The organism is Deinococcus aquaedulcis, assembly GCF_019693445.1.
Lineage (GTDB): Bacteria > Deinococcota > Deinococci > Deinococcales > Deinococcaceae > Deinococcus > Deinococcus aquaedulcis.
The window spans coordinates 1-450,040 of the sequence record NZ_JAHRBL010000001.1; the positions used below are offsets into that span (position 1 = coordinate 1).

Annotated in this window: 402 protein-coding genes, 14 tRNA genes, 1 pseudogene and 1 riboswitch (1 of these 418 cut by a window edge); of the genes and pseudogenes, 203 read left to right on the forward strand and 214 right to left on the reverse strand. The window is 68.7% G+C overall.

Going from position 1 to position 450,040, the window contains the following annotated elements; translation table 11 throughout:
* From KMW22_RS00005 to KMW22_RS00025, 5 genes are all read right to left on the reverse strand, one after another.
* On the reverse strand, window positions 1-451 hold a 451-nt coding region (locus KMW22_RS00005; RefSeq protein ID WP_221087978.1), incomplete at its 3' end, for a GTP-binding protein.
* Window positions 452-610: 159 nt separating this feature from the next.
* Window positions 611-685: transfer RNA gene (locus KMW22_RS00010), tRNA-Thr, on the reverse strand.
* An 8-nt stretch (window positions 686-693) separates the two neighbouring features.
* Window positions 694-766, reverse strand: a tRNA-Gly gene (locus KMW22_RS00015).
* Window positions 767-773: 7 nt separating this feature from the next.
* Window positions 774-859 (reverse strand) — tRNA-Tyr (locus KMW22_RS00020).
* Between the two features lie 63 nt (window positions 860-922).
* Window positions 923-998 (reverse strand) — tRNA-Thr (locus tag KMW22_RS00025).
* Window positions 999-1,298: 300 nt separating this feature from the next.
* On the opposite strand from KMW22_RS00025, the gene KMW22_RS00030 reads away from it, so the two are divergent.
* Together KMW22_RS00030 and KMW22_RS00035 are read left to right on the forward strand one after the other, a co-directional pair.
* Window positions 1,299-3,206, forward strand: a complete 1,908-nt coding sequence (locus KMW22_RS00030; RefSeq protein WP_221087979.1) for an ABC transporter ATP-binding protein — start codon at window positions 1,299-1,301, stop codon at window positions 3,204-3,206.
* Window positions 3,203-5,071 (forward strand): ABC transporter ATP-binding protein, encoded by a 1,869-nt coding sequence (locus KMW22_RS00035; protein ID WP_221087980.1) that lies wholly within the window; start codon window positions 3,203-3,205, stop codon window positions 5,069-5,071. Before KMW22_RS00030 ends, KMW22_RS00035 begins: the two co-directional genes overlap by 4 nt.
* Before the next feature lie 72 nt (window positions 5,072-5,143).
* Here KMW22_RS00035 and tsaB read toward each other — a convergent pair whose 3' ends face one another.
* On the reverse strand, window positions 5,144-5,701 hold the full coding sequence (tsaB, locus tag KMW22_RS00040; RefSeq protein WP_221087981.1) for a tRNA (adenosine(37)-N6)-threonylcarbamoyltransferase complex dimerization subunit type 1 TsaB: 558 nt from the start codon (window positions 5,699-5,701) through the stop codon (window positions 5,144-5,146).
* A 91-nt stretch (window positions 5,702-5,792) separates the two neighbouring features.
* On the opposite strand from tsaB, the gene KMW22_RS00045 reads away from it, so the two are divergent.
* Window positions 5,793-6,926 (forward strand): citrate/2-methylcitrate synthase, encoded by a 1,134-nt coding sequence (locus KMW22_RS00045; RefSeq protein ID WP_221087982.1) that lies wholly within the window; start codon window positions 5,793-5,795, stop codon window positions 6,924-6,926.
* Between the two features lie 132 nt (window positions 6,927-7,058).
* Here the strand turns inward: KMW22_RS00045 and KMW22_RS00050 are convergent, their stop codons facing one another.
* The 5 genes from KMW22_RS00050 to KMW22_RS00070 all read right to left on the reverse strand — a co-directional run bounded on the left by KMW22_RS00050 (window position 7,059) and on the right by KMW22_RS00070 (window position 10,573).
* Window positions 7,059-7,400, reverse strand: a complete 342-nt coding sequence (locus KMW22_RS00050) for a YraN family protein (protein ID WP_221087983.1) — start codon at window positions 7,398-7,400, stop codon at window positions 7,059-7,061.
* A gap of 142 nt (window positions 7,401-7,542) precedes the next feature.
* Window positions 7,543-8,208, reverse strand: coding sequence for an HAD family hydrolase (locus tag KMW22_RS00055; RefSeq protein WP_328774536.1), 666 nt, complete (start codon window positions 8,206-8,208; stop codon window positions 7,543-7,545).
* The gene (locus KMW22_RS00060) at window positions 8,205-8,609 is read right to left on the reverse strand and encodes a putative dsRNA-binding protein (RefSeq protein ID WP_221087984.1); all 405 of its coding nucleotides are present in this window, start codon (window positions 8,607-8,609) and stop codon (window positions 8,205-8,207) included. Before KMW22_RS00060 ends, KMW22_RS00055 begins: the two co-directional genes overlap by 4 nt.
* Window positions 8,610-8,809: 200 nt before the next feature.
* Window positions 8,810-9,523 carry a hypothetical protein gene (locus KMW22_RS00065; protein ID WP_221087985.1) on the reverse strand — a complete coding sequence of 238 codons (714 nt, stop codon included), beginning with the start codon at window positions 9,521-9,523 and terminating at the stop codon, window positions 8,810-8,812.
* A gap of 78 nt (window positions 9,524-9,601) precedes the next feature.
* Window positions 9,602-10,573, reverse strand: coding sequence for an ABC transporter substrate-binding protein (locus tag KMW22_RS00070; protein ID WP_221087986.1), 972 nt, complete (start codon window positions 10,571-10,573; stop codon window positions 9,602-9,604).
* A 230-nt stretch (window positions 10,574-10,803) separates the two neighbouring features.
* On the opposite strand from KMW22_RS00070, the gene KMW22_RS00075 reads away from it, so the two are divergent.
* Entirely contained in the window at window positions 10,804-11,244 is a 441-nt protein-coding gene (locus KMW22_RS00075; RefSeq protein ID WP_221087987.1) for a hypothetical protein, read from the forward strand.
* A 66-nt stretch (window positions 11,245-11,310) separates the two neighbouring features.
* Window positions 11,311-12,606, forward strand: coding sequence for an IS701 family transposase (locus KMW22_RS00080; protein WP_221087988.1), 1,296 nt, complete (start codon window positions 11,311-11,313; stop codon window positions 12,604-12,606).
* A gap of 206 nt (window positions 12,607-12,812) precedes the next feature.
* On the opposite strand, the gene KMW22_RS00085 is transcribed toward KMW22_RS00080, so the two are convergent.
* The 6 genes from KMW22_RS00085 to KMW22_RS00110 form a co-directional block, all read right to left on the reverse strand.
* Window positions 12,813-14,138 (reverse strand): cytochrome P450, encoded by a 1,326-nt coding sequence (locus KMW22_RS00085; protein ID WP_221087989.1) that lies wholly within the window; start codon window positions 14,136-14,138, stop codon window positions 12,813-12,815.
* Between the two features lie 581 nt (window positions 14,139-14,719).
* Window positions 14,720-15,358 (reverse strand): futalosine hydrolase, encoded by a 639-nt coding sequence (gene mqnB, locus KMW22_RS00090; protein ID WP_221087990.1) that lies wholly within the window; start codon window positions 15,356-15,358, stop codon window positions 14,720-14,722.
* Window positions 15,359-15,388: 30 nt separating this feature from the next.
* Complete coding sequence (locus KMW22_RS00095) at window positions 15,389-15,601, reverse strand: hypothetical protein (RefSeq protein ID WP_221087991.1); 213 nt, start codon at window positions 15,599-15,601, stop codon at window positions 15,389-15,391.
* Window positions 15,602-15,666: 65 nt separating this feature from the next.
* Entirely contained in the window at window positions 15,667-16,719 is a 1,053-nt protein-coding gene (locus KMW22_RS00100) for a chemotaxis protein CheB (RefSeq protein ID WP_221087992.1), read from the reverse strand.
* Window positions 16,709-17,686: a sensor histidine kinase gene (locus tag KMW22_RS00105; RefSeq protein WP_221087993.1), complete on the reverse strand. Its 978-nt coding sequence runs from the start codon at window positions 17,684-17,686 to the stop codon at window positions 16,709-16,711. The genes KMW22_RS00100 and KMW22_RS00105 overlap by 11 nt, the downstream gene beginning before the upstream one ends.
* Window positions 17,687-17,713: 27 nt before the next feature.
* Window positions 17,714-18,028, reverse strand: coding sequence for a PAS domain-containing protein (locus tag KMW22_RS00110; RefSeq protein ID WP_221087994.1), 315 nt, complete (start codon window positions 18,026-18,028; stop codon window positions 17,714-17,716).
* Between the two features lie 227 nt (window positions 18,029-18,255).
* Between KMW22_RS00110 and KMW22_RS00115 the strand changes: the two genes are divergently transcribed.
* Complete coding sequence (locus KMW22_RS00115; RefSeq protein WP_221087995.1) at window positions 18,256-21,222, forward strand: CheR family methyltransferase; 2,967 nt, start codon at window positions 18,256-18,258, stop codon at window positions 21,220-21,222.
* Window positions 21,223-21,231: 9 nt separating this feature from the next.
* Here KMW22_RS00115 and KMW22_RS00120 read toward each other — a convergent pair whose 3' ends face one another.
* A complete protein-coding gene (locus KMW22_RS00120) occupies window positions 21,232-22,242 on the reverse strand; it encodes a chemotaxis protein CheB (protein ID WP_221087996.1) in 1,011 nt (336 codons plus the stop codon).
* Window positions 22,243-22,448: 206 nt separating this feature from the next.
* Between KMW22_RS00120 and KMW22_RS00125 the strand changes: the two genes are divergently transcribed.
* From KMW22_RS00125 to glmU, 6 genes are all read left to right on the forward strand, one after another.
* Window positions 22,449-22,763, forward strand: a complete 315-nt coding sequence (locus tag KMW22_RS00125) for a KGG domain-containing protein (protein WP_221087997.1) — start codon at window positions 22,449-22,451, stop codon at window positions 22,761-22,763.
* A 573-nt stretch (window positions 22,764-23,336) separates the two neighbouring features.
* On the forward strand, window positions 23,337-24,065 hold the full coding sequence (locus KMW22_RS00130) for an SDR family oxidoreductase (protein WP_221087998.1): 729 nt from the start codon (window positions 23,337-23,339) through the stop codon (window positions 24,063-24,065).
* A 318-nt stretch (window positions 24,066-24,383) separates the two neighbouring features.
* On the forward strand, window positions 24,384-24,623 hold the full coding sequence (locus KMW22_RS00135) for a twin-arginine translocase TatA/TatE family subunit (RefSeq protein ID WP_221087999.1): 240 nt from the start codon (window positions 24,384-24,386) through the stop codon (window positions 24,621-24,623).
* A gap of 21 nt (window positions 24,624-24,644) precedes the next feature.
* Window positions 24,645-25,427, forward strand: a complete 783-nt coding sequence (gene tatC / locus KMW22_RS00140; protein WP_221088000.1) for a twin-arginine translocase subunit TatC — start codon at window positions 24,645-24,647, stop codon at window positions 25,425-25,427.
* Window positions 25,428-25,514: 87 nt separating this feature from the next.
* A complete protein-coding gene (locus KMW22_RS00145; RefSeq protein WP_221088001.1) occupies window positions 25,515-26,444 on the forward strand; it encodes a prolipoprotein diacylglyceryl transferase in 930 nt (309 codons plus the stop codon).
* A gap of 77 nt (window positions 26,445-26,521) precedes the next feature.
* A complete protein-coding gene (glmU, locus tag KMW22_RS00150) occupies window positions 26,522-27,976 on the forward strand; it encodes a bifunctional UDP-N-acetylglucosamine diphosphorylase/glucosamine-1-phosphate N-acetyltransferase GlmU (protein ID WP_221088002.1) in 1,455 nt (484 codons plus the stop codon).
* Window positions 27,977-28,032: 56 nt separating this feature from the next.
* Here glmU and KMW22_RS00155 read toward each other — a convergent pair whose 3' ends face one another.
* Complete coding sequence (locus KMW22_RS00155) at window positions 28,033-29,397, reverse strand: MFS transporter (RefSeq protein WP_221088003.1); 1,365 nt, start codon at window positions 29,395-29,397, stop codon at window positions 28,033-28,035.
* Between the two features lie 85 nt (window positions 29,398-29,482).
* Here KMW22_RS00155 and KMW22_RS00160 point away from each other — a divergent pair, with 85 nt between their 5' ends.
* Window positions 29,483-29,881 (forward strand): GNAT family N-acetyltransferase, encoded by a 399-nt coding sequence (locus tag KMW22_RS00160; RefSeq protein ID WP_221088004.1) that lies wholly within the window; start codon window positions 29,483-29,485, stop codon window positions 29,879-29,881.
* Here KMW22_RS00160 and yqeK read toward each other — a convergent pair.
* Both yqeK and rnhA read right to left on the reverse strand, forming a co-directional pair.
* Complete coding sequence (gene yqeK, locus KMW22_RS00165; protein ID WP_221088005.1) at window positions 29,857-30,447, reverse strand: bis(5'-nucleosyl)-tetraphosphatase (symmetrical) YqeK; 591 nt, start codon at window positions 30,445-30,447, stop codon at window positions 29,857-29,859. The two genes, KMW22_RS00160 and yqeK, sit on opposite strands and share 25 nt — an antisense overlap.
* Before the next feature lie 59 nt (window positions 30,448-30,506).
* Window positions 30,507-31,055 (reverse strand): ribonuclease HI, encoded by a 549-nt coding sequence (rnhA, locus tag KMW22_RS00170; RefSeq protein ID WP_221088006.1) that lies wholly within the window; start codon window positions 31,053-31,055, stop codon window positions 30,507-30,509.
* Between the two features lie 41 nt (window positions 31,056-31,096).
* On the opposite strand from rnhA, the gene KMW22_RS00175 reads away from it, so the two are divergent.
* From KMW22_RS00175 to KMW22_RS00185, 3 genes are all read left to right on the forward strand, one after another.
* Entirely contained in the window at window positions 31,097-31,555 is a 459-nt protein-coding gene (locus KMW22_RS00175; protein ID WP_221088007.1) for a DUF4870 domain-containing protein, read from the forward strand.
* Between the two features lie 235 nt (window positions 31,556-31,790).
* Entirely contained in the window at window positions 31,791-32,546 is a 756-nt protein-coding gene (locus KMW22_RS00180; RefSeq protein WP_221088008.1) for a PIG-L deacetylase family protein, read from the forward strand.
* Between the two features lie 77 nt (window positions 32,547-32,623).
* Entirely contained in the window at window positions 32,624-33,175 is a 552-nt protein-coding gene (locus KMW22_RS00185; protein ID WP_221088009.1) for an SRPBCC family protein, read from the forward strand.
* A gap of 51 nt (window positions 33,176-33,226) precedes the next feature.
* On the opposite strand, the gene KMW22_RS00190 is transcribed toward KMW22_RS00185, so the two are convergent.
* Both KMW22_RS00190 and topA read right to left on the reverse strand, forming a co-directional pair.
* Window positions 33,227-33,538: a hypothetical protein gene (locus KMW22_RS00190; RefSeq protein WP_221088010.1), complete on the reverse strand. Its 312-nt coding sequence runs from the start codon at window positions 33,536-33,538 to the stop codon at window positions 33,227-33,229.
* A 148-nt stretch (window positions 33,539-33,686) separates the two neighbouring features.
* Window positions 33,687-36,590 (reverse strand): type I DNA topoisomerase, encoded by a 2,904-nt coding sequence (gene topA, locus KMW22_RS00195; RefSeq protein WP_221088011.1) that lies wholly within the window; start codon window positions 36,588-36,590, stop codon window positions 33,687-33,689.
* Between the two features lie 163 nt (window positions 36,591-36,753).
* Here topA and KMW22_RS00200 point away from each other — a divergent pair, with 163 nt between their 5' ends.
* Window positions 36,754-37,320 (forward strand): YdcF family protein, encoded by a 567-nt coding sequence (locus KMW22_RS00200; RefSeq protein ID WP_221088012.1) that lies wholly within the window; start codon window positions 36,754-36,756, stop codon window positions 37,318-37,320.
* 122 nt (window positions 37,321-37,442) lie between these two features.
* On the opposite strand, the gene murJ is transcribed toward KMW22_RS00200, so the two are convergent.
* The 4 genes from murJ to KMW22_RS00220 form a co-directional block, all read right to left on the reverse strand.
* Window positions 37,443-39,056, reverse strand: coding sequence for a murein biosynthesis integral membrane protein MurJ (gene murJ / locus KMW22_RS00205; protein WP_221088013.1), 1,614 nt, complete (start codon window positions 39,054-39,056; stop codon window positions 37,443-37,445).
* A gap of 90 nt (window positions 39,057-39,146) precedes the next feature.
* Complete coding sequence (locus KMW22_RS00210) at window positions 39,147-39,608, reverse strand: hypothetical protein (RefSeq protein WP_221088014.1); 462 nt, start codon at window positions 39,606-39,608, stop codon at window positions 39,147-39,149.
* Window positions 39,608-40,039, reverse strand: a complete 432-nt coding sequence (locus KMW22_RS00215) for a uracil-DNA glycosylase (RefSeq protein ID WP_221088015.1) — start codon at window positions 40,037-40,039, stop codon at window positions 39,608-39,610. Before KMW22_RS00215 ends, KMW22_RS00210 begins: the two co-directional genes overlap by 1 nt.
* Before the next feature lie 131 nt (window positions 40,040-40,170).
* Window positions 40,171-40,308: a hypothetical protein gene (locus KMW22_RS00220; RefSeq protein WP_221088016.1), complete on the reverse strand. Its 138-nt coding sequence runs from the start codon at window positions 40,306-40,308 to the stop codon at window positions 40,171-40,173.
* Between the two features lie 173 nt (window positions 40,309-40,481).
* Here KMW22_RS00220 and tdh point away from each other — a divergent pair, with 173 nt between their 5' ends.
* Together tdh and trpS (KMW22_RS00230) are read left to right on the forward strand one after the other, a co-directional pair.
* Window positions 40,482-41,507 (forward strand): L-threonine 3-dehydrogenase, encoded by a 1,026-nt coding sequence (gene tdh / locus KMW22_RS00225; RefSeq protein ID WP_221088501.1) that lies wholly within the window; start codon window positions 40,482-40,484, stop codon window positions 41,505-41,507.
* A 574-nt stretch (window positions 41,508-42,081) separates the two neighbouring features.
* Window positions 42,082-43,095: a tryptophan--tRNA ligase gene (gene trpS / locus KMW22_RS00230; protein ID WP_221088017.1), complete on the forward strand. Its 1,014-nt coding sequence runs from the start codon at window positions 42,082-42,084 to the stop codon at window positions 43,093-43,095.
* A 341-nt stretch (window positions 43,096-43,436) separates the two neighbouring features.
* On the opposite strand, the gene scpB is transcribed toward trpS (KMW22_RS00230), so the two are convergent.
* Both scpB and KMW22_RS00240 read right to left on the reverse strand, forming a co-directional pair.
* Complete coding sequence (gene scpB, locus KMW22_RS00235) at window positions 43,437-43,973, reverse strand: SMC-Scp complex subunit ScpB (RefSeq protein ID WP_221088018.1); 537 nt, start codon at window positions 43,971-43,973, stop codon at window positions 43,437-43,439.
* On the reverse strand, window positions 43,970-44,584 hold the full coding sequence (locus tag KMW22_RS00240; RefSeq protein ID WP_221088019.1) for an L-threonylcarbamoyladenylate synthase: 615 nt from the start codon (window positions 44,582-44,584) through the stop codon (window positions 43,970-43,972). The genes scpB and KMW22_RS00240 overlap by 4 nt, the downstream gene beginning before the upstream one ends.
* 66 nt (window positions 44,585-44,650) lie before the next feature.
* On the opposite strand from KMW22_RS00240, the gene KMW22_RS00245 reads away from it, so the two are divergent.
* A complete protein-coding gene (locus tag KMW22_RS00245) occupies window positions 44,651-45,871 on the forward strand; it encodes a type II secretion system F family protein (protein WP_221088020.1) in 1,221 nt (406 codons plus the stop codon).
* 122 nt (window positions 45,872-45,993) lie between these two features.
* Here KMW22_RS00245 and KMW22_RS00250 read toward each other — a convergent pair whose 3' ends face one another.
* Window positions 45,994-46,218 carry a transcriptional regulator gene (locus tag KMW22_RS00250; protein ID WP_221088021.1) on the reverse strand — a complete coding sequence of 75 codons (225 nt, stop codon included), beginning with the start codon at window positions 46,216-46,218 and terminating at the stop codon, window positions 45,994-45,996.
* 272 nt (window positions 46,219-46,490) lie between these two features.
* Between KMW22_RS00250 and murA the strand changes: the two genes are divergently transcribed.
* On the forward strand, window positions 46,491-47,768 hold the full coding sequence (murA, locus tag KMW22_RS00255) for a UDP-N-acetylglucosamine 1-carboxyvinyltransferase (RefSeq protein ID WP_221088022.1): 1,278 nt from the start codon (window positions 46,491-46,493) through the stop codon (window positions 47,766-47,768).
* A gap of 458 nt (window positions 47,769-48,226) precedes the next feature.
* Here the strand turns inward: murA and KMW22_RS00260 are convergent, their stop codons facing one another.
* The 5 genes from KMW22_RS00260 to KMW22_RS00280 all read right to left on the reverse strand — a co-directional run bounded on the left by KMW22_RS00260 (window position 48,227) and on the right by KMW22_RS00280 (window position 53,328).
* Window positions 48,227-49,753 (reverse strand): GGDEF domain-containing protein, encoded by a 1,527-nt coding sequence (locus tag KMW22_RS00260; protein ID WP_221088023.1) that lies wholly within the window; start codon window positions 49,751-49,753, stop codon window positions 48,227-48,229.
* 107 nt (window positions 49,754-49,860) lie between these two features.
* A complete protein-coding gene (locus KMW22_RS00265; RefSeq protein WP_221088024.1) occupies window positions 49,861-50,319 on the reverse strand; it encodes a YbjN domain-containing protein in 459 nt (152 codons plus the stop codon).
* Between the two features lie 53 nt (window positions 50,320-50,372).
* Window positions 50,373-51,362: an MBL fold metallo-hydrolase gene (locus tag KMW22_RS00270; RefSeq protein ID WP_221088025.1), complete on the reverse strand. Its 990-nt coding sequence runs from the start codon at window positions 51,360-51,362 to the stop codon at window positions 50,373-50,375.
* A 130-nt stretch (window positions 51,363-51,492) separates the two neighbouring features.
* Window positions 51,493-52,419 (reverse strand): PEGA domain-containing protein, encoded by a 927-nt coding sequence (locus tag KMW22_RS00275; RefSeq protein ID WP_221088026.1) that lies wholly within the window; start codon window positions 52,417-52,419, stop codon window positions 51,493-51,495.
* A gap of 393 nt (window positions 52,420-52,812) precedes the next feature.
* Window positions 52,813-53,328 (reverse strand): hypothetical protein, encoded by a 516-nt coding sequence (locus KMW22_RS00280; protein ID WP_224606738.1) that lies wholly within the window; start codon window positions 53,326-53,328, stop codon window positions 52,813-52,815.
* Window positions 53,329-53,443: 115 nt separating this feature from the next.
* On the opposite strand from KMW22_RS00280, the gene KMW22_RS00285 reads away from it, so the two are divergent.
* Window positions 53,444-55,129 (forward strand): outer membrane protein assembly factor BamB family protein, encoded by a 1,686-nt coding sequence (locus KMW22_RS00285; protein WP_328774537.1) that lies wholly within the window; start codon window positions 53,444-53,446, stop codon window positions 55,127-55,129.
* Between the two features lie 52 nt (window positions 55,130-55,181).
* Here the strand turns inward: KMW22_RS00285 and KMW22_RS00290 are convergent.
* Window positions 55,182-55,257: transfer RNA gene (locus KMW22_RS00290), tRNA-Ala, on the reverse strand.
* A 95-nt stretch (window positions 55,258-55,352) separates the two neighbouring features.
* Between KMW22_RS00290 and guaB the strand changes: the two genes are divergently transcribed.
* Together guaB and trhA are read left to right on the forward strand one after the other, a co-directional pair.
* Window positions 55,353-56,873, forward strand: coding sequence for an IMP dehydrogenase (guaB, locus tag KMW22_RS00295; RefSeq protein ID WP_221088029.1), 1,521 nt, complete (start codon window positions 55,353-55,355; stop codon window positions 56,871-56,873).
* A gap of 379 nt (window positions 56,874-57,252) precedes the next feature.
* On the forward strand, window positions 57,253-57,897 hold the full coding sequence (trhA, locus tag KMW22_RS00300) for a PAQR family membrane homeostasis protein TrhA (protein WP_221088030.1): 645 nt from the start codon (window positions 57,253-57,255) through the stop codon (window positions 57,895-57,897).
* A gap of 53 nt (window positions 57,898-57,950) precedes the next feature.
* On the opposite strand, the gene KMW22_RS00305 is transcribed toward trhA, so the two are convergent.
* Genes KMW22_RS00305 through KMW22_RS00315 form a run of 3 tightly spaced genes read right to left on the reverse strand, consistent with a single transcriptional unit; the run spans window position 57,951 to window position 60,955 of the window.
* Window positions 57,951-58,562, reverse strand: coding sequence for a site-2 protease family protein (locus KMW22_RS00305; protein ID WP_221088031.1), 612 nt, complete (start codon window positions 58,560-58,562; stop codon window positions 57,951-57,953).
* 18 nt (window positions 58,563-58,580) lie between these two features.
* Window positions 58,581-59,690, reverse strand: coding sequence for a tRNA nucleotidyltransferase/poly(A) polymerase family protein (locus tag KMW22_RS00310; protein ID WP_328774538.1), 1,110 nt, complete (start codon window positions 59,688-59,690; stop codon window positions 58,581-58,583).
* Window positions 59,687-60,955 (reverse strand): S1C family serine protease, encoded by a 1,269-nt coding sequence (locus tag KMW22_RS00315; protein WP_221088032.1) that lies wholly within the window; start codon window positions 60,953-60,955, stop codon window positions 59,687-59,689. The genes KMW22_RS00310 and KMW22_RS00315 overlap by 4 nt, the downstream gene beginning before the upstream one ends.
* A 76-nt stretch (window positions 60,956-61,031) precedes the next feature.
* On the opposite strand from KMW22_RS00315, the gene KMW22_RS00320 reads away from it, so the two are divergent.
* Window positions 61,032-62,051 carry a nucleotidyltransferase domain-containing protein gene (locus KMW22_RS00320; protein WP_221088033.1) on the forward strand — a complete coding sequence of 340 codons (1,020 nt, stop codon included), beginning with the start codon at window positions 61,032-61,034 and terminating at the stop codon, window positions 62,049-62,051.
* 53 nt (window positions 62,052-62,104) lie between these two features.
* On the opposite strand, the gene KMW22_RS00325 is transcribed toward KMW22_RS00320, so the two are convergent.
* Both KMW22_RS00325 and KMW22_RS00330 read right to left on the reverse strand, forming a co-directional pair.
* Complete coding sequence (locus tag KMW22_RS00325; RefSeq protein ID WP_235692397.1) at window positions 62,105-65,560, reverse strand: ExeM/NucH family extracellular endonuclease; 3,456 nt, start codon at window positions 65,558-65,560, stop codon at window positions 62,105-62,107.
* The gene (locus KMW22_RS00330; protein WP_221088034.1) at window positions 65,547-65,717 is read right to left on the reverse strand and encodes a hypothetical protein; all 171 of its coding nucleotides are present in this window, start codon (window positions 65,715-65,717) and stop codon (window positions 65,547-65,549) included. The genes KMW22_RS00325 and KMW22_RS00330 overlap by 14 nt, the downstream gene beginning before the upstream one ends.
* Window positions 65,718-65,989: 272 nt before the next feature.
* Here KMW22_RS00330 and KMW22_RS00335 point away from each other — a divergent pair, with 272 nt between their 5' ends.
* Window positions 65,990-66,841, forward strand: a complete 852-nt coding sequence (locus KMW22_RS00335; protein WP_221088035.1) for a hypothetical protein — start codon at window positions 65,990-65,992, stop codon at window positions 66,839-66,841.
* A 223-nt stretch (window positions 66,842-67,064) separates the two neighbouring features.
* Here KMW22_RS00335 and KMW22_RS00340 read toward each other — a convergent pair whose 3' ends face one another.
* Window positions 67,065-67,973, reverse strand: a complete 909-nt coding sequence (locus KMW22_RS00340) for an Hsp33 family molecular chaperone HslO (protein ID WP_221088036.1) — start codon at window positions 67,971-67,973, stop codon at window positions 67,065-67,067.
* A 284-nt stretch (window positions 67,974-68,257) separates the two neighbouring features.
* Here KMW22_RS00340 and KMW22_RS00345 point away from each other — a divergent pair, with 284 nt between their 5' ends.
* The 3 genes from KMW22_RS00345 to KMW22_RS00355 all read left to right on the forward strand — a co-directional run bounded on the left by KMW22_RS00345 (window position 68,258) and on the right by KMW22_RS00355 (window position 73,924).
* Entirely contained in the window at window positions 68,258-70,057 is a 1,800-nt protein-coding gene (locus KMW22_RS00345) for an ABC transporter substrate-binding protein (RefSeq protein ID WP_221088037.1), read from the forward strand.
* Window positions 70,058-70,133: 76 nt separating this feature from the next.
* Window positions 70,134-70,814, forward strand: a complete 681-nt coding sequence (locus KMW22_RS00350; RefSeq protein ID WP_221088038.1) for a response regulator — start codon at window positions 70,134-70,136, stop codon at window positions 70,812-70,814.
* A gap of 218 nt (window positions 70,815-71,032) precedes the next feature.
* A complete protein-coding gene (locus KMW22_RS00355) occupies window positions 71,033-73,924 on the forward strand; it encodes a GAF domain-containing sensor histidine kinase (RefSeq protein WP_235692435.1) in 2,892 nt (963 codons plus the stop codon).
* A 69-nt stretch (window positions 73,925-73,993) separates the two neighbouring features.
* On the opposite strand, the gene KMW22_RS00360 is transcribed toward KMW22_RS00355, so the two are convergent.
* Entirely contained in the window at window positions 73,994-74,668 is a 675-nt protein-coding gene (locus KMW22_RS00360; protein ID WP_221088040.1) for a hypothetical protein, read from the reverse strand.
* Window positions 74,669-74,802: 134 nt separating this feature from the next.
* The gene (locus tag KMW22_RS00365) at window positions 74,803-75,825 is read right to left on the reverse strand and encodes a YkoP family protein (protein ID WP_235692399.1); all 1,023 of its coding nucleotides are present in this window, start codon (window positions 75,823-75,825) and stop codon (window positions 74,803-74,805) included.
* A gap of 287 nt (window positions 75,826-76,112) precedes the next feature.
* On the opposite strand from KMW22_RS00365, the gene KMW22_RS00370 reads away from it, so the two are divergent.
* On the forward strand, window positions 76,113-77,294 hold the full coding sequence (locus KMW22_RS00370; protein WP_221088041.1) for a glycosyltransferase: 1,182 nt from the start codon (window positions 76,113-76,115) through the stop codon (window positions 77,292-77,294).
* Here the strand turns inward: KMW22_RS00370 and KMW22_RS00375 are convergent.
* Window positions 77,254-77,928, reverse strand: coding sequence for a glycosyltransferase (locus KMW22_RS00375; protein WP_221088042.1), 675 nt, complete (start codon window positions 77,926-77,928; stop codon window positions 77,254-77,256). The two genes, KMW22_RS00370 and KMW22_RS00375, sit on opposite strands and share 41 nt — an antisense overlap.
* Before the next feature lie 38 nt (window positions 77,929-77,966).
* On the opposite strand from KMW22_RS00375, the gene KMW22_RS00380 reads away from it, so the two are divergent.
* Window positions 77,967-79,187 (forward strand): MFS transporter, encoded by a 1,221-nt coding sequence (locus KMW22_RS00380; RefSeq protein WP_221088043.1) that lies wholly within the window; start codon window positions 77,967-77,969, stop codon window positions 79,185-79,187.
* A complete protein-coding gene (locus KMW22_RS00385; RefSeq protein ID WP_328774540.1) occupies window positions 79,180-79,878 on the forward strand; it encodes a polysaccharide deacetylase family protein in 699 nt (232 codons plus the stop codon). The genes KMW22_RS00380 and KMW22_RS00385 overlap by 8 nt, the downstream gene beginning before the upstream one ends.
* 69 nt (window positions 79,879-79,947) lie before the next feature.
* Here KMW22_RS00385 and recR read toward each other — a convergent pair whose 3' ends face one another.
* Together recR and KMW22_RS00395 are read right to left on the reverse strand one after the other, a co-directional pair.
* Window positions 79,948-80,550 (reverse strand): recombination mediator RecR, encoded by a 603-nt coding sequence (gene recR, locus KMW22_RS00390; protein WP_221088045.1) that lies wholly within the window; start codon window positions 80,548-80,550, stop codon window positions 79,948-79,950.
* Window positions 80,551-80,668: 118 nt separating this feature from the next.
* Window positions 80,669-80,959 (reverse strand): YbaB/EbfC family nucleoid-associated protein, encoded by a 291-nt coding sequence (locus KMW22_RS00395; RefSeq protein ID WP_221088046.1) that lies wholly within the window; start codon window positions 80,957-80,959, stop codon window positions 80,669-80,671.
* A 125-nt stretch (window positions 80,960-81,084) separates the two neighbouring features.
* On the opposite strand from KMW22_RS00395, the gene KMW22_RS00400 reads away from it, so the two are divergent.
* Together KMW22_RS00400 and KMW22_RS00405 are read left to right on the forward strand one after the other, a co-directional pair.
* Complete coding sequence (locus KMW22_RS00400) at window positions 81,085-82,260, forward strand: exonuclease SbcCD subunit D (RefSeq protein ID WP_221088047.1); 1,176 nt, start codon at window positions 81,085-81,087, stop codon at window positions 82,258-82,260.
* 118 nt (window positions 82,261-82,378) lie between these two features.
* A complete protein-coding gene (locus KMW22_RS00405) occupies window positions 82,379-85,117 on the forward strand; it encodes an AAA family ATPase (protein WP_221088048.1) in 2,739 nt (912 codons plus the stop codon).
* Window positions 85,118-85,215: 98 nt separating this feature from the next.
* On the opposite strand, the gene KMW22_RS00410 is transcribed toward KMW22_RS00405, so the two are convergent.
* The 4 genes from KMW22_RS00410 to KMW22_RS00425 form a co-directional block, all read right to left on the reverse strand.
* The gene (locus KMW22_RS00410) at window positions 85,216-86,241 is read right to left on the reverse strand and encodes a PIN/TRAM domain-containing protein (RefSeq protein ID WP_221088049.1); all 1,026 of its coding nucleotides are present in this window, start codon (window positions 86,239-86,241) and stop codon (window positions 85,216-85,218) included.
* Window positions 86,242-86,373: 132 nt separating this feature from the next.
* The gene (locus tag KMW22_RS00415) at window positions 86,374-86,688 is read right to left on the reverse strand and encodes a hypothetical protein (RefSeq protein WP_221088050.1); all 315 of its coding nucleotides are present in this window, start codon (window positions 86,686-86,688) and stop codon (window positions 86,374-86,376) included.
* A gap of 112 nt (window positions 86,689-86,800) precedes the next feature.
* Window positions 86,801-86,875: transfer RNA gene (locus tag KMW22_RS00420), tRNA-Val, on the reverse strand.
* Window positions 86,876-86,901: 26 nt separating this feature from the next.
* Window positions 86,902-86,975: transfer RNA gene (locus KMW22_RS00425), tRNA-Cys, on the reverse strand.
* A 188-nt stretch (window positions 86,976-87,163) separates the two neighbouring features.
* Here KMW22_RS00425 and KMW22_RS00430 point away from each other — a divergent pair.
* The 4 genes from KMW22_RS00430 to KMW22_RS00445 are packed head-to-tail and all read left to right on the forward strand — an operon-like array spanning window position 87,164 to window position 90,714.
* Window positions 87,164-88,036: a glycerophosphodiester phosphodiesterase gene (locus KMW22_RS00430; protein WP_221088051.1), complete on the forward strand. Its 873-nt coding sequence runs from the start codon at window positions 87,164-87,166 to the stop codon at window positions 88,034-88,036.
* Window positions 88,037-88,057: 21 nt separating this feature from the next.
* Window positions 88,058-89,083 carry a DsbA family protein gene (locus KMW22_RS00435; RefSeq protein ID WP_328774541.1) on the forward strand — a complete coding sequence of 342 codons (1,026 nt, stop codon included), beginning with the start codon at window positions 88,058-88,060 and terminating at the stop codon, window positions 89,081-89,083.
* A 57-nt stretch (window positions 89,084-89,140) separates the two neighbouring features.
* Complete coding sequence (locus KMW22_RS00440; RefSeq protein WP_221088052.1) at window positions 89,141-89,482, forward strand: PadR family transcriptional regulator; 342 nt, start codon at window positions 89,141-89,143, stop codon at window positions 89,480-89,482.
* Entirely contained in the window at window positions 89,479-90,714 is a 1,236-nt protein-coding gene (locus KMW22_RS00445) for a permease prefix domain 1-containing protein (protein ID WP_221088053.1), read from the forward strand. Before KMW22_RS00440 ends, KMW22_RS00445 begins: the two co-directional genes overlap by 4 nt.
* A gap of 70 nt (window positions 90,715-90,784) precedes the next feature.
* Here KMW22_RS00445 and thrS read toward each other — a convergent pair whose 3' ends face one another.
* The gene (gene thrS, locus KMW22_RS00450) at window positions 90,785-92,734 is read right to left on the reverse strand and encodes a threonine--tRNA ligase (protein WP_221088054.1); all 1,950 of its coding nucleotides are present in this window, start codon (window positions 92,732-92,734) and stop codon (window positions 90,785-90,787) included.
* Between the two features lie 247 nt (window positions 92,735-92,981).
* Here thrS and KMW22_RS00455 point away from each other — a divergent pair, with 247 nt between their 5' ends.
* Window positions 92,982-93,812, forward strand: coding sequence for a PH domain-containing protein (locus KMW22_RS00455; RefSeq protein WP_221088055.1), 831 nt, complete (start codon window positions 92,982-92,984; stop codon window positions 93,810-93,812).
* 1 nt (window position 93,813) lies between these two features.
* Here KMW22_RS00455 and KMW22_RS00460 read toward each other — a convergent pair whose 3' ends face one another.
* Both KMW22_RS00460 and KMW22_RS00465 read right to left on the reverse strand, forming a co-directional pair.
* A complete protein-coding gene (locus KMW22_RS00460) occupies window positions 93,814-94,377 on the reverse strand; it encodes a GNAT family N-acetyltransferase (RefSeq protein ID WP_221088056.1) in 564 nt (187 codons plus the stop codon).
* Between the two features lie 100 nt (window positions 94,378-94,477).
* Window positions 94,478-94,981, reverse strand: coding sequence for a GNAT family N-acetyltransferase (locus KMW22_RS00465; protein WP_235692401.1), 504 nt, complete (start codon window positions 94,979-94,981; stop codon window positions 94,478-94,480).
* A gap of 88 nt (window positions 94,982-95,069) precedes the next feature.
* Between KMW22_RS00465 and KMW22_RS00470 the strand changes: the two genes are divergently transcribed.
* Window positions 95,070-96,083 (forward strand): phosphotransferase enzyme family protein, encoded by a 1,014-nt coding sequence (locus KMW22_RS00470; protein WP_221088057.1) that lies wholly within the window; start codon window positions 95,070-95,072, stop codon window positions 96,081-96,083.
* A gap of 79 nt (window positions 96,084-96,162) precedes the next feature.
* Here KMW22_RS00470 and KMW22_RS00475 read toward each other — a convergent pair whose 3' ends face one another.
* Window positions 96,163-96,600 (reverse strand): DUF805 domain-containing protein, encoded by a 438-nt coding sequence (locus tag KMW22_RS00475; RefSeq protein WP_221088058.1) that lies wholly within the window; start codon window positions 96,598-96,600, stop codon window positions 96,163-96,165.
* Between the two features lie 52 nt (window positions 96,601-96,652).
* Between KMW22_RS00475 and KMW22_RS00480 the strand changes: the two genes are divergently transcribed.
* Window positions 96,653-97,696: a metallophosphoesterase gene (locus KMW22_RS00480; RefSeq protein WP_235692402.1), complete on the forward strand. Its 1,044-nt coding sequence runs from the start codon at window positions 96,653-96,655 to the stop codon at window positions 97,694-97,696.
* Window positions 97,697-97,756: 60 nt separating this feature from the next.
* Here the strand turns inward: KMW22_RS00480 and KMW22_RS00485 are convergent, their stop codons facing one another.
* The 3 genes from KMW22_RS00485 to infC form a co-directional block, all read right to left on the reverse strand.
* Window positions 97,757-98,176, reverse strand: a complete 420-nt coding sequence (locus tag KMW22_RS00485; protein WP_221088059.1) for a DUF805 domain-containing protein — start codon at window positions 98,174-98,176, stop codon at window positions 97,757-97,759.
* A 209-nt stretch (window positions 98,177-98,385) separates the two neighbouring features.
* Window positions 98,386-98,631: a glutaredoxin domain-containing protein gene (locus KMW22_RS00490; RefSeq protein ID WP_221088060.1), complete on the reverse strand. Its 246-nt coding sequence runs from the start codon at window positions 98,629-98,631 to the stop codon at window positions 98,386-98,388.
* A gap of 130 nt (window positions 98,632-98,761) precedes the next feature.
* Window positions 98,762-99,370: a translation initiation factor IF-3 gene (gene infC, locus KMW22_RS00495; RefSeq protein WP_221088508.1), complete on the reverse strand. Its 609-nt coding sequence runs from the start codon at window positions 99,368-99,370 to the stop codon at window positions 98,762-98,764.
* 124 nt (window positions 99,371-99,494) lie between these two features.
* Here infC and KMW22_RS00500 point away from each other — a divergent pair, with 124 nt between their 5' ends.
* A complete protein-coding gene (locus tag KMW22_RS00500; protein WP_328774542.1) occupies window positions 99,495-101,537 on the forward strand; it encodes an amylo-alpha-1,6-glucosidase in 2,043 nt (680 codons plus the stop codon).
* A 171-nt stretch (window positions 101,538-101,708) separates the two neighbouring features.
* Window positions 101,709-102,386 (forward strand): NUDIX hydrolase, encoded by a 678-nt coding sequence (locus KMW22_RS00505; RefSeq protein ID WP_221088062.1) that lies wholly within the window; start codon window positions 101,709-101,711, stop codon window positions 102,384-102,386.
* Window positions 102,387-102,461: 75 nt separating this feature from the next.
* On the opposite strand, the gene KMW22_RS00510 is transcribed toward KMW22_RS00505, so the two are convergent.
* Together KMW22_RS00510 and KMW22_RS00515 are read right to left on the reverse strand one after the other, a co-directional pair.
* A complete protein-coding gene (locus tag KMW22_RS00510) occupies window positions 102,462-103,631 on the reverse strand; it encodes a zinc-dependent alcohol dehydrogenase (RefSeq protein WP_221088063.1) in 1,170 nt (389 codons plus the stop codon).
* A gap of 72 nt (window positions 103,632-103,703) precedes the next feature.
* Window positions 103,704-104,354: an SRPBCC family protein gene (locus KMW22_RS00515; protein ID WP_221088064.1), complete on the reverse strand. Its 651-nt coding sequence runs from the start codon at window positions 104,352-104,354 to the stop codon at window positions 103,704-103,706.
* Window positions 104,355-104,818: 464 nt separating this feature from the next.
* Here KMW22_RS00515 and KMW22_RS00520 point away from each other — a divergent pair, with 464 nt between their 5' ends.
* The gene (locus tag KMW22_RS00520; RefSeq protein WP_221088065.1) at window positions 104,819-105,790 is read left to right on the forward strand and encodes a manganese catalase family protein; all 972 of its coding nucleotides are present in this window, start codon (window positions 104,819-104,821) and stop codon (window positions 105,788-105,790) included.
* Window positions 105,791-106,153: 363 nt separating this feature from the next.
* Here the strand turns inward: KMW22_RS00520 and KMW22_RS00525 are convergent, their stop codons facing one another.
* Together KMW22_RS00525 and KMW22_RS00530 are read right to left on the reverse strand one after the other, a co-directional pair.
* Window positions 106,154-107,152, reverse strand: a complete 999-nt coding sequence (locus KMW22_RS00525; protein ID WP_221088066.1) for an SIS domain-containing protein — start codon at window positions 107,150-107,152, stop codon at window positions 106,154-106,156.
* Window positions 107,153-107,339: 187 nt separating this feature from the next.
* Window positions 107,340-107,416 (reverse strand) — tRNA-Arg (locus KMW22_RS00530).
* 40 nt (window positions 107,417-107,456) lie between these two features.
* Between KMW22_RS00530 and KMW22_RS00535 the strand changes: the two genes are divergently transcribed.
* Window positions 107,457-109,361 carry a peptidyl-prolyl cis-trans isomerase gene (locus KMW22_RS00535; protein WP_221088067.1) on the forward strand — a complete coding sequence of 635 codons (1,905 nt, stop codon included), beginning with the start codon at window positions 107,457-107,459 and terminating at the stop codon, window positions 109,359-109,361.
* 69 nt (window positions 109,362-109,430) lie between these two features.
* Here KMW22_RS00535 and KMW22_RS00540 read toward each other — a convergent pair whose 3' ends face one another.
* On the reverse strand, window positions 109,431-110,456 hold the full coding sequence (locus KMW22_RS00540) for a DUF4142 domain-containing protein (RefSeq protein WP_221088068.1): 1,026 nt from the start codon (window positions 110,454-110,456) through the stop codon (window positions 109,431-109,433).
* 233 nt (window positions 110,457-110,689) lie between these two features.
* Between KMW22_RS00540 and trpS (KMW22_RS00545) the strand changes: the two genes are divergently transcribed.
* Together trpS (KMW22_RS00545) and KMW22_RS00550 are read left to right on the forward strand one after the other, a co-directional pair.
* Window positions 110,690-111,688 (forward strand): tryptophan--tRNA ligase, encoded by a 999-nt coding sequence (gene trpS, locus KMW22_RS00545; protein WP_221088069.1) that lies wholly within the window; start codon window positions 110,690-110,692, stop codon window positions 111,686-111,688.
* 12 nt (window positions 111,689-111,700) lie between these two features.
* Entirely contained in the window at window positions 111,701-112,528 is an 828-nt protein-coding gene (locus tag KMW22_RS00550) for a segregation/condensation protein A (RefSeq protein ID WP_407928411.1), read from the forward strand.
* 349 nt (window positions 112,529-112,877) lie between these two features.
* On the opposite strand, the gene argC is transcribed toward KMW22_RS00550, so the two are convergent.
* The 9 genes from argC to KMW22_RS00595 form a co-directional block, all read right to left on the reverse strand.
* Window positions 112,878-113,798 carry an N-acetyl-gamma-glutamyl-phosphate reductase gene (gene argC / locus KMW22_RS00555; RefSeq protein WP_221088070.1) on the reverse strand — a complete coding sequence of 307 codons (921 nt, stop codon included), beginning with the start codon at window positions 113,796-113,798 and terminating at the stop codon, window positions 112,878-112,880.
* On the reverse strand, window positions 113,795-114,208 hold the full coding sequence (locus KMW22_RS19700) for an HNH endonuclease signature motif containing protein (RefSeq protein ID WP_221088071.1): 414 nt from the start codon (window positions 114,206-114,208) through the stop codon (window positions 113,795-113,797). Before KMW22_RS19700 ends, argC begins: the two co-directional genes overlap by 4 nt.
* Window positions 114,198-114,704: an NUDIX hydrolase gene (locus tag KMW22_RS00565; protein WP_221088072.1), complete on the reverse strand. Its 507-nt coding sequence runs from the start codon at window positions 114,702-114,704 to the stop codon at window positions 114,198-114,200. Before KMW22_RS00565 ends, KMW22_RS19700 begins: the two co-directional genes overlap by 11 nt.
* Complete coding sequence (locus KMW22_RS00570) at window positions 114,701-115,219, reverse strand: GNAT family N-acetyltransferase (RefSeq protein WP_221088073.1); 519 nt, start codon at window positions 115,217-115,219, stop codon at window positions 114,701-114,703. The genes KMW22_RS00565 and KMW22_RS00570 overlap by 4 nt, the downstream gene beginning before the upstream one ends.
* The gene (locus tag KMW22_RS00575) at window positions 115,216-115,698 is read right to left on the reverse strand and encodes a DUF6882 domain-containing protein (RefSeq protein WP_235692406.1); all 483 of its coding nucleotides are present in this window, start codon (window positions 115,696-115,698) and stop codon (window positions 115,216-115,218) included. Before KMW22_RS00575 ends, KMW22_RS00570 begins: the two co-directional genes overlap by 4 nt.
* Before the next feature lie 20 nt (window positions 115,699-115,718).
* The gene (gene argF, locus KMW22_RS00580) at window positions 115,719-116,642 is read right to left on the reverse strand and encodes an ornithine carbamoyltransferase (protein WP_221088511.1); all 924 of its coding nucleotides are present in this window, start codon (window positions 116,640-116,642) and stop codon (window positions 115,719-115,721) included.
* Between the two features lie 269 nt (window positions 116,643-116,911).
* Window positions 116,912-118,915, reverse strand: a complete 2,004-nt coding sequence (locus tag KMW22_RS00585) for a M14 family zinc carboxypeptidase (protein ID WP_221088074.1) — start codon at window positions 118,913-118,915, stop codon at window positions 116,912-116,914.
* A 373-nt stretch (window positions 118,916-119,288) separates the two neighbouring features.
* Window positions 119,289-120,113, reverse strand: coding sequence for a hypothetical protein (locus KMW22_RS00590; protein ID WP_221088075.1), 825 nt, complete (start codon window positions 120,111-120,113; stop codon window positions 119,289-119,291).
* Between the two features lie 163 nt (window positions 120,114-120,276).
* Window positions 120,277-121,077: an ABC transporter permease subunit gene (locus KMW22_RS00595; RefSeq protein WP_221088076.1), complete on the reverse strand. Its 801-nt coding sequence runs from the start codon at window positions 121,075-121,077 to the stop codon at window positions 120,277-120,279.
* A 160-nt stretch (window positions 121,078-121,237) separates the two neighbouring features.
* On the opposite strand from KMW22_RS00595, the gene KMW22_RS00600 reads away from it, so the two are divergent.
* Together KMW22_RS00600 and KMW22_RS00605 are read left to right on the forward strand one after the other, a co-directional pair.
* A complete protein-coding gene (locus KMW22_RS00600) occupies window positions 121,238-122,023 on the forward strand; it encodes a histidinol-phosphatase HisJ family protein (RefSeq protein ID WP_221088077.1) in 786 nt (261 codons plus the stop codon).
* Window positions 122,016-123,728, forward strand: a complete 1,713-nt coding sequence (locus KMW22_RS00605; protein ID WP_221088078.1) for a DNA polymerase/3'-5' exonuclease PolX — start codon at window positions 122,016-122,018, stop codon at window positions 123,726-123,728. Before KMW22_RS00600 ends, KMW22_RS00605 begins: the two co-directional genes overlap by 8 nt.
* Before the next feature lie 45 nt (window positions 123,729-123,773).
* On the opposite strand, the gene KMW22_RS00610 is transcribed toward KMW22_RS00605, so the two are convergent.
* The 3 genes from KMW22_RS00610 to KMW22_RS00620 form a co-directional block, all read right to left on the reverse strand.
* Window positions 123,774-124,142 carry a hypothetical protein gene (locus tag KMW22_RS00610; protein WP_221088079.1) on the reverse strand — a complete coding sequence of 123 codons (369 nt, stop codon included), beginning with the start codon at window positions 124,140-124,142 and terminating at the stop codon, window positions 123,774-123,776.
* 478 nt (window positions 124,143-124,620) lie between these two features.
* Window positions 124,621-125,601 (reverse strand): FadR/GntR family transcriptional regulator, encoded by a 981-nt coding sequence (locus KMW22_RS00615; RefSeq protein WP_221088080.1) that lies wholly within the window; start codon window positions 125,599-125,601, stop codon window positions 124,621-124,623.
* A complete protein-coding gene (locus KMW22_RS00620) occupies window positions 125,598-126,557 on the reverse strand; it encodes a HAMP domain-containing protein (RefSeq protein ID WP_221088081.1) in 960 nt (319 codons plus the stop codon). Before KMW22_RS00620 ends, KMW22_RS00615 begins: the two co-directional genes overlap by 4 nt.
* Before the next feature lie 249 nt (window positions 126,558-126,806).
* Here KMW22_RS00620 and KMW22_RS00625 point away from each other — a divergent pair, with 249 nt between their 5' ends.
* The 5 genes from KMW22_RS00625 to KMW22_RS00645 all read left to right on the forward strand — a co-directional run bounded on the left by KMW22_RS00625 (window position 126,807) and on the right by KMW22_RS00645 (window position 131,456).
* On the forward strand, window positions 126,807-127,976 hold the full coding sequence (locus KMW22_RS00625; RefSeq protein WP_221088082.1) for an ABC transporter substrate-binding protein: 1,170 nt from the start codon (window positions 126,807-126,809) through the stop codon (window positions 127,974-127,976).
* A gap of 96 nt (window positions 127,977-128,072) precedes the next feature.
* Window positions 128,073-129,047, forward strand: a complete 975-nt coding sequence (locus tag KMW22_RS00630) for a branched-chain amino acid ABC transporter permease (protein WP_221088083.1) — start codon at window positions 128,073-128,075, stop codon at window positions 129,045-129,047.
* 1 nt (window position 129,048) lies between these two features.
* A complete protein-coding gene (locus KMW22_RS00635) occupies window positions 129,049-129,990 on the forward strand; it encodes a branched-chain amino acid ABC transporter permease (RefSeq protein ID WP_221088084.1) in 942 nt (313 codons plus the stop codon).
* Window positions 129,987-130,751: an ABC transporter ATP-binding protein gene (locus KMW22_RS00640; RefSeq protein WP_407928412.1), complete on the forward strand. Its 765-nt coding sequence runs from the start codon at window positions 129,987-129,989 to the stop codon at window positions 130,749-130,751. Before KMW22_RS00635 ends, KMW22_RS00640 begins: the two co-directional genes overlap by 4 nt.
* Window positions 130,752-131,456: an ABC transporter ATP-binding protein gene (locus KMW22_RS00645; protein WP_221088085.1), complete on the forward strand. Its 705-nt coding sequence runs from the start codon at window positions 130,752-130,754 to the stop codon at window positions 131,454-131,456.
* 692 nt (window positions 131,457-132,148) lie between these two features.
* Here KMW22_RS00645 and KMW22_RS00650 read toward each other — a convergent pair.
* Window positions 132,149-132,733, reverse strand: a complete 585-nt coding sequence (locus KMW22_RS00650) for a CAP domain-containing protein (protein WP_221088086.1) — start codon at window positions 132,731-132,733, stop codon at window positions 132,149-132,151.
* 299 nt (window positions 132,734-133,032) lie between these two features.
* A complete protein-coding gene (locus KMW22_RS00655) occupies window positions 133,033-134,205 on the reverse strand; it encodes a tetratricopeptide repeat protein (RefSeq protein ID WP_328774543.1) in 1,173 nt (390 codons plus the stop codon).
* Window positions 134,206-134,407: 202 nt separating this feature from the next.
* Here KMW22_RS00655 and coaE point away from each other — a divergent pair, with 202 nt between their 5' ends.
* Both coaE and KMW22_RS00665 read left to right on the forward strand, forming a co-directional pair.
* Window positions 134,408-135,034 carry a dephospho-CoA kinase gene (coaE, locus tag KMW22_RS00660; protein ID WP_221088513.1) on the forward strand — a complete coding sequence of 209 codons (627 nt, stop codon included), beginning with the start codon at window positions 134,408-134,410 and terminating at the stop codon, window positions 135,032-135,034.
* A 79-nt stretch (window positions 135,035-135,113) separates the two neighbouring features.
* Entirely contained in the window at window positions 135,114-135,461 is a 348-nt protein-coding gene (locus KMW22_RS00665) for a hypothetical protein (protein WP_221088088.1), read from the forward strand.
* Between the two features lie 28 nt (window positions 135,462-135,489).
* On the opposite strand, the gene KMW22_RS00670 is transcribed toward KMW22_RS00665, so the two are convergent.
* The 6 genes from KMW22_RS00670 to recD2 form a co-directional block, all read right to left on the reverse strand.
* Window positions 135,490-137,130 (reverse strand): CTP synthase, encoded by a 1,641-nt coding sequence (locus KMW22_RS00670; protein ID WP_221088089.1) that lies wholly within the window; start codon window positions 137,128-137,130, stop codon window positions 135,490-135,492.
* A gap of 96 nt (window positions 137,131-137,226) precedes the next feature.
* Window positions 137,227-138,033: a PilW family protein gene (locus KMW22_RS00675; protein WP_221088090.1), complete on the reverse strand. Its 807-nt coding sequence runs from the start codon at window positions 138,031-138,033 to the stop codon at window positions 137,227-137,229.
* Window positions 138,030-138,449: a hypothetical protein gene (locus KMW22_RS00680; RefSeq protein ID WP_221088091.1), complete on the reverse strand. Its 420-nt coding sequence runs from the start codon at window positions 138,447-138,449 to the stop codon at window positions 138,030-138,032. The genes KMW22_RS00675 and KMW22_RS00680 overlap by 4 nt, the downstream gene beginning before the upstream one ends.
* On the reverse strand, window positions 138,436-138,876 hold the full coding sequence (locus tag KMW22_RS00685; protein ID WP_221088092.1) for a type II secretion system protein: 441 nt from the start codon (window positions 138,874-138,876) through the stop codon (window positions 138,436-138,438). The genes KMW22_RS00680 and KMW22_RS00685 overlap by 14 nt, the downstream gene beginning before the upstream one ends.
* Window positions 138,873-140,855, reverse strand: a complete 1,983-nt coding sequence (locus tag KMW22_RS00690; protein ID WP_221088093.1) for a DUF4900 domain-containing protein — start codon at window positions 140,853-140,855, stop codon at window positions 138,873-138,875. The genes KMW22_RS00685 and KMW22_RS00690 overlap by 4 nt, the downstream gene beginning before the upstream one ends.
* A gap of 313 nt (window positions 140,856-141,168) precedes the next feature.
* Entirely contained in the window at window positions 141,169-143,304 is a 2,136-nt protein-coding gene (gene recD2 / locus KMW22_RS00695) for an SF1B family DNA helicase RecD2 (RefSeq protein ID WP_221088094.1), read from the reverse strand.
* Window positions 143,305-143,366: 62 nt separating this feature from the next.
* Between recD2 and KMW22_RS00700 the strand changes: the two genes are divergently transcribed.
* Window positions 143,367-144,014, forward strand: a complete 648-nt coding sequence (locus tag KMW22_RS00700) for an ArsR/SmtB family transcription factor (protein WP_221088095.1) — start codon at window positions 143,367-143,369, stop codon at window positions 144,012-144,014.
* A gap of 11 nt (window positions 144,015-144,025) precedes the next feature.
* Here the strand turns inward: KMW22_RS00700 and KMW22_RS00705 are convergent, their stop codons facing one another.
* Window positions 144,026-145,285 (reverse strand): MFS transporter, encoded by a 1,260-nt coding sequence (locus KMW22_RS00705; protein WP_221088096.1) that lies wholly within the window; start codon window positions 145,283-145,285, stop codon window positions 144,026-144,028.
* Window positions 145,286-145,419: 134 nt separating this feature from the next.
* Window positions 145,420-146,382, reverse strand: coding sequence for a homoserine dehydrogenase (locus KMW22_RS00710; protein ID WP_221088097.1), 963 nt, complete (start codon window positions 146,380-146,382; stop codon window positions 145,420-145,422).
* A gap of 252 nt (window positions 146,383-146,634) precedes the next feature.
* Here KMW22_RS00710 and KMW22_RS00715 point away from each other — a divergent pair.
* From KMW22_RS00715 to KMW22_RS00730, 4 genes and pseudogenes are all read left to right on the forward strand, one after another.
* Window positions 146,635-147,420 (forward strand): annotated as a pseudogene (locus KMW22_RS00715) (transposase).
* 182 nt (window positions 147,421-147,602) lie between these two features.
* Window positions 147,603-148,850 carry an outer membrane protein assembly factor BamB family protein gene (locus tag KMW22_RS00720; protein ID WP_221088098.1) on the forward strand — a complete coding sequence of 416 codons (1,248 nt, stop codon included), beginning with the start codon at window positions 147,603-147,605 and terminating at the stop codon, window positions 148,848-148,850.
* 420 nt (window positions 148,851-149,270) lie between these two features.
* Window positions 149,271-150,368 (forward strand): peptide chain release factor 1, encoded by a 1,098-nt coding sequence (prfA, locus tag KMW22_RS00725; protein WP_221088099.1) that lies wholly within the window; start codon window positions 149,271-149,273, stop codon window positions 150,366-150,368.
* Window positions 150,355-150,849, forward strand: a complete 495-nt coding sequence (locus KMW22_RS00730; RefSeq protein WP_221088100.1) for an NUDIX hydrolase — start codon at window positions 150,355-150,357, stop codon at window positions 150,847-150,849. Before prfA ends, KMW22_RS00730 begins: the two co-directional genes overlap by 14 nt.
* 99 nt (window positions 150,850-150,948) lie before the next feature.
* On the opposite strand, the gene greA is transcribed toward KMW22_RS00730, so the two are convergent.
* The gene (greA, locus tag KMW22_RS00735) at window positions 150,949-151,419 is read right to left on the reverse strand and encodes a transcription elongation factor GreA (protein WP_221088101.1); all 471 of its coding nucleotides are present in this window, start codon (window positions 151,417-151,419) and stop codon (window positions 150,949-150,951) included.
* A gap of 199 nt (window positions 151,420-151,618) precedes the next feature.
* Here greA and KMW22_RS00740 point away from each other — a divergent pair, with 199 nt between their 5' ends.
* Complete coding sequence (locus KMW22_RS00740; RefSeq protein WP_221088102.1) at window positions 151,619-151,957, forward strand: hypothetical protein; 339 nt, start codon at window positions 151,619-151,621, stop codon at window positions 151,955-151,957.
* A 73-nt stretch (window positions 151,958-152,030) separates the two neighbouring features.
* Here the strand turns inward: KMW22_RS00740 and KMW22_RS00745 are convergent, their stop codons facing one another.
* The 3 genes from KMW22_RS00745 to KMW22_RS00755 all read right to left on the reverse strand — a co-directional run bounded on the left by KMW22_RS00745 (window position 152,031) and on the right by KMW22_RS00755 (window position 155,045).
* Window positions 152,031-153,092 (reverse strand): phosphohydrolase, encoded by a 1,062-nt coding sequence (locus KMW22_RS00745; protein ID WP_221088103.1) that lies wholly within the window; start codon window positions 153,090-153,092, stop codon window positions 152,031-152,033.
* Window positions 153,085-153,882, reverse strand: coding sequence for an enoyl-CoA hydratase/isomerase family protein (locus KMW22_RS00750; RefSeq protein WP_221088104.1), 798 nt, complete (start codon window positions 153,880-153,882; stop codon window positions 153,085-153,087). The genes KMW22_RS00745 and KMW22_RS00750 overlap by 8 nt, the downstream gene beginning before the upstream one ends.
* A 434-nt stretch (window positions 153,883-154,316) precedes the next feature.
* A complete protein-coding gene (locus tag KMW22_RS00755) occupies window positions 154,317-155,045 on the reverse strand; it encodes a phosphorylase family protein (protein ID WP_221088105.1) in 729 nt (242 codons plus the stop codon).
* A gap of 395 nt (window positions 155,046-155,440) precedes the next feature.
* Between KMW22_RS00755 and KMW22_RS00760 the strand changes: the two genes are divergently transcribed.
* The 3 genes from KMW22_RS00760 (at window position 155,441) to KMW22_RS00770 (ending at window position 159,171) form a co-directional block, all read left to right on the forward strand.
* Entirely contained in the window at window positions 155,441-156,637 is a 1,197-nt protein-coding gene (locus tag KMW22_RS00760) for an S-layer homology domain-containing protein (RefSeq protein WP_221088106.1), read from the forward strand.
* A 72-nt stretch (window positions 156,638-156,709) separates the two neighbouring features.
* Window positions 156,710-157,045 (forward strand): hypothetical protein, encoded by a 336-nt coding sequence (locus KMW22_RS00765; protein ID WP_221088107.1) that lies wholly within the window; start codon window positions 156,710-156,712, stop codon window positions 157,043-157,045.
* A gap of 77 nt (window positions 157,046-157,122) precedes the next feature.
* Window positions 157,123-159,171: a single-stranded-DNA-specific exonuclease RecJ gene (locus KMW22_RS00770; RefSeq protein WP_221088514.1), complete on the forward strand. Its 2,049-nt coding sequence runs from the start codon at window positions 157,123-157,125 to the stop codon at window positions 159,169-159,171.
* 293 nt (window positions 159,172-159,464) lie between these two features.
* Here KMW22_RS00770 and KMW22_RS00775 read toward each other — a convergent pair whose 3' ends face one another.
* Genes KMW22_RS00775 through KMW22_RS00795 form a run of 5 tightly spaced genes read right to left on the reverse strand, consistent with a single transcriptional unit; the run spans window position 159,465 to window position 163,540 of the window.
* Window positions 159,465-160,496, reverse strand: coding sequence for an NAD(P)/FAD-dependent oxidoreductase (locus KMW22_RS00775; protein ID WP_221088108.1), 1,032 nt, complete (start codon window positions 160,494-160,496; stop codon window positions 159,465-159,467).
* A gap of 2 nt (window positions 160,497-160,498) precedes the next feature.
* On the reverse strand, window positions 160,499-160,927 hold the full coding sequence (locus tag KMW22_RS00780) for a CoA-binding protein (protein WP_221088109.1): 429 nt from the start codon (window positions 160,925-160,927) through the stop codon (window positions 160,499-160,501).
* Window positions 160,924-162,267: a glutamate-1-semialdehyde 2,1-aminomutase gene (hemL, locus tag KMW22_RS00785; protein ID WP_221088110.1), complete on the reverse strand. Its 1,344-nt coding sequence runs from the start codon at window positions 162,265-162,267 to the stop codon at window positions 160,924-160,926. The genes KMW22_RS00780 and hemL overlap by 4 nt, the downstream gene beginning before the upstream one ends.
* On the reverse strand, window positions 162,264-162,821 hold the full coding sequence (locus KMW22_RS00790; RefSeq protein WP_221088111.1) for a hypothetical protein: 558 nt from the start codon (window positions 162,819-162,821) through the stop codon (window positions 162,264-162,266). The genes hemL and KMW22_RS00790 overlap by 4 nt, the downstream gene beginning before the upstream one ends.
* 56 nt (window positions 162,822-162,877) lie before the next feature.
* Window positions 162,878-163,540, reverse strand: a complete 663-nt coding sequence (locus tag KMW22_RS00795; RefSeq protein ID WP_235692408.1) for a hypothetical protein — start codon at window positions 163,538-163,540, stop codon at window positions 162,878-162,880.
* Window positions 163,541-163,662: 122 nt separating this feature from the next.
* Here KMW22_RS00795 and KMW22_RS00800 point away from each other — a divergent pair, with 122 nt between their 5' ends.
* Window positions 163,663-165,039 (forward strand): alpha/beta hydrolase family protein, encoded by a 1,377-nt coding sequence (locus tag KMW22_RS00800; protein ID WP_221088112.1) that lies wholly within the window; start codon window positions 163,663-163,665, stop codon window positions 165,037-165,039.
* 59 nt (window positions 165,040-165,098) lie between these two features.
* Here KMW22_RS00800 and KMW22_RS00805 read toward each other — a convergent pair whose 3' ends face one another.
* The 5 genes from KMW22_RS00805 to KMW22_RS00825 all read right to left on the reverse strand — a co-directional run bounded on the left by KMW22_RS00805 (window position 165,099) and on the right by KMW22_RS00825 (window position 170,293).
* A complete protein-coding gene (locus tag KMW22_RS00805; RefSeq protein ID WP_221088113.1) occupies window positions 165,099-165,728 on the reverse strand; it encodes a thiamine diphosphokinase in 630 nt (209 codons plus the stop codon).
* Complete coding sequence (locus KMW22_RS00810; protein WP_221088114.1) at window positions 165,725-166,705, reverse strand: ABC transporter ATP-binding protein; 981 nt, start codon at window positions 166,703-166,705, stop codon at window positions 165,725-165,727. The genes KMW22_RS00805 and KMW22_RS00810 overlap by 4 nt, the downstream gene beginning before the upstream one ends.
* A gap of 13 nt (window positions 166,706-166,718) precedes the next feature.
* Window positions 166,719-168,260, reverse strand: a complete 1,542-nt coding sequence (locus KMW22_RS00815) for an ABC transporter permease (protein WP_221088115.1) — start codon at window positions 168,258-168,260, stop codon at window positions 166,719-166,721.
* A gap of 361 nt (window positions 168,261-168,621) precedes the next feature.
* Complete coding sequence (locus KMW22_RS00820) at window positions 168,622-169,650, reverse strand: thiamine ABC transporter substrate-binding protein (RefSeq protein ID WP_221088116.1); 1,029 nt, start codon at window positions 169,648-169,650, stop codon at window positions 168,622-168,624.
* 178 nt (window positions 169,651-169,828) lie between these two features.
* The gene (locus KMW22_RS00825; protein WP_221088117.1) at window positions 169,829-170,293 is read right to left on the reverse strand and encodes a hypothetical protein; all 465 of its coding nucleotides are present in this window, start codon (window positions 170,291-170,293) and stop codon (window positions 169,829-169,831) included.
* 49 nt (window positions 170,294-170,342) lie between these two features.
* On the opposite strand from KMW22_RS00825, the gene KMW22_RS00830 reads away from it, so the two are divergent.
* Complete coding sequence (locus KMW22_RS00830) at window positions 170,343-170,792, forward strand: NUDIX domain-containing protein (protein WP_221088118.1); 450 nt, start codon at window positions 170,343-170,345, stop codon at window positions 170,790-170,792.
* A 31-nt stretch (window positions 170,793-170,823) separates the two neighbouring features.
* Here KMW22_RS00830 and KMW22_RS00835 read toward each other — a convergent pair whose 3' ends face one another.
* Both KMW22_RS00835 and KMW22_RS00840 read right to left on the reverse strand, forming a co-directional pair.
* Entirely contained in the window at window positions 170,824-172,998 is a 2,175-nt protein-coding gene (locus KMW22_RS00835) for a DNA internalization-related competence protein ComEC/Rec2 (protein ID WP_221088119.1), read from the reverse strand.
* Window positions 172,999-173,051: 53 nt separating this feature from the next.
* Entirely contained in the window at window positions 173,052-173,432 is a 381-nt protein-coding gene (locus tag KMW22_RS00840) for a ComEA family DNA-binding protein (RefSeq protein WP_221088120.1), read from the reverse strand.
* Window positions 173,433-173,609: 177 nt separating this feature from the next.
* Here KMW22_RS00840 and rpmH point away from each other — a divergent pair, with 177 nt between their 5' ends.
* From rpmH to yidC, 4 genes are all read left to right on the forward strand, one after another.
* Window positions 173,610-173,753 (forward strand): 50S ribosomal protein L34, encoded by a 144-nt coding sequence (rpmH, locus tag KMW22_RS00845; protein WP_019585335.1) that lies wholly within the window; start codon window positions 173,610-173,612, stop codon window positions 173,751-173,753.
* Between the two features lie 76 nt (window positions 173,754-173,829).
* Window positions 173,830-174,279, forward strand: coding sequence for a ribonuclease P protein component (rnpA, locus tag KMW22_RS00850; protein ID WP_221088121.1), 450 nt, complete (start codon window positions 173,830-173,832; stop codon window positions 174,277-174,279).
* Window positions 174,276-174,530, forward strand: a complete 255-nt coding sequence (gene yidD / locus KMW22_RS00855; RefSeq protein WP_318010901.1) for a membrane protein insertion efficiency factor YidD — start codon at window positions 174,276-174,278, stop codon at window positions 174,528-174,530. Before rnpA ends, yidD begins: the two co-directional genes overlap by 4 nt.
* The gene (gene yidC, locus KMW22_RS00860) at window positions 174,527-176,200 is read left to right on the forward strand and encodes a membrane protein insertase YidC (protein ID WP_221088122.1); all 1,674 of its coding nucleotides are present in this window, start codon (window positions 174,527-174,529) and stop codon (window positions 176,198-176,200) included. Before yidD ends, yidC begins: the two co-directional genes overlap by 4 nt.
* A 222-nt stretch (window positions 176,201-176,422) precedes the next feature.
* Here the strand turns inward: yidC and KMW22_RS00865 are convergent, their stop codons facing one another.
* The 5 genes from KMW22_RS00865 to KMW22_RS00885 form a co-directional block, all read right to left on the reverse strand.
* Window positions 176,423-177,628: a tetratricopeptide repeat protein gene (locus KMW22_RS00865; protein ID WP_235692410.1), complete on the reverse strand. Its 1,206-nt coding sequence runs from the start codon at window positions 177,626-177,628 to the stop codon at window positions 176,423-176,425.
* Window positions 177,629-177,849: 221 nt separating this feature from the next.
* Window positions 177,850-178,851, reverse strand: coding sequence for an alpha-ketoacid dehydrogenase subunit beta (locus tag KMW22_RS00870; RefSeq protein WP_328774544.1), 1,002 nt, complete (start codon window positions 178,849-178,851; stop codon window positions 177,850-177,852).
* Entirely contained in the window at window positions 178,848-179,987 is a 1,140-nt protein-coding gene (pdhA, locus tag KMW22_RS00875; protein WP_221088124.1) for a pyruvate dehydrogenase (acetyl-transferring) E1 component subunit alpha, read from the reverse strand. The genes KMW22_RS00870 and pdhA overlap by 4 nt, the downstream gene beginning before the upstream one ends.
* 432 nt (window positions 179,988-180,419) lie before the next feature.
* Window positions 180,420-182,210 carry an alpha-amylase family glycosyl hydrolase gene (locus KMW22_RS00880; RefSeq protein ID WP_235692412.1) on the reverse strand — a complete coding sequence of 597 codons (1,791 nt, stop codon included), beginning with the start codon at window positions 182,208-182,210 and terminating at the stop codon, window positions 180,420-180,422.
* A 340-nt stretch (window positions 182,211-182,550) separates the two neighbouring features.
* Window positions 182,551-183,453: a DUF4384 domain-containing protein gene (locus KMW22_RS00885; RefSeq protein ID WP_221088126.1), complete on the reverse strand. Its 903-nt coding sequence runs from the start codon at window positions 183,451-183,453 to the stop codon at window positions 182,551-182,553.
* Between the two features lie 164 nt (window positions 183,454-183,617).
* Here KMW22_RS00885 and KMW22_RS00890 point away from each other — a divergent pair, with 164 nt between their 5' ends.
* The 3 genes from KMW22_RS00890 (at window position 183,618) to KMW22_RS00900 (ending at window position 186,520) form a co-directional block, all read left to right on the forward strand.
* On the forward strand, window positions 183,618-184,187 hold the full coding sequence (locus KMW22_RS00890; RefSeq protein WP_328774545.1) for a hypothetical protein: 570 nt from the start codon (window positions 183,618-183,620) through the stop codon (window positions 184,185-184,187).
* Window positions 184,184-185,452, forward strand: a complete 1,269-nt coding sequence (locus KMW22_RS00895; RefSeq protein WP_221088127.1) for a sensor histidine kinase — start codon at window positions 184,184-184,186, stop codon at window positions 185,450-185,452. Before KMW22_RS00890 ends, KMW22_RS00895 begins: the two co-directional genes overlap by 4 nt.
* 96 nt (window positions 185,453-185,548) lie before the next feature.
* Entirely contained in the window at window positions 185,549-186,520 is a 972-nt protein-coding gene (locus KMW22_RS00900; RefSeq protein WP_235692413.1) for a CAP domain-containing protein, read from the forward strand.
* Window positions 186,521-186,778: 258 nt separating this feature from the next.
* On the opposite strand, the gene KMW22_RS00905 is transcribed toward KMW22_RS00900, so the two are convergent.
* Complete coding sequence (locus KMW22_RS00905; RefSeq protein ID WP_328774546.1) at window positions 186,779-187,366, reverse strand: RNA polymerase sigma factor; 588 nt, start codon at window positions 187,364-187,366, stop codon at window positions 186,779-186,781.
* Window positions 187,367-187,472: 106 nt separating this feature from the next.
* Here KMW22_RS00905 and KMW22_RS00910 point away from each other — a divergent pair, with 106 nt between their 5' ends.
* The gene (locus KMW22_RS00910) at window positions 187,473-187,841 is read left to right on the forward strand and encodes an FUN14 domain-containing protein (RefSeq protein WP_224606442.1); all 369 of its coding nucleotides are present in this window, start codon (window positions 187,473-187,475) and stop codon (window positions 187,839-187,841) included.
* Between the two features lie 63 nt (window positions 187,842-187,904).
* Here the strand turns inward: KMW22_RS00910 and KMW22_RS00915 are convergent, their stop codons facing one another.
* Entirely contained in the window at window positions 187,905-188,906 is a 1,002-nt protein-coding gene (locus KMW22_RS00915; RefSeq protein WP_221088128.1) for a LacI family DNA-binding transcriptional regulator, read from the reverse strand.
* Window positions 188,907-189,059: 153 nt separating this feature from the next.
* Here KMW22_RS00915 and KMW22_RS00920 point away from each other — a divergent pair, with 153 nt between their 5' ends.
* The 5 genes from KMW22_RS00920 to KMW22_RS00940 all read left to right on the forward strand — a co-directional run bounded on the left by KMW22_RS00920 (window position 189,060) and on the right by KMW22_RS00940 (window position 193,142).
* Entirely contained in the window at window positions 189,060-189,512 is a 453-nt protein-coding gene (locus KMW22_RS00920) for a copper chaperone PCu(A)C (RefSeq protein ID WP_221088129.1), read from the forward strand.
* On the forward strand, window positions 189,512-190,180 hold the full coding sequence (locus KMW22_RS00925; protein WP_221088130.1) for an SCO family protein: 669 nt from the start codon (window positions 189,512-189,514) through the stop codon (window positions 190,178-190,180). Before KMW22_RS00920 ends, KMW22_RS00925 begins: the two co-directional genes overlap by 1 nt.
* Window positions 190,177-190,974 (forward strand): cytochrome c oxidase assembly protein, encoded by a 798-nt coding sequence (locus KMW22_RS00930; protein WP_221088131.1) that lies wholly within the window; start codon window positions 190,177-190,179, stop codon window positions 190,972-190,974. The genes KMW22_RS00925 and KMW22_RS00930 overlap by 4 nt, the downstream gene beginning before the upstream one ends.
* A gap of 292 nt (window positions 190,975-191,266) precedes the next feature.
* Window positions 191,267-192,532 carry an NAD(P)/FAD-dependent oxidoreductase gene (locus KMW22_RS00935; protein ID WP_221088132.1) on the forward strand — a complete coding sequence of 422 codons (1,266 nt, stop codon included), beginning with the start codon at window positions 191,267-191,269 and terminating at the stop codon, window positions 192,530-192,532.
* Between the two features lies 1 nt (window position 192,533).
* Window positions 192,534-193,142 (forward strand): VOC family protein, encoded by a 609-nt coding sequence (locus KMW22_RS00940; RefSeq protein WP_221088133.1) that lies wholly within the window; start codon window positions 192,534-192,536, stop codon window positions 193,140-193,142.
* Window positions 193,143-193,154: 12 nt separating this feature from the next.
* On the opposite strand, the gene KMW22_RS00945 is transcribed toward KMW22_RS00940, so the two are convergent.
* From KMW22_RS00945 to plsY, 5 genes are all read right to left on the reverse strand, one after another.
* The gene (locus KMW22_RS00945; protein ID WP_221088134.1) at window positions 193,155-193,772 is read right to left on the reverse strand and encodes a rhomboid family intramembrane serine protease; all 618 of its coding nucleotides are present in this window, start codon (window positions 193,770-193,772) and stop codon (window positions 193,155-193,157) included.
* Window positions 193,773-194,390: 618 nt separating this feature from the next.
* Complete coding sequence (locus KMW22_RS00950; RefSeq protein ID WP_221088135.1) at window positions 194,391-196,178, reverse strand: proline--tRNA ligase; 1,788 nt, start codon at window positions 196,176-196,178, stop codon at window positions 194,391-194,393.
* A 440-nt stretch (window positions 196,179-196,618) separates the two neighbouring features.
* Window positions 196,619-197,638 carry an aspartate-semialdehyde dehydrogenase gene (locus KMW22_RS00955; RefSeq protein ID WP_221088136.1) on the reverse strand — a complete coding sequence of 340 codons (1,020 nt, stop codon included), beginning with the start codon at window positions 197,636-197,638 and terminating at the stop codon, window positions 196,619-196,621.
* Window positions 197,639-197,805: 167 nt separating this feature from the next.
* Window positions 197,806-198,105 carry a hypothetical protein gene (locus KMW22_RS00960; protein ID WP_221088137.1) on the reverse strand — a complete coding sequence of 100 codons (300 nt, stop codon included), beginning with the start codon at window positions 198,103-198,105 and terminating at the stop codon, window positions 197,806-197,808.
* A 233-nt stretch (window positions 198,106-198,338) separates the two neighbouring features.
* Window positions 198,339-198,944: a glycerol-3-phosphate 1-O-acyltransferase PlsY gene (plsY, locus tag KMW22_RS00965; RefSeq protein WP_221088138.1), complete on the reverse strand. Its 606-nt coding sequence runs from the start codon at window positions 198,942-198,944 to the stop codon at window positions 198,339-198,341.
* Between the two features lie 123 nt (window positions 198,945-199,067).
* Between plsY and KMW22_RS00970 the strand changes: the two genes are divergently transcribed.
* From KMW22_RS00970 to KMW22_RS00980, 3 genes are all read left to right on the forward strand, one after another.
* Window positions 199,068-199,157: transfer RNA gene (locus tag KMW22_RS00970), tRNA-Ser, on the forward strand.
* A gap of 89 nt (window positions 199,158-199,246) precedes the next feature.
* Complete coding sequence (locus KMW22_RS00975; protein WP_221088139.1) at window positions 199,247-201,607, forward strand: putative bifunctional diguanylate cyclase/phosphodiesterase; 2,361 nt, start codon at window positions 199,247-199,249, stop codon at window positions 201,605-201,607.
* A 713-nt stretch (window positions 201,608-202,320) separates the two neighbouring features.
* On the forward strand, window positions 202,321-203,592 hold the full coding sequence (locus KMW22_RS00980; protein WP_221088140.1) for a hypothetical protein: 1,272 nt from the start codon (window positions 202,321-202,323) through the stop codon (window positions 203,590-203,592).
* A 122-nt stretch (window positions 203,593-203,714) separates the two neighbouring features.
* Here KMW22_RS00980 and KMW22_RS00985 read toward each other — a convergent pair whose 3' ends face one another.
* Window positions 203,715-204,908, reverse strand: a complete 1,194-nt coding sequence (locus KMW22_RS00985) for an MFS transporter (RefSeq protein WP_221088141.1) — start codon at window positions 204,906-204,908, stop codon at window positions 203,715-203,717.
* An 82-nt stretch (window positions 204,909-204,990) separates the two neighbouring features.
* Complete coding sequence (locus KMW22_RS00990) at window positions 204,991-205,413, reverse strand: cobalamin B12-binding domain-containing protein (RefSeq protein WP_221088142.1); 423 nt, start codon at window positions 205,411-205,413, stop codon at window positions 204,991-204,993.
* Window positions 205,414-205,582: 169 nt separating this feature from the next.
* Here KMW22_RS00990 and KMW22_RS00995 point away from each other — a divergent pair, with 169 nt between their 5' ends.
* Window positions 205,583-206,713 (forward strand): META domain-containing protein, encoded by a 1,131-nt coding sequence (locus KMW22_RS00995; protein WP_221088143.1) that lies wholly within the window; start codon window positions 205,583-205,585, stop codon window positions 206,711-206,713.
* A gap of 73 nt (window positions 206,714-206,786) precedes the next feature.
* Here the strand turns inward: KMW22_RS00995 and gltX are convergent, their stop codons facing one another.
* Complete coding sequence (gene gltX / locus KMW22_RS01000) at window positions 206,787-208,208, reverse strand: glutamate--tRNA ligase (protein WP_221088144.1); 1,422 nt, start codon at window positions 208,206-208,208, stop codon at window positions 206,787-206,789.
* 56 nt (window positions 208,209-208,264) lie between these two features.
* Between gltX and KMW22_RS01005 the strand changes: the two genes are divergently transcribed.
* The 3 genes from KMW22_RS01005 (at window position 208,265) to KMW22_RS01015 (ending at window position 210,802) form a co-directional block, all read left to right on the forward strand.
* Window positions 208,265-208,891 (forward strand): hypothetical protein, encoded by a 627-nt coding sequence (locus tag KMW22_RS01005; protein WP_221088145.1) that lies wholly within the window; start codon window positions 208,265-208,267, stop codon window positions 208,889-208,891.
* Window positions 208,892-209,043: 152 nt separating this feature from the next.
* Entirely contained in the window at window positions 209,044-209,577 is a 534-nt protein-coding gene (locus KMW22_RS01010; protein WP_221088146.1) for a flavin reductase family protein, read from the forward strand.
* Window positions 209,567-210,802, forward strand: a complete 1,236-nt coding sequence (locus KMW22_RS01015; protein WP_221088147.1) for a hypothetical protein — start codon at window positions 209,567-209,569, stop codon at window positions 210,800-210,802. The genes KMW22_RS01010 and KMW22_RS01015 overlap by 11 nt, the downstream gene beginning before the upstream one ends.
* 127 nt (window positions 210,803-210,929) lie before the next feature.
* On the opposite strand, the gene KMW22_RS01020 is transcribed toward KMW22_RS01015, so the two are convergent.
* On the reverse strand, window positions 210,930-211,976 hold the full coding sequence (locus KMW22_RS01020; protein ID WP_235692414.1) for an MBL fold metallo-hydrolase: 1,047 nt from the start codon (window positions 211,974-211,976) through the stop codon (window positions 210,930-210,932).
* A gap of 161 nt (window positions 211,977-212,137) precedes the next feature.
* Between KMW22_RS01020 and KMW22_RS01025 the strand changes: the two genes are divergently transcribed.
* Entirely contained in the window at window positions 212,138-212,764 is a 627-nt protein-coding gene (locus tag KMW22_RS01025; protein WP_221088148.1) for a hypothetical protein, read from the forward strand.
* Here KMW22_RS01025 and mutL read toward each other — a convergent pair.
* Window positions 212,751-214,460: a DNA mismatch repair endonuclease MutL gene (mutL, locus tag KMW22_RS01030; RefSeq protein WP_221088149.1), complete on the reverse strand. Its 1,710-nt coding sequence runs from the start codon at window positions 214,458-214,460 to the stop codon at window positions 212,751-212,753. The two genes, KMW22_RS01025 and mutL, sit on opposite strands and share 14 nt — an antisense overlap.
* 128 nt (window positions 214,461-214,588) lie before the next feature.
* Here mutL and KMW22_RS01035 point away from each other — a divergent pair, with 128 nt between their 5' ends.
* From KMW22_RS01035 to KMW22_RS01050, 4 genes are all read left to right on the forward strand, one after another.
* Window positions 214,589-215,374 (forward strand): ABC transporter ATP-binding protein, encoded by a 786-nt coding sequence (locus KMW22_RS01035; RefSeq protein ID WP_221088150.1) that lies wholly within the window; start codon window positions 214,589-214,591, stop codon window positions 215,372-215,374.
* Complete coding sequence (locus tag KMW22_RS01040) at window positions 215,371-217,044, forward strand: putative ABC transporter permease subunit (RefSeq protein ID WP_221088151.1); 1,674 nt, start codon at window positions 215,371-215,373, stop codon at window positions 217,042-217,044. Before KMW22_RS01035 ends, KMW22_RS01040 begins: the two co-directional genes overlap by 4 nt.
* Before the next feature lie 418 nt (window positions 217,045-217,462).
* Window positions 217,463-217,609, forward strand: coding sequence for a hypothetical protein (locus KMW22_RS01045; RefSeq protein WP_221088152.1), 147 nt, complete (start codon window positions 217,463-217,465; stop codon window positions 217,607-217,609).
* A gap of 29 nt (window positions 217,610-217,638) precedes the next feature.
* Complete coding sequence (locus KMW22_RS01050) at window positions 217,639-219,342, forward strand: hypothetical protein (protein ID WP_221088153.1); 1,704 nt, start codon at window positions 217,639-217,641, stop codon at window positions 219,340-219,342.
* Window positions 219,343-219,492: 150 nt separating this feature from the next.
* On the opposite strand, the gene KMW22_RS01055 is transcribed toward KMW22_RS01050, so the two are convergent.
* Entirely contained in the window at window positions 219,493-219,783 is a 291-nt protein-coding gene (locus KMW22_RS01055; RefSeq protein ID WP_221088154.1) for a hypothetical protein, read from the reverse strand.
* A 105-nt stretch (window positions 219,784-219,888) separates the two neighbouring features.
* Between KMW22_RS01055 and KMW22_RS01060 the strand changes: the two genes are divergently transcribed.
* Window positions 219,889-221,682, forward strand: a complete 1,794-nt coding sequence (locus tag KMW22_RS01060) for a hypothetical protein (protein ID WP_221088155.1) — start codon at window positions 219,889-219,891, stop codon at window positions 221,680-221,682.
* A 245-nt stretch (window positions 221,683-221,927) separates the two neighbouring features.
* Here KMW22_RS01060 and KMW22_RS01065 read toward each other — a convergent pair whose 3' ends face one another.
* Genes KMW22_RS01065 through KMW22_RS01075 form a run of 3 tightly spaced genes read right to left on the reverse strand, consistent with a single transcriptional unit; the run spans window position 221,928 to window position 224,199 of the window.
* Window positions 221,928-222,224, reverse strand: a complete 297-nt coding sequence (locus KMW22_RS01065) for a YciI-like protein (RefSeq protein ID WP_221088156.1) — start codon at window positions 222,222-222,224, stop codon at window positions 221,928-221,930.
* A gap of 12 nt (window positions 222,225-222,236) precedes the next feature.
* Window positions 222,237-222,977 (reverse strand): class I SAM-dependent methyltransferase, encoded by a 741-nt coding sequence (locus tag KMW22_RS01070; RefSeq protein WP_221088157.1) that lies wholly within the window; start codon window positions 222,975-222,977, stop codon window positions 222,237-222,239.
* A gap of 4 nt (window positions 222,978-222,981) precedes the next feature.
* Window positions 222,982-224,199, reverse strand: a complete 1,218-nt coding sequence (locus KMW22_RS01075; protein WP_221088158.1) for a saccharopine dehydrogenase family protein — start codon at window positions 224,197-224,199, stop codon at window positions 222,982-222,984.
* 214 nt (window positions 224,200-224,413) lie between these two features.
* Here KMW22_RS01075 and KMW22_RS01080 point away from each other — a divergent pair, with 214 nt between their 5' ends.
* The 19 genes from KMW22_RS01080 to KMW22_RS01170 all read left to right on the forward strand — a co-directional run bounded on the left by KMW22_RS01080 (window position 224,414) and on the right by KMW22_RS01170 (window position 247,451).
* The gene (locus KMW22_RS01080) at window positions 224,414-224,836 is read left to right on the forward strand and encodes a hypothetical protein (protein ID WP_221088159.1); all 423 of its coding nucleotides are present in this window, start codon (window positions 224,414-224,416) and stop codon (window positions 224,834-224,836) included.
* Between the two features lie 117 nt (window positions 224,837-224,953).
* Window positions 224,954-225,286: a hypothetical protein gene (locus KMW22_RS01085; protein WP_221088160.1), complete on the forward strand. Its 333-nt coding sequence runs from the start codon at window positions 224,954-224,956 to the stop codon at window positions 225,284-225,286.
* Between the two features lie 562 nt (window positions 225,287-225,848).
* Complete coding sequence (locus tag KMW22_RS01090; protein WP_221088161.1) at window positions 225,849-226,814, forward strand: NAD-dependent epimerase/dehydratase family protein; 966 nt, start codon at window positions 225,849-225,851, stop codon at window positions 226,812-226,814.
* Window positions 226,811-227,626, forward strand: coding sequence for an MBL fold metallo-hydrolase (locus KMW22_RS01095; protein ID WP_221088162.1), 816 nt, complete (start codon window positions 226,811-226,813; stop codon window positions 227,624-227,626). Before KMW22_RS01090 ends, KMW22_RS01095 begins: the two co-directional genes overlap by 4 nt.
* Window positions 227,623-228,945, forward strand: a complete 1,323-nt coding sequence (locus KMW22_RS01100) for a F390 synthetase-related protein (protein ID WP_221088163.1) — start codon at window positions 227,623-227,625, stop codon at window positions 228,943-228,945. Before KMW22_RS01095 ends, KMW22_RS01100 begins: the two co-directional genes overlap by 4 nt.
* Window positions 228,942-229,934, forward strand: coding sequence for a 3-oxoacyl-ACP synthase III family protein (locus KMW22_RS01105; protein WP_221088164.1), 993 nt, complete (start codon window positions 228,942-228,944; stop codon window positions 229,932-229,934). The genes KMW22_RS01100 and KMW22_RS01105 overlap by 4 nt, the downstream gene beginning before the upstream one ends.
* A 502-nt stretch (window positions 229,935-230,436) precedes the next feature.
* The gene (gene aroA / locus KMW22_RS01110) at window positions 230,437-231,756 is read left to right on the forward strand and encodes a 3-phosphoshikimate 1-carboxyvinyltransferase (protein ID WP_221088165.1); all 1,320 of its coding nucleotides are present in this window, start codon (window positions 230,437-230,439) and stop codon (window positions 231,754-231,756) included.
* A gap of 153 nt (window positions 231,757-231,909) precedes the next feature.
* Window positions 231,910-233,397: a GGDEF domain-containing protein gene (locus KMW22_RS01115; protein ID WP_221088166.1), complete on the forward strand. Its 1,488-nt coding sequence runs from the start codon at window positions 231,910-231,912 to the stop codon at window positions 233,395-233,397.
* Between the two features lie 153 nt (window positions 233,398-233,550).
* Window positions 233,551-234,318, forward strand: coding sequence for a sulfite exporter TauE/SafE family protein (locus tag KMW22_RS01120; RefSeq protein WP_221088167.1), 768 nt, complete (start codon window positions 233,551-233,553; stop codon window positions 234,316-234,318).
* On the forward strand, window positions 234,315-234,587 hold the full coding sequence (locus KMW22_RS01125; protein ID WP_221088168.1) for a hypothetical protein: 273 nt from the start codon (window positions 234,315-234,317) through the stop codon (window positions 234,585-234,587). Before KMW22_RS01120 ends, KMW22_RS01125 begins: the two co-directional genes overlap by 4 nt.
* Before the next feature lie 209 nt (window positions 234,588-234,796).
* The gene (locus tag KMW22_RS01130; protein WP_221088169.1) at window positions 234,797-236,746 is read left to right on the forward strand and encodes a radical SAM protein; all 1,950 of its coding nucleotides are present in this window, start codon (window positions 234,797-234,799) and stop codon (window positions 236,744-236,746) included.
* Window positions 236,747-236,788: 42 nt separating this feature from the next.
* Window positions 236,789-237,691 carry a phosphotransferase family protein gene (locus KMW22_RS01135; RefSeq protein WP_221088170.1) on the forward strand — a complete coding sequence of 301 codons (903 nt, stop codon included), beginning with the start codon at window positions 236,789-236,791 and terminating at the stop codon, window positions 237,689-237,691.
* A gap of 127 nt (window positions 237,692-237,818) precedes the next feature.
* Complete coding sequence (locus KMW22_RS01140; RefSeq protein ID WP_221088171.1) at window positions 237,819-240,164, forward strand: 3-hydroxyacyl-CoA dehydrogenase/enoyl-CoA hydratase family protein; 2,346 nt, start codon at window positions 237,819-237,821, stop codon at window positions 240,162-240,164.
* A gap of 25 nt (window positions 240,165-240,189) precedes the next feature.
* Window positions 240,190-241,368, forward strand: a complete 1,179-nt coding sequence (locus KMW22_RS01145; RefSeq protein ID WP_221088172.1) for an alpha/beta hydrolase family protein — start codon at window positions 240,190-240,192, stop codon at window positions 241,366-241,368.
* Between the two features lie 11 nt (window positions 241,369-241,379).
* On the forward strand, window positions 241,380-241,802 hold the full coding sequence (locus tag KMW22_RS01150) for a hypothetical protein (RefSeq protein ID WP_221088173.1): 423 nt from the start codon (window positions 241,380-241,382) through the stop codon (window positions 241,800-241,802).
* Between the two features lie 26 nt (window positions 241,803-241,828).
* Entirely contained in the window at window positions 241,829-243,034 is a 1,206-nt protein-coding gene (locus KMW22_RS01155) for a thiolase family protein (RefSeq protein WP_221088174.1), read from the forward strand.
* Window positions 243,035-243,151: 117 nt separating this feature from the next.
* Window positions 243,152-244,654 carry a sigma factor-like helix-turn-helix DNA-binding protein gene (locus KMW22_RS01160; protein ID WP_221088175.1) on the forward strand — a complete coding sequence of 501 codons (1,503 nt, stop codon included), beginning with the start codon at window positions 243,152-243,154 and terminating at the stop codon, window positions 244,652-244,654.
* 191 nt (window positions 244,655-244,845) lie between these two features.
* Complete coding sequence (locus tag KMW22_RS01165) at window positions 244,846-246,066, forward strand: cation:proton antiporter (RefSeq protein ID WP_221088176.1); 1,221 nt, start codon at window positions 244,846-244,848, stop codon at window positions 246,064-246,066.
* A 179-nt stretch (window positions 246,067-246,245) separates the two neighbouring features.
* Window positions 246,246-247,451: a 23S rRNA (cytosine(2499)-C(5))-methyltransferase gene (locus tag KMW22_RS01170; RefSeq protein ID WP_221088177.1), complete on the forward strand. Its 1,206-nt coding sequence runs from the start codon at window positions 246,246-246,248 to the stop codon at window positions 247,449-247,451.
* Between the two features lie 310 nt (window positions 247,452-247,761).
* Here KMW22_RS01170 and KMW22_RS01175 read toward each other — a convergent pair whose 3' ends face one another.
* The 5 genes from KMW22_RS01175 to KMW22_RS01195 form a co-directional block, all read right to left on the reverse strand.
* Complete coding sequence (locus KMW22_RS01175) at window positions 247,762-250,230, reverse strand: EAL domain-containing protein (RefSeq protein ID WP_235692415.1); 2,469 nt, start codon at window positions 250,228-250,230, stop codon at window positions 247,762-247,764.
* A gap of 105 nt (window positions 250,231-250,335) precedes the next feature.
* Entirely contained in the window at window positions 250,336-250,722 is a 387-nt protein-coding gene (locus KMW22_RS01180) for an SH3 domain-containing protein (protein ID WP_221088178.1), read from the reverse strand.
* A 93-nt stretch (window positions 250,723-250,815) separates the two neighbouring features.
* A complete protein-coding gene (locus KMW22_RS01185) occupies window positions 250,816-252,447 on the reverse strand; it encodes an HD domain-containing phosphohydrolase (protein WP_221088179.1) in 1,632 nt (543 codons plus the stop codon).
* 526 nt (window positions 252,448-252,973) lie between these two features.
* Entirely contained in the window at window positions 252,974-254,491 is a 1,518-nt protein-coding gene (guaA, locus tag KMW22_RS01190) for a glutamine-hydrolyzing GMP synthase (protein ID WP_221088180.1), read from the reverse strand.
* A 407-nt stretch (window positions 254,492-254,898) separates the two neighbouring features.
* A complete protein-coding gene (locus KMW22_RS01195; protein ID WP_221088181.1) occupies window positions 254,899-256,500 on the reverse strand; it encodes a hypothetical protein in 1,602 nt (533 codons plus the stop codon).
* A gap of 108 nt (window positions 256,501-256,608) precedes the next feature.
* Between KMW22_RS01195 and KMW22_RS01200 the strand changes: the two genes are divergently transcribed.
* From KMW22_RS01200 to KMW22_RS01210, 3 genes are read left to right on the forward strand one after another with little or no spacing between them, the layout of a single operon-like run.
* On the forward strand, window positions 256,609-257,667 hold the full coding sequence (locus tag KMW22_RS01200) for an Mrp/NBP35 family ATP-binding protein (protein WP_221088182.1): 1,059 nt from the start codon (window positions 256,609-256,611) through the stop codon (window positions 257,665-257,667).
* The gene (locus tag KMW22_RS01205) at window positions 257,664-258,308 is read left to right on the forward strand and encodes a helix-turn-helix transcriptional regulator (RefSeq protein ID WP_221088183.1); all 645 of its coding nucleotides are present in this window, start codon (window positions 257,664-257,666) and stop codon (window positions 258,306-258,308) included. Before KMW22_RS01200 ends, KMW22_RS01205 begins: the two co-directional genes overlap by 4 nt.
* Window positions 258,309-258,316: 8 nt before the next feature.
* Window positions 258,317-258,934: a 2'-5' RNA ligase family protein gene (locus tag KMW22_RS01210; RefSeq protein WP_328774547.1), complete on the forward strand. Its 618-nt coding sequence runs from the start codon at window positions 258,317-258,319 to the stop codon at window positions 258,932-258,934.
* Between the two features lie 67 nt (window positions 258,935-259,001).
* On the opposite strand, the gene KMW22_RS01215 is transcribed toward KMW22_RS01210, so the two are convergent.
* The 7 genes from KMW22_RS01215 to KMW22_RS01245 all read right to left on the reverse strand — a co-directional run bounded on the left by KMW22_RS01215 (window position 259,002) and on the right by KMW22_RS01245 (window position 266,945).
* Entirely contained in the window at window positions 259,002-260,096 is a 1,095-nt protein-coding gene (locus KMW22_RS01215; RefSeq protein WP_221088184.1) for a bifunctional 3-deoxy-7-phosphoheptulonate synthase/chorismate mutase, read from the reverse strand.
* Between the two features lie 105 nt (window positions 260,097-260,201).
* Entirely contained in the window at window positions 260,202-260,603 is a 402-nt protein-coding gene (locus KMW22_RS01220; RefSeq protein ID WP_221088185.1) for a globin domain-containing protein, read from the reverse strand.
* 435 nt (window positions 260,604-261,038) lie between these two features.
* Window positions 261,039-261,812 (reverse strand): ABC transporter permease, encoded by a 774-nt coding sequence (locus KMW22_RS01225; protein WP_221088186.1) that lies wholly within the window; start codon window positions 261,810-261,812, stop codon window positions 261,039-261,041.
* Window positions 261,813-261,852: 40 nt separating this feature from the next.
* A complete protein-coding gene (locus tag KMW22_RS01230; protein ID WP_221088187.1) occupies window positions 261,853-262,791 on the reverse strand; it encodes an ABC transporter ATP-binding protein in 939 nt (312 codons plus the stop codon).
* 230 nt (window positions 262,792-263,021) lie between these two features.
* Window positions 263,022-264,455 (reverse strand): superoxide dismutase family protein, encoded by a 1,434-nt coding sequence (locus KMW22_RS01235; protein WP_221088188.1) that lies wholly within the window; start codon window positions 264,453-264,455, stop codon window positions 263,022-263,024.
* The gene (locus KMW22_RS01240; protein ID WP_221088189.1) at window positions 264,455-265,693 is read right to left on the reverse strand and encodes a PQQ-dependent sugar dehydrogenase; all 1,239 of its coding nucleotides are present in this window, start codon (window positions 265,691-265,693) and stop codon (window positions 264,455-264,457) included. The genes KMW22_RS01235 and KMW22_RS01240 overlap by 1 nt, the downstream gene beginning before the upstream one ends.
* Window positions 265,694-266,096: 403 nt before the next feature.
* Window positions 266,097-266,945, reverse strand: coding sequence for a 1,4-dihydroxy-6-naphthoate synthase (locus KMW22_RS01245; RefSeq protein ID WP_221088190.1), 849 nt, complete (start codon window positions 266,943-266,945; stop codon window positions 266,097-266,099).
* A 136-nt stretch (window positions 266,946-267,081) separates the two neighbouring features.
* Here KMW22_RS01245 and KMW22_RS01250 point away from each other — a divergent pair, with 136 nt between their 5' ends.
* The 3 genes from KMW22_RS01250 to KMW22_RS01260 all read left to right on the forward strand — a co-directional run bounded on the left by KMW22_RS01250 (window position 267,082) and on the right by KMW22_RS01260 (window position 269,234).
* A complete protein-coding gene (locus tag KMW22_RS01250; RefSeq protein WP_221088191.1) occupies window positions 267,082-267,612 on the forward strand; it encodes a DUF6174 domain-containing protein in 531 nt (176 codons plus the stop codon).
* A 75-nt stretch (window positions 267,613-267,687) separates the two neighbouring features.
* Window positions 267,688-268,656, forward strand: a complete 969-nt coding sequence (gene trxB, locus KMW22_RS01255; protein ID WP_221088192.1) for a thioredoxin-disulfide reductase — start codon at window positions 267,688-267,690, stop codon at window positions 268,654-268,656.
* Between the two features lie 62 nt (window positions 268,657-268,718).
* Window positions 268,719-269,234 (forward strand): HD domain-containing protein, encoded by a 516-nt coding sequence (locus tag KMW22_RS01260; RefSeq protein ID WP_221088193.1) that lies wholly within the window; start codon window positions 268,719-268,721, stop codon window positions 269,232-269,234.
* Window positions 269,235-269,357: 123 nt separating this feature from the next.
* On the opposite strand, the gene KMW22_RS01265 is transcribed toward KMW22_RS01260, so the two are convergent.
* Entirely contained in the window at window positions 269,358-269,837 is a 480-nt protein-coding gene (locus KMW22_RS01265; RefSeq protein WP_221088194.1) for an FKBP-type peptidyl-prolyl cis-trans isomerase, read from the reverse strand.
* 107 nt (window positions 269,838-269,944) lie between these two features.
* The gene (locus KMW22_RS01270; protein WP_221088195.1) at window positions 269,945-271,048 is read right to left on the reverse strand and encodes a CAP domain-containing protein; all 1,104 of its coding nucleotides are present in this window, start codon (window positions 271,046-271,048) and stop codon (window positions 269,945-269,947) included.
* Between the two features lie 58 nt (window positions 271,049-271,106).
* Here KMW22_RS01270 and KMW22_RS01275 point away from each other — a divergent pair, with 58 nt between their 5' ends.
* Window positions 271,107-272,297: a molybdopterin molybdotransferase MoeA gene (locus KMW22_RS01275; protein ID WP_221088196.1), complete on the forward strand. Its 1,191-nt coding sequence runs from the start codon at window positions 271,107-271,109 to the stop codon at window positions 272,295-272,297.
* Between the two features lie 73 nt (window positions 272,298-272,370).
* On the opposite strand, the gene KMW22_RS01280 is transcribed toward KMW22_RS01275, so the two are convergent.
* Together KMW22_RS01280 and KMW22_RS01285 are read right to left on the reverse strand one after the other, a co-directional pair.
* Complete coding sequence (locus KMW22_RS01280; RefSeq protein WP_221088197.1) at window positions 272,371-273,834, reverse strand: glycoside hydrolase family 13 protein; 1,464 nt, start codon at window positions 273,832-273,834, stop codon at window positions 272,371-272,373.
* A 77-nt stretch (window positions 273,835-273,911) separates the two neighbouring features.
* A complete protein-coding gene (locus KMW22_RS01285) occupies window positions 273,912-275,225 on the reverse strand; it encodes an HD domain-containing protein (RefSeq protein ID WP_221088198.1) in 1,314 nt (437 codons plus the stop codon).
* Window positions 275,226-275,348: 123 nt separating this feature from the next.
* On the opposite strand from KMW22_RS01285, the gene KMW22_RS01290 reads away from it, so the two are divergent.
* From KMW22_RS01290 to trpD, 8 genes are all read left to right on the forward strand, one after another.
* Window positions 275,349-275,423 (forward strand) — tRNA-Ala (locus tag KMW22_RS01290).
* A 227-nt stretch (window positions 275,424-275,650) separates the two neighbouring features.
* Entirely contained in the window at window positions 275,651-275,932 is a 282-nt protein-coding gene (locus KMW22_RS01295) for a YiaA/YiaB family inner membrane protein (protein ID WP_221088199.1), read from the forward strand.
* 70 nt (window positions 275,933-276,002) lie between these two features.
* A complete protein-coding gene (locus KMW22_RS01300) occupies window positions 276,003-277,133 on the forward strand; it encodes a PQQ-dependent sugar dehydrogenase (protein ID WP_221088200.1) in 1,131 nt (376 codons plus the stop codon).
* Window positions 277,134-277,275: 142 nt separating this feature from the next.
* Window positions 277,276-280,635, forward strand: coding sequence for a DEAD/DEAH box helicase (locus KMW22_RS01305; RefSeq protein ID WP_221088201.1), 3,360 nt, complete (start codon window positions 277,276-277,278; stop codon window positions 280,633-280,635).
* A gap of 270 nt (window positions 280,636-280,905) precedes the next feature.
* Window positions 280,906-282,348, forward strand: coding sequence for an anthranilate synthase component I (trpE, locus tag KMW22_RS01310; RefSeq protein WP_221088202.1), 1,443 nt, complete (start codon window positions 280,906-280,908; stop codon window positions 282,346-282,348).
* A gap of 50 nt (window positions 282,349-282,398) precedes the next feature.
* A complete protein-coding gene (locus KMW22_RS01315) occupies window positions 282,399-282,749 on the forward strand; it encodes a four helix bundle protein (RefSeq protein WP_328774548.1) in 351 nt (116 codons plus the stop codon).
* On the forward strand, window positions 282,746-283,402 hold the full coding sequence (locus KMW22_RS01320; protein WP_221088204.1) for an anthranilate synthase component II: 657 nt from the start codon (window positions 282,746-282,748) through the stop codon (window positions 283,400-283,402). The genes KMW22_RS01315 and KMW22_RS01320 overlap by 4 nt, the downstream gene beginning before the upstream one ends.
* Window positions 283,403-283,407: 5 nt before the next feature.
* A complete protein-coding gene (gene trpD / locus KMW22_RS01325) occupies window positions 283,408-284,424 on the forward strand; it encodes an anthranilate phosphoribosyltransferase (RefSeq protein WP_235692465.1) in 1,017 nt (338 codons plus the stop codon).
* Between the two features lie 39 nt (window positions 284,425-284,463).
* Here the strand turns inward: trpD and KMW22_RS01330 are convergent, their stop codons facing one another.
* Together KMW22_RS01330 and KMW22_RS01335 are read right to left on the reverse strand one after the other, a co-directional pair.
* Window positions 284,464-285,345, reverse strand: coding sequence for a glycosyltransferase family 2 protein (locus KMW22_RS01330; protein ID WP_221088205.1), 882 nt, complete (start codon window positions 285,343-285,345; stop codon window positions 284,464-284,466).
* A 27-nt stretch (window positions 285,346-285,372) separates the two neighbouring features.
* The gene (locus KMW22_RS01335) at window positions 285,373-285,834 is read right to left on the reverse strand and encodes an Lrp/AsnC family transcriptional regulator (protein WP_221088206.1); all 462 of its coding nucleotides are present in this window, start codon (window positions 285,832-285,834) and stop codon (window positions 285,373-285,375) included.
* Between the two features lie 166 nt (window positions 285,835-286,000).
* Between KMW22_RS01335 and kamA the strand changes: the two genes are divergently transcribed.
* From kamA to KMW22_RS01350, 3 genes are read left to right on the forward strand one after another with little or no spacing between them, the layout of a single operon-like run.
* Complete coding sequence (kamA, locus tag KMW22_RS01340; RefSeq protein ID WP_221088207.1) at window positions 286,001-287,440, forward strand: lysine 2,3-aminomutase; 1,440 nt, start codon at window positions 286,001-286,003, stop codon at window positions 287,438-287,440.
* Between the two features lie 56 nt (window positions 287,441-287,496).
* Entirely contained in the window at window positions 287,497-287,892 is a 396-nt protein-coding gene (locus KMW22_RS01345) for a four helix bundle protein (protein WP_221088208.1), read from the forward strand.
* Window positions 287,893-287,937: 45 nt separating this feature from the next.
* A complete protein-coding gene (locus KMW22_RS01350) occupies window positions 287,938-289,299 on the forward strand; it encodes an acetyl ornithine aminotransferase family protein (protein WP_221088209.1) in 1,362 nt (453 codons plus the stop codon).
* Window positions 289,300-289,381: 82 nt separating this feature from the next.
* Here the strand turns inward: KMW22_RS01350 and KMW22_RS01355 are convergent, their stop codons facing one another.
* Both KMW22_RS01355 and KMW22_RS01360 read right to left on the reverse strand, forming a co-directional pair.
* On the reverse strand, window positions 289,382-290,152 hold the full coding sequence (locus KMW22_RS01355) for a hypothetical protein (RefSeq protein ID WP_221088210.1): 771 nt from the start codon (window positions 290,150-290,152) through the stop codon (window positions 289,382-289,384).
* Between the two features lie 62 nt (window positions 290,153-290,214).
* Entirely contained in the window at window positions 290,215-290,679 is a 465-nt protein-coding gene (locus tag KMW22_RS01360; protein ID WP_221088211.1) for a peroxiredoxin, read from the reverse strand.
* 269 nt (window positions 290,680-290,948) lie between these two features.
* On the opposite strand from KMW22_RS01360, the gene tilS reads away from it, so the two are divergent.
* Window positions 290,949-292,556 (forward strand): tRNA lysidine(34) synthetase TilS, encoded by a 1,608-nt coding sequence (tilS, locus tag KMW22_RS01365; RefSeq protein ID WP_221088212.1) that lies wholly within the window; start codon window positions 290,949-290,951, stop codon window positions 292,554-292,556.
* Window positions 292,557-292,744: 188 nt separating this feature from the next.
* On the opposite strand, the gene KMW22_RS01370 is transcribed toward tilS, so the two are convergent.
* From KMW22_RS01370 to KMW22_RS01385, 4 genes are all read right to left on the reverse strand, one after another.
* Window positions 292,745-293,893 (reverse strand): outer membrane protein assembly factor BamB family protein, encoded by a 1,149-nt coding sequence (locus KMW22_RS01370; protein ID WP_221088213.1) that lies wholly within the window; start codon window positions 293,891-293,893, stop codon window positions 292,745-292,747.
* Window positions 293,894-293,930: 37 nt separating this feature from the next.
* Window positions 293,931-294,752: a metal ABC transporter substrate-binding protein gene (locus KMW22_RS01375; RefSeq protein ID WP_221088214.1), complete on the reverse strand. Its 822-nt coding sequence runs from the start codon at window positions 294,750-294,752 to the stop codon at window positions 293,931-293,933.
* An 816-nt stretch (window positions 294,753-295,568) separates the two neighbouring features.
* Window positions 295,569-296,828 (reverse strand): DUF4384 domain-containing protein, encoded by a 1,260-nt coding sequence (locus tag KMW22_RS01380; RefSeq protein WP_221088215.1) that lies wholly within the window; start codon window positions 296,826-296,828, stop codon window positions 295,569-295,571.
* Window positions 296,829-296,989: 161 nt separating this feature from the next.
* Complete coding sequence (locus KMW22_RS01385) at window positions 296,990-297,763, reverse strand: DUF554 domain-containing protein (RefSeq protein ID WP_221088216.1); 774 nt, start codon at window positions 297,761-297,763, stop codon at window positions 296,990-296,992.
* A 639-nt stretch (window positions 297,764-298,402) separates the two neighbouring features.
* Between KMW22_RS01385 and KMW22_RS01390 the strand changes: the two genes are divergently transcribed.
* Both KMW22_RS01390 and KMW22_RS01395 read left to right on the forward strand, forming a co-directional pair.
* Window positions 298,403-298,579 (forward strand): helix-turn-helix domain-containing protein, encoded by a 177-nt coding sequence (locus KMW22_RS01390; protein WP_107137846.1) that lies wholly within the window; start codon window positions 298,403-298,405, stop codon window positions 298,577-298,579.
* A gap of 109 nt (window positions 298,580-298,688) precedes the next feature.
* Window positions 298,689-299,411, forward strand: a complete 723-nt coding sequence (locus KMW22_RS01395; RefSeq protein WP_235692418.1) for a hypothetical protein — start codon at window positions 298,689-298,691, stop codon at window positions 299,409-299,411.
* Here the strand turns inward: KMW22_RS01395 and KMW22_RS01400 are convergent.
* Genes KMW22_RS01400 through KMW22_RS01415 form a run of 4 tightly spaced genes read right to left on the reverse strand, consistent with a single transcriptional unit; the run spans window position 299,366 to window position 303,163 of the window.
* A complete protein-coding gene (locus KMW22_RS01400; RefSeq protein ID WP_221088217.1) occupies window positions 299,366-300,361 on the reverse strand; it encodes a phosphotransferase enzyme family protein in 996 nt (331 codons plus the stop codon). The two genes, KMW22_RS01395 and KMW22_RS01400, sit on opposite strands and share 46 nt — an antisense overlap.
* Window positions 300,358-301,623 (reverse strand): cytochrome P450, encoded by a 1,266-nt coding sequence (locus KMW22_RS01405; RefSeq protein ID WP_235692419.1) that lies wholly within the window; start codon window positions 301,621-301,623, stop codon window positions 300,358-300,360. The genes KMW22_RS01400 and KMW22_RS01405 overlap by 4 nt, the downstream gene beginning before the upstream one ends.
* Window positions 301,620-302,522 (reverse strand): DivIVA domain-containing protein, encoded by a 903-nt coding sequence (locus tag KMW22_RS01410; protein ID WP_221088218.1) that lies wholly within the window; start codon window positions 302,520-302,522, stop codon window positions 301,620-301,622. Before KMW22_RS01410 ends, KMW22_RS01405 begins: the two co-directional genes overlap by 4 nt.
* The gene (locus KMW22_RS01415) at window positions 302,519-303,163 is read right to left on the reverse strand and encodes a YggS family pyridoxal phosphate enzyme (protein WP_221088219.1); all 645 of its coding nucleotides are present in this window, start codon (window positions 303,161-303,163) and stop codon (window positions 302,519-302,521) included. The genes KMW22_RS01410 and KMW22_RS01415 overlap by 4 nt, the downstream gene beginning before the upstream one ends.
* A 260-nt stretch (window positions 303,164-303,423) precedes the next feature.
* Here KMW22_RS01415 and KMW22_RS01420 point away from each other — a divergent pair, with 260 nt between their 5' ends.
* The 4 genes from KMW22_RS01420 to KMW22_RS01435 all read left to right on the forward strand — a co-directional run bounded on the left by KMW22_RS01420 (window position 303,424) and on the right by KMW22_RS01435 (window position 310,118).
* Entirely contained in the window at window positions 303,424-306,015 is a 2,592-nt protein-coding gene (locus tag KMW22_RS01420) for a BamA/OMP85 family outer membrane protein (protein WP_221088220.1), read from the forward strand.
* Between the two features lie 134 nt (window positions 306,016-306,149).
* The gene (locus KMW22_RS01425) at window positions 306,150-307,736 is read left to right on the forward strand and encodes an Rqc2 family fibronectin-binding protein (protein WP_221088221.1); all 1,587 of its coding nucleotides are present in this window, start codon (window positions 306,150-306,152) and stop codon (window positions 307,734-307,736) included.
* A 69-nt stretch (window positions 307,737-307,805) separates the two neighbouring features.
* Window positions 307,806-308,168, forward strand: coding sequence for an aspartate 1-decarboxylase (panD, locus tag KMW22_RS01430; protein WP_221088222.1), 363 nt, complete (start codon window positions 307,806-307,808; stop codon window positions 308,166-308,168).
* 561 nt (window positions 308,169-308,729) lie between these two features.
* A complete protein-coding gene (locus KMW22_RS01435; protein WP_221088223.1) occupies window positions 308,730-310,118 on the forward strand; it encodes an alpha/beta hydrolase in 1,389 nt (462 codons plus the stop codon).
* Between the two features lie 85 nt (window positions 310,119-310,203).
* Here the strand turns inward: KMW22_RS01435 and KMW22_RS01440 are convergent, their stop codons facing one another.
* Window positions 310,204-310,824, reverse strand: coding sequence for an NAD(P)H-dependent oxidoreductase (locus KMW22_RS01440; RefSeq protein ID WP_221088224.1), 621 nt, complete (start codon window positions 310,822-310,824; stop codon window positions 310,204-310,206).
* A gap of 86 nt (window positions 310,825-310,910) precedes the next feature.
* Here KMW22_RS01440 and KMW22_RS01445 point away from each other — a divergent pair, with 86 nt between their 5' ends.
* Window positions 310,911-311,519, forward strand: a complete 609-nt coding sequence (locus KMW22_RS01445; protein ID WP_221088225.1) for a TetR/AcrR family transcriptional regulator — start codon at window positions 310,911-310,913, stop codon at window positions 311,517-311,519.
* Window positions 311,520-311,536: 17 nt separating this feature from the next.
* On the opposite strand, the gene KMW22_RS01450 is transcribed toward KMW22_RS01445, so the two are convergent.
* From KMW22_RS01450 to KMW22_RS01460, 3 genes are all read right to left on the reverse strand, one after another.
* A complete protein-coding gene (locus KMW22_RS01450) occupies window positions 311,537-311,869 on the reverse strand; it encodes a hypothetical protein (RefSeq protein WP_221088226.1) in 333 nt (110 codons plus the stop codon).
* Window positions 311,870-312,002: 133 nt separating this feature from the next.
* Window positions 312,003-312,401, reverse strand: coding sequence for a hypothetical protein (locus tag KMW22_RS01455; RefSeq protein WP_328774549.1), 399 nt, complete (start codon window positions 312,399-312,401; stop codon window positions 312,003-312,005).
* The gene (locus KMW22_RS01460) at window positions 312,398-313,912 is read right to left on the reverse strand and encodes a glycine--tRNA ligase (RefSeq protein ID WP_221088227.1); all 1,515 of its coding nucleotides are present in this window, start codon (window positions 313,910-313,912) and stop codon (window positions 312,398-312,400) included. The genes KMW22_RS01455 and KMW22_RS01460 overlap by 4 nt, the downstream gene beginning before the upstream one ends.
* 368 nt (window positions 313,913-314,280) lie before the next feature.
* Between KMW22_RS01460 and KMW22_RS01465 the strand changes: the two genes are divergently transcribed.
* The 4 genes from KMW22_RS01465 (at window position 314,281) to dusA (ending at window position 319,033) form a co-directional block, all read left to right on the forward strand.
* On the forward strand, window positions 314,281-315,051 hold the full coding sequence (locus KMW22_RS01465) for a hypothetical protein (RefSeq protein WP_221088228.1): 771 nt from the start codon (window positions 314,281-314,283) through the stop codon (window positions 315,049-315,051).
* Between the two features lie 39 nt (window positions 315,052-315,090).
* The gene (locus KMW22_RS01470) at window positions 315,091-317,256 is read left to right on the forward strand and encodes a HelD family protein (protein WP_328774550.1); all 2,166 of its coding nucleotides are present in this window, start codon (window positions 315,091-315,093) and stop codon (window positions 317,254-317,256) included.
* 472 nt (window positions 317,257-317,728) lie between these two features.
* A complete protein-coding gene (locus tag KMW22_RS01475) occupies window positions 317,729-317,941 on the forward strand; it encodes a hypothetical protein (protein ID WP_221088229.1) in 213 nt (70 codons plus the stop codon).
* A gap of 66 nt (window positions 317,942-318,007) precedes the next feature.
* The gene (gene dusA / locus KMW22_RS01480) at window positions 318,008-319,033 is read left to right on the forward strand and encodes a tRNA dihydrouridine(20/20a) synthase DusA (protein ID WP_221088230.1); all 1,026 of its coding nucleotides are present in this window, start codon (window positions 318,008-318,010) and stop codon (window positions 319,031-319,033) included.
* Window positions 319,034-319,186: 153 nt separating this feature from the next.
* Here the strand turns inward: dusA and KMW22_RS01485 are convergent, their stop codons facing one another.
* Window positions 319,187-320,242, reverse strand: coding sequence for a M42 family metallopeptidase (locus KMW22_RS01485; protein ID WP_328774551.1), 1,056 nt, complete (start codon window positions 320,240-320,242; stop codon window positions 319,187-319,189).
* Between the two features lie 55 nt (window positions 320,243-320,297).
* Here KMW22_RS01485 and apaG point away from each other — a divergent pair, with 55 nt between their 5' ends.
* The 3 genes from apaG (at window position 320,298) to KMW22_RS01500 (ending at window position 321,778) form a co-directional block, all read left to right on the forward strand.
* Entirely contained in the window at window positions 320,298-320,690 is a 393-nt protein-coding gene (gene apaG, locus KMW22_RS01490; protein WP_221088232.1) for a Co2+/Mg2+ efflux protein ApaG, read from the forward strand.
* 65 nt (window positions 320,691-320,755) lie between these two features.
* The gene (locus KMW22_RS01495; RefSeq protein ID WP_221088233.1) at window positions 320,756-321,193 is read left to right on the forward strand and encodes a response regulator; all 438 of its coding nucleotides are present in this window, start codon (window positions 320,756-320,758) and stop codon (window positions 321,191-321,193) included.
* Window positions 321,194-321,346: 153 nt separating this feature from the next.
* The gene (locus KMW22_RS01500) at window positions 321,347-321,778 is read left to right on the forward strand and encodes a response regulator (RefSeq protein ID WP_221088234.1); all 432 of its coding nucleotides are present in this window, start codon (window positions 321,347-321,349) and stop codon (window positions 321,776-321,778) included.
* An 81-nt stretch (window positions 321,779-321,859) separates the two neighbouring features.
* Here KMW22_RS01500 and KMW22_RS01505 read toward each other — a convergent pair whose 3' ends face one another.
* From KMW22_RS01505 to KMW22_RS01525, 5 genes are all read right to left on the reverse strand, one after another.
* Window positions 321,860-322,756, reverse strand: coding sequence for a cyanophycinase (locus KMW22_RS01505; protein WP_221088235.1), 897 nt, complete (start codon window positions 322,754-322,756; stop codon window positions 321,860-321,862).
* Window positions 322,749-323,651: an isoaspartyl peptidase/L-asparaginase family protein gene (locus tag KMW22_RS01510; RefSeq protein WP_221088236.1), complete on the reverse strand. Its 903-nt coding sequence runs from the start codon at window positions 323,649-323,651 to the stop codon at window positions 322,749-322,751. The genes KMW22_RS01505 and KMW22_RS01510 overlap by 8 nt, the downstream gene beginning before the upstream one ends.
* A complete protein-coding gene (gene cphA, locus KMW22_RS01515; RefSeq protein WP_407928413.1) occupies window positions 323,644-326,460 on the reverse strand; it encodes a cyanophycin synthetase in 2,817 nt (938 codons plus the stop codon). Before cphA ends, KMW22_RS01510 begins: the two co-directional genes overlap by 8 nt.
* Window positions 326,461-326,727: 267 nt before the next feature.
* A tRNA-Val gene (locus KMW22_RS01520) sits at window positions 326,728-326,802 on the reverse strand.
* A 9-nt stretch (window positions 326,803-326,811) separates the two neighbouring features.
* Window positions 326,812-326,887: transfer RNA gene (locus KMW22_RS01525), tRNA-Ile, on the reverse strand.
* 117 nt (window positions 326,888-327,004) lie between these two features.
* Between KMW22_RS01525 and KMW22_RS01530 the strand changes: the two genes are divergently transcribed.
* The 7 genes from KMW22_RS01530 to KMW22_RS01560 all read left to right on the forward strand — a co-directional run bounded on the left by KMW22_RS01530 (window position 327,005) and on the right by KMW22_RS01560 (window position 332,982).
* Window positions 327,005-328,387 carry a glycogen synthase gene (locus KMW22_RS01530; protein ID WP_221088237.1) on the forward strand — a complete coding sequence of 461 codons (1,383 nt, stop codon included), beginning with the start codon at window positions 327,005-327,007 and terminating at the stop codon, window positions 328,385-328,387.
* The gene (locus KMW22_RS01535; RefSeq protein ID WP_328774552.1) at window positions 328,384-329,316 is read left to right on the forward strand and encodes a hypothetical protein; all 933 of its coding nucleotides are present in this window, start codon (window positions 328,384-328,386) and stop codon (window positions 329,314-329,316) included. Before KMW22_RS01530 ends, KMW22_RS01535 begins: the two co-directional genes overlap by 4 nt.
* A complete protein-coding gene (locus KMW22_RS01540) occupies window positions 329,313-330,083 on the forward strand; it encodes an RNA methyltransferase (protein WP_328774553.1) in 771 nt (256 codons plus the stop codon). Before KMW22_RS01535 ends, KMW22_RS01540 begins: the two co-directional genes overlap by 4 nt.
* The gene (locus KMW22_RS01545) at window positions 330,080-331,843 is read left to right on the forward strand and encodes a GAF domain-containing sensor histidine kinase (protein ID WP_221088238.1); all 1,764 of its coding nucleotides are present in this window, start codon (window positions 330,080-330,082) and stop codon (window positions 331,841-331,843) included. Before KMW22_RS01540 ends, KMW22_RS01545 begins: the two co-directional genes overlap by 4 nt.
* A 208-nt stretch (window positions 331,844-332,051) precedes the next feature.
* Window positions 332,052-332,738 (forward strand): TrmB family transcriptional regulator, encoded by a 687-nt coding sequence (locus KMW22_RS01550; RefSeq protein WP_221088239.1) that lies wholly within the window; start codon window positions 332,052-332,054, stop codon window positions 332,736-332,738.
* A 57-nt stretch (window positions 332,739-332,795) separates the two neighbouring features.
* Window positions 332,796-332,871, forward strand: a tRNA-Ala gene (locus KMW22_RS01555).
* 34 nt (window positions 332,872-332,905) lie between these two features.
* Window positions 332,906-332,982, forward strand: a tRNA-Met gene (locus tag KMW22_RS01560).
* An 80-nt stretch (window positions 332,983-333,062) separates the two neighbouring features.
* Here KMW22_RS01560 and KMW22_RS01565 read toward each other — a convergent pair.
* Complete coding sequence (locus KMW22_RS01565; protein WP_221088240.1) at window positions 333,063-334,166, reverse strand: tyrosine-type recombinase/integrase; 1,104 nt, start codon at window positions 334,164-334,166, stop codon at window positions 333,063-333,065.
* A gap of 300 nt (window positions 334,167-334,466) precedes the next feature.
* On the opposite strand from KMW22_RS01565, the gene KMW22_RS01570 reads away from it, so the two are divergent.
* From KMW22_RS01570 to KMW22_RS01580, 3 genes are all read left to right on the forward strand, one after another.
* Window positions 334,467-334,688: a hypothetical protein gene (locus tag KMW22_RS01570; RefSeq protein WP_221088241.1), complete on the forward strand. Its 222-nt coding sequence runs from the start codon at window positions 334,467-334,469 to the stop codon at window positions 334,686-334,688.
* A 622-nt stretch (window positions 334,689-335,310) separates the two neighbouring features.
* The gene (locus KMW22_RS01575; RefSeq protein WP_221088242.1) at window positions 335,311-338,319 is read left to right on the forward strand and encodes a DEAD/DEAH box helicase; all 3,009 of its coding nucleotides are present in this window, start codon (window positions 335,311-335,313) and stop codon (window positions 338,317-338,319) included.
* 550 nt (window positions 338,320-338,869) lie between these two features.
* Window positions 338,870-340,228 (forward strand): hypothetical protein, encoded by a 1,359-nt coding sequence (locus KMW22_RS01580; RefSeq protein ID WP_221088243.1) that lies wholly within the window; start codon window positions 338,870-338,872, stop codon window positions 340,226-340,228.
* Window positions 340,229-340,814: 586 nt separating this feature from the next.
* Here the strand turns inward: KMW22_RS01580 and KMW22_RS01585 are convergent.
* From KMW22_RS01585 to KMW22_RS01595, 3 genes are all read right to left on the reverse strand, one after another.
* Window positions 340,815-341,450: a hypothetical protein gene (locus KMW22_RS01585; RefSeq protein ID WP_221088244.1), complete on the reverse strand. Its 636-nt coding sequence runs from the start codon at window positions 341,448-341,450 to the stop codon at window positions 340,815-340,817.
* A gap of 202 nt (window positions 341,451-341,652) precedes the next feature.
* On the reverse strand, window positions 341,653-343,032 hold the full coding sequence (locus KMW22_RS01590) for a PDDEXK family nuclease (RefSeq protein WP_221088245.1): 1,380 nt from the start codon (window positions 343,030-343,032) through the stop codon (window positions 341,653-341,655).
* Entirely contained in the window at window positions 343,029-343,277 is a 249-nt protein-coding gene (locus tag KMW22_RS01595; protein ID WP_328774554.1) for a helix-turn-helix domain-containing protein, read from the reverse strand. The genes KMW22_RS01590 and KMW22_RS01595 overlap by 4 nt, the downstream gene beginning before the upstream one ends.
* An 85-nt stretch (window positions 343,278-343,362) precedes the next feature.
* On the opposite strand from KMW22_RS01595, the gene KMW22_RS01600 reads away from it, so the two are divergent.
* The 3 genes from KMW22_RS01600 (at window position 343,363) to KMW22_RS01610 (ending at window position 345,806) form a co-directional block, all read left to right on the forward strand.
* Window positions 343,363-344,301, forward strand: a complete 939-nt coding sequence (locus KMW22_RS01600; protein ID WP_221088247.1) for a DNA-methyltransferase — start codon at window positions 343,363-343,365, stop codon at window positions 344,299-344,301.
* A gap of 97 nt (window positions 344,302-344,398) precedes the next feature.
* Entirely contained in the window at window positions 344,399-345,460 is a 1,062-nt protein-coding gene (locus KMW22_RS01605; RefSeq protein ID WP_221088248.1) for a PIN domain-containing protein, read from the forward strand.
* A gap of 79 nt (window positions 345,461-345,539) precedes the next feature.
* On the forward strand, window positions 345,540-345,806 hold the full coding sequence (locus KMW22_RS01610; RefSeq protein ID WP_407928416.1) for a transposase: 267 nt from the start codon (window positions 345,540-345,542) through the stop codon (window positions 345,804-345,806).
* Here the strand turns inward: KMW22_RS01610 and KMW22_RS01615 are convergent.
* The gene (locus KMW22_RS01615; RefSeq protein ID WP_221088250.1) at window positions 345,793-346,233 is read right to left on the reverse strand and encodes a hypothetical protein; all 441 of its coding nucleotides are present in this window, start codon (window positions 346,231-346,233) and stop codon (window positions 345,793-345,795) included. The two genes, KMW22_RS01610 and KMW22_RS01615, sit on opposite strands and share 14 nt — an antisense overlap.
* Before the next feature lie 574 nt (window positions 346,234-346,807).
* On the opposite strand from KMW22_RS01615, the gene KMW22_RS01620 reads away from it, so the two are divergent.
* On the forward strand, window positions 346,808-347,596 hold the full coding sequence (locus tag KMW22_RS01620; protein ID WP_407928414.1) for a Nif3-like dinuclear metal center hexameric protein: 789 nt from the start codon (window positions 346,808-346,810) through the stop codon (window positions 347,594-347,596).
* 90 nt (window positions 347,597-347,686) lie between these two features.
* On the forward strand, window positions 347,687-348,343 hold the full coding sequence (gene tmk / locus KMW22_RS01625) for a dTMP kinase (protein WP_407928415.1): 657 nt from the start codon (window positions 347,687-347,689) through the stop codon (window positions 348,341-348,343).
* A 104-nt stretch (window positions 348,344-348,447) separates the two neighbouring features.
* Here the strand turns inward: tmk and KMW22_RS01630 are convergent, their stop codons facing one another.
* From KMW22_RS01630 to gnd, 6 genes are all read right to left on the reverse strand, one after another.
* On the reverse strand, window positions 348,448-349,269 hold the full coding sequence (locus tag KMW22_RS01630) for a glutaminyl-peptide cyclotransferase (protein ID WP_407928417.1): 822 nt from the start codon (window positions 349,267-349,269) through the stop codon (window positions 348,448-348,450).
* 58 nt (window positions 349,270-349,327) lie between these two features.
* A complete protein-coding gene (gene queG / locus KMW22_RS01635) occupies window positions 349,328-350,476 on the reverse strand; it encodes a tRNA epoxyqueuosine(34) reductase QueG (RefSeq protein WP_221088254.1) in 1,149 nt (382 codons plus the stop codon).
* A gap of 200 nt (window positions 350,477-350,676) precedes the next feature.
* Entirely contained in the window at window positions 350,677-352,146 is a 1,470-nt protein-coding gene (locus tag KMW22_RS01640; RefSeq protein ID WP_221088255.1) for an arabinan endo-1,5-alpha-L-arabinosidase, read from the reverse strand.
* 169 nt (window positions 352,147-352,315) lie between these two features.
* Window positions 352,316-353,266: a glucose-6-phosphate dehydrogenase assembly protein OpcA gene (locus KMW22_RS01645; protein ID WP_328774555.1), complete on the reverse strand. Its 951-nt coding sequence runs from the start codon at window positions 353,264-353,266 to the stop codon at window positions 352,316-352,318.
* Between the two features lie 16 nt (window positions 353,267-353,282).
* Complete coding sequence (gene zwf / locus KMW22_RS01650) at window positions 353,283-354,944, reverse strand: glucose-6-phosphate dehydrogenase (RefSeq protein ID WP_221088256.1); 1,662 nt, start codon at window positions 354,942-354,944, stop codon at window positions 353,283-353,285.
* Window positions 354,941-356,011, reverse strand: coding sequence for a phosphogluconate dehydrogenase (NAD(+)-dependent, decarboxylating) (gene gnd / locus KMW22_RS01655; protein WP_221088257.1), 1,071 nt, complete (start codon window positions 356,009-356,011; stop codon window positions 354,941-354,943). Before gnd ends, zwf begins: the two co-directional genes overlap by 4 nt.
* 175 nt (window positions 356,012-356,186) lie before the next feature.
* Between gnd and mqnC the strand changes: the two genes are divergently transcribed.
* Window positions 356,187-357,359 (forward strand): cyclic dehypoxanthinyl futalosine synthase, encoded by a 1,173-nt coding sequence (gene mqnC, locus KMW22_RS01660; protein ID WP_221088258.1) that lies wholly within the window; start codon window positions 356,187-356,189, stop codon window positions 357,357-357,359.
* Between the two features lie 290 nt (window positions 357,360-357,649).
* Here mqnC and KMW22_RS01665 read toward each other — a convergent pair whose 3' ends face one another.
* From KMW22_RS01665 to KMW22_RS01680, 4 genes are all read right to left on the reverse strand, one after another.
* A complete protein-coding gene (locus KMW22_RS01665) occupies window positions 357,650-357,916 on the reverse strand; it encodes a hypothetical protein (RefSeq protein WP_221088259.1) in 267 nt (88 codons plus the stop codon).
* A gap of 363 nt (window positions 357,917-358,279) precedes the next feature.
* Window positions 358,280-358,855: a YcjF family protein gene (locus KMW22_RS01670; RefSeq protein WP_221088260.1), complete on the reverse strand. Its 576-nt coding sequence runs from the start codon at window positions 358,853-358,855 to the stop codon at window positions 358,280-358,282.
* Window positions 358,856-359,249: 394 nt separating this feature from the next.
* Window positions 359,250-360,719, reverse strand: a complete 1,470-nt coding sequence (gene cysS, locus KMW22_RS01675; protein WP_221088261.1) for a cysteine--tRNA ligase — start codon at window positions 360,717-360,719, stop codon at window positions 359,250-359,252.
* 128 nt (window positions 360,720-360,847) lie between these two features.
* Window positions 360,848-361,804: a LysR family transcriptional regulator gene (locus tag KMW22_RS01680; protein WP_221088262.1), complete on the reverse strand. Its 957-nt coding sequence runs from the start codon at window positions 361,802-361,804 to the stop codon at window positions 360,848-360,850.
* Between the two features lie 128 nt (window positions 361,805-361,932).
* Here KMW22_RS01680 and KMW22_RS01685 point away from each other — a divergent pair, with 128 nt between their 5' ends.
* The 4 genes from KMW22_RS01685 to KMW22_RS01700 all read left to right on the forward strand — a co-directional run bounded on the left by KMW22_RS01685 (window position 361,933) and on the right by KMW22_RS01700 (window position 365,605).
* The gene (locus KMW22_RS01685) at window positions 361,933-362,226 is read left to right on the forward strand and encodes a hypothetical protein (protein ID WP_221088263.1); all 294 of its coding nucleotides are present in this window, start codon (window positions 361,933-361,935) and stop codon (window positions 362,224-362,226) included.
* A 258-nt stretch (window positions 362,227-362,484) separates the two neighbouring features.
* Entirely contained in the window at window positions 362,485-363,078 is a 594-nt protein-coding gene (locus KMW22_RS01690) for a phosphate signaling complex PhoU family protein (protein ID WP_221088533.1), read from the forward strand.
* A 68-nt stretch (window positions 363,079-363,146) separates the two neighbouring features.
* Window positions 363,147-363,620, forward strand: coding sequence for a hypothetical protein (locus tag KMW22_RS01695; protein ID WP_221088264.1), 474 nt, complete (start codon window positions 363,147-363,149; stop codon window positions 363,618-363,620).
* Between the two features lie 224 nt (window positions 363,621-363,844).
* Complete coding sequence (locus KMW22_RS01700) at window positions 363,845-365,605, forward strand: M3 family oligoendopeptidase (protein WP_221088534.1); 1,761 nt, start codon at window positions 363,845-363,847, stop codon at window positions 365,603-365,605.
* Between the two features lie 56 nt (window positions 365,606-365,661).
* On the opposite strand, the gene KMW22_RS01705 is transcribed toward KMW22_RS01700, so the two are convergent.
* From KMW22_RS01705 to KMW22_RS01715, 3 genes are all read right to left on the reverse strand, one after another.
* Window positions 365,662-367,272 carry a S49 family peptidase gene (locus tag KMW22_RS01705; RefSeq protein ID WP_221088265.1) on the reverse strand — a complete coding sequence of 537 codons (1,611 nt, stop codon included), beginning with the start codon at window positions 367,270-367,272 and terminating at the stop codon, window positions 365,662-365,664.
* 8 nt (window positions 367,273-367,280) lie between these two features.
* Entirely contained in the window at window positions 367,281-368,129 is an 849-nt protein-coding gene (locus KMW22_RS01710; protein ID WP_221088266.1) for a group III truncated hemoglobin, read from the reverse strand.
* A gap of 225 nt (window positions 368,130-368,354) precedes the next feature.
* Window positions 368,355-369,083 (reverse strand): c-type cytochrome, encoded by a 729-nt coding sequence (locus KMW22_RS01715; RefSeq protein ID WP_221088267.1) that lies wholly within the window; start codon window positions 369,081-369,083, stop codon window positions 368,355-368,357.
* A gap of 143 nt (window positions 369,084-369,226) precedes the next feature.
* On the opposite strand from KMW22_RS01715, the gene KMW22_RS01720 reads away from it, so the two are divergent.
* Window positions 369,227-369,973: a helical backbone metal receptor gene (locus KMW22_RS01720; protein ID WP_221088268.1), complete on the forward strand. Its 747-nt coding sequence runs from the start codon at window positions 369,227-369,229 to the stop codon at window positions 369,971-369,973.
* A 340-nt stretch (window positions 369,974-370,313) separates the two neighbouring features.
* On the opposite strand, the gene KMW22_RS01725 is transcribed toward KMW22_RS01720, so the two are convergent.
* The 4 genes from KMW22_RS01725 to KMW22_RS01740 are packed head-to-tail and all read right to left on the reverse strand — an operon-like array spanning window position 370,314 to window position 372,706.
* Complete coding sequence (locus tag KMW22_RS01725) at window positions 370,314-370,901, reverse strand: TetR/AcrR family transcriptional regulator (protein ID WP_221088269.1); 588 nt, start codon at window positions 370,899-370,901, stop codon at window positions 370,314-370,316.
* 57 nt (window positions 370,902-370,958) lie between these two features.
* Window positions 370,959-371,627 (reverse strand): LrgB family protein, encoded by a 669-nt coding sequence (locus KMW22_RS01730; protein WP_221088270.1) that lies wholly within the window; start codon window positions 371,625-371,627, stop codon window positions 370,959-370,961.
* A 4-nt stretch (window positions 371,628-371,631) separates the two neighbouring features.
* Window positions 371,632-372,003, reverse strand: coding sequence for a CidA/LrgA family protein (locus KMW22_RS01735; RefSeq protein WP_221088271.1), 372 nt, complete (start codon window positions 372,001-372,003; stop codon window positions 371,632-371,634).
* Window position 372,004: 1 nt separating this feature from the next.
* Window positions 372,005-372,706, reverse strand: coding sequence for a 5'-methylthioadenosine/adenosylhomocysteine nucleosidase (locus KMW22_RS01740; protein ID WP_221088272.1), 702 nt, complete (start codon window positions 372,704-372,706; stop codon window positions 372,005-372,007).
* A gap of 77 nt (window positions 372,707-372,783) precedes the next feature.
* On the opposite strand from KMW22_RS01740, the gene KMW22_RS01745 reads away from it, so the two are divergent.
* The 3 genes from KMW22_RS01745 (at window position 372,784) to KMW22_RS01755 (ending at window position 375,202) form a co-directional block, all read left to right on the forward strand.
* Entirely contained in the window at window positions 372,784-373,983 is a 1,200-nt protein-coding gene (locus tag KMW22_RS01745; RefSeq protein ID WP_221088273.1) for a MalY/PatB family protein, read from the forward strand.
* 203 nt (window positions 373,984-374,186) lie between these two features.
* Complete coding sequence (locus tag KMW22_RS01750) at window positions 374,187-374,519, forward strand: hypothetical protein (RefSeq protein ID WP_221088274.1); 333 nt, start codon at window positions 374,187-374,189, stop codon at window positions 374,517-374,519.
* A gap of 215 nt (window positions 374,520-374,734) precedes the next feature.
* Window positions 374,735-375,202 carry a hypothetical protein gene (locus KMW22_RS01755; RefSeq protein WP_221088275.1) on the forward strand — a complete coding sequence of 156 codons (468 nt, stop codon included), beginning with the start codon at window positions 374,735-374,737 and terminating at the stop codon, window positions 375,200-375,202.
* 84 nt (window positions 375,203-375,286) lie between these two features.
* On the opposite strand, the gene hisG is transcribed toward KMW22_RS01755, so the two are convergent.
* On the reverse strand, window positions 375,287-375,937 hold the full coding sequence (gene hisG / locus KMW22_RS01760; RefSeq protein WP_221088276.1) for an ATP phosphoribosyltransferase: 651 nt from the start codon (window positions 375,935-375,937) through the stop codon (window positions 375,287-375,289).
* Window positions 375,934-377,106 (reverse strand): ATP phosphoribosyltransferase regulatory subunit, encoded by a 1,173-nt coding sequence (gene hisZ / locus KMW22_RS01765; RefSeq protein WP_221088277.1) that lies wholly within the window; start codon window positions 377,104-377,106, stop codon window positions 375,934-375,936. The genes hisG and hisZ overlap by 4 nt, the downstream gene beginning before the upstream one ends.
* Before the next feature lie 222 nt (window positions 377,107-377,328).
* Between hisZ and KMW22_RS01770 the strand changes: the two genes are divergently transcribed.
* From KMW22_RS01770 to KMW22_RS01795, 6 genes are all read left to right on the forward strand, one after another.
* On the forward strand, window positions 377,329-377,898 hold the full coding sequence (locus tag KMW22_RS01770; RefSeq protein WP_221088278.1) for a hypothetical protein: 570 nt from the start codon (window positions 377,329-377,331) through the stop codon (window positions 377,896-377,898).
* Between the two features lie 401 nt (window positions 377,899-378,299).
* On the forward strand, window positions 378,300-379,022 hold the full coding sequence (locus KMW22_RS01775; RefSeq protein ID WP_221088279.1) for an endonuclease III domain-containing protein: 723 nt from the start codon (window positions 378,300-378,302) through the stop codon (window positions 379,020-379,022).
* A complete protein-coding gene (locus KMW22_RS01780; RefSeq protein WP_221088280.1) occupies window positions 379,019-380,089 on the forward strand; it encodes a 3'(2'),5'-bisphosphate nucleotidase CysQ in 1,071 nt (356 codons plus the stop codon). The genes KMW22_RS01775 and KMW22_RS01780 overlap by 4 nt, the downstream gene beginning before the upstream one ends.
* Complete coding sequence (locus tag KMW22_RS01785; protein WP_221088281.1) at window positions 380,086-380,664, forward strand: GNAT family N-acetyltransferase; 579 nt, start codon at window positions 380,086-380,088, stop codon at window positions 380,662-380,664. The genes KMW22_RS01780 and KMW22_RS01785 overlap by 4 nt, the downstream gene beginning before the upstream one ends.
* 5 nt (window positions 380,665-380,669) lie before the next feature.
* Window positions 380,670-381,593 (forward strand): D-2-hydroxyacid dehydrogenase, encoded by a 924-nt coding sequence (locus tag KMW22_RS01790; protein WP_221088282.1) that lies wholly within the window; start codon window positions 380,670-380,672, stop codon window positions 381,591-381,593.
* Window positions 381,594-381,610: 17 nt separating this feature from the next.
* Window positions 381,611-381,961 carry a hypothetical protein gene (locus KMW22_RS01795; RefSeq protein ID WP_221088283.1) on the forward strand — a complete coding sequence of 117 codons (351 nt, stop codon included), beginning with the start codon at window positions 381,611-381,613 and terminating at the stop codon, window positions 381,959-381,961.
* A 225-nt stretch (window positions 381,962-382,186) separates the two neighbouring features.
* On the opposite strand, the gene mnmA is transcribed toward KMW22_RS01795, so the two are convergent.
* A complete protein-coding gene (mnmA, locus tag KMW22_RS01800; RefSeq protein WP_221088284.1) occupies window positions 382,187-383,365 on the reverse strand; it encodes a tRNA 2-thiouridine(34) synthase MnmA in 1,179 nt (392 codons plus the stop codon).
* 75 nt (window positions 383,366-383,440) lie between these two features.
* Between mnmA and KMW22_RS01805 the strand changes: the two genes are divergently transcribed.
* Window positions 383,441-383,851, forward strand: a complete 411-nt coding sequence (locus tag KMW22_RS01805; protein WP_221088285.1) for a hypothetical protein — start codon at window positions 383,441-383,443, stop codon at window positions 383,849-383,851.
* Window positions 383,852-383,883: 32 nt separating this feature from the next.
* On the opposite strand, the gene KMW22_RS01810 is transcribed toward KMW22_RS01805, so the two are convergent.
* The 6 genes from KMW22_RS01810 to KMW22_RS01835 all read right to left on the reverse strand — a co-directional run bounded on the left by KMW22_RS01810 (window position 383,884) and on the right by KMW22_RS01835 (window position 389,872).
* Complete coding sequence (locus KMW22_RS01810) at window positions 383,884-384,621, reverse strand: carboxypeptidase regulatory-like domain-containing protein (RefSeq protein ID WP_221088286.1); 738 nt, start codon at window positions 384,619-384,621, stop codon at window positions 383,884-383,886.
* Window positions 384,558-386,381 carry a hypothetical protein gene (locus KMW22_RS01815; protein WP_221088287.1) on the reverse strand — a complete coding sequence of 608 codons (1,824 nt, stop codon included), beginning with the start codon at window positions 386,379-386,381 and terminating at the stop codon, window positions 384,558-384,560. The genes KMW22_RS01810 and KMW22_RS01815 overlap by 64 nt, the downstream gene beginning before the upstream one ends.
* Window positions 386,382-387,164, reverse strand: a complete 783-nt coding sequence (locus tag KMW22_RS01820) for a hypothetical protein (RefSeq protein WP_221088288.1) — start codon at window positions 387,162-387,164, stop codon at window positions 386,382-386,384.
* Between the two features lie 70 nt (window positions 387,165-387,234).
* Window positions 387,235-387,762, reverse strand: a complete 528-nt coding sequence (locus KMW22_RS01825; RefSeq protein WP_221088289.1) for a hypothetical protein — start codon at window positions 387,760-387,762, stop codon at window positions 387,235-387,237.
* A gap of 56 nt (window positions 387,763-387,818) precedes the next feature.
* Window positions 387,819-387,903, reverse strand: a riboswitch (cyclic di-GMP riboswitch).
* Window positions 387,904-388,350: 447 nt separating this feature from the next.
* Window positions 388,351-389,199, reverse strand: a complete 849-nt coding sequence (locus KMW22_RS01830; RefSeq protein WP_221088290.1) for a sterol desaturase family protein — start codon at window positions 389,197-389,199, stop codon at window positions 388,351-388,353.
* Complete coding sequence (locus tag KMW22_RS01835) at window positions 389,192-389,872, reverse strand: GntR family transcriptional regulator (RefSeq protein ID WP_221088291.1); 681 nt, start codon at window positions 389,870-389,872, stop codon at window positions 389,192-389,194. The genes KMW22_RS01830 and KMW22_RS01835 overlap by 8 nt, the downstream gene beginning before the upstream one ends.
* 92 nt (window positions 389,873-389,964) lie before the next feature.
* Between KMW22_RS01835 and lysA the strand changes: the two genes are divergently transcribed.
* The 3 genes from lysA to KMW22_RS01850 all read left to right on the forward strand — a co-directional run bounded on the left by lysA (window position 389,965) and on the right by KMW22_RS01850 (window position 392,637).
* Window positions 389,965-391,122 (forward strand): diaminopimelate decarboxylase, encoded by a 1,158-nt coding sequence (gene lysA / locus KMW22_RS01840; RefSeq protein WP_221088292.1) that lies wholly within the window; start codon window positions 389,965-389,967, stop codon window positions 391,120-391,122.
* Window positions 391,123-391,205: 83 nt separating this feature from the next.
* Window positions 391,206-391,628, forward strand: coding sequence for a hypothetical protein (locus KMW22_RS01845; RefSeq protein WP_221088293.1), 423 nt, complete (start codon window positions 391,206-391,208; stop codon window positions 391,626-391,628).
* A 49-nt stretch (window positions 391,629-391,677) separates the two neighbouring features.
* Window positions 391,678-392,637: a nuclease-related domain-containing protein gene (locus KMW22_RS01850; RefSeq protein WP_221088294.1), complete on the forward strand. Its 960-nt coding sequence runs from the start codon at window positions 391,678-391,680 to the stop codon at window positions 392,635-392,637.
* A gap of 72 nt (window positions 392,638-392,709) precedes the next feature.
* Here KMW22_RS01850 and KMW22_RS01855 read toward each other — a convergent pair whose 3' ends face one another.
* The gene (locus tag KMW22_RS01855) at window positions 392,710-393,354 is read right to left on the reverse strand and encodes a phospholipase A2 (RefSeq protein ID WP_221088295.1); all 645 of its coding nucleotides are present in this window, start codon (window positions 393,352-393,354) and stop codon (window positions 392,710-392,712) included.
* Window positions 393,355-393,515: 161 nt separating this feature from the next.
* Between KMW22_RS01855 and KMW22_RS01860 the strand changes: the two genes are divergently transcribed.
* The 3 genes from KMW22_RS01860 to KMW22_RS01870 all read left to right on the forward strand — a co-directional run bounded on the left by KMW22_RS01860 (window position 393,516) and on the right by KMW22_RS01870 (window position 395,462).
* On the forward strand, window positions 393,516-394,109 hold the full coding sequence (locus KMW22_RS01860; RefSeq protein ID WP_221088296.1) for a TetR/AcrR family transcriptional regulator: 594 nt from the start codon (window positions 393,516-393,518) through the stop codon (window positions 394,107-394,109).
* 190 nt (window positions 394,110-394,299) lie between these two features.
* Window positions 394,300-395,073: a TerC family protein gene (locus KMW22_RS01865; protein ID WP_221088297.1), complete on the forward strand. Its 774-nt coding sequence runs from the start codon at window positions 394,300-394,302 to the stop codon at window positions 395,071-395,073.
* Window positions 395,074-395,204: 131 nt separating this feature from the next.
* Window positions 395,205-395,462 carry an NAD(P)H-dependent oxidoreductase subunit E gene (locus KMW22_RS01870; protein ID WP_221088298.1) on the forward strand — a complete coding sequence of 86 codons (258 nt, stop codon included), beginning with the start codon at window positions 395,205-395,207 and terminating at the stop codon, window positions 395,460-395,462.
* Window positions 395,463-395,553: 91 nt separating this feature from the next.
* Here KMW22_RS01870 and KMW22_RS01875 read toward each other — a convergent pair whose 3' ends face one another.
* From KMW22_RS01875 to KMW22_RS01885, 3 genes are all read right to left on the reverse strand, one after another.
* The gene (locus KMW22_RS01875; protein ID WP_328774556.1) at window positions 395,554-396,813 is read right to left on the reverse strand and encodes a S41 family peptidase; all 1,260 of its coding nucleotides are present in this window, start codon (window positions 396,811-396,813) and stop codon (window positions 395,554-395,556) included.
* Between the two features lie 473 nt (window positions 396,814-397,286).
* Window positions 397,287-397,829 (reverse strand): hypothetical protein, encoded by a 543-nt coding sequence (locus tag KMW22_RS01880; protein WP_221088299.1) that lies wholly within the window; start codon window positions 397,827-397,829, stop codon window positions 397,287-397,289.
* Window positions 397,826-398,539, reverse strand: coding sequence for an SDR family oxidoreductase (locus KMW22_RS01885; protein WP_221088300.1), 714 nt, complete (start codon window positions 398,537-398,539; stop codon window positions 397,826-397,828). The genes KMW22_RS01880 and KMW22_RS01885 overlap by 4 nt, the downstream gene beginning before the upstream one ends.
* 49 nt (window positions 398,540-398,588) lie before the next feature.
* Between KMW22_RS01885 and KMW22_RS01890 the strand changes: the two genes are divergently transcribed.
* Both KMW22_RS01890 and KMW22_RS01895 read left to right on the forward strand, forming a co-directional pair.
* The gene (locus KMW22_RS01890; RefSeq protein ID WP_328774557.1) at window positions 398,589-399,767 is read left to right on the forward strand and encodes a class I SAM-dependent rRNA methyltransferase; all 1,179 of its coding nucleotides are present in this window, start codon (window positions 398,589-398,591) and stop codon (window positions 399,765-399,767) included.
* A gap of 573 nt (window positions 399,768-400,340) precedes the next feature.
* Window positions 400,341-400,835 (forward strand): hypothetical protein, encoded by a 495-nt coding sequence (locus KMW22_RS01895; RefSeq protein ID WP_221088302.1) that lies wholly within the window; start codon window positions 400,341-400,343, stop codon window positions 400,833-400,835.
* Between the two features lie 15 nt (window positions 400,836-400,850).
* Here KMW22_RS01895 and KMW22_RS01900 read toward each other — a convergent pair whose 3' ends face one another.
* Together KMW22_RS01900 and KMW22_RS01905 are read right to left on the reverse strand one after the other, a co-directional pair.
* Window positions 400,851-402,236, reverse strand: coding sequence for a sensor histidine kinase (locus KMW22_RS01900; RefSeq protein WP_221088303.1), 1,386 nt, complete (start codon window positions 402,234-402,236; stop codon window positions 400,851-400,853).
* The gene (locus KMW22_RS01905) at window positions 402,233-403,891 is read right to left on the reverse strand and encodes an FAD-dependent oxidoreductase (protein WP_221088304.1); all 1,659 of its coding nucleotides are present in this window, start codon (window positions 403,889-403,891) and stop codon (window positions 402,233-402,235) included. Before KMW22_RS01905 ends, KMW22_RS01900 begins: the two co-directional genes overlap by 4 nt.
* Before the next feature lie 456 nt (window positions 403,892-404,347).
* Here KMW22_RS01905 and KMW22_RS01910 point away from each other — a divergent pair, with 456 nt between their 5' ends.
* A complete protein-coding gene (locus KMW22_RS01910; RefSeq protein WP_221088305.1) occupies window positions 404,348-404,608 on the forward strand; it encodes a hypothetical protein in 261 nt (86 codons plus the stop codon).
* A 77-nt stretch (window positions 404,609-404,685) separates the two neighbouring features.
* On the opposite strand, the gene KMW22_RS01915 is transcribed toward KMW22_RS01910, so the two are convergent.
* The 3 genes from KMW22_RS01915 to KMW22_RS01925 all read right to left on the reverse strand — a co-directional run bounded on the left by KMW22_RS01915 (window position 404,686) and on the right by KMW22_RS01925 (window position 405,861).
* The gene (locus tag KMW22_RS01915) at window positions 404,686-404,886 is read right to left on the reverse strand and encodes a hypothetical protein (RefSeq protein WP_221088306.1); all 201 of its coding nucleotides are present in this window, start codon (window positions 404,884-404,886) and stop codon (window positions 404,686-404,688) included.
* Between the two features lie 256 nt (window positions 404,887-405,142).
* On the reverse strand, window positions 405,143-405,364 hold the full coding sequence (locus tag KMW22_RS01920; protein WP_221088307.1) for a hypothetical protein: 222 nt from the start codon (window positions 405,362-405,364) through the stop codon (window positions 405,143-405,145).
* A 245-nt stretch (window positions 405,365-405,609) separates the two neighbouring features.
* Window positions 405,610-405,861, reverse strand: a complete 252-nt coding sequence (locus KMW22_RS01925; protein WP_221088308.1) for a hypothetical protein — start codon at window positions 405,859-405,861, stop codon at window positions 405,610-405,612.
* Between the two features lie 683 nt (window positions 405,862-406,544).
* On the opposite strand from KMW22_RS01925, the gene KMW22_RS01930 reads away from it, so the two are divergent.
* From KMW22_RS01930 to KMW22_RS01960, 7 genes are all read left to right on the forward strand, one after another.
* Window positions 406,545-407,702, forward strand: coding sequence for a branched-chain amino acid ABC transporter substrate-binding protein (locus KMW22_RS01930; protein ID WP_221088309.1), 1,158 nt, complete (start codon window positions 406,545-406,547; stop codon window positions 407,700-407,702).
* A 477-nt stretch (window positions 407,703-408,179) separates the two neighbouring features.
* Window positions 408,180-408,911, forward strand: a complete 732-nt coding sequence (locus tag KMW22_RS01935) for a M23 family metallopeptidase (RefSeq protein WP_221088310.1) — start codon at window positions 408,180-408,182, stop codon at window positions 408,909-408,911.
* Window positions 408,912-408,919: 8 nt separating this feature from the next.
* On the forward strand, window positions 408,920-409,885 hold the full coding sequence (locus KMW22_RS01940) for a TolB-like translocation protein (RefSeq protein ID WP_221088311.1): 966 nt from the start codon (window positions 408,920-408,922) through the stop codon (window positions 409,883-409,885).
* Between the two features lie 544 nt (window positions 409,886-410,429).
* Window positions 410,430-413,516 (forward strand): excinuclease ABC subunit UvrA, encoded by a 3,087-nt coding sequence (gene uvrA, locus KMW22_RS01945; protein ID WP_221088312.1) that lies wholly within the window; start codon window positions 410,430-410,432, stop codon window positions 413,514-413,516.
* Window positions 413,513-414,241, forward strand: a complete 729-nt coding sequence (locus tag KMW22_RS01950; RefSeq protein WP_221088313.1) for a hypothetical protein — start codon at window positions 413,513-413,515, stop codon at window positions 414,239-414,241. Before uvrA ends, KMW22_RS01950 begins: the two co-directional genes overlap by 4 nt.
* Window positions 414,242-414,335: 94 nt before the next feature.
* Window positions 414,336-415,046: a DsbA family protein gene (locus KMW22_RS01955; RefSeq protein WP_221088314.1), complete on the forward strand. Its 711-nt coding sequence runs from the start codon at window positions 414,336-414,338 to the stop codon at window positions 415,044-415,046.
* Window positions 415,047-415,053: 7 nt separating this feature from the next.
* On the forward strand, window positions 415,054-415,488 hold the full coding sequence (locus tag KMW22_RS01960; RefSeq protein ID WP_221088315.1) for a disulfide bond formation protein B: 435 nt from the start codon (window positions 415,054-415,056) through the stop codon (window positions 415,486-415,488).
* Window positions 415,489-415,607: 119 nt separating this feature from the next.
* Here the strand turns inward: KMW22_RS01960 and KMW22_RS01965 are convergent, their stop codons facing one another.
* From KMW22_RS01965 to KMW22_RS01975, 3 genes are all read right to left on the reverse strand, one after another.
* Window positions 415,608-416,363, reverse strand: coding sequence for an SDR family NAD(P)-dependent oxidoreductase (locus tag KMW22_RS01965; RefSeq protein WP_221088316.1), 756 nt, complete (start codon window positions 416,361-416,363; stop codon window positions 415,608-415,610).
* A gap of 159 nt (window positions 416,364-416,522) precedes the next feature.
* Window positions 416,523-417,473: an electron transfer flavoprotein subunit alpha/FixB family protein gene (locus KMW22_RS01970; protein ID WP_221088317.1), complete on the reverse strand. Its 951-nt coding sequence runs from the start codon at window positions 417,471-417,473 to the stop codon at window positions 416,523-416,525.
* Window positions 417,474-417,556: 83 nt separating this feature from the next.
* The gene (locus KMW22_RS01975) at window positions 417,557-418,318 is read right to left on the reverse strand and encodes an electron transfer flavoprotein subunit beta/FixA family protein (RefSeq protein WP_221088318.1); all 762 of its coding nucleotides are present in this window, start codon (window positions 418,316-418,318) and stop codon (window positions 417,557-417,559) included.
* A gap of 493 nt (window positions 418,319-418,811) precedes the next feature.
* Between KMW22_RS01975 and KMW22_RS01980 the strand changes: the two genes are divergently transcribed.
* Window positions 418,812-419,474: an alpha/beta hydrolase family protein gene (locus KMW22_RS01980; RefSeq protein WP_221088319.1), complete on the forward strand. Its 663-nt coding sequence runs from the start codon at window positions 418,812-418,814 to the stop codon at window positions 419,472-419,474.
* Here KMW22_RS01980 and KMW22_RS01985 read toward each other — a convergent pair.
* A complete protein-coding gene (locus tag KMW22_RS01985) occupies window positions 419,471-419,869 on the reverse strand; it encodes a carboxymuconolactone decarboxylase family protein (protein ID WP_221088320.1) in 399 nt (132 codons plus the stop codon). The two genes, KMW22_RS01980 and KMW22_RS01985, sit on opposite strands and share 4 nt — an antisense overlap.
* 287 nt (window positions 419,870-420,156) lie before the next feature.
* On the opposite strand from KMW22_RS01985, the gene KMW22_RS01990 reads away from it, so the two are divergent.
* The gene (locus KMW22_RS01990) at window positions 420,157-422,397 is read left to right on the forward strand and encodes an ATP-dependent Clp protease ATP-binding subunit (RefSeq protein ID WP_221088321.1); all 2,241 of its coding nucleotides are present in this window, start codon (window positions 420,157-420,159) and stop codon (window positions 422,395-422,397) included.
* A gap of 78 nt (window positions 422,398-422,475) precedes the next feature.
* Here KMW22_RS01990 and KMW22_RS01995 read toward each other — a convergent pair whose 3' ends face one another.
* Window positions 422,476-423,027, reverse strand: coding sequence for a hypothetical protein (locus KMW22_RS01995; RefSeq protein WP_221088322.1), 552 nt, complete (start codon window positions 423,025-423,027; stop codon window positions 422,476-422,478).
* A gap of 127 nt (window positions 423,028-423,154) precedes the next feature.
* Here KMW22_RS01995 and KMW22_RS02000 point away from each other — a divergent pair, with 127 nt between their 5' ends.
* Window positions 423,155-423,457: a DUF2087 domain-containing protein gene (locus KMW22_RS02000; RefSeq protein WP_221088323.1), complete on the forward strand. Its 303-nt coding sequence runs from the start codon at window positions 423,155-423,157 to the stop codon at window positions 423,455-423,457.
* Entirely contained in the window at window positions 423,450-424,796 is a 1,347-nt protein-coding gene (gene radA / locus KMW22_RS02005) for a DNA repair protein RadA (RefSeq protein ID WP_221088324.1), read from the forward strand. Before KMW22_RS02000 ends, radA begins: the two co-directional genes overlap by 8 nt.
* A 501-nt stretch (window positions 424,797-425,297) precedes the next feature.
* Here the strand turns inward: radA and KMW22_RS02010 are convergent.
* Complete coding sequence (locus KMW22_RS02010) at window positions 425,298-435,158, reverse strand: translocation/assembly module TamB domain-containing protein (RefSeq protein WP_221088325.1); 9,861 nt, start codon at window positions 435,156-435,158, stop codon at window positions 425,298-425,300.
* A 298-nt stretch (window positions 435,159-435,456) separates the two neighbouring features.
* Here KMW22_RS02010 and KMW22_RS02015 point away from each other — a divergent pair, with 298 nt between their 5' ends.
* Window positions 435,457-435,720, forward strand: coding sequence for an acylphosphatase (locus KMW22_RS02015; protein ID WP_221088326.1), 264 nt, complete (start codon window positions 435,457-435,459; stop codon window positions 435,718-435,720).
* 35 nt (window positions 435,721-435,755) lie between these two features.
* On the opposite strand, the gene KMW22_RS02020 is transcribed toward KMW22_RS02015, so the two are convergent.
* The 3 genes from KMW22_RS02020 to KMW22_RS02030 all read right to left on the reverse strand — a co-directional run bounded on the left by KMW22_RS02020 (window position 435,756) and on the right by KMW22_RS02030 (window position 437,419).
* A complete protein-coding gene (locus tag KMW22_RS02020; RefSeq protein WP_235692420.1) occupies window positions 435,756-436,322 on the reverse strand; it encodes a hypothetical protein in 567 nt (188 codons plus the stop codon).
* Window positions 436,319-436,873 (reverse strand): AAA family ATPase, encoded by a 555-nt coding sequence (locus KMW22_RS02025; RefSeq protein ID WP_221088327.1) that lies wholly within the window; start codon window positions 436,871-436,873, stop codon window positions 436,319-436,321. Before KMW22_RS02025 ends, KMW22_RS02020 begins: the two co-directional genes overlap by 4 nt.
* A 108-nt stretch (window positions 436,874-436,981) precedes the next feature.
* Window positions 436,982-437,419 (reverse strand): OsmC family protein, encoded by a 438-nt coding sequence (locus KMW22_RS02030; RefSeq protein WP_221088328.1) that lies wholly within the window; start codon window positions 437,417-437,419, stop codon window positions 436,982-436,984.
* Window positions 437,420-437,560: 141 nt separating this feature from the next.
* On the opposite strand from KMW22_RS02030, the gene KMW22_RS02035 reads away from it, so the two are divergent.
* The 3 genes from KMW22_RS02035 to KMW22_RS02045 all read left to right on the forward strand — a co-directional run bounded on the left by KMW22_RS02035 (window position 437,561) and on the right by KMW22_RS02045 (window position 441,975).
* Window positions 437,561-439,663: a S9 family peptidase gene (locus KMW22_RS02035; RefSeq protein WP_221088329.1), complete on the forward strand. Its 2,103-nt coding sequence runs from the start codon at window positions 437,561-437,563 to the stop codon at window positions 439,661-439,663.
* A gap of 391 nt (window positions 439,664-440,054) precedes the next feature.
* Window positions 440,055-440,897 carry an alpha/beta hydrolase gene (locus tag KMW22_RS02040; RefSeq protein ID WP_221088330.1) on the forward strand — a complete coding sequence of 281 codons (843 nt, stop codon included), beginning with the start codon at window positions 440,055-440,057 and terminating at the stop codon, window positions 440,895-440,897.
* Between the two features lie 280 nt (window positions 440,898-441,177).
* Entirely contained in the window at window positions 441,178-441,975 is a 798-nt protein-coding gene (locus tag KMW22_RS02045) for a M12 family metallopeptidase (RefSeq protein WP_221088331.1), read from the forward strand.
* A gap of 195 nt (window positions 441,976-442,170) precedes the next feature.
* On the opposite strand, the gene crtI is transcribed toward KMW22_RS02045, so the two are convergent.
* The 3 genes from crtI to KMW22_RS02060 all read right to left on the reverse strand — a co-directional run bounded on the left by crtI (window position 442,171) and on the right by KMW22_RS02060 (window position 445,587).
* Window positions 442,171-443,859 (reverse strand): phytoene desaturase family protein, encoded by a 1,689-nt coding sequence (gene crtI, locus KMW22_RS02050; RefSeq protein WP_221088332.1) that lies wholly within the window; start codon window positions 443,857-443,859, stop codon window positions 442,171-442,173.
* A 64-nt stretch (window positions 443,860-443,923) separates the two neighbouring features.
* The gene (locus KMW22_RS02055; RefSeq protein ID WP_328774572.1) at window positions 443,924-444,757 is read right to left on the reverse strand and encodes a phytoene/squalene synthase family protein; all 834 of its coding nucleotides are present in this window, start codon (window positions 444,755-444,757) and stop codon (window positions 443,924-443,926) included.
* 128 nt (window positions 444,758-444,885) lie between these two features.
* Window positions 444,886-445,587: a class I SAM-dependent methyltransferase gene (locus KMW22_RS02060; RefSeq protein WP_221088334.1), complete on the reverse strand. Its 702-nt coding sequence runs from the start codon at window positions 445,585-445,587 to the stop codon at window positions 444,886-444,888.
* A 53-nt stretch (window positions 445,588-445,640) separates the two neighbouring features.
* On the opposite strand from KMW22_RS02060, the gene KMW22_RS02065 reads away from it, so the two are divergent.
* From KMW22_RS02065 to KMW22_RS02075, 3 genes are all read left to right on the forward strand, one after another.
* On the forward strand, window positions 445,641-446,486 hold the full coding sequence (locus KMW22_RS02065; RefSeq protein WP_221088335.1) for a phage holin family protein: 846 nt from the start codon (window positions 445,641-445,643) through the stop codon (window positions 446,484-446,486).
* Window positions 446,486-447,130 (forward strand): hypothetical protein, encoded by a 645-nt coding sequence (locus KMW22_RS02070; RefSeq protein ID WP_221088336.1) that lies wholly within the window; start codon window positions 446,486-446,488, stop codon window positions 447,128-447,130. Before KMW22_RS02065 ends, KMW22_RS02070 begins: the two co-directional genes overlap by 1 nt.
* Before the next feature lie 122 nt (window positions 447,131-447,252).
* Window positions 447,253-447,651: a Fur family transcriptional regulator gene (locus KMW22_RS02075; RefSeq protein ID WP_221088337.1), complete on the forward strand. Its 399-nt coding sequence runs from the start codon at window positions 447,253-447,255 to the stop codon at window positions 447,649-447,651.
* Window positions 447,652-448,179: 528 nt separating this feature from the next.
* Here the strand turns inward: KMW22_RS02075 and KMW22_RS02080 are convergent.
* Window positions 448,180-448,767 (reverse strand): hypothetical protein, encoded by a 588-nt coding sequence (locus KMW22_RS02080; RefSeq protein ID WP_221088338.1) that lies wholly within the window; start codon window positions 448,765-448,767, stop codon window positions 448,180-448,182.
* 439 nt (window positions 448,768-449,206) lie between these two features.
* Window positions 449,207-450,040, reverse strand: partial view of a zinc metalloprotease gene (locus KMW22_RS02085; protein WP_221088339.1) — the final stretch only. Its footprint extends 1,233 nt past the window's final position; only the last 834 of its 2,067 coding nucleotides appear in the window; the start codon falls outside the window, past its right edge; the stop codon is at window positions 449,207-449,209.

The following is a 450,040-nucleotide window of genomic DNA, read 5'->3' on the forward strand; positions in this document are numbered from 1 at the left end:
CGAGCTCGAGCAGTTCTTCGTCGTCGACCATGTCGACCTTGTTCATGAACACGACGATGTAGGGCACGCCCACCTGACGGGCCAGCAGGATGTGCTCGCGGGTCTGGGGCATGGGGCCGTCGGCGCTGGAGACCACCAGGATCGCGCCGTCCATCTGGGCGGCACCGGTGATCATGTTCTTGACGTAGTCGGCGTGGCCGGGGCAGTCCACGTGGCTGTAGTGGCGCGTGGGGGTGTTGTACTCCACGTGCGCGGTGTTGATGGTGATGCCACGGGCCTTTTCTTCGGGGGCCTTGTCGATCTGGTCGTACGCCAGCTTCTCGACGGTGGGGTCCATCGCGGCGGCCGTGAAGGTGATCGCGGCCGTCAGGGTGGTCTTCCCGTGGTCCACGTGCCCAATCGTCCCGACGTTCACGTGCGGCTTCGTCCGTTCAAACGTTCCTTTTGCCATGTCTGTGTCCTCCTGGTCTGGAACTGCCCGCAAGGGAAGCAGGCAAGCCTTGACAGTGTACAGGGCCGCCGCGCAAACGCAAAGTGCCGCGCAGGCGGGCCACTGGGTGAGAAAGAGAAGCAGCGCGGCCCACACATGGGGACGCGCTACTCCGGCTGTTGGAGCTTCTGGTCGGGATTGAACCGACGACCTCTCCCTTACCAAGGGAGTGCTCTACCACTGAGCTACAGAAGCTTAGAAAAAGCGGGAAACGAGACTCGAACTCGCGACATTCAGCTTGGGAAGCTGACGCTCTACCAACTGAGCTATTCCCGCGTGATCGTGGTGGGCAGGGGCGGATTCGAACCGCCGTACACTTACGTGAACAGATTTACAGTCTGTCGCCTTTAACCACTCGGCCACCTACCCGTATTCTACTGTCTCGCCCCTTCGGGCCACGAGCCACCTTCTGTGTGGTGAGAAGAGGTCGTGTGGAGCCACCCAGGAGAATCGAACTCCCAACCTTCCGATTACAAGTCGGGTGCTCTACCAGTTGAGCTAGGGTGGCACCGTTCCTGAAAGAAGCTGGGGAAGGCCGGCCTCCGAGTGCGGAAGTGTGTCGCTGAGGCGCGATCACTTCCGGCTGGGAATAGTAGCACCGCCCCCGGGGGGTGTCAATCGCGCTCCGCTGAGGCCACGGGCGGGGCCCACCCTTGAGCCTTCCCTGAGCGTTGGGGCCGTATGCGCCATGTGGCGCATTTCGCTGACGGGCTGCAGGCGTATTCTGACGCGCGCACGGGAGAAACCTCCCTTGAAACCGCCCTCGTTTCTGGCCCCCGCCCTCTTGCCCGCCCCCGGGAGGCACCCCTTGGATAGTTTTCGCTCGCTGTGGCCGTACCTGCGCCTGCACACGCGCCAGTACGCCATCGGCCTGATCGCCGTGGTGATCGCCACATCGGTCAACCTGCTGCCGTTTTACCTGATTCGCCTCACCATTGACGGCCTGACCGGGCAGGTGGACACCAACCCGGCCACGCCCGGAATCACGCTGGGCACCGCCGCGCTGTACGCACTGGGCATCGTGGTTGCGGCGGTCACGGCCGGCTTTTTCATGCTGGTGATGCGCCGGCAGATTGTGATTGCCTCGCGCCAGAGCGAGTACGAGATCCGGCGCGACCTGTTTGCCCACCTGCAGACGCTGGACAAGCCGTATTACGACCGCGCCCGTACCGGCGACCTGATGAACCGCCTGACCGGCGACCTGAGCGCCGTGCGCGAAATGCTGGGCTTTGGCGCGTGGCAGATCGTGAGCATCGTGTCTGGCTTTGCCACGGCCTTTGCGGTGATGTTCAGCCTGAGCTGGCAGCTGACCCTGATCGTGGTGGCGATTGTGCCCGTGATCGTGGGCGTGCTGACCTATCTGGCGCGGCAGATCAACAAGCGCCACCGCCTGGCCCAGGAGCAGAACTCGCTGATCTCGGCCCGCGCGCAGGAGAACTTCAGCGGGGCGCGCGTGGTCAAGGGCTACGCCATTGAGGACCGCGAGATCGAGGATTACCGCGCCATGAACCTCGAACTGCTGAGGCGCAACATCGCCCTGACCAAGGTGGACGGGCCGCTGCGCTCCTTCATGAGCCTGCTGCTGGGGCTGGCCTTTGGCCTGATTCTGCTGGTGGGCGGGCGCCTGATTCTTGAGCCCGGCAGCACCTTTACAGTGGGGATGTTCGTGCAGTTCGTGGGCACCCTGGAGCGCCTGACGTGGCCCATGCTGATGATCGGCTGGATCACCGGCATCATTCAGCGCGGGCTGGCCTCGTGGGTGCGCCTCAAAGAGATCTTCGACGCCCAGCCGCTGGTGCGCGACGAGACCGGACGCACGGAGGCGCGTCTGCGCCAGCTGCGTGGGGACATTGACTTCCAGAACGTGACGCTGCGTTACGGCCAGACCAGCGTGCTGGAGGGCGTGAACCTGCAGATCCCGGCTGGCACCTTTCTGGGGATTACCGGCCCCACGGGCAGCGGCAAAACCGTGCTGGGCCAGTTGCTGACCCGCGCCATGGACCCCACGAGCGGCAGCATTCGCATTGACGGGCACGACCTGCGCGCCATTCCGCTGTCCACGCTGCGCGACGCGATCAGCGTGGTGCCGCAGGAACCTTTTCTGTTCAGCGACACCATTGCCAACAACATTGGCTTTGGCATTGAGGCGCGCGATCTGCCCGAGGTGCCCACCGGCGTGAGTGTGGTGGGGGCGCCGCCGCCCGCCGATATTCCGCAGACGCCGGACCCCGCCAAGGTGCGCGAGGCCGCGCGGCTGGCCGGCCTGCTGGACGATGTCGAGGATTTCCCGGCCGGCTTTGACACCATGCTGGGGGAACGCGGCGTGACCCTTTCGGGCGGGCAGCGCCAGCGCACCGCGATTGCCCGCGCGATTGTGCGCGAGCCGCGCATCCTGATTCTGGACGACTCCTTAAGCGCCGTGGACACCGAAACCGAGCGCCGCATTCTGGATGGCCTGCGCGAAGTCAGTCAGGGCCGCACGGTGATTCTGATGGCCCACCGCGTCTCCACCCTGCGCCACGCCGACCAGATCGTGGTGCTGGATGGCGGGCGGGTGGCCGAGCAGGGCAGCCATGAGGAACTGATTGCCCAGAACGGTCACTACGCGCAGCTGGAACGCCTGCAGCGCCTGGCCAGTGACCTGGATGCCGAAGACGACGCGGTGGCGGACCCCGAAACTGCCGCCAACCTGCTGGAACAGAAGGTGACCCCATGACCCGCCCCGACGCTGCCGACGCCGTTCAGAAGGGCTTTGACGCCCAGCTGACCCGCCGCATCCTGCGCTACGTGCGCCCCTACCTGGGGCTGGTGATCGGGGGGGTGGTGCTGGCGCTGCTGATCTCGCTGGCCTCACCGCTGTTTGCCCTGATTCAGCGTCACGCCATTGACGCCTACCTGTCGCCGCTGGCGCAGGGCCGGGCCGGCAGCCGCCAGGCGCTGCTGGACGGCCTGACCTGGACCGCGATGGCGTACATGGGGCTGAAGGTGGTGGAATTCGCCCTGCAGTACGGCTTTACCCTGGCGATTGGCTACCTGGGCCAGAACGTGCTGCGCGACATCCGCGCCGACGTGTTCAGCAAGCTGCAGCGCCTGCACCTGGCCTACTTTGACCAGAATCCGGTGGGCCGCCTGATCACCCGTGTGACGAGCGATGTGGACGCCATTAACCAGTTCATTACAGGTGGGCTGGTGAGCTTGATCCAGTCGAGCTTCATCATCGTGGTGTACGTGGTGATCATGCTGAGCGTGAACTGGCGCCTGGCGCTGATTTCCTTTTCGGTGCTGCCGGTGCTGTTCCTGACCACCAACTATTTCCGTACCAAACTGCGCGACGCCTTCCGCGAAACCCGCACCCAGCAGGCGATTGTGAACAGCAAGCTGAACGAGAACATCACCGGGATGCTGACGGTGCAACTGTTCGGGCGCCAGAAGCGCAGCGCCCTGGACTTCAACCTGAGCAACCGCGCCCTGCTGAGCGCCAACGAGAATTCGGTGAAGTGGTTTTCGCTGTTCATGCCGGTGGTGGCGGTGCTGGGGCAGGTAGCGGTGGCCCTCATTCTGTATTTCGCCGCCCGCCAGATTCTGGGCGCCGATGCCAGCGGGGCCGTGGCCGGGGCGATTACCGTGGGCACGCTGTTCGCCTTCGTGCAGCTGTCGCAGCAGCTGTTTCAGCCCATTCAGGATTTGGCCGACGTGTTCAACAACCTGCAGGCAGCGATGGCCAGCAGCGAGCGCATTTTTGGCGTGCTGGACACCGAAGAGGCCATTCAGGACAAGCCCGACGCGAAGACTCTGCCCCACTTTGAAGGTCGGGTGGACTTTGAGCGTGTGTGGTTCGCCTACGACCAGAGCGTGACCGCCGAGACGCCCGACAGCGATGACCGCTGGATTCTGCGCGGCATTGACCTGAGCATTGCCCCCGGCGAGAGCGTGGCCCTGGTGGGCGCCACCGGAGCGGGCAAAACCAGCGTGACGGCCCTGGTCAGCCGCTTTTATGACGTGCAGCGCGGCGCCGTGAAGGTGGACGGCGTGGACGTGCGCGACCTGGCCCAGCACGACCTGCGCAAGCATGTGGGCGTGGTGCTGCAGGACGTGTTTCTGTTCGCCGGCACTATTGAAAGCAACCTGACGCTGAACAACCCCGGGATTCCCCATGAGCGCGTGGTGGAGGCCTGCCGCTACGTGGGCGTGCATGACTACATCCTGGGCCTGGAACACGGCTACCAGACCGAGGTGCGCGAGCGCGGCGCCACGCTGAGCACCGGGCAGAAGCAGCTGCTGGCCTTTGCCCGCGCCCTGATCCAGAACCCGGACATTCTGCTGGTGCTGGACGAGGCCACCGCCAACGTGGATACCGAAACCGAACTGCGCATTCAGGCTGCGCTGGAAAAGGTGATGCGGGGGCGCACCAGCATCATCATTGCCCACCGCCTGAGCACCATCGAGCACTGCGACCGCATTGTGGTGATGCGCAAGGGCCGCATTGTGGAGCAGGGCAGCCACCGCCAGCTGCTGGACAAGGGCGGGTACTACGCCCGGCTGCACCGCCTGCAGTACGCGCAGGGGGACGCGGCGGACTGAGGGCGGTTGTGGGACGTGGGCTGTAGGTTGTGGGAAAACCCCTACAACCTACAGCCCACGTCCTACATCCCCTTACAAATACGCCAGCGCCCACTCCCGCTGTCCGTGGGCCACGCCAGCGCGCAGCAGGGCCAGGCCGTCCGGGGCCACATCATGGTGGTGTGGGGTGTCGCCCAGGATGGCCTGAAAGTCGGGCAGGGGGAGGCGGGCGGGGTCATGGAGGCGGGTATGCACCATGCCGCTCTGCACCTCGTACACGGCGCCGTACACGTTGCCCTTGCGGGCGTCCAGCGACACGCCCTGCTTGCCCTCGCCGCGCACCAGGGCTTCTAAGGTGCTGACGCCCAGCACCGGCGCGCCCCACACCCGGCCCAGGCCCAGGGCGTAGCTGGCGCCCACCCGCACGCCGGTATAGGAACCGGGGCCGGTGCCAATCACGATCAGGTCGGCGCGGAAGGGCAGGCCCACATCATCAAACAGGGTGCGGGCGGCCTGGGGCAGCAGTTCAGCGTGGGCGCGGCCCACCTCGCGCGACACGCTCAGCTCACCGCCGGGCCACACCAGGGCCAGGGTCAGCCAGGGGGTGGCCGTGTCCAGGGCCAGGGTGACAGAGGAGGGGGAAGCCGTCATCGCCCGGCATTGTAACGGGGGCTCTGTCACCCCTGCGGGAACGTGAGGCGGGGGCGGCGGGAAAGCGGCGCGGTGCTATGCTCGCAGCATCATGACGAATATCGCCAAAGGGCTTGAGGGCGTCCTCTTTACGGAAAGCAAACTCACGTTCATCAACGGCACCGAAGGGATTCTGACCCACCTGGGCATTCCCATTCAGGAGTGGGCCGAGAACAGCACCTTTGAAGAACTGTCGTTGGCGCTGCTGAACGGCCACCTGCCCACGGCGGCCGAGCTGGCGGCCTTTGACGCCGAGCTGAAGGCCAACCGCGCCATTCCCGAAGCCCTGATCAGCGTGATCCAGGCGATGCCCAAAGGGATTCACCCCATGCAGGCGCTGCGCACGGCGGTGTCGTACCTGGGCCTGCTGGACCCCCAGGCCGAAGACACCAGCCCCGAGGGCCGCCGCGCCATCGCCACGCGCATGATCGCGCAGTTCGCCACCATCATCGCCGCGATCAACCGCGCGCAGGACGGCCAGGACATCGTGGCGCCGCGCATGGACCTGACCCACGCGGGCAACTACCTGTACATGCTGAGCGGCAAGGAGCCCACCGCCGAGCAGGCCCGGCTGTTCGACATTGCCCTGGTGCTGCACGTGGACCACGGCATGAACGCCAGCACCTTCACGGCGATTGCCACGGCCTCCACGCTGTCGGACATGTACTCGTGCATCACCAGCGCCATTGGCGCGCTCAAGGGGCCGCTGCACGGCGGCGCCAACGAAGCCGTGATGGACATGCTGGACGAGGTGGGCACCCCCGAGCAGGCCGAGGCGTACATCACGAAAAAGCTGGACAACAAAGAGAAGATCATGGGCGTGGGGCACCGCGTGTACAAGTACTTTGACCCCCGCTCGCGCGTGCTGCGCGACTACGCCGAGCACGTGGCGAACAAGGAAGGCAAGAGCAACTACTACCAGATTCTGGAAACCATTGAAAAGGTCGTCGTGGACCGCATTGGCTCCAAGGGCATCTACCCCAACGTGGACTTTTACAGCGGCACGGTGTACAGCGACCTGGGGATTAAAAAGGAGTTCTTCACGCCCATCTTCGCCCTGGCCCGGATCAGCGGCTGGTGCGCCAGCGTGATTGAATACACCCGCGACAACCGCCTGCTGCGCCCCGACGCCGTGTACACCGGCGAGCGGGACGCGAAGTACGTGAAACTGCAGGACAGGGGCTGAGAGCTGAACGCTGAGGGTTGATAGAGGAGGGCGGCCAGGGAGAACCGGGCCGCCTTTCTGCTTGTTGCTGGGGCAGAGGGGAGCTGGGGCGTGCCCCTGAGCTTCTACCATTTCCCTTCAACCCTCACCGCCTCACTCCACTGGCCAGACCCGCAACACCCCGCTCTGCGCCGGCCCGTCAATGGTGAGGACCTCCAGGCGGCAGGGCAGATCGTCGCGCCCACACTCGCGCAGCAGGTAACTCAGGGCGGCGCGGTGCATCAGGGCCAGCTTGCGGGGGGTGACACTTTCGGCGGCGCTGCCGTGGTCGGCGGCGGCGCGGTGGCGAACCTCGGTGAAGACCAGGGTGCCGCCCGGCTCGCGGGTGACCAGATCAATCTCGCCGCCCCTGATGCGGTAGTTCTGGGCCAGCACCGTGCGGCCCAGGGCCTGCAGGTGGGCCGCCGCCCGGGCCTCGGCCTCGGCGCCTTTCATGGGCTCATGGCGGTACCCACAAGACTTGAAGGCTTCACCTTCAAGTCTTGTGGGGCGAGCGGAGCGAGTGACCGCGACAGACAGCGGTTGGAGTGGAGTTGAGGGGGTCTCTTCCTCCCCTCAACGCAACGGAAGACCGCTGTCAGGCCAGCCACGCGGCCCAGCCGGCGAAGTCGGGGACGGTCAGGGCGGCGCCCGCCGCGCGCAGGGCTTCGGCAGGCGCGGTGGTGGTGAGCGCCACCACGCGGCAACCAGCCCCGGCCGCGCTGCGCACGCCATTCACGGCGTCTTCGTGGGCCAGGCACTGCGCGGGGTCCAGGCCAAGGCGCGCGGCGCCCAGCAGGAACGGCTCTGGGTGGGGCTTGCCGCGCGTGACGTCCTCGCCCAGCACCCGCACGGTGAAGCGCTCGCCAAAGCCCAACGCCTCCATGCCAAAGGCCACGTTCACCGCGTCGGCGCTGGTGACCAGGCAGAAGGGGATGTTGCGGGCCTCCAGGGCGTCCAGGTAGGCGCCCAGCCCCTGCACCTCGCGCAGTGCGCCGGCGGCCAGGGCGCGGTAACGGCCTTCCTTGGTGTCGTGCACGCGGCGGCTCAGGGCCTCGTCCGGCACTGCGCCGGTCAGGCGCTCAATGATTTCGGGGTTGCGGCCACCGTCCACCTTGGTGTCCAGGTCGTGCTCGGTCAGGTGCAGGCCCAGCACCTCAGCCGCCACCTCCTGCCACGCCTGCCGGTGAAAGTGGTTGTTCAGGGTCAGCACCCCGTCCATGTCGAACAGCACGCCCGCCGGGCGCCAGGGCCAGCCGCTCACGCCTCGTCGTCTCCTTCGGGGCCGTGGCCCAGGTCGCGCAGCAGGTCGCGGTACAGCTGCGCGGCGCGCACCCGCACCTCGTCCAGCGACGTGTCGTCGGGGGCAAAGTCGGCCGCCACCTCCAGCGCCTCGGCCAGCACGGCGCTGTAGATGGGCCAGCGGCCTTCTGTTGCCGGTGTGCCTCCGTCCAGGGCCTGCAGGGCGGCCTCGGCGGCCGTACGCTCGGCGTCTTTCTTGCTGCGGCCCTCGCCGCCTGGGCCCAGCACCTCGCCGCCCACGCGCACGGTCACGCGGAAGGTGGGCTCGTGGGGCGGGCCCTGCGTGGTGACCTCGAAACTGGGGGTGCCCAGCCCCAGGGCGATGGCGCGGGCGATCAGGTCCCCTTTGGCATTGACGTTCATGCGCTCCAGCCTAGCGGTCTGCGCCCGGCAGGAGCGGGAGAGCCAGATGAGGAGGGGAGAGAGAAGGGTGGAGAGTGGTTAGGGGATGTGGTGCAGGACGGGCCGAGGGCTCTGGCAGCCCTCAATTCCTCGCGCCTGTGCCCCTCAAAACGAAGAGGACCAGGAACGTGCGCCCTGGTCCTCCGACTCGTTCCCCAGCCTTAAAAATCCAGACGGCCGCGTGGCCCGCCCAGGTGGTGCAGCTTCTCCGGGGTCCACAGTTCGTAGGGGTACATGGGGTACTGCCGCTTGAAGCGGCCCACGCGGTCCCAGACCTCGCGCGACTCGAAGGGCACCACCAGAATCAGGCGAATCACGCTGTCTTCGGCGTCGTACACGTAGAAGTCAAAGTGAAAGGTCTGCTCGTTGCCCTTGTCGGTAAACAGCGGAAAGGAAAAGGGCCGGTAGCGCCACGCCTTGCGCTTGGCACTCAGAATCTGTGCCGCCACGCGCTTGAGGTTGCTGTCTGGAAAGGTCAGCTTTTCGCCGTCGCGGTCCACGAACACGGTGTCCGGGGCCGGGGCGTCCAGCTGCACCCGCTTGAGTTCCGGCAGCGGTTTTTTACTGGCCGGCCGGGCGCCGCCGCGCGCCAGGCCCCCACGTCCCAGTCCCCCGCGTGCCGGGCCACGGCCACCCTGCCCGCTGCCCCCGCCGCTGCGGCTGGGCGTGCGCGCGCCGCCCTCGCTGCCGGGGCGGGCGGGGCCGCCCTGACCTTGTGGCCGGTCTGTCACCTTGCGGGGAGCGCGGTCCTCGCTGCCCCCGGCGCTGCTGCGGTCACGCACCGGGCGGCTGGCGTCGCGCGTGACGCCGCCCCGGCCCTGCGCGGTGTTCTTCTTCGGGCCGCGTCCCCGTGATCCTTTTCTAGGCCCTGTCATCCCGGTAGTGTACCGGGCGCCGGACCACAGGAAGCGGGACGCGGCCGCCTTTCTCCGCGTCCCGCTCCCCATTGCCCTTTACTTCGCCAGACCCCGGATCACGCTGAGGTTCACGAACTTGCTCAGGTCCGGCACGTCGCGCGCAAAGCCGGCTTCCTTGTTCAGCACGGCGTACTCGCTCAGGGTCTTCAGGTTGATGTCCCAGGTCACCCGGGTGCGCGCCAGGGCCTTGAACAGTTCGGCGGCGTTGGGGCGCTTGCCGGTAAAAGCGTAGATCTGATCGGCAATGGCCTTCTGGGCGCCCGCGTTGCTGCTGTTGATGAACTTGATGGCGTTCAGGTGCCCCTGCAGCAGGTCCGAAACGACGGCCGGGTTGGCAGCGGCGTACCGGGTGTTCACGACCAGCACGGTGGTGGTGTAGTTCCCGCCCTCCCAGATGGCTTTTTCGTTGGCCACCAGCCGGGCGCCCTGCGTTTCCAGGATGGCGCCCCAGGGTTCCTGCACCAGGGCGGCGTCCACCTGCTTGCTGGCAAAGGCGGCGGGCATGTTGGCCGGGTCAATGGGCACCACCGTCACCGTACCGCCTTCATCGGTGGCCTTGAGGCCGTTTTCGTGCAGCAGGTGGCGCAGGCTGATGTCCTGCGTGGAGCCGCGCGTGGGCACCGCCACCTTCTTGCCGCTCAGGCCCTTCACGTTGCGCACGCCGCTGTCCTTGCGGGCCACCAGCACCGCGCCCGCATTGGCCGCGCCCGCGTACACCTGAATGGGCACGCCGCGCATAAAGGCGTTCATGGCCGGCCCCGGGCCCACATAGGCGGCGTCAATAGCGCCGGCTGCAAAGGCCTCGTTGATCTGGGAGCCGTTGGCGAATTCCTTGACCACCAGCTTGACGTTGCCCAGTTCCTTCTGAAAAAGGCCGCGCTGAATACCCACCAGCCCGGCGGCGTGGGTCACGTTGGGAAACACCCCCAGGCGCAGTTCGCGCGCCTGCTGGGCGCTGGCGCTGGCCAGCAGCGAAAGGGTGAGGAGGGAGAGAACAGCTCGCTTCATAAAACAAAGCATAGCAGAGAAGTTGAGTCATTTTGTCAATTGAAGAACAGAAGGAAACAGGGGCGCCCTGGGGGTGCGGGGGTCGGCCGCTGGCGGTCACGCCTGGGTCACGGCTCTGTCACGGGGGGCCACCTACGCTGCGTGCCAGACGAGAACAGGGGCAAGGGGCCACGGTGGCCCTGCCTGTTCCCGCCCTGCTCTGGATGGAGCGCCCTGGGAGGGGAGAGACCATGAACCGCACTGCCTTCACCCGCACACTGCTGGCCCTGCCACTGATCCTGCTGCTGGGCACGCCCGCCCACGCCGACACGGTGCCTTCTGGGCTGTACGGCATCTATGCCAGTTCCCTGCAGGCGGGCATGACCAACGGCAACTACCGGGAACTGTTCGCGCCCAAGGTGTACGACCTGAACAATGGTCAGACGGCCCGCGTGACCATGAACCTGCTGGGGGGCGAGTACAAGGTCAAGGCCATCTGCGACGACGACTGCCTCGACATTGACCTGGAGGTGCGCGATGAACGCGGCAACCGCGTGGCCTGGGACTACGCCGCCGACGATGAACCCATCGTGACCTTCCGGGTGGGGCCGGGGCGATACACCGTGAACCTCAGCATGGAGGACTGCGACTGGACCCCGTGCACCGCCGTGCTGCTTTCCCTGTACCGCTAACTGTACTTTGGGGATATTCAGAGAAGTGACGAGAGGGCCAGCATCCGTGATGCTGGCCTTCCTGCTATGCCTCGTCCCCTTCCTCGATGGACTCGACATTTTCCCACCTGGTTCGCACCTTTCCTGACGCACTTTCGTCACCGTGCCCAGCGAACCTGGGCTCCGCTGTACGTCCGTGGACTGTGCAGCACTGCCCATCGGAAAAGCATGCAACCTCTGGCTGCCGTGGTCGCACCCGGGAAAGAAGACCACATCCAACAATTCATCACCGATAGCCCGTGGCTGACAGCTCCCCTGGAAACGCTGCTCGCTCAACGGGCCCAGCACATGCTCGGCGGGAAAGAAGCCGTCTTGATTATCGACGATACCTGTCTGACGAAATTCGGCACCAAATCCGTAGGCGTCGCCCGCCAGTACTCGGGGCAGGCTGGGAAGATTACCACCTGCCAATGTCTGGTCTCCTTGACCTTGGCCCAGCACGAGTTGCCCGTTCCCCTCGCGTTACGGCTTTTCCTGCCGCAGGAGTGGACCCGCGATCCTGCTCGTCTCAGCGCAGCTGGTGTTCCACTGGAACACCAGCTGCCGCAGACCAAGTGGGAGCTGGCTCTCAAGGAACTGGACCGGGTGCGCGAACACGTCACCTTCGGCATGGTGTTGGCAGATGCCGGGTACGGGGTGAATGCCCAGTTCCGGCAGGCACTGACCGAGCGCGGGCTGCTGTGGTCCGTGGGTGTGACCCGGACACAGACGGTCTATCCCCAGGACGTCCGTTTGATCCCGACCCCCAAGATCTTCCGAGGGAGAAGGCCGAAACACCCGACCCCCTCTGAGGACCGGCAATCGGTGGAGGAGGTCTTGAACGGTGCTGCATGGCAGCACCTAGTCTGGCGACACGGGACCAAGGGCCCGCTTGCAGGACGCTTTGCAGCGGTTTACGTCCGCCTGGCCGATGGGGAGAACGCCCAGGGCCAACACCTTCCCGGACAAGCTGCCTGGATCATCGGGGAACAGCGGCGGGGGGAGGAACGCAAATACTACGTCTGCAACCTGCCCGCCAACACACCGCTGGCTCGTCTGGTGGCGGTCACCAAGCGCCGTTGGGCCTGCGAGTTGACCCACCGGGAGCTGAAGGAGGAAGTCGGCCTGGATCACTTCGAGGGCCGTTCTTGGCAGGGCCTGCATCACCACGCCGTGCTCTGCATGGTGGCGCTGACCTTCCTTCAATGGCTACGACTCACTCAGCCCGACGATCTGATGGGCGACACCGTTCCCGCCATCCGCGCCGAGGTGGCAGGAGACTCGCCTCTGCCACCTCCCTGCCGTCAATGCCGCGCCTGCACAGCTTTATTCAGCGGTCCTTGAATATCCCCAAAGTACAGCTAAGAACCTCGAAGTTGATCTTGAGATCAACCGAGCGAAGCGAGGAGCGAAAAAAGGACGTTGCACCGGAAGTGGAGACTTTTCGGCGCTCTCCTGAAAAGTCGCAACGTGAGGGGCGATGTCCTGAGCCCACCCCAACACCGGGGCCGCCGACCTTCCCTGGGTCGGCGGCCCCTCCAGTCGTTTGCCTAGGCTTCGCGGCGCAGGCTCAGGCGGGGGTCGGGGGAGAGGTTGGCCGAGTGGAACGGCTTCATGCGGAAGCCCTGCGGAAACAGGCTGAAGCGGCCGTGCGTGACCGTGACCGCCAGCACCGAGGCCAGCAGCGCCTCGGCCATGCCCGCGCCCAGACAGGTGTGGGCGCCCGCGCCGTAGGGCTGAAAGGCACCCTTCTGCTTGTGCTCGTTGCGCGGGGCCAGGAAACGGTCCAGGTCAAAGGTGTCGGGGTCCTTGAACAGGGCCGGGTCGCGCTGCGAGGTGAAAAGCGCCATCAGGAGTCGCTCGCCCTGGCGCACGGGGAAGCCCTGCACCGTGAAGTCGCGCGTGGCGTAGCGGGGCAGGGTGTTCGCCACCGGGTACAGGCGCAGCACCTCCAGCACGGCGGCGTGCAGCACCTTCAGGTCGCGCAGCCGCTCGGCGGGCAGGCCCGCTTCGACCACCGGGCGCGCCTCGGCCTGCACCCGCGCCAGCACCTCGGGGCGGCGGTACAGCTCGTACAGGGTCAGCGACAGCACGTTCACCACCGTGTCCAGCCCGGCCACGTAGGGAATCAGCATCATGAACAGCAGTTCCTCGTCGTCCATCAGGTCCGGGCGGGTCTCGCGCAGGCGGCGCAGGTCGCTGACATAGCTTGAAGCGTGCTCGCCGGGGTCCTGGGCCAGCACCTCGTGGGCAAAGGCGCGCGCACTGGCCTTGGCGCGCAGGTACGCGGCCTTGCGCAGCGCCGCCGGACGGGCCGAACCCACCAGATGCACCGCCAGCTGGGTGTGCCAGTAGGTCATAAACGCGGCCAGATGCGGCCCTGGCAGGCGCCCCAGCGTCAGGGTGCCAATGCAGTCGGCCACCAGCCGCTGCGCAAAGGGCACCACCTTCAGCACCTCGCCGGGGGCGGTGCGGTCCAGCGCCTCCCGCGTCAGGGCGGCCACCTGGGGCAGGCCTTCCAGCACCCGGCTTTTGGCAAAGCCGGCGCGGGCGGCGGCCCGGTAGGCCAGATGGTCCGGGCCCTCCAGCATCGTCAGCACCTGCCGGCCACCGAACTCCTTGATAATCCCTTCCCACACGCGCCACGCGGTGACCTCGCCGCTGTTCTCGGCCATCACCTGTGCGGCCGTGGGCCCGGCCAGCACCACCAGCGACTGGTTCAGCACCTTCACCCGGAAACAGGGCCCCAACCGCGCGGCCTGGGCGGCCAGAAAGCCCTCGCTGTCGCGGATCATGGGGAGCAGGCTGCCCACCAGGGGCAACCCCGGGGCCAGCGGCATGGCAGAGGTGGGGGCGGGCGAAGCGGCAGTGGTCATGGCGGGGCCTCCTGGGACCAGGGCAAAAGGGAAGACGAAACGCGGCAGAGGCAGGGGAGAGAGTGCCTTATCACGGTACACCCTGAGCGGCATCCAGAGCGATTCTTAAGCTATAGGTGGTGAGAGCGGGCCAACGCCGCCGGGTCCTGGAGGTTGCGAGGACCCTCTTCAATCGTGCGGGCCGCTTCAACACTTCGGCTGGGGGAACTTGAGGGACCCGACGTTTTCTCCCCTTGGCAGGGCACTCGCAGAGCGGCGTCGCAAAGGGTGGGACCTGAACAGCGACTCAGCAGAGTCGGGTAAACGGGCCTGACCTTCTGGACCACGTTTGCGCACCTGCCGCCTCTCTAGAGCGGTTGACGAAAGAGCCCCCTCACCCCTCTCTGCGGCGCAGCTCTTGGAGTCCCACGAGGGCAGAGGGTCAAGAACCAACATCATCTTGATGTCAACTGCTCTGGGCTTGGAACCTGCCTGCACGAGGGGCTGGCACGAATTTCTATCCATTACCGGAATCTCCTGTTCCGTCCCAGAGGTTCTTTTTAAGCCCATTTCCGGCTGTTCGCCGCTTCTCCTGCTACCCCCTACCCGGCCAGCACGGCCAGCGCGGCCTGGGTGCCCCGCCGGGTGGCGGCCAGGGCGGGCCCCAGCTGCCACGCTGCGCGGTCCCGGGGGCCCACCGGGTTGCTGATGCCGCGCACCTCTAAGGCGGGCACGCCGGCCAGCAGCGCCGCGTGTGCCACCCCCGCGCCCTCCATGCCCTCGCACAGCGCGCCGGGAAAGCGGGCCGCCAGGGCCTGCGCGCCCTGGGCCGAGCCGGTCACGCTGCACAGGGTCAGCGCCGGCCCAAAGCGGGCGCCCGCCGCCTGCGCCACCTGCGCCGCCCTGGCCCACACCGCAAACTGGGTGCCCTGCTGCACCCCGGGCCGCACCGAGAGGCCCAGGGTGTCCAGTGGTAGGAACGCCGGGCCGTCCCAGGCGCCCAGATCGGCCTGCACGATCACGCTGGACACTGCCAGATCGCCCGGGGCCAGCCCGGAGCCGGGGTAGGCCCCGCCAATGCCCGCACTGATCACCAGCTCGGCTGGGGCCTGCGCCAGGGCCTGCGCCGTCGCCAGCGCCGCCGCCACCGGCCCCACGCCGCTGACCACCACGCGGGCGCCCGGCAGGTCCTGCAGGCGTTCGGCTTCGGGGAGCGTGGCCACCACGATCAGGGCGTTCATGGAGCGCAGGCTAGCGCGGCGCGCGCCGCGCTACGCCTGCAGCCGGGCCGGCCCCACGCGCAGGGTCAGGGCCCAGCGGTACACCACTTGCAGCTCGGCTTCGGAGGTCAGGGCTTCCAGGTAGCCACTTTCCAGGGCGTGGGCCAGGGCGTCTTGCTGCTCCTGGCGCAGGCGAGCGCTGGCGCGGGCCACCTCGGCGCGCACCTGGGCCCGGAACAGCAGGGGGGCCTCGTGGTCGGTCATGGGTGCAGTGTGCGCCCCCGCCCTGACGCCTTTCTTGCTGGGCGCTTTGTGGGGGCCGTGGCGGCCTAGGCGCCCGAAGAGTCTGGCCCGCCGGGCGGCGGGTGGAGCGCGGTGGCGGGCGGGCGCTGCAGCAAGTCGCGCAGCACCTGGGCCCGCTGCAGCACCTCGGCAGCCTCGGCCTGCAGGTTGGCAGCCTCCCGGGGCTGGCCGGCGCGGTCGTACTGGTCGGCCAGCCGCCCCAGCAGCAATGCCTGTTCGTTCAGGGCGCGCATGGCCGAGCCCAGGCTCTGGTCCACCACCCGCTGCACATCGGCCTGCAGGGTGCTGGCGCTGTAGGCGTGCCCGGTGTGGCAGCGGTACCGGGTCAGCGTTCCTTCGGTGATCTGGGCCATGACGCCGTGGCACTCCGGGCAGGTGACGGGGGACAGCGGCTGGGCCCGCAGCAGGTCCAGTGGCGCGTCGGCGTCGCCGCTGGCAGTGCGGACTTCCTGCTGCAGCCGCGTGCGCAGCCGCTCATCTGGGGCTGGCGGGGCGGCAGGCGCCGACAGCCGCCGCGTCCAGGCCACCAGGGCGGGGCCCAGATCGTGCGAGGACAGCACGTCGTGCACTTCCACCTGCCGGATGGCGCTCAGGGGCATGTCGGGGTATTCAGCGTCGGCCGGGTGCTGCGCCAGGGCCAGCCCGCCGCTGTGGCGAATGGCCCACAGCCCCGAGGTGCCGTCGTCCAGCATCCCCGAGAGCACCACCCCCGCTGCCCGCGCACCCTGTACAAAGGCCGCCGAACGAAACAGCACGTCAATGCTGGGCCGGGCGTGGTTCTCGCGTGGTCCGCGCGACAGCACGGCGCGCCCTCCCTCCACCAGCAGGTGGTGATCGGGCGGGGCCACCAGAATGCGGCCCGGGCGCAGGGGCGCGCCGTGTTCAGCGTGCGCGGCAGGCAATCGGCCCGCCCGCTGCAGCAGCGTGGGCAGCACGCTGGGCTGGTCCGGCGGGACATGCACGACCACCAGCACCGCTGCCGGGAAATCCGGCGGCAGGGTCTGCACAAGGTTCAGCAGGGCGCCCAGCGCCCCGGCCGAGCCTCCTATGACCACCAGTGGGGTTGACTCAGCGGCCATCCGGGGCCCCGGTGGGGGGCACCTTGGGCACGCTGAACCAGAAAGTCGCGCCCTGGTCTACCTTGCCCTCGGCCCACACGCGCCCGCCGTGCCGGTTCACGATGCGCCGCACCAGCGCCAGCCCCACACCCATGCCCTCGTAGTCGCTGTCGCGGTGCAGGCGCTGAAACACCCCGAACAGGCGGTCTTTCTGACGCATGTTGAAGCCCACGCCGTTGTCGCGCACGTACAGCAGCCACTCGCGGTCGGCTTCCTGGGCGCCCACCTGAATGCGCGCCGGGCAGCGCGTGCGGCTGAACTTCAGGGCGTTGCCCACAAGGTGGCTGAACACCAGTTGCAGCGCCAGGCTGTCGCCCGGCACGCGCGGCAGGCCGTCGGCGCTCAGGACCACCTCGCGGCCCCGCAGGTCGGCGGCCAGATCCTTGCGCACCTCGTGCAGCACCCGGTTCAGGTCCACGGCCTGAAAGCGCATGCGGCTGCGGCCAATGCGGAAAATGGTCAGCAGGGCGCGCAGCTGGTGTTCCATATGCTCGGCGGCCTGCTCAACCTGCTCGGCGCAGCGCACCTGTTCGGGGCTGGGGCCGGGCGGCCCGGCGCTCAGCTGCGAGGTAAAGGTGCGGATGTGCCGCAGCGGCGTGGTGAGGTCGTGCGCGGCGGCGTACAGGAAGGTTTCCAGCTCATCGCTGAGTTCGCGGATGTGCCGGGTGCGCTCTTCCACCTGCGCTTCCAGCGAGGCGTTCAGGCGCATCACCTCTTCCTGGGCCTCGCGCTGCAGGGTGATGTCGGTCAGCGTCAGGCGGCAGTGGCTGGGCACGCCGGGGGCGCCGGGCACCGCTTCGCCTTCCATCTGCACCGCCAGCCGCCGCTCGTCGGCACCGCGCAGCCACAGGTCCAGACTGCGGCGGCCCGGCTCGGTGGTCAGGCGGCGCAGGAACAGGGCGAAGGTGCGGCTTTCGGTGCTGTCCATGTGCGCCGAGAGCCGCCGCCGCAGCAGCTAGGCCCGGTCCACGCCCAGCATCCGGCACAGCGTGAGGTTGGCGCGCAGCACCACGCCGGTGTCGTCCAGGGTGGCGTAGCCCACAGGCGCGAAATCGAACAGCTGCTCGTACTCCTGCCGGGCCAGTTCCAGTTCCAGATTCTTGCGATTCAGTTCCTCGTTTTGCAGGCGCAGTTCAATCTGGTGAACCAAGAGTTCGTGCTCCTGGGCGCCGGGCGCCGGGCGGGGGACAGGCACAGGAGGGCTGTCCTGGGTATGCAGGGCCTGCTCGGCCTGCTGGCGCAAGAGGGCAGCGCGGTCATCTGAGGTCATGAGACCACCTGGGGCACGCGGCGTAGGAGCGCCGCGACGTTGTCAGGAAAATCCATAGTGGGCACCTCCGGGCAGCAAACGCGAACGAACGAAAGAAGGCCAGTCAACTTTGTATGAAACCTTACCGTGCCTATGCCTCTTCAACATGGCCCCCTTTCTTGATTTGTGTTAGCAGACCTTTCATTATTTTTTTACTTTCAGGGCAGGCGCTATGGTAAGCCACCGCTATGCCTGATCCCCAGTACGCGCCCGCCGGGCCCTCTTTATCTGCCGCACCGGGGCTCAGCGCCATCGTGGGTATCGGCGGCTCGGCCGGCGCACTGGACGGCTACGAGCGGTTTTTTCTCAGCCTGCCCGCCGACAGCGGCATGGCGTTTGTGGTGGTGCCCCACCTAGACCCCGACCACCGGGGCCTGATGCCCGACATTCTTGCGCGCTGCACCGGCATGCCCGTGCTGCAAATCGAAGACGGCATGGCCGCGCAGCCCAACACGGTGTACGTCATTGCGCCCGGGCACAGCCTGAGCATCATGAACGGGGTGCTGCTGCTCGAAGACCTGGAGGCGGCGCAGGGACGGGTGATTGACACCTTTTTCGAGGCGCTGGCCGCCGATCAGGGCGAGAGCGCGGTGGCGGTGGTGCTGTCTGGCATGGGCACCGACGGCACCCAGGGCCTTCAGGCCATCAAGGAGCACTTTGGGCTGGTGCTGGTGCAGGACCCCCAGAGCGCCGAGTACCCCTCCATGCCCGCCAGCGCGGCCGGCACCCAGCTGGCCGACGACGTTCTGCCCGCCGAGGAACTGGCCCCCAGCCTGTACATGCGCGTGACCCGGCGCCAGACGCTGCGGGTGGAAGACCTCGTGCAAGACGGTCAGGCTGGGGTGCCGCTGCAGAAGATTCTGCGGCTGGTGCGGGTGAAAACCGGGCACGATTTCAGCAACTACAAGCGCAGCACCCTGATCCGGCGTATTGACCGCCGCATGCGCAACCACCGCCTGGACAACGTGGCGCAGTACATGCGTTTTCTGCAGGACGTTCCCCAGGAAATCGACGCGCTGTTTCAGGACTTCACCATCAACGTGACCAGCTTTTTCCGCGACGCCGAGGCCTTTGCCGATCTCAAGGAAAACCTGCGCACCTCCGTGCTGACCCAGAAACAGGACATGGACACGGTGCGGGTGTGGGTGGTGGGCTGCGCCACCGGCGAGGAGGCGTATTCGGTGGCCATCGTGCTGCACGAGCTGATGGACGAGCTGAAAACCGAGCGCGTCTTCAAGGTGCAGGTGTTTGCCAGCGACATTGACCCCCAGGCCATCGAAAAAGCCCGTTACGGCCTGTACCCGCCCGAGATCGCCTACGTGGTGTCGCCCGAGCGGCTGGCGTTCGCCTTCGAGGAAAAGGACGGCGGGTATCAGGTGCGCTCGGCCATCCGGGAATCGGTGATTTTCGCGCTGCACAACACCTTCGGGGACCCGCCGTTTACCCGGCTGGACCTGCTGTGCTGCCGCAACATGCTGATTTACCTGAAAGTGGAGCTGCAGCGCCAGATCATGAACATCTTTCACTACGCGCTGCGCCCGGGCGGGCTGCTGTTTCTGGGCGCCAGCGAGACGGCAGGCTCGGACCGCGACCTGTTCCGGCCGCTGAACCTGCGCTGGAAAATCTACGTGCGCGGCGAGGGCGCCGCCCTGCCCCTGCTGCTGGGCCAGGGTGTCAGTCCCAGCACGCCGCCCGTGCCGCATACGGTGCCGGAAAGCAAGGTGGTGCCGGGCGGCCGGGCCGGCAGCGTGCCGCACCTGGCCCAGAGCCTGCTGCTGGCCCACCACGCCCCGCCCGCCGTGGTGATCAACGAGGGGGGTGACATCCAGTACGTGCACGGCAGCACCGCGCGCTACCTGGAACTGCCCGCCGGCACGGTCATGACCAACGTGTTCGACATGGCGCGCGAGGGCCTGCGCTACGAATTGCCGGCCCTGGTGCGTCAGGCGCTGGCTGAGCACCGCGAGGTGGTGCGGCGCGTGTCGACCGAGGTGGACGGCGCCCCCTGCGAGATCGACGTAACGGTGCGCCTGCTGCCCGCCCGCGCGCAGCGCCTGCTGCTCATTGAGTTTCAGGAGCGGGCCACGGGGCGCCTGGATCCCCCGCCCGCCGAGCACGCCGACCAGATTCTGACCCTGCAGCGCGAACTCCAGTACAACAAAGAAACCCTGCAGTCCACGGTCGAAGAGATGGCCGTGTCTATGGAGGAACTCAAGAGCACCAACGAGGAACTGCAGACCACGAACGAGGAACTGCAGAGCACCAACGAAGAATTGACCACCTCCAAGGAAGAGTTGCAATCCCTCAACGAGGAACTGACCACCATCAACGCCGAGCACCAGCGGGTGATCTTCGAGTCCATGCAGGCCAACGACGACCTGAAGAACATTCTGGACAGCGCCGGCATTGCCACCGTGTTTCTGGACAACGCCCTGCGCGTCAAGCGCTTTACCCCGCGCATTTCCCGCGTGATCAACCTGATGCCCGTGGACCTGGGGCGGCCCCTGTCGGATCTGAACGTGAACCTGTTCTACGAGCACCTGACGGCCGATATCGTGCGGGTGCTGGACACCCTGGAAGTCTTTGAAACCCAGGTGCGCACCCGCGACGAGCACTGGTACCTGATGCGCATCAGCCCCTACCGTACCTCGGACAACTTTATTGACGGCGTGGTGGTGGCCTTTACCAACATTGACCGCATCAAGGCGCTGGAACAGCAGGCGCGCGATACCTCGGCGTATGCCGGGCGGGTGCTGGACAGCATTCACGACCCGGTGCTGGTGCTGGACGCCCGGCTGCGGGTGGTGACGGCCAACCGCGCGCTGTACACGCTGCTGCGCAGCAGCCCGGCGCAGGTGCGCGGCGAGCGGCTGCACCACCTGGGCAACTTCATGCTAGATGAGCCCGAACTGTTGCAGCGCCTGCACGAGGTGCTGGCCGGCGGCGAGGCCGTGGTGGGCCAGGTGCTGACCCTGCACGCGCCCCACCTGGGCCCGCGCCAGTTCAAGATCGAGGTGGACCCGGTGCCCGGCGAGGACGAAACCAGCGTGATGGTCGTGCTGAAACTTGAAGACGTCACCGAGCTGATGCGCCGCGCCGCCGCCGAGGGCCCCGACTGGACCGGCGACGCGGGGCCGCCCCCCGAGCAGGACTAGTCAGCGGCCCTAGGGCACGTCCTCGTCCAGCGGCGCGTGGCTGAGGGCGAGGTCGCGCAGGACGTTGGCGCGGGCCTGCACCGCCTGGGCCTGGCTCAGCAGGGCCTGGGCCTGCGGGCCGGGCAGACGTTGGCCCAGACGTTCCAGCAGCAGAATGCCTTCGTCCATGGCGCGTCGGGTCTGGTACAGCTGGTCTTCAATGGCCCGCGAGAGTTCAGACAGCAGCACCGGCGCGGTGTAGGCGTGGCCGGTGTGGCAGCGAAAGCGCAGGGCGCCGCCCTCTTCAATCTGCACCATGGCGCCGTGGCATTCGGGGCAGGTAAAGGCCGAGTACGGCCCCAGGGCCGACACGTCGTGCGGCGAGGCCGGGCCCTGGCGGGCCAGGCGCACTTCCAGTTCCAGGCGGGCGCGTTCGTCGTCGGTCAGGGGGTCAGGCATGGGCACCTCTGGGGGGTGGGTCAGCACCAGATGGCTCAGCAGCGGGCCCAGGGCGGCGGCGCGGGCCACATGGTCCACCGCCACCTGCTCCAGCGCGGCGCGGGGCATGGCGTCAAAGGCGGCGTCCCCGGGGGCTTGCACCACGGCCACGCCCCCCTGCCGCTTGATGTTCCACAGCCCCGAGGCGCCGTCGTCCATAGAGCCCGAGAGCACCACGCCGATCACCCCGGAGCCGCGCGTGTGGGCCGCCGAACGGAACAGGGCGTCCACCGCCGGGCGAAAGCGGCTTTCCTTGGGCCCGCGCGTGACCGCCAGCCGCTCGCCGTCCAGCAGCAGGTGGTGGTCAGGCGGCGCCACGTACAGGTGCCCGGGGCGCGCCCGCTCGCCGTCGGTGGCTTGGTGGGCGGGCAGGGGCCCGGCGCGGCCCAGAATCTCGGGCAGGGCGCTGGGGCTATGGGGCGAGAGGTGCAGCACCACGCACACCGCCGCTGGCAGGTCGGGGTGCAGTCCGGCCACCAGCTGACTCAGGGCCTCGACCCCACCTGCAGAAGCGCCAATAACCACAACGGGCGCGCGTGCCATAGGGCCCTATTGTGCCCCACGCGGCTGCCGGCGGGGGCGCGCCCTTAAGGAACCTTAAGCCAAACCGGGGAAGAGGCGAAGCTCGGGCTGGCGGCCACATTACCCGGCTGTCACGGAGCGCCGGGGCGCACACGCCACAGTAGACGGGTCACGCGCAGCGCGCAGACAGGTTCAGTGGGGCCACAGACCCCAGAGGAGGCACCAGCATGACCAATGGCAACGGAAACGGCAATGGCGGCAACGGGGGCAACGAGGGCAAGCGCAACGGCGGCGGACGCGGCTTTGCCGGTATGGACCCCGAGCGTCAGCGCGCCATCGCGGCGGAAGGTGGCCGCGCGGCCCACGCCAGTGGCAACGCCCACGAGTTCACCAGCGAGGAAGCCCGCGAAGCCGGGCGCAAGGGCGGTCAAGCCTCGCGCGGCGGGCAGGGCGGGAGTGGCGGCGAAGAGGGGAGCGGCCAGCGCGGCGGCACCAGCGAGCAGCACGCCGAAGCTGGGCGCCAGAGCCACAAGAACGACTGATCCCCGGCTGTTGGGGTAAAGACAGCGGGGAGGCTGGCGGCCGTGAACACGGACAGGGCCGCCAGCGCCCCAAGGGCCACAGGGCCCTGCACCGAAGGGGGGCGTCCACCTTCGCAAAAACGGACGTGCGAGCGGGCCGGGCAGCAGGTGTCCAGTTACCGGTTCGAGGCCGGTGGTCCGTAGCCGACAGGCACCCCATCCGGGGAAGTCCTGTCCTTTTTTTGTCTTGAACAGCGGGAACGAAGAGCGGCCCCGGGTGGATATCTGGGGCAGGTTTTGGTCATGAGGACAGCTGGGCAGAGAGCGCCCTGGGTCCTGCCTGTGAAGACGCACAGAGGCTGAGCCTGGGAAAGCGGCGCCGCAGAGAGGGGCGAGCAGGCTGATGCTTCCTAATCGCGTTTTCATCGCAGCCGCGTCACCTCGCCGGACACTGTGCAAACGTTCGTCCGTGCAAACGCTCTGCCAAAGACATCGGCCTTAAGGAGCGCGGTCGGCTCCAGGAGGGAGCTGGCCGCTGCTGTGTAGCGCAGACCCCGCATCTGCCACAGCCTGCTTATGCCGTAGCCTGCGCTTATGGCTCTGTTTCGGCTGGACGGCAAACGCGCCCTGGTGACGGGCGGCAGCAAGGGCATTGGCTTGGCAGCGGCGCAGGCCCTGCACGAACTGGGGGCCCAGGTGACCCTGGCGGCGCGCGGCGAAGAGGCCCTGCGCGCCGCCGCCGAACCCCTGGGTGCGCGCTGGGTGGTGGCCGATGTGGGCACCGAGGCCGGCGTGCAGGCGGCGCTGGCCGCCGCGCCAGAGGTGGATATTCTGGTCAGCAACGCGGGCGGCCCACCCCCCACCCGGCCCAGCGCAGTCACCGAGGCGGCCTGGACGCAGGGCTTTGAAACCACCTTTCTCAGCACGGCGCGGCTGGCGGCGGGCGTGCTGCCCGGCATGCGCGAGCGGCGCTGGGGGCGCATTATTGCGGTCACCAGTCTGACGGTGGGGCGCCCGGCGCTGAACCTGCCGGTCAGCAACGCCATGCGCGCGGCGGTCACCAATCACCTGAAAACCCTGGCGCTGGAAGTGGCGGAAGACGGCGTGACCTGCAACACCGTGGCCCCCGGCTACACCGCCACCGAGCGCCTGCAGGCCCTGCACCGCGACCCCGCCGAGGCAGCGGCCCTGGCCGCGCGCATTCCGGCCCGGCGCTTTGGCGAGGCCGGCGAGGTGGCGGCGGCCGTGGCCTTTCTGGCCACCCACGAGGCCGGGTACATCACGGGGCAGGAACTGCTGGTGGATGGCGGCTGGGGGATCTGATCCAGCGGCCGGAACAGGCCGGCGTATTTTCCACGGAATGGCGTTGCAGAGCGGCGCGGCAGAGAGGAAAAAACGACGGATGTCCGGTGACCGAACCTGAACGGGGCCAGAACCGGGCTCCATTCGGTGCCGTTCTGAAGATGGACGGCAGTCCGTACACAGAACCGGCCTTGGCAGGGCTTCTCTCGTCCCACCTTCACCGTCTCTTGACCCGGGCAGATTAAGGTTGGATAGGTGAGCTGGGGTCAATCTGCCCGGCCGCGAATCGCATACCTTCAGGACAAAGGGGCTGAGTTTGTGCCCCCAAGGAGACCCGCCATGTCAATTGGACCGCTGGAAATCATTCTGCTGATCGTGATCATCGCGCTGGTGTTTGGCGCCCGCAAACTGCCGGAACTGGGCAAGGGCCTGGGCCAGGGCATCAAGGAGTTCAAGCGCGAAACCCGCCACGGCGAGGACCGCGCCGCCGTCACCGACGTGCCCTCGCGCCAGCTGGACCCTGCCACGGGCGCCCCGCTGCACACCCCCGCCGAGTCTGTGACCGAACGGCGCGGCTGAGCCGTCAGGGGGCCTGCTTCCATGTCCCACGGCACCGATCCCCAGGGCGGGCTGGCCAGCGCCCCGCTGTTTGACCACCTGGACGAACTCAGAAAGCGCATTGTCATCAGCCTCGTGTTCCTGGCGCTGGGGCTGGTGGTGGCGTTTCAGTTCCGGGTGCAGCTCATAGAACTGCTCCGGGAGCCGCTGACCTATTCCAAGCAGTACGCGGCGGGCAACGTTAAGCTGGTGACCCTGCAACTCACCGAACAGCTCATGCTCAGCCTGAATATTTCGTTCTGGGCCGGGTTGGCGCTGGCCCTGCCGTTCATCCTGGGGCAGGTGTGGGCCTTTATTGCGCCTGGTCTGTATGCCCACGAACGTCGCTGGGCGCTGCCGTTCATCCTGGGCGCGGGCCTGTCGTTCCTGGGCGGCGTGCTGTTCGCGTACAAACTGGTGCTGCCCACCATGGTGCCGTTTCTGGCCGACTTTATGGCCGGGGCGGTCGAGGGCAACTTCAGCCTGGGCAATTACATCGGCATCATCACGACCTTTCTGATCGCCTTTGGGCTGTCGTTCGAAATGCCCATCCTGGCGGTCATCCTGACCCGGATTGGCATTGTGAATCACGTCATGCTGCGCAAGGGCTGGCGCATTGCGCTCGTGGCGATCATGGTGGCCGCCGCCATTATTACCCCCACCCCGGACCCCACGAACATGCTGCTGGTGGCCGTTCCCTTGTACGTGCTTTACGAGCTGGGCGTGATTCTGTCGCGGGCCTTCCGCCTGCCGCCGCCCGAAGAAAGCCCGGCGCTGGGCCTGTAAAGCGCCTCTGCTTGGCCCAGCTGGCCTGTCTTCCACTGGAAGGCAGGCCGCTTTCTGTGGCCATAAGCCCTACACTACAAAGCACCTATGGATCCGGTGTTCTTGCAGATTGGCAATTTCACGATTGCCTGGTACGGCGTGCTGATCACGCTGGGAATTGTGGCGGGCGTGTGGGTGGGCACGAAAATGGCGCGCGAACGCGGCCTGAACGTGGACCTGTTCAACGACATGATTCTGTGGATGATCGTCTGGGGGCTGGTGGGCGCCCGGCTGGTGTTCGTGCTGACCTCCTGGCAGCAGTTCGAGAACACGCCCTTCCCCCGGGTGCTGCTGGACATCGTCAACCTGCGCCAGGGCGGAATTTCCATTCACGGCGGGCTTATCGGCGGCATTCTGGTCATGCTGTATTACGCCCGCCGCAAGGGCATGGACTTCTACCGCTACGCCGATCTGTGCGTGCCCGGCGTGGCTTTTGGCATCATTGGCGGACGCATCGGCAACATCATGAACGGCACCGACACGGTGGGCCGCGTGACCGGCTGGCCCATCGGCTTCCGCTGGCCGGACAGCGCGCGGGCTTTCCACGACGGCATGTGTGTGCGCAACCCCAACCCGGACATGGACCTCTCGCAGTACTGCCAGCGCATTGGCGATCAGCTGGTCATGACCGCGCCCGTGCACTTTGCGCAGCTGTACGGCGTGATCATCGGCATCATCCTGTCGGTGGCGGCCTACTTCTGGCTGCGCTCGCGCATTCCGGGCTGGGCGTTCTGGCAGTTCTGGCTGTGGTACAGCATTCTGCGCGCGGGCTGGGAAGAAACCTTCCGCCTGAACCCCCTGTCGCCCCGGGCCTACCTGAACCAGGGCCTGGACGCCCCCGGCATCGGCTTTTTCACCGATACGCACCTGATCAGCATTCCCCTGATTCTGGTCAGTATCTGGATGCTGCTGCGCCTGCGCAAGAAGGGCGCCCCCGCCCCGGTGCCCGCGCCCAGCCCGGAAGCCCGAAGCGCCTGAACCCTTCACCCACCCCGTGGCCCCCCTGAGGGGCCTTTTTTTGTTCCCCACACCCAGACTGGTACAGTGGCGCCGATATGAGCGAGACAAGTCGTCCGTTGGACGTGGTGATTCTGGCGGCGGGGCAGGGCACCCGCATGAAGTCCACGCTGCCCAAGGTGCTGCACCCGGTGGCAGGGCGCCCCATGGTGGCCTGGGCCGTGAAGGCCGCCCACGAGCTGGGGGCGCGGCAGGTGGTCGTCGTGACCGGTCACGGCGCCGAGCAGGTGGAGGCCGCCCTGGCAGGGCAGCCGGTGGTGTTTGCCCGGCAGGCCCAGCAGCTGGGCACCGGCCACGCCTTCCTGACCGGTCTGGAGGCCCTGCATAGCCACGGCGACGCCGACGTGCTGGTGCTGTACGGCGACACGCCGCTGCTGCGTGCCCAGACCCTGCGCGACCTGCTGGCCGACCACCGCGCGCGGGGCAGCGCCTTTACCGTGCTGACCGGTGAACTGCCCGATGCCACCGGCTACGGCCGCATTCTGCGCGACGAGCAGGGCGCCGTATCGCGCATTGTGGAGCAAAAGGATGCCACGCCCGAGGAACGCGCCGTACGCGAATTCAACTCCGGCGTGTACCTGATGGACGGCCGCGCCCGCGACCTCGCCGCGCGCATCACCAACACCAACGCCAGCGGCGAGTATTACCTGACCGACCTGCTGGGCCTGTACCGCGAGCAGGGCGCCGCCGTGCAGGCATTCAAACTCCCGGACCCCGACGAGGTGATGGGCGCCAATGACCGCCTGGGCCTGGCCGATGCCCAGCGCATTCTGCGCGCGCGCCTGACCGAAGCGCACATGCGCGCGGGCGTGACCATTCCCATGCCGGAAACCGTGTACATCGAGGACACGGTGCAGATTGCCCAGGACGTGACCCTCGAACCCGGCGTGGTACTGCGCGGTCACACCCGGATTGCCAGTGGCGTCACGGTTGGGGCTTATAGCGTGCTCACCGACGCGGTGCTGCACGAGAGCGTGATGGTCAAGCCCCACAGCGTGCTGGAAGGCGCCGAGGTGGGCGCGGGCAGCGATGTGGGGCCCTTTGCCCGCCTGCGCCCCGGCACCGTGCTGGCCGAGGGCGTGCACATCGGCAACTTTGTGGAGACCAAGAATGCCCAGCTGGCCGCCGGGGTCAAGGCTGGGCATCTGGCATACCTGGGCGACGTGACCATTGGCCAGGAAACCAACGTGGGCGCCGGGACCATCGTGGCGAACTTTGACGGCGTGAACAAGCACCGCACGCAGGTGGGCGCCGGCGTGTTCATTGGCAGCAATTCCACCCTGATCGCCCCGCGCGTGGTAGGCGACGCGGCTTTTGTGGCCGCCGGCAGCGCCCTGCACGAGGACGTGCCCGAAGGCGCCCTGGCCGTGGCGCGCGGCAAACAGCGCACCCTGGAAGGGTGGTCGCGCCGCTACTGGGGCGGCATGCGCGAGAAGGTGGCCCAGAAGCTCCCGTGGCTGTCCGGGTGGCTGGACCGGGGAAGTGGGCAGTAGGGAGTGGGAAGCAGGAAAAGAGAGGCGGCCCTTCATCAGGGCCGCTTTTCTCTGGTTCAGGACGCGCTTGGCTGAGGGTCCACATGGGCCGACAGACTGGGGTCTTCCACCCGCCGCAGCACCGGGTTCAGCAGTTGCAGGGCCGCCACGGCTGCGAGCACCAATCCCGCCACCACGGCCACGCTGCCGGGGGCGTAGCGGGCGGCCAGCGCACCCGCCAGGGCCGTGCTGGCCGGGGCCGTGAACTGGGCAATCAGGCGGCGCACGGAAAACACCCGGCCTTGCATCTCGGGCGGTACCTGCGACTGCCAGATGCTCTGGGAGTGGGCGTTCATGGCTGGCAGCGTGAGGCCCACCACCAGGAGCGCCGCCGCCGCGCCCAGCACGGTGGCACTGGCCCCAAACGCCGCGAACGCCAGCCCCGACACCACCATCGGCACCAGCACGCCCAGCACCCGCTGCCGCTTCAGGCCGCCCCAGGTGCTGATCAGAATGCCGCCCAGCACGCCGCCCACGCTCTGGGTGATCGCCAGTGTGGCCAGGGCGCCCTGCAGCGTGCCGCCCCGGGCCGCCCAGTCGGCGCTCAGGCCGAATTTGGCGATCAGGGGTTCCAGGACCCCTAGGTTGCTGGTGCACAGGTTGGCCACCGCAAAGGTCAGCAGCAGCGCCAGCAGGGGCCGCCGCTGCCCAATGAACACCCAGCCAAAGCGCATGTCCTGCGCCAGCGTGGGCCGCTCGGCGCGCGGGCGTGGCGCGGGCGAAGGAATAGACAGGCGCCACACCACAGCCGCCGCCACCAGAAAGGTCAGGCCGTCCACCGCATACGCAAAGGGCACGCCGTCTTTTAAGCCGCTCAGCCACGCCGGGCCGCTGCCGGCGTCACGCAGCAGGGCCGGCACGCCAATCAGCAGGGCGGCGGCAGCGGGACCCACCAGCCCGGCAAGGCTCCACACCGTCTGCATCAGGCCGTTGGCGCGGGGCAGGCGGTCCCGGGGCACGAGGCTGGTGTAACTGGCATCGAACGCCGAGCCGTGAAAGGTAGACACCAGCCCCAGCAAGGCCGCCAGGGTCACCAGCGCCCACAGCGGCGCCGCCGGGGAGAGCAGCAGGCCCAGCGTGGCGAAGGTCAGGGCGGCGCCCGCAAAGTCACAGGCCAGCATGATGCGCCGCCGGTCGTGCCGGTCTGTCCAGGCGCCGGCCAGCGGCGCGCTCAGGGTCGCCGCCAGGGTCCAGGCCAGCGCAGTCAGCGACAGGGCGGCGGCCAGCTGCGGCTTTTGCTCGGCCAGCGGAAAGCGCGTCTGGGTCAGGTAGATATTGAAGGCGAACCCCGCCACCGCCGAGCCAATCACGCTCAGCGCCTGCGAGCCCCACAGCCACAGAAAGGTGCGCCAGCCGTTCGGTGGGGCAAGCAGTTGGGTCATACCGCCCAGCGTAGGCCCGGCGGGGCCTGCAGCACGATACGCCGAATGGCGAGGGCCAGCGCGGGCCGCTTTACAGTGGCGCCCCATGCTGAGTGAGCCCGGCCTGACCCCTGCCACCGAAGCCCTGCTGATGCAGGCCATGTTTCCTGACCCGGACCGCATTGCGGCGGAACTGGACCGCTACCGGCAAGGTCCCCGTCTGGTCCTGGCCTGGGCCTTTGCCGGGCAGGTCGTCAGTGCCGTGGGCCTGGAGGTCAACGGAGATGCCGCCACGGTTCTGCACCTGGGCACCCACCCGGACCATGCCCGCCAGGGACACGCGCGCACGTTGCTGCGCGAGGTGGCCCGCCACCTGAACCTCCGCACCCTGACGGCCGAAACGGATGACGAGGCCGCCGGGTTCTACCGCCGCTGTGGCTTTGCCGTGCAGGCCATGCCGTCGCCCTGGCCCCGGGCGCGTTACCGCTGCGAGTGGGTGGCCTGAAGGCCGAACGCTGCCCAGGCTGCTTTCAGGTCCGGGTGCGGCAGCAGCAGGCGGCTCTCGGGCGAGGCCAGCCACGCCAGCATCCACTGGACGCCCGCGTGCAGGCCGCCCCCCAGGGCCGCGCGCAGCTCAGCGGCATAGGGCGGCACCCCGCCCTGGTCCCATTCCAGCTTGTCGGCCAGAAACACCACGAGGTCCAGCGGGGTGGGCCGTGCATGCAGGGTGGTATGAACCCGGATGGCCTGCAAGATGTCAGGGTCGTGCACGCCATACCGGTCCCGGGCGATGACCACGCTCAGGGCGGCGTGCAGTAACAGGGGGACCTGCCGCTCTTCGGCCAACACGGGCAGGTCCAGCGATTCGCACAGCGCCACCATGTCTCCACGGGGGACAACCCCGCCGAGGTCGTGCAGCAGCGCCGCCGTGCGGGCGGCCAGTGGGTCCACGCCGAAGTGCCGGGCCAGACGCGCTGCCTCGTCGGCCACACGGGGCACATGTTCACGGATGATCTCGCGCCCGCAGGCGGCAAGCAGCGCGTCCACATCGGCGGCCAGATCGGCCAACATCCGTCCGTTGTAGGGCGCCGCCTCGCGCAGAGGAGCAGGCCAGAAGGGCCCCCAGACCTTCACCCCCGCGCCCGCAATTTCTTGCGCTCTTGCACAGCCAGCTGGTCCACCCGCTCGTTTTCGCCGTGGCCCGCGTGCCCCTTGACCCACACGAAGGTCAGGGCGTGGGTCTGGGCCTGGGCAATCAGTTCTTCCCACAGGTCCTGGTTTTTCACCGGGTCGCCGCCTGCCGTTTTCCAGCCGTTGCGCTGCCACTTCAGAATCCAGCCGTCGGTAAAGGCCTTGCGCAGGTACTGGCTGTCGGTCACCACACGCACCTGGCAGGGCCGTTTCAGGACCTTCAGGCCTTCCAGCAGGCCGCGCAGCTCCATGCGGTTGTTGGTGGTGCCTTCTTCATGGCCGCTGAGCACCAGTTCCTTGCCCTTGTAGTTCAGGATGGTGGCCCAGCCGCCGTGGCCAGCCTGGGTGTCGCAGGCGCCGTCGCTGTACAGGTCCACGTTCTCGCCCTGAATGGGTGCAGGCGGCTGAATGCCTGCCTTGATAGGCAGGCGGTCACGCGCGGCGGCCTGCGCCTTTTGCGCAGCATTCTGGGGACGGCCCTTGGTCATTGCCTGGGAACTGTAGGCAGAGGCGGGCCGTAGTGTCAACCATGACCCGCCTGCCCGCCCTCCTGACCGAGCCCGAACGCACGCCCGCGATCATCACGCACCTCTCGCCGCTGGCGGGGCTGCTGCTGCCCACCCTGGGCAACGTGCTGGGGCCACTGGTGGCGTGGCTGGCCTTCCGGGACCGCAGCCGCGCGCTGGACGACCAGGGCAAAGAGGCCCTGAACTTTCAGCTGAGTTTCTGGCTGTACGGGCTGGTGGTCAGCGTGCTGGCCTTTGCACTGTTTAGCCTGGGCCTGATCGGCGGCGCGGTGGGGGCAGCGGCGGGCACCGACCTGGGCGGGCTGGCGGTGCTGGGGTCGCTGAGCGGGTTTTTCCTGTTCTTCCTGCCGGTGCTGGTGGTGCTGGGGCTGGTGCCTTTCATCTTCATGATCGTGGCGGTGGTGCGCGTCAGTGCCGGCCAGCCTTACCACTACCCCCTGACCATTCGCTTCCTCAGATAAAACGGACCGCCGTCCTTTTCGGAAACATCCAGGTCTTTCCTGGATGTTCCCTTTTTGGGGCGCTGTTCGAGCTTCGTGCCCGGAAATCTGTACCCCTCCCGCCGCACTGCGAGTCGTTCCGACCAGGAAAACGCCGTAACGCCGGACAGAACTTTTCGGCGGTCGGCCAAGGCCGCCGCGCACGACCGCAACCCTGCCTACACCCCACAGCCCATAACCCACTACCCTGTCTCTTATGCGAATCATGGCGGTGTTTGCCCACCCGGACGACGAGATCGGTTGCATTGGCACCCTGGCCCGGCACGCGGCGCGCGGCGACGATGTGATGCTGGTCTGGACCACCCTGGGCGAGCTGGCCAGCCAGTTTGGCGACGCCCCACACGAGGAGGTGACGCGCGTGCGCCGCGAGCACGGTGCCTGGGTCGCCGGGCGCATTGGCGCGGCGCACCATTTCTTCGACATGGGCGATAGCCGCATGACTGGCAGCCGCGCCGAGGCCCTGCAACTGGCCCGCCTGTACGCCCGCTTTCGCCCCAACGCCATCCTCACCTGGAGTGACGACCACCCCCATCCCGACCACCGCATGACCGCCAAGATCGCCTTTGACGCCATCACCCTGGCGCGCATCCCCAAGATCATCAACGAGGCGGGGGGCGGGGCGGCCATGCCCCCAGCGCCGGACCTCAGCGGCGACGCGGCGCCCGAAAGTGGCGAAGACCTGCGCCGCCTGGACGCGTGGCGCGAGCCGGTGCGCTTTTACCAGTACTACGCTCCGGCCAGCCCCTACCCCGAAGTCTTTGTAAACGTCACTGACACCGTGGACGTGGGCGCCGACGTGATGGCCTACTACCAGGCGTTTTACGGCTGGCAGTGGACCGCCGATCAGTACCGCGCCGCCCGCGCCGACCTGGGCCGTCTGGCCGGGGTGGGCGCCGCCGAGCGCTTTAACCTGCGGGCCTCGCACCTGCGCGCGCGCGAGTACCTGGATTGAGAACAGGCGGGGCTGAAGCCGGGAGCCAGCGGCGGGACGGACGGGCCACCCCCGCCGCGCTACAGTGGCAGCTATCTATGGCCGAGCCCATCAGCATCAAGCAGACCATCGTCGTCCGGTCGCGTCCGGACGTGCTGTACCGCCTCGCCCTGGAACCCAAGCGGCGCCTGAAGTGGGACCCCAATCTGGTGCAGGCCGACTACGAAGGCGAGGGGGGCCGCCTCAGCAACAACGCCCTGGTGCGCTTTAAGTTCTCGCGCCGCCTGCTGGGGCTGCGCTTTACCGCCAAGTACGGCCAGCTGCAGGCCCCGCAGCGCGGCGGCTGGGAAAGCGTGCGCCATGTAGGGCCTTTGGAGAAACTCACCCAGAGCTGGGTGTTCCGGCCCATGCCCGGCGGCACCGAAGTCACCCTGACGGTGAACGCCCGCGTGCGCTACAAGTTTGTAAAAGCCCCGGTGGAGCGCATTTTGCACAACATGGTGGCCACCACCCTGCTGGAACTGCAGCGCAGCGTGGACGCCCAGGGCGCGCAGCTTCTGGAAGACATGGGCCGCGAACTGCAGGAGCGCCAGAAAGCCGAGAAAAAAGCCGCCAAGGAAGCCGCGAAGGCCGCCAAGCGCAAGAAATAGAGAGGGAGATTGAGGGGAGCCCGCCTGCATTGGCAGATGGGCCCCCTCGCTTTAGTCCTGCTCGGTGCTGAACAGCAGCACGGTACCGTCCTTGGTGGCAAAGGCGGTCCAGGGGGTCTGCGCCTGCACCCGGTAGCCCTCGGCGGGGCGCAGGCGCACGAAGTTGCTCAGCGGCAGGTCCACCACCGCCTCGCCGCTGAGGCACAGCAGGTAGCCCGTCTCTGTCGGCCCAGTCAGGGTGCCCGACAGGTGCACCACCCGCAGCCCGCTCCCCGGCAGCCTCACCCAGTGCCCCGGACTGCCCTGCGCCAGCCGCGCCAGATGCAGAGCCTGGGGGGCTTCGGGGGCTAAGGAGCGGGGCATGGGAAGCCGCCTGCGGCGGGGGTCAAAGGGTCTAAGGGTCTAAGGGTCAAAGAGGGGAGAGGACAGGTCGAGAGGGCCAGTGGGCGAAACGTCGAGTAGAACGTAAGGCCGCTCGACGCCTCAACTGCTCGACCCCTCGACGCCTCAATCATCCGCCGCGCGCCGCCTGATTAAGCTTCTTGCTGGCCTGCAGCGCCATGCCCTTGGCCTTCTTGACGTCCAGGCCTAGTTCGGGGGCCACCTCTTCCACCTTGCGGCCCTGCTCGCGGGTGGCGGTTACCAGCTGGCGTTCCTGGGGGCTCAGGACGCCCAGATGCGGTTTCAGGTCGGCCCAGGTGAAGGTGGCCTTGGCGGGGGCGGCGGGTTTGGCCGCCTTGCTGGTCGGTTTCTTGGCCGCTGTGGTACGTGCCGCGCCTGTTTTGGCGGCGGGCTTTTTGGCCGCCGTGGCCTTTTTCGGTGCCGCCGCCGCTTTGCGCGGGGCCTTGCCCGGCTTTTTCTTGGGCTCCTTGCCGCGCTCTTCCAGAATTTCCAGGGCGCGTTCGGCGCTCAGGGTGCCCTCGTCCTCGCCCTTGCGCAGGGTGGCGTTGCGCTCGCCGTCAGTCAGGTAGGGGCCAAAGCGGCCAGACTTGAGCACAATTGGCGCGCGGCCCTCGTATTCAAAGGAGCGCAGGGGCGGCGCGGCAGCCGCCCGGCCCCGGCCAAAGCGCGGCTGCATGAACAGGGCCTCGGCCTGGGGCAGCGTCACCGTGAACAGTTCCTCGTGGCCCGTCAGCGAGCGGCTGTCCCCGCCGCGCTTGAGGTACGGGCCGAACTTGCCGTTCATGGCCCAGACCTCCTCGCCCTCGCTGACGCCCACCAAGCGGGGCAGGCTCAGCAGCTTCAGGGCACGTTCCAGCGAGATGGTGCGCAGGTCGTCACTGGGGAACAGGCTGGCGGTGCGCACGGGTGGGGTGGTGTCGCCCAGCGTCACATACGGGCCGTAGCGCCCCGCGCGGGCCACCACCGGGTGCCCGGTGGCCTCGTCCACGCCCAGCACGCGGTCACCACTGGGGCGCGACAGCAGTTCCTCGGCCTTTTCAGGGGTCAGTTCGTCGGGCGCCAGCTCTTCAGGCAGGTTGGCCTTCTGCTCGCCGCGCTCCATGTAGGGGCCGTAGCGGCCCACGCGCACCTCAATGCCGCTGCCGTCCAGCTTGGGCACGCGGATGGTGGCAATGCCCCGGGCGTCTATCTCGCCCATCTTGGAGTCAATCAGGGGCCGCAGGGCCATGCCCTCGCCGCGCTCGCCCAGGTAAAAGCGCTTCAGGTACGGCACCCGCTGGGCGCGCCCGCCCGCAATGTCGTCCAGGTCCTCTTCCATCTTGGCGGTGAAGTCGTAGTCCACCAGCTTGCCAAAGTGGTGTTCCAGCAGCGCCGAGGTGGCAAAAGCGGTCCAGGTGGGAATAAGCGCCTGCCCCTTTTTCACGGCGTAGCCCCGGTCCTGAATGGTGCCCAGAATGCTGGCGTAGGTGCTGGGCCGCCCAATCCCGGCGCCTTCCAGCGCCTGCACCAGGCTGGCTTCGGTGTAGCGGGCGGGGGGCTGGGTCTCATGGCCTTCGGGCTTCACGCTCTGGGCCTGCACCCGCTCGCCTTCTTTCAGGGGGGGCAGGGGCGTGTCGCGGTCTTCCAGGGCGGCGCCGGGATCGTCGCTGCCTTCCACGTAGGCGCGCAGGAAGCCGGGGAAATCAATGGTGCGCCCCGAGGCACTCAGGCCCACAGCGTCCGGCCCCGCCTGCCCTTTCAGGCGCACGCGCAGGCTGCGGCCCCGGGCGTCGGCCATCTGGCAGGCCACAGTGCGCTTCCAGATCAGGTCGTACAGGCGCCATTCATCGCCGCCCAGTTCGCTGCGCAGGCTGTCGGGCGTGCGGAAGCGGCTGCCGGCCGGGCGAATAGCCTCGTGCGCTTCCTGGGCGTTCTTGGCCTTCTTGGCGTACACGCGCGGCTGCGGCGAGAGGTAGTCCTGGCCGTACATCTGCGCCACCTGGGTGCGGGCGGCCGTCACCGCCTCGGTGCTGAGGTTGGTGGAGTCCGTGCGCATATAGGTGATGTACCCGCCCTCGTAGAGCTTCTGCGCCGCGCGCATGGTGCGGGTGGCCGCAAAGCCCAGCTTGCGGCTCCCCTCCTGCTGCAGCGTGGAGGTGATAAAAGGCGCGTAGGGCCGCTGGGTAAAGGGTTTTTCCTCCGCGCTGGTGACGGTCAGGGGCTGCCCGGTCAGGGCCTCGGCCAGCGCGCGCGCCTCGGCCTCTGTCAGCAGGCGCACGTCTGCGCCCTCTTTCAGCTTGCCGGTCAGGGGGTCAAAGTCCTTGCCCAGTGCCAGTTTCTGCCCGGCCACGTCTGTCAGGCGGGCGGGGAAGGTCTGCCCCCCTGCCGTGCGCCCGGTCACCAGCAGATCCCACCAGGTGGCGCTCACAAAGCGCATGCGCTCGCGTTCGCGTTCCACCAGCATGCGGGTGGCCACGCTTTGCACCCGCCCGGCGCTCAGCTTGGGGGCCACCTTCTTCCACAGCACCGGGCTGACCTCGTAGCCGTAGAGACGGTCCAGCGCGCGCCGGGCCTCCTGGGCTTCTACGAGGTTGGTGTCAATCTGCCGGGGCGCGGCGATGGCGGCCTGAATGGCTTCCTTGGTGATCTCGTGAAACACCATGCGCCGCACCGGCACCTTGGGCCTCAGTTCCTGGTACAGGTGCCACGCGATGCTCTCGCCCTCGCGGTCATCGTCGGTCGCCAGAATGATTTCGCTGGCGTCCTGGGCCATCTTGCGCAGCTTGGCCACATGGGCCTTTTTCTCCGGCGAGACCACGTACAGCGGCTGAAAGTCGTTCTCGATGTCCAGACCCAGCCGGGCCCACGCCTTGCCCTTGTACTTCTCGGGAATGTCCGAGGCGCTTTTCGGCAGGTCGCGGATGTGCCCAATGCTGGATTCCACCGTGTACCCCTTTCCGAGGTACTTCTCGATGGTGCGGGCCTTGGCGGGCGACTCGACGATCACAAGCGTGTTGGAGGCTGGTCTGGGCATAAAAGAGGGGCTCCTCTGGCACGGAGAAGTCAGGCAGGAGCGTAGCACGCCCCCGCCCCGGCTTCCGGGAGAAGGAAATCAATCTGCCTTGGCCTTCGTTGGCAGTCCCTGCCTTCAGAACCGTCTCAGGCTTCAGATTTTCTTCATGCTAGGCTGCCCCCTGATGCGCTCGCGGGGTGCCACCGTCTTCTTTCTTCCCCTGGCTGTGGTGGGGGCCCTGCTGGGCGCGTTTCTGGTCGCGCCGCGTCTGTCGGCCCCGGCCCCGGCCCAGCCCCACTCCACGCTGGTGGTGCTGGGTGCCGCCCAGTACGCCGGGCACCCCAGCCCCGCCTTTCAGCGCCGCCTGGACCACGCCCTGAAGCTGTACCGCGCCGGCGGCGTGCGCACCGTGGTGGTCACAGGCGGGCGCCGCCCCGGTGATCCCTACACCGAAGGCGGCGTGGGCACCGCGTATCTGGCCGGGCGGGGCCTGCCCCCCCGCGCCCTGGTGGCCGAGGAGCGCAGCCGCACCACTATTGAAAACCTGCGTAATGCCCGCGTGAGTTTGCCCCCCGGCACCCCCGTGACCCTGGTGACCGATGCAGCCCACGCCCCCCGCGCCCTGGCCCTGGCGCGCGCCCTGGGCCTGGACGCCAACGTGAGCCCCAGCCCCCTGAGCCCCCAGGTGAGCCGCCTGTACCTGCTGCGCGAGCGCCTGGCGCTGCTGGGGTATGCGCTGCTGGGGGTGTGAAGAGGGGAATTGGGCAGTGGGTTGTAGGAAGTGGGAAAAGATGAGGGGCTGAAGCAGCTCCGGGTGTGTAAGGAAAAAGGTGAGTGGAAAAAGCTGTTCCACTCACCACTGCCCACCTCCCCTTACCGCCTTAGTCGCCGCGTCACTGCTCCGACCTCAGGCAGTTTCAGGGCCAGGGCGCCGGCCAGATAGAGGGCCAAGCCCGCGCCGCCGGCCACCGCCAGCCCCAGGACCCCCTGCACGAAAAAGCCGGGGGCGGGGAGCACCTTGGCCAAGAGCCAGGCTGCCGCGCCCGCCAGCGCGGCCAGGGGCAACACGCGCGCCAGGTGGCTGGCCACTTCGCGCCCCGGAAAGCCCACATCGCGGCGGTACAGGTACAGCAGGGCGCCCGTCATCAGCACGCCGCTGATCGTGGTGCTCAGGCCAAAGCCACTTAAGCCCAGCGGGGGCACCAGCAGGCGGTACAGCGCCACCTCCAGCACAAAGCCCAGGGCGCTCACCGTGACCGCCTCGCGGGTGCGTTCGCGGGCGTAGAAGGTGCGCAGCAGCACCGTCACCAGCGCCCAGGGCACTAGCGCCAGCGCCCAGCCGGTCAGGATGCCGCTGCCGGCAACGAACTTGTCCAGCGCCTCGGGCCCGGCAGGCACCTTGAGGTTCATCAGGCTGACCGCGTAGGGTGCCAGGACCACCAGCAGCGCGCTCATGGGCGCGGCCAGAAAGGTGGTGGTGCGGATCGTCTGGGCGGTGAGCTGCCGGAACAGGGCCCAGTCGCGGTCGGCCGCCGCCTGCGAAAAGCGCGGAAACACCGCCAGCACGGGGGAAACCACAAAGAGGCCGTTGACCATTGTGAACAGCGCCTCGGCGTTGGCGTAGCCCGTGGCCGTTCCCTTGGGAAACTGCTGCACGTTGGTGAGCAGGCTGGTCACGTAGACGTTCAGAATCTGCCGCGCGCCGGCCGTGAGGGTAAACGGCGCCATCTGCCGCAGCACCCGCCCCAGCGCCGGGTGCCCGCCCAACCGGGGAATGGGCAGCAGCCCAAAGCGGTGCAGGGCCGGCAGCTGCACCACCAGCTGCGCCACCCCGCCCAGCAGCCAGCCCACGCCCAGCCACGTGGCGGTGTCGGGCAGCAGGGCCAGCGCCGCGATGCTGGCGAGGTTAAAGGCGATGGGCGCAAAACTGCTCTCCCGGAAGTGCTCGTCGGCGTTCAGCAGGCCCATCGCCACGCTGGACAGGCTGATCAGCATGAGAAAGGGCATCACCAGCCGCGTCATGTAGAGCGCCACCTCGCGGTCCACGTTCGAGGTGCCCGAGAGCAGCAGGTCCACCACCAGGGGCGCGGCCAGAATGCCCAGCGCCATCAGCAGCAGGTTCACCGCGATCATCACGCCGCTGAAGGTTTGCGCCAGTGCCCGCCGCCCCTGGGTGTCCAGCGATTTGTAGACCGGAATAAACGAATTGACCAGCGCCCCTTCGGCCAATAGTTCGCGCAGCAGGTTGGGCACCTTGACCGCCACGGTAAAGGCGTCAGTCAGGCGTTCGTCGAAAAGGTTGATGATCTGCTGGCGCAGAATGCCCGAGAGCCGCGAGCCCAGCGTGCCCAGCATCACGATGATGGTGTTGGCCCGCAGCGAGCGCCGGGGCGGCGCGGGTGGGGGAGCGGCGGGTGGCCCGGCGTCTTCGAACGACAGGTTGATTTCGGGTGGGGCAGGCGGCGGGCCTGAGGGCGGAAGACTCACCTGGCCACTGTACTGCCGCCGCGCCGCACTGGGCCGAAAAGCACGCGGGGCTGTGGGATGCCTGCCCACAGCCCCGCCGCCTCCGGTTTCTCAGTCCAGCGCTTCGTCCAGTGCCCGCGCGTGGCCGTCTGGGCCGATGAACAGACGCCCAGCCCCGAACGTCACGCCCAGGGTTAACGGTTGCAGGTACGCCTGCAGGTGCCCTGGGAGCCCGCTCACGGTCAGGGGCGTGCGCGGGGCCGCCACCAGCCGGTACATGCCGGGCTGTCCGGGCAGGCGGTCATACACAAAGGCGCCGCGCCGCTGCGGGGCAGTCAGATGCTCGTCGAAGCCGCCGGCCGGGGCGTTGGCCTCCTCGTGCTCGGGGCGGGTGTCAATCCAGACGTGAATGGCCTCCAGCAGTTCCTCGGACTGCAGCGCCGCTTGCGGCACCGTGTCGTCGCCCGCCGCCAGCAACTGCGCGATGTGCCCCTGCTCGTCGGCCGCAAACCAGTCGAACTCCACCCCCGCAATTTCCTCGCGGGTAATGACCGTGTGGGCGGCCGGCTCCATTACGCCCGCCCGGGGTTGAGCAGGTTCTGCACCGGGTTGGGCTGGGCCGGAAAGGCCACCCGCACATGCACGGTGGTGCCGGGCACGGTGGCCGGGTCCACGTTGATCCAGTGGCTGGCCAGCACCGGGGGCGTGGGCTCGGGGTCAATGGCGCGCACCAGCACGCGGCCAGCGGCCGGGACGATGGCGCACCAGCCGTCCTGCGCGGCGCCGAAGGCCCGGATGGGCAGCACGCTCTGCAGGGTCAGGTCGTCGGGGGTGGCCCAGTATTCAATAAGCAGGCTGGCGTGGGTGCGGCCCAGGTCCTCGGGGACCACGTCCAGCTGCACCTCCACGGCATCGGGCTTGCCGGGAACCAGATTCATCCAGCCGGGCACCACGAGGCGACCGCTGCGGGTGCTTTTAAACTGCTGCGCTGCGCTTTGGGTCATGGGGCTCAGAGTAGCGCGCGCTGGCCCCGCCGGTTTCCGGTGAAGGGTAAAGGGGCACCGTGGCCGCGCCGCAGCAGCACAAGTCAGGAGCACCCGGCGACCCGGATGCTCCCCACCAGCCCTGCCCTTCCTTATTCCCGCTGCGCTGTGTGAATCAGGGCGCGCACGCCCAGAAAGCCCACCACGAAGAACAGCAGCGGCACGAGGTTGATGTTCAGTTCGGCGTCCTTTTCGGGTTCCAGCGCGTTCTGGCGGCGGTAGCGGATCATGGGCCCCAGCGTACGGCACCTCTGCTGGGCCCCGCCCCGCGCTGGCCTTTACCCAGGCTTGGGATTTTCGCTGTCCAGCCCCTGTGGCCCCCGGCAGCGGGCAGGCATTGCGCTGCCGGCCGCGCGGGGGTAGAACAGCGCCCGTGACCCCCACTGCCCACCTTCCGCCCACCATGCGCGCCCTGAGCAAGGCCCGCCCCGAAGAAGGCATCTGGATGACCGAGGCCGAGGTGCCGGCCCCCGGCCCCAACGACCTGCTGATCCGGGTGAAAAAGGGCAGCATCTGCGGCACCGACGTGCACATTTACAAGTGGGACGAGTGGGCCCAGAAGACCATTCCGGTGCCCATGGTGGTCGGCCACGAGTACGTGGGCGTGGTGGCGGGCATGGGCAGCGAGGTGCGCGGGTTCCAGATTGGCGACCGCGTGAGCGGCGAGGGCCACGTGACCTGCGGGCACTGCCGCAACTGCCGCGCTGGGCGCCGCCACCTGTGCCGCAACACCCTGGGCGTGGGTGTCAACCGCCCCGGCTCCTTTGCCGAGTATCTGGTGCTGCCGGCCTTTAACGCCTTCAAACTCCCCGACGATATTCCTGACGACATCGCCGCCATCTTCGACCCCTTTGGCAACGCGGTGCATACCGCCCTGAGCTTTGACCTGGTGGGCGAGGACGTGCTGATCACGGGGGCGGGGCCCATCGGCGTGATGGCGGCGGCCGTGGCCAAGCATGTGGGCGCGCGCCACGTGGTAATCACGGATCTGAACGACTACCGCCTGGACCTCGCCCGCCGCATGGGCGTGACCCGCGCCGTGAATGTGGGCCGCGAATCCCTGCAAGGCGTGATGACTGAGCTGGGCATGACCGAGGGCTTTGACGTGGGCCTGGAAATGAGCGGCTCTGGCCCCGCCTTTGCCCAGATGGTGCAGGCCATGAACAACGGCGGCAAGATTGCCCTGCTGGGCATTCCCAGTGGCCGCGTGGACATTGACTGGAACGCCGTGATCTTCAAGATGCTGACCATCAAGGGCATCTACGGCCGCGAGATGTTCGAGACGTGGTACAAGATGGCCGCCCTGATTCAGTCCGGCCTGGACCTGAGCCCTGTCATTACCCACCACTACGGCATTGCCGACTACCAGAAGGGCTTTGACGCCATGCTGAGTGGGCAAAGTGGCAAAGTGATTCTGAGCTGGGAGTAAGGAGAAGGGTGTAGGGCGTGGGTTGTGGGGTGTAGGAAGAGAGGGGCGTGGGGAGTAGGCAGTGGGAAGTGGGAAAGGCGGTGGCAGAGATGCCGCACGCCTTTTTCTTTGGTCTTTTGAAAAGTAGAACCTTCCGGGCCGCATCAAGCCTTCTTGCACCTCTACCGCCCAGGTCCAGACGAAGCCGTCGTGCCCGAAGGGCGCGGGCGTAAGGCGATGGGCGGAGGCGGGCCACGGCGTACGACGCGGGGCGAAGAAAGGCCGCCCCGAACCGTCAGTCAACGTTTGCCAGCGCAGCGCCGCTCCCCCTGCCCCTCTGGGGTAGGGGGCTGGGGGGTGGGGCCAGCCGTTACTAGCCGTTCAATCACCCCCCCTGCGCCATCTGGCCCATTGCCAACCTCCTTCACCCCCCGCCACACTGCCCCCATGCCCACCCCCACCCCCCGCCCCTGCTGGCCCGGTCCCCCGGGCCCGCCCCCGCCTGTGCGCTGAACCCCCGTTCACCGCTCAGCCCGCGCCCGGTTCCGTCCAGGCGCGGCTTTTTTTGTCCTCATTCATCCCCGGAGGTTTCCCCATGACCACGCCCATCCTCACCCGCCCCCGCATCCTCACCGGCGACCGCCCCACCGGCCGCCTGCACCTGGGCCACCTCGCCGGCTCGCTCCAGGGGCGCGTGGCCCTCCAGGACACCCACGATCTGTTCGTCCTAGTGGCCGATGTCCAGGCCCTGACCGACCACTTTGACCGCCCCCACACCGTCCATGACCATGTGCCCGAAGTCATGCTGGACTACCTCGCCGCTGGCCTGGACCCAACAAAAGTAACCTTCGTCCTGCAATCGGCGGTGCCCGAACTGGCCGAACTCACCCTGTACCTGCTGAACCTCGTGACCGTCTCCAAGCTGCGCCAGAACCCCACGGTGAAAACCGAGATTGCCCAGAAGGGTTACGGGGAGGCGGTGCCGGCCGGTTTTTTCATCTACCCAGCGGCGCAGGTGGCCGATATCGTGGCCTTTGGTGCGCAGGTGGTGCCCGTGGGTGAGGACCAGCAGCCCATGCTGGAACTGGCGCGCGAGGTGGTGCGGCGCTTTAACAGCCTGTATGGCCCCACGCTGACCGAACCCCAGGCCCAGCTCTCAGCCGTGCCCCGCTTGCCCGGCCTGGACGGCGGCGCCAAGATGGGCAAATCGCTGGGCAACGCCATCTATCTCTCGGACACCCCGGAGGAGGTACGGCGCAAGGTGATGGGCATGTACACCGACCCCGGCCACCTGCGCGCCAGCGATCCGGGCCGGGTGGAAGGCAACCCGGTTTTCACCTACCTGGACGCCTTTGACCCAGACCCGGCGCGGGTGGCCGCCCTGAAGGCCCACTACCGCGCCGGGGGTCTGGGCGACGTGACCCTCAAACGGCACTTGATTGAGGTGCTGGAAGCGCTCCTGGCGCCTATGCGGGCACGCCGGACTACCTTTGCAGCGGAACCCTCGGCCGTGAGGCGCTTGCTCCAGCAGGGCACCGCCAGAGGTCGGGCTGAAGCGGCCTGCACTCTGAAGCGAGTGCGTTCCGTCCTGCGCTTACATGAGTGTTGAGGCGCGCGGATGGTGCAGGTGGCGTCTCAGCGCGGCGGATAGTGCTTTGCTTAGTGCCCCGGTATAGCCCGAATCAGTGCCGATAGATTGCGCTTTAAAAGTTTAGACCGTACTCAGCGTCACCCGGACTGCCCAAATTGTCCGAACCATTGGTCGGAGCTACTGCCTCCCTCGTGCGATGCTCCCCCAGACTCGCGCGGTGGGAGCTGTCCCGGGACTCTGCAAGGGAGAGAGGCAAGAATGCCCTCCTGTTTGCCTCTCTGCACGCGATGTCTTGAAGCTGTCCACGCCACCGCGTACTTGGCCCTCCTCAGCGCACCCCTAGCTGAATTTTCCCCGCCTCAACTCCTCAGCAGGTGGGCGAACCCAGTGTCGTCCAGCGGCGGCAGATCGGCCAGCGAGGTCAGCCCAAAGTCCAGCAGGAAGCGTTCAGTGGTGCCATACAGCAGGGGCTGACCTACCGAATCCGCCCGGCCCACCACCTTTACCAGTTCGCGTTCCTGCAGGGTCACGACGGTACTCGCACTGCCTCCCCGCATCGCCTCAATCTCGGCGCGCGTGACGGGCTGGCGGTAGGCGATGACAGCCAGCACCTCCAGCGCCGCGCTGCTCAGGGGCGGCAGCGGCGGCGGGGCCAGCAGCGGCGTCAGGTGACTGGCCAGGGCCGGGGGTACCACAAAGCGGTAGCCTCCTGCCACGGCCTCGACTTGAAAGCCCAGTTCCGCCTTCTTAAGGCGAGCGCTGAAGGCTTCGACCTCGCGCCGCGCCGCCTCTTCAGGAAGGCCCAGGACGCTGGCCAGGTCCCCGGCGCTGACCGGTCGCCCGGCGGCCAGCAGGGCCGCGCCAATCAGGGCGCTCAGGGGCGGCGAGTCACTCACAGAGGCGCGCGTTCCAGCCGCGCCAGCACCTGCTGCGCTGGCAGGGCCCCCTCGCGCAGCACCCGCCCTTCTGGCAGCAGCAGCACCGTGCTGGGGACCCCCAGGCAGGGCACGTCGCCATCTGGCAGCACCATGTCGCCCAGATTCATCGCCAGAGCAGCCGCAAAGGTCAGGGCCGGGGCCTCCCCACTGGGGTTGCAACTGGTGGTTGCCAGCACCCCGCCCACGGCGTTCAGCAGCGCCAGCGCCACCGGATGGTCTGGCACGCGAATCCCCACCCGGCCCTCGGGGGCCAGCAGGGGTGGGCACGCCGCGCTCGCGGGCAGCACGGCCGTCAGCGGCCCCGGCCAGAAAGGGGTCAGCGCTTGGGCGAGGTCATCAAAGCCAGCGTCGGCGGCGACCAGGGACCGCGCCGCCTCGGCAGAGGCACACGATACCTGCACCGGCTTGTCGGCCACGCGGCCTTTCAGGTCATAGAGGCGGCGGATGCCGTCCGGGCGCTGCGGGTGGGCGGCTAGGCCCCAGACGGTTTCGCTGGGGTAAGCCACCACCCCTCCGGCGTCCAGCACCTGCGCGGCACGCTGTAAATCGTGGGTGGAAACTATGGTCATGGAAAGTCCAAAGTGTGAAGTGATGTAAGGCGGGCGCAAGACGCGCGCCCTATACTGCTTGATAGTATGCCCGTCTTTGAATACCGCGTGCGTGACCGCTCCGGCAAGGTGCTGAAGTCCCAGATGGAAGCCGAGACGGCCACCCAGGTTCGTGACGCCCTGCGCGCCAAGAACCTGATGATCGTCGAGATCAAGCCGCCCAAGAGCGGCCTGAACGCCGACATCAAGATTCCCTTTCTGGACAACCGGCCGCCCAGCCTGAAGCAGGTGGCCATCTTCAGCAAGCAGCTCGCCACGCTGATCAACGCCGGGGTACCGCTGGTGCAGTCGCTGGCGATTCTGCAAAAGCAGATTGAGCACAAGGGCTTTCAGGGTGTAGTGAAGGAAATGCGCACCGAGGTGGAATCGGGCACGCCGCTCAGCGAGACCCTGGTCAAGCATCCCAAGATCTTTAATCGCCTTTTTGTGAACCTGGTTCGCGCTGGGGAGACCAGCGGCACGTTGGATACAGTGTTAGAGCGAATCGCCAGTTTTCAGGAAAAAGAATTGGCCCTGCGGGGCAAGATCAAGAGCGCCTTGACTTACCCAGTAGTGGTGCTGGTCTTCGCTATCCTTATTACCTATTTCTTGCTGACCACGATTGTGCCGCAGTTTGCAGGCATTCTAGCCCAGCTGAATGCGCCGTTACCAATGATTACCCGTGTGCTAATGGCAGTGTCGGATTTTCTCAGAAGCTCTGGTCTCATCATCTTTGCCATAGTGGCTGGCCTTGTCTTCGCATATCGTGCATACTACAAGACCCCCAAGGGTCGCTTTGTCATCGATGAGATCAAATTGAAGATTCCTATCTTCGGAAACCTTCTTCAAAAAAGTGCCATCAGCTCCTTTGCCCGCACCTTCGGCCTGCTGATCAGCAGCGGGGTGAATATCATCGAAAGCCTGGAAATCACCAAAGGCACCGCGAACAACGCCATTGTGGAAGAGAGCATTGAGAACGCCAAGAATGTGGTGATGGTAGGCGAGCAGATGAGTTCCAGTCTCGCCACCAGCAAGGTCTTCCCGCCAATGGTGGTCAGCATGATCAGCATTGGCGAAGAGACGGGCTCGCTGGACGACATGCTGAACAAGGTGGGCGACTTCTATGACCGCGAAGTAGACGAAGCTGTGGACAGCATGACGGCTGCCATCGAGCCACTGATGATCGTCTTCCTGGGCGGTATCGTCGGGGTGATTGTGGCGGGGATGTTCCTTCCTATGTTCAGCATCATTGGCCAGCTCAGCCAGTAAACGGCAAGAAGGACTTCAGGGCTCCCTAGCGGAGCTCTTTTTCATGGTTAAGTCGAGAGTCACAGGTGAATGGAGCAGGGCCGCTCAGCAGGGTTACTGAGCGGCCCTGCTCCACAGCGGCCTTACTCCTCTTCGTCCAGCTCCTCGGCGTCCAAGATGGCGCGGTAATCTTCCAGATGTTCGCCCTCACCCAGTTCCCGGGCAATTTTCTCGATGGCCAAGCGCACCACCTCACTTTTGCTGATCAGCCGCTCGGGGCTGGACAGTTCATAGGCAGTGCGGGTCAGCAAGGCGTCCTGCTCATCGCTGATGACCACTTGCAGCCGTTTGCGTTCCTTCTTGGGCATGCCTCTCCTGAACACGGTACCGCGCCGGAAACCAGCGAACATGAAGACTGGGGCGGGGCCGTGCGCGCAGCCTAGCACGCACCCTGAGGCGCCTCAACATGAGACGCCACATCAGCCTGGGCTGATGATTCACCTCATCCGCCCTGAAGGCTGACACGGTATGGTCGGTGTGGACACATCTTGAGCGTGATGTGTAACATGCACCTGTACCGCGCTCACGATCTCCCCGGCGCACCCCTGCGGCGCGACCCCCCATCAAGGATGACTCACCCATGCAATTGACCCCACTGCACCTTCAGGGAGGCCGCGAGCTGCGCGGCGAAATCGCCGTCCAGGGCAGCAAGAATGCTGCGCTGCCCATCATTGTTGCCAGCCTGCTGAGTGCCGAGAAGATCACCCTGCGTGGCGTGCCGCGCCTGAGCGACGTGCACACCATTCTTGAGTTGCTGGCGCACCTGGGCACCCAGCACGTGTGGGTGGGGCCCAACGACCTGGAACTGCAGACCCCGCGCATCGTGAACACTGATGCACCCTACGCGCTGGTCAGCAAGATGCGCGCCAGCTTTATCGTGCTGGGGGCTATCCTAGCCCGCGCCGGGGAAGCCACAGTGTCCATGCCGGGCGGCTGTGCCTGGGGCCCGCGTCCGGTGGATCAGCACGTCAAGGCCCTGCGCGCGCTGGGCGCCGAGATCACCGAGGACGGTGGCAACTTCACGGCGGTGCGCCAGGGGAGCCTGAGCGGCCACTTCATCTTCGAACTGCTGACCGTGGGCGGCACACACAATGCGATTCTGGCCAGCGTGCTGGGCGACGGTGTGGTGACCCTGGAGAACGCCAGCATTGACACCGACGTGGTGGAACTGGTCGAGTTCCTGAACCGCATGGGCGCGGATATTCAGGGCGCAGGCACCAACACCCTGACCATCCGGGGCGTGGCGGCCCTGCGCGGCGGCGAATACACCGTGATTCCCGACCGCATTGAGGCCGGCACCTTCATGATGCTGGCCGCCGCCACCCGCAGCTGCCTGACCCTGACCAACGTGCGCCCCGAGCACCTGCGCGCGGTCACGGGCAAGCTGCAAGAAATGGGCGTGTCGGTGATGGAGGGTGGCCAGACCGTGGTGGTGGACGCCCGCGAGCGGACGCTGAAGCCCGTGAACATCACCACCCAGAGCTACCCCGGCTTCCCCACCGACCTGCAGCCGCAGATGAGTGCTCTGCTAGCCACGGTACCCGGCACCAGTGTGGTGCAGGACCCTGTGTACCCTGATCGCCTGACCCATGTGGCCGAACTGCACCGCATGGGCGCCAACATCACGGTCAGTGGCTACACGCAGGTCATCCAGGGTGGACAGCTTCACGCGGCGCCCGTGAAGGCAGCGGACCTGCGCGCGGGTGCAGCCCTGTTTATTGCCGCCCTGACCTGCGAAGGACAGACAGTGATTGATGGCGTGCAGTACCTCAACCGTGGTTACGAGCGCCTCGTGGAGCGGCTGCAGGGCGTGGGTGCCCAGGTGGCCCAGCCAGATCTGGCCCTGGCCATGGACTGAGCTGGGGTTGGAGGGAGGAGGGCAGGCCGGAGTCAACGCTCTGGTCTGCCTTTCTTCTATCGGGGCAACAGGATGAAATGCAGGCATCCGAAGGTCATGGCGGCCTTGCAGGTCGGCCAGGGGAGGGGCCCTCCTGAGCCTTGGCTCGGGCGTGGTCAGCCGCTCTGCTGGTGATCCCAGTGTCGGGTGCAGAGGCTGGCGCCGAGTTCGGTTTGAGCTGCACTGGGGTCGTGAACTTTCGCGCCGTCAACGACATGAAGGAGGCCCGCACTGTGCCGCTGCTGCGGGGGGCAAGCGCCGCCAGAACTTGCAGGTCACCGGGGGGTCTTCGCGCCGTTCTGGCGTCCAGGGCAGGGTGCAGCCCTGCACAGCGCAAGGGCTCGCCTTCCAACTTGACTGTCCGCCTCGGCGGCCAAAGAGTCTGGGCTGACCGTTCCGACCACCGGCCAATATTTTGGTTACTCCACCACGACGCAGTTGCGGCCCTGCGCTTTTCCCCGGTAGAGGAGCAGGTCGGCGCGCCGCATGGCGGCGGTCAGGTCGCCGTCGGGGCACAGGGTCACGCCGGCGGTGAAGGTGACCGGGGGCAGGTGCTCCGTGGGCAGCGCCGCGCGCAGGGTGCCCAGCTCCTGGCAGGCCAGGGGGACTGTGTGGGCAGGAAACAGCAGCACGAATTCCTCGCCCCCGGTGCGCGCGGCGAAGGTGCTGGGCAGGGCCGCGCGCAGGCACCCGGCAATGTGGCGCAGCACCTCGTCGCCCACCGCGTGGCCGAAGGAGTCGTTCACGCGTTTGAAGTGGTCCAGGTCAGCCACCGCCACCGCGCCGGGCTGCCGGCGGATCAACTCGGCGCCGGCGGTCAGCAGGTGGCGGCGGTTGAACAGGCCCGTCAGTTCGTCCATCTGCAGCAGCCGCGTGAGTTCTTCGGCGCGCGCTTCCTCGGCTTCGGCCTGCAGGCGCAGCAGGGCCGTGCGGTGCGTGACCTCCAGGGCCTGCACGCGCCGCTCGTGCTCTTCGGCGCGCAGCTGCTTGAAGGCCGCCGTGTGGGCGCGCAGATGGTGCAGGGCCTGCTGTAACTCGCCCAGGTGTTCGTGCAGTTCGGCCAGCAAGCCGTGCCCCTGCATGGCCAGCACCTCGAACCCCTGCGCCTGGGCTTCCTGGGTGAAGGCGGCCACCAGCAAGCAGGCCTCGTGCGGGCGCTGCTGGGCCAGCAGCAGCCGGGCCAGGGGTTCGACGGCCTCCCACAGCGGGCGGTCAGCGTTGAGCTGCTGTTCCCGGAGGGCGGCGCGCAGCAGCACCTCGGCGCGCCCCGGGTCGTGGGGCACTTCCAGGGCGCCCTGCTGCGCCAGGGCAAAAGTGCGCACGGTGCCCAGCCCGTGCCGCGCAGCCAGGGTGAGGGCGCCCTGCAGTTCGGCGCGGGCGGCCTCGACCTGCCCGGCCAGCAGCAGGGCCGTGGCCAGATTCAGCTGGGCGTAGGCCTCGCCTTCCACCAGCTGCATGGCGCGGAACAGCCGCAGCGCCTGTTGCAGCGACGGCGCGCCGCGCAGGTTGCCGCGTTCGTTGTGCAGCACGCCCAGATCGTGCAGGGCGCAGGCTTCCATTTCCCGGTCCTGCACCTGACGGCTCAGGGCCAGCTGGGCGTGGGCCATCGCCATCGCCTGGGCCAGTTCTCCCAGTTCCCCCACCACCCCCACCGTGACATTCAGGGCGCGGCAATGCCACAGCGTCGGGGGCAGGTCTGCGCTCACCCAGTGCAGCGCCGCCTGCGCCTCGCCAAGTTGTCCGCCGCGCCACGCCACATAGGCCCAGACCACCGACGCGGCCCGGGTCACCTGCGGGTCCAGGGTGCCGCGCTGCTCGCTCCACGCCCGCGCCGCCTGCGCCACCTGCGCGGCGGCCCCGCGCTGGCGCTCGCGGCGCTGCCACACCATGTCCAGCTGCGCCAACCAGTGGGCAGCGTCCGTGGACGACAGGTCAGAGAGGGTCATGCCCCCTGATGATAGGTTCACGGCCCGCGCCGCACGAGCCCCCAGAGGGACGGGGTGCAGGGGGGGATGGGGGAGAGTGGGCCCCCGGCTGGCCGGCGCGGCCCCGCTTACGCGCTGATGCCCTTGTTGCCGTGCAGGGTGCGCTCCACCGCCTGCGTGACCTCTTCCTCGAAGCGGCGCAGGTGTTCGCGCAGGCGGTCCAGCTCGGCCACGCCCAGGTCGGGCAGCCACAGAACGCTGCGGCCCAGCACGGCGAAGGTCAGGGGCTCGCCGTCGTCGCTGCCCTCGCCCTCGTCCACCGGGTCCAGGTTCAGCGCGCCGTAGTCCAGGCCCTGGTTCATGAGGTTCATGCCCATCAGGATGTCACTCAGGCTGTCTTCCTCGACATACAGGTCCAGGTCCAGGTGCAGGCGCACGATCACGCCGCCCTGCGGGTCGGGCTCGACGAACAGGGCCACCCGCGCGTCGCCGTCCTGGATCAGCGCGCCGTCCTCGACCGCTTCGACGGTCAGACCACCCTCTTGCAGCGCGGTCATGATCCGCCGCAATTCCGTTGAAGCTGTCATGCGCCGGAGTATAGAGCGCGTGCCCGTCTTCTTCTGGTGAGCGGGGCCGCTGTTCAGGCGTGGTACACCCAGGCGCCCGCGTCCTCCTGCCACGTGCGGTACAGCGCCCCCAGCAGGCGCAGGTGTTCCAGGTGGGCCAGCGTTTCGGCCAGGGCAAAGCGCCGCCCGCTGATGTTCAGGTCGCGCGGAAACATGGCCAGCGACAGGGCGTAGGCGGTGCCCGGTGCCTGGGCGGCCTGGGCCTGCAGGAAGTCCAGCCGCTCGTGGTGGTGCGCGCGCAGCTCGCGGGCGCGGGCCTGCACGCCGGTCATCACCGGGCCGTGGTGGCCCACCACCGCGCGGGCCGGATTCAGGGCTTCAAGCTTGCCCAGCGTCTGCAGGTAGTCGCCCAGCGGATCGGGGCGAGTGTAGGCGTACAGGCCAATATTCGGGCTGATGCGCGGCAGGATGGCGTCCCCGGCGATCAGGGTGCCCTGCGCCTCGTTCCACAGGCCCAGGTGGCCGTCGGCGTGACCGGGCAGCCACAGCACCTCCCAGGGCTCGCCGGACAGCGTGACCTCCTGGCCCTCGCGCAGGGGGGAAACGCGGGTGGCGGGGTGCACCCGCTGGCGGCTGCGGCGGCTCTCGGCCTCCAGGCTCAGCAGCGATTCGGGCGGCAGGCCGTGGTCGCGCAGGTGCTTGACGTGCCCAGGCAGCCACTCTTCCCACAGGTGCCAGTAGCGCTCGCCGCGCCCAATTTCCACGTCCAGCAGGTGCACGGACGCGCCGCTGCGTTCTTCGACCAGCCCGGCCAGGCCGTAGTGGTCCGGGTGGTGGTGGGTGATGATCACCCGGTCCACGTCCGGCCAGTGCAGCCCCAGCGCCGCCAGCCCGCTTTCCAGGGCCGCGTGGGCTTCCGGGGTGTCCAGCGCGGTGTCAATCATGGTGACCGGGCCCCCGGCAGGCACATCCAGCAGGACGGTCACGGCCCCCATAGGGTAGGGAATGGGCACCTGAAGGGCGTACAGGTCGCCCAGCAGGTGCGTGGGGGCAGGCGCGGTCATGCCGGGCAGGGTAGCACCTCCCTGCCCCGGCACTGGGTGTGGAGCGGACCACAGAAAAGACCGACCCAGGCAGAGAGGGTCGGCCTTGAGGGGCGACTGGTGGGCCCCAGAGTGAACTGAAGTACCGCCGTTACCGCACGTCGCAGCGGAAAGCGCCGCCCGTCAGCGTGCACTCAATCCGGCTGAGCTGGTCGGTGTTCACGCGCACCAGCAGCGTCTGGGGGGCCAGGGCCCGGTCGCGCGGCACGACGTTCAGGCTGACCACCCCGGAGCGCACCGGAACTTCCAGCGGCTGCCCCGGCAGCACCAGCCCCAGCAGGCGGCGCTCTGCCAGCACGTCGGCGGCCACCGGGCTTTCCACGCGCAGGGTGCCGGTCAGCAGGCGCAAGTTGAGGGTCACGTCTGTGGCGCGGTCACCAACGATGTTCACCCGCTGCGAGGCGGGGCGGTAGCCTTCCCGGGTGGCGGTCACTTCCACCTGCCCTGCAGGCAGATCGCCCAGCGTGACCGGGGCGATCCCGGCCGGGCGGCCATTGACGCGCACCTGGGCGCCGGGCACGTTCGTCTCGACGCGCAGGCTCCCCAGGCGCTCGGCGCGGTAGACCGTGGTGGCGACCGTGTAGGCCGTGCGGGGCGCCCCCTGCGTGGCCCGCTGCACCGCCGCGCTGATGTCATTCACGCTGCGCGCGCCGGCCGCGCTGCCCAGGTCCAGCGGCACAAGGCTGGCCACCGTGAAGACCTGGGTAAAGCCCTCGGTGGCCGGCAGGGGCAGCCGGGCGGTTTCGCCGGGCACGGTGCGGACCGTCTGGCCCACCTGGGCGCCCCCGCCCGGCGGCAGCACGATGGCGGTGACCAGGGCGCCGGGCTCGGTGCGCACGTTCAGGGCGCCGGGACCCGGGAAGCGGTACAGGCTACTTTCGCCGGTCAGCGGCTGGGCCGGGGCGGCGGCCGGGGCCACCGAGAGGCGCAGGGCAGCTTCGGGATTGGCGCGCAGCGGCGCAGGCACGCAGGCCGCCAGCAGGGCCGACAGGAGGAGAGGGAAGGCAACCCGTTTCATGGCCCCAGGGTAGGGCACCCCTGCCCCAGCGAAGGTGCCGCGCAGCTGATTGGGTCTTGAGGCAAAAGGCGGCGGGTGGCCCGCTTGAGCGAAGGGTGAATTTCGTCCGCTAAGGCGGAACTCAGGTGAGCCGAAGGTGAAGGACAAGCAGACTCGGAGAGCTCCGCAGGAGCGCGAGCACGGGCACAGACGGGACGACGGCGATGGAACAGCAGCCCTTCGCGCGTCCCACTCCTGCTGTGGAAGCAGAGGAGTCCCAGATGAGAGGAGAGGCCGCCACCGCAGACCTGGGAAGAACCCTTCGACCAGGAGCTTTGATAGCGTCGCCGGGCTTGGCGACGCGGAACGAAAAACCCGCGCCGAGGCGCGGGCTTTTGGAAGCAAGATCTCTGCTTACTGCAGGCGCTGCATGATGGCCTGCAGGCTGGCGCTGGGGGCCCAGCTCATGCCCTTGTCCACGTACATGCGGGCCATGGTGGTGTCGCCGCGCTGCAGCGCGAGGTAGGCCAGCTTGGCGGCGCTGAGGGACGCCCACTGCTTTTCCTGATCGGTCAGGGTGCCCAGGCGGTTCCAGGCGTTGTAGGCGTTGATCCACCACTGGGTCTTGGTGTACAGCTGCGCCAGGTAGGCGTTGTAGTCGCGGTTGCCGGCTTCCTGGGAGGCGGCGTAGTAGGCGTGGTCCACGGCCGCCTTCCACAGGGTGCGGTCGTAGAAGGGCACGGGGTAGGCCACGTCGGCCTGCACCGCGAACTCCTGGGCCTTGGCAAAGTTGTCACCCGCACTCATGGTGGCCGGGCCGGTCATTTCCATGGTGTCGGTGGTGGCCGGCGCCGTATCGGTCGTCGTGGTGTCCTGGGCGGCGGCCAGGCCCGCCAGGGCGAACGCGGTCAGCATGAGAATCTTCTTCATAACAGTTCGCATCTTAGGCCGTACCCTGGGCAGCGTCCATATGCCGTCCCACGCCATTGCCTGTCCGTAAAGGCTCTGTAAAGGAGTGCACGTTTAGATGAGGAACAGCCACGTTTTGCCCTTTCTTTCTCTGATCACACTGGTGGTTGGCAGCGGGGCCGCTGCCCAGAGCACCCCCACCTTTACGGCACCCAAGATTGACGTGTTCAAGGAATTACGCGTGATTTCCGGAGTTGCGGTCAGTCCGAATGGCGACCTGACCTTCCTGGGGTCCGACGCCCGCATTCACCGCACCGACGCCACCGGCAGCGTGAAGTGGTCCTTTGTGGTGGGCGATATTGGCCGCGCCTACCCGGTGGTCACGCCGCAGGGCACCACCATTGCCGCTTCCTACGACGACACGGTGTACGCCCTGGACGCGGCCGGCAAGCTGCTGTGGAAGGTCAAGCTGGACGGCGATATCTACGCCACGCCCGCGCTGCGACCCGATGGCAGCGTGGTGGTGGCCACGGCGGGCGGCACGGTGCACGCCCTGAGCGGCGCGGGCCAGACCCTGTGGACCTACAAGGTGGGTGCGCCCGTGTTCAGCTCGCCGGCCATTGCCGCCGACGGCACCATCTACTTTGGCGCGCAGAACAACCGCATGCACGCCCTGACCCCAGCCGGGCAGCTGAAATGGACCTATGCGGCTGGCTCTCTGGTGTTCAGCTCGCCCGCCATTGGCGCGGACGGCAGCATCTACTTCGGGTCCAGTGACCGCCGCATCTATGCCCTGACCCCGGCCGGCGAGCTGAAATGGCGCGCGCAGACCGGCCTGTTCGTGAATGCCAGCCCCATCGTGACCAGCGGCGGCGTGGTGGTCGTGGGCAGCTACGACGGCAGTGTGTACGCCATTAACCCGGGCGGCGAACCTGAATGGACCTACAAGGCGGGGGCCGGCATTGCGGCCTCGGCGGTGGAACTCAGCGACGGGACCGTGATTGTGCCGGACCTGAGCGGTACTGTGCACGCCATTGGCAAGGCCGGGCAGGCGCTGTGGCAGATCAAGACCGGCAAGAAGATCGACACCGGCCTGAGCGTGAGTGACCAGGGCAACCTGTACTTCACCACCGAGGGCGGCGGCCTGAGCATCATTCAGAAGCAGCGCCCGCTGGCGGTGGCCCCCTGGCCCACGTTCCACGCCACGCCCGCCGCCTGGGGGCGCGTGTCCAGCGCCGCCGAGCTGCAGGCCCAGACCCAGGCCCGGCGCGCCGCCGCCACGGCCGTGCTGGCCGCCCTGAAACCCGGCACGCCCACGGCACCGGCCCAGCCCGCGCAGCCGCCTGCCCCGGTGCGGCCCAGCCCGGGCCAGCCTGCACCCCAGCCCGGCACCGCCCCGGCGCCGCAACCCACGACCCCGGCCCCCCGGCCCACCACCTCTGCCCCGGTGCCGGTCCTGACCCCCGCACAGCAGGCCCAGGCCGCCGCCCGCAAGGCCCGCACCGAAGCCGGTCAGGTGCTGCTGCCCCTGAGCGAAACGGCCGCCGCGCTGCGCCTGCCCGTGCTGAACGTGACCGCCCGCACCGCCACCCTGCGGGTGGGCGCGGAGCGCGTGCCGGTTACCGTGCGGTTTGTTGGCCGTGAAGCCTACGTGCCCCTGGCCGCCCTGAGCGACCTGCCCGGCGCTGAGGCCACCCTGGAACGCGCGCCCGCCGCCGTGGTCCTGAGCGTGGCGGGGCAGCAGGCCCGCTTTCCGCTGAACCTGCCCCAGCTGCTGCCACTGGGTCGCCAGACGGAGTACGGGACCGCGCCCAGCCGCTAAACGACCCACAAAAAAGCCCCCGCACCGGTACACGGGCGGGGGTTTTGTCGCGTGGTGGAGTCGAGGGGGATCGAACCCCTGACCTCGTCATTGCGAACGACGCGCTCTCCCAGCTGAGCTACGACCCCACAAAGGCGAAAGGGACTGTAGCACGGCCTCCCGGGCACGCGCAAGCTGGACACCGGGGGCGCACCCGGCCGCCCCAGGGCGTACACTCGCAGCTATGAGTGCGCCTGCCACGCCTGATCCCACCGCGCCCGGCACCCCAGAGCCCCGGTCCACCACGGACCGCTACGCCTACAAATTCGGCCAGGAAGGCATCACCTTTGACGACGTGCTGCTGCAGCCCCGGCATTCGCAGGTGCTGCCCCACGAGGTCAACATTGAAGCGCAGCTGACCCGCCGGGTGCGCCTGAATATTCCTTTCGTGTCGGCGGCCATGGACACCGTGACCGAAACGAACATGGCCGTGGCTCTGGCGCGCGAGGGCGGTATTGGTGTGCTGCACAAAAACATGCCCATTGACGCGCAGGCCGAGATGGTGCGCAAGGTCAAACGGTCTGAGAGCGGCATGATCGTGGACCCTATCACCCTGCCCGCCCACGCCACCGTGGGCGAGGCCGACCGCCTGATGGGCGAGTACCGCATCAGCGGCGTGCCTATCACCGCGCCGGATGGCCGCCTGCTGGGCATCATCACCAACCGCGATATGCGCTTTGTGGACAACCTCGCCACGCCCGTCAGCGAGGTCATGACCAGCGAGGGGCTGGTCACCGTGCCGGTGGGCACCACGCTGGAAGAGGCGCAGGAGATCTTCAAGCGCCACCGCATTGAAAAGCTGTTGGTGGTGGAAGGCGAGCAGTTGCGCGGCCTGATCACGATTAAGGACCTCACCAAGCGGGTGAAGTATCCCCGCGCCGCCAAGGATGCGCTGGGCCGTCTGCGGGTCGCCGCCGCTATTGGCGTGGGCGCCGACCTGCTGGACCGCGCCGGCGCGCTGGTGCAGGCCGGAGTGGACGTGCTGGTGCTGGACAGCGCCCACGGCCACAGCCAGGGGATTCTGAATGCCCTGGGCCGGGTGAAAGAGGCCTTTGATGTGGACGTGATCGCCGGGAACGTGGCCACGCGGGCCGGGGCGCGCGATCTGATTCTGGCCGGTGCGGACGCGGTAAAGGTGGGCATAGGTCCCGGTAGCATCTGCACCACCCGCGTGGTCACTGGCGTGGGCGTGCCGCAAATTACGGCCATTTTCGAGGCCTCGGCGGCGGCGCTGGAGGCGGGCATTCCGGTGATTGCCGACGGCGGAATCAAGCAGACAGGCGACGTGCCCAAGGCGATCGCGGCGGGTGCCAGCGTGGTCATGATGGGCAGCATGCTGGCCGGCACCGACGAATCGCCGGGCGAGACGATTCTGCGCGACGGGCGCCGCTACAAGAGCTACCGGGGCATGGGCTCGCTGGGCGCCATGGACCAGGGCAGCGCCGACCGCTACTTCCAGAGTGGCAGTCGCAAATTCGTGCCCGAAGGCATTGAGGGCATCGTGGCCTACAAGGGCACGGCGGGCGAGGTGCTGTACCAGTTTGTGGGCGGCCTGCGCAGCAGCATGGGGTACTGCGGGGCGCCTGACCTGCAGACGCTGCGGGAGACGGCGCAGTTTGTCAGGATTACGGGGGCGAGTTTGGTGGAGAGCCATCCGCATGGGGTGACGATTACGAAGGAGGCGCCGAACTACGGGGGGCGGTAAGGGGCGCAGGGGGGCTGTCGAGCAGTTCAGCAGGCGCTATTTAGGTTGATCCGCTGCTGGCCCCACCCCCCAGCCCCCTACCCCAAAGGGGCAGGGGGAGTTTTTCCGCTGCGCTCGGCAAACGTTGACTGACGATTCGGGGCGGCTTTCCTTCGCCCCGCGTTGTACGCCGTGGCCTTTCTCCGTCCATCGCCCCACGCCCGCGCGCTGCGCGCACGACGGCTTCGTCTGGACTTGGGCGGTGAAGTGGCTCTGGCAACTTGGTGCGGCCCAGAAGGTTCTACTTTCAAAAACAGCAGATTGCTTGGAATTCGCCTGCTCAATTGGACCGCGTCCCTCCTGACAGAGTGTCATCATGTTGGGGGCGTAGGGTGGGGGGGTGAAGCGCCTGTGGACAGCTCCCCGTGAACCCGTGAGTGCCCTGACCCACTGGGCGGGAGCGCTGGCGGCGCTGGCGGTGTTGGTTCCGCTGCTGGGGTGGGCGCAGGGACGGGGGTTGGCACTGTGGCCGTTTGTGGTGTTTGGTGTGAGCATGGTGGCGCTGTATGCGGCGAGTGCCAGCTACCATTCGTTCCGACCGGGCGAGCGCGGGCTGGTGTGGCTGCGCAAGCTGGACCATGCGGGCATCTTTCTGCTGATCGCCGGTAGTTACACCCCGGTGGCGTACTACGGCCTAGACGGTGTGTGGCGTGACGGCGTGCTGGGGCTGATCTGGGGCATTGCCCTCAGCGGCATTGTGCTGAAACTGGTCACCATGCGCCTGCCGCGCTGGGTGAGCACCGGGCTGTACCTGGGCATGGGGTGGCTGGCGGTGATCTTTCTGCCGCAACTGGCCCGCTCGCTGGATGGAGGCGCGCTGTTCTGGCTGGCGGCGGGTGGGGTGCTGTATTCCATCGGAGCGGTGATTTACGGCACCAAGCGCTGGAACCCCCGCCCCGGCGTGTTCGGCTTCCACGAGATCTGGCATCTGTTCGTGCTGGCCGGCACTGCTGCCCATGTGGTGATGATGTTCCACCTGGGATAAGGCAGCGTAAAGGGGCGAGAGCCACGCGCTCTCGCCCCTTTACGCTGCCCGGTTTACAGTCCCATAAAGCCCACGACCCAGTTCTGCACCACGTTGATCACACCGCTGATCTGGCTGCCGAACAGGAAAATAAAAACCATCACGATCACGAAGCTGAACGGCTGGGCCTCAAACTGCGCGAGGCTGCGTCCCAGCGAGGGCACCAGCGCGCCCAGGATGCGGCTGCCGTCCAGCAGCGGAATGGGAATGAGGTTGAAGACCGCCAGCACCACGTTGATGCTGAGCACGGTCATGAGCACGCTGCCCATCAGGGGGCTGAAGGGCAGGAACTTCAGCAGCAGCGCGCAGAGGAGCGCAATCAGCAGGTTGCTGATGGGCCCCGCCGCAGAGACCCACAGGGTGCCCCAGCGGCCCAGGTTGTTGGGGTTAATCGGGACCGGGCGTGCAAACCCAAAGCCCACCAGCAGCATCAGCAACGTGCCGAAGGGGTCCAGGTGCTTGATCGGATTCAGCGTCACGCGCCCGTAGCGGCGCGGGGTGGGGTCGCCCAGCTTGTCCGCGCTCCAGGCGTGGGCGAACTCGTGAAAGGCCAGCGACAGGACCAGGGCCCCCGCCACGATGACAAAGGCCAGCGGATTGCTGCTCAGGAGTGAGATAAGGCCCATACCCCGGCATTCTAGGGGTTAGTTTCGCTGTGCTTTCGTCGCCAGGAATGCTTTCAGGGCGGCGCGTTCCTCGTCGGTGCTGCGCAGTTGCCCGGCGCGGCGCAGGGCGGCCAGATGCGCCAGGGCCTCGCCCACCGCGCGGCCTGGGGGCACGCCCAGCGCCAGCACGTCCTTACCAGTCAGTGCCTCGTGGGCTTCCGGGCGCAGCAGCGCGCGCAGGGTGCGTTCGGGGGTGCCGGGCGGAAAAAAGGTTTCGGACAGGGCGCGGGCCAGTAGCGCGCCGGGGCGCTCGCCCAGGCCCAGGCGGCGGGCCAGTGCGGCCGGATCGGGGGCAGCGTCCAGCAGGGCGGCGGCGTACACCGCCTCTGGAATGGACTGTCCCTCGGCCCGCCACTGATCCAGGGCCAGCAGCAGGGCGGGGTCGGGCAGCAGGGCCCCCGCGCCCCAGGCGCCCAATTGCGCCGCCGCCCGCCCGGGTCGGGGCTCTTGCAGCAGCAGCTTCAGTTCGGCCCACAGGCGGGGGGTCTGTGGCGCCAGGGCCAGTGCGGCCGGAACCTGGGCCAGCAGCTCTGGGTGCGCGCGCAGCCCCAGGCGGGCCCCCAGACGCGCGCCACGCACAAGGCGGCTGGGGTCGTCCTGAAACGAGCGGTCATGCAGGGGGCGCAGCACCCCGGCCTCCAGATCGTTCAGGCCGCCCGTCACGTCCCGCAGGGTCACCTGACCCCTGGGGGAAAAGTGCAGGGCCAGGGCGTTCACGCTGAAATCGCGCCGCCGCAGGTCATCGTCCAGGGTGCCGGGTGCAGGCACCGGGTTGCCGCCGGGCACCGGGTAGTGTTCGCGCCGGGCCTGTACCAGATCGGCGGCGCGGCCGTCCGGGAGGGCCAGGGTCGCGTTGCCGTAAGCCGGGTGAAAGACAAAGGGCCGCCCCGAAGCGCGCGCCAGGGCCTCGACGTTGCGGCCCGGCACCACCACGTCCAGGTCCAGAGGCGTGTGGCCCAGCAGGGCGTCGCGCACCGCCCCGCCCACCAGCGCAATGCCTTCTGGGGCAGCGCGGGCGGCCAGGGCCGAGAGCCACAGAAAATCCTCGGGCTGCAGCCTCGCCCAGACGCGCTCGGCGGCGTCCTTCACCGCCCCTGCACCCGGAAGGCCGAGGCGTCCAGGGTGAGTTGCACGGTACGGGTCTGGCCGGCCCGCACCACGGTCAGGGTGACGGGGTCGCCCTCCTTCTTGTCAATGAGGACCGACTGCAGGTCCTCGAAGGCGTCTACCGGCTGGCGGTCGGCGGCGGTAATGACGTCGCCGCCCAGCACGATCACGCCGCCCCGGAAGGCCTCTTCGCGGGTGCCGGCGCGCAGGGCCGCGCGCGCGGCGGGGCTGCCCGGCCGCACGGCGCCCACCACCAGCCCCCGGTCGGGCAGGTCCAGTTCGCGCTTGCCGCGCGTGGACAGCACGCTCAGGCCCACGGGCAGCACCCGGCCCTGCGACTGCACCAGCAGCCCTGGGGTCACGCCGAGGTCTGGTGCCCCCACCACCTGCCCCTGGGCGGCCTGCAGGCGCGGCAGGAGGCTGCGCGCGGTGTTGATGGGAATGGCGAAGCCCACGCCGGCACTCTGGCCCACACCAGTGGCCTGCCCGCTGGGCGAGTAAATCTGGGTGTTGATGCCAATGACGCGCCCGCTGCTGTCCAGCAGGGGCCCGCCGCTGTTGCCCGGATTGATGGCCGCGTCGGTCTGAATGGCCTTCTGGGTGATGCCCCCCTCGCCCCCCGTGGCCGAGAAGCCAATGGGAATCTGCCGCGCGGTGCTGCTCACAATGCCCTCGGTGACACTGAAGTCCAGCCCAAAGGGCGCGCCCATCGCAATGGCTTTCTGGCCCACCTTCAGGGTGTCACTGTTCCCCAGCGGAATCGGCCGGATGAGGGTTTTGGCCAGCCCCGGCGCACGGATCAGCGCGAGGTCGTACTGCGGCGCCAGCCCGATCACCTCGGCGGGCACGCTCTCCTCCTGGTTCATCACCCGCACGGTGATGCGGTCGGCGGCGCCCTGGCCGTCTTCGCCAGCCACCACGTGGTAGTTGGTCAGGATGTCGCCCGTCTTGTTCACGAAAAAGCCGCTGCCCAGCCCCTGGCGCACCTGGTCCGGCGCGGCGCCGAACATCATGGCAAACGGGTCCTGGGCCACCACGTCCTCGGTGCTGATAAAGACCAGCCCCGGCTCAAAACGCCCCACCACGTCAATGGTGTTCTGTTCATTCTGCAGCCGCGCGCCGCTTTCGTTCAGTGGCGCTTGGGCGGCGGGCTGCGCGCTCCCGGTGGGCACCTGATCGCGCAGCAGTGTGGCGCCCAGCCCCAGGCCCACCAGCACCAGCATGATTCCCAGTCCTCTGCCTTTCATGGGGGCATTATCCGCCAGCCGGGGGATGCGGCCTGAAGCGGCGGTGTGGTCTGCTTCATGGATGCTTCCCTCCTTCATGCCTGGATTCCCGGCCGCTGAACACGCCCTGAAAGCGGCGCTGGGTGATTTCCTGGCGCGGGGCCGCCCGGACGGCGTGTTCGCCCTGGCGCCCGGCGGCCCGGGCAGCGTGCCCGCCCTGGCCGATCTCGACCCACCCGAACTGCACCTGGACCTGCTGCCCGAAGCGCCCACGCTGGCGCAGGTGCAGGGGCTGCGTGCCCTGGGGTATGTGCCCGCGCAGGCCCCCGGCGAGTGGACCCATCCGGGCGGCTGGCGACTGGTGCTGTGTGACCACGGCTCGGGCTGGCGGGCGGCGCAGGCCGCCCTGCGCGACCTGCTGCTGGCCGACGCGGGGGCGGTCCAGACCTACCGCGACGTTTTTCTCTGCCAGGGTCGCCAGGCCGCTGACGAAGCGCTGGCCCCGGCGGCCCTGGCCCACCACGCCCGGACGGTGGGGTTCACGCCTGCCCAGCAGGTGGCTGAGCTCTTCCGGCCCTTGGACGGGCCCTGGCTGTTCGCCGCTGGCACCGCGCTGGACCTGCACCTGGGCCGGGTGACCCGTCCCCATGACGACCTGGACGTGGCCGTGGACCGCGCCGCGCAGGCGCAGCTGCCCGCGCTGCTGGCCGGCTGGCGGCTGGACGTGCCGGTGGCCGGGGCGTACCAGCCGTACACCGGCCCCCTGGAGGCGCCGCTGCACCAGCTGCATGCCCGCCACCCGGCGCTGCGCGGCGTGCAGATGCTGGACGTGCTACTGAGTGACCTGAGCGGTGACCTGTGGCGCTACCGCCGCGCCCCCCATCTCACACTGCCCCTGTCCCGCGCCCGGCGCCTGAGCCCCGAGGGGCTGCCGTATCTGGCCCCCGAAGCGGTGCTTCTGTTCAAGGCGGGCGCCGCTGACCGCGATTCCCGGGGCAAGGATGAGGCCAACTTTCGGCGGGTGGCGCCCACGCTGGCTGAGGAGGGGAGAGCGTGGCTGCGCTGGGCGCTGGGGGAAACCCAGCCGGGGCACCGCTGGCTGGGCGAGTTGGGATAAAAAAACCGCCCCCGGGGAAGGGGGCGACAAAATCTTAAGAAGAGGGTTTGGGTTTAGGGACAGGTCACCGTCGGGCTGGCGCTGTTGCGCGGCGCCGTGGCCTGGACCGTCAGGTCATTGGCATTGTTGTTCGTGTCCTGACAACCGTTCTGGAGTCGGAACAGTGCCTGAGCCCCTGAGGGGGCCGTGGCGTACACGCCTTCTGAAGTGTTCGTTGCCGTGCCCCAGGCCACCGCGTCGGCAATGCTTGAGGAGGTTGAGGAAACAGCCGCCGTTCCCTGAACCAACGCAATCTTGCCAGCCGTGCCGCTCATGCTGAGGTTTGAGGTCGTGAGGTCGGCTCCGTTGAGATCGGCGCCAAGGCTCCCGTTGCTCCCCGTTTTGATCAGGTAGTACTGGCCTGGATTGAGCGTGCCGCTCAAGGTAAAGGTGTTACTTGTGGTGGTGTTGGCGGCGGAAAAGTACTGCAGGCTGTAGCCGCTGAGGGCGACAGCTTGGCTGCCAGCATTGAAGATCTCCACGTAGTCGTTCTTATAGGCCGGGGTGCCGCTGTTGGCCCCGCCGCCGGGATAGACCTGGCTGATACGCAGTCGCGCGTTGGGGTTGGCAGGCGCGGTCACCGTCACTGTGAACGTCGCTGTAGCGTCCGTAACGCCACTGCCGGCGCCGCGCACGGTCACGGTGTAGGTGCCTGCGGTGGCGTTCGCCGCATTTACGCTCAGAGTGCCGCTGGTGCCGGCGCCGGGCTGGCTGGTGACAGTGACTGTAGGGGCAGTGCCGCTGCCCGTCACGCTGTCAATGCTCAGGACGACGTTACCGCTGTAGTTGCTACGGCCCACGCCCACGGTGGTGGTGTTGCTGGTGCCAACCGTGAGATTCATCCCGCCGGTCGGGTTCACACTGATGCTCGAGCCCTGAGGGGTTGCAGGCAGGGGGGTCTGAGCCGTCATGCTCACACCCACCAGGATGGGGTCGTGGTCACTGCTGCGGAAAGGGTCAGCACTGAAATAAGAGGTGACCTGCCCCGGCGACTTGAAGTTGGTGTTGTAGTCCAACACCGTGGGTTCGTCGGCGTTGATGTGCCACTTGGTCCGGCCAGTCACCTGGGTTGCCATGCTGGGCGAGGCAGTGGCCTGGTCCAAGCTGCCCCACTGGCTGTCAAACTGATAGGAGTAGGTGCTGGCACTGAACAGATTGCTGTAACCGCCATTCGCCAGGATGGTCAGGGGCTGTTCCTGCGCGTAAGCGTTGTAATCGCCCATCAGGATACGGTCGTCTTCCTGCACGCCAGTGGGGTTGGTGGCCAGCCAGTTGACAATCGCTGTGGCGGCGTCGCGCCGCGCGATGTACCCCGCGCCCTGCCCGTCTCCCGGGTCGCTATCGTTGGTGGTGCTGCAGGCACTGCCCTTGCTCTTCAGGTGCATCATGACAGCCGTGAAGCGCCCACCGTTGGCCTTGCTCTGGAAGGTCTGGGCCCAGGTGGGGCGATTGCAGGTGTCCACATAGGTAGGGTCCACCGTGTTGTCCAGAATGGCCAGGTTGCCCACCGGGTCCACGGCAGCCGGTTTGTAGATCATCGCGACGCTGATCACATCGGTGCCGATCTTGCGCGCTGGGTTGATGTAGGCGTAGGTTCCAGCGCCCGCTTCAGCGTTCAGCGCATTCACGAGCGCAGCCATGGAGCTGTTGGCCCCCTTATCAAAGTCATTCTGCATTTCCAGAATGCCCAGCACATCGGGGTTCAGGCCCGTGATGGCCTTCACAATCTTGTTCTGCTGCCGCAGGAACTCATCGCAGTTCTCGGCGCCACGGGAGCTGGAGCCCGCGCCGTTGGGGGTGCAGCCGGTGTTGCTGTTGACCAGTGTGGTGAAGTAGTTCAGCACGTTCATGCTGCCCACGCGCAGATCGCCACCCACCGGGTCTGGGGCCGCTGTACGCGGGTTGGTGCCGGTGAACGTCGCGCTCTGCGACATGATGCGGTACAGGAAGTTGCTGCCGCTACGGTTGCCAAAGCCGTCGTGGTCGTAGTGCAGCACGCCGGTGGCTGTGCCGGTGTCACCACCGCGCAGGGTGTTGCTGGCGCTGAGGGGCTGGCCGTTACGGCCGAAGAGCGGATCGGGGTTCTGGGCCAGCGTGAGATCGTCCACGCGAAGCATCTGGTCGGGCAGAGTGGCGGTAAAGGCGCTATACGCGTTGACGTCTGGCGCATTGACCTGGGTAAAGTTGGCAATGCGCGTCTGGGCGAGGTCCACACTGTTGAAGCGGCCCAGCGTGAAGTTACTGGTGACCACGCCTGAGGTGCTCACACGCATGCCTTCGAAGCGCTCACGCTGAGCCACAGGCAGGTTGGGCGCAATGCTGATGGCCTCGGGCTGCGGCACGCCATTACCCAGAACGGTCACTGTAGGGCTGGTGAGCTGCGTGGTGGTGAAGGGCGCATTGACCACAGTGACGATTGGGTTGTTGTTGGCGTCGCGGTCGTTGTAGCTGTAGCTGCGCCGGAACTCGCTCACGGTGCCGCTCACGCGCACACGGTCACCAGCCACCAGGCCGGTGGGACAAGTGGTGCCGCAGAACACGAACACCCCTTCGCTGGTGGTGGGAATGCCGTCGGTGTCAATCGCTTCTTCCTGCACGAAGAAGCCCTGCAGGCCGGTGGCCACTTGGGTGACTACGCCTTCAATGAGCTGCGTGCCACTCAGGGGGCTGGCCGCATCCCCGCTGGCCGTGTTGCCCTGCACCTCATGAATGCCGCGTAGGCCCGCCACGGTGCCGGGGTTGTCCGCCACCGAGAACACGAGGCTGAAGCTGAACGGATCGTTGTCACCGATGTCGGTGCCCTGCAGCGGCACGCGCGCGCCAAAGGTCACGATCTGCGAGGCGCCGGGGGCCAGGGCCGCCGCGCTCTGCCAGCCCCGGTGGCCCACGTTGGGGGCGGTGCTGCCAGCCGGCACGCTGATGGTCACGCCGCCGCTGTCAATGTTCGTCAGAAAGGGCGTGGCCGCAGGGTCCGCCACAATCGGGCCGCCGCTGTTGGTGTGCCCCTGCTCCACGGCCATGCCACCAGCACTCACCGGCGCGCCGGTGCGGGTCTTGACATTGCGAAAGGGCGTCTGGCCGTCGGTGGCGTAGCTGCCGTCGGTGTCCACGGGAATGAACGTGGGCAGCGTGATGGTGCCCCCCGTGTTGTTGGTCACCTGGAAGCTGGCGGTCATGTGCACCACGCGGTTCACGTTGTCCACCAGATTGCTCATGCTGACGCGGGCAAAGCTCAGCTGGTCGAAGGGCACCTCGGCGGCCTGGGCGCTCAGGCCCACCCGGTTCACGCTGGCGTCGCCCTGGGTGCTCAGGCCGTTGACGCGCAGTTCGTACAGGCCGAAGGTCTTGGCGGGGTTGGGTTTGGCCGGCGTGGTCGCCACGGGCGCGGCCGGTGGCGTCACGGTGGTGGGGGCGCTGCAGGCACTCAGGGCCAGCAGCCCGACCAGCATCAGGGCATTAACGGACTTCATCTTCACCTCCGGGGAACGGCATACCGGGCATGCCGTTGAAGCCCACCGAACCCACCAGGGTCACAGCCTGCCAGGGACCCAGCGGCGTGAGACGGGGCGCGGTGTAGGACGGCGCGGCGAGGGGCCGCTGCTGCTGCTCAGGGGCGTCGTACTGCACGAAAACTCCTTGACCTGCTTGCGTAGGATCTGTCGAGTGAGATTGTCTTGAAAATGAGACGAGCGCGAATATATGGCAAAGATGTCAGCAGATGTTGAGACGCCCCCCTTTGGGCTTAGGGGGGGGCGGGGGGGCGTAGTGTGCCAGAGAGCTCACAACATGCAGGAGAAAACGATGACCAAGTACGGCGCCATTGAATGGGCTGCAGAGAGGCTGAACGGGGAGCCGTGTCCGTGAGCCGGCCAACCACCCTCTGGAATAGCCTGAACGCCTTGACAGAACTCCATGGGTTGCCGCCTCAGGTGCAGGCGGCGCTGCAGACGGACTGGCAAACCCCGGCCAGCTGGGCGGCCCCCCAGCGCCGCTTCGTGCTGACAGCGGGACCGGGCGACTGGCCTGCCGGCGCAGCTGCCCAGGCCATTCCCCTGATGGACCGCGAGGCTGCTGTGGTGACCCAAGGCAACACCTTCTGGCTGGATGGGCATCTGCGTGGCCAGGTCGCTGCCGCTGAGGTGCAGCTGCAGGCGGCGCCGGGTGCAGCGCGAGACACCTGGGCCCTGGCCCTGACCGAGGCGCACCGCAGCGGCGGCTGGCTGCCCCTGCACGCCGCGCTGGTGGCCGGGCCTGCGGGGGCCGCCGCCGTGCTGGGCGTCAGCGGCGCAGGCAAAAGCACGGCGGCGCTGCGCCTGCGCGCAGAGGGCTGGGCGGTCCTGGCCGAGGACCGCGCCTGGGTGGGTCCGCAGGGGCAGGCCGCCGGCCTGGACCGCACCCTGCGCGCTTACCGGGACAGTGTGGAGCGCTTCGCCCCAGCCCTGTTGCCCGAATTTGACGCCGCGCCGCGCGATCCCCGGGGCAAGGCCCTCCTGGCGCTCGACGCCGCGCCGCCGGCCCCCCTGCGCGCGGTGCTGGTGCTGGGTGCCCCCGGGCCCGCCGAGGTGCCGCTGCCCGAGCGGGTGCGGCTGCTGTGGGAATCCAGCGGCGTGCCCCTGACCGCCCTGGGGCGCACCCAGGCGGCGCAGGCGGTGGCCCGGTTGGCCCAGGGGGTGACCTGGCGCCGGGTCACCCGCGATGAGGTGCCGGCGGTGGTGGCCGAGGTGGTAGGTACCCCTGAGCTGGAACGGTGAACAGCAGGCCCCGCCCCTGTCTCCAGAGGTCAACATGGGCCAGACATCTGTCAAAGCAAGCGCGCAACAGTACGAGCACGCCTTGTGCCCCTCAACTCTACAGCGCTGGTCTACAGGGTCCGCCGCCCTTCACGCCGCGCTGGCCCGTTTTCAGGGCGGGGCCATCCTGGGCGCAGCCTTGGGATGGCCCCGCGATCAGCGCTTGAGTCCACCTCAGCTGGCCTCACGCCAGCGCGTGGGCCCCGCCCTGGTCCAGCGCCTCAATCTCGGCCGGGGTGATCTGGTAGCGCTCGCTGCACCAGTGGCACACAATTTCCTGGCCGCCCGCTTCAATCATCTCTTGGCGTTCGGCGGCGCTGAAGAACTTCAGGCTGTCCTGGGCCCGATGCCGGGAGCAGCGGCATTCAAAACGCGCAGGCTGGGCCTCGGTGGCCAGCTGCAGGTCCAGGCCCTCGGCGGCGCGTTCCAGGGCGGCCAGCAGGCCCCCCCGGCGCAGGTGGTCGGTCAGCTGGCCCATGGCGCGGATGTTCGCTTCCAGGCGCCCCAGCGTTTCGTCGCTGACCCCGGGCATGGCCTGTACCAGCAGCCCACCCGCGTGGGCCACGCCCCCGCCTTCCTCGTACACGCCCAGCAGCACCGCGTTCGGAATCTGTTCGGATACCCCCAGGTAGGTGCTGACGTCCTCGGCAATCTCGCCGCTGACCAGGTGGGCGCTGCCGGTGTAGGGCTCGCCGTTGTCCAGGAGGCGGGTGACGGCAATCTCACCCTCCTGGCCCACGATGCCGCGCACGTCCAGCTTGCCGTCACTCTCGCGCAGCGGCAGGTCGGCGTCGGGGTGGCGCACGTAACCGCGCACGCGGCCATCGGCGCTGCCCTCGGCCACCACCCAGCCCACCGGGCCGTCGCCTTCAATGCGCAGGTTCACCCGGCTGTCGGTGCGCTTGCCCAGCACCACCGCCAGCAGGGCGCTGGCCGTCAGCGTGCGGCCCAGGGCGGCAGTGGCGGTTTTGCTCAGGCCGTGGCGCAGCCGGGCGTCTTCCACAATGCGGGAAGACTCCATGCCGACCAGCCGCAGCGTGCCGCCCGCCGCCGTGCCGCGCAGGATGTAGGAATCAGGCAGAGTGAGCGTCATGGGGCCTACCTTACCCGCGTGCTGGAGGGCGGGGTGTGCAGCCTCTTTCATTCGGGTGGCATGGGGCCTGGAACGGTGAGAAGACAACCCAGCAGAAGGCCAGTCAGTTGAGAACCCGGGCAGTAACATTTCTTGCCATTTCCTTGAGCCCGGCCAGGAAAACCTCTCACCCGCGTTTCCTACCATGAGAAGTCACGCCGCTGGGCCCGGAGCGGGCGCGGCGGCGCCTCATTCCACCGAATAGACCTGGGCGGAGCTGGCCCACGGTCCCTGAAGGAGAGTCCATGAACCGCACCCCCCTCAGCGCCCTGGCGCTGGCCACCCTGGCCCTGACCCTGGCTGCCTGCAGCAACAAGGGCGAGACGCAACGCACCACGCAAAGCAACACGCAGACCACCACACAAAGTAACGGCGCTACGGCCACCACTGGCCAGCAGGAAACGCTGGTGGTGCAGCAGGCTTCAGACGTGCCCACCCTGGACCCCGGCGCCACCTATGACACCGGCAGCGGCCAGGTGGTCGAGAACCTGTACGAGACCCTGCTGACCTACAAGGGCAACAGCCTGGATGAACTGGAGCCGCTGCTGGCCACCGCCTGGGAAGAGGGCGAAGGCGGGCGCGAGTACCGCTTTACCCTGCGCGAAGGCGTGAAGTTCCACTCTGGTAACACCATGACCTGTGCCGATGCGGAGTACAGCTTCCGCCGCAACCTGGTCACCAACCACGCCGACAGCGGCAACTGGTTTATCGCCGAGTCCCTGCTGGGCACGAACGCCAACGCCAACGACGACAAGAGCATCACCTGGCAGCGCATTGCGGACGCCGTGAAGTGCGACGGCGAGACGCTGGTGTTCACCCTGCCCAAGACCGACCCCGCGTTCCTGTCCAAGCTGGCCTATGTGGGCCAGAGCATCGTGGACAGCAAGTACGCCGCCGAACTGGGTGAGTGGGACGGCACCGAGGCCACCTGGCAGAAAGCGGTGGGCACCGACCTGACGAACAGCCCGCTGGCCCAGAAGCCCAGCGGCACGGGCGCTTACAAGCTCCTGGAGAAGTCGGCCACCTCGGTCACCGCCACGGCCTTTGAGGACTACTGGGGCGAGAAACCCCAGATCAAGAATGTGGTGCTGCAGCAGGTCGCGGAACTGGCCCCCCGCGTTCAGGCTTTCCTGAAGGGCGACGCTGACCTGATCGAGACGGGCGGGCGCGCCATCATCAAGGCGCAGCTGGAAGGCAAAGACGGCGTGGTGGTGGTAGACGACCTGCCCGACACCACCGCCTCGGCCCTGAGCATGAACCAGAACATCAAGGGCAAGGCGCTGGGCAGTGGCAAGCTGGACGGCCAGGGCATTCCGGCCAACTTCTTCAGCGATGTGGACGTGCGCCGGGGCTTTGTGGCGGCCTTTGACCTGCCCACCTACATTGAGCAGGTGCAGCTGGGCAAGGGCGAGGCACGCAACTTCCTGCTGCCTGAGACCTTCCCTGGCTACGATTCTTCGGTGGAGGCGGCCAAGTTTGACCCGGAGATTGCCAAGGCGGCGTTCCAGCGCGCCTGGGGCGGCCAGGTGTGGGAGAACGGCTTTGCGGTGAATATCTCGTACCGGGCGGGCAGCGAGACCGCCAAAACGGCGATGGAACTGCTGAAGAAGAACATTGAAGCCCTGAACCCCAAGTTCAAGGTGACGATTGTGGCCAAGGAATGGAGCGAGCTGATCAAGGCGGGCAACGCCGGCACCGAGCCCATGATCACCACGGCCTGGGCGCCGGATTACGCCGACCCGGATAACTTCGTGCACACCTTCTATTCGTCGGAGGGCTATTACAACCCGCGTATCGGTGCGCGCGACGAGCAGATTGACACCTGGATCAACGAGGCGCGTGCCACCACTGACGCGGCCCGCCGCGACGAGCTGTACGCGCAGGTTGCCCGCCGCGCCCAGGAACTGGCGCTGTACATCGTGCTGCCCAGCAACCCCGCTTTCGTGGTGCACCGCAACACCCTGCAGGGCGTGAGCGCCGAGACTTTCAACCCCATGACGTCGTTTGTCACCGGGACCCTCTGGCGCAAGCTCAGCAAGAGCTAAGCCGCACGCCTCCCGCGCCCGCGCGCCGCCTCGCTGCCCCCGCAGCAGAAGGCGGCGCGCGGGCTATGCTGCGCGCATGCTGGAACACACGCTGGACACCCCGGGCCGCCCCATCACGCTGCTGCTGGTGGACGATCACCCCGTGGTGCGCAAGGGCACGCGCGAACTGCTGGAAAGTGAAAGCGATCTGCGCGTGGTGGGCGAGGCCGGCAGCGGCGAGGAAGCCATTGCCCGCGCCCGCGAACTCACCCCCGACGTGATCCTGATGGACGTGTCCATGCCGGGCATGAACGGCATTGACGCTACCAAGGCCATCAAGGCGATTCAGCCGGGGGTGGGCGTGCTGGTGCTCACCAGCTACGACGACGACGCCTACGTGTTCGCCCTGCTGGAAGCGGGCGCGGCCGGCTACCTGCTGAAAAACGCCTCGGAGGATGACCTGCTGGGCGCGGTGCGGGCGGTGGCGGCCGGCGAGAGCGCGCTGCACCCCAGTGTGGCCCGGAAAGTGCTGGAACGCTTTTCCACCCACACCACGCCCACGCCCCCCGAGGACGACCTCTCGCCGCGCGAACTGGAGGTGCTGCGCGTGGCCGCCACCGGGCGTACCAACAAGGAGATTGCGCGCGACCTGGACATCAGCCCGCGCACGGTGCAGGTGCACCTCGCCAACATCTTTTCCAAGCTGGGCGTGGGCAGCCGCACCGAAGCGGTGCTGTACGGCATCAAGCGCGGCTGGATTGATCCCAAAAGCCTGTAGGGGGTGGAGGACGTGGGGTGTGGGGTGTGGAAAAAACCCTGTAGGGCGCCCCTGGTGGCGGTGGATAGGGGTGCCGGCGGTGCCCAGCGCAGGGCCTGGGCTGGGTGGGCCCGGCCAGAGCAGGGGCGGGCGGCCGGATGACAGAGTGGTCGGCGGGCGCAGGGACCCACGGGGAGACGCGGGGGGGCAGTGTGCCGGGCCCGGAGGGGGCCTTTGTGCTGCCCCCCTTTCCTCCTGGCCTGTCGGCCGCGACCAGCCTGGGGCAGTTTGGCGAGGTGCTGGCGGGGTACGCCTGCCGCCTCGCGCATGCGCACGGCGTGCGGGTGTGGATCGTGGTGGACGGCGCCCCCGTGGCGGTGGCCGAGGACGGGCGCGGCCTGGGTCTGGGTGACCCGGCACTGGTGCAAGACGCCCTGACCCTGGGCGTGCTGCAGGAAGCCGGCATGCTGTGCGCCCTGCCCTTTGGCTGCGGGGTGCTGGAATTCGTGGGGGCCGCGCCGGGGGGCGTGCGGGCGCTGCTGTGCGCCGCGCCGCTGCTGGCCCTGGCCGTGGAAGGCGTGCAGGCCAGAGAAGCCCGGCGCGGCCACGGCCGCATTGCCGAAACCGTGGAAGGGCTGATGCGCCGCCTGGGCGGCAGCCTGAATCTGGCCGAGGTGCTCACCGTGACCGCCCAGAGCGCGGCGCTGGCCCTGGGCTTTCACCGCGCGTTCGTGGCCCTGTTCAGCGAACTGCGCGAGGGCGGGGCGCGCACCGGCGAGGTGTTCACCCACGGCTTTGCCGAACCGTTCAGCGGCGGCATTGGCGTGGGGCCCGTCACCTTCGAAACGCTGGTGCGCCGGGGCGAGGCTATCCGCTTCGAGCGGGGCCGTGACGCGGGCACCCCCCTGGCGCGGGGGCTGGCCGAACTGAACCCGGGCGCAGCGGTCATCGCGCCCCTCTCGGCACGGGGGCAGGCGCTGGGGCTGCTGTACGTGGACACCAATGCCCCCGGCGCCAGCGCCAGCGAGGACGACGCCCGGCTGGTGCTGGCCCTGGCCGAACAGGCCTCGCTGGCCATTGACAACGCCCGGCTGTACGGCATCGAAACCCGCAAGCGCGAGGCCGCCGAGGCGCTGCGCGAGGCTGGTGAGGCTCTGGCCGGCAGCCTGCACCTCTCGGACACCCTGGAGCGGGTGCTGGAACGGGCGGTCACCCTGTTCCGCGCCGACGCGGCGGCCGTGTACGAACGGCAGCCGGACGGCCGCACCGTGAACATCCGCTCGGCGCTGGGGCTGCCCAGCGAGTACATGCTGCGGGTGCGCGCCAAGGTGGGCGTGGGCGTGACCGGCCGCGCCATTGCCGAGTGCGCCCCGGTGGCCGCGCGCGACCTGAACACCGAGCACTACGGCGGCAGCAGCCGCTACACCCGGCAACTGCTGGCCGCCGGGCGCTACCCCTACCGGGGCGTGCTGAGCCTGCCCCTGATCACCCGCGCGGGCGTGTTTGGGGCGCTGACCCTGTACTGGGAGGCGGCGCTGCCGCTGGACGGCGACGATCTGGCGCTGGCGGCGGTGTTCGCCTCGCAGGCGGGGCTGGCCATCGAGAACGCCCGGCTGTACGAAGAAGAGCTGCGCCGCGAGAACGAGGCGGCGGCCCTGCTGAGCGTGGCGCGGGTGCTGGGCGAGAACCAGAGCGACGCGGCCCTGGGTGACACGGCGCGGCTGGTCACCCACGCCCTGAACGCTGCCCGGGGCCTGATCGCCCTGACCGACGAACACGGCGAATTCTCGCGCTGCGCCACCTACAACCTGCATGTGCCTTCCCGCGCGGACCTGCAGGCCCTGGCCGCGCAACTGGGCCGGGGCCCGCGCGCCCTGACCCGCCGCCACACCCTGCCGGTGGCGGGCAGCGCCCTGATCGTGCCGCTGCAGGGCCCGGAGCGGGCCCCCAGTGCCGATCACGAACCCCCGGGGCCGCCGCTGCTGGGCTTCCTGTACCTGGACGATCCGGGCACCGCCCCGCCCGGCGAGCACCTGCTGCATCTCTCGCGCAGCATTGCCGATCAGATTGCCCAGACGCTCACCCGCGAGCGGCTGCTCTCGGCGCTGGCGCGCGAGGAAGCGCGCTACCGCCAGCTGGCCGAGGGCGCCCACGACCTGATTATCTCTACCGACGACCGGGGCGTGGTCACCTATGCCAACCCGGCGGCGCGGGCGCTGCTGGAACCCCTGACCGGGCCGCTGGACGGCGCCGACCTGCTGAGCCTGCCCACGCCCGAGACCCGGGGCGCCCTGGGCGCCGCGTGGCACCTTGCGCGCACCCAGTCGGGCAGCCGCGCGGATATTCAGGTGGGGCCCTACCGCCTGGAGGTGCGCCTGAGCCCGGTGGACGGGGGCCGGGGCGTGCTGACCGTCAGCCGCGACCTCTCGGAACTGCAGACCCTGGCTGACGAGATTGCGCGCCGGGGGCAGGCCCTGGAAGCCGCCGCCAGCCGCACGGTGGAGATGCGCGCCTTCCTGACCCTGTTCACCCAAGCGCAGGAGGAAGAGCGCCGGCGGATCAGCCGCGAGCTGCACGACGACACCGCGCAGGTGCTCACTGCCACCACCCGCCGCGTGGCCCGGCTGGCGCGCGATCTCAGCGGCGAGCAGCGTGAGCGCGCCAACGACATTCAGGAGGACCTGAACGCCGCCATTGACGGCGTGCGCCGCTTTGCCCGCAACCTGCGCCCCAGCGTGCTGGACGACCTGGGCCTGCTGCCCGCGCTAGAATGGCTGGCCTCGGCCGCCTCCACCCTGACGCGCCTGGAGGTCAGCGGCCAGGAGCGGCGCCTGAACCCAGCCACCGAACTCACCCTGTTCCGGCTGGCCCAAGAAGCCCTGAACAACGTGGACAAACACGCCCGCGCCTCCACGGCCGCCATCCGCGTGGCCTTTGACGCCGCCCATGTGCGCCTCGCCATTACCGACGACGGCCAGGGCTTTACCCCCGATCAGGCCCAGCAGCGCGCTGAGGCCGGCCACCTGGGCTTGATCGGCCTGCGCGAGCGCGTGACCCTGACAGGCGGCACCCTGGAAGTGGAGAGCAGCCCCGGCGCGGGCACCACGCTGGTGTTTACGCTGCCGGGCTAAGGGCGGGGGAGGGGCAGCCAACAGCGTGCTTTCTACGTCATCTGTGAACGGGGCCGCTTCGTGAGGCGGCTAAACCACCGGCGCCCCTCCCTCAACGCTCCTGGTTGGCAAAGACTGCGCAAGCCGACGGGCTATAGACATCAAGCTGGCGGTGAGCGTGATAGTCACCAGGTCAATGCCCTGATAAAGCCACTCGTCCGACTTTCCTTGGAGTGCCTGGGTGATCAGACCTGTGGTCACACTCAGCATGACCACGACACTAGCCCATTTGCCCCAGAACAGCCAGATCATGAGTCGCCGCTGGTCGGTATCAGGAAGAGCGTTGGTTTTCGTCAGAAAATACTCTGTGCTGGCATGAACCCAGTTTCGAACAGCCTGGGTAAAGAAGAAATAAACTGTAAAAATCAACAGCACAGGCAAAAGAGCGGCCCAGGATTGACTGGAGGCAGAGGGCAACCCTGACTGTTCTGGTCGAAACCAGATGGGGCTTAAAAACCCAGGCAAGATGAGCCAGGGTTGCCACCGCCAAGTTCGCTGAACCGCTCGTTCCGCCGCAACGAGCTGCTCTGGTTGCTGCTGTTGAACGGCGATGAGCCACTGGCGGAAGGCCATAAGGGAGAAGCAGTAAAGAGTCAGGACGATCAAATGAATAATGGCGTCCAGCGCTGGCAAAGAACCTTGAAGAAGTTGGGGACCATAGCGCACGAGGGTAATGAGCACGAAGAAGAGACCTAGCAATTCCAAGAGCCGGAGGATGGGTCTCAAAGAGTGTGGAAACGTGCGCATAGTTGAGTTAAGCATGGTGCAAAGTCACGGCGCACAGGATGAACACGGACGTGCCGCGCCGAGAGCCTACGTCCTTGTGCTCGGGGCGTTCCTCACCCATTCAGCCGCAGGAACGCTTCCCGGCTCAGCCACGCCATCTTTGGCACGCCCTCACTGGGAGCGCGGTGGGTGCCGTAGGCCCGGCGCAGCAGGCGAAAGCCCAGGCCGTACCAGCGGGCGCGGGCGGGGGGCAGATCCAGCAGCTCAAAGCCAGCCTGGGCCAGCGGGGCATGAAACAGCGTCACCGCAAAGACTGCCTGGGCCGCCTGCAGTTCGGGCCGCTCCTGCAGCGCCTGGGCCACGTCTTTCAGGCTGCGGCGGTAGGCGCGGTAGGCCACCAGGGCGCTGCGGGAGGTCAGGCCCACCAGCCGGGGCGAATGCACATGTAGTTCGGCGGTGGGGGTGTGGCGGGGCAGTGGCAGAGGAGCCGGCGCGTGGTCCAGTGGCGCCACCCGCATGACCCCATCGGCGCGCGTCGTCAGGTCTATCACGCGGTGCTGGCGGGCAAAACGGTCCTCCACCAGCCGGGCATACACGCGCGGCCACAGGTCGCTGGACTGGCCGGGGCGCAGCTCGGGCACGGCCCCCACCGGCACCGGTTGATAGCCACTGGCCTTCAGCATTGCCAGTGTGGCCGCCAGCTGCTCTGGTGCCACGCTCAGCAGGGCGCCGGGGGCCGGCTGGGCTGGGCCGGGGGGGAGGGCGCGCAGGTGCCGGGCCCCCAGCTGCTGCAGGGCCCCCAGAGTAGCCGGGGTGGCCCAGGTGGTTACCGGGTGCGCCGCTGCCACCTCCAGCGCACTGACTCCGGCCGGGTCGCCCAGGCCGCCCACCTCGTGGCCCTCGGTCTGGGCGGCGCGCACTTCTTCCGGGGCCTGCCGGGCCAGGGCCGGGGGCACCAGCAGGGTGGCGCGTCCTCCCGCCGCCGCCAGGGTCTGCCGCGCCGCGCGCAGCGCCGGGACGCTGGGGACGGGCACGGCCAGCCCCACCCGGGGATCGCCGGGGTGCCCGCCGTGCCACGCGCCGCCCAGGCCTGCATGCAGGGCGGCGCGCAACCACAGAGGAGGGGAGGGGCTCATGGCCGTTACTTTAAAGCACCCCCGACCCCAGGCCCAGGTGAGCCGCGCGGCGCAGCGGAGGGCCGCTCCATTGGCCTCTGGTGGCGCTCAAGCCCGCTGTCTCAGAAGCGTTCTGGCGGTGAAGGGGGCGTCAAGGCGCGCTGCCTCTTCCCCCACTTGGTGCATAGGGTGATCGGGGCAAAGGGCCTCATTTCTGGCCCCACTCTCATCTCTGGCGTCGTATGCTCCTGTCTAGTGATGCTTCAGGAATCCTTAAACTTTCACGGTCGCCGTGCCCTGGAGCGCGCATGAAGCCGCTGCGGATCGGGCTGTTTACGGACACGTTCCTGCCGGATCAGAACGGCATCGTGACCAGCGTGGGGCTCCTGAGTGACGAGCTGCGCGCCCAGGGGCACCACGTGGATGTGGTGGCCCCCGACTTCCCCGAACACGTGGACAGCCGCGCCGACGTGGTGCGGGTGGATTCGGTGCGCTATATGTTCCTGCCCACCTACCGCCTCGCGTGGCCCACACGCAAGGACTTCACCCAGAAGTACGACGTGGTGCACACCCACACGCCCCTGACCCTGGGCCTGGCGGGCGCCCGGTTGGCCCGCAAGTGGAACGTGCCGCATGTGGCGACCTACCACACGCACATTGAGGCCTACACCCACTACGTGCCCGGCGCCACCGCCCTGCAGCGCCACACCGGCGTGATCACCAAGGCCATGAGCCTGCTCTACGGCCGCGCCGACGCCGTGATCACCCCCACGGCGGGCATGCTGGACGTGCTGCGCGCCATGCGGGTGCGCCGCCCCGTGGTGATTCCCACCTCCATTGACCCGCGCGTGCTGCGCGCCGCGCCGGCCATCGAGAACCCCTGGCCCGACGGCAAGCGCCGGCTGCTTAGCGTGGGCCGCCTGGCCCGCGAAAAGCGCTTTGACCACGTGCTGGACACGGTGGCCGCCTTGCCCGACACGCACCTCGTGGTGCTGGGCGAGGGCCCCGAGCGCGCCCACCTGGAGGCCCACGCCGCGCGCCTGGGCATTGCCGACCGGGTGACCTTCCTGGGCGTGCGCCCCTGGACCGAGATCGGGGCGTACTACCGCCTCGCGGAACTCTTCCTGTTCGCCAGCGACACCGAAACCCAGGGGCTGGTGCTGCAGGAAGCCCAGCTGATGGGCGTGCCGGTGGTGGCGGTGGGGGCGCGCGGCACCCTCAGCGGTGTGGCGCACGAACGCAGCGGCTATCTGGTGCGCCCGGCCGATGTGAACGCCCTGATTCAGTACGCCCGCCAGGTTCTGGATGAGCCCGCGCTGTGGGCGCGACTCTCAGCGGGGGCGCGCACCTTTGGGGCTTCCACCACCCCGGCCGGGGTGGCCGCGCAGGTGCTGGAGGTGTACCAGCAGGTGCTGGGCCGTCCACTGGAAATTCCTTTTCCCGAGGGGGCTAGCGGTCATCCCCGAAATAGCCTCGTGTATGACCGCTGATGTTGCGCAGGTGCTGCCACAAGAACGGCACCACGCCCCGGTCCAGGCGGCGCGGGCTGGTTTCCACCAGCGCGCCGCGTACGTAGGCCACCTCGCCCAGGCGCGCCAGCGCCTGCCCCAGAATGACGTCCTCGTAGGCTTCCACATCCGGGTAGCCGCCGGCCAGCAGGGCGGCTTCGCGCGAGTAGGCCATGTTGGCGCCGGCCAGATTGGGGCGCCCCAGCAGCCGCGCCCCGTGCAAAAAGGTGCTGTAGGCCGCCTGCGAGAGGCCCGACCAGTGCGGCGCCACGCCCGAAAAGCGCATGGGGCCGTACAGGGCCACGCGCCCGGCGGCGGCGGCGTCCAGGCGCTCCAGCCACTCGGGGGCGGGCAGCGAATCGGCGTCGGTGGTGGCGACCCACGCGGTCTGCGCAGCTTCCAGGCCCAGTTGCCGGGCGCGGGCCACGCCCTTCTCGGTGCAGCGCAGCACCTCGGCGCCCCAGGCGCGGGCCAGGGCCACGGTGTCGTCGGTGCTGCCGTTGTCTACCACCAGCACGGCGGCCGGGGCGCGCGTCTGTCGGTCCAGGGCCCGCAGGGTCTGGGGCAGGTAGTTCGCCTCGTTGCGGGCCGGAATCACGACGGTAAACGCGGGCACGGCCACAACCTAGCAGACCATTTGCCGGGGAGCGGGCTGTGACCCCCCGGCCTGCCCGGCGCGAGCGCCTGCCCCTGCGCGCCGAGGGCCTGGCTCCGGTGGGGGTGGCAGCGGCGGCCCTGGCCTGCGCCGAATTCGTGCGCAGCGGTCTGTACGGCGCCTACCTGACCCAGGTGATTGACACCCAGTTCGGCCTACCCGTCACAGCTGCTGCGGGCGCCTGGACCGCCCACTTTCTGACTGACACCGCGATGCGCGGCCCGGCGGGCGCGCTGGTGGGCCGCGTGGGCCTGCGCCCGGTGGCCCTGGGCGGCGCCGCCCTGAGCGCCCTGGCCCTGAGCCTGATGCTGCTGGCTCCCCCCAGCGTGTGGCTGTTTCTGCTGGCCTCGGCCGTGCACGGGGCGGGTTTTTCGGTGATGTGGCCGGTGGCCATGAACCTCACCGCCGACGCCGCCCGCGAGGGGTACCAGGGCCGGGCGCTGGCGCTGGTGGCCAACGGCATCCTGCCGCTGTCCGGGGTGGGCTTTCTGGTGTTCGGGGCGCTGGCCGGGCGCGGCGACCTGTTTGCCCTGTGGCTGGGCCTGGGCCTGCTGCTGCTTTCGGTGGCGCTGACGCTGCTGCTGCCGCTGCGCCGGGTGCTGCCGCCGGCCCCCGACACCGATCCCTCTGAAGGCCGCCCGGCCCGCTCCGTGATGGGCGCGCTGCTGCCGCTGCTGCCCGCCGCCTTCATGCAGACCCTCAGCATGACCCTGCTGGGCCCGTGGCTTTTCCGCATTGCCGAAGACGGCCTGAGCCTGTCTTACTGGAGCCTCGTGGCGATGCTGGGCCTGGGCGGGGCGGTGGCCTACGGCGCGATGCCGCTCACTGGCCGCTTTGCTGACCGCGACCAGGGCCGCGCCCGCGCCGGGGTGATGATCGGCTACGGCCTCGTCAGCCTCGCCTTTGCGGGCTTTGCCCTGACGCCTGCACCGTGGCTGCTGTATGTGCTGGCGGTAGTGGCGGGGCTGGGCTACGCCTTCCTGTCGCCCGCCTGGGCCGCGCTGGTGGCGCGCGTGCTGCCGGTGGCCCAGCGCCCCGCCGCCTGGGGCGTGCTGATGACCGTGGAGAACGCCGGCACCGCCCTGGGACCGCTGCTGGGAGGCCTCGCCCTGGCCAAGGCGGGGGTGCCGGGCCCCTTTGTGCTGGGCGCCGTGCTGGCTGGCCTCACCTCGGCCGGGTATGTGGTGTTCCGCCGGGTGTTTCAGGAGGCGCGTGGCTAGGCGCTGGCTGCCGCTCCTGCTGCTGCCGCTGCTGGGCGAACTGTGGGGCCGCGCGGCGGGCTGGGGCGCCCTGGGGGCCGGGGACCCTGCCCGGCCCCGCGTGGCCCTGACCTTCGACGACGGCCCCAGCCCCCGCACCCCGGAACTGCTGGCGGTGCTGGCGCGGCACGGGGTGCAGGCCACCTTCTTCGTCACTGCCCCGGCGTGCGCGGCCTTTCCGGCAGAGCTGGCGGCCCTGGAGGCCGCCGGGCACCGCCTGGAAGCCCACGGCCGCTGGCACCGCCACGCCCTGCTGTTGCCCCCCTGGCAGGAGTGGGCCCAGGTGCGCTGGCATCCCCGCCCAGGGCAGACAGGGCCACTGCTGTACCGCCCCCCCTACGGCGGCCACAGTCCCTGGACCCGGCTTCTGGCCCGCGCCGCCGGGCGGCAGGTGGCCCTCTGGGACGTGGAGGGCCGCGACTGGACCGCCGCCGACGCCAGTGGCCTGGCCCGGCAGACCCTGGCCCGCGTGCAGCCCGGCAGCGTGGTTCTGCTGCACGACGGCCCAGCGGTGACACCAGCCCTGCTGGACGGCTTACTCGTCGGTCTGCACGAACGTAGTCTGAGCGCCGTTCCGCTGCACGAATTGCCCCCCCGGCGCATCGGCTGGCGGGCCGGCTGGCAACGCTTGAGGGCCAGCTACGGCGGCTAAGGGCAACGCTCATAGACACAAGAAGAGACCGTCCCCACTGAATGGGGACGGCCTCCGAAAATGTTTGCTTTACCCGGATTTGCTGACGCGGGTGCGGCCGGCCAGCGCGCGGCCCAGGGTCACCTCATCGGCGTATTCCAGCGCGCCGCCCACCGGCAGGCCGTAGGCGATGCGGCTGACGACCGCGCCCAGGGGCTCAAGCAGCCGCTGCAGGTACAGGGCGGTGGCGTCGCCTTCCACGGTGGTGCCGGTGGCCAGGATGACCTCGTGGCCTTCCTGCACGCGCGGCAGCAGGGGCTTGATGTGCAGGCGGTCGGGGCCCACGCCGTTCATGGGGCTCAGGACCCCGTGGAGCACGTGGTAGAGGCCCCGGTATTCGCCGCTGCGCTCAATGGCGATCACGTCGCCGGGTTCTTCGACCACGCAGATGGTGCTCTGGTCGCGCGTGGGGTCGCTGCACACGTCGCACTTGTCCGCGTCGGTGATGTTAAAGCAGATGGGGCAGGTGTGCAGGTCGCGCTTGGCCTCCAGCAGCGCCCGCGACAGCCGCTCAATGTCCTCGCGGGGTTGCTCGAACAGGTAAAAGGCCAGCCGCTGCGCGCTCTTGGGGCCAATGCCCGGCAGCCGCGAGAGTTCGCGGATCAGGGCCACCAGCGAGGGCGGATATTTCATGGCTGCGCCGCCTGGGGCAAAGGAGAGATGGCCGATGGCTCATGGCCCATGGCCCGTGGCCCCACGCCCAGCGTGCATGGCTTCACCCGCTGCGGGGTGAACGCGGAAAACGCCCGCATCAGAAGCCGGGGATGCCCAGGCCGCGCGTGGCGTCTTGCTGCAGGGCGTCGGCCTTGGCGCTGGCGTCCTGCAGGGCCACCAGAAGTAGGTCTTCCAGGGCCTCCACATCGTCCGCGTCCACCGCTTCGGGTTTGATCTTCAGGGCCGTCACCTTGCCGTGGCCGTTCATGGTGACCGTCACCAGGCCACTGGCGGTGCCTTCCACAGATTTGGCGGCGAGGTCGTCCTGAATCTTGGCGGCAGCGGCCTGGGCCTGCTGCATCTGTTTCATCAGCTTCTTCATGTCCATGCCTTGCAGTTTACCGGGCCTGGGCCGCGCAGAAGGTGCCAGCGGGTATGGAAAGAGATTCGCGCCACCGCCGGGGTCACCGGCGCCGTTCTGCCCCCATAGCCCCTCATGCTATTTTTTCTGTGATGCGCGTACTTCATACCGCTGATTTCCATGCGGGCCGTTCGCTGCGCGGCTTTGACCGCACCCCGGAAGTGCACGAAGCCCTCACGGAAATCGCCGCGTTGGCCCGCACCGAGCGCGCCGACGCCGTGCTGGTGGCGGGCGACCTGTTCGACACCGCCAATCCATCTGCCGATGCCGAGCACGCGGTGTTCGACTTCTTTCTGCGCCTGCGCGACGCGGGGATTCCCAGCGTGGTCATTGCGGGCAACCACGACAGCGCCGCGAGGTTGCAGTCCGTCACCGGATTGCTGGGCTGGGTGGGCGTGCAGGTGGTCGCGCAGCCCAGCACCAACGCCGCCGAGATGGTACGCACCGTGCAGACCAGGGCGGGCGAGACGCTGGTGGTGGGCGCCCTGCCCCACCTCTCAGAGCGGCGCCTGGTCAAGGCCGCCGACCTGATGGGCGGCGACACCGGCATGTGGCGCCAGAAGTACCGCGAGGGCATGGGCTTTTTTCTGCGCCGCCTGGGCGAGGGTTTCCGGCCCGGGGCTGTGAACATGCTGATGGCCCACGCCACCATGGACGGCGCGGTGCCCAGCGGCTCAGAGCGAACGTTGCAGTTTGACCTGACCAACGCCTACACGCTCTCCGGGCTGCAACTGCCGCCCGGCGCGCAATATGTGGCGCTGGGGCACGTCCACAAGCCGCAGCAGGTCAGCGATTCGCCCATGGCTGCCTACCCTGGCAGCGTAATTCAGCTGGATTTTGGCGAGGGCGGCGAGAAGAAGGGCGTGAACCTCGTGGAGGTCGAGCCGGGGCGCCCGGCCCGCCTGCACACCATTCCCCTGGCCAGTGGCCGCGAACTGCGTACTGTCCGGGTGGACCTGGAGCAGGTGGAGGCCCGGCTGGCGCGCGAACAGGGCTTTACCGGCCTGCTGAAGGTGGTGGTGCGCGCGCCCGCCGGCACCGCCCTGCCGGGCCTGAAAGACCGCGTGCTGCGTCTGGCCCCCACGGCTCTGGCGGTGGAACTTGACGCCCAGCAGGAAGACCTCGCCACCCCGGACCTGAAGCGCGAGGGCCTGAGCCTGCTGGACCTCTACGAGCGCTACCACCGTGAGCGCCGGGGCGAACTGCCGGGCGACCTGCGCGCCGCGTTCCAGCAGGCCGATGAATGGGCGCGGCAGGAGGAGGCGTGAGGGTGCACATGGCACATGGCAGATGGCGGATGGCAAATGGCACACCGCAGGTCTGGGCTGGGCGAGGGATGGCCATCTGCCTGAGGCCATGGGCCATCTGCACCCCGGAGGGCCACCCATGCGGCCACTAAAACTCGAATTGCAGGGCTTCACGGCCTTCCGGCAGTTCACGGCGCTGGACTTTGGCGACCTGGACCTCTTCGCGCTGGTGGGGCCCACGGGCAGCGGCAAAAGCAGCCTGCTGGACGCCATGACCTTTGCGCTGTACGGCCAGACGGCGCGCCTGGGGGCCTCGGGGCTGGACGCGCTGATCGCGCAGGGCGAGCGCGGGCTGTCGGTCAGCCTGACCTTTGAGGTGGGGGGGCAGACCTACCGTGCCTCGCGCACCAAGGGGCGCAAGCAGGCCGAAAACGAGGTCCGCTTTGAGCGCCTGGACGAGGACGGCCGCTGGACCAACCTCTCGGACGGCGGCGCCAAGGGCATCAGCGAGCGCATTCGCCGGGTGGTGGGGCTGGATTTCAAGACCTTCGTGCGCAGCGTGATGCTGCCGCAGGGCGAGTTCTCGCGGGTGCTGCACGGCACCGGCAAGGAGCGCCAGACCCTGCTGGGCGAACTGACCGGGCTGGATCATGTGGCCGCCATGCAGCGCGTGGCCTCGGACCGGGCCAAGGAACTGAAGCACGAGGCCCAGAGTCTGAACGCTGTGCTGGCCGGCGAATACGAGGGCGTAACCCCCGAAGCCGCCGCCGCCCTGCGCGCCGAGCGCGAGGACGTGCAGTCGAGTGCCGAGCGCCTGACCGACGAGCGCGAGAGACTGCAGGTGGCCCAGACCCGCCTGCGCGAGCAGGAACGCGTCTGGAAGGCGCGGGAAGAGGCGGCCCGGCGCCTCACGGCCCTGGAAGCGCGCGCCGCCACCGTGCAGGCCGGGGCCCGGCGCGCCGAGCAGGCCCGCCGGGTGGCCGGGGTGCTGCCGCTGCTGGACGCCGCTGAGCGCGCCCGGATCGCCGCCGAGCGCGAGGGGCGCGAAAGCCACCTCGCCGAACAGGCGCTGCGCCGGGCACAGCAGACCGAGCAGGCCGCCCAGCAGGCCCTGGCCGCTGCCCAGGCCCAGGAGGCGCGCATTCCCGAACTCGAGGCCCGTGCCGACACCCTGCGCGAGGCCGAGGGCGACGCCGCCCGCCTGCGCCGCGCCGGGGGCACCCCCCAGACCACCCACCCCCAGCCGCTGCCCTGGGATGAAGACGCCTTCCTGACTGCCCGCGAGGGCGCCCAGCGCGCCGACAAGAACCGTCAGGAGCGCGTGCAGATTGAAGCCCAGCGCGCCGCGTGGCAGGCCGATCAGGAACGCCAGCGCACCGAGCAGGCCCAGATGGGGCAGCTGGAGGCCGAGCAGGGCCGGGTGGAGCGTGAGGGCAAGGCCGCCAAGGCCGATCTGGACCGCGCCGAGGCCTTGCTGAAGGAAACGCAGGTGGCCGCCGGGGTGGCCGCCTACCGCGCCCACCTACACCTGGGCGAGCCCTGCCCGCTGTGCGAGCAGCCGGTCCAGGTGCTGCCTGCGGGCGAGGTGCCGGATCTGGGCGCCCTGGAACGGGACGTGGCGGCCCGCCGGGCGGCCCTGGACGGGCGGCGGCTGCGCTACAAGGAAATTGGGCTGGAACTGGGGGCCCTGCGCCGCGCTACCGAAGCCCGGGCCGCCACCCTGCGCGACTGGGAGGAGCAGATTGCCGCCCGCGAAACCGACCTGCGCGCCGCCGAAGCCCTGGTGAGCGGCGACCCGCAGACCCAGGCCGGGCGCCTGCTGGCCGGCCTGGCCGCCCGGGTGCGCGCGGCGGGCCCCGACCCAGCCCGTGCCCGGCAGCAGACGCTACAGGACATCGCCAGCATTCGCACGGCGCTGCAGCGCGCCCAGGCCGAACTGGGCCGGGCCCAGGCCGAAGCCAGCGCGGCTGCCGCCACCCTGCGCGGCCTGCAGGCCGGGGCCCAGCGCCGCGCCCAGGAAGCCGAGGAGGCCCGCGCCGCCCTGGAAGACGCCCTGACCAGCCTGGGCCTGGACGCCGCCCAGGCCCGCGCCGCCGCCCTGCCCGAGGCCGAGGTGGCGGCTCTGGAAGACGCCGCGCGCACCCACGCCGCGCAACTGGCGCAGGGGCGCGTGGCCCTGACCGACCTGGACCGCCAGCTGGGCGCAGCCCCCTTTGACCCGTCCGAGCTAGCCCAGGTGGCACGCGACCTGATCGCCACCGACGCCGCCCTGAGTGCGGCCCGCGAGCGCGCCGGGCAGCTGGCCGAGCAGGAACGCGCCCTGCGCGAGCGCCTGGAGCGCAAGGCCGAGATCGAGGCCCGTGCGTGGACGGCCTCGCAAACCTTCGACACGTGGCAGACCCTGACCAACAGCCTGAAGGCCAACGAGTTCCAGCAGTTCCTGCTGGCCGAGGTTGAGGCGCAGCTGCTCACCCGCGCGGGGCTACTGCTGTACGAGATCAGCGATGGCCGCTACCGCCTCGCCCTGCAAGACGGCGATTACGTGGTGCAGGACCTGTGGAACGCGGGCGAGGTGCGCGGCGTCAAAACCCTGTCGGGCGGCGAAACCTTCCTGGCGTCCCTATCGCTGGCGATTGCCCTCAGTGACTATCTGGCGGGCAACAAGGTCCTGGGCGCACTCTTTCTGGACGAGGGCTTCGGCACCCTGGATCCCCAGGCCCTGGAAGCGGTGGCCGGCGCCCTGGAAAACCTGCGCACCCAGGGCCGCATGGTGGGCGTGGTCACCCACGTCGAGAGCCTCTCTGAGCGCCTGCCCAGCCGCCTGCTCGTCACCAAGAGTGTGGCCGGCAGCAGCGTACAGAGGCTGGAAGGGTTGTAGGCCGTGGGGTGTATGTGGTGGATACAGCCCTTGCGCAGATTGAGAAGAGCGTGAAGTGATTTTTCCACTCTCTACTTCCCACGCACCACTCCCCGTTTTTACGCCGCTCCTTCTTCGCGGTCCACCTTGGCGAAGATCATGCGGCCCACGTTCGTCTGCACGTTGTTGACCACGAGCACGCGGGCGGGTTTGCCGCGCAGCTTCAGGCCGTCTTCCACCACCACCATGGTGCCGTCTTCCAGGTAACCCACGCCCTGGCCCTGCTGCTGGCCGCCCTTGGTCACGGTGATGGTCAGGTGGTCGCCTGCCTGAATCTGGGGGCGCAGGGCCACCGCCGCTTCGTGGATGCTCAGGACCTCCACGCCGTGCAGGCGGGCAATCTTGCCCAGGTTGCTGTCGTTGGTCACGATCCGCGCGCCGGTTTCGCGGGCGAAGCGAATCAGTTTGTCATCGGTGGTGGGCAGGGCGGTGTCCCAGTCCTCCACCCGTATGGGGCGCAACCCACGCAGTTCTTCCAACACCGTCAGGCCGCGTTTGCCCCGGGTGCGCTTCTGGGCGTCCTGATGGTCGGCCAGGGTCTGAATCTCGCGCAGAATGAACGAGGGCACCAGCAGGTCGCCGTCCAGAAACCCCGCGCGAATCAGGTCCAGCACGCGGCCGTCAATGATCACGTTGCTGTCGAGTACCTTGGCCCCAGGCTTGCGGCGCACCTGCGGAAAGGCCAGCAACCCAAAGGCTTCGGCGTTGCGCACCGCAAAGGACACGAAAAACACCGCCAGTACGGCCGTCACGGCCACGTTCAGCACCCAGGTGTAGAAGGGAAGACTGCGCAACAGACTGCTGAGCAGCACGCTGAGCAGCAGCGCCACGATCAGCCCGAACGTCGCGGCGGCAACGGTGCGGGGTGATAGGGCGGCGTACCAGCGCACAAAGCGCTGCCCAAACACCCCCAGCAGCGATTCAGCGCGCGGCGCCAGCAGCAGGGCCGTCAGGGTGCCCGCCAGCATCAGGCTCAGGGTGTTGACGGTGCCCAGGCCGCCCGGCTGGTCTGCCGCCAGCGCGTTTCCGGCCAGGTAGCCCAGCGCCAGCCCCAGCAGCATGACAAAAAGACGAACAGCAAGCACGCCCAGCAGTGTACCCGCTCTCTGCCGAAGTCGCGTCCTGCGGGACATGAGCGAATCTTCAGCAGAATCAAGCGCCGCCGAAGAACTGGTCTTCGGCGGCGCTGCCTTATGAGCGGGAACTTATCCCAGTCCTCAGGATGACCGTTCGGTGCGGTAGGCCCAGCGGACCAGTCGGCTGGGTTCCTGCTCGATAAACCACGCCAGGGCTGCACTCAAGGCCCCCACGCTGGCGGCCAGCACGAACAGGCTGGTGGCGCCCTCATTCAGCAGGCTGTACATGGCCACGCCAGCGGTCAGTACGAGCAGCAGCAGGGGCAGCGCCGCGCCGCGCCAGTACAGGGGGCGGTCACGGTAATGCAGCCGCGCCGCGCCGGAGCGCAGCGTGAAAAAAGCATAGAGGGCACAGAAGCCAGCGCCAGCCAGAAGCAACCATTCCACGTCCGTCATTCGAAGGTGAATTGTAAGCCGGCGCGGGCGGGACGTGCGACCATCCTTCCGTTAAAGCGGGACACACCTGTTTCAAAGAAAGCCCCGGCTTCCTTAAAGAAAGCCGGGTGTCTGGTAGAACCGAGGGGATTTGAACCCCTGACCCCTACCGTGTCAAGGTAGTGCTCTACCCCTGAGCTACGGTTCTGTGCAGTCTGGTCTGCGGGGTAAATTTGGAGGCGCTGACCGGACTCGAACCGGTGGTGGAGGTTTTGCAGACCTCTGCCTTACCACTTGGCTACAGCGCCGTCACTGGCTGTTGCTGGCCCTTGCGGGAGGGCTGGCAGGTCTTTCCTCTTCCAGCGGAAGGAATGTTAGCACGCGGTCCGGGGGCTGTAAACCGGCCCGCCCGCGTAAGGGCCCAGCGGGAAGCCCTTCGCCTGGCGGCTGTGGGACCGTTACGCGCTTCTGACGCGCGGTGTACTACGCTACCGCTATGCACAACAAATGGGTGGGAGCGGCGCTGGCCGGGCTGCTGGTGTCGTGTGGCGCAGGGCAGGCCCCGGCAAATGGGTTTATCACCGGCAAAACACTGAATATTGCCCACCAGGGCGGCGAGCACCTGTGGCCCAGCAACACCATGCTGGCCTACCGCAATGCGGCGGCGTTGGGGGTCGACCTGCTGGAGATGGACATGCACGCCACGCGCGACGGCGCGCTGGTCCTCTCGCACGACGACACGCTGGACCGCCTAACCGACCGCAAAGGGCGCATCGCCGACCTGACGCTGGCCGAGGTGCTGGCTGCCGACGCCGGGTACGCCCTGTCCACCGACGGCGGTCAGAGCTTTCCCTTCCGGGGCCAGGGGGTGCGAGTGGCGCAGCTGAACGAGGTGCTGGCGGCTTTCCCGAGCCTGCCCCTGATTATCGAACTCAAGCAGGCGCGGCCCAGCATCGCCGCGCCGTTCTGCAAGGCGCTGCGTGATGCGGGTGCCACCGGGCGCGTGATTGCGGCCAGCTTCAGCGATGAGGCCCTGAACGAGTTCCGCCGTGTGTGCCCCGAAGTCATCACCTCCATGACCGAGCGCGAACTGCGGCCCCTGGTGCTGCTGAGCAAGGTGGGGCTGGCCGCCCTGGCCCCCGCCCCGGGCCGGGTGGCGCAGGTGCCGGTGCGCGCCGCCGGTCTTGAGGTGGTCACTCCCGGCTTTGTGCGCGCCATGCACGCGCGCGGCGTGGCCGTGCAGGTCTGGACGATCAACGACCCGGCCGAGATGCGCCGCCTGCGCGATATGGGCGTGGACGGCATCATCACCGACCGGCCAGACCTGCTGAAACAGGTGCTGGCCGAATCAGCGGCCGGCGGACGCTAGGCGCTGCTCTACACTGGGCGCGTGAAGCGTTTTTCTCTGTCATCCGCGCTGCGCGGCGCCGCCCTGATCCTGAGTCTGGGGGGCGCCGCGCAGGCCCAGCTCTTTGCCACGCCGCAGGACACGGCGGCCCAGGCGGTTCTCAAAGGCTTTACCCCGGACGGCACTGTGCTGCGCCGGGGAGCCACCACGGTCACCCTGGACGTGGCCGGCGGGTACGTGGTGGGGGTCCTGACCGAAACCGACAACCTGAACGATCTGGCGCGCGGCATCGCAGCCGGCTGGGGTATGAAGGAAGCGGACCTGCCCCGCCTCGCCCAGAGCCTGGCGCAGCCGCAGCTGCGGGCGCAGCTGGCCGAAGGCCTGCAGGACTTCAGCGACGACAACGCCACCGACTTTTTCGTGATCAAGGCCACGGGCACCGGCGCCCAGACCCGCTACCGCGCCTACACCGCCATTCAGATCTGGCCTGACAGCGCCTTTCCGGTCACCAGGAACGTGGCGGGGAGCGCAGCGGCGCCCAACACCCTGCGCATTTTCAGCGATTTCCAGTGCCCCTACTGCAAGCAGCTGTGGGACACCGCCCTGCCCGAGTGGGAGCGGCAGCCGAACGTGTACCGCACCGCCCACTACCAGTTTCCGCTGGATTTCCATAAAAACGCCTTCAGCGCCGCCGAGGCCAGCGAGTGTGCCGGCGCCCAGGGCAAGTTCTGGCCCTACGCCGACGTGCTGTTCGACCAGTTCAGCAGCTGGACCCGGCTGGACCCCAAGGACACCCCGGGCCGCTACAGCGCTTACGCCAAGACGGCTGGCCTGGACACGGCCGCGTTCAAGACCTGCCTGGGCCAGCGCACTTTCAAGGCCAGTGTCGAGGCGCAGTACAAGGCCGGGGTGGCCCTGGGCGTGCGCGGCACCCCCACGGTGTTCCTGAACGGCATCAAGCTCATGGATTACCGCAGCGCCGAGGAGCAGGCGGTGGTGCAGGCCATCACCTCGGCTACGCCGTCGGCGGCCAGCCTGATTGACACGCGGGTCAAGAGCCTGCGCTAAGGGGAAGGAGAAGCAGGCCAGCACCGGCCTGCTTCTTTTTTGTGTCACTCTATAGTCATGCAAGGTAGAGAACGGGACGGCAATCTGCTGCGCGGCAGCCTGGAATTCCTGCTGCTGGCCAGCCTGGAAGGGGGGGCGCTGTATGGCCTGCGCATCATTCAGGACGTGCAGAACAAGACGGGTGGCCACTTCAGCTTCAAGGAGGGCACGCTGTACCCGGCCCTGCACCGCCTGGAAAAGCGCGGCCTGATCCGCGCCGAGGTGCAGCCCAGTGACGTGGGCGGCCCGCCCCGCAAGTACTACCACCTGACCGACAGCGGCGTGCGCGAACTGCACCGCCAGCGTGACGCCCAGCGGGCCCACGCCGCCGCCCTGCGCCCCTTCCTGGAGTTCGCATGACCCCTGAAGAACGCTTTGTGCGCGCCGCCACCCGGGGCCTGCGGGGCCAGGCCCGCCGCGACGCCCAGGCCGAGTTGCGCTCGCACATCCACGAGCGGGCCACGCAGCTGCAACTGATCCTGGGTGCCACCGCCGAAGCCGACGCCCGCGCACAGGCGATGCGGGAACTGGGCGCGCCAGCCCACATTGCCCGGGGCCTGCGCCGCACCCACTGGCGCTGGTCGGCGGGCATGGGGGTGCTGGCTGCCTCGGTGCTCCTGACCAGTTGGGTGGCGAATGCCTACAGCCGGGGGCAGCCCGACGTCACACGGCTGATTCATCAGGTGTTGTTTTCCTCGTCGCCGTGGGTGAATCCCTGTCAGGGGCGCCGGGCCTGTGTGGCCCTGCAGAGCGCTGGGGTGCCCCTTGAGTCTGAACTGCGCAGCCAGGGCCTCATGCACAGCTCGCAGGCGCGGCCTTTCCTGAGCGGTCTGGGGATTCAGACGCACGGCCTCTTTCAAAAAACGCTGGTGCTGCCAGGAAAAGCCGCGCTGTCGGCCCGGCCCTTCGAGGTGGAGGTGGGGCGGCTGGGGTACCCCGGACGCCGGCGGGGATACCTGAACGTGGCCGGAGTGCTGGCCCAGGGGGCTCGGCAGGGCTGGCCGCTGCAGGTGGACAGCGCCACCCTGGGCGTTCGGGTGGCTGGGCGGCCCATCGCCCCAGACACGCAGGTGAACCTGCGCACCATTGAGGCCTACCTGGAAATCGAACTGGACCAGAAGTTGCTTCCAGCAGTCCGGGCCGCCGCCCAGGTTCAAGAGTCGCCCGGCGAGCCACCTTTCGCCTCAAGGGCCTGGGCGGCGGCGACGCTGCGGCCCGCCTTGCAAAACCGGGTGAATCTGGCGGTGTCGCGTCCCGGGCAACTCTATGCCCTGGTCACCTTCAGCCCGCGCCGCGTCTTTTCAAATCAGGTCTGGCTGCCCGAGTTGAATGCGCTGGCGGTGCCTTCGCGGGGTGGCCGCCTTTCCTTTCCGGTCATCGCGTGGGGTGACGAACAGCCCCAGCTGAACTTCGTGGCGTCCCAGGCGCAGTTTCTGAAAGAACTTCGGGCGGGGCGCGAGGCGGCCATGCTGTTGGCCGTCCCCAACGACCTGACGCCCATGAGCCAACTGCATGTCGTGCCGCTGCCCCCGGGGCCCGTGACTGCAGGGTGCAATGCGTGCCCAGAGGCGCGCACAGTGAAGGTGCCATAAGAAGAGGCTTCAGCAGACGAACGCCAGGGACTATCCACGGTCCCTGGCGTTCGTCTGCTGCCGCTCCGGTTTACGCCCGGCTCTTGTAGCGCTCCAGCAGTTCGGCCTTCAGGTCGTCAAAGCCCACGCCCTTGCGCTCCTTCAGGCCCTCAGGCGTACGCTCGCGCACGCTCACCTCGCGCGCCTCGGCTTCCTTGTCGCCCACGATCAGCATGACCGGAATCTTGCTGAGTTCTGCCGTGCGCACCTTGGCCTGCATACGGTTGGAGCTGTCGTCCACCTCGGCGCGCAGGCCGGCGGCGTGCAGTTCGGCGCGCAGGGCCTCTGCGTATTCGTTGTGGCGGTCGGCAATGGGGATGATCATCACCTGGCGGGGCGCCAGCCACAGCGGGAAATCCCCGGCGTAGTGCTCGATCAGGATGCCCACAAAGCGTTCCAGGCTGCCGAACGGCGCGCGGTGAATCACGATGGGGCGGTGGTCCTGGCCGTCCTCGCCCACGTAGGTCAGGTCAAACCGCTCGGGCAGGTTGGGGTCCACCTGAATGGTGCCCAGCTGCCACTCGCGGCCCAGCACGTCCTTGACCACGAAGTCCAGCTTGGGGCCGTAAAAGGCGGCGTCGCCCGGTTCCACCGAGTAGGGGAGGCCCACCTCTTCCACAGCGGCGATGATCTGCCCCTCGGCCATCTCCCAGTAGCTGTCCTCGCCCACATACTTCTCGCTCTCCGGGTCACGGGTGCCCACGCGGAAGCGCACGTCGTTCATGCCGAACGTCTTCAGCACCAGCACCGTCAGGTCCAGCACGTTCAGGAATTCGCTCTTCAGCTGATCCGGGCGGCAGAAGATGTGGGCGTCGTCCTGCGTGAAGCCGCGCACGCGCGTCAGCCCGTTCAGTTCGCCGGACTGCTCGTAGCGGTACACCGTGCCGAACTCGGCCAGACGCACCGGCAGGTCGCGGTAGCTGCGGGGCTTGCTGGCGTAAATCCGCATGTGGTGCGGGCAGTTCATGGGCTTGAGCATGTACTCCTCGTCATCCACCGTGATGGGCGAGAAGTTGGAGTCGCTGTAGTTCTGGTAGTGCCCACTGGTCTTGTACAGGTCCAGGTTGCCGATGTTGGGCGTGATCACGCCCTGGTAACCGCGCTGGAACTGCTGCTGCTTGAGGAAGGCGGCCAGTTCCTCACGCAGCACCGTGCCGTTGGGCAGCCACAGCGGCAGGCCCCGGCCCACCAGCGGGTCAATGGTGAAGAGTTCCAGCTCCTTGCCCAGCTTGCGGTGGTCGCGCCGCTTCGCTTCTTCCAGGGCGTGCAGGTACTCATCCAGTTCCTTCTGCGTGGCAAAGGCCACCCCGTACACCCGCTGCAGGATGGGGTTTTTCTCGTTGCCGCGCCAGTAGGCGCCGCTGGTGCTCATCAGCTTGAAGCTGCCCGGCAGCTTGCCCGTGCTGGGAAAGTGCGGGCCCCGGCACAGGTCCACATAGTCGCCCTGCTGGTAGAGTGTGATGGCCTCGTCGTCGGGCAGATCGCGGATGAGTTCCTGCTTGTAGGGATCGTGGGGGAACTGCGCCAGGGCCTCGGCCTTGCTCACCTCGCGGCGGCTGAAGGGCAGGCCCCGGGCGATGATCTCGCGCATCAGGCGCTCGATTTCGGGCAGGTCTTCCTCGCGCAGGGGCTCGGGCAGGTCGAAATCCTGATACCAGCCGTTCTCGATGCTGGGGCCCACGCCGCGCTTGACCGCCTCGGCGCTGTGGCCCTTGGCGCGGTAGAACTCCCCCACCGCCTGGCTCATGACGTGGCCCAGCGAATGGCGGAACACGGGGGCGGCGTCGGCGGGGTTCTTCTTGGTGATCAGCGTGATGCGCGCGCCGTCGGGCAGCGGGCTCATCAGGTCCACGAGGTCGCCGTTGGCGGTGGCGGCCAGGGCGTCCTGCGCGAGGCGGGGGCCAATGGCCTGGGCGGCGTCCAGGGCGGTGGCGCCCTGGGGCAGGTCGAGTTGTTTTCCGTCGGGCAGCGTTACGTGCATGTTCAACCTCGTTTGACAATCAAAAAAAGCCCGGTCTGGCCGCGTATCCAGCAAAGACGCCTGAAAACCGCTGTAGGGTTCTCAGGCGCGCAGAGTTCGCGTGATCAGACCGGACTGTGCAGGCATTCGCTGCCGCCATGCGCCGCGCATCACCAGACCGGAGTGACGGGGCGAGGGCTTCATGGGGGCAGGATAGCGGCCCAGGTGGGGCAGCGGCAAGGGCGGGCGCCGGGTCTAGGATGAACCTATGTCTCCGGTTGATGTCGCTGTTCATACAGAAGCCATCCCCCGCTGGTGGCCCTGGGCGCGGCTGGCCCTGGTGTTGCCCCTGCTTCTGGTGCCCGCGCTGACCCTGGGCCCGGTGCTGCTGGAGCTGCCGGTCTACCGCGTGCAAGGCGGCCAGATCACGGCCAGGTCGCTGGGGGCCCACACGGTGATTCCAGCTGGAACGCCCGTGGAGCGCCGTCCCGTTGGGCTGCGGGGCAAGAACATCGGCTCGGCCCTGCCCGGCTACACGGTGGGCCTGTTCCGCACTGACCTGGGGCGCGCGCAGCTGTTCAGTGACGGCTCGCAGGATGTGGCGGCCCTGGTGTTCGCCACCCGCCCCCCCACCGTCCTGACCCCCGCCGACCCGGACGCCCTGCTGCAGGCGTGGCGGGCCGGAGAGACGGCGACATTTCGCCCGGCGCAGCCCGCGCGCCCCGGCTGGGATCTGCTGCTGCTGTTGCCCCTACTGCCGTTGGTGGTTTTTCTGTACAGCCGCCCCCGGGTGCGCTACCTGCTGGACGGGGACACGCTGGTGGTCCGGACTGCCGGCAGCACCACCCGCTTTCCCCGCACCGGCACGCGCGCCACCCTCACCACCGTGCCGCTGGGCCTGCGGCTGTTTGGCACCGCGCTGCCCGGTTACTACAGCGGCACCTTCAGCACGGGCGCGGTGCCCGGTGGCCGGGTCCAGGCCGCTGCCGGAAGCAGCCGCCCCGCGCGGGCCCTGCTGCTGGAAGCTGGTGGGCCCACCTTTTACCTCACGCCACAGGACCCGGAAACGCTGGCTGCGTGGTTCACGCCGGCGCCCTGAATCACCAGGGCAGGCCGCGCAGCTGCACGGTGCCGGGCGGCCAGTCGCCTAGGGCGCGGCGCACCGGCAGGATCAGCGTGGGCCCGGCGTTGGTCACCCACTCGCCCTCATCCGGGTCCAGAAAGTGGGCAGGGTTGGGCACGCGGCTCAGACCGCTGCGCTCGTAAAAAGGGGCCACCTCTTCGCGGCACTGCAGAAAGGCGAAGTCGGCCAGGGGCTGGGCCCGCAGAAACGCCGCGAGTTCGCCCAGCAACTGCCGGCCCAGCCCCTGGCCCTGCACGGCTGGGTGGGTGGCGACCCCACCCACGCCCATGAGCGTCAGCTCCTGCCCGCCCACCTCGGCCACGCGCCGCCCGCAGCCCAGTTGCGCGGCCGGGCGCCCCTCTGGCCCCGCCAGCCACAGGTGCCACTCTGGCTCGCTGCCCCAGAAGGAGGCGCCCGCCCAGAACGCCGCCCACTGCGGGTAGGCGGCCTGCAGCAGGGCGCGCAGGTCCTGCTCCAGCTCCGGTGTGACCCCGGCGCGCGGGGTGAGGTGCGCCGTCCAGGTCATACGGATTCCGTCCATTTCCGGAAATCCGTACTTTTCCCTCTCTGCTTCGCAGCTCTGCGAGTCCCTCTGGTCGGAAAAATTCCATAACACGTTACGGAATTTTTCGGAAGTCGTATCACTGGCCGCGCTCCGGGTGCGGGCGGCGGGTGTTCTCGACGCCAAAGTCCAGTTCGAAGAAGCGGTAGCCCTCCTGCCCCTCGTCACCTGGGGTGTACCCCATGCCCACGTAAGCGGGGGTCGCCCCGTGCAGATTGGCATACCAGTACAGGTAGCGCAGGCCCCGGCCCCGCGCCCAGGTTTCCACCTCGCGCATCAGGGCGCGGCCTACGCCCTGGCGGCGGGCGGCCGGGTGGGTGTACAGGTCGTGCAGCTTGGCGGTGCGGTGGGCATGGCCCGAGCGCAGGTCCGGGCCAGTGTCGTGCGCGGCGGCGTAGCCCAGCAATTGCCCGCCCTGAAACGCCCCCAGCAGCGCCCAGTCGGGGCGGGTGCAGAAGGCCGGAAAGCGTCCGGCCAGCGCCGCTTCATCGTCAACAAAGCCCATGTCCAGCAGCATGGGGCGTGCCTGCGCGAAATCTGCAGGACTCAGGGGCCGGATGGTGGGGGACACAGCAGGAGACATGGCGGCAGTGTGGCGAACAGGGGCCCCGGCCAGCCTCGGCCAATTGGCGCATGGCGCCTGGGGGAGCCCGCTGCATACGCTCTGGCGTATGTCCACGCCCTTCGCCCAGCTGTCCCGCCCCGCACAGGTGGCGCGCCTGCGTGCTTCGGCCCAGGCGGCCCTGCAGGCCTACCCGCTGGAGGTCCGGCGCCTGCGCCTGCTCAACCACGGCTTCAACACCACGTTCCGGGTGGACACCACCAGCGGCGAGCGCTACGCCCTGCGCCTGAACGTCAATTCGCGGCGGTCCCCGGCCCAACTGGCCGCCGAGGTGGCGTGGCTGGCGGCCCTGGCTCAGGACACCGACCTGCAGCTGCCCGTGCCGCGGCCCCGCCGCGACGGCGCCCTGCTGGGCGAGGTCTGGAACGAGGCGCTGGGTGCGCCGCTGCCCGCCACCCTGTTTTCCTGGCTGCCGGGCCGGGACCTGGGGGAACAGGCCACGCCCCGGCAGCTGCGCGAGGTGGGGCGCGCGGCGGCCCTCCTGCACCGCCACGCCCAGGGCTTCACGCTGCCCGCTGGCGTGGCCCTGCAGTCCCTGCGGGACCCCCTGATGGGCATGGGCGACAACCTGCGCCCCGGCCCGCTGCTCCCCGAAGACGCGCTGGCGGTGGTTCAGGCGGTGCGCACCCAGGTGGATGCCGTCCTGGCCCGCCTGTATGCCGCGCAGGCCCCGCGCCCGCTGCATGCGGACCTGCACCTGTGGAACGTGAAATGGCACCGGGGCCGCCTGAGCGTCTTTGATTTCGATGACAGCGGCCTGGGCCTGCCCGTGCAGGACCTGACCATCAGCGCCTATTACCTGCGGCCCAAAGCGGAGCTGGAAGCGGCCCTGCTGGACGGTTACGCCGCTGTGGCCCCCCTGCCCGACGTGGCCCCAGCCGACTACGAAACCCTGGTGGCGGGCCGGGCGGTGGTGCTGCTGAACGACCTGCTGGTGAACACGAACGCCGAATTGCAGGCCATCCTGCCGCGCTACGTGCCGAACAGCGTGACCAAGCTGCGCGCCTACCTGGACAGCGGCGTGTTCCGCCACGACGTGCCGGGCCTGCTGGACAAGTCGTAACGGGGGGCCAGACCCCTGAGCGCCAGGGCCAGCAAAAGCGCCCCGGCCACTGTAGGGCCGGGGCGTTCAGAGCCGCGCGTTACCAGTTGGCGGCGGGGGTCGCGCCGGCGCCCTGACCCTTGGGGTTCGGGCCCCACTTGTTGCTGCCCGGCTGGCTATCGAGCACCATGAACACCAGCACGACGATGCTGCCGAACGGAATCAGGTTCAGCAGGTACCACCAGCCACTCTTGCCGGTGTCGTGCAAGCGGCGCACGCTGACGGCCAGGTTGGGCAGCAGGACGGCCAGCGAGTACACCATGTACAGCAGCGAGAAGATGCCCGCCACGCCACCTGCGCCGAAGGGCAGGCCGGTCTCACCCTGCGAGACGGACGAGATGTAGGCTGGATACCAGGGCAACGCCAGCAGCACCATGATGATGGTGTTGATCAGCGTAAACATCCAGAATTCGCGGCGCCGGGCACGGCCCTGGAAGTTAGCGTAGTTGTTCTTGATCACCTTGATGTACTCGTTCATAGACAGACCTCCCCCTGTTGCGTGAGAACAGTCTAAGCCTCACATTGGGTCTATGTGGAACGATGTGCGGCGGGCAATGGGGGTACTGCTGGTAGGGAGCCTGGTGGCCTGTGCGCCAGCGGTCACGGGCTCACCAGACCCAGGCCTGAACGCGCCGCGCGTGGCCCTAGAGGCCGGGCGCCCTGAGCGCCTGCGGCTGGTGGTGATGGGCGACCAGGGCACCGGCACCGACATTCAGCGGCGGGTGGCCCAGGGCATGGCCGCCGTGTGCGCCGCCCAGGGCTGCGACCTGGGCGCGGCACTGGGAGACAACTTTTACCCGGCGGGTCCCAAAGAGGCCACCTCGCCCCTGTTCCGCGAGCGCTTTGAGGAGCTGTATGGGGCGCTGGGCATTCCTTTCGTCATGGTGCTGGGCAATCACGATGAATCCTGGCTCTGGGGCGGCGACGGCGCCGATCCGCGCGGCGCGGCCGCCCAGGTGGCCTACAGCCGCCTTAACCCGCAGTGGGTGATGCCGGGGCGCCAGTATCAGGCCAGCGTGGGCGGCCTGCTGGACCTGTTCGTGGTGGACACTGCGCCGCTGGCTGCCTACCTGCCCTCGGTGCAGCCCCAGGAGCGGCCCGGTGGGCCCTGGGACGCGGCGCAGCGTGCATGGCTGGCGCGCAGCGTGGCCCAGAGTGCGGCCCGCTGGCGGCTGGTGCTGGGGCACCATCCCCTGTACAGCAACGGCAAACACGGTGACGCCGGGGCTTACGACAACCTGCCCTTCGCTTTTCAGCGCGGCGGCGCTGTGCGCGAACTGTACAAGGTGGCCTGTTCCCAGGCCGACCTGCTGCTCAGCGGCCACGACCACGCCCTGCAGGTGTTTGCCCCCCAGCCCGATTGCCCCGGCACCTGGACCGCTGTGAGCGGCGCCGCTGGCGAGGTGGGCGGTAGCCGCCGGGGCACGCGCTCCGCTGCCTTCGAGGTGTACGGCCAGCCCGGCTTTCTGTGGCTGGACATCACCCCAGAGACGCTGACCATCCGCGCCTACACGGTGGGGGAGGGCGGCGCCGTGACCATGACCGAGGCGGCCCGCCTGACCAGGCGCCCATGAAGAGCGGCGCGTGGGGTCGCCATGACCACCCACGCACCGCTGCCCACGTTCAGTACTGGTTTACCACTGGCGCAGGGGAGCAGCGCTCTGAGAGCCCAGCGCCTTAGGATTGGCACCCCAATCATTCTCGTCGGCCTCACTGTCTTGAACCAGGAAAAACAGCAAGACCAGTGGGCCCACCAGTGGAATGACGGCAATCAGTTGCCACCATCCGCTTCTGCCCGTGTCGTGGAGACGGCGCACGCTGACAGCCAGAGCAGGCACCAAAACGAACAAGGTGTACAGGCCGTCCAGTACGCCCAAGCTTCTCAGGGGGTTGGTGGTGTCTGGAGTAAGGGTCCAACCTAGCGCATTGCTAACGACACTCAGGATCAGCGAGATAAAAAAGTTAACAAGGAAGAACATCCAGTACTCGCGGCGGCGGGCGCGGCCTTTAAAGTTGGCGTAATTCCCCCGTATGACCTTCAAGTATTCATTCATATGCCTCTCCACCAAGAGCTTGGTGGAGGGAGTTTATGAGGAACGTTGCCGCTGTTCAAGCGAAGTTGTGGTGCTGAGTCGGCCCAAGAGGAACGCCAGAGGCTTGTACGCTGGACCCAAAGTCGCCCAGCTCCCACCCTGTCCCAAACCGCAGAGCGCGGAAGGCCACCTTCCCGCCTCCCGCGCCCCGCCCCCTGCGTCCTGAATCCTTACAGCCCCGCCTGCGCCAGAAACGCATCCAGCTTCTGCGGGCGGAAACCGCTCAGGCTGGCGGCGACGTCGCCGTGCACCAGGGTGGGCACACTGCGCTTGCCGCCGTTCACGCTCATCACGTACTGGGCGGCCTGCTCGTCCTGCTCAATGTTGATTTCCTCGTAGGCCAGCCCCTTGCTGGTCAGGGCGCGCTTGGCCGCGTGGCAGTCGGGGCACCAGCTCGTCGTGTACATCTTGATCATGGTCGTCCTCCGGGCGGGCCAGCTGGGCCCACATCATCAGTTTACAAAATAAAGCATTCGGCTGCCCAGGCTGTCCGGAAGCCGTGAACAGCCCACCACCCAAGCGGGCGGTGGGCTGCTGGGAGCAGTCTTACGCGCTGGCTGCAGCGGCGCTGTCGCCAGGGGCGGCCGGGGCGCTGCCGTCCTCGGCCACGGCGGCGCGCTCTTTCTTGGGCGCGGGGGCCGCTTTGGGGGTCATGATCATGTTCATGTCCATGCCCATCATGCTGGGGTTGCTCTCGGGGGCCCCCACATCGGCCAGCACTTCGGCCACGCGGACCAGAATGCGCTCACCCAGTTCGGGGTGGGTGCGCTCGCGGCCACGGAACATGATGGTGACCTTGACCTTGTGGCCTTCTTCCAGAAAGCGCCGGACGTGCCCGGTTTTGGTGTTGAAGTCGTGGTCGTCAATCTTCACGCGGAACTTGATCGCCTTGACTTCCTGCGCGCGGGCCCGCTTGCGGTTTTCCTTCTCGTTCTGCTGCTGTTCGTAGCGGAACCGGCCATAGTCGAGCAGGCGGCACACAGGGGGCACGGCCTGGGGGCTGACCATCACCAGGTCCATCCCGGCCTCGCGCGCCATCTGCATGGCGTCGCGCGTATCAATAATGCCCACCTGCTCACCTTCAGCGCCGATCAGGCGAATCTGGCGCACCCGAATCTGCTCGTTGACCTTGTGTTCTTTCGCTATGTTCATCACCTCCGCCGCGCTCCGGGGCACGCTGGCTCTCCGGGCGGCTTCGCCCACATCTGACGGGACGAGACAGCCCCAGTCTACCACGCCCCCCCGCCTTCGCCCCCGGCGCTCTGCCATGCTGGGCAGCGTGACTGCGCCTGACTTCGCTGCGCCCGCACCCGGTGCCCCCGCCTGGCCCACCGCCGCCACCTTTGGCCCCCAGGCCGCCCGCAACCCCGACCTGGAAGTGCTGCTCACCGACGGCCTGGGCGGCTTTGCCCTCAGCAGCCTCGCCGGGGTGCCCACGCGCTGCTACTCGGGCCTGGTGGTCAGCGCCCAGCCGCCCGTGCAGCGCGCCGCACACTTTGTCTCGCCGCACGAGGTGCTGCGCCTGAGCACCCGCGCGGGCCTGCGAGAGGTAGCTCTGCACGCCCTAGAAATTGCCCCCGGGGTCTTTGAAGGGCAGGGACTGGACGTGCTGAGCGGCGCCGCGCTGCTGGACCTGCTGCCCGAACGCGAACAGGCGGTGGGCGGCGTGACCGTGCGCCGCCGCGCCTTCAGCCCACGTGGCTCGGGGGCGGTGGTCTTTCTGTACGAGGTGCAGAGCCGCGAACCCGTCAGCCTCGTGCTGGGCGGCTACTTTGTGGACCGCGACATGCACGCCGCGCACCGCCGCGCCCCGGACCTGACCTTCAGCGCCGCCGGGCGCGAGGTGGCGGTGCAGGGCGAGCGCCTGACCCGCGTGACCGTGCACGCGCCGGGCGCGGCCCTGGGCACCCTGGAGCCGCGCCCCTTCACCCAGCGCGTGTACTACCGCCACGATGCGGCGCGCGGCGAACCCGATCACGAGTACGTGCGAGGCGCCGCCCTGTGGGACCTGAGCTTCCCGGCCGGCGGCGGGCGCGCGGCCCTGGTGGTGCAGGGCCTGACCCCCGCCACGGGCGAGGTCACGGTGGAAGACCCCTGGGCCGCCTACGCCCAGGAAGCCGCCCGCCGCCGCGCACTGGCCGCGCAGGCCCAGGCCGTGACCGGGGTGCGCGACGACCTCGTGGCCACCCTGGCGGTCGCCGCCGACGCCTACCTCGTGCGCCGCGCCCAGCCGGCCGGCACCACGGTGATCGCGGGCTACCCCTGGTTTGCCGACTGGGGCCGCGACACCATGATCGCGCTGACCGGTGTAGCGCTGCTGACCGGCCGCTGGACCGAAGCGCGCGAGATTCTGGACACCTTCCTGCGCACGCTGCGCCGGGGCCTGATTCCCAACAACTTTCACGAGGACGGCGCCGGCGCGGGCTACAACACGGTGGACGGCGCCCTGTGGCTGGCGGTGGCCCTGGAACGCTACGTGACCGTGACCGGCGACCTGGACTTCGCGCGCGCGGCGCTGCCGGCCTTGCGCGAGTTGCTGGACTGGCACCGGCGCGGCACCGACCACGGCATCCGCGCCGACACCGACGGCCTGCTGCTGGCCGGCGAGGGCGGCGTGCAGCTGACCTGGATGGACGTGAAAATTGGCGACTGGGTGGTGACCCCCCGGCACGGCAAGCCCGTGGAGATTCAGGGGCTGTGGCTCTCGGCGCTGGGGGCCGAGGGGCGGCTCTCGGCGGCCCTGGGTCAGCCGGCGCAGTTCGCCGGGGCGCTGGCGCAGGGGCAGGCCAGCTTCGCGCGGTTCTGGCAGGCGGGCGCCTACGCCGATGCCCTGGACCCCCAGGGCCAGCCGGACTACAGTCTGCGCCCCAACGTGGCCCTGGCGCTGGCCCTGCCCGACACGCCTGCCACCCCGGCCCAGGTGGCGGCGGCGGTGGGGGACCTGGAAACGGAACTGCTGACCCCCCTGGGCCTGCACACCCTGTCGCCGCTGGACCCGCGCTACAAGGGCAATTACGGCGGCGCGCAGGTGCAGCGCGACGCGGCCTACCATCAGGGCACCGTCTGGCCCTGGCCGCTCACGGCGTTTGTCGAACTGCTGCTCTCCCGGGGCGAGGTGGGGCCGGCACGCGCGGCCCTGCACGGCCTGATGGGCCATGTGTGGGACGCCGGGCTGGGCCACGTTTCAGAGGTGTTTGCGGGCGACAGCCTGCGCCCGGGGGGCTGCCCGTTTCAGGCCTGGAGCGTGGCCGAACTGCTGCGCGCCCACGTGCTGGTCTCGCGCGCTGAAGCGCAGCGGGCCGCCACGCCCACCGGGCCCTGAATGTCGCCCCTGGGCGCAGAAAGCTGTCCAGGGTGCGCGCGGAGGGTGACTTGACGTCCCCAGGACACCAATTCTACGATCAGCCCATGCTGCGCCCGTGCTGTCCTGCCCCCTGTTGCCCGGTAAGGGCTGTGGCGAGGGCCAGTGCGGGCGCCTCGCAGGCTGGCCGCTGTGGGTGACCTGCTGCTGCCCCCTCAGGCCACCCAGGTGGGGCTGGCCGTGGATGTGGCGGCCTTTGCTATGCACGCCGGGGAACTGCGGGTGCTGCTGGTGCAGCGCGGCGAACTGCCCCACGCCCGCGACTGGGCGCTGCCCGGCGGTTTCGTGCACCCCGGCGAGGAACTGCACGAGGCGGCCCTGCGCGAACTGCGCACCGAAACCACCGTGGAACTGGAACCCCGGCACCTGGAACAGTTCTTCACCTTTGGCGAGGTTAACCGCGATCCGCGCGGGCGCATCGTGAGCGTGGCGCATCTGGCCGTGCTGCCTGCCGGTGCCGTGGAGGTCAGCGGTGGGGGCCACACCCTGGGCGCGGCGTGGCTCAGCGCCCACCAGCCGCCCCGGCTGGCCTTTGACCATCAGGCGATTCTGGACCGGGCGCTGGGGCGGCTGCAGCTGCGCCTGGAATACGCCAACCTCGCCCTGGAATTCCTGCCCGACACCTTTACCCTCCCTGAATTGCAGGGGGTCTTTGAGGCCATCCTGAACCGCAAGCTGGACAAGCGCAATTTCCGCAAGCGCGTGCTGTCGCAGGGCACCCTGATGCCCAGCGGCGAGCGCCGCAGCGGCGTGGGCCGCCCCGCCCAGCTGTACCGCCGCGCCAAGGGCACCCGCACCCCGGCGCTGTAGGGAGAAGGAGGCTGCGGCCAGCCTCCGTGGACCCCGGAGCAGCGCGCGGGACGGCCCCCAGCCTCTGGCTCCTCTTCAGGGCGCAAAGACCGCGCGCACCATGCCGTCGGTCTTGTGCTTGAACATCTCGTAGACGCGGGGGCTGTCTTCCAGTGAAAAGCGGTGGGTGGCCAGATACGAGGCGTCCAGTTCGCCCCGCACCGCGTGGTCCAGCAGCCGGGGCAGGTAATGCTGGCCGTGCTGCTGGGCGGTGCGCACCGTCAGGCCCTTGTTCATGATCACGCCCAGCGGAAATTTGTCCATCAGGCCGTAGACCCCCAGGACCGAAAGGGTGCCGCCCTTGCGGCAGGCCATGATCGCCTGGCGCAGGGCCTGTCCCCGGTCGGTGCTCAGGCGCAGCGCCTGCTTGGCGCGGTCATACAGGTAGCCGGGGCCGGTGCCGTGGGCTTCCATGCCCACCGCGTCAATGCAGGCGTCCGGGCCGCGTCCGCCCGTCAGGTCGTGCAGCAGGGCCAGCACCTCCGGGGTCTGGGCGTAATTGATGGTCTCGGCGCCGGCGTGTTCGCGGGCCAGGCGCAGCCGCTCTGGAAAGCGGTCAATAACGATCACCCGCTCGGCGCCCAGCAGCCGGGCACTCTGCGCCGCCATGAGGCCCACGCCGCCGCCGCCCCAGACCGCCACGGTGTCGCCAGGCTGAATGTGGCAGAAATCTGCCCCCATGTACCCGGTGGGCGCCGCGTCCGAGAGAAACAGCGCCTGCTCGTCGCTGAGGCCTTCGGGCACCGGAAAGCAGCCCACATCGGCGTGGGGGACGCGCATGTACTGGGCGTGCGAGCCCGCGTAGCCGCCAAAGGCGTGGGTGTACCCGTACACCGCGCCCGTGGGATAGCCCAGTGCCGGGGCCTGAAGGGCCGCGTTGGGGTTGGTGTTGTCACACAGGGAATACAGGTCTTTCTGGCAGTACCAGCAGTTGCCACAGGACACAAACGAGGGCACCACCACGCGGTCACCCCGGCGCACCTTGGTCACGGCGGCGCCCACCTCTTCCACCACGCCCATGAACTCGTGGCCGATCACGTCGCCGGGGCGCATGGTGGGAATGTAGCCGTCAATAAAGTGCAGGTCCGACCCGCAGGTGGTGGACAGGCTGATTTTCAGAATGACGTCGTGTGGGTTGACCAGTTCGGGATCGGGGACGGTCTGCACGCGCAGATCGTTCACGCCTTCCCAGCAGAGGGCTCGCATCGAGAAGTCTCCTTTTCTGCTACCGGGGCCGTCAGGGTGGACACCGGGTAAGGGTGGGTGGCCGTCCCCAGTTCAGGCGGGGCGGGCGGCGGGGTTGCGGGTCAGGGTGGGGATTTCGCCGGCTTCCATGAGACTTTTGAACCGGCGCAGCGCCCCCTCCACCAGTTGGCCCAGCCCGGCGGCCCGGAAGGCGGGGCCCAGCTGGTCTCCTGGGGCCTGCAGCTGAAACCACAGCGTGGTTTCAGTGCCCCGACCCAAGGGCGCGGGGCGCAGGCGCAGTTCGGCCTGCAGCGCCAGGGCCGCGCCCGGCACCGAGCGCCAGCGCACCAGCTGGCCGGGCCGCGTCTCCACCGTCTCGGTGTCCCAGGTGGGCGGGTCGCCGGGCACGCGCAGCACCCAGTGCAGGCGGCCGTGGCCCAGCGCCGTTACATCGGCAAACGGAGCCAGCACCTGGGCCAGCACACCGGGGTCCTGCCACGCCTGGGTCAGGTCCTCTGGGGCGCGCAGCACGCTCATCACGCGCTGGGCTTCCAGGGGGCCAGATGTGGCGGCGCGGCGCTGGTGAACGGCCCGGCGGTACAGCAGGCCGCCCCCCACCAGGACCAGCACGGCCCCGCCCAGCGGTGTGGGCCGCCGCCACGGCGAGCCCGGCGAGAGTCTGGACAGGGCGGCCAGCGCCGCCGCGCTCAGGGGCTGGCCGGCGCGTTTGGGGTGACTGGTCATCTTGGCTCCGTCATGGGGGCTCCTGGGAGGTGGTGGGGAAAAGCGGTAAAGGGGATGGTCCCTGGCCAGCTTCGGGGGTGGGCGGGCCCCGGCTGTGAAGGGCCCATGCAGCCGCTGGGGCCAGAGTTGCCGGCTGCCCCCGAGTTGACTCAGCGCCTCTTTGGACGGGGCTCATGGGGCAGAAGGGAAGAGGCGCAGCGGGGACATGGCCGCACCGGGGGAACGTAGGGGGCATCACGCCCAGCGGCTCGCCGCCAGGACCAAAGGTCAATGGGCCTTCATGCAGTACAGGGGTGGCCCCAGCCTTGCCGGGCCCCGGCGTTCACCCCCTTGGGGCCGTCGCTGAAGAGCGGCCCCACAGACTTCAGGCGACCCTCTGCCCCTGCGCCTTGCGCCCGGGCCGAGGGCGGGCGGCGCCCCAAGCAGCGCCTGACCTGAGAGCTGTCCCCCACAAGGAGCGTGCGATGTTCTATTTCGATAAACGGCTGCAGTACCCGGTGCGCGTGGAGCGGCCCAATCCCCTGTTCGCCAAGATGCTGCAGCAGGCCCTGGGCGGCGTGGAAGGCGAGATGCGCGTGATGTTCCAGTACCTGTTTCAGGCGTGGAACTCGCGCGGGCCGGCCAAATACCGCGATCTGCTGCTGAACACCGGTACCGAGGAAATTGGGCATGTAGAGATGCTGGCCACCGCCATTGCCCTGAACCTGCAGGGCTCCCCCAGCGCCGTGCAGGAGGAAGCGGCGCGCGCCAACCCCATGGTCGCCGCTGTGATGGGCGGCATGAGCCCCCGGCAGTACCTGTCGGGCGGTATGGGCGCCCTGGCCGCCGACAGCGAGGGCAATCCGTTTAACGGCTCGTGGGTGGTGTCCAGCGGCAATATCGCCGCCGACATGTACTCGAACGTGAACGCCGAGGCCAGTGGGCTGGTGCTTGCCACCCGCCTGTACGAGTACACCGACGACCCCGGCATGAAAGACATGCTGCGCTTTCTGATCTCGCGCGACGTGATGCACCAGCAGCAGTGGCTGGCGGTCATTGAGGAACTGGGCGGTCCCGAAGGCAACCTGCCCATTCCGAACTCGTTTCCACACGATGAGGCGCACGAAACGCGCGAATTCGCCTACACCTTTTTCACCACCAGCGTGGACGGTTCGGCGCCGCCCCAGGGCCGCTGGACCTCCGGGCCCAGCCTGGATGGCCGGGGCGAATTCCGCACCGTGGCCCTGCAGCCTATGGGCGAGGAACCCCAGCTGGCGCCGCCGCTGCCGCAGGCCCACGCCCAGCTGCAGGAAATCGAGGGTGGGCAGCAGCGCGCAGCGGCGGCCGGCCTGACCGATCCCGGCGACACCAGCTCGCAGGGCATCGCCTCGCGCCTCACCGAAACCATCAGCTCCGTGGCCGACGACCTGCTGGGCCGTGGAGAAAAAGACCGCTGAGGGAAGGCAGCCTCTTCGGAGCGCGTTGGTCTGGAGGCAGGGGAGAGCGCAGGGGTGGACTTCGGGATCTTGTCACTGGCCCGTACAGCGGTGACCAGTGACCTCCTGCGGGGCAACATTGGCCCTTCAGCGCCGGTGGGTGCTCCTGGCTCTAGCTGGCACGCCATTCAAGCATGCCAGAGCGGGTAAAGCCTGAATCTTTTCGCCGCGCTGGGTCCTCCTGGGAGTGTCCGCATGAGGCCGCCTCGTGGATTGTCACCCACCACGAGAACCAGCGCGGCAAAGGACAGCGGAACGCATCACGGAAGGGCACAAGACTGAAGCGGCGCAGCGAAAGGGCTGCGCCGCGCCGCTGCTTCTCTCTTATTCTTCTGCTTCGTCCTCGTCGTAGTCGGGGTCTTCGTCCGTCTGGTCATCGTCTCCGGCCCAGTCGCGGACCAGATTCGTGCGGCGCAGGTCGTCGCGCGGGGCGCTCAGGCGGGCCTGCTCGCGGTCCTCTCCGCTCATCACGCCCTGAGCGCGGGCCAGCACCGGCACGTCAGCGGCCTCCACTCCATAACGCTCGGCCAGATACGCCGCCACCCAGGCGCCGAAGTACCACAGGGCCAGTTGGCCAGGGTAGCCCTGCGCGCCCCCTGGGTAGGGCACATGAATGATCTCGTCAATGCGCGATTCCAGCACCTCGCGCGCCAGCAGCAGGGTGTCGTCGGCGTCGCCCAGCAGCAGGGCCACCTTGGCGTCGCCCTTCTCGTGCTGCGCTTCAAAGGCGCCTGTCACCAGCGGCAGGCTGTCGCCCAGCAGGGGCACGGCCAGCGTCTTGGCGGTGCGGGCCAGCAACTGTTGCCACGCGTGGGGCAGCGCCTCGGCGTCGGGGGCGGCCAGCAGCAGGGGCGTGCGGCCCCACAGGCTCCAGGCGAGGTCGCGGGCCGGGTTGTCTTCTGTGACATGGGGCGCGCAGCGCGCGGCGAGGTCCTGCAGCAGGGCGTCGGCGGCGCGGGCGTCCTCGCTGTGGCCGCTAGCGTGGGCCACGTACTGGGCAAAGTGGTAGGTGGCCAGGGGGCCGCCCGGCACCAGCACGTCAATTTCCTCGGGGGTGCCGCCCGTGGCCACGCGGCGCACCTGCGCGCCCGCCACGGTGGCCAGATCGGCGTAGTCGGTGGCCAGGGCGCCGGCGTCGGGGCTGCCCAGCACGAACTGGGTGCCGCTGCGCGCCAGGGTGCCGGGGACGAGACTCTGGGCAAGGTGCGCGGCCAGGGTGCCCTCGCCAGCGCCCACCAGGCCGTAGGGCCCGTCTTCCGGGCGGTCAGGGCCCGCGTAGGCACCGGGCAGGGTTTCAAGCAGGGTCAGGAGGTGGGTGCTCATAGGGTTCAGGGTAGCTCAGTGGGGGCCCGGCAGGCGGCTGGGCGGGGCCCAAAAAGCCCCTGCCAGACGGCCCTGCGCGCCTTCACCTCCGCTTAACCTTGCATGCTAGAATCCGGCGCGTGCGCTTCTGGACGGCCCCTGTGAGGGCAAAACACATCACCCCGCCGAAGTGGCAGGGTGAGGGGGGTGGCGCGCTCGACTGGACTCGAACCAGTGACCTTTGGCTCCGGAGGCCAACGCTCTATCCACCTGAGCTACGAGCGCAAAGCTCCGGTACCCTAGCACTTCGTATGAAGGAGATCAAGTGAACAAGAAGAAACTCGTGAACGTCCTGATGGGCGTTCTGGCCCTGCTGCTGATCGTGGGCATGGCCTATCAGTTCACGCCCAACCTGGGCGACCTGTTCGGGCGCAAGCAGGAAGGCACCCCCGCCCTGACGGTCAACGGCACCACCGTAACGGTGGAGGACCTGGAAGCGGTGCGCCGCAGCAACCCAGTTCTGAGCAGCACCGACACCGGCCTGCTGGCCGACGACTTCAAGACCTACGTGGTGGCCCAGAAGGTCGAGCAGACCCTGGTGACCAACGCCGTGAAGGACATCAAGGTCAGCCGCAATGACGTGAACGCCAAGGTCAAGGAAGTGCGCGAGGCCAACGACCTGACCGACAACAAGAAATGGACCGACGCGCTGCAGGGCGCGGGCCTGACCGACGCCACCTACCGCGAGCAGGTGCGCCAGAGTCTTGCCATTGAGCGCAAGGTGGACGAACTGAAAAAGGCCGTGCCCGCGCCCACCGAGGCCGAACTGCGCGCCTACTACGACCTGAACCCCGAGCGCTTCCAGACCGACGCCCGCATTCAGGGCCGCCAGATCGTGGTGGCCGACAAGGCCAAGGCGCAGGACCTGCTGAAGCAGCTGCAGGGCGGCGCCGACTTCGCTGCGCTGGCGGGCGCGAACAGCACCGAGTTCAAGGACCGGGGCGGCGCCCTGGGCCCCGTCGAGAATGGCGTGCCCCGGCCAGTGGCGCAGGTGGCCCTGCCCAGCGAGGTGGGCGCGGCGGCCTTTGCCCTCACGGAAGGCGGCCTGACCGACGTGGTGGAAAGCGGCGGCAAGTTCTACATCGTGAAGGTGGAAAAGTACCTGCCCCCCGCCCCCAAGCCCTTCGAGGACGCCAAGAGCGACCTGACGACCGCCGTGACCGAGCAGAAGCAGAACGCCGCCCTGGAAGCCTGGGTGCGCGACCTGAAAAAAGACCTGAAGGTCGAGTACAAGGACATCAACTGGAAGACGGAAAACCCCACCGTCGCCAGCGTGGCCGGCCAGGACATTCCCTACTCGGATCTGGTGGGGCAGGTGGTGAACAACCAGCAGTTCGCGGGTCTGCTGCAGCAGGTGCCGGCTGAACAGGCCGCCGGTCTGGTGAACGGCATTCTGAAGCCCCAGACGGTGCAGCAGCTGATTCAGGCCTACGCGGCCCCCACGATTGCCGAGCGCCTGAAGCTGAACCTGACTGGCACACGCCAGGAACTGGCGGCGGCCCTGGCGGCCTACGGTGGGCGCAACGTCAAGGTGAGCGCCGCCGACATTTCGGCCTTTTACGCCCAGAACAAGGCGCAGTATGAGAACCCCGCCAGCGCGGCGGTGGCCGAGGCCAACTTCAAGGATCAGGCGGGGGCCGTGGCCTTCCGCAACAGCTTCTCGGGTGGCAACTTTGTGACGGCGGCCAGCAAGGCGGGCGGCACCGTCAGCGAGCGCGGCACCGTGACCGCCGGCGACGGCGCCCTCAGCGAGGAACTGAACGCGGCCGTGTTCACCGCCAAGAGCCTGAAAGACGCGGGCGAAGGCAGCCTGAGCGACGTGGTGAAGGTGGGCGAGCGCTTCGTGGTGCTGTATGTCACCGATCTGAAGCCCGCCACCACCCAGCCCCTGAGTGCCGTGCGCGATGAAATCGAGGCGCAGGTGCTGGCCCAGAAGAAGAGCGAGGCCGGCCAGAAGTTCCTGGAGACCCAGGTGGCCACCCTGAAGCCCACGGACAACCTGAAGGCCGTGCTGGCCGCTCAGGAAAAGCGCGTGGCCGCCCAGACCCCCAAGGCCCCCGCCAAGACCGACACCCCGAAGAGCGATACCTCCACGCCGGACACCCCGGCCCAGGAAGGCACCGGCCAGGGGGACACCGGCACCCCCGCCGAAGGCACCAGCGACCGCTAACCTTTAGCCCACAGCACCGCCGCCCCGTGAATGTGGGGCGGCGGTTTCGTTGTGTCCTGCTGGCCTGGGTTACTTCGCCACCGCGCGCAGCAGTTCGCGGGCGCGTTGCAGGTGCTGTTGCAGCGCGGGCAGGCTGGAGGCGGCGTGGGCGCGCAGGCCCGCGTGGGTGCCCGCCTTGCTGTAGGTGGTAAACAGATTGACCGCCTGCTCGTGCGCCGAGACCTGGGCGGCCAGAAAAGCCCGGTCAAAGGCGTCGCCCTGCTGCACCTGCAGCGCGCGGTACTGCACCTCGCGGGGGGTGTCCAGCGCTGTGGGCAGGCGCTGCAGCAGGGGCGCGGCCAGTGGCGTCAGGCGGCGGGTGGCAGCGGTGTGGTCCTGAATCAGCCGCTGGGCAAAGGCCTTGACCTCTGGGCGCGCGCTGCGGCCGGCGGCCAGCCCCGAGGTGCGAATTTCGAACTGGTCGCTCAGGGCGGCCTGGGTGGCAAAACAGGCGTCGGTGGTGCGGGCGGCGGTGCTGGTATTTGCCCCGCTGCCGGTCCCGGTGGCCGCGCTGCCGCTCGGGGTGCTGGTCCCCCGGCCACCGGTGCCCTGGCTCCCCTGGGTCTGGCTGCCGCTGCCGGCGCTGCCTGAACCCTGGCCCCCGGAACCTTGTCCCCCAGCCCCCGAATTGCCGCTGCCCTGGCCGCTGCCCGAGCTGCCACTGCCAGTTGCCCCAGTGCCAGCCGAGCCGGCGCTCGATGAGCCCGTGCCTGTCCCGGTGCCTGCCGTGCTGGCGCTGCCGCCAGTCTGCCCGGCGCCCGTGGTACTGGTGCCCGCGCCACTGGTCCCACCTGAACCCGACGCCGTGCCGCTACGGGTGCCGCCTGTGCCGGCCGCCGCGCCCGTCGTCGTTCCGGGGGCCGGTCTGGCGCCAGCGGCGGCCACCAGACCGCACAGCGCGCTGGGTGAGGGGCTGGGCACGAGAACAGTGGTCGGGGGCGTACTGGTGCTCTGGGAGGTGGTGCTCTGGGCCGGGGGGCTCTGCGTGGGCGTGCTCTGGGCAGCGGCGCCCAGCAGCAGGGTCGGAAGCAGCAGGAGGGATCGAAGGACAGTCATGGCGTCTCCTTTGATGGTCCGGGTGCCAGGGCCCGCTGGCCCCCAGGGCGCGCCGGGATCGTCCCCAGCTTCGGAGAGTGGCCTGCGGGGGCGGTGAAGGGGCCATGCAGCGCCCGGGGGCCCGGGTGCGTGCCCACGCCTGGGTTGGGTCAATGGGCGTTGGGGCCTCCCTCATGAACCGGGCAGCCCTGGGGGCCGTTGCGTCTCCCGCCATGCACTAGAATCGGCCGGTTATGCCGCGCGTGTTTTCTGGAATTCAGCCGACGGGTGAGCCGCACATCGGGAACTACTTCGGGGCCATGCGCAACTATGTGGCGCTGGGCGAGCAGTACGGAAAAAACTCGATTTACTGCGTGGTGGATCTGCACGCGCCCACCAACCCGGCGGCCTTTGATCCGGCGCTGCTCTCTCAGCGCACCCTGGACATGGCGGTGGCGAACTTCGCGGCGGGCCTGGACCCCGAGAAGGTGATTTTCTTCGTGCAGTCGCATGTGCGCGAGCACGCCGAACTGGGCTGGCTGTTTACCCTGCTGACCCCGGTGGGCGAGCTGGAGCGCATGACCCAGTACAAGGACAAGGCCCAGAAACTGGAAAGCACCCCGGCCGGCCTGCTGATGTACCCGGTGCTGCAGGCCGCTGACATCCTGCTCTACAAGGCCGACACCGTACCCGTGGGCGAGGATCAGGTGCAGCACATTGAGCTGACCCGTGAGATTGCGCGCAAGTTCAACCACGCGTTTGGCGAAACCTTTCCCGAACCCAAGGCGGTGCTGGCCGAGGGCGCCCTGCGCATTCCCGGCGTGGACGGCCAGGGCAAGATGAGCAAAAGCAAGGGCGAGGCCAGCACCCTGGGCATTCTGGAGCCGCTGGATTCGATCTGGCAGAAGCTGCGCGTGGCCCCCACCGACCCCGCCCGCGTGCGCCGCACCGACCCTGGCGACCCCGACAAGTGCCTGGTAGGCGACTACCACAAGCTCTTCAGCGACGCCGACACGCTGGCCGAGGTCTACGTGGGCTGCCGCACGGCGGGCATTGGCTGCGTGGACTGCAAGAAGAAGCTGATGGCGAACATCACGGGGCACCTGACCCCCATTCAGGAGCGCGCCGCCGTGCTGAAGGCCGACCCCGACTACGTGCGCGACGCCCTGGTGCAGGGCGCCAAGGAAGCGCGCGCCATTGCCCAGCCGGTGATGGACGAGGCGCGGGCCAGGGTCGGCTTCCTGCACCTTTAAGCTGGCCTCCCTGTGACGGCGACCCTGGCCCCGGCCGCTCCCCCCGCACCGCCCCAGGCAGGGGCGGCCAGCTTTGTGGCCGCGCTGCCCGGGTTCACGGGCACGCTGGGCGAACTGGCAGCGGCCCTGCGCGCCGGGCGCGTGTCTCCGGCCGAGGTGCCGCTGCTGGCCCTCACCCGCGAGGTGCTGGCCTGGGCCGGGCAGGTGACGGGCGCGGGCCCCACTGGCCTGGCCGACGCCCACCCCGACCTGCTGCCCACCCTGGCGGCCGTGATCGCCCTGAAAGCCCGCCTCTTGCTGCCGCCCCCCGAGGACGACGACCTGCCCCCGGACCCTACCTTCGACGAGGCCCCGGATGACGAGGTCCTGCAGGGCGTGGAAGCCCTGGCCGAACTGGACGCCCTGGTGGGCTTTCTGGCGGGCCGGCGCCGCGAACGCGAGGGGCTGATTCCGGCCCGCCCCGTTCCCGTGGCCCTGCCCCGGCGCGAGCGGCCACGCAATCCCCAGGGCAGTCTGGCCCGGCTGGTTCGCGCGGCGCGCTCAGCGGTGCGGCAGGTGGAGGTGCCCCTGCTGGCCCGCGAGCGCCTGACCCTGCAGGGCGCCCTGGGGGCGCTGCGGGCCTTTGGCGCCCGGCTGCGCACCTTCACCTTTCGCGGCATCCCCGCCCAGGACTGGGGCGAGCGCACCACCTACTTTGCGGCGCTGCTGGAGGGCGTCAAGGAAGGGACCTTCAGCGCGGAGCAGGCCGAGCCCTACGGCGATATTGCCGTGACCTCGCACCTGCCTGAAGAGGCGGATGGGGACGAGGCCAGCGGGGGCGCGGCCAGCGGCGCCCGCTGAACGAAAGCTGGGGGGCCGGCCGCACCCGAAAGCTGAACCAGGGTCTGTTCGTACGGATTCCAGCCCCATCGTGTGAAGCAACGGCTCAGTTCCAGCGGCCTGAGACCGCGCTACGGGGGGGTTCCTGACAGCGGCACCCGAAGCGGCCCCGGGAATGCACCCAGGGCCACGTTGAAGCGAACGACTTAAGACAGCGGTGGAGGCGGAATCGGAGGGCGGCTGTTGAGCCCGTAGGTGGAATGGGCCGCCACGGTCAGTTTGCCTGGCCCGCTGAACAGAGCCGCGCATTTCCATGCGGCGCCGCTCAAATGCCGCCCCGTTCTGCCTGACGGGAGGTTGAAAGCCCCGCTCAGTCCAGGCCCAGCATCAGGTTCAGGTTCTGCACAGCGGCGCCGCCGGCCCCTTTGCCCAGGTTGTCCAGCCGCGCGGCCAGCAGCGCCCGCCCACCATCGGCCGAGGCGTACACGAAAAGCTCCAGATCATTGGTGTCGTTCAGGGCCTGGGGGTCCAGCGGGTCCGGGTTCTGGGCGGGGTCGAACACCCGCACGTGGCGCTGCCCGGCATAGTGGCCGCTGAGGGCCGCGTGCAGCGCCCCGGCCGACACGCCCAGGTCGCGCAGGTGCAGCGGAATCGTCACCGTCATGCCCTGGGCCCAGGCACCCACGTTGGGCGTGAAGATGGGCGTGCGGCTTAAGCCGCCGTAGCGCATCGTTTCCGGGATGTGCTTGTGCGCCAGCGACAGCGCGTAGCTGAGAAACGCGCCCCGCATGGGGTGGGGCTCGCCTTTTTCATGCGCGTCCACCAGGGCCCGGCCCCCGCCCGTGTACCCGCTGTACCCCTGAATGCTGATGGGATAGTCGGGGGGAAGAAGCCCGGCGGCCGTCAGCGGGGCCAGCAGGGCGATGGCACCTGTGGAGTAGCAGCCCGGATTCGCCACGAAGCGGGCGGCCCGAATGCGCGCGGGTTGCTCGGCGTTCAGTTCGGGAAAGCCAAACACCCACCCCGGGTTCACGCGGTGCGCGGTGCTGGCGTCCAGCAGCCGGGCGGCCGGGTTGGTGGTCAGGGTCACGGCCTCGCGGGCCGCGTCGTCGTGCAGGCACAGAATGGACACGTCAGCGGCGTTCAGCAGTTCGGCGCGGGTGGCCGGGTCCTTGCGCCGCGCCGGGTCAATCCGCAGCAGTTCCAGGTCGGTGCGGCCCGCCAGCCGGGCGCGAATCTGCAGGCCGGTGGTGCCCGCCTCGCCGTCAATAAACACTTTGGGAAGGGTCATGATGTCACCTCTAGGCGCGCGCCTTTAGAGAATTGGCACTGGTAGCAAAGGGGCTGGATGTTCTGAAGATCGTCTGTGCCCCCGGCAGAGACAGGAATGATGTGGTCTTTGGTCCAGACAGCGCGGAATCTCCGGTCAGGCCGGGCTGGAATCTCCGACCAGGGCCGGTGACAGGAGGGGCAGGCAGTGACCGACTGGAGCAGGGCCAGCCACTCTTGGCGTGTATGGCTACCGCCGTTGTGCAGGCGCCTGCGCCGATAGGTCTCCGCTCTTTCCCGCCGACATGCGCGGCAATAAAAGCGTTGCTTTCCTGTGGTCGAAGAGGTGTAAATGCCGAAGTCATCGGAACTGCACTTGCGGCACCTCCGTACAGGCTGATTCTGCTCAGCCAAGGCGAACTTACGGCCCATAACACCGCGCAACCAGCTCGGCCAGGTCGCCCTTGGCCGGATCTCCCGCCTCAATACGGGCGAGCAACTCGGCCGGGGTCAGCCACTCGGCGCCGCTAAAATCTTCGGGATTGAAGGCCGGGGCCACGTCCGAGCGAAGTTCATAGACCCGCATAAAGGCGCTTAGCGTGGTCTCAACAGGGGAGAAGGCGGCTATTTCGCGCCAGGGCACCGTGTTCAGGTCCAGGTTCAGTTCTTCCTGCGTCTCGCGCCGGAAGGCTGCTTCGTAGCTTTCGCCGCGCTCTACATGGCCGCCTACGCTCATGTCCAGGCACCCGGGAAACAGGCGCTTGGCGTCGGTGCGGCGGGGGATCCACAGCTGCCCGGCGCGGTTCACCAGAAAGGCATTGACCACCCGCACGGGCAGGCGCCGCGCCCAAGCTTCGTCGCGGGTCACAGCGCCCACCACCTCGTCGCGCTCGTTCACGAGGTCCAGCCATTCGGTGGGGGTCGTCATGGGGTCCATTCTGTGGCCAGCAGGGCGTAAGAGGCGTCGTCGGTCCACTCGCCCCGGTGCCAGTACCCCTGCATCGCCGTGCCCTCGTGGCGAAAGCTCAGCCGGGTCAGCAGCCGGGCCACTGCCGCGTTGCGCGGGTCAATGCTGGCGTGCAGGCGGTGCAGCCCCAGCGGTCCGAAGGCGTGGGCCATCAGCGCGCGCAGGGCTTCGGCGGCGTACCCCTGGCCCTGGGCGGCCGTGGCCAGCGTCACCCCCAGTTCGGCCTGCGGGCCGTGGGTGTTCAGGGCCACGTCGCCCAGCAGGGGGCCGCCGCGCAGCGTCACCGCCCGCTGCACCCACCCGGGGGCGCCCAGGGGCCGGTCCGACACGAGGTCCTGCACCGTTTCCAGGGTCGCCGGCAGGGTCCAGGCCTGAAAGCGGGCCACGGCCGGATCGTTGCGGTAGGCCACCACCTCGGGCAGGTCGGCAGGGGTGATGGGCCGGAGGGTCAGGCGGGGGGTGTGCAGCACGGTCATATGTCTGCCGCCCTCAAAGTCACCTCGCCAAAAGTCATGAACACCAAGGTGGGGCCAGCGGGGCCCCGGTAAGCCCCCTGAGCTTCGTCCAGCGCGCAGGCCAAGGCTGTGAACGCCCAGGCATCGTCTTCAGTGCAGGTCAACGTCCGTGCGCTGAGGGACGCCAGACCGTGCGTCTGCGCAAATGTCCGTACTTCCCCGGCCGCCCGTGCGAGGTCTGGAGCCACTGAGGGATGGTCCCAGCCCCACAGCCACGAGCCGTCCTGCGTGTTATAGGTGCCGATCACCTGCATCGGGCAGGTGGCATGAAAACGGTCATTCGTGAACGTGAGGGTACCCGCCTGCAGGTCGGCCTGCCAGTCAGCGCGGCCCAGGCCCCAGGTGCCGTCGTGGGCTGCGGTCTGCGCCTGCAGACCAGCAAGGCACCGCTCGACATAAGCCGTCTGGCTTCCGAACAGATCTGGGCTGACCGGGATCATGCCGGGCATTGTTGCACCCTTTACCAGCGGGGCCGCATGTCGCCCATGAGGTGGTACAGCAGCGCCTTTTGCGCGTGCAGGCGGTTTTCGGCCTGATCAAACACGCGGCTCTTGGGGTGCTCGGTGGCTTCGGGGACCGTTTCCTCGCCGTAGTGGGCGGGCAGGCAGTGCAGGAAAATGCCGTCTGGGGCAATGGTGTTCAGCATCGCGGGCGTTACCTGGTAGCCCCGGAAAGCCCGGCGGCGAATGTCGGCCTCGGCTTCCTGGCCCATGCTGATCCACACGTCGGTGTACAGCACGTCGGCGCCTTCCACGGCGCCCAGGTCGTTGGTGAGGGTGACCTTCACCCCCGCGCGCACCGCGTCCATCAGCACGCCCGCGTTGGGTTCGTAGCCCACCGGGGTCACCACCGTCACGTCGGTGCCGGTGAGGATGCCCATGTGAATGTGGCTGTTGGCGAGGTTGTTGCCGTCCCCGATGTACACCACCCGCTTGCCGCGCAGGTCGTGGCCGAATTCCTCTTCGATGGTCTGGTAATCGGCCAGCAGCTGCGCCGGGTGCAGCATGTCCGACAGGCCGTTGATGACCGGAATAGAGGCGTGTTGCGCCAGTTCCTGCAGGGTCTGCTGCAGGTAGACGCGGCCCATCACGCCGTCCACCCAGCGTTCCAGGTTGCGGGCCACGTCACTCACGCGCTCGCGGGTGCCCAGGCCAATCTCGGTGTTGGAGAGGGTAATGGCGTGCCCGCCCAGCTGGTACATGCCCACATCGAAGGTGGTGCGCGTGCGCAGGGACGCTTTTTCAAATACCAGCGCCAGCGACAGCCCCGCCAGCGGTTTGACCTGCCGCCACTCACCGCGTTTCATGGCATGCGCGGTGTCCAGCACGGCGCGCAGTTCGGCCCCCGACATGTCGAGGTTGCTCAGAAAATCGCGCCCGGCCATCACGGGTGTGGGCAGGGCATCGGGGGTCAGGAGCGCAGGATTATTCACGGGGGGTAAGGGGCTGGCAGCCGCTTCGCCCTTGCCCTTTTTCGCCTGCATCCCCTTTTTGGCTTTGTTGTCGGCCTTCGGCATAGGGAAGAAGTATACCCTGTGCGGGTCAGGTCAGAATCACCTGGGCGGCCAGCGCATGTTTATTCGCCAACGGCGCTTGAAAATGCACAAGCGGGGCAGCGCCTTCCTGCGGGGAGGGCTGCCTCGCTTGTGCGCGCTTACTTCGTTTCGGTCAGGGTGTAGCTGCCAGAGCCGCTGTAGCCGTACACACGCCAGCGGTAGGTGCCACTGGCGGCGCTGTAGGTGATGCTCTCGGTGCTGGTGCTGCCTTCGCTGGCGCCCACGTTGCTCCAGGTGCTGCCCGAGAGCTTTTGCAGGTACAGGTCAAAGTCGGTGCCGCTGGGCCCGGTCAGGTCGCCCTTCAGGGTGCCACCCGCGTACGAAAAGCCCGCGCTGCCCGGCTGGTATGAGTTGGTGCCGCTGCTCACGCTGCCCGTGTACGTGGTGGGGGTGGGCGTGGTGCCGCTGCCCACCGTGACGAACAGGGCCGAGACCGGGCCATAGGTGCCGCTGTTGTTGCGGGCGCGCACATAGATGGTGTGCTTGCCGGCGCTCAGGCCGCTGGTGGACACGGTGGCCTGCACCGCTTCACGGTTGCTGCTGAAGCTGCCGTCCGTGGCCGTCATGGCGCGCGCGGTGCCGCCCGCCCAGGGGGGCGTGTCAATGAAGTACTCGGCGCCTGCAATGGTGCGCGACGGTTCGGCGCCGTTGCTGGTGTTAAAGCGGGTCATGTCGGCGCTGGCGCTGAGGGTAAAGCTGGCGCCCGTGGCCACGCTGGCCGGCGCGGTGACGCTCACGCTGTCGGGACCGTTGCCCAGCTGGTAGGGCGCGCGGGCCACGCGCAGGGCGTACAGCAGCGCCGCCTGGTTTTTGGGCAGGGTGGTGCCGGTAAAGGTGCTGCACGGCTCGAAGAACGCGGTGCCCAGCTCAAAGGTGTAGGAAGCCACGCCCAGTTCGCCGTAGGCAAAGTCGTCGGTGGTGCCGCTGGTGGGGTACAGGCCCACAGCCTGCTCGGGCTTGTAGCCGTTGAAGTAGGCCAGTTTGCGCCCCAGCGACTGCAGCGCCGAAGCGTTGGCGGTGGGGGTGGTGGTGTCGCCCCAGGGCCACAGCACCAGTTGCGAGTAGCTGTGAATATCCACGTACACGCCGGGCGTGCTGGCGGGCGCGGCGTCGCCCCGGGCCGGGCCCCGGTTGTCGGCAAAAGCCGCTTTCATCAGGTTCTGCAGGTTCTGGGTTTCGGGCTCGGACCCCGCACTCACCCCCCGGTAGGTTTCGTTGCAGGGGTCGGTGCTGGAGCCCCCGGTGCCCCAGGCATAGTTGAAGTTGCGGTTCAGGTCGGCGCCGAACAGGCCGTTGCTGCAGCGCTGCGTGTCGTTCACGTTCTTGCGCCACGAGGCGCCCGCTTCAGCCTTCTTGCGGCCATCGGGATTGCTCTGGAGCACCAGCCAGACTTCCTGGCTGTCGAGCATCCACGTCACGTCGGCGTCCTTGCCGTAGTTGCTGACCAGGTACTCGGCAAAGCGGGTGGCCAGTTCGGCAGGCGTGTACTCGCGGGCGTGAATGGACGCGGTAATCAGCAGCCGGGGCTTGGTGCCCGTGATGCTGCGGTTGGTCAGCTTCAGCACGTTCATGCTGTACCCGCCCCGGCCCTTGGTTTTCAGCCAGCTGTCGCCAATGGAGGTCCAGGTGGCCAGGTTCGGGTACTGGCTGACGATGCTCTGCGCGCTCGTGTAGGTTTCTTCCACCGTGCGGTAGCAGGGATAGCCGCTGATAGACAGGCTGCCCAGGTTCTGCTTCAGAGAGCCGCTGTGTTTGGCCGTCTCCGCTGGGTCAATGCGGATGGTCCAGCCGCGTGTCAGGCCCGTCACGCGCAGGCGCTCGAAATCGGCCTGCCCCACGTCCAGCAGCACGAATTTCTCCTCGGCACTGCCGCCCAGCGGTTCGAAGGTCTTGACAATGTCAATCCAGTCGCGCTCGGTCTGAAAATCAATGCGCGAGACGACCACTGGATGCTGCTGAAAGGTGCTGCACTCGTCGGCGGTGGCCACCAGGGACGTGCCGGGGGCCGCCGGGGGCGCGGCCTGGGGAGCGGGGGTCTGCGAGCAGGCGGCGAGCAGCAGCGCGGTACTCAGGAGCAGGGACGACGTGAGCCTTCTGGTCATAACAGCCTCCGGGGCAAAGGGCGCACGCCTGCGCCGCAGGCCGCCCGGGGAATCGGCGGTCACGAACAGGGGCACCCGCGTTGTGTGGTACTCCGGCACTGTAACACCCGCTCTCTGGCCCTCAGGGAAGTGTTGTCTTGCTTTGTTGAACGGCCTGTTGAAATCTGACATGCACCTTGACGGTTTCGTGCTAGTGCCCGGACAGGTCGCAAGCCCTGCTGGCGCATCTGAACGGCCCGGCAGAACGCACCCACCTGGAGCCCGGGAGAACGGGGCAGACTGGGGGCGCTGTTCTAGACAGGTGCCTTCGAAAAGCAGGGCGTGGGGTGGGGGCCCAGACCGCCGCCGTGCTCCGCCGCGTCAGGGGGCCCGCTTAGTGCCGGGTCTCTAGCCAGCGCGCCAGATCTTTCAGGGCCAGCACCAGCAGGGTCAGCAGGGCGACGGGCCACAGCAGCCCCTCGGGCGTGTCCAGCCACGCCCAGCGCGCAAAACTGATCAGCTGGCCCAGGTCGGCGTTCAGGGGAATGGCGGTGATGTCCGGCACCGGGTCAAAGCCGTCACTGAAGGCCACGCGCAGGGTGGGCTGGTCGTGAAACCCCAGGGCGCCCAGTTCCATCAGCCACAGGAAGACGCCGCCCAGCACCGTGGCCACCACAGCGGCAGCCCGGTGGCGCAGGTGCGGCCACAGGTGGGTGCGCCACACATGCCAGGGGCCGCCCCCCAGGGCCCGCGCGCCTTCCATAAAGGGTTCGCGCCGCAGGGCCGCCACCTGGGCCCCCACCAGCCGGGCGGTCAGCAGCGCGGCGCCCAGCACCAGTACCGCCCGGAAGGAGGATCGGCCCAGCAGCAGCACCAGCACCAGCAGCGTGGGCACTTCGGGCGGCAGGCGCAGGCGGCCCCAGCCGTGCCACAGGCCCAGCAGCACTCCGGGCAGCAGCCCCAGCAGCACCGTGCCGGCCGCCAGGCCCAGCGAGCGGCCCAGGGCGCGCGGTGCCAGACAGCGTGGATCGCGCCCAAAGCGGTCGGTGCCCAGGGGCGCGGCCGGGTGCCCTGGGCGCAGCGGCGGCACGGCGAACGGGATCTCGGCCCTGGTCTGGGCGACCTGTGGGGCAGCCAGCGGCACCAGCGTGCGCACCTCGCATTCCTGGCGCGGGGCCAGCAGGGCCAGCAGCACCAGGGGCAGCAGCACCCATCTCATGGCGGCGGGAGGCCTCCGTCCCCTCTGGCTGGCCCTCGTGCCTGGACCGCGCTCATCCGAATGCCGGCTATGTTCAGAACATCCAGTGCTGGTCTGGGTGGCCCCTGCATTTGGCGCTCCTGAAGCTCGATTCCTGGACCTCCATTATGTTTCAGAAGCCGTCTCACGCCTCCGCCAGTGGGCGCGGGTCCAGGCGCGCGGCGGCCCAGCGCAGCCCCAGGTGCGCCACGAAGGCCAGCGCCAGCAGGGCCAGCAGCGCCCCCGCAAACAGGGTCAGGTGCTCGCCTTCCAGCCGTCCCGTTTCCGAGAACTGCCCCTGCACCGCCAGATACACCGTGTCGCCCACGCCGGGAAAGTGCAGCAGTCCTTCAAGCAGAGCCAGCGACAGGGCCAGCCCCAGGGCGTCGGCACCCAGCGAGGCGGCCTGCACCGGGCGGGCCAGCGCGGCGGCGCGGCGCTGCACCTGCGCCTCGGGCAGGCCCATGGCCCGCGCCGTGCGGCTGTGGTCGGCGGCCAGCGCCTCGTGGTAGGCGGCGCGCCCCTGAGTGGCGGCCCGGGCGGCCATCGGCAGGGCCAGGCTGCCCACCATCAGGGTCAGCATCAGCGGCGACCAGGGGGTGAGCGGGAAGGTCCAGCCCTGGTGCAGGGTCACGCCCAGGCCCAGGGCCACGCCCAGCAGCAGCAGCAGAAAGGGGGGCACGGTGTCCAGCACCCACAGCAGCGCCAGGGGTGCGCGGCGCAGTCCCCCCGCCAGCCCCCAGGCCAGGGCCACCCCGCCCAGCAGGTAGGCGGCACTCTGCAGCGCGGCCTCGGCCACAGGCCCCAGGACCTCGGGGGTGAAGACAGACGCCAGCACCGCCGGGTAGGCCAGCACCCGCTCGGGCAGCGGCAGGTGGCGCTGCGTTCCCACCACCAGGGCCGCGTGCCAGCCCAGCAGCCCCAGCAGGGCGCCCAGTCCCTTCACCTGTTGGCGCGCCCAGGGGTCGGGGCGTGGCTACCGGGGGTGCGGGCAGCCAGGGGCAGGAGGCGAAGATGGCCTGGGGGCATGGCTCAGCGTACGGGGCCTGTGCCGGGGGCTCAAGCGCAGATGCCCGGCGGGGGGGCAGTGCTCTACCCTGGACCCCATGAGCCCCCTTCTCTTCGATTCACACCTGCACACGCCCCTGTGTGGGCACGCGAGCGGGTCGCCCCGCGAGTACGCGCAGGCGGCCCTGGACGCCGGGCTGCAGGGGCTGTGCTTTACCGACCACATGCCTATGCCCGCGTGGTACGACGCCCCCTGGCGCATGCGGCTGGATCAGCTGGCCGAGTACATCGAGACGATTCAGGCGGTGCAGGCCGAGTTTGCCGGGCGCCTGGAGGTGCGCCTGGGCCTGGAAGCCGACTTTCACCCGGGCACCGAGCGGTTTGTGGAGCGGGTGCTGGCCATGCACCCCTGGGACTACGTGATTGGCAGCGTGCATTACCTGGGCGCCTGGGGCTTTGACAACCCCGAATTCGTGGCCGAATACGAGAATCGCGACCTGGGCGCGCTGTACACGCAGTATTACGCCCTGGTGGAGGGCGCGGCCAGGAGCGGCCTGTTTGACGCCATAGGCCACCTGGACCTGCCCAAGAAGTTCGGACACCGCGACCCGCTGGGCGCAGCGGCGCTGCGCGCGCTGGACGTGATTGCCGACCACAGCCTGAGCCTGGATTTCAACACGGCCGGCTGGCGCAAGCCGGTGGCCGAAGCCTACCCGGCCCCCGACCTGACCCGGCAGGCGGCCGAGCGCGGCATTCCCTTTGTGCTGGGCAGCGACGCGCACCGGCCCGTAGAGGTGGGCTTCCGCTTTACCGATGCCCTGAAGCTCTTGCAGGCCGTGGATGCCCGGGTGGTGACCTACCGGGGCGGGGTGCGCCATGCCTGAGGCGCCAAGCAAAAAAGGCCTGGTGGGCGTGCTCAAAACCACCGCCGATCTGCTGGACCTGCTGGGCTCAGCCGACAATGCCTTTCGCGCCCAGGCGTTTCGCAGCGCCGCCCGCAGCCTGGAGAGCCTGGACGCCGAGGCCGACACCCTGATCGCCGCCGGGTTTGCTGGGGTGCCCAAGGTGGGCAAGACAATCGCGGCGGACCTGCTGGCCTACGCGCGCGGCGGGGTGTTCGCGCCGTTGGAAGACGCCGCCAGCCTCATTCCAGCCGGGGTGCTGAGCCTGTTCCGGGTGCGCGGGCTGGGCCCCAAGAAGATCCGGGCGCTGTGGGACGCGGGCATTGATTCCCTCGAAGGCCTGCGCGAGGCCTGTCGCGACGGCCGGGTGGCGGCCCTGCGCGGTTTCGGCCCCAAGAGTGCCGCTGGCTTTCTGGGCGCGGTGGAGTTCGCCCTGGCCTCGCAGGAGCGCCAGCACCTCAGCACCGCGTGCGAGGTGACCGAGCTGCTGTGCCGGCAACTGGCCGCCTTTGACCCCCGCCCGGGCGGCGACGTGCGCCGGGGCCTGGACACGGTGCGGGCTGCGCGCGTAACCGTGACGGGACACCCCGATGCCCTGGGCACGGCCCTGGCGGGGGTCGTTGAGGGCCTTGCCCCGTTGGAAGGCCGCCCCGTGCTGGCCGGACGGCTGGACGGCGTGCCCGTCGAGGTGGCCTTTGCGCCCACCTCAGCGGTGCGCGGCGCCCTGGACCTGACGATGGGCGGCAGCGCGCCCTACCGCGAGGGCCTGCAGGCTGCCGCCCGTGCCCTAGGCCTGGAACTGAGCGGCCACGGCCTGCTTCGCCAGGGACAGCCGCTGGACACCCCCACCGAGGCCGAGGTGGCCCAGGCCCTGCAACTCGCGCTGCGCCCCGCCGAGTACCGCGAACCCGAACACGACGACCTGTGGCCCACGCTGCCCCACCCAGATGAACTGGTCACTGTGCAGAGCCTGCGCGGCATGCTGCACACCCATTCCACGTGGTCCGACGGCGCGGCCAGCATTGCCGAGTTGGCGGGGGAAGTCGTGCGCCTGGGCCACGGCTACCTGGGCACCGGGGACCACTCGCGCGCCGCGCACTACGCGGGCGGCCTGAGCCTTGAGCGCCTGCAGGCCCAGCTGAAGGAAATCCGCGAGTTGCAGGCGGCCGGGCTGCCCATCGTGGCGGGCGCCGAGGTGGATATTCTGGAAGACGGTTCTCTGGACTACCCGGACGACGTGCTGCAGGAGCTGGATTACGTGGTGGCCAGCGTGCACAGCCTCTTTAACCTGGACGCCGCGCGCCAGACCGAACGCCTGATCCGCGCCGCGCAGCACCCGCTGGTCACCATTCTGGGCCACCCCACGGGGCGCCTGCTGCTGCGCCGCCCCGGCTACGCGCTGGACCTGGACGCGGTGCTGGCCGCGTGCGAGGCGAGCGGCACGGTGGTGGAAATCAACGCCAATGCCTACCGCCTGGACCTGGACTGGCGCGTGGCCCTGCGCTGGCGCGAGCGCCTGACCTTTGCCATCAACACCGATGCCCACGTGCCCGCCGGCCTGGCCGACGCAAAATACGGCGTGATGGTGGCCCGGAAAGCTGGCCTGACCCCAGCGCAGGTGGTCAACACCCTGGACCGCGAGGCGTTTCTGGCCTTTGTGCAGGCGCAGCGGGCGGCCCGGGGCTAGGTCTACGCAGCAAAGCGGAGGCGGCCACAGACGCCGCCCCGCCCATTACCAGATCTCCCACATGACGCCCAGGCGGCGCGGCTGGGGATCAAGGGCTTCGGCGCGTTCCAGGTCGCCCTGCTGGGCCAGGCGGCAGATCGCCCGGCCGGCCCGGCGCCAGCGCCGTCGGGCCACGCGGGTCGCCGAAGAAACGCCGCCCCTCAGGCCGCCCCGTTTCAGCCAGCGCCGGGCCTGCGCCTGCCGAAAACGGACCACGGTTTCTTCCAGTTCCCAGGTCATGACGGGCGTACGAAAAGGGGCGCCCAGTCGCTGGGCAAACCCCACCCGGTACCCCACCACGGCCCAGTGCGGCCTGGGTTTGCGGCGCCAGCGCCGCACCGGCTCCAGCACCGAGCCCGGATGCTGGGAGGCCATCACCTGCGCGGGAACCCACTCTTCAAACTGCCTCAGTTCGCACCACTGCCGCCGGGGCCACGCGACCTGAACGGCCCGGGGCTTCCCGTAACCGAAGAATGGCTGAATGTGGTGCGCAAGACGACGGGCGACAAGGCGGCGCGTGTGCTGTTCATAAGGAACTCGGGTGAGCCGAAGGCGAGGGGTGAGCGAGGCGAACACGAGAGAATACGGGACTCCGGCGATGGAAAAGCATATTTGTGCTCTTCCGAATATGCTTTGGAATCAGAGGAGTCCCGTATCACACGCCCATAAACGTCCGGCCAGAGCAGGCCCCCTCCAAAGGGCCTACTGGGTGTCGTCTCGCCAGGTCAGCCCCATAAGGATAGGCGCGGGCCTGCATCGGTGCATCCGCCAAGCAGCTCAGGCGAGCAGCCGTTCAGGGCGACCCTCTTCTGCAGGCCCCTGGAACGGCCACAGGGCACGGTCCCCGTCCGTTTCAGCCATACCGCTTTTCCAGCAACTCGGCCAGGGCCTGCCACTCGGCCTGTTTGGCTTCGGGCAACTGGCGGGCCAGGTTCGCCAGGTAGCGGCCCAGATGGCTGCGGGTCAAGGCGCCGGGGTCCACGCCCAGTTCGCTGGCGGCTTCGGGAATCAGCACGTCGGCCATGGGGCCAATCAGGCGGGTCAGGTTCCAGTGCAGATCTTCTAAAAAGGCCGGGCCCAGCGGCGGCTCGGGCTGGGCATGGCGGCCCAGGGCGCGTTCCAGCACGCCGCCTTCGGTGGTCTGGTCCAGCATGTGGTCAAAGGCGGCCGTGGCCCCCACGGCGTCGCCCCGAATCACGCCGTGGATGATCGCCTCGTGCGTGGCGTACAGCGCCGGAAACCGCCCGCCCCGCAGCAGCTCGGTGCTCACGGCGCGCAGCACATTGGCCAGCGGCATGTGAATGGCCCGCAGCAGCCGCAGCACCACCGGATTGCCCGCTGCCTGCGCCACAGCGAGGTGCAGCGCGAGGTCCGCCTGAATGAACTGCTCCGGGTCCCCCTGCACGTCACGCATGGCGTGCAGGTGCCCCAGCAGCTCGGCGCGCTGCTCGGGGGTCGCGCGCCGGGCAGCCTGGGCAATGGTGTAGTGCTCCAGCACCTGCCGGGTATCCAGAAAGGCGCGGGCTTCGGTCTCGTCGTGGACCACTCCCAGCCACAGGTTGATGCTGGGGGCCTGCTGGGTGACGGGCAGCACCACCGTGCCACGCCCGGGCCGGGCGTCCACCACGCCGCTGGCCGAGAGAATGCTGATGGCCTCGCGAACGGCCGCCACGCTGGTGCCGTAGCGGGTGGCGAGTTCGCGCTGGCTGGGGAGGGTGTCGCCGGGGCGCAGCTGGCCGTCCAGCAACAGGGCCTGCAGGTGCGCGGCGATGTGCTCGCCCAGCGAGCGTTTGTCCAGGGGCTCGGGGGAAAAGGCGCCGCTGCCCTCGCTCATGGGCGGCCCCCCGGGCGCAGGCGACTCAGGGCGAGGTGCAGGCTCACGCGCAGGCGCTCAATGGCGCTGATCAGGTCCCCCAGTTCGTCGGGGCGGCCCCCGGGGCGAATCTGAATAGGCCCGTCCAGCTGCCCCAGGCTGGCCTGCTGCGCGGCCTCGGTGATCGCCAGAATCACGCCCACCACGCGGCGCACCGCCCAGTAGGCCACCAGGGCCGCGATCATCGCCGTGACGGCGCAGGCCAGCAGCACCAGCAGCAGTTGTCGGTGCAGCGCCGTGTTCAGGCTGCCCAGCGTGACGCCAATAGCCAGATGAAACAGTGGCTGCCCGGCCGGGGCGGCCTCGCCGGGCAGGCGAAGCACGCGCCCCGCTGGCGTGTCGTACACGTCCAGCTGCGTGACCTCGTACACCTGGGTCTGGCCTTCGGTGGCGCTCAGGCGGGCCACGGCCTCTTGCAGGTGCTCGGTCACACTCTGGGGGGCGCCCACGCCCCAGGTGTCTTCCAGGGCGGCCTGCGCGGCGCGGTAGGCCTGGGCCCGGGTGTCTGGCACTTCCAGGTGGGTGCCGCTGGGCTGGGCTTGCAAGAAAGCGTCAAGCTGCGCGCGCAGCAGCCAATCAGTCTGCGGCTCGTCACTGAAAAAGTAGCGCGGGGCCTCGCCCGCAGGCTGCACGTCAATAAAGGCCACGCTGGGGGAGGCCACCGCTGCGCGCAACTGCACGTTCACCTGCGTCAGGTCCGTCACGTCCAGGGTGCTGGCCAGCACACTCGCCACCGAGGCACTCAGGGAGCGCGAGATGGTGCCCACCTCCGCCCGGCGCTGGGCGGTGAGCAGCGCGGCCAGCAGCACCCCCAGCCCCAGAATGGGCAGCACGCTGATCAGGAGCGCCTTGGTGCGCAGGCTCAGGCGCCGTTCGGGGCGGGTGACCCGCAGGGGGGCCGGCGTGGTGATGGTCATGGAGGCTCCTGGGGTGTGAAGGCCCGGTTTTCTTGAACCGAGTTCATTGATCTGAACATTTAAACAGTTGACTTGCCGTGTGGCCTCAGCCTACACTCACCCTGTCCTTTTCTACAAGTTGCGCAGGTGGCGTGACCGCCCGTTGGTCACAGCTGTGATGGTGCGTGCTGCCCCCTGGCGGGCGTGGCCGCTCTGTCTGTCTGACCGGCCCATCCGGAGACACCGGGGCCGGAAGTGTAAGGAGTTGCCATGTCCAAGACCGCGCTGCCCCGTGTGCTTTCTGCGGCCCTGCTGCTCACGCTGGGGCTGACCCAGGCCCAGAAGGTAGAGACCGTGTCCATCGGCATTGCGGTGGCCCAGACCAGCAACACCGCGCTGCTGGGGCAGGAACAGGTGATCGGCGCCCGCTTTGCCGAGAAGTACCTCAATGCGCGCGGCGGCATCAATGGGACCCCCTTCAAACTGGTGTTCCAGGACACGGGCGGCGACGAGGCCGGCGCCATCAACGCCTTCCAGAACCTCATCACCAAAGACAAGGTGGTGGGCATCGTGGGACCCACCCTCTCGCAGCAGGCCTTTGCCTCTGACCCCATTGCCGAGCGCGCCAAAGTGCCGGTGCTGGGGCCCAGCAACACCGCCAAGGGCATTCCCCAGATTGGCAACTTCATTGCGCGGGTCTCTGCCCCGGTGGCCGTGGTGGCCCCCAACGCCGTGAAACAGGCCCTGAAGCTGGACCCCAAGATCAAGGAAGTGGCGGTGCTGTACGCCCAGAACGACGCCTTTTCCACCAGCGAAACCGGCACCTTCCAGGAAACCGTCAAGGCCCAGGGCCTGACCCTGGCCACCGTGCAGAAATTCCAGACCACCGACACCGATTTCACCACGCAGGTGACAGCAGTGCTGAACGCCAAGGTGGAGCTTGTGATCATCTCCGGTCTGGCGGCCGATGGCGGCAACCTCGTCAAGCAGCTGCGCCAGCTGGGCTACAAGGGCCTGATCATCGGCGGCAACGGCCTGAACACCTCCAACATGTTCCCCGTCTGCCAGAAGCTGTGCGACGGCGTGATCATCGCCCAGGCCTACAGCCCCAACCAAGGCAGCGCCGCCAATCAGGTGTTCGTGAAGGAATACACCGCGCAGTACAAAAAGGCCCCGCCGCAGTTCGCCGCCCAGGCCTACGCGGGCGTGCAGGTGATGGTTGAGGCTCTGAAGGTGATTGACCGCAAGAAGAAGCTGAACACCTGGGATCTGGACGACCTGCGCGTGGAGCTGAACAAGCAGATTCTGCTGGGCAAATACAACACGCCGCTGGGCCCCATCGCCTTCGACAAGGAAGGCGAGGTGATTCAGAAAGAGTTCTACGTGGCGCAGATCCGCATGAAGGACGCCAAGACCGGCAGCTTCGTGTACCTGAAGTAAGGGGCAGTACGCCCCGGGCCGTGGGTCATGACAGCAGCTCATGGCCCACGGCCCGCCGCTTCTGGCCCTGGTCCAGCCCTCAAGGAGGCCCCCCGCGTGGAATTCAGTCAACTGGTGCAGAACCTCTTAAATGGCCTGGCGATTGGCAGCGTGTACGCCATTTTCGCCCTGGGCTACACCCTGGTCTTTTCGATTCTGGGCATCATCAATTTTGCGCACGGCGCAGTATTTACTCTGGGGGCTTATTTCACCTACACGCTGGTGGTGGGTGAGTTCGGGAACAACGGCCTTCTCAAAGGCGTGAACCTGTTTCCGAACGGCTCGCCGCTCTCCGGGGAGCCGCTCACATTCGCCCTCGCCACCCTGCTGGGCGCGGTGGGGGCGGGGCTGGTGGCGGTCCTCATTGAACGCCTCGCTTTCCGGCCCATGCGGTCGCGCGGCGCCGACCCGCTGCTGGCGCTGGTGAGTTCCCTGGGCGTGGCCCTGGTGATCGTGAACCTGATTCAGCTGCTGGTCGGCGCGGAAATCTACAACTTTCCCGCCGACGCCTACGGCGACACGCCGCCCGCGCTGTCGTTCACGATGGGCGACAAGGTCGTCATCATCCGCACCGTCCAAGTGATCATCTTTGCCGTCAGCCTCGTGATGCTGGCCGTCCTGGGCTACGTGATTGGCCGCACGAAAATTGGTAAGGCGCTGCGTGCCGTGGCTGAAAACCCCGGCACCGCCAGCCTGCTGGGCATCAGCGTGGACCGCTTTATCGTGATCACCTTCTTCCTGTCGGGCTTCGTGGGCGGGCTGGCGGGCACGCTGGTGGGCACGGCGTTTGGGGTGGCCGGGCCCTATTTCGGCGTGACCTACGGCCTCAAGGGGCTGGCGGTGATTGTGCTGGGCGGTCTGGGCAGCATTCCGGGCGCCGTGCTGGGCGGCCTGGTGATTGGACTGGCCGAAGCGTTCGTGCCTGCCGACTACTCTGCCTACAAGGACGCGGTGGCGTTCGCGCTGCTGTTCGCCATTCTTCTCGTGCGGCCCCAGGGGCTGCTGGGCCGCAGCGCCATTCAGAAGGTGTAACGTGGCGGACTTTCTGCAAACCTACGGCTTCCTTATTGCCACCATGCTGCAGGCCGGTCTGCTGGGCCTGAGCCTGTACTTTCCCCTGCAGGCCGGACAGCTCAGCCTCGCCAGCCCAGGCTTTTACGCGCTGGGCGGGTACGTGGCCGCCATCATGCTCACCAACCCTGCCTTCGCGGACCTGCGCGATGCCCTGGGGAACGGCGTCTTTCCCCTCACCTGGCTGGCCGGGGCGGTGCTGGGCGGGTTGCTGGGCGTGGTGGTGGGCGTGCCGGCGTTGCGGCTGCGCGGCATCTACCTCGCGCTGGCCACCATTGCCTTTGTGGAGATTCTGCGCGTCGTGGCCCTGAACCTCACCCTCACCGGAGGCGCCGTGGGCATCTTCGGCATTCCGCAGGCCTTCGGTTTTCAGGACCGCTGGCAGTACATCTTCCTGTTTGGGCCGCTGCTGGCCCTCACGCTGCTGTTCGCGCGGCAACTGGAACGCTCACGGGTGGGCCGGGCGCTGCGCGCCATCCGCGAGGACGAACTGGCCGCCGACGCCATGGGCGTGCCGCCCACCCAGTACAAGGTGCTGGCCTTCGTGATCGGCGCGGCGCTCGCCGGACTGGTGGGCGCCATGAGCGCGCCCTTCCTGAACACCTGGAACGCCAAGCAGGGCACCTTCGACGCCAGCATCACCATTCTGGCGGCCGTGCTGATCGGCGGCAGCCGCAACATCTGGGGCCCGGTGGTGGGCGGCGCGCTGCTGGCCGCCGTGCCCGAAGTGCTGCGCTTCCTGGCCGACTGGCGACTGGTCATCAACGGTCTGGTGCTGGTCGTGGCCAGTCTGTACCTGCCGCAGGGCATCGTGGGCGCACTGTCGCGGCTGACGCGGCCCCGGCCCCCCCAGCGCCCCCCGGTGCAGGGCCCACCTGTCTCGGTGGCCGAGGTCAAGCCATGATGGCGGCGCCCGTGCTGCAGGCACAGCGCATGACCCGGCGCTTCGGCGGGCTGGTGGCCGTCAACGACGTGAGCTTCGAGGTGCACCAGGGCGAGATCTTCGGCCTGATCGGCCCCAACGGCGCAGGCAAGACCACGCTGTTCAACCTGATGACCGGCCTCACCCCGCCCTCGGGGGGCAGTCTGATCTACCAGGGCCAGCGGATTACGGGCCTGCCGCCGCACCGGGTGGCGCAGGCGGGCCTGAGCCGCACCTTTCAGAACATCCGCCTGTTCCGGGGCCTCTCGGCGCTGGAGAACGTGAAGATTGCCCAGCATGCCCGCACGCACGCGGGCCTGTGGCGTGGGGTGTTTGGTGCGGCGCGGGCCGAGGAGCAGGCGGTCGAACGCCGTGCCTGGGAGCTCTTGGATCTTGTGGGCATGGGGGACCGGGCGGGCGAGCTGGCGGGCAACTTCAGCTACGGCGACCAGCGGCGCCTGGAAATTGCCCGCGCCCTGGCCACCGAGCCGCGCGTGCTGCTGCTGGACGAACCCGCCGCTGGCATGAACACCGCCGAGAAGGGCCAGCTGACCGCCTTTATCCGGCAGGTGCGCGACCAGTTTGACTTGACGGTGCTGGTCATTGAACACCACGTGCCGCTGGTGATGAACCTGTGTGACCGCGTGGCGGTGCTGAACTTCGGCGAGCTGATCGCGGTGGGTGACCCGGCCACCGTGCAGCGCGACCCCCGCGTGATTGAAGCGTACCTGGGAGGGGAATAGATGCCGCTGCTGGAAATCGAGAACCTCAGCGTGAATTACGGCGCCATTCAGGCGGTTCGGGGCCTGTCCCTGACCGTGGAGGAAGGCGAGGTGGTCACCCTGATCGGCGCGAACGGCGCGGGCAAGACCACCACCCTGCGCGCCGTATCACGGCTCCTCAGACCTGTGGCCGGGCGCATCCGGTTTGCCGGGCGCGACATCACCCGCGTGCCGGCCGACGAGGCCGTGCGCCTGGGCATCGCCCAGAGCCCCGAAGGGCGGCAGGTGCTCGCCCGGCAGAGCGTGCAGGACAACCTGGAACTGGGCGCCTACACCCGCAAGGCGGGCGTGCGGGCCGACCTGCAGACCATGTACGAACGGTTTCCCCGCCTGGGTGAGCGGCGGCACCAGCTGGCCGGCACGCTCTCGGGCGGCGAGCAGCAGATGCTGGCCATCGCCCGCGCCCTGATGAGCCGCCCCCGACTGCTGCTGCTGGACGAACCCAGTCTGGGCCTGGCGCCTATCATCGTGCGCGAGATCTTTACCATCATCCGCCAACTGAACGAGCAGGGCGTGACCATTCTGCTGGTCGAGCAAAATGCCCGCCTCGCCATGAACGCCAGTCACCGCACCTATGTTCTGGAGGCCGGGCAACTGACCTTCAGCGGTGACAGTGCCCAGCTGGTGAACGACGAACGCGTGCTGCACGCGTATCTGGGCGGTTAGGCCTGCGACGGCGCCGCGCCCGCTTCCTGGCTGGAGCGGGCGCAGTGCTCTCGCGTCTCGCTCAGCTTAGGGGTATCGCCGCCCGCGCTGTCTTCCGAGCCGAAAAGCTGGGTGTGAGCATGGCGCTCGCGTGTTCTGGCTGCATGCCCGCCAAAAACGTCGGTGCCCGGAAGGGAGACGCTGATGCGAGTAGCCGCCATCTGACGGTCTCGCGCTGCTGCCCTTTGACGTGCGCAGCCCCCGCCAAGCCGGAGCGCACCAAGTCGGCCAGTGTTCACAGGCGGTGAGCCCTAGCGCGTCCTTAGGCAGCCCAGTGGGCGCGTGGTTTTCTCCAGGCGCCAGGAAAATGGACCCGTGAGCCGGTGCAATCCAGGGTCATAAACGGGTCATTGGTGTGCTGAGCGAGGGTGCCGCGCCGCCCATTTGGCCCACAGACTGGCTGTGCGGGTGCTGCTCATCCTGATGGTGGGGTGCCTCGGGCCGTGCGCAGAGGTCAATCGGCAGCCCCAGGTCCACCCTCCTACCACTTCCCAGCCCCTGTCGCGCCCCAACCTGTAGCTGGGCCGTGCCCCCCAGACCTGTCAGCCTCCTTCCCACGAAAACGGGCGGGACTGTTCCCCTCACAGAACAGTCCCGCCCTGGATTTTCTGCAGGCGCTCTGGCTTCAACTCCTGAGCGCGGGGCGCGCGCCGTTACCGCGTGCCGAAGTTCTGCACCCAGTAGGTGCCGTAGGTGCTGCCGGGGCGGTAGGTGTAGCCCACGCCCAGTTCTTTCAGGCCCGGGTCCATCAGGGTCTTGCAGTGGCTGGGGCTGTCCAGCCAGCCCTGCACCACGTTCTGCGCGGTGTACCCAGCGGCGATGTTCTCGCCCACCTGGGTCCAGCCCCGGTAGCCAGCGGCTTCCATGCGCTGGGCGGGGGTGCGGCCCTCGGGGGTGACGTGGTTAAAGTATCCGCGCTCGGCCATATCGGCGGCGTGGCCCCGGGCGGCGGCGGCCAGGAAGCCGTTCCAGCTCACGGCGGGCGCGGCACCGAAGGCCTGCCCCCCGCAGGAGCGGGCCTGGGCGCGGGCCACGTTCACTTCGGCCAGAATCTGGGCTTCCTGGGCGCTCATGGTCTGGTCGCCGGCACCGCCGCTGGGGGCCGTGCTCTGGCCGCCACCGGTGCCGCTGCTGCTCACGGTGGTGGGCGCGCTGGCGGTGGGGGCGCTGGGGCCACCTCCACATGAGGCCAGCAGCAGGGCGAAGGGCAACAGGGCAGTCAGGGCAGTTTTGGGCATGTGAGGGTCCTTTTCGCACGCGGCCAGTTGGCGCCTGCGGTTGAAGTGCCCTCACGGTACAAATGTCAGACTTTCATCCTGGTCACTTTCACGAACATGAACGCCCCGCCCGGCAGGGGCAGTAGGGCCCCCAGCACAGGAGGACGAAAAAAGTCCTCACAGTCGCCATTTCCCCCTCCTTACGCCACTGTTCAAAGCCCTGGCCCAACATCAAGCCCCCAGGGACTCACCCTGGGGGTCACATGAAGGGGGGATTCAGCACCCAGCCCACTGTCAGAATGTTGTGACAGCAATGCGGGTTATTTCACGCGGTTCAGGCCATCCTGGGCCGGCTTGTAGCCCGGGTTCAGCTTCAGGGCGCGCTCGTAGTTCTCGCGGGCTTTCAGGCGGTCGGCGGCCACCGCGCCCGAACCGCGCTCGTAGCTCAGGCCCAGGTAGTACATGTATTCGGGGGTGTTGCTGCCCAGAGCGGCGGCGCGCGTGAGCTGCTCGCGGGCACTCTTCAGGTCGCCGCTGTCCAGGGCCAGCCGGCCCAGGTAGTAGTAGAACTCGGGGTAGCGCAGCGGGTCCAGGGTCACGGCCTGGGTCAGCTGGGCGCGGGCCGTGGCGGTGTCCTTGGCAAGGTAGCTGACCACGCCGTACTGGCCCACGGCGTAGGCGTTCTTGGGGGCCAACCGGGCGGCCTGCGCGGCTTCAGGCCGGGCGGCGGCGAGGTTGCCACTCAGGGCCAGCAGCTTGGCGTAGTAGGCGCGGTTGTACGGATCGCGCGGGTCCACGATCACGGCCTGCTGCAGGCTTTCCAGCGCCAGCGGCAGATTGCCGGTCGCGTAGTACATGTCGCCCAGGTTGTACAGCAGAATGGCGTTGTCGGCGTTCAGGGCAATCGCCTGCTTGAACGCGTCAATGGCGCGCGCCGCGTCGCCCTGCAGCTTGTAGACATAGCCGCGCTCGTTCCACACGCGGCTGAGCTGCACGCTCTTGCTGGTGCCGGCCTGGGCCAGGGCCTCGGCGTCGGTCAGCACGCGCAGGGCCTCGTTCAGGTTGCCGCTGACGGTGGCGCGGTCCCCGGCCCCGATGTACTGCTGCACATACGCCTGCGACAGCGAGATATACGCGTCGAAGTTGCGGCTGTCCAGGCTGATCAGGCGCTTGAGGGTTTCAATGCCCGCGCTGTAGAGGCGCAGCTTGATCTGCGAGCGGCCCAGGCCGATCAGGGCTTCAGGGTTGCGGGGATCCAGTTCGGCCGCCGCGCGGTAGGCCACGTACGCCTGATCAAACTGCCCCTGCTCGTAGTAGTACACGCCCAGCGCCACGTAGTTGGCAGCGGGAATGGCGCGTGGGGCGGCGGGCGCGGTGGCCGGGGCCGCCGCTGGGCTGGTGGGGGTGGTGGGCGCAGCGGGCGCGGTCTGCGCGCCGGCCAGGCTCAGCGTGATCAGCAGGCCCAGCAGGCCGGTTGTGGTGCGTCGATTCACTCGGAAACCTCCGTGGGGCGCTGCGCGGCGTCGCGGCGCGGCCTCACCCTGCCAGAAATGGGCATAAGGGCATGATACGTGAGAACGCCGACAAATCGGGTGAAGTGGCCGTGAGAGGGCGGGGGCAGCATAGCGGCAGTGTTCGCGGCCTCCGTGACGCCCATCTGACGGGCGCGCAGCCTGTACAGTCGGGGGCGTGAAGATGGTCCCTCCCCGCCCGCGCCGCCTGGGCCTGACCGGCAGCATTGGTGCCGGCAAAAGCACGGTGGCCGCTCTGCTGCGCGCCCACGGCTTCACCGTGCTGGACGCCGACGAACAGGCCCGGCTGGTCACCGCCGAGCCCGAGGTGCTGGCCCAGATTGAGGCCCGCTTTCCTGGCACCGTGCAGGCGGGCGTGCTGGACCGCGCCGCCCTGGCCGCCCGCGTGTTCCCGGACCCGGCGGCGGTGGCCGACCTGAACGCCATCGTGCATCCCCGGGTGCGGGCGCGCATGGCCGTGCTGGAACAGGCGGCGGCCGACCGGGGCGAGGCCTGGGTGGTGCAGGACGTGCCGCTGCTTTTTGAAGGGGGGCTGGACGCAGGTATGGACGCCGTGCTGGTGGTGGATGCCCCGCTGGAGCTGCGCCTGGAACGCGCCCTGGCCCGGGGCGGCCTGACCCGCGAGGACATCTTGGCCCGCGACGCCCGGCAACTTCCTGCCGAAGAGAAGCGCCGCCGGGCCACCTGGGTGATTGAGAACACCGGTGATCTGGCGGCGCTGGAGGCCCAGGTGGCGGGGGTTGTGGGTCGTGGACTGTGGGCTGTGGAGGAAGTGGAGGGTGGGGAGTAGGAAGTGGGAGAACAGGGAAGGGACGCGCACTCAGCCGCGCCCCTCTCACCCGTTTCTGCACCAGTTCTTATAGTGTTCCATGCCTAACGCACGAGCAAAAAGCTACGCTGAATCTATGTCACCAGGGGCATTTCTTGAAATTATTTTGAACGCCCGCGATGTCAATGGCGCTGACCGTATTGACCGAGATGAGATAGAGGACGTGCTTGGAGCAGCGTTGCACAACGCACATCTTGGAGTAATCACGGGTGCTGGGGCAGGCATGGGTACAGTTATTCTCGACATCGAAGTTAACCCATTGCGCGTAGACGAGGCGATTGAATGCATACGGCAAACCCTTGAATGGTTTGCCTTGCCAGAGGGCAGTTGGATTCGAGGACCAAAACCCGGTCAACGTCATGCACTCACCATCCAGCATCGCCTCTGACAAGCCCTTCTTGAATGCCCACTACACCCTACTTCCCACTTCCTTTCAGCGCCGCCGCAATAAAGCCGGCAAACGGCGGGCTGGGGCGCATGGGGCGGCTCTTGAACTCGGGGTGGGCCTGCAGGGCGACGAAGTAGGGGTGGCCCGGAATCTCGATGCTTTCCACCAGTCCGGCGCCGCGCCCGGCCACACCGGGGGTCACACCGCTGATGACCAGCCCGGCCGCCTTCAGTTGGTCAGTGTAGACGGGGTTCACCTCAAAGCGGTGGCGGTGACGCTCCTTGACCACGCCGCCCTGGGCCACGCCGTAGAGTTCGGCAATCTTGGTGCCGGCCGCCAGGTTCATGGGCCAGTCGCCCAGGCGCATGGTGCCGCCCATGCCGGCCACTTCCAGCTGTTCGGGCATCAGGTCAATGACCTTGTGGGGCGCGTATTCGTCGAACTCGGCGGAGTTGGCGCCTGCCAGGCCCGCCTTGTGGCGCGCATATTCAATCACCGCAATCTGCATGCCCAGGCAGATGCCCAGGTAGGGCGTGCCGGTTTCGCGGGCGTATTGCGCGGCGCGGATCTTGCCCTCAATGCCGCGAATGCCAAAGCCGCCGGGCACCAGGATGCCGTCGGCGCCTGAGAGCCGGGCCTGCACGTCCTCGTCAGAGACGCTGGGGTCGGCCAATTCCTCGGCGTTCACCCAGCGGATGTTCACGCGGGCGTCGTTGGCAATGCCCGCGTGGGTCAGCGACTCCATCAGGGACAGGTAGGCGTCGGGCATGGCGGTGTACTTGCCCGCAATGGCAATCGTGACCTCGCGCGCCGGCTGCTTGATGGTCTTGACCGCGTTCTGCCACACGCCCAGGTTCGGGTGAATGCGTTCCAGCGAGAGCAGGTTTTCCACGACCTTGCCCAGCCCCTGCTCTTCCAGGGCCAGCGGCACCTCGTAGACGTGCGAGACGTCGTAACTGGAAAACACCCGGTTCTCGCGCACGGACGTAAAGGCCGCAATCTTGCGGGTGATCTCGGGCGGCAGCTTTTCCTTGCTGCGCACCATCACGATGTCGGGGCTGATGCCCACCGAGCGCAGTTCCGCCACCGAGTGCTGGGTGGGCTTGGTCTTGAACTCGTTGCTGGTGCCCAGGTACGGCACCAGCGTGAGGTGCAGGTACAGGACGTTGTCGTCGCCCTCGTCGAACTTGAACTGCCGGATGGCTTCCAGAAAGGGCAGCGACTCAATGTCGCCCACCGTGCCGCCCACCTCAATGAGCACGATCTCGGCGCCCGCCGTCTCGCCGGCGGCGCGGATGCGGCGCTTAATTTCGTCCGTGACGTGCGGAATGACCTGCACGGTCTGCGACAGGTAATCCCCGGCGCGCTCCTTACGAATCACTTCCTGGTACACCTGCCCGGTAGTGATGTTGCTGCCCGGGGGAATATCCAGGTCCAGAAAGCGCTCGTAGTTGCCGATGTCCAGATCCGTCTCGGCGCCACTGGCGGTCACGAAGACCTCGCCGTGTTCGTAGGGCCGCATGGTGCCCGCGTCAATGTTGATGTAAGGGTCAATCTTGACCGCCGTGACCTTGTAGCCGCGTGCGCGCAGCAATGCACCCAAACTGGCGCTCGCCACGCCCTTCCCAAGGCTGCTCACCACGCCGCCCGTTACAAAGATGTATTTCATGCCTGACCGCGAGCGCCTGATCCCCACCTGCGGGAACCAAAAAGAAAAACCGGGGCGCTCGGCCTCCGGGATTTCATGGTAGCACGCCCCTGGGGATTACGGGGGCAGGGTGCCAATGTTGCGCGGCGCGGCGCTCAGCGTTTGGGTCCAGGTGCTGGGGTCCGCAGAGGTGCGCGCCGGGATATTGACCTCCTTGCCCGAAGTCAGGCGGCTGAGGCTGAGGTTCAGGGTCACACGCACGTTGCCGGGGGTCTGGGGGGTGTCGGCCTGGATGGTGAACAGGCGCGGCAGGTTGGTCACAGCGGGCTGCACGTAGTCCAGCAGCAGCTTGCCGCTGCCGCCGGAAACATTCAGGCTGCCCAGGCTGGACAGGGCAGGCGGCGCGTTGGAGGGCAGGTTCCTGGTGTATTCCACCAGCAGCCAGCGGCTCGCATTGGCCGCGTCTGCCCCGGGGTTGTTTTCGCCGGTGGCATTGGACACCCACCCGCTGCGCAGGACGGGGTAGTAAGCGATGAATTTGTAGCAGGCGTCTTGGTTGCTGATCGTGTTCGTGGTGGGGTTAAAACAGGGAGTACCTGTCATCACCCGGGGCGAGCGAATGAACGCCAGAATCGGCGCGGTGGCGTCGCCCACCACCCAGTTGCCGCCGCCTGGGCGCGCGGTGGTGTATCCACCCCCCAGATTCAGCGTGGTGCCGTTCGGGTACACATACGCTGCCTCGCGCACGTTGGTGGCGATGTAGTTCATGGCGATCTGCCCTTCTTGCAGCAGATCGTTGCGCGCCTGCAGGTTCGTGGCGCTGCCCGAACTGGAAATGAGCAGATTCGAGGCGGCAAACAGCACGATCAGGGCCAGGGCCACGGCCACCAGCAGTTCAATCAGGGTAAAACCGGTGCTGTTCATGGGCGGGCCACATCCACACTGAGGCTGGAGCGTCCATCGCCCTGCAGCACCGCCAGCTGTAACCGGCGCATGGGGGCGGGGTCCGGCGCGTTGCCGCTGCAACTGGCGTTCAGCGTCACCGTGCCTGTGGCGTTTCCGTTCAGGTCCAGATTGGTGACGGTCAAGGTGGCGCCTGCCGGAATGGTGGCGGTGGTGCAGCGCTGGTCGTACATGGCGACCGACAGCCAGTCGCCCCGGATGGTTTCCAGCAGGCCCTGGGCAGTCTGGGTGGCGCCCACCTGCTGGGTGCTGCGTCGGGTCAGGCCGAAAAAGCCAGTCAGGGGGGTCAACACGACCATCACAATCACGCTGACCAGCAGCACGCCCACCAGCACCTCAACAATCGTGATTCCAGCTTGCGTTTCAGTTCGTCGCATCGATCATGACCTTCCCGGTGATCCCCACCACTTTGACATTGGTTTCGCGCCCGCCGGGGTGACGCAGGGTCCAGACCACGCCGGTGCCATCCGTGGTGCCGTTGGGCGCCTCGTATTTCACCTGGTTGCCGCCTGTGACAGCCGCCACCACCACGCCGCCCGGCAGGGTGCGGGTCTGGGGGGTATCAGTGCCGCGCGTGACGGTGTAGGCGGGCGTGTTCAAGGTCACATCCAGCTGAATATCCTGCCCGCTTTTCAGGGTGTCGCCGCGCGCCTGGCGCAGGTCGCCCGTCAGCTGCGAGGCGGCTTCGCGCAGCTGGGTGGCGCGGTAGCTGCCCAGCAGGTTGAAGCCCAACACCCCGGCCAGAATGCCCAGAATGGCCATCACGACCAGCAGTTCCAGCAGCGTAAAGCCCTCGCGCTTCATTCGTACCCCTGCTGGGTTTCAGTGGCGCTGACGCTCGCACCGCGTAGCCGCAGTGGCAGGATAGTGGGCTGCACGGCCGCAGGGCTGTCCATCAGTCCAATCTGCCAGTTGCGGGCAGTGGGGAAAAAGGGCGGTTCATAGCCCTGCAGGGTGCGGGGGTCGAACACGAAGTTGCGCCCGTACCCACTGGTCGGCGTGTCCCCGCTGAAGGTGCCAAACGCGCCGTAGTAGTTCTCGATAATTCCGCCGATGAGGTTCATGTCGCCCTTGGCCTCGCCCTGGTTGTACTTGTCCACCTGCACCGCGCCAGTGCCAGCCATCAGCACCGCGTGAATGGCCGGCTCATTGCCCATCTGGTCTTTCATGAGGTTCACGTTGCCCTGCGCCGAATAGATACCCAGGATGTTCCTGGTGCTCAGGTTGTTACACGTGGCGGGCGTGACCGTGCCGTTGTTGACCGTGTGCTTGCCGGTGCAGGGCGGATCGGCGTAGCGCAGGCTGCTGGTGATGTTGATGTCCCCGGAGGCCGCCAGGGTTAGCCCTGCAAAGGACGCCACTGCGGCGCCAGAGGGGCTATTGGGCCCGGCACTGAGGTTCTGGACGCTGCCGGCCACGTACAGCACGCCGTTAAAGGTAGAAGATGCGCCCGGCAGGAACGAGCCGTCGGGTTGGCGCGCGGCGCCCTGCCACTGGCCGGTGGGGTCCAGCATGAGGAGGCCGCCGGTCTCGGTAAGTGCCAGCTGCACGGTGCCGCTGGACGTGGTGTAGGTGATGCGCTGCACCGTCTGGCCGTTGACCGTGTCCTGATACAGCTGCATCTGGCTGACGTTACCGGGAATGTTGATGCCGCCCTGAAGGGCTTCCTGCTGCTGGTCACTGCCGTTTTCGGGCAGCTGGATATAGGGGCTATTCCAGTTCACCCCCTGCGTGAACTGCGGGGTGGCGCAGCTGGTCCCCGCGCAGTGTGAGGGCGCCTGTGGACTGGGGTTCATGCTGCCCACGGGCACGAAGGTGCTGTTGAAGGTGGCGCCGGGATTGGCCGCCGCGCCGCAGGTGGGCCCGTTTGCCCCGCTGATGATCTGCCCGGCCGGGCAGCCCGCGCTGGTGACGGCGCCGCCAAACCAAGGCTTGCCCACGAAGTTGAAGTGCTGGTTGGTGTGCACCGGGCCGCTGAACAGCGTGCGGCTGGTGAAGTAGATCCCGCTGCCGCTGCTTTCAGCCTGGGCGCTGAGGTAATGGTGGTTCGTAAACAGCGCGTTGGGGGCCAGCGAGGGCCGCCGGATCAGCAGGTTCAGTTCGTTTTGCCCGGGGCGCACTGTCAGGCGCCGGGTGGCGCCGCCGGCTTCACCTGTGATTTTGGCCGTGGGCACCTCAAAGAAGACCCGGTAGGCTACCGGGCTGTCCTTGACCACGCGTGTGGGTTGCAGGCCGTAGTTCACGCGGTAGCTGGCGCCGTTCTGGGTGCCGCTGAGCAGCACGCCCGCCGTGCCAGAAAACAGGTCCGACCAGAAGCGGCTGCGCTCTGTTTCGGTGGTGCCGGGCATGCCGGCGGCGGCGAACTGGGCCGCGCCCGTGCCCCGCAGCAGCACACTCACGCGGGGGTTGAGGGGTGTGGTTTCATTCAGGCCCTCGGCCCGCGTGCTCAGGTTACAGACCTCGGCGCCGTTGGGCAGGGCAGCGGGCAGGCTGCTCAGGCCACACAACGCGGCAATGTCCGCTTCAATCTGCGGAATGGTGATGTTGGTGGGATACTGGGCGCTGCCAATCAGAATCTGGGCCGTGCGCAGCCGCGCCTGAACCCGCGCCACGCCAGATTCGGCGGCGTATTGGGCGCGCAGGGTGGCTTCCTGGTCACTGCTGGAACGGCGGGTGGACAGCGTAACCTGCGCGGTCACGCTCATGATGACGGCCAGCATCAGCATCACCATCAGCAGGGTCACGATCAGGGTCGCGCCCTGGGTGCGGTGGTTCGGCGGCATAGCCCCCAGTATGAAAGGCCGGTGCGAAAAATCTCACCCCCCGTTCTGGGGCGTGTGGAAAATCCTAAACTTGGTTGGCAAGTTGTCAGATTTCTGTTAGAGGGGCGGTCAGTTGGTCTGTGCCTGGTCAGCAAGGGACGAAGCAGGGCCCATACGGCTTCCGGATCATCCGTGACAACCCCGCCGCGTCGCTCCGGTGCGTTTGCTCCTCTCCGTCACCGCTCTTCCTTCTCTGTCGCGCCGCTCCGCGAGCCCCTCGCGTTGGGTTGATCAGTTATGGGACAACTGATTAACCGGAATCCTTATCAGTCGGCTACCGCCCGCGAATCCGTTCCAGCAGCGCGGTGCAGCGTTCCTCGCGCTGGCGCCCGGCGGCCTTAGCCCAGGCACTGGCCGAACCCACCGCGAAAAAGCGTTCACGGGCCCGGGTGAGCGCCGTGTACACCAGATTGCGGCTCAGCATGGGCATGTGCACCTCGTGCAGCACGCCCAGCACGGTGCCCCATTCGCTGCCCTGGGCGCGGTGCACCGTCAGGGCGTAGCCCAGTTGCAGGTTGAACAGTTCGGCGCCTGCCAGTTCCACCACGTTGCCGTCAAAGTCCACGGTCAGGCGCCCGCCGCCATCTTTCAGCACCGTGCCCACGGTGCCGTTAAAGACCTCGTTGGTGTAGTCGTTTTTCGTCTGCACCACCACGTCTCCGGCGCGGGCCTGCCCGTCGGCAATGCGCACGCCGCCCTCGCCGGGGTTAAAGAGGCTCTGCAGGTGGTGGTTGAGCATTTCCACGCCCAGCGGCCCCTTGCGCATGGGGGTCAGCACCTGCACCTGCCCCGGTCCGCCCAGATCGCGCACCAGCAGCGCCACGCGCCGCGCGCCGGTGTCTGGCTCGGTTTCGCTGAGGTTCAGGCGGGGGTCACCCCACACCGGGGGCTGTCCAGTGAGCAGGCCGTGGGCCGCGCGGATAATCGGGTTCTGCGCCGCCTGACGGTACACCTGGGTCAGGCGCACGGTGGGGGCCACCTGGGTCAGCGCGTGCAGGGGCAGGCCCGCGTCCACCGGGGGCAGCTGGTCGGTGTCGCCCACCAGCAGCACCCGGGCTCCGGGCGGCACCGCCGAGAGCAGCGAGAGCATCAGCCCGTCGCCGCACATGCTCACCTCGTCCACGATCAGCAGGTCGTAGGGCGCCGGCTCCAGGTGGTTGTGCCGGAAGCCCGCCGGGCCGTACCCCAGCAGGCGGTGAATGGTGCTGGCGGTGCGGCCCGTAACCTCGCCTAGCCGCCGCGCGGCCTTGCCGGTGGGGGCGCACAGGCCCACCTCCAGGCCCAGCTTCTCGGCCAGATCGGCCACCGCGCGGGTGGTGGTGCTCTTGCCGGTGCCGGGGCCGCCCGTCAGCACCACCAGACGGTGGTCTTCGAGCAGATTCAGCACGCTGGCCTGTTCCTCGGATAGGCCTTTGGCCGCGCCCCGGGGCACCGTCCAGTCCTGCCCAGCCGGCGGGGTGGCCAGCAGGGTGCGGATCAGGCCGGCCAGCTTTTTCTCGGCGCGCAGCACCGGGGGCAGGTAAATGCGGCTGGGGTCATGCAGGGCGTCTTCGGTGTCCAGCAGGGGCGGGGCGTCGTCGGTCAGGCGGCCCAGTTCCACCGCTGTGTCCACTGCCAAGCGGGCCTGCGCGGGGGTCACGCGGGTGTAGTGCGCCACGCCCTTCTCGGCCCGGCCCCGGGGCAGGTACGAGTGCCCGCCCTGCTGCGCGGCCTGCTGCAGCGCGTAGACGGCGGCGGCCGTCAGGCGCCGGGGGTCGTCCAGCGCGCCGCCCCGGGCCTGCCACAGCTTGTCGGCGGTGACAAAGCCAATGCCTTCCACTTCTGTCAGCGCGAACAGATCGGCTTCCAGGCGTTCCAGGGCGGTCTCGCCAAAGTGTTTGACCGCCCGCTGCGCCTGCGAGATGCTCAGGCCCAGGCCCTGCAAGCCGGCCAGCAGGCGCCGCTCCAGGCCCTGCTGCGACCAGCTCTGCACCATCTTGTGCAGGGTGCTTTGTGTCACGCCGGGCACCTGAAGCAGGCGCTCGGGTTCGGTTTCCAGCACGTCGAAGGTGCCGGGCCCAAAAGTCTTGGCAATGCGCCCGGCCAGCACCTTGCCCACGCCGCCCACGCGCGCTTCCAGGTAGGCCGCCACCCCGGCTTCGGTGAGGTCGGCGGGCTGGGCTTCCAGGACCATGTTCAGCACCCGGTACTGGTAGCCGTATTCGCGGTGCTCTTCCATCAGCACCTCGGCGCTGAAGGTGTCGCCCGCTTCCAGGGGTGGCATCACGCCAATCACGGTGGCGTCGGGGTCCTCACCCTCTGTGTTGCGAATACGGGCCGACATGACCGTAAAGCCGGATTCGGCGCGAAACCGCACCTTGTTGACGCCGCCAGACACGCGGAAAGCTTCAGTGGGAGGGGCGGCCGACATGAGACTCACAGCATAGCGTGGCCCATGCCATTTCGTCGTGAGCGGAATGGCACACTGGGGACGTGCTCCCCGACGCTTTCACCGCGCGCACCCCAGAACAGGCCCGGCTGCTGCTGGCCGAAGACGCCCTGGACGTCCTGGGCCCCCTCGTGCCCCAGGCCCTCAGCGCCAGTGAGGTCGCGCGGCGCTGCGGGCGCCCGCTGAAAACCACACACCACCACCTCACGCGGCTGCTGGGGGCCGGGTTGGTGACGGTGGCGGGCGAGCGGCCCCGGGATGGGCGCCCCATCAAGCTGTACCGCGCGGTGGCCCGCACCTTCCGGGTCCCCTTTGCCCTCACGCCGCACGCCACGGTCGAAGAACTGCTCGCCCGCGTGGGCACCGTTTTTGTTCAGGAGGTCACCCACGAATTGGCGCGGCTGTTTGCGGGGGACAGCGGCACCGAACTGATAATGGCCACCGACGCGCTGGGCCAGCTGGGTATGAGCGTGGCGCCGCAGACCCTGAGCGGGGCACCCCCCCACGGCGCCGTGGGCAACATGGGGCGCCGGACCCTGACCCCGCAGAGCCAGCGCGAACTGGAAACGCGCCTGCGCGACCTGCTGGCCTGGGTGGACGGGCAGGCGACCGCCGACCAGGCGGCCCCGGGTGCTCAGCCCTGTCTACTGGGGTTGCTGTTCACGCCGGTGCAGGGGGGCCATGAGCCATGAGCCATTTTCCCTCACGGCTTGGCGGGGAGGGGGGCAGTGACAGGGCTGGGCAGAGCCGCACTCCGGTCATGGCGCAGCAGGCCGGCCCACACTGGGGCGGCCAGCAGGGACAGCGCGCCTGCCACGGCGAACACGGTGGCGATGGGCACTCGGTCCGCCACCGGGGCCAGGGCCAGCAGGACCAGGGGCATCCCGGCCATGCTCACCATCGTCAGCAGGCTGCCCACGCGGCCGTAAAAGGCCGGGTCCACGCGCTGCTGGAAAATCACCCCAATCGAGACATTGGTGGCGGCATTGAACAGGCCCAGCAGGGCGGCCAGCGCGTACATCTGCCCGGCACTCTGCGACAGGCTCAGGGCCAGCACCGCCGCGCCCATGCCGGCTAAACCCCACACGCTCAGGCGTGCGGGCGACAGCCGCTGTCCCAGCGCCGCCAGGGTGAAGCTGCCCAGGGCCAGCCCCCCCAGCATCAGGCCGAAGAACAGACCGAAGCCCTGCGCGCCGGCCCCCAGGGCGCTCATGCGGGCGGGCAGCAGCATCTCCAGCGGCGCGAACGAGGCGTTCAGCAGGAACGCCAGCGCGGGCAAGCCCAGAATCAGGGGGCTTTGCCGGGCATAGGCCAGCCCCGCGCCGAAGTCGGACCAGAACGACGGCCGCGCCGCCTGGGCCGCGCGGGCTGGCAGCTGCACCAGCAGAAGCAGCCCTGCAAACAGCAGGAACGAGGCGCCGTCCAGCAGCAGGGCGGGCGCGCTGCCCAGGGTGCCCACCAGCATCCCGCCGCCCACCAGCCCCACCAGTTGCATGGTCTGCGCGGCGCCCTGCATCAGCCCGGCGGCGCGCTGCACCTGATCCGGCGGCACCAGCCGGGGCGTAATGCCCATGCTGGCCGGCCCGTAAAACGCGCCGATCAACCCGGTCAGCAGGGACGCGGCGTAGATGACGCCCAGGGGCACCTCGCCCCGCAGGGCCAGCAGGCCCACGCCCAGTTGCAGCAGCCCGCGCAGCACGTTGCCCAGCACCAGGGGCAGGCGCAGCGGCAGGCGGTCCACCAGCGTGCCGAACAGCGGGGCAAGCAACCCCGGCAGCAGGGCCAGGGCAAGGTTTACACCCATCAGACCCGCGCTGCCGGTCTGGTGCAGCACCAGAAAGCTGGTGGCGATCCCGGCCAGGGCGGTGCCCAGGGCACTCTGGGCGCTGCCCAGCCACCACAGCACAAACGAGCGGTTCCACAGGCGGTCCGGGGCCGGGGTTGGGGCAGGCGGCAGCGTCATGGCCCCAGCGTGCGCCCCGGGCTACTCCAGGTGCGAGGCCCGGCGTGAAGTAGGGGGACAGGGCCCCGGGGCTGGCCGGCAAGGGGGCCGCTGTTGCGCGGCACCCCCCTCCTGCGGCGCTTCGACTTCTCCTTTCAGTGCAGCGGCACGTGGCCGGGGAAGCCAATCACCCAGTCCAGCAGGTCGCCCACCATGGCGCTGGCGGTGACCATGCCGCCCGCGCCGCCGCCGGCAAACAGCAGGGTGCCGCATTCCTCACCCTCGTACACCATGGCGTTGCGGCCCGCACCGCCGTTACACAGCGCGTGGCTGTCGGGCAGGGACTGCGGCGACACCCGGCCCCGCCAGCTGTCGCCCTCGCGCGCCAGTTCGGCCACCAGCTTGATGCGTTCGCCCCGGGCACGCGCCGCCTGCACGTCGTCCAGGGTCACGCCTTCAATGCCCTGCACCTCCACGTCCTCGTAGCGGAAGTTACCGTCGGCACAGAAGCGGGCCAGCACGGTCAGCTTGTGGGCGGTGTCGAAGCCCCCCACGTCCAGCGTGGGCGGGTCCTCGGCGTAGCCCAGGGCCTGCGCTTCGGACAGGGCCTGCTCGTAGGATTTGCCGCCCTCCATCTGGTTCAGGATGTAGAGGCAGGTGCCGTTCAGGACCGCCTGCAGGCGGGTAAAGGTGCTGGCGCGCAGCACCGTGCTCATGGGGCCAATCACCGGGGTTCCGGCCATGACCGAAGCCTCGTAGTACAGCTTGCCGTTCAGGGCGTACTCGCGCAGGTCGTCCCAGCGTTCGGCCAGCAGCGCCTTGTTGGCGGTGATCACCGGCCGCCCGGAGCGCAGGTAGGGATGCAGCAGGGCCAGGGGCCGCTCAACGCCGCCCATCGCCTCAATCACCACGCCGCACTCCTGCAAGAAGGCGGGGTCCGCCGTCAATGGGGTGCCGGGGGGGCAGTCGCGGGGCTTGCCCGGGTCACGCACCAGCACCCCGGCCACCTCAATCCGCACGCCCAGGTCGGCAAAGATGGCGGCGCGGCGCTCGATCAGGGTCAGCACATTCTGGCCCACGGTGCCGCAGCCCAGCAGCCCCACAGTCACGGTTCTCATGCGCCCGACTGTAGCGCCGCCCGGCACAAAGGCCGGGGACCGGGTTAGACGCATGGCGAGAAAAGTACGTGCCGTGTGGTGGACTTCTCTCGATCAGAAAGACTTACGGAGCGGCAAAGCAAGGCGGAGCCGTGACGCATGTCCGAGCATTGAACCAGGAAGTCGCTGCAGAACAGAGGCAGCCCGTTCGATACGCGTTACCGTGAATAGGGGTTGACTCAGAGAGCAAAAAATGCGAAAGGGACGGTGCTTATGGGGCGTCCCGATCTCGCTTTATTGCCGCTGAGTGTTGCCGTTACCCTGCTGAGCCGCTGTATTCAGCCGCACATTCCGCCCAAGCTCATCCATTCCCACGAGAAGATCTCGGACGCGGACCTGTTGGCGGTGGCGCTTCTCCAGAAGCTGCACAAGGTGTCGTATTTCAGCTGCTGGTGGCGCTTTCTCAAACTCAACCATTTCCCGCACTCTCCGTCTGATCCCCAGGCCCACATCCGGCTCGTCCGGCTGACCCCGGTGATCGAACAGCTTGCTACAGAAGTCCAGCACTGGACCTCGTCGTCGTGGATTCGCAGCCCCTGCCCGTCTCGACATTTAAGCGCGCTCCACGGTGCAAATTTCCTGGCGCCCGATATGGGTTCAGCACCGCTGGACCGGTTTACGGTTTCAAGCTGCCTGCCTGGTGCACCCTGAATGGCAAGATCGCCAAGTACGAGATTCGCCCCGCAAATCAGCACGATTTCAGCGTGCTCTGCGAGATGAACTAAGATTGGCCCTCTTATGGAGGCCCAAAGCAGATTGGGGATTAAGGGCTATCAGTCAGGGACGTGTCTGACGCCACCCAAGGTCAATGCCAGACGAGATGATTTGCGATGGAGAGCTGAGTACGGCGCTGCCGGGACGTGCGTGGGATCCGCGTTCTCCGTGCTGGTCGGGGAGGGACTGTGCTGAGGTCAGGTCAAAACGTATCTCAACCTGCGGCTCAAGGTTGCGCTGACTATCGTGGCGCATCACCTAAAATTCCTTGATTTCAACAGCTGATGGCCTTTCAACCAACCCCAACGCCCAAGGAGTCGCTCAGGATGGTCACACCGTCTAAGTTCTTCACGCGAAAATCTCCTTCCTAAGAACATCGAAGGGTGACACAATCCTGTGTATAGCCCTGGGTGCACGACGATGCTGACCACGAGTTGCCTGCATGACAGTGGCCTCAGGAGACTTCCATGCGCTGGACCTTATTCGCCGTTCTGACCACTGCTGTTCTCAGCGCCTGCTCCAGTTCGTCTTCAACACCAACCCCCAGTCACTCGGCTTCTCTCCGGCCTCTGTGGCAACTCAAACTGCCAGCCAGCGCCCATCCTGCCCTGAGCGAAGGTGCGTACATCAGCCAGGAACTCAATGACCGCATGACCAAGGTTCTCGGTACTGTGGCCGTGGACACCGCGACCCAACAGGTCCTGTGGCGCCGCCCCTACCCCAGTGAGACGGGCACCACCAACGCAGCGGACATCACAGGCAACTACAGCGCCACTCACGCTGGCCTGCTGATCTCCTACCACTACACCGACGGTCTGATCGTGCGCGAGCCACGGACCAATATCGTGCGAAAAACGATCCCGCTCCCAGATGAGGTCGTTCGTGAAGATGGAACGCCTTCAAACATCCACGAGCTGGTGACGCTGGGTGATCTGATGATTCTCCGCATGACCCGCTACCTCATCGCGTATGACATGGATGACCTGATCAATCCAGCCCAGGTTCAGGTCACACCCGTGTGGCAGCAGACTCATGAGCATGAGGGTCCCCTGCGGAGGTCGCTCGATAACGTGGCGCTGGACACCACGACAGGCACGCTGGCGTACGGGCTGGTGGAAGTCAATCAGGCCGCCCGCACCAGCCGGACGACGGTACGGGTGCTGGAGGCCCGCACGGGGACACTGCGTTGGGAACGACGGTTACAAGACAGTTCCACGTATGCGTACCCTGTGGGCTCAGTCATTGGAACCGGCAGCGGCATGGTGGTGGCGAACTTGGATGGCACCAACCGCTTCCAGGGCTTCCGGCAGGAGACGGGGGAGCCGGTCTGGACCAGCCCGCCGTTCACTTGTCCGGGTGGTGCGACGACTCTCTACGCGTTTTTAGACGTGCACGACTCACACGTACTTGCCGTGCCCCGTGGTGATCATTGCTTCAGTTCCTGGAATGTGCAGACCGGCGCTCAGGAGTGGGTGTTCGATGCACCGGTGGGGCACCATGCGAGCTTTGTTCAGCATCCACTGGTGCTCAACGGCGTGGTGTATGCCAGCAACAACACCTTCTGGGCCATTGATGCGGCGTCCGGAACAGTGCTGGGACACAGTGGAGACCTGGGTGATACGCAGTTCGTGAAAGGCACGCCGAAGTACGACGCCCGGAATAACCAGATTCTCGTGTGGGGGCAGACGCTGAACGCGTTCCGTCCAGTCCGCTAATCCAATCTTTCAACTCCTATTCGCGGTGGGTTGTTTCAGCGCTGGATCGGTAAGGGTACGTTTCAGCTGGCGCGTTTCACTGGAGATGGGTCTCTCCCTTCTTTTGGGGGACTCGCAGAGCGGCGCCGCCGAGGCTGGACTTGGAAAGCGGCGGAGCAATGGGAGTAGCGGGCCTGTCGTCCCACACGGCGGATTTGCAGGGGTCGTGTCGGCGGCTCTCCAAACTGTCCGCCCCCTTGCTCCGCCAGACCCGGCCTGCCCCATCACGCCCGCCAACCCTCCCAAACGTAAGGAATTCACGCGGGTGCCGTGTCAGCTGCGCGATATGGCTGGACGCTAGACTGCGCCTATGTTGCCTGTGTCCACCTTCTGTATCTTCCGTCTGCCTGGGGTGTCCCGGCGTCGGCGCGGCTGGCGAACGTGAGCGCCCGGCTCTCGGCCCTCGCCTCCGAATTCGGGATGGTCGAGCGTGCGTTGGGCGACCCTGCCGCCCTGGCTGATCCACGCGAGTACGCCCGGCTGACGCGCCGCCACCGCGAACTGCTGCCCCTGATGACCGTGCTGCGCGAGCGCGAGCAGGTGGACGCCGACCTTGCGGGCGCCCGCGAACTGCTCGCGGACCCCGATATGCGTGACCTCGCCGCTCAGGAGATTCAGCAGCTCGAAGCCCGGGCGGCCGAACTGGAAGGCGAACTGGTGGTGCTCCTGCTGCCCACCGACCCCGACGACCAGAAGGACGTGATTCTGGAGCTGCGTGCCGGGGCCGGCGGCGCCGAGGCCGGGCTGTTCGTGATGGACCTGCTGCGCCTGTACACCCGCTACGCCGAGGGCGCGGGCCTACGCCTAAATGTGCTGGACGCCAGCGAGAGTGACCTGGGCGGCGCCAGCAAGGTGGTGGCCGAGGTCACCGGCGACGGCGCCTTCCGCGCCTTCAAGTGGGAGCGCGGCGTGCACCGCGTGCAGCGCGTGCCCGCCACCGAAAGCCAGGGCCGCATTCACACCAGCACGGTCACCGTGGCCGTGCTGCCCGAAGCGGAAGTGGGCGAGGTGCAGCTGGACCTGAGCGAGGTGCGCATTGACGTGTTCCGCTCGCAGGGCGCGGGCGGACAGGGCGTGAACACCACCGACTCCGCCGTGCGCGCCGTGTACCGCCCCGGCACCCCCGACGAGATCATGGTGGTGTGCCAGGACGGCCGCTCGCAGATCAAGAACCGCGAAAAGGCCCTGCAGGTGCTCGCCGCGCGCCTCGCCGAGCGTGAACGCGCCGCCCGCGAGGCCCAGGAGCGCAGTGACCGCGCCGCGCAGGTGGGCACGGGCGAACGCAGCGAGAAGATCCGCACCTACAACTACCCGCAAAACCGCGTGACCGACCACCGCCTGGAAGGGGAGAGTAAAAACCACCCCCTGGACACGGTGATGACCGGGGCCCTGGCGCCGGTCGTGGCGGCGCTGGCCCGCGCGCAGCGCGAGCGGCAACTGCTGGAGATGGCTGGGGAGGAGCAGCATGGGGCGGCGTGACCTGCTGGTGGCCGCCGGTATTTTGCGCGACCGCTTTGGGCGGGTGCTGCTGGTGGGCAACGACTGGCAGGGGCACGGCCGCGTGCGCCACACCCTGCCCGGCGGCGTGGTGGAACACGGCGAAACCCTCCCCGAAGCCCTGTACCGCGAGATCTACGAGGAAACCGGCCTGAAGCTCACCGGCATCAAGCACATGGCCTACACGGTGCATATCGAAGACGAGCGCCGGGGCGAGCGGGCCATCGCCGTGGCCTTTGAAGCCACCTGGGACGGCCTGCTCAACCCTGCCGACCCCGACGGCTTTATTGTCGAGGCGCGCTTTTGCACCCCTGAAGAAGCCCTGGAAAAAATTGAGGCCCCGCCCATGCGCGAGCCGCTCAGCGACTACCTGAAAACGGGCGAGCCGGGCCGCTTCTATGCCTTTAAAGGCTGGGACGGACGCGGCGGCCTGCGCATCCCGGCCCTGAAGCCCAGGTCATAACGCCCGGCGGGTCAGCAGGAACCGAGTGTGGAGAAGTCATCTCTCCACACTCGGTTCTTACTGAGGGCCAACGCCGCGCCCGGCCCTCTACATGCCTCTTTACACGTAGTCCACGCTCAGAATCTCGAATTCGGCGGTGCCTTTGGGCAGTTGCACCGTCACCTTCTCGCCCGCCTTCTTGCCGCTCAGGGCCTTGCCGATGGGGCTGGCGTCGCTGATCTTGCCTTTGAGCACGTCCACCTCGTAGGTGCCCACCAGTTCAAAGTGGTGCTCCTTGCCCTTGGCGTCTTTCACGCGCACCCTGGCGCCCAGGCCCGCGCCGCCCGAGGCATCCTCTTCGATGATCAGGGCGCGTTCCAGCTGGCTTTCCAGTTCGGCAATGCGGGCCTCGTTCTCGCTTTGCTGCATGCGGGCTTCGTCGTAGGCGGCACTTTCGCGCAGGTCGCCGTCCTCAATGGCGCGGCCCATGTTCTCGGAGATCTCCTCGCGCTTGGTGGTTTTCAGGTAATGCAGCGTTTCGAGCAATTTGTCATACCCACGCTGGGTCATGGTGATGCGGTCTTTGGTCATAGACGGTCAAGTATAGGCCCCGGCGCCAACCGGCGCGGTGTGAGATGAACCGGGAAGCCCAGGACGAGCCGCCGACCGGTGCCCTCTCTCCTCCCGCCCGCGCGGGCCGCTTCTGGCCACCTTTCCCGCCGCGTTCTCTAAAGACCAAGCTCAGCCGTGTCCCACCCGGCGCAGGCCGGGCGCGGGCTAGCGTGGGGCCATGACCCGAGACGACCGAGTGGACAGAGACGGCGGCTACGCCCCCGAGGGCGAGATTCGTGACGACGGCACCACGGGCGAACTGCTGCAGGAAAAGATGGTGGCCGAAAGCCTGCTGCACGAGGACGTGATGGGGGAGAGCGTGAACCCCAATGACCAGCCCGGCTTCAACGATGGCCGCCTGGGAGGCCGCGACTTCGAGGACCGTCAGGGGGTGCCCAACAACACGGGCGACAGCGATCTCGAAGGCCGCGCGGCCGGTGGCGATGGCACCCACCGCAGCGGCGGTATTGACGGCGGTCCCGAGCGCACCACGCCGCTCCCCGGCACCGACAAGTAAGACTGGTTCTATCCGTGCAAAAGAGCGGACCGCCACTCCACGAGGGCGGTCCGTTCTCTGTGCTGCTGGTCTCTTACGGAATGTCGTTGCCAATGCCCAGGTTCTCGGCCACGGCCTTTTGCACCTGCTTCTGCGTGTCCATGACCTCTACGGCCACACGTTCGCCGCCTTCCAGGTCCATCACGAAGTGGTCACCGTCCAGGCGCACCCTCGAGAGAATCTGCTCCTCGCCTTCGGGGCGGGTGGCGGCGCGCAGTTCCACGAAGCGGCGCATGGGCGTGCGGATCACCTTGGGCGCCAGAATCTCTTCCACCTGGAAGATGCCCCCAGAGTTGTTCATGGTCACGCTGATCAGCACCGGCTTGTCACGGCCGCGCTCAATCACCACCTGGTCCACCGCCAGGGCGCTGATGGAATGAATGTCCACGCTGCCCATCGAAAAGGCCTTGCGCCCCCGCCCCTTGGTGATGTCGGTGCCGTCGGCCACGGCGGTGATGCCGCCTTCAATGGTCAGCGGCGCCGGGCTGAGGTCGTGGCAGTTGATGGCCCCCAGAATGAAGGACCGCACCTTGGTGCGCTTGAAGGGGTCCGGGTACAGCGGCCCCATGATCCGGTCCACGATGGGCAGCGCCAGGGCAATCCCGTGCGCCTCGTGGCCCACCCGGTGCACCTGATTGCCAATGTCGTGCAGCATGGTGCCCAGAATCACAGCCAGAAACACGTCGTCGGCGTCGCCCACCCCGCTGTCCATGATGTCGGGCTTGACCCCGCCTTCCAGCAGCAGTTCGGTGATCGCCATGCTGGCCGCGCCAGTGATAAAGGCGTGTACGCGGCCGTGGTCGTTGTACCCCAGCTTGCGCATGGTGATGTAGTTGGCCATGTCCCAGTGGGCCAGGGCCTCGGGGTCGGCGCGCAGGGCCTCGTAGGCGGCCAGCGCGCGGGGGTACTCCTGCAGGTCGGTGCGGATGGCCTGATTGGCTTCTTCAATCAGCTTGGCGCGCGGCGTGGTGAACTCCACCACCCGGGCGGGCGGCACCCCCTCCCGCCCCGCCACATCGCTGACCTTGCCGCCTTCGACACTCAGGCGGAACTTCTGCTCGCCCCCCTGCACTTCGGCGCCGCCGTCCTCACTCACCCTGGAACTCCGCGCGGCGCTTGTTCAAAAAGGCGTCCACCCCCTCGCGGAAATCCTTGGTGGCGACCGTCATGCCAAACAGGTCGGCCTCGATTTCCAGCCCGCCTTCCAGGGTGCTGTCCAGGCCCCGGCGCACCGCTTCTTTCACCAGCGACAGGGCGATAGGGGCGTGCCGCAGCATGCTCTCGGCCACCTCGCGCGCCTTGGCCAGCGCGTCGTCGGCCACGTAGTTCACCAGGCCCATCGTCAGGGCCTCGTCGGCCTTCACCTGCCGCGCGGTCAGCATCAGGTCCAGGGCGCGTCCGGCCCCCACCAGGCGGGCCAGCCGCTGGGTGCCGCCAAAGCCCGGAATCAGGCCCAGGCTGACTTCTGGCAGGCCCAGGCGAGCCGTGGTGGCGGCCACGCGCACATCGCAGGCCAGGGCCAGTTCCAGACCGCCACCCAGTGCAAAGCCGTTCACGGCGGCAATCACCGGAATGGGTAGCGAGGCGATCTGGTGCATCACGTCCTGCCCAGCCAGCGACATCTCGCGCCCGTCGTACACCCCTTCCAGGTTGGTGAATTCGCTGATGTCGGCGCCCGCCACAAAGGCTTTGTCGCCCGCCCCGGTGATGATCAGCGCGCCCACCTCGGCGTCTTCCACGATCAGGTTCACGGCCTGGGCAATTTCAGACAGGGTGTCAGCGTTCAGGGCGTTCAGGGCTTTGGGGCGAGCAATGGTCAGCACCGCAATGGGGCCATGCTGGTCAATCTGCACGTTGTTGAATTCAAATTCGTCCAGCTGCGTCATGGGATTCATCCTGCCACAAGGGACCGCCCGGCAGCCGATGATGCCGCCCGGGCCCCAGTGCATGAATCCCTGCTCAAGAGGGCAGGAAACGTGGGGGATGGGGCTGGTCCAGTGGGCTGTCATCGAGACGTGGCACAGACCTGTGGGGTTATGGCGGTCTCTTCCTCATTGTTCGGGAGAGCCAGTGGTCGCTACGCGGTCTGGAATGGGCCAAGGGAGCGTCCCTGTGCCGCTTTCTCCACCAAGGTCTCCGACTTGTGACCTCGGTAGAGCAACGGCCGCGCGGTGCTCGAAAGCCGCAGTGGGCCGCACAATCGCCCACGTTTCACGCCAGCTGCAACAGGTGGCCTACGGCCCTCGCCTCCACGCACAAGTAAGCCGCCGGCCCAGAGTGATCTGAAGCCGGCCGTTAAGGTTGTGTGTCTAAAAGGTTTTCAGCCTTGCGACTCGCGGGCGGCCAGGGTCACAATCGCTTCCAGGGCCACGCGCACCATCCGGTCCACCCCGGCGGCCAGCACGTCGTCGGGCACCAGCTGGGGGTCGCCAATGTCGTTGCTGCAGGCGGTCAGGCACGCCGCGCGCAGGCCGCGCTGGGCGGCCACCAGGAAGATGGCGCTGGCTTCCATCTCAAAGCCCAGCACGCCTCGCCCCGCCCACAGCCGCGCGTGTTCTGGCGTGCTGGCGTAGAACGCGTCCTCGGTCATGATCAGGCCCACGTGGTGCGGGGCCCCCTGCGCGCGGGCGGCCTGCACCGCCGCCTCATTGACCTCAAAGCTGGCGGCCGGGGCGTAAGGGGCGCCCCCCAGCAGCTGACGGGTGGTGCCGTCGTTGGGCACGGCGGCCGTGGCGATCACCAGGTCGCCGGGGGCCACGCTGGGGGTGGCGCCGCCCAGGGTGCCCACCCGGATCAGGGTGCGGGCGCCCAGGCGCGCCAGTTCCTCGGCCACGATGGCGGCGCTGGGACAGCCCATCCCGGTGGTCTGCACGCTGACCGGCACGCCCTGGTAAGTGCCGGTAAAGCCCAGCAGCTGGCGGTGAGAGGTGTACTCCCGTACGCCCTCCAGATAGGTCTGGGCAATGTGACGCGCCCGGTTCGGGTCACCGGGCAGTAGAACAAACGGGGCCACGTCGCCGGGCACGCCTCGCACGTGAATCTGACTCATGCGGCGAGTATAGGGAGAATCACACCCACACCAGACTTCATGAGAATCCACCTGACCCCCCGTCCAGCTGAGCTCGAATCCCATCCATACGGGGTTCGTGCAACAGGCAACGCCTCTCATAGATGTCAATGGTTACGGAGCCGACAGCTTTCTCATGAAGGAGACCATTTTGGTCCTCGTGCTGGGCAAGTCTGGGCTCATCACCTCGTGTGCATTCTCACAATGCGCTCCATCTAAAGATGGGGATCAGGTGGCGCTCATCTGGCGGCCGGTCAGCGGCAGCTCTCTGGCGCCCAGTTCACAAAGGGCTCACAGCCCCTGCCTACGGTGAACCCAGGAAGACAGGTCACGTTCTGAGTTGCCGACCTGCCTTTGAGCACCCAAGGAGACCCCCCATGCACAAATCGTTGATCCTCGCGTCCACCCTGGCCCTGAGCCTCGGCGCTGCCAGCGCCCAGACCGCCCCCGCTACCTCTGCGCCCGCCCAGGTCACCCTGAGCGACGTGCCTGCCGGTCACTGGGCCAAGGACGCCGTGGACCGCATTGTGCAGTGCGGTCTGATTCAGGGTTTCCCCGATGGCACCTTCCGTGGCAATGAGAACCTTACGCGCTACCAGGCCGCGCTGATCTTCTACCGCGCCCTGCAGGCCGGCGCCCTGGCCAACTGCGGCTTTAACGCGGGCGACATGACCGCCATCGCCAACGGCATGCAGGAAGTCAGCACGGAGCTGGCTGCTATCGCCACCCGCGTCACCGACCTGGAGCGCCTGAGCGCCGAGCAGCAGGCCCGCATTGACGCGCTGGAAGCCCGCATCAACGGCCTGGGCACCGGCACGGGCGCCGCCTCGGCCGATGTGGCCGCGCTGCAGGCCCGCATTGACGCGCTGGAAGCCGCCATCCGCAACATTCCTGCCGGCCCCGCCGGCCCGGCGGGCCCCGCTGGTCCTCAAGGCCCGGCCGGTCCCCAGGGTCCTGCCGGCCCGGCGGGCCCCGCCGGCACTAGCGCCAGCGGCACGGTGACCACCACCCCCACCACGCCCCCCACCACCGTGGTGATCGGCGAGCCCACCCCCACCGAAGTGGCTCCTAGCCGTGGCCTGTACGCCGGGATCGCCTTCGGCGCCAAGTCGGCCGGCGCCGGCTCCGAGTGCCTGTCGCTGGGCAGCGGTGCCAACCGCACCCGCGTGAACTACTGCTATACCGGCACGGCGATGGTGGGCTCCAGCAACGTGATTGGCCCCATCGGCGCCCGCGCCGCTGTGGAATACACCCCGGCCTTCAACGCCATCAGCGCCGATGTGAATGCCACCTACGAGATCAACACGGGCGCTGGCCTGACCCCTTACGTGGGCGCCGGTCTGGGTCTGACCAGCGGTTACGTGCGTGGCTCGGAAACGGCGAGCGCCACCGACGTCTACGCCAACGTGTTGCTGGGCGCCGACTACCGCGTGACCGACAGCATCTCGGTGTTCGTGGAAGGCAATGGCCGCTACTACTTCAGCAACAAGGGCGCGGCCACGGGCCTGCCCAGCACCTCCACCAACGGTGGCTTCAACGGCGGCGTCAAGGCCGGCCTGAAGTTCTACTTCTAACCCCACCGTCAACAAGGGCCCTCCCGTGCGGAGGGCTCTTTTTTTCGGCCCAGGGCGGGCTACACTGGAGGGATGCGCCTCGTTTCCTTTCTTCAGGTGCTGTTCCTGCTGGGCCTGCTGGCCTACCTGGCGCTGGTGACCCTGGAAAACCCTGGACTGGTGCGCCTGCCGCTGCCGCTGGGGAGCGGCGAGTTCACCCTGTCGGTGGGGGCTGGGGTCACGGTCTTTTTGCTACTAGGGGCCGCGTTCATGGGCCTGCTGCTCTTGCCTGGGCTGTGGAGCGAGCGCCGTCGCCGGGGCCACGAGGCCCGGCTACGCCGTGAGGCTGAAGCGCGCCTGACCGCCACCCTGCAGGCCCGCTTGGGCGCCGCCGCCCTGTCCGAGGCCCCGCGAGAGGGCGGGGCGTGAGCGCACTCCGGGGGACCGCCGCCCAGCCGCAGTGGGTGTTGGCGGTGCCCAGCAGCCGCGCCCACCTGCTAGACACCATGCGCACCTGGGGCGTGGCCCCCCCGCTGGCCCAGGCACTGGCAGGCCGTGGTTTAAGCCCGGCGTTGCTGGCCCCGCCCCTGACCCTGACTCCCAATCCGGCTCTGCGCGAAGCAGCGGTGCGGATCGCGGCGGCCATCCGGGCGGGCCAGCGCATCCGCATTCACGGCGACTACGATGCCGACGGCGTGAGCGCCACCGCCGTGCTGGTCCTGGGCCTGCGTGAACTGGGCGCCGAGGTGCATGGGTTCATCCCGCACCGCCTGAACGAGGGCTACGGCCTGCACCCGGACAAGGTGGAGGAGCACGCCGCCGCCTGCGACCTGCTGGTGACGGTGGACTGTGGCGTGACCAACCACGCCGAGGTGCGCGCCCTGCTGGACCGGGGCACCGAGGTGATCGTGACCGACCACCACGCCCCCGGCGAGCAGTTTCCTGAGGCCCTGGTGGTTCACCCTCACCTCACCCACGGCTACGACGGCGGGCTGCACAACCTGACAGGCGCCGGCGTGGCCTACCACCTGCTCTGGGCGGTGCGCGAGGCCCTGGGCCTGGGCGAGCCCCGGCATCTCAGCCCGCTGGCCACCCTGGGCACCATTGCCGACGTGGCCCCCCTGATCGGCGAGAACCGCGCGCTGGTGCAAGCGGGCCTGGCCGAACTGGCGCGCACCGAACTGCCAGGGCTGCGGGCGCTGCTCGAGACGGGGCGCGTGGCCCGCCCCGGTGCGCGCGACGTGGCTTTTGTGCTGGCCCCCCGCATCAACGCGGCCGGCCGGCTGGGCGAAGCTGATATTGCCCTGGAACTGCTCACGACCAGCAGCGCCCACGACGCCCGGCGTCTGGCGGAATACCTGGAAATCCGCAACCTGGAGCGGCGCAAGCTGCAAGACGAGATGTTCGCCCAGTCCCTGACACTGGTGGATCCCAGCGACCCAGCCCTGGTGGTCACGCACCCCGACTGGCACGCGGGCGTGATGGGTATCGTGGCCAGCAAGCTGCTGGACACCTACCACAAGCCGGTGTACATCGTGGCGCAGGGCAAGGGCTCGGTACGCAGCACGCCGGGCATCAGCGCGGTGGGGGGCCTGAAATTCAGCGGCGACCTGCTGCGGCGCTACGGGGGCCACCCGGGAGCGGCGGGTTTTGCGATGGACGAGACGCACTTTGCGGCCTTCCGGGACCGGGTGCACGACTACGTGCGCCAGTTCCCCGCCCCCGTGCCGCGCGTGCGGCTGGACGCCGCGCTGCCGGCGCTGGGGGCGACCCAGGATCTGCTGGACCAGACGGCTGCGTTCGAGCCGTTTGGTGAGGGGCACCCGCTGCCCTTGTGGCACCTGCGCGACACCCTGACCGAGACGCGGCTGGTGGGCAAGCGCGGCGACAGCCTGCAGTTCAAGGTGGCGGGTCTGCGCGGCGTGAAGTTTGGCGAGACGGACGCTGCTGGCGGCGAGCGGGACCTTGCCGCCCACCTAACCGGCAGCGAGTGGCGCGGGCAGCGGCGGGTGGAAGTTCAGGGGCAGGCGCTGCGCCTGCCCGGCCCAGTGGCGCTGGACGGCCCGCCCCCCGCTTTTCCCCTGCCCCGGCTGGACCCGCGTGTGGCCCTGGCCCACCTGCGCTCCGGCGCTGCCGCCTACGCGGTGGGGGCCGTGGCCGACTATCTGCGCGACAACATGCCAGGCCTGACCCTGGTGCGGCCCGGCCAGGGCCATCCCGGCGGCGAACTGATCCTGTACACCCTGCCCGCCGAGGACGACCTGCGCCGCTGGATTCTGGGCGGTCGCGTGGCCTTCGCCTTTGGGCCCAAGACCCTGGCGGACCTGGAAGGCGCCCTGACCCGGCAGCACCTGCTGGCGCCCCCCACCAACCCCCTGCGCGAACTGGTCCCCGGCGCGGCGGCGCCGCAGTTAGAGGCCGCCGCCGATGCCTACCGCCGCTGGCAGTGGGCCCACCACTGGCGCGTGCTGGACGATGGGGGATGGGCCGCCAGCGTGCTGGCCATGCTGGGGCTGGCACAGGGAGAGCCGCAGCCAGAACTGGCGCTGGGGTGAAAAGGGCCATGAGCTCTGGGCTATGGGCCATGAGCAAGAAATGCGCTTATGGCTCCAAGGTGTGATAGGGATTGCGGTTCACCAGTTCTTCTATCACTGATGAACACGACCGGAGGGAGAAAGAAAAACGGTGACGGATAGGCGTGACAGCACTGAAGCGACGCGGAGGGGCTATAACGGGTGATCTGGAATCCGTATGACCCGTCAGTGGGGCTGAACAGCGGTGGGCTCATAGATCAGCGGCTGTCCACCCCCTGGCACTGCTAGAACGCCCCTCCCTCATGGCCCAGAGCTCAGAGCCCCTCCGCCACCTGCCGCGCCAGGGCCCAGCCGCTCAGCAGCGCCGCTTCTGCGCGCGGGCCGTGGGCATCCGGGGTGAACCAGTCGCCGCACCAGCCCAGGCCCAGGGCCGCGTCCCAGTGGCAGGGAGCGGGGGCGAGTTGGGTGGGGGTGGCAAAGCGCCAGCGGTGGGCAAAGGCCGCACGCGTGGGCAGGGCTTCGCCCAGGGCCTCCTCGGCAGCGGCCAGCAGCCGGGCGCAGACTTCTTCGGGCGGGGCGTCCAGATGGGCACGCGTCCAGTCGGCGTTCGCCTGCAGAGTCAGGGCTGGGGGGTGGCCGTGCGGACGCTTGGTGTGCTCCAGGGCCACCCACTCCAGCGGCCCGCCCGTCAGGCGGGTGGCGGGGTGGGGCCACTGGGGGGCACCGGTTAACACCGCGCCCACCGCCCAGGACGGCGCGTAGCCCACGCGGCTGGCGGCCTGGATGGCACCTTCACTGGCCGAGTCACGCAGGGTCTCGCCCAGCATCAGCGGGTCCAGCAGGGGCAGCAGTTGTGGGGCCGGCAGGTTCAGCACCAGCCGCCGGGTGGCCCAGGTCTGCCCGTCCTGGGCATGCACCTGCCAGTGGTCGCCGCGCCGCGCGAGGCTGGTGACCTGCACGCCAGTCTGAATGTCCAGCCCCCGGGCCAGCACGCGCCCCAGGGTGCTCATGCCCTCCGGGGGGGCGTAGCGGGGATGGGCATCCTGGGCCAAGTGCAGCCCGCGCCCGTCAAGGGTGGCCACCCCCCGGGTCCACACCGCGTTCCAGCCCTCGCGCACGCCGCCTTCGGCCAGGGCCACGGTGCGCGGGTGCCGGGCCGTGAAAAAGCGCGCGCCGTGGTCCAGCCGCGCGGTGGTCCCGTCTGGCAGGGCAACCCGCCGGGTGGCCGCCCGGCCCGAAACCCCCCGGCTCTTGTCCAGCACGGTGAGCGGCCCCCCGGCCTGTCCGGCGTCCCGCGCGAAGGCCAGCCCGGCCAGCCCGGCGCCCACCACCAGCCAGTCGTGCATGCTCAGAGCAGCGCCCGGTGGTCGGCCAGCAGGCAGCGGTCCTGCACCACGTCGATGCCGCGTGCGGCCAATTCGCGCGCCGCAGCGTCATCACGGATGCCCTGCTGCAGCCACACCACCCGGGGCAGGGGCGTCATAGACAGGATGTCTGCCAGATGCTCGCGCACCTTGTCGCTGCGGCGGAACACGTCCACGATGTCCACCGGCGTGCCAATCTCGGCCAGGGTGGCCACCGCGCGGTGCCCGAAATAACTCTCGCCGCGCGCCGCCAGCGCCGGATTCACCGGAATCACCGTGTAGCCCTGGCGGTGCATGTACTCCGGCACGTAGTGGGCAGGCTTCATAGGGTCGTGGTGAAAGCCCACCACGGCGATCACCTTGCTGGTGGTCAGCACGTCGCGCAGCTGAGCGCTCTGGGTCAGCAGGGTCATGCGCCGCCCACCTCCGCAAAGGCGGCCTGCGCGGCGTCCAGCGTCAGGCCCAGCTCGGCGTCGCCGTGCGCGCCGCTGACAAAAATGCTCTCGAACTGGCTGGGGGCCCAGTACACCCCGCGCGCCAGCAGGCCCTGGAACCAGCGGGCAAAGGCGGCGGTGTCGCTGCGCGCGGCGTCCGTGTAGGTGCGCACCGAACCGTCCGGGGCATCCTGAAAAAAGGCCGTCAGCATGGAGCCGATGTGGTTGAGGCTGATGGCCACGCCGGCTTCCCGCGCCGTTTCGCGCAGGCCGCCCGCCAGGGCCGCCGTGTAGGCGTCCAGCCGGGCGTACAGGCCTGGATCAGCTTCCAGGGCCTGCAGGGTGGCCAGCCCCGCCGCCATCGCCAGCGGATTGCCGCTGAGGGTGCCGGCCTGGTACACCGGGCCCTGCGGCGAGACGAAGTCCATCACGTCGGCCCGGCCGCCATAGGCGCCCACTGGCAGGCCACCGCCGATGATCTTGCCCCAGCAGATGAGGTCCGGCTGCAGGCCCAGCAGCCCGGTGGCCCCGCGCAGGGACAGGCGGAAGCCGGTCATGACCTCGTCGGCTATCAGGAGGGCGCCGCTGGCCTTCACGCGGTGCAGCGCCGCCACAAAGTCGGGGGTGGGGATCAGCACGCCCGCGTTGCCCACCACCGGCTCGAAGATCACGGCGGCGACCTCGTGGCCGCGCGCCGCCATCAGGGCGTCCAGGGCGGCCGGGTCGTTGTATTCACTGACCAGGGTCAGGCGGGCGTACTCCTCGGGCACGCCCGCGCTGCTGGGGGCCGAGCCGCCCAGATGGTCGGCGTTGGTCAGCAGGCCGCTGCCCGCTTCGACCAGCAGGCCGTCGGCGTGGCCGTGGTAGTTGCCCCGGAACTTCACGATGAACTTGCGCCCCGTGGCGCCACGCGCCAGCCGCAGGGCGCTCATGGTGGCCTCGGTGCCGCTGTTGACAAAGCGCACGCGCTCGGTGCCGGTCAGGCGGGTCACCAGTTCGGCCAGCTGCACTTCCCGCTCGCCGGGGGCGCCAAAGCTGGTGCCGCCCGCCAGCGCCTGCAGAATCGCCTCGCGCACGCCGGGGTGGTTGTGCCCCAGGATCATGGGCCCCCACGACCCGATGTAATCCACATACTGGGTGCCGTCGGCGTCGGTCAGGTAGGCGCCGTCGGCGTGGGCCATGAAGCGCGGCGTGCCCCCCACGCTGCGAAAGGCGCGCACAGGACTGTTCACCCCGCCGGGCGTCACGGCGCGGGCCCGCGCAAACAGCGCTTCTGAACGCGCGGTCTGGGTGGGCACGGGAAAAGCGTTGGTGGTCATGCCGCCCACCTTACCGGAAGGGGTGCCGGGGCAGGAGCGAGGTGGGCAACAGTTGACGGGAGGCTGTATTTCTTCCGTACCGTCAGCGAGTCGCAGATGGCAACCGCCTCCGTCAGCAAGGCCAGCGTCTCGGTGCTGGCCGCACAGGCCACGAAACGGCCCGGCACGCCCCGGGCCGCCACCACCATCCTCAGGTGATAGCGCGAGGAAAAGTTGCGGTTGCCCTGCGTGTCGAACACCAGCACCTGCCGGGCAGCGGTCTTTTCACGGCGAAGCAGCTGACGCGGCGCGGTCATGTCGGAGGCCGTGATGGCCCCCGTGATTTCGAATTCCACCTTGAAATCCTGCGCGGTGTGGTCCAGTTCCTCGAAAAAGGTGTCCACCTTATAGCTGGCGGGGGCCTTGCCGCTCACCACAGAGCGTTCGGGGGTAAAAGGCCGCTTGACCTCCAGCGAGAAGGCGTTCAGGGCTGGGGCGGCCAGGGCGCCCCCTAGCAGAACCGTCAGGGCCAGGGCCGGGCGAACAAGGTGTGACCTAGGAACCTCCAGTGCCAAGGAAAAGAGAGCAGCCGCCTGGGTTGGTCAGGCGGCTGCCCCCTCTAAGAAGACGCTTACAGGCCCAGCAGGCCAGCAGCGGCGGTGGCGGTCAGTTCGCGGCGGAAGGGTTCCACCAGGGCGCGGTCCGGGCCACCCCCGGCCTGCACGGTGCTGTTCAGGTCTGGTAGCTGGCCGTTTTGCAGCGCCTGGGCGGCCTGGGCAAAGTCCACGGTGGGCAGGCCCAGGGCGCGGTTCACCGCTGCGCGCACCTGGGCGTAGCGGTCGGCGCTCATGCCTTCCTTGGTCAGGGCGGCCGCCTGGGCCTGCCGGGCGGCGCCCACGCTGGCGCCCGCGTCGCGCAGCACGGCCATCATCTGCAGGAGGTTGGGGTTCTGGCCGTTCTGGATGTCGGTCCAGACCTGCTGCACGCCAGTAAACGAGGTGCCCAGGGCCTGACGCACCTCGCGCCGCACCCGCACGAACTGCTGCACCTCGGCCCTGGTGAGGGGGGCGCCCGCCGCCGTGCCCGCACCGCCATTCTGGCCCGCATTGCCCTGCGGCTGGCCCTGGGTCTGCGTCTGGGCGGGCGGCTGCCAGCTGGCCAGAAAATTCCGCGCCGGCTGGATCACGAAAAACCACGCCAGTCCCCCCAGCAGCGCCAGCACCAGCAGCGTGCCGCCGCCGCAGCCCAGGCACCCGCAGCCCAATCCCCGTCCATTCATTCCGACCTGTCTCATCGCCCCCTCCTACGAGGAACCGTGGGCACGGGTTCCCAGGACCGGGTGGAACCGCTATCATCGCCGGGCCGTTTTTCAATTGAACCCGGTTCAACACTGCCCCTGCCCTGGAGGTTTTCCCTATGCGTGCCCTGACTGCTGCCCTGCTTTCGGCCCTGGCCCTGAGTGCCTGTACCCCGCCCTCCCCGCCCCCTGTGCCCGAAACCCGCACCCACGACACCCGGACCTTCACGGCCGTGGTGCCCACCCTCAGCCCCGTGACGGGCGCCGAACTGTTCCAGGGCAAGATGGCGGGCCTGCGCGGCGAAGCCAGCTACGCCATTGAAGTGCCGGCCAACTGGAACGGCCAACTGGTCATGTACGCCCACGGCTACGCGGGCGAAGGCAAGGAGCTGCGCGTGCAGGCCCCGCCTCTGCGCACGCTGTGGCTGAGCCAGGGCTACGCCTGGGCTGCCAGCTCTTACAGCGCCAACTACTACGACGTGCAGGCGGGCGTGGAAGACACCAACGCCCTGGCCAACGCCTTTGGCAGCCTGACCGGCGGCAAGTACGCGGCGCCCAAAAAGACCCTGATCGTGGGCGTGAGCATGGGCGGGCACGTGGCCGGCGCGGCGGTGGAAAAGGAAACCCTGGCCACGGCCAAGAACAAAACCACCTACGCCGCCGCCCTGCCCCTGTGCGGCGTGATGGACGAGGAATACGAGTTCCAGTGGCTGGGCGATTACCCGCTGGTGGCCGCGCAACTGGCGGGCCTGGGCCCGAAAGCCTTCCCGCAGGGTCAGGACACCTTCCGCGCGCTGCTGCCCGACATTCTGGCGGCCAACTTCAGCAGCACCACTGGGGCCACGTGGCAGGAAAACGCCACCCAGGGCGCCAAGCTGCGCGAGATCGCCCGCAACCTCACAGGTGGGCCGCGCCCCGTCTTCGAGCTGGGCTTTCGCAGCGCCCAGTGGCAGCAGGCGGCGCTGAGCACGGGTGGCGCCGACGGCACGGTCATGGGTGTGCTGCCCCGCAACATCTACAGCAACGCGAACACCACCTACCGCTGGACCCAGGGCGCCACGCCCACCGAAGCCGAAAAGGCCTTTAACGCCAGCATTGTCCGCGTGACGGCCGCCGCCGATCCCAACCCCGCGCGCCCCGGCACCGTGCGCTGGCTGCCCCGGGTGAACGGCGAGTTCTCGGTGCCCGTGCTGACCCTGCACACCACTGGCGACTTCTACGTGCCCTTCCGCCACCAGCAGCTGTACCGCGCCGCCGCCAACGCGGCGGGCAACGGCGAGCGGCTGGTGCAGCGCGCCATTCGCGCCGCCGGGCACTGCGAGTTCAGCCCGGCGGAACTGGTGGAAGCGTTCACTGATCTGGTGAAGTGGGAAGCCAGCGGCGTGAAACCCGCCGGGGACGACGTGACCACCCCCAGCGTGGTGGCTGATCCCGCCTACGGCTGCCGCTTTACCCGGGGCACCCGCGCAGGCGTTGAAGCCTGCCCAGCGAACTGAAGCCAGCAGGCCATCGCGACGGGGGAGGGGCGGCGAAGGTGGCTGCCCCTCTCTCTCTTTCAGGCTGGCCGCTCTGGCAGGGCTGTCAGCAGCGCCTGCCCGGCCCCCAGTTGCGCCGTGACGGCCGGGCCAGCCACCTCGTTGCTGACCGTCCAGCCACTGCCCTGGGGAATGGCCGCGCCGGTCAGGGGCCAGCGCACCCCCCGCAGGGTCAGTCCCTGCAGGTCAGCCAGTGCCAGCACGCTGAGGGTGGCCCCCGGGGGCAGGGCCAGCGTCAGGGGCGAGGCGGGCAGCAGGGGCCAGCCCCATTCATCGCCGCTGGTCAGGGTGACGCGCAGCCCGCGTTGCCCGGCCAGCCGCAGCGCGCCCAGTGCCAGTGCGAGGGTATGGTCAAACCGGCCCCCGAAGGCCCCCAGGATCACCAGTTCGCGTGCGCCCCGACTCAGGGCAGCCTGCACCGCCAGTTCGGCGTCGGTGGCGTCCTTGGCGGTGGGGAAGACCTCGCGGGGGGCGTTCAGGTTCAGCCCCGCCGAGGAATCGAAGTCGCCCACCCACAGGTCCACGTTTAGCCCCAGGGTGGCCGCGTGGCGCGCGCCGCCGTCGGCCGCCACCACCAGGGCCGGGGTAGGCAACGCGCGCAGGGTGGGGGTATCCACCACCCGCCCGCCCACCAGAATCCAGGCGATCATTCGTCTGTCTCCCGGTCGTCGGGCAGCAGGCGCACCTGGGCGTCGTCCACGCTCAGGCGCAGGGTGTCGCCTTGCAGTTGCGCCGTTTCGCGTGGGCTGAGGGTCAGATTGAGCGGGCCCAGGGCGTGGGCCACCGTCACCTGCAGGCCGCCCTCGGTGCTGTGCTGGGCGGTGACCGGCCAGGACTCCCCCCTGCCCAGGTGCAGCGCACGTTCGGGGACGTGGCGCACCTGCCCGCCCCCCACGCGCAGCAGGTTGGGCTCGCCCAGGAAGGCCGCCACCCAGGCGCTGGCGGGCTGGGCAAACACCGTCTCGGTGGGGCCCTGCTGCACCAGCGCCCCGGCGCGCATCACCGCCACCTGTCCGGCCAGGGCGCGGGCCTCGCGCTGGTCGTGCGTGACCAGCAGCACCCCGGCGTCCAGGCGGGCAAACAGCGCGCGCAGCCCGGCGCGCAGGTCGGCGCGCAGCCGCTCGTCGAGGTTGGACATGGGCTCGTCCAGCAGCAGCAGCGGCGAGCGGGTGGCCAGCGCGCGGGCCAGTGCGGCCCGCTGCGCCTGCCCGCCCGAGAGTTGTGACGGGCGCCGCCCTTCCAGCCCGCCCAGGTCCACCAGGGCCAGGGCTTCGCGCGCCTGCGCCTGGGCGGCGGCGCGGGGCGTGCCGCGCACCCTCAGGCCGTAGGCCACGTTGTCCAGCACGCTCAGGTGCGGAAACAGCGCGTAATCCTGAAACACCAGCCCCACCCCGCGCGTTTCCGGGGGCTGGTGGGTGACCTCGCGCCCGCCCACCGCCACGGTGCCCGCGTCGGGGCGCTCCAGCCCGGCCACCAGCCGCAGCACCGTGCTTTTGCCGCAGCCCGACGGCCCCAGCAGCGCCACGGTTTCGCCGCGCGCCACATTCAGAGAGACGCCGCGCACAGCCTGAACGGGTCCGAAGGCTTTGTGCAGGCCATCCACGGCCAGCGCAGGTGCGACACTCATCCCCCCCAGCATCTCACGTCACCTCGCCTTCGCCGCCGTCCAGCAGGGCAAAGGCCAGCGCCGAGAGCAGCAGCAGCAGGGTGGCCAGCGCGCAGGCTTCGCCCAGGTTACGCTCGCCGGGGCGGCCCAGGCGCTCATACAGGCCGGTGGAGAGGGTGGCCCATTCGGGGCGGGTGAGCACCAGGGTCGCGCCGAATTCGCCCAGCACCGTGGCCAGGGCCAGGGCGCCGCCACCCCGCAGGGCCGGAAAGGCCAGCGGCCACGTGACGGTACGAAAGGCCGCGCCTGTGCCTGCGCCCAGCGAGCGCGCGGCCTCGTGCAGGCGGGGCGGAATGGCGCGCAGGGCCGGTAGCACCGAGCGCACCACCAGCGGCCACGCCAGCAGCGTGTAGGCGGCGATCAGCAGCGGCAGGGTGGCGGCCAGCGTCGGGTAGGCCAGCAGGTAGCCGGCCGCGAGACTGACCGGCGAGACCATCAGGGGCAGCAGCGACAGCAGGTCCAGCACCCGGGCGCGCGCCCGCCACGCCCCTAGCGCGTACAGCCCGCCCAGCAAGGTGGCCCCCGCCAGGGCCAGCAAGCCAAAGCGCACGGTGTTCCACAGCAGCAGCGCCGTGCTCTCATCCGCCAGAATGCCGCGCCAGTAGGCCAGCGTGGGCCCAGCCGCGCCCCACAGGCCGCGCACCACCACGGCCACCAGGGGCGCAAAGCAGATCAGCACGGTCAGGGTGCCCAGGGCCAGCAGCGCCGCGCGCGCGCCGCCCCGGGCGCGGGGCCGGCCGCCCACCGCCACGCCGCTGCCGCCCCGGGTCAGGGCCACGTAAACCCCCGTGACCACCAGCGTCAGCGCCAGTTGCCCCACGATCAGGGCGCTGGCTTCGGAGAGGCGCAGTTGCAGGGCCGTCAGGGTGTAGATTTCGACCTCTAGCGTGGCGTAGCGCTCGCCGCCCAGCGCCAGGGGCAGGCCAAAGCTCAGGGCCGAGTACAGGAACACCAGCGCCGTGCCCGCCAGCACCCCGGGCAGCGCCAGGGGCAGGGCAATGTCCCAGGCCGCGCGCCACGCCGGGGCCCCCAGCGAGCGCGCCGCGCCCAGTAGCCCCGGCGACACCCGCGCGAACGCCGCGTGGCTCAGCCGCACCATCACCGGCAGGTTGAAAAAGAGGTTGCCCAGCAGCACCAGGGCCGGGGTGTCGCTCAGGTCCAGTCCCGTCCAGCGCGTCACGGCGCCCTGCGGCCCCAGCAGGGCGGTCAGGCCCAGCACTGCTACCAGCGTGGGGGTTACGAAGGGCAGCAGCAGCAGGCGCAGCAGCAGGGCCTTGCCGCGCACCTCGTACCGTGACAGGAGGTAGGCCAGAGGCACGCCCAGCAGCAGGGCCAGGGCAGCGGTCAGGGCCGCCTGGGTGAGCGTCCAGGCCAGGCGGGACTGGAAGTAGGGGTCCTGCCAGACGGCCAGGGTCACGCCGCCTTCAAGCAGGGTGCGGGTGAGGGGGAGGGCCAGGAAGAGGGTGAGGAAGAGGAGGCCGGGGAGGGTGAGGAGCCAGGGGAGGAGGTGGGTCATGGGGTTGCGTTTCTGTTTCGTAAGCCCCACCCCCCAGCCCCCTACCCCAGACTCGCAGAGCTGCGCAGCAGAGGGGCAGGGGGAGCAGACGTTGGCACTGGGCAAGAGTTTTTACTGGTGTGGGCTGGTTCGCTCCATCCGTTGACGTGTCCGGCTTCGACGCCATCCTCCGCGTTCGCGCAATGGCCCGCGCGCTTCGCGCACGACGGCCTCGTCTGGACCTGGGCGGTACGGGGGTAAGACGGCGTGGTGCGGCCCAGTAAGTTCTACTTTGAAGAGCTAAAGGTCAGCGTGGGGTGGCCTGTTGGACTCATTCCCTGTTTTTCCCGCGCCCCGCTGCCCGCCACCTGCCTCCCTTTCCTCACCTCGCGCGCAGCACCTGTGTTACCCAGGCGTCCACGAGGCGCTGGGGGTTGGCGCTGACGGCGGGCTTGATGGGGTTCAGGGGTGGCTGCTGGGCGAACTTGAACACCGGATTCAGGGGCGTGGCCTTGGCGGCCGGGTAAATCCACATGCGCGTGGGAATATCGGCCTGCACTGGGGCGCTCAGCATGAAGTCCACGAATTTGCGGGCCAGGGCGGGCTGTTTGGTGCCCTTCAGGATGCCCACGCCTTCCAGCTGGGTGTACACGCTGCCCGGCAGGAACAGGTTGCCCGTGGGGCTCTGGGCGGGCAGGTTCTGGGGATTGAAGCCGTCGGCGTAAAAGACCTCGGCGGCGGGGCTGCTGGCGTAGGACAGCACGATGGGGTATTTGCCGCCGTTTTTCGTGAAGTCCTTGTAATAGGCGTCGCTCCAGCCGCGCGTGACCTTCATGCCGCCGGCCCGCGCCGCGCGCCACCACGCCCACGCGCCAGCCTCGCCGTAGTGGTTCACGGTGGCCAGCAAAAAGGCCAGACCGGGGCTGCTGGTCGCCGGGCTCTGCACCACGGTCAGCTTGGCGTAGGTGGGCGTCTTCAGATCATCCAGACTTTTGGGCAGCGCCAGACCCGCCTTTTCAAACCACGCGCGGTCGTAGTTCAGGGCCACAAAGCCATAATCCACGGTGTTCAGCAGGCCGGCGTCGTCCAGGCGGTATTCGGCGGGCACGCGGCCCTGGGCCGGGGATTTGTAGGGGTCCAGAATGCCGGCCTGCCGGGCGCGGGGCAGCAGGCTGTTGTCCAGGCCGTACACCACGTCGGCAACCGGCGCGCGCCGGGTCAGGATCAGGCGGTTCAGGAGTTCGCCGGCGTCGCCGCCCTTCACGAAGCGCACCTTGACCTTGTTGGCGCTCTCGAAGGCGGCAATGAGCTTTTTGTCCACGTCAAAGGAGTCGTGGGTGATCACGGTCAGGGTGGTCTGGGCCTGGGCGGCCCCGGCCAGCAGCAGGCCCAGCAGCAGTGTTGTGCGCATAAAAAAGTCCCCTCGCGTCACGAGGGGAAGCGGGGGCCGCCGCCAGAGAAGCGGGGCCGGTCACGCTCCCTCCGCCGGAATGACCCGGATCAGGTTCCTGGGGTAAGTCTCAGCCGCCCAGCTTCTGGGTAGGCACCCCCGGTGACGCACCCGCGAAGATAGCGCATGGGTGGTGGGCTCAGGCTTCGCCGTCCTCGGGGGGCGTGCGGGGATACCGGGACACGGTCAGGCCCAGGCCCAGCTGCCCGGCCAGCCGAATCAGGATGGGCGGAAAACGGTCGCCCTGATGCGCAATTTCGCGTCCCCATTCATTCAGGGTGCCCACACGGTCCTCAATGCCAAAGTCCAGTTCCGCATAGGTGTGGTCCCACTCCGGGTCTGTGGCGGTCAGCAGCTCATTCAGTGTGAGCAGGCTGGCGTGGTGCGTCTGCAGGAAGGCGATCACGTCTTCAATCTGTTGTTCGGGCTGGCAGAAGTCGGCTGGACTGGCAGCGAGCAGCAAACCAGAGTCACGCGTGATGCGGGAGCCGGAGGGAGACGGCTCGGGTTCCCCCTCGCGCCAAACGTGATGTGGGGTGAGGTTTGTGCCGGCCAGAAACGCGGCCACATCAAAGTGCCCCCAGACGCGCAGAATGCAGCTCATGGCTCCAGGGTAGAGGGGAAAACCCTGCCAGGCATGCCAACCTGAGCGCATGACGTTTCATCTGGTGTCCTGGCTGGTGGTGCAAGACGGACAGGGGCGCGTGCTGCTGGGGCGCCGCGCGGGGTCGTCCTATGCGAGTGGGCTGTGGGGCCTGCCCGGCGGGCGTGTGGAAACCGGCGAGAGCTTAGCCCAGGCCGCCGTGCGCGAAACCTGGGAAGAGGTGGGCCTGAGCGTGGACCCCGCCGCCCTGACCTGTCTGGGCGCCTGCCGCTATGACCTGGAGGGCACAGCGGGCCTGGACGTGTTCTTCCTGGCCCGCGTGTGGCAAGGCGAGCCCCAGCCGCTCGAAAAAACCTCGGCGGTGGGCTGGTTTGCCCTGGAGGCCTTGCCGCCTGATGTGCTGCCCTGGCTGCCCGGCATTCTGGAGGCGCATCTGCTGGGCGGCCAGCACCTGACTGAGCTGATTGACGGCTGGGACGGCCTGCGCACCCTTCTCTAATCTTTTCCCACGGCCCACACCCCACTACCTCCTACGGCACCGGCCAGCGGATGGTGCCCACCTGATCGGTGCGCCAGACCCTGGACCCTGCCTGGGTCAGCCGTGCCAGCACGTCGGGGTGGGGGTGACCGTAGGTGTTGCGGCCCACGCTGATCACCGTGTCGGCGGGGGTGGCCTGCGACAGCAGCGCCTCGCCGCTGGAATGGCGGCTGCCGTGGTGCGCGGCTTTCAGCAGGTCCAGGTTGCCAGGCCCCGCCTGCGCCTCACCCGCCTGGGCCAGATCGCCCAGAAAGGCCGCGCGCCAGCCTCGCGAGTCCAGCGTCAGGGCCACACTGTTCTCGTTGTCCTCTTCCTGCCAGGAGGGTCCGGGCGGCCACAGCACCGTCAGGGTGACGCCGGCCGCCTGCACGTGGTCGCCGCGCCGCACCTCGCGCACGGGCACGCCCTGGGCCTGGGCTTCGGCCAGCACGGCGTCGAGCACCGGGTCGCCCTTCTTGCGGTGGCCCACCCACAGTTCCCCCACCGGCAGGGCGCGCAGCACGGCGGGCACGCCTTCTATGTGGTCAGTGTCGGCGTGGGTGGCCACCAGCACGTCCAGTTTCCGCACGCCCAGGGCGCGCAGGGCCGGCACCACCGTGCGCCCGCCCACGTCGTAGTCGCTGCCCACCGACCCGCCGGCGTCAATCAGCATGGTCAGGCCCGGCAGGCGAATCAGGGTGCTGTCGCCCTGGCCCACATCCAGAAACACCACTTCCCGCGCCGGGCGCAGCCAGCCGGGCAGGGCGGTCAGCAGCAGGCCGGCCAGCAGGGTGCCCAGGGCCGCGCGGGCCCGCACCCGGCCCAGCAGCCACAGCCACCCGGCGCCCAGCGCCGTGGCGTAGGCCACCACCCCCGCCGCCCCGATGGCCCCCCAGGTCAACACCGGTGCCCGTCCAAACGTTTCGGCCACCGCCAGCAGCGCCGAAGCCAGCAGGCCACCGACCATGTTCAGCGGCGCCGCCAGCGGGCCCAGCAGCCCGGCCAGAAAGCCCAGCGGCACCAGCGCGGCCATGATGACCCCGGCCACCAGATTGGCGGGCAGGCCCACCAGCGGCAGCTGCCCAAAGGTGCCCGCCACCACCGGCAGGGTGCCCAGTTCGGCCAGCACAGTGGCGCTGATCGCCAGCCGCAGCGCGTGGGGCCAGCGCGCCGGGAGCCGCTCGGCCACGCGCGGGGTCTGCGTGAGGGCCAGCACCGCCAGGAACGACAGCTGAAACCCCACGTCCAGCAGCCACAGTGGGAACAGCAGCAGGCAGGCCAGCGCCGCCAGGGCGATGAGGCCCAGGGGATCGGGCCGTCCGCGTCCCAGGGCCAGCGCCAGCAGCACCGCCGCGCCCATGATGACTGCCCGCGTGATGCTGGGCGAGGGCTGCACCAGCAGCAGCAGGTAGGGCAGCAGCAGCGCGGCCGGCAGGCCGTAACGCCACGCGGGCGCCGCGCCGGCCCGGATCAGCAGCCACACCAGCACCCCGGTGATCAGCGCCACGTTCTGTCCGGACAGCGCCATCAGGTGCGCCAGGCCCGCGCGGGCAAAGGCGTCGCGCACCGCGTACCCCGGCGCAAAGTCCTCCTGGCTGATGTCTGAGCGGTCGCCCAGTTCCACGGCCTGCATCAGCGCCGCCTGCCGCTCGCTCAGGCCCGCACTCAGCCCCTGCCGGAACCAGCCGCGCAGCCCTCCCTGAGGCTGGTGGGCCTTCACCCTGGCCCCTACCAGCACGGCGCCGGGAGTGGGCACGAACAGGCCGCCCTGGGCGCGCAGCCACGCCGCCTGATCGAAGCCGCCAGGGGTGCGGCGTCCCTGCGGGTCCACCAGTCGGCCGGCCACCTCCATTTTTCCCGGGCCCTGCGTGGGCTTGGGGCTCACCGCCAAGCGGGCGCGCGGCTCGGCCAAGGTCAGAAACTGACCGTCCCACTCGCCCTTCAAGGTCACCTGGGCGCCCAGCCACGGGGTCAGGGGCTCGGGGCGCGAGAGCACTGTGTGGGCCGACAGCCACCCGGCGCCGCCGCCCAGCAGGGCCACGACGAGCAGCAGCGGCCGGGCGTCCAGCAGGGCCAGGGCCGCTGCCGCTACCAGCACAGCTGCGCCCCAGGGCAGCCCCAGCGCCAGCAGAATGCCGCCGATCACGCCCAGCACAGCGGGCACCGACCACGGCAGGCGCCCAGCCATTGCGGTGGCCCGCGCACTGGCCGGCTGGTGGAGCGCCAGGATCGCGGCGCTGCTCAGAAGGTCACCAGCCCTTGCAGGGTCTGCAGGGCTGAGGGGCCAATCCCCTTGACCCGGTCCAGATCCGCCAGCGAGCGGTAGGGCCGTCCGGCCACGATGCGCGCGGCCACGGCGGGGCCCACCCTGGGCAGGGCTTCGAGCTGCTCGGTGGTGGCGGTGTTCAGGTTCAGGCGCCCCGAAATCAGGGGCTGCACGCTGGCGGTGGCCGGGTAGGTGGGTGGCTCACGGCTGGGCGCGGTGGCTGCTGGGGCGGGCAGCGCCACGCGCGTGACCTGCGGGGCCTGCGCGCGGGGCCAGATCACTGGGCCCAGGCTCAGGCCAGCAGTCAGCAGCACGCCGCCGACCAGCAGCGCGCTCCAGGGTGGGGAACTCGGCATGCGCCCCAGGCTAGAGGCTGCCCGGTGCGGGCGCTGCCGCACATGCGCGCCCCTTTTCGGCTCTTGCTAGAGCGTGCTACACTTCCAGAGTTTGCCTCCCCAGGGAGGCGCTTCTCGCGTGACGCGGGGCCGGCAAGAGCAGTGTGGCCCACTCCGCGAGCAGAAGGAGAAAGCACCATGAAGCGTACCTACCAGCCCAACGTCCGCAAGCGGGCCAAGACCCACGGCTTCCGCGCCCGCATGAAAACCAAGGCCGGCCGCAACATCCTGGCGCGCCGCCGCGCCAAGGGCCGCCACCAGCTCACCGTCTCTGACGAGTAAGCCCCCTTCACCGGGAGCGCCCGCCATTTCCCAGTCCACCCCCCCCAGCGCCACGCAGGCACGGCCCCGCCGTCCGGTGGCGCTGGATTCGCTTCGGGGCGACCGGGAATTTCGCAAGGTGCGTGCCCACGGCGCCGTGGTGCGCGACCCGCTGTTTACCCTGCGCGTGGCCGAGTACCGCCCCCGCCACGGGGAAGCGTGGCAGCCGCGCGCCATCGTGGGCATCGTGGTGCCCAAAAAGACCTTGAAGCGCGCCGTGGACCGCAACCGCGCCCGGCGCCGCGTGCGCGAGGCGCTGCGCACCCTGCCCGGCGGCCTGCCCGCCTGCCGCGCCATTCTGATGCCCAACCCGGCGGTGTTGCGCGCGCCGTTTGAGCAGTTGCAGGCCGCGCTGCACCGGGCGCTGAGCAAAGCGCCGGGGCGGCGGGCGCGCGGGGGGAACCCGGGTGCGCCGGCCCGCGTACCGGCAGACGTGCCTTCTGTGTCCCCCCAGGCCGACCCCCAGACGGGCGGTGAGCCCCGGTGAGCGGTCTGCGTGACCTGCTGGTCCGGGGCGTGCGCTTTTACCAGCGCCGCCTCTCGCCGCGCAAGCCGGCGCCCACCTGCCGCTTTAGCCCCACCTGCTCGGAATACGCCGCGCAGGCCCTGCAGCGCCACGGCTCGCTGCGCGGCGGCTGGCTGGCGGCGTGGCGCATCCTGCGCTGTAACCCCTTCGTGCCGGGCGGGTTTGACCCGGTGCCCGACCATTTCCCCAAGAGGCCCCCCCACACCCCATGAAGACCAGACATCTGCTGTCCCTTGCCGCCCTGGGCGGCGCGCTGCTGCTCACCGGCTGCGGCACCACTGGCCCCCTGCCCACCTTCGGCAAGGCCATCACCCCCGAGTGGATCACCGCCGACTTTGACGGCGTGCGCGGCAATGAGTACATCGCCACCAGCAACCTGCAGGACGTGGTGTTCAATGAACGCGGCGAGGTGATCGGCTGGTACGTCAAGAGCTACGCGGGCACCCCCTTTATCAAGCGGCGCGCTGACGGCTCTTACGATTTCAGCGCGCTGCAAAACCAGAAGGGCATCGTCAACATGGTGGGCGCGCGCAAGGCCCTGGCCGTGCAGGGTGAGGGCCTGGACCCCGCCCAGCCGGCCCAGACGCAGCCGCCCACCGGCCTGACCACCGATGTCAAGGCCAACCGGCAGGACGCGGTGTTCCGTTACGTGCAGAACGGCGTAACGGTGACGAAAACCGTGACCCTGCACCCCCGCAACTTCAAGGTGGACGTGCGCACCGAGGTCACGGGCGGCCCCCAGCGGGTGAACCTGCTGTTCCCGGGCCTGGGCAAGGCCGATAACCCGCGCGTGCAGGCGCTGGCCCGCGGCGGCGCGCAGCCGGCCGCCGTGCAGGGCAGCGGGCAGCTGAAGGTGGACAACATCCAGTACGCCGCGCTGCAGGAAAACCCCAGTCAGGTCGCGCACGCGCTGATCATCCGCCCGCAGGGTGAGAGTGCCAGTGCCACCCCGGCCAGCGGCGACACCCCCACCGACGCGGTCAACGTGACCATGACGGGCGGCGCCCAGGGCCTGATCACCGCCAGCGTGCCGGCCAGCAGCAACCTGGAAGTGTACGGCGGGCGCAACGAACTGATTCACCTGTACCAGAGCGGCTACAGCGATCTGCCGGGCCTGTTCAAGCCCAACTTCTTCGGGCAGATCAGCCTGTACATCGTGAAGTTCATGGAGTGGCTGTACGGGCTGATCGGCAACTGGGGACTGGTGCTGGTGGTGCTGACCATCGTGCTGCGCGCCGCCATGTGGCCGCTGATGCAGGCGCAGGGCCGCTCCACGGCCAGGATGCAGGCCATGCAGCCGCGCATGCGGGAACTGCAGGCCAAGTACAAAGACCGCAAGGACGTGGACTCGCAGCGCGCCATGCAGGCCGAAATGGCGCAGCTGTACCGCGATTACAACTTCAACCCGGCCGGCTGCTTTTCCAGCTTCGTGCCCTTCCCGATCCTGATTGCCCTGTGGTCCACCATCCGTAACTTCGAGTTCGACAGCGGCTTCCTGTGGCTGCCGGACCTCGCCATTCCGGACCCCTTCTACCTGCTGGCGCTGGTGTACCTCATTGTGAACATCGGCCAGCTGTACGTGATGACGCGCAAGAGCCCGGAGATGTTCCGCCAGCAGGCGTTTATCTACATCATCTTCCTGTATTTCGCGCTGACCTTCCCGGCGGGCGTGACCATCTACATCATCCTGTCCACCCTGATTGGCATCGTGCAGCAGGTGATTATCAACAAGCAGGTGGAAAAGGAAACCGCCAACCTGGGCGTGCAGAAGGTCGTGCCAGCGGCTCCAGCCACGGGTAAGGCGGCCAAGCCCCAGAAGGCCGTGATCGTGGACAAGGGCAACAAGACCACCAAGGTCATTGACGTACCCCGTAAAGACTGAAGAGCGTGAACAGCAGCGCCCCACCGTTTGCCGGTGGGGCGCTTTGCTGTGGTTGTGCTCCGGCCTCTCGCCCAACGCTGAAGCCGCACGTTCTGCCCTGCATGTTTCCCGCGCTGGGCGCCCTTCCGATTCAACGCTGGCAGAGGCGCCGCTGCGCCTGCTCTGCGCGCCGCTCCAGTCGAACATAGGCCGTCACGGCGGCAGCCCGGTTCGGCAACCGTCTTACACGCCCAGAGCCTGCCGGGCCGCCGTATAACCGGGTCGCAGGCGCAGGGCCTCCCGGAAGGCGGCCTGGGCCTGGGTCGTGCGCCCCAGCCCCATCAGGGCGCGGCCCCGCCAGTAATGGGCTTCCTCGTGGGTGGGCACCGAGCGCAGCACGGCGGCCGTCAGGCGCAGCACCTTGTCGTACTGGCCGGTGCGCACGTACGCCTCAAAGGGGCCAAACGAGTACCACAGCGCGCGCCAGGGCAGCCCGCCCTGCACCCAGCCCGGCCGGGTGGGGTCCAGGGTCCGGTTCGGCCGGGCGGCCAGCGCCTGATCGAAGGCCCGCGCCGCGCCACTGGCGTCGCCCACGTCCAGCTTGGCCTGCCCCAGATTCAGAAAAGCCACCGCGTCCCCCCGGCGGTCCGCCTCGGCCTGGGCCACGCGCAGGGTTTCCGTTTTGGTGGCCAGAGGGTCGGCGTGGGCGCCCAGCCCTTCACGCAGGGCCGCCGCTTTTTCGGGCGGCACGACCACCAGATAGGTGCGGCCAAACGAGCGCCACAGGTCGTCGAACTTGACGTAGTTCATCTTCAACGGCCCCAGGTAGGAGTCCAGCGCGCTGAACTGCCCACGCGCGTCGTCGTAGCCGGTGAGCAGGCGGTAATGGCCCATGCCGCCCGAATCCGGCGTGACAAACCACGTTTCCACAATCACCGGCAACCCGGCCGCCAGCAGCCGGCGCAGCAGCGTGCGGTCCCCGCCCCGGGCCAGATGCACGGTCATGCCCTGCGCGCGTGCATAGGCGGCCAGTTCGTCCGGCGACACGTTCACGTCGGCCTTGCCCGGTTTCAGCACTGGCGCGATGTCGTACTGGGTGCGCGTGCTGCCCCAGCGGCTGAGCGCCATGCCCACCGTGACCGGGCCGCAGTTGTTCAGCCGCTGGTATTCATGCCGGATGCCAGGAATGCTGGCGCGTGCGGGCAGCGGTGGCGCGGCCGGGGGCGCGGGCCTGGGCTCCGGCACCGGGGCGGGCGCCGGCTCGGGCATGGGATCAGGCGCGGGGGGCTCGGCAGGTTGGGCCACCGGGGAAGGCGGCGCTGGGGCCGTGGGCACCGCCGCCTGGGACCGGGGGTCCGGCAGAACCTTGTCGCCCTGCAGGCGGCCCACCCCGAACGCCGCTGCCCCCACCAGCAGGCCAGCCGTTAGCAGCAGGGCAAACAGACGCATCCTCTGCATCGTCCCTGCCCTTCATGATGCCGCCCTGAGGCTGAAAAGTGCCTTGGATCGCGGTGACGGATGAACGGAGGACAGGGGACGCCGACAAGCCCAAAGGGCCAACAGTTCCCCCTTCTGGCTCAACAAAAAGGGCGAGCCGACCGTACGTCGCTCGCCCCAGAAGATCACTGAGCTATGGGCTGTTCCTCTACTCCACAACCCACTTCCCGCTCTCAGTACGCCATGACCTGCTTAATCGCCTTCGCCACGCGCACCGGGTTGGGGCGGTACACGTCCTCAATGGCGGTAAAGGGCGGGTACGGCGCGTCAAAGCCGGTCACGCGGACAATCGGCGCGCGCAGGTACTCAATGGCCTCCTCGGCAATGGTGGCGCTGATCTCGCTGTGAAAACCGCCCGTGCGCGGGGCCTCGGTGACCACGACCACGCGGCCGGTTTTGGCGACGCTGGCCAGCACGGTCTCAGTGTCCATGGGGACCAGGGTGCGCAGGTCAATGACCTCCACGCCAATACCGGCGGTGCGCGCGGCCTCGGCGGCCTTCTGGGCCACCTCCACCATGCCGCCGTAGCACACCACCGTCACGTCGTCGCCCTGGGTGACCACGCGCGCCTTGCCCAGCGGCACGCGGTAATCGCCCAGCGGCACCTCTGCTTTCACGCTGCGGTAGAGCTTGATCGCCTCGAAGAAGAACACCGGGTCCGGGTCATTAATCGCGGAGAGCAGCAGGCCCTTGGCATCGGCCGGGGTGCTGGGAATCACCACCTTCACGCCGGGGGTGTGGGCCAGAATCGCCTCGGGGCTGTCGGCGTGTTGCTCGGGGGTGTGCACGCCGCCGCCATAGGGCGCGCGAATGACCATGGGCAGGTGGTAGCGGCTGCGGGTGCGGTGCCGGTAGCGGCCCACATGCGACAGGATCTGGTCCAGGGCTGGGTACAGAAACCCCGCAAACTGAATTTCCGCAATGGGCTTCAGGCCCGCCAGCCCCATGCCAATCCCCATGCCCACAATGGCGGCCTCAGCCAGTGGGGTGTCGAACACACGCTCGGCGCCGTACTTGGCCTGCAGGCCGTCGGTGGCGCGGAACACCCCGCCCATCACGCCCACGTCCTCACCGAAGATATGCACCGCGCTGTCGGCACCCAGCGCAAGGTCCAGGGCGTCGTTGATGGCCGCGACCATCGTCATGGTTTTCGTGTTGGTGGCGGTGGCGGTCACTGCTGCTCCTCCGCGAGGATCTGCTCGCGCTGCTTTTTCAGCTGCGGGGTGGGTTCGGCAAACACATGGTCCAGAATCTCGGCGGGTGTGGGGTCCGGGTAGCTATCGGCCTCCTGCAGCGCGGCCTCGAATTCGGCGGCGACCTCGGCCAGCAGCTCGGCTTCGCTGGCCTCGGTCATCAGGCCCTCGGCAAGCAGGTGGGTGCGCAGGCGCAGCACCGGGTCCTTGGCGTCCCAGCCCTCCAGTTCAGCCTCGCTGCGGTAGCGGCTGGGGTCGTCGGCCACCGTGTGCGGCTTGACGCGGTAGGTCACCGTTTCGATCAGGGTGGGGCCTTCGCCGTTGCGGGCGCGCTCCACGGCCTGGGCGGTGACATGGTAGGTGGCCAGGGCGTCGTTGCCGTCCACCCGCACGCCGGGAATCCCGTAGCCCTCGGCGCGGCGCGAGAGGTCCGTGGCGCGGGTCTGGGTGCGCGTGGGCACCGAGATGGCCCAGCCGTTGTTCTGCAGAATGAACACGCACGGGGCGTTCAGGGCGCCGGCAAAGTTCAGCGCCTCGTGAAAGTCGCCCTCGCTGCTGCCGCCGTCGCCGATAAAGGCCATCGCCACGTTCCGGGTGCCCTTGCGGCGCTCGGCCAGGGCCGCGCCCACCGCCTGCGGGTACTGGGTGGCAATGGGGATGTAAAAGGGGAGCACCTTCAGGTCGGCGGGCATGTGCCAGCCGTGCGGGCTGGTGCGCCAGTAGGCCAGCGTGCGCGCAATGGGCAGGCCCAGAGTCAGGGCCGCGCCGGTGTCGCGGTAGGTGGGAAACAGCCAGTCGTCCTTGGTGAGGGCGGCGGCGGTGCCCACCTGGCTGGCTTCCATGCCACCAAACGGCGGAAACACGCCCAGGCGGCCCTGGCGGTACAGCACCCAGCCGCGTTCATCAAAGTGCCGGGCGCGGCGCATCTGGCGGTACAGCTCCAGGCGCATTTCGGGGGCGGGCAGCAGGTCAGGGCGGACCACGCGGCCGTCCGGCGCCACGATCTGCACCATGTGGGTGTCGTGCTGCGCGGCGTCGTAGGCGGCTTGCGCGGCCTGATAGCCGGGGGCGGTGTCGCTGGCTTCCGGCTGGGCGGGGGCAGATTTGGGTGAGGTCATGCAGGGCTCCTGGGGGGTGGGAATGAACCGGCAGCAGATCAGCGGAAAAGGCAGCCTGAACGCGGCGGGCCCCGCGCACAGCCTGCCCGTGGAACGCCGTCAGGGCGCGCGGCGCTGGTTGAGCAGTCGGCGCGTGCCAGGAAGAGGACAGGGCAGGCGGTCAGGCATAGGCTTGGGCTGCGGGCAGGCGCCCCGCAAGATGGATGCCTCCCAGCGTAGCAGCCGGGAGGCACAGGAACCAAACGCTCGTTTGTTGAAGAGGGACAGCAGGGAGAAGGCCGACACGGCACGGAGCCCCAAGGGGACGAACAGCTGATGGCAGATGCGCTTGCCTGAACGCCCTCTCTGCGAGTCCGGGGAGTGGAGAAGATGCCGGCATACGCCGCTCTTCAGCTCTTTCCTACACCCCACATCCCACGGCCCACATCCTTCTTACGGCCGCCAGCCCCCCCCGTTTACCGTGCCCGTGCCCGAGGCCGGCACCGTATACGTGCGGTTGCTGCCGCCTTCCCAGGTCACGCTGGCGCCGCTGTCGCCGGGCTTCTTGATGAACTTGAACTGCAGGGCCACGCTGGGCGGCAGGCTGACGGTGGTTTTCCAGGTGCAGGTGCTGCCGCTGCAGCTGCTGGGGGTCATCGCCAGGGCGCTGGCCGTGTTCCAGGCGCCCAGTTCCGTGCGGTCACCGGACAGATACACATCCTGGCCGAAGTAGGTGCTCGCCGTGACCTGGAAGGTGACCGGCACCGCCGTGCCCCCGCCCCCGGTGCCCGAGGCCCCGGCGCGGTAGATCGCCATCTTGCCCGCGCCCAGGGTGACCGGCAGACGGCCGCTGGTCACGGTGGCGCTGGCGGGCGCGCCTTCGGCCAGCAGGTCGTTGAACACGGTGCCGTTGTTCAGGGCGCTCTTGTCGGTGGCGCTGATACCCGCGTTGCCCTGAATGTCCAGATTCACGCTGGCGCTGCTGCCCGAGGTATTCAGCACCACGATGACGCGGTTGGTGCCGCTTCCCCGGTAGAAGGCGTACACGTTCTGCCCGCCGTTGGGCCGCCACAGCTCGGCGTAGCTGCCCTTCCACAGGCCGGCATTGGCCTTGCGAATGCCGATCAGTTTCTTGGTCAGGTCGTAGGTGGTCTTGGGGGTGCCGCCGCCGGCCAGGAAATTGGCCTGGGCCACATTGCGCCCGCTGTCGGTCCAGCCCCAGCTCGGCATGTCGCGGCGGTTGTCGGGGTCAGAGCCGCCGTACATGCCCAGTTCGTTGCCGTAGTACAGCTGGGGAATCCCGGGCAGGGTCATCAGCAGGCCCAGGGCGTTCTGATACCGCGCGCGAATCTCGCTTTCGGCCACGCCCACACCGGGCTCGTTCACAAAGCGGGGCACGTCGTGGTTGTCCAGCAGGTTCACCTGCAGCAGGGTGCGGTCCAGCCCCAGGGTGCCCAGGGTGTCCTGCACACTGGCGGCCACGCGGTCCAGGCTGCCGCCCTTGCCCACGCTGTCCACCATCGCCTGCCGCAGCGGGAAGTTGAAGGTGGAATCAAAGCCCGCGTCCAGAAAGGGCTTCAGCTGCGAAGCGCTTCCCGACAGGAACGCCTCGCCCAGCAGGAAGGTGTTCGGGCGCGTGGCGAGCACGCCGGGCACCCACGAGTTCTGCCAGTAGCTGTTCGGCACATGCTTGACCGTGTCCATGCGAATGCCGTCCACCGCGTAGGTGGCCGCCCAGTTCTTGGAGAGGTTGGTGAGGTAGGTCGCCACCGTGCTGTCTTCCTGGCGGAAGTCCGGCAGGCCGGCGAGCGGGCACACGATCTCGTCGCCCGTGCAGTTGCTGTGGAACCAGCCGGGCTGCTGCGTGGTGATGCGCGCGCCGTAGCCAGCGTGGTTGACCACCATGTCCATGATGTACTTCTGCCCGCCTGCCTTCAGGTCATTGATCAGCCCGGTCAGCTCGGCGCCGGTGCCAAATTTGGGGTCCAGCGCCGTGTCGTCGGGGTTCGCGTAGTCCGGCCAGTAGCCGTGGTAGCCGCAGGAATTGCCGTTCACCAGCCCCACCTGCTTATACACGGGCGTGGTCCACACCGCGCTGGCCCCCAGATCGCGGATGTACGGCAGTTTGGCGCGCAGGCCGGCAAGGTCGCCGCCGTGGAACTTGGTGGCGCTGGCGCGGTCAAAGCAGTTGGCGGCGCCCAGCGTGTCATTGGAAGTATTTCCATTGAAGAAACGGTCAGGCATGACGAGGTAGATCACCTGCTGCCGCCACGCATCGATGTTAGTGCCACTGATCGCCTGGGCCTGAACATCACCTGTATTGGAAACGGTTCCAATCTGGGCAGGCGTGGGCCCCTGGGAACAGGCGGAAAGGAAAAGCGCGGAGGACAGAACCCCGCACAGACCGGCAGCAGAACGTTTCACAGTTGAAACCTCCAGCACGGCAACACCCCGCACAGCTGCGGAGTGGGTGCATGAATTGTGGTGCTCCGCGATCATAACGGATGAAACCGATCAGGAATCAAGAGAAGAGGACCACCCGGGCAGGCGGTCCTCTCTAGACAGGCTGGTTAATCTTGCTTGCTTATTCGCGCTCAATCTTGATCTCGACGCGGTTTCCCTTGCGCTTCACCGTTAGTTCAGCTTTGACGCTGCCTTTGCGGAATTCGCTCTTGATCTCGCTGTTCTTGCTGCGGGTCTTGACCAGGGTGTAGCCCTCGGCCTTCAGCTTGGCGGCGTAGGCGTCGTGCTGGCCCTTCAGGTCGCGGGTATCCACGGTGGTGCGCCACTCGCGCACGTTGCTCCAGGGGTTCGCCGGCACCGAGAGGGCCTGCGCGGTGCGGGGGGCCGGGGCGGCCACCGGCTGCGCCGGGGCCGTGCTGGGGGTGGTGCGCAGCGGCGCCGCCACCGGGGCGCGGTTCACCACCGAATAAAAGGCCGTGTCGGTCACCCAGTTGCTGGCGGGCACGGGGTTCACCACGATGCTCAGCGCCTGCGCCAGCCCCTGCTGCCCGCTGACATTCACGGTGGCAAAGGAGTTCTGCTGGCTCTTGAAGGTGGCGATCTGGTCCAGGTTCAGCGGCGTGCGGCTGGCCAGGGCCAGCACCTTGTTCACGCCGTAGGGCGCGGCAATGTCGAAGGTAAAGGGGTCGCCGGGTGCCGGGAAGACCTTGACCGCGTTGGCCTTCAGAAAGTTGGCGCCGCCCTGGAACCGGTTGGGCAGGATCAGGTCCACCTGCCCCTGGGGGTCCACGTTGAACAGATACACGTGAGCGTCCTGATTGACCTGGGTAAACAGGCGGATCTTGTCGCCGGGGGCGTAGCTGGGGGTGCCGCTGCCCGAGGTGTCGCGGTCGGTCCAAACCTTCACGCTCAAGGTGGTGGGCGCCGGGTTCACGATGATGCTCTGCGCGCTGAGCTGCGGGGCGGCCGAGGCGGCACCCCCCAGCAGGGCCAGGGCCGAAGACAGGAACAGGGTGGCTTTCATGCCCCCCACCCTGCACGCCCTACTTGACGGGGGCCTGACCAGGATCTGATGCGTCTTCTGACCCTGGGCTTACCCCGTTCTCATGGGGAGGCTGGGGCAGGGGACCACAGGAGGGACCTTCTGGAGGCAGGCGGGGGTGGCTGACCGTTGGTACACTGCCCGGCGTGCGCTCCGCTTTTCCCCTGGCTGCCCGCCCAGCGTTGCTGGCGGCCCTGCTGCTGGGGGCGCTGTTGCTGGGGACACTGGGCCCCCCAGCGGGCCACGCGGCCCCTGGGCCTGCGCCTTTCCCCTACGTGCGCGGCGCGCTGCCCATGCCGAAGCCCCGCCCTGGCGAGGCCACGGTCCTGACCCTGGAGACGGCGCGGGGGCCGTTGCCCCTGACCCTCAGCCAGCTGCGCGCCCTGCCGGTGGTCCGCTACGCCACCAGGCAGCCGCAACTGGGCCAGACCTTTACCTACGAGGGCGCCGCGCTGCGTGATCTGGCCGCCTGGGGCGGCTTTGGCGGGCGCGACCTGCGCGTCATGGCGACCAACGGCTTTGCGGCGACCATCCGCGCCGCCGATTACCTGAACCATCCCATCATGCTGGCCTACCGCGCCGACGGCCGCCCCATCTCGCCCCTGCAAAAAGGCCCGCTGACTGTGGTGCTGCCCTCCCAGCCCACCCGGTTTTCCACAGGGTCGTACTCGGCCGCGTGGGTGTGGTTTGCCGAGCGGCTGGCCCCCGCGCCATGACAGACGGGCCAGATCCCCGCGAGCGGCTGCAGGCCCGGCGCCAGCGCCTGTGGCGCGAACTGCTGCTGGGGCTGCTGCCCGCCCTGCTGATGGTGGTGCTGCTCATTCTGGTCACGCGCCCGGCCTATGACGCCCTGACCCGGGGCGGCACCGGCTGGACGCCACACGTCTATCAGGGGCTGGTGCAGGACGTGCTGCAGTACCGGGTGGCGCGCCTGGACCCGGCGGTCAGTCCGGCACGCCGCCGCCTGCTGCGCGAGATCGCGCTGTCCAGTGCGGGCAATCCCCGGCAGTTCGTGCTTCTGCGCGAAGTTGAGGCCCAGGGTCCGGCGCGGCTGGCCCGGGTGGCCCGCGCCCTGGCCCAGGACACCGACGCCGGCGCGGCCCAGGCCGTGACCGAAAGCTTGGCCCTGGGCAGCGCCGCTGCCGAGTACAGCCGGACCCTGGGCGAGCGCTATGTGCGGGCCCTGACTGGCCTGCGCTGGGCGCTGGTGCTGGCGGCGCTGTTTTCCGGGGTGGTCAGTATGCTGCTGACCACCCGCGCGCTGCTGCTGTGGCGCGCCGAGCGCCGCGCCGCCGAGGCCCGCGAACGCCGGCTGCAGGAAGCCCTGAGTCTGGCCAGCCACGAATTGCGCCGGCCCCTGCAGGCCCTGATGCTGGCCAGCGACCTGCTGCGCGGGGCCCAGGCCCCCGAACAGCGCCAGCGCCTGCTGGGCATGATTGAAGACAGCGCCGCCCAGCTGGCCAGCCGCGCCGACCTGACCCGCCTGAATGACCTGTACCTGGACGTGGTGCTGCGCCCCGAGCCCGTGGACCTGCGCGACCTGGCCGCGCCGTTCGCCTCGGCGCGGGTGCAGGTCAGCGCCCCGGCACAGCCTGTGGTCTGGTCTGTGGACCCGGCGCGCACCCGCCAGATGCTGGAAAACCTGGTGGAAAACGCCCTGAAGTACACCGATGGGCCCGTCGAGATCACGCTGGAGCCGCCCAGACCCCCGGTCAGTCAGGGGCCCCGGCTTCAGGTGCGCGATCACGGCCCCGGCATGAGCGCCGAGCAGCGCGCCCGCGTGTTTGTGCCCTACGAGCGGGGGCCCCAGGGCCTGAAACCCGGGCAGGGCCTGGGACTGGCCTTGGTGCGGCGCTACGCCCGCGCGCATGGCGGCGACATTCACATCACCCACGCGCCGGACGGCGGCCTGATCATGACCCTGAGCTTTGGCACACCCAGCGCCGGGCCCATTGCCCCGCCCCGGCGCCGCGCCACCTGACCACCGACTGATAATCCCAAGTCGCTTACAGCGCGCGCCCTAGCCAGGCTTTACTCTTTTGGGGTGAGCCGAGCCACGCGAATCCCTCATCTGGTCTTGACCGTTGGCCTGCTGAGCCTGGGCGCTGCCGTGTGGCCTGGGGGGGCCCAGGCGTCGCCGGAGTTCCGCATTGGGTACCGGGTGAGCCCGGAGCGTCAGGCGCCGCTGCGGGTGTCGTTTGAAGCCAGTGCCCCGGCCGGGTATGTGGTGCAGTGGGTCTTTGGTGACGGCAATCAGGCCAGCGGCCTGAGCGCCGAGCACGTGTACTACCGCCCCGGCACCTATACGCTGCAGGCGCAGCTTCTGGACCCCCAGGGCCGTGTGGTCAGCCGCGCCGAGGCCCAGTTGCCGGTGAACAGTGCCGGGGCCGAGCGCCCCGCGCTGACCGTGCTGCAGCCCACCCCCGGCGAGGTGCGCCTGAGCGCCGAGGGCAGCGTGCTGTACACGCCCGCCCGCCCCACCCTGCTGCTGGCCGGGCGCGAGGTGGGCACTGGGGCCAGCCGGGTGCAGAACGGCACCCACGCGGCGGTGGTGCGCGCCACCACCAGCGATGGCCGCACCGTGGAAAAGCGCCTGACCATTCGGGTGGCCCCCTGGACCGGCAGCGCCGCCTTTGACGGCGAAGTGCTGCGCCTGACCAACCAGGCCCGCGCCCAGGGCTACAACTGCGCCACCAACCGCACGGGCGCCGCTGCCCTGCCGCCCCTGCGGCTGGACCCCACCCTGACCGTGGCTGCCCAGGCACAGTCGGCGGGGATGGCGCTGTACGGCTACTTTGACCACACCAGTAGCTTCGACGGCAGCACACCTATGCGCCGGGTGCAGGCGGCGGGCATGACTCCCCTTTCGGTGGCCGAGAACATTGCCGCCGGGCAGCAGACCCCGGCCGAGGTGGTGCAGGGCTGGCTGAAAAGCCCCGGGCACTGCCGCAACATCATGGGCGACTTCACCCGCATTGGCCTGAGCTATGTCAACCGCCCCGGCACCACCTACGGCCGCTACTGGACCCAGGTGTTCGCCCGCATCTAAAGGCTGAGGGCCGGGGCTGGTCCGCTGAGTTCCCTTCACCTCTCCAGGCCTTCTGGGGGAGCGGTCAGCTTCACAGCTTCAGTCAAAAGAGGGGCATCTTCTTTGTGGACCCTCAGCGACGCGGGGGCCCGCAGGGAGAAACGCAGAGGTCTTTTCCGACCTTGAATTGGGTAACGCTCTGCCTTCCCCCGCCCCTCAAGCCGTGAGCGGGCACCCAAGGGCCGCCTCATGGCTCATGGCCCAGAGCCCCGACCCCCCTCAATGCACGTCCGCCACGCCCGCAAGCAGCCCGGCCAGCTGCTCCTTGGCGCGGAACACGCGGCTTTTGGCGGTGCCCACCGCCACGCCCTGAATCTGGGCAATCTCGTCGTAGCTCAGGTCTTCCACAAAGCGCAGCACCACGGCCTCGCGGTATTCGGCGGGCAGGCGCAGCAGGGCGCGCTGCACCCGGTCCTGGGCGTCGGCACTTTCGGCGGCCTGCACGGGTGAGCGTTTCTCGCTGGTGACCTCAAAGCCCACGTCTTCGCGGGCCTGTTCCAGCGAGAAGCGCTGCAACTGCTTGCGGCGGTGCGACTCGATCTGGGTGTTGCGCGCCACCTGATACAGCCACGGCAGCACCCGTTCGCCCACCCGGAAGGTCCGAATCGAGCGCCACGCGCGGTAAAAGACCTCCTGGGTCAGGTCCAGGGCGTCTTCGCTGTTGCCCTCTAGGCGGTACAGGTAGCCGTACATGCGGCCCTCGTACTCCTGCACAAAATCGAACCACGCCGCTTCCTCGCCCGCGCACAGCCGCGCGTACAGGTCAGGGGAGATCAGGTCGGGTGGAAATGACTCGGCGGGGTCCACAGTGGCTACACCATAGCGTGCCCCGGCCTCTGGCCCGCGCTGCCTTGCGGCGCCAGCGGTGCTCGCCGTGGCAGCAGGGCGCCAACTGCTCTAGCATGCGCGCACGTTGAGCCCTGTTCGTCCCGAAGTCCTGTCTGCCGCCCCGCCCGCCGCCTCCCTGGCCGACGCCCTGCGGCCCCTGCTGCCCGACCTGAGCGTGGGCGCCCTGCTGGGCTTTGCCACCGGCGTGGCCCTGCGCCACATTGGCCGCGTGGCCCTGATCGTGCTGGGCACGCTGTTCGTGGTGCTGCAACTGCTGGCCTACCTTGACCTGATCAGCGTGAACTGGCTGCGCCTTCAGGCCCTCACCGAACCGTGGCTCAGGCAGGGCCAGGAACAGGGCGGCGCGTGGCTGATGCGCGTACTGACCGCGAATCTGCCCTTCGCCGGGGCCTTCACGGCAGGGCTGCTGCTGGGCCTCCGCGCGCGCGTGTAAAGAGGTGATGGTTGATGGAGAACCGCTTTTTCCATCAACCATCACCTGTTGACCATCAACCCCTTACGCGCTGCTTCGGACGACCAGACGGGGCTCAAAACGGCGCGCCCGGGCGGGGCCCTTGTAGCCGTTCAGGCGGGTCAGGAGCAGCTGAGCGGCCTCATAACCCATGCTTTCCACCGGCTGGTGCAGGGTGGTCAGGCCGCGCGCCTCGGCCCAGGGCTGGTCGTCAAAGCCGATCACGCGCACGTCCTCGCCGGCCTTCAGGCCGCGCAGACGCAGCTCGTCCAGCAGGGCCCCGGCCAGCATGTCCGCCGAGGCGAAGATGGTGCAGGGCAGACCGCCCGCCTGGACCTGATCCAGCAGCGCGGAAGCCGTGTTGCGCGCCGCCAGCGAATCGAAGCTGGAGGTGTATTCGGCGGCGGGCGCGCGCCCGGCGGCCTGCAGCGCCCCCAGAAAGCCATTGCGGCGGTCTTCAAAAACGCGGGTGGTGAACAGCTGGTCCAGTTCGGTTTCCACCCACACCGCGTACAGGTCGCCGGGCAGGGTCACGGCGTATTCCCCGGCCATGCGCCCGCCCGCCACGTTGTCCATGAACGAGGAATCCACGTGTTCGGCGTAGGCGTCCACCAGCACGGTGGGCTGCTGGGTGCGCAGGCGGCGCTCGTGGAACATCTGTGTGAGGTTGTAGGTGGCCATCACCAGCCCGTCGGCCTGGTAAGCCAGGGTGTGCGAGCCCAGGTAGCGCTCCAGGCGCGAGCGGTCCAGCAGCGGGAAAATCGCCACGTCGTAGCGGGCCTCCTGAAAGGCAGTTTCCAGGCCGTCCAGCAGCCGCACGTAGAACTCGGTGGTCAGCACCGGCAGCAGCACGCTGATGGTGTAACTCTTGCCGCCCGCAATACGCCGGGCATGCGGGTTGGGCGTATATTCCAGATCGGCAATGGCCTTGAGCACGAGTTCGCGGGTGGCGCCCTTGACCGCCACGTGGTTGTTCAGCACCCGTGACACGGTGCCGACCCCGACCCCGGCCTGCCGGGCCACATCCTGAATGGTGGGTTTGCGCATGATTTGTTGCCCAGCATACCCTCTTTTTGGAAAGGGTTCCACAGGCCCTGGGCTCCGGTGCACTGGAACGGCAAAGGCGCCCCGGGGGACAAAGCGGCCCGGCGGCCCACCCTAGACTGACCCCCAGGTCGGCCGCGACCTGGAAGGAGTGCTATGCCTGTTCCCGCCCGTCTGTTCATCCTGCTGCTGGCGCTGTTGACCGCCTGCCGCCCGGCGCCCCAGGCCCAGGCGGGCCCCACCGCCACGCTGACGGTGGAAGCGGCGCGCGTGGTGGCCGTGCCCCCCAGCGTGAAGGAGACCAGCGTGTTTGGCACCCTGCGCAACCCCGGCGGGCGCCCCCTGCGCCTGACGGGCGTGCAGTCGCCAGCGGCCGACCACGCCATGCTGATGGTGACGCGCACCGACGCCCAGGGCCGCACCGGCATGCAGATGACCGACGCCCTGACGGTTCCGGCGGGCGGCGAACTGGTCCTGAGTGACACCGGCGATCACATCATGCTGATGGGCCTGCGTGCGCCGCTGCGCGAGGGCGAGCCCGTGGCCCTGACGCTGACCGACGACGCCGGCGGCACCCACACCCTGCAGGCCCCGGTGGTGAAGCCCTGATGACGGCCCCGGCCCACCCAGAAGGCGCGGCCGGGCCGGCCACGCGGCCCTGGTACGTGTCGGCGGGGCTGGCGCTGGCGGCGGTGGCGCTGCTGCTGGGGCTGGCCTGGGGCGCGGCGCGCCTGCGCAGTCCGTACCCCTTTTACGGCACGGCCTACCCGGCGGGCACCCAGGCGGCGCCGTTTCAGGGCGTGGCGGTGCAGGGCGGGGCGGCGCGGCCCTTCGCCTTCACCCCTGGGGCGGGCGGGCAGGCCACCGCACTGTTTTTTGGCTTTACCCACTGCGCCAGCATCTGCCCCCTGAGCCTGTCGTACCTGAACAAGGCGCGCGCCCTGCTGCCCGCTGAACTGCGGTCCAAACTGAATATTGTGCTGGTCAGCGTGGATCCCGCGCGCGACACCCCGGCGCGGCTGGGCGAATACGTGGGCTTTTTTGGCAGCGGCACGGGCGTGCGCATTCCTGAACCGGCGCTGGGTCAGGTGGCGCAGGCCTACGGCGTGGCCTACCAGAAGGCCGAGCTGCAGGGCGCGGCCTACCAGATCAACCACACCACGGCCACCTACCTCATTGACGCCCGGGGCCAACTGCGGGTGCTGTGGGACTACACGCAGCTGCCCCAGGTGGAGCGCGTGAAGGCCGATTTGCAATACGTGCTGGAGACCCCATGAGCCTGAACCCCACCGTTGCCGACTTGCTGTTGCCCCGCCCGGACTGGACCCTGCTGCCCATCCTGCTGGTGGGGGCCGCCTACGCCGCTGGCTTCGTGCGGGCGCGCCGGACTGGCACCCCGTGGCCGCTGTGGCGCGCTGGGCTGTTTGCCCTGGGGCTCGTGGCGTTGGTGCTGACCACCCAGACCCGCGCCGCCGGGCTGACCCAGGGCAGCATGGCGCTGTACATGGGCCGCCTGATGGTGCTGGCCGAGGTGGTGCCGCCGCTGCTGGTGCTGGGCCTGCCGCCCCTGGCGGTCAACCCGCGCGCTGTATTGGGCCGCGTGCTGGGGGTGCTGCTGGACCCCTGGGTGGCGCTGGCGCTGTGGACCGCCGTGATCGTGTTCTGGAACGTGCCCGCCGGGTTCAATGCCAGCGTGGTGTCCAATACAGCCGCGACCCTGTTGCCGAGCCTGTACCTATTGACCAGCCTGCTGGTCTGGAGCGTGGTGCTGCGGCCCCTCCCGTCGGTGCAGCCGGCCGGCGTGGGTTCGCGCGGGTGGTTTGGCCTACTGGCCGCCCTGCCCATGATGGCAGTGGCGAGCGTGTGGCTGTACGCCCCAAAAGTGCTGTACACGCCCTACGTGAACGCCCTGTGCCTGTGGAACCTTACGCCGCTGCAAAACCAGCAGCTGTCCGGCTGGATCATGATGCTGGCGGGCCTGCCGGCGCTGGCGCTGGCCTTTGTGCAGCTGTTTCTGTGGCTGGTGCGCCTCACCGAAGAGCAGGGCCTGCCGCCGCAGACGCCGCGCTGAGGGGCCGGGCACTGTTTTCGCTTCTCGCTCTGCGACGCCGCTGTTCCAGCCCGCTCGGTTGATCTCACAGCAGCTGCTAGTTCCACCCTGGGACCAGAGAACGGTCCCTCAATTCCACTTCCGCCGCTGTTGTGGCGGACACTCACTTCGTTCGCCCCAGGAGAGTTGAGGGGCATCGCCTCAACGCTCTTGGGTTCCGCTGTCAGGATCACCAGCGAGCGCCTTAACTTTAAGACCTCCTGAAGACCGCGCGGCGCCCCGCTGCGCGCCTGGGCCTGTAGCCTGGGTGGGCATGTATGACGTTCTGGTCGTTGGCGGGGGCCTGGCGGGGCTGACGGCGGCGCGCGCCCTGGACCGCGCCGGAAAGCGGGTGCGCGTGCTGGACGCTGCGCCGCAGGTAGGCGGGCGGGTGCAGTCGCGCGCCTTGGACGGCTTTACGCTGGACGCCGGGTATCAGGTGCTGTTTCCGGCCTACCCGGCAGTGCGGCGCTGGCTGGACCTGGACGCCCTGAACTTAGTGCCGCTGCCCCCCGCCGCCGTGATTCGCCGGGGCGCGCAGGCAGACGTGGTGGGCTGGCCGCTGGGTGACCCCGGCGCCCTGGGTGGCACCCTGCTAACCCGGGCCCTGAGCACCCGGGACAAGGCGCGGGTGCTGGCCCTGGCCCTGCGCCTGCGCGGCCCGGCGCCCTGGACCCTGCTGCGCGGCCCCGATGAACCCACAGAGGGGTATCTGCGCCGCTTTGGCTTCAGCGATTCGGCACTGGACCAGTTTTTCCGGCCGTTTTTTGGGGGCATCTTCCTGCGGCGCGACCTGAGCACCAGCGCGCGGCTGTTTCGCTATTACTTCCGCATGCTGCTGGACGGCGGCGCGGCGCTGCCGGCAGAGGGGATGGGGGCCCTCACCGCCCAGCTGGCCCAGGGCCTGAAGGTCACGCTGAACGTGCAGGCCCAGCGCCTGACCCCCCACGGCGCCTCTGTAACCGTGGGCACCACCGCCGGGGATCTGGAGGCCCGGCAGGTGATCGTGGCCACCGACCCCGACACCGCCGCCCGCCTGACCGGCGAGGCCACTGGGCGCGGGCACCTGAGCGGCACCTACCTGCACTACGCCGCCCCCGCCGCGCTGGACCGCGAGCGGCGCCTGCTGCTGAACGCGGCGGGCGGCCTGATCCAGAATGCCCACTGGCTGTCCAACGCTGTGCCGGGGCGCGCGCCCGAAGGCCAGCACCTCCTGACCGTCACCGTGCTGGGCCTGCCGGGTGCGGGCGATGACGCGCTGGACGCTCAGGTGCGCGGCGAACTGGCGACTTGGTACGGCGAGGCGGCGGTTCGTTCGCTGCGCACGCTGCTGGTGGAGCGCATTCACCACGCGCAGTATCCGCAGCCCCCCGAATACGCCGCCACGCTGGCCGGCCATGCCACCCGCTTAAGTGGGGTGCTGCTGGCCGGCGAGGTCACGGCCATGAGCAGCATTCAGGGGGCCATGGAAAGCGGCGAGAAGGCAGCGGCCATCGTGCTGGGCGACCCGGTGGGCATGAGCCGCCCCCGGGGAGCCTGAGATGACCGCCCGATTAGATCACCTCGTGGTGGCGGCGCGCACCCTGGACGAGGGCCGCGCGTGGCTGGAAGGCCGCCTGCGCGTGCCCGCCCAGCCCGGCGGCGAACACCCGCAGTTCGGCACCCACAACCTCCTGCTGTCGCTGGGCCCGGAGGCCTACCTGGAGGTCATCGCCGTGAACCCGCAGGCCCCGGCCCCCGGGCGCCCGCGCTGGTTTGCCCTGGACACCCCGGCGGTGCAGGAGCGGCTGTCTCACGGCCCGGCCCTGCTTCACTGGGTGGCGGCCGTTCCGGCGCGGCCCGTGGGCAGGGACGTGCTGGCCCTGTCGCGCGGCGAGCACCGCTGGACCCTGACCGTGCCCGAAGACGGCGGGCTGCCGGGCGGCGGCGTGGTGCCCTCGCAGATTCACTGGGAGACCCCGCCGCCCCCCACCCGCCTGCCGGATGTGGGGGTGCGCCTGGCCCACCTGCAGCTGGGCACCCCCGACCCGGACGCGCTGCGCGGGCACCTGCGGGCCCTGGCCTTTGCCGGTGAGGTGGAGGTCTACGAAGCCCCCCAGCCCGAACTGCGCGCGGTGCTGGACACCCCGCGCGGGCCTGTAGAGCTGTAGCGTCCAGGGGACTTAACGGGGTGGCCGGCCCGGGACCATGCGGGGCCGGCGCCGGTGCAGCAGCGCCGCCGCCACCAGCCCGCCCACGAACCCAAACAGGTGCGCTTCCCAGGACACCGCCGGGTTGGTGGGCAACACCCCCCACAGAATCCCGCCGTACAGCAAAAAGGCCACCACCGCCACCCCCATCGCCAGCGGCGTGCGCTCCCACCACCCTACGCCCAGCAGGTAGGCCAGCAGCCCGAACACCAGCGCGCTGGCCCCCAGATGCACGCTGCCGCCCCGTCCCAGCAGCCACACCAGGCCGCCCCCCACCACCACGATCACCAGCAGCGCCGCCAGAAAGCGCCAGGGTCCGCGCAGCGCGCTCATGAAGCTCAGGGCGGCCAGCGGCACGGTATTCGCCAGCAGGTGCCCGAAGCCGGCGTGCAGAAAGGGTGCTGTCAGGATGTGCCACAGGGCGCCGGGCTCGCGCGGCTGAATGCCGTAGTAATCCAGGCGGCCACCAAACACAAATAGGTCAGCTGCTTCCTGCACCCAGAGGCCGGTGAGAAGCAGGGTGGTGAGGCCGGTGGCGGGGAGGAGGCCGGACCGGGAGGCCAGGGTGCGGGGGGGAGGGGGGGGCCGCATGGGTTTAGCATGACGGAAAAGGGGGTGGGGGGCGTCGCTCCTTGGGGGGAGGTGGGGGCGGTGGTTGTTTCTTTTGGGGGGGCGGTGGCTTGGCCCGCGCTGGCCCCACCCCCCCTGCCCCCCTACCCCAGAGGGGCAGGGGGGAGCAGCGCTGCGCTAGGCAAGAGTTTCTACTGAAGTCGGCTGGGGTTGCTCTACTCGTTAACGTGTCCGGCTTCGACGCCGTCCGCTGGTAACGCGCAATGGCCCGCGCCCTTCGGGCACGACGGCCTCGTCTGGACCTGGGCGGTAGAGGGGCAAGAAGGCTTGGTGCGGCCCAGAAAGTTCTACTTTTGAAAAACACAACGGCCAAATGCCGAAGCTGCTTTTCAAAGTAGAACCTCGTGCCCTAAGCGTCCCCCCCCTCCACCCCTACGGGGCAAGCAACGGAAGCCGTCGTGCGCGCAGCGCGCGGGCGTGGGGCGATGGACGGAGAGGGGCCACGGCGTACACAGCGGGGCGAAGTCTGGCCGCCCCAAATCGTCAGTCAACGTTTGCCAGCGCAGCGCCGCTCCCCCCGTCCCCTCTGGGGATGGGGGGCTGGGGGGGTGGGGCAACCGCAGACAAACTCAACTGCCTTCAACCCTGCGCCCGCATCCACCCCACCACCCCCTCGACCGGCACCACCGCCACCACCCCACTGCGCCGAACCTTCACCTCCACCTGCCCCTGGGCCACCCCCCGCCCCACCGTCACCCGGTACGGCAACCCCAGCAGATCCGCGTCGGCAAACTTGACGCCCGCCCGCTCGGCACGGTCATCCAGCAGCGTGTCTATCCCAGCGGCCCGCAGCTGCCCATACAGCGTCTCGGCCGCCGCCCGTTGCGCACCGTCCTGCACGTCCACCACCACCAGATGCACCCGGTACGGCGCGATGGCCTCCGGCCACACCAGCCCCCGCTCATCGCACAGCTGCTCGGCCACCGCCTGGGCCAGCCGCGTGACCCCAATGCCGTAGCAGCCCATTTGGAACGGCTGCGCCTGGCCGCTGGCGGCCGTGAACGTAGCGCCCATCGCCTGCGCGTAGCGCGTGCCCAGTTGAAACACATGCCCCACCTCAATGCCGCGCGCCGCCTGCAGGGGCTGGGTGCCGTCATGCGCGGCCCCTTCGCCTGCGCGGGCCAACCGCAGGTCCACCACCTCCGGCAAGGCGTACTCGCCCCCGCCCGTCAGGGTCTGCCAGTTCGCGCCCGTCACGTGCCAGTCGGCTTCGCCCGCGCCGGTGGCAAAGTTGCGCAGCTCGGCGCCCGCTGCGTCGCACAGGCGCAGGAAGCCCGGGTGCAGGTCCGCCTGCTGGGCAATCAGGCCATCCGGCAGGTCCGGTGCCAGAAAACCCAGCGGCAGCGGCGCAGTGGCCCAGGCGGCGGTCCGGGTCACTTCCAGTTCAATCAGGTCGCCCGCCACCCGCGCCTGCACCGCGTTCCACAGCTTCACTGCATTCACCTGATGGTCGCCGCGCAGGCTCACCAGCACCGGGGTCAGGCGCCGCTGCCCCTCCTGCACACTCACTGCCTCATACAGCACGGTGTTCAGCAGATGGGCCGGGTCGCAGCCCAGCGCCGCGCAGGCCGCCGCCACCGTGGCTGCGCCCGGGGTGTGGTGCCGGGACAGCGTACCGAACGGGCTGGGCCGGGCCGCCTGCGCCCGTGAGACGGCGCGTTCGACGTTGGCGGCGTAGCGGCCGTCTTCCGTATACAGCACCTCGTCTTCGCCCACCGCGCTCAGGACCATGAACTCGCGGCTCTCGGCCCCGCCGATGTTCCCGCTGTCGGCCTGCACCGCCCGCCACGCCACCCCCAGGCGGCTAAGAATGCGGCCGTAGGCGGCGCTCATGGCTTCAAAGTGCTCGCGCAGGCTGGCTTCGTCGGCATGAAAGGAGTAGGCGTCTTTCATCACGAATTCGCGGGTGCGCAGCAGGCCAAAGCGCGGGCGCAACTCGTCGCGGAACTTGCGGCCAATCTGGTACACGCTGACCGGCAGGTCACGGTAACTGCGCGCCAGACCGCGCACCACGTCCAGCGCCACTTCTTCGTGCGTGGGGCCCAGGGCGTGCGCCCGGCCGGCCCGGTCGGTCACGGTGAACATGATCCCTTCGGCCTGCGTGTACGCCGCCCAGCGCCCGGAGGCGTCCCACAGGTGCTGAGGCTGCAGCACCGGCAGGCTCACCTCCTGCGACAGGCCGTCCAGTTCCTCGCGGATCAGGGCTTCAAGCTTGTGCATGGTGCGGGTCATCAGCGGCAGGTGGGCGTACAGGCCGCTGCCCACCCGGCGCACGTACCCGGCGCGCAGCAGCAGGCGGATACCCGGGGTTTCCGCGCCTTCCGGCGCCTCGCGCCACGTGCGGAACAGACTGGATTCAAGTTTCATGGGGCTCTCCCTTCGGGAAAGGGCCGCTGCGCCTGGGCCACAGAGGACCAGGGCTCGGCGGTGGTCATGACGGTGCAGGCCCCGCGCGTGGGCGAGGCAGCAGGCTTCACAGTGCAGGCGTCAGACCCCGAAGGGTGGCGGGAGCACGGGCAGGCCCGCCCCCACGCGCAGGGTCCTGTGCAGGACCGGCGTGGCGGGGAAACGCTGCTCGCTCATGGGGCCCAGGGTAGGGGAGGGGGCCAGGAAGGTCAAGGGAGGGTGTGGGCTGTGGGTTGTCGGTTGTGGGGCATGCGGGAGGGGCCGGGCACTGCGCAGTGTTGGCGGCCGGGAACAAAAGAAGCCGGGGCAGGTCCGCCCCAGCTTTCTTCGGATTCTGCGGGTGAGCAGGGCAGCGGGCCCCGTTTTTCCCACAACCCACAACCTACCCCCCACAACCCCTGTTACACCTGCGCCTTCGCCTTCAGCGCCCCTTTCTGCTGCAGGTATTCCGCGATCTGCACGGCGTTCAGGGCCGCACCCTTGAGCAGCTGATCGCCGGCCACGAACAGCTCAATGCCGCCGTCGAACACCAGGGACTGGCGAATACGGCCCACCTCCACGTCGTACTTGCCGCTGGCGGTCAGGGGCATGGGGTAGAGCTTCTCGGCGGGGGTGTCGCGCACCTCCACCCCGGCCGCCTGGGCCAGCAGCGCGCGCACCTCTTCGGGGGTGGCGGGTTTTTCGAGTTCCAGGGTAATGGCCTCGCTGTGGGTGCGCAGGGTGGGAATGCGCACCGCCGTGCACGAGATCTTCAGCGACTCGTCCCCGATGATCTTGCGCGTCTCCCAGGCCACCTTCATCTCTTCCTTGGTGTAGCCGTTGTCCTGGAAGGCGTCGATGTGCGGGATCACGTTAAAGGGAATGGGATGGGCAAAGACCTCGGCGCCAGCCTCCTGGCCATGCAGGACCTTGTGGGTTTCCGAGAGCAGTTCGTCCATGCCCTTGGCGCCTGCGCCGCTGGTGGCCTGATAGGTGCTGACAATCATGCGCCGCACGCCGTAGGCCCGGTGAATGGGCGCCACCGCCACCACAGCAATGGCGGTGGTGCAGTTGGGGTTGGCAATGATCCCCTTGTGCCCCAGCGCGGCCTCCCCGTTCACTTCCGGCACCACCAGGGGCACCTCTGGGTCGTAGCGGAAGGCGCTGGAGTTGTCGATCACGAGGGCGCCGCCCGCCACCCAAGCCGGGGCCTTTTCCTTGCTGATGCTGCCGCCCGCCGAGGCCAGAATCACGTCGGCGTCAATGGCGCCGTCGGGCGTGACCTGCACGGTCAGGTCCTGGCCCCGGAACGGCAGGGTGCTGCCCGCACTGCGCGGCGAGGCGTAGAGCAGCAGTTCGTCAAACTGCAGCGTGCTTGTTTCCAGCACCTTCAGAAGCTCGTGGCCCACCGCTCCGGTTGCTCCGACAATTGCTACGCGCATATGCACCCCTTCAACAAAAATCCGCCGTGCGTGTCTCGCAGGCGGTCCACAACGACTGGCCGCGCCTCTAGGGCGTCATGGTGGTCGTGCGGGTCGTCATGGGTCCCAGGGTAGGGGCTGGGGGGGTGGGGGTCAAGGGTGCGGGGCAGACAGCTTGGGCGGGGCGCCTAACGCTTCTTGCGCAGAAAACTCAGCCAGCCGGCGCGTTCGGGGGCGCGGGCTGGGGCAAAATCCTCCATGCGAATCTCGGCTTCGGGGTGGGGGGCCGCCTCCCAGCCGTAGGCGGTGGCGATCAGGCCGCCAAAGCGTCCGGCGGCATACAGGGCGTGCTCGCGCTCCTGTTCCTCGGTCATGGCCCGTGGATCGGCCAGGGCCTGCAACATGGCCTGCAGGCTCTCGTCGTCGCAGGCCCACTGGCCCTGGGTAAACACCGCTTCCTTGCCGTACACGCGAATCCTGGCCGACATCCCTTCCCCCTGCACGTCCCCGGCCCCTTGGCACCGGGCCCTGTGTTGTGTGATGCGAAGCAGCATAGCGCAGGGGGGCGTGATCTGTGGAAGGTGATGCGGGGTGGGCCGGTTCAGGGCAGAAGGTGGGGCCGGCTACGGGGCCAGCGGCGGGCGCGCCGTCAGGAGGTTGGCGGCCTCCGTGTTGGGTGCCCGAAGGGCCCAGAGGTGACGCTGTGGGCTGGCCCCACGCGCTACCCCTTCTTGTCTTCTGTTTTCTCGCCAAAGCGCCGCTCGGTGCCGGCCTGCAACCGGCGCACGTTGTCGCGGTGCTGCCAGATCAGCAGGGCGCTCAGGCCCGTGATGACCAGTCCCAGCCACAGAGGCCCAGCCACGAAACACACGAAGGCGGCCGTGACCGCACCCAGAATGCTGCCCAGCGACACAAAGCGGGTCAGCCACACACTCAGCAGGAACAGCAGGGCCGCGCCCAGACCGGCCACGGGCAGCAGGGCGGCCATGGTGCCAAACGAGGTGGCCACGCCCTTGCCCCCCCGGAAGCCCAGAAAGGGGCTGAAGTTGTGCCCCAGCACGGCGGCCACGCCGCACGCGGCCATGGCCGGCTGTCCCAGCTCCAGCAGGCCCGCCAGCCCCACCGCCAGCGCGCCTTTCAGGATGTCGAAGACGGCCACTGCCAGCCCCGGGCCGTTGCCCAGGGCCCGCTGCACATTGGTGGCCCCGCTGTTGCCACTGCCCACCTTGCGGATATCCACCCCACGCGCACGCGCCACCCAGGCCGCCGCCGGAATGGCGCCCAGCAGGTAGGAAAGAAAAACCGTCAGCACGGCAAGCAGGCTCACGGGCGCATGATAGGGGATGGGCCCCGCTTGGACCGACTCCACAGATGAGGGCCGCGCCGCGTGGGGGCGCCGCGTGCGCGCGCATTGATTTTCTGCACCCAACCCGCTAGGCTGCTGTGCGCTGGAACGGTGTCCGAGTGGTTGAAGGAGCACGCCTGGAAAGCGTGTATAGGTGCAAGCTTATCGAGGGTTCGAATCCCTCCCGTTCCGCCAACATGGCGCCTCTCTCGGGGGGCGCTTCGTCCTTTAGGGGGGTGACTGGCGGCGGGCGGCGGGGCGGGCGTACACTGGCCGCACTCACCATGACCCGGCCTGCGCCCCCCACGGATGACGCCTCTGGGCTGCTGGGCGCCCTGCTGGACGAAGCCGAAGAACTGCGCAACGTCCGGCCCGAACTGGCCTACGCCCTGGCGCAGCGGGCCCTGGGCCGACTGGGCGAAGATGCCTGCAGCCGCACCGCTGTGCGCGCCCTGTTTTTGATGGGGGTGGCGCAGTACGAACACAAGGAGCTGCACAGCGCCCTGCGGCTGCTGAACACGGCGGCGGGCCGGGCGCGGCGCCTGGGCGACGAACCCCTGGAGGTGCGCGCCCTGAACGCCGTGGCCCTGGTGCTGGCCGATCTGGGCGATTTTGGCCGCGCGGTGGGGCTGCACCTGGGCAACCTGGAGCGCACCCGCGCCCTGGGAGACGTGCCGGGGCAACTGCGGGCGCTGGTAAACCTGAGTGCGCTGCACGCCGACGCCTTCGAGCGCGATCTGGCGCTGCGCTACGCCCGGGAAGCGGTGTCGCTGGCCCAGAAGACCGGCCTGCCCGAATTCGAGGTGCAGGCCCAGCACGCCCTAGGCGTGGTGCACAGCCGCGCCGGGCAGCACAAGGCAGCGCTGGGGGTCTTCGAGCGCGCGCTGTTGCAGGTGCGCCGCCACGGCCTGTACGCTTTTGAAGCGCTGGTGCTGGGCGGCCTGTTTGGCGGTCTGTGCGCCTTGAACCGCCCCAGCGAGGTGCTGGCCCACGCCCGCGAATTGGACCTGAAGGTGCACCCGGCCCTGCCGGTGCTGGCGCAGTTTCGCCTGAACCTCTCGCTGGGCCGCGCCCACGCCGCCTGCGGGGACCCGGAGGCGGCCGATCCCTTTCTGGGAGCGGCCCTGGCGCTGGCCCAGAGCGCCAACCTGCTGCGCGAGGCCGCCGAGGCCCACGCGGCGCTGGCGGCCGTGCGCCGCACCCAGGGCCGGCTGGAAGCCGCCCTGGGCCACCTGGAAGCCGCCCGCACCATTGACCGCGAGCAGCTGGACGCCGCCGGGGAACAGCGCGCGCAGCTCCTCAAGGCCCAGCTGGCCGCCGAGCGCGAGCGCGCCCGCACCCGCGAACTGCAGGCGGTGCAGGTGGCCCTGCGCCACCAGGCCATTCACGACCCTCTGACCGGGCTGGCCAACCGCGCGGGGCTGCAGGCCCGCCTGGACGACCTGCTGGCGTTCCGGCAACCTTTTGGCCTGCTGTTTACCGACCTGGACGAGTTCAAGCGCGTGAACGACACCCTGGGCCACGACGCGGGCGACACCCTGTTGCGGCAGGTGGCCGGGCGGCTGCAGGCGCTGGTGGGCGAGGACGCGGCGCGTTTTGGCGGCGACGAGTTTATTGTGCTGTTTCCGCTGGGCGGCGAGGGCCCTGGGCTGTGGGAGCGCGCCCAGCGGGTGCTGAATGAACTGGGGGCGCCGCTGTGGCTGGACGGGCGGGCCATGACCCTGCGGGTGTCGGGCGGGCTGGTGGCCTACCCCGCCGACGGCACCGACGCCTCCACGCTGCTGCGCCGCGCCGACACCGCCATGTACGTGGCCAAGCGCGCCCAGCGCCATCTGGTGCGCTACCTGCCTGCCTTCGAGCGCGAGGTCACCGAGCGCCTGGACCTGGATCAGGCGCTGCGCCGGGCGCTGGCGCGGCAGGAATTCCGGGTGGCCTACCAGCCGGTGTGCGACCTGAAAACGGGCCTGCCGGTGGGCGCCGAGGCTCTGGTGCGCTGGGAGCGCCCGGGGGTGGGGCTGGTCAGCCCGGGGCAGTTTATCGGCGTGGCCGAGGACAACGGCCTGATTCGCCCGCTGGGCGAGTGGGTGCTGCGCGAGGCCTGCCGGCAGGCGGGGCTGTGGCGCGCGGCGGGGCTGGGGCTGCTGTCGGTGGCGGTGAACGTTTCGCCGGTGCAACTGGCCGATCCTGGATTCACCGGCGCCGTGGAAGCCGCGCTGGCCGACTTCGCCCTGCCGCCCCGGGCCCTCAGTCTGGAGGTCACCGAGCAGGTGGCAGTCACCGATCTGCGCGAGGCGGGCCAGCGCCTCTCAGCCTTGCGGGCGCTGGGTGTGCGGATTTCGCTGGACGACTTTGGCACCGGCCAGAGCAGCCTCGCGGTGTTGCGCCACCTGCCCATTGACACCCTGAAGCTGGATCAGGCCTTTGTGCGTGACGCCCCCGGTGAGCCCGCCGCCCAGGCAGTGATTTCTGCCCTGCTGGCCCTGACCGCCGGCCTGGGCCTGCACGTGGTGGCCGAGGGCGTGGAAACCCAGGCCCACCGCGAGGCCCTGCTGGGGCTGGGGGGCGGGGCGGCCCAGGGCTACGCCTTTGCCCCGCCCCTGGCCCCCGACGAGTTTCAGCGCTGGTGGCTGGCGCAGATGGCGTAAGAGGGCTGCCGCAGCCTTCCGTCCGGGGTGATGCTTCGGACCAGAAGGATATTTGCAGATCGGCGCCGCAGAGCAGCAACAGCAACGGAGGTCCGGGCGTTGGCTGTGAAAGGCACTGAAGGCAAGCAACATCTGGTTCTGGCCGGGCTGTGACAGATGAGGAACGGCAGCCCGTATCACCCCAGGTAGGGTTCAAGCCCGGCGAAGCGGCAGTGGCGAACACGTCGTCTCGGACGATGGACCTGCTCATTCCCCACTACGGCGCAGTTCTGCGCGTCCTACACAAGGGAAGGCGGAAAAGACCGTTTTTATTGAGCCGCCCCAGCTGAACTGTTGAATTGATTCGAACAATTGAAAACCCAGCGGGGGGCTGGGGGAGAGGCGTGGCCTGGAAGTCCTGGCTGGTCAGGCTGATCGCGGTGCAGGCCTTTTCCTGTCGCTGGCCCACATGAGGGGCGGGGCTCAAACGCGGCGTGCCCTCAATGCCCATAACTTCGGGAGGTTGTGGACCCGGGCGGCTCATCCTCAACGCCCTTCAACCTGGGCGGCCTGCCCCCTTTTTCTCTCAGTGGGCGCAGCCAAAGCGGGAATCTTGGACTCCGGGCTCTAGGCAGGCGCGGGTCAGTCGGGTAGCCTGACCCCTGCAACCCACAATCCACACCCCAACTGGCCCATCTGTGGCCGGCCCCCTACTGCTGTGACTGGAGGTTTTTATGCCTGTTCGTCCTGCCCGATCTGCCTGTGCCCTGCTGCTGTGCGGCCTGCTGGCGGCCTGCGCCCCACACCCGGCCCCGCCCGTACAGGCCACCGCCATTCCCGAAGGCTTCAGCGAGGCGCTGCTGGCCCTGAGCCCGGCGGCCAGCCCCGCCCTGGGTGCCCAGGCCGCCGCCTGCCCCACCCAACTGGCGCTGCCCTACGGAGCGGCCGGGCTGGATACGGGCGTGTACTGGTATTCCCGGGCCGAAACCGGTTCGCCCGGCGGCGTGGGCTGCAAGGCGCGGGGTGACGGCGCCGCTATTCCCGGCTACTACGACCCCGCCCGCCCGGTGCTGATCTTTGTGCATGGCTGGCAGGACGGCAGCACCAAGGCCGGCAAGCGCGACTCGTTTTATTTCAGCGAGGCCAACCAGAGCGTGGCCGACGCCTGGATTGCCGCCGGCTGGAATGTGGGCCTGTTTCACTGGACCCAGCTGGCCGACGACGAGGGCACGGGCGGCGTGCCCTACCACGCCCAGGCCAAGATCTGGACGGCGGGCTACACCTACCGCGACGCGCTGGGCCGCACCCAGGACATCCGCATGCGCTACCGCCGCCCAGATGGCACCTACACGCAGACGGGTATGCCCACGGTGAGCGCTGGAACGCTGTTTTACACCGCCTACAAGAGTGCCCTGTCGGCCTGGACCTACAGCGGCGCGGAGGGTGTGCGCGTCATGGGGCACTCGCTGGGCTCGCAGATGGCGCTGGCCCTGGCCGAAAAAGCCTATGCTGACCCGGGCCTGCCGGCCAGCAAGCGCCCCAGTCGCATCGTACTGGCCGACCCTTACTGGTCGCCCGCCAGCGCCGGTTCGGGGCACTCCTACAGCTTCCTGAGCCCCGACGCCAACCCAGCCGCCCGCAGCGCCCGCATTGCCCAGAGCCTGAAACAGAGTGGCGCAGCGGTGGAATGGATCAAGTCCAGCCGCCTGCTGGACCTGGGCGGCGACAACAACCTGAACATGGCCAAGTTCATCAGCCGCACCGAGATTTTCCCTGAATACATCTTTGATCTGAACCCCGCCAGCGGGCTGGCGCGCAAGCACGGCGTGGCCCCGCGCTGGTACATGTGGACCCGCTCCTTTGCCCCCAACGGCGCGGTGAGTGCCGCCAACACCCAGGCCGGGGCCGTCAGCCGCATGAACAGCGGTGTGCGCTACGACCAGCAGGGCGGGCGCAGCACCGTGAGCCCGGGTGACGACACGTTTGTGAGTGGGCCAAATCCATAAAGGCGGCGTGTAGAGAGTGGTGAGTGGGAAGTAGGGAAGGGCAGCGGGAGGCCAGTGCCTAGGGGGCTTGTGCCCTCAAAAAGCGAGTGGGAGGGTGGCCGCACATGGCCCCCTCCCACTTCCTACTCTCCACTTCCTGCTTCCCCCCTCACCCTCCACGCGCTCACCAGCAGCAGGCCCGAGAGCACGGCGCAGATCAGCGCCAGGGTGGAAAAGCCGGACCCGGCGATGACCACGCCGCCCAGCAGGGTGCCGGTGCCTGCGGCCACGTAGCCCAGGCCATCGGTCACGCCCTGGGCGGCGGGAAAGCGGGTCAGGGCCTTGCTGCCGGTCACAAAGGCCAGATTCCAGCCCAGGCCCAGCAGAAACAGGCTGACGGCCAGCCAAGGGGTGCCGGGCAGGGTGGCCGTCAGGGCCGCCGCCGTCAGCAGCGCCGCGCCGCCCGCGTAGCCAAAACGCAGCCCCCAGCGGTCAATCAGGGGCCCCGTCAGCCAGCCAAAGCCGAACATGCCCAGGATGTGCCCGCTGATCAGCGCGGCCACCCCGGCGTGTTCCATGCCCATATGGTGGGCGCGCAGCGGGGTCAGGCTCATCAGGGTGACCATCAGGCCCTGCGCGGTGGCCAGGGCCAGCGCCGTGGATTTCACGCCGGGAATGGCAAAGGCCGCGCGCAGCCCCAGGCGCTCGCCCGGGGTCTGGGGCAGGGTCTGGGACTGCGCCCGCAGGGGCCGCCACGCCCGCAGCAGCAGCGCCGCCACGCCCAGCAGCGCGCCCGCCACCAGCCAGCCGGCCACTTCGGCACTGGTGCCCAGCGCCGCGCCCAGGGTTTCAATGGGCCGGGCCGCCCCGGTAATCAGGAACGAGCCCACCACGCTCATAAGCATCAGCGCGCCCAGGGCAGAGCCCCGGCGGGCGTCGGGCACGCTTTCGGCGGCGGCGTAGCGGGCCTGCTGGTAGCCGCCCTGCGCCGCGCCCATCAGGCCTGCGCCCAGCAGAAAGAGGGGCAGCAGCCCGGCGCGCGCCCCCAGAAACCCGGTCAGGGCCCCCACGGTGCCCAGCGCAAAGGCGCCACTTAAGCCGCTGCGGCGGCCCCGGCGCAGCATCCAGGCCCCGAACAGCCCAGCCGACAGCGCGGCGCAGGCGCTGATCAGGGTGGCAGGCAGGCCAGCCAGGCCCTCGAAGCCCAGTTCGCTCATGATCAGGCTGGACAGAACGGTGCTGACGGTGGTAGCCCCCGTGGCCAGGGCCTGCGCCCCGTACAGCGGCGCCAGTCGCCCAGCGTTCAGGGCGGGGGTGTTCAGGGCCGCCTCACTCATGGGCAGCGGCGCGGGGACAGCAAGGTGCGGCGGGGCAGCTCATTGTGGCGTTCCCTTCAGTGACGCAGGACGGCGGCGCGCGTCACGCCTCGCCCTGGGCCTGCCAGCGGGCCTGCACCGCGCCGCGCAGGTAGGCAGTGGCATCCTCGGTGCTGGCGCCGGGGGTGAATACGCGCCCCACGCCCAGCTCCTGCAGTTTGGGCAGGTCCTGGTCGGGAATGATGCCGCCCCCGAACACGATGATGTCGTCGGCGCCGCGTTCGCGCAGCAGGCCCATCACCTCGCGGAAATAGTGCATGTGGGCCCCAGACAGCACCGACAGGCCAATGGCGTCCACGTCCTCTTGCACGGCGGCGTTCACGATCATCTCGGCCGTCTGGCGCAGGCCGGTGTAGATCACTTCCATGCCGGCGTCGCGCAGGGCGCGCGCCACCACCTTGGCGCCCCGGTCATGGCCATCCATGCCGGGTTTGGCGATAAGTACCCGAATGCGGCGGTCTTCCATACACTTCCTCCTCAGCGCGCCTGCAGGTGCAGGCGGGGGTGCAGATTCCGAACAGGCCCCTGGGCGCGGGCCTAACGAGCGTTTGCCGCATTCTACGTGCTGGGCCCGGTGCCATGGCGCACACGAAAATCATCACACGGTCATCAGTTTCGCGGTGTACAACCCTCTCATGAACGCCCTGCTTTCCAGCCTGACCCTGGCCGCCCTGAGTGCGCCGTCCCCGGCGGGCCCTGTGGGCACCACCTGGACGCTGCAGACTGTGCAGCTGCCCGGCCGCGCGCCCATCACCCCGGGGCCGGCCCTGGCCCGCCCCACCCTGCGGCTGGACACCAGCAGCGGCGCCCTGAAGGTCAGCGGCTCGACCGGGTGCAGCCCCCTGACGGGCACCGGTACGCTGAAGGGGCAGGCGCTGCTGCTGCGCGGCCTTTCGGGGGGCAGCAGCATGAATTGCCCCGACGCAGCCCTGAGTCTGCGTGAGGACTATCTGGCGCTTCTGGCGCGCACCACTCGCTTTGAGCAGAAGGGCAACACCTTGACCCTGGTGGCCGGCGCGGGCCGCCTGACCTTCACCGCTGGAGGCGCCGTGAACACTCCTTCTTCTGGAAGCCCGTCGCAGCCGGCTTCGCTGGACGGCACCTATGTGGCGAGTGGGCTGAAGTTGGGACCGCGCCAGATCCCCCTGCGCGGCGTGCTGAGCGTGACCGTCAAGGGCCCGGCCCTGAGCCTGGGCGGCGTGGTGGGCTGCAACAGCCTGCGCGCCCAGGGCACCCGCCTGCCCAGTGGCGCGTTTCAGTTCATGGGGGTGGCCGGCACGCGGCTGCTGTGCCCCGCCCCTCAGGCCGAGGCCGAGCAGGCCCTGAGCGCCGTGCTGCGCGGCCCCCTGAGCCCGGCCCTGAATGGGACCACCCTCACCCTGACCGGTCAGGCTGGGGTGTTGACGCTGACGCGCCTGAGCCCGGGGGCTGCAACGGGCACGCCGGCGGGCGTTCCCACCGGCACCTACCGCCTGAAGACGCTGGGAGGCCAGCCCGCCCCGCAGACCGCGCGCCCCGTCGTGCTGACCTTTGAAAACGGCCGTGTGGGCGGAGTGGATGGCTGCAACTCTTTCGGTGCCCCGGCCTCAGTCTCGGGGGACCGCCTGACAGTGAAAGGGGGAGTGACCAGCACTCGCATGATGTGCCCCGAGGAACAGACCCTGCCGCTGCTCGCGCTGCTGGAGGCTGGCCCCACCCTGAAGGTGGCCGGCAAGACCTTGACCCTGCAAGCCGGGGATCAGGTCTGGGAATTCGAGAAGAACTGAGGCTGAGGCAACACAAAGACAGGGCGAACTGATGATGGTTCGCCCTGTCTTCGTGTTGCTGCCAATCCGGCCCTTACCGCGCTGCCCGTTCCACGCGGGCGGCCACGCGCTCGCGGCCCAGGGTCGCCAGTAGGTCGGGCAGGTCGGGGCTTTCCAGGGTGCCGGCCACCGCCGCGCGCACCGGGGGCATCACCTTGCCCAGCTTCAGGCCCTTTTCCTCGGCGTAGGTCGTAAACGCCGCCTTGATGCTGACCGGATCAAAGGTGGGCAGGTTCTTCAGGCGTGCGGCCAGTTCGGGCAGCAGGTCGCGCCCCGCGTCAATGGCGGCCTGGGCCTTTTCGGTCACCGGGTAGTCCTCGCGCCAGAAGTAGGGGGTTTTGTCCAGAAACTCGCTGAAGACGTCCATGCGCGGGGTCATCAGGCGGGCCACGGCGCGGAAGTAGTCGTCCAGGGGCAGCTCTACCTTTTGTCCGGCCAGATGGGCGTGCAGGCGCCGGGCCACCTCGTCCTCGCCCAGCACCTCGCGCAGGTACTTGCCGTTGTACCAGCGCAGCTTGTCCAGGCTGAACACGGGGCCGCCCAGGGTCACGTCTTCCAGGCGGAACACGCGCTGGAACTCGGCCAGATCAAACACTTCCAGGCCGTCCGGGTGCGTCCAGCCCATCGTGGCCAGAAAATTCAGCATCGCTTCGGGCACAAAGCCCTGCTGCTGGTACCACTCCACGCTGGTGGGGTTCTTGCGCTTGCTGATCTTGGACTTGTCGGCGTTGCGCAGCAGCGGCATGTGGGCCCACACGGGCTCATTCCAGCCAAACGCCTGGTATAGCAGCACATGGATGGGCGTGGAGGTAATCCATTCCTCAGCGCGCACCACATGGGTCACGCCCATCAGGCGGTCATCCACCACGTTCGCCAGGTGATAGGTGGGAAAGCCGTCGGCCTTGAGCAGCACCTTGTCGTCAATGTCCCGGTTCTGAAAGTGAATGGGGTCGCGCAGCCGGTCATTCACCACCGTTTCGCCCTCGCGGGGGACCTTCAGGCGAATCACGGCGGCCTCGCCGGCGTCTGCGCGGGCCTGGGCTGCTGCTGGGTCCAGGTCGCGGCTGGGCACGGCGATCACGCGGCCCTCCTTCTGAGCGGCTTCGCGCAGGGCCGCCAGTTCCTCGGGCGTCTCGAAGGCATAGTAGGCGTGGCCGCTCTGCACCAGCTGGCGGGCGTAATCGCCATACAGGTCAAATCGCTCGCTCTGGCGGTAGGGGCCGTTTTCGCCGCCCTGCAGCGGGCTCTCGTCGGGCGTCAGGCCCAGCCACTGCATCATCTGAAAGATGCGCTGTTCGCTGCTCTCGACATAGCGGCCCCGGTCCGTGTCCTCGATGCGCAGGATGAAGGTGCCGCCCTGCTGGCGCGCCAGGGTGTGGTTAAACAGGCCGATATAGGCGGTGCCCACATGGGGGTCACCCGTGGGGCTGGGGGCAATGCGGGTCACGACAGACATGGGGCACAGGATACGGGTCTGGCGCACGCCGGGCCGCGTGGTACAACGGACGCGACATGTGGCGTTTCTTGTGGCGGGCGGCGGCCCTGTGTACTGCGCTAGGCGTCAGTGCGCAGGCTGCAGAAGAGTGTGGGTTTCCCCGCGCGGCAGAATTCGGGTCGCTGCGGCTGGCCCAGGTCACCGTGGCCCGGGCCATGTTCACCACCGCCGGGGGCGCGCCGTTGCCAGGGCGGCCCTACGTGGTGCAGGGCGATCTGGTGATTCAGGGCCCGTCCCAGGGTGGGCGGCGCTGCACCCTGTGGCTGCCCCTCCCCGGCGCCCCCACCGATGAAACGCGCGGCTTTCTGCGCGACACGCAGGTGCGCCCGGTGCCCGCAGGCCCGCTGACCGGGCGCTGGACCGCCGGGCGGCCGGACCTGTTTATCGAGATTAGGCCCGGAGGGCAGGTGAGCGGCCAGGCGCTGCGGTTCTTGCCCAGCGGCAGTGCCAATGTGGGCGAGATGCAGGGGGGCCTGACCCTGCGTGGCGCCACCTGGGTGTACCGCAGCGCAGGCTGCGAGGTCACCATGCGCCCGCTGGGCCCCTGGCTGCTGGTGGCCGACGACTGGTTGCAGAAACCCGACGATAGGCGCTGCGGCGGGGTCGGCGTGTCGTTTAGCGGGTGGTATCGGCGCGAGCCCTGAGCGGCCCTGGGTGCTGCCCGAACGCTGGGCATGACGTGGCCGGGACCTGGGGCACCCCAGCGCGCTCCGCCTTGACGGCCACCAACGCCGCGACTGCCTGCGGCCACGCCCCCCATCTGCGTGGCCTGCCCGGCCCCGCTATCCTCGCCCCCATGCTGCGTGAGGTCACCGACCGCTTTTTCGGCTATTACCCCGGCACTGTGGCCCTAGTCACCGCCGCGCACGGCGAGACCCGCAACGTGATGGCGGCGGGCTGGCACACGGCCCTCAGCGCCCAGCCGCCTCTGTACGGCGTGGCCGTGGGCAAAGAGCGCGCCACCCATCCCCTGATTCTGGCCAGCGGCACCTTTGGGGTGAATTTTCTGCCCCTGGCGCAGGCCGGGGCGGTGCAGGGCAGCGGGACCTACAGCCTGCACGGCGGCCACGACAAGCACGCCCTGCTGGCGCTGCCCACCCTGCCCGCCGCGCCGCTGGCCCTGCAGGGCGCCTACCTGCACTACACCTGCCGCGTGACCCAGGTCCTGCCCACGGGCGACCACGACCTGATCGTGGGCGAGGTGCAGGCCGTGCACTACGACCCCGACGCCTATGACGACCAGGGCCTGCTGATCGCCCCGCCCGCCATCTACCTGGGCCGCAGCGTGTACACCACCACCGCCGAGATGCGCGTGACGCATGGCCCATGAGGTGCTGCTGTGGCACCGGGACGGCCAGCGGGTGTGGCGCACCCCGGCGGGCGGCGGGCTGACTCTGGCCCTGGCCCCCGGTCAATCTCTGGACGCGGCCCTGAGCGCCGCCCTGGGCCCAGTGTGGCTGCTGCACGACGGCGGGCATCTGTTCGGGCAGAGCGGGCTGATTCAGGTGCAGGCCCTGGAAGAACGACATCCGACCGGTGGCGGCGGTTGGAGCCGGGACCTGCCCCCGCCCCTGCCGGGGACCCGGCCCTGGCAGCAGCCCGGTTGGCCAGACCGGGCGACGCGGCTGGCTGACCACCTGCTGCGCGGCGCGGGCCGTGAGCGCCAGGGGCCGCTGCGGCTGCACTTCGCCAGCGACCTGACGGCCACCCACGCCCTTGAGACCGACCAGGGGCCCGCGTGGCTGAAGGTGAGCGGCACCGGCCAGGAAGCCCGGCTGACCACCCACCTCGCCGCGCGGCATCCGGGCCTGCTGCCCCCGCTGCTGGGGGCCGACCCCGGGCAGGGCGCCCTGCTGAGCGCCGATGGAGGCCCATTGCTGGACGGCGTGGCGGATCTGGGTGCCTGGACCGGGGCCCTGGCGCGCCTGGGCACCTTTCAGCGCGTGGCCGACCCGGCGGCCCTGGCCGCGCTGGGTGCACCGGCTCTGCCCCTGGCCCAGACGGTGGCGCGTGTGGACGCCCTGCTGGGCGACGCGGCGGTGCTGCGGGGCTGGGGCGTGGATCCAGCAGTGGCCGAGACACTGGCAGCGGCCCGGCCCCGGATTCGCGCCGCTTACGCCGATCTGCAGACCCACGGCCTGCCCGACCAGCCCGCCCACGGCGATGCCCACCCCCGCAACGCCCTTCATAGCGTCGCGCACGGGGCCGTGTGGTTCGACTGGAGCGAGGCCGCCAGCGCCGCCCATCCTTTCATGGACGCGGGGTGGTTCCTGGCCTTTGCCCTGCACCCGGGCCGCGCGGGGCTGCCCGTGTGGCAGGCCAGTGGCGCAGCGGACCGGCTGGCGGCGGCCTACCTGCACGCCCTGGGCGCCCCCGAGGCCACGCCGCTGCTGTGGCGCGCGCTGCCGCTGGCCCTGCTGCACCGCGCGGCGGTGTACGACGAGACCTTTCGCTGCTGGCAGGGCACTGTGCCGGGCGTGCGGCCCAACTACGTGCCCTATTACCTGCGGCTGGCCGCCCAGAGCCTGGGGCGCCTGAAAGCGGGAACCACCTGACCTGAAGGGTCTACCTTCAGGTCAGGTGGGGTGACCAACGCAAGTGAGCGCCACAGAGAGCGGTTGGCGTGGGGTTGAGGGGGTGCGTTCCGCCCCTGGGCGGAACGGGAGACCGCTATGGGCTCGCTCAGGCCCACCCTTCGGAAAATGCGGTGTCGGCAAAAAGGGGCCGGGCCACGGCCAGAAAGTCCGGCCAGCGGGCGGCAGGGTAGCGCCGCGAGAGGTGCAGCAGGCGCAACTGGCCCACCCCACTCGCCGCCGCCAGCCGCGCCACCTGATCCACTGCCGTGTGATGGTGGCGCGCGGCCAGATGGGCGTCCTCGGGCAGGTACTGGGCCTCGGCGTACAGGGTGTCCACGCCGGCGAGCCAGGGCACCAAAGCCGTGAACGCCGCCTCGTCCAGAAGAAAGTCGGTCAGGTAGGCGGCACTCTGGCCCGGCTCTCGCCGCAGCAGGGCCGCGCGCAGGTCGTCGGCGTCGCGGGGGCCGGCGGGGGTGTCCAGTGGGCCCACGGCGCCGCCCTTGAGGGCCGCCAGCCACGGGCCGCCCGGCAGCCCCAGGGCGCGCAGCCCCGCCGGATCAATGTTGACCCGCTCCGGTTCCTGCAGGCGAAACCCCAGGCAGGGCCCCTGGTGCGAGAGGGTAATGGCCCGGACCTCCACCTGCGGTGTGGTCAGCAGCGGGCCGCCGTCGAGGGAGCGTTGCCCGGCCGGGTGCATGACCGAGAACGCCTGGCTTGCCTGAAAGGCGAAACTCTCCACCCGGTCCGGGAACACGTCGTGGACCTGCCACACGCCTCCCAACTCCGGGGCGTGGTTCCACCAGAAGCCCTGAAAGCGGTGCTGCAGGATGCGCGCGGTGCCCGGCGGCCCCCAGACATGGTTCTCGCCGGGGCGGTCAAAGGTGGCGCGGAAAAAGGCGTCAAAGCCGCTGATGTGGTCCATGTGCAGGTGCGAAAGCAGCAGGTGACGGGTGTCCTGCAGGGTGGCCAGCGGCAGGGTCTCGGCGGTGCCGGCGCCGCAGTCCAGCAGCAGGCGGGTGTGGCCCTGGCCGGCCTCGGCCGTGACCAGCAGGGCGTTGTCGGCCGCTGGGCGGCCCAGAACCTGAATGTGCAGCATAGGGGCCTCCGGGGTCGCCGCCCGGCGCTGGGGCGCGGGCAGCGATGCGGCGTTCATGGTGCCACCCCTGGCCGCCCGGGGGCATCCGCCAGCTGGCGGGACAGCACTGGTGGGGCAGGGGAGGCCGGTGGGTGTACCCCTCGTCCCACCGCCCGCGCCTGTAACGAAGTTCACGCGGGCCGACAGGGCATTGACGCGCCCGGTTCATCCTGCTCCCCATGAAGGTGTCCCTTGCTCTAACCGTGTTGACCCTGAGTGCCCCGGCGGCGGCGGCCGTCTCCGTGGGCATTGGCGGCGAGATTCGCAATCCGCAGGCCCTGGCCCGGGTGGGCGGGCCGGACGTGCGCATCCTGCTGACCAACCTCAGCGAGGGCTGGCTGCTGGGCGCGGGGTCGGTCTCGGGGTCGCGCTTCAATATCGCCATTCCCGAAGCCTTTCAGCCCCCGGTGCGCTCGCTGGACCTGTGCCCGGGGGTGCAGGTGAGCCCGGCGGGCGCGCGCACCTACACCGCCGAAACGCTGCTGGCCTACCACGCGCCCAGCGGCAGCCTCGCGGCCGTGATTCAGGCGGACCATCCCACCACCCCCACCCGGCGCGGGCAGTGGATGTACAGCGACCGCACCGTGACCATCAAGGGCCGCTGCGCGGGGCTGAACACCTACTACAACCTCACGCTGCGCCAGGGCTGGACCGGCGTGATGACCGTCTCGCGCGATGGCCGCTTTGAGGTGACGAACGTGGCCGCCCGCCTGCCCTACTGGGTGCAGCCGGTGATGACCCGCGCGGCCCGCGCCACCTTTCCCGCCCTGTTCAGCGGCCAGCGCAGCGCTTTTACCCTTCGCTGAGGCCGGACTCAGCGGCGCCGGGACCCGCTGAGCGCCCAGCGGCGGCTGGCCCCGGCGCGGCGGCGTCCCGGCCCCGGGGCACATCGCGCACGCCCCGGCGGCCAAAGGTGTGCGCCAGATCGCGCTCGGGCAGGCGCAGGGCGGTGGGGCGGCCGTGGGGGCAGGCCCAGGGCTGCTCGCAGGCGGCCAGGGCGCGCAGCACCGCCTCGCCCCGGGCGTGGTCCAGCATGCCCGCCTTCAGGGCCGGGGCGCAGGCCAGCCGCGCCAGCACCTCGCGCTGCGGATCGGGGCCGGTGCCCAGCGCCGCTTCCACAATCTGTTCGTGCAGCCGGGGCACGCTCAGGGCGGCCAGCGTGGCGGGCAGGGTGCGCAGCCGCGCCAGCCCCGCCCCGAAGTCTTCCAGGGTCAGGCCCCAGGCCTGCAGTTCCGGGGCGCGTTCGTGCAGCCGGGCCAGCTGTTCCGGGGTCAGGTGCAGCAGTTCGGGCTCGGGCAGGTCCAGCGGGGGGGCGGCCAGCAGATCGCGCCGCAATGCCTCGTACAGCGCGCGCTCATGGGCGGCGTGGGCGTCCACGATCCACAGGTCGCCCTCGCCCTGCGCCAGCAGGTACAGCTCCTGATACACCCCCAGCAGCGTCAGCGCCGGAAAGTGCTCGTGGGTGGGCGGGGGCGGCGCGGCAGCGGGCGAGAGGGGGGTGGGCGCCACGCGCGCCAGGGGGTGGCGGCTTAGGGCCTCGGCCACGGCCGCGCGCACCGCCGCCGCCACGCCGCCCAGGTCGGCCAGCGCCACCACCTGCTTGGCCGGATGCACGTTGGGGTTGTGTTCGTCCGGGCCCACGGTCAGGTCCAGCACGCACAGGGGCGCGGCGCCGGCCGGCAGCAGTTCGCCGTAACCCTCAATCACCGCGCGTTCCAGTTCGGGGGGGGCCTGCACGGGGCGGCCATTCACGCTGAAGTGCATGCGGTCGCGCCGGGGCCGCGTGAGTTCGGGGCGCGACACCACCCCGCGCACCGCGCCCTGCGCCACGGCCAGCACCCGGTTGGCGTTCAGGGGCCCGTACACGCTGGCCACCGCGCCCCGGTGGTCGGCGGGCGCGTGCGAGAGCCGCACCTCGCCGTCCACGCACAGGCGCCAGTGCAGGCCGGGCCAGTGCAGCACGTAGCGCCCCAGCAGGGCCGTGACCTCGCGGGCCTCGGCAGCCGGGGGCGCCTGGGTGCGCAGGCGCGCGGGCAGCCGGGCAAAGAGGCGCCGCACCGTGACCGTGGTGCCGGCCGGTGCCGAGGTGCGGCCCACCTGAATCTCCTCGCCGCACGCCAGCAGCTCGCACGCGCCCACCTGCGCGGCCGGGCGCGTGACCAGATGCAGCTCGCCCGCCTGCGCCGCCGCCCACAGCGCCTCGCCCCGGAAGCCCAGGGTGGTCACCTGCAGCGCGGCGCCCGTGTCTGGGGCCAGCTTGCTGGTGGCGTGCCGCAGCGGGGCCAGCCCCACGGAGGCGGCCGGAATCCCGCCGCCGTTGTCGCGCACCCGCACCAGGGTCAGGCCGCCGCCGTCCAGTTCCACCTCAATGCGGGTGGCGCCCGCGTCCAGCGCGTTGTCCACCAGTTCGCGCACCACGTCCAGCGGGCGCGAAACCACCTCGCCCGCCGCGATCAGACGGGCGACGTGTTCGGGCAGCACGTGAATGGCAGGCGAGGTCATGGGCGCCGTCAGGGTAACGGGTTTGGGCGTGGGCGTTGCTGCTCTGGGTTCCAGTCGGGGCGGCCCGTTTCTCCAGTCCCCGGGCCGTGTCACGTTGCCGTCAGAGCGCGCCGCCTACGCTGCGGGCCATGACCGGCGGACTGGGGATAGAGGTGCAGGGCTTTACCAAGCGCTACGGGCGGCATCAGGCGGTCAGCGACCTCAGTTTCAGGGTGCCACCGGGGCAGGTGTTCGGGCTGCTGGGCAGCAACGGCGCGGGCAAGACCACCACCATCCGCGCCCTGGTGGGCCTGACCCGCCCCAGCAGCGGCGCCGTGCGGGTGGCGGGCTTTGATGTCTGGAAAGAGCCGCTGCGCGCCAAGGCGGCCTTTGGCTACATCCCGGACCGGCCCTACCTGTACGGCAAGCTCAGCGCCCGGGAACTGCTGCGCTTCGTGGGCCAGCTTTACCGCGTGCCCGGTGCCGACACGACCATTGACCGCTGGCTGGACGTGTTCCGCCTGACCGATTTTGGCAACGAGCCCGTCGAAACCTACTCGCACGGCATGCGCCAGAAGGTGGCGATCATTGCCGCGCTGCTGCCCGACCCCCCGGTGCTGATCGTGGACGAACCGCTGGTGGGCCTGGACCCCCACGCCGCGCGGCAGGTGCGTGAACTGTTCCGCGACCACGCTGACCGGGGCCGCGCCGTGCTGCTGACCACCCACTCGCTGCCGCTGGCCGAAGCGGTGTGTGACCGGCTGGTGGTGCTGGACCGGGGCCGGGTGCTGGGCGAGGGCACCATGGACGACCTGCGCGCCCGCACCGGCACCGAGGCCGGCGGGGTGCACGGCGACAGCCTGGAGCGCATCTTCTTCCGGCTGCTGGAAGAGGAGCAGGCTCAGGCCGAGCGAGTGGCCGAGGCCCCGGCATGACTGCCCGGCCAGCGCGGGCCCCCAGCCTGTGGGGCCTGAAGCTGCGGGCCCTGCGGCGCACCCTGCAGCGTGGCCCCCGCTGGGGGTACGCCTTTGTGGGGGTGCTGGCCCTGCTCCTGCTGATTGCTGAGGTCTACGGGAGCTGGCGGGCCCTGACCTTCCTGGGCCGGTTCGGGGACATCGGCCTGAACGTGTTTGCGCGCGTACTGGAAATTGGCCTGATCACCCTGTCCAGCGGCGTGGCCTTCAGCGCCACCACGGCCGCCATCTCCACGCTGTACCTCAGCGACGACCTGAATTTCCTGCTGGCCCAGCCTCTCTCGGCGGTGCGGGTGTTTGCCCTGAAGGTCACCGAAACCTTCCTGAATGCGGCCCTGGTGCCCCTGCTGCTGACCCTGCCGCTGCTGCTGACGGTGGCGGTGTTTTTTCAGGCGCCGCTGTGGGCCTACCCGGTTATGGGACTGGCGGCCCTGCTGGTGTTCGCAGCCCCGGTGGGTCTGGGGGCGCTGCTGGCCGTGTTCCTGATGCGGGTGGCCCCGGTGGGCCGCGTGCGCGAAGTCAGTACCGCCCTGGGGGTGTTGATCAGCGCAGGGCTGGTGTACGCCATCCGCGCTCTGCGCCCGGAGGTGCTGGTGCAGCGCCTGCAGGACCCCACGAAGGTGGAAGCGGTGCTGCGCGACTTCGGCGGGCCAGGCAGTCCCCTGCTGCCGCCGTCGTGGGCAGCGCAGGGGATCTGGCAGGCGGCGCACGGCACGCTGGCGTGGCCCCTGCTGCCGCTGGCGCTGCTGACAGCCGGGCTGCTGGTGGCGGCCACCCTGCTGGCCGCGCGCGCCTACCAGGAGGGCTGGGCCCGCGCCCTGGATTCCAGCACCCCAAAGCTGGACCCCACCCCCCGCCGCGCCGGAACAGTAGAGCGCCTGTTCAGCCGCCTGGGCCAGGGGGGCAGCCTCGCGGCCAAGGACCTGCGCCTAACCCTGCGCGACCCCACCCAGTGGAGCCAGCTGCTGGTGGTGGTCGCGCTGGCGGGCGTTTATCTGGTGAGCGTGCGCGCGGTGCCCATTCCGGTGCCGCAGTTCCGGGGCATTCTGGGGTATATCCAGCTGGCGTTTCAGGGCTTCATCATCGCCGGGGTGGCGGTGCGCCTGGCCTTTCCCGCCGTTTCCACGGAAGGCCGCGCGTACTGGCTGCTGCGCACGGCACCCATCTCGCCGCGCCAGATTGTTCTCAGCAAGTTTCTGGGTGTGCTACCGGTCACGCTGGTTATGGGGCTGGTCATGGGGCTCACTAGCGCGGCCGCCATGGGTCTGGGGCCCACGCTGTTTCTGCTCAGCGCCCTGGTGAGTGTCAGCAACGCCTTTGTGATCACGGCGCTGGGCGTGGGCCTGGGCGCGGCGGCCCCCAAGTTCGACGCGGATAACCCCGCCGAACTTGGCGTGAGCCCTGGCGGGCTGGCTTTCATGGGCCTGAGTCTGCTGTACTCGGTGGTGTGCCTGCTGCTGCTGGCCCGCCCGGCTGCCGCCAGTGTGCTGCGCCCGGATCTTTTTCCTGGTTACGCTGCGTTGTGGACGCTGGAAGGGGGCTTGGGCCTGCTGGGGCTGGCCGTGGCGACCGTGCTGGGTACGTGGCTCAGTTTGCGCCTGGGGTGGGGTCGGCTGGAGCGATGGGAGTAGAGGGGTTTATGCCGCCGTCGGTACCCTGGCCGCAACTCTAACCAAGTCGAGAGTAGGCTGAAGGGTTGGAAGCATCTGACCAACGAAAACAAGTTCGTCTAGGAGAGGCGCTAAGTCGAGGCAGTTCTGCTCGGTCAGCAGAGCAGGCGGTGTCGTTGAGAAGGCAAGCTCTAGAAGATTTGTTGCGGTGTGGAGGCAGCCTGCCCGACAAGCATCTGCAGAGAGTACATAGAGATAAATGGCTGATGCGGTTGCTGCTGGCGGTAACATATTCAGGAATCTAAGAGGCGCCGAAAGCTGCGGTACGTCCTCATGTCGCTAAATCCACTATGTCAGAAAACTTGATACCCACCATATCAAGTTTTCTTCGTATGACTTGTATTACTTTTCGTGGCTGTTTTGTCGTATAATAAGTCGCATGCGTAGTATCATCCGCGTGATATTGTCCCTAGGTATTCTCTCTTTAGGTTCCGCCAATACAGAGAAGGTTTCTGTTTGCATGATTGATACGTCATGTGTTGCCATGAATCCAGGCGTATCGCCCATAGAAGATGACGGTAATTGACCTCGTCTGTGAATGATTAAGTCACAGATATGTCGATTGGCCATTCTGATTTATTTGATTATGCGAGATTCATAGACTGGCTTCGGGATCAAGAGGATAAGGGTGTTGATGATAAGGCGATCATCGACACCTTGCTGTCTTATGGGACGGCAGTCGCCTTGTATAGAGCCGCCGCCTTTGCTTTAAAGCAGCGGTATAAAGACTCCTCTCAGATGGAGGAATGGTTGGCTGAGGCTTATAGATGCAGTGATGGTGATTTGAATGATTTAATTGGAATTTTTAGGGTTTATTACTTTGTGCAGGTGCCACAAATCACCGATAACAGGAGAATATCTTTAGAGTCAGCTATTGAGGCATATAGGAAATATTTAAACGAACTTAATTTTAAAAGAGTTAATAATATAAATCTTGAGGGGCAGTATATTTCTTTGGATGGCTTAATTAGAATATATAAACGTCTACAAAATATTTCGGAAATTAGATTGCTGGTGCCTGAGATACTTGAAAGTGTTCTTAAAATTAATAGCGAAATTCTTTATCAACACACGGTGATACAATTGGCGAACGCCTATGCACTTGCTGGCCATTACAGTGAGGGATTAGATTTATTGATTGAATTAGAATTGCGGCAGACTATACTTAGCAATAGGGAGTTAATGTTTTTGAATCTAAATTTAGCAGGTCTTTATTTAAATCTTGGAAATATAAAGAATTCGATCATATCCCTAGAGAAAAGAATACCGCAAAAAGCTGCAACCGATTTATCGATAGGATACACACAGCTTGTTAGACTATATTACGGTCTTTCTTACAAGGAAGATATAAGAATAGGTACACCAAGCCATATATGGCATATTGACACTTTGCAGAACTTCTCCAAAGCCGATTCATTGAATCCTGTGGGGAAAAATTTGCTTGAGAGAGAACAAAATTTGCGAGAGGTGCTTAGTATATCTGAACGCTCCATCACACGTGATACATATGAAACTGATTTGTTCTTCGGTTATTGGGTCAGGGTCAGGGCACGCCTGATCTTGGGAGAATATGGAATGGCTGTTCAAGAGCTCAATCCTTCAAGGTTTCCTGGCCCAGAAGAACTCTACAACCGTGTTCTCCTCGCTGCACTTGACCTTGAATTGGCAATGACACCCTTGGACATTCTCCGTACACCACTGCTCGAAGCAGAGGAGCGGTTCAGAAAGGTGTTCGAGGACGCACGGACGATCCGCCACGCCGACCCTGAAGGCTTGGCTGGGCTGGTCATCCGCTGGCATCCCCAAGCCGCAGCCTATGCAGCGCTGATGCCGCAGCCTGTGCGGGAATGTTTCCCCGCGCTTGACCTGATCATGCGGGTTTCCAACCGAGCCTCCTGGCGCGGACAGGCTGTTCCGGCGCCTCTAGTCGCTCACCTCACCCGTCTGGGGCTGCGCGTGCCGACCATTGGCCTCAGTGTGGGCGGCAACGTGGCCTACCAGATTGCCCGGCTGGGCCGCGAGGAGAACGGTGTGAAAATCTGGGGGCCGGTGCTGCCCCTGTTGCCCATGCTGGCCGCGCTGGCGCGGGGCGGCCCGGACCACCTGACCATCGCGCGGCGCGCCTGGAAAGATTTCGGGGTGCTGCCCACCGGCAACCACAATGATCCAGCGCTGGCCGACGTGGTCGAGGTCTGGCGTGCGGTGGTCGACGGGCAGCGCCCCCTGGCCGATGGCTTACGGGCGCTGCAAGACCTTTAACCAGTCGCGCCCCTGCTGAGGGCGATTGAATGCCCTCCCAAAACCTCCAGTGCAAAAGCCGCCCTCATTTTGGGGCGGCTTCTCCATGCTCTAGCTTCAAGCCCACTGTGGGGTGGGGCAATTGATGCCTCTTCAGGAGGTCCAGCGTTTTCAGCTGGCGTGGGCAATCGTGGTGGGCGGCGTGCAGCGGCCCACCGTCTGCACCAGGGCCAGGGTGGGACGCAGGCAGGGCAGGAACTGGCCTAGGAACACCAGATCATCCTGCAGCGGCAGCAACTCCAACCCCTCGCCGGGACTGAGAGCCTGAGGCGGGGTCAGGGTGTAGGCGCGGGCCAGCAGGGCGCACGCCTGGGCCAAGTGACCGGACCGGGCCTGAGTTACGGCTTCGTGGTACAGCTGGGTGGCGGGTGGGAAAACGCGGGGGGCAGGCCGTGGGGTCATGAATCACGTCTCTGTGGGAAAAAGGGAAGCGGGCCAGGGCCGACAGGAGAACGCAGCAGAACAACGCTGGGGGCAGCATAGCCGCCTATCGGTTATGGTCGGGTTATGGCAGCGGTGAGAGGACTGGGGGCACTGGAGGGGGGTCGGTTTGGTCTGGTGCTCACCGAACTGCGGGGCCGCCTGGACCTCTCGCCGGCCGAACTGGCGGTGCTGGGCACGGCGGAACTGTCGCTGGGGGCGTATCCCGAAGCCGAGCTTCACCTGCTGCGGCCCCATCTGGCCGGCGAGATGCGCGCCACCGTCGGTTATGGCGCGGTTTTGCTGGAAGTGGGGCGCTGGGCTCAGGCCCGCGCGCACCTGGAGGGGCACCGTGCGGGCCTGAGTCCGGACTGGGCAGCCGAGGCGCAGCAGGTACTGGCCACGCTGGATCTGGAAGAGGGCTGGTGGGCCCGCGCCGCCGAGCGGGCCGAGGCCGCCGCCCGTGACCTGCTGGCCCTGGGCCTGGAGCGCCGCGCCGCTGGCCCGCTGGTTACGATGGCCTGGGCCTGTGCGCGCCAGGGCCAGCTGGCGCGTGCGGAGGGAGCGTTGCAGATCGCCCTGAGCGTGCTGCCCGAATACCCCGACCCCGCCGAACGGGCCACGGCGCTGGCCACCCTGGGCTGGACACAGGCGGTGGCCGGCCGACTGACGGAGGCGCAGGCCCACCTGGACCGCGCCAGCCAGCTGCTGAGCACCGAGCAGGTGCAGGCGCAGCGCTTCGTGTGGGCCGCGCGCGCCGATGTGGCCGCCTGGACGGGCGACCACGCCGCCGAGCAGGTGTTTGTGGACCGGGTGGCCGCCACCCTGGGCCCCCTCACCCCGCCCGAAAGCCGCTGGGCGCGCTGGGTGGGCCTGCGCCGCGTGGCCCTGGACCGCCGCGCCGGGCAGTGGAGCCGGGCCCTGAGGGCACTGGCCCTGTTGCCCCCCGGGGCCGAGGCCCTGTGGCAGCGCGGCGCCCTGCTGGCCGACCTGAGCGAGGGGCCAGCCGCCACGGAGGCCCTGCAGGCGGCGCTGGACACGTTCCGGGCCCAGGGGCAGACCCTGGGCGAAGCGCAGACGCTGTCCACGCTGTGCCGTGTGGCGGCCGGCACCCCGGAGGCGCCTGACCTTGCCCGGCAGGCCCTGGACGCGGCGCTGCGCAGCCCCCTGCTGCTGCCGGTGCGCGCCGTGGTGGACGAGGTGTCGGCAGCCCTGGCAGGCCAGCCTCCGTCCGCCGCCCTGCGCGCCTACCTGGACGCCGCGCGCACCCACGCGCAGCCCCCGGCGCCGCCCCCCAACGTGCAGGTGCAGACCCTGGGCGGCGCGCAGGTGTGCCTCGCTGGTCAGCCGGTGCGGGCCCCGGCGGCGCTGCTGGCCTGTCTGGGCCTGTGCGGACCCCTGGACCGGGCCACCCTGCAGCTGCACCTCTACCCGGACCGGGCGCCCGCCGCTGCCAGCAGCGCCGTCAAGCAGGACATCTACCGCTGCCGTCAGGCGCTGGGGCCGCAGAGCATCGTCAGCGAGGGCGCGCACCACGCCAAGCGCTACCGGCTGGGCCCTGCCTATCACTGGCTGCTGGACGTGGCCGAGGTCCTGCGCGGCGCGGCCAGCCTGGACCCGGTGCGGGCCTTCGGGGGGCTGCACGGCGCGTTTCTGCCGGGCGTGGATTCAGACTGGAGCCGGGGCGTGCAGGCGCAGGTGGACGCCGCCCTGGAGGGCATGGTGCCTGCCCTGCTGACGGTGTACCGCCGCGAGCGCCTGGGCGCGAACATGGGACATCTTGTGGCCCAGTTTGCCCAGGCCTACCCCGAGCACCCCCGGCTGGCCGAATTCCGGACCCTGGCGAGTGGAGAGGGGAGCGCTGCCGTAGTCTCCCAGTGAATCGGTGTCATCCAGTGAGGGGGCAAGTTTCAGCATGGTGGGCTTGGCGAAAAGACCGGGTGGGTCGCTTTACCCGCACATCTCTTGCGAGCCTTGCGGCAAAAGAAAGGGGCAAATGCTGTGTGCATTAAGGCCGCCAGCGGAACGGTTAAACCTGTCCGCACCTCGCTGCTGTGTCAGGCAGGGCCAAAAGAGTGGGCCGCTGATGTCGTTTCAGCGGCCCCGCTTCTTGCCCGTTCTGCTGCTTACACCGGGTGGGCGGCGTCCTGGCCCACCACGGTCATCCAGCGCCGCACTTCCCAGTGGCCCACCAGGCCGCTGACCACGTAGGGATCAGTCTGGGCGAAGGCCTGCGCCGCTTCGGGTCCCTCGCCCTGGAACAGCAGCACGGCGCCGTCGGCCGGATCGGCCAGGGCGCCGGCCAGCACCAGTTCGCCCCGCGCCTCGGCTGCGCGGGCGTGGGCGAGGTGGGCGGCGCGCAGCGGTTCGCGCCGGGTCAGGTAATCGGGGACCAGCTCCCGGTAAAACAGCAGAAAGTGCATCTTGATCCTCCGTCAGGGCCGCCGTTCGGCGTCAAGCAGCAGGGTCTGGGGCACCTGCGCGAGCAGACCAGAAGGGGCGCTGAATAGTTCGTGCAGGCCGCGCAGGGTGAAGTCCGCCGCCAGCAGATCGTTGACCAGGGTAGAGAGCGTGCGGTGATGGGCCCCCAGGCGCCCGCGCACCCCGCTGCCCCCGGACTGCCAGGGGCCTTCCTGGGCGTAGGTCTGAATGCGGTAGGCCAGACGCTCACCCGCCTCATCCAGAAGAAAGCGGGGTGCGCGCTCCTCGTGAAAGGGCGCTTCGAAGCAGGGGTGCAGCAGGGAGAACAGAAAGCGGCTCCCAGGGACCAGCACCCGCGCCGTCGCCTGAAACAGCGCGCGGTGGTCGGCCACGTCCATGAGGGCCAGCTTGGACACCGCCACGTCCACCGAGGCGTCAGGCACCGTGGCCAGCGTCTGGGCGTCGTCCACCCGGAAACTCAGGCGGGGGTCGTCGGCGCGCTCGGCCGCCACCTGAATGAGTGCGGGGGCCAGATCAATGCCCAGCACCGACCCCGGCCCGAACGCACACAGGCGCCGGGCCAGATGGCCTTCGCCACACGCCAAGTCGAGCACCCGCTGCCCCGGCAGATCGGGGCCCAGCAGCTCATCGTACCGCTGCAGCAGCGGATGCCAGAAACTGTCTGGGTCGGCCAGCATCCGGTCCACGAACGCCACGTAGAAGGGCGCCGCGTCGTTGTAGACCGGGCGAGGCACTGGGTCAGTCCTTGACCAGTTCGATGCCGGTCAGTTCGTCAATGGGCAGGCCCCACCGGTTCATGGCGTCGAAGAAGGGATCGGGGTCCAGCTGCTCCACGTTCCACACCCCTTCCCTCATCCACTCGCCCTGCAGCATCAGCATGGCGCCGATCATGGCGGGCACGCCGGTGGTGTACGACACGCCCTGGGCCTGCACCTCGCGGTAGCAGTCGGCGTGGTCCTTGACGTTGTAGATGAAATGCACCTTGGGCTGGCCGTCCTTGCCGATGCCCTTGGCCTGCACGCCAATACAGGTCTGGCCGCTGTAGCCCGCCGCCAGCGATTCGGGCGCGGGCAGCACGGCCTTCAGGAATTCAATCGGGGCAATCTGCTGGCCCCGGAAGTTGATGGGCTCAATGGACGTCATGCCGATGCCCTCAAGGACCGACAGATGCTTGATGTACGCCTCGCCAAACGTCATCCAGAAGCGGGCGCGCTTGATGGTGGGAAAGTGCTTGACCAGCGACTCAAGTTCTTCGTGGTACAGCACAAAGCTCTTGCGGGTGGCGACTTTGGGGTAGTAGATGTCCTGGCTGAGTTCCAGGGGCTGGGTTTCCACCCACTGCCCGTTTTCCCAGTAGCGGCCGTTGGCGGTGATTTCGCGGATGTTGATTTCCGGGTTGAAGTTGGTGGCAAAGGCCTTGCCGTGGTTGCCGTTGTTGCAGTCCACGATGTCCAGGTAGTGAATTTCCTGGAAATGGTGCTTGGCGTGGTAGGCGGTAAACGCCTGGGTGGCGCCGGGGTCAAAGCCGCAGCCCAGCAGCGCCATCAGGCCCTTTTCCTTGAAGCGGTCCTGGTAGGCCCACTGCCAGGAGTATTCGAACTTCGCCACGTCCTTGGGCTCGTAGTTGGCGGTGTCCAGGTAGTGCACGCCGGTTTCCAGGCAGGCGTCCATGATGGTGAGGTCCTGGTAGGGCAGCGCGAGGTTGATGACCATTTTGGGTCCGAAGGCCCGGATCAGCTCGGCCAGTTCCGGCACGTTGTCGGCGTCCACGGTGGCGGTGGTGAAGACCGTCTTGCTCTGGGGGAAGTGCTCTTTGATTTCCGCCACGATCTTGTCGGCCTTGCTCACCGTGCGGGTGGCGATCAGCACCTCGGTGAACACGCTGTCGTTCTGGGCACACTTCTTGGCGGTGACGTTGGCCACGCCGCCGGCTCCGATGATGATGACCTTGCTCATGGGGTGCAGTGTACCGTGAGCCTTCTGGCCGGGGCGGGCGCGCTAGGCTGGCCGCTGTGATACGGATGCCGTCCACTTCCGTCACATCCAGAAAAGAACTGGATGTTCCTCCACTTCCCGGAATCCGTACCTGTTCCTTCTCTGCTGCGCAGCTCTACGAGTCCCTCCGGTCGGAAACATGCCGCAATCCCTCACGGCATGTTTCGGAAGCGAGATGAGCAAGCGCCGCCGTCCCGCCCCGTCCCCGCCGCCGCCCACTCCTCCTGCCGGTTTGGGCGGCCACGGCGAACTGCGCGAGGTGACCCCCGAGATGCGCGCCCGCACCCAGCGGACCTTTCTGGGCATTCTGGTGGGCTTCTTTGCCCTGATTGGCCTGATGGTGGCCACGCTGTCCTGGCAGGGGCGTGCGGTACGCGACTACGCGGTGCGGGTGGCCGACGCCGTGCTGGTGACCCAGCCCTCAAAGCAGTTGGGCTACACCCAGCCCTGTACCCAGGCCCTGCCCGAACCGTTGCCTCGCGGGGCCGAAGACTGCACCGTGACGCTGGACGGCGGCCGGGTCACCGTGGCGGTCACAGTGCAGGGCGAGCGGCAGTACCGCATTACGCGGCCGGACAGCGGTGTTCCGTTCCGTTGAGGGGAGGAAGGCACCCCCCTCAACTCCACTCCAACCGCTGCCTGTCGGGGTCACTCGCTCCGCTCGAACCACATGACCTGAAGGGTTTACCTTCAGGTCATGTGGTGACCACTATGAATGAAGCGCGCCGTGTGGCGGCCCATGGTGCTGGTGGCCGTGCTGGCGCTGCTGGTGGTAGCGGGGTGGCAGGCCCGCCAAGGCCGCGCGGCCCAGGCGCAGGAGGCCCGCGCTTACGCCCAGGCGGTGCGGGACGCCGCCCGGCAGGCCTGGACCAGGGACCCCGAACGGCCGTTCTTGGAGGTGGGCAGCGCCGAAAGCTGTGGAGACCCGGCCTACCGGGGCGTGCGGGCGCCCCAGGGCCTGGGCAGTTGCGAGGTGACGCGCCTGCCGGTGGGCTTCGAGGTGAACCTGACCCTGGGCCGGGTCACGCTGAGGTCTGCCGCACACTGAGGGCCGTGGCTCATTCTGAGCCGGGATGCTGCTGAGCCCTTCTGTTCCACAGCCACTGCTTTGTGGGACGCCCTCACGGTGCCCGCTGTTGCGAAACAGGGCGCTGGTGGTGGGGTGAGCGCGTCCAGCACGTGGGCCAGCGCCAGGGTGAACATCCTGGCCTCACCCCGGTTCGCCGCCGTTCGGTGCTGGCGTGCAGGGCGTCTTCGGTGATGGGGGCGTGGCCCAGTTCGGTTTGCACCCCGCCGCCCAGTCGCGGGTTCGGCACCTGCACACCGTCCACCGAGATATGCAACGTGGCGCCTCTGGGGCCGTCGTCGCGGCGCAGAATCAGGACCGTGCGGGTGAGTTCGTGGGGCGGGTGCGGGATAGCCAGCGCTGACCGGCGGCAAAGGCAACGGGCGTCATGGGGCCGAGGAGAGGCTGGGGGGCGCCCTCCGCACACGGGCGTTCTGCCGCCCCGCCCGCTCCCTCATCTGGCCGGTGGTGGGATGAAGCGCCCTTCAACCGCGTTCCGATCTGCGCCTGGGCCGGCCACGCGGGCCCCATACTCTAAGGCCAGATGCGAGTGCTTGTGACCGGCGCAACGGGCTTTCTGGGCGGCGTGGTGGCGCGCGAGCTGAGGGCTGGGGGCCACGAGGTGCGCGGCCTGGGCCGGGACGCGGCGCGCGGGGCCGCGTTGGAACGCGCCGGGGTGGCCTTTGTGCCCGCCGACCTGCGCGCGGCCGACTGGAACAGGCTCCTGCGCGCTGTGGACGCCGTGGTTCACGCGGCGGCCCGCGCCACGCTGTGGGGCCGCTGGGCCGACTTTGAAGCGGACAACATCCGCCCCAGCGGCGCACTGGCCCGCGCCTGCGCCGCCGCTGGGGTGCGCCTCGTGCACGTCAGCACGCCCAGCGTGTACAACGCCACCGGGCACATGCAGGCGGTGCGCGAGGACACGCCTGTGGGCCCCCGGTTTGACAGCCTGTATGCCCGCAGCAAATTCCAGGCCGAGGAGGCGGTGCGCGCGGCGCTGCCAGACGCCACCATCCTGCGCCCGCGCGGGCTGTACGGGGTGGGGGACACCAGCCTTGTGCCCCGGCTGGCCCGCGCCCTGCAGAGTGGGCGGCTGCCCCGCCTGACCCGGGACGAGATGTGGACTGAGCTGACGCATGTACGCAACGCGGCGCACGCGGTGGCCCTGGCCCTGGGCCGCCCAGCCCCTGGTGTCTACAACGTGACCGACGGCCAGCCCATCCCGCTCTGGGCCACCGTGGACCGGCTGGCCGACGCGCTGGGGGCGCCCCGCCCGGGGCGTGTGGTGCCCGCGCGTCTGGTCGAAGGCGCGGCCTCTCTGCTGGAACTGGGCGCGCGGTGGCACCCGGCCCGGCCCGAACCCCCGCTGACCGCCAGCGGCGTGCGCCTGCTGACCCGTCCCATGACCCTGGACCTGACCCGGGCCCGCGAGCGCCTGGGCTACGCCCCGGTGGTGGCCCCGGACGACGGCCTGGCCGAGGTCTTTGCCCATATCCGGGGGCAGCGGTGAGCGCCGTGCGGGTGATTCCCCTGCAGGCGGGCGACTGCCTGAACCTCGCGGCCATCACCGAGCGCGGGGCCCCCTGGCGGTTGCAGGCGTACCCAGCGGGGTTTTCGCTGCTGCTGCACCCCGTGCACGGCCCGGTGCTGTTCGATACCGGCTACGGCGAGAGCGTGGTGCAGGCCATGCGGCGCTGGCCGGGCGTGCTGTACGGCCTGGTCACCCCGGTGCGCCTGCACCTCCAGGCCACCGCCCGCGCCCAGCTGGCGGTGATGGGCTTTGCGCCGCAGGACGTGCAGCACATCATCGTGTCGCACCTGCACGCCGACCATGTGGGGGGGCTGCGCGACTTTCCGCACGCCACGTTTCACCTGGACCGCGCCGCCTACGAACCGCTGCGGGCGCTGCGCGGCCTGAAGGCCGTGCGCCGGGCCTTTCTGCCCGAGGCCCTGCCCGCCGATTTCGAGGCCCGTGCCCGCTGGTTGCCCTTTCAGGCGGCGCCCCCCGATCTGGCCCCCTTTGCCCAGGTGGCCGACGTCTTCGGGGACGGCTCGGTGTGGGCGGTGCCGCTGCCCGGGCACGCCCCCGGCATGGTGGGCCTGCTGGTGCCCGAGGCCCAGGGCCTGAGCGTGCTGGCCGCCGACGCCGCCTGGAGCGTGCGCGCCGCCCGCGAGGCCCGCCCGCCCCACCCACTGGCCCGCGCGGCGTTTTTCGACCCGTCGCAGGAAGAAGCCAGTGGGGCGCAACTGCGCGCGTTCCTGCAGGCCCACCCCCACGCCCGGGTCCATGTGAGCCACGACGCCCCGGAGGGCTGGCGGTGAAGGCGCTGCCCATCCTGCACGCGGCCCTGGACGACGCGCGGCTGACCTTCCGCTCGCGCCCGGCGCTGGAGGCCCACCAGCGGCGGCTGGCCCACGAGCACCTGCGCTGGGTGGCGGCCCACAGTCCGGCCGTGGCGGCGCGCTTCCGGGCGGCGGGGTTGCCCCTCTCGCGCTGGCCAGAACTGCCGCCCACGACCAAGGCCCAGATGCTCGCCACCTTCGACACCCTGAACACGGCGGGCGTCACGCTGGCCCAGGCCCTGAACACCGCCCGGCGGGCCGAGCAGACGCGCGATTTCACGCCCCGGCTGCCCACCCCGCGCGGCCCGGTCACGGTGGGCCTGTCCACCGGCACCAGTGGCACCCAGGGCGTGTTCCTGGTGGGCGAGGCGGAGCAGGCGCGCTGGGCCGGCACCGTGTTGCGTGCCCTGCTGCCCGGCGGCTGGCGCGGCCTGACCCGGCGCCACCGCGTGGCCTTTTTCCTGCGCGCCGACAGCCCGCTGTACCGCAGCGTGGGCAGCCGCTGGCTGGACTTCCGGTTCTTTGACCTGCTGCGGCCCGTGGCCGAACTGGCCCGCGAGCTGACCGCCTACCGCCCCACCCTGATCGTGGGCCCGCCCGCTGTGCTGCGCGCCGTGCAGGACCAGGGGGCCGGGGTGCAGGCGGAGCGGGTGGTCAGCGTGGCCGAGGTGCTGGACCCCGATGACGCCGGGCACCTGCGCGCCTGGGGCCCGGTGGTGCAGGTGTACCAGGCCACCGAGGGGCTGCTGGCCCTGCCCTGCGAACACGGCGAACTGCACCTCACCGAAGCGCACGTGCACTTTGACCTGGAGGCGGTGGGCGGCGGGCTGGTGCGGCCGGTGATCACCGACCTGCGCCGCCGGGTGCAGCCGTTCGTGCGCCACCGCCTGGACGACCTGCTGCGCCTGCACCCCGAGCCCTGCCCCTGTGGCCGCGCCGCGCGCCGGGTGGCGGCGATTGTGGGCCGCCAGGACGACGCCCTGCACCTGCCGGGCCCCGGTGGCGCCCCGGTGACCATCTGGCCCGACTTTCTGCGCGGCGCACTCTCGGCCGTGCCGGGCCTGCGCGACTACCGCGCCGAGCAGACGGGCGCGGCCACCCTGACGCTGGCGCTGGACCCCTGCACGCCCGACCTGGGCACGCAGGCCCTGGCCGAGGTGCGCGCCGCCCTGCGCCGCAGCGGCGCCGACCCCGCCCAGGTGACGCTGAGCACTGTTCCCCTGCTCCCTCTGCCCCCCGGCACCAAGCGCCGCCGGGTGAGCCGCGCCCGGCCCCTGGCCCCGGAGGTAACCCCATGACCGTTGCGCCGCTGGGCGTCCGTATTCTGTCCACTTCCCAGGCCCTGCCCACGCGGGTGGTAAGCACCGCCGAGGTGGCGGCCCTGTGCGGCGTGCCCGCCGACCTCGCCCACAAGCGCAGCGGCGTGCGCGAGCGCCGCTGGCTTTCAGGCGAAGAGAGCGCGCTCAGCCTGGGCGCCCAGGCCGCCCGCGAGGCCCTGGCCCAGGCGGGCCTGCCCCCTGAGCAGGTGGACGTGCTGCTGAATGCCAGCGGCAGTCAGTTGCAGCCCATTCCCGACGGCGCCGCCCTGTTCGCCCGCGAACTGGGCCTGCGCGGGGCCGCCACCTACAGCCTGCACGGCACCTGCCTGAGCTTTCTGGTGGCGCTGCAGCACGCCGCCCTGCTGATTCACACGCGGCAGGCGCGCCACATCCTGATCGTGTCCAGCGAGGGGGGCAGCCTGGGCCTGAACCCGGCGCAGCCTGAAAGCACCCTGCTGATTGGTGACGGCGCCGCCGCTGTGCTGCTGGGCCCCGCTGAGCGTCCCGGCCAGGGCCTGCACGCCGCGCGGATCGAAACCTACCCCGAGGGCGCCGACCACACCCGGATTCGCGGCGGCGGCACGCTGCTGATGCCGCAGAACCCCCGCGCAGAGCACCGCGACTTCACGTTTGACATGCAGGGGCTGCAGGTGCTGAAACTGGCCTCGCGGGTGGTGCCGGGGTTTCTGGAGCGGCTGCGGCCGGGGCTGAGTACGGGGCTGCCGGGGATTGACCGGGTGATTCCGCACCAGGCCAGCCAGGCGGGGTTGGACCTGCTGCGGCGCTACGGGTGGCTGGCTGAGCAGGTGGAGGTGACGCTGCCCACGCTGGGGAACGTGATTGCGGCGAGTGTGCCGCTGACATTGCATCAGGCGCTGAGGGCGGGGCGGTTGGGGGTAGGGAAGACGGCGCTGCTGGTGGGGACGGGGGCGGGGTTGATTGCGGGTGGGGTGATTTTGGAGGTGTAGGTGGTGGCTTGACCCGGTTAGCCCCACCCCCCAGCCCCCTACCCCAGAGGGGCAGGGGGAGTTTTTCCGCTGCGCTCGGCAAACGTTGGCTGACGGTGTGGGGCGGCTGGGCTTCGCCCCGCGTCGTACGCCGTCGCCTTGCTCCGCCCATCACCGGACGCCCGCGCGCTGCGCGCACGACGGCTTCGTCTGTACCTGGGCGGTAGAGGGGCAAGCCGTCTTGATGCGGCCCAGAAGGTTCTACTTTTGAAGAGAAGGGATGGTGTTCTGACCCTCTCCCCTCGTGGGACTCGAAGAGCTGCGCAGCAGAGAGGGCCTTGCGCAGCAAGGGGTGAGGGGGCGTCCAGACCACCACACCCGCCCCCCCCCTTCTCTTCCCGCATCCCGCCCCCCGCCTCCTGCCCCCCAATCTTTTCCCACTTCCCACAACCCACTCCCCTCTCTCCCCCCTTTCTCGACAACCCACCGCCCCGCGCCCCGCCCTCCCGGTACCCTGGCCCGCATGGACGGCCTGCCGAAAAGGTTCGATGTGATCGTGTATCCCGCTGCCGAGTTGCGCGGCGAGGTGCGGGCGCAGCCCAGCAAGAACTACACCACGCGCTACCTGCTGGCCGCCGCGCTGGCGCCGGGCGAGACGCGGGTGGTGGGGGCGGCCACCAGCGAGGACGCTGAAGCGCTGCTGCGCTGTCTGGGCGACTGGGGCGCGGGGATCCAGCGCCACGGCGAGGACGTGGTCGTGCGCGGCTTCGGGGCGCGGCCCCGGGCGGGGGTGACCCTGAACCCGGGCAATGCGGGGGCGGTGGCGCGCTTTCTCATGGGCGTGGCGGCGCTGACGGAGCAGACCACCTTTGTCACGGACCACCCGGATTCACTGGGGCGGCGGCCCCAGGGCGACCTGCTGGAGGCACTCGCCCGGCTGGGGGCGCGGGTGCGCAGCGAGGATGGGCGCCTGCCCGTCACCATCAGCGGGCCGGTGCGTGGGGGCACGGTGGAAGTCAGCGCCGAGCGCTCCAGCCAGTACGCCAGCGCCCTGATGTTTCTGGCCCCGCTGCTGCCCGGGGGCCTGGACCTGCGCCTGACCGGCGACATCAAGAGCCACGCGCCGCTGCGCCAGACCTTGGATACCCTGGCGGCCTTCGGGGTGCAGGCAAGTGCCAGTGAGGACCTGGGGCGGGTGACCATTCCGGGCGGACAAGCTTACCAGTCGGGGCGCGTGACCGTGCCGGGCGACTACCCCGGCAGCGCGGCCCTGCTGGCGGCGGCGGCCACCCGCCCCGGCGAGGTGCGCCTCTCGAACCTGCGCGAACACGACCTGCAGGGCGAACGCGAGGCCGTGGCGGTGCTGCGCGAGATGGGCGCGGCCATCATCCGCGAGGGCGACACGCTGACCGTGCGTGGCGGCGCGCCGCTCCGGGCCATCACGCGCGACGGCGACGGCTTTACCGACGCGGTGCAGGCGCTAACGGCCGCTGCAGCGCTGGCGCAGGGCACCACCACCTGGGAAAACGTGGCCACCCTGCGCCTGAAGGAATGCGACCGCATCTCGGACACCCGGCGCGAACTGGAGCGCCTGGGCCTGCACGCCAGCGAAACCGGAGACAGCCTCAGCGTGAGTGGCACAGCCACGCTGGCGGGGGGCGTCACCGCCGACGGCCACGGCGACCACCGCATGATCATGCTGCTCACCATCCTGGGCCTGAGCGCCCAGGCGCCCCTGCGCATCACAGGCGCGCACCATATCCGTAAGAGTTACCCGCTCTTTTTCCGACACCTGGAAGCTCTGGGCGCCCGCTTTAATTACCCGGAGGCCACCCGGGCCTGAAGGGACAGGGCGAAGCGGCTGGCCTTTCGGGACGCGGCGGCTGGGCCCGCGTTCCCTTCAGACGGGTGAAGGGCGTTCGGGGGGGCGGCTGTCAGAGCCCTGTGTTGTGGCGGGGCCTACAGTGGGGCACCCCTGCCTGTGGGGGGTAGACCCATGAAGACCCCGTTGCCCCTCCTGCTGTTCCCGCTGCTGGGCCTGTGCGCCGTGTACAGCGCCGCGCTGGTGCTGGCCAGGCTGACCGGCCACGACACCCACGCCGTGGACCTGCTGTACATGGCCGTATTGCTGCTGTGCGCGGGGGTGGGCTGGCAGGCGTACGCGCGGGCCAGTGGGGCGGGGCGGCGCCTGCTGGGCTGGGGCATCCTCAGCCTCTCGGCGCTGGCAGCCGGGGAAGCCGCCTGGGTGCTGCTGTTTGATCTGCCGGGGCGCGAGGCCCCTGACCTCTCGCTGGCCGACGCCGGGTACCTCATCTATTACGCGGGGCTGCTGGGGCTGCTGCTGCTGGGCCAGCGGCGCGGGCGCAATCCGGGCGCGCTGCTGGACAGCGTGATCGTGGGCCTTGTGGTGGCGCAGGCCTCGTGGGTGTTGGCGCTGGTGCCGCTGCTGCAGGAGCAGGGCAGCAGTCTGGTGTTCCGCGTCCTGAACCTCAGTTACGTGGCGCTGGACATCGTGCTGCTGACCCTGGTGCTGTTCACCCTGCGCCAGCCGCTGGCCGCCCCGCGCTGGCCGCTGCTGCTGGGCCTGCTGGCCTACGTGGTGGCGGACCTGCTGTACTTCAACCTGGGCCCCCTGTACCAGCCGCGCGGCCCGCTGGACCTGCTGTGGGCCTGGGGCGCCGTGGGGCAGGCCGTGGGTATTGTGCTGCTGGCCCGCGCCGGGCAACCCCAGGACCCGGGCCCCGCCCACGCCCGGCTGGAACTGGTGTTGCGCGCCCTGCCGTACGTGGCGGTGCTGGCTTCGTGCACGCTGCTGGTGCTGTACGGCCCCCAGAACACGCTGGCGGGCCGTGGGGTGGTGCTGCTGACGGCGGCCGTGTTCGGGGTGGTCACGCTGCGGCAGGCGCTGTCCAACGCCGAGAGCCTGCGCCTGAACCGGCAGCTGCAGGCCCAGGCCGAGGCCCTGCGCCAGAGTCAGGCCCAGATGGAGTACCTCGCCTTTCACGACGGCCTGACCGGGCTGCTCAACCGCGCCGGGTTCTACCGCGCCCTGCGCGTGGCGCTGCCGGGGGGCGCCACGGTGCTGCTGCTGGACCTGGACGGCTTCAAGCCCGTGAACGACGCCCACGGCCACGCGGCGGGCGACGAGGTGCTGCGGGTGGTGGCCGGGCGGTTGACAGCCTGCAGTGCCGAGGACTGGCACGCCGCGCGCCTGGGCGGCGACGAATTTGCCCTGCTGGGCCCGGCCGACCAGAGCCCCGGGACCGCGCAGGCCCTGGCCGAACGGGTGGTGGCGGCGGTGGCCGAGCCGGTCACGGTGCCCGGCGGCGCGCAGGTGCGGGTCACGGGGTCGGTGGGCCTGGCGCGCATGGACGGCGCAGGCGCCAGCGAGGACACCCTGGTGCGGCAGGCCGACGCCGCCATGTACCGGGCCAAGCGCGCGGGCGGACACCGCAGCGCCGAACTGGTGAAGGTGCCGGGCTAGGGAGGGCCGTGTTAGCCTCCGGGGCGTGAAACGGCTGCCCCCTCTGGCCGGACGGTCCGGTGCTGGCCCAGCTGGGCCCCAGTGGCCCGGTGCCTCCCTACAGCGCCCTGTCCATCGCAACGGCGCCTGGGCGCCTGTCCCTCCGGTGTTCTGGTGGTAACGGGCCTGACGCTGGCGGTCATTGGGATCGGGCTGCTGGCGGGGGTGCTGGGGGCCATCCTGGGGCTGGGGGGCGGGGTGGTGGTGGTGCCGGCGCTGGAATTCGTGCTGCCCCTCTTTGGCCGCGACATCACCATTGCGCAGGCGGTGGCGGTCAGCCAGATCGGCGTGCTGGCGGTGGGCCTCAGCGGGGCGGCCAGCTACCTGCAGCAGGGGCTGGTGCGCGCCCGCACTGGGTATCTGCTCTCGCCCTACACGATTGTGGGGGGCGCCGCTGGCTCGTTTCTGGGGCTGGTGCTGCCGGGGCGGGCGGTGGCCACGGTGTTTGCCGCGCTGCTGCTGTATTCGGCGTACAACCTGCTGCGCGGCCTGAAGCGGGTGGAGGCCGAGCGGCCCCCCAGCCGCCTCGTGCCGCCAGCCATGACCTTCGCCGGGGTCATGAGCGGCCTGCTGGGCATTGGGGGCGGCACGGTGCAGGTGCCGGTGCTGAACCTGCTGGCCGGGGTGCCCATCCGGCAGGCGATTGCCACCAGCACCTTCATCATGGGCCTGACCGCCGTGGGCAACGCGCTGGTGTACCAGGCGGGCGGGCTGCTGGACCTGCGGCTGGCGGCGGGGGTGGCGCTGGGGGTGCTGATCGGCGCGCGGGCCGGGGCCACGCTGCAAAGCCGCATTCCGGCCGCGCAGCTCAAGCTCTTTTTCAGCCTGCTGCTGATCTTTACGGCCGCGCAGCTGCTGTGGAAATACTGGGGGCACCCATGAGCGCTGAGCCGCGTCCCCCCACCGAGCTGGCCGGACTGCCGGCGTGGCTGTACCCGGCGGGCTTCTGGGTGGGCGTGGCGCTGCTGGCCGTGGGGGTAGTGGTGCCGGACCTCGCCTGGGTGGGCGTGGTGTGGGTGGCGGGCGTGCCGGTGCTGGCGGCCGTGTGGGTGGCCCTGGCCGGCTGGCGCCATGACCGCCGCCTCAGCGTGGCGGCGCTGCTGGCGTTGGCTGGGCTGGGGCTGGTCGTGGTGGTTCGGCAGTGGCTGTAAGGCTTGCTGGCGACCCCGCATCCTGAAGGACGACCCTCAAGCCATCACAAGCCCAGAACCGTTCAGTCAGCGACACCGTGACAGGTGCAGGGCAACCGGTGGGCATCGGCCGGTGCCTGGGGCCCTGGCGGGACTAAAGGTCGGTGATTGCGTCGTGGTGTGGCGCAAGAGGTGCCCAGCCCGGCGCTCCCCCGGTCTACACTGCCCCCATGCTTCCCGCGTGGCGGTTTCGCAGTGAGGGTCGGCAATGGACGGCGTTCTGCACGGCCACAGGGGCCCGGCTGAGCCTGGGACCGTCGCCGTCGCGGCTGCAGGCGCCGGAACTGCTGGACATCAAGTTGACTGATGTCTGCAGCCTGGGCTGCGCCTTTTGCTATCAGGATTCTCGCCCAGAGCGGCGCCACGCCCGACTGGCCAACGTGGCTTGGTTGGCCGAAGAAGCGGGCCGCGCCGGCGTATTCGAGGTGGCCCTGGGCGGCGGCGAGGTCAGCGAATACCCGGACTTCCTGGCGGCCCTGCACCTGTTCCGCGCCGCTGGCGTGGTGCCCAACTTCACTACGCGGCGCCTGCGCTGGCTGGCGCAGGTGTGGCCCCAGGTGCGGGACATGGTGGGCGGCGTGGCCGTCAGTGTGGGCAGCGCCGCCGAGGTGATCCGGCTGGGCGAGCTCTTGCCAGCCGAGGGGCGCCGCCCCGGTCAGCTGGTGGTGCAGGTGGTGATGGGCACGGTGGGGCGCGAAGAACTGCTGGCGCTGGTGCAGGCCGCCGGGGCCGCCGAGGTGCGTGTGACCCTGCTGGGGTTCAAGCGGGTGGGGCGCGGCCAGACTTTTGCACCTCAGCCCTACGGGTGGTGGCGGGACGACCTGCGCCTGTACGTCCGGCACACCCCCATCAGCATTGACACCGCGCTGGCGGCAGAATGCCCTACCGAATTGGCCGCGCTGCTGCAGCCCGGCTCGTACCACACCGAAGAAGGCCGCTTCAGCGCCTATGTGGACGCCGTGGCCATGACCCTGGCGCCCAGCAGTTACCACAGTGAGCCGGTGTTCTCCATGGACGCCGACTGGCTGACCCACTTCGCTGCGCCGCATTTTGTGCAGGGGCCCGTTACGCCGCCCGCCCCCGGCCGGGTCCGCCTGGGCTTTGCCACCAATTCCAGCAGCAGCCATTCGCTGGTGCTGCTCCGTGAGCCCTTGGAAGATGAGCCTGGCAACCCTGCCGAGTGGGAAGAGGCTTTTGCCACCACATGGGGCGAGTTCACGGCTGTCACCCTGGCGGCCAAGCAGTTTTATCTGGCCGCCAATCTGATGAGGGTCCGGGAACACCTCTTTCCCCGGCAGTCCGAAGCCGAGGCGCAGGCCATGATTCGCCGCCTGTGCGACTTGCCGCCTGATGCGCCCCTCAGCACCGAAGGCATAGACCACCAGAGTGCCCTGTGGTTTCAGCCCAACCCGGCGGGGCCTGGCCCCCATCCGCACCAATTTGAGAGGGTCAAGACGGTGCTGTTTGCGCCGGGCGCCAGCATTTTCGGCATGGGGGACGACGGGGACGACCGAGCTCCTCGCTGGCAGGCGGTGGACTTCATGCTGGACAGTGCCGACTTCATGTCTATGTTCTCATTGGATGAAACAGAGCAGCCTCTCCCGCCGCGCCCCTCTGGCCTGAGTGAGCCGCTGTACCTGCTGGGGCTGGTGCGTGGGCAGCGCTTTTTGGACGTGGTGCAGCGCGCGCTGGCGGCCGGTGTGCCGTGGGCTGAGGTGAAAGCAGCGCTGCTAGAGGACGAACAGCACGTGGACAAACCCACGCTGTTCCTGAAGGTGCTGACTGCAGCGGGTCTGCAACCACCTGCATTTTTGCTTCCCACCCCCGGCGGTCACCGGAGTGACGAGCGCCGGGCCTGGTTCGCGCTGTACCTCAAAGCTCCACCAGATGCGCTGAGCCGCTTCATGACACGGCTTGAAACACTTGGCCGGGAAGAACCAGCCTTCGCGGCAACGGTGCTGGATTACGCCACGTCAGACCTGGGATTTGAGCCATTCGACGAAGCAAACTTTGAACGGCTGCTGAAGGCTCTTTCTCATGGCCAGCGTTTCGCCGCCGCAGTGGGTCAGGAGCAGTTCGGCATTCATCCCCGGATCACGGAGTATCTCAATGGTCTCTGAGAGGACTGCCCCGTCACTGGCGCTGGCGTGCAGACGGTCAGGGTGTCTGCCCTCCCCGCCCTGACCCCGGCCCAGGTCGCCGCTCTGCTTCCTCCAGCCTGGGCAGGTCAGCCGCTGGCGTGGCTGGGTGAGGGCACCGACCACCGGGTGTATGCGCTGGGGCAAACGCTGGTGCTGCGCTTTCCCAAATGGGCGGGTGGGGGAGAGGCCCTGCGGTCAGAGGCGGCCCTGCTGCAGACCCTGGCCCCACTGCTGTCCCTCCCGCTGCCCGAGGCCCAGGCCTGGGGCCCCCCGGCGCCCCCTTGCCCCGAAGGCTTCGCGGCGGCGCGGTTCCTGCCGGGCACGCCCGCCCTGGTTCAGCCTCTGGCCCGGCCTGCCGATGTGGGCCGGGTGCTGGGCCAGTTCCTCACTGCCTTGCACCGCGTTCCCGCAGCTGCTGTAGCCCTCCCCACCGACCACGACCCCAGCGGCCGGGACTGGCAGGACGCCGCCCTGGCGGATCTGAAGGTGGCCGAAGCGGCGGGCCTGCTCCCAGATGCGGCGCGGTGGCGGGCCGTGGTCCAGGCGCCGCCGCCCCTGGCCGTGCCCCTGGTGCCCATTCACGGGGACTTCGCGGCGGAACACGTCCTGCTGGACCGGGCGGGCCAGCCCTGCGGCGTACTGGACTGGGCCGACGCCGCGCTGGGCGACCCGGCCCGGGATTGGGCTGGCCTGATCCACTGGGCGGAGCCTGAACTGCTGAGCAGTGCGCTGGCCGCCGCGCCGCAGCCCCCCGCCCTGTTGCGCCGCGCGGCGTGGTACGCCACCTGCCGCGCGCTGGGCGACCTCGCGTATGGGGCGGCACAGGGCCAGCCCGCGTACATCCTGGCGGGACGCCGGGCGCTGGAAGGGTTGGCGGGAAGCGGGAGGCAGGACGCGGTCAACCCCACCCCACCTTCTCCGTAAGCGAGTCTCCGCCGCTTTTCACCGCCTCCCGCCCCCTGCGGCCCGCAACCTCTTCAGTGGACAAACGCCCCGCACGCGCCTTAAACTTGAACCGAGTCTAATTTTTAAGCATCCTGCAGGAGGTCGCATGAAGATTCAGAAAGCTGCCGTGATCGGTGCGGGCGTCATGGGCGCGGCGATTGCCGCTCAACTCGCCAATGCCGGTATTCCTGTTGTTCTGCTGGACATTGTTCTGCCGGACAACCCCGACCGTAACTTCCTGGCCAAGCAGGGGATTCAACGCGCCCTGAAGGCCCGCCCCGCCGCCTTCATGGACCCGGCGCGCGCGGCGCTGATCACGCCTGGGAACCTCGAAGACGACCTGAAGAAACTGAAAGACGCCGACTGGATTCTCGAGGCGATCATCGAGAAGCTGGACGCCAAGCGCGACCTGTGGGCGCGGGTGGAGGGCGTGGCCAAGAAGACGGCCATCATTTCCAGCAACTCCAGCGGCATTCCCATGCACCTGCAGATTGAAGGCCGGAGCGAGGACTTCCAGCGCCGCTTTGTGGGCGCCCACTTTTTCAACCCGCCGCGCTACCTGCACCTGCTGGAAGTGATCCCCACCCCCAAGACGGCCCCCGAGGTCGTGAAAACCTTCAGCGAGTTCGCGCAGACCACGCTGGGCAAGGGCGTGGTGCTGGCCAACGACGTGCCCGGCTTCGTGGCCAACCGCATCGGCGTGTACGGCATCGTGCGCGCCATGGGGCACATGGAAAAAACCGGTCTGACCCCCGCCGAGGTGGACGAACTGACCGGTCCTGCCCTAGGCCGCGCCAAGAGTGCAACCTTCCGCACGGCCGACCTCTCGGGCCTGGACATCATCTACCACGTGGCCAACGACCTGAATAAGGCCACGCCCGACGACGAGGACTTTACCCTGACGCCCGCCTTCCGCACCCTGGTGGAAGAGAAGAAATTCCTGGGTGACAAGACCGGCAGCGGCTTTTACAAGAAGACCAAGGACGAGAAGGGTAAGACCAAGATCTTGCACCTGAACCTGGACACCTTCGAGTACGAGGACCGGGGCAAGGTGAAGGTGGCCGCCGTGGAAGCCGTGAAGGGCCGCCCCCTGGCCGAGCGCGTGAAGGCCCTGTACACCGCCGAAGGTAAGGAAGGCGACTTCCTGCGCGGGGTGATGAACGACGGCTTCTGGTACGCCGCCAAGATGGCCGGGAACGTCAGCGGGCGCCTGCAGGACATTGACAACGCCCTGAAGTGGGGCTTTGGCTGGGAACAGGGTCCCTTCGAGACGATGGACACCCTGGGCGTGCAGACGGTGATTGCCAATCTGGAAGCCGAAGGGCGCACCCTGCCCCCGCTGCTGGCCGCCATGAAGGCCAGTGGCCGCGAAAGCTTCTACCAGGGCGACGAAACCGTGACCCCCGAAGGGCAGCCCACCCCCTACGAAGCGCCCTACTTTGTCCTGACCGACCTGAAGAAAGACGCCACGAAGGTGGTCAAGAAGCGCGCCGGGGCCAGCATCGTGGATCTGGGCGACGGGGTGCTGCTGGTGGAGTGGCACGCCAAGATGAACGCGCTGGGCGAGGACCAGCTGCGCGCCGTGCAGGACGCCCACAAGCTGGTGCAGGACATGGGCTACGCGGGCCTCGTGGTGGGCAACCAGGGCGAGAACTTCAGCGCCGGGGCCAACCTGCCGCTGATCCTGTCGCAGGCCCAGGCCGACGAGTGGGACGAACTGGACGACATGGTCAAGCAGTTCCAGCAGGTCACGACCTCGCTGCGTTTCAGCCCGCACCCCACGGTGGCGGCCCCCTTCGGCCTGACCCTGGGCGGCGGCGCCGAATTCACCCTGCACGCCGACCACGTGGTGGCCAGCGCCGAGCTGTACATGGGCCTCGTGGAAGTGGGCGTGGGTCTGATTCCCGGCGGCGGCGGCACCAAGGAAATGCTCCTGCGCTTCACCGAGATGCAGCAGCCCGGCCAGCGCGTGGGCGCCACGCTGCTGCCCGCCGTGCAGCGCGCCTTTGAACTGATCGGCACCGCCAAGGTGTCCACCAGCGCCCTGGAAGCGCGCAACCTGGGCTTCCTGCGGGACAGTGACACCGTGGCCATGAACAGGAGTCACATCCTGGAAGAAGCCAAGCGGCAGGTGCTGGCCCTGGCCCCTGGCTACGTGCAGCCGGCCCCCCGCCAGGACATCCCCGTCATGGGTGACGCGGCTATTGCGGCCATCAGGAGCGCCCTGCACGGCATGCACCAGGGCGGCTACGTCACCGACTATGACCTCGTGGTGTCCGAGCAACTGGCCCGCGTGCTCTCCGGCGGTACCGGCAACAACCGCACCGCCAAGGTCAGCGAGCAGCATCTGCTGGACCTGGAACGCGAAGCCTTCCTGACCCTGCTGGGCAAGAAAGGCACGCAGCAGCGCATTGAGCACATGCTCAAGACCGGTAAACCGCTGCGCAACTGAGCGCCGCACCTGACAGGATGACCCCATGACTCGCCTGACCGACCGACTCCGCACCGTTCGCAAGCGCCGCGCCTTCGCGTGGGCGGCGCTGGGCTACGCCGCCATCGTCTTTGCCGGGGCGCTGTTCGGGGCGGAAATTACCCTGCGCAGCAAGACCCGCTGGGTCAAGGGTGTATTCGTGCCGGTGGGGCGGCGGGGCAACGAGGTGTATCTGCCGGCTGGCGCCGAGACCCTCTCGCGCGGGGTGGTGGGCGTGGTGCCCATCCGGCCCAACCGGGGGCACGCGGTGCTGGGGGGCGGCAAACTGGCCGGCACCCTCGTGCGGCGTGCTGTGCTGCAGGAGCGCGGCGTGCTGCCCAACGGCGCGCTGGCCTGGGTGTCCACCTTCGTGTACAACGGCACGCCTGCGCAACTGGGCATCGCATTTGAGCACACGGCCGTCTCCACGCCCCTGGGGGACATGCCCGCGTGGCACATTCCCCCCACGGGTGAGCGGCCGGAGCGGTCAGACACCCTGGTGGTTGTGGTGCACGGCCACGGTGGCCAGCGGGCCCAGGCCCTGCGCATGCTGCCTGCCCTGCAACGCACGGGTACGGGATCGCTGTTCGTCACCTTCCGCAATGCTTACGGCGCCCCCCGCTCGCAGAACGGCTACCTCACCCTGGGTGATCAGGAAGCCGAGGACGTGTTGGCGGCACTGGACTGGGCCCGGGACCACGGCTACAAACGCGTGATCCTGTACGGCTTTTCCATGGGCGGCAACATTGTGCTGAGCGTGCTGCGCGACAAGCACCAGCCCTTCCCATTGCCCGTTCTGGGCGTGGCTCTCGACTGCCCGGTGCTGGACTGGCGGGCGACCATTCTGTGGCAGGGGCAGCGTTTCGGCCTGCCGAAGTTCCTGGCGCGGCACGTCGCTACCTTTACTCAGTGGGTCGTGACCCGGCGCAGTGGCCAGGACTTCGACACGGTGGATCAGCTGCGTGCCGCGCCGAAGTTCACCCTGCCCATGATCCTGTGGCACGGCACCCGTGACCGCACCATTCCCGTCTCACAGGCTGACGCGCTGGCTGCCGCCCGCCCCGACCTGATCGAGTATCACCGGGTTGAAGGCGCCAAGCACATCCGCTGCTGGAACATCGACCCGGAAAAGTACGACGGGCAATTGGAGGCGTTTATTAGTCGCGTGCTAGAGCGCCAGTTGTGAAGAGGCCGCTGGTGATCATTCAACAACTCGGCTTGTTCGACACCAAGAAGGCTCGTGAAGCGGTGAGAACAGACATGAGAGTGCCGGCGGTGAGGTTGAATCCCTCAGCAGTTGCCATCGTTCATGTAGTGTCCTCGAGCCTGGAGAGTAAAGTTCTTCAATACGACAATCTTGTTTTTGCCCAACCGCCGGAAGTCGGGCTCAAACTTCAGGATGATTTGCTCGTCGCCGCTCCTTTTTCTGCTCATCCCTTTGGCGCACCAAAGTCAGTCGAACTATCTCTTGATAAAACCGCCAGATTTGAGTGGCGGCGATTATTAAAGCTCAACATTATGAGTCATAAAGTCGTCAAAGTGGCTTTTGTCTCGGATCTGACCAACAGAGACATTTTTCTTCGTAAACCCGATCACCTTATACTTCTCGACCTCTCGTAAACTCTTGAGAATAGGAGACCTTCTCTATGCGTGACGCTGTTATTGTTTCTGCTGTTCGTACGCCCGTTGGGCGCGGCGTGAAGGGCACGCTGGCCAACACCCGCCCCGACGATCTGGCCGCCCTTGTGCTCAACGAAGCGGTGAAGCGCGCCGGTGTGGACGCCGCCGTGGTGGAAGACGTGTACCTGGGCTGCGCTATCCCCGAAGCCGAGCAGGGCCTGAACGTGGCCCGTTTGGCGGCCCTGCGCGCTGGCATGCCCGACAGCGTAGGCGGCGTGACGGTCAACCGCTTCTGCTCCAGCGGCCTGCAGACCATCGCCATGGCGGCGGCGGCCATTCAGACCGGGCAGGCGGACATCATGCTGGCGGGCGGCGTGGAATCCATGAGCATGGTGCCCATGAGCGGCCACAACCCCAGCCCCAACCTGGACCTCGTGGACAGCCGCCCCGGCGCCTACATCGGCATGGGCCTGACCGCCGAGAATGTGGCCGCCAAATACGGCATTTCCCGCGAGGATCAGGACGCCTTTGCCCTGCGCAGCCACCAGCGCGCGGCGGCGGCCCAGGACGCCGGCAAATTCGACGCCGAGATTGTGCCGGTGCCGGTGCGCGTGGACAAGCTGAAGGGCACCAAGATGAAGTCCGACACGGTCAGCTTCGACAAGGACGAGCTGATTCGCCGCGACGCCAACCTCGCAGACATGGCCAAGGTGCGCCCGGCGTTCAAGGCCACGGGCTCGGTCAGTGCGGCCAACTCCAGCCCCTTCTCCGACGGCGCCGCCGCCGTGCTGATCATGAGCGGCGAAAAGGCACAGGAACTGGGCGTGAAGCCTTTGGCAAAGTTCCTGGGCTTCGCTGTGGCCGGCGTGGAACCCGAACTGATGGGCATTGGTCCGGTCAAGGCGGTGCCCAAGGTGCTGGCCCAGACCGGTCTGACCCTGGCCGACATTGACCTGATCGAACTGAACGAGGCCTTTGCGGCCCAAAGCCTCGCCGTGGCCCGCGAACTGGGCATTGACGAGGACAAGATGAACGTGAACGGCGGCGCCATCGCCCTGGGCCACCCCCTGGGCTGCAGCGGCGCCAAGCTGACCACCACGGCCATCTACGAACTGGGGCGCCGGGGCGGCGGCAAGGCCCTGATCACCATGTGCATCGGCGGTGGCATGGGCGCGGCCGGCATTATCGAGGTCTACCCCGCCGAAGAAGGGCAGACCCAGGCCGCCGACTGAGCGGAAATTGTACGGGTGTCGGGCGCTTCTTCGGAGGCGCCCTTCCTCCTTTCAGCTGGGCGACAAACTCGTTCGCGGCGTGCATCCCAACCTCTACAATTGATTTGAGGCCAAATCATGTCGAAGCTGGGTGCATATGCAGATTTTCCGCTGCCTGAAGAATGGGCTGAGGTTCTTGAAGGCATACGGCCTGCTTCGCCGCCGTCACCTGGCCGCGCTTTGCCCTCTCTGGGGCATCTGGTTGACGCCTGCCTTGACCTGATTGACGACGAACGCAATCGCCAATTGATCTGGGGACGGTTTGGCCCAGGGCTGACCTTACAGGCTGCTGGCGACGAATTTGGTATTACCCGCGAGCGGGTGCGGCAAGTGGTCAACAAAGTGAGCCGCACCTTTGTTCGAAACCCCCAGCTGAAGCTGGTGCTGGACAGTGTCTTCATGGGCCTGGGCCGAGATGGGTGCGTACTGGTCGATGTGTCGGGTGCATGCAGTGGTCACCGCCCGGACGCCACCCCAGAGCATCTCTGGACCTTCGTGGTGAACCTTTGGGAAGAGGTGCAAAAGCGTAAAATGACCAGTCTTCCTGTGGGGCCGGACGTCTTCCTGTTCGTGCCTGAAGCGCTGCCCGACGAACGCAGAATCGTACGCCTGCTGGCCGAGCGAGCGTCCTTCATGGAGGAAGCTCAACTTGCCAGGTGGCTGGACGTGCCGCCCGGCGCACTGGCAACCATGGCGTGTGGCTGGCCCCGGGTGGTACGGGTTTGCAGCGGTCTGTACGGGCTGAGCACATGGACCTTGCCTCAGGTGATGAAAGCGGTGGCAGAGCAACTGGCCGAGGCTGGCTTTGCCGAGTGGCACTTCAGTGAAATTGGAAAGGCGACGGCCGCCTTTGACGCCCGGCTGAGCCAGACCCCGCCACGCAACTTTGCTGCGGCGCTCAGTCGGCCCGATGTGCGGGAACTCAGGTACTTTGAGCACGCCGGGCGGGACGGTTGCTGGCGTCTGGGTGCCCTGGGTGACGGCCATGCCAACAATCTCGAGGCTATTCGCGCCGTGCTCGCTGCCGCGCAGATGCCACTTCATTGGCGCGAGATTCAGCGCCGGCTGTCACGCCAGGTCTATGACGGCACCGTCATGGCCTTGCTGTCACGAGAGACGGAATTTATCAGCCTGGGTCGGGGCGTTTTCGCCCTCGAGGGATGCCGCGACGATGTAAGCCACCAGCCTATAGAAGCCTTCATGCAGGAGTTGTTTGTCCAGGGTGGTCAGGACTGGCTGCCCGCAGACGTGGTGTTGACACTGGCGCAGCAGCGTGGTTTGGATGCCGCTGAAGTGCTGTCCCTGGGCCGCTTCTCACTCCAGTTTCGCTACTGGAAATGGGGGACGGCCGAGGCCTTATTTGTGACAGTTGAGGAAGCGAACCGCCGGCTGTTCCGCCGCTGGTTTGCCCAGCGTGATCGGCGTGCCATGCCCCCGCAAGCTGTTTTGCTCGCTGGGCTTCGGCAGGCTTTTATCGCCCAGGAGCGCGAGGTGTTAAAAGAAACAGTACTGCTGGCCCAGGAACACGGCGCAGCGCTGCCGCAGGAGGCAGCGGACTGGGCCCAGTGGGCCATGAATTGAGCCAATTGGCAAGGGTTTTGGCATCGCCACCTCTGCTATGCTGAACGCCAGCAGCGCCATGCCCCAGCAGTGTCTGGGCGCAGCGGCTGGGTGGGCCCCCATAGGCCCCAGGGTGGAGACAGGTCAAGTTGGCCTGTCTCCTGCCTTGTTGGGCGGTGCCAAGGCGCGGCGCTGGCTGCAGGAGGTGGGGTATGGCAAATACAAGGAAAATGCTGGCGCTTGCGCTGTTGCTGTCCGGCTCGGCGCTGGCGGCGGGTTCAGAGGGCAGCGCGCAGCTGCTGTTCAGCCTGTTCTGGGTGGTGCTGGCGGCGACCCTGTGCGGCGCGCTGGCGGGGCGGCTGGGCATTCCGGCGGTGGTGGGGCAGGTGGGGGCAGGCCTCCTGATTGGGCCTGGGGTGCTGAATCTGGTGCAGGTGAACGATGTGCTACTCAGTCTGGCTGAACTGGGGGCGGTGTTCCTGCTGTTCATGGTAGGCCTGGAAACCCGCTTCCGCGACCTGCTGGCGGTGGGCAAGGAAGCGGTGGCCGTGGCGCTGCTGGGCATTGCCCTGCCGCTGGGCCTGGGGCTGGCGTTTGGGCTGTGGCAGAACCACGGGTTGCTCACGGCGCTGTTTATCGGCACGGCCCTGGTGGCGACCTCGGTGGGCATTACCGCCAAGGTGCTGCAGGAGCTGGGGCTGCTGGACGCCCGTTTCGCCCAGATCATCCTGGGCGCAGCCATCATTGACGACATTCTGGGCCTCACCCTGCTGGCAGTGGTGGGCAGCCTGGGCGCCGGAGAGAGCGTGGGTGCAGGCAAGGTGGCCCTGATTCTGGGTCTCAGCCTGGGGTTCGTGGCGCTGGTGCTGGCCCTGGGCCTCCCCCTGATCCGCCGCTTCGAGCCGCGTCTGCGCAGCCTGAGCCTCTCGCGCATGTTCAATGTGGCGGTCGTGGTGGGCCTGGGGGTGGCGGCCCTGAGCACCGTGGCGGGGCTGGCACCGATCATCGGGGCCTTTCTGGCGGGCATGGTGCTGGCCGAAGTCAAGGACGAGCTGGAGTTTGAAAGCAAGGTGCATGCGCTGGAAGCTTTTCTGGCCCCCATCTTCTTCGTGGTGGTGGGGCTGCAGGTGGACCTGGGCGTGCTGGGCAGCGCCGCCGTGCTGATCTCGGGCGGTGTGCTGACCCTGCTGGCGGTGGCCGGCAAGCTGCTGGGCGGCGTGCTGGGGGCGCGTGGCCTGGGCCGGGACGCGTGGCTGGTGGGCGTGGGCATGGTCCCGCGCGGCGAGGTGGGCCTGATTGTGATCAGCCTGGGGCTGGCGGCCGGCATCATTACGGGGCCGGTGTATGCCCAGGTGCTGCTGATGGTGCTGCTGACCACCGTGCTGGCCCCGCTGGCGCTGCGCGTGCTGGCGCGGCGGGTCCAGCCCACGTAAGGGGCAGGGGCTGGCGCGGCCGTTGGAGCGGTCTACCCAGGCGCGCCGAATGGGGGAGAGGGGTTGTCCGGTTGTTGGGGCAACCCCTCTCGCTTAGGACGGGCGCCGCCTGACGCCAACCTCGCCCGCCCCTGCTGGAAACGCGCTGTTCTCCTCCCCGGGTGCGCTACCCTGCGGGGATGCCGGACGCCGCCCCTGCCCCCCGTCCCCGCCTGCGCCTGCGGGTATCGCCTGCCGCCGAAAGCCACCTGCGCGCCGGGCATCCGTGGGTGTACGAGTCCAGCCTGCGTGGGCAAAACCGCGAGGGGAAGGCGGGCGAACTGGCCGTGATCTACGACCGCCGCGACCGCTTCCTGGCTATCGGCCTGTACGACCCCGGCAGTCCACTGCGCGTGCGGGTGCTGCACCAGGGCGCGCCCGTCACCCTGGACGACGGCTGGTGGGCCGCCCACCTGGACGCCGCCCTGGCCCGCCGCGCCCCGCTGTTCGGCCCGGAGACCGACGGCTACCGCGTGATCAACGGCGAATCCGACGGCTGGCCGGGGCTGGTGGTGGACCGTTACGCGCACACGCTGGTGCTCAAGCTGTACACCGCCGCGTGGTTCGCGCACCTGGACCGGGTGCTGGCGCTGCTGGAGGCCCGGTTTGCAGACTTTGCCGTGGTGCTGCGCCTCAGCCGCAACATTCAGGAGAAGGCCGCCGCCACCGGGCTGCACGACGGGCAGGTGCTGCGCGGTGACGTGGGAGAGGGCACCGTCGTGTTCCACGAAACCGGGCTGGCCTTTGAGGCGGATGTGGTGCGCGGCCAGAAAACCGGCTTCTTTCTGGATCAGCGCGAGAACCGCCGCCGGGTCGAAAAGTATGCCCGGGACCGCCGGGTGCTGAATGCCTTTTCCTTCAGCGGGGGCTTTTCGCTGTACGCCGCGCGGGGTGGGGCGCGCGAGGTGGTCAGCCTGGACATCAGCGCGCACGCCCTGGCGAGTGCGGCGCGCAACTTCGCCCTGAACCCGGGCCTGAGTGCCCCCCACGAAACGGTGCAGGCGGACGTGTTCGAGTGGCTGGCCCAGACCCGGCGCACCTTTGATCTGGTGGTTCTGGACCCGCCCTCGCTGGCACGCCGCGAACAGGAGCGGGCCGGGGCCATACGGGCGTATGGCAAGCTGGCGGCCGACGGCCTGCGCCGACTGGAGCGCGGGGGGGTGCTGCTCAGCGCCTCGTGCTCGGCCCATGTGAGCGCGGAGGAGTTCTGGAACGCGGTGCGGGACGCCGCCACCCGCAGCGGTCGCCCCTGGCGTGAGCTGCTCACGACCCAGCACGCCCCAGACCACCACGCGACCTTCCCGGAAGCGCAGTACCTCAAGGCCATTTACCTGCAACTGGATTGAGCGGGGCGCACAGCGGCGGCGGACCGGGCTGACAGCGGTTGCCCGTTCCACCCATGGGCCAAACAGCGGCCCCAACAGTAATGAAGGGACTGCTGTGTTTGACAGACACTCACTTTGTTTGCCCCAGAGGCACCCTGAGTCTCTGCTCTCAATGCTGCTGGGGTCTGCGGGGAGCCGACTTTGGAGCAGCGGGGTGTGGGGACGGGCTCTGCGTGGGCAGAGGCGTCAGTTTCATGCGTACTCCACTTTCTCTGCTTGGCGCGTTGATGCGTCTCCCAGTGTTCACGCGCTGGCCGGGCGGCCCGAATCCCTACCCGTTCACCAGTCCGGGGCAGGGGTTGGCCGAGCGGTTGCCCAGCAGTAGGGCTTCTACTTCAGCAGCGGGCACCGGGCGGCCCAGATGGTAGCCCTGGCCCGCCGGACAGCCCAAACGGGCCAGCAGGTCGCGCTGCTCGCCGGTTTCGACCCCCTCGCCCACCACATGAAACTGCAGGGCCTGCCCCAGGGTGATCAGTGTGGCAATCAGGGCGCTGGCCTTGCGCCGGGTCACGGCGGTGTCGCCGGGCTGGGGCAGGAACGAGCGGTCAATCTTCAGGTCGTCAATGGGAATGTGGCGCAGCAGGCCCAGGCTGCTCTGGCCGGTGCCAAAGTCGTCCAGCGAAATCCGCACGCCCAGCGCCCGTAGCCGCCCCAGCTGGCGGGTGGCCGCCGCCACGTCCTGCAGCACCGTGCGCTCGGTGAGCTCCAGCACCAGACAGCGGGCAGGCAGGCCCGTGGCTTCCAGGGCCTCGCGCACCGTGGAGGTGAAGTTCTGCTTGTTGAACTGCACCGGGCTGACATTCACGCTGACGGTCAGGCCGGGCTGCAGGTGCTGCCACGCGGCCACCTGCCGGCAGGCCTCGCGCAGCACCCAGGCGCCCAGCGGCACGATCAGGCTGCTTTCCTCGGCCACCGGAATGAACTTGGCAGGCGGCACGGCGCCCTGGACCGGGTGCTGCCAGCGCAGCAGCGCCTCAAAGCCGCGCAGGGTGCCCGTATCCAGGTCCACCTGCGGCTGGTAGTGCAGGGTAAAGGCCTGCTGGCCCAGGGCCTCTCGCAGGTCACGTTCCAGATCGGCGCGTTCGCTGGCTTCTTCGGCCATTGGCGCGGAAAAGGTGCGCACGTCGTTTTTGCCCTCTTGCTTGGCGCGGTACATGGCCACGTCGGCGTGTTTTTGCAGCGTGGTCACGTCGTGGCCGTCCTGCGGCGAAACCGCCACCCCAATCGAGGCCGTGACGTGCAGTTCGCGCTCCCCCACCACAAAGGGTGCGGCCAGCGCCCGCAGAATCTTGCGCGCCACCCGCTCGGCGTCGGCGGCCTGCCGCAGCCCCGGCAGCAGCAGCGTGAATTCGTCGCCCCCCATGCGCGCCACGAGGTCGCCGCGCCGCACGCAGCGGGTCAGGCGCTGGCCCACCTGCTGCAGCAGGGCGTCGCCCACATTGTGCCCCAGCGTGTCGTTGATCTGCTTGAAGCGGTCCAGGTCAATAAACAGAATGCCCAGGTGCTGTCCGCCCAGCTCGCGCAGCAGGCGCTCGGTCTCGGCCTGAAAGTACGCGCGGTTGGCCAGCCCGGTCAGGGCGTCGTGGGCGGCGCGGTAGGCCAGATGGTCCTGCGCCTGCTGCAGCGCCGTGTTCACCTCCGACAGTTCCAGGTTGCGCCGCCGCTCGGCTTCGGCCTCGCGCTTGTGCAGTTCCAGCTGCATCTGGGCGCCCAGCACCTTGGCGCGGCGCTCGTTGTCCTGCTGGTGCAGTTCGTGGTTCAGGGCGGCGGCGGCCTGGCTGTAGGCGTAGGCGTCGGCCCACAGCGCCTGCGCGGCGCAGACCTCGGCCAGAAAGCCCAGCAGGTTGCGCTCCTGCACCTTCAGGTCGTAGGCGCGCGCGGTGTCCAGCGCCGAACGCAACTCGGCATGCGCGGCGTCCAGTTCGCCCAGCAGGTGCAGGGCCCGGCCATAGCCCGACTGCAAGTTCACGAGGTGCTCGCGGTTGCCCAGAGCCTGCGCCATCGGCAGGGTCTGGCGGGCCAGTTCGGCAGCGCGCGCGGCCTCGCCCTGCGACACCAGCGCGTGCGTGACATACGCCTGCATCACGGCCTCGTTCTGGCGCAGCTTCAGGTCGTGCAGCACCGGCAGGTGTTCCGCCGCCAGCGCCACCGCCTCGGCGTGGCGGCCCAGGTAATAGAAGGTGACCACGGTGTTCACCGTGGCGATGGAATGCCCCACCCGGTGGCCCAGCGCCAGGGCGACCTCGCTGGCCTGGCGCTGGGCTTCGAGCGCGAGGTCGTACTCGCCGATATTCATGCGCAGCACGCCAATGTTGATCAGAATGCGCATCTGGTTTTCCTGGTCGCCGGTCAGCTGGGTCAGGCGCAGGGCCTCCAGGTAATGCTCCATGGCCTGCCCGAATTCGCCCTGCACCCGGGCATTGATGCCCAGGCCACTCAGGGCGCGCGCTTCAACCAGGCTCAGGCCGTGGGTGCGGGCCAGCGCCCGGGCCTGCTGGTTGGCCTGCGTGGCGTCCGCGTAGCGCGAATTGTAAAAGTACACGCTGCTGAGAATCACCAGGGCCAGCCCCTCGCCTTCCACGTTGCGCTGGGCGCGCGCCTGTTCCAGGGCGCCCAGCAAGAGCGCCTCGGCCTGGGCAGTGTCGCAGAAACTCAGGGCTTCGGCCTGCTGCAGCAGGGCCTGCAGCGAGGACGCAGCCTCGGCACCGGAAGCGGGCCGGGCCTGGGAACGACGGGGCATACCGTACGCTAGCCCACCCACCATCACAGGGCCCTGACCAGCGCCGGGGCCGCTCAGGTCTTCATCTGGGCCGGCCGGGGGCTGGGCAGGGGCGCGCGCCCAGCCCTACCGGCCGCCCATCCGCAAAAAGTCGCGCTGGTCGCAGGCGCGGCCGTTGCCGTCGGGGTCGCGCCCTGCGCTGTAGGCGGCTTCATGGCGGCGCAGGTCCTTGAGGCCCAGGGGCACCAGCACGGCGCAGCTTCCCCCCATGTTCACGGCGGCGCGCAGCATCCAGCCGAACTGCCCGCCCACCTTCACCGCACACCAGACTGGCGAGCAGCGCTGGATCTCCAGGCGCTCATTGACCGCCACCACCCGCAATGCAGCCGAGCGCGTGGTGGGCTGGGGAAAGAGGGCGGTGCCCTGGGCCGCCCAGCCGGCCGCCGCCTCCGCCTGGGTGACCAGGCAGAGGGCCACGCACAGCGCGCGCACACCGGGCCGAAGAAGGGTCATGGCGGGGTTCAGTGTACCCGGCCCCGGCGCCGCGTTCCTTCATGAAGGGTGGCGCTGAATACGGTGCCGGGACCAGCCTTCATGGGCGGGCCTTTACCCTTCTGGGGCAACTTCAGGGTCGTCGGCGGTCTGGTCCGGTAGGGCCAGGAAGGTAGCCACGATCTGCGGGTCGAACTGTTTACCGCTGGACTCGCGCAGCCACGCGCGGGCGGCGGCCGGGGTCCAGGCGGCCTTGTAGGGCCGCGCGCTGATCAGGGCGTCGTACACGTCCACCACGCTGAAAATCCGCGCCAGCAGGGGAATGGCCTCGCCGCGCAGGCCGTCGGGGTAGCCGCTGCCGTCCCAGCGTTCATGGTGAAAGCGCACAATTTCGCGCACCTCGCGCGGCACAAAGGCCTCGTCGCGTAGCATCTGGTCACCCAGCACCACATGGCGCTCAATGGCCTGCCGCTCCTCGGGGTCCAGGGGGCCGGGCTTGCGCAGCAGCTGATCGCTGACCCCCACCTTGCCCAGGTCGTGCAGGTACGCGCCCCAACGGAGCTGTTGAAGCTGGGTGTCGTTCAGGCCCAGCGCCTGCCCCAGCGCCAGCGCGGCGTGGGTCACGCGGTCGGTGTGCCCAAAGGTCTCGCCGTCGCGGCTTTCGAGCACCCGGCCCAGGGCGCGTAGCGCGGCTTCGCGGGTCTGCTCTAGGTGTTCCAGGTGGGCGCTGCGTTCCAGTGCCTGCTCAATGCGCGCCGAGACGGTTTCCAGCAGGGTCTGCAGGTCGCGCGGGATCTCGGCGGGGCGGTGCATGTTCAGCAGGAACACTACCCCCACCGTGCGCTCCGCGCGCCGCAGCGGGACGCCCAGGGCGCTGCGCACATGCCGCACGTCTGGGCGCCGCTCCGGCCAGTTCTGGTAGTCGGTCACCACCTGGGGCCGCCCGCTGCGCAGCACCAGCCCAATGAGGCCAACCGGCATATGCGGCTCATGGAGCACGTTTTCCACCTGCGCCTGTACGCCTGGATCGCCCTCAAGCACGCTCAGGCGGGCCTGACCGCGCTGGTCCACCGTGACCACGCCCGCCGCCGTGAAGCCGCTGAGTTCCAGCAGGGCGCGCAGGGCGCAGCGCACGATGGCTTCGGGCTGCGTCTGTTCTTCCAGTTCCGCCGACAGCTGGGCCAGCCGCTCGAACTGACGGGCGCTGCGCTGCGCGCCTTCCAGGGCCCGCCAGCGGGTGTAGGCCACGCCGGCCGCCTGCCCCAGCAGCAGCATGGCCTGGGCGTCGTCCAGGCCCAGGCGCTCGGGGCTCTCGGTGGTGTCGGCTGAGAGCACGCCCAGCACCTGCCCGTCCGGGTCCAGAATGGGCACCCCCAGGTACATGGCCGGGTGCCGCTGCCCGGACACATACACGGCGTCGGGCTGTGCGTCGGCGCGTTCCAGCAGCAGGACCTCGCCCGATTCCACCACCCGCCACGCCAGCCCCTGCCCGCGCGACAGGCGCCGCCCGAGGGCCTGTTCGCGGTGGCGCCCGGCCGCCGCCACCACGTCCAGCGCGTCCTCTTCAGGGCGGTAGAGCGTGATCAGCGAGGACGACGCCCGGGTGATGCTCAGCGCCAGTTCCACACACCGCTGAAAGACGTCCTGCGCCGACTGCGCCAGCAGTACCACCGCCTGGGCCTGCAGGGCGGGTTTGGGCAGCACCTCGAAACGCTGCAGGGCCCGGCTGGCCTCGCTGCGGGTCATCCCCGGTCCTCCGTCACTGCGGGCGGGCGCGGGGGCATTGGTCCCCTGTGGGTCCGGCCCATGCCCCTCAGACTACCGCGTGCCCGGCTGGCGTGCGCTCACCCGGTGGGTGGACCAGCTCTCATCCGGGCACCGGTCAATGGGGGGACACACAGGTGACTGTAGAGCGGCTGGCCTGTTCTCAACGCGGGCCGGGCCGAAGCGCACACAGGTGATAAGGCTTCCGGTTCATCAGGTATGGAGGAACGGGTGAACCCGACCGGAAAGACTCGCAGAGCGGCGCAGCAGAGAACAACAGTGACGAAGAGGCGTGGCAGCACCGAAGCGAAGGCGCTGTCACGGATGGTCCGGAAGCCGTATAAAGGTCGGCCGCTGGTCCAAACAGCAGCAAGGGCGATGGAGAGCAAGGCCTGCTCCATCGCCCCTCTGGGGGTTGGGTTTTGAATGAGTCGGCGCTCTGGCGGGGCGCCGCCCCTGCAGCCTCTTTAAGCTGAGAAAATGCTCTGGCTGGTCCTGCCCCCCGGCCTTATTCCCACTCGATGGTGGCGGGCGGCTTGCCAGTGATGTCGTAGACGACCCGGTTGATCTCGTGGACCTGGTTCACGATGCGGTTACTCATCGTCGCCAGGAAGTCGTAGGGCAGGCGGGCCCACTCGGCGGTCATGAAGTCGTCGGTGGTCACGGCGCGCAGGGCGGCTGTGTAGGAATAGGTGCGCTCGTCGCCCATCACGCCCACCGACTGAATGGGCGTGAGAATCGCCAGCGCCTGCGAGCAGCCGTCGTACAGGCCAAATTCACGCAGCCCGGAAATAAAAATGTCGTCTACCCGGCGCAGGATGTCCAGCTTTTCCTCACTGATGGCGCCCAGGCAGCGGATCGCCAGCCCGGGGCCGGGGAAGGGGTGGCGCATGCGGATGTGCTCGGGCAGGCCCAGCAGCGCGGCCAGAGCGCGCACCTCGTCCTTGAAGAGGGTGCGGAAAGGCTCGACCAGCTTGAACTGCAGGTCGTCGGGCAGGCCGCCCACATTGTGGTGACTCTTGATGTTCGCCGCACCCTCGCCACCCGCCGACTCGATCACGTCCGGGTACAGGGTGCCCTGCGCCAGGAAATCAAAGGGGCCGTGGGTGCGGGCCTCGCGCTCGAAGGCCCGGATAAACTCGCGGCCAATGATCTTGCGCTTCTGTTCGGGGTCCGAGACGCCGTCCAGGGCGGCCATGAACTCGGCGCGGGCGTCCACCGTGATCAGGTTCACGCCCAGGGGCCGCAGCGCCGCTTCCACCTGCTCGCGCTCGCCCAGGCGCAGCAGGCCGTGGTCAATAAAAACTGCCGTGAGCTTCTCGCCAATGGCCTTGGCCAGCAACAGGCCCAGCGTGCTGGAGTCCACGCCCCCGGAGATGGCCAGCAGCACGCGGCCGTCCCCCACCTGGGCGCGCACGCCGTCCACCAGCTCTTCAATGATGTGCTCGGCGTTCCAGTCGCGCGCTACGCCGCAGATCTCCAGGAAGTTGGCCAGCAGCTGCCCGCCCTTGGGGGTGTGCACCACCTCGGGGTGAAACTGCACGCCGTAGCGGCGGGTGCCACGGTTCTCAATGGCGGTCACGGGGGTGTCCTCGGTTTCGGCCACCACCTCGTAGCCCTGGGGCAGGGCCGTGACTGAATCACTGTGGCTCATCCAGGCCACAAATTCGCCCTGAATGCCTTCAAACAGCTGGCCACCGTAGCGCGTCAGGTCGGCCTTGCCGTACTCGCGTTTGCCCGCGCGCTTCACGTCGCCGCCGGCCTCGTGGGCCAGAAACTGCATGCCGTAGCACACGCCCAGCACCGGCACGTCCAGGTCCAAGACGCCGGGGGCGGGTTTGGGCGCGCCCGCGTCGTACACGCTGCTGGGCCCGCCCGAGAGCACCAGCCCCTTGGGGCTTTCCTGCAGGATGCGCTCCAGGGGCGCACTGCCGGGCAGAATGACGCTGTAGGCCCCCAGTTCGCGGAAGCGCCGGGCGATCAGGCGCGTGAATTGACTGCCGAAATCCAGAATGACGACGCTCATCGGCCCTGATTGTGTCATGTGGGGTCATGCGGCGCGTCCGGGCGAGGCAGACGGGGGAGAAGGGGAGGGGCCATGAGCTATGGGCTATGGGCCATGAGCTATGGGCTATGGGCCATGAGGGGAGAAGGGTGGACGGAGAAGCGGCGCGGGCGCAGCCCATCACTCATACGGCCTGCTGGGCATGCCCGAGCCATCCTAGGCCGGAACTCGAGGGTTCCCGCCTGCGTCGCTTTTTAAGCCTCATTCCCAGAACTCAGCTGCTGTTGCTTCTCTACCTCGCAGCCCTGCGAGTGCCTCCAGTCCAAAACACGCCTGCACGCACGGCGGCATGTTTCGGACGTCGTCTCAGCGCTGCGCCCCGCTTTTCCCTCATGGCTCATGGCCCAAAGCTCATAGCCCTCAAGCCCTCAATCGCTCAGGTCTATCGTCACTGGCTGCGTGCGCGGGACCGTCACCGTCAGCGTGGCAGGGCTCCAGCCGTCGGCAGCCACGCGCAGGCGGTAGGTGCCGGGCACCGGCAGGCGCAGCACCCCGGGCGCGCGGCCCAGGTCCTGGTTGCGGGGCAGGCCGGCGCCTTCCGGGGCCGCCAGGAGGCTCAGGCGGGCGCTGACCCCCGGGGCGCCGCGCACGGTCACGCGCACCTCGCAGCAGGTCTGGGCGCCCGAGGCTGGGGTGGCCGACACGGGGGTTGCCGCCGCTGGGGCCGATGACTGGGGCGTGGGTGTGCGCCGCGACAGCCCCCACCATGTGCCCCCCACCAGCAGCAGCGCCGCCAGCACGGCTACCGCCCGGCGCGGGCCGAACCATTCCGGCTTGGCCCACTCGGGCATCGTGGGGCGCGGGGCGGGTGCCGGGGCCTCGCGCACCACGCGCCAGGAATCGTCCTCGTCCCAGCCGATGCGAATGGGTTCGGCTGCCGTGCGCCGTGGCAGGCGGGTGGGCGCGGGCTCGGCGTCTGAGGCGTCCGGGGCCGGGGCCTCTGCCTCGGGACGGGGGGCCACTTGGCGCCGCAGGGACGCGGGCAGGCGCTGTACCTCGCGCACGCTGACCTGGGTCTGGGCCGCCGCTGGACCCGGGGCAGGGCGCGCGTCGGGGGCCCAGGTGGGCAGGTCGTCGTCAAAGCCAATCTGAATGGGGGCCGGTGGCGGGGAGCCAGCGGCTGCCGCCTGCGCCCGCCGGGCCTCGGCCTTGCGTGCGGCGGCGGCCTGGGCATCCAGCGCCGCCTGGGCGCGGCGGGCCTCGTTCTCGCGGCGGCGGCGTTCCTGGGGCGTTTCTGGGCCCGTGGGGGCGCCCGGGGCCGGTGCCGGCTCGCTGGCCGGTGTGCCCAGCACGATGGGCGTGCCGTCGTGGGGGGCGGGTGGGGTGGGCACACGCTGCGCCGGGGCGGGCGCTTCGGGTGCGGGGCGGGCGGGTTCTGGTGCGGGTGCGACCTGGGCCGGGGACGGTTCACTGCTCGCCCGCCCTGCTCCCCTTTCCGCCGCCCCCAGCCGGGCCAGGGCCTGCGCGGCGCTCAGGCTGCCGGGCTGCGTCACTAGGGGCTCCAGGGCGCGGGGCAGGCCGCCCAGCTCGTGCAGGATGACCGCTAGAGCATACAGGTCGTCGGCCGGTCGGCCCTGACCGCCCCAGGGCAGGCCCGCCCCGGCCAGCAGCACGTGGCCGTCCACGCTCCACAGCTGCGCCCCACTCAGGCCGCCGTGCACCAGCCCCTGGTCGTGCAGGGCGCTCAGGGCGGCCAGGGCGCCGCGCGCGGTCAGTTCGGGGTCGCTGGCGGGCCGGGCCTGCAGGGGCAACTCGGTCACCACGTAGTCCTGCCCGCCCTCGGTGCCGCTGTCGGCGGGGACCAGCAGGTGCGGGTGGGCCGGCAGGTCCGGCAGCGCGGCGCCCGCAGGCAGCAGGTGCAGCAGCACCGGCATGCCCGTCAGGCGATCCGTGGCGCGCAGCGTCTGTACCGGGCTTCTGGGGCGGCCCGGCAACTCACGCGCGGCCACATAGGGCCCTATGGACTTCACGCCCGCCAGTATAGGCCGCGTCCTGCAGGCAGGGTGACAGGCGCACCCGCGCGCAGTGTGAGCCCGTGGCTTGCCGCGCCTCCCGGTTTGCGCTACTAATTGCCCCATATGCGTGACGCCGTCCTGAGCGCCCTGAGCACTGTCAACGACCCGGAACTGCACCGCGATCTGGTGTCCCTGGGGATGATTGAGCAGGTGCAGATCGAGGCGGGCGCGGTCCACGTCAAGGTCAACCTCACCACCCCCGCCTGTCCCCTCAAGGGCCAGATTGAATCCGATGTGCGCGCCGCCGTGCTGACCGTGCCCGGCGTGCAGACAGTGAACGTGACCTTCGGCGCCACCGTGCGCGCCGCGCAGCCCGCCCTGCCCGGCGTGAAGCATGTGGTGCTGGTGGGCAGCGGCAAGGGCGGCGTGGGCAAAAGCAGCGTGGCCGTGAACCTCGCCGCTGCCCTGGCGCGCGACGGCGCCCGCGTGGGCCTGCTGGATGCCGACGTCTACGGCCCCAGCGTGGCGCACATGATGGGCCAGGGCAGCGCGAAAGTCACCGCCAACGCCGAGCGCAAGATGCAGCCCATTGGGGCCCACGGCCTGCGCTTTATCTCCATGGCCAACCTCTCGCCCGCCGGGCAGGCGCTGGTGTGGCGCGGGCCCATGCTGCACTCGGCGGTGCAGCAGTTTGTCAAGGATGCCGCCTGGGGCGAACTGGATTACCTGATCGTGGACCTGCCGCCCGGCACTGGGGACGTGCAGCTCTCGCTGACCCAGACCATTCAGGTGACGGGCGCGGTGATCGTGACCACCCCGCAGGACGTGGCCCTGATTGACGCGGCGCGCGCCATTGACATGTTCCGCAAGGCCAGTGTGCCGGTGCTGGGCGTCATTGAAAACATGAGCTATTTCGTGGCCCCCGACACTGGCATCACCTATGACCTGTTCGGGCGTGGGGGCAGCCGCCGCCTGGGCGACTACCCCTTACTGGGTGAGATTCCCCTGGAAGTGGCGGTGCGCCAGGACGCTGACGCCGGCATCCCCGCCGTGCTGGCCCACCCGCAGGCCCCGGCCGCCCTGGCCCTGGCCCAGGCCGCGCGCGTGCTGGCCGGGCAGATCAGCGTGCGGGCCGACCAGCGGGCCCTGGCCGACCTGCCGGATCAGCTGACGGTCGTATGACGGCCCTGCCCGTGTCCCCCCCCGCCAGCACCGAGCGCACCAAAACCCGGCTGCTGGAACTGGTCAAGCGCCACGGCCCGCAGACCGCCCAGGACCTCGCCGCGCGGCTGGAGGTCAGCATTCCGGCGGCGCGGCGCCACCTGTGCGACCTGCAGGACCAGGGGCTGCTGGAAGCCCGCACCGAGCGCCCCGGGGGACGCGGGCGGCCCCAGCACGTTTTTGCCCTGACCGAACGGGGCGAGGCGGCCTTTCCCAAGACCTATTCCAGCCTGTGCGTGGATGTGCTGCGCCACATTGAGGCGCTGTACGGCGAGGACGCCGTGTTGCAGGTGCTGAGCGCGCGCAACGCGGAAATTGCCGCGCGCCTGCAGCCCGAACTGCCGCTAGACCGGCCCCTGGGCGAGCGGGTGCAGGCGCTGGTGGCCCGGCTGAACGAGCACGGCTTTGACGCTGCGGCCGGCCAGGAGGGGGAGGGGTGGACCTTTACCCAGCACAACTGCCCCAACCTGACCGTGGCGCGGCACTACGCGCAGCTGTGCGCCGCCGAACTGAGCCTGTACACCGAGCTGCTGCAGGTGCCGATTCGCCGTGAAACCCGGATCGCCTGCGGGCAGGGCCGCTGCCACTACCGGGTCGGTTGACCGCCGCTGTGACCGAGCCTGCGCCCGAGCCTGCCGCACCCGAAAACACCCGGCCTCTGCCCGCCGGGGACCATTCGCGCTATTCGCTGGTGGCGTGGCCCCCGGAAGTGCTGGACACCTGGATGCGCCGCGCCCAGGAGCGGCTGAACGTGCGCGGCTTTGGCCTGCCGCACCTGAACATCCGCGCGCCCTTTCACACCGACCTGGGCCCGGCCGAGCTGGTGGCCGCGTGCCGGGCGGCGCTGCAGGGCAAGTCGGCCTTTACCGTGCAGATCGTGGGCTGGAAGCGGGTGCCCAGCATGTTCTTTCTGGAGTGCGAACTCAGTGAGCCCCTGCGTGATCTGCACGAGCGCATTCTGGCGGTTGGCCCCTCCAGCCGCGCCCAGCACGACGGCGCCGAGTACCGCCCCCACCTGACCCTGGCGCTGGGCGTGCTCCCCTGGGCCGAGGATCTGCTGTGGGCGCAGGTGCAGGCCCTGGTGCCCCCCGTGGACCACTTTGAGGTGGAAGCCCTGAGCCTCACCCGCGAATGGCGCGGCGAGGTCCAGGAACTGCACACCTTTCCCCTGCGGCCCGTGGGCCAGGAAGGGCTGATCCTGCCTACCCCGGAAGCGGCGCCGAGTTAAGGGGGCGGGGATCAAAAAGGAGGGGCCGGGGGACGTTCATGGTCCCCCGGCCCCATGTCGCCAGTTCCTAGACACCCACAGGCTGCTTCAGCTGGGCCTGCAGGGCGCCGATAAAGCGCTCGTAGCCGGCGAAATCCAGTTGCTGCTCGTTGTCGCTCAGGGCGGTGGCGGGGCTGGGGTGCACCTCCACGTGGATGCCGTCGGCGCCCACGGCCAGCGCGGCCTTGGCCAGCGGAATCAGCAGGTCGCGCCGGCCAGCGGCGTGGGTCACGTCCACAATCACGGGCAGGTGGGTTTCCTGCTTGGCCAGTGCCACAGCACTGAGGTCCAGCGTGTTGCGGGTCCACTTCTCGTAGGTGCGGATGCCGCGCTCGCACAGAATGACTTCGGGGTTGCCTTCCGAGAGGATGTACTCGGCGGCGTACAGCCACTCTTCAATGGTGGCCGACAGCCCACGCTTGAGCAGCACCGGGCGCCGGGCGCGGCCCACCTCGCGCAGCAGGGCAAAGTTGTGCATGTTCCTTGCCCCCACCTGCAGGATGTCGGCGTGTTCGGCCACGATCTCCACGTCGCGGGTATCCATTACTTCGGTGACGAACAGCATGCCGTTGGCCTGGGCCACCTGACTGCCCAGAATCAGGCCGTCCACCCCCATGCCCTGAAAGCCGTAGGGGCTGGTGCGCGGCTTGTAGGCGCCGCCGCGCAGAATCTTCACGCCGCGCGCGGCCAGGAAGGCGGCGGTCTGTTCCATCTGCTCTTCAGATTCAATGGAGCACGGCCCGGCGATGATGACCGGGGGCGCGTCGCCGCCAATGCGCACGCCGTCAATGTCCAGCACAGTGTCTTCCACCTTGACCTTGCGCGACACCAGCAACTGCTTTTTGTCGTTCGATTCTTCCAGGTCCAGGCTGGCCTTGAAAATTTCTTTGAAGATGGCCTTGACAGCCGCCGCCGTGAAGGGCCCCTCATTCAGGGCCTCCAGCTCCTTGAGCTGCTGGTCCTCACGGGCGGGGTCGTAGTGGTTGGGGCGGCCTTCCTGGGTCTTGGCGTGGCCAATCTGCGCCACCACGGCCCCACGCTGCGATAGCAGTTTCAGCAGCTCGCGGTTAATCTGGTCCACCTCGGCGCGGAGGTCATCAATGCTGCGGGTTGGTGGGGTCATGCTGTGCAGTGTAGAAAAGGGGGCAAAATGGCCGCGTCCACCCTGCTAGTCAAATGAAAAGAGTTGTCCAGTTCGTGCCTAGAAAGCGGGCGCCCGCCCTCTGCCTCAGTCCCCGGTTGTGTTCACCATATGCACGGCCACGCGCGACAGCGCCGCGTACAGCTCGCGGGCCTCGGCCTCCCCAATGTCGGTGGTTTCACGCAGGGCCGTGTTCATGCAGGCCAGCCACGCGCGGGCGCGTGCCGGCGTGATGGGAAAGGGCAGGTGGCGGGCGCGCAGGCGGGGGTGCCCGTAGCGCTCGTGGTACAGCGGCGGGCCGCCCAGAAAGCCGGTGAGAAAGGCCAACTGTTTTTCGGCCGTCTCGGTGAGGTCCGCTGGGAAGATGGGGGCGAGGTCCGGGTGCGCCGCCACATGGCCGTAAAAACGCGTGACCAGCGCCGAGAGCGCCTGTGGCCCAATGCGCTCGTACAGGCTGCCGCCAGGATGCAGCGAGAGGGGAGCCGTCATGGGGTCAGGCTAGCGCGCAGGGGCCGGGGCAATGGTTGGGTTCGACCGGATGTCGAGATCACTCAAAGGTCAGGCCAATCGTCTCAGCCTCTCTGCCGATGGCCCTGAGCAAGGCTCCATCACGCACGGTGGGGAGGGAGGCACTCCGAATGAAGCAGACTTCGTCGGCATCTGGCCAGCCCAGACCGCCCCACAGGGCGTCGCGGAAGGCATCAAGGCTGCGCCCGAAGCCAGAGTGCTCCACTTGCACGCCTTGCACAGACGCTGCTCAGAACGCCTGTTCAGCGCCGACCCCGCCACAGTCCCCCACTTTGATCTGCCCCCCCATGCTGTCCAGGGTTCAGCTCAGCTTGCGTAATCGGCTGAGCCCCCATCCTGGGGCCAAAAAAAACCGGTGCCGCGTCTGGGCACCGGAGAAGAGGCCTTGGCCCCGCCCTACACGTCGCGGCGGTCGAAGGCGAAGATGCTCATCAGACCGAAGCCAGCGGTGTAGATCAGCAGCAGAATCAGGGGCTGCAGAATATCGCCCTGCTGCACGTACAGGTTCAGGTGGCTGGTCAGCAGAATGCGCTGAATGGCGTCGGGCAGCACTACCAGCAGCCGCATCACGATCAGGGCGGCAAAGGTCGCCAGGGCGGCGGCGGCCGTGTTCAGGTACAGCACCCCGAACAGCAGCGAGAGCGCCGCAATGGGCATCAGCACCACGCCCGCCAGCACCGAGCCGCGCAGCACCTCGGCGAAGGCGGCGTCCGGGCTCAGCTGGCCCACGCCCACAAAGAGCCCCGGCCCCAGGCCCGTACCCCCGGCAAAGCTGCCAAAGCCCAGTGGAATCCCCGCAATCAGCGAGCCCAGCACCGTGGTGAAAATCAGCAGGAAGGGATAGGTCAGCGCCACGATCAGCTTGCTGGCAATCACCTTGGTGCGGTCCACCGGCCGCAGCAGCAGCGGCGCCAGCGTGCCCTGCGCCACCTCGGAGCCGATCATCTCGGCCACTGTGACGGCAATGAAAAGGGGCAGCAGATACCCGATGGTCACGCCAATGCTCACGGCGGGCAGCTGCCAGCCGCTGGTCAGCTTGACCTGAATCAGCTGGTCCAGCCGGGGCGCAAAGGCCCACAGCAGCGGCAGCAGGAACGTGACCAGCAGGGCCAGCCGCACGCTGCGCGCACCGAACAGCTTGCGGAATTCCAGGGTCAGCAGCGTCAGCATGGGGCGCTCCGGGTCACGGGCAGGGGGGCACGGTCAGTCATCAGGCTTGCTCCACACGTTCGCGGTAGTACTCGTACAGGTCAAAGTGGTCTGGGCTGGCTTCAAAGACCCGGATGCCTTCCTGGTGCAGGTGACTCAGGGCATCGGGCACGCGGGCTTCGCCGCCCAGGTGGGCGATGGCGTAGGGCGTGCGGGTGGACACGCGGCGCACAAAGGGCAGCCGCTCCAGCACCGCCGCCGCGCCCACCGGGTCGTCCACCCGGAAGCGGTAGGCCGCCTGCCGGGCGCGCAGGTCCACGGTGTCCACCAGTCGCCCGCCGGTCAGGATGCCCACGGTGTGCGCGTAGGTGGCAATCTCGCGCAGGTGGTGGGTGGAGAGCACCACCGCGCAGCCGCTGGTGGCGAGGCTGGTCACAATGCGGTGAATCAGGCCGATGCCCAGGGGGTCCAGGCCGCTGGTGGGCTCGTCCAGAATCAGCACCTTGGGTTCGGCCAGCATGGCGCTCGCCACGCCCAGGCGCTGACGCTGACCCAGCGAATATTCGCCCACCTTCTTGTCGGCCATGCGGGTCAGTTCCAGCAGCGCCAGCACCTCGCGGATGCGGTCCCGGCTGATGCGCCGCCCGCCCGGGGCCATGGCCGCCAGATTGGCGTGCACCTGCAGGTTCTGCGTGCCGGTGAACTGAGGATAGAACTTGGCCGGGGCCTCCACCACCGCGCCCAGGTAAGCGCGGGCGCGCTGGCCATCCAGATGCACGTCGCGCCCCAGCAGCCGCACCTCGCCGTCCGACGGAAAGGCGAGGCCCGTCATGGCGCGAATCAGCGTGGTTTTGCCCGCGCCGTTGGGGCCGGTCAGGGCGTATACCTCGCCGGGCATGACGGTCAGGTGCACGTCCTCCAGGACGCTGTTTGAACCGTATCTCTTGTACAGCCCCCGCACCTCGATGGCTGGGGTGGCTGGGCCACCTTGTTTCGTCACCTGCCCAGCGTAACTCACGATTTGGTGCGGTGCTCTTACAAGTGGCTCATGGGAAGCGTGGGGGGTGGAGTGTGGAGCGTGGTGGGAAGGCGGTGCGGCGCCAGGCGCTGAGGTGGGGAAGACGAGAGAAACCCCCGGCCAGTTGGGGCCGGGGGGGAAGAGAGCGCCTGTTGTGGCTCTGCCTCAGCGGGCGTGCGGGTCAGCCGCAGGGTTTCTCTGCGTGGCGCTGCTCAGAACTTCTTGAAGCGGGTGAGCTTGAAAGGCGTCTCGGGGGTGCCGCCCTGCAGCTTGTCCAGTTGCGACTGCGTGACCACGAGGTCGCCGCCGATGGCCGCCAGGGTGGCGGGAAAGCGCAGGCCGGTCACGGGCTCTTCGGCTACCAGGGTGCCGGCCGTGTAGTCGGCGTTCAGGCTGATCTTGCTGACCACCTGATCCTTATTGCGCGCCACGTACAGGGTGCGGCCGTCCAGCAGCAGCCCGTCGCCGTTGACCAGACCGCCCATCACCTTGCGAACCGCCTTGGTGCGCAGGTCAATCCGCCACAGCTCGCCGGTGTTCAGCTGAATGGTGAGCAGGGCGCGGCCGTCCGGCGTGGCCACAATGCCGTTCAGGTTGATGCCGGGGCCGTACTTGATCGGCGTGCCGCCCAGGTTCAGCCACGCGCTGAGCTTCAGGTCCGGGCTGACGCGGAAGATCACGGGCCGGAAGGAATCCGTCACGTAGGCCGAGCCGTCGGGGCCGAAAGCGAGGTCGTTGATGAACTTGTTGGGCGATTTGGGCGTGTCCAGAATCGCCAGCGGGAAGCCGTCTGGGGAAAAGACGCTGATCTTGCCGGTTGCCCCACCTGCCGACCACACCCGGCTCTGGGTGTCCACCTTCAGGCCCAACGAGGAGGCCCGGCCCTGGCCGCCGCCCTCGTTGAACTTGCTGACCGCCCCAGTGCTGGCATTGATGGCGTAAATCGTGCCAGTGGCCGCGCTGCCTGTAAACAGGAGCCCCCGCTTGGCGTCGTAGGCCACGCCTTCAGGAAAGTCCTGTGGGCCGGGCAGCGGGTAGTCGCGCGCACTGTAGTTGTCGCGGGTGATCACGCCGCAGCGTTCGCGCGCGCCCGTCATGCCGGACGGATCGCTCTTGTAGTCATCGGGGCGGGCGTGAATCACCAGCGAGCGGTTCAGCACCCCGTTCATGCCAGTCAGGCTGGACTTCTGAGTGGTGAAGCTGGCGGTGCCGGTGCCGTCAGCGCCCACAGTCAGCATGGGCAGGTCGCCGCCGTGGCCGTACTTGTTCCCAGCCTGGGGGTCGTCGTGGTTGCGGCTCATGCCGGGGTCAAAGTGGCCGCCCGCGCCGCCAAAGGGCACCACGGTGTTCGTGGCCGGGTCAATGCCCGGGGTGCAGCGCCCGAACTCGTGGATGTGCATGCCGTGCTGCCCTGGCGTCAGGCCGGACACGCGCACGGTGACGCGCATGCCCATCCCCTGCTGCTCGAAAGTGGCGGTGCCCAGCACCTGCCCGGCTGTGTCGCGCAGGGCGGCCGTGGCCTTCAGGGGTGTGCTGGCGGGGGCCGCCATCGCCAGCATGTCCATGCCACCAGCCAGCGCCGCACCTGCCGCCGCGCCCAGCGCCAGCAGCCCCAGCACGGCCTGTTTGGCAAAAGCCCTTCTCATCACTGGCCTCCCGTGTACATCACGCGGTAGAGCACGCCGCTCTGGTCATCGGTGAACAGCAGGCTGCCGTCGGTGTAGGTCGCCACGCCCGCCACGCGGCCGAATTGCTTCCACAGGCCGTCCTGGGCGTCCTGAAACACGAAGCCGGTCACGAAAGGCTCAATGCGCTCAGGCTTGTTCTGTGCGTCGAACACCAGCCGGGCAATCTCGTAGCCGCTAGGCTCTGCGCGGTTCCAAGACCCCCGGTAGGCGATAAAGGCGTCGTTGCGCATGTCGGCCGGGAACTGCGTGCCGGTGTAGTAGTTCAGGGCAATGGCGGCGGCGTGCGCGGTGTAGTTCAGCACGCTGCCCTGGGTGCCCGCGCAGTAGGCCTCCTTGGCCACCTTGCCGGGAATGTTGCCCACGTTCACGTATGGGTCGGGCTGACGGTCCCCGTAGCAGAAGGGCCAGCCGTAATTCTTGCCGCGCTCGATCACGTTGATTTCCTCGGGCGGGATGTTGTCGCCGTGCCAGTCGCTGCCCTGGTCGGCGCCGTACAGCACGCCGCTCACCGGGTGCCAGCCAAAGCCAATGGTGTGGCGCAGGCCCCGGGCGTACACCTCGCGGGTTTTGCCGTCTGGGGCAATACGCAGAATGGTCGCTTCTTCGGGGTTGGGCGTGGGGGCGTCGTTGTTGGTGGAGCCAAAGCTGGCGTACAGGTAGCCGTCCGGGCCCCATTTCAGGGTGCGGGCAGGGTGCTGCCCGGCGTCCGGGAAGCCGTCGGCAAACACGCGCGGCACGCTCAGGGTGCCGTCCTTGGCCATGTCCATCACCCAGATGGTTTTCTCGCCCACCACGTACAGCTTGTTGTCTTTCACGTCCAGGCCGTGCGCCAGCTTCAGGTTCTGGGCCACCTGTTTGCGCTCGGTGGCCTCGATCTTGCCGTCCTTGTTGACGTCTTTCATGTACCACACGTCGTTCTGCTGGCGGCGGGTGAGGTAGATACCGCCGTCGGGCATCACGTAGAGCATGCGGGCGTTGCCCAGGCCGGTGGCCATCACCTTCAGGGTGAAGCCGGCGGGCACCTTCAGCCGCGCCAGTTTGTCCGGCGTGAATTCCAGCGCGGTGGGTTCGTTGCGCGTGGCCGTCACGGTGGCTGGCGGCTCCGAGGGCGGCAGGGGGCGTGGCGTGGGGGGCGCGCTCTGGGCCAGGGCAGAGGCGGTGAGCAGGGCACTCAGGGTCAGCAGGGAAAGACGCATGAAAGGACCTCGGGCGGCGCGGACACCAGAAATCGCCCCCAAACAGCCTGGACCCCGGCCAGCGAAGAAACGGGCAGGGAAAGTACGGAAGGGGGCGGCGCCGCACCGGGCGTAGAACGAGGCCAACTTAAGGGCCACCCCAGGGCCACAGTGGGGGGATTCGTACCTTCTGAGGGCCGCTTTAGCGTGGCCTCAAGGCGGGCTGAAGGCCAGCTTCAGGTGTTGAACTGTAAGCGGCTGTGTTTCCAAACCATCCAGAGCAGCACTGGATGTTCCCCACAGCCAGCCCCTTCCAACGCCAATTCCCGGCAATCCTTATCTTCTCCTCTCTGCTGCGCCGTGCTGCGAGTCCTTCCGTCTGGAGATAGACCGTCGTACATGCTGGAACTGCTTGGAGGCCGGATCAGCGCACGAACAGGGGCAGGGCACTGGGGGCCACCGCGCCCGCTGCCACCGCCCGGCGGTGCAACTCCTGCACGGCCCGCTCGCCTTCTTCGCCCACATCGAGGCTGAAGGCGTTCACGTACAGGTCAATGTGCGCCTGCATCACCTCCTCAGACAGTTCGGCGGCGTGCTGGCGCACGTAGGCCTTGGAGGCCTGCGGGTGGGCGTAGGCATACTCCAGGCTCTGGCGCACCGCCTCGTTCAGTTGCCCCTGCAGGTCGTGCGGCAGGTCGCGGCGCACCAGAATGGCGCCCAGCGGCAGCGGCAGCCCAGTTTCGCCTTCCCACCACGCGCCCAGATCCAGCCGTTTGTGCAGGCCGTGCTGGGGGTAGGTAAAGCGCGACTCGTGGATGATCAGCCCGGCGTCCACCCTCTGGCCGCCCAGCTCGCCGCGCGCCACCGCCGGCATAATTTCGTCATAGCGGGCCCGCACCACCTGCACCTGCGGAAAGACCAGCCGCAGCAGCAGTTCGGCGGTCGTCAGGGCGCCGGGGGAAATGACGGTGCGGCCGTTCAGATCTTCCACGTCGCCCCGCGTCACGATCAGGGGGCCCACCCCCCGGCCCAGAGCGCCGCCCGAGCGCAGCGCCACGTAGGTGTCCATCACCTCAAAGTAGGCGCGGTAGCTGATCTTGGTCATGGGCAGGCGCCCGGTCACCGCCCAGTCGTTCAGGGTCTGCACGTCTTCAAGCACCTCGCGCACCGGCAGCGGTGCGGGCACCAGCCCGGCGTGCAGCGCATGAAAAATAAAGGTGTCATTCGGGCACAGCGAGTACCCCAGGTCAAGCACAGTGGGCAGGGTCGTCATGGCGCCCAGGGTACGCCGGAGCGTCCGGGACCTTGGCCTCCCCGGCTCCGGTTGCTGGCCTGGCCGGTGCAGCCTGCTGAAGGTGCCGTAAGGCCGGATTCAGGCAGATGGCCCCGTGGGCCGCTAGCCTGGGCCCATGTCTGCCCCTGCCCGCGTGGCCCTGCTGACCCTGAGTGTCTGTGCGTCCCTGCTGGCGCCGCCCGCCCAGGCGGGCGGCGCAGGGGCGCCGCGTCCATCTGTGGTGGGCTGCCGCCCCGGGTATGTTCGCCCCAACTTTGCCACCCTGAACCGGGAACTGGCGCAGGCCCGGGCCATCTGGGCGGCCCAGGGCCTGACCCGCTACCGCTACGAGGTGCGGCAGGTGGCCGCCCCGGTGCTGCTGTCGGCCACACAGGTCATGGTGCGTGATGGGGCCGTGGTGGCGCTGAACCTGCTGCCTGGGGAGGCCGGTCAGCCCAATCCGCTAGCCCGCCTCACGGTCGAGGGCCGTTTTGACAGCCTTGCCCAGACGCTGCGGTATCAGGCCACGTTGCCCTGCCCAGAGGTGCGGATTCGCTACGACCCGGCGCTGGGCTTTCCGGTGTACCTGTACAGCGGCCAGGGCGATGGCGGCGTGGCCGATGGCTTTGGCGAGTGGACCGTCTCGGGCTTCACCCCGCTTCCCTGAAGATCTGAAGTGCTTTAAAAAACAAACTGTGCATGGCTGACCATCGCGAATCGTGGCCGGTGGTACGCTTCATCCATGACGGGCAACACCCACACCTATGACGTGGTGATCGTCGGCGGCGGCCCCGCCGGCCTGACCGCTGCGATTTACACCGGCCGCGCCAGCCTGAAAACCCTGATTCTGGAAAAGGGCCTGCCCGGCGGCCAGATCGCCCAGACCGAGGAAGTCGAGAACTACCCTGGTTTCCCCGAGCCCATCAGCGGGATGGAACTCGCCAGCCGCATGCAGCAGCAGGCCGAGAAATTCGGCGGCGTGATCGAGATGGACGAGGTGCAGGCCATCGTGCGCGACGAGCACGACCACGAGTACCCCTTCACGGTCACTGGCTACGGCGGCACCTACCGCGCCAAGGCCGTGATTCTGGCCACCGGCGCCAACCCCAAGCGCCTGAACGTGCCCGGCGAGGAGCACTTCTGGGGCAAGGGCGTCTCAACCTGCGCCACCTGTGACGGCTTTTTCTACCGGGGCAAGAAGGTGGTCGTAGTGGGCGGCGGCGACGCGGCCGTAGAAGAGGGGCTGTTCCTGACCAAGTTTGCCGACGAGGTCACCCTGATTCACCGCCGCGACACCCTGCGCGCCAACAAGGTGGCCCAGGCCCGCGCCTTTGCCAACCCCAAGATGAAGTTCATCTGGGATACGGCCGTGGAGGAAATTCAGGGTGACGACACCGTGACTGGGGTGCGCCTGAAGAACCTGAAAACCGGCGAAGTGACCGACATGGCCACCGACGGCGTGTTCATCTTCATCGGGCACGTGCCGAACACCGAGTTTGTGAAGGACACCGTGAAGCTGCGTCCCGACGGCTACGTGGACGTGACGGACGAGATCTACACCAGCGTGCCTATGCTGTTTGCGGCCGGCGATGTGAGTGATTACATCTACCGCCAGCTGGGCACCAGCGTGGGCGCCGGTACCCGCGCCGCCATGAGCGCCGAGCGCGCCCTGGCTGCCCTGGAAGTGGAAGCCGAAACCGCCGCAGACTGATCCCGGCGCTGCCTGCCCCGCCCGTGCCCTGTGCGCGGGCGGGCTTTGCGTATCCTCTGGGTATGCCGCACCGCACCCTCAGCGCCCGCATTCGCCGCAAGGTGAATGGCTACCGCGCCAAGGCCCGTCGGCTGTGGCGCTCCATGAGTCCCGAAGACGCCCAGCCCGATGACGCCTGGGCCCAGCACCACCTGACCGGTGCCGAGGCCCGCGTGTACCAGAGCATGGACCCCCGTGACCGCGAGCACGCCTGCCGCGTGGCCCGCCACCTGCTGCGCGAGCACCCGGGCGCCGACGCCGAACTGGTGGCCGCCGCCCTGCTGCACGACTGCGGCAAAAGCCTGCGCCCCTATTACCTGTGGGAGCGCGTGGCCGTGGGCCTGATTCCCAACCGCCTGACCCGCCTGCTGCCGCCCGTGGGCGCCCTGGGCATCCGCGCCCACCACCCCGAACTGGGTGCCCGCCTGCTGGCCCACGCCGGCGCCCGCCCCCGCGTGGCCCGCCTGGTGGCTCGCCACCACCATCCCGGCGGCGACCCGGACGCCGCATTGCTGCATCTGTACGACGATCAGGAGTGAAGGGGCTCTGGGCTCTGGGCCATGAGCCATGAGGAGCTCCGAAGCTCATGGCCCACGGCTCAGAGCTCACGGCCAGAAAAGCGCCCCCACCCGGTACAGGTGGGGGCGCTTTTCCTTCAGCCTTCAGTCGTGGTGGTGATCGCCGTCGGCGTGGGCGTGGCCGTGCTCCAGTTCTTCGGGGGTGGCGTCGCGCACGCTGACCACCTTCACGTCGAAGTTCAGGGTCATGCCGGCCAGGGGGGGGTTAAAGTCCACCTGCACGCGGTCGCCTTCCACGGCCATCACGGTAAAGGGCATCACGCTGCCGTCTTCGGCCTGGGCGTAGTAGGTGGCGCCCACTTCCACATCGTCCTCGAAGTCTTCCAGCGACAGTTCCTCGACGTTGTCCTCGTCGCGCTCGCCGTAGCCGTCTTCGGGGGCCACGGTGACCTGCAGGCTGTCGCCCGCCGCCTTGCCTTCCAGGGCGCGTTCCAGGCCCGGGATGATGTTGCTGTGGCCGTGCAGGTAGGTCAGCGGCTCGCCGCTTTCGCTCTGGTCAATCACTTCGCCGTCCACAGTCAGCGTGTAGTCGAGCTGGGCAACCTTGTCCTGGGTGATGTTCATGGGGTCTCCGTTCCCCGGCCCGCCAGAGAAAGCGGAGGCGGCCGGGTGGGCGCTGGGGCCTGGGCGGAGTCTACCAAGGGGGGAGGGCGGGGTGCGGCGCGCCGCTGTCAGGGCCCAACGCGAAAAGCCCAGCCCACCGGGCCGCGCGCCGTGTCAAAGCGCACCTTCACCTGTGCGCCCTGGGGCAGAGGGGCGTGGGGCAGCAGCACGGCTGCGCCCTGGGCCGCCAGAATCTGCCGCCCCGCGCGGGTCTCGCTGGCATTGGCGCCCTCAAAGGTCTGGGCGGTCAGCAGGCAGGCGGGCTGGGGGCGGGCGTTCACCCACACCTGCGCCGAGCGCACCGCCGGCCCATCCGGGCCCAGCAGCAGCGCCACCGGGGCGCCCGGCGTCCCCGCCAGCCCCGCGCAGCCAGCGGTGGGGTCGGGCCATTCACCCGCCGCCGCCGGACCCCCCGGGCCCGTCGCCCCGGGGGCCGGGTAGCGCACCGGGTAGCGCCCGGCGGCCTTGCCCAGGCCCCGGCGCACGTCTAGCACCACCGCCGTGCGCAAGGCGCCGCGCCCGTCGTGGGCCACGCCCAGCGCCACCTGGGTCAGGCGGGGGTCCAGCAGCTGCGGCAGGTGAAACGCGCCGCTGGCCCAGTAGCCCACCGCCCGGCCGGCGCCGGAATCCGGCTGCGAGGACACGAAGTAGTGCCCCGGCGCGCAGGCCTCGCCCGCCGCGCTGTGGTAGGGGCTTTTCGGGTCCTGGCGGTGCTCGGCGCGGTCCTCACGCACCAGATAGCGGGCGTGGGCCGCGCACCCGGGCGCCCACGCGGCCTGCAGCTTCACCGGGGCCATGCCCGCGCGGCGGCGCACGGCGTTCAGGGGGGCCAGGGCGGCGGGGCTGGGGGCCGTGGCCGACGGGACCTGCGCTGCCCCAGACGGCGCGGGGGGCGTCAGGAGCGTTCGGGGAGCCTGTGGGGCTGGCGCCGACGACGGAGCCTGCGGGGTGCCCGGCGAAACGGTGGTGACTGGTTCCGGTTGTGGTGCTTCATCGCCTGGCACCGCCGCGTCCACCTGGATTGGGGCCGGCGCCGGCTGGGCCACCGGCCCGGCCTCCTGCTGTTCCGGCCACCAGCCGGCCTGTTGCAACCCCCACACCCCCAGGGCAAACAGCCCCAGGGTCCAGGCCAGCGCCAGCAGCGCCCGACGCAGCCACCACCACGCGCCCATGCCCCAGGGTAGGCCGCGCGGCCCCGTGCTGGGTGCGCCGCACGCCTATCCTGCCTTCATGACCCGGCCCGACTTTCCCATGCACGTCACCGTGCCCCAGGCCCGCGCCCATCTGGCGGCCCTGCTGCCCACGCTGGGCCACGAAACCGTGCCGCTGGCGCAGGCCGCTGGCCGCACCCTGGCCGCCGATCTGCCCGCACTGGTCAGCCACCCCAGCGCCACCGAGAGCGCCCTGGACGGCATTGCCGCCCGTGAAGCCGACACCCTGGGCGCCGGCCCGGAGACCCCGGTGCGCCTGCGCGTGGTGGGCGAGAGCCGCGCGGGGGAGCCCTTTGCCGGCACCGTGGGCCCCGGCGAGTGCGTGCGCATCTATACCGGCGCGCCGCTGCCGCCCGGCACCGACGCCATCTGCCCGGTGGAACAGCTGGCCGAGGACGGCGCCGACCACGTGGCCCTGCGGCGCCCCGCCCGCCCCGGCGACGTGCGCGCCGAGGGCGGTGACTTCCGCGCCGGGGACGTGGTGCTGCGGGTCGGCACACCCCTGACCCCGGCCCGGCTGGCCCTGGCCGCCGCGCTGGGCCACGCCGAGGTGCCGGTCAGGCGCCGCCTGCGGGTGGCGCTGCTGTCTACCGGCGACGAAGTGGTGCCGCCGGGCCAGCCCCTGTGCCCGGGGCAGGTGTACGACTCCAACAGCGTGGGCCTGCGCGCCCTGCTGGCTGAGTGCGGCTGCGAGGTCATTCCCCTGGGCCACGCCCCCGATTCCCCGGCCGCCCTGGCCGCCCTGCTGGAACAGGCGGGCGGCGCCGACCTGCTGCTGAGCAGCGGCGGGGTCAGCATGGGCAAATACGACTTTCTGCGCGACCTGCTGCTGGAGCGCGGGCAGGTGAGCTTCTGGAAGGTGCGCATGCGCCCCGGGGGCCCCGCCCTGCTGGGCCGCTGGAATGGCTTGCCTGTATTTGGCCTGCCCGGCAACCCGGTCAGTAGCCTCGTGGTGTTTGAGGTCATCGTGCGCCCGGTTCTGACCGGACAGGCGCCACACCTCCTGCGCCTGCGCGCGGCCACGCCCTTTGCCGCCCTGCCCGATAAAACGGCCTTCTGGCGCGCGGTGCTGCGGGACGGCGCCGCCCACGACTACGGCGCGCAGGGCAGCGGCATCCTCCGGTCCCTCAGCGAGGCCCAGGCCCTGGTGGTCGTGCCGGAGGGGCAGGCGGTGGCAGCGGGGGACGAGGTAGAGGTGCTGCTGTTGTAGGGCGCGGGAAGCAGGGTGCGGGAGGCGGAAAAAGGCCTCCTCCTGCTTCCCGCCTCCCGCACCCCGCCTCCTCTTAAACCGGCACCAGCACCAGCGCGCCCCGTGCGGGGACGCCCAGCGGGGTGTCGCCCGTCAGGTGAACTTCGCGGCCGGTCAGCACGTCGCGGTAGGCGCCAGGACGCACGCTGGTGAAGGGCAGGTGTGCGGTCTTCAGGCCCGCGTTCAGGCCCACGTAAGCGTCGCCGCGCTCGTGGCGCCGGGCATACACCAGCCCTTCGCCCTGCGCGTGGGTCACCTCAAAGGTGCCGCGCCCCAGGGCGGGGGTGGCGTGGCGCGCGGCGGTGAGGCGGCGGATCAGGGCCAGGGTGTCCAGGTTCCACTCGCGCTCGTCCCAGGGAAAAGCGCGGCGGCAGTCGGGGTCGGGGCCGCCGGGCAGGCCGATCTCATCGCCGTAGTAGATGCACGGTGCGCCCACGTAGGTCATCTGAAAGACCGTGGCCAGCCCAAACGCGCTGGCGTCGCCCCCCACCGCCGTCAGAAAGCGCGCGGTGTCGTGCGAGTCCAGCAGGTTCAGTTGCACGCGCACCACGTCCGGGTGGTACATCTGCGTCACCTCGGTCATGCGGGCGGCGAAGGCGGCGGCGTCCATGGGCTCCACGCGCCCGGTGCCGCTGCGCTCGTTCATGGGGTGGTCCAGGGTGCGCGCGCCAAAAAAGGCGAGGCAGGGCCGGGTGAAGTGGTAGTTCATCACGGCGTCAAACTGGTCGCCGGCCAGCCAGCGGTGGGCGTCGCCCCAGATTTCCCCCACGATGTAGGCGTCCGGATTGATGGCCTTGACGCGGCGGCGGAACTCCTGCCAGAACGCGTCGTCGTCAATCTCGTTGGGCACATCCAGACGCCAGCCGTCGATGCCAAAGCGGATCCAGTGCTCGGCCACGTCCCACAGAAATTCGCGCACGGCGGGCGTGTCGGTGTTGAACTTGGGCAGCGCGCGGTTGCCCCACCACGCCGCGTAGTTGGCGGGTTTGCTCTCGTCGTAGGCGTTCAGCGGCCACGCCGAGGGGTGAAACCAGTCGCGGTAGGCGCTGCCCTCGCCCTGTTCCAGCAGGTCGTTGAACTGGAAAAAGCCCCGGCTGGCGTGGTTGAACACGCCGTCAAGCACCACGCGAATGCCCCGGGCGTGCGCCTCGTCAATAAGGTGGCGCAGCGCCGCGTTGCCGCCCAGCATGGGGTCCACCTGGTAGTAGTCGTGCGTGTGGTAGCGGTGGTTGGCCGCCGACTGGAACACCGGGCAGAAGTAAATGGCGTTCACACCCAGCGAGGCGATGTAATCCAGTTTGTCGGCCACACCCCATAGGTCGCCGCCCATGTACTTCTGAAAATGGGGAGCCGAGCCCCAGGGCTGCAGGTTCAGGCCCTCCACGCGGCCAGAGCGGGCAAAGCGGTCAGGAAAAATCTGGTAGAACACCGCGTCCGTCACCCAGTCGGGGGTCACGGGGTGCGGGGCAAGGGTCTGGTCCGGGCTGCGGGCTTCCATGTCGGGGGAGAGGATAGCGGCCCCAGGCTCTCGCGCCTCTGACAGGGACACCATTGGCGGGACAGGGCAGAGGCCGGTTAACGGTTTTCAGGAGGATGCGCCTGGGCCCAGCGCTGCACGAACGCCCGCGCCTCTTCGGGGGTGCCCACTTCGCCCACGGCAGCGGCTTCGCTCAGCGCGCGCGCCGCCTGCCCCACGCGGGGGCCGGGGGGTACGCCCAGCAGCGCCATGATGGCCTCGCCGCGCAGCAACGGCGGCGGGGGGCTGGGCTGGGCCTCCAGCGCCGCGAGCACCCGGTCCATCGCCTGGGCGTAGGCGCGGCGGCTGGCCTCGGAACTGGCGGGGCCACGCGCGGCCTCGCGGTCGGCCAGCATCACGCTCAGGAGGTCCGGCAGCACCTCGCGGCGGCGGTGCACAAAACGCCGGGCCTCGCGCTCCGTGGTCGGCAGCGGCACCATGTGCGCCCCCACCAGCGCCGCCGCGTGGCGGATGTCGTCACCGGGCAGCTTCAGGCGGGTCAGGATCTGCGTGGTCAGGGCTGCGCCCACCTTGTCGTGGCCGTGAAAGGACTGACGCCCGGTGTCGGGATCGCGGGTATGGGTGCGTGGTTTGCCCACATCGTGCAGCAGGGCGGCCCAGCGCAGGGGTAGCGGGGCGTGGGGCTGGCGGGCCAGCAGCTGGTGCAGCGCCTCTATACCGTGGTGAAACACGTCCAGATGGTGAAAGCCGCCCTGCCCCAGCCCCAGCCCTTCGCGCAGTTCGGGCACCGTCAGGGCCAGCAGCCCCAGCCCTTCCAGGCGCAGGAGGCCCCGCGCCGCCTCTGGGTGGCCCAGCAGGGCGTGCAGTTCGTCGCGCACCCGTTCCGGGGCCGGCAGGGGCAAGGCGCCGCGCGCCAGTTCGGCCGCCACCTCATGCACGGCGCGCTCGGTGGCGCCTTCCAGCCGGAACCCCAGCGTGGCTTCAAAGCGCGCCGCCCGCCACGCCCGCAGGGGATCGGCGCGCAGGTTCTGGGGCGAGACCATGCGCAGCCGCCGCGCCCGCAGGTCGCGCCCCCCACCCGTGGGGTCCAGCACCTGCCCCGCCGCGTCTATCCCAATGGCATTCACCGTAAAGTCGCGCCGCCAGAGGTCGGCCTGCACGTCGCCCGGCAGCGGGACCAGATCGTGCTGCACGCCGCCCGGGGCATGGACCCGCCAGTAGCCACGTTCGTCGTCCAGGGCAAAGGCCGCGCCCCCGGTGGTGGCCGCCAGCGCCAGCGCCGCCGCTCTGGGGTCGGGCACCGCCCAGTCGTAATCCTTGGCGGCCACCCCACGCAGCCAGTCGCGCGCCGCGCCGCCGACCAGCAGGGCGCCGGGCGGAAAGGGTGGCAGGGGGGGGCGGCGGCGAAACATGGGCGCATGCTACGCGCCGCCGCTGCGGGTGGGCATCGGCCATCTGGCGGTGCGGGTAGAGCGGGGAGCAGCCGCGCCGCGCTTGCCAAGCCCGGAAGGCTCTGCTACAGTGCCGGGCGCTGAGGGGGCTTAGCTCAGCGGGAGAGCATCCGCTTTGCAAGCGGAGGGTCTGGGGTTCGAATCCCCAAGCCTCCACCACAGGAAGGGACACGGTTCTACAGGCCGTGTCCCTGCTGCTTTTTCACTGGGGTGTCTGTGACAGAGTGAGGGCAAAAAGCAGGTGGCGTCCCAGTTCTGCCTTCCCTGTCATCCTCCGAAGGTCTAGGCCCCTGCTGGCTGCACCCTGTTCACATTGGGCAGCGCCGCGCGGCCTGCCCTTCTACACTGCGGGTCAACCTGTTCCCTTTCCCCAAGGAGGCCCGCGCATGACCCAGTATGTAAACCCCGATCTGCAGGGCGACTCGCCCGCCTGGCTCAGTTTTATCTGGATTGCCTTTCTGGTCAGCCTCAGCCTGCTGCTGCTGGGCATCTACTTCATTCCGGTGAACTGGTGGATCAAGGGCTACCTGTACATGGGCACCCTGTTCCTGACCGCCAGCACGCTGACCCTCAGCAAAAGCCTGCGCGACAAGCACGAGCACGAGCGGCTGGTCAACCGCGTGAAGCACGCCCGCACCGAGCAGGTGCTCAGCAAGTACGAAAGCTGAGCCCGTCGTCCTTAAGCGCAGCCTGAGCAGCGCACCATCCCTGCCTCACCGGGCGCTGGTGTGATGGGGTATGACCCTCCGCGCCTGCGCCGCCCTGCTGACCCTGGCCCTCTCCAGTACCGCCTGCACCCAGCTGGGCACGGGAGCCAACCCTGCACCGGGCACCCCGCCGGGCACGAGTGGTTTGACTGTACCGGCAGGCTTTTCGGTGTCGCTGTACGCCGAGGGCTTTAAAAAGCCGCGCCTGATGGAAGTGGCGGGTAACGGCGACGTGCTGCTCAGCGACACCGGGGCCGGCACTGTGTACGTGCTGCCCGACCGCAACCGCGACGGGGCGGCCGACAGCAAAGAGGTGTACGCCAGCGGTCTGAACCAGCCGCACGGCCTGGCGCTGCACGGGGGCTTCCTGTACGTGGCGAACACCGACGGCGTGGTGCGCTTTCCATACGCAGCGGGCGACCTGAAGGCCAGTGCCCCCGCGCAGCCGGTGGTGTCGCTGCCCGGGGGCGGCGGCCACTCCACCCGCACCGTGGTCTTCGGGCCGGATGGGCGCATGTACGTCTCGGTGGGCAGCACCTGCAATGTCTGCGAGGAAAGCGACGCCCGGCGCGCCGCCGTCTGGGTGTACGACGCGGACGGGAAAAATGGCCGCCTGTATGCCAGCGGCCTGCGCAACGCGGTGGGGCTGGAATGGTTTGGGGGACAACTGTACGCCACCAACAACGGCCGGGACCAGCTGGGCGACGATATTCCACCTGAAGCCTTCTGGCGCCTGACCGACGGCGGCTTTTATGGCTGGCCCTACTGCTACCCCACCCAGGCTGGGCAGCCGCAGGTGTGGGACAGCAATTTTGGCCGCCGCACCGCCGCAACCTGCACGGGCGCTGCCCCCGCCCTGGCGCTGACCACTGCGCACTCGGCGCCGCTGGGGCTGGCCTTTTACACCGGCAAGACCTTCCCGGCGCGCTACCAGGGGCAGATGTTCGTGGCGCTGCACGGGAGCTGGAACCGCACAGAGAAGAGTGGCTACAAGGTCATCACCGTCGACCCCCAGAGTGGCCAGACGGCGGACTTCCTCACCGGTTTCCTGAAGGGCGGCGCGGTTAGCGGACGCCCGGTGGACCTCGCGGTGGCCTCAGACGGCGCGCTCCTGCTCACCGACGACGGTGCCGGCAAGGTGTGGCGCATTCAGGCCCGCTGAGCCTTTGCCTACACCCCACGACCCACAACCCACACCGCTTTTTGCCGGGGCGCGCTAGACTCGGGGGCGTGTTTGTTCCCGCTGCACCGCCGCTCCTCGCTTCTGTGCCGGGACGGGCCGCCCTGCTGGCGCCCGGCGCCGCATGAAGCTCAGCCGACTGCCACCCGGTTTTGCGCTGGACACCGCCGCCCAGGGTCTGGCCCTGCGTGAAGAGGCGGTGCAGGACACCGTGCGCACCTGGACCGATCTGGGCTGGCACGCCGAGGCCAACGTGCACGACGACGGCGCGGTCTACCACGCCACCGTGGACCTGCTGCCGCCCCCGGACCCGCAGCTGCGCGGCTCCAGCTGCACCTGCGGGCGCTACCGCTGCCGCCATGTGGCCGCGCTGGTGCTGGCCACCGATCCGCCCCCCGGCCCCCGCCCGGTACCCAAAGAGGTGCCGGCTGAGGCGCCCCCCACCGAAGAACCCCTGGACGCCCGCACCCAGCAGTGGCTGGCGTCGTTCAGCGAGACGCACACGCCGGGCCGGGGCCGGCAGTTCGAGCTGCGCTACGTGCTGCGGCTGCTGCCCCCGGCCACAGCGGGCGGCGGGCGGCGTGTGGCGGTCAAACTGGTGCGCCTGCCCCTGCGCAGTGCCGAAGGGCCCGACCTGCGCGGCGCCGAGCCCTACGCCCTGCCGCGCACGCTGTCCACGGCCCCTGCCTTTGCCCGGCGGGATGCGGGGCTGCTGCGGCTGCTGGAGGTGGCCGCCACCCCCACCCACGAACCAGGGCGCTGGCAGGAAGAACTGCACGCCCTGAACGACCACCCGGCGGCCGATCTGCTGTTGGACGAGCTGCTGGCCACCGGCCGCCTGTGCTGGGAACGTCCCGAGCAGCTCCTGACCCGGGGCCCAGTGCTGGCCGGGCAACTGGCGTGGCTGTCCGACGCCCGGGGCGGCCAGACGCCCACCCTGCACGTGGAGGACCATCCCGACGCCCAGGTGTTGCCGGCGCCCAAGCCCTGGGCGGTGCTGCCCGGTCCCCTCCTGCTGTGCCGCGTGCAGACGGGCGCCCCGGCCGAAACGGTGGCCCGCTTCCTGGCTGGGCCCACCCTGCCGCCCGCGCAGGCGGTGGCGCTGGCCCACGCGATCACGGCCTCGGGGCTGAACCTGCCCATTCCGCACACCGTGCAGGTGCGCGAGGAGCGCCTGCCATACACCCCGCAGCTGCACCTGCTGGCCCGGCCCGCCACCCACCACGCCTACAGCGGGGCGCGCACCGCCGTGACCCTGCCGGTGGCCGAACTGCGCCACGCCTACGCGGGCCTGACGGTGCCCGATCACCAGGACAGCGGCGCGGGGCCGGCGGTGTTCCGGGGCGGGGTGCTCACCCGGGTCAGCCGCGACCCGGCCGCTGAGCGCGAAGCGGCGCGCAGCGTGGCGCTGGCTGGCTTCATGACTATCGAAGAGGCGTATGGCCACGACTACACCTTGCCGGACGCCGAGCGCCTGCTGACCCTGGGCGACGAGGCCGCCTGGATGGCCTTTTTGCAGGGCGGCGGACGCGCGGACCTGGAAGCGCAGGGCGTGGGCATCCACCTGCACCCAGATTTTCCCCTGAACTATGCCGAAATCACCGACTGGTACGGCGAGGCTGACGACAGCCACGGCGGCTGGTTCACCCTGGACCTGGGCATCGTGGTGGACGGCCAGCGCCTGTCGTTGCTGCCCATCCTGGCGGACCTGATTGTCCGGCAGCCGCACCTCTTTACCCCCGAGGCCCTGGCCGAATTGCCGGACGACGAGGTGCTGCACGCCGCCCTGGACGACGGCCGCCGCGTGGCCCTGCCTGCTGGGCGGGTGCGCGCCATTCTGGGCGTGCTGGTCGAGCTGAACCTGCGCGACTTGCCCCCCGGGCCCCTGCGGCTGCCCCTGCTGGACGCCGCCCGGCTGGCGCAGCTGGAAGAAGCGGTGCAGGCCCGCTGGCTGGGCGCCGAGCGCCTGCTGGACCTGGGCCGCCGCCTGCGCGACTTTACCGGCGTGCGCGACGTTGAGCCGCCCCAGGGCCTGCGGGCCGAACTGCGTCCCTACCAGCTGCAGGGGGTGGCGTGGCTACAGTTTCTGCGCGAGTACGGCGTGGGCGGCATCCTGGCCGACGATATGGGGCTGGGAAAGACCGTGATGACCCTGGCCCACCTGCTGCTGGAAAAAGAATCGGGCCGTGCAGACCGCCCCAGCCTCGTGGTGGCGCCCACCAGCGTGATTGGCAACTGGCAGGCCGAAGCCGCCAAGTTTGCCCCGGCCCTGCGGGTGCTGACCCTGCACGGCAAGGACCGCCGCGCGCTGTTTGCGCAGATTCCCGGGCATGATCTGGTGCTCACCACCTATCCGCTGCTGCCGCGCGACATCACCGAACTGGGCGCAGGCGAGTACCACCTCGTCATTCTGGACGAGGCCCAGAACATCAAGAACACGCGCACGGCGGCGGCCAAGGCGGCCGGCAGCCTCGCGGCGCGGCACCGGCTGGCCCTCACCGGCACCCCGCTGGAAAACCACCTGGGCGAGCTGTGGTCGCAGTTCAATTTCCTGGCCCCAGGGTTGCTGCATGACGAAAAGACTTTCCGCGAGCTGTACCGCACGCCCATTGAAAAGCGGGGCGAGGCCAGCCGCCGCGCCGCCCTGGCCGCCCGGGTGCGCCCCTTTATCCTGCGCCGCGAGAAGCGCGACGTGGCCCGCGAACTGCCCCCCAAGACCGAGATCCCGGTGCGCGTGACCCTGGACGGCGATCAGCGCGACCTGTACGAAACGGTGCGCGTGACCACCGAGGCGCGGGTGCGCGAGGAACTGCGCGCGCGCGGGCTCTCGCGCAGTACCATCGCCATTCTGGACGCGCTGCTGAAACTGCGCCAGGCCGCCACCGATCCCCGGCTGGTGAAGCTGGAGGCGGCGCGCGGCGTGCAGGGCAACGCCAAGTTCGAGTGGCTGCAGGCCCACCTGCCCCAGATGGTCGAGGAGGGCCGCCGGGTGCTGGTGTTCAGCGGCTTTGCCACCCTGCTGCGCCACCTCGAAGACTGGCTGCGCGAAGAGGGCCTGCCGTACTCCATGATCACCGGCAGCACCCAGGACCGCCAGAGTCAGATTGACGCCTTCCAGAGCGGCAAAACCCATGTGTTCCTGATCACCCTGAAGGCGGGGGGCGTGGGTCTGAACCTCACGGCGGCCGACACGGTGATTCACTACGACCCCTGGTGGAACCCGGCCGCCGAGGACCAGGCCACCGACCGCGCCTACCGCATTGGGCAGGATAAGCCGGTGTTCGTCTACAAGCTGATTGCAGCTGGCAGTGTGGAAGAGCGCATTCTGGACCTGCAGGCGCGCAAGGCCAGTCTGGCGCGCGGGGTGTTGGACGGCGGCCTTAGCGACGCCACGCAGCTCACCGCCGCTGATCTGGACCGCCTGTTTGCCCCGCTGGAAGAGCTGGAACTGCCCGGGCCGGCAGAGGTGGTGGAGCAGGGCTGAGGGAGAAGGGGCCGCCGGGAGGGTCGGCAGGCGTGTTGGGCGAGGTTCCACATTGGCCCCCACCCGCGCCCAGCGGCCTTGTCACACTGTGTAGACAGCCGCCCGCGTGACGGCCGCCGGCCCGCCCCGCCGCGCTATCCTGCGGCCATGACATCCGGCATGTGGTGGTGGCCCAGCTTCGCCTGGGACTGACTGCTGTTGCCGTTTTAAGCCGCGCCCAGGTGGACTGTAAGCCACCGGGCGCTTTTTCATGTGCCGCACAGGAGACCCATGACCCAGCCTGACCCCGCCGCCCCTTCGCTGGCCGCCCCGCCCCTGGCCGTCGCCGTGCAGGAACTCAATGCCGACCTGGACACGCCAGTGACCGCCTACCTGAAAGCCGCGCAGGGCGAAACGGTGGCCTTCTTGCTGGAAAGCGTGGAGGCCGGAGAAAAGCTGGGCCGCTACTCGTTTATTGGCGTGGGCGAACAGGGGCGCTTTGAAGCCCGGGGCTCACAGGTAAGCAGCAGCGGTGTGTTCGGCAACTTTGCCGGCCCCGAGGCCGATCCCCTGGCCCGGCTGTACCGCGCAGCGGTGCGTCCGGCGCCTGTGCCTGCCGGGCTGCCCGCCCTGATTGGCGGCGCGGTGGGCTACGCCGCCTACGACCTGATTCGCTGCTACGAGCGCCTGCCAGACGACAACCCCGATGAACTGGGGGTGCCGGACGCCTGCTTCGTGGCGCCGCGCGGCGTGGTGATCTACGACCACCTCAAGCACCGCCTGATCGCGGTGGCCACGGCCCCCACCCAGGCCCAGGCAGACGCCGAGGTGGCGACGCTGGCCGCGCGGCTGCGGGGGCCCCTCCCGCCCGTCCCGGGCCAGACCCCGGCGCCGGCCCCCACCTTTACCAGCAACTTCACCCCTGAAGGCTTCCGCGCGGCCGTCGACAAAGCCCTGGACTATATCCGGGCGGGGGACATCTTTCAGGTGGTGCCCAGCCAGCGCTTCAGTGCCGATCTGGGGGCCGTGCATCCGTTTGCGCTGTACCGGGCGCTGCGCCGGGTGAACCCCAGCCCCTACCTGGGTTACCTGCAACTGGGCCCAGTGACCCTGGTGGCCAGCAGCCCCGAGAGCCTGCTCGCCAGCGATGGCCGCACCGTGACCACCCGGCCCATCGCTGGGACCCGCCCGCGCGGCCAGACCCCCGAGGCCGACGAGGCCCTGGCCGCCGAACTGCTGGCCGATGAAAAAGAACGCGCCGAACACCTGATGCTGCTGGACCTGGGCCGCAACGACCTGGGCCGGGTGAGCGCCTACGGGACGGTGCGGGTGCACGACGCCTTTACCATTGAGCGTTACAGCCACGTGATGCACATCGTCTCCAGCGTGACCGGGCAGCTGCGGGGGGACCAGACCCCGCTGCACGCCCTGGCCAGCGTGCAGCCGATGGGCACTGTTTCGGGCGCCCCCAAGATCCGCGCCATGCAGATCATTGACGAACTGGAACCCGTGCGGCGCGGGCCCTACGGGGGTTCGTTTGGCTACATCGCCTTTGACGGCAGCCTGGACATGGCCCTGACCCTGCGCACGATGGTGATTGCCGCTGGGCGCGTGCACATCCAGGCCGGGGCCGGCGTGGTGGCTGACAGCGACCCGGCGGCCGAGGAGCAGGAGACGAGGAACAAAGCGGCGGCGCTGATGCGGGCGGTTGAATTGGCGGCGGGGGGGCTGTAAGTGGGGAGTGGTCAGTGGTGAGTGGGAAAAACACGGGTGTGCCAGGAAGTGTGCAGGATCTGGTGATTTGGCAGGAAGGCATGCAAGTGGTTGAAGACGTCTATGGAGTCACGGCCCGGTGGCCGGGGTCCGAACTCTATGGCCTGACCAGTCAGGCTCGCCGGGCTTCCGTCTCGATTCCGGCCAATATCGCAGAAGGTGTGGGTCGTGGATCAGCGGGAGAACTCGCCCGCTTTTGCCGTATTGCTCTGGGCTCGACGTACGAACTGATGACGCATCTGGAGCTGGCCCAAAGATTGAAGTTTTCGAACCCAGAAGAGCTCCAGCCTCTCCTCACAGCACTCTCCCTTCTGATGCGCCGCATCAGCCGCTTCGTCCACGTTCAGGAGGCCCGCAGATGACGTCCACCCATCCACTCCCCACTCCCCACTCCCCACTGACCATCCTGCTCATCGACAACTACGACTCCTTTACCTACAACCTCGTGCAGTACTTCGGTGAACTGGGCTGCGAGTTGACCGTCTGGCGCAACGACGCGTTCACCCTGGCCGACGTGCAGGCCCTGAACCCCGATGCCATCGTGGTGTCGCCGGGGCCGTGTACGCCTGCGGAGGCCGGCCAGAGCGTGGAGGTCATCCGTGAACTGGGCACCAGCTACCCCGTGCTGGGCGTGTGCCTGGGCCACCAGAGCATCGGCGCCGCGTTTGGGGCGCAGGTGGGGCGGGCGCTGCAGCCGGTCCACGGCAAAACCAGCCCGGTGCGGCATGACGGCACCGGGCTGTTTGCCGGGCTGCCGGAGGCTGTGACCGTGACCCGTTACCACTCGCTGGTGGTGCGCGATCTGCCGCCCGAACTGGTGGCGACCGCCTGGACCACCGACCCCGAAGAAGAGATCGTCATGGCGCTGCGCCACCGCGACCACCCCATTTTCGGCGTGCAGTTCCACCCCGAAAGTCTGGCCACCCAGGGCGGGATGGACATGCTGCGTAACTTCCTGGCGCTGGTGCGCGAGCATCGGGGGATGACGGGGCAAGGCAGTGGGGCCGGGGCATGATCGCCATGCACGCGCGGCTGATGAATGGCGAGCGGCTCTCGCAGACCGAGGCGGCGGCCTTTATGCGCGAAGTGATGACGGGCGACCTGGGCGGCGTGCGGCTGGCAGCGGCCCTGGCCGCCCTGCGGGTGCGCGGCGAGACCCCGGAGGAAATTGCGGGGTTTGCCCAGGCCATGCGCGAGCACGCCGTGCGGGTCAACGTGCACCCGCGCGAGGTGCTGCTGGACGTGGTGGGCACCGGGGGCGACGGCGCGCACACCTTCAACATCTCCACCACCACCGCGTTTGTGGTGGCTGGAGCGGGGGTGCCGGTGGCCAAGCACGGCAACCGCGCTGCCAGCAGCCGCGCGGGCAGCGCCGACGTGCTTGAAGCCCTGGGCGTGAATCTGGACGCCCCCCGCGAGGTGGTTGAAGACGCCATCAACACCCTGGGCGTGGGCTTCATGTTCGCCCGCAACTACCACCCCGCCCTGCGCCACGCCGCGCCGGTGCGCTCGGAACTGGCGGCCAGAACGGTGTTCAACATTCTGGGGCCGCTGGCCAATCCGGCGGGGGCCACCCATCTGGTCGTGGGTGTCTTCAAGCCCGAACTGACCCGCACGCTGGCCGAAGTGTTGCGGCTGCTGGGGGCCAGTGGCGCCACAGTGGTGCACGGGCATGGCCTGGACGAATTCACTGTGTGCGGCGTGAACACCGTGGCGGGCCTGCGCGGCGGCGAGGTGATTGACCGTGAGATTCACCCTGAAGAGGCCGGGGTCAGCGTGCACCCGCGCGAGGCCCTGGTGGGCGGCACCCCCGCCGAGAACGCCGAGATTACCCGCGCCCTGCTGACCGGCGGCGGCACCCCGGCGCAGCGCGACATCGTGGCCCTGAATGCCGGCGCGGCCCTGCGCACGGCGGGCCGGGCGGAAAGCATCCGCGAAGGCGTGGCCCAGGCCCGTGAAGTCATGAATGAGGGCCTGGGCTGGGCGGTGCTGCAGCGCTACGCGGCCCACACCCAGCGCGGCGTGGCGAAAGGATGAAAGCAGGCTGAACATTGGCCCATTGGCCCTGGGCTGGATTCAGGTTGCTGCGTCATTCGGCTGGTCCAAGCGCAAACCGTCCAGCCGGAGGGCCAGTTCCTGCTGTAGCTGCTCTGGACACAGCAGGCGCTTGCGTCTGTTTGCCTCCCTCAGGATGAGGGCCCAGGCTCGCGCCATGTGCCCATCCACTGCTGAGACGGAAACAGGGCGAAACCGCGCGTACTGCAACTGGGCATGGGCCCGCCACTGCGCCTCAGTAGGGTTCAGGCCCAAGCGTGCCAGTTGTCGCGCCCAGGCCAGCCGGGTGCCTCGGCGCTGCGCGTCTGCTTGCTGCACGCTGACCTGTCCTGGGTGAACACGCCACTGCACGACCTCGTCCGGCAGGTTGGCCACTTCACCGTGTTCCAGCAGTTGCGCCCACAGCATGTAATCCTCGGCATAGGGCACCACTGGGTAGGCTGCCACTGCCGAGCGGCGGAACGTGGTCCCCGGGTGGGGTAGAGGACAGGAAAACAGCGCCCATGCCCTGGCCTGGGCCGAAGCAACAGGGTAATCCAGGCGCCGCTCGGCAGTACCAAATGTCTGAACCTGTCCGCCCACTGCCAATATCTCTGGATGGTTGTCCAGCAGCGTGGCCTGGGCTGCAAGCCGTCCAGGCGACATATGGTCGTCGGCGTCCAGTCGGGCTACATAAGCGCCCTTGCACAGGCCGAGGCCTGCATTCAGCGCGCCATGAACGCCAATATTCTGAGTCAAGGCTAGCACCTTTAGGCGGGGCTCAGTCCAAGTGTGCAGCCTGACGAGGGTGTCATCGGTGCTGGCGTCGTCCACCACGATCACTTCAAAGTCTGCCTGCTGCTTCATGACGCTTCGTAGGGCCTCGTCCAGCAGCTTGCCCCGGTTGTGGGTGGGAATGAGCACGCTCAGCAGCGGTCGGGGCATAGGCCTTTATTTCGGCGGCAGCAGCAGCTTGCCTTCTAGCGGGGTGCTCAGAACGATGCTGGTATCGCAGGTAAAGCCCATGTTGATCAGCTCGGTCAGCATGGTTTCCAGGGCGCCCACGTCGGGCACCGCCACCTTCAGAATGCAGGAGTTGTCGCCCGTGACCGAGTGGCATTCCAGCACGCCGTCGTGCTTGGTGGCCCAGCGCACCAGCGTGGGGTCGTTGCGCCCGCTGTCCTGTACGCCAATAAACGCGGTGATGGTGCGGCCCAGTGGCTTGCTGGCCACGCGCACGCCGTAGCCCAGAATCACGCCCGCATCCTCCAGACGGCGCACCCGCTCAGTCACGGCGGGGGCCGAGAGCCCCACTCGGCGACCCAGTTCGCGCATGCTCAGGCGCGAGTCGGTTTGCAGCTCCTGCAGAATGCGGTGGTCAAGAGGATCGAGGGCGCCGCCAGACTGTCTCATGGGCTTCACCTTAGCATTTGGAAGGTACAGGGTAGCGTTTGCGAGCTTTCTGTGTTCCCCGCCTGCGCTTTGTGTGGGTCGGCGGGCATTCCAAAGTGCTGTGCAGAACGGTGAAAATGAAGGAGAACACAATCTCTGTTTCACCCTTTTCACCCCGGAGGCCCCCATGCCCATTCACCCCCAGGCTACAGTCCGCAGCCAGCAGATGCTGCCCCGCAACCACCGCGCCCCCAAGTGGGCCGACGTGCCCGACGAGCAGTGGTACGACTGGAAATGGCAGCTCAAAAACCGCATCAACTCCGTTGAAGAGCTGGAAGAAGTTATCCGCCTGACCCCCAGCGAGCACAAGGGCGCCAGCGCCGACGGCATCTTCCGTCTGGACATCACGCCCTACTTCGCGTCCCTCATGGACCCCGAAGATCCCACCTGCCCGGTGCGCCGTCAGGTGATTCCCACCCACCACGAGCTGGAACCCTTTACCAGCATGATGGAAGACAGCCTGGCCGAGGACAAGCACAGCCCCGTGCCCGGTCTGGTGCACCGCTACCCCGACCGCGTGCTGATGCTGGTGACCACCCAGTGCGCCAGCTACTGCCGCTACTGCACCCGCAGCCGCATCGTGGGCGACCCCACCGAGACCTTTAACCCCGCCGAGTACGAGCAGCAGCTGAACTACCTGCGCAACACCCCCCAGGTGCGCGACGTGCTGCTCTCGGGCGGCGATCCCCTCACCCTGGCCCCCAAGGTGCTGGGCCGCCTGCTGGCCGAACTGCGCAAGATCGAGCACATCGAGATCATCCGCATCGGCACCCGCGTGCCTGTGTTCATGCCCATGCGCGTGACCCAGGAACTGTGCGACGTGCTGGCCGAAAATCACCCCGTCTGGATGAACATACACGTCAACCACCCCCGGGAAATCACCCCGGAAGTGGCCGAAGCCTGCGACCGCCTGACCCGCGCGGGCGTGCCCCTGGGCAACCAGAGCGTGCTGCTGCGCGGCGTCAACGACCACCCCGTGATCATGCAAAAGCTCGTGCGCGAACTGGTCAAGATCCGCGTGCGCCCCTACTACATCTACCAGTGCGACCTCGTGCACGGCGCCGGTCACCTGCGTACCACCGTCAGCAAGGGACTGGAAATCATGGAGTCCCTGCGCGGCCACACCTCCGGCTACAGCGTGCCCACCTACGTCGTGGACGCCCCCGGGGGCGGCGGCAAGATTCCTGTGGCACCCAACTACGTGCTCTCGCACAGCCCCGAGAAACTCATCCTGCGCAACTTTGAAGGCTACATCGCCGCCTACTCCGAGCCCACCGACTACACCGGCCCCGACATGGTGGTGCCCGAAGAGTGGCAGCGCAAGGAACCCGGTCAGAGCGGCATCTTCGGCCTGATGGAAGGCGAGCGCATCTCCATTGAGCCCAAGGAGTTCAGCGAGAGCCGCAACCGCCCCGGCGCCACCGTGCACCGCCTGAACAGCCGTGAGGACAAGTGGGCCGCCCACGGGATCGGCAAGGCTGCCAGCGTGACGGACACCGCCCCAGACGGCATGGTGCAGGCACCACAGCCGATTGAAGGTGACGCGCAGACTGTCAGCGGGGACTGAGGGCCGCTGGCGCGGCGTCTAAGGGTCAAAGAGTCGAAGGGTCTAAGGTCTGGTCGGTGGAAGAAACGTTTTTTCCGTTTGAGCAACTGGATGTGTATGCCTTGGCTGTGGATTTTGCGGCACAGGTCTACCGGATGACCGCGACTTTTCCGCACACTGAGCGGTTCGGTCTGACAAATCAGATGCGTCGCGCGGCGGTTTCTGTCTCTCTGAACATTGCTGAAGGCCGTGGACGAGGCACTGATCGCGAATTCGTCCGTTTCCTGATGATGTCGCGTGGTTCGCTCTTTGAAGTCCTGAGCGCCGCCCAGATTGCCCACCGCCTGAGCTATCTGGATGCGGACACCCTGGCCGCCCTTCGGCAGCAGGCGAAAACCATCTCGGCAAAGCTGATGACTCTGGCCAAACGCCTGAACCCCAAGCCCACATCCGCTAACGGTCAATCTCCTTAGACCCTTAGACCCTTAGACCCTTAGACGGTCTTCAAAGGAGCATGCATGACCACCCTGCCCAAACCCCGCCAGCCTGAACTCAAAACCGCCCTCCCTGGTCCCCAGACCCAGGCGATCATGGAGCGCGACCGCCAGCACCTCTCCACCTCCTACATGCGTCCTTACCCCTTCGTGCCGGACCACGGCGAGGGCGTGTGGCTGACCGATGTGGACGGCAACACCATGCTGGACTTCTTCGCGGGCATTGCCGTGAGCACCACCGGCCACGCCCACCCGCATGTCGTCAAGGGCGTGCAGGAGCAGGTCACCAAGTTCACCCACGTGTGCCTCACCGACTACCCGCAGGAGATCACCACCAGCCTCGCGGAGCGCCTCGTGCAGCACGTCGAGAAACCCGGCGAGAAGTGGCGCGTGTTCTTCAGCAACTCCGGCGCCGAGGCCGTGGAAGCCGCCGTCAAGCTGGCGCGCAACCACACCGGGCGGCAGCACATCATCTCCACCATGGGGTCGTTCCACGGGCGCACCTACGGCGCCATCACGCTGACGGGCTCCAAGACGAAGTACAAGCGCGGCTTTGGCCCGTTGCTGCCCGCCGTGTCGCACGTGCCCTACCCCAACCCCTTCCGGCCGCCCCTGGGCAGCACGCCCGAAACTTGTGGTCAGGCGGTGCTGGAGCACATCGAGTCGCTGTTCGTGGGCATTCTGCCCGCCGATGAAGTGGCGGCGATCATCGTGGAGCCCATGCAGGGCGAGGGCGGGTACATCGTGCCGCCCGCCGACTTCCTGCCCGGCCTGCGCGCCCTGTGCGACAAGTACGGCATCATGCTGATTTTCGACGAGGTGCAGGCTGGCATGGGCCGCACGGGCAAGATGTTCTCGTTCCAGCACTTTGATGTGCAGCCGGACATCATCACGTCGGCCAAGGGTATCGCCTCGGGGATGCCGCTGGGCGCGCTGCTGGCCAAAGAAAGCGTGATGACGTGGCCGGTGGGCTCGCACGGCAGCACCTACGGCGGCAACCCAGTGGCGGCGGCGGCCTCGCACGCCACGCTGGACCTGCTGGAAGGCAAGGTCAAGCATCCCGGCTGCGGCGACAACCTGATGGACAACGCTGCCCAGGTGGGCGAGTACATCATGGCCGAGTTGAAGGGGATGCAGGCTGAATTCCCCTTCCTGGGCGACGTGCGTGGCAAGGGCCTGTTCATTGGGCTGGAATTCGTGAAGCCCGACGGCAGCCCCGACGGCGCCCTGCGCGACCGCGCCTCCATGGCCATGTTCGAAAAGGGCCTGCTGAACCTGGACTGCGGCGAGGCCGTCATCCGCATCAGCCCGCCCCTGATCCTGACCAGAGAAGAGGCCGCCACGGGCCTGCAGATCATGCGGGAGACCCTGCGCGAACTGAAGTAAAGAGCGCAGGAAGGCAGAGCGTGGAGCGTGGGTTGGGGGCAGTCCCCAGCCACGCTCCACGCTTTCCATTCGTCTTGCCGCCTTAAGGCAGCTCGGCGTCTGGCATCAGGGTCCAGTCGTTCGTGGGCAGGGCGCCGCTGGTCAGGCGGAAGGTGGTGTCCACGCCGCTCTGGGTGGACAGGGCCGTGGTGTCCATGGTCAGGCGGTTCCAGCCCTGCGCCAGCTGCACGCTCGCCACAAGCGTCATCTTGTTCAGGTAGCCGCTCTGGGTCCACTGGCAGACCTGGGTGCCGCTGAACCGGACAGGGCGATCGGCGTAGTACACCAGGCCGTGCTGGGTGCGGCTGTGGCCGGTGGCTTGGGCTTCGTCGTAGTGGCCGCTGCTCAGCACCGGCATCACGACCCCGCTGGTGCGCGCCTGCACACTCAGGGCCAGTTGCACCACACGCGCGCCCGGTTCGCTGCTGCCCACCGTGCCGGTGCATTTGGCCGCCGGATGTGGGGCCGCCCAGGCAGCGGGCAGCGGTGACTGGCCCGCTGGGGGCAACAGACTGGCGTCCAGCACGGCAGGCAGCTTCAGGCTGAACTGGCCGCCCGCGCCCAGGGGCGCGCTCACGATGACCCGGCTGGTGCCCGCGCTGCTGGCCACCCGGGCCTCTACTTGCCCGGCGCCGCCCTGCCACGGCACCGGCACGAACCCGGTGTCGGTGTCCTCTGACAGCTGCTTGACGGTGCCGCTCAGGGAAGTTGGGCCGCTCGGGGTGATTGGCGCTGCGGCGCTGGCAGCGGCGCTCAGGCCCAGCAGCAAAGGCAGGAGGCGGCGCCGGGCAGGGAAGTGGGCAAAGGGGCTCACCCCCCGAGTGTAGGCGAGCGGCACCGGGCCAGAGTACGAATCTGAAACCGCGCTTGTGCTCCCTAGGCGCTGGCCTGCCGTTCCAGGGCGGCCAGCGCGCCAGAGACGTGGCTCATGGGGTTGGCGCTGCGGTGCACCCAGGCCACCAGCCCCTGCGGGTCAATGAGGAAGGTGGCGCGGGCCGCCATGTTCAGCAGGCCCCCCAGCCCGCCCATCACGCCGTAAGCGCGGCACACGCTGCGGTCGCTGTCGGGCAGCAGGGGATAGCTCAGTGCACAGCTGTCGCGAAAGGCGGCCTGTTTGGCTTCGGTATCGGTGCTCACGCCAATCACCTGGGCGCCCAGCCGCTCGAACTCGGGCAGGGCCGCTTCGAAACGCTGCGCCTCTATGGAGCAGCCCGCCGAACCCGCGCGCGGATAGAAGTAGAGCACCACCCAGCGGCCGCGCAGGCCCTCCAGGCTGACCTCGCGGCCATCGTCGCTGCGGCGGGTGAAGGCGGGGGCGGGGTCGCCCGGGCGGAGGCTCATGCGCGCCCCCGCTGGTGCTTAAACCCGGCGCCCCTGCGGCCCACCGCCTGCCCACACGGCATCCCACTCATGGGCCCGATTCTAGCCCCGCCCCAGCCAGTTCGTACTCAGAGCGGTCACCACATGACCTGAAGGTGAACCCGTCAGGTCATGTGGGGCGAGCAGAGCGAGTGACCGCGACAGACAGGGGTTGGCGTGGCGTTGCCGGGGTGCTTTCCTCCCCTGGGCGGCACGGAACACCGCTGTCAGGCAGTTCGTAGAATGCGCCCGTGAACGCGCTGCTGGTGCCGCTACAACCCTACGCCGGTCAGGTCGTGGTGGTGGGGGTGTCGGGCGGGGCCGACAGCGTGGCCCTGCTGCGCGCGCTGGTGCAGGCGGGCGCGCAGCCCGTGGCGGCGCACCTGGACCACGCGCTGCGCCCGGGTTCGGCCGGGGACGCCGCGTGGGTGCAGGCGCTGGCCGCCGCGCTGGGGGTGCCCTTTGAAGGCACGCGGGTGGAGGTGGCGGCGGTGGGCCGCCAGCGCGGCTGGAACGTGGAAGACGCCGCCCGGCGCCTGCGCTACGACTTCCTGGGCCGCGTGGCGAAAAGACACCGCGCCCAGGCCATCCTGACGGCCCACACCCGCCGCGATCAGGCCGAAACGGTCCTGATGGCCCTGCTGCGCGGCGAGGCCGTCCTGCGCGGCATTCCCCCGGTGCGCGGCCGGGTCCAGCGGCCCTGGTTGGAGGTGTCCCGGGCCGACCTCGAAACCTTTCTGCACGCCCTGGGCCAGGACTGGCGCGAGGACGAGACGAACGCCGACCCCGCCTATACCCGCGCGTGGCTGCGCCGCGAGGTGGTGCCGGTGCTGCAGGCCCGCTTCCCGGCCCTGGAAGACACGCTGGCCCGCGTGGCCCGCCACCAGGCCCAGGACGACGAGGCCCTGCAGGTCTGGGCCGCGCGCCTGCGGCCCCACACGCCGCTGCGGGGCCAGCCGCCCGCCGTGCTGCGGCGCTGGGTGCGGGCTCAGGTGCAGCGGGCTGGGCTTGAGGTTCACGCTGGACACCTGGACCAGCTGGCCGCCGCCCTGGGCGCGGGCGAAACCCGCCACGTCACCTTGCCGGGCAAGCGCCCAGTGACGGTGGGCGGCGGCCAGCTGGTGCTGGCGCCGCCCCGGTTCGCGGGGCCCACCTTTCCGGTGCCTGCCAGCTGGACCCTGCGCACCCGCCAGCCCGGCGACCGCATTCGCCTGCCCGGGGGCACGCGCCTGCTCAGCGACGTGCTCACCGACCGCAAGGTGCCGCGCGGGGCCCGCGACGGGGTGCCGCTGCTGGTGTCTGAAGCAGGGGTGCAGTGGGTGGGCCTGACCCCGCCGGTGTGGGCGGTGGGCGCCCAGCAGATGGCCCAGGTGCCCCCAGACCCCCTGCACGCCGCAATGGGCGAGGCCCTGGCCCAGGCTGGGCTGGCGGCCCAGGCTGGCGAGGTGCCGGTGGGCGCCGTGGTGCTGGGCCCGGACGGCGCCGTGATCGGGCGCGGGCGCAACACCAGCCGCGAGCACGGCGACATGACCCGCCACGCCGAACTGGCGGCCCTGCGTGAAGCGACCCGCACTCTGGGCACGCCGTATCTGACGGCCTGCACCCTGGTCGTGACCCTGGAGCCCTGCCCCATGTGCCTGGGTGCGGCGCTGGAAGCGCGGATCGGGCACGTGGTGTACGGCGCCGCCAACCCCAAGGCCGGGGCACTGGGCGGTGTGCAGGACCTGCTGGGTGCCCACTGGGGCCACGCCCCCCAGACCACGGGCGGGGTCCGCGCGGCCGAGGCCAGCCGCCTGCTGCGCCAGACTTTTCAGGCCGTGCGGGCGCAGAAAGAAGCCCCGGATGCCCCCACCCTGTAAGTAGGCAAAGGCATCCGGGACAAGCGCCCCTCTCATCGGGATTCCGGTTCATCAGTGATGAAATAACAGGTGAACCCGACCAGAGGGACTCGCAGAGCTGCACAGCAGAGAAGGAAAAACGGTGGCCGAGAGGCGTGGAAGCACCGAAGCGACGCGGAGGGGCTGCAACGGATGATCCGGAATCTGGATCAGTGGTGCTGGCCGCTGGCGTGGGTCAGGGTCAAGAGGGCAGGGGTGCCGCCCACATTCAAGCGGCGGACCACACTCAGGTCACTGTGGTTTACTTCAATCACCTCGCCGGTGGTGGGGCTGGTCACGTAGAGGCGTGTGCCCACCACAAAGGTAGGGCGCACAGCGGCCTTGTCGGCGGCCAGCGGCGCCACCAGCGCGGCGCTGCGCAGCACGCGGCCGGTGCGGGCGTCCAGGGCGTGCAACTGGCCGTCAGCGGTCAGTGCCAGCAGCCGCTGACCATCTGGCGCGAAGGCAAATTTCAGGGGCGGGGCGCTCAGGGGCACCGGGGTCAGGGCGGTGTCGTCCGGGCTCCAGCGAACCAGCCCAGGGCCAAAGTTGCCGTACAGGGCGGGACTTTTCTCGTGCGCCGCAATGGTCCCCACGCGGGTGCCGTCGGCCGTTCCAGCCGGGTTGCTCAGCTTGCGTCCATTCGTCTCGCGGCCCTGCACGGTCACCGCCAGCACGCCGTCGGTGCAGCCGTAATAGGCGACGGCGCCGCGCACCGCCTCGCCGTGTAGCCCGGGGCAGGGCTCCCTGACTGTGCCCAGCAGCGCGCCGCTGCCCAGGTCGTAGGCGTCCACGCGGTTCAGGCGCAGGTAACCGCTCAGCAGCACGTTGCCCAGCAGGACGGCGGCGCCGTGGTCCGGCTGCGCCACCTTTACCACGGTCATATCGTTGGTCTTGCCCAGCAGCGTCTCGCCAAACACAGCCACAGTGCCGCCTCTGTCGTTAAAGATGGCAATCCGGTCGTCATGACTGAAAAAGTGGGTGGGCTGCTGGCCCACATTCAGGGTGGCCAGCACATGCGGCGCGCCCAGCACCAGATCACGGTGGTCGCCGTGGTCCACGCTCTTCAGGCCGCTGTGCAGCACAGTGACGCGGTCGGCATCGCGGTGAATGGCGTAGGCCAGGGTGCCGCCCGGGCCGGTGTACAGGCCGCTCAGCTTGCCCGGCGTGCTGAAGCGCGCGGTTTTCATGCCGGTGGCGGGGTCCAGCACAGTCAGTTCATGGGTGCTGGCGTCGGCAATAATCAGGCGCTCGGCGGTGGCGGCGTGGGTGTTCGTCAGGGTCAGGGCAGCGGTCAGGGTCAGCAGGGAACGAAGCATGGGAACTCCTTGGTAGGCGAGGAAAGAGGCCTGGGTTTCAGCGCAGCGCGCGCAGCAGCGTGTCGCGGTTGGCGCGCATCATGGCGGCGTAGGTGGGACTGGCGGCGCTGCCCTCGGGGTCCAGGGTGAACAGCGGCACACCGCTCTCGGCCGCCACGGTGCGGGCCGGGCCGGGCGGTAACTGGGGCTCGGCGAAGACCGCCCGCACGCCCTGGGCGCGAATCGTCCGCACCGCCTCAGCCAGCCGGGCCGCGCTGGGTTCTATGCCCTCCAGCGGCGCCAGGGTCGCGGCAATGGTCAGGCCATAGGCGCGGGCAAAGTAGCCAAAAGCGTTATGAAAGGTCACCAGCCGCGCGCCACGAATGGGCCGCAAGGTGGTCTGCAGTTCACGGTGCAGGTCCAGTAGCGAGGTCGCCTCGCGTTCGGCGGCGGCGCGGTAGGTGGCCGCGTGTGCTGGGTCCAGCGCGGCCAATTCCTGGCCCGTGCGCCGGGCGGCCTGGGCCATCAGGCTGGCATCCAGCCACCAGTGTGGGTCCACGGCACGGCCAGCGCGCAGGCGCGCAAAGGCCATGACATGGCCCAGCTTCAGGACACGGGCGCGGCTGCCACTGGCCTGCACATAGCGGTCCAGCCAGTCATCGGCACCCAGGCCGGCCATGACTGCCAGATCGGCGGCGCGGATGCGGGCAATATCCTGCACGGTGGGATCGAAGGTATGCGGACTGCTGCCGGCCGGCGCCGCGCGCTGCACATCCGCCGCCCCGCCTGCCACGCGGGCCACCACGTCGTACAGCGGATGAAACGAGACCATCACCTTCAACCGCCTGGCGTCGGCGCTGCCCAGACTGAGGGCGGCCACCGCAAGGGGTAGTACAGCCCAGGCTTTCATCCTCACGCTGGACAGGACAGCCGGCCCTTTGCCGCCGTCCATTGACGGGCGCCGGGCTTCAAACGCCTGGAACAGAACGGGCCAGTCTTCAGCCCAACCTTCTTCAAAAACCAAATCACATTCATAAAGCGATATTGATATATCGTTATCAAAAATGCAAGTATGCCGCTGGAGGTTGAGCCCTATCTACGGCTCTTCGTGCCGCCCTTGCCGAAAGGGTGAACTTGCCTGCACCATTGATCGGCAGGAAACGGCAGTCTATAGAGGCCGTTCGTGCACAGCGTGGAATCGGAGCCCATACGGCTTCCCCAGAGGCGTGGGCCTCTGATGGCGCCCCAATGACACCGCGCCCTGGCCAGGGGCGCGGTGTCATGCTGAAAAACCAGTGGATGGAAGAGGCGAAGAGGGGAGAGGTGTGCGGCCAGGAACACCCGGGGCCAATTGGAACCCGCAGACCACCGCGCACACTGCGGTGGGGAGAGCGGGAGAAGCCAGTGCCGGGACGCAGCACCCGGCAACGCAGGAAGGCAGAAATTGGTCTTAACCTCTACTGTGACTGCAATGTACTTGCCCTCCCTGATGAACGGCTGAACGCGGAGCCAGAAGGTCTCATCGCGCGGCTCATGCGCCGTCAGATTGGGTCAGGCATGGGAGAGAAGGCACAGGGTTGTGGGGGCCTGGGCATCCGCCCGCCGAGCCACTCTTGGGGGCCTTTCCCCGTGCAGAGGCGCGAAAGGGCCCGAAAAAAGCCCCGGCGCACAGGCCGGGGCAGAAACATCTTTTCGCTTACTTGCGGTACACCTTGGGCACACCGTTCACGGTGCGGATGGTGCCGCCCTCGAAATCGGCCGCCCAGGCGCCGCCAATCTGGTACTGGTCACGGGTGGGGAAGCCCAGGAACGAACCGCTGCCGCCCAGCCCCTGGTAGGTCTTGAGCACGTCGCCGGTCAGCCAGAAGGTGCCGTATTTCTCGGTGCCGTACAGGGCGCCATTCTGGAAGAAGCCGTACAGGCCGCTGGTGCCGTAGGTGTTGCGGGGAATCACCTTCTCGTCGCCCGCCGCCCAGCCCAGGCGGCTGGGGGGCCGGGCAGCGCCGTTTTCCGCCCTGGCCAGGGCCAGGTAGCGCTCCAGCAGCATGCCGTGCACCGCGTAGGCGCGGCTGGAGCCGTTCGCGTGCAGCAGCACCGCGTCGCCGTAGGCCCCCACCCCTCTGAACTTCTGCCACCAGCCGTCGCCCCAGGGGGTGGCGTAGGTGGTCGCGGCCCCCAGGCTTTCCTCACCCTTCAGGCGGGCATAGGCCTCCACCATCGCCTGATCGCGGCTGCCGTCCTGCTTTTCACCGGGGGCAATGCTGGTCGTGGGGGTGGGCTGCGGTTGGGGCTGGGGTTGCGGCTGCGCGCCAGTCGCCGGGGGCTGGCCCTGGCCGGGAGTGATGGTCACGGTGCCGGTGGCGCCGCCTTGGGCGGGCGATACAGGGGTGCCGCCCACGCGGAAGGTCACCACGTCGGTGGTCCAGCCGTCGGCGGGCAGGGGGTTGACCACAATGCTCAGCGCCTTGGCCAGATTCTCCTGGCCCTTCACACGCACCTCGGCAAAACCCTGGCCCTCGGCGAAGCGGGCAATATCGTTCAGGTCCAGTTCGCGCTTGCTGGCCAGCGCCAGCAGCCGGTCCTGGCCGTTGGGGCCGCCCACTGTGAAGGTGTACTTGGCGCCCTGCGGCGGGAACACACGCGTGACCCCCGCCTTGACGAAGTTGCTTTCCTCGTAGTTGTTGGGGAAGAACAGGTCCACTTCGCCGTTGGCGTTCACGTTGAACAGGTACACATAGGCGTCCTGATTGGTCTTCAGGCCAATGCTCAGGCGCTCGCCCTTGCGGTAGACCGGATTGCCCTTGCCGCTGGCGTCCTTGTTGACCCAGACTTCCACATCCAGCTTGGTCTCAACTGGGTTGACGATGATGCTCTGGGCACTGATCTTCGCGGGGCTGGCGGCGGCAAGGCTCAGGCCCAGCAGCGCGCTCAGGGTGGTCATGCGTCTTGGGTTCATGGGGCCCACCGTAAGACGCCAAACTGACCAAAGGCTGAAAAAGCGCGTGCCACAAGGGTTTCTGAAGTCTGCTTCAAGCCCGGGTCAAGGCGCGGGCTGCTGCTGAGCTCTTCCATGAGCGTTGGCCTGAGAGTGCTGGCCCATCTCAGGGCCCGCCTCCCTCAGCCCAGGGCGCGGCTCAGCCACAGGGCCAGCGGCGCCAGCAGCAGGGCCGGCAGCAGGCTGCCCACCCGCACGCGGCGGTCTTCCACGCCCAGCCCCGCCAGCATCAGGTTCCAGCTGATCCCGATGATGGTGATGCCGCCCGCGCCGGTGACCAGCAGCACGTAGGGATTGGCCTTGAGGGTCGCCGGGTCCGCGCCGCCCACCAGGCTGCTGGCCAGCCCGCCGGCGGCGAGGCTGATGCCGCCCTGCAGCAGCAGCACGGTCACGGCGCTGAAGCCCACCCCCAGGCCGTAGGCTCCCGCCAGGGCCAGGGCTGCAATGCCGTCCAGCACGCTTTTGAGGATATAGGTGGAGGCGTCGCCCGTCAGACCATTTTGCAGGCCCCCCACCACAGTCATGGGCCCCACGCAAAACAGCAGGCTGGCCGCCACGAAGCCTTCGGTAAAGCGCCCGCCCCCCCGAAAGCGCCGCTTGAGGGTCTCGCCCAGCCGTTCCAGCGCCTCTTCAATTCGCAGTGCCTCGCCCAGCACGGCCCCGGCGGCGAGGCAGATCAGGGCCAGAATGACCCCGGGCACGGCGCCACCGCTGACCCGGTTCAGCGACGCGGCCATGTCCAGCCCCAGAAACAGCGTGACCAGACTGAGGGTTTGCAGCAGGGTGCGCTGGGTGCGTTCGGGCAGGCGGTGGCCGATCAGCAGGCCCAGGGCCGTGCCGGCCAGCACCGTGCCCACGTTCACCAGCGTGCCCGACAATTGAGAGAACAGACTCATCCGGGTGACTGTAGTGCACGGTGCCCGGCCCCCGCCCCGGCTTGCCTGACTGGAAACGACGGCGGACCCTGTAACGCGAGAGTTCGGAGCGTTTCGGAATGCTGTCTGGCGTTGCTCGACGAACACGCTGTTGTTCTCCCTCACCGCTGTGGGGGATTCGCAAAGGCACGCCGTAAAAGGTAAAACTCGGAAAGGGCCGCCAAGGGAGAGGCACCGGGTCAAGCGTTCCAGACGACGTTTTCGCCCCTTTTGCCTCGTTAGGTTTGAGCACTGTTTGCGTTATTGAACCGATGTTCTCCGATAAATAGGGCCTCGCAGCGCCCTGGGGCGGGCAGGAGAGACCCATTTCATCTGGACTGCCCAAGCCTGGGGCGGCGTCTCAAGAAAAGGGCAAGGCAACCTTGACCCCGCCTTGACAGGGGGTGTGGTACGTTCTTGACAAGTTGAACCGACTTCCCTCCCTCATTTGCCCCGGGCCGCGCCGCTGCGGCGGGTCAGGTGGCGTGCTGGGCAGGGTTGTGGACGTGCTGATTCAGTCGTCCGGTGCCGTGAAAACTGAAGCTGAAGGTGGGGCTGCCTCTGTGCAGCCCCGCTGCGTTTAAGGAGGCCTGCGTGACCTTATCCGACCAGTACCAGAACATGCCCAAACTCCTCAAGGTCAGCGAGGTCGCTGACTTTACCGGAACCCACGAACGCACCGTGCGCCGCTGGATCAGAGACGGGCGTCTGGGTGCGGTGGAGCACCCCAGCGGCCTGCGCGTGCCCCGCCGCTCGCTGTGGCGCTTTCTGGGCCTGGATCTGGCACTGAGCGCGTAAAGAAAGGCGCGACTTCCGGTGGCTCCTGGCCCAGCGTTGGGCCCGGCGGCCCCCAGGGCTGGCGCAGTGATGGTCTACAACTGCCCCCTCAACTGCCATAGTGGCGGCCATGACTGACCCGCTTGCCGCCCTGAGCGCCGCGCTGCAGGAGGACCCGCAGGCGGCGCTGACCCTCTACAGCCACCTGCCCCCGGCACTCCAGCCGCAGGCGGGCGAGGTGGCCCTGGGCCTGGGCCGGCCCGGGCTGGCGCTGGCCTGGGCGCCTGACCCCCTGGTGCGCGCGGCGGCGGCCCTGCGGCTGGGCGACGCGGCCCGCGCCCAGGCTGAACTGGCGGCGCTGCCCGCCGGGCCCCGGGTGCAGGTGCTGCAGGCCCGCGCCGCACACCAACTGGCCCGGCCCGATGCCCCTGCCGCCACCCTGGCCGCCCGTGCCCAGGCCAGAGCGGCGGGGGACAGCGCTGCCCTGGTGGCGGCCGCCGTGCTGCTGGCCGAACAGGAATATCCCCAGGCCTCGTCCCCATATGCGCCCCTGCGCACTCTGGCTGAAGGACTGAAGGTGTCCGAACTGAGCGGCCAGAGCGCCGACCCGCACCTGCTGGCCGTGCTGGCCTACGTTCAGGCCCGGCTCAACCCACGCAAAGCCCAGGCCACCGCCCACAAGGCCCTGGACCGCAGCACGCCGCGCAGCCCGGCGCGGGTGCTGGCCCTGCTGGCGCTGGAGCGGACAGCCGAAGCCCAGGCCGAAGCCGCTGCCGGCGAGCTGGCCCCGGTGTGGTGGGCAGCGTTTCAGCGCAGCCCGGCAGCGGCCCAGGCCGTCCCAAACGGCACGTAGGGCGGCGGCCGCACAAAGCGGCGGGGCCCTGGATTGCCGTGGAGATACACGCTTTCCAGGGTCCACACGTTGCGTTCCTGCAGGGTGGCGTACAGGTCGGCGCCGGCCTGCAATTCTTCGTGGGGGAGGGGCTGACGCGTGCGGTAGCCTGCCAGAAAGGAGCGGCCCAGGTCGGCCTGAAGGCCCAGGCTCAGGTGCAGGGCGCGCACGATCTCCCAGGCGCGCGGCGCCAGCCGGGTCTGCTCCCAGTCAATCAGGGCGGCGGGCTGCCCCGCCTGAAAGAACACGTTGCCGTCGTGGTAATCGCCGTGCAGAAAGCGGCTGGGCAGCGCGGGCCCTGTATCCGCCGGGGCGGGGTCCGGGCGGGGCCCGGTGCGCAGGTGGGTCAGCCGCTGCTCCGTGCGGACCAGGGCCCAGCGGTCCACCTCGTCCGGCGTAGGCCGGGCCAGAATGGCGGCGCGCACGGCCTCCAGCCGCTCAAGGGCGCGCGCCACCGGGGCAGGCGGAGCCAGGGGCGGCACCTCGAACGCCACCGTGGCGGGCAGCTGGGCGTGAAGCCGCGCCAGGAACTCTCCCAGCGCCGCCGCGTGGGCCGGGGTCAGGGCGGCCCGGGGCACGGGCTCACCGGGGGCCCATTCAAACAGGGCCGCCCAGCCCAGGGCCAGCCGAGCCAGGGTGCCGCCCTGCCGGGTGGGCACGGGGGCCGGGGTGGGCACGCCAGCGGCGCGGGCCACCTCTATGGCGTGGTGCTCGCGCCCGGCGCGCTCGGGGCGGGGGTCGCGGTACACGCGCAGGTGAAAGGGGCCGGTACGCGTCTGCACGCGGTAGGCCCCGTTGATGCTGCCGCCCGCCAGGGCCCGCAGCTGCACGCCCGGCCCCAGCGACCAGTGGGCGGCCAGATCACCGGGGGTCAGCGCCCTGGCCCCTGGGGGCCCGGCCCCGGTGCTCACCCGGCCTGCACGTCCAGCCGCGCCAGCCCGCGAATCACGAAGCCGCCGGTGTACTGCCCGGGCTCGTGGGGGTCCAAGAGGCGCAGCCCCGGGAGGGTGCGGCACAGGGCGCGCAGGCTCAGGGCCAGTTCCAGCCGGGCCAGTGGGGCCCCCAGGCAGTAGTGAATGCCCAGCCCAAAGGTCAGGTGTGGGTTGGGATCGCGGTTCAGGCGCAGGTCGTGGGGGGCCTCGAACTTCTCGGGGTCGCGGTTGGCGCTGGCGTACAGCAGGGCCACGCGCTCGCCCGGCTTCAGCTCGGCCCCGGCCAGCGTGAGGGGGTCCAGCACAATGCGCTCGAACATGGGCAGCGGCGTGTCAAAGCGCAGCAGTTCCTCTATCGCCCTGCGGAAGACCGGCAGGCTGTCCTCATCCTGGGCGGCGGCCACCAGGGCGTCCCAGTGCTCGCGCTGGCGCAGCAGGGCCAGTACGCCCGCCGACAGGCCATTCACGCTGGCCTCGTGCCCGGCATTCAGCAGCAGAATGCAGGTGTCAATCAGTTCCTGCTCGGTCAGGCGGTCGCCTGCCTCCTCGGCCTGCACCAGCGCGGTGATCAGGTCGTCCTGTGGGTGGGCGCGCCGCAGGGCCACCAGTTCGCGCAACAGGGCGCTGAAGTCCAGCACGGCGCGTTCGGCCTCGGCCTGATCAGCGGCGGTGGGGGCGGGCTCGTACAGCTTGACAATCGCCGCCGACCAGGGCCGCAGCGCGTGGCGCTCGGCTTCCGGCACGCCCAGCAGCTCAGCAATCACCGTGACGGGCAGCGGCTCGGCGTAGTCGGCCACCAGATCAAAGGGTCCCCGGGCGCCCAGGCCGCGCACCTGCTCGTCCAGAATCGCCTCAATGCGCCCCTGCAGCGCCTCCACGCGCCGGGGGGTAAACGCCAGCTGCACCAGCGAGCGCAGCCGGGTGTGCTTGGGCGGCTCGGAATCCAGCAGGTGGTTGCTGTTAAAGGCGTCGAAGTTGGCCTGCCGGGGGTCGGGGGGCGGCCAGCCCAGTTCATCGCGCGAGTAGCGGTGCAGGGCGCTGCGGCCCAGTCGCCGGTCACGCAGCGCCGCCGAGATCTCGGCGTGGCGGGTGAGCACCACGCGCCCCATGCCAGGGTCGTAGAAGGCAGGGGCCCAGGCGCGCAGCTCGGCCAGCAGCGGGTAAGGGTCGCGCAGGAAGGCCGGGTCTTCCAGCGGCAGCGTGAAGGTGGGCAGGCCGGGGTGGGCTGGGGGCGCGCTCAAAGGAACTGCTGCCCTTCCACCCGCACGGGGCGCTCGTCGGGGCTATCGGGCGAGAGGCGGGTGAGCAGCGCCACGCCAGCGGCCACTGCGGCGCGCCGGGCGGCCTGGGCATCGAAGGTCGCCTCGTCAACGGGGCCCTGAGCGGCGGCATCGGGCACTTCCTGCAGCGGAGCGGTGGGCACGGCGCCCGGTGCAGGAGGCTCGCTGGGGGGTTGGGGCGACGCGCCAGCCGCAGAACTGGTCACGGTAGAACTGGGCAGCGTACCCAGGGGCAGCGGGTGGTCGTCGGGGGCGCCGTGCCGCGCGGCCAGCTCGGAGAACGAGCCCACCAGGGCGCGGTAGGCGCTCAGGAACTGCGCGTATTCCTGCCGGGCCCCGGTGAGGCGTGCGGTCAGCTCGGCGTGGCGCGCGCTGAAGGTGCGTTCCAGCTGCGTCAGGCGCTCGGCCTGGGCGCGCTCGCGGGTGGCACTCAGATCATGGTGGGCGCGCTCCAGTTCGGCGGCGCGCTGGGCGGCCACCCGCTCCAGTTCGGCCATGCGTGCCTGGTGCCCGGCTTCCAGGGCCTCACGCCGCGCCTGGGTGTCGTGGTCCAGCGTGTCGCGCTGCTGGCGGGCCTGCGCCACCATCAGGTCGGCCTCGCGCACGGCGTTCTCGCGCAGTTCGTGGGAAATGCGCTCGGCGGCCACCACCGCGCGGCGGATCTCGTCCTCGTTCTGGCGCTGGTCCTCCAGGGCGCGCTCCAGCCCGCTCACCTGCTCGCGCAGGGCCTGCTGTTCGTGCAGCAGGGCTTCGAGGTCATCGGAGAGCTCGTTCAGGAAGGCGCGCACGGCGGCGCGGTCATAGGCGCCCAGCCGGGTGGGAAATTCCTGGTGGCGCACGTCAAGGGGGGTGAATTTCACGAGAACAGACTCCTTCCCACCCGCACCAGGGTGGCTCCAGCGTGCACAGCCAGCGGGTAATCCCCGCTCATGCCCATACTCAACTCTGACAGACCCAGGTCGTGCGCGCGCCGCGCGGTGTCCTGAAAGAGGGCCAGCAGCCGCTCATCGCGCTGTGGGTGCCCGTCCAGATCCGGGGCCATCACCATGAGGCCGCGCACGCTCAGCCCGGTGGCCTGCACCTCGCGCAGCACGCCGGGCAGCAGGTCTACTTCAATGCCGTGTTTCTGCGTCTCGCCGTTGTGCACCTGCAGCAGCACCCCGGGCGCGCGGCCCCAGCCCTGGGCGGCCTGGGCAATGGCCTGCGCCTGCCACACCGCTTCCAGGCTGTGCACCAGCGCCACCGGGCGCAGGTACTTGACCTTGTTGCGCTGCAGCGCGCCCAGGTAATGCCATTCCAGGTCGGGGCGCGCGGCGGCCTTGTCGCGCAGTTCCTGGGCGCGGCCCTCGCCCAGCGGAAAAGTGCCGTGGGAGAGCACGCAGCGGTCAATGGCCTCCAGGGTCTGGCCCTTGGTGACCGCCACCAGCCGGGCGCTGCCGGGCGCGCGGCCCGCCTGGGCCTCGGCGGCGCGGATGCCGGACAGCACCTCTGGCAGGCTCATGGCGTGCCCCAGCGCGCACGGCGCCAGACAAGCCCGAAGGGTTGGTGAGCAAACACCCGCCTATTCTCACCCACCCTCTGCCCGGGCTCAAGCGGCGCAGCCTGTGTGGCCCCCCAGACTGAGCCGGGCGGGACTGCACCCAATCTTCACCCTTCTCAGAGCCGAAGTCGCAAGTGTGGGCAGGACTCGCCGCGCCTGCCCCCGCCGCCGCACATTCGGCCGGGGGCGATTTCAGGAGCCTGTGCGACACTAGGAGAAGCATGCGACACCCCCTTACCCTTGCCCTGACCGTTGTCCTCGCCGCGCCCGCCGTTGCCCAGACGGCCGGCACGGTGCAGGAGGTCACGGTGGTCGGCACCAGTGACCTGCTGACCAATTTTCTGCGCGCCACCCTCTCGGTGCAGGCCGGCGCGCCGCTGTCCAGCGTGAATCTGCGTCAGGTGGAACAGGAAGTGCTGGCCAGCGGCTACTTCAAGTCGGCCGTGGCTGAACTGCGCAGCGTGGCCGGGCGCGACACGCTGGTGATTACCGTGGTGCCCAACCCCACCATCAAGGACGTGACGGTCACAGGCCTGACCTTCCTGCCCGCCGAGGGCTTCAAAAAGAGCGTGGCGGACCTGCTGAACATTGCCCCCGGCGCCACGCTGAATAACGTGCGCATTGAAGAGGCCAAAGACGCCCTGGCCAGCAACTACCAGGGCGAAGGCTATCCCTTTGCTCCCAGCATCAGCAGCGACGTGAAGACCGAAGCCGACGGCACGGTCACCGTGAACTTCGTGGTGGACGAAACCGCCCCCATTTCGCGCGTGGAGGTCGAAGGCGTGACCCTGCTGCCCGCCAGCACCGTCACGGCCATCTTCAAGCCCCTATACGACGCCAAGCGCTTTACGCCAGAAGCCTATTACGCTGCCGTGCAGGGGCTGCAGCAGGCCTACGACGAGGCCGGCTACCTGCAGGCGGGTGTGAACACCCAGACCACCGCCCTGGAGGGCGGCGTGCTGAAGGTGCGCGTCATTGAGGGCAAGGTCGCGGGCGTGGACCTCAGCGACCTGAATAACCCCCAGGTGACGCTGCAGACCCGCCCCGGTCAGCCGATCTCGCTGGAGCGTCTGCAGGCCGACGTGCGCACCCTGGCCAACCAGACGGGTCAGCCGGTGGGCTTTGCCCTGCGCCCCAATCCCCAGAACCCGGGTGAGGTGACCGTGCTGTTCGGCTCGGCAGGGGTGGCCAGTGGCCCGGTCAAGACCATTGCCGTGCAGGGCAACACCCTGGTGCCCACCGCCACGCTGCTGGCGGCCGTGAAAACCAAGGTGGGCGACGTGTACAGCCCCCAGCTGGCCCAGGATGACTTCTTCGCCGTGCGCGACGCCTACCGCAAGGCGGGCTATGAAATCAGCACCCGCGACGCGATCACCTTTGAAAACGGCGTGCTGACCTTCAACATCCGCGAGGTGCGGGTGGCGGGCTACGAACTGCAGTGGCAGGGCAACCACAAGACCAAGGACCGCGTGATTCTGCGCGAACTGCCCGAAGCTGGCCGCGCCTTTAACCGCGACGAGCTGAACGCCGCGCTGGGCCGCATTGCCCGCCTGGGCTTCGTGCGCGTGGTCAGTGAGCAGGTGCGTGCCGACCCCGCCAACCCCGAGAACATCACCTACGTGCTGGGGCTGGCCGAAACCACCAGCGGCATTCCGGTCAGCCTGGGCCTGACCTACGACTCGTTTGCCGGGGGCTTCGGCGGCGAAGCGGCCTACACCAACAACAACGTCTTCGGGCTGGGCCACAACTTCACGGTGGCCGTGGGTGGCCAGCAGAACGAGGCCCGGCAGAACCTCGTGGGCAACGTGAGCTACACCATTCCCTGGCTGGACCTGGATTTCCTGGACTTCCGCAAGGTGCCCACCAGCGTGACCGTGCAGGCCGGCAGCAACGTGACCGGCAACCAGCCGCTGTTCAGCAAGCCCACCGACACCCCGGCCAACGTGGACACCGGCTGGGACTACACCACCCGCACCACCAGCTTCAGCGTGAGCGCCGGGCGTAACCTCGCCAAGAACCTGTACGCCAGCGTGGGCTTTGGGGTGGGCTACAACACCTATTACCTGGAGCCGCTGCAAAAAGACGACAAGAACACGGTGACCTACAAGGACGCCAGCGGCGCCGAGCAGACCCGCACCTTCGCTGAGGGGGACGTGAAGGGCCTGGTGCCCACCAACTCGCTGCTCAGCAGCGCGAGCGCCGGCCTGAACTACGACTCCACCGACAACGGTGATTTCCCCGGCCAGGGCGTGCGCGCCAACCTGGGGGTCAACTACCGCTTCGGCAACCAGAACAACGTGGGCGTGCGCTGGAGCGAGGTGCAGGGCGGCGCCAGCACCTACTTCGGCTTTGGCCGCACCCTGGAAAAGAGCCTGGGTGTGACCAACAAGCAGCAGGTCTTCGCTGTGCGCGCCAACGCGGGCACCACCCTGGGCCTGAATACGGCCCCGGCAGGCACCGGCTACTCGGTGGGTGGCGGCAGCAGCGCCAGCGCCTCGCGCCACATTCGCGGGCTGGCCGACGGCGAGCTGTTTGGCCCGAACTACCTGACCGCCAGCGCCGAGTATCGCTACGACTTCGGCCTGAAGGCCGGCATTGCCCAGGGCTTGTACGGTGTGGTCTTTGCCGACGCGGGCAGCGCCTGGGGCAGCAGCGCCAACCCCAACTTCAACCTGAAGTACGGCGTGGGCGCGGGCGTGCAGCTGAACCTGGGCATCGGCGGCACCCTGCTGCCCAGCCTGCGCTTCGACTACGGCTTCAGCCCCCAGACGGGCCAGGGCAAGTTCTACTTCCGCCTGGGGAACTTCTGGTAAAGCCGGCAGACGGCTAAAGGCAAATGGCAGGTGGCTGGGGAGAACCCGCCATCTGCCATTTGCCATAGACCATCAGCCGGCGTGCGCTGCTACCATGCCCCGATGACCGCTCCCCACCCCCTTGGAGGCCGCCTGTGGAAGGGCTGATGCTCGCGCGGGTGCTGCGCGACCTGGGCCCGGCGCTGCCGCTGCGCACGCTGGGCTGGGCATTTCCCGACGAAACCACGGCGGCGCTGCTGCTCGACGGCCCCGGGCTGGAGGGGCGGCGCAATCTGGTGCTCAGCTACCGGCCGCCCACACCAGTGGTGTTTCTGTCGCGTGAGCGGCTGCGCGGCGAGCCCCACAACCCCTTCCAGCGCTTTCTGGTCGCGCGGGTGCGGGGCGACCTGCTGCGGGCCGAGCAGCTGAAACTGGACCGGGTGATCGCCCTGCATTTCGGCGGCGAATCGGGCTTCGTGGATCAGGCGCCCACCCGGCTGGTCTTTGAGGTGACGGGCCGCAACGCCAACCTGCTGGTGCTAGAGGGCGGCGAGGGCTTTGAGGGCCGCATCGTGATGGCCGCGCGGGAAATCACCGGCAGCCGCAACCGCTTCCGCACGGTGCGCACGGGCGGGCGCTACACGCCGCCGCCCCCGTACGACAAGCTGGACCCCCGCACCGTAGGCGAAGCGGACGCCCAGACGCTCGCGGCCCTGCCTATTGGCCGCTGGCGCGAGCGGCTGGACGGCCTGGGCCCGCTGCTGGGCGCCGAACTGGCCCGGCGTGCAGGGCTGCGGCCCGACGAGGCGCCCGGGGCCGCCTGGCCACAGACGCTGGCGGCCCTGCGCGCCCTGGTGCAGGACCCCACGGTGAGCGAGGGGGTGCTGCAGGGCGGGGCGCGCGAGGCGGCGCGCGGCGAAAAGGCGGCGGCGCTGCGCAAGGCCCTGCGCGAACCACTGGACAAGCGCCTGACGCTGCTGCGCAACCAGCTGTCGGACGTGGCCCGCGCCGAGGCCGGCCTGGACGACGCTGCCCGCGACCGCGCCGAGGCCGATCTGCTGATGGCCTACGCCCACACCATTCCCGCCGGGGCCGCCAGCGCCCTGCTGCCCGCCTTTGACGGCAGCGGCGAACAACCCCTCAGTCTGGACCCCACCCTCAGCGCCATTCAGAACGCCGAGAAACGCTATGCCCGCGCCCGGCGCCGCGAGGAGGTGTATCTGCGCCTCGCCGAGCGCGAAGAGGGCCTGCGCGCCGAACTGCAGGAGGCCGAAGCCCGCCTCGCGGCCCTGGATACCGCCGAGCTGGAAACCCTGGAGGCCCTCTCGGCCCGGCTGCAGACCGAGCGCCCGGAAAAAAGTCCGTATGGCGCGCGCTTTACCACCCCCGGCGGCTTCGAGGTGCTGGTGGGGCGCAACAACAAGGAGAACGCGACCCTCACGCACCGGCTGGGCAAGTCCATGGACCACTGGTTCCACGCCCAGGGCTACCCCGGCAGCCATGTGCTGGTGCGCTCGGGGGGGCGCGACCTGGACCTGCCGGACATCCTGTACGCCGCCCGGCTGGCAGCGGCCCATTCCAAGGCGCGCGGCAGCAGCAACGTGCCGGTGGATTACACCCGCATCAAGCACGTGTGGCGGCCCAGAGGCGCTCCCGCCGGGCAGGTGCACTACACCGACCAGAAAACGGTGTTCGTGGACGGCACCCTGCCCGCAGAGGGCAGCGGCGTGGCGAGTGGTTGACCGGGCAGGCAGGGGCGGAAAGTAAGGCGTACCCTGTCCGGGGGTGCAAAACGCGTACAATGCCGCTTTGTGGAACGCATCATGTTCAGGGCCAAGATTCACCGCGCGACTGTTACGCAGGCCGACCTGGACTATGTCGGCAGCGTGACGATTGACCAGGACCTGCTGGACGCGGCCGACATCCTGGTCAATGAGCGCGTGGACATCTACAACATCACCAACGGCAACCGCCTGAGCACCTATGCGCTCAGCGGCCCGCGCGGCAGCGGCGTCATTGGGATCAACGGCGCCGCCGCCCACCTGATGAAGCCCGGCGATCTGGTGATTATCGCTGCGTACGGCAACTTCACGGAGGAAGAGGCCCGCCGCCTGGAACCCCGCGTGGTGCATGTGGACGAGCGCAACCGGCAGCTGCATCTGGAACTGGTCTGAGGGTGGGGTAAAAGATGGGTGTGGGACGTGGGTTGTAGGGTGTAGGAACGGCAGAAGGCGAGGGCAGATAAGCCACTCGCCTGTTGCCTTCTTGCCCCTTTAACGCCCAGGTCCAGACGAGGCCGTCGAATGTGGCCCCACCCGCTCGGGGGCGGCCCCTCTGCGGAGCAGCTCTGCGAGTCGCTCATCTTGATTCGGTGACGTAGGCTCACTCGCTCTTGGGCGCGCAGCGCGCGGGCTATTGCGATGGGGCGGAGGATGGCGTCGAAGCCGGATACGTTGACGGATAGAGCAACTCCGCCGACGCCAGTAGAAACTCTTGCCCAGCGCAGCGCCGCTCCCCCTGTCACCAGGTTCCAGGCGCGTGAGTCGAACCAGCGGCAACGCGCAGGCCGCCCTGCGCGGCGAAGTCGTCTCCCCTCCGGGGTAGGGGGGCTGGGGCAACCGTCTCCAACCAACCCAGCCTCCCTCAGCCCCATGAAGAACACCTCCACAAATCCATAACCCGCCTCCGTTCCTCTCCCCACCTTTGCCCCCACCCCCGCCGCCCAGCATGACCCCATGCGCCGCCCCCACGCCCTTCTGCTTGCCCTCCTGCTGACCGCCCCCGCCCTGGCCGCCCCCACCGAAGCGCAGCTGAACGCTGTTCCAGCCACGCGCGTGGTGATGGGCGGCGCCGTGGTCCCCGGCACCCCAGCCAACCTCAACGCCAGCATCACCGTGCGCTACGGCAGCGCCAAACCCCGCGCGGTGCTGCTGCTGATGCCGGGGTTCCTGGGCGGCGCTGGCAGTTTTGACCGGCTGGCGCGGCAGATCGTGGCCCTGAATCCGAATGTGGCGGTGTGGGCGGTGGACCGCCGCAGCAACCTGCTCGAAGACCACGCGCCCATCCTGAAGGCCGGGCCTGCCGCCCTGGCCGGGCTGGTCAAGGACGGCCTGCCGGTGCGCACCCCGGACAGCGTGCCCTACCTCAAGGACTGGGGCCTGGACACCACCCTCAAAGACTGGCGCGTGGCGGTGCAGGCCGCGCGGGCGCTCACCCCCAACGTGTTTCTGGGCGGACACTCCATGGGCGGCACCCTCAGCGGCCTGTACGCCGCCTACGACTTTGCGGGGATGCCGGGGGCCCGGGACGTGCGCGGGCTGGTGATGCTTGACGGCCTGCCCGGCCTGATGAGCGGCCAGCCCCTGACCGCCGACGCCTATCGCAAGGGGGCCAGCAACCCTATTGGCCCGCTGCCGGGCCTGGACGGGCTGGCGCGGGCGCCGTATGTGGACGCGGTGTTCTTCAGCCCACGCCTCGCCAGCCGGGGCGCGGCCCAGGCGCGGCTGGCCCAGCTGGACCCGTCCGGGCGGGCACCGGCGGGGGGCCTCGTGCCCTTTCCGGCCACCAACATGGCCGCCGCCATGACCCAGCTGGACCAGCGCTACGCCCTGATTCCCTTCATGGCGATCAAGACCGGGCAGGCCACCAACGCCACCGAGGCCACCAACCTGCCCACCCTGGCCCTGGGCGGCAGGGACAGCCGCTGGATTGCGGGCGCCAAGGACCCCCGCCAGCCGGTGGGCTGGCAGGCCGACCCCGCTGCCCCCACCGACGCCGCCGACTTTGTGCGCCGCTACATCACCCCCCTGAGCGACTACGCCGAGTGGTACTTTCCCCAGCGCCTGACCCTGGACCTCGCCGCCGCCCGCACCGGCACGCGCGGCACCCCTTTTGAAAAGACGCTGCCGGTGTGGCACATGAACACGCTGAAGCTGCCCGTGCTGGGCATCGCCGCCGAACAGGGCGTGACCACCGAAGCCCAGTACCGCACGTTTGCGGCGGGCACCCAGGCCCAGCTGACCACCTTTACCCTGAAGGGCGCGGCGCACCTGGACATCGTGTCGGCGCGTGGGGATCAGGTGGCGCGCTGGATTGGCGCCTGGATGAGGCCGCTGGTGAAATAGGGGGGAGGCGGAAGGGGGAAGGCCGTCGATTCATCCGAGCAGATCAACCCGGTCTTGCTGGTCCCGTGTCTTGTACGCGCCTCCCCTAGGCTCCGGGATGGCTCATGACAGGCTGCCCCGGGTGCCGCTGGCTGGCCCGCTGACCATCCCGCTCTCCCAGGTGGCCAGCCTGGGCCAGCCACCGTTCCCGCTGCTCTGGCGTGCTGCGGCGCACTGGCCCCAGGCGCGTGGCCTGCACAGGCCGGAAGCCGCTAAAGGCCAGGGTGCGGTCCTTGACGCTGCGCACGGCGCTGTCGCCCGTCAGGTGCAGGTACCACGTGGGCGAGTCGCTGGTGACTATCACACGCGCGCTCCGGCCGCGCAGGAGTTGGGTGGGGAATGGGCGATTCTGGTACTGAAAGGCAAACCCTGGCAGGAAGGTGCGGTCCACAAACCCTTTGAGCAGGGCGGGCGGCGCCCCCCACCACACGGGGTACACGACGCACAGGTGCGTGCATCCACGTAACAGGGCCTGCATCCGTTCCAGATCGGCTTCTGGTGGCTGCGCGGCCCCGTACCCCCGGTGCAGAACGGGGTCAAAGTGCAGTTCGGCCAGGTGAATGAGGGTGACCGGCCCAGCGGCGCGGGCCCCCTGGGCGTAGCGTTCAGCCAGCGCGCGGCAGAAGCTGTCGGGGTTCGGGTGGGCGTTGATAACCAGCGTGGACATGCGGCCTCCAGGCTGCAGCGGCAGCCCCTGAGAGATCTTGACAGTGTCAAGTTGACTTGTTTCCAGGTTGCGCCATCATGTTGACAATGTCAAGTTCGCGCGGGTCTGCCCGCCCCTACCACCATGGCCTGCTGCGTCACGAGCTTCTGACGGCGGCCCGTACCCTGCTGGCCGGGCGCCCGGCCGCCGAATTGAGCCTGCGTGAGGTGGCCCGGCAGGCTGGGGTCAGCCACGCGGCGCCGTACCACCATTTCAGTGATCGGCACGCCCTGCTTCTGGCGCTGGGCGAGGTCTGTATGACGGAATTCGTGGCCGCGCAGGAGCAGGCCGCCGCCGCTCCGCCCACGCCATTGGCCCGGCTGGTGGCCCTGGGCGAGGCTTATGTGGGTTACGCTGCCCAGCATCCCCACGCCTTTACGCTGATCTTTGATCCGCAAGTGTGTCCACCGGGCTCCGTGTCGCCCCTGGCCCCCCTGATCGAGCGCAATCAGACGCTGCTGGCGCGCCTTCTTGCCGAGGCGCAGGCGAGCGGCGACCTGCAGACGGCCCAGCCTGAGGTGGTGGCCCAGGGACTCTGGGCCACGGTGCATGGCCTGGCACATCTGGTCATGAGCGGGCACCTGCCGCCCCACGCCACCGCCCAGATTCTCTGGGGCCTGCTCAGTGTGGAGTTCCGCGCAGCCACGCCACGGTAAAGCTAGTGTTGGCCGCCCTATCCCCAGAAGTGAAGGGCCGCCAGGACGCTGCCCAGCAGCGGGACCGCCGCCAGCGCCACGCGCTCGCGCCACAGGGCGACCAGAGCGAGCCCTGCACTCAGGCCCACCAGAGCCGGCAGAAGGGTGGGTGCGCTGCCTAATCCTCCGGGAAAGCCGCCGTCCGGCTCGAACCAGTACAGACGGGTCCACCACACCCCGTGAGGGCCGCCCAGCAGCAGGGCCGGATAGGCCAGCGCCGTCAGACTGGCCGCGCCCGCACTGGCCCCCAGCCACCATCGGCGGCGCCACAGCGCCCACAGGCCCAGCAGCGGACAGACGACAAGCAGCACAAGACCAGACTAGGGCGCCAACATGCCGATGAGCATAAAGAGCCCCCGCGCGTGGCGGGGGCAAAGGTGAGGACGGTGCTGGGTCGGTGAGGGGGTTGAAAAGGTCGGCTGGAACTGGGCGGCAGGCCCGGCCCTACGCCTCGTCGCTGTCCAGTTCGGTGTTCAGTTCGCGGTCAATGAACTTCAGGTAGCCCTGACGGCCGCTCTCACGGGTCCAGCGCTTCACACTGGTGCGCAGGCGGTTCACGCACTGCCGCAGGTCCTCGGCGCTGGGCCGCTGGTCCTCGCCCAGGTGGTTCAGCATCAGGGTTAGGCTGCGCAGGGCCGCGTCGTGGACCTCGGCACGTAGGCCGTCCAGGGCCCCTGGCTTGAACGGAAAGTTCGTGGCCTCGGCCCGGTAGCGGCGCGCCAGTTCCTCGTAGGCGGCGTCCACCTGGGCGTCGGTCAGCTCGGGGTGCTCGCCATACACACCCAGCACCGCCAGTTCCAGGGTGTTCAGCACCGGCAGAAAGCGGTCTTGGGGCAGGGTCACCGCAGCTTCTCCTGCAGGAAGGCGCTGAGGTCCGCAATCTTCACCCGCTCCTGCGCCAGCGTGTCGCGGTCACGCACGGTCACGGTGTCGGTCAGGGACGGGTCCTCGCCCTTGCCCACGGTGTCGAAGTCCACGGTGACGCAGTAGGGCGTGCCCACCTCGTCGTGGCGGCGGTAGGCCTTGCCGATGTTGCCGCTGTCCTCCAGGAGAATGCGCCCCAGGCCCAGCCGCTGCAGATCGCTCTTGATGGTGCGGGCCAGCTCGACCAGTTCGGGCTTGTTGCGGGCCAGCGGAATCACCGCCACCTTGATGGGCGCGAGGTGCGGCTTCAGTTTCAGCACAATGCGCTCGTTGCCGTTCTCCAGCGTTTCTTTGGTAAACGCCTCGCTCAGCACCGCCAGCATGGCGCGGTCCACGCCAGCACTGGGCTCGATCACAAAGGGCACCACCGGCTTGTTCGTCTCCGGGTGGGGAATGGTCAGCTTGGCCACGCTGTCGAGGTTCTCTTCGACCTTCGCCACCAGATTCAGTTCGCCCTGCGCCTTGGTGTGGCTCCCCAGGTCGTAGTCCGAGCGGTTGGCAATACCCTCGATTTCCTCGTGCCCCAGGGTGGGGTAGTCGTACATCAGGTCATAGGTGCGCTTGGAGTAGTGCGCGAGGTCCTCTTTGGGCACGTCCAGAATTTCAATCTTGCTTCTGGGCACCCCCTGGGCTTCCCACCAGCTCAGGCGTTTTTCCAGCCAGTGCTCGTGCCACTCTTCATCGGTGCCGGGCGTGCAGAAGAATTCAATCTCCATCTGTTCCAGTTCGCGCACGCGGAAGATAAAATTGCGCGGCGTGATCTCGTTGCGAAACGCCTTGCCAATCTGCGCGATGCCAAACGGCAGGCGGCGGCTGGTGGAGTCCACGACGTTCTTGAAGTTGGTAAAGATGCCCTGGGCGGTTTCCGGGCGCAGATAGCCGTAGCTGTCGTCATCGGCCACCGGGCCAATGGTCGTCTTGAACATCATGTTAAAGGGCTTGGGCTCGGTCCACTCGCCCACCTCGCCGGAGAAGGGATCGCGCACACCCGCCGCGCGCAGGGCTTCGCTGGCCTGTGCAGGGTTGGCATTCAGCGCCGCGATCAGGGCCGGGAAGTTCTCCGGCTCGGCGCCCATGCCCTCGGCCACTTTCGCAATCACGTCGGCCTTCTGGTCTTTCACCAGATGGTCCAGGCGGTAGCGCTTGTTGGTCTTTTTGTTGTCCACCATGGGGTCGCTAAACGTCGCCTCGTGCCCCGAGTGGCGCAGCACCTGCCGGTGCATGATGATGCTGGCGTCCAGCCCTTCCATGTCGTCGCGCTCGTAGACATTGCTGCGCCACCACGCGGCCTTGATGTTGTTCTTCAGCTCTACGCCCAGCGGGCCGTAGTCGTAAAAGCCCTGCAGGCCCCCGTAGATCTCCGAGCCCTGAAAAATAAAGCCCCGGCGCTTGCACAGGCTGACGAGTTCTTCCATTGACGTTGCGGGCATATGGGTCTCCTTCGGAGGGTCGAAGGGTCAAAGGGTCTAAGGGTCTAAGGAACAGCAGAACGGGTGTTCTTAGACTCTTTGACCCTCGACCCTTAGACCTCCACAACGAAACGTCCCCAGACGGACATTTCGCCGTCTGGGGACGCATGACATCACGCGCGGTTCCACCCCAGTTCCAGTCACCGCCCTCTGCGGCCAGACTGGCACTTTTGTCGCCTGCTCTGCTCCCCGCTGCCCTTCACGGCCCGCCACCCGCCTGACTCTCACCGCCACAGGCTCGCTCTAGGGTACGTGCGCCGCTACTCCTGCGGATCAACGCCCTCCAAGTCTGCGGCACCAGGGGCGGGGGGGTCAAGCTAGGCTGGCGTATGCGCCGCCTGCTTCTGCCCTTGCTGCTCCTGGGCTCCGCCACCGCCCTCACCCGCGCCGAGGTGGAGCGCTGGCCGGTGTTGTACCGCCAGGGCGACGTGAAACAGACCTTCACAGCGCCGGAAAAGGCCACCCTGTCAGCACTGATCGGGGGCTTGAACCGCAAACCCGAGGTACAGGCGCTGAAGAAGAAATACGAGTATTTCGGGGGCCTGAGTCTGACCGGCGTGCAGTTCAGTCTGGTGGCGCCGTTTCGGTCCGCTCGGCCCGAGCGCCTGACCGTCTTTGATGTGTACAGGAGTGAGCCGCCTATTGCGCTGGTGGTGCTGAGTGGAGGTACGTCTTCGGCGTGGATCGTTGAGCCAACAGGCAATATGAACCTCTGTGGCTGGAAACAGGGCTACACGCTGCGCGACCTGGATATGAACGGCCAGCGGGAGTTTGCACTGGTGGTCGGCTGTGGTGATGGGCCGTGGGGTGGATATGCGCTTGACCTTTTCGCGTGGCACAACGGCGAACTGCGCATGTGGGGCGGATTCCCGGTCTACCGCACCGAGCCGGAAAGCGACGGCATGAGCGGCGTTCAGCTGGAAACTCAGCGCACTGTCCATGTGCAAAAAGGCCGGGTGCCCCAGTTTGCCGCAGTCACGACCGAGCAGCGCACCCGTTGGACCGAAACGGGCCCGCCCCAGCGGCTGTCCACCCGCACCTTCACAGAGCCTGTACGCCTGGACGACGAAACCGGCTACCTTGTGCGCCGCCTCTGGTAAGTCGCCCCAACTTTCCCCCGCTCCCGTATTCTGTACGTTATGCCTGTTGCGGAATCACGTCCGGAAACCCACCCGGATTTTGAACTGGAAAGTCAGCACCTCTCGTCCACCGTGGCCGCCATGCTGCGGCAGATCGAATTCTGGGAAGACCGTGACCGCCAGATGGGCGCCGACCTGGAAACCAGCATCATCCTGGGCGACCAGGCCGAAGAATTTGCCGCCATGCTCTCGCCGCATGTGCACCAGCCGTACTTCGGCAGCCTGAAGGTGCGCGTGGCGGGGCGCGAGCAAACCCTGTACATCGGCAAGCACGGCTTTCGGGACGTGAAAGGGCCCTATTCGGTGGTCAGCTGGGACAGCGAGGTGGGCAGCCTGTTCTATTCGCAGGCGCTGGGCTGGACCCCGCGCAAGGGCAGTGCTGGCGTGATCAAGCGCCGCCGCCAGTTGGACATTCACGCCAAGACGCTGCTGCGCGTGACCGACCTGTATGACGATGAACAGGGCGGCGACACGGGTGGGCGCGAGGAAGTGCTGCTGCGCCGCCTGCAGGAAGGCAGCACGGCCGGCATGCGCGACGTGGTCGAAACCCTGCAGCCCGAGCAGAACGAGGCCATGCGCGCCCCGGCCGGCGTGCCAGTGATTATCCAGGGCGCGGCGGGCTCGGGGAAAACCACTATTGGCTTTCACCGCCTGGCCTGGATGACCAGCGCCGAACGTGGCCCCCACCGCGCCCGCCCCGAAGCCTGCATGGTGCTGATGCCCAACCGCGTGCTGGCCACCTACGCCGCGCGGATTCTGCCGGAACTGGGCATTGAGCGCGTGGTGGTGACCACCCCCGAAGCCTGGGCCACCGGCCTGCTGGGTCTGGAAAAGTTAGAGGTGACCGACCGGACGCTGAGCCTGCTGCTGACCGACCGCGACAACACCCGCCGGGCCCTGGCGTGGAGACGGGCCAAGCTGCTGGGCGACGCCCGCATGCTGGACGTGGTGCGCACCCACCTCTGGAACAGGTTTAACGCGGCGCTGCACGGTCAGAGCCTGCGGGAATCCATTGAGCTGCGGGGCCGAGGGCCCCAGGTCTTCGCCCTGGACGAAGCGCAACTGGCCAGCATGCTGCGCGACGTGTTTGCTGCTGATCCCCTGGAGGGCTACCGCACTGGCATGCGCCGCACCATTGAGGCCGAGGCCCTGTCCCGCCTGCGCCCCGCCGAGGACGAGGAAGCCAGTGTGCTGCGCCAGCTCTCCACGCCGCTGACCACCCTGCTGGGGCGCGTTTTCGCTTCCACCACGCCCATCACCGAGGCCCGGCGCCTGCTGGGCAGCCCCGAAGCCCTGGGGGCAAGTGGCCTGCTCACTGAGCGCGAGATTGCCCTGCTGGGCACTGATCCCCTCAGCGGCATTCCCACCCCCCGCCGCGCCCACGCCGACGTGACCGAGTTGCCCCTGATGCTGGCGGTGCAGGCCTTTACCGGCGGGATTGGCCGCCTGGACGGGCGTACGCTGGAACCGTTTGACCATGTGGTGCTGGACGAGGCGCAGGATTACTCGCCGCTGCTGTACGCCTTGCTGGGCCGCGCCACCCGTCCCGGGCACATCACGGCGCTGGGCGACCTGAACCAGGGCATGCACGGCTACAAGGGCCCCAGTTCCTGGGAAGCGGTGCAGGCCCAGCTGCCCGGCGCGCAGGTGCGCACGCTGGGGCGCACCTACCGCTCCACGCGGCAGATCACGGAGCTGGGCGCGCGCATTGCCGCCACCTACAACCGCGCGGCGGCCGTGCAGGGCGTGGACCGCGACGGCGCCGAGGTGCAGCGCTATACGGCCCCGGCGGAGAGCCCCCACGGCGAACTGCCCCTGATCGCCCAGGCGGTCAAAGACGCGCAGGCGGCCGGCCACACGAACATCGCCATTGTCACGCGCCGGAGCGTGGACGCCGACCGGTTGGCCGAGGCCCTGCGCGAGTTCGACACCGACGCCCAGCCGATCACCACGCAGGAGCACCGCTTCCGGGGCGGGCTGGTGATTCTGCCCGTGAACCTCGCCAAGGGGCTGGAATTCAGCGCGGCCATCGTGGCCAGCGCCAACGCCGAGACCTACGATGAAAGCACCGAGTACGAGCGGCGCCTGCTGTACGTGTCGGCCAGCCGCGCCCTGCACTGGCTGGCGCTGGTCAGCGTGGGCGACCTGCACCCACTGGTGGCCTGAGGCTGTGCCATGAACCCTAAGAGGGTGCTCCTGAGGGCAGGCTTCTTCAGGGAGTTAGAGCATGACATCCCCACTTCCACTGACCCTTCCATCGAGGAGGTTGGTGGCGAAGCGATCAGGCGTCACCGGGCCAGGGTCGTGGCCTACTTGGAGCAGGGAACAGTCTTGGCCGTGGCCGCCGGCCCTACTTCCGATTATTTTCAGCGGCCTGGGCGCCACATCATTGGCAGTTTGTGCCTGCAGACTGATGGGGTCTGGCTGTGGCCGTCAGATCTCTCGTACTACGTTCAGTACTATGGCGTTGCCGTGCCAGACGCATTTCTAGCCCATATGGAGGCCGGCGACTGGCGGCCATCGGCGCTGACCCGCGAAGAGCTCCGTCAGCTCGCTCTCCGGCCGAGGGGCTGAATCGTTTGGGGTTTCCTCTACACCCCACTCACCACCCCCCATTCCCCGCACGCCACAGTGCCGCATGGACGACCACAAAGCCCAAGGCGGCCTGCCCGCCGACGCCGGCAACGGCATGAGCGAGCGCAGCGGCGACACCCGCGACAGCCAGACAGGGTTGACCGAGACCTCAGTGGGCGGCAGCCACGTGACTGATATGCAGGACGAGACGGACACCCATACCCCAGACACCGGCACCACCTTCGGCACGGGGCCCAACGACGACACGCGGCAATAACGGCCGCCTCTTTCCCAGCCCCCGGCACCTTTGGCGCGGGGGCTTTTCGCGTACACTGACGGGCTGATGAGCGCCGCCGCCCGCCCCCCCCACACCCTGTCGGTGGCCCCCATGATGGACTGGACCGACCGGCACTGCCGCGTGTTTCACCGCACCCTGACGCGGCGCACGCTGCTGTACACCGAGATGGTTACCACTGGGGCCATTCTGCACGGGGACCGCGAGCGGCACCTGGGCTATTCGCCCGCCGAGCACCCGCTGGCCCTGCAACTGGGCGGCAGCGACCCGGCGGCCCTGGCCGAGTGCGCCCGCATGGCCCAGGACTGGGGCTACGCTGAAGTTAACCTGAACTGCGGCTGCCCCAGTGACCGCGTACAGAACGGCTCGTTCGGCGCCTGCCTGATGGGCACGCCGGATGTGGTGGCCCGCGCCGTGAACGCCATGCGCGGCGCCACCACCCTGCCCGTGACCGTCAAACACCGCATCGGCATTGACGACCTGGACAGCTACGAGCACCTCACAGCCTTTGTGCGCACGGTGGCCGCCGCCGGTTGCGAGACCTTCATCGTGCACGCGCGCAAGGCGTGGCTCTCGGGCCTGTCCCCGAAGGAGAACCGCGAGATTCCCCCGCTGCGCTACGAGGTGGTGCGGCAGCTGAAGGCGGATTTTCCCCACCTCACCGTCGTTCTGAACGGGGGCGTGCTAAGCCTGGATGCGGCGCAGGAGGCCCTGGCCTGGGCCGATGGCGTGATGATCGGCCGCGCCGCCTACCAGGAGCCGTACCTGCTGGCAGAGGCCGATGGCCGGATTTTTGGCCAGCAGACCCAGCCGGTGACGCGGCGCGAGGCCATCGAAGCCTACCTGCCCTACGTGGACGCGCAGTTGGCCGCCGGACAACCGCTCAACCGCATGATGAAACACACCCTGGGCCTGTTTGCCGGCCAGCCCGGCGCCCGCCACTGGAAGCGAACTCTCTCCGAACAGGGCCACAAGCCCGGCGCGGGGCTGGCCGTGGTGCGCGAAGCCCTGGCTGGCGTGCCCGCCAGCGTGCTGGACGCCCGCCCAGAGGTGGGGGAGAGGCAGACAGCGTAAGCCGGTGATTGGGCTGGGCAAGCGGAGAGGTAAAGGTCTGGAAGGCTCGCCCCCATTGCCTTCCCTCCAAACAAGCAAAAGCGGCGGAGTTGATCGCTCCGCCGCTTCTGCCCGCTTTTCCCACTCCCTACACCCCACTCCCCACTTCCCCCTTCACCCCCTGCGCGTGAAGTCCACCTCGCCGGGCAGCCGTTCAATCCAGGCCACCAGCAGGTCAATGCACGCTTTCACGTCGCGCTCGTCCACCATTTCGCTGGGCGAGTGCATGTAGCGGTTGGGAATGCTCACCACGGCGGTGGGCACCCCGGCGCGCACCAGGGTCAGGGCGTCGGCGTCGGTGCCGGAGTAGCGGCCCGAGGCGCTGAGGGAAAAGGGAATGTCGGCTTCGCGGGCGGCGTCGGTCATCTGGCGCAGGATCACCGGGCTCACCATAGGCCCGGCCGTGAGGTTCGCGCCGGAGCCAAAGGGCGCCACGCCGTACTTTTTCTCGCTCACGCCGGGCTGCTTCGTTTCGTGGGTCACGTCCACGGCCACGCCCGCCACCGGGTTCAGGGCGTAGCCGCTGACCTGCGCGCCAAACACGCCAATCTCTTCCTGGCTGGTGCCCACCGCCACCACGCGGTAGGGCAGCGCCTTGTCTTTCAGCGCGCGCAGGGCTTCAAGCACAATAAACGCCCCCACGCGGTTGTCCAGCGCGCGGCCCACCACCTTGTTGCCCACCATCAGCGGCCCCTGCTCAATGACGGCGTAGGTGCCCACCGGCACCTGGGCCTGCACCTCTTCCTTGCTCAGGCCCACGTCAATCCACAGGTCCTCAATCTTGCTGGCCTTGGTGCGCTCCTCAGCCTCCATCACGTGAATGGCTTTCTTGCCCACCACACCGATCAGGTCGCCGCCCGGCGCCAGCACGCGCAGGCGCTGGCCCACCAGCACCTGTGGGTCCCAGCCGCCCACCGGCAGCACGCTCAGAAAGCCTTCCTCGCCCACGTGCGAGACGATCAGGCCAATCTCGTCCAGGTGGCCCATCAGGGCGATGGTGGGGCCGTCCTCGGGGCCCAGTTCGGCGTAGGCGTTGCCGTAATGGTCCTCACGGGTGCGGGCAAAGGCGGCGGCTTCTTGCAGCCACACGTCGGCGGCGCGGCGCTCCAGGCCGCTGGGGGCGGCCACGTCCAGCAGGCGGAACAGAAATTCCCGGTTGATGATGGTCACGCCCGCGAGTCTACGCGCCTGGGCGGGGCCGCCTATACGCCAATATGCTGAGGCCATGACCCCCCCCCAGCCCCCGGAATTGCCCGAAATAGAGGTGCAGGTGGACCCCCAGCACCTGCCCAGCCACAGCACCCCGGAGCGGCAGGTGTTCGCCTACGTGGTGCGCATTGAAAACCGCAGCGACCAGACCTGGAAACTGCTTGCGCGCCACTGGGAGATTGTGGACGCCCGTGGCCGCACGGTGACCGTAGACGGCGAGGGCGTGGTGGGCGAGCAGCCCATCCTGCCGCCGGGGGGCGTGTTCGTCTACGACTCGTTCGTGACGCTGGACGCCGCCCCCGGGCGCATGGGCGGCCACTACCTGATGCAGGGCGCGTGGGGCGAACAGGTGCGCGTGCCCATCGCGCCCTTTCGCCTCGCGGCGCCCGGCGAGACCCTGCTGAATTGAGAGGGCTGAACTGAAACAAAAGCACAATTCCCGCTGCCGGGGCAGAACTCGGTATCATCGGGGCCATGTCGCATCGCCTGTGCCTGCTTCTGATTGACGACAACCCGGCCGATCTGTTGCTGGCGCAAGAAGCGTTTGCCGAACACGCTGACCAGGTGTCGGTGTCCACCTGCCGCGATGGGGAGTCGGCGCTGGCGTACCTGCGCGACCGCACGCACAGCCTGCCCGACGTGGTGATTCTGGACATCAACATGCCCCAGATGAACGGCTTTGAGGTGCTGCGCGCCATCCGCGCCGACCCGGAACTGCGCCATCTGCCGGTGGTGATGCTGACCACCTCAGACAGCAAAAAGGACATTGATCAGGCCTACGATCTCTTTGCCAGCTCATACATGGTCAAGCGGGGCAATTTTGCGGCGTTCGTGGAACAGGTGGACCAGTTCGTGCAGTTCTGGCGCGAATGCCGCTTTAAACAGGACCGCGAGTCGCTCTCCACCCGCTGAGGCCACAGAGGCACGTCGAGAGGGCAGGTGCCTGTCAGGGCCTGCCCTCCGGCCTGTGGCGGCAGCGCCCGGGTCCCTTTTCACTCCTGCCCCCCAAGGTTCAGGAAACGTTAAAGGCACCTGGGCCCCGGACCCGTCAGCATAAACGGCGCTGTGTCCCGTTCCCTGTCTGTTCTGCTGGTCGACGACGCGCCGACAGATCTGCTGTTGGCGCAGGAGGTCTTTGGCGACCATGCCCCTGACGTGCAGCTGCGCACCGCCTGCGGCGCCCAGCTGGCGTTTGCCCTTTTGCGGGACAGTGCGCACCCCCTTCCTGATCTGATTCTGGTGGACGTGAACATGGCCGGCATGGACGGCTTCGAGTTCCTGACCCAGCTGCGCGCCAGCCCGGAACTGGCCCACCTGCCGGTCATCATGCTCTCGGGATCTGAAGCGCAGCACGATGTGGACCGCGCCTACGACTTGCAGGCCACCGCCTTTCTGGTCAAGGCCCTGAGCCTGAGCGACTTTATGGCGCAGGTGGAGCACATCGTGAATTTCTGGCGGGGCTGCCGATTCCGCACAGCGCGCATTCCGGTGGGCTAAAGGCCAGCCGGGCCACGGCGGCCCAAATTCCCGCCGAGAAACCGCAGGCGCCTGCACAGGCGCCTGCGGTTCTCTCAGGATTCAGTGGGCCGTGTGTTCTTCGTGCGTCTTCACGTCCTCGTCCACCGCCTGTGCCGAGAGGGGGCGCCGTCGGTTCAGGTCAAAGGCGTCGCCCGCCGAGAGCACATGCAGGCGCACGTCGTACAGTGACAGGGGCTCGTCGGTGCGGGCCTCGGCAATGTTGGAATGGGTGATGCCCGCGCCGTCGGCCACATAGACGGCGCCGCTGCCAATCACGTGGAAATGGCTCCCTTGCACCACGATGGCGGTGTCCTCGTCAATGCCGATCCCCAGCACGCGCGGGTTCTGGGCCACCGCGCCCAGCAGGCGGCCCATGCGCCCGCGCTCGGCGAAGTGCTGGTCAATAATCACGCCGCGCACCAGACCCAGACCCGGCGCCATCTGCAGGTCGCCTATGCGGTAGGACTCGCGGCTGGGGCCCTTGACCAGCATCGTCTCGCACATCACCGAGGCCCCCGCCGAGGTGCCCGCCACCACGCCGCCCCGCTCGTACACCTCGCGGATGCGGGCTTCCAGCGGCGTGTCGCCAATCTGGCTGGTAATGCGCAGCTGGTCGCCCCCCGAGAAAAAGACCCCCCGGGCACCGTCGAACAGCGCCAGCTTCTCGGGCTGCGAGGCCTCGGGGCGCTCCTCCACGTACAGCTCGGTCAGTTCGCCCACGCTCAGGCCTTCAAAGCCCTGCTGGTAGCTCTCGAAATAGCCTTCGGGTTTGTGCGAGGCCACGGTGGCGATCACCAGCCGCCCGCCGTCCACGTGCCGGGCCACCTCCTTCAGAATCTCGCGCCCGCGCTCTTTGTCCTCGTGCCCACCGATGATGATGAGGGTGCCGCGCCCCGGGCGCGCGCCCCGCTCCTGGTGGTCTCTGTCCTGGGTGTGTCGTTCCTGGTCTTTAGCCACCTTGATGCTCCTCGGTTTTCTGCAGGTAAACGTGCGGGCGGTTCAGGCCCTCGTGGTGGTAAGCCACCGGCATGTGGGGACTGTTGTGCCACCAGCCCACCTGGCCGCCGGGGGTCAGGGCAATGCCGCCGGCCGTGCCGCCCACGCGGGTGCGCATGGCCTCCAGCACCTCGCGCAGGGCGCCTTCGGGGGCCTGCTGCGGCAGGCGGTGCATGAACCGGGCGGCCACCATCATGCGGGCAATGCTCTCGCCCTCGCCGGTCAGGGCCACCGCGCCCACCGCATCATCGGCGTAAAAGCCGCAGCCCGGCTGGGGCGAGTCGCCCACGCGCCCTACCCGCTGCCCGCTCAGGCCGCCCGTGGACACCCCGGCCACAAGGTGCCCCTGCCCGTCCAGCGCCACGCAGCCCACCGTGTCATGCGATTCAAAGGCGGCGCGCTGTTCGGGGGCGATCATGTCGTCCGGGTCACACAGCTCGGCGCCGCGTTCCGTGGCAAAGCGGTGGGCGCCGGGGCCGATCAGCAAGATCTCCGACTCGCGCAGCAGGGCGCGCGCCACGCTCACCGGGTGGCGCACCCCGGGCAGGCCCGCGACCGCGCCCACCTCCAGCGTCTGGCCGTCCATCAGCGCCGCGTCCATCTCCACCTTGCCGTCAGCATTCAGGGCCGAGCCGTAGCCCGCGTTGAAGGTGGGGTCGTCTTCCAGCACGCGGATGGCCGCCTCCACGGCGTCCACAGCGCGGCCACCCGCCTGCAGAATCTGGTGGCCAGCGTTCAGCGCGGCCAGCACCCCGGCGCGGCTGGCGGCCTGCTTTTCCGGGGGCACCTCAGTGGCCCCCCCGTGAACGATGATGGCCCAGCGGCCCTGTTCCTCCGCTCCCTGTCCTTCAGTCATGCGAAGCCCCCTGGCCCTGGCTGGCCGGCTGCGGCAGGGCGCCGCGCGGAATGTGCGAGCTGTCAAAGTCCAGAATCTGCTGCCACGTGTCTTCCACCTCGGTGGCCAGCAGAATCACCAAGTCCCCTGGCTGGGCCAGCCGCAGGGCGTGGGCCACTGATTCGGCCTCATTCAGGATGGTGGTCAGGCGCTCTGGCTCGGCCCCAGCGCGGCGCGCACCCTGTTCGACCAGTGCCGCGCCCTCGCCCATCCGGCGGCCCCGGCGCAGCTCGTCCTCGCGGATGATCAGGTGGTCAAAAGCTTTGGCGGCAATTTCGCCCATGCGCACGATGTCCTCGTCGCGGCGGTCGCCGGCCACGCCCATCACGCCGATCACGCGGCCCTTGGGTGGGCGCAGGTGCGAAACCAGTTCGCGCAGGTATTCCAGGCCAGACGGATTGTGCGCGTAGTCCAGCAGCACCCGGAAGGGGTGGCCGTCGTACAGGTTCAGGCGGCCGGGGCTCTGTTCAAAGGAGGTGGAGAACGACCCCAGGGCCGAGCGGATCACGCTCAACTCCACGTTCTGCGCTGCGGCAATGGCCGCCGCCGCCAGGGCGTTTTGCACGTTCACCTGCGCGTAGCCCCCCAGCGTGGCCGGAATGTCACGCGCGCGCATGATGGGCCGGCGCTGCCCGCCTTCGTACAGCACGATCTCGTCCCCCAGCACCGTGGGTTCGCGCACCACCGCCGTACCGCCCCCCGCGATGTGCGCCTGCAGCTCCCGGGAGCAGGCGTTGCCGCCGTTCATGGAAAACAGCGTGATCTGGCCGCCCGCCTTGCGCCGCATGCGCAGGGTCAGGGGATCGTCGGCGTTCAGGACACTGGTGCCGTGGTCCGTGACCACCTCCACCACCAGCGACTTGACCCAGGCGAGGTCTTCAATGGTCTCAATGCCCTTCAGGCCCAGGTGGTCGGGCTGAATATTCAGCACCGCGCCCACGTCGCAGCGGTCAAAGCCCAGGCCCTCGCGCAGAATGCCGCCCCGGGCGGTTTCCAGCACCGCGACTTCCACGTTGGGGTCACTCAGGACCACTTTGGCGCTCTTGGGGCCGGTGGTGTCGCCGCTGACGATCTGCTCGCCGTCAATGTAGATGCCGTTGGAGGTGGTCAGGCCCACCACGCGCCCGGCGTGGCGCAGGATGTGGGCCACCATGCGCGAGGTGGTGCTTTTGCCGTTGGTGCCGGTGATCGAGATGATCGGCATGCGGCAGGGGGTATCCCTGGGAAAGAGCATGCTGAGCACCGGGGCCGCCACGTTGCGCGGCGTGCCTTCTGAAGGCTGCAGGTGCATGCGGAAGCCGGGCGCGGCGTTCACCTCCACGATGCCGCCGCCCGTGGCATGCACCGACTTCGAGATGTCCGGGCTGATCAGGTCAATGCCCGCCACATCCAGCCCGATCACCTGCGCGGCCCGGCGGGCAATGGTCACGTTTTCCGGGTGGGCCACGTCGGTGCGGTCCACGGCGGTGCCGCCTGTGGACAGGTTGGCGGTGTCGCGCAGGTACACCACCTCGCCGGCGGCGGGCACGGTGTCCGGGGTGCGGCCACCGCGCGCCAGCAGGGTGCGCACGTGCCCGTCAATCTTGATGCGGGTCATCACGTTCTCGTGGCCGTCGCCGCGCCGGGGGTCCTTGTTGACCTCTTCAACCAGTTCGGTGATGGTGCGCTGGCCGTCTCCGATGACATGGGCGGGCACGCGCTCGGCCACGGCAATCACCTGCCCGTTCACCACCAGCACGCGGTGGTCGTTGCCGGTGTAGTACTGCTCCACCACCACCTGCCGGCTGTGCTGGCGCGCTTCTTCAAAGCCCTGGCGCACCTGTTCGTCGCTGCTCAGGTTCAGCGAGACCCCCCGGCCGTGGTTGCCGTCCAGCGGCTTGGTCACCACCGGCCCGCGCAGGCGCCGGGCGGCGGCCACGGCGTCTTCGGCCGTCTGCACCACCACGCCCTGCGGCACCGGCAGGCCCGCGCGGTCCAGCAGGCGCTTGGTGAGGTCCTTGTCGCTGGCGGTGCTGGTGGCAATGTGCGGCGTCTTGCTGGTGATGCTGGCGCGCACCTGCTGCTGGTATTTGCCGTAGCCCAGCTGCACGAGGCTCTGGTCGTCCAGCCGCAGAAACGGAATGCCCCGGCGCTCGGCCTCGCTCACCAGCGACTGGGTGGTGGGCCCCAGGGCAAACTTGCGCACCAGTCGCCGCAGTTCGCCCAGTTCGGTCTGAAAATCAAAGGAGGAGTCCAGGTCCAGGCGCGCGGCTTCTTCCGGCAGGAGCCGTGCCAGTCCCTGTATACCCTGCAGTTCTGGCGGCAGGAGGCTCTGCACCAGCCGCAGCGCCATTACGCCCGCCAGCAGGCCCACGCGCTCCTCTTTGTACGAATACAGCACGTTGTACACGCCGGGCTGACCCTTCACGGAGCGGGTCTTGCCGTAGGTGACGCGGGTGCCAGCCAGGGTCTGCAGGTCCAGCGCCACGTGTTCAGCCACATGCCCCAGCCAGGTGCCGTCCCGCAGCCGCCGGATGAAGCCCCCGGGTTCGCGGTAGCAGCAGCCGTGGGCCTGCAGCGAAGGCAGAAGGGCCACCAGACGGTCGGTGAAGCCCGGCAGCGTGTTGGAGGGGAACTGCTCCAGCGCGCCCAGGTCCAGCTGAAAGCGAATCATGGGTTCGTAGCCGTAGATGTTCGGGCCACGGTAAATCTGTTTTTCCAGCACGCGCATGGGCGCAGCGGCGGCAGGCGAGCCCACTGGCCCGCCTGCTTTAGGGTCTGGATTGGTCATGGGCGGTCTCCTTGGGCGTCGCCACGTCATCGTGGCTGCTTTGGAGGCTAGAGCCCGCCTGCCCGCGTTCATTTCTCATTCCTCTGTTGGGCACTTCAGCCAGCTTCAGCGCGCTCAGAGAGGGACCTAAAGGCGCCTTTAAGTTTGGCGTCAGCTTCAGGGGACACTGGGTTGCCCTCTCCATCTCTTCTCAGCTTTGGAGGCAGACCGGCTTTTCATACCAACGACGAACCCCCGGCTGAAAACCGGGGGTGACTTCGTCTGGTGTGGTGGGCGGTATAGGATTTGAACCTACGACCCCTCGCGTGTGAAGCGAGTGCTCTACCGCTGAGCTAACCGCCCTGATGCTTGTGGTGGGCCCTGCCGGATTTGAACCGGCAACCAATCGGTTATGAGCCGACTGCTCTGACCGTTGAGCTAAGAGCCCGTGGGCACGCCGCTGGTGGCAGAGCCGCCTTCAAGGCGAGGGGAAGTGTAGCAGCGCCCTTTGCCGGTTGTCAAACGTGGGGCCCGGGGGGGCGGGCCCTCGGGTACAGTGCGGGACATGCGTGCAGTGCATGTGGCCTCGGAAGTCTTTCCGTTCTCGCGCTCGGGCGGCCTGGGGGACGTGCTGGGGGCGCTCCCGGCCGTGCAGGCCCGGCACGGTGCCAGCGTCACCGTGGTGTCGCCCTGGTACGCTGATATTCGCCAGGACGTGCGGGAAGTGTGGCGCGGCGAGCTCTCGGCGCCCGGGTACCCGGCGCTGGGCGAGGTGCGTCTGGGGGAAACCGAGGCCCACGGCGTACGCCACCTGTTTGTGGGCCTGCCGGTCTTTGACCGCCCCGGGCTGTACCACCCCGACGACGTGTGGCGCTACTGCCAGTTTGGCCGCGCCGTGGGCCCCGCGCTGGAGGTGCTGGGGGCGGTGCCCGAGGTGCTGCACGGCCACGACTGGCAGGCCGGGCTGGCGGTGGCCTGGGCGCGGCTGCGCGGCATTCCTGGCGTGTTCAGCATTCACAACCTGCAGTACCAGGGCCGCTGGAACCTGCACGAGGCGGCCGGCTGGACCGGGCTGCCGCCTCAGGCCTTTACCGCTGAAACCCTGGAGTTTTACGGCGACGTGAGCCTGATGAAAGCCGGGCTGGTGTTTGCCTCGCAGGTCACCACCGTCAGCCCCACCTACGCCCGCGAGATCCTGACCCCCGAGTACGGCGAGGGTCTGCAGGGCCTGCTGCATCGCCTGGCCGGGGAAGGGCGCCTGAGCGGCATCCTCAACGGCCTGGACCAGGAGCGTTGGGACCCGCGCACCGACCCCGACATTCGCCCCTACCGCGACCTGCGTGGCAAGGTGGCGGCGGGCCGGGCCCTGCGCGCCGAGTTCGGCCTGGACAGCGCCCCGGTGCTGGGCGTGGTCAGCCGGCTTGCCGAGCAAAAGGGCATGGACCTGCTGCTGGCGGCGCTGCCCGAACTGGTGCAGGACTGGAACGTGGTGGTGCTGGGCGGCGGTGATCCCCGCCTGGAAGCGGGGCTGCAGGAGTGGGCCGGGCACGCGCGCGTGGCCTACGCGGCCGGCATGAACGAGCCGCTGGCCCACCGCATCTACGCGGGCGCCGACGCTTTTGCCATGCCCAGCCGCTTCGAGCCCTGCGGCCTGTCGCAGATGATCGCCATGCGCTACGGCACCCTGCCGGTGGTGCGCGAAACTGGCGGGCTGGTGGACACGGTGCCCCCCAATGTGGGCTTCCGCTTTGGCCCCGCCACCCCCGAGGCCTTCCTGGCCGCCTGCCGCGAGGCGCGCGCCGCCTGCGAGGACCGCATGGACTGGCGCGCGCGCGTCAAGCGGGCCATGGCCCTGGACTTCAGCTGGGACGGCCCGGCGGGCGCCTACCTGGGGCTGTACGAGGCGGTGCGCGCCGCGCCCCTGACCCCTGTGGCGGGGCTGGCGTGACCGGGTCAGAGGTTCAGGGGGACGGGGTGCAACTGGGCGACCTGCAGGTCGAAGCGGTGGCCCCGCAGGCGCTGACGCCCGCCCTGGCTGCCCTGTACGACACGGGCCCGGAGGACGTCGCCTGGATGGCCGAGACCTGCGAGGCCGCGTGGCTGGTTTCGGAAGTGCAACTGGTGACCGGGCAGGCGCGCGAGGTGGTCGTGGGCGCTGCTGGGGCCCGGCCCAGCCCGGCCCACGGCGCAGAATTGCTGGGCGGGGTCTTTGCGGGTCCGCGCCGCGCCGAGGTCACTGGGCTGCTGGCCAGCGCCGCCCGGCAGGCCCTGGGTCGGGTGTACGCCTTTGCCGACGGCAGCCTCTTTGCCCCCGAGCTGCTGCTGCAGGCCGGCTGGCGCGAGGCAGGCGCCTACCGCCGCCTGGAGGGCCGCGTGCCTTACCGGGTTGCCGCGCCGCCACCCGGAGTGGAGCTGGTGTCGCTGGCCGACGCGGCCCCGCAGGCCCGCCTGCAGGCCCTGCAAAGTTTCGAGGACCGCATCGGGCACCATGCGGTGACCCCCGAAGCCGCCCAGGCCGGTGCCGGCGGCTTCGACCCCGCGCTGAGCGTGGTGGCCCTGGACGCCGAGGGGCAGGGGATCGGCGTGTGCCGGGCGGCGCTGGAGGACGTGGACGGTGCCCGCGTGGCCCGCCTGGACGCCCCGGGGGTGCAGCCCCTGTGGCGCCACACCCCCCTGCGCGCCGCCCTACTGGCCGAGGTCTGCGCGCGGCTGCGTGCCCAGGGCGCCACCCACCTGAGCATGGATTCCTGGGGCGACACCCCCGAGGAACTCGCCCACGACCTGGGCTGGGGCCTGCATGTGACCGACGAGACGCCCATCCTGGCCTCGGCGGAGGGCGCGCCAGGGGAGGGCGGCGCGGTAGCATCCGGGGCGTGAATCTGGCCGTTGTGCTCGTGTCTCCCAAAACCCCTGGCAATATCGGCGCGGCGGCGCGCGCGATGCTGAATATGGGCGCGCGCGACCTGCGGCTGGTCGCCCCGCGCTGCGACCACCTGGACTCCGGGGCGGTGGCGATGGCGGTCCATGCCGCCGACCTGCTGCGCGGGGCCCGCGTGTACCCCACCCTGCGCGAGGCCCTGGCTGACCGCGACCTGAGTGTGGGCACCACCGCCCGCCTGCGCGCCGACCTGCCCCCGCCCCAGCACCCCGCCTACGTGCGCCCGCTGGTGCGCGCCGCCGCCGCGCCCGCCCTGGTGTTTGGCCCCGAGGAAACCGGCCTGATCAACAGTGACCTGGAGCAGTGCCAGGTGGCGGTGCGGGTGCCCACCGGGGATTACGCCAGCCTGAACCTCGCGCAGGCGGTTCTGCTGGTGTGCTACGAGTTCCTGCAGGGCCAGGACGAACTGCCCGAGCGCACCCGCAAGACCGCCACCCGCGAAGAGATGGAAGCCATGTACGGCCACCTGCACGACACCATGCGTTTGATCGGCTATACCGACGCGGTGCGTGCCCGCCATACCCTGCGCCTGTGGCGGGCCATGCTGGACCGCGCCCTGATGACCAGCGCCGAAAGCCGCCTGTTCCGGGGCCTGCTGCGGCAGGTGGCCTGGAAGGTGGAGGACGCCGCGCGCCGGGGCACCGCCGAGCCGCGTCCGGCGCATGGTGCGGCTGGCAGCGAGACGGGAGACGACCAGACCCCATGAGCGCCCCCACCGGGCCCGCCGAGGACACGCCCGCCCTCCCCGTGCCGCTGGACCCGGACCGCGTCCACCCGGAAGAGCGCGGCTTCCGCCTCTCGGACCGGGTGCGGGTGGTGCGCAATGTGCTGCCGCCGCTGATCGTGCTGGTGGTGGGTGTGGTGGAGTTCCTGATTTCGCGTCTGCCCGTGCCCCGGCAGGAACTGTGGGCGCACCTGCTCTTTTACGGGCTGGTGGGGCCGGCCGTGACCTACTTCAGCGTGGAGTGGATTGCCCAGGGCACCCGCGCCCGCGAGCGCGCCGAGCGTGAATTGCGGGACCTGTACGGCCAGCTGCACGCCAGCCACGCCCAGCTGGGCGCGGTGCAGGCCCTCATGCGCGACCTGACCGACGCCCCCGACATGGGCGCGGTGCTGGAGGTGGCCGCCCGGGGCGCCCTGCGGGTGACGGGGGCCGTCCACGCCACCCTGACGGTCCCGGGTGGCCTGAGTGCCTCGGCGGGCAGTGGAGCTGTGGGCGGGGCCGCGCCCACCCCCGCCGCGTACACCCTGAAGGTGCCCGTGCCCGGCGGTGGCGCTCTGGCCCTGGGGTTTGCCCAGCCGCCGGCCGAAGCCACCGAGGCCCTAGCCCAGGCCCTGGCCGCCGAGGTGGCGCGCGGCGTGGAAGCGGTGCGCCAGCGCACCCTGGACCTGATGACGCTGTACTCGGTGGACCAGAGCATCCGCGCCGAGCGCAACATGCGCCGCCTGCTCTCGCGCGTGACCCGCACGATGGCCGAGCGCGCCGGTGCCGAGGCCCGCGCGGTCTTTCTCAGCGACCAGGACGGCGTGCTGCGCCTGGAATATGCCCAGGACCGCCAGGGTGAGAAGCCCGGTGGCCTGCCCGCCCCGCCCTTTGCGCAGCAGGTGGCGCAAGCGGGCGCGCCCCTCACCGCCGCCGATGAGGGCGCCGCTGGGGTCTTTCCGGGCGCGCGCAGCGTGCTGGGCATTCCCATGCGCGATGAAGAAGGGCTGGTGGGCGTGATCGTGCTGGGCGACGCCCGGGACCGCGCCTTTGATGACGCCCGGGTGTCGCTGCTGGCCCTGATGGCGGGGCAGGCCACCCTGGCGGTGCGCAATGCCCGCGCCTACCTCTATTCCGAGGAACTGGCGATCAGCGACGAGCGCGCCCGTATTGCGCGCGAGATTCACGACGGGGTGGCGCAGTCGCTGGCCTTTGCCGCCCTGAAGCTGGACATAGTGGCCCGGCAACTGCACGCCGACCCCGCCAAGGCCGAGGCCGAGGTGCGCGCCGCCACCCAGCTGCTGCGCGAGCAGATCCGCGAGGTGCGCCGCTCGATTTTTGCCCTGCGTCCCATTGACCTGGAACGCTACGGCCTGCTGGAAACCGTGCGGCGCTACGTGCTGGATTTCGGTGAGCAGAACAACATCCGCGCCCAGCTGAACATCAGCGGCGACGTGCAACTCTCGCCCGGCGACGAGGCCGTGGTGTTCCGCATCCTGCAAGAAAGCCTGAACAACGTCGCCAAGCATGCCCGCGCCCAGGAGGTCAAGGTGACCCTGCACGGCGGCGAACGCGTGACCCTGCGGGTGCAGGACGACGGCGCCGGCTTTGATCCGGCCACCATCACCGGGCGGGTGAGCAGCGCGGGCGGCCTGGGCCTGTTGCAGATGCGCGAGCGGGTAGAGGCGCGCGGCGGCACCTACCGCGTGCTCTCCAGCCCCGGTCACGGCACCCTGGTGGAAGCCGAACTGCCCCAGGGCTGAGCCGGACGGCTAGACCATTCAGACGAGAAGTGGACCCTCCTCGCCTCTTGGGTCTATTTCCTGAACCTCCGCTGCTGTTCTTCCTCAGCTCTGCCGCGCTGCAAGGTCGTCTGGTCGGCAACATTCCAGCATGGGTGACTGAATTTTTTGGAGTTCAGAGGCGACGCGCCGCTGCGTGGGCGGCTGGCTCCCGTATGCTGGGGGGCAGATGAGCGCCGTGATTCACCTGCAAGCCCTGGGACTGACCGAGTACGAGGCCCGGGCGTACACCGCCCTGCTGGCCCTGGGCCGCGCGGTCCCGGCCCGGGTGGCCCGGCAGGCCGGCATTCCCCGGCCCAAGATCTACGAAACCCTGGAACGCCTCGAGGGCCGGGGGCTGGCCGCCAAGGTGGGTCAGAACCCCCTGGAATACGCGCCTCTGAGTGCCCGCGAATACCTGGCCCGCGCCCGGCGCGCCTTTGATGACCGCCTGGGTGCCCTGGACCGCGACCTCTCGCGCTTGACCCCCGACCCTGCCCCCGAGGCCGTGTACCACCTGTACGGCGAGGCCGCCATTCGCAGCCTGTGCGAAGATCTGACCTTGAATGCCCGCCGCAGTCTGTATATGGCCGGCGAACCCGCCCTGGCCGAGCGCTTGGAGCGCCTGACCCCCCGGGGTGTGGCCCTGCACCGCGCGGGGCTGGCGAACCTGCCCAGCATTGCCGCGCCGGGCCAGCGCGCCTTCCTGCTGGCGCGCGACGGCGAGGCCGCCCTGATCGCCCACTTTATTGAAGAGGGCGGCAGTGGCGAGGCCCACGGGGTGCACACCCACAACCCTGTCATCATTCATCTGATCGAAGGCTACGTGCAGCTCAGCGCGCAGCACGCTGCCCCCGCCAGCGCGCCGCAGAGTTGACAGCCCTGGGGGCCGCTGTTAATCTATCTGAGCCCGCTAAAAAGGCGAGCAAAAAACGGGGCTGTGGCGCAGTTGGGAGCGCGTCTGAATGGCATTCAGAAGGTCAGGGGTTCGAATCCCCTCAGCTCCACCAGAAGTGGCCCCGCCAGCTTGGCGGGGTTTTTCAAGGCGATGTAGCTCAGCTGGTTAGAGCGAACGACTCATAATCGTTAGGTCCGCGGTTCAAGTCCGCGCATCGCCACCAAGAAAACCTCGCTCTATGCGGGGTTTTTCCGTTTGTTCTCTATGCGGTAGGCCGTATAAGAAGGGTCGCGGCGCACTTTCTCAGTTCAGGACTGCCGCCTGGGGCTCGGGGGGGGAAGGCAGAGCGTAGAGGCTGGTGGCATCGTAGGCATGGGCGCGGCGATGTTCAGCGAACAGGTGGGAATAAATTTTGAGGGTCATGGACGGGTCTTTGTGCCCCAGAATCCCAGCCACATGCACCACGTCGAGACCTGCCCGAATCATCGCGCTCGCAGCGGTATGGCGCATCCCGTGAACCTTGATGCGGGGCACACCTGCTTTCCGGATCAGACCATTGAAGGCGCGTCTGACGTTCTCGTGGTTGGTGTAGCTCCCCAGCAGGGTAGGGAAGACCAGACCGTTGTCCACGTAGGCTTCGTCCTGTGCCATGCGCTCCTCGTCCTGTCGGATCCTGTGAAGGCGCAGGACGGTCATGGTGGTGTCGGTGATGGAGAGCGTGCGCGCTGATCCCCACTTGGGAGGCCCAAGGCCGTTCATCGGATCGTAGGAGCGCATAATCTTGATCTCGGCTCGGCTGCAGTCCACGTCTGACCAGCGCAAGGCCATCAGTTCGCCAATGCGGAAGCCATAGCTCAGCTTCAAGTAGAACAGCGGGTAGAGCCGATGATTCTGTACTTCGCTGAGGAACGTCATCACCTCCGATGGCTCCCAGACCGCCCGAACGTCAGGTTGAACATCCTCGTCCCCTGTCATCGCCGTCGCCTTGAACGGCGTGACATGCTCGGCCACGTTCTTGACGACCCAGTTGTTGCCTTGGGCGAACTTGAGAATTCGTCGTAGCTGGTTCAGGGCACGGTTCCCCTCCTGCGGCGAGGACTTCCTAGGCGCACCGAGCTTGCGCTTCCCATTCACCACGACCTCCGTACGGGGAGCGTCGGTGGCGTAGGTGGTCGCCAGTGCCGTGATGGCCTTCTGCACTTGCTCCCTCGTTAACGAGGTCACTTCGACGTTGGGGAGTACAGCCCGCAACTTCTCGTTCACACGGGTGTAATCGACCAGCGTGCGGGGGCAGAGACGACCCTTTGCATGTTCGGCGTGCTGATGATCAAGGTAGGCAGTCAGGACCTCGTGAACGCGCCGTCTCCGGGTGTCCGCCAGTGCCCCCCGCTTGGAATCCACGGTCATCTCTGCCAGCCAAGTTTCGGCAGCCCGCCTCGTTGGGAACGCTTTGCTTGGGCGGTCCTGCTTTCCATCCGGTCGAAGTCCGAGGTAGATGCTGGCCTTGTAAGTCTTGCCGCTCTTTCCTTCGCGCTCTTCAATTCTGCCAGTACCGTACGCCCTCTTCCTTGTTCTCTTCTCTGACACTTGATTCCTCCTTTGGTTTACACGAAGTTGTGACTATGTCAAGTTTACACGGATGTCTAAATCAGTCAAAGTGTTCGGCCTTAGTAGTCTTGCCTCTAACTCGAATATACAGTATGGAACATGAAATCGCAGGATCATTCAAACATGCAGGCCAATCGTTTGTTCGCGATACGCGACGCATCAAGGATTATTGGTATCGGTTACAACACACTGCTGGGTGCGGCGAGCAGCGGACAACTCCGGACCGTTCAAATCGGATCGTATAAACGAGTTTCGATCATGGCGCTCAATGAATTCGTTGAGGAGCTGGAGTCGGGCCGTCTGATTCTCAAACCCGCCTGACCTTGATATCGAACACGAGACCACCATGTATGGCTCTGGAGCGGTGGATTGAGGAACAACTCGCTGCCTGAACAGACTGACTTGCCGAGTGCTCCTATGCGATGTCGCATAGGAGCACTCGGCAGTTGCCATAGCGTTGTTTCAATCTCCGGGCTGTCCTCGACATCGTGTGCTCAGTCCGAAGACCCTGCTGCCGGCCATGGCCATCGAGGCCGACGGCCCACAGCACGACGACGAGACATGCGGAACCTGTTCGAGCAGGCGCTGACCCAGTAGGCGCGCCAGCTCTCGGGGGCGCTGAGTGAGCTGACAGAGGCAGCGGTGGCCACAGTGGGGGTGGAAGCCTGAGGTTCCCGGGATGCGCATTTGCGCCGGGGCGACACAGTGGCCCCCGTAGACTGGGGCTCAGTGAACCTCCCCTCCCCCAGCAGGTGCCACGCATGATGACCTACGAGGGCCTCCCGTTTGATCCGGAAGGCCACACTCTCACCCTGAGCGAAATCGAGCAGCGCCTCTGGGGTGCGGCCACTGGCAGCGACGATGGAGTGAGCATGGGGAATCCTGATTTAAACGTCCATGTCCGGTCCGACCGAGCGTGCAGCTATCTGCGGGGACGCCCCTGATGGCGTATTACTTCCGGACCCACGCTGGATATCTCAGTCTGTTTGGCCATCTAGAAGGCCGGTCCCTGCGCAATAACCAGATCGGGGCCATCACCGCCGTCACCAGCCACTTCAGCCTGAGTGGCGAGCCAGCTCTGGTGGCCATGCCCACGGGCTCAGGCAAGAGCGCCGTGCTCATGGCCCTCGCCTTTGCCCTGCGGCCCATAAGGGTCCTGGTTGTCACCCCCAGCGTGATCGTGCGTGAACAGCTGGCAGAGGGCTTTGGCTCCCTCGCCATCCTCAGAGGCACGGGCGCCCTCTCTCAAGACTGCCCGCTTCCGGCGGTCCATGAGGTCACCGGCTATCTGGAAACGGAGGCCGATTGGGCGGCTCTCGAGAAGTTCGATGTCGTGGTGGCGTCGCCGCCGTCGGTTAGCCCCAGAGAGGGCAAGGTGGCCAGACCACCGGAGGGGCTGTTCGACTTGATCCTGGTGGATGAGGCCCACCACGAGCAGGCCCCCACCTGGCAGACCCTGCTCGAGTGCTTTCCCGGGGCCAGGCGGGTGCTGTGCAGCGCCACGCCGTTCCGGAATGATCGGCAGGCGCTGGGCGCCCGCATCGTCTACCACTACCCGCTGGAACAGGCCCAGAAGGACGGCATCTTCGGGCAGATCACTTTCGTCCCCGTCCAGCCGGGACCGAACGAGGACGCCGACGTCGTCATCGCTCAGAAAGCTCAGGCCCTTCTAAACGAGGACAAGAAGGCAGGTCTGGATCACCGGATCATGGTCCGCACGTCCGGCAAGGCCCGCGCCGCAGCCCTGAGAAAGGTCTACGCCGAGCACACCACTCTGCGGTTGCAGGAGATCCACAGCGGACTGACCGTCAAGAACATCAAGAAGCGTATCCAAGCCCTACGGGATGGGGAGTTGGACGGGGTCATCTGCGTCGACATGATGGGCGAAGGCTTCGACTTCCCCAACCTCAAGATCGCGGCGATTCACGCCCCTCACAAGTCGCTGCCCGTCACCCTGCAGTTCATCGGGCGCTTCGCTCGCACTGGGGCTACTGGCGCGCCTCTTGGTGACGCCCGGTTCATCGCAGAAGAACACCGGATCCAACACGACGAATTCAGACTGTTCACAAGTGATCCGGACGACCCCGACTGGCGAGAGATCATCGCCAACCTGACCGACCGCCGGGTCCAGCGGGAGGTCGAGAAGCAGGAGTTCCTCGACACTTTTGAGCAGACGACGACCCCACCCGACCGGGTAAAAGCCGCGCGGGCGCTGAGTCTGGGTCGGTTGAAACCCTTCCATCACGTCCAGGTGTATCAGCTGCCCCAGGAGTCCAACTTTGATCTGTACGGCAAGCCGTCCCTGCTGCCGGTGATCTACGCCGAGGTGAGCGCGGACCTCAAGGTGGCCGTGCTGGTTTGGGATGAGGTAAAGACGCCTCGCTGGCTCAAAGCCCCCCTCCTTTGCGACACCCGGCACCACTTGGCGGTCGTGTATTTCGACGAGGAACGGCGACTACTGTTTTTGTCCTCAAGCCAGAAGGAAACTGACATCTACGAAGCCCTGCTGGCGGGTTTCGCGCCGGACGGGGCCTACGAGGTCCATGCGCCGCAACTCCGGCGCGTGATGACTGGGTGGAAGGCTCCAGAGATCTACAGCGTTGGGATGCGCAACCGGCAGGCGGCGATCGGACAGGAGTCCTACCGCATCCTCGCGGGAGGAGCCGCCCACTTCGCCGTCTCTCCCCGCGACGGCCGGCGATTCACCCGGGGACATGCCTACGGCGCTGATGTGCTGGAAACCGGCAAGAAGACCTTGGGCATCAGCAGCAGCTATGCCAAGATCTGGAGCCTCCAATACGGCGAACTCGACACCTTCATCGCCTGGTGTCGGGAGCTCGCTGCCAAGCTCGGAGACTCGGCAGCCGACGCCCAGCCAGCGCCACTCGACTTGCTGGACGGGGGGACCGTGATCACCGTCTTGCCCGACCCGTCGGTCCACATGCCGATGCTGGCGGACTGGCCGCACGATATATACCACCACAGCAATGGCGAGCTGGAGCTCACCCTGCAGGCCCCTGGGCAGGCCCCCATCAGCCTGCATCCGTCCGAGCTCGAGTTGCGGGTCCGGCCAGAACAGAGCACGGTGGACGCGCTGCGCTTCGACATCATCCATGGCGACCACGCCATCGCCTGTCAGTTGGAGCTGACGCCCCAACCCAGGCACTCTGTCCTGCCCGGGCAGAGCGTCACCATCGAGCGGCGACATCACAACAGACCCAGCACCGGGCTGGGGCTCCTGCTCGACAGCTTTGCCCCGTCCTTCTGGTATGACGACCTCTCCCATCTGACACGGAACATCGCCTTCAAGAAGCTGGAGTTTGAGCCCAAGGTACCTGACAACGTGGTTAAATCCCTCGACTGGACGGCAGCTGGAGTCGATATCACAGCAGAGGTCACGTGCGAGACCCCTGGACTGATCTCCATCCAGAACTACCTGGAAGAACAGCTGCGGGGCAAACACCAGATCGTGTTCTTCGACCATGACAATGGCGAGGCCGCCGATTACATCACCCTCGATCTGGTTGAGGATGAACACAATCCCGTGCGGATCGGGCTGTATCACTGCAAGGGAACCAAGCCGCCCAGAGGCGGAGGTCCTGCTGCTCCTGGCAACCGGGTCGAAGACCTGTATGAGGTGCTCGGTCAAGCCGTGAAGTGCATGCGCTTCCGCGACCGCCGGCTCCTCCTGAAACACATGCTTCACCGCGAGAAAAAACGCCCATCGAAGGGCAGAGCCAGTCGGTTCGTCACGGGCGACCAGGCAGAGTTACAGCGCATCCTGACCATGCCGGGTCATCTAGTCCTCCCCATCACGGTCTGGGTGGTCCAACCGGGGCTGGATTACGAGAGGGCTAGGAAGGATCCGGACCCCAAGACCCGGACCCTGTTCGACAACGTGCTGCATTTCGTGCTCGAGCAGGGCAGCCTGTTCAAGGTCATGTGCTCGTGAGGCACTGGCGGGTTCGGGCGGCTATCCCGCCTCCACCCAGGCTCCTCGCAGGCGACGCGCCAGAGTGGTCGGGAACTGACTGGCAAGCCTGCGGCGAAAGCCTTAAGAAGCTGTCCTCCTGTCCTTGAGAGCAGTCTGTTGGTCGCCAGGATATGACCAATACCGCTGCGGAGTTTTTTAGGTCGCCATCGTTTCATCTCAGTGGGATTCCCAGCGTGTGCATCGGTATTCACTAGCACTTCCCTATCTTGTCTGGGTGGGATCATAGGCCCCTGCCCCTCGTGTTGGTCGCGATAGATATATCTACAGGGCTTAACCTAATTGTGTCGGGTGTCGCTATTGATTCCACTTCCCCTCAACCAGGTAGGAAAACGACGGGTGCACCTCCTGACCAACTGGTCGTGAAGTGTTCGGCCTTAGTTGGTGATTCGAGGACATCGCCTTAGCCTGAATGGCGAAGCGCCCTAGGGCGCCACAACCTGCATCTCATCGTCAAGGCCCAGCCCCTCACCGGGTGGGCCGGACGGTGTCGGTGTATCTGGAGGACTCCATGAAGCTCATGCGCCCGCATCACGTCACCCCAGACCTCAGAGAGGTCATTGCCGCCCACCACCCCGAAGTCTTTGACATGCCCGCGTACACGCACCTCGCCCAGCACCTCCTCTTCGGGCGCCCCGGTACGGGGGAGGAGGAAAAGGGCCACATCGTCACCTCCACGGAGATGTTCAACGTGATCCTGGAGGGGACGGGATGGAAGAGATACAGCAAACTCCAGTTCCTCGACCGCTTTGAGCAGGCGACAGGGATCGGAATCCACGTCCGCGAGCACCGATATGTAGATGGGATGGCCCGCGCCATCCACGCGGACTTCCACCCGGAGGTGATCGCCATGTTCAAACAGGAACTCCGGGCCAGAGGTCGTGACGACCGCGTCTTCTTCGACACCGGCGTCAAGGTCACTGACCATAACCGTCTCCTCGCCTTCCGGCACGCCGAGACGGCCCAGCGTGATGAGTTCGAGGCGGATCGACTCAACGCCGCGATCCTGCGGTACTTCCAGGAGCAGATCAGCACCAACGCATACGCGAAGTTCCGCCAGAATCTCGACAATGCGATTGCTTTTGCAACCTTGACCGAGATGGACCCCCACCGCCAGCGGGCCGTGCTGACCAACCTGCACCGCCTGCGCGACACTCTCAAGCCCATCTATGAGCAGAAGTCCAGCACCAACCGGGTGTTCGCTCAGGGCTACAGCCTGCAGTCACTGCCGAAGCACTACAGAGACATCCTGATGCCGGGGACTATCGAGGCTGATCTGAAGTCCTGCCACCTCGTGATTGCGGCGTTCGACTGGCACGTGCAGCCCCTCATCAAGGTACTTGAGGGCGGGCAGAGCATCTGGACCTACCTCGCGGAGGCTGTAGGCACTGAACCCACCCCAGAAGCCAAGGCGGGCCTCAAGAGCGCCATCTATGCGGTGCTGTACGGCGGAGGTCGGAAACGAATCCTGAGTCCCCTGCCGCCCAACCAGCACCAGGCCTTCCTGCGTGACCCAGTCGTGAAGGCGCTGCTAAAGGCTAGAGAGAAACAGATGCGCTGCATTATGGAGGCTGGGGGTCTGCTGACTGTGAGGGGAGAGTGGGTGCCTCTGGGGCAGGGCAAGCCTCGCGAACTACTGGTCCGCCGCGCCCAAGACATTGAAACCTACGTCATTGCGGTCTGCTACGAGGTCGCCGAACGGCATCCTAAGGACTTCCGCATCCTTTCCGCTGAACATGATGGATTCCGGTACGAACTCCTCGACAAGCGTCGCGAGGACAAGGTGCAGGCATACTTGTTGAAGGCAGTGCAACGTCGGAGCGCCGAACTCCACCTGCCCATGATGCTGGAGTTCAGCCAGGCAGCGTAATCTTTGGAACGGGTGTGGTCCCGCCAGGACGGGGCGAGAGAACATGCCTTTTCGGTCAGCATGACGCTCATCCATGAAGTTCGTCTACTGATCGGAAAACACCATTGAGTCCATCGGTTTTGGCTGTGCGTCTCTCTCTATAGAACGTGGACGAAGTTGGTCGCAGGTGACGAGGGAGGATCACATCTGTGCGGCACGGTGGAAGGCAAGTGATATACGCCCGAGCAAGCCTGTGACACAGTTGACCTGGAAGGCTGTGTCATCCCTAACTTTTACCGCGCGGTTCGAGCGTCCAGAAGCTGCGTAGGGATTCCCCGCTTGGGCAGGGTACAGGTGTCTCTCGCAGGAGCAACATCCGCCACGGGCAGTGGGAGACGGCGACAATTTTCGCATGCTCGGAGCGCTCAACGGCAATGCCTATGACGTGCCGTGCGATACCGCATGATTCAGAAATGTTTTGGAAATCTATTGCCGCGCCAAAGCTCGCCTGGAGAAGCAGCAGACGTGAGTTACCAACGAAATTATGGGATCTGCGGGCAATCACTATCAGCCCTGCGGCGAGGTAGGTATTTAACGTGCCCACCTGTTAAGTATCAACCTCTAATCCTGCCTTCCAAGCTAGGTATTGAATTAGTTCATCCGGGAAAAATAGGCGTCCTGGATGCTTGTAGTTGCGGTACTTTGCCATGCGGGCCTGAATGAACTGATCGCAATGTTCCAAGCTGATTACATGGGTGTAGCGCCGTCTGAGGGTGCGAGCCTGGGCGTTGGGGCAGACGAGCAGTGTTCCGATCACAGCTCGTTGATCATGCACCGCCTGAGGTGGCGCGGCCCTGCGGTCTCTCCGGATGGGCATCAGCGCGGCAGCCACCTGATTAGCCTGATGTCGTGGGACCAGCCCAATACGCTGAACGCTCCGCTCTAGCCGTCCCTCGTCAGGCCATGGTTTCTGATCGCCGGTCTTCACTTCAACAATCACTGCGCTAGGGCGGTCCTCACTCAGCAGTTCTTGAAGGTGCTCGCGATCCCAGTCCTCAGTTTGTCCACCAATCTCCTCATGGACAAACGGAAAGCGCACTGCCAAGAGGTCCACGTCTGCGTGATGCGCAGCTGAGTTACCAGGAGTGTCTTGAGGCACCAGTCGGTGTAATACGAAGTCCGGCATCGGGATGAATCCATTCAGCCTGAGATACCAGCTTGCCAGCCGCTCGCCGTAGTTCATATGTGAGCGCATCGTCGCATGCCAGTTATTACCCGTGCGGCGGTAAGGCGGGTGGGACTAAATCGCAGCGATACAAGCCACTAAAGAAACCGTGTGACCAGGGAACGGATCACCACGGCGTGCCACCGAATAAACGCGGACATAAGGGGAAGGAGCGAGCTATTGGGAGACACCGGCCAGGGCTCGACAGCACCTGGAGAAGTCACGCGTCTTCCGGTGTCTCCGAATAGACGGTCCCGGAGGCGGTCTCCGTACGTGTGGCATGGATTGACGGGACGGCCGTGTCCACGCTCGTTGGACTGGCTCTGGGCAGACGCTTGGTCTTCACCTCCGGCTGCAACTGGTTCAGGCTACCCTTACGCACCCGGTCCATGAGCTGCTTACGGAAGCCTTCAACGACATTATGTTCCATGGCCTTGCCTGAGGCGGCGCGGAATGTGTGGTGAATCAAGGCATCAACGGAACACGTTACTCGTTTGACAAGGCGCAGGGGATGGGGCGACTCGGCCGAGGTGGTATCGATTTCAAAGACGAATACGGCCGCGTTATTTGTGGCAGCCACCGTCTCCACCCGCTCATCGGGCGCCAGCAGCGCCACATGGTCGGGGTCGCCTCCCACCGGTAGTAATCTCGGCTGGCCCAGGTGGCGCAGCCAGCTCTCCCACACCGCCACAGGCAGGACGATGGCGAAGCCTTCGGACTCCGGGTGACGCGCGAGCGCCATCTTGAAAATCATCTGGTAGATCGTCCGTTTGAAGATATTGGCCTTGTTCGGGCCCTCCACTTTGTCGCCACACACGTTCTCTCCGCGCTCCATGGCTTGGAGGAGGGGCCCGTGGTAATCCTCCGGCGGCTCTGTCCCACTTTCCACCCTTGGGCACAAGGCTTTGAGGCGTGTCGCCACGTGCAGTGGGCTGCCGTGAAAGTCCGCCGTCTGAATCTCGTAGAACAGGTGCCGTCCGAAGGTTGAGGGCGCTCCTGAGGCATCCACGGCGGACACCTCCACCACGGATGTATCGACCAGTGCGCCCGGCGACGCCGGTGTTTCCGAAAGGTCTATCTCTCCGCCGAGCTTTTGCGAAGAGAAGAGAAAGACGCGCCCGCCGCGGGCTAGGAGGTCCCGGATGCGCTCCCGCTGCTCGAGCTTGTGCAACACGGTCAGCGGCAGCAACGCTATCTGGACCTGATCGTCCACCGCGTATGACGTCCGGACGGCGCTGGCAAGCAGGGTGAAATGCTGGTCGAGCGTGCGGTACGGGCAGGCGATCCAGTCCTGGGGAGTACCGTTGCTCGTGCTGTTGATAGTGCACACCCCGTACGGCTCGTCCCAGCCCTTGGCCTTCTTGATGCACTCGGTGTGTTCACCGGTCGCCTGGCTGAGAAAGGGGCACGCGCGCTGGGCTTGGTGCCGACGGGCCTCTTCGGAGCGGTCTACCACTGGCCAGACCCGATGCCCGAACCACTCCGCAACGTAATTGCCCTGTGGGGTCCGGATCCGCGGCGGGCGTTTCCCCTTCTCCCTGTTCCCTTTCTTCTTCTTCGGCGGCTTGGTGGCCTCGGGAAACAGTGGGTCCGCAGTCACGAAGGGCCCTGCGCCTGGCGGCGCTGCTCGAAGGCGCGCAGCAACTCGGAGGGTGTGGCGTCCAGAGCCTCGGCAAGCTGGACGATGACCGTCAGGGAGGGGTTGCGTAGCCCCCGTTCGAGCAGGCTGATGTAGGTGCGGTGCAGTCCCGCTGCATCGGCCAGCGCTTCCTGCGAGACGTGGCGGCATTCACGCGCAGCGCGTACCACCCCACCAAAGATTCGTTGTTGCTCGGCGTTTCCCACGTGTACAGGCGAGGCTAAGGGGCGCCGTGACTGAGAGTCTACAGACAGTTGTATGCAGTTTGGGGGGGCGTTAGAATCGGGGGGCATGACGCCTCCGGAACTCCTCGCCGTGTTGAACTCCACCCGTCAAAGCGCGGTGCTGTATGGAGACGCCTTCGACCTGTTCCCACAACTTCCAGTGGCTTCAGTAGACCTTATCCTCACATCGCCGCCGTACTGGGGCATGCGCGATTACGAGTTGGCCCACAACTGGGACATTCTCGAGGCGTGGCGGGCAGAGGGGGAAGAAAACCGGCAGCCCAGCTACGAGTGGTACCGCGCCAACGGGGGGGTGCTTGGCCTCGAACCCCTGCCCGAGTGGTACATCGCCAATCTGGTCAGCATCCTGGAACGCGGCAAGGCGGCCCTTAAACCTGGCGGGAGCCTGTGGTTGAACTTGGGGGACACCTACTTTGCCCGTTGGTCGAGCATCCGCCTCAAGGGTCGCCAGGGGCTCGGGGACGGCGAGCGGCTGCGCCGCAAGACCCCGATGGGGGGCTGGCGGCAGGAGAAGAACCTGCTGCTGATTCCCGCCCGTGTTGCCATCGCCTTGCAGGACCAGCGCTGGATTCTCCGCAACGACCTCATCTGGTACAAACCTAACGTGCCTCCCCGCCCGGAGACCGACCGTCTGGCGGCTACCCATGAGCACTTTTTCCACTTCGTTAAACGGCCCACCGAGGGGCGCCCGAAGTATTATTACGACCTCTCCGCTGCGGGCGAGTTGGCCCATGACGTGCAGCAGGTGAACGTGGCGGGCGGGCGTGACGGGCATTCCGCGACGTTTCCGCTGAAGCTGATTGACCATCGCATCCGCAGCTCCTGCCCTCCGGACGGGGTCGTGCTCGATCCCTTCGCGGGCACGGGGACGACCCTGCTGGCCGCGAACCAAAGTGGGCGGCGCGGCATTGGGTTTGACCTCAATACCCGTTTTGTGGAGGGCGCCCAACGTCGGCTGGACGCGGACATCCTCCTCCCGAGCTAAAGTTCTGCGACGCTGACACGATGTGGTCGGAAAGGTGGGCGGGGAAGTTGCTCCTCCTGCAATATGCTGTAAGGCGTTTGTCGCCTACCTTAAAGTCATGCACGTCATCCTCGACAGCAACATCTACCTTTCGGACACCCACTTCCGGCATGAGCTACGCACCCTGACGCAGTACCTCCTCCCCACGGCCAGCACCGTGGTCCTGCCGCGAGTCGTGCAGGAGGAAGTGCAGGCAGTGTATCGGAGGAGTCTGCACGCGGCACTCAGGCGTGTGAGGAAGGAGAGTGCCGATGTGAGGCGATTGATTGGAGCATTCGACCTCCCCGCCGTTGATCTCGAAGTGCAGACCCAGGAGTTCGCCTCGCGCGTCTCTACATTTCCTCCTGGTGGTCAGGCCCTCACTGTAGACCTGACGTCGGGCGATCTTTTGGAGTTAACCCGCATGGCCGCCAACCGGGTTCGCCCGTTTAATCAGGAAGGGCACGGCTTTCGTGACGCCGCCATCTGGCTAACGGTTCTGGGGCACGCCCGGGCGAACCCGGCGATGGAAGTCGCCTTCATCTCGAGCAACACCGCCGACTTCGGCCGCAAGGGCGTCCCAAATGCGCTCCACCCTGACTTACAGCTTCAGTTGGCGAAAGACGGATTGACGAATGTTCGGTACTATTCCTCCGTTGCGGAGTTCCTGCGCCTGAACCTCCTCGTCACTACCACGATTGACCTGAGCCTGTACCCCACGGTCTTGGAAGGCAGCGGCGACCAGCTCATGCGGTTCGAGCATGCCATCACCCGGGACCTATATGTAGACGAGGAGCATCATCAATACTCGGGCGAATCGGTGTCCTTTGATCCTGCCGATGAGTTCACCTGGATTGCCCGCAGTAGCCAGGAGTTCAGACTGAACGACCATGAAACCTATGTTCTGGTGGAGGTCGAGGCGGAGGTGCCAGCCAGCGAACTCTACCCGGTGGGGTACTTCGTCGACGACGAGCGGGGCGAAATCCACGAGGATCATGCCGACCGCCCCGTCATGGTGTCGCTTGCCGGTACGCTCGCCCTAACTTTCGGCCCCACCGGGCCGCACCAACACCAGCTTCTGAATGTTCGGGCGCTGGGCGTTGACGATTCCATTCCGGACACCGTTCCGCCTCAACCTTGAACACGAGCTGAAGCAATAATGCCTTTGGCGGACGAGCGGCGGCTTCCTCAAATGGGCGAGGGACACCGCGGGCGTCGTGGTGGAAGTCGTTTACCCGTGGTGGCGACAGGCCAAGCGGTATCTGCCTGACTTGGTTGAGGAGGTCAATCCGCGCAAGACGTTTCATGTCTTGCCACGACGCTGGGTGGTGGAACGAACCTCTGCGTGGTTGGGAAAGTGCCGCCGTCTCTCGAAAGACTACGAAACACTGCCAGAAACAACAGAACTGCTCGTCCACTTGGCGATGATTCGCTTGATGCTCCGTTGTCTTGGCCGTGCCCGTCCTCCTGACACTACAGCTGTTTGATGACTTCAAGTGTCTGGAGATTCACGTCGTACACGCCTGCATACCGGTCACCCAGATCCGCAACGATCCGGACCACGTCCGTGGCGACGTGTGGGTCATACACCGCTTCAACGTACATGCTGTCCTCTGGTGTTGCCATCATGTGAACGAGCGGCGCACGCACATGTGCTTGCCCAGCCCCAGCGAAGACCTGCGTGCTGGACAGCACGGGGACCATGTCGACATCGATGTTGTCGGCAAGTGGGAGTCGGATCACCCAAAGGCCAGTCCCAATGACGACGGCCCACGCTTCGCGTGGGTCGATCAACCCCCCAGTCGGATTGCCATACATCCAACCAAGTGCCTGCTGCCCCTGCGCTGTCTCCAAAAAGACATAGTCATGGTCCGAAAGAATGGCGTACTGCTTGGACCTGGCCCACGTGATCATCGAGCCTCACCGTAACAGGTCAAGTTGCCTGTCCACATCCCTCAGCGAAGATCAGAAATGGCTCAACTTCGGTTTACACACGCACTTTAGGACACGTAGTGCGTGGGCCGTGCGGTGTCGCACAGAAAGGCACTTACGTCACGTCCATCGATTGACGATTCAGTCGGTAGGCGGAGGGGTGGGGCACACTTCGCGGCGCACTTTCGGCGCATTCACTGACGGAGGAAGCATGAGGTTGCGTGATCGGGGAGACCTTCTTGCGCGACCAGGACAACCTTTTTTGACGGAGCGTGATGTTGCATGACATTGCCTGAGCTGGCTTGGAACTCCTCATAATCGTTAGGTCCCCGGTTCAAGTCCGGGCATCGCCACCAAAGGAGAGAACCCTGTCTCAGGCGGGGTTCTTTCTTTTTGGGCTTGGCAGAGGTGGTCAAATCAAAGAGTTGTGATCGTGTGAATGCAGACAGGGTCAAGGGCTGTTGAGGAGTGCCACCGACACGCCTGCCTACTGCTCTTCCTGCGCTCAGCTTCCTGGCACGGCCTGCGCCGGCCCCCGCGCCGTACAATGCCGGCCATGTCGGACCTCTCTCTTCCTGCGCGTGGCGAGGTGCCGCGCGACCAGCTCGTGCGCTATCTGGGCGAGTACCTGAACATCGGCGGCTTCAAGGATCCCAGCCTGAATGGCCTGCAGATTGAGGGGGCGCCCACCGTGCGCCGGGTGGCCGTTAGTGTGGACACCAGCCTCAAGACCCTGCAACACGCCGCCGACAGCGGCGCAGACCTGCTGATTGCCCACCACGGCCTGTTCTGGGGCCAGCCGCTGCCGATCACCGGCCCCCACCGCGAGCGGGTGCGCACCGCCCTGATGGCCGACCTCAATGTGTACGCCGCCCACATTCCCCTGGACGCCCACCCAGATGTCGGCAACAATGCCATGATCGCGCGGGCGCTGAGCCTGCAGCACACGGTGCCCTTTGGTGAGTGGGCAGGCACCAGGATTGGACTGGCGGGCGAACTACCCTTTGAGCAGTCGCTGCAGGACTTTGCCGACCGGGTGCAGAAGCTGACCGGGGAAATCTGCCTGGTGCACGGGGGCGGGCGCTCGCCCACCGTGCGCCGCCTAGGGGTTCTCAGTGGCAGCGGCGCAGGCAGCATCGCCGAGGCAGCGGCCCTGGGGCTGGACACCCTGCTGACCGGCGAGCCCGAGCACAAGCACTTTCACGACGCCTTTGAATACGGCGTGAACGTGGTCTACGCCGGTCACTACGAAACCGAGGTGTTTGGCGTGCGGGCCCTGGCCGCCCACCTGGAAGACCAGTTCGGCCTGCCCTGGCAGTTCCTGCACCACCCCACTGGCCTGTGAGCCGGATGCCGTCCACTTCTGGAGCCCATGCCGTCTGGCGGGGTTTACTGTGAAGTTCGTTCCCGCTTCACCCGAAAGCTGTCCCAGCACGTGAGCGGCCTGTTCCTGACTTTTGAAGGCCCTGAGGGTGCAGGCAAAAGCACGCAGCTGGCGCGGCTGACCGCCCAGCTGGTGCAGCGGGGCGTGTCCTGCACCGTTACGCGCGAGCCCGGCGGCACCCCACTGGGCACCCGCGTGCGTGAAGTGCTGCTGGACCCCGCGCTGAGCATTGATCCGCTGCCGGAATTTCTGCTGTATTCAGCCAGCCGCGCGCAACTCGTGGCCAACGTGATTCGCCCGGCGCTGGCCCGGGGCGAGGTGGTGGTCTGTGACCGCTACGCGGATTCCACCCTGGCCTACCAGGGGGCCGGACGGGCCCTGCCAGAGCACCTGCTGCGCCAGATCACGCAGGCGGCCACGGGGGGCCTGAATCCACAGCTGACGGTGCTGCTGGACCTGGACCCGGCCGTGGGGCTGGCCCGCGCCGCGCGCCGGGGCCAGCCGGACCGCCTGGAGCAGGCCGATCTGGCCTTTCACGCCCGGGTGCGCGCGGGTTTTCTGGCCCTGGCCGAGGCTGAGCCGGCGCGCTTTCTGGTGCTCGACGCCACGCAGCCGGAGGAGGCGCTGGCCGAAACAATCTGGGCAGCCGTGGCGCCCCTGGTTGGCGCCGTTGAGGGCGGTTGGTCAACGGAGTCTCGGCCCCTTTGAAGGCTCAGGCGGGTTCAAGTCCACGCAGTTGTCCAAGCTGATCACGGCTGTTCAAAGCAGAGCGCGCGGCGACCCCGCAGAGTCGCCGCACCCTCTGTTCCCTCTTACCGTCGCGGCGCCGCGCGGCCGCCCACGCTGCTGCCTTCGGGCTTCAGGCCCGGCAGCTTGACTTCAAACAGGGTGGGCCAGCGTTTGCCCGTCAGCAGCAGGGTGCCGCGTTCGGGCACAAAGGCGATGCCGTTGGGCACGTCGTCAAAGGTGAGGGGCTGGCCAGCGCGGGCCGCCGCGCTGCTGGCCTCGCGGGTCAGGTCGGCCACGTTGATCCAGGCGGTCACCTTGCCGGTCTGCGGGTCAATGCGGGCAATACGGTCCGTCAGCCATACGTTGGCGTAGACCGCGCCCTGCACCCACTCCAGTTCGTTCAGGTGGCGCACGGGCTGGCCCTGGTCGGTGACCTGCACGGTGCGGCGCGCGGCGAAGGTGCGGGGATCGCGCCACGTCAGGGTGGCGCTGCCGTTGCTCATGATCAGGCTCCGGCCGTCGGTGGTCAGGCCCCAGCCCTCGCCGGGGTAGCGGTGGCGCCCCGTTTCTTTCAGCGTCTGGGCGTCGAAGGAAAACGCCAGGCCGTTTTGCCAGGTCAGGTGGTAGGCCGCGCCGCCCAGCACGGCCACGCCCTCGCCAAAGGCGCTGGCCAGCGGGGTGGGCACCTGGGCCAGCACCCGGCCTGTTTTCAGGTCCACGCGCCGCACGCCGGACTGCCCCACCTGCCCGGTGCTTTCCATGTACACGCCGGCCCCCAGGTACTGCAGGCCCTGGGTAAAGGCTGCCCGGTCATGCGGATAGCGGGCCGTGATCGTGGGGGTCAGGGTGGGCACGGTCTGGGCGTGGGCGGCGGGCAGGGCGGGCAGACAGAGCAGCAGGGGCAGCAGAAGGCGGGGGGCGCGCACAGCCTCATGGTAGAGGGCGGGGCAGCGCTCCGTATGGTCAGACCTCTATCCCCCCTTCATGGGGGGCTGCCGTGGGCGGGGCCAGCCCCTCGCCCGCCAGCAGGTGGGTGGCCGCCGCCTGCACCCGCTGATCGGGGTCGCGGCGCAGCGCCTCGACATGGGTCCACTCGCCCCACTGCGCCAGGGCCCAGGCGGCGGCGTCGCGCACCTCCCAGGCGGGGTCCGCGCGGCCGGCCAGCAGCAGCGGCCAGCCCGCCGGGGCGCGGGTGTTGCCCAGCACCGTCAGGGCGTTGCGGGCCATGCCCTTGCGCCGGGGCCGCAAAAAGGCAGTGCCCGCGTACTGGCGCTCGAACTGCCGCTCGCCCACGCCAAAAAAGGTGCCCAGGTCTGGCCACACCAGTTCGGGCCGGGGGGTCAGGTGCCGGGCCAGGGGCCCCGCTTTGGCGCTCCAGGGGCAGACCTCGCTGCACACGTCGCAGCCAAACAGCCACTCGCCCACGCCAGGGCGCAGCGCCAGCGGCACCGGGCCCCGGTGCTCAATGGTCAGGTACGACACGCAGCGCCGCGCGTCGATGGCGCGGTCCGGGCCTATGGCGGCCGTGGGGCAGGCGGCCACGCAGCGGGTGCAGCGCCCGCAGCGGTCCGGGTGGGCCACAGGAGAGGGCTCCAGCGGCAGGTCGGTCAGCAACACCGCCAGGGTCACGAAGGCGCCCAGCGTGGTGCTCACCAGCATGCCGGATTTGCCGCGCCAGCCCAGGAACCCGGACGCCGCAAACAGGCGCTCCATGACCGGGCCGTGGTCCACGTAGCCCCGGGCCCGCACGCCCAGCCGCGCCGCTTCCTCTTCCAGCCGGCTCAGCAGGGGTTGCAGCTGGTCGTGGTAATCGGGGGTCCAGGCGTAGCGCGCCACCCGCCCCGCCCGGATGCCCCCTGCCGGCACGGGCGGCGGCGCAAAGGCGTGCGACACGCCCAGCACCAGCACGCTCTGCACGCCCGCCAGACGCTGGCCAGGGTCGGCTCGCACCGGCAGTTGCCGTTCCAGATAGGTCATGCCCGCGTGGCGGCCGGCCTCCAGCCACGCGGCATACTCCGCCACGGCTGGGGCCGGCACAGCCGCTGGCGCCCAGCCCACCGCGTCGGCCCCCAGCGCGTGGGCGAGGTCGGCCAGGATTTCAGCGGCACTCACGCGGCGCAGTATGCCGCGCGGCGCCTGGGGCAAACGAGAGGTGCGGCACGGAGGGAGAGGGCTGAGGGGCGTGCGGGGGCAGTTTCTTTAAAGGATCTTGGGGACGCGCCCAATCGAGCCAGTCCCACACCGGGCGGGCCCCCAGGTGAGGAGGCGGGCGGTGACCTGCGCTCCTCACCTGGGGGCCCTGAAACTGCCCTTTACCGCCGTTCCAGTCGCCAGTTCTGTGCTGCGGCGCCGTTGGGGGTCCAGGTGCGGACCTCGGTGCCGGCGTTCACGCTGCCGTTCACGTTGTCCAGGGCCAGGCGTGTCTGCGGGCCCACGAGGCGGTGGAAGCCGCCGCCCATGTCCTCCAGCATCCACTGCTGGGCACCCAGGCCGTTGCAGGGCCACAGGCGCACGTCGGTGCCGGGGGTGGTGCCCCCATTGGCCACGTCCAGGCAGTGGTCCTGCGCGCCCAGCACGCTGCGCAGGCGGTATACGCCGTCGCCCGCCGCTTCCAGACGGAAATTCTGGGCGGCCTGCCCGTTGCAGCCCCACTGCTGCAGTTGCGCCGCCGGGCTGGCGACCCCGTTCTGCACGTCCAGGCACAGGTTGCTGGTCTGGTTGACCAGTCGGTACACGGCGCCGCTGCTCAGCTGGTAGCCGGCGGTGGCCTCGCTGGACAGGGGCCAGTTGCCGTTCCATTCCAGCGCCTTGAGGTCCAGCTTGGGGCTGCCCCCGGTGTTGGCGTCGTAGAAATGGTGGGCAAAGTAGAAGGTGCCGCCTTCCTGGTACACGTCGCCGCCGCCCTGACCCAGCTTGTTCGCGCGGTGGTTCAGCAGCACGGTGCCGCCGCCCTGGTCCAGACGCACGCCCTGCTGGTCGAGGTAGGGTCCGGTGATACTGGTCGCGCGGCCCATCACGGTCTTGTAGGTGCTGGCCAGCCCCTTGCAGCAGCTGTCCCACGAGGCCAGCAGGTAATAGAAGTCGCCCCGTTTGAAGATTGTGGGCGCCTCGACCGGGTTGTTGGGCACGCCGGGGCGCGAAGCGATGGTGGTCACGGCGCCGGTCAGGGTGGTCATGCTACTCAGGCGCTGCACCTTGAGGCCGCTGAAGAACGAGCCCCAGGCCAGCCACCAGCCGCTGGCCGAGTCCCAGTGCACGCTGGGGTCAATGGCGTTGTACGAGGTGCCGCTGCCCGAACGCAGCATGGGCCCGTGGTCGGTCCAGGTGGTCGTGGCACACGGGTTGGTGCTGCTGGCCACCCCAATGGCCGAGTTGCGGGTGCCGAACTGCGACACGGCGTAGTACAGGTAGTAGCGGCGCTCCTGGCCGTTGTAGACGACTTCCGGCGCCCAGATGTTCTTCGCGCCGTACTCGCGCGCGGCCCAGGCCGGGGCGGGAATGGCCCCCAGCGTGCGCCACGGGCCCCCCAGGCCACCGTCCGACCGGTGAACCAGGATGCCGCCCGGGGCCCCCGAACTTTCCACGCCGGTGGACATGACGCAGTAGGTGCTGCCGGCCTTGAACAGCACCGGGTCGTGCGCGCCCAGCTCGCCGGCCTGCGGCACGACCGATTGTGAGGTCAGGGAAGAGGCGGCGGGCGCCACAAAGTCGGGAACCCGTTGCGGGGCGCAGGCGGCCAGCAGCACAGAACTGGCCAGAAGAAGAGCCGGGTGAATTCGCATCAAAAACCTCCCGCCGCTCTGGCCCTCTGGATGGGGCACAGCGCCGCTGGTCATGGTGGGTGGGAAACCGCGCCAGTGTAGCAGGGGAGACCGGGGCGGCATTCTGACCGGTCAAACAACAAATGAAGGCGGGCCCCTCTGGGCCCGCCCTCCCCTGAATCCCCGCCCGCTACAGCGTCGCCTTGGCCATGCTCCAGGCGCGCTCGAACACTTCGCCGCGCTCGGGGCGGGCCATCACGCGGGCCAGGCCCTGGGCCAGCGTCATGTGCGGCACGGTCACTTCCGAGACCCGCTGCACATCGTCCCAGCGCGCTTCCACCCGCACGATGTCGCCGGCCTGCGCCTGCAGGGCGATGTGCAGGCCGCCCTCGCCGCGCAGCTCCACGCCGCACAGGTCGCCATTTTCGCGGCCACAGCGGGCGCTGCGGAAGTCCACCGTGCGCAGATCGCGCCAGCCCAGCGTGTCGGCCACGAAGCCAGCGAACAGCCGGGCGGGCAGGTCCTTTCTGCCGGCATGGCGCACGGTCATGGCGGTCACGCGCGGGAGCTGCCGCGCCGCTTCCGGCACATCGAACACCTGCGCCAGGGCCTCGCGCCACGACGCCGAGCGGCTCCAGCCCAGGTCAGCCAGCGCGTAGTGGCGCGAGGGCGGCACGTCCAGCGTCAGGCTGTCCACGATCACCTGATCGGCAATTTCAGTCAGTTCGCTCAGCAGTGGGCCTTCGGGGCGGCTGTCGGCACCCCACCACACATGGTTCACGGTGGCGGTGCGGATCAGCGGCAGAATAGCGCCCTGCAGCTGCGCGGAGCTGGCTTCCAGCGTCAGGCGCTCCACGTACAGGCCGCCCTGCTGCGGCACCAGACTGGCGTGGACCAGCAGGTCGCCCACGCCGTCCATTACGCCAATAATCTGGCGCCCGGCGTAGCGGCCTTCCAGGCCCGAGAGCGCCTCCTGCACCCGCGCGAGGTGTTTTTTGACCGTCAAGGCAATCATGTTGCCGGTGTAGGCGCGCGTCTCTACGCCCGCGCGCACCCACAGTTCGTCCAGCGTGGTCTGGGCGCCGCGCACGGTGGTGTCCACCGGCCCCAGCTGGCCGGGGGTCTGGCTGATCCGGGTCACAGGTCGCCTCACCCCCTCACAGCCGCCGCCAGCGGCGGTCGGGGCCCATCAGCTCGTCGGCCTCGTCGGGACCCCAGGTGCCGGCCACGTAGTTGGGGAAATCCGGGCCCTTGCGGGGGCGACGGCCGGGCTGCGCGTCCCAGGTGTCCAGAATGCCGGACACGATCTGCCACGCCAGATCCACCTCGTCCTCGCGGGGGAACAGGGTGGCGTCGCCCAGCATGGCGTCCAGCAGCAGGCGGGAATAGGGGCTTTCGAGCTGCGCGCCAAAGGCGTCGTAGCGGAAATCCATCACCACCTCGCGCAGCACCATCTCCTGCCCCGGGGTCTTGCTGGAAAACTTCAGGCTCACGCCCTCGTCGGGCTGAATGCGGAAGGCCAGCACGTTGCGTTCCAGGCCGCCCGGGAAGATGCCCAGCGGCGGACGCTTGAACACCACGGCAATTTCCGTGACCTTCTTGGGCAGCCGCTTGCCGGTGCGCAGGAAAAACGGCACGCCCTGCCAGCGCCAGTTGTCCACTTCCAGTTTCAGGGCCACGTAGGTGGGCGTGGTGCTGCCCGCCTTCACATTGGGTTCCTCGCGGTAGCCGGGCACCTCTTCGCCGTACAGGGTGCCGGGGCCGTACTGCCCGCGCACCGCCACCTCGTCCACGCGCCCAGAAGGAATCTCCTTGACGGCGCGCAGCACCTTCACCTTCTCGTCGCGGATGGCGTTGGCATCAAAGGCGGCGGGCGGCTCCATAGCCGTCAGGGCAAACAGCTGCATCAGATGGTTTTGCAGCATGTCGCGCACCACGCCCGCTTCTTCGTAGTAGCCCGCGCGGCCTTCCAGGCCCAGGTCCTCGGCAGCCGTGATCTGCACATGGTCCACAAAGCCCCGGTTCCACAGCGGCTCGAAAATGGCGTTGCCGAAGCGGATCGCCATGAGGTTTTGCACCGTTTCCTTGCCCAGGTAGTGGTCAATGCGGTACACCTGCGACTCGTCCCAGACGCGGTGAATGGCGTCGTTCAGCTCGCGCGCGCTTTTCAGGTCGTGCCCAAAGGGCTTCTCGATCACCAGCCGGCGCCAGCCCTCGGATTCGTCCGACAGGCCCAGGCGACCCAGCCCGTTGCTGATCGGCTCAAAGAGGCTGGGGGGGGTGGACAGATAGAACAGGGCGTTCTTGCGCCCACCGTGGTCCTCCTGGGCGCGGCGCAGCTCCTTGTCAATCAGCTGGTACACCTCGTCGCCGCCAAAGTCCCCGAACTCGTAGTACAGCAGCTCGCGGAATTTCTCCAGGCTGCCGGGCTGCGGCGTGTCGGTTTCCTTGCTCTCCTTCAGCGCGGCCAGCACAAAGTCCTTGAACTGCTCGTCGTTCATCTCCTGGCGCCCAATGCCGACGATGTTAAAGGCGCTGCCCAGCAGCCCGTCCTGCCACAGCCCGAACACGGCGGGCAGCAGCTTGCGCCGCGCGAGGTCGCCGGTGGCCCCGAAAATCACCAGGGTGGCGGGCTCCGGCGCGCGGCTGCGGCGCATCAGGGCGCGGAAAGGGTTGGTGCCGTCGGCGCCGGGGGCCTGGGCGCCCCGGGCGCGGCGCGGCGCGGCCGACGGGGCCGCCTGGGCGGCTTGCCCGGCGGCTTTTTTCGTCTTCTTCGGGGCGGCCCCTGCGGTGTTCGTGCTGGCCTTGCGGGGGCTCACTCGTCACCCTTCACGCGCTGGTGGCCGGTTTCGCCCAGTTGCTCGGCCACGCTGCCCTCGCCCGCGCTGGTCGTATGCCCAATGTTCTCGGGGGCCGCCGCCTTGGGGTGGTCGCCGGGGGCCACCTCGGGCACCAGCCCTTCCTGACGGGGCGCCTCGATGGTCTTGACCGCGTGCCCGCCGAACGCGCGGCGCATGGCCGAAAGCATCTGGCCGGCGTAGCTGACCTCCTGCTGGCTGCGGAAGCGCATCTGGGTGGCCAGGGTGATCACCGGGGTGGGCACGCCCAGTTCCACCGAATCAATGATGGTCCAGCGCCCCTCGCCGCTGTCGGCCACGTAGTCCGAGAGCTGATCGAAATCCGCCTTGTTCTTCAGGGCCTCAGCGGTCAGGTCCAGCAGCCAGCTGCGCACCACGCTGCCGTGGCGCCACAGTTCGGCAATCTGGGCCATGTCCAGGCCAAAGGTGTGGTGCGCCTTCATCAGCTCAAAGCCTTCAGCGTAGGCCTGCATCATGCCGTACTCAATGCCGTTGTGGACCATCTTCACGTAGTGGCCGCTGCCGGCCGGGCCCATGCGGCCCCAGCCCCGGTCGGCGGCGGGGGCGAGCACCTCGAAGACCGGGCGCAGGCGCTCCACCGCTTCCTCGGGGCCGCCGATCATCATGGCGTAGCCTTCTTTCAGGCCCCACACCCCGCCCGAGGTGCCCACGTCCACAAAGTGCAGACCCCGGGCGGCCAGTTCCTCGGCGCGCTTCATGGTGTCTTTGTAGTTGCTGTTGCCGCCGTCAATGATGATGTCGCCCGGCGAGAGGCGCCCGGCCAGATCGTCAATCACCGCCTGCGTGATGGGTCCCGCCGGCACCATGATCCACACGGCCCGCCGGCCGGGTTCGCCCAGCGCCGCGATCAGTTCGTCCATCGTGCGGGCGCCGCGCGCGCCCTGGGCCTCAATCTGCGCCACACTCTCGGCGCTGCGGTCGTACCCCGTCACGTCAATGCCGCCGCCCGTCAGGCGCAGCACCATGTTGCCGCCCATTTTGCCCAGCCCAATCATGCCGATCTTCATAACGAGACCTCCCCGGGCCCGAGAAGCGCTTCCAGCGTCCCCGGGCCAGCGTCACTTGCCGCACTATACGTGCCGCCTTCCCCCGGGCCCTGAAGAAAATCTGTACGGGAGGCCGGGCCCTTTCGGCCGCCGTGGGTGGACGAATGCCCGTGGGGGGCAGTGCTACGCTGACCCCATGACCGCGCCCCTGCCCGGGACTCCCCTGCTCGACAAGGCCCTGCACGAGCGCCTGACGCACGGCGAGATCGAAGCGCTTTATCACCTGCCGCTGCCCGAGGTGGCCGCTGCCGCTCACCAGCTGCGTCTGGCGCGGCGCGACCCCGGCGTGGTGACCTTCCTGATTGACCGCAACATCAATTACACCAACATCTGCAATGTGGGCTGCAACTTCTGTGCCTTCTACCGCACCCGCCGCCAGAAGGACAGCTACACCCTGGATTACGAGCAGATCAGCGCCAAGATCCGCGAACTGGAGGCGGTGGGCGGCACCCGCATTCTGTTACAGGGGGGCGTGAACCCCGAACTGGGGCTGGACTACTACACGGGGCTGCTGCGCCACGTGAAGGCGAACCACCCCACCATCCGTATTGACGCCTTCTCGCCCGAAGAAGTGCTGTTCATGGAAAAGACCTTTGGGCTGGACCTGGACGCGCTGCTCGATACCCTGATTGAAGCGGGGCTGGACGGCCTACCCGGGGCCGGCGGCGAGATTCTGGAAGACGAGGTGCGCGCCAAAGCGGCCCCCGCCCGGATTCGCAGCGAGGACTGGTTCCGCATCATTGACGCGGCCCAGCGCAAGGGGCTGTACACGATTGCCACCATGGTCATTGGCTTCGGGGAAACGTACGCCCAGCGCGCCGCCCACCTTGTCAAAATCCGCGACCAGCAGGACAAGGCGCTGCGCGACTACGGCGGCAACGGCTTTTCAGGCTTTGCCATGTGGACCCTGCAGACCGAGCACACCCGCCTGCACGGCAAGGCGCCGGGCGCCACCGCCCACGAGTACCTGCAGCAACTGGCGATTGCCCGCATTGCCCTGGACAACATTCCCAATGTGCAGGCGTCGTGGCCCGCGCAGGGCTTCAAGGTGGCGCAGGCAGCGCTGTACTACGGCGCCAACGACCTGGGCAGCACCATGCTGGAAGAGAACGTGGTGTCGGCGGCCGGGGGGCATGGCCGCCACCGCGCGACCGTGCGCGAACTGATCCGTATTGCGGTGGACGCGGGCTTTACCCCCGCCATTCGCAACAGCCGCTTTCAGATCATCGAGTGGCCGGACGCGGAGGCTGTGCTCAGCCGCGCCGACGAGAATCCCGAGGCGGCCCGGGCCGTGGGCGCCGGGCAGTAGAAGAGGGGAGAGGCTGGCTCGGCCCTGCGACTGAAGCGCCTTGCGGGATCGAGGTGCGGGGTCTTGAGCTTTGCTCATCGCGCGCCCGGTGGCTGTGTGAGGCGCAGGGCTGGACGGAAGAAAAGCAGAGAGGCGTCAGGGTTGATGCCTCTCTGCCCAGCTGTTTTCCTGGTGCCGTCCGAAAAACGCTGGCCGGTTCACGCCCGCAGATCCCTCCCCAAACGCGCCGCGCCGGTTAGAGGCATGCCTCTAACCGGCGCGAGTTCTCGAATCCCTCTGCTTCTTTGCTCTCAGGCGGCGCCGGAGTAGGGCTCGTCGGGGGCGTGGCCGTCGCGGGCCAACTGCTGTTCCAGATCGCTGATTGCGCTGGCGTACAGTTCAGGGCTCACCTCGGGCAACATCGCCAGTTCCAGGGCGGCGTCCTGCACCGAGTGGTGCTGACTGCTGTGCTGCCAGCCGGCCCCCTCAGCGTGCAGCAGCACGAGACCGGCGCGGATCAGAATCCGAACGCGGCCCGTGTCCGTCCGCGTATCGCTGAAGTGACGGGTAATGCTCATGGGGTCAGCATACGTCCACTACATGACGAATTTCATACGCCAATGTGATGAGTTCTCAACTTTCCGTCAGCTTCCGTCAGTTTCTGTCCCGCTTCGGTGGCCGAAGAAGCGGCGGTGTGGATTGGCTGGGGTACGGCTGGGCCACAGAAAAACGGCGCCAGCATGGGCCGGCGCCGTGCAGTGGGGGAGGAGGGGGCCACCCACCCCCAGCAGGGCTAAGTGCCTCGCCCCTCCCCCATGCCAACGTTTCAGAAAAACGCAGAAAGGTTTCCATTCTCGGGGCGAGGCACTTGTTTCGCTTCTCGCTCTGCGACGCAGTTGTTCCAGCCCGCTCGGTTGATCTCAAGATCAACAGCAAGCGACTTAGTGGCGGGAAGGGCCGCCGCTGTTTTTCTGCTCGGCGCGGCGGCGCAGCTCCGAGGCCAGATCGGAGAAGTCCTGGGCGCCGGGCAGCACGCGGCGCGAGTCGCGCTTGGCTTCCTGCACCACCTTCACCTGCTCGCGCCGGGAATCCGGCAGACCCAGGGCGCGGCGCTCAAAGTAGTTCTGCGCCAGCCGGCCCAGCGCGAAGGTCCAGCCGTACACGGCCGGGGCCGTGATCAGGCCGCCAATCACCGGCAGCGCCAGCTTGGCCAGCCCACGCATCACCTGCCGCGCTGCCATGCCGTAGGCGATGGTCACGCCAATTTCGCGCGCAATTTCCAGCGAACGCTCCGGCGTGATGTCAAAGCCGTAAATCTTGCCGATGTGCAGCACCATCTTGCCCTGCACCGGCGTAATCAGGAGCATGTCGGCAAAGGGGATAGGCTCCACCGCAATGGCCCCCGAGAGCAGCGCCGCACTCTTGATGACTTCCTCGGCGTTTTCCTCGCGCGACAGCGTGGGGTCCACGTCCAGATTGAAGTTGTCGAGCACCTGTTTGACAAGCGGGGGCAACATACGCGGAGTGTACTCCGCCCCCCAGAAGGCGCCCACCATCAAAATGTTTAGGTTCGCCCCGCGTTCTGGCGGCGGCCATCCGCCTGCGCCACACAGAAAAAGGACACGCCCAGGGGGGGAGGTGGCGTGTCCTTTAAGGAGGGAAGGATGAGGGGTGAAACCACCGCTCGCCTGTCATGCTACACGGCCACACTGACACGTTGCTGACAGCAGCTTGAGTTCAGACGGACCCTTTCTGTCACCGCAAGCTCATGCAGGGCCCTCGCCCTTTAGAAAGGAGGCTGAGGCAGAAATGGGTGAGGGCTATTGAGGGCTGCTTGAGTGCCTGTTGGTCCACGGAAGAGGCGCATCAGGCGCGGCCCCTAGCGGTCAGGCCCCGGTCAGCGGCCCGCCATCAGCGTTTCCAGCGGGGGCCGTCCTTGGTGTCTTCTACCGTCACGCCCACGCGGGTCAGGGTGGCGCGCAGCTCGTCGGCCTCGGCGTACTGCTTGTTCAGGCGGTAGTTCTGGCGGGCCTTGAGCACCAGTTCCATCAGGGCGCCCACCACTTCGGTGTCGTCCTGGCCCCGGGCGGCCGTGCCCGAATCGGCAAACAGGCCCAGCACATCGCCGCCCAGGGTGCGGTAGGCGTCGCGCGCCCGTTCCAGCGTGCCCTGGGGTACCGGCCCGGCATTCAGCGCCGCGTTCAGGTCGGCGGTCAGGCCAAAGAGGGCCGCCACCGCCTTGGGCGTGTTGAAGTCGTCGCGCATGGCGTCCTCAAAGGCGGCGGTGTGGGCAGCAATCCTGGCGTCCAGGGCGGCGTCCTGGCCGGCAGGTGCGGTGGGCAGGCGGCGCTCGACTTCGTTCAGGGCTTCGCTCAGGCGGCGGTAGCCACTGCGCGCGCTCTCAAAGGCCGCGTCGCTGAACTCGGTAATCGAGCGGTAGTGGCTGCCCACCAGCAAAAAGCGCACCACCATCGGGTCGTGCTGGGCGAGCACGTCCTGAATGGTCAGGAAGTTGCCCTTGCTCTTGCTCATCTTCTCGCCGCCAATGGTCAGCATGTTGTTGTGCATCCAGTAGCGGGCAAAGGGATGCCCGGCGGCCTCGGCCTGGGCGATTTCGGCCTCGTGGTGGGGAAACTGCAGATCCAGGCCGCCGCCGTGAATGTCGAAGCCCTCGCCCAGGTACTTCAGGCTCATGGCGCTGCATTCAATGTGCCAGCCCGGAAAACCGGCGCCCCACGGCGAGTCCCAGCGCATGATGTGCCCGGCCTCGGCCCGCTTCCACAGGGCAAAGTCGCGGGGATCGCGCTTTTCCTCGCGCACGGCCTCGCGCGTGCCCTCTTCCTGGTCGTCCAGCTTGCGGCCCGAGAGCTTGCCGTACTCGGGCCACGAGCGCACATCGAAATACACGCTGCCCTGCGACTCGTAGGCGTGGCCGCGCTCGATCAGTTCGGCAATGAGCTGAATCTGCTCGGTGATGTGCCCGGTGGCGCGCGGATTGATGCTGGGCTTCAGCACATTCAGGGCCTCCATGTCCTTCACGAACGACCACATGTACTTGTCAGCCACTTCCATGGGCTCCAGCTGCTCCAGGCGGGCGCGGGCCAGCATCTTGTCCTCGCCGTCGTCGGAGTCGTTTTGCAGGTGCCCCACATCGGTGATGTTCGCCACGTAGCGCACCTGATACCCAAAGTGCACAAACGCGCGCCGGATCACGTCAAAGGCCACCTCTTTCTTGGCGTGGCCCAGGTGGGCGTCGCTGTACACTGTGGGCCCGCACAGGTACATGCCCACGCGGCCCGGCGTGGTCGGCACAAAGGGCACCTTCTGGCGCTGCAAGGTGTCGTACAGAACGATGTGGGGGTCCGGCTGGGGGTGGGTCATGGGGGCTCCTGTGCAGTGAGGCAAGACAAGTGGGGCAACAAAAAACCGCGCCGCCAAGAGGATGGGGCGCGACGCGGCAGACCAGGGCTGCGGGCCGCTAGGACGGGCAACACAGGGTCAACATGGTCCTAATGTAGCAGAGGCGGCGCTGGGCGGGGACCGGGGCCAGGCCGGGGCGCGGCGTCCGGCGGCAGGCAGGCCAGGGCGCCTTGCAGCGCGGCGCTGAAGGCGCGCAGTAGGGGCAGCCCCGCGCGGTGCGGCAGGGTGGCCAGGGCCAGCGGCCGGGCCAGGGGTTCAGGCAGCGGCAGGGCCACCACACCGCCTGGCTGCGGGGTCAGGGCCAGCCGGGGCATCACGCTGACGCCCAGGCCGTGCGCCACCATGCCCAGAATCACGCTGTCCTCGCCCACCTCGGTGATCTGGTCGGCGGGCAGGCCGCAGCCGCGCAGGTAGGCCATCACGCGGCGGTGGCAGGAGTTCAGGCCGCCGGGCAGCAGCAGCGGGCCCTGGCCCAGTTCGGCCGGAACCACCGGGTGCGTGCCGCGCGAGGCCGGGGCCACGAACAGGTATTCATCCACGATCAGCGGGGTCAGGCGCAGGTCCGGGCTGTGCTCACCGATCACGATGGCGGCGTCGGCCTGCCCGCTGCGCACCAGAGCCTCGCCGCCGCCCTCGGTTTCGCCGTCCAGCAGCTGCACACGCACACCCGGGTGGGCCGTGCGGAAGGCCGCCAGCGCAGGCGGCAGCAGGTGGGTGGCGGTCGAGCGGAACGACGCCACGCGCACGGTCCCCGACAGCGCCCCGCCCTCCTGTGCGGCGTGCAGCGCGTCCTCGGCGGCCTGCAGGCTCAGGCGGGCGTAGGCCAGCAGCCGCTCACCCGCCGGGGTGGGCACCGCGCCGCCCCGGCCCCGGCGCAGCAGGGGCCGCGCGGTCAGCGCCTCCAGCTTGGCCACCGCCTCGCTCAGCGACGACTGCGACGCACCCGTGCGGGCCGCCGCTTCACTGAAACCGCCGGCCTCGGCCACGGCCAGCAGGGCCCGCAACTGGGCCAGGGTGGGCAACACCGGCGCACGCTCGAACGACATGCCCCAGTGTAGACCCCGCGCCCCCACCGCCGGATCGGGTTTACCGATGGGCGGGCCCGTGCACCCGCGCGCCTGCCGATGGTCAAAGGCATGGGTACAGGCGCACCCTGGGTCCAGAGGTGATGTTGATGACGGCTGCCCCGCGCCCCCCCCATGTTGTTCTCTCCCTGTCTCAGGAAATGCCCCTGCTGGCGGCGCCCCCCGCCGCGCGGCCCGTGTACGTGCTGGAGGTGCTGGCCCCAGACGACGCCGTGCCCACTGTGCCCGGCTGGACCCTGCGGGCATGGCCGGTGGCCCGCCTGGGCGACCTGACGCTGCAGGCCGTGCCCCAGGGCCACGAGGACCGTCCAGCCGACCTGCGCCGGGTTCTGCAGGGCGCAGGCCTGACCCCCCTGGGTCCGGTGCGCTGCCACGCGGGGTAAGGGCCTGCCCGGGTGTCCCTTCACGCGGAACGCCTGGGCGGTGCCGCTGGTGCAGAGGAACAGGGAAAAAGGGCCTCTGCAGTCCAAAAGCGCCTTTGGGTTTCTGTACTCCCCCCAGCAGAGGTTCTTGACCCGCCCATCACAAGGCGGCACGATACTGGCCGCATGACGAACGGCCTGCGTCCCTCCGCGCCCCAGCCCGAGCCCCCTGGCTCGGGCGGCGAGAGCGCGGCGCTGGTCACGGCCCGCTTTCTGCGCATGCTGAGCCTGACCCTGGCGCAGCTGGACGCCATGAAAGACGCCAATGCCCGCGCCGAATTCGCCGGCCTGACCCGGCAGGCCCAGGCGCTGGAGGCCGAGACCGACGCCCTGGAACGGGAAATCGAGGATCTGTGCCTCGCGGCTTTTGGCGCGGGCCCCAGTGAGCACGAGCTGGCCTTTTTCCTGATGGTGTTCCGCAGCCTGACCAACCTGGAACGGGTGGGCGACTACGCCTTTTCCGTGGCGCGCGACCTGGAAACCTTTGCGCCGCGTGCGCGCAGCGCCACCCTGCAGGACCTGCTGCCGCTGGTGCGCCTGCTGAGCACCATGGTCGAGCGGCTCTCATACGCCTTTGCCGAGCGCGATCTGAGTGCCGCGCGCGACGTGATGCGCCTGGACTACGAGCAGGTGGACGCCCTGTACGAGCAGATGCAGCGCGCCAGCCTGACCCGCCTGATGGAGCGCCCCGAAGACACCGATGTGGCCCTGACCGCTGGCCGCATGGCCCGCAACCTGGAACGTCTGGGCGACCATCTGGTGAACGTGGCCGAGCGCCTGGAAGTGCTGATCGGCCACGGCGCGGTGCACTAGGGCAGGTAGGCCAAGGGGTTGAGTTCAGCGGATAAGGCTCTGCTCCGCACACCGTAGGCTGTGAGGTGATGAACGTCCTTGTCGCTCCTGATGGACGTGCCGCACTGTGGGCCGCTCTTCTGACCCTGCCAGTGACCTGGGATTGGCATGACCTTCCCAAAGCCGGCGTGACGCTTCCCAGCGGCCTGCACTTCGAACGCCTCCAGGTAGACGAAGACACCTTCTGCCTGTATATGACCCTCCTCGAGTCCGAACCCTTCTATACGCAGCTCGAGGACGGCCAGGGCGACTTCACCGACGAGGAGCGCGACAACCCCGACCTGGGTATCGCGCGGCATCACGATGAGGCGGACGAGCAGTTGCAGGCCATGGTGGCCGAAGCCACGCGTGTTCTCGGCGAGCCAGATGAGCGGCGGGTAGGCGCAAGCTGGCTGATGGAAGACAGGACGATCTACCTGAGGGACGTGCAGTGGGACAAGGAAACCCCGATCGAGGTGGGTGTGGTGCTGCTGCCTCCGGGGATCGTGTGGGTCTCCCTGTGATGTTCAGCCTGGGACGGGATTGAATAGGAGATGGGTGGGCCCGACTTCAACGATCAGCACTGTGCAGCTTACCCTCCGGTATGTCCATAGACTTGGCCTACACGCTGTAGGACTGGGCGACCGGGCCCCAGGCCTGATCGCCCCTTGCTAAGCCGTTCAGCCTACATTTGCCCGGCCCCAGGCGCACCCTAGACTCTGAAGCTGTGACCACAACCCTGCCCGAGATGCCCCGCTGGCGCACCGACGACCTGTACGCCGGCCTGGATGATGCCGCCCTGACCCGCGACCTGGACGCCCTGCGCGCCCAGGTGGAGCAGTTGGAAGCACTCTTTGACGCGCAGGGGATTCAGGCCGGCGCCCCGGTGACGGCCAGCGGACTGGCCCAGGCCCTGGACGGCCTGAACCGCGTGCTGCACGACGCCGGGCCGCTGCGCGCGTACCTGTACGCGTTTGTCTCCACCGACAGCCGCAACGAGGTGGCGCAGGCGAAAGTGGCGACCCTGACCACCCTGACGCTGCCACTGGGGCCGCTGCGCTCGCGCCTGACCGCCTGGGTGGGCGGTCTGGACGACGCGGCACTGGCGGCTCTGCTGGAACAGGATGAGGTGGTGCGCGCCCACGCCCACACCCTGCGCGACGCGGTGCGCGCGGCCCAGTACCAGATGTCCCCCGCCGAGGAGGATCTGGCCGCCCGGCTGCACCCGGCCAGTGGCGGGGGCTGGGGCAAGTTGCACGGCAACGTCAGTTCCACCCTGCGCGGTGAGTTCCGGGGCCAGTCGCTGCCCGTGACCGCCCTGCGCGCCCTGGCCAGCGACCCGGACCCCCAGGTGCGCGAGGACGCTTACCACGCCGAAATCGCCGCCTGGAAGTCTCAGGAGGTTGTCTTTGCCGCCTGCATGAACGGGGTCAAGGGTGAGGCGGGCACGCTGGCCGCGCGCCGGGGCTTTGCGGACGCCGTGGCCCCCAGCCTGCTCGGCAACGGCATTGACCGGGGCACCCTGGACGCCATGCAGGCGGCGGTGGTGGCCTCGCTGCCAGACTTCCGCCGCTACTTCCGGGCCAAGGCCGCGCGGCTGGGGAAAGGGCAGCTGGACTGGTGGGACCTGTTCGCCCCTGCTGGCCAGAGCAACACCCACTGGACCTACGAGGCGGGCGCCGAGTTCGTGGAGCGCCAGTTCCGGGGCTACAGCCCCGCACTGGGCGACTTTGCCGCGCGGGCGTTTCAGGAAGACTGGATTGACGCCGGCCCGCGCGACGGCAAGCGCAGCGGGGCCTTCTGCATGCGCTGGCAGGGCAGTGACAGCCGCATCCTGATGAACCACGACCCCAGCCTGGACTCCGTGAGCACCCTGGCCCACGAACTGGGGCATGCCTACCACAACCGCCAGCTGGGCGACCTGCCGCCCCTGCAGCGCGAAACGCCGATGACCTTGGCCGAAACCGCCAGCATCTTCTGCGAGACGATCATTCAGAACGCCGCCCTGGAGACCGCCCAGGGCCAGGAGCGCCTGTATGTGCTGGAGACCCAGCTCATGGGCCACGCGCAGGTGATCGTGGACATCCACAGCCGTTTCCTGTTTGAACACGCCGTTTTCGAGCGCCGCGCGGGTGGCGACCTGAACCCCAGCGACCTGAACGACCTGATGCTCTGGGCGCAGCGCGAAACCTACGGCGACGCTCTGGGCACCCTGCACCCATACATGTGGGCGGTCAAGCCGCACTATTACGGCCTGTCCTTTTACAACTACCCGTACACCTTTGGCCTGCTGTTCGGCCTGGGTCTGTATGCCCAGTACGAGCAGGCCCGCGCAGCTGGGCAGGAAGCCGACTTCCAGGCCCGCTACGACGCCCTGCTGGCGGCCACCGGACAGGCCACGCCGCTGGAACTCGCTGCCCGCTTTGGCATTGACCTGCATGCCCCCGCCTTCTGGGAAGGCAGCCTGAACGTCATTCGCCGCCAGATTAAGGCGTACGAGGGGGTGTAGGACGTAGGGTGTGGGCTGTAGGAAACCCACACCCTACAGCCCACGACCCACAACCCTTACTTCACCCGGAGGTCCTGATCAAACCATGCCAGCACGCGCTCGCTGCCAAAGGGCCACAGGCTGAGCTGGGCAGTGCGGGCGGCTTCCTGGGCAAATTCGGGCAGGGGGCCGTGGCCCTTGGGGGTCACGTTCCAGGCCGGGGCGCCCTCGGGCAGACCGGCTAACTCGCGGGCGCGGGCCAGCCCGGTGCGCAGGTCGCCCAGTTCGTCCACCAGCCCGCGTTCCAGGGCGTCGCGGCCACTCCAGATGCGGCCCCGGCCCAGCTCGTTCACCCGCTCCTTGCTCAGCTTGCGGCCCTCGGCCACGCGGGTGGTAAAGCGGTCATAGACCTCCACGATGCCCTTTTCCACGTGCCCGCGTTCCTCGTCGCTGTAGGGGCGCGCGGCCGAGTACATCAGGGCGCGGTCACGGCCCACGCGCTCGGGGTTCAGGCCGTGGCGGCGGTTGAATTCCTGCAGCACCGGTTTGCCGCTCACCACGCCAATCGAGCCGGTCAGGGTGTAGGGCGAGGCCACAACTTTTTTGGCGTGCGTGGCCACGTAGTAGCCGCCGCTGGCCGCGTACTCACCCATCACCACCACCACGGGTTTCTCGCTGCGCTGCACCTCGCGCCAGATCAGGTCGCTGGCCAGGGCGCTGCCGCCGCCGCTGTTCACGTACAGCACGATGGCCTTCGTGGTCTTGTCCTCCTGGGCGCGCTTGAGGGCCGCCACCACCGTGTCGGAACCCGCCATCGGGCCGCCCAGCAGCGGCAGGGGCAGGGGGTTGTTGCGGCTCTTGCCGGTGATGATGGTGCCGATCAGGGGCACCACCGCCACCCGGCCGGCCTTCGCTTTGGCCTTGGGACGGCTGGGCGTCAGCCAGTCCACCACCGCCGCAAAGGGGCGCGAGGCGGGGCCGATCAGCTCGTCCTCGTAGGCCACCTTGTCAATCAGGCCGGCTGCCTGGGCGCCCTGCGCGCTGGTCAGGTCGGCCGTGAGCCACGCCAGGGCCTGCGCCTCGCTGACCCCGCGTGCCGACGCCAGATCGCTCACCCAGGCGGCTTCCAGGCTGCCCAGGTAAGCCTGCAGCTGCTCGCGGTTGGCCTCGTCCATGTGGTCCTGCGAAAAGCGGGTCAGCGCCGCCTTGTACTCCCGGATGCGCAGGTTCTCGAATTCAATGCCGCGTTTCTTCAGGAACTCGCCCAGGAAGGTGCTTTCCAGGCCAAAGCCGCCCAGGTTCACCTCCGCCGATTCGGGGGCCACCAGTTCGCGGGCGCCGCTGGCGGCGATCAGCGTGACCATGTTCAGGTGCGGCAGGTAGGCCACCACCCGCTTGTCCTGCGCCAGCTCGTGCAGCAGGCCCCGGATGGCGTGGGCCGCCGTGGGCGACGCCGTGAATTCCCCAAAGCGCACCAGCACGCCGTGCAGCCACGCCGCGCCCCGCAGTTTCTCAATGCGGCCGGCCAGGGCTTCCAGGGTCTCGGTGCGGTTCAGCAGGGCCTGCACCGGGTTGCCGGGCTGGCGCTCCGGGTAAGCGCCGCTCAGGTCCAGCACCACCCAGGTGGGCCGGGTCACCCCGCCGGGCAGCGCGTCTTTGGCCTGGGGCAGAAAGGGAATATTGGGCATGGTTCAGGCTACGGCGCCTGCCGCTGAGAAGTTCCCCGCGCCCCCAGGCGCGCGCCCATGGCCTGGGCCCGCTGGCTCAGCAGCTCGGCGGCCGGGGGCGGCAGCAGATCGTGGGCGGTGGCCTGCCACAGCGCCAGCCAGCGCGCCAGATGCGCCGCGCGCACCCCCAGCCCGGCGTGCGCCGTGTTCAGGTTGCCGCGCCAGGGCGGGCCCCCCGCGCCGCTGCCGCCCAGCATCGTGACCCAGAAGGCCGTGACCCTCTCCAGGTGCGCGGGCCAGTCCTGAACCTGCGCGGCGAAGACCGGGCCCAGCAGGTCGTCGGCCTGGGCGCGGCGGTAGAACGCGCCCACCACGGCGCGCACGGCGGTTTCCCCGCCCACCGCTTCCAGGGGCGAGGCGGGGCGGCGTGAGATCCAGCCTGGCAAGGCCGCCAGAAAGTCGGCGCGCACCTGGGCCGGCAGGTTCGGCCCGGCCCAGGCGACGGCGCGGTCCAGGCGCCAGTGCAGCGGCACCTGCAGCGGGCCTGGGCCGGCCCAGGCCAGGGCCTGCGCCCCGCGTGGCAGCGCCGACCAGTCCGGCGTGCCTGTGTGAACCAGGGCCCCCAACGCCCGCCCCAGCAGCGCCGCGCCCGTGCCCCAGCCCAGCACGGGCACCCCCGCGCGCAGGGCCCCCGACACCAGCGCCAGCTGGGCCCAGCGTTCGGGCCGGCCCTGCACGTCAGCCACCGGCAGGCCGTCGTGGGGAAGCAGCAGCGCGGCGGCCGTGGCCAGGCCAGCCAGGGCAGCAGGCACCGTGCCCGGCCACTCGGGCAGGGGGGATAGGGTCAGCAGGGGGGTATCGGATGGAGGCAGGGTCATCGGAGGGCCTTGTGGGCGAGAGGGGCGCGGCAGGGCAGCCCAGGATACGCGGCGCGCTGTGTCAGCTGGCTGGCTCCTGGGTGCTGACCGGCTGAACAAGGAACGGGGTCGCCGGTCTTCGTGCCTGGCCCCCGTGTCACGCTTGGCTCGGCGGCGCCCTTTCACCCGTATGAACAGCGCAGCGGCGGCCCACTTCATGGTGGGCCGCCGCTGCGCTGTTTCGCCTCAGTTCAGGGTCTTGACGTAGCTGAACAGGTTGGCAATATCCGAATCAGTCAGCTGGTCCTCGCTAAAGCGGGGCATGGCGGCCGAGAGCACGCGCTCGGGGGTCTTGCCTTCCCGGAGGGTCGCTGTGAACTGCTCCAGGTTCCAGTCCTTCACCTTGGCCAGCGAGGGCCCCACGCCGCCCTGACCCTGCGGGCCGTGGCAGCCCGCGCAGCCCTTGCTGGCGTACAGGTCGGCGCCGGCGGTGTTGTCGCCCTGCGGCTCGGCGGCAGCGGCGCGGGTGGCAGGCGGCTCGCCGGTCTGGGCGGCTTCTTCCTGGGCGGGCGAGTTTTCGGCTGTGCCCTCGGTGCTGGCGGCGGGGTCGTCGCCGGTGCGCAGATCGCTGCTTTCTATCACCGCGCCGTTCTCGCCGGTCTGGGTACCGCCGTCGTTGTCGTCACGCACGTTGCCCAGCGCGCCGCTGGCGCCCGCCGGGCCCGTGGCCGCTTCCTGGGGGCTGGGCATTTCCTCGCTGCCCCGCGTGCCGATGTCCTGGCCTTCGCCCCCCTCGCTCTTGGCCTCGGTGCCGCCCTCGCTGTGACCGCCCTCGCTATGGCTGCCCTCCTTGTCGCCCCCCTCGCTGTGGCCTTCGGCGTGGTGGGGGGTGGTCGCAATGCGGTAGCCCGCAATAGAGCCGCCCAGCGTCAGGGCCAGCAGCAGCGTCATGGTGACGGCGAACGTGTTCTTCATGCCCCCGAGCCTACCACACGGTCAGGGGGCGTTTGCCCGTGCCAGTGCGCATTTCGTTGTCTTTTTGCCCATCTGCACCGGTGGGGACTGGGGCAGCCCTGTTCCGGCAGGCAGGCGCGTCCCAGAGCCCCTAGACTCGGCCTATGCGCCTTGCCAGCCTCACGTGCAGCAACACCGACATTCTGCAGGCCCTGGACGCCACCGGGCTGCTGGTGGCCGTGGACAGCCACAGCGACGCCCCCGGCATTGCCCACGCCACGCGCCTGGGCCCCGACCTGAACATTGACGTGCCCGCGCTGGTCGCCGCGCGCCCGGATCTGGTGCTGGCCAGCCTGAGTGTGCCGGGCATGGAGCGCGTGGTGGCCGAGGTGGAGGCGGCGGGCCTGAACATGGCCGTGCTGGACCCCACCACCCTGGACCAGACCCTGGAGAGCATCCGGCAGGTGGGGGCTCTCATTGGCCGCGCGGCGCAGGGCGAGGCCCTGGCCCAGGCCCTGGATGCCGAACTGACGGGCTTGCACCGCGCCACCGAATGCCCAGTGCGCGTGGTGGTGGAGTGGTGGCCCCGGCCCATCATCGCTGCCACCCGCGAGTCGTGGGTGACGGCGCTGCTGGCCCGGCTGGGTGCCGTGAACGCCCTGGGTGACCTGGACGGCCGCAGCCGCCCCCTGACGCTGGAGCAGGTGCGGGAGGCCCGCCCCGACCTGATCGTGTGTTCGTGGTGCGGCGTGAAAAAGCTGCGCCCCGAGGTGATCGAGGCGCGCGGCCTGGGCGCGGCGGTGGTGGCGATTCCCGAAAGTGGCCTGGGCCGCCCGGGGCCCCGCTTGATTGAGGGGGCGCGGCAGCTGCGCGCGGCGATGGATGGGCTGGGTGTGGGGGGTGGGACGTAGGACAAGAGAGGGTGCGGGTGGCGGGCGGCGGGGCGCGGGGAGGAGGTGCGACGGAACTTCAGGTGAGCCGATGGCACGGCAGGAAGCGAGCCCGGGAAAATCCGGGGCTGGGGCGATGGAGAAGCGTCCCTGCGCTCGTCGTGGTCAGCGGTGGAAGAGGAGGAAGCCTGAATCAGCAATGGTTCCGAATCGTGTTCAGGGGAGGCGAGCAGCCCATAAGGGAAACGTCGTGTAGGCTGCTGAGCCCACTCACCCCCCACCAGCGGCTCACCTGAAGTCCCGCCTTACCTCTTCCCCGCACCCCGCCGCCCGCCACCCGCGCCCCCTCTTTTTCCACGCCCTACACCCCCCTGTCTAGCACCGCCCGCAGCCCCGCCAGACAGTCGGTGCGGTACTGGGCGAGGTCTGGCGCCGGGTCGGCCAGAAAGCGCACGCTGAGGCCTTCCACGATGGCGCGCAGCAAGCGGGCGCGGGCTTCGGCGCCGTGCTCGCCAGCCAGCCGCGCCAGTTCCAGATCGGCGGCCAGCGATTCGCGCAGGGCGGCGCGCTGCACGGCCATCAGTTCGGGGTCGCGGGTGGCGGCGGCCAGAAAGTCCAGCGACACGGTGTAGAAACGCCGGGTGTTCTCGATGCCGTAAAACTGGTTGTCCACGTAGGCGCGCAGCTTGGCTTCCGGGGTCTGGGCCTGGCGCACGGCGCGGCGGGTGGCCACGGCAATGGTGCGCGAAAAGCGGCGCATGACGGCCGCCAGCAGCCCCGCGCGGCTGCCGAAGTGGTACACCAGCGTGCCCCGGCTGACCCCGGCGTGCGCGGCGATGTCCGCCAGCGTCACCCCGGCGTAACCGCGCTCGTAGATCGCCAGATACGCCGCGCGTTCCAGGGCGGCGCGGCGCAGGCGGTCCTGAATGGGGTTGACCTTTCGCGCCATAGGGGTTCAGCATCCCGGCTGCCGGGGGGGCGCGTCAACTGCGTGCCCGGCCCGCCGTCACCGGTGCCCCAGCGCCAGCAGGCCCACCACCGCCGTGACCAGCAGCGCCGCCAGCCCCATGCCCAGCGAGGCCGCTGCGCCCGTCTGCTCGCCTTCCTCACGCGCGCGCGCGGTGCCAATGCCGTGGGCCACCGCGCCAATGGCCAGCCCACGCGCCAGCGGATGGCGCACGCCCAGCCGGGTCAGCACCGGGGGCAGCAGCAGCGCGCCCAGCAGCCCGGACAGCACGGCCAGTGTGGCCGCCAGCGCGGGCGGCGCGTGCGTGAAGGGGGCCAGTTGCAGCGCCACCGGACTGGTGGCTGGAGCGGTTTGCAGGGCGCGGGCGGCTTCGGGGGAGAGGTGCAGGGCCCGCGCCAGCAGGGCGTTGACGGCCAGCGCCACTCCGGTGCCTGCGGCCCCGCCCAGCACCAGCGCCCGCCACTGCCGGGCCAGCAGCGCCCGGTGCCGGTACAGGGGAACGGCCAGCGCCACCACCGCTGGGGCCAGCAGACTGGTGAGGGGGCGGGCAGCCTCTGCATAGGTGCTGTACGGGGTGCCGGACAGCAGCAGCGCCCCGGCCACGGCCAGGGTGGCGATCAGGGTGGGATTGGCCAGCGGCGTCCGCGTGCGCGCCTGCGCCCACACGCCCAGGGCAAAGGCCAATAGGGTCAGGGTCAGCCACACCACCGCGTTACGCCCCGGGGCGCAGCAGCCGCCCGGCCAGCAGGCCGGCCGCGCCCGCGCCCAGCAGCAGCGCCGCTGTCAGGGTCAGCAGCCACAGGCCCCAGGCGGCCCCGGCACTCAGAAACTGCACGGCGCCGGCGGTGGCGGGCACAAACAGCAGGCCCAGCACCCCCAGCAGGCCATCGGCGGCGGGCTCGATCCAGGCCAGCTTCACCACGCCCAGGCCCAGGGCGGCCCACAGCAGCGCCAGCCCCACCACAGCGCCCGGCAGCGGCAGTCGCAGCGCGCCCACCAGGGCTTCGCCGGCCGCCGCAAAGCCCAGCAGCACGCCCAGGCCCAGCACAAAACGCACGGCGGGCGGCAGGGGCGGGGTAATCATCTCAGGCGCTGGCCTGCCCGCTCAGGCGCGCGAGCATGCCCCGCACCACCTGTTTGGCGTGGCGGGCCACCTGGGGCATGAATTCGCGGTAATCCACCTCGGCGCTCTGGTCGGCGGTGTCGCTGACTGAACGGATCACCACGAACGGCACCTCGGCCTTGGCGCATACCTGGGCCACGGCGGCGCCTTCCATCTCGGCGCAGGCGGCGCCAAAGGCGGTCCACAGGCGCTGCACGTCCTCGCGCGCGGCGATGAACTGGTCGCCGCTGGCCACGCGGCCTTCCATCACCTGCACGCCCGGCACCTCGGCGGCGGCTTCCAGGGCCACCGCGCGCAGAATGGGGTCGGCGGCCCAGCTGGCGCTCTCGCCCGGCACCGTGCCCAGCGGGTAATTCAGGGCTGTCACGTCCACGTCGTGCTGCACGCAGTCGGTGCTCACCACGATGTCGCCCACGCGCAACTCCGGGTGCAGCGCGCCCGCCACCCCGGTAAAGATCACCCGGGTGGCGCCCTGCCCCAGCAGGTACGTGGTGGTCATGGCCGCATTCACCTTGCCGATCCCCCCACGCGTGAGCAGCACCGGTACACCCTCCAGCGCGCCCCGGTGCAGGGTCACGCCCGGAAAGGTCAGGTCCTCACGGGCTTGCAGCTCCGCAAGCAAGACCTCGATTTCTTCGTCCATTGCGCCAATGATCGCCAGCATGGCGCCCAGCATAGCGGGGGGCAGCGGGTGAGCGCCGGGGGCGGGGCTCTCATGCGCCGGGGCGTATGCTCGGCGCTATGACGGACGCCCGCCGCCCAGAGGCCCCCAACCCGCGCGACACGCTGGACACGGCGGCCCTGCGCCACCCCGATTCCTTCAAGTGGACCCTGTACCCCGAAGACGTGATTCCCCTGTGGATTGCGGATATGGATTACCCGGTGGCCCCACCCATCGTGGCCGCGTTGCAGGCCCGGCTGGCCCACGGCCTGGGCTACGCGCAGCTGCAGGGCGACCCGGCACTGAAAACGGCCCTGAGCACCAAACTGGCGGCGCAGGGCCTGGGTGGGCTGCCGCCCGAGGGCATCACCTTTCTGCCCGGCGTGGTGCCCGGTATCTACGCGGCCGTGCACGCCCTGACCACGCCCGGCGAACTGGTGGTGACCATGACGCCGGTGTACCACCCCTTTCACCTTGCTATTACCGACCAGGGGCGGCGGGTGTCCGGCGTGGCCCTGCGCGACACAGAAGGCGGCTACGAGATCAACTGGGCGGCGCTGGACGCGGCCTCGCGCGGCGCGCGGCTGCTGCTGCTGTGCCACCCCCACAACCCCACCGGCCGCGTGTGGACCGCCGACGAACTGCGCCGCTTGCGCGACCTCGTGCTGGCCCGCGATCTGTTCGTGATGAGCGACGAACTGCACGCCGACCTGCGCTTTACGGATGAACCCTTTGAAGCCTTCGCCGCTGATCCCCGCGTGCAGAGCCGCACGCTGACCCTGACCGGACCGTGCAAGGCGTACAACACCGCCGGCCTGGGCATTGGCGCCATGATCAGCCACAACGCCGGGCTGGTGGGGCGTGTGCGGGCGGCTGCCGGCGGCCTGATGGGCCACGAGAGCGCCCTGAGCGTGACCATGTGGCGCGCGGCCCTGCAGGAGGGCGGCCCCTGGCTGCAGGAGACCCTGGCGTACCTGCGCGGCAACCGCGACCTGCTGCTGGCCTACGTGCGCGACCACTGGCCCTGGGCGCGCGTGCATGCGCCCCAGGCCACCTATCTGGCGTGGCTGGACCTGCGTGCCCATCCTCGCGCCGGAGACATGCAGCAGTTTCTGCTGCAGGAGGCCAAGGTGGCGGTGCATGACGGCCCGGTCTTTGCCCACGAGGCCCACAAGCCGCAGTATCAGGGCTTCATCCGCCTGAACTTTGCCACCAGCCGTGAGCTGCTGGAGGAGGCGCTGGCGCGCATGAACCGGGCATTTGGGGAGGTAAGCGGCTGAAGAAGGTGTGGTCTTACCCTCACCGCGCGTCAGGGACAAAGGAGCCATGCTCAAGGTCATGCGGCGTTTTGTTCTCCCTGGCCTGCTCAGCCTGACTTCTGCCCTCACCGAAGCGCACACTGCCTCCCCGCTTCGTCTGCACCTGCAGCAGCTAGGGCGCGTAGGCAAAGGCCGATGCTGATCGAGCGGCATATCTTGAGGACATGCCAGGCGAGCCATCGGCAGTTTTCTGGATCACCTTTGAATCGCGTTTCGTCATCGGTATTGTCGAAGTTCGAGGTGTGCCCAACAGTGACGCCTCGTTTCTCCGGATGGATGGGTTCGTGCAGATTGAGGACGGATGGAGGCTCACCGAAAAGAAAGGCCTGATGAAACGCTGGGAGGACCGCACAGCGAGCGCCCTGCTCAAGGAATTATGGAAGACCACGACCTTTTATGACGTGACTCGCTGGTGGGCAGGGAATGACGAGGCATATGCAGCAGCAGAGCCTTATTTGAAGAGTCAGATGCGGCGCCTTTCAGTCGAGAGTCAATAAGCGCTCCATCTTGGCCGACATGCCTTAGAACCAGCGCTGACCGGCCAGCCGGTCCTGCTGCAACTGACCGTCTCCCACAGGGGACAGGGCCCTCAGGTGATCGGGGGTCTGCGCCCGGGCCATGTGCCCTGCCCTCTGTTCAAGGTGTATGAAAGGTCAGCGGCCCTCCACTGATCGAGCGGTCTCTCTTGGCCGATTGCGACCCAGGTGAGAACGTGACCTTTACGCCTGGGGAACGGCGCACCTACGCCCTCACCCTGCCCATGCAACTGACGCCCGGCGAGTACACGGCTGTCCTGACCCTGCGCAGCCAACCGCCCCTGTACGCCCAGACCACCGTGAAGGTGGGCCCTGGTCCGTTCGTCACTGATTTGGTGCTGCGCGAGCCTGCCAGGGCCGGGCAGCCGATTGGGCTGGCGGTGGCTTTCCGCAACATCTGGTGCAGCGCGGTCACTGCTGACCTGCGCCTGTGCGGCCAGAGCCTGCTGATTCGGGATGCGGAGGGGAACACGGTTTACGACAACAAGCCCGAAAAGGAGGTCTGTCGGACGGATCTGCGGCCGACCACGGTGCCCTCAGGTGGATTGCGCGTGACGCCTTGGCCGGTGCCGCCTCTAAAGGTCGGCTGGTACACGGCCATTCTGTGGGGCGGCGCGGTCAAGCGTTTTGAAGTCAAGCCCTGAGCCGCAGGCGTGGGGCCATCTCTCAGGCTTCGAAAGTGTCCGGGTTTGTATCGGCGTCAGAGAGACCGAGGGGCGGGCTCTGGCCTATTCGCTGCTGTCCACTGCCTGCGTTAAGACCCGCAGCGCCTCAATCAGGGGGCGTAGCCGCTCGCGGCGCACCTTGAGGGCCGCGCGGTTGACGATCAGGCGGGCGGTGGAGTGAAACAGCACGTCCACCTCTTCGAGGTTGTTGGCGCGCAGGGTGCTGCCGGTCTGCACGAGGTCCACCACCGCGTCTGCCAGGCCCGTAAGGCAGGCCAGCTCAATGTTGCCGCTCAGCTTGACGATCTCGGCGGGGATGCCCTGAGCGTTCAGGTAGGCGCGGGCGGCGCGGGGGTACTTGGTGCCCACCCGGGCAATCTCGCCCGAGGCCCCCACCTCGCGGATCAGAGACAGGCGGCAGCCGGCAAAGTGCAGGTCTACGGGCTCGTATACCGCCCGGCCAGACTCGATCAGCACGTCCTTGCCCACAATGCCGGCGTCGGCCACGCCCAGGTCCACGTAGGTGGGCACGTCCTGATTGCGCAGTTCCAGCACCGTCACGCCTGGGAACTCGTGGCGCAGGGCGCGGGATTTCTCGGGCACTGTAAGGGGCAGCCCCGCGCGGGCCAGCAGCGACACCGCCTCGTCCAGAATGCGCCCCTTGGGCAGGGCCAGGGTCAGGTGGTCAGGGCCGTGGGTGGGGGGCGGGGTCATGCACCCACCGCCGTGAACTCGGCGCCGCTGGGGCCGCTGCCCACCATGCGCTGGATGCCGCGCGCCATGCAGAAAGCCCGCAGCTGCGCTTCGTCGTCGGTCCATGCCAGTTCGGCGTGCAGGCCCTGGGCGCGGGCGGCCTCGGCGGCCGGCAGGTCGCGCGCCAGCACCACCTCGGGCTCCGGGGGCAGCGTGGGGGCCAGGGCGCGCATCAGGCGCTCCAGGCCCAGGGCAAACCCCGCGCCGGGAAGGGGTCCGGCGCCGCCTCCCAGGGCGTAGCGCCCGCCGCCCAGCACCGGCTGGTTCAGGCCGGCGGCGTAGGCGCGGAAGGTCAGCCCGGTGTAGTAGTCGTAGCGGCGGCTGACCCCCAGGTCAAACAGGAGGGGCCCTGCGTACAGGCGGGCCACGGCGCGCAGGTGGGCCACCGCTTCGTGGGCCCGCTCGCCCTGCGCGAGGGCCTGCGCGGCGTCCAGCACCTCGGGGCCGCCGTACAGATCGGTCAGGGCGTGCAGGGTGCGCCGGGTGTCTGTGCCCAGGCCAAAGCGGTCGCACAGCAGGTCCACATCGGCGCCGCTTTTGCGGTCCACCGCGTCGTGCAGCGCGGCGCGGGCGGGGCCGTGCAGGCCGGCGTCTTCCAGCACCGCGTCCACGAAGCCGGGGTAGCCCACTTCCAGCTGCGCGCTGACCCCCACGGCGCCCAGGGCAGCGGCGGCCAGATGCAGCAGTTCGGCGTCGGCGGCGGGGGTCTCCACGCCAATCAATTCCACGCCCAGCTGGTTGAATTCGCGCAGGCGCCCCAGTTCGCTGCTCAGGGCGCGCAGCCACAGCCGGCCGCTGTACTGCAGCCGCAGCGGAAAGGGCCCCTGCGGAAAGCGGGCGCGCACCAGCCGGCCCACGGCCGTGGTGAATTCACTGCGCAGCGCCAGCACCTGCCCGCCCGAATCAATCAGCTTGAAGGCCAGCGCGTCCTGGGGATGGTGGGGCGTTGCGTATTCCAGGGCCGGGACCTCCACGCCCCGGTAGCCCCAGCGGCCAAAACACGCCGACAACTGGGCACGAATCGCCTCGCGCTGGGCCCATTCCGGGGGCAGTACGTCGCGCGTGCCCTCGGGAATGGACGCCGACAGGCGCGCGGGGTCAGGAGCAAAAGCGGCACTCACGCCGGGCATTGTAGGGCGGGGGAGGAGAGAGGAGATGGTTGATGGTAGACCGGTGATGGAGGCGGAGCGCGCGCCGGGTCGCCGGGAGAAGAGTTGGGTGGCTCCAGACAGCCTCCGGGAGAGAAGCGCAAGCGCCTTGGGTCCTTCCTTCTCTCTTGGCCTCTCCACCCCCCAGGTGCTCCTCCCTCCACCATCAACCATTCCCCATCCACCCCCTATACTGCCCCCCGTATGCGCCCCATCGCCCTTGCCCTGCTGGGCGCCCTGACCCTGGCCCTGGGGGCCTGCGCCCGCACCACGGATACCTTCAAGCCCCGCATCACCGTCACGGCGGGCGAAGGCGGGTCCGGGCGCAGCCCCAGCTTTCTGATTCAGGGCTATGTGCTTGACGATGTGGGGGTCACGCAGATCACGGTGGACGGCAAGCCCATTCCCATTCAGCCGGGCAGCAACAAGATCGCGCGGTTTCAGTTTCAGGCGGTGCTGAGTACGCCCACGGGGCGCTACACCATTGCGGCGCGCGACAGCGCGGGCAACGAATCCACCCTGGTGCTGCCGGTCAGTGTGGACCCCACCCGCCCGGTGATCAAGGTCACGCGCTTTGAGCGCAGCGGCAACGTGATCCGGGTGTCTGGCGTGGCCACCGACAACGTGCGGGTGGCGCAGGTGTCAGTGGATGGCAACCGCCTGAACATCACCCCGGGGCCGCGCGTGGAGTTCTACGCCGAAACCACCGGCATCTGGGCCGACGTTCTGGTCACCGACACAGCCGGTAACCGCACGGCCCTACGCGCGCGCTGAGCCAGACGGCCCACGCCAGGATGGGAGGCACGGACGGATTAGCTTGACACGCCCGGACCGGGGCCTGCTGACCCCTGTTCTTCGCCCAAATAGAGCTGCTGGGGCCCTTTCTTCCCGGGAACAGCCTGCTGATCGCGGCGGGCTTGCTGGCCGCCGGCGGGAAGCTGAGGCTGGGCGGGGTGATGACGGCGCGTCACTGGGGGCGGGGCAGAGTTGTCATCGGGCGGTGCGTTGAGCCTGCCGCCTTGGCCTGCCCAGACGCCCGGCAGCTGCGCCTGGGTCGCTCCATCCTGCCGAGCGTGGTGCCACTGACCCTGAACCTGCCCGTGGCCCGGTGCACCCCGCCAAGCGCGTCTTGAAGCACCTTCGCCCGCCGCAGGCTGCCCTAGCCTGCGCCCCAGATGCCCCGCCCGCCCCAGCCCTTTGCTGTCCCCGACCAGCTGCCCGAGGTCACGCGCCGGCTGCTGGCCGAATACCTGCCCGGCGCCGCGCCGGGACCCCGTACCCGCCCCGGTGCGCTGTTAAACGAGTTGATCCGCACCATCCTGGGGCAGCAGAACACCCGCGACGCCGCTGACCGGCAGTTCCGCGCCCTGAAAGCCGCCTACCCGCGCTGGGAAGCCGCGCTGCTGGACGGCCCAGATGGCCTGGAGGCCACCCTGAAGGCAGCGGGCGGCGGCCTGCACCGGGCCAAGGCGGCACACCTGTATGGCCTGTTGAGCGCCCTGGCCGAACAGGCTGGCGACGAGGACCACCCCCTGGGCTTGGAGGGGCTGGCCGAACTGGACGACGAGGGCGCCCGCGCCGCGCTGGAGGGATTGCCCGGCGTGGGGCGCCACACGGCCAACTTGATGCTCCTCTTCGACCTGCACCGCGCCGCCATGCCCGTCGAAGGTCACCTGGACCGGCTGGCCCGGCGCCTGGGCTGGGTGCCGGACGGCTGGACCCCCGCCCGGGTCGCGCGCTGGTACGACGCCGTGACCCCGCGCACCCATGAGGCCCGCTGGGCGCTGCATGTGGCGGGCGTGCGCCACGGCCGCACCACCTGCACCCCGCGCCACCCGCGCTGCGGCCACTGCGTGCTGGCCGACCTGTGTCCCTCGGCCGCTATCCTCGGGCCATGACCGTACCTTCTTCTCAACCCCTGGCCCGCGAACAGGCGGTGGCCGAAGGGCTGGCGCGCGAGGCCGGGGCCCTGCTGCGCACGCACCTGCGCGCCGGCTTCACAGTGGAGCACAAGACCAGTCCCGACGACCCCGTGACTGCCGCCGACCGAGACGCTTCGGTGCTGATTCTGCGCGGGCTGGCACAGTCGTTTCCGGGCGACGGCCTGCTGTCCGAAGAAGAGGCCGACAGCCCGGCCCGACTGAACCATGAGCGGGTCTGGATTGTGGACCCCATTGACGGCACCCGGGAATTTGCGTCTGGCAGCCCCGATTTCTGCGTCAGTATTGGTCTGACCGTGAACGGCGAACCCGTGCTGGGTGTGGTGTACGCCCCGGCCACCGATGAACTGTTCAGCGGGGTGGTGGGCGAGGGCGTGACCCTGAACGGGGAAGTCGTGCCTCCGCCTGCCCCGGGCCCAGACTGGCGGGTGGCCGTCTCTGACAGTGAATATGGCCGCGAACTGCACGCCGTGCCGCTGCCCGGCATGGCGCCCAGCGGCAGCATTGCTCTGAAGCTGGCCCGTATCGCGGCGGCGCAGGCCGACGCCACCTTTTCCATGTCGCCGCGCAGCGAGTGGGATCTGGCGGCCGGGCACGCCCTGCTGCGCGCCGCTGGGGGCGAGCTGCGCCGCCGCGACGGCCGCCCCATTCCCTACAACCAGCCGCGCCCGCACATTGAACAGGGCCTGATCGCCGGGCACCCGGCGGCGCTGTCGTGGCTGGACGCCGCCCTGGCCGAACACCGCGTGCCCCTGGCCCACCTGGGCCTGACCCCGGCCGACCCCGCGTGGGCGGTGCTGCCGCCCGAAGATCAGGCGGCGCTCTCAGCGCACCCGGGCGTGAGCGTGCGCCACGCGGGCGGGCGGCCCCTGGCCCTGCTGGTGGTGGACCCCCAGACCCGGCAGGTGCAGCGCGCCGAGGGCGACGCCTTTCATCTGGAGCGCCTGACCCGTGACGTGACCCGGGCGCTGGGGCCCCTGCAGGCCAGCAGGGCTGGCGCCGGCGCAGGTGACGCTGGGGCATGATCCAGCCGCCTCCCCAACGCATTCGCGTGACTTTGAAGCCAGTGCTGGACTTCACGGCGGCCGAGTGGCGCACCCTGCACGCCTTTTTTCGCAGCCGGGAGCTGGCCGACTGGAATGACGCCCGCCCCATCCGCATGCCGGGCTGGCTGTTTCGCCGCGTGATGCAGGAAGAGGAGCGCACCGGCGAGCGCGCGGGGTTTGGCGTGCTGGACGAGCGCGGCCAGCTCATCGGCAGCGCCGAGCTGTACGACCTGCGCCCGCCGCCCCCCCTGACCCCCACGGCCGCGACCCTGGGCGTGATGATCGGCCTGCCCGAACTGTGGGGCCAGGGCTACGGCCGCGCGGCGGTGGGCGCGCTACTGACCTGGGCCTTTCAGGAACGCGACGCGCCCCTGAGCCGCGTGCGCCTGACCACCTTTGCCCATAACCGCCGCGCGCAGCGGGCCTTTGCGGCCTGCGGCTTTCGTGAAGTGGGCCGCACGGCCCGCGCCGGCCGCACCGACGTGCATATGGAACTCACGCGCGCCCAGTGGCTGGCCGCCCAGGAGGCCGGCGCCCAAAACGCGGCAGAATAGACCCCATGCGTGTTCTTGTTCCCGATGTGCCGGAATTCCGTGCCCTGGCCGCCCACGATGAGGGCAGTGTGCCCGGGGTCACGTTCGCTTTTTACAGCCGCACAGAGGTGCCCGCAGGCCCCGCCGACGGCGCCGTGGTGTGGCTGGTGGGCCCGGAGCAGCGCCGGCAGCTGCTGGCCACCCCGGGCCTGAAATGGGTGCTGACCCTGACAGCGGGCATTGAGCATGTGCAGGGCTACCTGCCCGGAGGGGTCACGCTGTACAACGCCAGCCGCCTGCATGACCGCGCGGTGGCCGTGCACGTGCTGGCCGGCATGCTGGCGGCCTCGCGCGGGCTGCACCTGTTCCGCGACGCCCAGGCCCGGCACCAGTGGGCCTCGCCCGCGCTGCCGCAGACCGCCCGCCTGACCACCCTGGAGGGGCAGCGGGTGGTGCTGTGGGGCCACGGGCACATCGGGCGGCAACTGGAGGCGCTGCTCTCGCCGCACGGCGCGCATGTGAGCGGCATTCGCAGCGGCACCTCGGCCACCGAGCGCGCCGAGCTGCTGGCGGCGGCCGACTGGGTGGTGCTGCTGCTGCCGGGCACCGAGGAAACGCGCGGCATCGTGAACGCGCAGACGCTGGCCGCCCTGAAGCCCGGCGCGTGGCTGTGCAACGTGGGCCGGGGGCCCCTGATCGTGACCGACGATCTGGTGGGCGCCCTGCAAAGCGGGCACCTGGGCGGCGCCGTGTTGGACGTGACCGACCCCGAACCCCTGCCCGCCGACCACGTGCTGTGGACCATGCCCAACGTCATGTTGACCCCGCACATCGCCAGCACCACGGACGATCTGGTGGCGCGCGGCGCCGAGCTGGCGCGCAATTTCCTGATTGATCTGCAGCAGGGTGTGGAGCCCGAGGGGCTGGTCGAAACCGGACGCCTGTATTGAGTGGCCCGGCGCCGGGCATGACCGCGCCGCCGCGCCAGGGGTCGGCGGGGCTGTCTCCCGGGCGCCGCGCCTGGGCCTGGCGGGTCTGGCGCTGGACGCTGGGCCTGGGCGTGGCCGGGGTGCTCCTGTTGCCGCTGGTGGTGTTCACCGAACCCTATGCGGTGCAGGGGGTGCTGGTGGCGGCCATGTACGGCGCCCGGCTGGGCTCGGTGCTGCTGTACGGCGTACTGCTGGTCCTGACACGGCGGCGCTGGCAGTGGCTGAGCCTGCCGGTGATTCTGGTGCTTGAGCCGCTGCCCTTTGGGCTGCTCAGCCTGGGTGGCCTGCTGCTGGGCCTGTGGTCTGTGCGGCGCCGCCTGCGTGAGTGACGGGGCAGGGGAGAGGAAGGTTATGTGGCAGGGCGGCCAGGGTGAACCGGCTGGCGAGCACTGTGCCTGAGCAAGATATGTCGAGCTGAGCCTGCTTGCGTACGAGCCTGGACTGGGCAGTCAAAGCCCGGCTTGCCAAGCCTCACGCCTCACCCGGGCACGGGTCATGCATTGGACCCATTCCCCGGCCTCTTGCCCACCCAGGCGGAGAGGCCGCCCTATCTCTCAGGACAGCACGGGCGTGGGGCGCTTCTTGGGGGCCGCCTTCAGCGGGGGCAGCTCCCGCACGTGGTCTTCAATGAGGCCGCCGCCCAGCAGACGGGGCCCGTCGTACAGCACCGCGCTCTGGCCGGGCGCCACAGCAAACTGGGGCTCGGCAAAAGCCAGCTCAAAGCCGTGTTCGTCGGCGTGCACCACGCGCGCTTTAACGGGGGCAGTACGGTAGCGCACCTGTACTTCCAGCTCGCTGGGCAAGTCCGGGAGGTCCAGCAGGTAGTTGGCGCTGCCGGCCCGCAACCCGCTCCACAGGCAGTCCTCGTAGTCGCCCACCCAGACGGTATTGGTGGCCGGGTCCAGGTGAACCACGTGGCGCACCCGGTGGCTCTGGTACAGGCCCAGGCCCTTCTTCTGGCCCAGGGTGTAAAACTGCGTGCCCAGGTGCTCGCCCACCACCTCGCCCGTGGCGATTTCGCGGATGAAGCCGCCGGCCTGCGGCAGGTGCTCGGCCACGAAGTCCTGCACCTTGCCCGGCACGAAGCAGATGTTCTGGCTTTCGGGCTTGCGGGCGGTCAGCAGGCCGCGCTCCTCGGCAATGGCGCGCACCTGCGGCTTTTCCAGCTCGCCCACCGGAAACAGGATGTACGGCAGGGCCTCGCGCGGGGTGCCCCACAGGAAATAGGTCTGGTCCTTGCGGGGGTCGTCGCCCCGGTGAAACTGCACCTCGCCCGCCGCCGTTTCCACGCGCTTGACGTAATGCCCGGTGGCCACGTAGCGGCAGCCCAGCATCTTGGCCTTTTTCACGAGTTCATCGAACTTGACCTTGGTGTTGCAGTTCACGCAGGGGTTCGGCGTGCGGCCCCGGGCGTATTCATCCAGAAACGGGCCCACGATGTGCCGCTGAAACTGCTCGCGGTAGTCCAGCAGGTAAAAGGGCACGCCCACCTGCTCGGCCACCCGGCGGGCCTCGTAGGCGGCATCGGGCGAGCAGCAGGTGTCGAAGGTGTCCACGCGCTTGTCGTCGGGCCAGAAGCGCATCATGGCGCCCACCACCTGATAACCCTGGTCTTTAAGCAGCGCGGCCGTTACGCTGCTGTCCACCCCACCCGACATGGCGCACAGCACACGTTCCCCACTGCCGGCAGCAGGGGCGGGGACGGGCGTGGACAGGGGCACAGGCGCGCTCATACAGCCGGGCAGCTTAACAGAGCGGGCTGTGCGCGGCGGTGAGGCGCGCGGCAATTGGGCGGTAGGCTGGGGCAAATGCGCCTGCCTCTGCTTCCTGCGCTGCTGCTGGCCTCGGCCGCCCTGGGGGCGCCCCTGGAGCCCTACGGCAACGCCCGCTTCAACTATTGGGTTGACGTTCCACAAGGCCTCATTGCCCAGCGTCCACCCGACAACGGCAATGGCCAGAGCTGGCGCAGTGCCGATGGTCAGGTCACCCTGAGCGTCTGGGGCAGCCACGCGCCTGGGGTGCTGGAGCAGGCCAGCCCAGCGGCCTGGCTGGCCTGGACCGCCCGGTTCTGGGCCGATGGCCGCATCTTCTACCAGAAGGTGCTGGTGCGGGATGGCGATGAAGCGGGGGTAATTGTCGTGTATCCGGTGGCCCGGCGGGCGGTCTGGGACCGCATCACAGTTCAGGTGGCGGGAAGCCTGCGATGGGGGCGGCGTTAAGTGTCTAGCCCCGCTCACAAGTCCTGCTGGGGTCAGGGTGCCTGTGGCGGCAGCGGCACCGGGGTCAGCTCCTGCACCTCGTCAATACGTATCTCGCGGGGGTGCCACTGCACGTCCACGTCCAGTTCGCGCTGTTCGGCGTCGCTCAGGGTCACCTCCAGCGGGGCCGGCACGCCGTGCCCGGCCAGCAGCGCCTGGGCTTCTGGCGCAAAGAGCAGCGTGTAGGTGCCGGGCCGCAGCCCCGGAAAGCTGAACGAGCCGTCGGGGTTGGGCACAGCGCGCAGGGGGGCCTGTCCAGGCGCACTCAGCTGCAGGCCCAGCTGGCTGAGGGGCGGAAGCTCGGCTGCCAGCAGGTCGCGGGCCTCGGGTGATTCCGGCAGCCGCAGCTGTACCCGGCCGCTCAGGGTGGCGGTCTGGAGGCCGCGCACCTCCAGGCGCCGCGTTTCCTGCGGGCGCAGGTTCAGCAGCAGCGGCAGGGCGGGTTCCAGCTGCGTGCCTGGGGGCAGCGTGCCGCCCAGCAGGCTCAGGGTAACGCTGCCGGCCGGCAGTGCCTCGAACACAAAGCGGCCCTCGCCGTCGGTTTCGGTGGCCAGATCGCCCGCGCGCAGCAGCAGCCCCGGCGCCCCGGCGCCGCCGGGCAGCAGGAGGCGGCCCTCCAGCCGGGCGAGGTCGGTGCGGCGGTGCACCGGAACTGCCAGGGCCAGATTCACGCTGGCGCGCAGTTCGGCCTGCCAGCGGGCGTCCTGGTGCGACACCTTGGCGCTGAGCACCGAGGTGGGCCCCCCGCGCGGGTGTGTGTGGCGCCCAGTTCCGCGCTGAACTGCCCGGCGCGCAGGTTGGTGGTGGTCACGGCGGCGCTGTAGGTGGTTTGTGGACTGGCCTTGACATCGGCGCGCAGGCCCCCCGACAGCACCGTCTGGCCGCTGCGCAGGTCGGTGCTGAAGCCGGCCGTGGGCAGCAGTTGCAACGTGCCCTGGCGGCGGGTGACGGCCAGCTGGTAGCCCAGTTGTGGCCCGGCCTGGGCCGTGGGCGCGGTCCAGGTCAGCTGGTGGCGCAGCGGCATGCCGCCCCAGCTGTGGTTCAGCGTGCCGGCCACGCTCTGGGCGCTGGGGCTCAGCAGGGCGCTGACCCCCAGCTGCCCAAAGTGCCGCCGCACCGAGGCCGAAGCGCTCAGGCGCGGGGTCAGCGGGCCGCTGCCGGTGTGCTGCAGGCCCAGCTGGGCCCCCAGGGTCAGGTCGGCGTGGGGCCGCAGGTTCAGGCCCGCCGTTAGCGTCTGGGTGGGGGTCGCTGCGCCTTTCCAGCCGGCGGTGGCCCCGGCATACTGCACACTCAGGTCGGCCGCAGCGGTCTGGTACTGGCCCTGCGCCTCGGCAGCGGCGGCCCCGGTGGTCAGGTTCAGGGCCAGGGCGCCGCTGCCCTGCGCGCGCCCCGCCCCCAGCGGCCCCTGCGCCCCGCCGTACAGGCTGGCGCTCAGCTGGGGGCCGGTGTGGTCCAGTTCCAGGCCCAGTTGCCCCTGCGCGCCCTGGGCCAGCAGGCCCCCCCCCACACTGAACTGGCCCTGACGCTGCCCGGCGTAGGCGCTGAAGGTGAGCGGCCCCTGGCGCCGGCTGCCCGCTGCCCCCAGCAGTGAGCCGGCCAGGAGCGGACTGTGCTGGGGGCTGAGGTGCCCGGCGCTCCAGGCGGCGTCTGGCCGGGCGTAGGCCACCCGGAAGGCGGTGCGGCTGCCCGAAAGCTGCAGGGTGCCAGGGTCGCCCTGCAGCGGCGCGCCCTGACCCGTGAGTGTGAAGTCCAGCTGTCCGGGCGCGGCGGTGCTGGCCCCCACAGTCAGCTGCAGGGGAAAGACGTGCGAAAGCTGCGCGGGCGTGGGGCGGCGCAACACCCGGTCGGTGCTGGCGCGACTGGTGGCCACGGCCCCCTGGCCCTGGGCCCTGAAGGTCACCTGCACGGGCTGCGCCGGGCCCCCGGGCGACACCTGCACCCGGGCCTGTACCTCGGCCACCTCGCCAGCGGCCAGCAGCAGGCGGGGCCGGCTGAGCTGCACCTGGGCGCCCTCACCCTGCGCGGACAGCTGCAGCGTCTGGTCCACATTCCCGGTATTCAAGACCCGCCACGTGACGGTGTAGAACGGGTCGGCGCTGGCGGCGGGGGCGTCCAGCAGCTGCGCTTCCAGCCGGGGGGCGGCGGGCACCTGCACCGCCACGCTGAGGGCCGAGTCCGGGCTGGTCACGCGCAGGGTCAGGGCCCCGGCCTTCAGGCGGTCCGGGGGCAGCAGGGTCAGCAGTTCCAGGCGGCTTTCGCCCGGCGCCAGTTCGTAACTGGGGTCGCCGGCCAGCAGCGTCCAGCCGGGCGGCAGGTCCAGGCTCAGCGTGCCGCGCTGGGGCTGCGCGGAAGGGTTACTCAGCGTCAGGGGAAAGGTCAGGGGCGTGCGCGCCTCGGCGCTGAGGGGCGCAGGCGGCGCCGTGAGCGTCACGGCCTGGGCCCCCGCGCCCAGCAGCAGGCCCGTCAGCACCAGCGCGCGTCGCCGGCCCATTCAGTCCACCGTAAAGGTGTAGCGCGCGCCGATCAGCTCGGCGCCCCGGTCGTCGGCCAGCACCAGAATCTGGTACTTGCCGGCGGGCAGGCCGGTCAGGGCGTAGGTTTCCAGCACGCTCATGCCGGGGTAGACGCGGCGCGGGCGGCCGGCCAGTTTCTGCACCAGCTGGCCCCGGGCGTCGTAGATCTCGGCGCGGGTGGTGGGTGCCGCCAGCCGCGTGCCGGTGTTGCCCAGGGTCACGCTCAGCTGCAGCCCCGTGCCCGCGCGGCCCAGCTGTGGGTCCTGAAACTTCAGCCGGGCCTGTCCGCCGGGCACCTGCACCACCACCTGCACGGCGTAGCGGGTGACCTGCTGCAGGCTCAGGCTGTTGGACCGGGCCGGCGCGGGCGCCCCGCTGCCCGTCACCGGGGTCACGAAAATAACGCCCCAGTGGCTGCCCGCTGCGGCGTTTTGCGGCACCTGAATGCGGTAGGGCACCGAGAGCTTGCCCCGCGCCGGCACCGTGACCAGCGTGCTGGGGAACTTGATCCAGCCGGTGTTGCTGCGCTCCAGGGAACCGGGTTTGAGGTACGCGGTGCCCACCTTGGCATCCGAGCGCACGTCGCCCAGCGAGAGTTGGGTCTGCACTGGCGTGGTGCCCGGATTGCTCAGGGTCAGGGTGCCCTCCAGCACGGCGCTGGCCGCAGCAGTGTGTTCCACCACCAGGGGGCTGGTCACCTGCACCTGGGCGCCCGCTGCCCCCAGGCTGAGCAGGGCGGCTGTTACAGCAAGCTGTCTCATGCAATCAACCTCAAGAAAAACGGGGAAAGCGCCCAGAGACCCTTTCCCCGCCTGTGGGGCGCGAACAGGCTTAGAGCCCGGTGCCGATGGTGTAAGTGAGCGTGCCGCTGAAGTTCTCGAACCCGCGCGAGGCAATCACCGAGTAGGCCACCGAGGCGTTGCCGCCCGTGGTGAACTGGGCAATGCCGGTAATCAGGTTCTTGCCCGCCAGATCGGTGCCCGTGAAGTTCACCGTGGCGCCCGTGCCGCCGCTCCCCGCTGCTGCCGTGCCCACCGTGGGGGTCAGGCGAATGGTCAGGCCGGCGGGCAGGGTGGTCAGGTTGCCGTTCAGGGCCAGGGCCACCGTGATGGACCGGTCGCCGTCAGCCGTGTTGTCCTGGGTTTCGTAGCTTACGGTGGCGCTGCCAGCCGCCTGCGGGGTCGTGCCGAACTCCGCGTTCACAAAGTCCACCGAGAGGTTGCCCGTCACGGTCAGGGTATCGGTGCCGCTGTTGGTGGCGGTCACAGTGGTCTGCTGTGTGGCGGCGGTGGGGGCCGCGAATACAGGCGAGGTGGCGCACAGGGCCAGAGCGGCCAGCATCACGTTGAACTTTTTCATGATCATCTCCCTTTCTTGCAGACAAGGGGCCCGTGATGGACGGTCAGTCCACCCGGAACGCGCCGAGTCGGTCGCACCACTTGCTCCCTCTGCCCGAGGTGCCCGGATTACAGGACAGAGATCAACGCACCTCTTCGCCTGAGTCATCTCGAAACGAAGTACACGAAAGATGCCGCCTGGGCGCTCACAACCCTCTGACATGAGACAGATTGGGCGAGAATGAACACGCGGGGTCACTCGGGCGCTGTGGTGGTGCCAGAGGCAGGGGCGGCTGCCAGCGTTCGGCAAAGTCTTTTGAGTAAAAAAGCGCTCTGGGTAAGAGAATTCGTGAACGGGCCTCTCGGCCTTCGCCCTTATCCCGCTTTTCTCTTCTGCCGCCAGACCTCTTTCATGAAGGGTGTCGGGCTCTGACAGAGGCTTTGTCAGGGCCAGATCAGGAGAGAAGGCCGGACCCCAGCTGCCCTCAGTGCGCCGCCCACCTGTCGTGGAGGTGCCTGCCACCCGGGCGTCTTTCAAAGGCACATCAAACGTGCAGGCCAGAAAAACGGCGGCTTCTTCGCCGCCGGTCACGTTCTCTCTGTTCCCGCTCTACCCGTCCTGCCCTGGCCGCCAGCCGGGGGGGCGCAAAAGGTAATTCAGGCGGTCGCGCCACGTGCGGGCCCCCTTCACATCGCGCCACAGGGCCGCGAATTCGTGAAAGGCCACGCGGACCGGGTGATAGGTGTTGATGTTGTGCACCAGCCCGTAGCGCACCCGCTCGGTTTCGGCCTGAAAGGTGCCCAGCAGCCGGTCCCAGATGATCAGAATGCCCGCGTAGTTCTTGTCCAGATACACGTCGTTGCTGCCGTGGTGGGCGCGGTGGTGGCTGGGTGTGTTGAACACGTATTCAATGGGCCGGGGCAGGCGCCCTATGCGCTCGGTATGCACGAAAAACTGGTACAGCAGGTTCCACGACTGCGCCAGCAGCACCATCCAGGGTTCAAAGCCCAGCAGCGGCAGCGGCAGCCAGAAGGGCAGGGCGGTCATGGGCACCCAGGTCTGGCGCAGAGCGGTGGACAGGTTGTAGTGCTGGCTGGAATGGTGAACCACATGGCTGGCCCAGAACAGGCGCACCTCGTGGCTGATCCGGTGAAACCAGTAGTAGGCAAAGTCGTCCAGAAAGAACAGCAGCACCCACACCCACCACGCCTCCGACGGCAGGCGCAGCGGTGTCCACAGGTACAGGGCGGTGTAGATGCCCAGCACCACTGCCTTCCAGAACACGTTGATCAGCACGTTGCCAATCCCCATGCTGAGGCTGGTCAGGGTGTCGCGTGCGGCGTAGCCCAGCCTGGGTTCGCCGTGTTCGTCGTGGTCGCCCAGGAACCGGTAGGCGGCCCACTCGATCAGCAGCGACAGCACGAAGACCGGAATCGCGCGTTGCAAGAGGTCAATCATGGGTGCCCCCCGGCCACAGGTGCAGGCTGTCCAGGGCGGTGGTCAGCGCGGCCTGTCGCGCGGTGTCGGGCCCCAGGGCCAGCGCGGCGTGCAGGGCGCGGTAGTGGTCCAGCGCGCGGGTCTGGCGGGCCACGTCGCGGAAATACAGGGGCCCGGCCTGGGTGTAGACCTCGTGGAAGGCGCCCAGCAGCAGCGGCGCCAGCGCATTGCCGCTGCCGTGGGCCGCAAGGCTCTGCACGGTCCAGTCAAAGGCGGTAAAGGCCTGCGGTGCGTCCGGGGTGCCGGGTTCGGGTGGGGCGCCCAGGTGCGCGCGCAGCGGCGCCGGGTCCAGCCGTGCCGAGGCCGCCATCCAGTGCGGCAGCAGTGCCGCGCGCAGGTCCAGCAGCTGCGGCACCAGCCCGCTCAGGTCGCCCGCCCGAGACAGGTGGGCCAGCACGCGCAGGCCGCCTTCTTCCGGGTGGCACACCCGCGTGGGTTTGCCCTGGCGGATCTCCAGCAGGCCGTCGCGCGCAAGGCGCTGCAGGGCTTCGCGCAGGGTGGGGCGGGTGACGCCCAGCCCGGCGGCCAGTTCGCGTTCGGCCGGCAACAGGCTGCCGGGAGGATAGGTGCCGTCCAGCAGACGGGAAAGCAGCGTTTCCTCGGCGTGCAGGGCGGGGCGCAGCGGCTGGATCATGCAGGGCCTCCGGGGTAGAACCAAAGTGGTCAGTGGTCTGACCAGTTTGGGTGGTGGGCACGCGGCTGTCAAGCCCCGCTACACTCGCCCCCATGAGCCTGCCCGACGCCGCCCTGCACGCCGCTGCCCAGCAGTACGGCACCCCGCTGTACGTCTACGACGCCGCCGAACTGGACGCCGCCCTGACCCGGGTGCGCGCGGCCTTTGGCGCGGCCCGGGTGCACTACGCCATGAAGGCCAACCCCAACCTCACCCTGCTGCGGCGCCTGCAGGCGGCCGATGTGGGCTTTGAATGCGTCAGCATCGGTGAACTGGCGCGCGCCGCGCACCTGGGGGCCCGGGGCGAGCATGTGCTGGTGAACGGCCCGGCCAAGACCGACGCCGAATATCGCCTGGGCGCCGAACTGGGCGCCACCTTCATTCTGGACCGGGAAGAGGAGGTGCGCCTGCTGCCCCCGGCCGCCCGCGTGCTGGTGCGGGTGAACCCGGCCCTGAACGTGAGCACCCACGACCATCTGGCGACGGGGGCCGCCACCAGCAAATTCGGCGTGACGCCGGACCAGACCCCGCGCATTCTGCAGGCCCTGCGGGCCGCCGGGCACACGGCGCTGGGGCTGCATGTGCATATTGGCAGTGCGATCCGCGACGCAGGGGATTTCACGGCGGCCTTTGCCCGCCTGCGCGACCTGCGCGCCCACACCGGGCCCCTGGCGGTGCTGGACGCAGGCGGCGGCTGGAGCCTGGACGCCGATCTGCACGGCATTGCCCGCGAAGCCCACGCGGCGGCGGCGGCTTACGGCGCCGAGTTGTGGGTGGAACCGGGCCGCTATCTGGTGGCGGGGGCGGGCACCCTGCTCACGCGCGTGGTGGGCACCAAGGTCACCGGCCGCCCGTTTGCGCTGGTGGACGCCGGCATGACCGAACTGCTGCGCCCCATGCTCTACGGCGCGCAGCACCCGGTGCGCCCACTGTGGGACCGCCCCGGCACCGGGCCCTGGGACCTTGCGGGCCCGGCGTGTGAAAGTGGCGACATCCTGGCCCGGAACGTGCCGCTGGCCGCGCCCCAGAGCGGCGACCTGCTGGCGATTGGCGAGGCCGGGGCCTACGGCGCCGCCATGAGCAGCACCTACCTCACCCGCCCCCGCCCCGCCGAGGTGCTGTACGACGGCGGAACGTGGACTGTGATTCGCCGCCGCGAAACGCCGCAGCACATCTGGGCGCTGGAAGAGGGGGAAGGCACAGGGCAGTGAGTGGATGGGCTCTGAGGGCCTGGGGCAGGCCGGGGCAGCGGGCCCTCTTGCGCGGCGCCCGCTATCTCCGGTAAAGCCAGGGGATGACTGAAACTGCGCGCTACACCTGGGCCCGGGTGCCCAAAGGCAGGGCCGTGATCGAACGGGTCCGGCTGTTCGAGGGGGGCCAGCCCACCCGCGCGGTGCTGCCGGGCGAGGAGGTTCGGGCGCAGTTCGCCGTGACGGGCGGCACGCTGGTGATCACGCAGGAGGACTGGTTCGAGGGCGTGGGCACGTGGCTGAGCCTGGTGGACCCGGCGGGACGGGTGCGCGGGGCGGTCAAGCCGCCTGACACCTTCGGCTTCATTCAGGACCTGCGGGTAGAGGCCCCGGACGTGCTGTCGTTTGGCTTCTACGACCCGGAGCAGCCGCCCCGACGCTGGCAGGTCACGGTGGGGACGCGGCGGACCTGGGGCCGGACGGTGCCCACCCTGCGCCTGTGTGCCGTGGAGCCGGCAGGGAACTGACCCCGCGCCCTGTGGGCTCTCTGGCCCCGGGCGCTAGGCTGGGCCCACCATGATCGTCAAGGCGCTGGAACCCCAGGAGTATGCCGATCCCCTGCGCCGCGCGGGCCACGAGGCCGAGCGGCAGATGGCCTTCTACCTCAAACGCGCGTTCGGTGAGGACGCGCGCAAGTTCGTGTTTCATAACCTGCGCCTGGAACGTAAGGGCGAGGTCGCGCAGCTGGACCATCTGGTGCTGCACCGCTACGGACTGGTGGTGATTGAAAGCAAGAGTGTGGCCGGGCAGGTCAGCGTGAATGAACACGGTGAATGGACGCGCTGGTGGAACCGGCAGGGGCGCGGCATGCCCTCGCCGGTGCTGCAGGCGCGGCGGCAGCTGGACCTGCTGCTGTCTCTGCTAGAAGACCACACCACGGACCTGATGGACCGCTCGCTGCTGGGACTCAAGCAGCGCACCTTTGCAGGCGTGCGGCGCGACGTGCTGGTCGCCATCTCGGACGGAGGCCGCATCACCCGCAAAACGGACGTGCCTGAACTGGTCAAGGCCGATCAGGTGCCGGACCGCGTCAAGGCCATCATTGATCAGGAAGTCGAGAAACCGTTCGGCACCTTTGGTCTGACCGAAGCGGAGATGACGCGCCTTGTGGCCTTCCTGCGTGCCCGTCACACTCCGGCTGAGGTGGCGCCGCCAGCAGCAGCGCCCCCCACCCCGGCGCCCCGTGCCCAGGCCGCCTCTGCGGCGCCGGCCTCGGTGCGCACCTCGCAGGAACGGCAGGCGCAGGCCCGGCCGCAGCCAGAGGTGGCCTGCCGCGCCTGTGGGTCCGCGAACCTCAGCGTGCAGTACGGCAAATACGGGTACTACCTCAAGTGCGCCGACTGCGGCGGCAACACGCCCGCCAAGCCGGTCTGCGCGGCGTGCGGTCAGCCCGCCCGGCTGTCCAAGAGCGGCGCCGAGTTCACCGCCACCTGCCCGGGCGGCCACCGCTGGCCCTACTGGACCAATCCAGCGTAGGCGGCAGCGCCCACAGGAGACACTGGAGAGCGGGCGAGTCGAACATGACTCGCCCGCTGCCCAGTTTTTGCCTTAGAAGCTGCCGCTGCCGCCCACGCGCACGGCCTGGTAGTAGGCGTAGGCCGCGCTGTAGCACGCCGGGCGGGCGTACCAGCTCTTGGCGGCGCAGATGGACTTCATGTTGGTGTGAAAGGCCTCGTCGCTGGTCTTGCGGTTGGCATCGGTGCGCTCGTAGACCTTCAGGTTGCGGTAGGCGAAGTCGTGCACGTTGCACGCCGGGCGGAAGTCCTCGCGGTAGCCCAGGCCCAGGCCGTCGGGGGCGCTGCAGCCGTCGCGGCTCCAGTCCAGGCCGGTGTAGGGGCTGCTGGTGCCGGCGTAGGCGTTGTACTGGCTGTTGTAATTGCTCACCGAGCCCCAGCCCACGCGCTTGATGTACGCGAGGCGGTCACTGGCGTAATCCAGCCCGGTCAGGGCCGGCACCTGGGGCAGCGTCAGGGCGGCGGGGCGCTCGCCGTAGGCTTCCTGCAACGAGGCCAGCAGGCCGGGGTCGTTGCCGTAGCGCGCCAGGATGGCCTGACTGCCGGCGTCCTGCAATTCGGGGCGGGCCGCGTAGGCGGCGACCGCACTGTCCGCCGCGCCCTGGACTCCAGGCGTGGTTTGACCGCAGGCAGCGAGAACGGAAGAGAGGACGACGGCGGGAACCAGGGTTCTACGCATAACGGACTCCTTGTGGTGCAGCGGTGTGTTGTGGTGCGTCTTTGATTCTATAAAGGATTGTCAGGGTTCTGTCTAGACCGCGAGTCCAAATTGTCACGTTGCGCAGGCGCTGGGCGCGGCCCGGCCGGCGGGTGTGTCAGCAGCGCGTATCATGAGGGGCGATGACCGTGCCGCCCCTGTCTGTTCCCGCCGCGCCCGACACCACCCGCGCCCGCATTCAGCAGGAAGCCGCGCGGCTGTTTGTGCAAAGCGGCTACCACGGGGTCAGCATGCGCGAGGTGGCCGAGGCCGTGGGCGTCACCAAGCCGGCCCTGTACCACCACTACGCCGACAAGGAAGCCCTGTTCCTGGCGATGCTGGAAGGCACCCTGGCAGGCCTGAGCCGACTGGTGCAGTCCGCCGAGGCCCAGGTGGGCATTCGTCTGCAGCTGGACACCCTGGTCTACGAACTGCTGGCCAGCGCCCCGGAGCAGCGCGTGGGCCTGCAACTGGCGGGCGAACTGCGCCACGTCAGCCCGGAGCGGCGCGCCGCGTTCGAGCAGCACTACCGTCAGGTGTGGGTGGGCGGCCTGACAGCGCTGTTCGAGGCAGCCTCGGCACGTGGGGAGCTGCGCGCCGATGTGCCTCCCGCGCTTCTTACCCGCGCCTTTCTGGCCCTGACCTATCCGCTGGTGACCGGTACACCCCCCGCCGATCCCCAGGGCACCGCGCGCGCCCTGCTGGCGGTCTTTTTGGACGGGGCGGCCCACCGTTAGGGCCCCACGTCTGGCTTTGGCCCAGCTGCGATAAACATTTCTTCATTCAATCCTCATGAACGGGCCGGTGTGGTCCGGGAACATGGGCCCTGGCGCGCCGCACGGGCGCGGTTTCGGGTTTTTCCTCCCCCAGCGGCATCCTGGACGTGCGTGGCAGCGTCCGCTTTTTCGTTTCGTGGAGTGACACAACATGGAATCACTGTTTGGGTGGATCACCCAGCCGGAAGCGTGGCTGGCTTTCGGCACGCTGCTTTTGCTCGAAGTCGTGCTGGGCATCGACAACGTTATTTTCATCTCGATTCTGGCGGGCAAGCTGCCCCCGGATCAGCAGCAGCGCGCGCGCACCATCGGCCTGCTGGCCGCCATGCTGATGCGCCTGGCCCTGCTGTTTTCCATCAGCTGGATCTACAGCCTGAAAGCAGAACTGTTTACGCTGCTGGGCGTAGGTTTTTCCGGCCGCGACCTGATCCTGATTTTCGGCGGCCTCTTCTTGCTCTACAAGGCCGTCAAGGAAATGCACGAGCAGCTTGAAGGCCCCGGCGCCCACCATGAGGGCCCCACCGCCGGGCGGGTGGCCGGCGCCAACTTCGCGGCGATTATCGGGCAGATCATGCTGCTGGATATCGTCTTCAGCCTCGACAGCGTGATCACGGCCGTGGGCATGGCCGACGATATCGGCGTGATGGTGGCGGCCGTGGTGGTCACTGTGCTGATCATGCTGGTGGCGGCGCGCCCCATTGGCGACTTTGTGCAGGCCCACCCCACGGTGAAGATGCTGGCCCTGGCCTTCCTGCTGCTCATTGGCGTGAACCTGATCGCCGACGGTTTTGGGTTCAAGATTCCCAAGGGCTACACCTACTTCGCTATGGGCTTTGCCATTGCCGTGGAACTGCTGAACCTGCGCGTGCGCCGGGGCAAGGCGGTGGCCCTGCACGAAACAGGCCGCCACCCCGACGCCCACTGAACCGCACACCTGCATTGCCCCCGGCCCCCGCTACTCTGGCGGGGGCTTTTGCTCTGGCACTGGGGGCACCTGTGCCCACGGCAGGCCAGTCATGGGCTAGCATGGGCCCGCCTGAAGGAGAGGCTCACGTTTTGCCCGTCACCCGCCTGGAAATCTGTACCGAACACCTGAGCATTGATCAGCGTGAAGAACTGCTGGACGCCGTCTGGACCGCGCTGCGCATCAGCCCCGGCATGGTCACCGCCGACGGCAACGTGGAACTGGTGCTCTCGCAGTGCGGCGGCCTCGCCCGCCCCGAGGACACGCCACTGGTGCGCGTGAACGACCTGGAATATCGCAACGTTACCCCAGGCCGCCTCGTGACCCTGATGCGGCGCTGGGTGCGCTAAGAGCGAGGGGCCCCTGGGGCCGCCCGGTGGGGCGGAACTTGGCTCGTGTGCCCGGGGCCCACTTGCTCGCCCAGCCTCTCTCCCCTCATTTTTACCGGCCCGGGGTCTGTCCCTGCGCGTCCAGGGCGCCCAGGGCGGCGTCCAGGGTGCTGTCCTGACCGGTCTGGGTTAGGCGCTGCAGGTCGGTGGGGGCCAGCAGGTCAGGCTGCACGCGCTCGGGCAGGGGGCGGTCATCGGGACCGTAGGCGCGCAGGATGGTCACGGCCACCACGCCGCCGTCGGGCAGGTCGCGGAAGATCACGCCGCTGTTGCCCACGCCCTTGGTGGGTTCGCCCACGGCCAGCACGCCCGCGCGCTGCGCGTAAAAGGTGAACACCTCGGCGCACGATGCTGTACCTGGGCCCACCAGCACGGCGGCCGGCCCGGACCAGACCGCCCCGCCGGGCCGCTGGCGGTCCCCAGGCCGGGCTTCCTCGCCGCCCCGGCCCGCGTAGACCGAGCCCCCCACCTGATAGCGGGTGCGGTACTCCACCGGCCCGAAGATGCTGGCCGCCGCCACGCACTCGGCAAGGCTGCCCCCGCCGTTGTAGCGCAGGTCCACAATCAGGGCGCGTGCCCCCTGCCGCTGGGCGTCGCGCACGCGGGCCAGAAACAGTTCGGCGGCGTCAGCGGGCAGGAAACTGGGGTAGGTGATCAGCGCCAGGCGGCTGTCTGCCCCCGTCCAGCTCAGGGTGGGTTCGTCGCGGGCCTGCAGGCGTTCGGTGCCCAGGGTCAGGGTCTGCTCGGGCTGCCCGGCGCGGCGCACCGTCACCGCAATGGGCGCGCCGGCCCGTTCCAGGCGCACGAATTCGGTTGGGCCCACGGGGGCGTTCTGGCCGTCGCGCTTGCCCGCCGCTTCGCCGTTCACGGTGGTGATCAGGTCAAACAGGCGTAGGCCGGCGCGCTCGGCGGGGCTACGCGGCATCACCGCGACCACCAGCAGCCCGCCCTCTATACGGCTGAGGCGCGCACCCGTGCGGAACACCGCCGCGCCGCGCTGGATCTCGCGCAGGCGATCGGCGGCTTCGGGGTCGCGGACGTTGGTGTGGGGGTCGCCGTACGCCGTGAACAGTTCGGTCAGCACTGCCCGGCCGGTGTCGTAGGAGCAGCTGTCACCCTGCGGCGCGCAGAGGGTGTCCAGTTGCGCGGCGTAGGTGCGGCTCAGGTCGTCCAGGTTGGCGGTGGACCAGCCGAAATACCGCTGGCGCACGCTGTCAGTGGCGGCACGGAACAGATCGGTGGCGGGGCTGGCCTGAGCAACGCTCAGGGTCAGCAGGGCCGCCGCCAGGACTCGGCGCAGGGTGGTGGGCACCCCTCCAGGCTACGGCAGCGCCGCGCGTATAAGAGGGCGCGGCGCACCTTCTGACGGGGGCGCCGGGGTGCGCCAAGTGGGGGCTTGAAAGCGTGCTGGAGTCCAAGCTCGGGTGCAGTGAGGCAAGGCGGCAGGGGTGGGACGGTTGGGCTGCTGCCAGCTGATCCTTTGGGGAAAACAGGAGTGCGGCCTGATTCCGTGGTTTCGCGTGGAGCGGCCCGGTGAGCACCGTGTTTTCCCACCTTGCGATGAACTCGCAGAGTGGCGCCGCAGAGGTCGGGAAGGGGATAAGCGGGCCAAGCGTCCTGGACGACGTTGCTCGTATGCCCTGCCTCGCTGAAAAATGGTCCGACCTCTTGGGAAAAGGGCCTGACGCTGTGGGCGAGACAAAGCTCACCACCTTACTTAAATGAGGTGCCCCAGGCCTTCCCGAGACGCCCTACCGCTGCCGTGGATAGCCGCCAACCCCTCCCTTACAGCCGTGCCCGCGCCGTGATGCTGCTGAGGTTCAGGGTGTCGCCAAAGGCACTCTGGCCCCCGGTAAAGCGCAGACCAAAGTAGCCGTGGCCGGCCTTCGCGGCCTCATCCAGCGCCGGGCCGCCCAGGCTAAAGGGCCGCGCCTGCCCGGGCTGCAGGTTCAGGCGGCCAATCTGCTGGGCGCCCTCAAAGGCCGCGTCGCACAGCACCATGCGCGGCGCGGTGGGCGTGGCGGGTGACACTGTGCAGGTGGCTGGCAGGGCCGAAAGGGCTGGGCGCACGTATAGCTCGGCCTCGCGCAGGGTGCCCAGGCCAGTGGTGCGGTAGGTCGCCAGACCGTCCAGCGTGACCTGCTGCAGCGCCGCCGGAATGCGGTTGCCCGCCAGGGCGTCGCGCTCCAGGTACACCACCTTGTCTGTCAGGGGGCCACTGGCGGGCAGGGTAAGGCTGGCGTCGTCCACATCCACGCGCGGGGTGGGAATCAGGCCGCAGGCGCCCAGCAGGGCTGTGCTGGCCAGCAGGCCCAGCAGGCGCCTCACGGGTAGGCCACCTCCTGCACGGTGGGGTGCAGCAGCACCTCGTCCACCCGCAGGTGGGCTGGGGCGCTCAGGGCGTACACCACCGCCTGGGCCACGTCCTCTGGGCGCAGCCACGCAGCCTTGTGGGCTTCGCCCTGCTGGGTGTCGCCAAAGTACGTGTCTACCATGCCGGGGCGAAGCTCGGTCACGCGCAGGCTGTAGCCCTGCCCCTCGTAGGCCAGGGCGTGGGTCACGGCGCGCTGGGCGAACTTGCTGGCGGTGTACAGGGCCCCGTTCGCAAAGGTGCGCCCGGACACGTCGCTGGTCACGTTCACCACCTGACTGCCCAGGCCCTGGGCGTGGCGCGCCCGAAAGTGCTCAATCAGCGCGCCTGTGGTCAGGATGGTGCCCAGCACGTTGGTGTCCATCACGCGGCGGTATTCCTCCGGGGTAATGTCCTGCACCGGCACAAAGCTGCCCACGCCGGCGTTGTTCACCAGGGCGCCCACGCCCAGCTCGCGGGCGCGGGCGGCAAAGGCCTGCACGCTGGCGGGGTCGGTCACGTCCAGGGGCAGGAACTCGGCGCCGGGTTCGGTCAGGCCCATAACATCGCGGGCGCCGCCCAGCACGCGCGCGCCCTGCAGGGTCAGGGCCTGCACCACGGCCCGCCCAATGCCCTTGCTGGCGCCGGTCACGGCCACCACGCGGCCGGTCAAGGTCTGTTCGCTCATGCCGGGCAGGGTAGCAAAGGCGGGCGGGCGGCTTTGCTACCCTGCGCAGGTGAAGAAGTCCCCCACCGTCACCCTCAAGCCCCAGGCGGTGCGCCGCATTGCCGGGCGCTATCCGTTCGGCCACAGCGGCGACATTGCCCACGCCGACGACGGTCTGGCCCCCGGGGAGGTCGTCAACGTGCGCGGCCCCGACAGTGCCAAGGTCATTGCGCGCGGGTATTTCAATCCCCAGGGCGCCACGCCCCTGCGCCTGCTGACGTGGCAGGACGAGGACGTGGACCTGAAGTTCTACCGCGCCCGCGTGAAAGCCGCGCTGGCTCGCCGCGCCGGACGCATTCTGGGCACGGACGCCCTGCGCGTGCTGCACGCCGAGGCCGACGGCCTGCCCGGTGTGGTGGCCGACCAGTTTGGCAGCGTGCTGGGCGTGCAGCTGCGCAACGCCGGGGTGGAGCGCCACCGCGAGCTGATCGTGCGCGCCCTGAAAGAGGAGACCGGCGCCCAGAGCGCCTATGAACGCAGCGACACCGGCGAGCGCCGCAAGGAAGGCCTGGACCTCGTGACCGGGACCCTGTGGGGCGAGGTGCCGGCGCGGGTGGAGTTTTTCGAGGATGACCTGACGCTGCACTTTGCCCCGATGGACGCGCAGAAGACCGGCTTTTTTCTGGACCAGCGCGACAACCGCCGCCTGATGCGCACGCTGGTGCGCCCCGGCGCGGGGTTTCTGGACGTGTACTCGTACACCGGGGGCTTCAGTCTGCACGCGGTGCGGGCCGGGGCGCAGGCGGTGGCGGTGGACAAGGACAACGTGGCCCTGGGGGCTCTGGAAGGTGCGGCCCGCAGCAACGGCCTGTCGGTGGGGGTGCGCTGGGGCGACGCCCTGGAACAGCTGGCGGCCCTGGAAAAGGAAAAGCGTACCTTCAGCGCCGCCGTGCTTGATCCCCCCACCCTCGCCAAGCGCCGCGACGACGTGCCGCGCGCCAAACGCATCTTCACGGACGGCGCCGCGCGCGCCCTGCGCATGCTGGAAACAGGCGGCCACCTTCTGATCAGCACCTGCGCCCACTACATCCGCGTGGATGACCTGCTGGACGCCGCCCGCGTGGCCGCCGCCGAAGCGGGCACCGACGCCGAGGTGGTGGCCGTGACCTACCAGCCCGCCGACCACCCGCACCGCCTGAGCGTGCCGGAAAGCCTGTACCTGAAAAGCATCCTGCTGCAGAAGGGGTAAGCGTCAGGGCGTGCAGGTCTGGGCCATTCAGGAAAGAGCGGGAGGCTCCAACGTTCGTCAACGAGCCCTCCGCTCCTCTGTACGCCCTGTTAAAGCAGCAGTAAAGCCTCTGTGTTCTGTGCTCCTGAGCTCTAAGTGTCTAACCCCCACATTACCCTGGTGGGGCAGCGTCCAGCAGGGCACCGCAGGGAGAGTCGGCCGCCACCATGACGGCCACTGGCTGACGGACCCCCACGTTTCGTGATCAGGGCGGAGGCCAGTGCTCAGTGGGGCCTCCCATCGCGTAAGCAGCTCGTCGCCCACCCCGGCCCTGCGGATGCGGCTTGGACATGGGCTGTAAAAGTCAGCGGTTAGCAGCCACTCGCTGGACTGTGCTGCCAGTGAGGCCTGGGCAGGTATGGTGCGGTGCAGGGCGTGCGGCAGTGGTTCGTCGGCGGCGCCCAGGTAGGGGCCCTGTCACGGCGACAGGTCCCCGATGGCCCCGAAGGTTTCCGCGTCAGTCTGCTCCTGGCACCCACAGCGGGTGTGAGGGCCAGCCTGAAGGTACCCGGGGCGCTGGCTAGAATGCGCCGGATGAAACGTTCCCTTTCGCTCTGTGTTCTGGCCCTCATGTCTTTTGCGGGGGCGCAGCAGAATCCTTGGCGGACCGCCGGGTTGACCAATCTGTCGAAGCTCAACCTATATTTCTGGCCAGGTGGGGTCAGCGGCATAGAAGACCAAGCCGAGATCTATATGAAGGAAGCCTTCCAGAAGGGCGGCGTGCCCGTGTCCTTCAAGTCCTTCGAAGAGAGTCTGGTCGAGACCGCGCAGGCCCACAAGGGGACCGGCGCATTTGCGATGCTGGACCTGGACATCAGGCAGGAATACTCCAGCGATAAGCAGCACGGTTTCTATGCCGTCACGCTATCGGTGGTACGGGGCGCCAAGGACATCCCGGCCGTGGTGACCGTGTTTAGCGTGTCGTCTTACGGGACCGCGACCGCCAAGGATTTTGATGCCCAGACCCAGAAGGCGGCCAGAGACCTGATTGACAAGTTCATCACGCTGTACAAGAAAGCGCCGCAGTAAGACGGCGCGGCAGTCTCAGTCCAGCGGCAGGCGGACCTGAAAGCGCGTCTCGCCGGGGCGCGAGGTCACGCTGATCTCGCCCCGGTGGCCCTGCACGATCCGGCGCGAAATATCCAGCCCCAGGCCGCTGCCTTCGCCCACACCCTTGGTGGTAAAGAAGGGATCAAAGATGTGGGCCCGCACCTCCTCGGGAATGCCGGGGCCGCTGTCCACAATTTCCACCAGCAGGTGCGCGCCGCCTTCGGTCACGGCGCGCACCTGCAACTGGCCCCGGCCGCCCAGGGCGTCGGCGGCGTTGGCGATCAGGTTGGTCCAGACCTGATTCAGTTCGCCCGCGCTGGCTTCGGTCATAGGCAGGTCCGGGGCGTAGTCGCGCTGCACCTGCACGCCGCGCAGGCGGTGGCCCAGCATGGTCAGGGTGCTGTCCAGGCCCCGGCGCACGTCGGTGGGGGCGCGGGGGGCGCGGTCCAGATGGGTGTGTTCCCCTATGGCCCCCACCAGCGCCGAGATGCGCCCGGTGCCTTCCTCCACCTCGCCAATCAGGCCCGCCAGGGTCAGGTGGGCCCCCAGGCGGCGCAGCGCGGCGTCCAGGGCGGCCGGGGGCAGGCCAGCGGTCAGCGGGGTCAGGTCCTCTGTGCCCACGCCCGCTTCCACCAGCACCGGGGCGAGGTCGGGGGCGCTGGTCACGCCCTGGGTCTCCAGCCAGTCCAGCAGCGCGTCTTCCTGCTCGGCGCGGGCCAGGGCCGAGAGGTGCGGCGGCGCCGCGCGGTCCCGCCCCTCCAGCGCCGCCAGCTGCGCGCGGGTGGGGCCGTCCAGCGCCCAGGCCGCCAGGGCCTGCTCGGCGCTGTTCAGTTCGGCCAGGGCTTCGCGCAGGCCCCGCGCGGCGCGGCGGCTGGCGGCGGCGGGGTTGTTCAGCTCGTGGGCCAGCCCCGCCGCCAGCCGTCCCAGGGCCAGCAGGCGCTCGCGCTGCACCTCGTTCTGCGCCGAGTCGCGGATGCGGTCGGCCATCACCGCCACCAGACGGGGACCCAGCGCGGGTGCGCGGCAGAGCAACTCGTCAAAGGCGCTCTCGGGCACCCGGAACACCCAGGTGGGTTCCAGCGCGCGCGAGGTGGACGGATACACCGTCAGGCGCGAATAGGGCAGCTTGCCGCTCACCTCAAAGGGCTCGCCCGCGCGGGCCACGTAGCGCGGGCCCAGCAGCCCTTCCTCGTCGCGCCGGGCCTCCACGGCGCCTTCCAGAAACAGCAGCATCTCGGTGGCGCGGTCGCCCTGCAGGCTCACCACGTCGCCGGGGGCGTAACGGCTTTCGCGGCCCTGCCCAATCAGCCAGTCCAGGGTGTCGTCCGGCAGGTCAGCCAGCACGCCAATGCGCCGCAGGGCGCCGCGCAGGGCCGTCATACGTGCGCCAGGTACTGATGCACGAAGGAAATGGCCACCGAGCCCTCGCCCACCCCAGACGCCACACGCTTGACCGAGCCCCGGCGCACATCGCCCACGGCAAAGACGCCCGGCAGGCTGGTTTCCAGCAGCCCCGGATCGCGGTTCAGGGGCCAGCCGTCCGGACGTTTGCCCCCGCGCATCAGGTCCGGCCCGGACAGCACGAAGCCCTGGGGATCGCGTTCCAGCGTGCCCGCCAGCCACTCGGTGCCCGGCACCGCGCCAATGAAGATAAACAGCGAATTGGCGCTGAGGGTGGTGGTCTCTCCGGTGGCCGAACAGTGCACGTCAATGGCTTCCAGGCGCTCCTGGCCGTGCACGCCCACCACGCTGCTGTTCAGCTCCACGCGGATGTTCGGGGTCTGCTCAATCTGTTCAATCAGGTACTGCGACATGCTGGCCGCCAGCGACCCGCCGCGCACCAGCAGCACCACCTCGCGCGCGTAGCGCGAGAAGTTCATGGCCGCCTGCCCCGCCGAATTGGCCCCGCCCACGATGTACACGGTTTCGTCCTTGCAGGCCAGCGCCTCGGTGGTGCCGGCGCCGTAGTACACGCCCGCGCCCTGCAGGGCGGCGAGCCCCGGCACGTCCAGCGCGCGCCACTGGACCCCAGTCGCCAGGATCACCGCGTGCCCACTGACCGATGAGCCATCGGCCAGGTCCAGCACCCGGTAGGGGCCGTCGGCGCGCAGGGCGGTGACCGTCTGCGTCACGATTTCCACGCCAAAGCGCTTGGCCTGCGTCACCGCCTCCTGTGCCAGCCGACTGCCAGAGATGCCGGTGGAAAAGCCCAGGTAGTTCTCAATGCGCGAACTCAGGCCCGCCTGCCCACCGGGGGCCTCGCGCTCCACCAGCAGCGTGCGCAGCCCCTCCGAGGCGCCGTACACCGCCGCCGCCAGCCCGGCCGGGCCGCCCCCCACGATCAGCAGGTCGTAGAAGTCCTGTTCGGCGCGGGTGTGCAGGCCCACGTGTTCGGTCAGCTCGGCCGGCGTGGGGGCCGAGAGCCGGGTGCCGTCCGGCAACTCCACCAGGGGTAGCCCGGCGCGGGCCTCCGGGGTGGCCTGCAGGCGGGCCACATCGGGGTTGCTCCCCTCCACATCCAGCCACAGGTAGGGGACGTGGTTGCGCGCCAGGAATTCGCGCAGTTCGTAGGCGCGCGGCGACCAGCGGCTGCCCAGCACCCGCACCCCTTCAAAGGCCGGGCGGTAGCTGCTTTGCCACTCGGCCAGCAGCTCGTCCAGCACCGGGTACAGCCGCTCTTCGGGTGGGTCCCAGGGTTTCAGCAGGTAGCGGTCTACCCCCGCCTGGTTGATGGCGCGGATGGCGGCGTCAGTGTCGGCGTAGGCAGTGAGCAGCACGCGCCGGGCGTCGGGGAACAGCGGCAGGGTGGCGCCTAGAAAGGCCACGCCGTCCATCTCTGGCATGCGGTGGTCCGAGAGAATCAGCGCCACGGGCACGCCCCGTTCGGCCAGGGTGCCCAGCGTCTCCAGGGCCTCGGGTCCGGAGGCCGCGCGCAGCACGCGGTAGTCCTGGCGGTAGCGGGCCCGCAGGTCGCGCTCCACAGCCCGCAGCACCTGGGGGTCGTCATCAACAATCAGCAGGACGGGGGTGGGCATGGTGGCCCCAGCCTACGCTCCGGCGGCGTGTGAGGGCTACGGCCTGGGCGGCTGGAGCGCCTGAGACAGCCGTCCCCTTCCGGCCCGTCCAGGGAAGCTGCTGTTTGGCGTAGCGACGGGGTCGAGGTCAACGCTTGGCAGAGCACCGTGGCTCCTGACCTGTACATGAGATCAGCACTGATTTGGCCACGGTTGGTCCTCGAACTACAAGCGACAAGAGCCTTCACAAGGCGTGAATCTGCCCTGATGTCCTCTCGGTTTGAGCTGATTCGGCAGGTGAATCTATATGCCGCAGTATCACATGACCGCCCCTGGTATCAGAGGCCTCAGGCCCTTTTTTGGATTCTTGAAATCATTGAAGAAATAAGCGCAATGACAATAGCCCTATTCGAACGGTTTAAAATCAATCGTTCATTTCATTCATTTGCGGCGACTAACAAATGATATTCTCCTTAAATGTTAATTCTTCAAGGCCTTTACCAAATCCCTCCAACTAAACGAATGACGCTCTTTGCTGAACAGGCGCGGCCACTGACCGGGGTGCTCGCCCACGATCTTCACGCTGTGGAAGCGGCTTGCGCGCTGAATGCCGGGCAGTGCGAGGTTCAGGTCAACACGGTGTTCGGCTGGATGCGCGGCACGCTGACAGAGAGGACGCACACCCGCTTCCGCCTGCGCGCATTCGAGGGGCACCTTTCGTTCTTACCCCGGGGCTAATACCGGCCCCTGGTGCGCTGCCGTCCATGTTTCCGGCAGACCCACAGAGGCTGGATGCCGAACGCCACAGATGGCATTTAAGGCGAGTGGGACAGCATGATGTCGTCCCGTCGGCGCCCCGCTTCCTGAGCCGACATCCCACAATCCATCAGATACGCTTCCACGGCTGCACCTGCGGTCGTGAGCGCTTCTTTCTCTGTGCCGGTTCCGCTCGCCACCATCAGGTAGAGCCGAAATAAATGTTCTGCGGTCGCAAACGCCACTCGGTGGGTGTCCATTGATCCTCCTGAGGATGTGGGTTTCGCGCGGGCCCACGTTTTCGTTTTGAAGCCCAGCCATGCCCCAGGACACTTCTCGCCTACCTTGCGGGGGTGGCTTCAGGGCGCAGCGGTGAGACATGAATGGGCAGGGGTTTCGCAGAGACGTTGCCCGGTTGGTCAAAGAACGGCGCCGTGCAGTGGCTTGCCGCGCGCACCGTCCACATCTATCTGCCGCAAGGTGTGCCTCTCTGTGGACATGGCCTCATGACCCGCCTTAGTTCTTGAGTTCCGTACTCAGGCCCGCTTTGAGCGCCTGCTTCGCGCCTTCCAGGTACGGGGCGGCGGCAGCGTCCACAATACCCAGATCGCTCAGATAGAGTTCTGCGTGCATGATCCCGGTTGCGCGAGCGGCGTTGGAGGTTTTCTGCTGAAGCAGTGCGATGGCATACCAGGTGGAGGCAATCATGCGCACGGAGGCGTAAATAAGATGATCCATCAGCTGCTCCTGCGGCTCTCCTGAAGAGCGTCGGTTACGTTTCCCATGTGGTCGCCAGAAAGGCGGGGCGATTCGCTGGGGTGGCGTGTGCAAACGTGTGTTGCCCGCCTATAGGCGCTCCTCACGTCGAGGTCAGACCCCAAGGTACAAAAACGGCCCTGGCGCAGCCAAGCGCGAGGGCTCCAGGCGTGCCCTGGAGATGTCCGTGCTGGGCCAACGTGAAGGCGGAACAGCCGGCGGGCAGCTCAGGTCGCCGGGGCAGCGGAGACGCGTCGCACCCCGCTCGTTAGGGCCAGGTGGCCGGTCAGCTCGGCATGGTGTGCGGCGGTGATTGGGAGCACGACGCGCCCTTTGAGATACAGGTCGGCGGCACTGTGGACGCTCAGCTGCTGGACATCTTTGAGCAAGACGGTGTAACTGCGGTCACCCGTACTGAAGCGCACCTGATCCATGGTACCGGGCACCCAGGAAAACGTCACGGAAGACGCAGGGGGCATAAGGACCTCACTTTGTCAGAGTCAAAAGCGTGAACTCGAACACGTCATCTTACGCCCCGGTTATGAGTGTGGGACTCGTGCCTCCCCCGGCTGAATTCCACGCTCTTGGCCCGTCCTGTTTGCCAGTGGCGGGCCCAGATCACTGTTTAGGCAGGGCGTCCGGCGATTGATGCGGGGCACAGGAGACGCTCAGCTGGTCCTGTCCATCCTGCTCATCGCCACATTGACGGCGTACACCGGGGCTGCCACTGTTCAATGACCAGAACGCTCACGGCCAGACGGCAGCTTCCCTGACCGGCACAGCTCCGGATGGACCCCGGGTTCAGCGCGGCTGTGGCCTAAGGCCTAGACTGTCGCCTCTTCTCTGCGGCGGCGCTTGGCGCATCCCCCGGTCAGCATCGCGACGAGACCCGAAAGACAAGATGTCTCTTGCAAGAGTCGCTGCAGCCACAAGACATCCCGGCCTGACCAAGCGTTCAAGGCGTTCTCGCGCTACACCTTCCCAACCTACGTGAAGGCCGAGAATGCTGCATTCCAGAAGCCAATCGTGACAATTTTGATAGGCCAGTCCACGAATACTCAAAGCGCATTTATAGCCCTTTCGTGCTGCCTTTGGAAGGCGGAGGTTGATGGCTTCTCTTCAAGCCGGTCTCCGCCTGTTCCTGTCTCCATTCGGAGGATTCATGAAGAAGACCGCGTTTACGCTGACCGTCCTGGCCGCCCTGGCGCTGGGCACCGCCTCCGCCCAGACCACCATCAAGATCGCCAGCCTCAGCCCGCTGTCCGGCGGCCAGAGCGACCTGGGCTCCCAGATTCGCAACGGCGCCCAGCTCGCCGTCAACGAGTACAAGGCCGCGTTCAAAAAGCTCGGCTTCGACCTCGTCCTCGTCCCCTACGACGACCAGGCCGACCCCGCCACCGGCACCTCCGCCGCCAACAAGATCGCCGCTGACCGCCAGATCCTGGCCGTGGTGGGCACCCTGAACAGCGGCGTGGCCATCCCCGCCAGCGCCGTGCTCGTCAAGAGCCGCGTGGCGATGGTCTCGCCGGCCAACACCGCCAACAACGTGACCGACCGTGGCCTGAGCAACATGAACCGCATCGTGGCCCGCGACGACGCCCAGGGCCCTGCCGGTGCCAACTTCATCGCTGGCGACCTGAAGGCCAAGAAGGTTTACGTCCTCAACGACAAGACCGCTTACGGCGAAGGCCTGGCGAAAGCGGTTGAGCAGGCGCTGAAGGCCCAGAACGTGCAGGTCGTGGCGAACGAAGGAACGGAAGAGAAGAGCGACTTCTCGACCATTATTTCCAAGATCCGTCTGCAGCGGCCCGACGCGATTTACTTCGGCGGCATCTACAACCAGGTGGGCGTGTTCATCAAGCAGCTGCGTGAAGCCGGCATCGCCACCCCCGTGGTGGGCGGCGACGGCCTGGACAGCAGCGAACTGCCCGTCATCGTGGGCAAAGCCAACGCCAACAACATCTACTTCACCACCGTCGCCGCACCGATGTCTGCGCTGCCAGCGGCGCGGGTCTTCGCGATGAAATACAAGAACACGTACCGGGATGATATGCAGGGCTTCGGGGCCTTCGGGTACGACGCAGCGAAGGTCGTGGTGCAGGGCGTGCTGAACGCGGTGCGGGCCAACGGCAACAAGCTGCCCAGCCGCGCGCAGGTGGAAAGCGCCATTCGCAAGGGCAGCTACACCGGCCTGCTCTCCGGCAACGTCAGCTTCAACTCCGTCGGCGACCGTAAAGAGGCCAGCTTGTACGTGATGAACGTCAGCGGCGGGGTCATCCGCCTGAAAACCATCACCCGTGTGAGACTCGCGCGGCCCTGAAGATTCTGGCAATTTGAGGACGGTCGGAGAGTGGCCGCCCAGGGTCCCCACGGGCTGCAGGGCGGCCCTCTCATCCTGTCTATGCCGCTGCCACCGGCAGACATTCACCCCGTTCGACCCAGCGCCAGAGGAGGGCTTGCCTTCACTGCCGCTGGGTTCGGCGGCCATAAGAGCCTCCTGTGATTCCCAAGCCAGTGAGGAACAGGGCAGGGGTGCGCCATCTCCCCGTCTTTCTTGTCTTCGCTTTGCGATACAGCTTCCGCGAGTCCGCTCCCGCCTTACCTTCGGGAACAACCGGGTCATTCACGCGGTGTTCGTAGGTACCACCAGCGCCCGCTCCCATTCGCAGGCGTTACGCCCAGGGTCGCGGCGGTGGCCTGAACGCTCAAGACCAGGTTAAGGCGCAGGGAAGGGGCCAGAGGGGCAGATGGTGCGCCCGCCTACGCCGGGCGGCGCCCGAACGCGGCAGCATCGGCCATGCTGCCCGGCTCTCCATCTGCACTGCGCCTGATTGCCCTGCCGCTGGCCCTGCTGGGTGTGGCCCTGGCCCACTACGCCGCGCCTTTGCCCCTCAGTGCGGTGGCCCCGCCCCGCGCGCAGTTTGGCCTGCCGTTCGCCGGACCCCCGGGCCCAGATACGTGGCTTCTGGGGCAGGGCTACGGCAACACCACCGGGGCCTACCGCCAGCGCCGCAGCACCTACGGCAACCTGCAGGGCATTCACGCGGGGCTGGATTTCAGCGCCCCGTGCGGCACACCGGTCCGGGCCATCGGGGACGGTGTGGTGGCCGAGGTGGACGGGCCCCACGGCAGCCCGCCGCACAACCTCGTGATCAACCACGCGGGCAACCTGTCGAGCCTGTACGGCCACCTGCGTGTCCGCTCGCCGCTGCGGGTGGGGCAACAGGTGAAGCGCGGGCAGGTGGTGGGCGAAAGCGGCGACTCGCAGGGCACCTGCGTGAGTGCCCCGCACCTGCACCTGGAACTGCGGGACCGCTCGCACCAGCGGTTTTTCAATCCGCTGCCCTACATCGCCGCCGACTGGAACACCCTGGCGCTGGCCGGTTCCTTTGGGCGCGGCTATCAGTACGACCTGACCCAGCCCCGAAAGTGGCAGTCCCCCGACAGCCAGCCCCCGGCCCTGCGCGGCGGCGCCCTGCTTAACGAGTTCAGAAATCCCTGGCCGCCAGCCCCCGGGGGGGCGCGGTGAAGCGGGCCATGATCAAACGGGTCCTGACCCTGGCCGCGCTGCTGACGGCGCCGGTCCTGGCCGCCACCCTGCCGTCGCGCGCGGTGCTGAGCGGCGAATGCTGCCCCGGCGTGGTCTGGACCCCCGATTCGCGTGCCCTGCTGTTTCTGGACGGGCCTCCGGCGCGGGGCCGCACCGCGATCTATCAGGTGAGCGCAGGCGGGGGGACCGTCACCCAGCGCTTTTCCAGCGTGGCCTTTTTTTCCCCGGCCCTGAAATGGGCGGTGCGGCCCGGAGGCGGCGAGGCCACAACCCTGGAACGGTTGGCCGACGGGCGGCGCTTCACCCTGCCCACGCGTGGGGCCGATGTGACCTGGAACCGCGCCGAAACCCGGGTGGCCTATACGCGCAGCGATACCACCGGCAACTTTGATCGCCGGGCCTCGCGGGTGTTCGTGGCCGATGTCTTCAGCGCGCCCCGGCAGGTCGCCACGCTGTATGGCGGTGGCGTGAGCGCCTGGCTGAGCGACGCCACGCTGCTGTTAAGCGGCAAGCCCACCCCCCAGGCCCGGGACCGCGAACTGTTCACCCTGGACATCCGCAGTGGCGCCCGCCGGGTGCTGCGGCAGGCCCTGAATCTGCGCGCCGTGACGGTCAGCCCGGATGGCCGGTTTGTGGCCTACACCATTGCCTTTGATTCGGCGGCCAGAAACGGCCTGTGGGTCCAGGCCACGGCGGGGGGCACACCACGCGAACTGAACGATTACGGCTCGTACCGCTGGCGGGATGGGGGCCGCCTGCTGCTGATTCCGCTGAACGCGGCAGGAGGGCCCCACGTGCTGCGGCAGTACACCGTGCAGACGGGTGCCTGGGCCACCCTGGGGGACCTGGGTGATCAGGTGCGCCAGAGCGACTGGGGCGTCAGCCCGGACGGCGCGCAGCTGAACTTCCTGAGCGCCAAAGACGGGAATGTCCGGGTGGTGCGCTTGCCGTAAGAGGAGGCCCGGGTCCGGCTAGCCTGCACCTCTCCGATCAGCTGAACATTGATGGGCCGCCACGCGCTTGGGTAAGCAGGTGCGGGCGGTCCGCAGGCCGCTGGGAGAGGAGCAGTCAGCCCTGCTGCTAAACGCCGTTTGGACGTTTGCCAAAGGGGACGATGATCTCTACCGCGTCGCCGTGGTGTCCTTCACGCAAGCTCTATCGCTGGCGGTGGCCCCTATGAAGGGTGACTGACAGGCCGAGCGCCCTGCGTGGCTGGTCCAGCCCGCTCCCCACAAGCTACGGCGCAGAGATGCCCGGAGGACCACGCTTGCCGTCCGGCGAGTGGGCGAACTCGGGGCGCCAGAGAACCACCAGCACCGCTCAAGCGAAGGGCATTCACACCCCTTTCACCCGCTCTCATCTGGCCTATGGTCCCCTCCTGGCCCCACCTGCTAGACTGTCTCGTTTCAGAAGCGGAGGGGTGACCTTACGCATTCAGCAGAATCCTGGGCGGCCCGAAAAAGCCCTGCTGGCCGCACCTTTCAAGGAGTTCCCACCTTGCAGAACAACCTGATCGTTCGCGGCGCCAAGGAGCACAACCTCAAGGACATCACGGTGGAGTTGCCCCGTGACCAGTTCGTGGTGATTACCGGCGTGTCTGGCAGCGGCAAGAGCACCCTGGCCTTCGACACCATCTACGCCGAGGGCCAGCGCCGCTATGTGGAAAGTTTGTCAGCCTACGCCCGGCAGTTCCTGGGCCTGATGGAAAAGCCGGATGTGGAGAGCATCACGGGCCTGTCGCCGGCCATCTCCATTGACCAGAAAACCACCAGCCACAACCCGCGCTCCACCGTGGGCACGGTGACCGAGATTCACGATTACCTGCGCCTGCTGTACGCCCGCGTGGGCACGCCGTACTGCCCCCTCTGTGGCCGCAAGATCGAAAAGCAGAGCCCCAGCGAGATCACGGACCGCCTGCTGTCGGGCTTTGCCGACAAGCGCGCCATTTTGCTGGCCCCGGTGGTGCGCGGGCGCAAGGGCGAGTACCGCAAGCTGTTCGCTGACCTGCGCCGCGAGGGCTTTGCCCGCGTGCGGGTGGACGGCACCCTGTACGAACTGGACGAGGCCGAGAAGCTGAAGCTGGAAAAGTTCGAGAAGCACGACGTGGACGTGGTGGTGGACCGCGTGACCCTGCGCGAAGGGGACCGCCCCCGCATTGCCGAGAGCGTGGAACTGGGGCTGCGCCGAGGCGAGGGCCTGCTGCGCGTGCTGCTCCCCGACGCCGGCGAGGAGGGCGGCGCGCACGAGGAACTGTACTCCGAAAAGTTTGCCTGCCCCGAGCACGGCAGCGTGCTGGAAGAGCTGGAACCCCGTTCGTTCTCCTTTAACTCGCCCTACGGCGCCTGTGGCGACTGCGCGGGCCTGGGCAGCAAGCAGGAATTCAGCCCGGACCTGATCATTGACGAGAAGCTGTCCATTGCCGAGGGGGCCATTCTGCCCTGGAGCAAGAAGGGCACGGGCGGCGGCGTGTACTACTGGGACAAGCTGCAGGCCCTGGCCGAGAACATGGGTTTCAGCGTCAAAGTGCCCTGGCGTGAATTGCCCAAAAAGGCGCAGGAGGCCATTCTGCACGGCCCCGGCGCGCCCTTCGAGGTGGTGTACCGGCGCGGCGGTAAGGAAACCATGCGCTTCATGACCGAGTTCGAGGGCGTGCTGGCGAACCTGGAGCGCCGCTACGCCGACACTGAATCCGAGTTCATGCGCGAGAAGCTCGAAGAGCTGATGGAAATGCGGCCCTGCCCCACCTGCGGCGGCACCCGCTACAAGCCCGAGATTCTGGGCGTGCGGGTGGGCGGCCTGAACATCTCGCAGGCCAGCGGCATGAGCGTGCTGGAAGCCGACGCCTTTTTCACGGCCCTGCAGGACAAGGCCCTGAACCACGACGCCATTGCCCCTTTCCTGAAGGGCCACCTGGGCGGCACGGCCCGGGCCCACGGGCCACTGCGCTACGAATACCAGCTCAACGACTTCGGCGCGGCGGTGTCGGCGCCCATCCTGAAGGCCATCCGCACCCGCCTGAAATTCCTGGTGGATGTGGGCCTGGACTACCTGAGCCTGGACCGCACCGCCAACACGCTGAGCGGGGGAGAGGCGCAGCGCATTCGCCTGGCTACCCAGGTGGGCAGTGGCCTGACCGGCGTATTGTACGTGCTGGACGAGCCCAGCATTGGCCTGCACCCCAAGGACAACGGCCGCCTGATCGGCACCCTGAAGAACCTGCGCGACCTGGGCAACACCCTGCTGGTGGTGGAGCACGACGAGGACACCATGATCGAGGCGGATTACCTCGTGGACATGGGACCCGGCGCCGGGGTGCACGGCGGGCAGGTGGTGGCGGTGGGCACGCCGCAGCAGGTGAAAGAGAACCGCGAGAGCCTGACCGGCAAGTACCTGCGCGGCGAGTTGAAGATCGAGGTGCCCTCACACCGCCGCCGGGGTAACGGCAAGCGCCTGAAGGTCTTCGGCGCCCGCGAACACAACCTGCAGAACGTGGATATTGACATTCCGCTGGGCACGATGACCGTCGTGACCGGCCCCAGCGGCAGCGGCAAGAGCACCCTGATTCACGACATCCTGCACGCCACCCTGGCCCGCGAGCTGAACGGCGCCAAGACTACCCCCGGCCGCTACGACCGGATTGAGGGCATGGACCACCTCGATAAGGTCATTGAGATTGACCAGAGCCCCATTGGGCGCACGCCCCGCAGCAACCCCGCCACCTACACCGGCGTCTTCACGGAGATCCGTGACCTGTTCACCCGCACCCCCGAAGCGCGGCGCCGGGGCTACCAGGCCGGGCGATTCTCCTTCAACGTGAAGGGTGGGCGCTGCGAGCACTGTAAGGGCGACGGCGTCATGAAGATCGAGATGAACTTCCTGCCGGACATCTACGTGCCGTGCGAGGTCTGCAAGGGCGCGCGCTACAACCGCGAGACGCTGGAAGTGAAGTACAACGGCAAGACCATTGCCGACGTGCTGGATCTGACCGTGGAGGACGCCCAGAAGTTCTTCGAGGCCATTCCCGCCATCGAGCGCAAGATGAGCCTGCTGTGCGATGTGGGCCTGGGCTACATGCGCATTGGCCAGCCCAGCACCACCCTGTCCGGCGGCGAGGCCCAGCGCATCAAGCTGGCCAGCGAGCTGAGCAAACGCGCCACCGGCAAGACCATCTACATTCTCGACGAGCCCACCACGGGCCTGCACTTCGAGGACGTGCGCAAGCTGATGGAAGTGCTGCAGCGCCTCGTGGAGGGCGGCAACACCCTGGTCATCATCGAGCACAACCTGGACGTCATGAAGTGCGCCGACCACATCATTGACCTGGGCCCCGAAGGTGGCGTGCGGGGCGGCACCATCGTCGCTGTCGGCACGCCCGAGGAACTGGCCGCCCACCCCACCAGCCACACGGGCGAGTACCTGCGCCGGGTGCCTGGCATTGAACCGGCCCAACTGCGGGCAGAGGCGGCGGAACCGGCCACCGAACCCAAGGCCAAGCGCACCCCGAAAAAGGCCGCCCCCGAGGACGGCGAACTGGTGGCAGCGGCCCCGGCGCGCAAGACTCGTGCTAAGAAAGAAAGCGCATGACCGTTCCGCCCGACCCCCAGTCCCCCGTCACCTCGCCCCAGGCAGAGGCCCAGACCAGCGGGGCCCAGCCAAAGGAAACCCAGGCCACGGAAACGCAGGCCAGCCCGGCGCCCTCCGCCGCGCGGTCCGTGGGCCGCCCCGCCCCGGACACCGAAGCCCCCGCGCCCGTGGCCGCCGTGCTGGAGTCTCCCCGACCGCAGGGCCCCACGCGCGGCACCACCCACGCCCTGATTCACCTGCTGGGCGGGCTGCTGGTGCTGGGGCTGCTGGCCTACTTCATGTGGACCCCGGGCGAGTGGACCACGCGCCTCTTTGCCTGGGTGCTGCTGACCATCCTGGCCGATGAATTTGGCGGCTGGTACGGCTACGCGGGGCTGGCGATGGGCGCGCTGGGCTACCTGAGCCCGGTGGCCCCCCCTGAGCAGTGGTCGGTGATTCTGCCGCTGGTGGGCGGGGCGCTGGGAGGCCTGCTGCTGCTCAAGCACTCGGGGGGCCTGTTTGTGCTGCCTTTTGCGGGGGCGCTGTTTGCCGGCACCCTGCTGGCAGCCGCCCGGCTGGGCACCCGCCTGGACCCGGAACTCACGCTGCCGGCCCGGGTGGACTTTCAGCGTACGGCGCTGGTGGCGCTGGCGCTGGGCCTGCTGGTGAGTGCCGTGCGGCAGATCATTGACTGGGTGCTGCGTGTGCGCGCGCGGCGCCGCCAGCCTGTCCCCCTACCCGGGTAAACCTCCGCTTCTGGCCGCGCCGTCCCTCTGAGCTGCTGGGGACGGCGCGCACCTGTGGTCACGCTGCCCCGGGGGCAACCGGTACACTCGCGCTATGACCAGATTGCAGGGCAACAACCAGAACCGCACCTTCCTCGTGGTGGGCACCCTTGTGGCCGCCGTGCTCATTGCGCTGGCGGTCTTCGCCGTGCAGGGCAAGCCCGCCGCCGGCGCCGCCTTAAAGGCCAACTTCAACTTGGCGGGGCAGCCTTTCGTGGGTCAGGAGAGCGCGCCCGTATCTGTCGTGGTCGTTGAGGATTTCAAGTGCCCGGTGTGCAAGAGCTTTGAAGAGACCATTGCGCCTCAGCTGAAGGAAAAATACGTGGACACTGGCAAGATCAAGCAGTACAGCCTGATCTGGCCCTTCCTGTCGGATACGCGTGGCCTGCCCGCCGACGACAGCAAGTTCGCGGCCCAGGCCGCCAAGTGCGTCTACGACCAGGGCGGCAACGAGGCCTTCGACAGCTTCAAGACCATCATGTTCCGCGCCCAGGGCGACGAAAGCCAAGTCTGGGCCACCAAGACCCGCCTGAAGGATCTGGCGGCCAACGTGGAAGGACTGGATCAGGCCAAGTTCGCCACCTGCCTGGATACCGACGCCACCGCCGCCCGTGTGGACGCCGACGAGAAGCAGGTGAGCGACGCCCGGGTCAACGCCACCCCCACCGTCTTCGTGAACGGCACCCAGGTGATGACTGCCGACGGCAAGCGGGGCAGCTACGCCTTCGAGGACATCAGCCGCGCCATTGACGCAGCGGGCCAGTAAGGTGCGCATGACGCGCGACAACCGCCTCTATCTCGCCTGGGTGGTCTCCCTGGTGGCCACGCTGGGCAGCCTGTATTTCAGCGAGGTGCGGCAGTTCAATCCCTGCATTCTGTGCTGGTTCCAGCGCATCTTCATGTATCCGCTGGCCATCATCCTGGGCATAGCCGCCCTGGGCGGCGACCTGCGCGTGCGCCGCTATGTGCTGCCGCTGGCGGGCATTGGTCTGCTGATCGCCCTGTACCAGAACCTCGAAACCTGGGGCTTGGTGCAAGAACTCAAAGCCTGCAGTACCAACCCTGCCGCCTCATGCGGTACCCCCTGGCCGGTGTGGGGCATGGGCTCGCCCCTGAATACCATCCTCACCATCCCGGTGCTGAGCATGATCGCCTTTACGCTGATCATCGCCCTCCTGAGCTGGCGGCGGGAACCGAAAGGGCTGTAAGCAAAGAGACCACGAGCCACGAGCGCTGGGCGCTGAAGAACAGAGGGGGCAGGCCACACCGGCCACGGCCTCCTTCTCTGTTTTTTCCTCATGGCTCATGGCCCAGAGCCCATGGCCCCCTACACCGGCCGCCCTGCCATCATGAAGCTCGCCGTCATGCCGCCGTCCACCGTCAACACGGCGCCCGTCACGAAGCTGGCCTCGTCGCTGCCCAGGAAATAGACCGTCTGGGCCACTTCGCGCGGCGTGCCCAGGCGGCGCAGGGCGTGCAGGTCCTCGTAGTCGCGCCGGGTCTGGGCGGGGTCGGGGCTTTCCTGAATGCTCTGCAGCACGGCCTCGGTGCTGATCGCGCCGGGGGCCACCGCATTCACCCGCAGACCGTGCGGCGCGAGGTCCAGAGCCATAGCGCGCGTCAGGTTGATCAGGCCGCCCTTGCTGGCGTTGTAGGCGGCGTTGTTCTGTTCGGCGAACAGGCCCTGCACGCTGGCCACGTTCACCACAGCGCCGCCCCGGGGCAGCAGTTCGGCCACAGCGCGGGTCAGCAGCAGCGGGGCGGTCAGGTTCACGTTCAGGGTGCGGGCCCAGCCGCGCTCGCTGACCTCCAGCACGCTGCCGGGAGCGCCCTGATAAGCGGCGTTGTTCACCAGCACCTGCACTTGCCCCAGTTCGCGCGCCGCGCGCACCACGCGCTCGCGCCCCGCCGGCGTGCTGATGTCGGCCTTCACCCGCCGCCCACCCCGCAGCGGCGGCGAGGGCGTCATATCTACGCTCAGCACGCGCCAGCCGCGTTCCAGGTACAGCTCGGCGGTGGCGCGCCCAATCCCCCGCGCCGCGCCCGTCACGATCACCCCAGGAGGAGAGGAAGAGTCGCTCATGCCTCAGTGTCGGGGGCGGGCCGGGGGCACAGGGGGGATTGCCAAGAGTCGCTTAATGGGGTTGTAGGAAGTGGGGAGTGGGATGTAGGGAGTGAAAAAAGAAGGAGGTGAGCTGCCGGGTTTTTCCCACAGCCCACCTCCCACAACCTACAACCCTCTTTACCGCTTGCTGGCCTCAATCAGGGCGGGCACGATCTCGTTGATGTCGCCCACGATGCCGTAGTCGGCGACCTTGAAGATCGGGGCTTCGGCATCCTTGTTGATGGCGATGATGTTCTTGCTCTTGCCCATGCCGCTGAGGTGCTGCACGGCGCCGCTGACGCCCAGGGCGATGTAGGCACCGGGCTGCACGGTCTTGCCGGTCTGGCCCACCTGCTCGGCGTAGGGGCGCCAGCCAGCGTCCACCACGGCGCGTGTGGCGCCCACGCCGGCCCCGAGGGCGTCGGCGAGGCCTTCCACGTACTTGGAAAAGTTTTCGGGGCTGCCCACGCCGCGCCCGCCCGTCACGATCACGTCGGCTTCCGTCAGGGCCACGCGGCTGCTCTTTTCCACGCTCTTGCCGGTGATTTCTACACGCGGAGCGGGCAGGGTCAGTTCCACGTCGTACTGCTCGCCAGCGGCGCCAGCGGGGGTCGCCGCTGCAAACGAGCCGGGCTTGACCGTCACGACCACCACAGGGCCCTCGGCTTCCACGGTTTCGGTCACGCGGGCCAGGTAGGTGTAGCGCTGGCCTTGCAGGGCGGCGCCACTGGCTTTCAGGCTGGTCACGTCTTCCAGGTACGGGGCGTCCAGCTTCACGGCCACGCGCGGCGCGTACTCGCGGCCCGAACGGCTGCCGCCAATGATGACGGTGTGGGCTTCGCCTTCCTGGGCAATTTGGGTCGCTGCCGCTGCCCAGGTTTCCGCGTTGTAGGTGGCCAGCTGGGGCAGGTCAGCCACCAGCACCTGGTCAGCCACAGCGGCGGCCTCGGTGGCAATGGCAGAGACATTCTGGCCCAGCACCAGCACCGTGATGGGGCCCTCACGGCCCGATTCGCGCGCGGCCGTTACCATTTCCAGGGTGGCCTTGCCCAGCTTGCCAGCGGCGTGTTCAGCAACAATCAGGATCATCTGGGAACCTCCGGTTCCATCAAAGGTCAAAGGGTTGAAGGGTCAAGAAGGCCGGGCACTGAAGGCCAGACCGCCCGGTCTGGTTAAGCCAGCACCTTGGCTTCGTTGCGCAGCAGCTCCAGCAGCTGGGCGGCGGCGGCCTGGGGGTCCTTGCCGTCAATCATGGTGTTGCGCCGGGCGCGGGTCTGGATCTCGGCGCCCACGGTGCGCACGCGCGCCTGCAAGCCGTAGCTGGCCGCGTCGTCCTTGCGCAGCTCCTTTTTCTTGGCCTTCATGATGTTGGGCAGCGTGGGGTAACGCGGCTCGTTCAGGCCCTGCTGCGTGGTGACCACGGCAGGCAGGGTGACCCGGAAGCTCTCGTTGCCGTCGTCCACATCGTGGCGGCCACTCAAGGTGTCGCCGTCCAGTTTCAGTTCGTTGGTCCAAGTCAGCTGGGGCCAGCCCAGGCGCTCAGCGCTGGCCGCACCCAGGGCCTGCGAGTCCCAGTCGGCTTCCTGGCCGCCCACCAGAATCAGGCCCACGTTCTCGGCCTGGGCCACCTGGGCCACCACCTTGCTGAGGGTCACGGCGTCAAACTGTTCGTTGGTCTCGACGTGAATGGCGCGGTCCACGCCCATCGCCAGGGCAGTGCGCAGGGCGTCCTCGTTGCGCTTGGGGCCAATGGCCAGGGCAATGATCTGCTCCACGCCTGCGCCGCTTTCGCGCATACGCAGAGCCTCTTCCACGCCGTACTCATCCATGCCGTCCACCACCAGGGTGGTGCCATCGAGGTCAACAGCCTGCTGGCTGATCTTCACGCGCGCTTCGGCGTCGGGCACTTGGCGAACAAGGGTCAGGATATTCATGCAGCCTCCGAAATAAAGGTTGGGGAAGGTGATGCTGGCGTGCCCAGCATGACAAATTGGACTCAGTTCAAGTTTAGCAGTTCATGCCAACCCTGACCAGTGTGCCCGAAGACAGAACGGGGCGCAGCCTGTGGCGTCCCCGCCGCGCAGACAGAGGTGGGATTAGGCGCGTTGGTGAAGCGTGCAAAGCATTGTGGAGATGGGATCGTTGACAGGGCGACCTGTGGTGGCCTGCCACTCTCAGTGAGCACAACACCTGCCGACCCTTCTCACCTGTCCCGAAATGTTGATGAGAGGCGCGTCCGCTGCGGCCTACCTGCTGGCCCGGTTTCATCGGACACGAAGCAGGCCAGGACTACGCACTTCAAGGGGTTTTTCTGTCCTCCTAAAGCCTTGCGCTAATCCAGAGGCAACCTTTAGGCAGCGCGAGTTCTTAATGTCGCGTCAACTCCCTCACGGAAGTTTCTCATGTTCACCCCCGAGGCTACTTCTCATGAAGATGCTTCTCCCCGCGACCCTCCTGACCCTCGTTGCCGGCACCGCTGGCGCCCAGTCCCTGAGCGGCGTTGAGCTTGGCCTGACGGGCGGCTACGCTGGCGGCCTCAGCGGCGAGTTCTTTGTGCATGCCCCCAACGTGGTGGGCCCCATCGGCGTGAAGGCGGGCGTGGCCTACACCCGCGCTGCGGACGCGATCAATGACAGCAGCGATCTGGGCGTCGGGCCCTTCAGCTCCTACAAGGCCGCTGGCGCCACGGAGAATGGCAGCCACACCGTCGCCAGCCTGGACGGCACCTACAACGTGGGTGAACTGGCCCCCGGCGTGAGCACCGCCCTGTATGCAGGCGCCCGTTACGGCATGTTCCGCAGCACCGAGGACTACGGCGCCACCGGCAACACCACCTACACCAGCAACGCCTTTGGTCTGGGCGCGGGCGTGATGCTCAGCTACGCTCTGACGGGTAACCTGAGCCTTGTGGGCGACGTGGGCGTGGATACGTTCTTCAAGTCCACCATCAACGCCACCACCACCAGTGGCAGCGGCAGCACGAACACCACCATCAACCAGGGCGACTCGCTGTACAACACCATCGACAACCGTTTCGTGCGCCCCGGCACCGTGTTCAAGGCGCGCATCGGCGTCAAGACCACGTTCTAAACCTCGCTTGCCAGACCGGCCTCCTGTGTGGGGCCGGTTTTTTTGGCGCTCTCCAGATGCTGGCGCAGGAGCTCAAAGGCGGCCACCACACGGGGAAACCCCAGGTACGGCGCGCACATCAGCAGGGCGCCGCGCACCTCGGCTTCGGTGGCGCCCGCGTTCAGGGCCCCGCGCAGATGGGTGCGCAGTTCGGGCGGGCTGCCCAGCGAGACCAGCAGCGCGCAGGCGATCAGCTCCTTGGTCTTCAGGTCCAGCCCAGGGCGGTCATACACCGTGTCGTAGGCGTAGCTCTGGATGTCGTGGGCCAGATCGGGGTCCAGGTCGCGCAGGCGCGCCAGGATGCGGTCCTGCTGGGCACCGAAAATGATGTCGCGGGCATGGGGGGTGTCGTTCATGGGCCCACGGTAGCGAGGTCGGGGGCGCGAAAGAAGCCCGTAACACCCCGCGCGCTACAGTTCTCGCGGAGAGCCGTCCTTTTCGTTCAGGTCCTGGCGCTGCCCCCCGATTCGCAGGTGTGGCGCAGATGTGAACGGATCGTAAGGTTTCCCCTGCCTGACACGCCAGCGCGGCGATAGTCTACCCTCAAGGTGGTTCACCGCCATGTTCACTGTCCGGGCGCTGCCGTCCTGCTGCACCCTGCCGCCGCTTTTTCGCGCCCTCGCGCTTGCTCTGGGGGTTACCCATGAACAGATACGACGACCGCGCCCGCCTCGTGTTTCACTATGCCCGGGAAGAAGGCAACCGCCTGGGCCACGCCATGGTGGGTCCCGAACATCTCCTGCTGGGCCTGATGCGCGAGGGCGGCACCGCCGCCAGCATCCTGGGTGAATTTGGCGCCTCGCTTGACGGCCTGCGCCGCCGCGTCGAGGAAATCATCGGACGTGGCGAAGGCAACCGCCTGAACGACGCCCCCAGCATCACCCCGCGCGCCCGCCGCGTGATGGAACTGGCCAGCACCGAAGCCCGCGCCCTGGGCGCCCAGGTGACCAGCACCGAGCACATCCTGCTGGGCATCATCCGCGAGGGCGACGGCGTGGCCTTCCGCATCCTGCAGGAGCTGACCAAGGATGTGGACACCATCCGCTGGCGCATCCTGGCGCAGGGCGAAGGCACCGGCACCAAGCCCGCCAAGCCGGTCGCCACGCCCTTTCTGGACGAGTACGGCCGCGACCTGACCAAGTGGGCGCGCGAGGGCAAGCTCGACCCCGTGATTGGCCGCAGTGAGGAAATCCGCCGCGTCACCCAGATCCTCACCCGCCGCACCAAGAACAACCCGGTGCTGATCGGTGACCCCGGCGTGGGCAAGACCGCCATCGTGGAAGGACTGGCCCTGGCGATTCACGAGAAGCGCACGCCGCCCAACCTGCACGGCGTCCGCCTCGTTAGTCTGGACCTGAGCGGCGTGGTGGCCGGCACCAAGTACCGGGGCGAATTTGAAGAGCGCCTGCGCCAGATCATCGAGGAACTGCGCAACGCCAAGGTGATGGCCTTTATTGACGAGCTGCACACCCTGGTGGGGGCGGGCGGCGCCGAGGGCACGCTGGACGCCGCGAACATCCTGAAGCCCGCACTGAGCCGTGGGGAAATTCAGGTGATTGGCGCGACCACCACCGGCGAATACCACCGCTACATCGAGAAGGACGCCGCCCTGGAACGCCGCTTCCAGCCGGTGATCGTGCTGGAACCCAGCCCCGCCGAAACGCTGCAGATTCTGCGCGGCCTGAAGCCCAAGTACGAGGAACACCACGGGGTGCAGATTCCCGAGCAGGCGCTGGAACTGGCCGTGCGCATCGGTGAACGGTCCCTGCCGGGCCGCAACTTCCCCGACAAGGCCATTGACCTGATTGACGAGGCTGCCAGCCGCGTGCGCCTGAACATGAGCATTGGCCTGCCGGTGGCCGAAACCGAGGACGGCGAGCCCTTCGTGACCCGCGAGGACATCGAGAGCGTCATCAACTCCATGGGCGGGATCTACTCCGAGGAGACGGCGGCGCAACTGGCCGACCTGGAAACGCAGCTGACCGACCAGGTGTACGGCCAGCCCGACGCCATCCGGGCCCTGAGCAGCGCCCTGCGCCGCGCCCGCGTGGGCCTGGGGGGCCGCACCCGCGTGGCCGCCAGCTTCCTGTTCGTGGGGCCCAGCGGCGTGGGCAAGACGCACCTTGCCAAGGCATTGGCCCGCACCCTGTTCGGCAGCGAGCGCAGCCTGATCCGCATGGACATGAGCGAGTTCCAGGAAAGCCACTCGGTGAGCAAGCTGATTGGCTCGCCGCCTGGCTACGTGGGCTTTGAGCAGGGGGGCCGCCTGACCGAAGCGGTGCGCCGCCAGCCCTTCAGCGTGATTCTGCTGGACGAAATTGAAAAGGCCCACCCAGACGTGTACAACACCTTCTTGCAGGTGCTGGACGACGGCCGCCTGACCGATGGTCTGGGCCGCACGGTGGATTTCCGCCGCACGATCATCATCATGACCAGCAACACGGGCTTTAACGTGAACCCCACGGTGGGCTTCAGCCCGGTGACACCTGACAACAACGCGCCGCTGCGCCACATCTTTACCCCGGAATTCCTGGACCGCCTGGACGAAGTGATTCGCTTCAAGTCGCTGGGCGAGGAAGAACTGGTGCGGGTGGCCCAGCAGCTGATGGGCGAGATGCGCGAGGAACTGGCCAGCCGCGAACTGACCGTGACCTTCGACCCCGCCATTGCCGCGTGGCTGGTGGGCAAGCTCAAGGCCCGCAGCCCCAAGCACGCCGTGGGCAGCAGCCGCCAACTGCGCACGCTGGTCCGCGAGGAAATCGAGGACCCGCTGGCGCTGGAACTGGCGCACAACCACGGCGAGGAAGTCCGCGTGGTGCTGGGCCAGGACGGCATTCAGTTTGAGAAAGGCGAGGAAGCCGCGCCAAGGCAGATTCTGGCGTAAAGTGCTACATAAGTGAAACGCATCAGGATGGGAGAGATAATCTCTTCCATCCTGACTTCTACTGCATGGGTTACTGGATTAGCTGCCCAGTTTATTTGCGATATAAGGTAAGAAAGCTGCTACGCCAGGGAGAAGGAGAGGTACCATCTTCTCGAAACTTGCCATATCGTTCTTGGTGCTGAGAGCCCAAAAACCATATCGAGCCGCGAAGGCATATGTCAGAATCGTTGCAAAAAGACCAATCATAGCAATGACTCGGCCCACACTTATATCCTTGTTGTTCTTTGGATCTCTGACCAAAGGTTGAAATATCTTCGTGAAAGATAGAGTCAGTAAAATTATGCTACCAATCCCCAAAATCCAAGCATAAGCTCCGTAATTGAGGGCAGGGGAGAATGAAGCCTCTCCTTTCTTAAAGATTTGATTACACTCGGGAGTGATTATTCTCTCGTAATTTTTTAATATCTCGAGCTGAACTTCTTTGCCAAGCGTGTTGAAGTCTGCACCCAATTGCTGTTTAACGCACTGGGAGAGTGTAGTTTGTGGTGCAGTGGCTGCTTCTCCGATGGGTGGCAACGACAACGAGACGAGAAAGACACCGTGAAGAAGGCCGAGTCGACGGATGGGCATAAAGGCACGCTCCTTCTGGCCATTTGGCCACACGTTTTGTTGAATTTCTCACATTGTAGCACGGATTTCAGAGAAATGAGGTGGGGTGCAACTTGATAAACCTCTGGAACGCATACCATGCTGCTCTATGACGAAGAGCATTCACGATTTCCAGGACGAACACGGCCGCATCACCGGGTGGCCCAGCGACCGCCGCCGCGCGCACCAGCTGGCCATTCTGGATTACCTGACCGGCCTGTTTGATCCGGGCGTGTCCTATGACCAGGGGCAGGTGGAAGGCGTGCTGGCCGACCACAGCACCTTCGAAGACCCCAGCATTCTGCTGAGGGAACTGGTGGAGAGCGATTACCTCGCCACCGACGGTCAGGTGTACTGGCGCGCCGATGGCCGCCCGGGCACCCGCGTGGCCAGCCCAGGTGAGCGTGGCTAAGGTCCGCGCCAGTTACATCTGCACCAGCTGCGGGTATCAGGCGGCCAAACCGCTGGGCCGCTGCCCCAACTGCCAGGCGTGGAACTCGTTTGAGGAAGAAGCCCCGGCCCTCGTCCCTGGAAAAGCAGGCCGGGGCGGGGCCTACGGCGGCGTGGTGGGCGGCAAGCTCACGGCGCTGTCTACCGTGGGGCGGCGCGAGGAACCCCGCACCCCCAGCGGCATTCCTGAACTGGACCGCGTGCTGGGCGGCGGGCTGGTGGCGGGCGGCGTGACCCTGATCGGCGGCGAGCCCGGCATTGGCAAAAGCACGCTGCTGTTGCAGGTGGCTGACCGGGTGGCCCGCGCCAGCGGCCCCGTGCTGTACGTTGCGGGCGAGGAATCGCTGGAGCAAATCAGGTTGCGCGCCGACCGCCTGGGCGTGGAGGCCGAAATTCAGCTCACCCGCGACACCCGCGCCGAGCACGTGGCCGCCCTGATGGCCGAGCACAAGCCCGCGCTGTGCATCGTGGACAGCATTCAGACCGTCACTGTGGAGGGTGAGGGTGCCCCCGGCGGTGTGGCCCAGGTGCGCGACGGCACCTCCCTGCTAACCCGCGCGGCCAAGGAAACAGGCACCGCGACCGTGCTGGTGGGCCACGTGACCAAGGACGGCACGGTGGCCGGGCCCAAGGTCATGGAGCACATCGTGGACACCACGGTCTTTCTGGAATCGGTGGGGGCGTACCGCCTGCTGCGCAGCGTGAAAAACCGCTTCGGGCAGGCTGGGGAACTGGGCGTGTTCGAGATGCGCGGCGAGGGCCTGATGGCCGTGGAAAACCCCAGCGCCGCGTTCCTGGCCGAGCGGCCTCTGGGCGTGCCGGGCAGCGTGGTGGCTTCCACCATTGACGGCCAGCGGCCCATGCTGCTGGAGGTGCAGGCCCTGGCCAGCAAAACGCCCTACCCCAACGCCCGGCGCGTGGTGGTGGGCCTGGACCCCCGGCGCGTGGACGTGGTGCTGGCGGTGCTGGAACGCCGGCTGGATCTGACGCTGGGCGGGCTGGACGTGTACGTGAACCTCGCCGGCGGCCTGAAGGTGCCGGACCCGGGGCTGGACCTCGCGGTGGCGCTGGCGGTGTACTCGGCGGTGGTGGGGCGCGCCCTGCCCGGCAATGTGGCGGTGTTTGGCGAGGTGGGGCTGGCGGGCGAGGTCCGCTCCACCCAGGCCGCCCTGCGGCGAGCGGAGGAAGCCAGGCGGGCGGGCTACGAGCGCCTGATCGTGCCGCCGGGGTTGGATGGCAGTCCCGGGGTCAAAAGCGTGGAAGAGGCTGTGGGGGCGGTGTGGGGTGGGGCGAAGGCGTAGGCGGGTTGTTGAGGTTCCTGCACTTGCCCCACCCCCCCAGCCCCCCTACCCCGGAGGGGCAGGGGGGAGTTTTTCCGCTGCGCTCGGCAAAAGTTTCTACTGATGTTGGTCGGCTTGCTCAACCAAGAGACGTATCCGGCTTCGACGCCATCCTCCGCCCCATCGCAATGGCCCGCGCCCTTCGGGCACGACGGCCTCGTCTGGACCTGGGCGGTAGGGGGGCAAGAAACCTTGGTGCGTCCCAGAAGGTTCTACTTTCAAAAGATGGTGAAGTGAAGCAGCCGTGTTCTTGCTCCTCCCCCTGCGCTTCCGGTCGCTTCTACTCATCGGCTTGAATAGGGGCACCAAACGCCTGAACGCTGGCCGGCATGAAACGCTCTGGGTCAAGGTTTCGCGGGTCCAAAGAGTCGCTGCCAGTGCTCCGCTCCTCTCCGTCTATGTGCCAGCGCCGCCTTCTCAACCTGAGAGGCGGCGCTAGGCTGTTGCGGGGTTTCCTGACCCTTACCGCCCGCCGATGCGGTACGTCACCCCAAAGCGCAGGCGGGTGCTCTGCTCGGTGGTCTGCACCCCCAGGCTGATGTTCGTGCGGGGGTTGACGTTGTAGCCGGCCGTGAAGCTGGGGCGGATGGACTGCAGGTTCAGCCCGCGCAGCGGCGTGGTGACCTTGAAGGTCAGGCGGCCGTCCGGGGTGCTGTATTCGGCGTTCAGCAGGCCCTGGCCGGTCAGGTCCACCTGATACTGCAGGTACAGGTTGCGCGTCAGGTACGAGCCCAGCGTGATCGTGGCCCCCAGGCTGTCGCCCAGCAGCTGCGGGGTGAAGCGGAAGACGTCCAGCCCGAACGCCTGCGCCACCGTGCGTTCCAGTTCGCCCAGCACAAAGACGTTCAGGGCGGTCTGCAGCGCGCTGCTGCCCAGGGCCGCGAGGTTGTTGGGCAGTGTGGCGAGGTTGGGCACGCCGGTGGCGACCAGCGCGTACAGCTCGGCCTCGCCGTAAGGTACGCCCGTGTTGGGGTCGGCGCAGTCGGTCCCCACCTGGGTGCAGGCCAGGGTGGTGTCCAGGTCCAGCGCCACCTCGCCACCTGTCCGGGTCACGAACTCGCCCGCCAGGGTCAGGGTGATGGGCACCCGCTGGGTGACCGGAGTGTCGCCTCGGACGGTGCGCCCCGTGACGGTGCCGCTGGCGGTGATGTTGAACTTGGGGTACACGCTGTCGCCGGTAAAGGTAACCGTAGAGTCGCCCAGCGTGAACTCATTCTCGCGCAGGTAGATAAAGCCGCGCTGCGAACGGATCTCGCCGCTTAAGCGGGGGCGGTCGCCGCTGCCCGAGAGCACCAGCCCGCCCGTGAACTCGGCGCGCACCAGATTCTCGTCCACCCGGATACCGTTGACCGCCCGGATGGGAATGTCCTCGAACACCACCCGCTCCAGGAAGGGCAGGGCACGGGGGGTGGGCGCCTCCTGCGCCTGAACGGGGCGGGGGAAGGTGGTGTATTCGGGCGGCAGGGGGCTGGCGTAGTTGTCGGTGGCCCGGCCACCCTCGCCCACGCGGCTCTGGCCGGGGGCGGGAATGGTGGCCGGGGCGTTCACGCGTCCCAGCACCAGCCGGGTAAAGTCGGCCGCGCCCTGCACCCGGATCACGCTGCCGTCGTCGGCGGCGCGCAGATCGGCGTTCAGCACGCTTTCACGGCCGTAAATGGCGTTCAGGGGCAGGTTGTAGTTGCGCGCGCCCAGGGTCAGGTCCACGCGGGGGCTCAGCTCGCCGCCCAGGGTCAGGCTGCCGGGGCCTGCCGGGCCCGTGCTGGCGCTGCTGGCCGTGACGGTCCAGCGGTCATTGGGCTGCTGCTGCACGGTCACGGCGGCGTTCGGCAGGGCGCCCAGGGCCTGCGGCGCCAGCAGGCCCCGGAAGGTGAGGTTGGTGCCGCTCAGGCGCCCCAGCGTCAGTTGCCCGCTGAGGTTCACCACGCCGTCGGCGCCCACGGTGCCCCCGGTGAGCACCTGCCCGCTGGCCCGGAAGGCGCCGCTGTCGGGCAGTTCGCCGCTGAAATCGGGAATCTGCACGCTCAGGCCCGCCAGGGTACCGGCCAGGGTGCGGGCTTCCAGGGTGCCGCGTGGGCGGTCGTAGGTGCCGCCCGCCGAGAGGATCACGCTGCCCTTGAGGCTGGGTTCCATATCGGCCAGCCCGGGAATCAGGCGCAGCACCGGGGTAAAGGTGGTGTTGGTAAAGCGCGCGGTGAGGTCCACCCGTTCGCGGGTGTAGCCGCCCCGCACGTCCCAGGTGCCGGCGCCAGACAGCTGCACATTGATGCCGCGCAGTTCGCGCGCCGCATAGTCCAGGGTGCCGCTGCCGGTCAGGGTCTCGGTCACGGCGGAGGCGCCCTCGCCGCTGGTGGCGCTCACGCGGATGCGCTCGGCCACCACGTTCACCCGGCCAGCCAGCGGATCGGCCAGTGGGAAGCGGAAACGGGCCACGCCAGTCACCACGCCCTCGCCGGGGGCCGTGCCCGTGGCGGCGCCCAGCACGGCGCCCACCGGCAGGGCGCGCAGGGTGCCCTGCCCGAACACGTCCCCGCCACTGAGACCCGCCGTGAAGTCCGATTCACCCAGGAAGCCGCGAATACGCCAGTCACCCGCCACCTGCGTGCCTTCCAGGCGGGCGGGCAGGCGGCGCGGGCCCACCGTCAGGTCGTCCGAGCGCAGCACGAAGGTGCCGCCGCCGTCGCGCAGCGTGGCCTCACCGCTGACCCGGCCGCGCAGCGCCGCCGACGGCACCACGTCGCCCAGCGCCAGATCGTCCAGGGTGGCGCGCAGGGCGTACCCCTCGCCGGTAGGGGCCAGGGCCAGTGGCCCCGCCAGCGCCGGCACCAGGTCGGCCAGGCCGCCAGACGCCGTCACGATGACCTGCGCGGGCACCTGCGCAGCTGTGGCGCGGCCAATCAGGTCGGCGCGGAAGGTTTGCCCGGTCAGCGCGGCGCTGCCGCTGAGGGCCAGCTGTTGCCCGGCCAACGCCACCGGCAGGCGCGCGGCCTCGATGCGCCCCTGCACCCCCGCCGCGTCGGCCCGCAGGTTCACGTCCAGGGTGCCGCCTTCACGGGCCACCCGGCCGGTCAGGGTGCCGGTCCAGGTTGTGGGGCCCTGGGCCGCTTGCAGGTTCAGGGTGCCGCTGCTCAGGGCCAGCGCCCCCTGCACGGCCGGGCGTCCGCCCTGCAGGGTCAAGTCGGCATTCAGACGCCCGTCCAGCGGCAGGTCTACATAGGGCAGGGTGTAGGGGGTGCTCAGGTCGGCCACGGTCAGGGTCAGGCGGCCGTTGCCCGCCGCCGGGTTCAGGCGCCCCGTCGCCGTCACGGTGCCGCCCAGATCGCGCACGCCCAGGCGGCCCAGGTTCAGCCCCGGCAGGTTGGCCTCAAGGTCGGTGCCGTTCCAGCGCACGGTGCCGGTCCGCTCGCCGTCCGAGACGCTCAGGTCGGCGGCCTGCAGGCTGGCGGTGCCGCCCGCGCGCCACTCGCCCCGGCGCACGCTGAGCTGCGCCTGCGGGGCGGTGACGGTGCCCCCCGGCGTGAGGCTCAGGGACAGTTCGGGGCGGGTCAGGCTGGCCGCGCCCAGCAGCGCCCACGGCCCGCTGCCCTGGGGCCGGGCTTCCAGGACGCCGCTGGCCTGGGCCCCGGGCCCGTCCACGAAGCGCAGCTGCACGCCCCGCGCGTCGGCCACCACGCGCACGCCGGCGCCCAGCAGCCCGGCCTCGCCCTGCACCAGGGGCCGGGCGAAGGGACCGCGCACGGTCAGCAGGGCCGGGCGGGTCAGCACGCCCGCCGGGCCGCCGGTCAGGCGGGCCGTGCCGTGCCAGCCCGTCAGGCGGTCGGCGCGCAGATCTGGGCTCAGGCGTAGGCCCTGGGGCCCGGTCAGGGCGCCACTGACCGTCAGGGCCTGGGCGCGCCACACGGCGTTCAGGCGCCCGGCCAGCGTGCCGGCTGCGTCTACCGTCAGGGCCGCCTCGCCGCTCAGTTTGGCTTCGCCCGAGACGCGGAGGGTGGACCCCGCCGCGCGTGCCTGCAGGCTGTCCAGGGTGACCGTCTGGCCGCTCAGGGTCAGCACCGGGCGCCCGCCCTGCGAGAGGGCGGCGCGCAGGTCTGGGCCCGCCACCGTGAACGTGCCGCTCAGGTCCTCCAGGGTGACGCCCAGCGCCTGGGCCCCGCGCGAGGTGACGGTGCCGGCCACGCTGGGCGCGGCCAGGGTGCCCCCCACGCTCAGGCGGGCACTCAACTCGCCCTGGCCGTCTACCAGGGGCAGCGGGGTCAGGGTCAGGGCGCCGTTCAGGGTGGGCACGAAGCCGGCCGCGCGCCCTAGGCTGAGGGTGCCGCCGCCCAGTGGGCCAGCGCTCAGGATGTAGCGGCCCTGTCCGTCGGGTCCCTGGCCTTCCGCACGCAGAATCACGGGGTCTGGCAGGCCCGGCACCCGGGCGCTGACCGTGCCAGAGAGCGCGGGCCACACGCCGTCCAGGTTCACCTCGGCGCGCGCCTCGCCCCGGGTGAGGGTGCCGTACAGGCGCGCCCGCACCCGGCCCGCCGCGAGGTCCAGGTCGCGCACTTCGGCGTACAGGGTGCCACCCAGGTCGCCGCGTGGCGAGAGGCGGGCATTCAGCACCGCCGAGCGCAGCCGCCCGGCCACGGTGGCCTGGGCGCCCAGGCGGTCGGTGTCCACCGTCACGCTGCCGGCCACGGCCGGGTCGCGCGCGGCGCCCGTCAGGGTCAGGGCGGCGCTCAGCCCGCCGCGTCCCAGCGAGGCAGCGCCCACGAAGTCGGTGCTCAGCTGGCGCACGTCCACACTCAGCCCGCCCGGGAGCGCGCCGCGCACCGTGACCAGCCCGTCGCGCAGGCTGCCGCTCAGGTCGGCGCTCAGCGCGTCCTGGCCCGGCTGGTAGCGGGCGCGCCCATACAGGCTGAAGGGTCCCAGCTCGCCCTGAACACCCTTCAGGCTCAGGTTCTGGGCGTTCAGGGCCTCCAGTCCGCCGCGCAGGGTGCCCTGGGCGTCCAGGGTGCCGCCCAGCGTCAGGGCGTCCACATCCAGCCCGGGGGGCAGCAGCCGGGCCACACGCAGCGGCTGGGGGGCCTGCAGCTTCAGGGCGTAGCGGCCCGCCACCAGCGTGGCCTGGGCCTGGACGCGGGGCCCCTGCAGGGCCGCGCGCAGGTCGCCGCCGCGCCAGTCGGCGCTCAGCTCGCCGCTCAGCTCGCCGCCCTCGTCGGTCAGGCGGCCTGAGAAAGCCGCCGCCAGGGCCGACCACGACGGGCCGCCCAGCGTGGCCTGCCCCGTCGCGCGCAGCTGGCCAGGGCGGCCCCACAGCGCGCCCACGTCAAAGGCGGCGAGGTCGGCGCTGCCCCCCGGGCGCAGCGGCAGCGACGCCGGGAAGCGGCCCGTCAGGCGGGCCTGACCCGCGCCCGTCCCGTAGACCGCTGTGGCCCGCAACTCACCCTGGCCGTCCAGCAGGGCGTCCAGGGGCCCGCCCGGGGTGTCGCCCACCACGCGCAGCGACCCCGTAAAGCCGCTGCGGGCGTTCCAACCCAGCGGGCCGCGCAGGCGCAGGTCGGTCTGGGGGGCCACGTAGGCGGCGTTCAGGGTCAGGGCGGCGCGCTGTAGCCCGCCCAGCGCGCCGCTGCCCAGGCGACCACGCACCTCGCCGGCAAGGGCGGGGCCCGTCAGCCTGAGGCGGTAGTCGGCGCCCAGCAGCTTGGCGCTTAGGCGGGTGCCGGCGGCGCGCAGGCCACTGAGGTCGCCGCGCAGCGTGCCGCTGAGGCGCACCTCCGGCTTTTGCAGGCTGCCCCGCAGTTGTCCGGTGTACTGGCCCGGCAGGCCGCTCGTGAGGGTGACCTTGGTGCTCAGGGCCAGGGTGGGGAAGAGGGCGCCCCCCAGGCGCGCCGTGCCCTGCACCGGGGCAGTGGGCCCCAGAGTGGCCTGCGCGCCCTGGGTGCGCAGCACGCCGCCCGTCAGGCTCAGGGGCGCCGAGAAGGCCACGCCCGACACCTCGCCCGTGGCCTGGGCGCGGACGCCTGTCAAGGTGCCGCCCAGGCTCAGGCTGAGGCGGCCGGGCACGCCGGCCAGCGGGCGCAGGTCGCCCGCGCTGGCCCCGCCGCTCAGGCGCCACGCGGCCAGCCCCGCGCCGGGGCCCTTCACTGCGCCCAGGTTCAGGGCGGCGCCGGCCAGGGTGCCCCCGGCGTTCACGCGGGCACCGGGGCCAGTCAGGCCGGCAGCGGCCACCGTCAGGTCCACCGCGCGCCCCTCCAGGCGGCCCCCCACGCGCAGGGTGAGGGTGTCACTGGCGCGTGGGCCGGCGCGGCCATTCAGGGTGGCGCGCAGGTCGTCCAGGGTCAGCACGGCGTTTGCCTGCGGGTACAGCGGCCCGCGCAGGCGCAGGGCGCGGCCTACCAGCGTGCTGCGCAGATCTGCCGAAAGCTGCCCGCCGCGCAGGGTGAGGCGCCCACTGGCGCCCTGCCCAGCGGCGCGCACGTTCACGGTGGCTTGCCCGGCGGCGCGTTCAAAGCGGCCCCCGGGCACGGTCAGGTTCAGGCTCAGGCGGCCCTGGGCGCCCGGCAGCACCGGGGCCAGCACCCGGGCGTCCAGTGAGGCGCCGGGCACGCTCAGGCTGCCGCCCTCGTACCGCAGGGGCAGGCGCGACCCGGGGTGGGTCAGGGTGCCGGCCGCGCGCAGGCCGCCGGTCCAGCCCACCTGGGCGTTCAGGGCCAGCGGTCCCCCCAGGTAGCGGGCCCCCTGCAGCGCCAGCCGCGCGCCGCCGGGCGAGAGGGTCGCCACCAGCTGGCCGGGCACCAGTTCGCGCCGCACTGCTTCTGGCAGCGGGGCCGTAAAGGGCGCCAGCGCCGTGCTCAGCTGGCCGCCCAGGGCCGGCAGCAGGGTGACCTCGCCGTTCACGGGGCCCCGGGGCGCGGCCAGCAGCGCCGGGCCCCGGCCCAGCAGCTGCGCGGTGCCCGGTCGCCCACCCAGGGCGTAGCGCACCCCCACGGCGCCCGACCAGCGGCCCGAGGCATAGGTGAGCCCGCCCACCCGCAGCCGCGCGCCGGTCAGGCTGCCGCTGAGGGGCAGGGTCTGGCCCGGCAGGCTGAGGCGGGTGGGCCCGCTGCCCAGGCTCTGCGGCTTCAGGGTCACGGTGCCGCGCAGGTTCGCCACGCCGCCTGTGGCCTGGGCGGCCAGGTAGGGTCCAGTCACGTTCAGGCGCAGGTTCGAGAGGGTAGCGGGCAAGGTCAGGCGTCCGCTGGCCCGCAGGGTGTGGTCGGCCAGGGTGCCGGAGGCCTGCACCCCGCCGCCCGCCGCCTGCAGCGTGAAAGGCCCGGCCTGCAGGCGGCCACTCAGGACGCCGTCCCGGGCCTGCAGGGTGCCCTGCAGGCGCTGGCCGCCCAGGGTCAGCCCCTGGGCCTGAACCCCCAGGTTGTCAAAGCCGCGCAGGGTCACGCGGGCCCGGCCGCCAGCGGTGTCGGTCACCACCACCTGCCCCCGGGGCGAGAGGCCGGTGCCCTGCACGTTGCCGTTCACAAAGAGGCCGCCGCCCAGCGGGCCGCTGACATCCACGTTGTAGCGCCCGGACGGCAGCGAGGCCGTGCCCTGGGCCCGCAGGCCCTCGCCGTCGGTGACCAGCACCTGCAGGCCGTTCCAGGGGCCACGCAGCGTCACCGCGTACTGGTCCAGCACGCCGCGCGCGTTGACCGCGCCCCGGAAGGCCCCGCCCCGGCCCAGCCCCCAGCTGGCCTGCCCCTGCACCCGCCCGGTCTGGCCGAAAGCGGTGAGGGTCTGGGTGCCGCTCACCCGGGTCAGGCCCCCGGCGCCGTCGTAGGCCACCGTCAGGTCGCCCCAGCGCCCGGTCGCCTGTAGGCGCGGGGTGAGGGTGCCGCGCACGTTCACCGCCTGGGCCGGCACGGTGACGCCGCCGAACGACAGTTCGCCCGTGCGGCCGCTGGCCTGGGCCCGCAGCGCCGTGTAAGGGCCCTGCACCGCCACATTCAGCGTCTGGCCCTGGGCACTCACCCGGCCGGTGACGGCCACCGCCGGGAACACCTGCCCACTGAGGCGGGCGCGGGCGCCGCTGTAGAGGGCCAACAGATTGGCCTGCACGTTTCCAGCGCGGCGGGTCAGGGTGCCCTGCAGCGTGGCCCCCTGCGCCCGGGCGTTGATCACGGCCACACCGCCCTGACCGCGCAGGTTCAGGTCCAGGGTGCCGCCCAGGTCGGGCACGCGGGCCAGGGGCCGCAGGGCGGCCAGATCCACGCGCCCGGTGGCGGTCACGTTGTCCCCTTGCACCAGCCCGCGCGCTGTTTCCCGGCCCGAGCGCAGGTCAAAGGCCAGGGCGCCGCTGCCCTGCAGGTTCAGGGTCCCGCGCAGGTCCGTGCCCTGAACCCGCACCGCCGTGCGGTAGGGGGCCTGCAGCGCGGTGTCCGCCAGCAGGGCGACGCCGCCCACCTCGCCGCGCACCGACGCCGCCGTGCCCCGCCCGAAGGCGCTGAGGTCCAGGCCGCGCCCACGCACCCGCAGCGACCCAAAGGCCTTGAGGGTGGTGGTCAGGGTCACGTCGCCCGTGGCGCGCAGGTCGCCGGCCAGGGCCAGATCGCGCGCCTGCACCCGGAAACTGTCGCCCTGCCAGCCCAGTACCTGCCGCCCAGCCACAAAACTGCCGCGCTGCTCGATGTAATTGAGATTCAGTGGCCCACTCAGGGGGCCACGCAGGCCGGGCACGGCGGCGGTCAGGGTGCCGCTCACGTCGCCGCCGGTCAGGTCCAGCTGCCCGCGCCCATTCAGGGTCAGACCCGCGCCCTGCAGTTCTTGCAGCGCCCAGCTGCCCCGGAATTGCCGGTTCAGCCGCAGCTGGGCGCGGCCCAGGTCGGCGCGCAGGCCCTGGCGGTCCAGCACGGCGGTGCCCGCCAGCGCGAAGGGGCCCGCCAAACCGTCCGTGATCACCGCGCGCAGGTTCTGAGGCGTGCCGCTCAGGGCAATCCGGGCACGCGCCGCGCCGTAGGTGGGGTTCAGGCGGGCCTGCAGCTGCTGGCCTTTGGGGGTGAAGGTGGCGCTCAGTGGCCCGCCCAGGCCCTGGCCCTGCACGCGCACCACGTTCTGCGCGTCAATGCGGGCGGTCAGGTCCAGTGGTTTTTGCCCCAGCACCCCGGCCACGGTCACGCGGCCCTCGCGGCCAATGGCCCAGCGGCCCGCCACGCGCTGGTCGGCTCCGCCCACGGCGGTCTGGGCGCTGAAGGCCAGATCGTTGGTCTGCCCGGCCGTGCGGCCGTCTTCACTCAGGTAGGTGTATTCCGCGTTGGCGTCCCGGAAGGTCACCCCAGCCAGCTGGCCGGCGCCCTGGGCGTAGGCCTTGACCCGCACCGTGCTCCAGCCCCCGGCGGTCACGCGCAGGCGCAGCGTGCCCTGGCCGGTGGTGCCCAGCGCCTGGGCCAACCCCGCCACTGTGGGCGTGGCGTCGGCCGTGATCCGCCAGTTCTTCGCCGCTGTATCCACCCGCCCCTGGGCGGTCACGGGGCCGTTCCAGCCGCGCCCGGCGAGTTGCAGCTCCACCACGTCGCCCCGGTGCGAGGCGCGGCCGGTGATGTCCGTTACCCGCACCAGCGGCGCTTCGGGCACACGCAGGGCGCCGCCCGTCAGGCGCAGGTCGCCGCGCACCGGGCCGTCCCCCAGCACGTAGCGGCCCGCAATCCGCCCCGCCGTCACGCCGGGCCAGTAGTGATTCAGCACCCGGGCGTCGGCGTCCAGGTCAATGGTCGCGGTGTTGCCGGCCGGGCCTTCGCCCAGCGTCACGGCCGCATTCAGGTCACCGTCTCGGGTGGCGCCGCGCACCTGCAGGCGGCCCCGGTCCTGGCTCAGGGTGAACTGGCCGTCGGGGACATTCACGCCGCTGCCGTCCACCGTCAGGCGGGTGCGCTGCACGTCCAGGCGGTTCAGCACCACGCGCCAGCCGCCCTGCGCGCCGCCTCCGGCCCCGCCGCCCACCAGGTCTTTCAGGCGCAGGGCCACCGCCGCGTCGGCCACGCGCACATTCAGGCGCAGGGTTTTGGTCAGCGGATTGACCCCGGCCACCTGCGCTTCTACCCGCCCGGCCTGGGCCTGCACGCCGGGCAGTTGCAGCCGCGCGCCGTCCAGGGTGGGCGCCCACAGGGGCCCGCCCACCCGCTCGGCGCTCAGGCCCGCCTGCGCCCCCAGCCGGCCCAGCAGCGCTCCGCCCAGCAGCGTGGGCAGCAGCGCCAGCACCAAGAGCGCCGCGCCCAGGAGTCCCAGCACCCAGGGCCAGATGCGGCGGCGACGCGGGGGCGGGGGAGGCTGGGGCTCGGGGGCCGGGGCGGCGCCCGGCGGCAACTCGTCGGTCATGGTGTGGGGCGGCCTTCGGGGCCTGCCGCGAACTGTCGGATACGGATTCCGTCCATTTCCGGAACAGCCGGGAAAGAGCCGGCTGTTCCTTCAATTCCCGAAAACCCGTACCCTTTCCTTCTCCCTTCGGTCGAAAAAGTTCCGTCATCCATGACGGAACTTTTCGGAAGTTGTCTTAATGCTCCTGGCCGCATTCTCAGCATTCTACGGCGGGGGTGGTGAATGCCGCACCCGGCGCATCCTCATGCAACGGTCAGAGAACGGCGCCCCGGGCGGCGCGCCGGGTAGGATGCGCCACATGCGCCTGACTGCTCTCATTTCTGGCACTGTGCAGGGCGTCGGCTACCGGCGCTACGTGCAGCGCCACGCCCGCGACCTGAATCTGGCGGGCTCCGCCGAAAACCTCAGCGACGGCCGGGTAGAGGTGGTGGCCGAAGGCCCGCAGGCCGAGCTGGACCGCCTGCTGCACTGGCTGCGCCGGGGCCCGCCCCACGCCCGCGTGACCGATGTTCAAACGCAGTACAGCGAGGCCACCGGCCTGCAGGACTTTCACCTGTACTGAAGGAGGGAGGCGGCGCCCAGTCCGTTGCTCGCGGATCAAGCCCCCTGCCGGCTGCTCTGGGCGAAACGGATGATCCGCTGCGCGGCCTCGTCCGGGCTGAGGGCGGTGGTGTCCAGCTGCAGGGCGCCGGGCGGAGGTGGCAGCAGGCCACCCCCGGTCAGCAGGGCGGTCAGACGGGCCGGATCGCGCATCTTGGCGCGCACCTGCCGCTCTGGTTGGGTCACGCGCCGGCTTAGCTCTGTGGGGGCGCAGCTCAACCACACCGGCACATACTGGGCTCTGCGCGTCCTGGCGAGGGCGGGAATGCGCGCCGCCGCCTCTGCTCCACGCGGGTCGTTGGTGTAATAAGCCGTGAAGATCTGATCCACGTCAGCGGGCGCCAAGGCTGCTGCCCGCAGGCCCAGGGCCCAGACCTCGGTGGCTAGGGCGCGCACCTCGTCGGAAACAGGACGCCACCCGTCAGCGCCGTAAGGCTTGAACACCGCGTCGTTGAACAGGTGGTTGTCCAGCAGCGCGGCTCCGGTAAGGGTGGACAGTGCCAGCCCCACCGTGCGTTTGCCGCTGGCAGGTGGCCCGGCCAGATGATAGATGGTGGGGGTCATGCCCCCACACGCGCAAAGGCAGCGATCTGCTCGGCGGCCTCATCCGGGGCCAGCTCGGCCGTGTTCAGCACCAGGGCGTCCGGGGGCGGCGGCAGGGTGCCGCCCCGCTCCAGCAGCGCGCGCAAGAGGCCCGGGTCGCGCAGTTTCAGGCGCTCGGTGCGCTCGGGGCGGCCCATGCGGGCTTCCAGTTCGGGTTGCGGGCACGCCAGCCACACCGGCACAAAGGCCGCGCCCCGTTCGGCGGCCAGGGTCCGCAATTCGGCCACCACCTCTTGCCCACGTTCGCTGCCACTCAGGTGGTTGGTCAGAATGTGCGAGAGGTGGCGTGGCGCCAGCCGCAGCGCGGCCAGTCCGGCCTGCCGCACCGTCTCGGCGAGGTCAAACAGTTCGTCGGGCAGGGGGCTCACCCCGTCGGCGCCGTAGGCCCGGAAAATGGGATCGTTGAACAGGTGGTTGTCCAGCAGCGCGGCCCCGGTGCGCCGCGCCAGGGCCAGCCCCACCGTGCGCTTGCCGGCGCCCGGGGGCCCCACGAGGTAGTACAGGTGACTCATGGCCCCCAGTGTGGCGCCTGGGCGCAGCGACTCCTGCCTCATGTGCCGCCAGCAGAAAAGGGCCCCGCCCAGCGATGGGCAGCGGCCCCTTCTGGGCGGTGGATGCGCCTATTCCAGAATCGCTTCGTGGATGATCTCCACGTTGCCCGCCATCACGCGGCTCAGGGGGCACTTCTCGGCGGCGTCGCGCACGTGGGCCTCAAAGTCGGCCTGATCGCTGCCAGTGATCTTGCCGCGCACGGTCAGGCGCATGGTGCTGACCTTGAAGCCGGGGCCGTCTTTCACCATCTCGCAGGTGGCTTGGGTGTCCAGCGCCTCAATGGTGTGGCCGTGGTTCGCCAGCAGGGCGGACAGCTGCATGGTGAAGCAGCCCGCGTGCGCCGCCGCCAGCAGCTCTTCGGGGTTGGTGCCCTTGCCGTTCTCGAACCGCGTGCCAAAGGAGTACTGCGCGCCTTCCAGCACGCCGCTGCCAGTGCTGACCGTGCCCTTGCCGCTTCTCAGGTCGCCTTCCCAGTGGGCCGAAGCCTTCCGTGCAATCTCTGCCATAGCGCCCAGTGTGCGCCTGCCTGGGGCCGCCACTCTGGTGGCCGGGCTTAAGGTGCGCTTAAGAAAGGTGCCCCTATGGGTGCCGCTGCGCCGTGCCCAAAGGCGGCCCCCAGCCGGGCGCCGCGCGCCTATGCTGGGCCCATGCCCACTCCGCCGAGCGCGCCCCGCAAGCCCACGCTTCACCTTCAGCACGGCCACGAGCGCCCGGACGACTACCACTGGCTGAAAACCCAGGGCAAGACCGACCCCGAGGTACTGGCCTACCTGAGGGCCGAAAACGAGTATCTGGCCGGGGTGCTCTCGCCGCTCCGGGCCGAGCAGGAGGCCATTTACCAGGACCTCCTCTCGCACGTGCAGGAGCGCGACGAACAGCCCGAGGTGGTGCGCGGCGCCCACGCTTATTTCACCCGCACCGAGGAGGGGCAGGCCCATCCCCTCTACCTGCGCCGGCCCCTGGGTGGGGGCGAGCCCCAGGTGCTGCTGGACCTGAATGCCCTGAAGGCTGAAGAGGACTTGGCCAACGTGTGGGTGTACGCCACCGCGCCCAGCCCCGACGGCCGGTTCTGGGCCTACCTGCTGGACACCACCGGCCAGGAGGTGTTTGAACTGCGGGTGCTGGACACCCAGACTGGCAAGCTGGCGCACCCGCCCCTGCGCGGCCTGAACGGCTGGGTGCTGGCCTGGAGCAGTGACGGCCGCGCGCTCTACTACGCCACCGACGACGCCACCCAGCGTTCGTACCGCCTCTGGCGCCACCTGCTGGGCCAGCCCCAGGCCGGGGACACCCTGCTGGTGCAGGAGGACGACCCCACCTTCCGGCTGGGCGCCTACGTCAGCGAGAACGGGCAGACCCTCCTGATTTGCAGCGCCAGCAACCGCGCCCAGGCGTGGTGGGTGCTGTCCACCCACGACACCCAGGGTCTTCCTGCGCCGCTGCTGGCCCGCGAGCGCGGCACCGAGGTCCCGGTGCTGACCGACGGCGGCGACCACTGGCTGGCCCTGACCAACCACGGTGGGGCCGAAGAATTCAAGCTGGTGCGCTGGCCCAAGCGAGGGGACGGTGCGCCCCTGGCCTGGGCCGACGCCGCCGACGTATTGCCCTACGACGAAGGGCGCCACCTGCAAAATGGGCGCCTGTTCCAGGATCATCTGCTGCTGGCCGGGCGCGAGGACGGTTTCACGGCGCTGTGGGTCCTGCGCCGCGAGGCGGGCGGCTATGGCCCTGCCCAGCGCGTGCCCTTTCCCGAGGCCAGTGTGACCGTGGGCATCGGCCCGAATTACGTTTATGACAGCCCCACAGCCCGCATCACCCACACCAGCCTGACCCGGCCCCTGGAACACCTGGACCTGAACCTGGAAACGCTCGAAACCACCCTGGTCAAGGCCACCCCAGTGCCGCAGTACGACCCGGCCCTGTACGTCAGCGAACAGGTGTTGGCCACGGCGCCAGACGGCGAGCGCATTCCGGTCAGCCTCCTGCGCCGCCGCGACACGCCGCTGCCCGCTCCCACGCTGCTCTACGGGTACGGCAGCTACGGCCTCAGCATCAATCCCACCTTCGTGGCGGGGCGCCTGCCGCTGGTGGACCGGGGCTGGGTGTGGGCCATCGCGCACATCCGGGGCGGCGCGGAGCGGGGCCGGCGCTGGTATGACGGGGGCCGCCTGGGCCACAAGATGAACACCTTTACGGACTTCATCGCGGCGGGCGAGGTGCTGCGGGCCCAAGGGGTGGCGCGCGAACTGGTGGCCATGGGCCGCAGCGCCGGCGGCCTGCTGATGGGCAGCGTGGTCAACCTGCGCCCGGACCTGTGGACGGCGGCCTCGGTGGGCGTGCCATTCGTGGACGTGCTGAGCACCATGCTGGACGACACCATTCCCCTCACCACGGCCGAATACGACGAGTGGGGCAACCCCAACCGCCCCGAGGACTACGCGGTCATGGCGGCGTACAGCCCCTACGACAACCTGAAGGCGGGGCGCTACCCCCACCTGTTTGTCAGTACCGGCCTGAACGATCCCCGGGTGGCCTACTGGGAACCGGCCAAGTACGCGGCGCGCGTGCGAACCCTGGCAGCGCCCGGCAGCGGCGTGGTGGTCCTGAAAACCATCATGGGCGCTGGGCACGGTGGCTCTAGCAGCCGCTACGAGGCCCTGAACGAACTGGCCGAGGAATATGCCTTCCTGCAAGCGGCAGTGCAGGGCCGTCTGCACCCCGCCGAGGACATGCCCACCCACGCGGATTGATCACTGGTGCGGGCGGGTTGAGCGGGCCGCAGAGTACGACCCGACAAACACGCTGATTTTGCTCCTCCCCCTTGTGAGGGACTCGCAGAGGTGGGGGCTTGGAAAGTCGCGTCGCAGAGGGGAGAAGCAGGTCGAGCCTCCCAGACGACACTTCCATCGCAGCCTTCTCGCCTCGCTCAAACACGGTTCGCACCACCGGCTGATACACACCCCGATTGAATCCGGGCAGACAGGGACAGCGCGGTGTGGTCGCCCTTCAAGGCTCTAAGAATGGTGCCCTCGTATGGGAGTAGCGTTGGTAAACCAGTCTCCCCCGGGGGCGCTACAACCAGCAGACCCTGGAACCGCAGCCTCCTGCACCACCCAGCCCTGGCCGCCTTAGACTCGGTGCATGCAAAGTCAAATCTGGTCGGTGCCTGGGGCGCCGGTGGAGGGGTATGTGTGGCCCGCCGCGCACGCACGCGGCGCGGTGTTGCTGGCCCACGGCTTCGGGGAATACGCCGGACGCTACGTGGAGCGCTATCACGCCCTGATTCCCACCCTGGTGGGGGCCGGCTTCACGGTGTACGCCTACGACCAGCGCGGCCACGGGCGCTCCGGCGGGCGCCGGGCGGTGGTGGATCTGACCCAACTGGTCGAAGACCATCTAAAGGCCAGAGAAGCGCTGCGCAGCCTGTCCGGGCCACTGTTTCTGCTGGGGCATTCGATGGGCGGCCTGGTCACGGCTGCCAGCGTGGCGCGCGATCCGCGTGGAGTGGCCGGGGTGGTGCTCACCAGCCCCGCGCTGCTGGTGGGGAAAAACGAGCGGCCCTGGCTCAAGCGGCTGGCGCCCGTGGTGGCGCGCGTGGCCCCGGGCCTGAAAACCACCGCGCTGCCCACCGGGGGCCTGTCGCGGCTGGCCGAGGAAGTCAGCGCCTACGAGGCCGACGAAACGATGTACCACGGACACGTGCCGGCCCTGACTGGCGCGAGCATGCTGCGCCTCAGCGAAAGCCTGTGGCCGCACTACGCGCGCTGGAGGGTGCCCACGTTGGTGCTGCACGGCAGCGAGGACCAGCTGACCGACCCGCGCGGCAGCCAGCGGTTCGCAGAGGCCATCGCATCCCCCGACAAGACCTTGCACCTCGTGCAGGGCGGCTACCACGAACTGCTCAACGACGAGCCACGTGAGGACATCCGCCGCCGGATCGTCGAATGGCTGCAGGCGCGGGTGCCACAGGAGGGGCAGAGCTGATGACCCGCTAAGGCCAGTGGCGCGACGTGAGGCGACGAGGTGTGGCCCTCCACCGCTGAAGAGGCACTCCAGCCCGGTGCTCCCCTTGCGGCGCTGTCCCTCCGCCCTGGCGATTGCTCAGTTCGCTCGTCAGATTGTGGTCAGATGAGAAGGTTCGTGTCTCCTGGCTTTCAAAAAACATCGTTCGGCACGATGTCCAAACAACTTGTTGTCAGCGGCGCTTTACAACGGGCTCAGCAAGCTCTAACCTCAGGGAATCACACAACGGAGGTGCTGTTCTATGCCGAGATTCACGCCGGTTCTGCTGCTGTCCCTTCTTCTTGCCGCCTGCTCCACAGCGCCCACCAGCGCCCCCGAGGCCCGCACCGCCCCCAAGACCCAGCCCGCCACGCTGATCATGCCCGACGGCACTCATCAGCAGGTGATGGGCTTCGAGCAGGACGGCTACCTGATGCTTGAAGAGGACATCATCCTGGCCGACCTGAGTGCCCCCAAGGAGCAGGGCACGTACGTGGTGGACACCCGTTACCGCTGGACGGGCCGCACGATTCCCTACACCTTCGCCAGCAACGTGCCCCAGGCCATTCGTGACCGCGTGGTGGCGGCAGCCGCCAACATCCGCAGCAACACCAACGTGATCGTTACGCCGCGCACGAACCAGAGCAACTACGTGCAGATCACGTACAACACCGGCACATCCTGCGCCTCCAGCCTGGGCATGGTGGGCGGGCGCCAGACCATCACCCTGGCTGACCGCTGCTCCACCGGCACCATCATCCACGAGTTCGGCCACGCCATGGGCCTGTTCCACGAGCAGACCCGTCCCGACCGCGACAGCTACGTGCAGATTCAGTGGAGCAACATTCCCACCGACTGGCACAGCCAGTACCAGATTCGCAGTGGTTCGCGCGGTTACGGCGCCTACGACTTCGATTCGATCATGCACTACCCCGCCTACTTTGACGGCAAGCTAGCGATCAAGCCGCTGAACAGCAGCATTGATCTGAACCGCATGGGCCAGCGCAACGGCTTTTCCACGATTGACAAGAGCACCATCAACTTCATGTACCCCCGCTGAGCAACGCGGAATACAGACCGCCTGGACTTCGGTTCAGGCGGTTTTTTTGTGGGGGAGAGAGGGTGGAAGGAGGCGGGCAGCTATGAAGCCCACCGCAGAGCTTGAGGGGTGGGCAGGTCTGGCGGTGCAGAATTCCCCTATCTCCCATGACACAGGCCGGGGCATAGCGTCCCGGCCTCCTCGTCCACACTTCACTCAGTCGGCGGCGCTTTTCACACCCTCACCCAGCAGATCAGGGTGCAGGCCAAAGTCCTGGGCGATCAGGCGGGCCGTCATCTTGGCCGACATCATCACGCTGGGCGTGCCGCCGCCCGGTTGCGCGCCCGCGCCCACGAGGTACAGGTTCTTCACGTCCTCGCTGCGGTTGTGTGGGCGGAAAAACGCACTCTGGGTCAGGCGCGGTTCCGGGCCAAACGCATTGCCCAGGTAACTGTCAAGCGTGCCCTCGAAATAGTCGGGGGTAATGAACTCCTGGTGCGTCAGGCGCTCGCGCAGGCCCGGAATGTAGCCGCGTTCGTCCAGAAAGGTCAGCACCCGGTCCACCAGCCGGGGCCCTTCCACCGACCAGTCAAGGCCGCTGCCGTTGTGCGGCACCGGAATCAGGGTATAGGCGGCGTGGTGGCCTTCGGGCGCCAGCGAGGGATCGGTCAGGGTGGGCACATGCAGGTACTGGCTAAAGTCCTGGCCCAGCACCTTGCGGCCGAAAATCTCGGTCAGCAGGGCCTCGTAGCGCGGCCCCAGGATGATGTTGTGGTGGCGCAGCCCCAGGTCCTCGCCGCTCTTGCGAAAGCCGAAGTAGATCACCACGAGGCTCATGCTCTGGCGGGCGGCCTTGACGCGCAGATCGCTGTTCACCAGCCGCGCGGGGGCGGGCACCCGTTTGAGGTAGGTATTGGCCCAGTCGCCGTTGCTGACCACCAGATCGGCGTGCAGCTCCTCGCCACTCTCCAGGCGCACCCCGCGCGCCACACGGCGGCCCAGGGGGCGGCGCACCGGGCGGCCCCGGTCATCGGTCACCAGCAGTTCGTCTACCCCGGCGCCGTAGCGAATCTGCCCGCCCAGTTCCTCGAACTTCTGCACAAAGGCCCGCACCAGCGCGCCCGTGCCGCCCATCACGTAGTGAATGCCCCAGGTTTTCTCGACGAAGTGAATCATGGCGTAGATGGCCGGCACCGACAGCGGGTTGCCGCCCACCAGCAGCGTTTCAAAGGAGAACACCTGCCGCAGCTTGGGGCTGGCAAAATACTTGCTGGTAAAGGAAAACAGCGTGCGTACGGCGTCGAGTTTCAGCAGGTCCGGCACCACCCGCCACATGCTGCCCATGTCGCCAAAGTGGGTGTAGCCCAGTTCCAGAAACCCACGCTCGAAAATGGCCTGGGCGTCGGCGTGAAAGCGTTCGTAGCCTGCCAGATCGTCCGGGGCCAGGGCCAGAATCTGGCGCCGGGTGTTGTCGGGGTCGCCGTCGTAGTCAAAGAACGTGCCGTCATCGAAGTAAATGCGGTAAAAGGGCAGGATGGGCACCAGCTTCACGTAGTCGCGGGTGCGGGGGCCGCCGCTGTCCCCTTCCTTGATCCGCGCGTCCGGGGCCAGCACATGAGGCGGGTAATCGGGGGTGGTCAGCCCGGCGGCGCCATGTTCCAGGGCAAACAGCTCCTCGATAAAGTGCGGCACGGTGATCACGGTGGGGCCCATGTCGAACACGTAGCCGTCCGGCGTGCGCTTCTGGTAAGCGCGGCCCCCGGGGCCGTCCAGGCGCTCCAGAATGGTGGTCTCAAAGCCCAGGCTCTGCAGGCGAATGCCCAGGCTCAGGCCGCCGAAACCGGCGCCGATAATCAGGGCCGTCTTGCGGCGGGGATGGGTGGGGGAGAGGGTGGTGGGGGTCATGGGCAGGATGCCTCCCGCTGGGGCATGGCCCCAGGCGACAGAAATAAAGTGAAGGATAGGGGCGTTAAGACAGCGGCGCGGGCGCGGCGCGCACTTCCCACCACGCCCGGGGCAGCAGCAGCAGTTTGCGGGTGCCACTCACGTGCGCCCGCCGCCCGAAGTTGTCGAAGTCACCGCGTGCCAGGTCATCCAGAATGCCCTCGTAGGCGCGGGCGGCGGCGGCCACCGCCAGTCGGGCCCGGCCGTTCAGGCAGGGAATCCCGGCGCGGCCCTCGGCGTACCACGTCCGGGCCAGTTCGGAGAGGTGGCGCATCAGGGCGCGGTACTCGGGGGTGACCTCGCCGCGTTCCAGGTCGGCGCGGCTCACGCCATACTCGGCCAACAGCCCGGCGGGCAGGTACACCCGGCCCCGGGTCAGGTCCTCGCCCACGTCGCGCAGGATGTTGGTCAGCTGCATGGCCTGACCCAGCTTCAGGGCGTGGTCCAGGGTGCGCTCGCCGCCCTCGTAGCCGCTGATGGGCGCGATCATAAAGCCCACCACCCCCGCCACCCGGCGGCAGTACAGGGTCAGGTCGGCCATGTCGCGGTACTCGCGCGATTCCAGGTCCATGCGCAGGCCCTCATGCAGTTCGGCAAAGGCCGAGAGCGGGATGGGGTAGGTCTGCGCGGCCCAGGCCAGGGCGGTGTCTATGGGGTGGGGCCCCGGCTGCCCGGCAAAGGCCGCCTGCATCCGCGCCCACCACGCGTCCAGGCCGGCGCGCGCCGCCTCGCCGCTGGCCTCGTCCACAATGTCGTCGCCGTCGCGGCAGGCGGCGTACACCGCCCACACCGCCCGGCGCTGCTGGGCCGGAAAAAAGCGCGAGCCCAGGTAAAAGGTTTTGCTGTGCGTGCGCGTCACGTCCCGGCAGTGCGCCACGGCCCGCTCTAGCGGCGGGGCACGGAGGGAAGAAAAGGTCGCGTCAGTCACGTTGGCTGTCCTTGAGCACCGAGTGTAGGGGGCGGGCGGGCGCGAAACGTCACGCATTCTTACAGAGTTCTTGCGGCTTGCCCGGGCCCCAGCTGGCCTCCCCCGGCCTTTTCGTAGCGCTCAAAGCGCACGGCCCCCTCGTTCAGGCCATGGATTAGGCGCAGCTCTGGCAGGGCGCGGGCCACCCAGGCGGGGTCGGGAAAGGTCAGGCCGCCCAGGGCGGGCCGGGCCAGGGCGGTCTGCAGGGGCCCGGCCGTGCGGCGCAGGTACATCAGCCACAGCTGCCCGCCGGGGCGCAGCAGCCGCGCCAGCTCGGCCAGCAGCCGGGCAGGGTCATGGGTTTCGTTCAGGGTGGCGCCCACGGTCACGCCGTCAAAGCTGCAGGCGGGCAGGCCGCTGGCTTCCAGATTCAGCTGCCGCCACTGGATGCCCAGCCCGCGCTGGCGCCGCTGCGCTTCTTGCAGCATGGGCGCGCTCAGGTCGGCGGCCAGCACCTCTGCGCCCGCGCGGGCCAGTACCCCGGCATAAAAGCCGCTGCTGGTGCCGGCGTCCAGCCACTGCTGGCCCGGCCCCGGGCGGCACAGGTCACGCAGCAGGGCGGCCTCGCGCGCCAGGGTCAGACCGGGGGCGCCGAGCAGCCGCAGCGACTGGGCGCGCCACGCGTGGTAGCCCCGCGCAGTCAGTGGCCACAGGTTGGAGCGCTGCGCCAGGGTCAGGTTCAGATTTTCTTGGTGCTGGGGCGGGCCTGGCATTGCGTTCATTATGCTGGGGGCGTCTGGCCCTGTCCGTGTGCAGGGCCGCGTTGGAGGGAAGTATGGAAGAACGCAAGAGTCTGGGTGGCGCGCTGGTGGAGGTTTTCGACGCCGGCGTGACCCTCGTAAAGGCGGAACTGAGCGCCGTGGCCCGCAAGGCCGGGCAGGTGGCCAAGGCCAAGGGGATCGGCGCGGTGTTGCTGCTGGCCTCCACCGGGCCGCTCATCATGGGGCTGATTTTTATCATCCTGGCCGTGTTCTACGGCCTGATGCGCCTGGGGCTGGGGGCCTGGGCCGCCGCGCTGTTGATCGCCCTGCTGAGCTTTGCCGTGACCGGCGCGCTGGTCATGATGGGCCTGAAGAAGCTGAGCGCCGAGGTGCCCAGCGATGAGCCCCGTTTCCGGAGGGAGCCTATGGACGACACCGACCACAGCGAGCCCAGAGGTGAGCACAGTGGGCCCCGCCCCACCGGCCCCCAGGGCAGTGGGCTGCACACCGCCCGCCCCACAGGCGACGCGCGCATGGGCGTGCCCGCCAGCCGCGACAACGCTGAGCGCGACGCCTACAACCCGAACGGCCCCCGCGTAGAGCTGCGCCGCGACCCCACCGAATACGCGGCGGGCGAAACCCGCGTGATGGGTGAACAGGGCGGCGTGGCCACCGTGCGCGTGGAGCACGGCACGGTCACGGTGCCGGTGTACGAGAGCAAGCCCGGCGGCGAGCCGCAGCACTACAGCAGCGGCCTGAACAAGCAGATTGACGGCAGCGAAGTGGGCAAGCCCGGCCATGGGCACGGCCACCACCATGACCCCAACCTGAAAGAGCCCGTGGTGCTCAAAGACGCCCCTGGCATCCCGGTGAGCACCGAGCCCACCTTCCGGGGCGACATGAAGCGGGGTGGGCGCTGATGGCCGCTGAACCCAGCCGTGTGTACATCACCGAGCGCGAGGAAGCCCGCGAGCGCCTGAAGGCCAGCGTGGACGCCCTGACGCGCGAGGCCAGCCTGCAGGTGAAGATGCAGCAGGAGCCCCTGAAGATGCTGGGCGGCGCCTCGGCGGTGGGGGCGGTACTGGGGCTGGTGGTGGGCCGGCAGTTCCGGCGCAGCCGCAAGATCTATGTGGACGCCCAGAGCCCCGTCAAGCATCAAAAGGCGCTCGTCAAGGCCCAGCAGAAGCAAAAAGGTGGCGGCGTGGGCGGCGCGCTGGTGGCGACCCTGGGCACCCTGGCCGTCAAGACCCTCACCGACAAGGTGATTGCCCCGCGCCTGGAAACCCTGGCCGAGAGCCTGATGGCCCGCGCCGGACAGCCGCAGGAGACCAACCCGGCAGGCAAGGCGTCTACAGCGGACAAGGCCCCCAGCAAAGCTCCGGCCACCGTCGGCACGGCGACCCTCAGCTACGCGCAGCAGGCCCCGGCCGAGCGCAGCGCGCCGCCCGCCATGGCTCCGCAGGCCCACGCCGGGCAGGTGCCCACCCCGCCCAGTCAGGTGCAGGCCAAGGCCGAGGGCAGCGCCATTGCACCCGAGGAAATGGCCAACCCCAACCTGCGCTGAACCCCCTGTCTTCTCTGGCCGCCCCGAACGTGGGCGGCTTTTTGATTGTGGTGCCGGGGGAATGCTAGCCTGCCGGGGATGAGCTGGGCCGCCGCTTCTGTTGCCGGGCTGCTGGGGGACGCGTGACCGCCGCGCGCAGCACCCGGCAGCGCGACGTGATTGCCCGCGTGCTGCACGACGCCGAAGGGCCGCTGGCCGTGGCCGACGTGCTGGCGCGCGCCCGCACCGATCTGCCCGCCCTGGGCGTGGCCACCGTGTACCGCACCCTGAAGCTGCTGACCGAACAGGGCCGCATACACCCGGTCACTCTGGACGGCGAAACCCGCTACGAGCCCAGCGGCAAGGGCCACCACCACCACTTCAGCTGTACCGCCTGCGGCCGGGTGTTCACCCTGCACACCTGTCCCGTGGCCCTGCCCAGCGGCACGGTCTACCCCGGCGGCTTCGTGGTAGAGGCCCACGAGGTGACCCTGTACGGCCGCTGCCCTGAATGCGTGCGCGGCGAAGCACCGGCTGGCTAAGCCCTGCTTGGCAAGTATGGGTGGGAGAGATACCCGCTTCATCGAGGTTTTGGTCAACCAAGGGTGCGGATAGGCCCAACAGTTCAGCTGGAGTGACTCGATGAACACGGCGCTTCTCTGTCCCCCTTCTGGGAGCCTGACAGAAGCTGGAACTTGGGGAGCGGCGCAGCAGAGGCAGTGAGCGTGCGCAGCGTTCCACACGACGTCTTCACCGCCTTCGCTTCGCTGGGGCTGAAGACTACCTGGGCAAGTGGTGAATGCTTGTAGAAATTTCAAGCACTTGCCCCAAAACAAGGCATGCCCTCTTCTGCCATGCGGATCTGAAACAACGGCAGTGCTGAGCGGGTCCAGGGGCAGCAACGGGTCAAAGCCGCAAGCCAGGAGAAAAGGGCCTGGGGAACCACTCTTTTCTTTGCGCTGGCTGCTTGGAGAAGCCAGCCGGCGCAAGACCACAGGGGATGCGCCGAGTCACCCTTTGACCTGTGCCGTAAAAAAGGGGCCACCGGGGCCCCTTCAATCCATCCAGACTTACTTCAACAGATCCAGCAGGCTGTTTAGGATATCTGTGTTCGCGGCGTTGAAGCGGTAGGGATTCACGTCGTCCTGACGGTTCAGGCGGTCCACCGCCGAGCGGCCACCCGGAATCAGCAGGTACAGCACCGCCTGTACGCCGCTCGCTGGGCTCCCGCCTGCCAGCCGGGTCTGCGAGGCCAGCATGCGCGCGCGGTCCTCGCGGCTGAGCATATTACTCTCCACCGCCCGGCGCTGCTCTGGGCTCAGGGCAGCCAGCAGATTGGTGATGGTCTGCTGCGCGATGTCGGAGCGCAGGGTGGGATTGGAGGACAGCGGCGCCAGCAGAATGCGCACCTTGAGCGCGGTATTGGGCGCCAGTTTCACCGTGCCGGTGCGCATCACCTCTCGCAGGCTCAGGTTCAGCAGCATCAGCCGCAGGACGGGGCGCTCGTTCAGGGCTGCCTGCAGCTGGGCCGCCGTCACACCCGCTGGGCTGGCGGGGGTGCCGGGGCGTGGGGGCAGGGTGGGGCCCGGCTGCGCCATCGCCGGAGCAAGCAACAGGCAGGATGTCAGAAGCAGGGCCAGCGCGCGCAAGGGTGCCATAGCGGCACTGTAGCCAGCCCCCCGGGCCAGGACCGGACACCGGCTTACCATCTGATGACCAGCTGATAAAACCAGCAGAAAAGTGAGTTGGCCGAGAGCAGAGGCGCAGCCAGCGAGCCTCGCAGGAAGAAAGCAGCACTCACGACAACACGGCTCTCCTCGTTGACAGAACCGATTCGAGCCGAGCAATGTGCGCCGCAGGAATACAGCCCTGAAGGCTTGGATTGAACACTCTGGCTCCGTTCGCATGGATTCACGAAACGGGCAGCATTCGTGCCAGCTCTTCTGCATTGGTACCCCGCACCATGCTCGCCCTGAGCCAGTCAGCCGCCTCCGCCTTGTGGTGTCCTCCACGGCAAAAGCCAGACTGAACCCATCGGGGCGCCAAACAGAAGGTCCCAGCCATCGCGGGCTGGGACCAAAAGCTCAGACTTTGTCTTTACTGCTCGGTGCGGAGTTTGCGCTGCATGGGGGTTTCTTCGGGGAAGATCACCAGTCCCTGCTGGGCCTGGAAGGTCTTGCTCACGCGCGGCTTGGCGGCCACGTTCTGGGCCTGCAGGCCGTTGAGGTTCTCGTACCACTTGTAGCCCTGCACGCTCACGCCGGCCGTCTGGGCCGCGCCCAGTACGGCGCGGTAACCCTGGTGGGCCAGCTGTGCGGCGCCCAGGTAATCCAGGGCGTCGTACTTGGCCTTGGCCTGGGTAAAGAGGCTGTCGGCGTTGACGACCACGCTGCCCACGCCGCTGGCCTTCCCGGCGCGGCGGGTCAGTTCCAGAATGGCGTTGGTGTTATTCAGGTAGGCAGCCGTCAGGTAGCGGTACTGGCTGTCCAGGTTGAACTGCCCGAAGGTGCGCGACAGGTCGTTGTAGGACATGATCGTGGCGCTCTGGTCCCCGGTGTTCACGAAGAAGAAGTCACCGCTGGGGCCGTACGACAGGTTCTGCTCGCTGTCATAGCCGTCGTGCGGGTGCGACAGGCTGAGGTGGTGGCCGGCCTCGTGCACCGTGGTGTCGGTAAAGCCGTAGCCCGCGCTGATCAGGTCAGGCGTCAGGAAGGAGTAGACGAAGCTCTGGGTGCCGGTTTCGCCGTCGTCGTAGGCGATGCCCAGCAGACCACCCTGGCTGTTGGTGCTGTCGTTGAACAGGTAGATGGGCAGGCGGTACTGCTTGGCGGGCGTGGTCTTGTACGCCTCGCGCAGTTCGCGCACGCCGTACTGGAACAGGGCCTCGCCGCTGAAGTCGGTGTAGTCGGGCGAGCAGATATCGTCGGCCTC

Bases quoted from the DNA above. Each gene is read 5' to 3' on its own strand.
- KMW22_RS00035 (WP_221087980.1), top strand. From the start codon at position 3,203: ATGACCCGCCCCGACGCTGCCGACGCCGTTCAGAAGGGCTTTGACGCC.
- tsaB (WP_221087981.1), bottom strand. From the start codon at position 5,701: ATGACGGCTTCCCCCTCCTCTGTCACCCTGGCCCTGGACACGGCCACC.
- KMW22_RS00045 (WP_221087982.1), top strand. From the start codon at position 5,793: ATGACGAATATCGCCAAAGGGCTTGAGGGCGTCCTCTTTACGGAAAGC.
- KMW22_RS00050 (WP_221087983.1), bottom strand. From the start codon at position 7,400: ATGAAAGGCGCCGAGGCCGAGGCCCGGGCGGCGGCCCACCTGCAGGCC.
- KMW22_RS00060 (WP_221087984.1), bottom strand. From the start codon at position 8,609: ATGAACGTCAATGCCAAAGGGGACCTGATCGCCCGCGCCATCGCCCTG.
- KMW22_RS00065 (WP_221087985.1), bottom strand. From the start codon at position 9,523: ATGACAGGGCCTAGAAAAGGATCACGGGGACGCGGCCCGAAGAAGAAC.
- KMW22_RS00070 (WP_221087986.1), bottom strand. From the start codon at position 10,573: ATGAAGCGAGCTGTTCTCTCCCTCCTCACCCTTTCGCTGCTGGCCAGC.
- KMW22_RS00075 (WP_221087987.1), top strand. From the start codon at position 10,804: ATGAACCGCACTGCCTTCACCCGCACACTGCTGGCCCTGCCACTGATC.
- KMW22_RS00080 (WP_221087988.1), top strand. From the start codon at position 11,311: ATGCCTCGTCCCCTTCCTCGATGGACTCGACATTTTCCCACCTGGTTC.
- KMW22_RS00085 (WP_221087989.1), bottom strand. From the start codon at position 14,138: ATGACCACTGCCGCTTCGCCCGCCCCCACCTCTGCCATGCCGCTGGCC.
- mqnB (WP_221087990.1), bottom strand. From the start codon at position 15,358: ATGAACGCCCTGATCGTGGTGGCCACGCTCCCCGAAGCCGAACGCCTG.
- KMW22_RS00095 (WP_221087991.1), bottom strand. From the start codon at position 15,601: ATGACCGACCACGAGGCCCCCCTGCTGTTCCGGGCCCAGGTGCGCGCC.
- KMW22_RS00100 (WP_221087992.1), bottom strand. From the start codon at position 16,719: ATGGCCGCTGAGTCAACCCCACTGGTGGTCATAGGAGGCTCGGCCGGG.
- KMW22_RS00105 (WP_221087993.1), bottom strand. From the start codon at position 17,686: ATGGACAGCACCGAAAGCCGCACCTTCGCCCTGTTCCTGCGCCGCCTG.
- KMW22_RS00110 (WP_221087994.1), bottom strand. From the start codon at position 18,028: ATGACCTCAGATGACCGCGCTGCCCTCTTGCGCCAGCAGGCCGAGCAG.
- KMW22_RS00115 (WP_221087995.1), top strand. From the start codon at position 18,256: ATGCCTGATCCCCAGTACGCGCCCGCCGGGCCCTCTTTATCTGCCGCA.
- KMW22_RS00120 (WP_221087996.1), bottom strand. From the start codon at position 22,242: ATGGCACGCGCGCCCGTTGTGGTTATTGGCGCTTCTGCAGGTGGGGTC.
- KMW22_RS00125 (WP_221087997.1), top strand. From the start codon at position 22,449: ATGACCAATGGCAACGGAAACGGCAATGGCGGCAACGGGGGCAACGAG.
- KMW22_RS00130 (WP_221087998.1), top strand. From the start codon at position 23,337: ATGGCTCTGTTTCGGCTGGACGGCAAACGCGCCCTGGTGACGGGCGGC.
- KMW22_RS00135 (WP_221087999.1), top strand. From the start codon at position 24,384: ATGTCAATTGGACCGCTGGAAATCATTCTGCTGATCGTGATCATCGCG.
- tatC (WP_221088000.1), top strand. From the start codon at position 24,645: ATGTCCCACGGCACCGATCCCCAGGGCGGGCTGGCCAGCGCCCCGCTG.
- KMW22_RS00145 (WP_221088001.1), top strand. From the start codon at position 25,515: ATGGATCCGGTGTTCTTGCAGATTGGCAATTTCACGATTGCCTGGTAC.
- glmU (WP_221088002.1), top strand. From the start codon at position 26,522: ATGAGCGAGACAAGTCGTCCGTTGGACGTGGTGATTCTGGCGGCGGGG.
- KMW22_RS00155 (WP_221088003.1), bottom strand. From the start codon at position 29,397: ATGACCCAACTGCTTGCCCCACCGAACGGCTGGCGCACCTTTCTGTGG.
- KMW22_RS00160 (WP_221088004.1), top strand. From the start codon at position 29,483: ATGCTGAGTGAGCCCGGCCTGACCCCTGCCACCGAAGCCCTGCTGATG.
- yqeK (WP_221088005.1), bottom strand. From the start codon at position 30,447: ATGTTGGCCGATCTGGCCGCCGATGTGGACGCGCTGCTTGCCGCCTGC.
- rnhA (WP_221088006.1), bottom strand. From the start codon at position 31,055: ATGACCAAGGGCCGTCCCCAGAATGCTGCGCAAAAGGCGCAGGCCGCC.
- KMW22_RS00175 (WP_221088007.1), top strand. From the start codon at position 31,097: ATGACCCGCCTGCCCGCCCTCCTGACCGAGCCCGAACGCACGCCCGCG.
- KMW22_RS00180 (WP_221088008.1), top strand. From the start codon at position 31,791: ATGCGAATCATGGCGGTGTTTGCCCACCCGGACGACGAGATCGGTTGC.
- KMW22_RS00185 (WP_221088009.1), top strand. From the start codon at position 32,624: ATGGCCGAGCCCATCAGCATCAAGCAGACCATCGTCGTCCGGTCGCGT.
- KMW22_RS00190 (WP_221088010.1), bottom strand. From the start codon at position 33,538: ATGCCCCGCTCCTTAGCCCCCGAAGCCCCCCAGGCTCTGCATCTGGCG.
- topA (WP_221088011.1), bottom strand. From the start codon at position 36,590: ATGCCCAGACCAGCCTCCAACACGCTTGTGATCGTCGAGTCGCCCGCC.
- KMW22_RS00200 (WP_221088012.1), top strand. From the start codon at position 36,754: ATGCGCTCGCGGGGTGCCACCGTCTTCTTTCTTCCCCTGGCTGTGGTG.
- KMW22_RS00210 (WP_221088014.1), bottom strand. From the start codon at position 39,608: ATGGAGCCGGCCGCCCACACGGTCATTACCCGCGAGGAAATTGCGGGG.
- KMW22_RS00215 (WP_221088015.1), bottom strand. From the start codon at position 40,039: ATGACCCAAAGCGCAGCGCAGCAGTTTAAAAGCACCCGCAGCGGTCGC.
- KMW22_RS00220 (WP_221088016.1), bottom strand. From the start codon at position 40,308: ATGATCCGCTACCGCCGCCAGAACGCGCTGGAACCCGAAAAGGACGCC.
- tdh (WP_221088501.1), top strand. From the start codon at position 40,482: ATGCGCGCCCTGAGCAAGGCCCGCCCCGAAGAAGGCATCTGGATGACC.
- trpS (WP_221088017.1), top strand. From the start codon at position 42,082: ATGACCACGCCCATCCTCACCCGCCCCCGCATCCTCACCGGCGACCGC.
- KMW22_RS00240 (WP_221088019.1), bottom strand. From the start codon at position 44,584: ATGACCATAGTTTCCACCCACGATTTACAGCGTGCCGCGCAGGTGCTG.
- KMW22_RS00245 (WP_221088020.1), top strand. From the start codon at position 44,651: ATGCCCGTCTTTGAATACCGCGTGCGTGACCGCTCCGGCAAGGTGCTG.
- KMW22_RS00250 (WP_221088021.1), bottom strand. From the start codon at position 46,218: ATGCCCAAGAAGGAACGCAAACGGCTGCAAGTGGTCATCAGCGATGAG.
- murA (WP_221088022.1), top strand. From the start codon at position 46,491: ATGCAATTGACCCCACTGCACCTTCAGGGAGGCCGCGAGCTGCGCGGC.
- KMW22_RS00260 (WP_221088023.1), bottom strand. From the start codon at position 49,753: ATGACCCTCTCTGACCTGTCGTCCACGGACGCTGCCCACTGGTTGGCG.
- KMW22_RS00265 (WP_221088024.1), bottom strand. From the start codon at position 50,319: ATGACAGCTTCAACGGAATTGCGGCGGATCATGACCGCGCTGCAAGAG.
- KMW22_RS00270 (WP_221088025.1), bottom strand. From the start codon at position 51,362: ATGACCGCGCCTGCCCCCACGCACCTGCTGGGCGACCTGTACGCCCTT.
- KMW22_RS00275 (WP_221088026.1), bottom strand. From the start codon at position 52,419: ATGAAACGGGTTGCCTTCCCTCTCCTCCTGTCGGCCCTGCTGGCGGCC.
- KMW22_RS00280 (WP_224606738.1), bottom strand. From the start codon at position 53,328: ATGAAGAAGATTCTCATGCTGACCGCGTTCGCCCTGGCGGGCCTGGCC.
- guaB (WP_221088029.1), top strand. From the start codon at position 55,353: ATGAGTGCGCCTGCCACGCCTGATCCCACCGCGCCCGGCACCCCAGAG.
- KMW22_RS00305 (WP_221088031.1), bottom strand. From the start codon at position 58,562: ATGGGCCTTATCTCACTCCTGAGCAGCAATCCGCTGGCCTTTGTCATC.
- KMW22_RS00315 (WP_221088032.1), bottom strand. From the start codon at position 60,955: ATGAAAGGCAGAGGACTGGGAATCATGCTGGTGCTGGTGGGCCTGGGG.
- KMW22_RS00320 (WP_221088033.1), top strand. From the start codon at position 61,032: ATGCCTGGATTCCCGGCCGCTGAACACGCCCTGAAAGCGGCGCTGGGT.
- KMW22_RS00325 (WP_235692397.1), bottom strand. From the start codon at position 65,560: ATGAAGTCCGTTAATGCCCTGATGCTGGTCGGGCTGCTGGCCCTGAGT.
- KMW22_RS00340 (WP_221088036.1), bottom strand. From the start codon at position 67,973: ATGACGCTCACTCTGCCTGATTCCTACATCCTGCGCGGCACGGCGGCG.
- KMW22_RS00345 (WP_221088037.1), top strand. From the start codon at position 68,258: ATGAACCGCACCCCCCTCAGCGCCCTGGCGCTGGCCACCCTGGCCCTG.
- KMW22_RS00350 (WP_221088038.1), top strand. From the start codon at position 70,134: ATGCTGGAACACACGCTGGACACCCCGGGCCGCCCCATCACGCTGCTG.
- KMW22_RS00365 (WP_235692399.1), bottom strand. From the start codon at position 75,825: ATGAGCCCCTCCCCTCCTCTGTGGTTGCGCGCCGCCCTGCATGCAGGC.
- KMW22_RS00370 (WP_221088041.1), top strand. From the start codon at position 76,113: ATGAAGCCGCTGCGGATCGGGCTGTTTACGGACACGTTCCTGCCGGAT.
- recR (WP_221088045.1), bottom strand. From the start codon at position 80,550: ATGAAATATCCGCCCTCGCTGGTGGCCCTGATCCGCGAACTCTCGCGG.
- KMW22_RS00395 (WP_221088046.1), bottom strand. From the start codon at position 80,959: ATGGACATGAAGAAGCTGATGAAACAGATGCAGCAGGCCCAGGCCGCT.
- KMW22_RS00400 (WP_221088047.1), top strand. From the start codon at position 81,085: ATGCGCGTACTTCATACCGCTGATTTCCATGCGGGCCGTTCGCTGCGC.
- KMW22_RS00405 (WP_221088048.1), top strand. From the start codon at position 82,379: ATGCGGCCACTAAAACTCGAATTGCAGGGCTTCACGGCCTTCCGGCAG.
- KMW22_RS00415 (WP_221088050.1), bottom strand. From the start codon at position 86,688: ATGACGGACGTGGAATGGTTGCTTCTGGCTGGCGCTGGCTTCTGTGCC.
- KMW22_RS00430 (WP_221088051.1), top strand. From the start codon at position 87,164: ATGCACAACAAATGGGTGGGAGCGGCGCTGGCCGGGCTGCTGGTGTCG.
- KMW22_RS00440 (WP_221088052.1), top strand. From the start codon at position 89,141: ATGCAAGGTAGAGAACGGGACGGCAATCTGCTGCGCGGCAGCCTGGAA.
- KMW22_RS00445 (WP_221088053.1), top strand. From the start codon at position 89,479: ATGACCCCTGAAGAACGCTTTGTGCGCGCCGCCACCCGGGGCCTGCGG.
- thrS (WP_221088054.1), bottom strand. From the start codon at position 92,734: ATGCACGTAACGCTGCCCGACGGAAAACAACTCGACCTGCCCCAGGGC.
- KMW22_RS00455 (WP_221088055.1), top strand. From the start codon at position 92,982: ATGTCTCCGGTTGATGTCGCTGTTCATACAGAAGCCATCCCCCGCTGG.
- KMW22_RS00460 (WP_221088056.1), bottom strand. From the start codon at position 94,377: ATGGACGGAATCCGTATGACCTGGACGGCGCACCTCACCCCGCGCGCC.
- KMW22_RS00465 (WP_235692401.1), bottom strand. From the start codon at position 94,981: ATGTCTCCTGCTGTGTCCCCCACCATCCGGCCCCTGAGTCCTGCAGAT.
- KMW22_RS00470 (WP_221088057.1), top strand. From the start codon at position 95,070: ATGTCCACGCCCTTCGCCCAGCTGTCCCGCCCCGCACAGGTGGCGCGC.
- KMW22_RS00475 (WP_221088058.1), bottom strand. From the start codon at position 96,600: ATGAACGAGTACATCAAGGTGATCAAGAACAACTACGCTAACTTCCAG.
- KMW22_RS00480 (WP_235692402.1), top strand. From the start codon at position 96,653: ATGTGGAACGATGTGCGGCGGGCAATGGGGGTACTGCTGGTAGGGAGC.
- KMW22_RS00485 (WP_221088059.1), bottom strand. From the start codon at position 98,176: ATGAATGAATACTTGAAGGTCATACGGGGGAATTACGCCAACTTTAAA.
- KMW22_RS00490 (WP_221088060.1), bottom strand. From the start codon at position 98,631: ATGATCAAGATGTACACGACGAGCTGGTGCCCCGACTGCCACGCGGCC.
- KMW22_RS00510 (WP_221088063.1), bottom strand. From the start codon at position 103,631: ATGCGAGCCCTCTGCTGGGAAGGCGTGAACGATCTGCGCGTGCAGACC.
- KMW22_RS00515 (WP_221088064.1), bottom strand. From the start codon at position 104,354: ATGACCAGTCACCCCAAACGCGCCGGCCAGCCCCTGAGCGCGGCGGCG.
- KMW22_RS00520 (WP_221088065.1), top strand. From the start codon at position 104,819: ATGTTCTATTTCGATAAACGGCTGCAGTACCCGGTGCGCGTGGAGCGG.
- KMW22_RS00525 (WP_221088066.1), bottom strand. From the start codon at position 107,152: ATGAGCACCCACCTCCTGACCCTGCTTGAAACCCTGCCCGGTGCCTAC.
- KMW22_RS00540 (WP_221088068.1), bottom strand. From the start codon at position 110,456: ATGACTGTCCTTCGATCCCTCCTGCTGCTTCCGACCCTGCTGCTGGGC.
- trpS (WP_221088069.1), top strand. From the start codon at position 110,690: ATGCCGCGCGTGTTTTCTGGAATTCAGCCGACGGGTGAGCCGCACATC.
- argC (WP_221088070.1), bottom strand. From the start codon at position 113,798: ATGACCCTTCCCAAAGTGTTTATTGACGGCGAGGCGGGCACCACCGGC.
- KMW22_RS19700 (WP_221088071.1), bottom strand. From the start codon at position 114,208: ATGGGCCGTAAGTTCGCCTTGGCTGAGCAGAATCAGCCTGTACGGAGG.
- KMW22_RS00565 (WP_221088072.1), bottom strand. From the start codon at position 114,704: ATGACGACCCCCACCGAATGGCTGGACCTCGTGAACGAGCGCGACGAG.
- KMW22_RS00570 (WP_221088073.1), bottom strand. From the start codon at position 115,219: ATGACCGTGCTGCACACCCCCCGCCTGACCCTCCGGCCCATCACCCCT.
- KMW22_RS00575 (WP_235692406.1), bottom strand. From the start codon at position 115,698: ATGATCCCGGTCAGCCCAGATCTGTTCGGAAGCCAGACGGCTTATGTC.
- argF (WP_221088511.1), bottom strand. From the start codon at position 116,642: ATGGCCGGGCGCGATTTTCTGAGCAACCTCGACATGTCGGGGGCCGAA.
- KMW22_RS00585 (WP_221088074.1), bottom strand. From the start codon at position 118,915: ATGACCAGAAGGCTCACGTCGTCCCTGCTCCTGAGTACCGCGCTGCTG.
- KMW22_RS00590 (WP_221088075.1), bottom strand. From the start codon at position 120,113: ATGAGATGGGTGCTGCTGCCCCTGGTGCTGCTGGCCCTGCTGGCCCCG.
- KMW22_RS00600 (WP_221088077.1), top strand. From the start codon at position 121,238: ATGAGCCCCCTTCTCTTCGATTCACACCTGCACACGCCCCTGTGTGGG.
- KMW22_RS00605 (WP_221088078.1), top strand. From the start codon at position 122,016: ATGCCTGAGGCGCCAAGCAAAAAAGGCCTGGTGGGCGTGCTCAAAACC.
- KMW22_RS00610 (WP_221088079.1), bottom strand. From the start codon at position 124,142: ATGGCCTCCCAGCATCCGGGCTCGGTGCTGGAGCCGGTGCGGCGCTGG.
- KMW22_RS00615 (WP_221088080.1), bottom strand. From the start codon at position 125,601: ATGAGCGAGGGCAGCGGCGCCTTTTCCCCCGAGCCCCTGGACAAACGC.
- KMW22_RS00620 (WP_221088081.1), bottom strand. From the start codon at position 126,557: ATGACCATCACCACGCCGGCCCCCCTGCGGGTCACCCGCCCCGAACGG.
- KMW22_RS00625 (WP_221088082.1), top strand. From the start codon at position 126,807: ATGTCCAAGACCGCGCTGCCCCGTGTGCTTTCTGCGGCCCTGCTGCTC.
- KMW22_RS00640 (WP_407928412.1), top strand. From the start codon at position 129,987: ATGATGGCGGCGCCCGTGCTGCAGGCACAGCGCATGACCCGGCGCTTC.
- KMW22_RS00645 (WP_221088085.1), top strand. From the start codon at position 130,752: ATGCCGCTGCTGGAAATCGAGAACCTCAGCGTGAATTACGGCGCCATT.
- KMW22_RS00650 (WP_221088086.1), bottom strand. From the start codon at position 132,733: ATGCCCAAAACTGCCCTGACTGCCCTGTTGCCCTTCGCCCTGCTGCTG.
- coaE (WP_221088513.1), top strand. From the start codon at position 134,408: ATGGTCCCTCCCCGCCCGCGCCGCCTGGGCCTGACCGGCAGCATTGGT.
- KMW22_RS00665 (WP_221088088.1), top strand. From the start codon at position 135,114: ATGCCTAACGCACGAGCAAAAAGCTACGCTGAATCTATGTCACCAGGG.
- KMW22_RS00670 (WP_221088089.1), bottom strand. From the start codon at position 137,130: ATGAAATACATCTTTGTAACGGGCGGCGTGGTGAGCAGCCTTGGGAAG.
- KMW22_RS00675 (WP_221088090.1), bottom strand. From the start codon at position 138,033: ATGAACAGCACCGGTTTTACCCTGATTGAACTGCTGGTGGCCGTGGCC.
- KMW22_RS00680 (WP_221088091.1), bottom strand. From the start codon at position 138,449: ATGCGACGAACTGAAACGCAAGCTGGAATCACGATTGTTGAGGTGCTG.
- KMW22_RS00685 (WP_221088092.1), bottom strand. From the start codon at position 138,876: ATGAAGCGCGAGGGCTTTACGCTGCTGGAACTGCTGGTCGTGATGGCC.
- KMW22_RS00690 (WP_221088093.1), bottom strand. From the start codon at position 140,855: ATGCCGCCGAACCACCGCACCCAGGGCGCGACCCTGATCGTGACCCTG.
- recD2 (WP_221088094.1), bottom strand. From the start codon at position 143,304: ATGTCGGCCGCCCCTCCCACTGAAGCTTTCCGCGTGTCTGGCGGCGTC.
- KMW22_RS00705 (WP_221088096.1), bottom strand. From the start codon at position 145,285: ATGACGCTGCCGCCTGCCCCAACCCCGGCCCCGGACCGCCTGTGGAAC.
- KMW22_RS00710 (WP_221088097.1), bottom strand. From the start codon at position 146,382: ATGAGAACCGTGACTGTGGGGCTGCTGGGCTGCGGCACCGTGGGCCAG.
- KMW22_RS00720 (WP_221088098.1), top strand. From the start codon at position 147,603: ATGCGCTGGACCTTATTCGCCGTTCTGACCACTGCTGTTCTCAGCGCC.
- KMW22_RS00730 (WP_221088100.1), top strand. From the start codon at position 150,355: ATGGGGCGGCGTGACCTGCTGGTGGCCGCCGGTATTTTGCGCGACCGC.
- greA (WP_221088101.1), bottom strand. From the start codon at position 151,419: ATGACCAAAGACCGCATCACCATGACCCAGCGTGGGTATGACAAATTG.
- KMW22_RS00740 (WP_221088102.1), top strand. From the start codon at position 151,619: ATGACCCGAGACGACCGAGTGGACAGAGACGGCGGCTACGCCCCCGAG.
- KMW22_RS00750 (WP_221088104.1), bottom strand. From the start codon at position 153,882: ATGACGCAGCTGGACGAATTTGAATTCAACAACGTGCAGATTGACCAG.
- KMW22_RS00755 (WP_221088105.1), bottom strand. From the start codon at position 155,045: ATGAGTCAGATTCACGTGCGAGGCGTGCCCGGCGACGTGGCCCCGTTT.
- KMW22_RS00760 (WP_221088106.1), top strand. From the start codon at position 155,441: ATGCACAAATCGTTGATCCTCGCGTCCACCCTGGCCCTGAGCCTCGGC.
- KMW22_RS00765 (WP_221088107.1), top strand. From the start codon at position 156,710: ATGCGCCTCGTTTCCTTTCTTCAGGTGCTGTTCCTGCTGGGCCTGCTG.
- KMW22_RS00770 (WP_221088514.1), top strand. From the start codon at position 157,123: ATGCGCACCTGGGGCGTGGCCCCCCCGCTGGCCCAGGCACTGGCAGGC.
- KMW22_RS00775 (WP_221088108.1), bottom strand. From the start codon at position 160,496: ATGCACGACTGGCTGGTGGTGGGCGCCGGGCTGGCCGGGCTGGCCTTC.
- KMW22_RS00780 (WP_221088109.1), bottom strand. From the start codon at position 160,927: ATGACCCTGCTGACCCAGAGCGCTCAGCTGCGCGACGTGCTGACCACC.
- hemL (WP_221088110.1), bottom strand. From the start codon at position 162,267: ATGACCACCAACGCTTTTCCCGTGCCCACCCAGACCGCGCGTTCAGAA.
- KMW22_RS00795 (WP_235692408.1), bottom strand. From the start codon at position 163,540: ATGAGACAGGTCGGAATGAATGGACGGGGATTGGGCTGCGGGTGCCTG.
- KMW22_RS00800 (WP_221088112.1), top strand. From the start codon at position 163,663: ATGCGTGCCCTGACTGCTGCCCTGCTTTCGGCCCTGGCCCTGAGTGCC.
- KMW22_RS00805 (WP_221088113.1), bottom strand. From the start codon at position 165,728: ATGATCGCCTGGATTCTGGTGGGCGGGCGGGTGGTGGATACCCCCACC.
- KMW22_RS00810 (WP_221088114.1), bottom strand. From the start codon at position 166,705: ATGAGTGTCGCACCTGCGCTGGCCGTGGATGGCCTGCACAAAGCCTTC.
- KMW22_RS00815 (WP_221088115.1), bottom strand. From the start codon at position 168,260: ATGACCCACCTCCTCCCCTGGCTCCTCACCCTCCCCGGCCTCCTCTTC.
- KMW22_RS00820 (WP_221088116.1), bottom strand. From the start codon at position 169,650: ATGCGCACAACACTGCTGCTGGGCCTGCTGCTGGCCGGGGCCGCCCAG.
- KMW22_RS00825 (WP_221088117.1), bottom strand. From the start codon at position 170,293: ATGAGCTGCATTCTGCGCGTCTGGGGGCACTTTGATGTGGCCGCGTTT.
- KMW22_RS00830 (WP_221088118.1), top strand. From the start codon at position 170,343: ATGACGTTTCATCTGGTGTCCTGGCTGGTGGTGCAAGACGGACAGGGG.
- KMW22_RS00835 (WP_221088119.1), bottom strand. From the start codon at position 172,998: ATGGCTGGGCGCCTGCCGTGGTCGGTGCCCGCTGTGCTGGGCGTGATC.
- KMW22_RS00840 (WP_221088120.1), bottom strand. From the start codon at position 173,432: ATGCCGAGTTCCCCACCCTGGAGCGCGCTGCTGGTCGGCGGCGTGCTG.
- rpmH (WP_019585335.1), top strand. From the start codon at position 173,610: ATGAAGCGTACCTACCAGCCCAACGTCCGCAAGCGGGCCAAGACCCAC.
- yidC (WP_221088122.1), top strand. From the start codon at position 174,527: ATGAAGACCAGACATCTGCTGTCCCTTGCCGCCCTGGGCGGCGCGCTG.
- KMW22_RS00865 (WP_235692410.1), bottom strand. From the start codon at position 177,628: ATGCGTCTGTTTGCCCTGCTGCTAACGGCTGGCCTGCTGGTGGGGGCA.
- pdhA (WP_221088124.1), bottom strand. From the start codon at position 179,987: ATGACCTCACCCAAATCTGCCCCCGCCCAGCCGGAAGCCAGCGACACC.
- KMW22_RS00880 (WP_235692412.1), bottom strand. From the start codon at position 182,210: ATGCCTGACCGTTTCTTCAATGGAAATACTTCCAATGACACGCTGGGC.
- KMW22_RS00885 (WP_221088126.1), bottom strand. From the start codon at position 183,453: ATGAAAGCCACCCTGTTCCTGTCTTCGGCCCTGGCCCTGCTGGGGGGT.
- KMW22_RS00895 (WP_221088127.1), top strand. From the start codon at position 184,184: ATGACAGACGGGCCAGATCCCCGCGAGCGGCTGCAGGCCCGGCGCCAG.
- KMW22_RS00915 (WP_221088128.1), bottom strand. From the start codon at position 188,906: ATGCGCAAACCCACCATTCAGGATGTGGCCCGGCAGGCCGGGGTCGGG.
- KMW22_RS00920 (WP_221088129.1), top strand. From the start codon at position 189,060: ATGCCTGTTCCCGCCCGTCTGTTCATCCTGCTGCTGGCGCTGTTGACC.
- KMW22_RS00925 (WP_221088130.1), top strand. From the start codon at position 189,512: ATGACGGCCCCGGCCCACCCAGAAGGCGCGGCCGGGCCGGCCACGCGG.
- KMW22_RS00930 (WP_221088131.1), top strand. From the start codon at position 190,177: ATGAGCCTGAACCCCACCGTTGCCGACTTGCTGTTGCCCCGCCCGGAC.
- KMW22_RS00935 (WP_221088132.1), top strand. From the start codon at position 191,267: ATGTATGACGTTCTGGTCGTTGGCGGGGGCCTGGCGGGGCTGACGGCG.
- KMW22_RS00940 (WP_221088133.1), top strand. From the start codon at position 192,534: ATGACCGCCCGATTAGATCACCTCGTGGTGGCGGCGCGCACCCTGGAC.
- KMW22_RS00945 (WP_221088134.1), bottom strand. From the start codon at position 193,772: ATGCGGCCCCCCCCTCCCCCCCGCACCCTGGCCTCCCGGTCCGGCCTC.
- KMW22_RS00950 (WP_221088135.1), bottom strand. From the start codon at position 196,178: ATGAAACTTGAATCCAGTCTGTTCCGCACGTGGCGCGAGGCGCCGGAA.
- KMW22_RS00955 (WP_221088136.1), bottom strand. From the start codon at position 197,638: ATGCGCGTAGCAATTGTCGGAGCAACCGGAGCGGTGGGCCACGAGCTT.
- KMW22_RS00960 (WP_221088137.1), bottom strand. From the start codon at position 198,105: ATGTCGGCCAGGATTCGCGTGTACGGCAAGGAAGCGGTGTTTACCCAG.
- KMW22_RS00975 (WP_221088139.1), top strand. From the start codon at position 199,247: ATGACCCGGCCTGCGCCCCCCACGGATGACGCCTCTGGGCTGCTGGGC.
- KMW22_RS00980 (WP_221088140.1), top strand. From the start codon at position 202,321: ATGCCTGTTCGTCCTGCCCGATCTGCCTGTGCCCTGCTGCTGTGCGGC.
- KMW22_RS00985 (WP_221088141.1), bottom strand. From the start codon at position 204,908: ATGAGTGAGGCGGCCCTGAACACCCCCGCCCTGAACGCTGGGCGACTG.
- KMW22_RS00990 (WP_221088142.1), bottom strand. From the start codon at position 205,413: ATGGAAGACCGCCGCATTCGGGTACTTATCGCCAAACCCGGCATGGAT.
- KMW22_RS00995 (WP_221088143.1), top strand. From the start codon at position 205,583: ATGAACGCCCTGCTTTCCAGCCTGACCCTGGCCGCCCTGAGTGCGCCG.
- gltX (WP_221088144.1), bottom strand. From the start codon at position 208,208: ATGTCTGTCGTGACCCGCATTGCCCCCAGCCCCACGGGTGACCCCCAT.
- KMW22_RS01005 (WP_221088145.1), top strand. From the start codon at position 208,265: ATGTGGCGTTTCTTGTGGCGGGCGGCGGCCCTGTGTACTGCGCTAGGC.
- KMW22_RS01010 (WP_221088146.1), top strand. From the start codon at position 209,044: ATGCTGCGTGAGGTCACCGACCGCTTTTTCGGCTATTACCCCGGCACT.
- KMW22_RS01015 (WP_221088147.1), top strand. From the start codon at position 209,567: ATGGCCCATGAGGTGCTGCTGTGGCACCGGGACGGCCAGCGGGTGTGG.
- KMW22_RS01020 (WP_235692414.1), bottom strand. From the start codon at position 211,976: ATGAACGCCGCATCGCTGCCCGCGCCCCAGCGCCGGGCGGCGACCCCG.
- KMW22_RS01025 (WP_221088148.1), top strand. From the start codon at position 212,138: ATGAAGGTGTCCCTTGCTCTAACCGTGTTGACCCTGAGTGCCCCGGCG.
- mutL (WP_221088149.1), bottom strand. From the start codon at position 214,460: ATGACCTCGCCTGCCATTCACGTGCTGCCCGAACACGTCGCCCGTCTG.
- KMW22_RS01035 (WP_221088150.1), top strand. From the start codon at position 214,589: ATGACCGGCGGACTGGGGATAGAGGTGCAGGGCTTTACCAAGCGCTAC.
- KMW22_RS01040 (WP_221088151.1), top strand. From the start codon at position 215,371: ATGACTGCCCGGCCAGCGCGGGCCCCCAGCCTGTGGGGCCTGAAGCTG.
- KMW22_RS01045 (WP_221088152.1), top strand. From the start codon at position 217,463: ATGCGTAGTATCATCCGCGTGATATTGTCCCTAGGTATTCTCTCTTTA.
- KMW22_RS01050 (WP_221088153.1), top strand. From the start codon at position 217,639: ATGTCGATTGGCCATTCTGATTTATTTGATTATGCGAGATTCATAGAC.
- KMW22_RS01055 (WP_221088154.1), bottom strand. From the start codon at position 219,783: ATGACCCCACGGCCTGCCCCCCGCGTTTTCCCACCCGCCACCCAGCTG.
- KMW22_RS01060 (WP_221088155.1), top strand. From the start codon at position 219,889: ATGGCAGCGGTGAGAGGACTGGGGGCACTGGAGGGGGGTCGGTTTGGT.
- KMW22_RS01065 (WP_221088156.1), bottom strand. From the start codon at position 222,224: ATGCACTTTCTGCTGTTTTACCGGGAGCTGGTCCCCGATTACCTGACC.
- KMW22_RS01075 (WP_221088158.1), bottom strand. From the start codon at position 224,199: ATGAGCAAGGTCATCATCATCGGAGCCGGCGGCGTGGCCAACGTCACC.
- KMW22_RS01080 (WP_221088159.1), top strand. From the start codon at position 224,414: ATGAGCAAGCGCCGCCGTCCCGCCCCGTCCCCGCCGCCGCCCACTCCT.
- KMW22_RS01085 (WP_221088160.1), top strand. From the start codon at position 224,954: ATGAAGCGCGCCGTGTGGCGGCCCATGGTGCTGGTGGCCGTGCTGGCG.
- KMW22_RS01090 (WP_221088161.1), top strand. From the start codon at position 225,849: ATGCGAGTGCTTGTGACCGGCGCAACGGGCTTTCTGGGCGGCGTGGTG.
- KMW22_RS01105 (WP_221088164.1), top strand. From the start codon at position 228,942: ATGACCGTTGCGCCGCTGGGCGTCCGTATTCTGTCCACTTCCCAGGCC.
- aroA (WP_221088165.1), top strand. From the start codon at position 230,437: ATGGACGGCCTGCCGAAAAGGTTCGATGTGATCGTGTATCCCGCTGCC.
- KMW22_RS01115 (WP_221088166.1), top strand. From the start codon at position 231,910: ATGAAGACCCCGTTGCCCCTCCTGCTGTTCCCGCTGCTGGGCCTGTGC.
- KMW22_RS01125 (WP_221088168.1), top strand. From the start codon at position 234,315: ATGAGCGCTGAGCCGCGTCCCCCCACCGAGCTGGCCGGACTGCCGGCG.
- KMW22_RS01130 (WP_221088169.1), top strand. From the start codon at position 234,797: ATGCTTCCCGCGTGGCGGTTTCGCAGTGAGGGTCGGCAATGGACGGCG.
- KMW22_RS01140 (WP_221088171.1), top strand. From the start codon at position 237,819: ATGAAGATTCAGAAAGCTGCCGTGATCGGTGCGGGCGTCATGGGCGCG.
- KMW22_RS01145 (WP_221088172.1), top strand. From the start codon at position 240,190: ATGACTCGCCTGACCGACCGACTCCGCACCGTTCGCAAGCGCCGCGCC.
- KMW22_RS01155 (WP_221088174.1), top strand. From the start codon at position 241,829: ATGCGTGACGCTGTTATTGTTTCTGCTGTTCGTACGCCCGTTGGGCGC.
- KMW22_RS01160 (WP_221088175.1), top strand. From the start codon at position 243,152: ATGTCGAAGCTGGGTGCATATGCAGATTTTCCGCTGCCTGAAGAATGG.
- KMW22_RS01165 (WP_221088176.1), top strand. From the start codon at position 244,846: ATGGCAAATACAAGGAAAATGCTGGCGCTTGCGCTGTTGCTGTCCGGC.
- KMW22_RS01170 (WP_221088177.1), top strand. From the start codon at position 246,246: ATGCCGGACGCCGCCCCTGCCCCCCGTCCCCGCCTGCGCCTGCGGGTA.
- KMW22_RS01175 (WP_235692415.1), bottom strand. From the start codon at position 250,230: ATGCCCCGTCGTTCCCAGGCCCGGCCCGCTTCCGGTGCCGAGGCTGCG.
- KMW22_RS01180 (WP_221088178.1), bottom strand. From the start codon at position 250,722: ATGACCCTTCTTCGGCCCGGTGTGCGCGCGCTGTGCGTGGCCCTCTGC.
- KMW22_RS01185 (WP_221088179.1), bottom strand. From the start codon at position 252,447: ATGACCCGCAGCGAGGCCAGCCGGGCCCTGCAGCGTTTCGAGGTGCTG.
- guaA (WP_221088180.1), bottom strand. From the start codon at position 254,491: ATGAGCGTCGTCATTCTGGATTTCGGCAGTCAATTCACGCGCCTGATC.
- KMW22_RS01200 (WP_221088182.1), top strand. From the start codon at position 256,609: ATGCGTGACGCCGTCCTGAGCGCCCTGAGCACTGTCAACGACCCGGAA.
- KMW22_RS01205 (WP_221088183.1), top strand. From the start codon at position 257,664: ATGACGGCCCTGCCCGTGTCCCCCCCCGCCAGCACCGAGCGCACCAAA.
- KMW22_RS01215 (WP_221088184.1), bottom strand. From the start codon at position 260,096: ATGACCCCACCAACCCGCAGCATTGATGACCTCCGCGCCGAGGTGGAC.
- KMW22_RS01220 (WP_221088185.1), bottom strand. From the start codon at position 260,603: ATGACGGCTCCCCTCTCGCTGCATCCTGGCGGCAGCCTGTACGAGCGC.
- KMW22_RS01225 (WP_221088186.1), bottom strand. From the start codon at position 261,812: ATGCTGACGCTGCTGACCCTGGAATTCCGCAAGCTGTTCGGTGCGCGC.
- KMW22_RS01235 (WP_221088188.1), bottom strand. From the start codon at position 264,455: ATGAGAAGGGCTTTTGCCAAACAGGCCGTGCTGGGGCTGCTGGCGCTG.
- KMW22_RS01240 (WP_221088189.1), bottom strand. From the start codon at position 265,693: ATGCGTCTTTCCCTGCTGACCCTGAGTGCCCTGCTCACCGCCTCTGCC.
- KMW22_RS01245 (WP_221088190.1), bottom strand. From the start codon at position 266,945: ATGACGACCCTGCCCACTGTGCTTGACCTGGGGTACTCGCTGTGCCCG.
- KMW22_RS01250 (WP_221088191.1), top strand. From the start codon at position 267,082: ATGTCTGCCCCTGCCCGCGTGGCCCTGCTGACCCTGAGTGTCTGTGCG.
- trxB (WP_221088192.1), top strand. From the start codon at position 267,688: ATGACGGGCAACACCCACACCTATGACGTGGTGATCGTCGGCGGCGGC.
- KMW22_RS01260 (WP_221088193.1), top strand. From the start codon at position 268,719: ATGCCGCACCGCACCCTCAGCGCCCGCATTCGCCGCAAGGTGAATGGC.
- KMW22_RS01265 (WP_221088194.1), bottom strand. From the start codon at position 269,837: ATGAACATCACCCAGGACAAGGTTGCCCAGCTCGACTACACGCTGACT.
- KMW22_RS01270 (WP_221088195.1), bottom strand. From the start codon at position 271,048: ATGGGCGCGTGGTGGTGGCTGCGTCGGGCGCTGCTGGCGCTGGCCTGG.
- KMW22_RS01275 (WP_221088196.1), top strand. From the start codon at position 271,107: ATGACCCGGCCCGACTTTCCCATGCACGTCACCGTGCCCCAGGCCCGC.
- KMW22_RS01280 (WP_221088197.1), bottom strand. From the start codon at position 273,834: ATGGAAGCCCGCAGCCCGGACCAGACCCTTGCCCCGCACCCCGTGACC.
- KMW22_RS01285 (WP_221088198.1), bottom strand. From the start codon at position 275,225: ATGTTTCGCCGCCGCCCCCCCCTGCCACCCTTTCCGCCCGGCGCCCTG.
- KMW22_RS01295 (WP_221088199.1), top strand. From the start codon at position 275,651: ATGACCCAGTATGTAAACCCCGATCTGCAGGGCGACTCGCCCGCCTGG.
- KMW22_RS01300 (WP_221088200.1), top strand. From the start codon at position 276,003: ATGACCCTCCGCGCCTGCGCCGCCCTGCTGACCCTGGCCCTCTCCAGT.
- KMW22_RS01305 (WP_221088201.1), top strand. From the start codon at position 277,276: ATGAAGCTCAGCCGACTGCCACCCGGTTTTGCGCTGGACACCGCCGCC.
- trpE (WP_221088202.1), top strand. From the start codon at position 280,906: ATGACCCAGCCTGACCCCGCCGCCCCTTCGCTGGCCGCCCCGCCCCTG.
- KMW22_RS01320 (WP_221088204.1), top strand. From the start codon at position 282,746: ATGACGTCCACCCATCCACTCCCCACTCCCCACTCCCCACTGACCATC.
- trpD (WP_235692465.1), top strand. From the start codon at position 283,408: ATGCACGCGCGGCTGATGAATGGCGAGCGGCTCTCGCAGACCGAGGCG.
- KMW22_RS01335 (WP_221088206.1), bottom strand. From the start codon at position 285,834: ATGAGACAGTCTGGCGGCGCCCTCGATCCTCTTGACCACCGCATTCTG.
- kamA (WP_221088207.1), top strand. From the start codon at position 286,001: ATGCCCATTCACCCCCAGGCTACAGTCCGCAGCCAGCAGATGCTGCCC.
- KMW22_RS01350 (WP_221088209.1), top strand. From the start codon at position 287,938: ATGACCACCCTGCCCAAACCCCGCCAGCCTGAACTCAAAACCGCCCTC.
- KMW22_RS01360 (WP_221088211.1), bottom strand. From the start codon at position 290,679: ATGAGCCTCCGCCCGGGCGACCCCGCCCCCGCCTTCACCCGCCGCAGC.
- KMW22_RS01370 (WP_221088213.1), bottom strand. From the start codon at position 293,893: ATGCTTCGTTCCCTGCTGACCCTGACCGCTGCCCTGACCCTGACGAAC.
- KMW22_RS01380 (WP_221088215.1), bottom strand. From the start codon at position 296,828: ATGAACCCAAGACGCATGACCACCCTGAGCGCGCTGCTGGGCCTGAGC.
- KMW22_RS01385 (WP_221088216.1), bottom strand. From the start codon at position 297,763: ATGAGTCTGTTCTCTCAATTGTCGGGCACGCTGGTGAACGTGGGCACG.
- KMW22_RS01390 (WP_107137846.1), top strand. From the start codon at position 298,403: ATGCCCAAACTCCTCAAGGTCAGCGAGGTCGCTGACTTTACCGGAACC.
- KMW22_RS01395 (WP_235692418.1), top strand. From the start codon at position 298,689: ATGACTGACCCGCTTGCCGCCCTGAGCGCCGCGCTGCAGGAGGACCCG.
- KMW22_RS01415 (WP_221088219.1), bottom strand. From the start codon at position 303,163: ATGAGCCTGCCAGAGGTGCTGTCCGGCATCCGCGCCGCCGAGGCCCAG.
- KMW22_RS01420 (WP_221088220.1), top strand. From the start codon at position 303,424: ATGCGACACCCCCTTACCCTTGCCCTGACCGTTGTCCTCGCCGCGCCC.
- KMW22_RS01435 (WP_221088223.1), top strand. From the start codon at position 308,730: ATGCGCCGCCCCCACGCCCTTCTGCTTGCCCTCCTGCTGACCGCCCCC.
- KMW22_RS01440 (WP_221088224.1), bottom strand. From the start codon at position 310,824: ATGTCCACGCTGGTTATCAACGCCCACCCGAACCCCGACAGCTTCTGC.
- KMW22_RS01445 (WP_221088225.1), top strand. From the start codon at position 310,911: ATGTCAAGTTCGCGCGGGTCTGCCCGCCCCTACCACCATGGCCTGCTG.
- KMW22_RS01460 (WP_221088227.1), bottom strand. From the start codon at position 313,912: ATGCCCGCAACGTCAATGGAAGAACTCGTCAGCCTGTGCAAGCGCCGG.
- KMW22_RS01465 (WP_221088228.1), top strand. From the start codon at position 314,281: ATGCGCCGCCTGCTTCTGCCCTTGCTGCTCCTGGGCTCCGCCACCGCC.
- KMW22_RS01470 (WP_328774550.1), top strand. From the start codon at position 315,091: ATGCCTGTTGCGGAATCACGTCCGGAAACCCACCCGGATTTTGAACTG.
- KMW22_RS01475 (WP_221088229.1), top strand. From the start codon at position 317,729: ATGGACGACCACAAAGCCCAAGGCGGCCTGCCCGCCGACGCCGGCAAC.
- dusA (WP_221088230.1), top strand. From the start codon at position 318,008: ATGAGCGCCGCCGCCCGCCCCCCCCACACCCTGTCGGTGGCCCCCATG.
- apaG (WP_221088232.1), top strand. From the start codon at position 320,298: ATGACCCCCCCCCAGCCCCCGGAATTGCCCGAAATAGAGGTGCAGGTG.
- KMW22_RS01495 (WP_221088233.1), top strand. From the start codon at position 320,756: ATGTCGCATCGCCTGTGCCTGCTTCTGATTGACGACAACCCGGCCGAT.
- KMW22_RS01510 (WP_221088236.1), bottom strand. From the start codon at position 323,651: ATGACTGAAGGACAGGGAGCGGAGGAACAGGGCCGCTGGGCCATCATC.
- cphA (WP_407928413.1), bottom strand. From the start codon at position 326,460: ATGACCAATCCAGACCCTAAAGCAGGCGGGCCAGTGGGCTCGCCTGCC.
- KMW22_RS01530 (WP_221088237.1), top strand. From the start codon at position 327,005: ATGCGTGCAGTGCATGTGGCCTCGGAAGTCTTTCCGTTCTCGCGCTCG.
- KMW22_RS01545 (WP_221088238.1), top strand. From the start codon at position 330,080: ATGAGCGCCCCCACCGGGCCCGCCGAGGACACGCCCGCCCTCCCCGTG.
- KMW22_RS01550 (WP_221088239.1), top strand. From the start codon at position 332,052: ATGAGCGCCGTGATTCACCTGCAAGCCCTGGGACTGACCGAGTACGAG.
- KMW22_RS01565 (WP_221088240.1), bottom strand. From the start codon at position 334,166: ATGACCGTGGATTCCAAGCGGGGGGCACTGGCGGACACCCGGAGACGG.
- KMW22_RS01570 (WP_221088241.1), top strand. From the start codon at position 334,467: ATGAAATCGCAGGATCATTCAAACATGCAGGCCAATCGTTTGTTCGCG.
- KMW22_RS01575 (WP_221088242.1), top strand. From the start codon at position 335,311: ATGGCGTATTACTTCCGGACCCACGCTGGATATCTCAGTCTGTTTGGC.
- KMW22_RS01580 (WP_221088243.1), top strand. From the start codon at position 338,870: ATGAAGCTCATGCGCCCGCATCACGTCACCCCAGACCTCAGAGAGGTC.
- KMW22_RS01585 (WP_221088244.1), bottom strand. From the start codon at position 341,450: ATGAACTACGGCGAGCGGCTGGCAAGCTGGTATCTCAGGCTGAATGGA.
- KMW22_RS01600 (WP_221088247.1), top strand. From the start codon at position 343,363: ATGACGCCTCCGGAACTCCTCGCCGTGTTGAACTCCACCCGTCAAAGC.
- KMW22_RS01605 (WP_221088248.1), top strand. From the start codon at position 344,399: ATGCACGTCATCCTCGACAGCAACATCTACCTTTCGGACACCCACTTC.
- KMW22_RS01615 (WP_221088250.1), bottom strand. From the start codon at position 346,233: ATGATCACGTGGGCCAGGTCCAAGCAGTACGCCATTCTTTCGGACCAT.
- KMW22_RS01620 (WP_407928414.1), top strand. From the start codon at position 346,808: ATGTCGGACCTCTCTCTTCCTGCGCGTGGCGAGGTGCCGCGCGACCAG.
- KMW22_RS01640 (WP_221088255.1), bottom strand. From the start codon at position 352,146: ATGCGAATTCACCCGGCTCTTCTTCTGGCCAGTTCTGTGCTGCTGGCC.
- gnd (WP_221088257.1), bottom strand. From the start codon at position 356,011: ATGAAGATCGGCATGATTGGGCTGGGCAAAATGGGCGGCAACATGGTG.
- mqnC (WP_221088258.1), top strand. From the start codon at position 356,187: ATGACCGCGCCCCTGCCCGGGACTCCCCTGCTCGACAAGGCCCTGCAC.
- KMW22_RS01665 (WP_221088259.1), bottom strand. From the start codon at position 357,916: ATGAGCATTACCCGTCACTTCAGCGATACGCGGACGGACACGGGCCGC.
- KMW22_RS01670 (WP_221088260.1), bottom strand. From the start codon at position 358,855: ATGTTGCCCCCGCTTGTCAAACAGGTGCTCGACAACTTCAATCTGGAC.
- cysS (WP_221088261.1), bottom strand. From the start codon at position 360,719: ATGACCCACCCCCAGCCGGACCCCCACATCGTTCTGTACGACACCTTG.
- KMW22_RS01680 (WP_221088262.1), bottom strand. From the start codon at position 361,804: ATGTCGTTCGAGCGTGCGCCGGTGTTGCCCACCCTGGCCCAGTTGCGG.
- KMW22_RS01685 (WP_221088263.1), top strand. From the start codon at position 361,933: ATGACGGCTGCCCCGCGCCCCCCCCATGTTGTTCTCTCCCTGTCTCAG.
- KMW22_RS01690 (WP_221088533.1), top strand. From the start codon at position 362,485: ATGCTGAGCCTGACCCTGGCGCAGCTGGACGCCATGAAAGACGCCAAT.
- KMW22_RS01695 (WP_221088264.1), top strand. From the start codon at position 363,147: ATGAACGTCCTTGTCGCTCCTGATGGACGTGCCGCACTGTGGGCCGCT.
- KMW22_RS01700 (WP_221088534.1), top strand. From the start codon at position 363,845: ATGCCCCGCTGGCGCACCGACGACCTGTACGCCGGCCTGGATGATGCC.
- KMW22_RS01705 (WP_221088265.1), bottom strand. From the start codon at position 367,272: ATGCCCAATATTCCCTTTCTGCCCCAGGCCAAAGACGCGCTGCCCGGC.
- KMW22_RS01710 (WP_221088266.1), bottom strand. From the start codon at position 368,129: ATGACCCTGCCTCCATCCGATACCCCCCTGCTGACCCTATCCCCCCTG.
- KMW22_RS01715 (WP_221088267.1), bottom strand. From the start codon at position 369,083: ATGAAGAACACGTTCGCCGTCACCATGACGCTGCTGCTGGCCCTGACG.
- KMW22_RS01720 (WP_221088268.1), top strand. From the start codon at position 369,227: ATGCGCCTTGCCAGCCTCACGTGCAGCAACACCGACATTCTGCAGGCC.
- KMW22_RS01725 (WP_221088269.1), bottom strand. From the start codon at position 370,901: ATGGCGCGAAAGGTCAACCCCATTCAGGACCGCCTGCGCCGCGCCGCC.
- KMW22_RS01735 (WP_221088271.1), bottom strand. From the start codon at position 372,003: ATGATTACCCCGCCCCTGCCGCCCGCCGTGCGTTTTGTGCTGGGCCTG.
- KMW22_RS01740 (WP_221088272.1), bottom strand. From the start codon at position 372,706: ATGCTGGCGATCATTGGCGCAATGGACGAAGAAATCGAGGTCTTGCTT.
- KMW22_RS01745 (WP_221088273.1), top strand. From the start codon at position 372,784: ATGACGGACGCCCGCCGCCCAGAGGCCCCCAACCCGCGCGACACGCTG.
- KMW22_RS01750 (WP_221088274.1), top strand. From the start codon at position 374,187: ATGCCAGGCGAGCCATCGGCAGTTTTCTGGATCACCTTTGAATCGCGT.
- hisG (WP_221088276.1), bottom strand. From the start codon at position 375,937: ATGACCCCGCCCCCCACCCACGGCCCTGACCACCTGACCCTGGCCCTG.
- hisZ (WP_221088277.1), bottom strand. From the start codon at position 377,106: ATGCCCGGCGTGAGTGCCGCTTTTGCTCCTGACCCCGCGCGCCTGTCG.
- KMW22_RS01770 (WP_221088278.1), top strand. From the start codon at position 377,329: ATGCGCCCCATCGCCCTTGCCCTGCTGGGCGCCCTGACCCTGGCCCTG.
- KMW22_RS01775 (WP_221088279.1), top strand. From the start codon at position 378,300: ATGCCCCGCCCGCCCCAGCCCTTTGCTGTCCCCGACCAGCTGCCCGAG.
- KMW22_RS01780 (WP_221088280.1), top strand. From the start codon at position 379,019: ATGACCGTACCTTCTTCTCAACCCCTGGCCCGCGAACAGGCGGTGGCC.
- KMW22_RS01785 (WP_221088281.1), top strand. From the start codon at position 380,086: ATGATCCAGCCGCCTCCCCAACGCATTCGCGTGACTTTGAAGCCAGTG.
- KMW22_RS01790 (WP_221088282.1), top strand. From the start codon at position 380,670: ATGCGTGTTCTTGTTCCCGATGTGCCGGAATTCCGTGCCCTGGCCGCC.
- KMW22_RS01795 (WP_221088283.1), top strand. From the start codon at position 381,611: ATGACCGCGCCGCCGCGCCAGGGGTCGGCGGGGCTGTCTCCCGGGCGC.
- mnmA (WP_221088284.1), bottom strand. From the start codon at position 383,365: ATGAGCGCGCCTGTGCCCCTGTCCACGCCCGTCCCCGCCCCTGCTGCC.
- KMW22_RS01805 (WP_221088285.1), top strand. From the start codon at position 383,441: ATGCGCCTGCCTCTGCTTCCTGCGCTGCTGCTGGCCTCGGCCGCCCTG.
- KMW22_RS01815 (WP_221088287.1), bottom strand. From the start codon at position 386,381: ATGGGCCGGCGACGCGCGCTGGTGCTGACGGGCCTGCTGCTGGGCGCG.
- KMW22_RS01820 (WP_221088288.1), bottom strand. From the start codon at position 387,164: ATGAGACAGCTTGCTGTAACAGCCGCCCTGCTCAGCCTGGGGGCAGCG.
- KMW22_RS01825 (WP_221088289.1), bottom strand. From the start codon at position 387,762: ATGAAAAAGTTCAACGTGATGCTGGCCGCTCTGGCCCTGTGCGCCACC.
- KMW22_RS01830 (WP_221088290.1), bottom strand. From the start codon at position 389,199: ATGATTGACCTCTTGCAACGCGCGATTCCGGTCTTCGTGCTGTCGCTG.
- KMW22_RS01835 (WP_221088291.1), bottom strand. From the start codon at position 389,872: ATGATCCAGCCGCTGCGCCCCGCCCTGCACGCCGAGGAAACGCTGCTT.
- lysA (WP_221088292.1), top strand. From the start codon at position 389,965: ATGAGCCTGCCCGACGCCGCCCTGCACGCCGCTGCCCAGCAGTACGGC.
- KMW22_RS01845 (WP_221088293.1), top strand. From the start codon at position 391,206: ATGACTGAAACTGCGCGCTACACCTGGGCCCGGGTGCCCAAAGGCAGG.
- KMW22_RS01850 (WP_221088294.1), top strand. From the start codon at position 391,678: ATGATCGTCAAGGCGCTGGAACCCCAGGAGTATGCCGATCCCCTGCGC.
- KMW22_RS01855 (WP_221088295.1), bottom strand. From the start codon at position 393,354: ATGCGTAGAACCCTGGTTCCCGCCGTCGTCCTCTCTTCCGTTCTCGCT.
- KMW22_RS01860 (WP_221088296.1), top strand. From the start codon at position 393,516: ATGACCGTGCCGCCCCTGTCTGTTCCCGCCGCGCCCGACACCACCCGC.
- KMW22_RS01865 (WP_221088297.1), top strand. From the start codon at position 394,300: ATGGAATCACTGTTTGGGTGGATCACCCAGCCGGAAGCGTGGCTGGCT.
- KMW22_RS01885 (WP_221088300.1), bottom strand. From the start codon at position 398,539: ATGAGCGAACAGACCTTGACCGGCCGCGTGGTGGCCGTGACCGGCGCC.
- KMW22_RS01895 (WP_221088302.1), top strand. From the start codon at position 400,341: ATGAAACGTTCCCTTTCGCTCTGTGTTCTGGCCCTCATGTCTTTTGCG.
- KMW22_RS01900 (WP_221088303.1), bottom strand. From the start codon at position 402,236: ATGACGGCCCTGCGCGGCGCCCTGCGGCGCATTGGCGTGCTGGCTGAC.
- KMW22_RS01905 (WP_221088304.1), bottom strand. From the start codon at position 403,891: ATGCCCACCCCCGTCCTGCTGATTGTTGATGACGACCCCCAGGTGCTG.
- KMW22_RS01910 (WP_221088305.1), top strand. From the start codon at position 404,348: ATGTTAATTCTTCAAGGCCTTTACCAAATCCCTCCAACTAAACGAATG.
- KMW22_RS01915 (WP_221088306.1), bottom strand. From the start codon at position 404,886: ATGGACACCCACCGAGTGGCGTTTGCGACCGCAGAACATTTATTTCGG.
- KMW22_RS01920 (WP_221088307.1), bottom strand. From the start codon at position 405,364: ATGGATCATCTTATTTACGCCTCCGTGCGCATGATTGCCTCCACCTGG.
- KMW22_RS01925 (WP_221088308.1), bottom strand. From the start codon at position 405,861: ATGCCCCCTGCGTCTTCCGTGACGTTTTCCTGGGTGCCCGGTACCATG.
- KMW22_RS01930 (WP_221088309.1), top strand. From the start codon at position 406,545: ATGAAGAAGACCGCGTTTACGCTGACCGTCCTGGCCGCCCTGGCGCTG.
- KMW22_RS01935 (WP_221088310.1), top strand. From the start codon at position 408,180: ATGCTGCCCGGCTCTCCATCTGCACTGCGCCTGATTGCCCTGCCGCTG.
- KMW22_RS01940 (WP_221088311.1), top strand. From the start codon at position 408,920: ATGATCAAACGGGTCCTGACCCTGGCCGCGCTGCTGACGGCGCCGGTC.
- KMW22_RS01950 (WP_221088313.1), top strand. From the start codon at position 413,513: ATGACCGTTCCGCCCGACCCCCAGTCCCCCGTCACCTCGCCCCAGGCA.
- KMW22_RS01955 (WP_221088314.1), top strand. From the start codon at position 414,336: ATGACCAGATTGCAGGGCAACAACCAGAACCGCACCTTCCTCGTGGTG.
- KMW22_RS01960 (WP_221088315.1), top strand. From the start codon at position 415,054: ATGACGCGCGACAACCGCCTCTATCTCGCCTGGGTGGTCTCCCTGGTG.
- KMW22_RS01965 (WP_221088316.1), bottom strand. From the start codon at position 416,363: ATGAGCGACTCTTCCTCTCCTCCTGGGGTGATCGTGACGGGCGCGGCG.
- KMW22_RS01970 (WP_221088317.1), bottom strand. From the start codon at position 417,473: ATGATCCTGATTGTTGCTGAACACGCCGCTGGCAAGCTGGGCAAGGCC.
- KMW22_RS01975 (WP_221088318.1), bottom strand. From the start codon at position 418,318: ATGAATATCCTGACCCTTGTTCGCCAAGTGCCCGACGCCGAAGCGCGC.
- KMW22_RS01980 (WP_221088319.1), top strand. From the start codon at position 418,812: ATGAAGATGCTTCTCCCCGCGACCCTCCTGACCCTCGTTGCCGGCACC.
- KMW22_RS01985 (WP_221088320.1), bottom strand. From the start codon at position 419,869: ATGAACGACACCCCCCATGCCCGCGACATCATTTTCGGTGCCCAGCAG.
- KMW22_RS01990 (WP_221088321.1), top strand. From the start codon at position 420,157: ATGAACAGATACGACGACCGCGCCCGCCTCGTGTTTCACTATGCCCGG.
- KMW22_RS01995 (WP_221088322.1), bottom strand. From the start codon at position 423,027: ATGCCCATCCGTCGACTCGGCCTTCTTCACGGTGTCTTTCTCGTCTCG.
- KMW22_RS02000 (WP_221088323.1), top strand. From the start codon at position 423,155: ATGACGAAGAGCATTCACGATTTCCAGGACGAACACGGCCGCATCACC.
- KMW22_RS02010 (WP_221088325.1), bottom strand. From the start codon at position 435,158: ATGACCGACGAGTTGCCGCCGGGCGCCGCCCCGGCCCCCGAGCCCCAG.
- KMW22_RS02015 (WP_221088326.1), top strand. From the start codon at position 435,457: ATGCGCCTGACTGCTCTCATTTCTGGCACTGTGCAGGGCGTCGGCTAC.
- KMW22_RS02020 (WP_235692420.1), bottom strand. From the start codon at position 436,322: ATGACCCCCACCATCTATCATCTGGCCGGGCCACCTGCCAGCGGCAAA.
- KMW22_RS02025 (WP_221088327.1), bottom strand. From the start codon at position 436,873: ATGAGTCACCTGTACTACCTCGTGGGGCCCCCGGGCGCCGGCAAGCGC.
- KMW22_RS02030 (WP_221088328.1), bottom strand. From the start codon at position 437,419: ATGGCAGAGATTGCACGGAAGGCTTCGGCCCACTGGGAAGGCGACCTG.
- KMW22_RS02035 (WP_221088329.1), top strand. From the start codon at position 437,561: ATGCCCACTCCGCCGAGCGCGCCCCGCAAGCCCACGCTTCACCTTCAG.
- KMW22_RS02040 (WP_221088330.1), top strand. From the start codon at position 440,055: ATGCAAAGTCAAATCTGGTCGGTGCCTGGGGCGCCGGTGGAGGGGTAT.
- KMW22_RS02045 (WP_221088331.1), top strand. From the start codon at position 441,178: ATGCCGAGATTCACGCCGGTTCTGCTGCTGTCCCTTCTTCTTGCCGCC.
- crtI (WP_221088332.1), bottom strand. From the start codon at position 443,859: ATGACCCCCACCACCCTCTCCCCCACCCATCCCCGCCGCAAGACGGCC.
- KMW22_RS02060 (WP_221088334.1), bottom strand. From the start codon at position 445,587: ATGAACGCAATGCCAGGCCCGCCCCAGCACCAAGAAAATCTGAACCTG.
- KMW22_RS02065 (WP_221088335.1), top strand. From the start codon at position 445,641: ATGGAAGAACGCAAGAGTCTGGGTGGCGCGCTGGTGGAGGTTTTCGAC.
- KMW22_RS02070 (WP_221088336.1), top strand. From the start codon at position 446,486: ATGGCCGCTGAACCCAGCCGTGTGTACATCACCGAGCGCGAGGAAGCC.
- KMW22_RS02080 (WP_221088338.1), bottom strand. From the start codon at position 448,767: ATGGCACCCTTGCGCGCGCTGGCCCTGCTTCTGACATCCTGCCTGTTG.